Source organism: Alteromonas sp. NFXS44 (assembly GCF_040148705.1).
Classification (GTDB): Bacteria; Pseudomonadota; Gammaproteobacteria; order Enterobacterales; family Alteromonadaceae; genus Alteromonas.
Genome location: NZ_JAGDEA010000011.1, coordinates 230,686 through 692,058 on the forward strand (window position 1 = coordinate 230,686; position 461,373 = coordinate 692,058).

At 49.1% G+C, this 461,373-nt stretch carries 392 protein-coding genes, 1 tRNA gene, 1 other RNA gene, 4 pseudogenes and 1 riboswitch (2 of these 399 cut by a window edge); of the genes and pseudogenes, 180 read left to right on the forward strand and 218 right to left on the reverse strand.

Annotated features, from left to right (window positions below):
• The 3 genes from J3369_RS14790 to J3369_RS14800 form a co-directional block, all read left to right on the forward strand.
• Positions 1-858 carry the 3' portion of a M20/M25/M40 family metallo-hydrolase gene (locus J3369_RS14790; RefSeq protein WP_349588226.1) on the forward strand. It extends 447 nt beyond the left edge of the window, so the window shows 858 of its 1,305 coding nt (coding positions 448-1,305); its start codon lies beyond the left edge, outside the window; the stop codon is at positions 856-858.
• 73 nt (positions 859-931) lie between these two features.
• Complete coding sequence (locus J3369_RS14795; protein WP_349588229.1) at positions 932-2,479, forward strand: S10 family peptidase; 1,548 nt, start codon at positions 932-934, stop codon at positions 2,477-2,479.
• A gap of 54 nt (positions 2,480-2,533) precedes the next feature.
• Complete coding sequence (locus J3369_RS14800) at positions 2,534-3,136, forward strand: acyl carrier protein phosphodiesterase (RefSeq protein WP_303572968.1); 603 nt, start codon at positions 2,534-2,536, stop codon at positions 3,134-3,136.
• A 3-nt stretch (positions 3,137-3,139) separates the two neighbouring features.
• Here J3369_RS14800 and minE read toward each other — a convergent pair whose 3' ends face one another.
• The 6 genes from minE to J3369_RS14830 all read right to left on the reverse strand — a co-directional run bounded on the left by minE (position 3,140) and on the right by J3369_RS14830 (position 9,349).
• Complete coding sequence (gene minE, locus J3369_RS14805; RefSeq protein WP_119502090.1) at positions 3,140-3,394, reverse strand: cell division topological specificity factor MinE; 255 nt, start codon at positions 3,392-3,394, stop codon at positions 3,140-3,142.
• A complete protein-coding gene (gene minD / locus J3369_RS14810; RefSeq protein WP_119502091.1) occupies positions 3,394-4,203 on the reverse strand; it encodes a septum site-determining protein MinD in 810 nt (269 codons plus the stop codon). The genes minE and minD overlap by 1 nt, the downstream gene beginning before the upstream one ends.
• 3 nt (positions 4,204-4,206) lie before the next feature.
• Positions 4,207-4,974 (reverse strand): septum site-determining protein MinC, encoded by a 768-nt coding sequence (minC, locus tag J3369_RS14815; protein WP_349588233.1) that lies wholly within the window; start codon positions 4,972-4,974, stop codon positions 4,207-4,209.
• Between the two features lie 197 nt (positions 4,975-5,171).
• Positions 5,172-6,578 carry a zincin-like metallopeptidase domain-containing protein gene (locus tag J3369_RS14820; RefSeq protein WP_349588236.1) on the reverse strand — a complete coding sequence of 469 codons (1,407 nt, stop codon included), beginning with the start codon at positions 6,576-6,578 and terminating at the stop codon, positions 5,172-5,174.
• Positions 6,579-6,844: 266 nt separating this feature from the next.
• Positions 6,845-8,719 (reverse strand): DUF885 domain-containing protein, encoded by a 1,875-nt coding sequence (locus J3369_RS14825; RefSeq protein WP_349588239.1) that lies wholly within the window; start codon positions 8,717-8,719, stop codon positions 6,845-6,847.
• A 411-nt stretch (positions 8,720-9,130) separates the two neighbouring features.
• Positions 9,131-9,349 carry a hypothetical protein gene (locus tag J3369_RS14830; RefSeq protein ID WP_303572964.1) on the reverse strand — a complete coding sequence of 73 codons (219 nt, stop codon included), beginning with the start codon at positions 9,347-9,349 and terminating at the stop codon, positions 9,131-9,133.
• Between the two features lie 594 nt (positions 9,350-9,943).
• On the opposite strand from J3369_RS14830, the gene pqqA reads away from it, so the two are divergent.
• The 6 genes from pqqA to J3369_RS14860 all read left to right on the forward strand — a co-directional run bounded on the left by pqqA (position 9,944) and on the right by J3369_RS14860 (position 14,486).
• Entirely contained in the window at positions 9,944-10,015 is a 72-nt protein-coding gene (pqqA, locus tag J3369_RS14835) for a pyrroloquinoline quinone precursor peptide PqqA (protein WP_083273040.1), read from the forward strand.
• Positions 10,016-10,169: 154 nt separating this feature from the next.
• Entirely contained in the window at positions 10,170-11,093 is a 924-nt protein-coding gene (gene pqqB / locus J3369_RS14840; protein WP_303572963.1) for a pyrroloquinoline quinone biosynthesis protein PqqB, read from the forward strand.
• A gap of 15 nt (positions 11,094-11,108) precedes the next feature.
• The gene (gene pqqC / locus J3369_RS14845) at positions 11,109-11,864 is read left to right on the forward strand and encodes a pyrroloquinoline-quinone synthase PqqC (protein WP_349588242.1); all 756 of its coding nucleotides are present in this window, start codon (positions 11,109-11,111) and stop codon (positions 11,862-11,864) included.
• Complete coding sequence (gene pqqD, locus J3369_RS14850) at positions 11,861-12,127, forward strand: pyrroloquinoline quinone biosynthesis peptide chaperone PqqD (RefSeq protein WP_349588245.1); 267 nt, start codon at positions 11,861-11,863, stop codon at positions 12,125-12,127. Before pqqC ends, pqqD begins: the two co-directional genes overlap by 4 nt.
• Entirely contained in the window at positions 12,120-13,247 is a 1,128-nt protein-coding gene (gene pqqE, locus J3369_RS14855; protein ID WP_349588248.1) for a pyrroloquinoline quinone biosynthesis protein PqqE, read from the forward strand. The genes pqqD and pqqE overlap by 8 nt, the downstream gene beginning before the upstream one ends.
• Before the next feature lie 12 nt (positions 13,248-13,259).
• Positions 13,260-14,486 (forward strand): insulinase family protein, encoded by a 1,227-nt coding sequence (locus tag J3369_RS14860; protein ID WP_349588251.1) that lies wholly within the window; start codon positions 13,260-13,262, stop codon positions 14,484-14,486.
• A gap of 104 nt (positions 14,487-14,590) precedes the next feature.
• On the opposite strand, the gene J3369_RS14865 is transcribed toward J3369_RS14860, so the two are convergent.
• Complete coding sequence (locus tag J3369_RS14865) at positions 14,591-15,862, reverse strand: sugar MFS transporter (RefSeq protein WP_502877458.1); 1,272 nt, start codon at positions 15,860-15,862, stop codon at positions 14,591-14,593.
• Positions 15,863-16,307: 445 nt separating this feature from the next.
• Between J3369_RS14865 and J3369_RS14870 the strand changes: the two genes are divergently transcribed.
• The 5 genes from J3369_RS14870 to J3369_RS14890 all read left to right on the forward strand — a co-directional run bounded on the left by J3369_RS14870 (position 16,308) and on the right by J3369_RS14890 (position 22,941).
• Entirely contained in the window at positions 16,308-18,209 is a 1,902-nt protein-coding gene (locus tag J3369_RS14870; protein ID WP_349588254.1) for a monovalent cation:proton antiporter-2 (CPA2) family protein, read from the forward strand.
• A gap of 146 nt (positions 18,210-18,355) precedes the next feature.
• A complete protein-coding gene (locus tag J3369_RS14875) occupies positions 18,356-20,470 on the forward strand; it encodes a TonB-dependent siderophore receptor (RefSeq protein ID WP_502877459.1) in 2,115 nt (704 codons plus the stop codon).
• A gap of 104 nt (positions 20,471-20,574) precedes the next feature.
• Complete coding sequence (locus J3369_RS14880; RefSeq protein WP_349588257.1) at positions 20,575-21,153, forward strand: manganese efflux pump MntP; 579 nt, start codon at positions 20,575-20,577, stop codon at positions 21,151-21,153.
• A 14-nt stretch (positions 21,154-21,167) separates the two neighbouring features.
• The gene (locus J3369_RS14885) at positions 21,168-21,623 is read left to right on the forward strand and encodes a GNAT family N-acetyltransferase (protein WP_349588260.1); all 456 of its coding nucleotides are present in this window, start codon (positions 21,168-21,170) and stop codon (positions 21,621-21,623) included.
• Positions 21,624-21,750: 127 nt separating this feature from the next.
• Positions 21,751-22,941, forward strand: coding sequence for a cytochrome b/b6 domain-containing protein (locus J3369_RS14890; RefSeq protein ID WP_349588263.1), 1,191 nt, complete (start codon positions 21,751-21,753; stop codon positions 22,939-22,941).
• Positions 22,942-23,010: 69 nt separating this feature from the next.
• Here J3369_RS14890 and J3369_RS14895 read toward each other — a convergent pair whose 3' ends face one another.
• The 4 genes from J3369_RS14895 to J3369_RS14910 form a co-directional block, all read right to left on the reverse strand.
• The gene (locus J3369_RS14895) at positions 23,011-24,027 is read right to left on the reverse strand and encodes a M48 family metallopeptidase (RefSeq protein ID WP_349588266.1); all 1,017 of its coding nucleotides are present in this window, start codon (positions 24,025-24,027) and stop codon (positions 23,011-23,013) included.
• Positions 24,028-24,030: 3 nt separating this feature from the next.
• The gene (locus J3369_RS14900) at positions 24,031-25,272 is read right to left on the reverse strand and encodes a YjgN family protein (protein WP_349588269.1); all 1,242 of its coding nucleotides are present in this window, start codon (positions 25,270-25,272) and stop codon (positions 24,031-24,033) included.
• 94 nt (positions 25,273-25,366) lie between these two features.
• Positions 25,367-25,540: a hypothetical protein gene (locus J3369_RS14905; protein ID WP_349588272.1), complete on the reverse strand. Its 174-nt coding sequence runs from the start codon at positions 25,538-25,540 to the stop codon at positions 25,367-25,369.
• A 186-nt stretch (positions 25,541-25,726) separates the two neighbouring features.
• Entirely contained in the window at positions 25,727-27,643 is a 1,917-nt protein-coding gene (locus tag J3369_RS14910) for a CHRD domain-containing protein (protein ID WP_349588275.1), read from the reverse strand.
• A gap of 314 nt (positions 27,644-27,957) precedes the next feature.
• On the opposite strand from J3369_RS14910, the gene J3369_RS14915 reads away from it, so the two are divergent.
• The 3 genes from J3369_RS14915 to J3369_RS14925 all read left to right on the forward strand — a co-directional run bounded on the left by J3369_RS14915 (position 27,958) and on the right by J3369_RS14925 (position 31,884).
• Positions 27,958-28,437: a DUF411 domain-containing protein gene (locus J3369_RS14915; RefSeq protein WP_349588277.1), complete on the forward strand. Its 480-nt coding sequence runs from the start codon at positions 27,958-27,960 to the stop codon at positions 28,435-28,437.
• Between the two features lie 118 nt (positions 28,438-28,555).
• Positions 28,556-30,826, forward strand: coding sequence for a hypothetical protein (locus tag J3369_RS14920; protein ID WP_349588280.1), 2,271 nt, complete (start codon positions 28,556-28,558; stop codon positions 30,824-30,826).
• A gap of 152 nt (positions 30,827-30,978) precedes the next feature.
• On the forward strand, positions 30,979-31,884 hold the full coding sequence (locus J3369_RS14925; RefSeq protein ID WP_349588283.1) for an alpha/beta fold hydrolase: 906 nt from the start codon (positions 30,979-30,981) through the stop codon (positions 31,882-31,884).
• Between the two features lie 70 nt (positions 31,885-31,954).
• On the opposite strand, the gene acuI is transcribed toward J3369_RS14925, so the two are convergent.
• Both acuI and acuR read right to left on the reverse strand, forming a co-directional pair.
• Positions 31,955-32,935 carry an acrylyl-CoA reductase (NADPH) gene (gene acuI / locus J3369_RS14930; RefSeq protein ID WP_349588286.1) on the reverse strand — a complete coding sequence of 327 codons (981 nt, stop codon included), beginning with the start codon at positions 32,933-32,935 and terminating at the stop codon, positions 31,955-31,957.
• Between the two features lie 64 nt (positions 32,936-32,999).
• Positions 33,000-33,629, reverse strand: a complete 630-nt coding sequence (acuR, locus tag J3369_RS14935; protein WP_349588288.1) for an acrylate utilization transcriptional regulator AcuR — start codon at positions 33,627-33,629, stop codon at positions 33,000-33,002.
• A gap of 111 nt (positions 33,630-33,740) precedes the next feature.
• Here acuR and J3369_RS14940 point away from each other — a divergent pair, with 111 nt between their 5' ends.
• The 3 genes from J3369_RS14940 (at position 33,741) to J3369_RS14950 (ending at position 37,389) form a co-directional block, all read left to right on the forward strand.
• Positions 33,741-34,601: an EamA family transporter gene (locus tag J3369_RS14940; protein ID WP_349588290.1), complete on the forward strand. Its 861-nt coding sequence runs from the start codon at positions 33,741-33,743 to the stop codon at positions 34,599-34,601.
• Positions 34,602-34,701: 100 nt separating this feature from the next.
• The gene (locus J3369_RS14945) at positions 34,702-36,951 is read left to right on the forward strand and encodes a TonB-dependent receptor (protein WP_349588292.1); all 2,250 of its coding nucleotides are present in this window, start codon (positions 34,702-34,704) and stop codon (positions 36,949-36,951) included.
• A gap of 45 nt (positions 36,952-36,996) precedes the next feature.
• Positions 36,997-37,389, forward strand: coding sequence for a Fis family transcriptional regulator (locus J3369_RS14950; protein WP_349588294.1), 393 nt, complete (start codon positions 36,997-36,999; stop codon positions 37,387-37,389).
• A gap of 25 nt (positions 37,390-37,414) precedes the next feature.
• Here the strand turns inward: J3369_RS14950 and J3369_RS14955 are convergent, their stop codons facing one another.
• From J3369_RS14955 to J3369_RS14975, 5 genes are all read right to left on the reverse strand, one after another.
• Positions 37,415-37,582, reverse strand: coding sequence for an entericidin A/B family lipoprotein (locus J3369_RS14955; RefSeq protein WP_303572942.1), 168 nt, complete (start codon positions 37,580-37,582; stop codon positions 37,415-37,417).
• A gap of 13 nt (positions 37,583-37,595) precedes the next feature.
• Positions 37,596-38,591, reverse strand: coding sequence for a mechanosensitive ion channel family protein (locus J3369_RS14960; protein WP_349588297.1), 996 nt, complete (start codon positions 38,589-38,591; stop codon positions 37,596-37,598).
• A gap of 280 nt (positions 38,592-38,871) precedes the next feature.
• Positions 38,872-40,863, reverse strand: a complete 1,992-nt coding sequence (locus J3369_RS14965; RefSeq protein WP_349588300.1) for a pectate lyase family protein — start codon at positions 40,861-40,863, stop codon at positions 38,872-38,874.
• A gap of 343 nt (positions 40,864-41,206) precedes the next feature.
• Positions 41,207-42,022, reverse strand: a complete 816-nt coding sequence (locus tag J3369_RS14970; protein WP_349588302.1) for a mechanosensitive ion channel family protein — start codon at positions 42,020-42,022, stop codon at positions 41,207-41,209.
• 97 nt (positions 42,023-42,119) lie between these two features.
• A complete protein-coding gene (locus J3369_RS14975) occupies positions 42,120-43,742 on the reverse strand; it encodes a PAS domain-containing sensor histidine kinase (protein ID WP_349589175.1) in 1,623 nt (540 codons plus the stop codon).
• A gap of 267 nt (positions 43,743-44,009) precedes the next feature.
• Here J3369_RS14975 and J3369_RS14980 point away from each other — a divergent pair, with 267 nt between their 5' ends.
• A complete protein-coding gene (locus J3369_RS14980; RefSeq protein ID WP_349588304.1) occupies positions 44,010-45,158 on the forward strand; it encodes an AI-2E family transporter in 1,149 nt (382 codons plus the stop codon).
• Between the two features lie 9 nt (positions 45,159-45,167).
• On the opposite strand, the gene J3369_RS14985 is transcribed toward J3369_RS14980, so the two are convergent.
• The 3 genes from J3369_RS14985 to J3369_RS14995 all read right to left on the reverse strand — a co-directional run bounded on the left by J3369_RS14985 (position 45,168) and on the right by J3369_RS14995 (position 49,395).
• Positions 45,168-46,421 (reverse strand): DEAD/DEAH box helicase, encoded by a 1,254-nt coding sequence (locus J3369_RS14985; RefSeq protein WP_349588307.1) that lies wholly within the window; start codon positions 46,419-46,421, stop codon positions 45,168-45,170.
• A gap of 121 nt (positions 46,422-46,542) precedes the next feature.
• Entirely contained in the window at positions 46,543-47,160 is a 618-nt protein-coding gene (locus tag J3369_RS14990) for a PEP-CTERM sorting domain-containing protein (RefSeq protein ID WP_349588309.1), read from the reverse strand.
• A gap of 141 nt (positions 47,161-47,301) precedes the next feature.
• The gene (locus J3369_RS14995; RefSeq protein WP_349589178.1) at positions 47,302-49,395 is read right to left on the reverse strand and encodes a UvrD-helicase domain-containing protein; all 2,094 of its coding nucleotides are present in this window, start codon (positions 49,393-49,395) and stop codon (positions 47,302-47,304) included.
• Positions 49,396-49,523: 128 nt separating this feature from the next.
• Here J3369_RS14995 and J3369_RS15000 point away from each other — a divergent pair, with 128 nt between their 5' ends.
• The 4 genes from J3369_RS15000 to J3369_RS15015 all read left to right on the forward strand — a co-directional run bounded on the left by J3369_RS15000 (position 49,524) and on the right by J3369_RS15015 (position 52,807).
• Positions 49,524-50,168 carry an MBL fold metallo-hydrolase gene (locus J3369_RS15000; protein ID WP_349588311.1) on the forward strand — a complete coding sequence of 215 codons (645 nt, stop codon included), beginning with the start codon at positions 49,524-49,526 and terminating at the stop codon, positions 50,166-50,168.
• Positions 50,169-50,248: 80 nt separating this feature from the next.
• Positions 50,249-50,827, forward strand: a complete 579-nt coding sequence (locus tag J3369_RS15005) for a YceB family lipoprotein (RefSeq protein WP_349588313.1) — start codon at positions 50,249-50,251, stop codon at positions 50,825-50,827.
• A gap of 5 nt (positions 50,828-50,832) precedes the next feature.
• Entirely contained in the window at positions 50,833-51,699 is an 867-nt protein-coding gene (locus J3369_RS15010) for a CPBP family intramembrane glutamic endopeptidase (protein WP_349588315.1), read from the forward strand.
• 16 nt (positions 51,700-51,715) lie between these two features.
• A complete protein-coding gene (locus J3369_RS15015) occupies positions 51,716-52,807 on the forward strand; it encodes an MBL fold metallo-hydrolase (RefSeq protein ID WP_349588317.1) in 1,092 nt (363 codons plus the stop codon).
• A 382-nt stretch (positions 52,808-53,189) separates the two neighbouring features.
• Here the strand turns inward: J3369_RS15015 and J3369_RS15020 are convergent, their stop codons facing one another.
• The 6 genes and pseudogenes from J3369_RS15020 to gcvT form a co-directional block, all read right to left on the reverse strand.
• Positions 53,190-53,429, reverse strand: coding sequence for a hypothetical protein (locus J3369_RS15020; protein ID WP_349588320.1), 240 nt, complete (start codon positions 53,427-53,429; stop codon positions 53,190-53,192).
• 1 nt (position 53,430) lies between these two features.
• Positions 53,431-54,342 (reverse strand): hypothetical protein, encoded by a 912-nt coding sequence (locus tag J3369_RS15025; RefSeq protein ID WP_349588322.1) that lies wholly within the window; start codon positions 54,340-54,342, stop codon positions 53,431-53,433.
• Between the two features lie 1,004 nt (positions 54,343-55,346).
• Positions 55,347-55,649 (reverse strand): annotated as a pseudogene (locus J3369_RS15030) (transposase); the annotation flags it as partial.
• A 108-nt stretch (positions 55,650-55,757) separates the two neighbouring features.
• Positions 55,758-58,655: an aminomethyl-transferring glycine dehydrogenase gene (gene gcvP, locus J3369_RS15035; protein ID WP_349588325.1), complete on the reverse strand. Its 2,898-nt coding sequence runs from the start codon at positions 58,653-58,655 to the stop codon at positions 55,758-55,760.
• A 90-nt stretch (positions 58,656-58,745) separates the two neighbouring features.
• A complete protein-coding gene (gene gcvH / locus J3369_RS15040; protein ID WP_119502131.1) occupies positions 58,746-59,135 on the reverse strand; it encodes a glycine cleavage system protein GcvH in 390 nt (129 codons plus the stop codon).
• 32 nt (positions 59,136-59,167) lie between these two features.
• Entirely contained in the window at positions 59,168-60,247 is a 1,080-nt protein-coding gene (gene gcvT / locus J3369_RS15045) for a glycine cleavage system aminomethyltransferase GcvT (RefSeq protein ID WP_303572929.1), read from the reverse strand.
• 139 nt (positions 60,248-60,386) lie between these two features.
• On the opposite strand from gcvT, the gene J3369_RS15050 reads away from it, so the two are divergent.
• The 4 genes from J3369_RS15050 to J3369_RS15065 all read left to right on the forward strand — a co-directional run bounded on the left by J3369_RS15050 (position 60,387) and on the right by J3369_RS15065 (position 63,256).
• Positions 60,387-61,235, forward strand: coding sequence for a LysR family transcriptional regulator (locus J3369_RS15050; protein ID WP_349588329.1), 849 nt, complete (start codon positions 60,387-60,389; stop codon positions 61,233-61,235).
• Between the two features lie 109 nt (positions 61,236-61,344).
• Positions 61,345-61,473: a hypothetical protein gene (locus J3369_RS15055; protein WP_349588332.1), complete on the forward strand. Its 129-nt coding sequence runs from the start codon at positions 61,345-61,347 to the stop codon at positions 61,471-61,473.
• A gap of 86 nt (positions 61,474-61,559) precedes the next feature.
• Positions 61,560-62,753 carry a porin gene (locus tag J3369_RS15060; protein WP_349588335.1) on the forward strand — a complete coding sequence of 398 codons (1,194 nt, stop codon included), beginning with the start codon at positions 61,560-61,562 and terminating at the stop codon, positions 62,751-62,753.
• 206 nt (positions 62,754-62,959) lie between these two features.
• Entirely contained in the window at positions 62,960-63,256 is a 297-nt protein-coding gene (locus J3369_RS15065) for a hypothetical protein (protein WP_349588338.1), read from the forward strand.
• Here J3369_RS15065 and J3369_RS15070 read toward each other — a convergent pair.
• Genes J3369_RS15070 through J3369_RS15085 form a run of 4 tightly spaced genes read right to left on the reverse strand, consistent with a single transcriptional unit; the run spans position 63,219 to position 67,485 of the window.
• Positions 63,219-64,391 carry an FAD-dependent monooxygenase gene (locus J3369_RS15070; protein WP_349588340.1) on the reverse strand — a complete coding sequence of 391 codons (1,173 nt, stop codon included), beginning with the start codon at positions 64,389-64,391 and terminating at the stop codon, positions 63,219-63,221. The two genes, J3369_RS15065 and J3369_RS15070, sit on opposite strands and share 38 nt — an antisense overlap.
• Before the next feature lie 17 nt (positions 64,392-64,408).
• Entirely contained in the window at positions 64,409-65,605 is a 1,197-nt protein-coding gene (gene ubiH, locus J3369_RS15075; RefSeq protein WP_349588342.1) for a 2-octaprenyl-6-methoxyphenyl hydroxylase, read from the reverse strand.
• 3 nt (positions 65,606-65,608) lie between these two features.
• Positions 65,609-66,916 (reverse strand): Xaa-Pro aminopeptidase, encoded by a 1,308-nt coding sequence (gene pepP, locus J3369_RS15080; RefSeq protein ID WP_349588344.1) that lies wholly within the window; start codon positions 66,914-66,916, stop codon positions 65,609-65,611.
• A 2-nt stretch (positions 66,917-66,918) separates the two neighbouring features.
• The gene (locus tag J3369_RS15085) at positions 66,919-67,485 is read right to left on the reverse strand and encodes a UPF0149 family protein (RefSeq protein ID WP_349588346.1); all 567 of its coding nucleotides are present in this window, start codon (positions 67,483-67,485) and stop codon (positions 66,919-66,921) included.
• 329 nt (positions 67,486-67,814) lie between these two features.
• On the opposite strand from J3369_RS15085, the gene ssrS reads away from it, so the two are divergent.
• The 9 genes from ssrS (at position 67,815) to J3369_RS15130 (ending at position 76,384) form a co-directional block, all read left to right on the forward strand.
• A non-coding RNA gene (gene ssrS, locus J3369_RS15090) (6S RNA) lies at positions 67,815-67,997 on the forward strand.
• Between the two features lie 22 nt (positions 67,998-68,019).
• The gene (locus J3369_RS15095; protein ID WP_349588348.1) at positions 68,020-68,916 is read left to right on the forward strand and encodes a ribokinase; all 897 of its coding nucleotides are present in this window, start codon (positions 68,020-68,022) and stop codon (positions 68,914-68,916) included.
• A gap of 18 nt (positions 68,917-68,934) precedes the next feature.
• Positions 68,935-69,876: a nucleoside hydrolase gene (locus J3369_RS15100; RefSeq protein WP_349588350.1), complete on the forward strand. Its 942-nt coding sequence runs from the start codon at positions 68,935-68,937 to the stop codon at positions 69,874-69,876.
• 76 nt (positions 69,877-69,952) lie between these two features.
• Positions 69,953-71,563 carry a GAF domain-containing sensor histidine kinase gene (locus tag J3369_RS15105; RefSeq protein ID WP_349588353.1) on the forward strand — a complete coding sequence of 537 codons (1,611 nt, stop codon included), beginning with the start codon at positions 69,953-69,955 and terminating at the stop codon, positions 71,561-71,563.
• Positions 71,547-72,167, forward strand: a complete 621-nt coding sequence (locus J3369_RS15110; protein ID WP_349588355.1) for a 5-formyltetrahydrofolate cyclo-ligase — start codon at positions 71,547-71,549, stop codon at positions 72,165-72,167. Before J3369_RS15105 ends, J3369_RS15110 begins: the two co-directional genes overlap by 17 nt.
• Positions 72,168-72,226: 59 nt before the next feature.
• Complete coding sequence (rpiA, locus tag J3369_RS15115; RefSeq protein WP_349588358.1) at positions 72,227-72,886, forward strand: ribose-5-phosphate isomerase RpiA; 660 nt, start codon at positions 72,227-72,229, stop codon at positions 72,884-72,886.
• 138 nt (positions 72,887-73,024) lie between these two features.
• Positions 73,025-74,254, forward strand: a complete 1,230-nt coding sequence (gene serA, locus J3369_RS15120; protein WP_119502144.1) for a phosphoglycerate dehydrogenase — start codon at positions 73,025-73,027, stop codon at positions 74,252-74,254.
• Between the two features lie 209 nt (positions 74,255-74,463).
• Positions 74,464-75,579, forward strand: a complete 1,116-nt coding sequence (locus J3369_RS15125) for a putative porin (RefSeq protein ID WP_349588361.1) — start codon at positions 74,464-74,466, stop codon at positions 75,577-75,579.
• Between the two features lies 1 nt (position 75,580).
• Entirely contained in the window at positions 75,581-76,384 is an 804-nt protein-coding gene (locus tag J3369_RS15130) for a substrate-binding periplasmic protein (RefSeq protein WP_349588364.1), read from the forward strand.
• Positions 76,385-76,462: 78 nt separating this feature from the next.
• Here the strand turns inward: J3369_RS15130 and J3369_RS15135 are convergent, their stop codons facing one another.
• From J3369_RS15135 to J3369_RS15165, 7 genes are all read right to left on the reverse strand, one after another.
• Positions 76,463-77,212 carry a DUF481 domain-containing protein gene (locus J3369_RS15135; protein ID WP_349588366.1) on the reverse strand — a complete coding sequence of 250 codons (750 nt, stop codon included), beginning with the start codon at positions 77,210-77,212 and terminating at the stop codon, positions 76,463-76,465.
• A gap of 172 nt (positions 77,213-77,384) precedes the next feature.
• On the reverse strand, positions 77,385-78,206 hold the full coding sequence (locus J3369_RS15140; RefSeq protein ID WP_119502147.1) for a DUF481 domain-containing protein: 822 nt from the start codon (positions 78,204-78,206) through the stop codon (positions 77,385-77,387).
• Positions 78,207-78,265: 59 nt separating this feature from the next.
• Positions 78,266-79,090, reverse strand: coding sequence for an HDOD domain-containing protein (locus J3369_RS15145; RefSeq protein ID WP_303572911.1), 825 nt, complete (start codon positions 79,088-79,090; stop codon positions 78,266-78,268).
• Positions 79,091-79,188: 98 nt separating this feature from the next.
• Positions 79,189-79,479 carry a DUF1289 domain-containing protein gene (locus J3369_RS15150; protein ID WP_303572910.1) on the reverse strand — a complete coding sequence of 97 codons (291 nt, stop codon included), beginning with the start codon at positions 79,477-79,479 and terminating at the stop codon, positions 79,189-79,191.
• A gap of 106 nt (positions 79,480-79,585) precedes the next feature.
• Positions 79,586-80,296 (reverse strand): SIMPL domain-containing protein, encoded by a 711-nt coding sequence (locus J3369_RS15155; RefSeq protein WP_349588370.1) that lies wholly within the window; start codon positions 80,294-80,296, stop codon positions 79,586-79,588.
• Between the two features lie 150 nt (positions 80,297-80,446).
• Positions 80,447-83,614 carry an efflux RND transporter permease subunit gene (locus tag J3369_RS15160; RefSeq protein WP_349588372.1) on the reverse strand — a complete coding sequence of 1,056 codons (3,168 nt, stop codon included), beginning with the start codon at positions 83,612-83,614 and terminating at the stop codon, positions 80,447-80,449.
• Positions 83,614-84,858, reverse strand: a complete 1,245-nt coding sequence (locus J3369_RS15165; RefSeq protein ID WP_349588375.1) for an efflux RND transporter periplasmic adaptor subunit — start codon at positions 84,856-84,858, stop codon at positions 83,614-83,616. Before J3369_RS15165 ends, J3369_RS15160 begins: the two co-directional genes overlap by 1 nt.
• A gap of 130 nt (positions 84,859-84,988) precedes the next feature.
• Here J3369_RS15165 and J3369_RS15170 point away from each other — a divergent pair, with 130 nt between their 5' ends.
• Positions 84,989-86,056 carry a LysR family transcriptional regulator gene (locus tag J3369_RS15170; protein ID WP_303572906.1) on the forward strand — a complete coding sequence of 356 codons (1,068 nt, stop codon included), beginning with the start codon at positions 84,989-84,991 and terminating at the stop codon, positions 86,054-86,056.
• A gap of 79 nt (positions 86,057-86,135) precedes the next feature.
• On the opposite strand, the gene lpdA is transcribed toward J3369_RS15170, so the two are convergent.
• The 6 genes from lpdA to ampD all read right to left on the reverse strand — a co-directional run bounded on the left by lpdA (position 86,136) and on the right by ampD (position 95,192).
• A complete protein-coding gene (gene lpdA, locus J3369_RS15175) occupies positions 86,136-87,554 on the reverse strand; it encodes a dihydrolipoyl dehydrogenase (RefSeq protein WP_349588378.1) in 1,419 nt (472 codons plus the stop codon).
• Positions 87,555-87,697: 143 nt separating this feature from the next.
• Positions 87,698-89,698, reverse strand: coding sequence for a pyruvate dehydrogenase complex dihydrolipoyllysine-residue acetyltransferase (gene aceF / locus J3369_RS15180; protein WP_349588381.1), 2,001 nt, complete (start codon positions 89,696-89,698; stop codon positions 87,698-87,700).
• 20 nt (positions 89,699-89,718) lie between these two features.
• The gene (gene aceE, locus J3369_RS15185; RefSeq protein WP_349588384.1) at positions 89,719-92,385 is read right to left on the reverse strand and encodes a pyruvate dehydrogenase (acetyl-transferring), homodimeric type; all 2,667 of its coding nucleotides are present in this window, start codon (positions 92,383-92,385) and stop codon (positions 89,719-89,721) included.
• Positions 92,386-92,546: 161 nt separating this feature from the next.
• Positions 92,547-93,305, reverse strand: a complete 759-nt coding sequence (locus J3369_RS15190) for a GntR family transcriptional regulator (protein ID WP_349588387.1) — start codon at positions 93,303-93,305, stop codon at positions 92,547-92,549.
• Positions 93,306-93,711: 406 nt separating this feature from the next.
• A complete protein-coding gene (gene ampE / locus J3369_RS15195) occupies positions 93,712-94,578 on the reverse strand; it encodes a regulatory signaling modulator protein AmpE (RefSeq protein ID WP_349588390.1) in 867 nt (288 codons plus the stop codon).
• A gap of 62 nt (positions 94,579-94,640) precedes the next feature.
• Positions 94,641-95,192, reverse strand: coding sequence for a 1,6-anhydro-N-acetylmuramyl-L-alanine amidase AmpD (gene ampD / locus J3369_RS15200; RefSeq protein WP_119502158.1), 552 nt, complete (start codon positions 95,190-95,192; stop codon positions 94,641-94,643).
• Between the two features lie 145 nt (positions 95,193-95,337).
• Between ampD and J3369_RS15205 the strand changes: the two genes are divergently transcribed.
• The 9 genes from J3369_RS15205 (at position 95,338) to J3369_RS15245 (ending at position 102,309) form a co-directional block, all read left to right on the forward strand.
• Positions 95,338-95,814 carry a retropepsin-like aspartic protease family protein gene (locus J3369_RS15205; RefSeq protein ID WP_349589180.1) on the forward strand — a complete coding sequence of 159 codons (477 nt, stop codon included), beginning with the start codon at positions 95,338-95,340 and terminating at the stop codon, positions 95,812-95,814.
• A gap of 18 nt (positions 95,815-95,832) precedes the next feature.
• Positions 95,833-96,690 carry a carboxylating nicotinate-nucleotide diphosphorylase gene (nadC, locus tag J3369_RS15210; protein ID WP_303572901.1) on the forward strand — a complete coding sequence of 286 codons (858 nt, stop codon included), beginning with the start codon at positions 95,833-95,835 and terminating at the stop codon, positions 96,688-96,690.
• 242 nt (positions 96,691-96,932) lie between these two features.
• The gene (locus J3369_RS15215) at positions 96,933-97,379 is read left to right on the forward strand and encodes a pilin (RefSeq protein WP_349588393.1); all 447 of its coding nucleotides are present in this window, start codon (positions 96,933-96,935) and stop codon (positions 97,377-97,379) included.
• Between the two features lie 69 nt (positions 97,380-97,448).
• Complete coding sequence (locus tag J3369_RS15220; protein ID WP_349588395.1) at positions 97,449-98,657, forward strand: type II secretion system F family protein; 1,209 nt, start codon at positions 97,449-97,451, stop codon at positions 98,655-98,657.
• Positions 98,658-98,770: 113 nt separating this feature from the next.
• The gene (locus J3369_RS15225) at positions 98,771-99,649 is read left to right on the forward strand and encodes a prepilin peptidase (RefSeq protein ID WP_349588398.1); all 879 of its coding nucleotides are present in this window, start codon (positions 98,771-98,773) and stop codon (positions 99,647-99,649) included.
• Positions 99,646-100,263, forward strand: coding sequence for a dephospho-CoA kinase (gene coaE, locus J3369_RS15230; protein ID WP_349588401.1), 618 nt, complete (start codon positions 99,646-99,648; stop codon positions 100,261-100,263). The genes J3369_RS15225 and coaE overlap by 4 nt, the downstream gene beginning before the upstream one ends.
• Positions 100,264-100,340: 77 nt before the next feature.
• Complete coding sequence (gene zapD / locus J3369_RS15235; protein WP_303572896.1) at positions 100,341-101,093, forward strand: cell division protein ZapD; 753 nt, start codon at positions 100,341-100,343, stop codon at positions 101,091-101,093.
• A 39-nt stretch (positions 101,094-101,132) separates the two neighbouring features.
• Positions 101,133-101,363, forward strand: coding sequence for a DNA gyrase inhibitor YacG (yacG, locus tag J3369_RS15240; protein WP_349589183.1), 231 nt, complete (start codon positions 101,133-101,135; stop codon positions 101,361-101,363).
• A 73-nt stretch (positions 101,364-101,436) separates the two neighbouring features.
• Positions 101,437-102,309 carry an aspartoacylase gene (locus J3369_RS15245; RefSeq protein ID WP_349588403.1) on the forward strand — a complete coding sequence of 291 codons (873 nt, stop codon included), beginning with the start codon at positions 101,437-101,439 and terminating at the stop codon, positions 102,307-102,309.
• A 104-nt stretch (positions 102,310-102,413) separates the two neighbouring features.
• Here J3369_RS15245 and J3369_RS15250 read toward each other — a convergent pair whose 3' ends face one another.
• The 35 genes from J3369_RS15250 to modF all read right to left on the reverse strand — a co-directional run bounded on the left by J3369_RS15250 (position 102,414) and on the right by modF (position 146,836).
• Complete coding sequence (locus tag J3369_RS15250) at positions 102,414-103,697, reverse strand: methyl-accepting chemotaxis protein (protein WP_349588405.1); 1,284 nt, start codon at positions 103,695-103,697, stop codon at positions 102,414-102,416.
• 8 nt (positions 103,698-103,705) lie between these two features.
• Positions 103,706-104,068 (reverse strand): response regulator, encoded by a 363-nt coding sequence (locus tag J3369_RS15255; protein ID WP_119502168.1) that lies wholly within the window; start codon positions 104,066-104,068, stop codon positions 103,706-103,708.
• 14 nt (positions 104,069-104,082) lie between these two features.
• Positions 104,083-104,826 carry a ParA family protein gene (locus tag J3369_RS15260; protein WP_349588408.1) on the reverse strand — a complete coding sequence of 248 codons (744 nt, stop codon included), beginning with the start codon at positions 104,824-104,826 and terminating at the stop codon, positions 104,083-104,085.
• Positions 104,823-105,083: a hypothetical protein gene (locus tag J3369_RS15265; RefSeq protein WP_119502170.1), complete on the reverse strand. Its 261-nt coding sequence runs from the start codon at positions 105,081-105,083 to the stop codon at positions 104,823-104,825. Before J3369_RS15265 ends, J3369_RS15260 begins: the two co-directional genes overlap by 4 nt.
• On the reverse strand, positions 105,074-107,764 hold the full coding sequence (locus tag J3369_RS15270) for a chemotaxis protein CheA (protein ID WP_349588410.1): 2,691 nt from the start codon (positions 107,762-107,764) through the stop codon (positions 105,074-105,076). Before J3369_RS15270 ends, J3369_RS15265 begins: the two co-directional genes overlap by 10 nt.
• 5 nt (positions 107,765-107,769) lie before the next feature.
• A complete protein-coding gene (locus J3369_RS15275; RefSeq protein ID WP_303572890.1) occupies positions 107,770-108,135 on the reverse strand; it encodes a response regulator in 366 nt (121 codons plus the stop codon).
• On the reverse strand, positions 108,132-109,004 hold the full coding sequence (locus J3369_RS15280; protein WP_349588412.1) for a CheR family methyltransferase: 873 nt from the start codon (positions 109,002-109,004) through the stop codon (positions 108,132-108,134). The genes J3369_RS15275 and J3369_RS15280 overlap by 4 nt, the downstream gene beginning before the upstream one ends.
• Positions 109,001-109,630, reverse strand: coding sequence for a HEAT repeat domain-containing protein (locus J3369_RS15285; protein WP_349588414.1), 630 nt, complete (start codon positions 109,628-109,630; stop codon positions 109,001-109,003). Before J3369_RS15285 ends, J3369_RS15280 begins: the two co-directional genes overlap by 4 nt.
• Positions 109,631-109,639: 9 nt before the next feature.
• Entirely contained in the window at positions 109,640-110,695 is a 1,056-nt protein-coding gene (cheB, locus tag J3369_RS15290; RefSeq protein ID WP_349588416.1) for a chemotaxis-specific protein-glutamate methyltransferase CheB, read from the reverse strand.
• A gap of 7 nt (positions 110,696-110,702) precedes the next feature.
• Positions 110,703-112,232 (reverse strand): chemotaxis protein CheW, encoded by a 1,530-nt coding sequence (locus J3369_RS15295; protein ID WP_349588418.1) that lies wholly within the window; start codon positions 112,230-112,232, stop codon positions 110,703-110,705.
• Positions 112,233-112,268: 36 nt separating this feature from the next.
• A complete protein-coding gene (locus tag J3369_RS15300; protein ID WP_349588420.1) occupies positions 112,269-114,179 on the reverse strand; it encodes a methyl-accepting chemotaxis protein in 1,911 nt (636 codons plus the stop codon).
• Positions 114,180-114,588: 409 nt separating this feature from the next.
• On the reverse strand, positions 114,589-114,972 hold the full coding sequence (gene mutT, locus J3369_RS15305; protein WP_349588422.1) for an 8-oxo-dGTP diphosphatase MutT: 384 nt from the start codon (positions 114,970-114,972) through the stop codon (positions 114,589-114,591).
• Entirely contained in the window at positions 114,972-117,686 is a 2,715-nt protein-coding gene (secA, locus tag J3369_RS15310) for a preprotein translocase subunit SecA (RefSeq protein ID WP_349588424.1), read from the reverse strand. The genes mutT and secA overlap by 1 nt, the downstream gene beginning before the upstream one ends.
• 150 nt (positions 117,687-117,836) lie before the next feature.
• Positions 117,837-118,718: a M23 family metallopeptidase gene (locus J3369_RS15315; protein WP_303572882.1), complete on the reverse strand. Its 882-nt coding sequence runs from the start codon at positions 118,716-118,718 to the stop codon at positions 117,837-117,839.
• Positions 118,719-118,857: 139 nt separating this feature from the next.
• Complete coding sequence (locus J3369_RS15320) at positions 118,858-121,980, reverse strand: ligand-binding sensor domain-containing protein (RefSeq protein WP_349588426.1); 3,123 nt, start codon at positions 121,978-121,980, stop codon at positions 118,858-118,860.
• Positions 121,981-122,179: 199 nt separating this feature from the next.
• A complete protein-coding gene (lpxC, locus tag J3369_RS15325) occupies positions 122,180-123,091 on the reverse strand; it encodes a UDP-3-O-acyl-N-acetylglucosamine deacetylase (protein ID WP_349588428.1) in 912 nt (303 codons plus the stop codon).
• A 150-nt stretch (positions 123,092-123,241) separates the two neighbouring features.
• A complete protein-coding gene (gene ftsZ / locus J3369_RS15330; RefSeq protein WP_303572879.1) occupies positions 123,242-124,405 on the reverse strand; it encodes a cell division protein FtsZ in 1,164 nt (387 codons plus the stop codon).
• Positions 124,406-124,512: 107 nt separating this feature from the next.
• On the reverse strand, positions 124,513-125,742 hold the full coding sequence (ftsA, locus tag J3369_RS15335) for a cell division protein FtsA (RefSeq protein ID WP_303572878.1): 1,230 nt from the start codon (positions 125,740-125,742) through the stop codon (positions 124,513-124,515).
• A 20-nt stretch (positions 125,743-125,762) separates the two neighbouring features.
• The gene (locus J3369_RS15340) at positions 125,763-126,491 is read right to left on the reverse strand and encodes a cell division protein FtsQ/DivIB (RefSeq protein WP_303572877.1); all 729 of its coding nucleotides are present in this window, start codon (positions 126,489-126,491) and stop codon (positions 125,763-125,765) included.
• 11 nt (positions 126,492-126,502) lie between these two features.
• On the reverse strand, positions 126,503-127,447 hold the full coding sequence (locus J3369_RS15345; protein WP_303572876.1) for a D-alanine--D-alanine ligase: 945 nt from the start codon (positions 127,445-127,447) through the stop codon (positions 126,503-126,505).
• Positions 127,447-128,892, reverse strand: coding sequence for a UDP-N-acetylmuramate--L-alanine ligase (gene murC / locus J3369_RS15350; RefSeq protein ID WP_303572875.1), 1,446 nt, complete (start codon positions 128,890-128,892; stop codon positions 127,447-127,449). The genes J3369_RS15345 and murC overlap by 1 nt, the downstream gene beginning before the upstream one ends.
• Positions 128,892-129,965, reverse strand: coding sequence for an undecaprenyldiphospho-muramoylpentapeptide beta-N-acetylglucosaminyltransferase (murG, locus tag J3369_RS15355; RefSeq protein ID WP_349588432.1), 1,074 nt, complete (start codon positions 129,963-129,965; stop codon positions 128,892-128,894). Before murG ends, murC begins: the two co-directional genes overlap by 1 nt.
• Entirely contained in the window at positions 129,958-131,280 is a 1,323-nt protein-coding gene (gene ftsW / locus J3369_RS15360) for a cell division protein FtsW (RefSeq protein ID WP_349588434.1), read from the reverse strand. The genes murG and ftsW overlap by 8 nt, the downstream gene beginning before the upstream one ends.
• On the reverse strand, positions 131,277-132,587 hold the full coding sequence (gene murD, locus J3369_RS15365; RefSeq protein ID WP_349588437.1) for a UDP-N-acetylmuramoyl-L-alanine--D-glutamate ligase: 1,311 nt from the start codon (positions 132,585-132,587) through the stop codon (positions 131,277-131,279). Before murD ends, ftsW begins: the two co-directional genes overlap by 4 nt.
• A 3-nt stretch (positions 132,588-132,590) precedes the next feature.
• Positions 132,591-133,673 (reverse strand): phospho-N-acetylmuramoyl-pentapeptide-transferase, encoded by a 1,083-nt coding sequence (mraY, locus tag J3369_RS15370; protein WP_119502191.1) that lies wholly within the window; start codon positions 133,671-133,673, stop codon positions 132,591-132,593.
• Positions 133,667-135,070 (reverse strand): UDP-N-acetylmuramoyl-tripeptide--D-alanyl-D-alanine ligase, encoded by a 1,404-nt coding sequence (locus J3369_RS15375; RefSeq protein WP_303572871.1) that lies wholly within the window; start codon positions 135,068-135,070, stop codon positions 133,667-133,669. The genes mraY and J3369_RS15375 overlap by 7 nt, the downstream gene beginning before the upstream one ends.
• A complete protein-coding gene (locus J3369_RS15380; RefSeq protein ID WP_349588440.1) occupies positions 135,070-136,596 on the reverse strand; it encodes a UDP-N-acetylmuramoyl-L-alanyl-D-glutamate--2,6-diaminopimelate ligase in 1,527 nt (508 codons plus the stop codon). Before J3369_RS15380 ends, J3369_RS15375 begins: the two co-directional genes overlap by 1 nt.
• A complete protein-coding gene (locus J3369_RS15385; RefSeq protein ID WP_349588443.1) occupies positions 136,586-138,361 on the reverse strand; it encodes a peptidoglycan D,D-transpeptidase FtsI family protein in 1,776 nt (591 codons plus the stop codon). The genes J3369_RS15380 and J3369_RS15385 overlap by 11 nt, the downstream gene beginning before the upstream one ends.
• Positions 138,358-138,699 (reverse strand): cell division protein FtsL, encoded by a 342-nt coding sequence (gene ftsL / locus J3369_RS15390; RefSeq protein ID WP_119502195.1) that lies wholly within the window; start codon positions 138,697-138,699, stop codon positions 138,358-138,360. Before ftsL ends, J3369_RS15385 begins: the two co-directional genes overlap by 4 nt.
• The gene (gene rsmH / locus J3369_RS15395; protein WP_349588445.1) at positions 138,696-139,634 is read right to left on the reverse strand and encodes a 16S rRNA (cytosine(1402)-N(4))-methyltransferase RsmH; all 939 of its coding nucleotides are present in this window, start codon (positions 139,632-139,634) and stop codon (positions 138,696-138,698) included. The genes ftsL and rsmH overlap by 4 nt, the downstream gene beginning before the upstream one ends.
• Positions 139,631-140,089, reverse strand: a complete 459-nt coding sequence (gene mraZ / locus J3369_RS15400; RefSeq protein WP_303572868.1) for a division/cell wall cluster transcriptional repressor MraZ — start codon at positions 140,087-140,089, stop codon at positions 139,631-139,633. The genes rsmH and mraZ overlap by 4 nt, the downstream gene beginning before the upstream one ends.
• 330 nt (positions 140,090-140,419) lie before the next feature.
• Entirely contained in the window at positions 140,420-141,373 is a 954-nt protein-coding gene (locus tag J3369_RS15405) for a pectinesterase family protein (RefSeq protein ID WP_349588448.1), read from the reverse strand.
• A 69-nt stretch (positions 141,374-141,442) separates the two neighbouring features.
• Positions 141,443-144,172 (reverse strand): TonB-dependent receptor, encoded by a 2,730-nt coding sequence (locus J3369_RS15410; protein ID WP_349588450.1) that lies wholly within the window; start codon positions 144,170-144,172, stop codon positions 141,443-141,445.
• Positions 144,173-144,505: 333 nt separating this feature from the next.
• Complete coding sequence (locus tag J3369_RS15415) at positions 144,506-145,309, reverse strand: putative porin (protein ID WP_349588452.1); 804 nt, start codon at positions 145,307-145,309, stop codon at positions 144,506-144,508.
• A gap of 78 nt (positions 145,310-145,387) precedes the next feature.
• A complete protein-coding gene (gene modF / locus J3369_RS15420) occupies positions 145,388-146,836 on the reverse strand; it encodes a molybdate ABC transporter ATP-binding protein ModF (RefSeq protein ID WP_349588454.1) in 1,449 nt (482 codons plus the stop codon).
• Positions 146,837-147,073: 237 nt separating this feature from the next.
• On the opposite strand from modF, the gene J3369_RS15425 reads away from it, so the two are divergent.
• Positions 147,074-147,400: a YkgJ family cysteine cluster protein gene (locus J3369_RS15425; protein WP_303572863.1), complete on the forward strand. Its 327-nt coding sequence runs from the start codon at positions 147,074-147,076 to the stop codon at positions 147,398-147,400.
• A gap of 70 nt (positions 147,401-147,470) precedes the next feature.
• Here J3369_RS15425 and J3369_RS15430 read toward each other — a convergent pair whose 3' ends face one another.
• The gene (locus J3369_RS15430; protein WP_349588456.1) at positions 147,471-148,241 is read right to left on the reverse strand and encodes a SapC family protein; all 771 of its coding nucleotides are present in this window, start codon (positions 148,239-148,241) and stop codon (positions 147,471-147,473) included.
• A 488-nt stretch (positions 148,242-148,729) separates the two neighbouring features.
• Between J3369_RS15430 and J3369_RS15435 the strand changes: the two genes are divergently transcribed.
• Positions 148,730-149,944, forward strand: coding sequence for a dipeptidase (locus J3369_RS15435; RefSeq protein WP_349588458.1), 1,215 nt, complete (start codon positions 148,730-148,732; stop codon positions 149,942-149,944).
• 108 nt (positions 149,945-150,052) lie between these two features.
• Here the strand turns inward: J3369_RS15435 and J3369_RS15440 are convergent, their stop codons facing one another.
• From J3369_RS15440 to J3369_RS15450, 3 genes are all read right to left on the reverse strand, one after another.
• Entirely contained in the window at positions 150,053-151,774 is a 1,722-nt protein-coding gene (locus tag J3369_RS15440; RefSeq protein WP_349588461.1) for a potassium/proton antiporter, read from the reverse strand.
• A gap of 82 nt (positions 151,775-151,856) precedes the next feature.
• Complete coding sequence (secD, locus tag J3369_RS15445) at positions 151,857-154,391, reverse strand: protein translocase subunit SecD (RefSeq protein ID WP_349588464.1); 2,535 nt, start codon at positions 154,389-154,391, stop codon at positions 151,857-151,859.
• A gap of 59 nt (positions 154,392-154,450) precedes the next feature.
• Entirely contained in the window at positions 154,451-154,816 is a 366-nt protein-coding gene (locus J3369_RS15450) for a hypothetical protein (protein WP_349588467.1), read from the reverse strand.
• A 206-nt stretch (positions 154,817-155,022) separates the two neighbouring features.
• On the opposite strand from J3369_RS15450, the gene J3369_RS15455 reads away from it, so the two are divergent.
• Positions 155,023-155,328 (forward strand): hypothetical protein, encoded by a 306-nt coding sequence (locus tag J3369_RS15455; protein WP_349588470.1) that lies wholly within the window; start codon positions 155,023-155,025, stop codon positions 155,326-155,328.
• Between the two features lie 70 nt (positions 155,329-155,398).
• Positions 155,399-156,811 (forward strand): O-antigen ligase family protein, encoded by a 1,413-nt coding sequence (locus tag J3369_RS15460; protein ID WP_349588473.1) that lies wholly within the window; start codon positions 155,399-155,401, stop codon positions 156,809-156,811.
• On the opposite strand, the gene J3369_RS15465 is transcribed toward J3369_RS15460, so the two are convergent.
• The 4 genes from J3369_RS15465 to J3369_RS15480 all read right to left on the reverse strand — a co-directional run bounded on the left by J3369_RS15465 (position 156,808) and on the right by J3369_RS15480 (position 159,822).
• Positions 156,808-157,476: a hypothetical protein gene (locus J3369_RS15465; protein WP_349588476.1), complete on the reverse strand. Its 669-nt coding sequence runs from the start codon at positions 157,474-157,476 to the stop codon at positions 156,808-156,810. The genes J3369_RS15460 and J3369_RS15465 overlap by 4 nt on opposite strands.
• Positions 157,473-158,036 (reverse strand): hypothetical protein, encoded by a 564-nt coding sequence (locus J3369_RS15470; RefSeq protein WP_349588479.1) that lies wholly within the window; start codon positions 158,034-158,036, stop codon positions 157,473-157,475. The genes J3369_RS15465 and J3369_RS15470 overlap by 4 nt, the downstream gene beginning before the upstream one ends.
• A gap of 105 nt (positions 158,037-158,141) precedes the next feature.
• A complete protein-coding gene (locus J3369_RS15475) occupies positions 158,142-158,522 on the reverse strand; it encodes a YybH family protein (RefSeq protein ID WP_119502208.1) in 381 nt (126 codons plus the stop codon).
• 253 nt (positions 158,523-158,775) lie between these two features.
• A complete protein-coding gene (locus tag J3369_RS15480; RefSeq protein WP_349588482.1) occupies positions 158,776-159,822 on the reverse strand; it encodes an alpha/beta hydrolase in 1,047 nt (348 codons plus the stop codon).
• Positions 159,823-160,088: 266 nt separating this feature from the next.
• Positions 160,089-160,178: riboswitch (cyclic di-GMP riboswitch) on the forward strand.
• Between the two features lie 95 nt (positions 160,179-160,273).
• Here J3369_RS15480 and J3369_RS15485 point away from each other — a divergent pair.
• From J3369_RS15485 to J3369_RS15495, 3 genes are all read left to right on the forward strand, one after another.
• Positions 160,274-160,969 carry an AAA family ATPase gene (locus J3369_RS15485; protein ID WP_303572852.1) on the forward strand — a complete coding sequence of 232 codons (696 nt, stop codon included), beginning with the start codon at positions 160,274-160,276 and terminating at the stop codon, positions 160,967-160,969.
• Positions 160,929-161,261, forward strand: a complete 333-nt coding sequence (locus J3369_RS15490; RefSeq protein ID WP_349588486.1) for a ribbon-helix-helix domain-containing protein — start codon at positions 160,929-160,931, stop codon at positions 161,259-161,261. The genes J3369_RS15485 and J3369_RS15490 overlap by 41 nt, the downstream gene beginning before the upstream one ends.
• Positions 161,262-161,387: 126 nt before the next feature.
• The gene (locus J3369_RS15495) at positions 161,388-162,605 is read left to right on the forward strand and encodes a GGDEF domain-containing protein (RefSeq protein ID WP_349588489.1); all 1,218 of its coding nucleotides are present in this window, start codon (positions 161,388-161,390) and stop codon (positions 162,603-162,605) included.
• Positions 162,606-162,615: 10 nt separating this feature from the next.
• Here the strand turns inward: J3369_RS15495 and prsR are convergent, their stop codons facing one another.
• From prsR to J3369_RS15515, 4 genes are all read right to left on the reverse strand, one after another.
• Positions 162,616-163,977, reverse strand: a complete 1,362-nt coding sequence (prsR, locus tag J3369_RS15500) for a PEP-CTERM-box response regulator transcription factor (RefSeq protein WP_303572849.1) — start codon at positions 163,975-163,977, stop codon at positions 162,616-162,618.
• A 46-nt stretch (positions 163,978-164,023) separates the two neighbouring features.
• Entirely contained in the window at positions 164,024-166,054 is a 2,031-nt protein-coding gene (prsK, locus tag J3369_RS15505) for an XrtA/PEP-CTERM system histidine kinase PrsK (protein ID WP_349588492.1), read from the reverse strand.
• Between the two features lie 21 nt (positions 166,055-166,075).
• Complete coding sequence (locus tag J3369_RS15510) at positions 166,076-167,200, reverse strand: beta-ketoacyl-ACP synthase III (protein WP_349588495.1); 1,125 nt, start codon at positions 167,198-167,200, stop codon at positions 166,076-166,078.
• A 128-nt stretch (positions 167,201-167,328) separates the two neighbouring features.
• Complete coding sequence (locus J3369_RS15515; RefSeq protein ID WP_349588498.1) at positions 167,329-169,107, reverse strand: choice-of-anchor I family protein; 1,779 nt, start codon at positions 169,105-169,107, stop codon at positions 167,329-167,331.
• A 297-nt stretch (positions 169,108-169,404) separates the two neighbouring features.
• Between J3369_RS15515 and J3369_RS15520 the strand changes: the two genes are divergently transcribed.
• Positions 169,405-170,202: a M48 family metallopeptidase gene (locus J3369_RS15520; protein ID WP_349588501.1), complete on the forward strand. Its 798-nt coding sequence runs from the start codon at positions 169,405-169,407 to the stop codon at positions 170,200-170,202.
• A gap of 115 nt (positions 170,203-170,317) precedes the next feature.
• Here the strand turns inward: J3369_RS15520 and J3369_RS15525 are convergent, their stop codons facing one another.
• The gene (locus J3369_RS15525; protein ID WP_349588504.1) at positions 170,318-171,184 is read right to left on the reverse strand and encodes a mechanosensitive ion channel family protein; all 867 of its coding nucleotides are present in this window, start codon (positions 171,182-171,184) and stop codon (positions 170,318-170,320) included.
• Between the two features lie 499 nt (positions 171,185-171,683).
• Between J3369_RS15525 and J3369_RS15530 the strand changes: the two genes are divergently transcribed.
• The 6 genes from J3369_RS15530 to ruvX all read left to right on the forward strand — a co-directional run bounded on the left by J3369_RS15530 (position 171,684) and on the right by ruvX (position 176,220).
• Positions 171,684-171,848 (forward strand): hypothetical protein, encoded by a 165-nt coding sequence (locus tag J3369_RS15530; RefSeq protein ID WP_161599167.1) that lies wholly within the window; start codon positions 171,684-171,686, stop codon positions 171,846-171,848.
• A 94-nt stretch (positions 171,849-171,942) separates the two neighbouring features.
• Positions 171,943-172,671 (forward strand): 16S rRNA (uracil(1498)-N(3))-methyltransferase, encoded by a 729-nt coding sequence (locus J3369_RS15535; protein ID WP_349588506.1) that lies wholly within the window; start codon positions 171,943-171,945, stop codon positions 172,669-172,671.
• A 69-nt stretch (positions 172,672-172,740) separates the two neighbouring features.
• Positions 172,741-174,171 carry a sensor histidine kinase gene (locus J3369_RS15540; RefSeq protein WP_349588509.1) on the forward strand — a complete coding sequence of 477 codons (1,431 nt, stop codon included), beginning with the start codon at positions 172,741-172,743 and terminating at the stop codon, positions 174,169-174,171.
• A 101-nt stretch (positions 174,172-174,272) separates the two neighbouring features.
• Entirely contained in the window at positions 174,273-175,229 is a 957-nt protein-coding gene (gene gshB, locus J3369_RS15545) for a glutathione synthase (protein ID WP_349588512.1), read from the forward strand.
• Positions 175,230-175,235: 6 nt separating this feature from the next.
• Positions 175,236-175,802 (forward strand): YqgE/AlgH family protein, encoded by a 567-nt coding sequence (locus J3369_RS15550; RefSeq protein WP_349588515.1) that lies wholly within the window; start codon positions 175,236-175,238, stop codon positions 175,800-175,802.
• A gap of 1 nt (position 175,803) precedes the next feature.
• On the forward strand, positions 175,804-176,220 hold the full coding sequence (gene ruvX, locus J3369_RS15555; protein WP_119502224.1) for a Holliday junction resolvase RuvX: 417 nt from the start codon (positions 175,804-175,806) through the stop codon (positions 176,218-176,220).
• Positions 176,221-176,229: 9 nt separating this feature from the next.
• On the opposite strand, the gene J3369_RS15560 is transcribed toward ruvX, so the two are convergent.
• Genes J3369_RS15560 through J3369_RS15570 form a run of 3 tightly spaced genes read right to left on the reverse strand, consistent with a single transcriptional unit; the run spans position 176,230 to position 178,722 of the window.
• Positions 176,230-176,550 carry a putative signal transducing protein gene (locus tag J3369_RS15560; protein ID WP_303572837.1) on the reverse strand — a complete coding sequence of 107 codons (321 nt, stop codon included), beginning with the start codon at positions 176,548-176,550 and terminating at the stop codon, positions 176,230-176,232.
• An 8-nt stretch (positions 176,551-176,558) separates the two neighbouring features.
• Entirely contained in the window at positions 176,559-177,674 is a 1,116-nt protein-coding gene (locus tag J3369_RS15565) for a PilT/PilU family type 4a pilus ATPase (protein WP_119502226.1), read from the reverse strand.
• A gap of 10 nt (positions 177,675-177,684) precedes the next feature.
• Positions 177,685-178,722: a type IV pilus twitching motility protein PilT gene (locus J3369_RS15570; RefSeq protein ID WP_119503450.1), complete on the reverse strand. Its 1,038-nt coding sequence runs from the start codon at positions 178,720-178,722 to the stop codon at positions 177,685-177,687.
• A 28-nt stretch (positions 178,723-178,750) separates the two neighbouring features.
• Between J3369_RS15570 and J3369_RS15575 the strand changes: the two genes are divergently transcribed.
• The 4 genes from J3369_RS15575 to J3369_RS15590 all read left to right on the forward strand — a co-directional run bounded on the left by J3369_RS15575 (position 178,751) and on the right by J3369_RS15590 (position 181,402).
• Positions 178,751-179,437, forward strand: a complete 687-nt coding sequence (locus J3369_RS15575) for a YggS family pyridoxal phosphate-dependent enzyme (RefSeq protein ID WP_349588519.1) — start codon at positions 178,751-178,753, stop codon at positions 179,435-179,437.
• Positions 179,438-179,487: 50 nt separating this feature from the next.
• Positions 179,488-180,309, forward strand: coding sequence for a pyrroline-5-carboxylate reductase (gene proC, locus J3369_RS15580; RefSeq protein ID WP_349588521.1), 822 nt, complete (start codon positions 179,488-179,490; stop codon positions 180,307-180,309).
• 27 nt (positions 180,310-180,336) lie between these two features.
• Entirely contained in the window at positions 180,337-180,882 is a 546-nt protein-coding gene (locus J3369_RS15585) for a YggT family protein (RefSeq protein WP_119502229.1), read from the forward strand.
• Positions 180,883-180,997: 115 nt separating this feature from the next.
• Complete coding sequence (locus tag J3369_RS15590; protein WP_502877473.1) at positions 180,998-181,402, forward strand: DUF4426 domain-containing protein; 405 nt, start codon at positions 180,998-181,000, stop codon at positions 181,400-181,402.
• A gap of 28 nt (positions 181,403-181,430) precedes the next feature.
• Here the strand turns inward: J3369_RS15590 and J3369_RS15595 are convergent, their stop codons facing one another.
• Positions 181,431-182,066: a glutathione S-transferase family protein gene (locus J3369_RS15595; protein ID WP_349588526.1), complete on the reverse strand. Its 636-nt coding sequence runs from the start codon at positions 182,064-182,066 to the stop codon at positions 181,431-181,433.
• Positions 182,067-182,212: 146 nt separating this feature from the next.
• Between J3369_RS15595 and J3369_RS15600 the strand changes: the two genes are divergently transcribed.
• From J3369_RS15600 to J3369_RS15615, 4 genes are all read left to right on the forward strand, one after another.
• Positions 182,213-183,211, forward strand: coding sequence for an NADP-dependent oxidoreductase (locus J3369_RS15600; protein WP_349588529.1), 999 nt, complete (start codon positions 182,213-182,215; stop codon positions 183,209-183,211).
• 769 nt (positions 183,212-183,980) lie between these two features.
• Positions 183,981-184,487: an RNA polymerase sigma factor gene (locus tag J3369_RS15605; RefSeq protein WP_349588532.1), complete on the forward strand. Its 507-nt coding sequence runs from the start codon at positions 183,981-183,983 to the stop codon at positions 184,485-184,487.
• Positions 184,488-184,489: 2 nt separating this feature from the next.
• Positions 184,490-185,023 (forward strand): hypothetical protein, encoded by a 534-nt coding sequence (locus J3369_RS15610; RefSeq protein WP_349588538.1) that lies wholly within the window; start codon positions 184,490-184,492, stop codon positions 185,021-185,023.
• A gap of 366 nt (positions 185,024-185,389) precedes the next feature.
• Entirely contained in the window at positions 185,390-186,577 is a 1,188-nt protein-coding gene (locus J3369_RS15615) for a pyridoxal phosphate-dependent aminotransferase (protein ID WP_349588541.1), read from the forward strand.
• 21 nt (positions 186,578-186,598) lie between these two features.
• On the opposite strand, the gene yaaA is transcribed toward J3369_RS15615, so the two are convergent.
• The gene (gene yaaA, locus J3369_RS15620; RefSeq protein WP_349588543.1) at positions 186,599-187,375 is read right to left on the reverse strand and encodes a peroxide stress protein YaaA; all 777 of its coding nucleotides are present in this window, start codon (positions 187,373-187,375) and stop codon (positions 186,599-186,601) included.
• A gap of 350 nt (positions 187,376-187,725) precedes the next feature.
• Here yaaA and tal point away from each other — a divergent pair, with 350 nt between their 5' ends.
• From tal to J3369_RS15635, 3 genes are all read left to right on the forward strand, one after another.
• Complete coding sequence (gene tal / locus J3369_RS15625) at positions 187,726-188,685, forward strand: transaldolase (protein ID WP_119502237.1); 960 nt, start codon at positions 187,726-187,728, stop codon at positions 188,683-188,685.
• 30 nt (positions 188,686-188,715) lie between these two features.
• Positions 188,716-190,365, forward strand: coding sequence for a glucose-6-phosphate isomerase (gene pgi / locus J3369_RS15630; protein WP_349588545.1), 1,650 nt, complete (start codon positions 188,716-188,718; stop codon positions 190,363-190,365).
• A 230-nt stretch (positions 190,366-190,595) separates the two neighbouring features.
• A complete protein-coding gene (locus J3369_RS15635) occupies positions 190,596-190,772 on the forward strand; it encodes a DUF3545 family protein (protein ID WP_303572827.1) in 177 nt (58 codons plus the stop codon).
• A gap of 59 nt (positions 190,773-190,831) precedes the next feature.
• Here J3369_RS15635 and ung read toward each other — a convergent pair whose 3' ends face one another.
• The 4 genes from ung to thrA are packed head-to-tail and all read right to left on the reverse strand — an operon-like array spanning position 190,832 to position 196,219.
• Complete coding sequence (gene ung / locus J3369_RS15640) at positions 190,832-191,488, reverse strand: uracil-DNA glycosylase (protein WP_349588547.1); 657 nt, start codon at positions 191,486-191,488, stop codon at positions 190,832-190,834.
• A complete protein-coding gene (thrC, locus tag J3369_RS15645; protein WP_349588550.1) occupies positions 191,485-192,768 on the reverse strand; it encodes a threonine synthase in 1,284 nt (427 codons plus the stop codon). The genes ung and thrC overlap by 4 nt, the downstream gene beginning before the upstream one ends.
• Positions 192,769-192,786: 18 nt before the next feature.
• Positions 192,787-193,737: a homoserine kinase gene (gene thrB, locus J3369_RS15650; protein WP_349588552.1), complete on the reverse strand. Its 951-nt coding sequence runs from the start codon at positions 193,735-193,737 to the stop codon at positions 192,787-192,789.
• A 16-nt stretch (positions 193,738-193,753) separates the two neighbouring features.
• The gene (gene thrA, locus J3369_RS15655) at positions 193,754-196,219 is read right to left on the reverse strand and encodes a bifunctional aspartate kinase/homoserine dehydrogenase I (protein ID WP_349588555.1); all 2,466 of its coding nucleotides are present in this window, start codon (positions 196,217-196,219) and stop codon (positions 193,754-193,756) included.
• 567 nt (positions 196,220-196,786) lie between these two features.
• On the opposite strand from thrA, the gene J3369_RS15660 reads away from it, so the two are divergent.
• On the forward strand, positions 196,787-198,520 hold the full coding sequence (locus J3369_RS15660; RefSeq protein WP_349588557.1) for an alpha-amylase family glycosyl hydrolase: 1,734 nt from the start codon (positions 196,787-196,789) through the stop codon (positions 198,518-198,520).
• Positions 198,521-198,588: 68 nt separating this feature from the next.
• On the opposite strand, the gene J3369_RS15665 is transcribed toward J3369_RS15660, so the two are convergent.
• A complete protein-coding gene (locus J3369_RS15665) occupies positions 198,589-201,153 on the reverse strand; it encodes a TonB-dependent receptor plug domain-containing protein (RefSeq protein WP_349588560.1) in 2,565 nt (854 codons plus the stop codon).
• Between the two features lie 358 nt (positions 201,154-201,511).
• Here J3369_RS15665 and J3369_RS15670 point away from each other — a divergent pair, with 358 nt between their 5' ends.
• Entirely contained in the window at positions 201,512-202,054 is a 543-nt protein-coding gene (locus tag J3369_RS15670) for an NUDIX domain-containing protein (RefSeq protein ID WP_349588563.1), read from the forward strand.
• Positions 202,055-202,141: 87 nt separating this feature from the next.
• Here the strand turns inward: J3369_RS15670 and J3369_RS15675 are convergent, their stop codons facing one another.
• Both J3369_RS15675 and J3369_RS15680 read right to left on the reverse strand, forming a co-directional pair.
• On the reverse strand, positions 202,142-202,480 hold the full coding sequence (locus J3369_RS15675; RefSeq protein WP_349588565.1) for an FKBP-type peptidyl-prolyl cis-trans isomerase: 339 nt from the start codon (positions 202,478-202,480) through the stop codon (positions 202,142-202,144).
• 104 nt (positions 202,481-202,584) lie between these two features.
• On the reverse strand, positions 202,585-203,691 hold the full coding sequence (locus J3369_RS15680) for a Fic family protein (RefSeq protein WP_349588567.1): 1,107 nt from the start codon (positions 203,689-203,691) through the stop codon (positions 202,585-202,587).
• Positions 203,692-203,881: 190 nt separating this feature from the next.
• Between J3369_RS15680 and J3369_RS15685 the strand changes: the two genes are divergently transcribed.
• Entirely contained in the window at positions 203,882-204,175 is a 294-nt protein-coding gene (locus tag J3369_RS15685; protein ID WP_349588570.1) for a DUF2845 domain-containing protein, read from the forward strand.
• Positions 204,176-204,304: 129 nt separating this feature from the next.
• Here the strand turns inward: J3369_RS15685 and J3369_RS15690 are convergent, their stop codons facing one another.
• Positions 204,305-206,449: an acylase gene (locus tag J3369_RS15690; protein WP_349588573.1), complete on the reverse strand. Its 2,145-nt coding sequence runs from the start codon at positions 206,447-206,449 to the stop codon at positions 204,305-204,307.
• A gap of 385 nt (positions 206,450-206,834) precedes the next feature.
• On the opposite strand from J3369_RS15690, the gene J3369_RS15695 reads away from it, so the two are divergent.
• From J3369_RS15695 to J3369_RS15710, 4 genes are all read left to right on the forward strand, one after another.
• Positions 206,835-207,509, forward strand: coding sequence for an SDR family oxidoreductase (locus tag J3369_RS15695; RefSeq protein ID WP_502877462.1), 675 nt, complete (start codon positions 206,835-206,837; stop codon positions 207,507-207,509).
• A 128-nt stretch (positions 207,510-207,637) separates the two neighbouring features.
• On the forward strand, positions 207,638-209,356 hold the full coding sequence (aceK, locus tag J3369_RS15700) for a bifunctional isocitrate dehydrogenase kinase/phosphatase (protein ID WP_349588579.1): 1,719 nt from the start codon (positions 207,638-207,640) through the stop codon (positions 209,354-209,356).
• 141 nt (positions 209,357-209,497) lie between these two features.
• Positions 209,498-210,178 (forward strand): response regulator transcription factor, encoded by a 681-nt coding sequence (locus J3369_RS15705; RefSeq protein ID WP_303572813.1) that lies wholly within the window; start codon positions 209,498-209,500, stop codon positions 210,176-210,178.
• Positions 210,175-211,584, forward strand: coding sequence for a HAMP domain-containing sensor histidine kinase (locus J3369_RS15710; RefSeq protein ID WP_349588582.1), 1,410 nt, complete (start codon positions 210,175-210,177; stop codon positions 211,582-211,584). Before J3369_RS15705 ends, J3369_RS15710 begins: the two co-directional genes overlap by 4 nt.
• Here the strand turns inward: J3369_RS15710 and J3369_RS15715 are convergent, their stop codons facing one another.
• Positions 211,585-213,084, reverse strand: a complete 1,500-nt coding sequence (locus J3369_RS15715) for a DUF3360 family protein (RefSeq protein WP_349588584.1) — start codon at positions 213,082-213,084, stop codon at positions 211,585-211,587.
• Positions 213,085-213,527: 443 nt separating this feature from the next.
• Between J3369_RS15715 and J3369_RS15720 the strand changes: the two genes are divergently transcribed.
• A complete protein-coding gene (locus tag J3369_RS15720; RefSeq protein ID WP_349588586.1) occupies positions 213,528-215,999 on the forward strand; it encodes a membrane-bound PQQ-dependent dehydrogenase, glucose/quinate/shikimate family in 2,472 nt (823 codons plus the stop codon).
• Positions 216,000-216,154: 155 nt separating this feature from the next.
• On the opposite strand, the gene J3369_RS15725 is transcribed toward J3369_RS15720, so the two are convergent.
• The 3 genes from J3369_RS15725 to J3369_RS15735 all read right to left on the reverse strand — a co-directional run bounded on the left by J3369_RS15725 (position 216,155) and on the right by J3369_RS15735 (position 218,092).
• Complete coding sequence (locus J3369_RS15725; RefSeq protein WP_349588588.1) at positions 216,155-216,859, reverse strand: GNAT family N-acetyltransferase; 705 nt, start codon at positions 216,857-216,859, stop codon at positions 216,155-216,157.
• Positions 216,860-217,025: 166 nt separating this feature from the next.
• Positions 217,026-217,565, reverse strand: coding sequence for a DUF3833 domain-containing protein (locus J3369_RS15730; protein ID WP_349588590.1), 540 nt, complete (start codon positions 217,563-217,565; stop codon positions 217,026-217,028).
• On the reverse strand, positions 217,562-218,092 hold the full coding sequence (locus J3369_RS15735; protein WP_349588593.1) for a chalcone isomerase family protein: 531 nt from the start codon (positions 218,090-218,092) through the stop codon (positions 217,562-217,564). Before J3369_RS15735 ends, J3369_RS15730 begins: the two co-directional genes overlap by 4 nt.
• A 111-nt stretch (positions 218,093-218,203) precedes the next feature.
• Between J3369_RS15735 and J3369_RS15740 the strand changes: the two genes are divergently transcribed.
• From J3369_RS15740 to mscL, 5 genes are all read left to right on the forward strand, one after another.
• Positions 218,204-219,106, forward strand: coding sequence for a 1-aminocyclopropane-1-carboxylate deaminase/D-cysteine desulfhydrase (locus J3369_RS15740; RefSeq protein ID WP_349588596.1), 903 nt, complete (start codon positions 218,204-218,206; stop codon positions 219,104-219,106).
• Positions 219,107-219,235: 129 nt separating this feature from the next.
• A complete protein-coding gene (locus J3369_RS15745; protein ID WP_119502260.1) occupies positions 219,236-219,637 on the forward strand; it encodes a hypothetical protein in 402 nt (133 codons plus the stop codon).
• A 94-nt stretch (positions 219,638-219,731) separates the two neighbouring features.
• Positions 219,732-220,934: a saccharopine dehydrogenase family protein gene (locus J3369_RS15750; RefSeq protein WP_349588598.1), complete on the forward strand. Its 1,203-nt coding sequence runs from the start codon at positions 219,732-219,734 to the stop codon at positions 220,932-220,934.
• 14 nt (positions 220,935-220,948) lie between these two features.
• Positions 220,949-222,079 carry a carboxynorspermidine decarboxylase gene (nspC, locus tag J3369_RS15755; RefSeq protein ID WP_349588601.1) on the forward strand — a complete coding sequence of 377 codons (1,131 nt, stop codon included), beginning with the start codon at positions 220,949-220,951 and terminating at the stop codon, positions 222,077-222,079.
• A gap of 124 nt (positions 222,080-222,203) precedes the next feature.
• Positions 222,204-222,629 carry a large conductance mechanosensitive channel protein MscL gene (gene mscL, locus J3369_RS15760; protein WP_349588603.1) on the forward strand — a complete coding sequence of 142 codons (426 nt, stop codon included), beginning with the start codon at positions 222,204-222,206 and terminating at the stop codon, positions 222,627-222,629.
• Here the strand turns inward: mscL and J3369_RS15765 are convergent.
• A complete protein-coding gene (locus J3369_RS15765; protein WP_303572802.1) occupies positions 222,626-222,892 on the reverse strand; it encodes a hypothetical protein in 267 nt (88 codons plus the stop codon). The two genes, mscL and J3369_RS15765, sit on opposite strands and share 4 nt — an antisense overlap.
• A 102-nt stretch (positions 222,893-222,994) precedes the next feature.
• On the reverse strand, positions 222,995-223,837 hold the full coding sequence (gene rsmI, locus J3369_RS15770; RefSeq protein WP_349588607.1) for a 16S rRNA (cytidine(1402)-2'-O)-methyltransferase: 843 nt from the start codon (positions 223,835-223,837) through the stop codon (positions 222,995-222,997).
• Between the two features lie 212 nt (positions 223,838-224,049).
• On the opposite strand from rsmI, the gene J3369_RS15775 reads away from it, so the two are divergent.
• Genes J3369_RS15775 through J3369_RS15790 form a run of 4 tightly spaced genes read left to right on the forward strand, consistent with a single transcriptional unit; the run spans position 224,050 to position 227,649 of the window.
• Positions 224,050-226,059: a penicillin-binding protein activator gene (locus J3369_RS15775; protein WP_349588609.1), complete on the forward strand. Its 2,010-nt coding sequence runs from the start codon at positions 224,050-224,052 to the stop codon at positions 226,057-226,059.
• Between the two features lie 4 nt (positions 226,060-226,063).
• Positions 226,064-226,408, forward strand: coding sequence for a YraN family protein (locus J3369_RS15780; RefSeq protein ID WP_349588611.1), 345 nt, complete (start codon positions 226,064-226,066; stop codon positions 226,406-226,408).
• Between the two features lie 54 nt (positions 226,409-226,462).
• Positions 226,463-227,062: a phosphoheptose isomerase gene (locus tag J3369_RS15785; RefSeq protein WP_349588613.1), complete on the forward strand. Its 600-nt coding sequence runs from the start codon at positions 226,463-226,465 to the stop codon at positions 227,060-227,062.
• Complete coding sequence (locus J3369_RS15790; RefSeq protein ID WP_349588615.1) at positions 227,062-227,649, forward strand: BON domain-containing protein; 588 nt, start codon at positions 227,062-227,064, stop codon at positions 227,647-227,649. The genes J3369_RS15785 and J3369_RS15790 overlap by 1 nt, the downstream gene beginning before the upstream one ends.
• 162 nt (positions 227,650-227,811) lie before the next feature.
• Here the strand turns inward: J3369_RS15790 and J3369_RS15795 are convergent, their stop codons facing one another.
• A complete protein-coding gene (locus tag J3369_RS15795) occupies positions 227,812-228,450 on the reverse strand; it encodes an RpiB/LacA/LacB family sugar-phosphate isomerase (protein ID WP_119502269.1) in 639 nt (212 codons plus the stop codon).
• A 260-nt stretch (positions 228,451-228,710) separates the two neighbouring features.
• Here J3369_RS15795 and J3369_RS15800 point away from each other — a divergent pair, with 260 nt between their 5' ends.
• The 10 genes from J3369_RS15800 (at position 228,711) to J3369_RS15845 (ending at position 241,371) form a co-directional block, all read left to right on the forward strand.
• On the forward strand, positions 228,711-229,484 hold the full coding sequence (locus J3369_RS15800; RefSeq protein WP_349588617.1) for an IclR family transcriptional regulator: 774 nt from the start codon (positions 228,711-228,713) through the stop codon (positions 229,482-229,484).
• Between the two features lie 21 nt (positions 229,485-229,505).
• Positions 229,506-230,915 (forward strand): MFS transporter, encoded by a 1,410-nt coding sequence (locus J3369_RS15805; RefSeq protein ID WP_349588620.1) that lies wholly within the window; start codon positions 229,506-229,508, stop codon positions 230,913-230,915.
• Positions 230,916-231,455: 540 nt separating this feature from the next.
• On the forward strand, positions 231,456-232,019 hold the full coding sequence (locus tag J3369_RS15810; RefSeq protein WP_349588623.1) for a hydrolase: 564 nt from the start codon (positions 231,456-231,458) through the stop codon (positions 232,017-232,019).
• A gap of 155 nt (positions 232,020-232,174) precedes the next feature.
• Complete coding sequence (locus tag J3369_RS15815) at positions 232,175-232,846, forward strand: GntR family transcriptional regulator (protein ID WP_349588626.1); 672 nt, start codon at positions 232,175-232,177, stop codon at positions 232,844-232,846.
• A 14-nt stretch (positions 232,847-232,860) separates the two neighbouring features.
• Complete coding sequence (prpB, locus tag J3369_RS15820; protein WP_119502273.1) at positions 232,861-233,739, forward strand: methylisocitrate lyase; 879 nt, start codon at positions 232,861-232,863, stop codon at positions 233,737-233,739.
• 64 nt (positions 233,740-233,803) lie between these two features.
• Complete coding sequence (gene prpC, locus J3369_RS15825; RefSeq protein WP_349588630.1) at positions 233,804-234,925, forward strand: bifunctional 2-methylcitrate synthase/citrate synthase; 1,122 nt, start codon at positions 233,804-233,806, stop codon at positions 234,923-234,925.
• A gap of 54 nt (positions 234,926-234,979) precedes the next feature.
• Positions 234,980-237,571: a Fe/S-dependent 2-methylisocitrate dehydratase AcnD gene (acnD, locus tag J3369_RS15830; protein ID WP_349588633.1), complete on the forward strand. Its 2,592-nt coding sequence runs from the start codon at positions 234,980-234,982 to the stop codon at positions 237,569-237,571.
• 75 nt (positions 237,572-237,646) lie between these two features.
• Positions 237,647-238,831, forward strand: a complete 1,185-nt coding sequence (gene prpF, locus J3369_RS15835) for a 2-methylaconitate cis-trans isomerase PrpF (protein ID WP_349588636.1) — start codon at positions 237,647-237,649, stop codon at positions 238,829-238,831.
• Positions 238,832-238,958: 127 nt separating this feature from the next.
• Entirely contained in the window at positions 238,959-239,519 is a 561-nt protein-coding gene (locus J3369_RS15840; protein ID WP_349588639.1) for an HD domain-containing protein, read from the forward strand.
• Between the two features lie 280 nt (positions 239,520-239,799).
• A complete protein-coding gene (locus tag J3369_RS15845; protein WP_349588642.1) occupies positions 239,800-241,371 on the forward strand; it encodes a M1 family metallopeptidase in 1,572 nt (523 codons plus the stop codon).
• 8 nt (positions 241,372-241,379) lie between these two features.
• On the opposite strand, the gene J3369_RS15850 is transcribed toward J3369_RS15845, so the two are convergent.
• The 3 genes from J3369_RS15850 to arcB are packed head-to-tail and all read right to left on the reverse strand — an operon-like array spanning position 241,380 to position 245,859.
• Complete coding sequence (locus J3369_RS15850; RefSeq protein WP_349588645.1) at positions 241,380-242,945, reverse strand: PH domain-containing protein; 1,566 nt, start codon at positions 242,943-242,945, stop codon at positions 241,380-241,382.
• Positions 242,945-243,490 (reverse strand): PH domain-containing protein, encoded by a 546-nt coding sequence (locus J3369_RS15855; protein WP_349588648.1) that lies wholly within the window; start codon positions 243,488-243,490, stop codon positions 242,945-242,947. Before J3369_RS15855 ends, J3369_RS15850 begins: the two co-directional genes overlap by 1 nt.
• A gap of 8 nt (positions 243,491-243,498) precedes the next feature.
• Complete coding sequence (gene arcB, locus J3369_RS15860; protein ID WP_349588650.1) at positions 243,499-245,859, reverse strand: aerobic respiration two-component sensor histidine kinase ArcB; 2,361 nt, start codon at positions 245,857-245,859, stop codon at positions 243,499-243,501.
• 738 nt (positions 245,860-246,597) lie between these two features.
• Here arcB and gltB point away from each other — a divergent pair.
• The 9 genes from gltB (at position 246,598) to J3369_RS15905 (ending at position 257,195) form a co-directional block, all read left to right on the forward strand.
• Entirely contained in the window at positions 246,598-251,064 is a 4,467-nt protein-coding gene (gltB, locus tag J3369_RS15865; RefSeq protein WP_349588652.1) for a glutamate synthase large subunit, read from the forward strand.
• 17 nt (positions 251,065-251,081) lie between these two features.
• Positions 251,082-252,497: a glutamate synthase small subunit GltD family protein gene (locus tag J3369_RS15870; protein ID WP_119502283.1), complete on the forward strand. Its 1,416-nt coding sequence runs from the start codon at positions 251,082-251,084 to the stop codon at positions 252,495-252,497.
• 190 nt (positions 252,498-252,687) lie between these two features.
• On the forward strand, positions 252,688-253,047 hold the full coding sequence (locus tag J3369_RS15875; RefSeq protein WP_349588655.1) for a hypothetical protein: 360 nt from the start codon (positions 252,688-252,690) through the stop codon (positions 253,045-253,047).
• Between the two features lie 163 nt (positions 253,048-253,210).
• Positions 253,211-253,798, forward strand: coding sequence for a DUF2726 domain-containing protein (locus tag J3369_RS15880; protein ID WP_119502286.1), 588 nt, complete (start codon positions 253,211-253,213; stop codon positions 253,796-253,798).
• 160 nt (positions 253,799-253,958) lie between these two features.
• On the forward strand, positions 253,959-254,654 hold the full coding sequence (locus tag J3369_RS15885) for a 5'-methylthioadenosine/adenosylhomocysteine nucleosidase (RefSeq protein ID WP_119502287.1): 696 nt from the start codon (positions 253,959-253,961) through the stop codon (positions 254,652-254,654).
• 14 nt (positions 254,655-254,668) lie between these two features.
• Positions 254,669-255,622, forward strand: coding sequence for a cobalamin biosynthesis protein CobD/CbiB (locus tag J3369_RS15890; protein WP_349589186.1), 954 nt, complete (start codon positions 254,669-254,671; stop codon positions 255,620-255,622).
• Positions 255,623-255,738: 116 nt separating this feature from the next.
• Positions 255,739-256,149, forward strand: a complete 411-nt coding sequence (locus J3369_RS15895) for a rhodanese-like domain-containing protein (protein WP_349588659.1) — start codon at positions 255,739-255,741, stop codon at positions 256,147-256,149.
• A 72-nt stretch (positions 256,150-256,221) separates the two neighbouring features.
• The gene (locus J3369_RS15900) at positions 256,222-256,611 is read left to right on the forward strand and encodes a DUF2721 domain-containing protein (protein ID WP_119502290.1); all 390 of its coding nucleotides are present in this window, start codon (positions 256,222-256,224) and stop codon (positions 256,609-256,611) included.
• Positions 256,608-257,195 (forward strand): GNAT family N-acetyltransferase, encoded by a 588-nt coding sequence (locus J3369_RS15905; protein WP_349588661.1) that lies wholly within the window; start codon positions 256,608-256,610, stop codon positions 257,193-257,195. The genes J3369_RS15900 and J3369_RS15905 overlap by 4 nt, the downstream gene beginning before the upstream one ends.
• A 95-nt stretch (positions 257,196-257,290) precedes the next feature.
• Here the strand turns inward: J3369_RS15905 and tyrS are convergent, their stop codons facing one another.
• Complete coding sequence (gene tyrS / locus J3369_RS15910) at positions 257,291-258,493, reverse strand: tyrosine--tRNA ligase (RefSeq protein WP_349588664.1); 1,203 nt, start codon at positions 258,491-258,493, stop codon at positions 257,291-257,293.
• Positions 258,494-258,674: 181 nt separating this feature from the next.
• Between tyrS and J3369_RS15915 the strand changes: the two genes are divergently transcribed.
• Positions 258,675-259,988, forward strand: a complete 1,314-nt coding sequence (locus J3369_RS15915) for an OapA family protein (RefSeq protein ID WP_349588666.1) — start codon at positions 258,675-258,677, stop codon at positions 259,986-259,988.
• A gap of 95 nt (positions 259,989-260,083) precedes the next feature.
• Positions 260,084-261,022 carry a D-2-hydroxyacid dehydrogenase gene (locus tag J3369_RS15920; RefSeq protein ID WP_349588669.1) on the forward strand — a complete coding sequence of 313 codons (939 nt, stop codon included), beginning with the start codon at positions 260,084-260,086 and terminating at the stop codon, positions 261,020-261,022.
• 3 nt (positions 261,023-261,025) lie between these two features.
• Here J3369_RS15920 and J3369_RS15925 read toward each other — a convergent pair whose 3' ends face one another.
• Positions 261,026-261,598, reverse strand: coding sequence for a glutathione S-transferase family protein (locus J3369_RS15925; protein WP_349589189.1), 573 nt, complete (start codon positions 261,596-261,598; stop codon positions 261,026-261,028).
• A 130-nt stretch (positions 261,599-261,728) separates the two neighbouring features.
• Positions 261,729-262,073: an iron-sulfur cluster insertion protein ErpA gene (gene erpA / locus J3369_RS15930; protein WP_119502295.1), complete on the reverse strand. Its 345-nt coding sequence runs from the start codon at positions 262,071-262,073 to the stop codon at positions 261,729-261,731.
• 480 nt (positions 262,074-262,553) lie between these two features.
• Between erpA and J3369_RS15935 the strand changes: the two genes are divergently transcribed.
• The 3 genes from J3369_RS15935 to J3369_RS15945 all read left to right on the forward strand — a co-directional run bounded on the left by J3369_RS15935 (position 262,554) and on the right by J3369_RS15945 (position 266,376).
• Positions 262,554-264,026, forward strand: coding sequence for a NarK family nitrate/nitrite MFS transporter (locus J3369_RS15935; RefSeq protein WP_349588671.1), 1,473 nt, complete (start codon positions 262,554-262,556; stop codon positions 264,024-264,026).
• Positions 264,027-264,037: 11 nt separating this feature from the next.
• Positions 264,038-265,756 (forward strand): bifunctional protein-serine/threonine kinase/phosphatase, encoded by a 1,719-nt coding sequence (locus J3369_RS15940; protein ID WP_349588674.1) that lies wholly within the window; start codon positions 264,038-264,040, stop codon positions 265,754-265,756.
• A gap of 89 nt (positions 265,757-265,845) precedes the next feature.
• Positions 265,846-266,376 (forward strand): CC0125/CC1285 family lipoprotein, encoded by a 531-nt coding sequence (locus J3369_RS15945; protein ID WP_349588676.1) that lies wholly within the window; start codon positions 265,846-265,848, stop codon positions 266,374-266,376.
• Positions 266,377-266,385: 9 nt separating this feature from the next.
• Here J3369_RS15945 and J3369_RS15950 read toward each other — a convergent pair whose 3' ends face one another.
• Positions 266,386-267,129 (reverse strand): DUF6776 family protein, encoded by a 744-nt coding sequence (locus J3369_RS15950; protein ID WP_349588679.1) that lies wholly within the window; start codon positions 267,127-267,129, stop codon positions 266,386-266,388.
• A gap of 106 nt (positions 267,130-267,235) precedes the next feature.
• Here J3369_RS15950 and J3369_RS15955 point away from each other — a divergent pair, with 106 nt between their 5' ends.
• The 3 genes from J3369_RS15955 (at position 267,236) to J3369_RS15965 (ending at position 269,643) form a co-directional block, all read left to right on the forward strand.
• Complete coding sequence (locus J3369_RS15955) at positions 267,236-268,912, forward strand: chloride channel protein (protein WP_303572775.1); 1,677 nt, start codon at positions 267,236-267,238, stop codon at positions 268,910-268,912.
• A 12-nt stretch (positions 268,913-268,924) separates the two neighbouring features.
• The gene (gene hemJ / locus J3369_RS15960; RefSeq protein ID WP_119502300.1) at positions 268,925-269,350 is read left to right on the forward strand and encodes a protoporphyrinogen oxidase HemJ; all 426 of its coding nucleotides are present in this window, start codon (positions 268,925-268,927) and stop codon (positions 269,348-269,350) included.
• A 74-nt stretch (positions 269,351-269,424) separates the two neighbouring features.
• Positions 269,425-269,643: a hypothetical protein gene (locus J3369_RS15965; protein WP_119502301.1), complete on the forward strand. Its 219-nt coding sequence runs from the start codon at positions 269,425-269,427 to the stop codon at positions 269,641-269,643.
• Positions 269,644-269,666: 23 nt separating this feature from the next.
• On the opposite strand, the gene J3369_RS15970 is transcribed toward J3369_RS15965, so the two are convergent.
• Positions 269,667-270,323, reverse strand: a complete 657-nt coding sequence (locus J3369_RS15970) for a UPF0149 family protein (RefSeq protein WP_303572774.1) — start codon at positions 270,321-270,323, stop codon at positions 269,667-269,669.
• 82 nt (positions 270,324-270,405) lie between these two features.
• Here J3369_RS15970 and J3369_RS15975 point away from each other — a divergent pair, with 82 nt between their 5' ends.
• Entirely contained in the window at positions 270,406-271,602 is a 1,197-nt protein-coding gene (locus J3369_RS15975) for an Nramp family divalent metal transporter (protein WP_349588683.1), read from the forward strand.
• Between the two features lie 29 nt (positions 271,603-271,631).
• On the opposite strand, the gene J3369_RS15980 is transcribed toward J3369_RS15975, so the two are convergent.
• The 3 genes from J3369_RS15980 to typA all read right to left on the reverse strand — a co-directional run bounded on the left by J3369_RS15980 (position 271,632) and on the right by typA (position 275,267).
• Complete coding sequence (locus tag J3369_RS15980; protein ID WP_303572772.1) at positions 271,632-272,771, reverse strand: MalY/PatB family protein; 1,140 nt, start codon at positions 272,769-272,771, stop codon at positions 271,632-271,634.
• A gap of 99 nt (positions 272,772-272,870) precedes the next feature.
• On the reverse strand, positions 272,871-273,245 hold the full coding sequence (locus tag J3369_RS15985; RefSeq protein ID WP_119502305.1) for a response regulator: 375 nt from the start codon (positions 273,243-273,245) through the stop codon (positions 272,871-272,873).
• 195 nt (positions 273,246-273,440) lie between these two features.
• Positions 273,441-275,267 (reverse strand): translational GTPase TypA, encoded by a 1,827-nt coding sequence (gene typA, locus J3369_RS15990; RefSeq protein ID WP_303572770.1) that lies wholly within the window; start codon positions 275,265-275,267, stop codon positions 273,441-273,443.
• A gap of 568 nt (positions 275,268-275,835) precedes the next feature.
• Here typA and glnA point away from each other — a divergent pair.
• The 4 genes from glnA (at position 275,836) to glnG (ending at position 280,477) form a co-directional block, all read left to right on the forward strand.
• Positions 275,836-277,245, forward strand: coding sequence for a glutamate--ammonia ligase (gene glnA, locus J3369_RS15995; RefSeq protein ID WP_303572769.1), 1,410 nt, complete (start codon positions 275,836-275,838; stop codon positions 277,243-277,245).
• 101 nt (positions 277,246-277,346) lie between these two features.
• Complete coding sequence (locus J3369_RS16000; RefSeq protein ID WP_303572768.1) at positions 277,347-277,856, forward strand: DUF4124 domain-containing protein; 510 nt, start codon at positions 277,347-277,349, stop codon at positions 277,854-277,856.
• Between the two features lie 127 nt (positions 277,857-277,983).
• Complete coding sequence (gene glnL, locus J3369_RS16005; protein WP_119502309.1) at positions 277,984-279,069, forward strand: nitrogen regulation protein NR(II); 1,086 nt, start codon at positions 277,984-277,986, stop codon at positions 279,067-279,069.
• The gene (glnG, locus tag J3369_RS16010) at positions 279,062-280,477 is read left to right on the forward strand and encodes a nitrogen regulation protein NR(I) (RefSeq protein ID WP_303572767.1); all 1,416 of its coding nucleotides are present in this window, start codon (positions 279,062-279,064) and stop codon (positions 280,475-280,477) included. Before glnL ends, glnG begins: the two co-directional genes overlap by 8 nt.
• A gap of 119 nt (positions 280,478-280,596) precedes the next feature.
• Here the strand turns inward: glnG and J3369_RS16015 are convergent, their stop codons facing one another.
• On the reverse strand, positions 280,597-281,766 hold the full coding sequence (locus J3369_RS16015; protein WP_349588688.1) for an HD-GYP domain-containing protein: 1,170 nt from the start codon (positions 281,764-281,766) through the stop codon (positions 280,597-280,599).
• A 164-nt stretch (positions 281,767-281,930) separates the two neighbouring features.
• Here J3369_RS16015 and J3369_RS16020 point away from each other — a divergent pair, with 164 nt between their 5' ends.
• On the forward strand, positions 281,931-282,659 hold the full coding sequence (locus tag J3369_RS16020; RefSeq protein ID WP_303572765.1) for a 1-acylglycerol-3-phosphate O-acyltransferase: 729 nt from the start codon (positions 281,931-281,933) through the stop codon (positions 282,657-282,659).
• A 55-nt stretch (positions 282,660-282,714) separates the two neighbouring features.
• Positions 282,715-283,110, forward strand: coding sequence for a ribonuclease E inhibitor RraB (gene rraB / locus J3369_RS16025; protein WP_349588691.1), 396 nt, complete (start codon positions 282,715-282,717; stop codon positions 283,108-283,110).
• An 84-nt stretch (positions 283,111-283,194) separates the two neighbouring features.
• Here rraB and bla read toward each other — a convergent pair whose 3' ends face one another.
• Positions 283,195-283,926: a subclass B1 metallo-beta-lactamase gene (gene bla / locus J3369_RS16030; protein WP_349588694.1), complete on the reverse strand. Its 732-nt coding sequence runs from the start codon at positions 283,924-283,926 to the stop codon at positions 283,195-283,197.
• 187 nt (positions 283,927-284,113) lie between these two features.
• Here bla and J3369_RS16035 point away from each other — a divergent pair, with 187 nt between their 5' ends.
• The 3 genes from J3369_RS16035 to J3369_RS16045 all read left to right on the forward strand — a co-directional run bounded on the left by J3369_RS16035 (position 284,114) and on the right by J3369_RS16045 (position 288,943).
• On the forward strand, positions 284,114-284,842 hold the full coding sequence (locus J3369_RS16035; protein WP_349588696.1) for a choice-of-anchor H family protein: 729 nt from the start codon (positions 284,114-284,116) through the stop codon (positions 284,840-284,842).
• A 114-nt stretch (positions 284,843-284,956) separates the two neighbouring features.
• Positions 284,957-286,225, forward strand: a complete 1,269-nt coding sequence (locus tag J3369_RS16040) for an ABC transporter substrate-binding protein (RefSeq protein WP_349588698.1) — start codon at positions 284,957-284,959, stop codon at positions 286,223-286,225.
• 15 nt (positions 286,226-286,240) lie between these two features.
• Positions 286,241-288,943, forward strand: a complete 2,703-nt coding sequence (locus tag J3369_RS16045) for an ATP-binding protein (RefSeq protein WP_349588700.1) — start codon at positions 286,241-286,243, stop codon at positions 288,941-288,943.
• A 68-nt stretch (positions 288,944-289,011) separates the two neighbouring features.
• Here J3369_RS16045 and J3369_RS16050 read toward each other — a convergent pair whose 3' ends face one another.
• Genes J3369_RS16050 through pepA form a run of 3 tightly spaced genes read right to left on the reverse strand, consistent with a single transcriptional unit; the run spans position 289,012 to position 293,738 of the window.
• The gene (locus tag J3369_RS16050) at positions 289,012-291,789 is read right to left on the reverse strand and encodes a valine--tRNA ligase (protein ID WP_349588702.1); all 2,778 of its coding nucleotides are present in this window, start codon (positions 291,787-291,789) and stop codon (positions 289,012-289,014) included.
• Between the two features lie 9 nt (positions 291,790-291,798).
• The gene (locus J3369_RS16055) at positions 291,799-292,227 is read right to left on the reverse strand and encodes a DNA polymerase III subunit chi (protein WP_119502319.1); all 429 of its coding nucleotides are present in this window, start codon (positions 292,225-292,227) and stop codon (positions 291,799-291,801) included.
• A 5-nt stretch (positions 292,228-292,232) separates the two neighbouring features.
• Positions 292,233-293,738: a leucyl aminopeptidase gene (gene pepA / locus J3369_RS16060; protein WP_349588706.1), complete on the reverse strand. Its 1,506-nt coding sequence runs from the start codon at positions 293,736-293,738 to the stop codon at positions 292,233-292,235.
• A gap of 297 nt (positions 293,739-294,035) precedes the next feature.
• Here pepA and lptF point away from each other — a divergent pair, with 297 nt between their 5' ends.
• Together lptF and lptG are read left to right on the forward strand one after the other, a co-directional pair.
• Entirely contained in the window at positions 294,036-295,139 is a 1,104-nt protein-coding gene (lptF, locus tag J3369_RS16065) for an LPS export ABC transporter permease LptF (RefSeq protein ID WP_303572758.1), read from the forward strand.
• Complete coding sequence (lptG, locus tag J3369_RS16070; RefSeq protein WP_349588708.1) at positions 295,140-296,201, forward strand: LPS export ABC transporter permease LptG; 1,062 nt, start codon at positions 295,140-295,142, stop codon at positions 296,199-296,201.
• A 36-nt stretch (positions 296,202-296,237) separates the two neighbouring features.
• Here the strand turns inward: lptG and J3369_RS16075 are convergent, their stop codons facing one another.
• A complete protein-coding gene (locus J3369_RS16075; RefSeq protein ID WP_502877474.1) occupies positions 296,238-296,681 on the reverse strand; it encodes an RDD family protein in 444 nt (147 codons plus the stop codon).
• Positions 296,682-297,235: 554 nt separating this feature from the next.
• Between J3369_RS16075 and J3369_RS16080 the strand changes: the two genes are divergently transcribed.
• A tRNA-Leu gene (locus tag J3369_RS16080) sits at positions 297,236-297,320 on the forward strand.
• A 76-nt stretch (positions 297,321-297,396) separates the two neighbouring features.
• Here the strand turns inward: J3369_RS16080 and J3369_RS16085 are convergent.
• From J3369_RS16085 to J3369_RS16095, 3 genes are all read right to left on the reverse strand, one after another.
• The gene (locus J3369_RS16085) at positions 297,397-298,650 is read right to left on the reverse strand and encodes a hypothetical protein (protein ID WP_349588710.1); all 1,254 of its coding nucleotides are present in this window, start codon (positions 298,648-298,650) and stop codon (positions 297,397-297,399) included.
• A complete protein-coding gene (locus tag J3369_RS16090; RefSeq protein WP_349588713.1) occupies positions 298,650-299,744 on the reverse strand; it encodes a nucleoid-associated protein in 1,095 nt (364 codons plus the stop codon). The genes J3369_RS16085 and J3369_RS16090 overlap by 1 nt, the downstream gene beginning before the upstream one ends.
• 451 nt (positions 299,745-300,195) lie before the next feature.
• Positions 300,196-301,062 carry a WYL domain-containing protein gene (locus J3369_RS16095; RefSeq protein ID WP_349588715.1) on the reverse strand — a complete coding sequence of 289 codons (867 nt, stop codon included), beginning with the start codon at positions 301,060-301,062 and terminating at the stop codon, positions 300,196-300,198.
• A 214-nt stretch (positions 301,063-301,276) separates the two neighbouring features.
• Between J3369_RS16095 and J3369_RS16100 the strand changes: the two genes are divergently transcribed.
• Together J3369_RS16100 and J3369_RS16105 are read left to right on the forward strand one after the other, a co-directional pair.
• Positions 301,277-302,059 (forward strand): restriction endonuclease, encoded by a 783-nt coding sequence (locus J3369_RS16100; RefSeq protein ID WP_349588718.1) that lies wholly within the window; start codon positions 301,277-301,279, stop codon positions 302,057-302,059.
• The gene (locus J3369_RS16105; protein WP_349588721.1) at positions 302,056-302,814 is read left to right on the forward strand and encodes an NYN domain-containing protein; all 759 of its coding nucleotides are present in this window, start codon (positions 302,056-302,058) and stop codon (positions 302,812-302,814) included. The genes J3369_RS16100 and J3369_RS16105 overlap by 4 nt, the downstream gene beginning before the upstream one ends.
• Before the next feature lie 22 nt (positions 302,815-302,836).
• Here the strand turns inward: J3369_RS16105 and J3369_RS16110 are convergent, their stop codons facing one another.
• Complete coding sequence (locus J3369_RS16110; RefSeq protein WP_349588724.1) at positions 302,837-303,433, reverse strand: hypothetical protein; 597 nt, start codon at positions 303,431-303,433, stop codon at positions 302,837-302,839.
• Positions 303,434-303,733: 300 nt separating this feature from the next.
• Between J3369_RS16110 and J3369_RS16115 the strand changes: the two genes are divergently transcribed.
• On the forward strand, positions 303,734-304,132 hold the full coding sequence (locus tag J3369_RS16115; protein ID WP_349588727.1) for a hypothetical protein: 399 nt from the start codon (positions 303,734-303,736) through the stop codon (positions 304,130-304,132).
• Positions 304,133-304,245: 113 nt separating this feature from the next.
• On the opposite strand, the gene J3369_RS16120 is transcribed toward J3369_RS16115, so the two are convergent.
• The 5 genes from J3369_RS16120 to J3369_RS16140 all read right to left on the reverse strand — a co-directional run bounded on the left by J3369_RS16120 (position 304,246) and on the right by J3369_RS16140 (position 309,169).
• Positions 304,246-304,656 carry a DUF2787 family protein gene (locus J3369_RS16120; protein ID WP_349588730.1) on the reverse strand — a complete coding sequence of 137 codons (411 nt, stop codon included), beginning with the start codon at positions 304,654-304,656 and terminating at the stop codon, positions 304,246-304,248.
• A gap of 94 nt (positions 304,657-304,750) precedes the next feature.
• Complete coding sequence (locus tag J3369_RS16125; RefSeq protein WP_349588733.1) at positions 304,751-305,212, reverse strand: DUF6641 family protein; 462 nt, start codon at positions 305,210-305,212, stop codon at positions 304,751-304,753.
• Between the two features lie 18 nt (positions 305,213-305,230).
• A complete protein-coding gene (locus J3369_RS16130) occupies positions 305,231-307,261 on the reverse strand; it encodes an AAA family ATPase (RefSeq protein ID WP_349588735.1) in 2,031 nt (676 codons plus the stop codon).
• A gap of 10 nt (positions 307,262-307,271) precedes the next feature.
• Positions 307,272-308,165: a tyrosine-type recombinase/integrase gene (locus J3369_RS16135; protein WP_349588738.1), complete on the reverse strand. Its 894-nt coding sequence runs from the start codon at positions 308,163-308,165 to the stop codon at positions 307,272-307,274.
• 254 nt (positions 308,166-308,419) lie between these two features.
• Positions 308,420-309,169, reverse strand: coding sequence for a hypothetical protein (locus J3369_RS16140; RefSeq protein ID WP_349588740.1), 750 nt, complete (start codon positions 309,167-309,169; stop codon positions 308,420-308,422).
• A gap of 434 nt (positions 309,170-309,603) precedes the next feature.
• Between J3369_RS16140 and J3369_RS16145 the strand changes: the two genes are divergently transcribed.
• A complete protein-coding gene (locus J3369_RS16145; protein ID WP_349588742.1) occupies positions 309,604-310,794 on the forward strand; it encodes a hypothetical protein in 1,191 nt (396 codons plus the stop codon).
• A gap of 34 nt (positions 310,795-310,828) precedes the next feature.
• Here J3369_RS16145 and J3369_RS16150 read toward each other — a convergent pair whose 3' ends face one another.
• Positions 310,829-311,587 carry a GmrSD restriction endonuclease domain-containing protein gene (locus J3369_RS16150; RefSeq protein WP_349588743.1) on the reverse strand — a complete coding sequence of 253 codons (759 nt, stop codon included), beginning with the start codon at positions 311,585-311,587 and terminating at the stop codon, positions 310,829-310,831.
• Positions 311,588-311,750: 163 nt separating this feature from the next.
• Here J3369_RS16150 and J3369_RS16155 point away from each other — a divergent pair, with 163 nt between their 5' ends.
• The 6 genes from J3369_RS16155 (at position 311,751) to J3369_RS16180 (ending at position 316,385) form a co-directional block, all read left to right on the forward strand.
• The gene (locus J3369_RS16155; RefSeq protein WP_349588744.1) at positions 311,751-311,939 is read left to right on the forward strand and encodes a hypothetical protein; all 189 of its coding nucleotides are present in this window, start codon (positions 311,751-311,753) and stop codon (positions 311,937-311,939) included.
• Positions 311,940-313,022: 1,083 nt separating this feature from the next.
• The gene (locus tag J3369_RS16160) at positions 313,023-313,943 is read left to right on the forward strand and encodes a LysR family transcriptional regulator (RefSeq protein WP_349588747.1); all 921 of its coding nucleotides are present in this window, start codon (positions 313,023-313,025) and stop codon (positions 313,941-313,943) included.
• Between the two features lie 122 nt (positions 313,944-314,065).
• Positions 314,066-314,263 (forward strand): tautomerase family protein, encoded by a 198-nt coding sequence (locus J3369_RS16165; RefSeq protein ID WP_349588749.1) that lies wholly within the window; start codon positions 314,066-314,068, stop codon positions 314,261-314,263.
• Between the two features lie 121 nt (positions 314,264-314,384).
• Complete coding sequence (locus J3369_RS16170; protein WP_349588752.1) at positions 314,385-314,741, forward strand: putative quinol monooxygenase; 357 nt, start codon at positions 314,385-314,387, stop codon at positions 314,739-314,741.
• 32 nt (positions 314,742-314,773) lie between these two features.
• The gene (grxB, locus tag J3369_RS16175; RefSeq protein ID WP_349588754.1) at positions 314,774-315,421 is read left to right on the forward strand and encodes a glutaredoxin 2; all 648 of its coding nucleotides are present in this window, start codon (positions 314,774-314,776) and stop codon (positions 315,419-315,421) included.
• A 67-nt stretch (positions 315,422-315,488) separates the two neighbouring features.
• On the forward strand, positions 315,489-316,385 hold the full coding sequence (locus tag J3369_RS16180) for an alpha/beta fold hydrolase (protein ID WP_349588757.1): 897 nt from the start codon (positions 315,489-315,491) through the stop codon (positions 316,383-316,385).
• A gap of 255 nt (positions 316,386-316,640) precedes the next feature.
• Here J3369_RS16180 and J3369_RS22045 read toward each other — a convergent pair whose 3' ends face one another.
• Positions 316,641-316,829 (reverse strand): Tn3 family transposase, encoded by a 189-nt coding sequence (locus J3369_RS22045; protein ID WP_502877464.1) that lies wholly within the window; start codon positions 316,827-316,829, stop codon positions 316,641-316,643.
• A 229-nt stretch (positions 316,830-317,058) separates the two neighbouring features.
• The gene (locus J3369_RS16185; RefSeq protein WP_349588760.1) at positions 317,059-318,081 is read right to left on the reverse strand and encodes a LysR family transcriptional regulator; all 1,023 of its coding nucleotides are present in this window, start codon (positions 318,079-318,081) and stop codon (positions 317,059-317,061) included.
• Here J3369_RS16185 and J3369_RS16190 point away from each other — a divergent pair.
• Together J3369_RS16190 and J3369_RS16195 are read left to right on the forward strand one after the other, a co-directional pair.
• Positions 318,071-318,547 (forward strand): YybH family protein, encoded by a 477-nt coding sequence (locus J3369_RS16190; RefSeq protein ID WP_349588763.1) that lies wholly within the window; start codon positions 318,071-318,073, stop codon positions 318,545-318,547. The genes J3369_RS16185 and J3369_RS16190 overlap by 11 nt on opposite strands.
• Before the next feature lie 83 nt (positions 318,548-318,630).
• A complete protein-coding gene (locus J3369_RS16195; RefSeq protein WP_349588765.1) occupies positions 318,631-319,353 on the forward strand; it encodes a 3-keto-alpha-glucoside-1,2-lyase-like domain-containing protein in 723 nt (240 codons plus the stop codon).
• 545 nt (positions 319,354-319,898) lie between these two features.
• Here J3369_RS16195 and J3369_RS16200 read toward each other — a convergent pair.
• The 6 genes from J3369_RS16200 to J3369_RS16225 all read right to left on the reverse strand — a co-directional run bounded on the left by J3369_RS16200 (position 319,899) and on the right by J3369_RS16225 (position 327,931).
• Positions 319,899-321,503: a Tn7-like element transposition protein TnsE gene (locus J3369_RS16200; protein WP_349588767.1), complete on the reverse strand. Its 1,605-nt coding sequence runs from the start codon at positions 321,501-321,503 to the stop codon at positions 319,899-319,901.
• 221 nt (positions 321,504-321,724) lie between these two features.
• Positions 321,725-323,026 carry a TnsD family Tn7-like transposition protein gene (locus tag J3369_RS16205; protein WP_349589195.1) on the reverse strand — a complete coding sequence of 434 codons (1,302 nt, stop codon included), beginning with the start codon at positions 323,024-323,026 and terminating at the stop codon, positions 321,725-321,727.
• Positions 323,026-324,681 carry an AAA family ATPase gene (locus J3369_RS16210; RefSeq protein ID WP_349588769.1) on the reverse strand — a complete coding sequence of 552 codons (1,656 nt, stop codon included), beginning with the start codon at positions 324,679-324,681 and terminating at the stop codon, positions 323,026-323,028. The genes J3369_RS16205 and J3369_RS16210 overlap by 1 nt, the downstream gene beginning before the upstream one ends.
• On the reverse strand, positions 324,678-326,753 hold the full coding sequence (locus J3369_RS16215) for a TnsB C-terminal domain-containing protein (RefSeq protein WP_349588772.1): 2,076 nt from the start codon (positions 326,751-326,753) through the stop codon (positions 324,678-324,680). The genes J3369_RS16210 and J3369_RS16215 overlap by 4 nt, the downstream gene beginning before the upstream one ends.
• Positions 326,737-327,555 (reverse strand): TnsA endonuclease N-terminal domain-containing protein, encoded by an 819-nt coding sequence (locus J3369_RS16220; protein WP_349588775.1) that lies wholly within the window; start codon positions 327,553-327,555, stop codon positions 326,737-326,739. Before J3369_RS16220 ends, J3369_RS16215 begins: the two co-directional genes overlap by 17 nt.
• A 76-nt stretch (positions 327,556-327,631) precedes the next feature.
• On the reverse strand, positions 327,632-327,931 hold the full coding sequence (locus tag J3369_RS16225) for a hypothetical protein (protein WP_349588777.1): 300 nt from the start codon (positions 327,929-327,931) through the stop codon (positions 327,632-327,634).
• A 599-nt stretch (positions 327,932-328,530) separates the two neighbouring features.
• Here J3369_RS16225 and J3369_RS16230 point away from each other — a divergent pair.
• Positions 328,531-329,142: a LysE family translocator gene (locus J3369_RS16230; protein WP_349589197.1), complete on the forward strand. Its 612-nt coding sequence runs from the start codon at positions 328,531-328,533 to the stop codon at positions 329,140-329,142.
• 84 nt (positions 329,143-329,226) lie between these two features.
• Here the strand turns inward: J3369_RS16230 and J3369_RS16235 are convergent.
• Positions 329,227-330,387 (reverse strand): annotated as a pseudogene (locus tag J3369_RS16235) (IS4 family transposase).
• Positions 330,388-330,520: 133 nt separating this feature from the next.
• On the opposite strand from J3369_RS16235, the gene J3369_RS16240 reads away from it, so the two are divergent.
• Positions 330,521-331,003 carry a GNAT family N-acetyltransferase gene (locus tag J3369_RS16240; protein ID WP_349588779.1) on the forward strand — a complete coding sequence of 161 codons (483 nt, stop codon included), beginning with the start codon at positions 330,521-330,523 and terminating at the stop codon, positions 331,001-331,003.
• Positions 331,004-331,436: 433 nt separating this feature from the next.
• On the opposite strand, the pseudogene tnpC reads toward J3369_RS16240, so the two are convergent.
• A pseudogene (tnpC, locus tag J3369_RS16245) lies at positions 331,437-332,845 on the reverse strand (IS66 family transposase).
• Between the two features lie 75 nt (positions 332,846-332,920).
• Positions 332,921-333,316, reverse strand: coding sequence for an FAD-dependent monooxygenase (locus J3369_RS16250; RefSeq protein WP_349589200.1), 396 nt, complete (start codon positions 333,314-333,316; stop codon positions 332,921-332,923).
• A 774-nt stretch (positions 333,317-334,090) separates the two neighbouring features.
• Between J3369_RS16250 and J3369_RS16255 the strand changes: the two genes are divergently transcribed.
• A complete protein-coding gene (locus J3369_RS16255; RefSeq protein ID WP_349588782.1) occupies positions 334,091-334,618 on the forward strand; it encodes a hypothetical protein in 528 nt (175 codons plus the stop codon).
• 244 nt (positions 334,619-334,862) lie between these two features.
• On the opposite strand, the gene J3369_RS22050 is transcribed toward J3369_RS16255, so the two are convergent.
• From J3369_RS22050 to J3369_RS16265, 3 genes are all read right to left on the reverse strand, one after another.
• On the reverse strand, positions 334,863-335,270 hold the full coding sequence (locus tag J3369_RS22050; RefSeq protein ID WP_502877465.1) for a YHYH domain-containing protein: 408 nt from the start codon (positions 335,268-335,270) through the stop codon (positions 334,863-334,865).
• 337 nt (positions 335,271-335,607) lie between these two features.
• Positions 335,608-335,730 carry a hypothetical protein gene (locus tag J3369_RS16260; RefSeq protein ID WP_349588784.1) on the reverse strand — a complete coding sequence of 41 codons (123 nt, stop codon included), beginning with the start codon at positions 335,728-335,730 and terminating at the stop codon, positions 335,608-335,610.
• A 947-nt stretch (positions 335,731-336,677) separates the two neighbouring features.
• Positions 336,678-337,961, reverse strand: coding sequence for a tyrosine-type recombinase/integrase (locus tag J3369_RS16265; protein ID WP_349588787.1), 1,284 nt, complete (start codon positions 337,959-337,961; stop codon positions 336,678-336,680).
• A 313-nt stretch (positions 337,962-338,274) separates the two neighbouring features.
• On the opposite strand from J3369_RS16265, the gene J3369_RS16270 reads away from it, so the two are divergent.
• The 4 genes and pseudogenes from J3369_RS16270 to J3369_RS16285 all read left to right on the forward strand — a co-directional run bounded on the left by J3369_RS16270 (position 338,275) and on the right by J3369_RS16285 (position 341,377).
• Entirely contained in the window at positions 338,275-339,267 is a 993-nt protein-coding gene (locus J3369_RS16270; protein ID WP_349588790.1) for a flagellin N-terminal helical domain-containing protein, read from the forward strand.
• A pseudogene (locus tag J3369_RS16275) lies at positions 339,264-339,488 on the forward strand (flagellin); the annotation flags it as partial. The gene J3369_RS16270 and the pseudogene J3369_RS16275, both read left to right, overlap by 4 nt.
• A gap of 219 nt (positions 339,489-339,707) precedes the next feature.
• Positions 339,708-340,865, forward strand: coding sequence for a helix-turn-helix domain-containing protein (locus tag J3369_RS16280; protein WP_349588794.1), 1,158 nt, complete (start codon positions 339,708-339,710; stop codon positions 340,863-340,865).
• A gap of 14 nt (positions 340,866-340,879) precedes the next feature.
• Positions 340,880-341,377, forward strand: a complete 498-nt coding sequence (locus J3369_RS16285; RefSeq protein ID WP_349588796.1) for a PIN domain-containing protein — start codon at positions 340,880-340,882, stop codon at positions 341,375-341,377.
• 379 nt (positions 341,378-341,756) lie between these two features.
• On the opposite strand, the gene J3369_RS16290 is transcribed toward J3369_RS16285, so the two are convergent.
• The gene (locus J3369_RS16290; RefSeq protein WP_303572756.1) at positions 341,757-342,116 is read right to left on the reverse strand and encodes a DUF2750 domain-containing protein; all 360 of its coding nucleotides are present in this window, start codon (positions 342,114-342,116) and stop codon (positions 341,757-341,759) included.
• Positions 342,117-342,348: 232 nt separating this feature from the next.
• Here J3369_RS16290 and J3369_RS16295 point away from each other — a divergent pair, with 232 nt between their 5' ends.
• Positions 342,349-342,771 (forward strand): MAPEG family protein, encoded by a 423-nt coding sequence (locus J3369_RS16295; protein WP_349588799.1) that lies wholly within the window; start codon positions 342,349-342,351, stop codon positions 342,769-342,771.
• A gap of 114 nt (positions 342,772-342,885) precedes the next feature.
• Here J3369_RS16295 and J3369_RS16300 read toward each other — a convergent pair whose 3' ends face one another.
• The 3 genes from J3369_RS16300 to sdhC all read right to left on the reverse strand — a co-directional run bounded on the left by J3369_RS16300 (position 342,886) and on the right by sdhC (position 346,168).
• A complete protein-coding gene (locus J3369_RS16300; protein WP_349588801.1) occupies positions 342,886-344,766 on the reverse strand; it encodes a CocE/NonD family hydrolase in 1,881 nt (626 codons plus the stop codon).
• 677 nt (positions 344,767-345,443) lie between these two features.
• Positions 345,444-345,797, reverse strand: a complete 354-nt coding sequence (gene sdhD / locus J3369_RS16305) for a succinate dehydrogenase, hydrophobic membrane anchor protein (protein WP_349588803.1) — start codon at positions 345,795-345,797, stop codon at positions 345,444-345,446.
• Positions 345,788-346,168 (reverse strand): succinate dehydrogenase, cytochrome b556 subunit, encoded by a 381-nt coding sequence (gene sdhC, locus J3369_RS16310; RefSeq protein WP_349588805.1) that lies wholly within the window; start codon positions 346,166-346,168, stop codon positions 345,788-345,790. The genes sdhD and sdhC overlap by 10 nt, the downstream gene beginning before the upstream one ends.
• Positions 346,169-346,421: 253 nt before the next feature.
• On the opposite strand from sdhC, the gene J3369_RS16315 reads away from it, so the two are divergent.
• On the forward strand, positions 346,422-347,600 hold the full coding sequence (locus tag J3369_RS16315; protein ID WP_349588807.1) for a DUF6607 family protein: 1,179 nt from the start codon (positions 346,422-346,424) through the stop codon (positions 347,598-347,600).
• 21 nt (positions 347,601-347,621) lie between these two features.
• Here the strand turns inward: J3369_RS16315 and J3369_RS16320 are convergent, their stop codons facing one another.
• Positions 347,622-349,172: an amidohydrolase family protein gene (locus J3369_RS16320; RefSeq protein ID WP_349588809.1), complete on the reverse strand. Its 1,551-nt coding sequence runs from the start codon at positions 349,170-349,172 to the stop codon at positions 347,622-347,624.
• Positions 349,173-349,222: 50 nt separating this feature from the next.
• Positions 349,223-350,839 carry an NAD(P)/FAD-dependent oxidoreductase gene (locus J3369_RS16325; RefSeq protein WP_303572749.1) on the reverse strand — a complete coding sequence of 539 codons (1,617 nt, stop codon included), beginning with the start codon at positions 350,837-350,839 and terminating at the stop codon, positions 349,223-349,225.
• A gap of 156 nt (positions 350,840-350,995) precedes the next feature.
• Between J3369_RS16325 and fdxA the strand changes: the two genes are divergently transcribed.
• Positions 350,996-351,319, forward strand: coding sequence for a ferredoxin FdxA (fdxA, locus tag J3369_RS16330; protein WP_119502361.1), 324 nt, complete (start codon positions 350,996-350,998; stop codon positions 351,317-351,319).
• A 55-nt stretch (positions 351,320-351,374) separates the two neighbouring features.
• Here fdxA and rlmE read toward each other — a convergent pair whose 3' ends face one another.
• Positions 351,375-351,995 (reverse strand): 23S rRNA (uridine(2552)-2'-O)-methyltransferase RlmE, encoded by a 621-nt coding sequence (gene rlmE, locus J3369_RS16335; RefSeq protein WP_349588812.1) that lies wholly within the window; start codon positions 351,993-351,995, stop codon positions 351,375-351,377.
• A gap of 176 nt (positions 351,996-352,171) precedes the next feature.
• On the opposite strand from rlmE, the gene J3369_RS16340 reads away from it, so the two are divergent.
• Positions 352,172-352,915, forward strand: coding sequence for a TrmH family RNA methyltransferase (locus J3369_RS16340; RefSeq protein WP_349588814.1), 744 nt, complete (start codon positions 352,172-352,174; stop codon positions 352,913-352,915).
• 30 nt (positions 352,916-352,945) lie between these two features.
• On the opposite strand, the gene J3369_RS16345 is transcribed toward J3369_RS16340, so the two are convergent.
• The 3 genes from J3369_RS16345 to J3369_RS16355 form a co-directional block, all read right to left on the reverse strand.
• Complete coding sequence (locus J3369_RS16345) at positions 352,946-353,770, reverse strand: phytanoyl-CoA dioxygenase family protein (RefSeq protein ID WP_349588816.1); 825 nt, start codon at positions 353,768-353,770, stop codon at positions 352,946-352,948.
• A 119-nt stretch (positions 353,771-353,889) separates the two neighbouring features.
• Complete coding sequence (locus J3369_RS16350) at positions 353,890-354,783, reverse strand: AraC family transcriptional regulator (protein WP_349588818.1); 894 nt, start codon at positions 354,781-354,783, stop codon at positions 353,890-353,892.
• A 10-nt stretch (positions 354,784-354,793) separates the two neighbouring features.
• Positions 354,794-355,822, reverse strand: coding sequence for a hypothetical protein (locus J3369_RS16355; protein ID WP_349588820.1), 1,029 nt, complete (start codon positions 355,820-355,822; stop codon positions 354,794-354,796).
• 235 nt (positions 355,823-356,057) lie between these two features.
• On the opposite strand from J3369_RS16355, the gene J3369_RS16360 reads away from it, so the two are divergent.
• The 6 genes from J3369_RS16360 to J3369_RS16385 all read left to right on the forward strand — a co-directional run bounded on the left by J3369_RS16360 (position 356,058) and on the right by J3369_RS16385 (position 364,502).
• A complete protein-coding gene (locus J3369_RS16360; protein WP_119502365.1) occupies positions 356,058-356,936 on the forward strand; it encodes a LysR family transcriptional regulator in 879 nt (292 codons plus the stop codon).
• Between the two features lie 180 nt (positions 356,937-357,116).
• Positions 357,117-358,013: a cation diffusion facilitator family transporter gene (locus J3369_RS16365; RefSeq protein WP_349588822.1), complete on the forward strand. Its 897-nt coding sequence runs from the start codon at positions 357,117-357,119 to the stop codon at positions 358,011-358,013.
• Between the two features lie 235 nt (positions 358,014-358,248).
• Positions 358,249-358,578: a hypothetical protein gene (locus tag J3369_RS16370; RefSeq protein WP_303572742.1), complete on the forward strand. Its 330-nt coding sequence runs from the start codon at positions 358,249-358,251 to the stop codon at positions 358,576-358,578.
• A 203-nt stretch (positions 358,579-358,781) separates the two neighbouring features.
• On the forward strand, positions 358,782-359,867 hold the full coding sequence (locus J3369_RS16375; RefSeq protein ID WP_119502368.1) for an efflux RND transporter periplasmic adaptor subunit: 1,086 nt from the start codon (positions 358,782-358,784) through the stop codon (positions 359,865-359,867).
• A gap of 11 nt (positions 359,868-359,878) precedes the next feature.
• Entirely contained in the window at positions 359,879-363,061 is a 3,183-nt protein-coding gene (locus tag J3369_RS16380; protein WP_349588825.1) for an efflux RND transporter permease subunit, read from the forward strand.
• Positions 363,054-364,502, forward strand: coding sequence for a TolC family protein (locus J3369_RS16385; RefSeq protein WP_349588827.1), 1,449 nt, complete (start codon positions 363,054-363,056; stop codon positions 364,500-364,502). Before J3369_RS16380 ends, J3369_RS16385 begins: the two co-directional genes overlap by 8 nt.
• A 70-nt stretch (positions 364,503-364,572) precedes the next feature.
• Here J3369_RS16385 and J3369_RS16390 read toward each other — a convergent pair whose 3' ends face one another.
• From J3369_RS16390 to J3369_RS16425, 8 genes are read right to left on the reverse strand one after another with little or no spacing between them, the layout of a single operon-like run.
• Positions 364,573-365,403, reverse strand: coding sequence for a hypothetical protein (locus J3369_RS16390; RefSeq protein ID WP_349588829.1), 831 nt, complete (start codon positions 365,401-365,403; stop codon positions 364,573-364,575).
• A gap of 34 nt (positions 365,404-365,437) precedes the next feature.
• On the reverse strand, positions 365,438-366,169 hold the full coding sequence (gene fabG / locus J3369_RS16395; RefSeq protein WP_349588831.1) for a 3-oxoacyl-ACP reductase FabG: 732 nt from the start codon (positions 366,167-366,169) through the stop codon (positions 365,438-365,440).
• Positions 366,162-368,507 (reverse strand): MMPL family transporter, encoded by a 2,346-nt coding sequence (locus tag J3369_RS16400; RefSeq protein WP_349588833.1) that lies wholly within the window; start codon positions 368,505-368,507, stop codon positions 366,162-366,164. The genes fabG and J3369_RS16400 overlap by 8 nt, the downstream gene beginning before the upstream one ends.
• A gap of 6 nt (positions 368,508-368,513) precedes the next feature.
• On the reverse strand, positions 368,514-369,248 hold the full coding sequence (locus J3369_RS16405) for an outer membrane lipoprotein carrier protein LolA (protein WP_349588835.1): 735 nt from the start codon (positions 369,246-369,248) through the stop codon (positions 368,514-368,516).
• On the reverse strand, positions 369,245-369,661 hold the full coding sequence (locus J3369_RS16410; RefSeq protein WP_303572736.1) for an acyl-CoA thioesterase: 417 nt from the start codon (positions 369,659-369,661) through the stop codon (positions 369,245-369,247). Before J3369_RS16410 ends, J3369_RS16405 begins: the two co-directional genes overlap by 4 nt.
• Before the next feature lie 4 nt (positions 369,662-369,665).
• Positions 369,666-369,920 (reverse strand): acyl carrier protein, encoded by a 255-nt coding sequence (locus J3369_RS16415; protein WP_349588837.1) that lies wholly within the window; start codon positions 369,918-369,920, stop codon positions 369,666-369,668.
• Positions 369,917-370,738 (reverse strand): lysophospholipid acyltransferase family protein, encoded by an 822-nt coding sequence (locus tag J3369_RS16420; RefSeq protein WP_349588839.1) that lies wholly within the window; start codon positions 370,736-370,738, stop codon positions 369,917-369,919. Before J3369_RS16420 ends, J3369_RS16415 begins: the two co-directional genes overlap by 4 nt.
• A gap of 52 nt (positions 370,739-370,790) precedes the next feature.
• Complete coding sequence (locus J3369_RS16425) at positions 370,791-371,729, reverse strand: chorismate transformation FkbO/Hyg5 family protein (protein ID WP_349588842.1); 939 nt, start codon at positions 371,727-371,729, stop codon at positions 370,791-370,793.
• 265 nt (positions 371,730-371,994) lie between these two features.
• On the opposite strand from J3369_RS16425, the gene J3369_RS16430 reads away from it, so the two are divergent.
• Complete coding sequence (locus tag J3369_RS16430; protein ID WP_349588844.1) at positions 371,995-373,362, forward strand: AMP-binding protein; 1,368 nt, start codon at positions 371,995-371,997, stop codon at positions 373,360-373,362.
• Between the two features lie 98 nt (positions 373,363-373,460).
• On the opposite strand, the gene J3369_RS16435 is transcribed toward J3369_RS16430, so the two are convergent.
• From J3369_RS16435 to J3369_RS16480, 10 genes are all read right to left on the reverse strand, one after another.
• Positions 373,461-374,696 (reverse strand): beta-ketoacyl-ACP synthase, encoded by a 1,236-nt coding sequence (locus tag J3369_RS16435; RefSeq protein ID WP_349588846.1) that lies wholly within the window; start codon positions 374,694-374,696, stop codon positions 373,461-373,463.
• 14 nt (positions 374,697-374,710) lie between these two features.
• Complete coding sequence (locus J3369_RS16440) at positions 374,711-375,166, reverse strand: hotdog family protein (protein WP_349588849.1); 456 nt, start codon at positions 375,164-375,166, stop codon at positions 374,711-374,713.
• Positions 375,166-376,173: a lysophospholipid acyltransferase family protein gene (locus J3369_RS16445; protein ID WP_349588851.1), complete on the reverse strand. Its 1,008-nt coding sequence runs from the start codon at positions 376,171-376,173 to the stop codon at positions 375,166-375,168. The genes J3369_RS16440 and J3369_RS16445 overlap by 1 nt, the downstream gene beginning before the upstream one ends.
• Before the next feature lie 11 nt (positions 376,174-376,184).
• Positions 376,185-376,931 carry a glycosyltransferase family 2 protein gene (locus J3369_RS16450; RefSeq protein ID WP_349588854.1) on the reverse strand — a complete coding sequence of 249 codons (747 nt, stop codon included), beginning with the start codon at positions 376,929-376,931 and terminating at the stop codon, positions 376,185-376,187.
• A complete protein-coding gene (locus tag J3369_RS16455; RefSeq protein ID WP_349588856.1) occupies positions 376,928-377,311 on the reverse strand; it encodes an ApeI family dehydratase in 384 nt (127 codons plus the stop codon). The genes J3369_RS16450 and J3369_RS16455 overlap by 4 nt, the downstream gene beginning before the upstream one ends.
• Positions 377,304-377,897, reverse strand: a complete 594-nt coding sequence (locus J3369_RS16460; protein WP_349588858.1) for a COG4648 family protein — start codon at positions 377,895-377,897, stop codon at positions 377,304-377,306. The genes J3369_RS16455 and J3369_RS16460 overlap by 8 nt, the downstream gene beginning before the upstream one ends.
• A complete protein-coding gene (locus tag J3369_RS16465; protein ID WP_349588860.1) occupies positions 377,894-379,465 on the reverse strand; it encodes an NAD(P)/FAD-dependent oxidoreductase in 1,572 nt (523 codons plus the stop codon). Before J3369_RS16465 ends, J3369_RS16460 begins: the two co-directional genes overlap by 4 nt.
• A gap of 3 nt (positions 379,466-379,468) precedes the next feature.
• Positions 379,469-380,278 (reverse strand): beta-ketoacyl synthase chain length factor, encoded by an 810-nt coding sequence (locus tag J3369_RS16470; RefSeq protein ID WP_349588863.1) that lies wholly within the window; start codon positions 380,276-380,278, stop codon positions 379,469-379,471.
• Position 380,279: 1 nt separating this feature from the next.
• The gene (locus J3369_RS16475) at positions 380,280-381,458 is read right to left on the reverse strand and encodes a beta-ketoacyl-ACP synthase (protein ID WP_349588866.1); all 1,179 of its coding nucleotides are present in this window, start codon (positions 381,456-381,458) and stop codon (positions 380,280-380,282) included.
• 62 nt (positions 381,459-381,520) lie between these two features.
• A complete protein-coding gene (locus J3369_RS16480) occupies positions 381,521-381,784 on the reverse strand; it encodes a phosphopantetheine-binding protein (RefSeq protein ID WP_119502389.1) in 264 nt (87 codons plus the stop codon).
• Positions 381,785-381,874: 90 nt separating this feature from the next.
• Here J3369_RS16480 and J3369_RS16485 point away from each other — a divergent pair, with 90 nt between their 5' ends.
• Both J3369_RS16485 and J3369_RS16490 read left to right on the forward strand, forming a co-directional pair.
• Positions 381,875-382,630: a 4'-phosphopantetheinyl transferase family protein gene (locus J3369_RS16485; RefSeq protein ID WP_349588870.1), complete on the forward strand. Its 756-nt coding sequence runs from the start codon at positions 381,875-381,877 to the stop codon at positions 382,628-382,630.
• 94 nt (positions 382,631-382,724) lie between these two features.
• Positions 382,725-383,654, forward strand: coding sequence for a MaoC family dehydratase (locus J3369_RS16490; protein ID WP_349588873.1), 930 nt, complete (start codon positions 382,725-382,727; stop codon positions 383,652-383,654).
• A gap of 2 nt (positions 383,655-383,656) precedes the next feature.
• Here J3369_RS16490 and J3369_RS16495 read toward each other — a convergent pair whose 3' ends face one another.
• Both J3369_RS16495 and J3369_RS16500 read right to left on the reverse strand, forming a co-directional pair.
• On the reverse strand, positions 383,657-385,729 hold the full coding sequence (locus J3369_RS16495) for a putative bifunctional diguanylate cyclase/phosphodiesterase (protein WP_349588875.1): 2,073 nt from the start codon (positions 385,727-385,729) through the stop codon (positions 383,657-383,659).
• Positions 385,730-385,902: 173 nt separating this feature from the next.
• Positions 385,903-386,478 carry a uracil-DNA glycosylase family protein gene (locus tag J3369_RS16500; protein WP_303572720.1) on the reverse strand — a complete coding sequence of 192 codons (576 nt, stop codon included), beginning with the start codon at positions 386,476-386,478 and terminating at the stop codon, positions 385,903-385,905.
• 81 nt (positions 386,479-386,559) lie between these two features.
• Between J3369_RS16500 and J3369_RS16505 the strand changes: the two genes are divergently transcribed.
• Positions 386,560-387,120 (forward strand): DUF3237 domain-containing protein, encoded by a 561-nt coding sequence (locus tag J3369_RS16505; protein WP_349588877.1) that lies wholly within the window; start codon positions 386,560-386,562, stop codon positions 387,118-387,120.
• A gap of 55 nt (positions 387,121-387,175) precedes the next feature.
• Here J3369_RS16505 and J3369_RS16510 read toward each other — a convergent pair whose 3' ends face one another.
• The 5 genes from J3369_RS16510 to J3369_RS16530 form a co-directional block, all read right to left on the reverse strand.
• Positions 387,176-388,267 (reverse strand): acyltransferase family protein, encoded by a 1,092-nt coding sequence (locus J3369_RS16510; RefSeq protein ID WP_349588880.1) that lies wholly within the window; start codon positions 388,265-388,267, stop codon positions 387,176-387,178.
• A gap of 71 nt (positions 388,268-388,338) precedes the next feature.
• The gene (locus tag J3369_RS16515; RefSeq protein WP_349588882.1) at positions 388,339-390,150 is read right to left on the reverse strand and encodes a sodium:solute symporter family protein; all 1,812 of its coding nucleotides are present in this window, start codon (positions 390,148-390,150) and stop codon (positions 388,339-388,341) included.
• Positions 390,151-390,260: 110 nt separating this feature from the next.
• On the reverse strand, positions 390,261-392,183 hold the full coding sequence (locus J3369_RS16520) for a sialate O-acetylesterase (RefSeq protein WP_349588884.1): 1,923 nt from the start codon (positions 392,181-392,183) through the stop codon (positions 390,261-390,263).
• Between the two features lie 45 nt (positions 392,184-392,228).
• Positions 392,229-393,218 carry a LacI family DNA-binding transcriptional regulator gene (locus tag J3369_RS16525; RefSeq protein ID WP_303572715.1) on the reverse strand — a complete coding sequence of 330 codons (990 nt, stop codon included), beginning with the start codon at positions 393,216-393,218 and terminating at the stop codon, positions 392,229-392,231.
• Between the two features lie 130 nt (positions 393,219-393,348).
• Positions 393,349-396,360, reverse strand: a complete 3,012-nt coding sequence (locus tag J3369_RS16530; protein WP_303572714.1) for a TonB-dependent receptor — start codon at positions 396,358-396,360, stop codon at positions 393,349-393,351.
• A gap of 543 nt (positions 396,361-396,903) precedes the next feature.
• Here J3369_RS16530 and J3369_RS16535 point away from each other — a divergent pair.
• The 3 genes from J3369_RS16535 to J3369_RS16545 are packed head-to-tail and all read left to right on the forward strand — an operon-like array spanning position 396,904 to position 400,153.
• Positions 396,904-397,488 (forward strand): gluconate 2-dehydrogenase subunit 3 family protein, encoded by a 585-nt coding sequence (locus tag J3369_RS16535; RefSeq protein WP_349588888.1) that lies wholly within the window; start codon positions 396,904-396,906, stop codon positions 397,486-397,488.
• 14 nt (positions 397,489-397,502) lie between these two features.
• Complete coding sequence (locus tag J3369_RS16540; protein WP_349588890.1) at positions 397,503-399,230, forward strand: GMC oxidoreductase; 1,728 nt, start codon at positions 397,503-397,505, stop codon at positions 399,228-399,230.
• Complete coding sequence (locus J3369_RS16545) at positions 399,227-400,153, forward strand: sugar phosphate isomerase/epimerase family protein (protein WP_349588893.1); 927 nt, start codon at positions 399,227-399,229, stop codon at positions 400,151-400,153. The genes J3369_RS16540 and J3369_RS16545 overlap by 4 nt, the downstream gene beginning before the upstream one ends.
• A gap of 86 nt (positions 400,154-400,239) precedes the next feature.
• Here the strand turns inward: J3369_RS16545 and J3369_RS16550 are convergent, their stop codons facing one another.
• The gene (locus J3369_RS16550) at positions 400,240-400,893 is read right to left on the reverse strand and encodes an SDR family oxidoreductase (protein ID WP_349588896.1); all 654 of its coding nucleotides are present in this window, start codon (positions 400,891-400,893) and stop codon (positions 400,240-400,242) included.
• 233 nt (positions 400,894-401,126) lie between these two features.
• On the opposite strand from J3369_RS16550, the gene J3369_RS16555 reads away from it, so the two are divergent.
• The 3 genes from J3369_RS16555 (at position 401,127) to J3369_RS16565 (ending at position 404,489) form a co-directional block, all read left to right on the forward strand.
• Positions 401,127-402,128 carry an alpha/beta fold hydrolase gene (locus tag J3369_RS16555; RefSeq protein ID WP_502877466.1) on the forward strand — a complete coding sequence of 334 codons (1,002 nt, stop codon included), beginning with the start codon at positions 401,127-401,129 and terminating at the stop codon, positions 402,126-402,128.
• A gap of 242 nt (positions 402,129-402,370) precedes the next feature.
• A complete protein-coding gene (scpC, locus tag J3369_RS16560) occupies positions 402,371-403,882 on the forward strand; it encodes a succinyl-CoA:acetate CoA-transferase ScpC (RefSeq protein WP_349588902.1) in 1,512 nt (503 codons plus the stop codon).
• A 142-nt stretch (positions 403,883-404,024) separates the two neighbouring features.
• Positions 404,025-404,489, forward strand: coding sequence for a type II secretion system protein (locus J3369_RS16565; RefSeq protein ID WP_349588905.1), 465 nt, complete (start codon positions 404,025-404,027; stop codon positions 404,487-404,489).
• Positions 404,490-404,494: 5 nt separating this feature from the next.
• Here J3369_RS16565 and J3369_RS16570 read toward each other — a convergent pair whose 3' ends face one another.
• The 4 genes from J3369_RS16570 to J3369_RS16585 all read right to left on the reverse strand — a co-directional run bounded on the left by J3369_RS16570 (position 404,495) and on the right by J3369_RS16585 (position 410,972).
• A complete protein-coding gene (locus J3369_RS16570; protein ID WP_349588907.1) occupies positions 404,495-405,328 on the reverse strand; it encodes an alpha/beta fold hydrolase in 834 nt (277 codons plus the stop codon).
• A 129-nt stretch (positions 405,329-405,457) separates the two neighbouring features.
• Positions 405,458-406,336, reverse strand: coding sequence for a carboxylesterase family protein (locus J3369_RS16575; protein WP_349588910.1), 879 nt, complete (start codon positions 406,334-406,336; stop codon positions 405,458-405,460).
• An 11-nt stretch (positions 406,337-406,347) separates the two neighbouring features.
• Positions 406,348-407,961: a glucoamylase family protein gene (locus tag J3369_RS16580; protein WP_349588913.1), complete on the reverse strand. Its 1,614-nt coding sequence runs from the start codon at positions 407,959-407,961 to the stop codon at positions 406,348-406,350.
• A 101-nt stretch (positions 407,962-408,062) separates the two neighbouring features.
• Entirely contained in the window at positions 408,063-410,972 is a 2,910-nt protein-coding gene (locus J3369_RS16585; protein WP_349588915.1) for a TonB-dependent receptor domain-containing protein, read from the reverse strand.
• A gap of 702 nt (positions 410,973-411,674) precedes the next feature.
• Here J3369_RS16585 and J3369_RS16590 point away from each other — a divergent pair.
• Positions 411,675-412,730, forward strand: a complete 1,056-nt coding sequence (locus tag J3369_RS16590) for a LacI family DNA-binding transcriptional regulator (RefSeq protein WP_349588917.1) — start codon at positions 411,675-411,677, stop codon at positions 412,728-412,730.
• Positions 412,731-412,770: 40 nt separating this feature from the next.
• Here the strand turns inward: J3369_RS16590 and J3369_RS16595 are convergent, their stop codons facing one another.
• The 19 genes from J3369_RS16595 to J3369_RS16685 form a co-directional block, all read right to left on the reverse strand.
• Positions 412,771-413,967, reverse strand: coding sequence for an MFS transporter (locus tag J3369_RS16595; RefSeq protein WP_349588919.1), 1,197 nt, complete (start codon positions 413,965-413,967; stop codon positions 412,771-412,773).
• An 18-nt stretch (positions 413,968-413,985) separates the two neighbouring features.
• On the reverse strand, positions 413,986-415,305 hold the full coding sequence (locus J3369_RS16600) for a mechanosensitive ion channel family protein (protein ID WP_349588921.1): 1,320 nt from the start codon (positions 415,303-415,305) through the stop codon (positions 413,986-413,988).
• 80 nt (positions 415,306-415,385) lie between these two features.
• Positions 415,386-416,870 (reverse strand): AMP-binding protein, encoded by a 1,485-nt coding sequence (locus J3369_RS16605; RefSeq protein ID WP_349588923.1) that lies wholly within the window; start codon positions 416,868-416,870, stop codon positions 415,386-415,388.
• Between the two features lie 14 nt (positions 416,871-416,884).
• Positions 416,885-417,721 (reverse strand): p-hydroxycinnamoyl CoA hydratase/lyase, encoded by an 837-nt coding sequence (locus J3369_RS16610; RefSeq protein WP_303572699.1) that lies wholly within the window; start codon positions 417,719-417,721, stop codon positions 416,885-416,887.
• A gap of 44 nt (positions 417,722-417,765) precedes the next feature.
• Positions 417,766-419,166, reverse strand: a complete 1,401-nt coding sequence (locus tag J3369_RS16615) for an aldehyde dehydrogenase (protein ID WP_349589203.1) — start codon at positions 419,164-419,166, stop codon at positions 417,766-417,768.
• 23 nt (positions 419,167-419,189) lie between these two features.
• A complete protein-coding gene (locus tag J3369_RS16620) occupies positions 419,190-420,527 on the reverse strand; it encodes an MFS transporter (RefSeq protein ID WP_349588925.1) in 1,338 nt (445 codons plus the stop codon).
• A gap of 167 nt (positions 420,528-420,694) precedes the next feature.
• Positions 420,695-421,726, reverse strand: a complete 1,032-nt coding sequence (locus J3369_RS16625; RefSeq protein WP_349588928.1) for an AraC family transcriptional regulator — start codon at positions 421,724-421,726, stop codon at positions 420,695-420,697.
• A 14-nt stretch (positions 421,727-421,740) separates the two neighbouring features.
• Positions 421,741-423,318, reverse strand: a complete 1,578-nt coding sequence (locus J3369_RS16630; protein WP_349588930.1) for a tannase/feruloyl esterase family alpha/beta hydrolase — start codon at positions 423,316-423,318, stop codon at positions 421,741-421,743.
• Between the two features lie 51 nt (positions 423,319-423,369).
• The gene (locus J3369_RS16635) at positions 423,370-425,580 is read right to left on the reverse strand and encodes a TonB-dependent receptor (RefSeq protein ID WP_349588933.1); all 2,211 of its coding nucleotides are present in this window, start codon (positions 425,578-425,580) and stop codon (positions 423,370-423,372) included.
• 261 nt (positions 425,581-425,841) lie between these two features.
• Positions 425,842-426,888, reverse strand: a complete 1,047-nt coding sequence (locus J3369_RS16640) for an AraC family transcriptional regulator (protein ID WP_349588935.1) — start codon at positions 426,886-426,888, stop codon at positions 425,842-425,844.
• Positions 426,889-426,965: 77 nt separating this feature from the next.
• Entirely contained in the window at positions 426,966-427,751 is a 786-nt protein-coding gene (locus tag J3369_RS16645) for an OmpA family protein (RefSeq protein ID WP_349588938.1), read from the reverse strand.
• Positions 427,748-429,244: a hypothetical protein gene (locus J3369_RS16650; protein WP_349588941.1), complete on the reverse strand. Its 1,497-nt coding sequence runs from the start codon at positions 429,242-429,244 to the stop codon at positions 427,748-427,750. The genes J3369_RS16645 and J3369_RS16650 overlap by 4 nt, the downstream gene beginning before the upstream one ends.
• Positions 429,241-430,581, reverse strand: coding sequence for an alpha/beta fold hydrolase (locus J3369_RS16655; protein WP_349588943.1), 1,341 nt, complete (start codon positions 430,579-430,581; stop codon positions 429,241-429,243). Before J3369_RS16655 ends, J3369_RS16650 begins: the two co-directional genes overlap by 4 nt.
• A complete protein-coding gene (locus J3369_RS16660) occupies positions 430,578-431,510 on the reverse strand; it encodes a dienelactone hydrolase family protein (protein WP_349588946.1) in 933 nt (310 codons plus the stop codon). Before J3369_RS16660 ends, J3369_RS16655 begins: the two co-directional genes overlap by 4 nt.
• 9 nt (positions 431,511-431,519) lie before the next feature.
• Positions 431,520-433,781, reverse strand: a complete 2,262-nt coding sequence (locus tag J3369_RS16665; protein ID WP_349588948.1) for a TonB-dependent receptor — start codon at positions 433,779-433,781, stop codon at positions 431,520-431,522.
• A gap of 144 nt (positions 433,782-433,925) precedes the next feature.
• Positions 433,926-435,659, reverse strand: coding sequence for a CocE/NonD family hydrolase (locus tag J3369_RS16670; protein WP_349588950.1), 1,734 nt, complete (start codon positions 435,657-435,659; stop codon positions 433,926-433,928).
• A 2-nt stretch (positions 435,660-435,661) separates the two neighbouring features.
• The gene (locus tag J3369_RS16675) at positions 435,662-437,182 is read right to left on the reverse strand and encodes an alpha/beta hydrolase domain-containing protein (protein WP_349588952.1); all 1,521 of its coding nucleotides are present in this window, start codon (positions 437,180-437,182) and stop codon (positions 435,662-435,664) included.
• 94 nt (positions 437,183-437,276) lie between these two features.
• Positions 437,277-440,018: a TonB-dependent receptor plug domain-containing protein gene (locus J3369_RS16680; RefSeq protein ID WP_349588954.1), complete on the reverse strand. Its 2,742-nt coding sequence runs from the start codon at positions 440,016-440,018 to the stop codon at positions 437,277-437,279.
• Between the two features lie 215 nt (positions 440,019-440,233).
• The gene (locus J3369_RS16685; RefSeq protein ID WP_119502423.1) at positions 440,234-440,677 is read right to left on the reverse strand and encodes a MarR family winged helix-turn-helix transcriptional regulator; all 444 of its coding nucleotides are present in this window, start codon (positions 440,675-440,677) and stop codon (positions 440,234-440,236) included.
• Between the two features lie 144 nt (positions 440,678-440,821).
• Here J3369_RS16685 and J3369_RS16690 point away from each other — a divergent pair, with 144 nt between their 5' ends.
• The 8 genes from J3369_RS16690 to J3369_RS16725 are packed head-to-tail and all read left to right on the forward strand — an operon-like array spanning position 440,822 to position 450,760.
• Positions 440,822-441,331, forward strand: a complete 510-nt coding sequence (locus J3369_RS16690; protein ID WP_349588956.1) for a TRAP transporter small permease — start codon at positions 440,822-440,824, stop codon at positions 441,329-441,331.
• Positions 441,321-442,625: a TRAP transporter large permease gene (locus tag J3369_RS16695; protein ID WP_349588959.1), complete on the forward strand. Its 1,305-nt coding sequence runs from the start codon at positions 441,321-441,323 to the stop codon at positions 442,623-442,625. The genes J3369_RS16690 and J3369_RS16695 overlap by 11 nt, the downstream gene beginning before the upstream one ends.
• Positions 442,626-442,627: 2 nt before the next feature.
• Complete coding sequence (gene dctP, locus J3369_RS16700) at positions 442,628-443,662, forward strand: TRAP transporter substrate-binding protein DctP (protein WP_349588961.1); 1,035 nt, start codon at positions 442,628-442,630, stop codon at positions 443,660-443,662.
• A complete protein-coding gene (locus J3369_RS16705; protein ID WP_349588964.1) occupies positions 443,659-444,825 on the forward strand; it encodes a CaiB/BaiF CoA transferase family protein in 1,167 nt (388 codons plus the stop codon). The genes dctP and J3369_RS16705 overlap by 4 nt, the downstream gene beginning before the upstream one ends.
• Before the next feature lie 10 nt (positions 444,826-444,835).
• A complete protein-coding gene (locus J3369_RS16710) occupies positions 444,836-445,909 on the forward strand; it encodes a CoA transferase (RefSeq protein ID WP_349588966.1) in 1,074 nt (357 codons plus the stop codon).
• Positions 445,906-447,078, forward strand: coding sequence for a CaiB/BaiF CoA transferase family protein (locus J3369_RS16715; RefSeq protein ID WP_349588967.1), 1,173 nt, complete (start codon positions 445,906-445,908; stop codon positions 447,076-447,078). The genes J3369_RS16710 and J3369_RS16715 overlap by 4 nt, the downstream gene beginning before the upstream one ends.
• Positions 447,075-448,328, forward strand: coding sequence for a CaiB/BaiF CoA transferase family protein (locus J3369_RS16720; protein WP_119502430.1), 1,254 nt, complete (start codon positions 447,075-447,077; stop codon positions 448,326-448,328). The genes J3369_RS16715 and J3369_RS16720 overlap by 4 nt, the downstream gene beginning before the upstream one ends.
• Positions 448,328-450,760 (forward strand): 2-hydroxyacyl-CoA dehydratase, encoded by a 2,433-nt coding sequence (locus J3369_RS16725; protein WP_349588970.1) that lies wholly within the window; start codon positions 448,328-448,330, stop codon positions 450,758-450,760. Before J3369_RS16720 ends, J3369_RS16725 begins: the two co-directional genes overlap by 1 nt.
• Before the next feature lie 60 nt (positions 450,761-450,820).
• Here J3369_RS16725 and J3369_RS16730 read toward each other — a convergent pair whose 3' ends face one another.
• From J3369_RS16730 to J3369_RS16740, 3 genes are all read right to left on the reverse strand, one after another.
• Complete coding sequence (locus J3369_RS16730; protein ID WP_349588972.1) at positions 450,821-452,521, reverse strand: carboxylesterase/lipase family protein; 1,701 nt, start codon at positions 452,519-452,521, stop codon at positions 450,821-450,823.
• 3 nt (positions 452,522-452,524) lie between these two features.
• Positions 452,525-453,625 (reverse strand): alpha/beta hydrolase fold domain-containing protein, encoded by a 1,101-nt coding sequence (locus J3369_RS16735; protein ID WP_349588974.1) that lies wholly within the window; start codon positions 453,623-453,625, stop codon positions 452,525-452,527.
• A gap of 153 nt (positions 453,626-453,778) precedes the next feature.
• Positions 453,779-456,646, reverse strand: coding sequence for a TonB-dependent receptor plug domain-containing protein (locus J3369_RS16740; protein WP_349588976.1), 2,868 nt, complete (start codon positions 456,644-456,646; stop codon positions 453,779-453,781).
• A 450-nt stretch (positions 456,647-457,096) separates the two neighbouring features.
• Between J3369_RS16740 and J3369_RS16745 the strand changes: the two genes are divergently transcribed.
• Both J3369_RS16745 and J3369_RS16750 read left to right on the forward strand, forming a co-directional pair.
• Positions 457,097-457,939, forward strand: coding sequence for a shikimate dehydrogenase family protein (locus tag J3369_RS16745; protein WP_349588978.1), 843 nt, complete (start codon positions 457,097-457,099; stop codon positions 457,937-457,939).
• 202 nt (positions 457,940-458,141) lie between these two features.
• Complete coding sequence (locus J3369_RS16750) at positions 458,142-458,558, forward strand: Dabb family protein (protein ID WP_119503470.1); 417 nt, start codon at positions 458,142-458,144, stop codon at positions 458,556-458,558.
• A 27-nt stretch (positions 458,559-458,585) separates the two neighbouring features.
• On the opposite strand, the gene aroQ is transcribed toward J3369_RS16750, so the two are convergent.
• The 3 genes from aroQ to J3369_RS16765 all read right to left on the reverse strand — a co-directional run.
• Complete coding sequence (gene aroQ / locus J3369_RS16755) at positions 458,586-459,014, reverse strand: type II 3-dehydroquinate dehydratase (protein WP_349588980.1); 429 nt, start codon at positions 459,012-459,014, stop codon at positions 458,586-458,588.
• 61 nt (positions 459,015-459,075) lie between these two features.
• Positions 459,076-460,410 carry an MFS transporter gene (locus J3369_RS16760; protein ID WP_349588982.1) on the reverse strand — a complete coding sequence of 445 codons (1,335 nt, stop codon included), beginning with the start codon at positions 460,408-460,410 and terminating at the stop codon, positions 459,076-459,078.
• A 111-nt stretch (positions 460,411-460,521) separates the two neighbouring features.
• Positions 460,522-461,373: the 3' portion of a LysR family transcriptional regulator gene (locus J3369_RS16765; RefSeq protein WP_349588984.1), read on the reverse strand. It continues 54 nt past the right edge of the window; 852 of the gene's 906 nt are visible here — the last part of the coding sequence; the start codon falls outside the window, past its right edge; its stop codon occupies positions 460,522-460,524.

Genomic DNA, 461,373 nt, shown 5'->3' on the forward strand with positions numbered 1-461,373 from the left:
TTGCAAGCCCTGCGGGCCTTACATGATGCCGGTGAGCTGAAAAACATGAACATTCTGGTGGTCATGACCGGTGATGAAGAACTGAGTGGCCGCCCGCTGGAATTGTCGAAAAAGGCTCTGACCGACGGTGCAAAATGGGCTGATATTGCGATAGGATTTGAAAATGGCGACGGCAACCCTGCCACCGCAAACATTTCCCGCCGTGGTTCTATCGACTGGACACTCACTGTTACAGGCGTTCCCTCTCATTCATCTCAAATCTTTAAAGATAACGTGGGTGCCGGTTCTATTTATGAAGCTTCGCGTATTTTAAACACCTTCTATACGGACCTGCGCAGCGAAGAACTGCTGACGTATAATCCCGGCCGTATCATGGGCGGAACAGCCGTCACCCACGACCGCAAAGCAAACAGCGGTACCACCTTTGGCAAGAACAACGTAGTGGCTGAATCCACCATTGTCACTGGGGATATCCGTGCTATTTCGGAAGACCAGGTTAACCGCGTGAAAGATAAAATGCGGGAAATCGTCGCTGCATCCCTGCCAAAAACCCAAAGTACCATTGAATTCGGTGAGGGATACCCCGCTCTGGCACCAACAGACGGTAACAAAGCCCTGCTGGAAATTTACAGCAATGTCAGTGAAGATTTAGGTCAGGGTAAAGTGGCACCGGTCAACCCGCTGAATGCAGGCGCCGCCGATGTATCTTTTACCTCAGCATACGTTGAAATGGCCATTGACGGACTGGGCATGAGCGGTTCTGCGGGTCATACTGTGAATGAAACAGGCAACCTTGAAGCACTGCCTTCTCAGTCCAAGCGGGCAGCCATTTTACTGTACCGCCTGAAACAGCAATAAAAACAGAAGTCACAATAATACAAAGGGCGCGGTTACAGCGCCCGTTTAACAACAAAAAGACAGAGGAAATACTATGAAACTTCGTCGTTCCGTCTCCGCACTGGCACTGGTGCTCGGCGTGTCAGCAACACTGACCATTCCCCCTGCACTGGCCGCAGAACAAACGGTTGAAACCAAACGCAGCATTCCGGTTGAATCCGCCACCGTAACCAAACATAAAACCACCATCCGCGGCGAGAAAGTCAGCTATACGGCCACGGCCGGTATGCAACCGGTGTGGGATGAAGAGGGAAACCCCACCGCCACTTTGCAATATACTTATTATCAAAGGGATGATGTAAAAGATGCTGCCACCCGTCCGCTGGTGATCAGTTTTAACGGTGGTCCGGGCTCCGCTTCCGTGTGGATGCACATCGCCTATACCGGCCCGAAAGTGCTGAATATCGACGAAGAAGGCTATCCCTTACAACCTTACGGCGTGAAGACCAATCCCTACTCCATTCTGGATGTGGCGGACATCGTTTATGTGAATCCGGTGAATACGGGATACAGCCGCGTATTGCCAGATGCTGAGGGCAAAATGCCTTCAAAAGAACAGCAGAAATCTCAGTTCTTTGGCGTCAATGCCGATGTGAAATATCTGGCAGAGTGGATCAACACATTTGTTTCCCGTCAGAGCCGCTGGCGCTCACCTAAATACCTGATTGGTGAAAGCTATGGCACAACCCGGGTGTCCGGACTGGCGCTGGCGCTGCAGGAACAGCAGTGGATGTACCTGAACGGCGTGATTCTCGTTTCCCCTACAGAATTAGGCATTAACCGCGACGGACCGGTAGAAGCCGCTAACCGCCTGCCCTATTTTGCTGCCGCTGCGTGGTTTCACAAAAAACTGGCTGCTGAATACCAGAACAAAAATCTTGAAGTGTTTCTACCGGAAGTCGAAACCTGGACGCTGAACACTCTTTTACCGGCATTGGCAAAAGGCGCCTGGATCGACGAGTCCGAAACGCAGCAGGTCATTAAGCAATTTGCAGCATATTCCGGTTTAAGCGAACAGGAAATTGCACAAAGTAATCTGGACGTCAGCACCTGGTATTTCTGGAAAGCACTGCTGCGCGATGAGGGCAAAACCATTGGCCGGCTGGATAGCCGTTACCTGGGCATTGATGAAAAAGAACTGGGTGACAGACCGGACTACAATGCAGAGCTTACGTCATGGCTGCATTCTTTCACACCGGCGATTAACGACTATCTGCGTAACGATCTGAAATTTGTAACTGACACCAAATACAATATGTTTGGTCCGGTACATCCGTGGGACAGTGAAAACAATCATACCGGTAAAGACTTACGTCAGGCTATGGCAACTAACCCTTACCTGAACGTAATGATTCAGTCGGGCTACTACGATGGCGCCACCAATTACTTTGATGCCAAATACACCATGACCCAGTTAGACCCGGGCGGCAAAATGAAAGACCGTCTGCGCTTTAAAGGTTATCGCAGTGGCCATATGATGTATTTACGTTATGAAGATTTGAAAACCGCCAACGATGACATCCGGACATTTATCAGCGACAGCCTGCCGGCTAAAGATCAGGCAGCAAAATACGATCGCTGAACCAACCTTGCAGCCATTCCTTAACCGGAATGGCTGTCATTCACTACGCCTCAGATGAACTATCTCGCTCACCTTTTTCTTGCCCGTCCCACACCCGACTCCTGTTTTGGCAACCTGCTGGGAGATTTTCAGAAGGGACTGGATACCACCTCACTGCCAGCTCCGGTTTATATTGCCCTGCGAAATCACATGGCCGTAGATAAATTTACTGACAGTCATCCCTGGGTACGGGACATTAAGAAGACATTCAGCCCTGCAAGGCGGCGGTTTGCCGGCATAACCCTGGACGTGTTATTCGATCACTTTTTGATTTGCCACTGGAAGCAATTTTCACGGCAGCCGTTTGACGACTTCTGTGGAGACAGATACCGCCTGCTGGGTCAGCGGACCGGACAAATGCCACCACGCATGCAGCAGGTTACCGGCAGTATGATTAACAATCGCTGGCTGGATGTGTATGCCTCACTGGACGGGGTGAGCATGGCACTGAACCGCACTGCATCCCGCATACGGTTTAAACACCGGTTTGAAAACAGTCTTGAGGAAATATTGCCGGTTTACGACACATTGCTTGCAGATTTTCCGGCATTTTTTGAAGCACTCAGAAAACACATAAAAGAAAAGGGCCCGGAGGCCCTTCACTTCGATAACGTCTGAGGTTTAATTCTCAGGCAGAGTGATATTCAGTTCCAGTACACTGCAGTCGTCACTGTTTTCCAGTTGCACCGATACATCATCATCAGCAATTTGCACATATTTGCGGATAACTTGCAGAATTTCCTGCTGCATCATTGGCAGGTAATCCGGTTGAGAACGTTTACGGCGCTCATGGGCGACGATGATCTGCAAGCGTTCCTTGGCTACTGCGGCAGTGTTAGGCTTACCTTTTTTCAGCAGATAATCGAAAATACCCATTATTTACCTCCCAGCAGTCGCTTAAAGAAACCTTTCTTTTGAACGTCCAGGAAGCGGTGTTCTACCGTTTCGCCCAGCAGTCTGCGAACCGCGTCAGAGTACGCCTGACCGGCATTCGATTCATCATCAAGGATGACCGGTGTACCCTGGTTAGACGCTTTCAGAACCGCCTCAGACTCCGGAATAACACCCAGCAGCGGAACGGCCAGAATTTCTTCCACGTCAGCAACACTCAGCATTTCTGCGGTGGCAACACGTTGCGGGTTATAACGGGTCAGCAACAAGTGCTCTTTCACTGATTTACCCTGTTCTGCACGCATAGATTTGCTCTGCAGAATACCCAGGATACGGTCAGAATCCCGCACTGAAGAGACTTCCGGGTTAGTTACCACGATAGCTTCATCAGCAAAATACAGTGCCATTTGCGCGCCCTGCTCAATACCAGCCGGCGAATCACAAATGATAAAGTCATAATCTTCGGATAAATCGTTAAGTACCTTCTGGACACCTTCCATTGTCAGTGCATCTTTGTCTCTGGTCTGTGACGCAGGCAGGATGTACAGGTTGTCGGTACGTTTGTCTTTAATCAGTGCCTGATTCAGCGTGGCTTCTTTATTAATTACATTAACAAAGTCATACACCACACGTCGCTCGCAGCCCATGATCAGATCAAGATTCCGTAAACCCACATCGAAATCTATCACCACGGTTTTGTGTCCGGCCAGTGCCAGACCTGTAGCAATGGCGGCGCTGGACGTTGTTTTGCCAACCCCACCCTTTCCTGAAGTTACTACAATAATTTTAGCCATTTACTATTCCCCAATAGCGTCTGCACTGCGTTTGGTTAATGCTTCTATAAGAAGTGCATCTGCATCTAAATATGCCTGCGCTGGTTGTTTCCAGCACTTATTTTGTATGTTTTCCTGCATCACGAATCTGCCGGCGATAGATACCAGCTCAGCTTCCATGTTCTGGCAAAAAATTCGTGCTTCAGTATTACCTTTTACGCCCGCCAGCGCGCGACCGCGCAGGGTACCGTAGACGTGAATATTTCCGTCCGCCAGGATTTCAGCCCCTTCACTTACGGCGCCCAGTATCACCAGATCACTGCCATCCGCATACACCTGCTGTCCGGAGCGTACAGGGCGGGCAACAATTTTTGCCGGCTTAAGTACTTCTGTGGTTTTGGTGATTGTTACGGTTTCAGTGACCGGCTCAGGCGTCTGCTCCGGTTCCGGTTCGGCGGGCTTTGCTTCTGTCAGTGAACGCTCACTTAACTTACTCTGACTGATATCAGCCAGACCAAGATCGTTTATCGTCGCTTTTAACCCGTCGGTTTCACCCTTTATCGCCATCGGCTGTAGCTGATGACGGCGGCATAAAGCCACCAGCAACTCGAACTCTGTTGCCGACATTGTAGCGTTGAGATGGAGAATAAGCGAAGAACGGGTGAAAAAATGTGGCGCACTGGCAATTTTCGCCGCCAGTTGCGTGTCAAATTCATCCGGTTCGAAATGAAGGACTTCCAGTACAATACTGGTAAGCGTGGTGCCTTTCATACGAAAGCACTGTTGTGACATGAAGCGCATCCTGAATTATCGTTATTATCCCGCTGCAAGCCAGAAATGACAAGGCGGTGACAGATTGCACAACTCTATCAAATTCCCGTTCTACGGCAATACAAACTCCGGGAAAAATACGATAAACGGACAAAAAAACGCCAAAAATAGCAAATAAGTCCGTGCAACCACTATGAAGAGAGGCTGCACAGGCTATTTTAGTCTTCCTGACGGTTGTCCGGGAAGAGATAGTGACAAAGCCGGTTTGCACACTCAGATGCACTGGCTACAACCGCGAAACGCTCTTTGGAAGGCAATTCGTCCAGCCAGTTACCAATACGCTGAACACTGGTCTGGCATGGCTTTCTGTCGAGACCAAAGCGTGCTGACAAATTCGACGTGGCGACTTCTGTGACCAGTGTGGAATAGGCGTCGTACTGCACCGGGTTCAGCAAATGTCGTCCCACATCCAGCCGTTTCTGATGACCGGCCCAGCGGATCAGTAACGGTAAGATGGCCTGATACCAGGCTTCTGTGACATGCTTGGCATACAGTCCGGTTTCAGGCGGCATTTCGATATAATCTTCCTGCGGGTGGAAACGGGGCTCATCACCTTCCCTGACATCCACATTCAATCTGTCTATCCGGTTCTTCAATGTGGATAAGGGTTCAACGAATCCTTCTTCGTAGGGCATGCCTTTGTAATCAACCAGTTCACTGGCATTGTAAACCAATGAAATACGGCGACCTTTCTGCGCAGCCCCTTCATCGCCTTCTCCCCACGACAATTCTGCCGACGGCATGGAATAGTAATGAAATACCGGTGACGGCCTCGCATCTTTGCGTAATTTAAAGCCCTGTTTCTTCCACTGAATTTTAGTGCCCCACAAATTACTGGTATAACCGTAGGTCCGTGACGTCAGCGACAACATGACCCAGGTCAGCATGGAGTTATAAGGCACTTTTGAGCGGATATTAAAATGAGCTACCGGTTCAGGTTGTTCTATCCAGCGCAAAATACAGTCGTCATCTCTGACGATTAATTCAGCCAGAATATCCTGATAGCGGGTTTCATCCAGATCCCAGCTGTCATTGTTTAACAGCACAACATCTGCCAGCGTCTGACAACTTCCAACCGGATGGCGCCGCAAGAAATAATGTAAGCTCTTTGCGGAACTCACGTCTTTACGGACAATGTCCAGATCGTTGATATACACCACCCAGAAATGCAGCTCTTTCAGTAGTGTCTGCATTTCACTGCGGGTTACGCCTTCCCACTTTCCCGGTGCCTGTAAATCAAAAATTTTACTCACCGGTGTATCACTGTATGCACCCGAAATCTTTTTCAGAATGTCCTGATAAGATAAACCCAGCCATTCTTCAATGTCTGCAATCTGCTTACTTATCTCACTCAAGTTCGCCACACTGGCATCCAGACTCCGGTCATTGCCTAAAAAATGGATTGGCCGGTTACTGGTCGCCGTTTGTTCGACGAAGCGTCTGAAAGGATCACGGCCATTGTATTTCGCAGACAGCCGCAACAATGTTTTCGGACTGCTTCCCGTTGCAAGGGAACATTCCAGTTGCAACGGGTAACTGTTTCGAAACTGCGATAATGTCAACATGGGCTACATCCTTCTTTATCTTCTCTTCAGGCATTGATGCACGATGCTCCACCGGGAACGGTCGTTTTCCTGATATGGCCGGAGTGTAGCCAGACCCTTATGGGTGTTCGATATACAAAATGATAATCAGATGTAGATACTAATAAGTACGCATACCCGTTTTTTTGCGGGGAAACCGGTGATTTCCGGTGACGTTCTGAAGCGCAGAAATGAGAAAGGCCGGAACAAGTCCGGCCTCAATTAAATGCAAAGCAATGTTTTAAGTACTATTTTTTCGACTCGACCCACTTTTCAACATCGCTTTTCACCATAGCCATGGGTCGCGCGCCGGGCAATAGCACAACATCATGAAACTCTCTAATGTCATATTTGTCACCTAATGCATTCCTTGCTTCTTTTTCCAGTTTGACAAAGGTGAGCATGCCCAACTTATACCCAAGTGCCTGACCCGGCCACGCCATGTAACGCTCGATTTCAGGCACAACATCAGATAAAGATGTACCGGTAGTTTTATGGAAATAATCAATCGCCTGTTCTCTGGTCCAGTGCTTGTGATGCAGGCCAGTATCAACAACAAGGCGCACCGCACGGTACAATTCAGCCTGCAGACGTCCTAAATCCCCCAGCGGATCATCGTCATACATGCCCATATACTCAGCAGCAACGTATTCAGAGTAGAGTGCCCAGCCTTCAACATACGCGTTAAAAGGCGCGTTTTGACGCATCAGACCAATGTCTTCCTGCGCCATGTTCAGCGCGATCTGGAAATGGTGCCCCGGCACGGCTTCATGATAAGTCAGCGTCTTCAGGCCGAATTTCGGCACCGCTTCCATATCACGTAAGTTTATCCAGTAGATCCCGGGACGTGCGCCATCCAGGGAAGGCGGCGAGTAAAAACCGCCCGCTTCACCCGCTTCCGAAACCGGTGGAATACGGCGCACTTCGACAGCCTGCTCCGGAATAGTGCCGTAGAATGAAGGCGCTTTTGCCATCACTGCATCAATTTCATCATTCAGATAATCCAGCAGCGCACCACGCCCTTCGTCCGTGGCATCAAATACCTGTCCAGGCAAGCCGGCAAGGGCAATCATCCGCTCCCCCACCGTCCCTTCACTGTAGCCATTTTCTTTCAGAATGGTGTCCATCTGCGCTGAAATCCGGTCAACTTCATCAAGACCGGTCTGATGAATTTCATCTGCCGTCCACACAGAATCGCCAAGGAAGCGGATTTCATGAGCATAAAACTCATCGCCCCCCGGTTGCGCCCAGATACCATCACTTTTACTTGCATGTGCTTCGCTCTCAAGTACCGCATCGCGGGCCCGGTTCCACGCCGGATAAACAACCGTTGTCATCAGTTCAGTTGCCTTTGCCACCAGCGCTTCACGTTGCTTATCATCAATGCCTTCTGCTTGGGTGAGCTTTTCTGCAAAGGTTTTCACCAGTTCATGATCTGCAGGTTCACTGGCGAGAAAATTGTTGAAAAAGGCGATGGTCTTCGGATGCAGTTTTTTAGGTAAAACGATGCCCTTCGCTTGGTCAGCTTTAAACTTAGCCACAACGCCGTCAGCGAACTCACCCATTTTCTCCAGGCGGCTGATATAAGCGTCAGCTTCCTGTTCATTGCTTACAGATTGCTGTACCTGCATAAGCTTTGGCATATCGATTAACGGGCCGGAAATCTGGTTGATGATATAAGGCAGATGACCGCCCCAGGTATCAATGTAGCCTGCGGGGAAACGGGTATCACCGGTGTAGTAGTCAAAGATATTAATTAGAATATTACGGTGTGTCTGCGCCTCTGGCGTCAGTCCTGCCGGGTCAATGTCTTTAAGGGCCGCAGAACCTTCTGCCATGCTTTTTTGCAGCGCAGCCATCCCTTTTGCAGTGTAGTCTGGAAACTTATCGTTGTACGGACCACCAGCCTGCTCCGGCGTCAACGCCAGCATCGTTGACAAAGCCGGTTGTAGTGTCAGAAACGCAGTCGTGTAAGTGTTCGCCGTTTCAGTCAGTGCCATTTCTGCCGCTTGTTTTTGAGCAGCGGTGACGCCGGTAGTTTCGGTTGCCGGAGTCTGAGATTCGTTGCAACCGGCAAGCAGGCCCGCTGCCAGTAATGCTGTGTACACAGGTGTGAGTTTCATGGTTTCTCCCGTTTATAGTTATTCTGTCTATTGTGACCGATCATCCTGCCACTTACCGTGCAGTTGATCTCAAAGGATTATTAAGTCAGCGTAATCACGCCCTATTGTGTGTCAGATCAGGCAGAGTGACAGAGTCCCCGGATAAAACTGGAAAAGAGAACAGAATTTGAAACCCGCCCTGTAAACTTTCAAAATCTCTCTAAGGTAATTTCAGAAATAATAAACAGTAATGAAGGCATCAGTCCGGATGAAATCCGCCCGGGCTTTTCAGATGGCATGTGTTACAGAAGACTGGCAGCAGGAATTATTTTGGCTACACCATTGGACAATGAGGTACGGTAAACACAATGTTCACCACTACGACAACCTCAAAGTCAGTCCGGTTAAGATAACCGGTTGGAGGAAAGAAGATCAGGCAATGCGTAATGCTGCCTTACTTTTTACAGGCTGAGGAAAGGGATGGCTTGAATCAAGGATCAAACGGCTACCATCATTAAAATCATAGGCGGTAAGCGTATCAGACAGAGATTCACACCTGGCACATGTGCGAAAACAATGTAGCCATATATGTGATTGTTCAATACGTAACGCCTGATCGGCAAGGGTCGGACGGACAACAGGAATACTCATTTTTACTCTCCGGGTAGAATCCTATTCTTTCGTCTCACTGCCTGCGAAAGATCACATCATAGAAAAGATTTATTTACCTAATTTATTGCCACTGGACAATCCCTGTTCCGGAACTTGGGCTCCTTGTAAATTAACAAAAACCGACAGGTCAATTTTTGATCTATCTCAAGAAAGATTTCAAGAGTAATGATAGATTTTTTCAGTGATAGTTCGAGATTAAATTCTTCCCTGGTTCTAACCGGAAGTTATATCAAATGCAGGAATTCATGAACTAGCGTAAAGCCGGTGCGGGATTGCGGTCAGTGCGGGCTGGTACTGTAGCAACAAAAAATTTTTGCCTCTGACGATTGATGTGGAAAGCCAGTTCCGTGCTGCTATATTAGATACATACAGTGAGGTTGTCCGTGAAAAAACTGCTTAGCCAATACAGCCAACGGCACGGTTAAAGCATGAGAGCAAGGTGTAAACGCCTTCCTCCCAAAGTAGCAGTCAGCATCAGGGAACTAGTGCCAAAGTAGGATTTTTTTCCCAAAAGTCGTTTTCTATAATGATTGCGAATGTTAAATCATCGTTAATAAATACAGGAGCCGCCCCATGTGGACTAAGCCTCAATATACTGAAATGCGTTTAGGTTTTGAAGTTACTCTGTACATCAAAAACCGTTAACAGCCCTGCAAAGGCTGGCTGTTGATTTCAGTAGCAGGTCTTTGGTTGTGGTGCCGGTGACACTCAGCGTTGCTGACTGACACCCTGATGAAAGGTTGCCACTGGCAGCCTTTTTTATTCCTCTTATATAACGCTAAGACGGTAAAGGTGAAGTATGCAAGTTCTCGTTTTAGGTTCCGGTGCAGGTGGTGGGTTTCCCCAGTGGAATTGTCACTGCAAAAACTGCAAAGGGTTACGGCAGAATTCAATTAATGCGTCTGCCCGCACGCAGTCAAGCATAGCGGTTTCTTCCAACGGCACAGACTGGGTGCTGATCAATGCGTCGCCAGACCTGCGCCAGCAAATCAATCAAACACCTCAACTGTGGCCAGCAGACCCTGAACAACAGCGTGGCACATCTATCCGTTCCATTGTGCTTACCGACAGTCAGATTGATCACACAACCGGATTACTGACGCTGCGGGAAGGTTTGCCACTGCCAGTGTATTGCACTGACGTGGTCTATGAAGATTTAACCGGTGCATTTCCTCTTTTCACCATGCTTAAACATTGGCACGGCGGGCTTCAGCGCCACGGAATTGATACAGAGTACGACAGTGCTTTTACACCTGAAGGTGCTGATGGTCTTCTTTTTCATCCTGTCGTGCTGGCTTCAAATGCACCGCCGTATTCCTCATACCGGGATAACATTGTGCCGGGCAACAATATCGGCCTGCATATTGAAGATACCCGCTCCGGCAAATCGGTTTTCTATGCTCCCGGCTGTGTTCAGGCAAATCCGCTGGTAGAGAGTATGCTGGATAAAGCGGATTGTGTGTTGTTTGACGGCACCTTATGGCTTGATGATGAAATGATTAATAACGGATTCAGTAACCGTCTGGGAACGCAGATGGGCCATATGCCGGTAAATGGTGAAGACGGTGCAGTTGCCCTGCTGAACCGGTTCAACATAGAGCGCAAGGTACTCATCCATATTAATAATACAAATCCGGTACTGGATGAAGACTCATCTGCTCACCAATACCTCGAAGACAATCATATTGAGCTTGCTTACGATGGCATGCACATTACGCTTTAACGTTGAGGACTGACAATGACAGCACAGCCGTGGTCAAAACAAGAATTCGAACAAGAACTTCGCGCTAAAGGCGAGTACTATCATATTTATCACCCCTTCCACATTGCTATGAATAAGGGGGAATGTACGAAAGAGCAGATTCAGGGCTGGGTAGCTAACCGGTTTTATTATCAGGTGTGTATTCCGGTTAAAGATGCAGCCATTCTGGCCAACTGCCCGGACATGGCCACACGCAGAAAGTGGATCCAGCGGATCCTTGACCACGACGGTGAAGACGGTGACCCGCGCTTAGGTGGCATCGAAGCCTGGCTGAGGCTGGGTGAAGCTGTGGGCCTGGACCGTGACGATATGTTGTCTGAAAACCACCTGTTGCCCGGGGTTAAATTTGCTGTGGGTGCTTACGTAAATTTTGCCCGCCGTGCGACCTGGGAAGAAGCTGCCTGCTCTTCGCTCACTGAAATGTTCGCTCCGGAAATACACCAGAGTCGTCTGGACAGCTGGCCCGGTCACTATCCGTGGATTGATAAGGAAGGCTTTACCTATTTTCAGATGAGATTGAGTCAGGCCAGACGGGACGTCGAACACGGTTTACAAATCACGCTGGACCATTTTGTCACCCGCGAACAACAGGAAAAAGCACTGAATATCCTGCAGTTCAAACTGGACGTTCTGTGGTCCATGGCAGATGCTATCAGCCTGGCTTACGAGTACGGCCGTAAACCTTACACGGGGATCGGCGACCAGTCACTTTGTCACAAGGGGTTACTATGACACGCATCCCGAAGCGCAACCGGTTGTATAAACTACAATTTGAAAAAGCGCAGAATTGCTACGTCCTGCTGTTCCCGGAAGGTATGGTGAAACTGAACCCCAGTGCTTCAGAGATCCTGTTGCAAGTTGACGGTAAACAGTCTGTTGACGATATCATTACTGCATTAAAAGCAAAGTTTCCGGAAGCCCCGGAAGATATCGGTGACGATATCACCGCGTTTTTAAGCGATGCCGAAAGCAAAGACTGGATCCATTATGTCTGATGAAATGAATACGCCGGCCGCTGGTCCGCCGCTGTGGTTACTGGCAGAGATCACCTATGCCTGTCCCCTGCACTGTGCTTACTGTTCAAACCCCTTAAACCTGACAGCAAAAGAAGAGGAAATTGATCTTTCCCACTGGCTGCGGGTGCTGACAGAAGCCCGTGAAATGGGGGCCGTGCAACTGGGTTTCTCAGGCGGTGAACCGTTACTACGTAAAGACCTGGAGCAAATGGTCAGTCATGCGTCCGAACTGGGTTTCTATACAAATTTAATTACCTCCGGCATCGGCATGACAGAAAAGCGTATTGCCGCTTTAAAAGAGGCCGGACTCGATCATATTCAACTGAGTTTCCAGGCTGCGAATGCAGAAGATAACGACCTTATCGGTAACCGCAGGCATTCGTTTGCGCAGAAATTGGAAGTAGCCAGACTCATCAAGCAATACGACTATCCCATGGTCCTCAATTTCTGTCTGACGGCGCAGAATATCCATCAGATTGATGACGTACTGACCCTGGCCTGTGAACTGAATGCGGATTTTGTCGAACTGGCAACCGTACAGTATTACGGCTGGGCTTACGTAAACCGCGATCAGTTATTGCCCTCAAAAGCGACGTTGGAAGAAGCGGAAGCAAAGGTTAATGCTTTTCGTGAAAAGCAGAGCGGTAAAGGGCCAAAGTTTATTTTTGTATCACCGGACTACTACGAGGACCGCCCGAAAGCCTGCATGAACGGTTGGGGTTCAACCTTCCTCACCGTCACCCCGGATGGCTCTGCACTGCCCTGTCACAGCGCGAAAATTCTGCCGATGACGTTCCCGAATGTGACAGAGAAATCCCTCAGCGAGATCTGGTATTCGGACTTTTCCTTCAACAAATTCCGCGGCACAGACTGGCTGCCCTCCCCTTGCCGCGACTGTGATGAAAAAGAAAAAGATTTCGGAGGCTGTCGCTGTCAGGCTTACATGCTCACCGGCGATATGCATCAGGCCGACCCGGTCTGCAGTAAGTCGCCCCATCATCACACCATCGAAGCCGCGATTGAGAAAGCGGCACGTAACGAAGACAAAGCTTTGATTTTGCGGGACCCGAAAACCAAAATTGATATTGTGACTGTATGAGCAGGTGACAGTATGTCTCCCTCACCTGCCACCGTCATCCAAAAATGTTCCGGCCCCGCGGCTCCGTTTACCGGCGTATTTGCACTGCCAACGCCGGTGAATGATGCTTCCGGCGTGGCTCACGTGTGTGAGCATCTGGTATTCAGGCGCTCTCTGCATTTCCCCGAAGCCCATAACTTATTCGCCGCGCTGGCGTTACTCCCCCTTCGTATCAATGCCTCTACGCAAGATGAGATGACATTTTACTTTGTCGAAACGGACCATGAGGCATTGTTTTATCACGCCCTGTCGTTTCTGTACTCAGGCTTACTCAATCAGCAATATTCAGATGACGATATACTGCGGGAAAAAAACGGCGTTATCTTTCAGGAGCTGGATTTCTACGAGCAACAAGCTCCCTACCGGCAACATGTGGCATCTCTGCTGGAGGAAGGTAAATACGGTGAGGCTTTTACCGGCGGCTTCACCGGCACATTGCCGCAGTTAACGACTGAAGTTATCAGGCGGTTCAAAAGCAGGTATTACCGGCCGGACAATATCACACTGCTCATCAATAATGGCGACACCGGCAACATCGCTGGCAAACTTAACTCCGTCGCTGAGGATTATGGCTGCAGTGTCCCTTGTCAGATCAAGCCGGAATCCTTAAGTGTACCGGCAGAATTTACACCTGATAACAGTGATACTGACAAGCACTCAGAAGAAGTTAAACAACTTACGGGTTATTACAAAGCCACGCTGAAGGCGCAGGCCAATGTCTCTGATAATCCTGCAAAGTCATCAGCCATAACGTTCGCTGACCTGACGAAAAAACCGGATTTGGAGACACTGTTCCGTGGCGGAAAGCCCGCCCTTTTACCACAGCTGATTTCAGATGAGACAGCTTCCCTGGTCACCACGGTATTATCACCTCATCAGACATTTCATCAGAGCACGGCGAACGACTACCCGCCCCTGCCCCGTTACGTGCTGGCGCAGTGGCCATCGTTAGTGAGTTTTGAGCAAATAAAAGCAGCGAACAATGACTGGTACATCGCTTTTACGTTCAGCGACAGCCGTAAAGCAGCACTGGATAAAGTTTTAATGCAGTCACGGTTCTGGTCTCCCAGGATAAGCGGGCATTGCTACGCCATGGGAACCGGCCGGACCGGCGACATGCTGGTTTGCTATTTTATCAACGACAGACTGGCAGATAACAGAATGGAATATTGCCTCTGGCTGACTACAGCCCTGAAGTAAACAGGGCCGGAAGCTTTTTCTGACAACAGGCAGAGACAAAAAAGGCAGGAAATTAACCTGCCTTATTTCGTTATGTGCCAATGCGCTGTTATGCGTCAATGCGCTCAGGAAGCAGCAAGCTCTGCGTCCGGCGCATTCTTTTGCTGTTTCGAGCCAACCGACGCGAACCAGGCAATATACAGGTAACAGAACACAGGTACGATGAACGCCAACTGCACACCCATACCATCAGCCATTACACCCTGTAAAAGGGGAACCAGTGCGCCGCCCACAATAGCCAGACACAGCAGGCCGGATGCCTGAGAGGTATGTTGCCCCATGCCTTTCAGTGACAAGCTGAAAATGGTCGGGAACATGACAGAGTTGAACAGGCCCACCAGCAGAATTGCCCATACCGCAACCTGACCGGATGTCATCATAGCTGTAATGATAAGTACCATGGCGATAACCGCATTACCCGTCAGTACTTTGTGTGCACTGACCCGCAGCATTACATAACTACCGACAAACCGGCCAACCATGGCACCGCCCCAGTAATAAGCGACATACGCAGAGGCTGTTTCTTCGCTCATGCCACCAATATGGCTCTCACCGAGGAAATTCACCAAGAAGCTGCCGATTGCCACTTCACCGCCGACATACAGGAAAATACCCAGTACACCGAACAGTAAGTGAGGATATTGTTTCAGTTGCGCAAAGGAGAGCGGCTTCACCGGCTTTTCCTGTGATGCAATCACCGGCAACGAGGTTTTCGACACGATCACCGCCAGCAAAATCAGAAACGCCGCAATGCCGATATAAGGGATTTGTACTGCTTCAGCGTGGGCTTCTGCAGTGGCGTTCGCTGCCAGACCGAAAATAAGCAAGCCGCCAAACAAAGGCGCCACAGTGGTGCCCAGAGAATTAAATGCCTGTGTCAGGTTTAACCGGGTTTCAGCTGTCGACGACGGACCCAGCGCCACCACGTAAGGGTTTGCTGCAACCTGCAACAACGTGATGCCGGAAGCCAGCACAAACAGTGCCGCGAGGAAGAATACGTACTGGGCAGTGGCTGCTGCAGGATAGAAAAGACCAGCGCCTACAGCGGTGATCAACAAGCCGGTTACCATGCCCTTCTTGTAGCCAATGCGTCCCACAATGCGCCCTGCAGGAATTGAGCAAATAAAATAAGCGCCGAAAAAGCAAAACTGAATCAACATGGCCTGGGTGTAGCTCAGATCGAACTGCATCCGCAAATGCGGGATCAAAATGTCATTCAGACACGTAATGAATCCCCAGATGAAGAAGATGCTTGTCATTACTGATAAAGCAAACTTCGGTGTTGATGTGCTATTCGACTGAACGTTGTCTGATTGAGGTAAAGGCGAACCAGCCATAATGTACTCTCTTTTTGATATTGTTCGTTGTTATTGCGTGAAGCGATAAGCGGTCAGCGCACGCCGCTGAGCGTTATCAGTCAGGTACTTTTCCCTGCCCGAACAATATGCGTTTGCCTGGTTGAGCAAATCTTTTGTAGGGTGTTGTTCTGGTTCATAGCGGGGCGCAAAGTGCCTAAATACTCAGTGAAATGACATCGAATGTCAAACAATGAATTCACAATTTGTTAACTGCCCTAACAAAAAACATAATTGCATATCACTGAATATCAGATATAGCCAAAATTTATAGGATTTCCTCTGCCGGTACATTGCCCGCTGTGCCCGATAGCGACATAATCAGCCTGTGGTTGCTCCCTGCCGTTTTAATCAGATTACCGGCACAGCCAGCCGGTCTCAGCACACTATTTTTCCCCATTTTCTGTTTAAGGACGACACTTACGCCATGACAGGGTATTTTCTGCAAGCTTTCATCTATCTGGTTGCTGCGGTCATCGCAGTGCCGCTTGCCAAACGTTCAGGGCTGGGTTCTGTGCTCGGATATCTGGTGGCCGGGGTTGCCATCGGGCCGTTGCTCGGACTGGTAGGAGATGAAACCACAACGATTCAGCATTTTGCCGAGTTCGGCGTGGTCATGATGCTGTTCCTTGTAGGGCTGGAACTGGAACCCAAATCATTATGGGCAATGAAAACCCGGCTGATAGGACTGGGCGGATTACAATTGCTGCTCACAACAGTTCTCATTACCCTGCTGGCGCAGGCTCTGGGACAAACCCTGTCGGTGTCGCTCACCATCGGCCTGATATTTTCACTGTCTTCCACCGCCATTGTATTGCAAACCTTTCAGGAAAAAGGATTACAACAAACTGAGGGCGGTAAAAGCGCTTTTTCGGTTTTGCTGTTTCAGGATATCGCCGTTATTCCCATGCTGGCACTGATACCGCTCCTCGCGCTGCCCGAATTAGCTTCTCAGCATACTGACAGTGGCAGCCACGGGAATAATTTCAGTCTGGTGGAGGGCTTACCAGCCTGGCTGTACGCCATTGTAATTATTGCATCTGTGGCTGTTGTAACCGTTGGCGGTCACTATCTCAGCAGGCCATTATTCAAATTCGTGGCCTCGTCAGGCTTACGGGAAATTTTCACCGCGACCGCTCTCATGCTGATGGTAGGTATTGCCGCGCTGATGAGCCTGGTGGGATTATCCCCCGCATTAGGCGCCTTCCTTGCCGGTGTTGTGCTGGCCAACAGTGAGTTCCGCCATGAGCTGGAAGCGAATGTTGAACCGTTTAAAGGGCTGCTCCTCGGGTTATTTTTTATCACTGTCGGCGCCGGTATTAACGTAGACATTCTCACTGACAATGCACTTATCATACTTGGCCTTACCCTCACCGTCATGCTGGTGAAATCGCTGGTGCTGTTTGTCGTCACCCTGTTTTTTAAACTCAAAGCTGCAAACCGCTGGTTATTTGCCCTCAGTCTCGCTCAGGCCGGTGAATTTGGCTTTGTGCTGCTGAGCTTCTCTGGTCAGAACGCTGTATTACCGGCTGGGCTGATTGAAATATTGTCACTGGTCGTTGCCTTCTCCATGTTCTTAACCCCGGGGCTGTTTATTCTTTTCGATAAAGTCATTATGCCCCTGTACACCGGGCGAAGTAACCGCAGAAAACCAGACGAGATAAAAGAAAAAGGCACAGTGATCATTGCCGGGATCGGTCGCTTCGGACAAATCGTTAACCGCCTGCTGTTAGCCAATAACATTAAAACCGTCGTACTGGATATCCGCTCTGAACAGATTGATAACATGCGCCGTATCGGCACTCAGGCCTATTTCGGAGACGCATCCAAACCCGATATGCTGCACACAGCGGGTATCGAACACGCTTCGATGCTGGTTATTGCCATCAATGATAAAGAAAGCAGCATCGACATGGTGAAATACATCAAGCATGCCTATCCCCGCGTTAAAGTATTATCCCGCGCCTTTGACCGCGGACACGGCTACAGACTCCGGCAGGCAGGTGTCGATTTTGTGGTGTCAGAAACCTACCATTCAGCGCTTGAAATGGGTGCTGAAGCGCTACGGTCATTAGGCATTCACCCTATTCAGGCGAAGAAACAAGTCGCGGCTTACAAGGCTATTGAAGCGAAGCAAAGTGATACGCTTTATACGGCCTGGTTGGACGATGCCAGTGGCGAGCGTATCGACAACAATTTTATTAAGCTGTTTATCCAGCTTGAGACATTAATTCAGGAAGCCCTGAAAGAAGCAGAAAAAGAGGCCACACCTCACATTCATCATCAGGAAACGGTGGTAAACAGTGCGGAAGGATCGAAGAATGAATAAGCTGCCGATCTGTGTGAGTGACGTTAAATTTCTGCATATTATGAAGTGCCGTTAAATCAACTTTTCAGAGAAAAGCTTGCAATTACATTGAGAATGAGAATAATTATCAGTTCTTAACATATCTCAACTTTCAGGCTTTTCTTTTCATGCAATATCACCCCCTCTTTCTGGCTGTCGCAGCTGCGCTGACGACAATGTCTGTCTGTGCTCAGGACCAGCAAGATGTAGAACAAATCGAAGTAAAAGGTCGTGCTCAGCAATTCTATCTGGACAGCCATACCCGCCTTGGAACAAAGACCGACGCAGATATTATGGAAATCCCGTTGTCGGTACAGGTGTTAACCCGCCAGCTCATTCAGGATCAGGCAGCCCGCGACATCACGGATATGTACCGCTCTATTGCCGGGGTCAGTGAATTCAGTTACTCCGGCGTGACATTCCGTGGCTTCAGAGATGACGGTAATGTGTTTTATGATGGCGTCCGCGGCGATCCTTTCTCCGGCTTCAGTGTGCCTCAGCTTTTTAACGTGGAACGTGTGGAAGTGCTGAAAGGGCCGGCGGCTTCCCTTTATGGCGGCGGCGAGCCGGGCGGTATGATTAACTACGTCAGCCGGAAACCGTCTTTTGAAGAAAAGAAAAATATCACCCTGACAGGCGGTAATTTCTCACTGGCCGGCGCATCAGCTGACTTTACCGGTGCGTTATCTGACACCGCAGCATACCGTTTAGGCGGGTTCTACGAAAGCCAGGACAGCTTCAGAAATAACGCTGATTCAGAAAATATTGAACTGGCCGGCGGCATGACTTTCCTGTCAGGACAGGATACCACCCTGAACACAACCTTCGATTACATTGTGCAGAACCTGGGCGGCAACCGTCTTCGCGGAGTACCCGTAGATGACAACGGGAATTTCATTGTTGATCGCAGCTACAACGCAAACGAGAAAGGCGATTATCAGGAGCTCGAAGCGCTGGTTTTACAGGCAAACCTGACCCACAACTTCACAGACAGTCTGTCGTTTAACGGCACCCTGCGTTATCTGGATAACGAGCGTGAGCAGGCCTATCATGAATCCAGAAGCTGGGTAGATGCCAATGGCGACGGTGAAGCCAATATTGATGATCAAATTATCCGTCGCGAATACCGTAAACAGTACAGAGCAAATGATGAAATCAGTCTGACACTGGACTTCGTGTATGATTTTGACACAGGAGGAATCGCACACCAGTTCCTGTTTGGCGGTGACTTCCACAATATGGAAACGGAATACGACTACTTCCGTGCCCGTTATGAAGCGGACGGCGTTGCCAACCTGAATATCTTTACCCTGAATTACGGCATTACCGACCCTTCAACATACGATCTCACAGACATGAACCGTGACGGCAATAAACGTCAGCGAATGAGTGCCTACATTCAGGACAAGATCCAGTTCTCCCCTTCATGGGCCCTGCTTGCAGGTGCCAGACTTGATCATTTCGATGAAGAAAACAAAGAAACGCTGGCGGAATATTCTGACAGTGATATATCGCCCCGCGCCGGCCTTATCTACACGCCGTCAGACAACACTACCGTTTACCTGAACTATTCGCAGAGTTTCAACCCTGTGGATCCCAACGACTTCGCGGAAGCCGGCCCTGTTCAACTTTCTCCGGAAACCGGCGAACAGGTGGAACTGGGCCTCAAGCAAAGCTGGCTGGATAACCGCATCATGACAACCGTTGCCGTTTATCAAATCGACAAAGAAAACCTTGTGATTGCCAATCCGGACTACATCGAAGGTGAAAACGATGCCACAGAGCCGGCACTGATAAATTTCGGACTGGTGGAAAGCGAAGGCGCAGAGTTCACTCTGGTGGGTGATCTTACTAATGCCATCAGCGTGACTGCCAACTATGCCTATAACGATACGCGGATTGCATCAGGCGAAACCGCCAACACTTATGACGGTACCCGCCTGGCCAATACACCCCGCCATCAGGCAGGACTCTGGACACGCTATGCTATCGACAGTATTGATTCTTCCGTGGCATTCGGGGTTGATTACGTCAGTGAACAACGAAGCCTGGACGGTCAAAAAGTGAACCCCTACACCGTGTTTGATGCCAGCTGGACAACGTCATGGGATGACCTGCTGCTAAGCATAAACGTACGGAACCTGTTTGATAAAGTCTACGCAGTCAGCGGATTCAGTGAACGTAATGGCCACTTCCCCGGTGAGCCAAGGGAGATAGTTGTACAGCTCAGCTACGACTTCTGATGACCAACTAATCCTGTAAAGCCCGTTGCCGGTCGCTTTACAGGATTACTTCACCGCTCCCGTACGGTAATATGCCCGCCAATTCACACCACCGCAGTTAAACCGTGCCGTTTTTTAATCTTTTACTCATCGCTTTTGCGATGTCTACCGATGCTTTTGCTGCCTCTCTCAGTAAAGGCAGTCAATTGCAGTCACCGCGCTTCATCAATGCGTTAAAGCTGGGCCTGCTGTTTGGCGTTATCGAAGGGATCACACCTGTCATCGGCTGGTTAATTGGTTCCGCCGGCGCAGAATACATTGAGCAGTACGATCACTGGATAGCATTCGGCTTGCTGGTGCTGTTAGGCGCACACATGATTTACGCGTCGTTTAATGGTGATGAAGAAGATAGCCCCGGCGAAGCAGTACCGGCTCAGAAACAATCCTTTATGGCTTATACGCTTACCGCATTCGGCACCAGTATCGATGCCATGACTGTCGGTGTAAGTTTCGCCTTTCTGGATGTCAATATTGCACTCGCTGCGTTGATGATAGGCCTGGCCACCTGCCTGATGGTAACCATCGGGGCACTGCTGGGACATAAACTGAGCCACATCGTGGGCGAAAAAGCTGAAGCCGTGGGCGGGATTGTGCTGATTGGCATCGGCAGCTGGATTTTGTATTCTCATTTATCTGCAATGTAAACAGAGACAATAGCATGCACATTCAGTACGACAACCTGCAAGGCAACGACATTATTGCACTGCTGGAAGATCACCTTGCAGATATGTTCGCAACGTCACCGGCAGAAAGTGTGCATGCGTTAGATTTGAGCGCTTTGAAAGCGCCGGATATTCACTTTTTCTCGGCCAGAAGAGACGGCGGATTACTGGGCTGTGTGGCAGTAAAGCAGCACAGCGATACTGAAGCAGAACTCAAATCCATGCGCACTACCAGAGCGGCACGGGGAACCGGCGCCGGATATGCCTTGCTCCTTCACGCCATCTCCTTTTGTCGCGAAAAGGGATTTACCACCCTCAGTCTGGAAACGGGCACCCAGCCTTACTTCGAAGCCGCAAGAAAACTCTACTACCGCAATGGTTTTAAAGACTGCGGACCTTTTGCATCTTATCAGCCCGATCCGAACAGTCATTTTATGACACTGGCGCTTTGAAACTACCGGACTGCCATTGAATTCGATAAATCAGGTTAAATTGTTCTCAAAATAGAGATGCCTTGCAGTCGCAGGTTTGCCGGAACGTCTGTAATCTAATTGCAATTTCAAACCGGATTTATCAACCATGAATACCATTTCAAAACCTTATAATCTGGTTGCCCGCATGATGCACTGGGCAATTGCACTATTAATATTCTGGGCAATCGCTCTTGGCCTGGTTGCTGAGGGAATGCCAAACTCTCCGGATAAAATTGAACTGTTTGTGCTGCATAAGTCTGCGGGATTTACAGTCCTTATACTGGCTATCGTGCGCTTGTTCTGGCGCTTAGCGCATCCTCCGGCCCCGCCCGGGCTTCCTCCCCTGAAGGAAAAGCTGGCGTCAGCCGGTCACTGGGGGCTGTACCTGCTCATGCTGGCGGTTCCGTTGAGTGGCTGGCTGTTAAATTCCACTGCGGGCTATCCTTTTGCCTGGTTTAATTTAATTTCAGTTCCTCATATTCCGGGACTGGATAACGGAAGCCGTGACTTCTTCTCGTCTTTGCATGAGTATTTGTTTTATATTATCGCACTGATGGTAGCAGGTCATATTGCCATGCTGGTTCTGCATAAGCTGCTGGATGGGATCAGCCTGTTACCGCGAATGTTGCCAGGTAAGTCGCTTGTCAGTGCAAGTGCGCTGTCTTTAGCACTTGTTTTATTGATCGGCTTTACCTTCTATCAAGCTGAGAAAGCATCCCCGGATTCTGGAGATGTACCGGTCACAACGCAGCTTCCAACAGCCGCTGCAGCACAACAGGAAGTGAATAAGTCTGACAGCCCGCGATGGGAAATGGTCGCAACGCCTGATAATTTTAACTTTAACAACAGCTACGCAGGCCAACCTTTTACCGGCGCAATCCGTCAGTTTACGCCGGCAATCTATTTCGACCCTGCAGATCCTGAAAACGGAATCATTGATGTCACAATCAATACCCAAAGCATTACGACTAACAACAAAGACTGGGATGGCACCATTAAAGGAAGTCAATGGTTCGCAACTGAAGCCCACCCTGAGGCGCACTATCTGAGTCGCGATATCAGAAAAGAAAATGGTAAATTTATTGCTGACGGCGAACTCACCTTAAAGGGAATGACAAAACCAATTTCTGTGACGTTCAGCTGGCAGGAAAGTAACGGTGAGGCGAGGTTCATTGGCTCTGCGACCATCGACAGACGGGATTTTGAGATCGGCAGCGGCAGTTGGGCTACAAATGCCAGCGTTGCTTATGAGGTTGAACTGGTCATCGATTTGAAATTGATGAAACAGACGAACTGAGACACTTCAAATAGCGAAGGTCAGAATGAGTACTCTCTCATTCTGACCTCCGGCTAAAAGTCTGCGCGGTTATTGATTAAACGCCCTCGCCTTTTCAATCCGCGCCTTCATAACCGGATGTGTAGACAACCAGTTCTCTACGGTTTCACTGGCCTCAGGCAATGATTCACTCAGTTTTTCCATCGCTCTGGCGAAATCTTCCGGATTGCGGCCGGTGACGGAAAGCTGATGTAACGCAAAATCATCGGCTGCACGTTCGTGAGCCTGCGAGAACTTATTATGCAGCACGGTGGAACCGACACCGAAGAAAGCTTCAATGGCACCGGTGAGATCACCGAAAAAGTAAGATACCGCCAATGTAGTAAATAAAGATTCGGCAATCATCTGCATTGAGTGATTCTGCTCAACGTGACCCACTTCATGGAGCAAAATGGCATCGAGTATTGCTAAATCCTCCCCGGCAAGGGTAATCATGTCATCAGTATAAACAATGGTGCCATCGGGTAAGGCAAATGCGTTTGGCCCGGTAAAAGACGATTTACGGAACTGAATATCAAAGTATTCATGATTAACACGGATATCGTTGATCACTTTATGAAAATGAGCCTGTAACGATGATTGTTGCGTAACCGGCAAGCCGCTTGGCTCCAGGATGGTGGCATCCATGGCACTCAGCGTGTGTTGTGAGGCAACAAACTTCGCTTCCTGCGGGATCGCATCAGCAAATCGCACCGCTATCCAGGGCATGATAAAAGCAAAGACCAGATACAATAAAACTGGCACCATCACGACACTGGCAACTACCCAATGTCGTTTTGATTCCAGTTTATTGATGGCGTCTCCGCCTTTTCCATCCAGCCAGGTATCCAGAGGCGCTGAACTGTCGCACACCAGTAATACATTACCGGGCAAGGTGATTTCACGGGGAAGGCGACCCAATTTAGGTTTGCAGGTCACCTCACTGCGCAGATACGTTTGCTCACCATTGCCTCCAAAGCTGCCGACAATCAGCGCTTCACCGTTCACATCACAATCAACCTGGTATGCCGCAGCGCCGGCACGGGGATACAACTGTCCTTTTGCCACAACTTACCCCAGAGCAATATCCACATCGAATAATCCGGCAGCTTCTTCACCTGCCGCACCAACATCACTCGTGTAGCCTTCCATGACCTGATCGACGTCAGACAGTACCGCTACTTGCGTCCGCTCTGCATAGAAGTTAGCCGTGCGGACTTTGGTCCACGGGAAGGCAAAGCCCAGTGTGAAAATGATGGCCAGAATATTCGTGCCGCGCAGGCTGATAAGTTCACCCACCCCCACGTCTGATGAGAATCTCGCAATGCCGTCAAGCTCTGTAACCGCAAAAAGATGATTCCGGATGCGTGCTGAATAAAAGCCTGACGCAATCACATAGGCCAGAAAATACATAGCAAATGTGCCGAAAGTAAATAGCAGAGAACCCGATGAAGAAAACTCCTCACTTGAGGAAGAGGAAAATATACCCACTGCCATAAAGATCCCGCCAATCAAGAAAATACCAAACGCGATGGCGCCGGCGGCGATCCCTGTACCGAAATATTCGCCGGTATTTAAACGGGTTTTAAATGACTTATCACCGTAACCGGATGACTCCAGCAAGAACTGGTCTATCTTTTTCAGGGCCAGTGGCAATATGAGATAAAGGGTAAATAAACTGGCTACCGGCCAAAGTACAAAGACGACAAACGCCCGGCCGAAACGACCTTTAAAATTAAAGCGGACATTGCGGTAAGACGTCATACGCATTTTGAAACGGTAACTGAGAATCACCAGTACAGGTGTTAGCAAACCCAGACAAATGGCCACGATAACCCCGGCAAGCGGATTAAAGTAACTGGCAAGGAAATAGCCGCCGAAAAGTACCACGGCGATGGCGCGCCCCTTAAGGATTTGCAGGGGTTCAGCCAGGTAAGCAAACCGGTGACCGTCTATGTCGGTATTGCCGTAAAAATAACGGTTAGTTCTTACCTTTGCCCAGGCAGAATAAATACCCAATGTAGCGATGGTAAGGGCCAGATTGACGATCCAGATTGAGAAAAACTCGCCTGTTGTACCATGAAATTTTACAGGCACTGTGCGTAGCGGTTGAGCTGCCTGCCCTGCATCATCCTGACCTGGCAGGTTGATACCGGCAGCCGGTTCCGGAGAGGACATGCTGGCAGATTCCCTGGCGGCAATCAGTTGATCGAGCATCCGGGCTCTGTCAGGCCAGGCTTGTTCGTCAATGGTTGAACGTGCTTCTTTAAGCTCAGACAAGGTATAGCCTGAGTAATCGATTTCATTTTCCATATGCACTCTTTTTTATATTTTTGTCCATTTTGTGACGACGTATCACGTTTAAGAACATACTGAAAACACCGTCATTCAGCAAGTATGAAACCTCTTACTTTGCCTTTGAGACGAGCTTGCTGAGACTCGCCAGAATCAAAAATAGCAACCCCGTCTGAAAATGTTCTGTAAACAAGTCGCGACTGTCATAAACAAACCGTTCCCAAACCGCCTGAGCGAAGAAAAGGCCTGCGCCGGTGTAGTACGTCACATCTAAAAGTCTGTTCATTACTGAAATTCCGGAAAAAGAAAGGCTACCGGAGTAGCCTTCAAATGGAGTCATTACAATAGATACATCAGGGATCCTCGCAAATTTCAGTCAGTGCAGAAACTGTACTTAGTACCTGAAGTTTCCCCATAAAAAAGGCCAGGTTTAAAGGCTGGCCTGTTTTAATATTTGTATACTTCAGAACGGTTATTCAATTTGTCCGCGCAATTCACCGTCGGGGTTGGCCGGTGTGTGGATATTCACGTAATGACCGCCTGAAATCAGAACATCATAGATATCCATATCGATCATCGTATCTGCAGGGGTCATCCACATGCCCATGTCATCCACAGACTGCTCCAGACCTACCAGTACATCACCATTTTCACCGGCTGCGCCTGTATGAATATGTGCTGCCGTGGCGTCATCAACACCTTCCGTATTAACCACTAACTCCAGTGCATGAGTCATTGAATTTACCAGCGCATAACCATTACCCGTTGCCGTTGTGGTAACGGCAGGTACCTGCTGATCGCCGCTCAGAGGGAAGGTAACTACCATGTAATCAGACGTTATGATCTGACCACGGATTTCACCGCCCATGTTTGCCGGCGTATGTACATTAACGTAGTGACCGCCCAATGCCAGTACCTCAAGAATGTCAGCATCGATCATGGTATTTTCCGGTGTCATCCACATACCCATATCGTCAGCCGATTGCTCAAGGGCCACCAGTACATCTCCGTTCATGCCGATACGGCCGGTATGAATATGAGCACCGGTTGCATCATCCACGCCTTCAGTGTCTATAACCAGCTCAAGAGCATAAGTAGACGTGTTTACCAGCGCATAACCGTGACCCGTAGCCATGGTATCAACAGCAGGCACTTCCTGTTCACCGTCTAACATAAAGGTAGCAATTGCATACTCATTTGTGAGGATCTGACCACGCAGTTCACCTCCGCCGTTAGCAGGTGTATGCACATTTACATAGTGACCACCCGATGCCAGTACGCCAAAGATATCAGCATCAATCATCGTTCCTTCCGGCGCCATCCAGGTGCCTGCGTCATCGGCTGATTGCTCCAGTGCAACAAGCACGTCGCCATTCGTGCCGACTCTGCCGGTGTGGATATGTGCCATGGTTGCGTCATCTACGCCCTCTGTGACTACCGTCAGTTCCAGTGCATAGTCATCAGTGTTCACCAGCGCATAACCGCTACCATAAGCTTCGGTAGTTACCGCCGGTACTTCCTGCGCACCGGAGAGCATAAATGTAGCGAGGGCGAAATTATCTGTCAGGATTTGTCCGCGAATTTCACCGCCGGGGAAATCCGGAGAATGAACATTGACATAGTGGCCGCCGGAGACAAGCACCGCCAGAGTGTCTTCATCAATCATTGTACCGTCGGGCGTCATCCACATCGTCATGTCGTCCATGGACTGTTCCAGCGCAACAAGAACATCACCATTCATACCTGCACGGCCTGTATGAATATGAGCAGCACTGGCATTGTCCAAATCTTCTGTGTAAATCACTAAATCAAGGTCGTAGGTCGCTGTCGATACCAGCGCGTAGCCGTAACCGTCAGCCATGGTCGATACAGCAGGCACTTCCTGAGTACCGTCCAGCATAAACGTCACTATGGCCATGTCATCTGAAACAATCTGACCACGAACTTCGCCATCCCCGAAACTTTCAGTGTGCACATTGATGTACCAGTCACCGTCTTCCAGATCAGCAATCAAATCGCTTGTGATACTGGTTTCGGCCAGCATGTATGTACCGTCTGATGTCATCTCCAGCCCGAATGCCACATCACCATTACGACCTATATCGCCGTCATGAATGTGAACAGCTGACACACCTTCAACACCGCTTACGTCCACCGTCGCCCGCAGAAGCATAAGCTCTTCATCAACTTCGACGGTGGCCATCGCCATTTGCGTCGACATGTTCATAGGGACTTGCTGCATACCATTGAGTTCAACATCGTAGGTGGCAGATGCTGAGAAGGTGGGCTCTTCCGGTTCGACAACAACAACCTCATCATCATCGTCATCACTGGAGCATGCGCTTAATGCTACTGCTGCTCCGATTACTGCTAACTTATAAAATTTCATGTTTCTCTCCGCCGGTGAAAAAATAATTAACACTGTTTTAACGGAGTGTGCACAACCTGGTTCATTTATGCCGCTAAATAAAGTCAATTAATGGATTAATATTTATTAATAGTTTCACAACTCACTGAAATTGCTCCGGTAGTCAGCCGCGCGGCAAAATATTCGTGAAATCCGGGGGGATCACCTCATAGCAAAACTCAATATTTAAGCTATGAGAAATGTTAGCGTGTGATCAGCTGAACCCTGCGTGTGTATTGACGTACAGGGAATAAATAGGTTTAGATAGCCAAAACTAAACAACCGGAAGCCTCCTAATGAACATAAAAATAGCACTGACAGCACTCTTGCTGATTTTGCCGGCAACTTTACCCGCGACGGCAGAAACTGTTGATCCGGAAGCGGCAAAAATGGATGTGTATAAAAGCCCGACTTGCGGCTGTTGTAAAAAGTGGATTTCTCACATAGAAAAAGCGGGTTTTGCTGTCAATCCTGTGGACCATTCAGATTTATATACACTGAAAATGAATGCAGGCATCCAGCCTGAATACCAGTCGTGTCACACCGGCATTATTGACGGATACGTGTTTGAAGGTCATGTACCTGCAAAATTTATAGAACAGTTTCTGGAGCAGCCGGTAGAAAATGCCATCGGGCTCTCGGTTCCTGCCATGCCCGTTGGTACGCCGGGTATGGAAATGGGCGACCGCTTTATGCCTTACGATGTTTTAGTGTTGATGAAAGACGGCTCAGACCGGGTGTATGCCAGCATCAAAGGTTACAACGAACAGTTCTGATCAAAATCTAAAATTTTGTCGTCTGGATTAAAAAATATGTTGTAACTGTGTCTGAACTTAAAAAACGTCGCCGGCGTAATCACATCAACCAAACCGGCCCGTTTTTTAAGGATGATGCATGACAAGGTCACTCTCTTTAGTTGCGTTAAGTTTATCTTTGGCTGCCTGTGGCGGCGGAGGCTCAGACAGTTCAGATAATACCCCTTCCACACCCGCTCCCGCTTCTTATACTGTTGAGGTTACAACCTCTGCAGGTGGCAGTGCGTCGGTAACCAGCCGCGCGGTGACTGAAGGAAACACTCTGGCGATTACATTCACAGCTGACAGTGGTTACACGTTATCCGGCGTTGAAGGTTGCGATGGAACACTGGAAGGTAATACATATACGACAGGCGCGATTACTGCCGGCTGCACCGTAAATGGTGAGTTTGCCGCTGTTGATACCACCGTCAGTATTACCAGTGCAACCATGACCGGCGGCATGATATATCCTGCCAGCTTAACTGCAGAGCAAGGCGATACAGTACAATTTACACTCGTTCCGGATGTCACCAATATGGTTGAAACGGTGTCAGGGTGTGACGGTGAACTGAAAGGTAATATTTACGCTTTCACCGCCTCAGAAAGTTGTGAGATTTCAGCCAGTTTTACTGCGCAGTCAGATACGACGACCCGCAATAACACCGGCGCTCAGAAAACACTGGTACTGCCGGTAGCCTTTGCCGGCAGAGATGCGATAGATAATCTCTCTGTTGACGACCTGACCACGATGTTTATAAGTGGTGATGCTTCTGTAAACCAGTATGTAGTGGACGCTTCTGAAGGTAATGCCTGGCTTGAGCCTCATATCCTGCCCTACTACACATTAACCAGTACCAACACGGCATCAAACGGCAGCACTTCCGGCTTCACTTATACAGACGCAGAGGTATTAATTGGTGACACACAGCGTCAGGAAATTTACAGTTACATTGCTGCCAATGTGGATGACTACACCAGCTATGACCGTCTTATCACAGTCATCAATGACAATCCGAACCAGCCCTACGTATGCTATGCGTCTTTAAATCACAGTGCAGAAATTGAAAGCTGGGATCACTATGTGGCTCACACGGCCAGTGCATGTGCTTCAAAGGCGACCTTTGTTCATCAACTCGGTCACACCTTCGGCATGCGCCATACAACAGCCAGCCAGTGCGAAAATCTGCCGGCTGAGACTTTTGCTTACCGCAGTACTGAAGATTGTGAAACTGACGGCGAAGCCAGTCCCTTCCCAATGGGAGAATTGTCTGATCATGATGCAACATATACTGCGACCATGCGTAATCTGGCAGGATGGATTGATGACAGCCGTCAGGCTATTGTCACAGCGCCGGCCAATGTGACATTGTCTCAGTCATCTTCCCCTGATGGTGGTGTTCAGTTAGTCCGCATCCCCTATGCACTTGTTGCAAGTGGTGATGCCGTATACGTAAATTTCGAGCTTAAAACCAGCACCGGACTGGACGCCAGCCTTTTCACAGCTAAAGGTGTTGAAGATAACTGGCAATTATTAGTATCTATTCCGCAAACACGCACAACCTCGGCAGTGAGTAGTCCGTTAGATGCCTTATATTTGATGCATGACGATGACGACGAAATAGGTATTACTGAAGATTATACAGATCCATTCCGTGGCATGTCTGTGCGCATAGCCGGCACACAGGGCAGTGGTAAAACGTTAACTGTCGATCTGGACATTACACCACCTGTGATGTTGCCCCAGCCGGCACTGTCTGTCCTTGCAGGCGACAGCACAGCAGAAACAACCACAGTGACGCTTACAAATACTTCGGCATCTGCAATCTCCGGCCTTACTGAAAGTCTGGCAGGGTTAAACCCGTCTCACTTTACAGTGCAGTCTTCTACCTGCGCAGGCTCGTCACTGGCTGCGAATGCAAGCTGTCAGGTAGTCGTGGCGCGCACCTCTACCAGTCCGGCATTTGCCACTTTGAGGTTTGCCGGTAACGCTGATCAGGTACAGCAAGCTGAAATTGAAGCCATTGCCATTAATGAGCCTTATGACAGCGCTGCTGCACTTGAGTGGATGACACTGAGCGACTATCCCCGCATGTCATTATTTGAAGCGGTGGCATTCTGCGAAGCACGTGAAGACAACGGCAACACAGACTGGCGCATACCTTCCGCGGAAGAATTGAATGCAGCCTTCACCGGTTCTGCAACACCACCACTTGATTTGACTTCTGCAACTTACGACCGCTATTTCTGGTCAAAATCAGTAGAAGCCGACTTATCTATGTCGACGCTGGCGGTCATCAGCGACAGTTACAGTATGGCGAATTCTCCCCGCAGCGCCGTACGGCACGTGGTGTGTACCCGCACACAGTAATGGAACTTTCATCTTTAGCTGAGGCCGGCGAATATGCCGGCCTTTTTTTGTGCTCTCAAAAATTGAAGCTGACTGCAACAACTGGTTTGTCCAGTTGACCTTATCCAAAAGTAGTGGCATGCTTAAGTAACAAATCATTAACGTTACGAGCTATGACAGCAAGCCAACCCCCCCTTTCTCAGGCATCCCTTTTTATTCCCGACGGTCATCATCAATTGCATCTGCGTCACATCCATGCCACGCAGGACGGTGAGCCGGTACTGATGATCCACGGAGCCATTGAAAATGGGAAAATCTTTTATACCGAATCGGGAAAAGGACTGGGTTGTTTTCTGGCTGAACAGGGGTTTGATGTGTACGTTGCCGACATGCGTGGCCGCGGAAAAAGTACGCCTCCCATTGCTGAAGATCCAAACCATGATCAAAACGACCAGATAACCCGCGACATCCCTATGATGATTAACTTCATCGCACAACGTACCGGTAAAAAAGTACATGTGATTTGTCATTCCTGGGGCGGCGTGCTTACTGCATCTGTTCTGGCCCGCTATCCTGAAATCACAGAAAAGGTACGCAGCCAGGTGTGCTTTGGCACAAAACGTACAGTGAGCGCTAAGAACTTTGAGCGGTTGTTTAAGGTTGAGCTGGTATGGAAGCGGTTTTCTCCCTTTATCGCAAAGCGCAAAGGCTATTTGCCTGGCAGGCAGTATAAAATAGGCTCGGATGACGAAACTTCCGGCTCATTGACGCAAAGCGTTCACTGGGTAAAACACACGCCCTGGACTGACTTAACAGACGGTTTTGATTACGCGGCTGCCGCCACAAAAACGAACTGGCCACCTACCTGGCACATTGCTGCCATCAATGATTATGCACTCGGCCATCCGGTTGATATTCAGCGTTTCATTGCCGAAACCGGTGACACCAATGTGCTGTTTACCGTACTGGCGAAACAAAACGGTAACGCCATGGATTACGACCATATCAACATGTTGACCCATCCCGCTGCCAGAGAAGATCATTTTCCTGATGTGGTGGCGTGGCTGAAAAATCACTGAACCGGTGCCGGCATTTTAAAGAGGCGGGTATGCTACCCGCCAGTCTTTGCAAAATAAATCCGATGGCAAGTTACTGGTTTACATCCACGACCACTCTGCCCCGCACGTTTCCTTTCAATAATTCTCCGGCAGTGCTGGCCACGTCAGAGAGTCCAATTTCTTCTGAAATTTCTGACAACATGTCATGGTTGACTAGTGTAGCCAGCCGGTCCCACGCTTCAATCCTGTCTTCAAGAGGACGCATCACACTGTCGATGCCGGCAAGCGTAATACCACGCAGAATGAATGGTGCAACGGTCGCGGGAAAATCCATGCCCTGAGCCAGACCACAGGCTGCTACCACACCGCCATACTTCATTCCCGCACACACATTGGCAAGGGTATGACTGCCCACTGAATCAACCGCCCCGGCCCAGCGCTCTTTTCCTAACGGCTTGCCGGGTTCAGACAACGACTGACGGTCGATAATGTCACTGGCACCGAGTTTTTTAAGATAACCAGCCTCACTGATCCGCCCCGTAGAAGCCACTACGGTGTAGCCCAGTTTTGCCAGTAATGCGATGGCAAAACTGCCGACTCCGCCATTGGCACCGGTCACCAGTATGTCTCCTTTATCCGGTGTGACACCGTGTTTTTCCAGCGCCAGTACACACAGCATCGCCGTGTATCCCGCGGTGCCAATTGCCATCGCCTGAGCGGGGGAAAAGGCTTCCGGCAGGGAAATTAACCAGTCACTTTTCAAAACAGCTTTTTGTGCCAGACCACCACAGTGGGTCTCTCCCACGCCGAAACCATTCAGCAACACCTTGTCACCCGGTTTAAACCTTCCGGCGCTGCTGCTTTCCACCACGCCGGCCAGATCAATGCCAGGGATCATGGGGAAATGCCGGACTACCGGTGCTTTGCCGGTAATCGCCAGCGCATCTTTATAATTCAGTGTGCTGTGTGAAACCGCCACCGACACATCACCTTCCGGTAATGTGCTCTCGTCGATGGTTTGTAATGACGCTTTGTACTGGTCGTCTTTTTCGATCAGAATACCTTTAAACATAGCTCCTCCGGTTGACTCGAATTAATATAGACCAATCGTCTATTAACACGTAAAAAATTTTTCCTTACCGCAAACCATTCATAAAACACGTCAGATAGTTATCTAAGGGGCGTGCAGATCGCTCCAGTTTCGCCCGGCTAACCGCCCCTTCCCATCCAGTCCAGAAATATTCGGCGGTGGCGGCACAGTTAGTTGTTGCAGGAATGTCACCTGATGCTTTAGCTTCTTCAAGACATACCGCCAGTTGCTCCTGCCAGCTCTGAAAAATGTCAATCAGCCGGCTGCGGAAGCTTTCCGGTAGTCCGTCGACTTCCTGCCCCAGATTGCCCACCAGACAACCCCGTCTGAAATCATGTTTTGCCATCCCCTCTTTGGCAGAATCAACAAACGCAGCGATACGTGCCAGAGCAGGTAAATTTGTATTAGTGAGGGCATTATTCAGCTTACCGGCAAAATACTCTGCGTAGCTGTTTAATACAGCATGACCGAAGGCCTCTTTACTGGCGAAATAGAAGTAGAACGAGCCTTTAGGCACGCCTGCCTTTTTTAAGATCGTATCGATGCCGGAAGCAGCAAAGCCGTTTTCCGTTAAGTGCGCGAGACCGCTGCGGATAAGTTCCGCTCTGGTGTCTCTTGAACAGCCTGCCGCTTTCGGTGGTCGTCCGCGACGGGGTTTGGTAGTTGTATTTGTCATCACAAACATGATAGACCGATCGTCTATTAAATTACAACCTTTGCTTCACCGGTTGTTCAGTTACACTAACCTCCGTTTTTACTTGTCGTATTTCAGTCAGGAATTTGTATCGTGTTTTACCTTAGTGCTGTAACAGCCCTCTGGGCGTTATCATTCAGTCTTATCGGGGTGTATCTTTCAGGTCATGTAGACAGCTACTTCGCCGTACTCACCCGCATCGTGCTGGCGGGGGCATTGTTTTTGCCATTTTTGCGCTTAGCCGGTTTACCACGTAAATTCATCGCCGGTCTTATCGTGACAGGCGCATTCCAGTTTGGTATTACCTACGTATGCCTTTACCGTTCCTTCGAATACCTGACCGTACCTGAAGTGCTGCTGTTCACAATCTTCACGCCACTGTATGTATCTTTATTTAACGATATTATCGAACGGAGATTTTCCTTGCCCGGCCTGGTGTGCACAGGTATTGCGGTAGCCGGAGCGGCGGTCATCCGGTATGACGAAATCAGCAATGACTACATTACCGGCTTTTTAATTCTGCAACTGGCGAACCTGACCTTTGCCACAGGCCAGGTGGGATACGCTCAGTTAATACGTCATTTTAAACCGGCTTCCCCGCCCTGGCGCAGCTTCGCCTTATTCTTCGCCGGTGCCCTGATGGTGGTATTGCCTGCGTATTTACTGTTCGGGGATGCAGGCAAACTGCCTTCAACACCGGTTCAGTGGGGTGTCCTTGGCTGGCTGGGACTGGTGGCATCGGGACTTGGCTTTTATTTCTGGAATCTGGGAGCAGTAAAAGTAGACGGCGGTACGTTAGGCATCATGAACAATGCTCTGATCCCGGCTGGCTTAATCATTAATGTGCTTATCTGGAACCGGGATGCCGATCTTATCCGCCTGACTGCCGGAGGGGGAATCATTGTCGCTTCTCTGTATATTAATCATCGCTGGAACCGTGCACTCAGGAAATAAATAACCGGATTTTTATGCAAAACCCATGAATTGCTTCTATACCTAAATCAAAACTATCCGCCACTCTTCCGGCAATACAGGTTATTTGAGAAACAGTTTCATGACTTTGACTAAACCGAATGGCATCGCGTTGTCCTGCATCGCGGCTGCCTTAGCAACACATTATGCACATGCTCAGGAAGAGTCAGGTTCCGCACAGAATGAACTGGAAGTCATCAAAGTTACCGCACAGAAAAAGGTGACATCTATTCAGGATACGCCGGTGGCCATTACCGCCTTCACCGGTAATATGTTTGAGCAACGGGGCATCGACGATTTAACCAACCTGCAGTCCTACGTACCGGCTTTACACATCGGACAGGAGCAGGACGGATTCAAAATTTCATTGCGCGGCATTGGTCTGCAGGGCACCAGCTCTATTTCCGACTCCGGAGTTGCCTTTTATATCGACAATAACTACATTGCCAGACCAGCCGGCGGCTCCTCGGTATTCTACGACATCGAACGCATCGAAGTGTTGCGCGGACCGCAGGGTACCTTGTACGGGCGCAATGCCACAGGGGGCGTGGTTAATGTGATTTCCAACACGCCAAAAGAATACTTTGAAGCAGAGGCGGGTTTTACTTACGGTTCCCGGAATCACACCGAATTTCGCGGCGTAGTCAATTTGCCGGTGAATGACGATGTGCGCACCCGCTTTTCAGCGGTATATACAAAAGAAGATGGCTATATCGTTAATCAGTCTGTCCAACCGGGCACTCAGGATTTCTTCGGCACCAACGGCGACACCACTGTTCGGGGTCAGGTACTGTACGGCACGCCTGAAACGGTGGAGATATTGCTGTCCGGCACATACAGCGACATTGACGGCAGCGGTATGAATATGACTTATCTGGAAAGGAATCCGGGCGGTCCACCACCGGTACGTGCTCTGGTGAACACCATTCCTGAGGATCCGGACGATCCGCTTATCGCCAGCAATGATGCACCTGCGTTCAACAGAACAGAAACCACCAGCGGCTTTATCCGCATGATTAAGCAATCAGGTGAACTGGAAGGGTTTGTTCAGGCCAGTTATTCCGATCAGATCACACGGTCACAGCAGGATTTTGACGGCTCTGACGTGGACATCAGCATATTCAATAAAGATCAGGACAACATTTCAAAAAGTGTGGAAGTAAGACTGTCTTCCGATGACCACACAGCGCTTTCGTGGATAGTGGGTGGTTACTACTTTTATGAAGATACCTTTATCTTCCGGCGAGTACGCTTAAATGGCGTTACCCCGGGCGGCATTCTTAACTTACCGGATTTTCTGCTGGATGAAGACGGACAGGGAAAAACACTGGCCGCCTTCGGTAATGCCACTTATGCACTGCAGGATGACTTACGTTTTTCACTCGGTGTGCGGCATACGCAGGATGAGAAAACCGGAACGAAAGTCACGCGGGGAAACTTTGGCGCTCCCTTCCCGCCGGATATTCCTAACGCCCAATACCCCGGTGTCGCGGAGTTTTCCAAAAATACCTGGATGGCCGGAATCGAATACGACTATTCCGACGATGTGTTCGTGTACGCCAGACGCTCGACAGGTTACAAAGCAGGCGGCTTTAATCTGACCTCTAACGGCCTGCCCTATGAGCCTGAGAACATTGCTGCATGGGAATTCGGAATCAAGTCAGATTTACTTCAGCGAAAGGCGCGGATTAACCTCGATACGTTTTATTACGACTATCAGGATTTACAGCTGACGACACTGACCACTGTCAACAATGCACCAGGCCAGTTCACCACTAACGCAGCGCAAAGCACGATTTACGGCGCGGAAATAGAAAGCCAGTTTATTCTGTCGTCCAATTTCAAGCTGCTTGCTTCTTACTCATACATCAGCGCTGAGTTTGACGAGCTTTACAGTACCGACAACCGTGATCCCTCGCCGGTAGTGAATCCTGACGATCCGGCAGGTTTAGGACGGGCGAATCTGGCCGGGAATAAAGTACCCTACGTGCCGCAAAGTACAATTCAGGCAGGCGTGGAATATAATACAAGCTTATCTGACGGCGCTTACATCACAGCAGCCGTGAATATGCTGTGGCAGGATGATATGTACCTGCGTGAGCACAATCATCCCACGATTGATAAGGTAGAGGCGTACACCAAAACCGATGCCACAGTGACTTACCATTTTCCCGACGATCAGCTTTCGATAACGGCCTTTGTTACCAATCTGGAAGATGATGTGCAAAAAACCAATGTGTACGTGAGCCCGGGGTTTATCGGACAAAGTGCAACCGCAGCCTATTCAAAACCGCGGACGCTGGGGTTGAGAGTCGATTACCGGTTTGAATAGAACCCGCACCTTTCACTGGCAAAGTGATTGAGTAAAAGGAGGCAAATGCTATCATTCGCCTCTTTTTTACGCCGGACACTCAGAATGAAGAAAACCATCAAGAAGCTCGACAATAATGTGGTGATAGCGCTGACAATGGCGTGTGAAACTATAAAAGAATGGGACACCGGATTTGAATGGCTGACGCACACCGCAAAATATGACAATTTTCCGGGCAGCCTGATGGTGACCTGCGTGTTCAGTTTAGATGCAGAAATAGAGCTTGCTGCTGAACAAGGCTGTGATAAGAAGATCAGACAGCTTATTCAGTCCCGACTTTTAAAAGCCGGCATTAAGGTGAAGGATATTCGCAGGCACGTTCGCCTCGACAGTGAAGAAAGCTGCCTGCGGGAAGACGGTGGCGACTGGCCAGCACGTCTTGCCCGCTGGAGCTGTTAAAACTAATTACCCTCAAGCAGGTGAATTAGTTTTGTGCATCTTCAGAGGCTTCTTCCAGTTCTTCTCCCGCTGACTGAATATCCTGCCCCAATCCTTCTACGGTGGCACAGCCTGTCAGTAAGCTTCCCAGAAAGCCCGCCAGAATGGCAAAATATCTGGCCCGAATTGCTTTCGATAAATGTAGTGATTTCATGTTTCTCTCCGGTTTAATCTTCTGCGGCCGCGTCGCTGGTATCAGCCCTGGCAGCACTCTCATTGGTTGGCTGGCTTTCGCCCCTCTCCTCCTGCCCCTGACTTTTCTCAGAAAAGCCTGAGGAGCGCATCATCGTATCGAGCTTCTCACCACCTTTGGCACCGAAGTCCAGTGTACGAATAGGGAACGGGATCAGAATGTCAGCCTCATTCAGGGCACGCTGCACGGTGACAATCGCATCGTGTCTGACCTCCATATAATTAGGTTCACCCGGATAGCGGATCCAGAACCACACCAGTAAGTTCACGCTGCTGTCACCGAATGACTCTGCGTAAACGTTGGTTTCATCTTTATTGATGACGTAGTCTTTTTCGTTGATAGCATCCACAATCACTTCGCGGGCCTTTTGCGGATCATCCGCATAGGAAATGCCTACCGGCACTTCAATCCGGCGGTGGCCCATCACGGAGTAATTAGTGAGAATATTTCTGAAAAGAATTTTATTGGGGATGATTACCCGCTGCCCGTAGAACGTGGTGACCAGCGTATTTCTGAGATTAATTTCTTCCACATTACCGAACACGCCGTCTGCCTGAATGACATCGCCAATCTGAAACGGCTTGCGGATCCCCATGGCGATACCGGCGATAAAGTTCTCAGTAATATCCTGAAAAGCAAAACCAATAGCCAGCCCAACAATACCAGCACCGGCGAGCAAGGAAGTAACGGTGCCCTGCAGACCGACAAAGTCCAGCGCGATAAATATTCCGGCACAGGCAATAAATGCCTTGGCGATGGATGTAAGTAAATCGGCAATCTGCCGGGACTCAAACGCCCTTCGCAATACATTATTAAGCACCTTACCGGCAACCTTAGCCAGCAAACCGAATGCAAAGGCAATAAAAAAAGCGACTACGATATTGGGGAGCAGCTTGATCCCCCCTTCCAGCCACACCTGCAGCTTTTCATTAATTAACTCGTAGGCTTTATCGATTTGCGGAAATTCCATGTTTCTCCCGGGTATTGTTGATGCCGTTTCACTTCAGTGCTTTTACGGGCATAAACTTACAAGTATCGTTCCGGGTAGAGACGTAAAGGAAAAATAACGAAAAACATAAAGCTAATCAAAAAGATAGAAACCTTCCCCACGGGATTTGTAAAAGATACTTTGATGATGAGCAGAGAACGGGAAAGAAATAGATACCCGGGGTGTGAAAATGTCACACAGTAATTTCAGGCAGATAAAGAAGGAAAAAGACCTCACTGGAAAGTGAGGTCTGCATGATGTACTACTGACTGATGAGTTCAAACATTTGATTTTCGGCTCCGGCTGTACAGGTCCACTGCACAATATCTGCACCATCTGCCGCTGAATTACCGCTGACGTCCAGGCACAACTCACTCCACTTAGGAATGATTCGCCATCTGCCGGTTCCGGCCGACTGGAAGCGGAATAGCTGGTTGTCACCACCCCAGTAGTCGTAGAGGATGACAGTGGCACCGTTACCGGCAACGGAGGTATTAACATCCAATGACTTAGCCGGTGCATTTAGCGGCGAAATACGATGCCAGATCCCGTCTACCTGCGATATGGCGAATTTCTGACAATCATTATTAAGCCATGCATACTGCTGCACATTCGTGAGATTTGCAGTTCCGCAACCGGTGATATCTATCGCTTTACCACTATGAACCGGGCTAATCTGATAAGTGCCGTTAACCATACCATTGTTACCGTTTCCGCCGCTGCCTCCTCCGGAGCTGTAACCGTTATAAACCTCAAATTCAGCTACACGGGGTTGTGAAGATGAAGACTGGATCACGAAACTGATTTTATTCAGATTGGTATCGCTAAAAGAAATTACGTCAGGCACTGCACCGCCACTGGCCAGAGTGACTCCTGTGTCGTAATTCACCACAGCCCAGCCGGTAACCGCGTTTTCATAGCCGGCGGCTGATACAATCCGTACAGCATTTACCGTAGTATTCAGGTTTTTCACATTAATGGTGCCGGTTGAGCCATTGGGTGACCAGTAGGTACTGGTATCACCATCGATAACGTTTCCGTAGCTTGTACCACTGGCTTTACTACTGCCATCTGCCGCTGCAGACAACGCCAGATTTGTACCGGTGCCGGAACCGCCTCCGCCGTTATCACCACCGCCGTTATCGCCGCCACCATCGCCGCCACCATTATCCGGAGGTGTGGTTGTAGAGCAGTCACCATCAGATACAGCCAGCCCTTTATTAGCGCCTGCGGTAGCAGCAATAATTGAAGGCACACAACTGGCGTCATCTAAGCTATAGCTATAGGGAATACTGATGGATGTCGTGGATGACGGGTTGGGGCCGGCAGGATAATTCTTATCACCGGATGATGTCCAGGTGATGTTATCAAAGATATTTCCGCTGACCTGCCAATAACCCATATCGTTGGTATAGAACGTACCCAGTACATCTTTAGAGTCTTCGAAATAGTTGTTCTCGGCCCGGATCTCCCCGCCAATCCGCGGATTCATACCAGACTCATTGATACTCACATAGTGGTTGTTGTAGGCATGAGCAGTGGCATGACGCAGTAAAGGCGTGCGCGAATCAATATTCTGATAGAGGTTGTGGTGATAGGTAACCGGCCCGTTCTGATCGTCTGAATCACTTGAGCCTACCAGACCTCCCCGACCTGAATTTTTCAAAATACTGTAAGACAGAGTTACATATCTGGTATCGGCTTTTATGTCGAATAATGCATCGTACCCCTCACTCTCACCGCCGCTGGCTTCAAGAGTAACGTGGTCCACCCAGACATTTCTGACTGTAGATTCCATGCCGATAGCATCACCGCCGTTAGAAACCGGAGAGCCTGATTTCTTAACATTGCGCACGTGCACGTTCTGAATAATGATGTTGGAAGCATTACGAATATGTATTCCCAGTTGATCAAACAACGCCCCGCTGCCCACACCGATCAGGGTAATGTTACTTACATCTTTGATTTCAATTTTATCTTCCGCAGTATTACAACTGTCTCCGGATACTTTACTGGTATTTCCATGATTCACGGTGCCCTGAACCTGAATAATAATCGGCTCATCGCTACTGCTGCGATTACAAAGCGCCTCATGAATGCCGGTACCGCTGGAGACAATAACCACATTTCCCCCCTGACCTCCGGTAGTGCCGCCATTCTGAGTGGCGAAACCTGTTGCAGCCAGTCCGGGTAAAGATACCGGTATGGTCGCAAGTCCGATACAAAACGCTATTTTCGATGCTTTATATTTCATAAAACCTCCGCGTGATTGTGTAATACGTACTGCGCCGGCTTTCTTTATGTGCTGCCGGCTCCGGATTACGGTTTAAAGTGCAGAAGCATGTTGTCCGTCCGGATTTATTCACAATTGAATAAAATCACGTTGTCCACCGGCGCAGCTTCTGATTTCATACTACATTACGTGTTCTACTTCATACCTTTCACAAGAGCAAATAGAAATGATTAGTCTTTTCATTTAAATTAAAATGAGAATAAATTGTTAAATTGTGTTGGGTATGATGCCGGAGAATAAAAAATTGGTATGAAAAAAAACGAACCTCGCGGTTCGTTTTGATAAAGAGAAAAACAGACGCTTTTTACAGCATTCTGACTTCCCGTTGCGGGAACGGGATCTCAACTTCAGCACGCTTCAGCGCATCATAGATGGCTTTATTCAGTGCATATTTGATTTCAAAGTGACGGGTAGTAAGTGCCCAGACACGGACACCAAAATTTATGCTGCTGTCACCGAAGTTGTCGACGCCGATTGCCGGCGCTTTCTCATCGCTGATCCCTTCCACAGCTTTCACTGCCTGCTGCAGCACATCAATAACAGCATCCACATCACTGGAGTAAGCAACACCGACTTCCAGTTCAATAAGCATCTGTTCGGCAGAGTTATGCAGAATTTCACCCACAATCAGTTTGTTAGGGATCTGAATGTGTACGTTATCTTCGTCAATCAGAATGGTGTAAGGCAGCATCACTTTATCGACCACACCGGACACGCCTCTGACCTGAATAGTATCGCCGAGAACAAAAGGCCGGGTGATGATGATGGTAAAGCCCGCAGCATAGTTTGCCAGCATGCCCTGAATCGCCAGGCCTGCACCAAGGCCAACGGCACCGACAGCAGCAATTAACGGCGTTACGCTGATACCGATATTACCCAGGGCAATGATAATCACCAGCGCCAGCACGATAATCTTACAGGCCCCGCCGGTGAACCGGCTGAGCGTAATATCGATATTGCGGCCGGTCATCAGGTTCTCGACTATATCGCCTATCTTCGCCGCCATCCACCAGCCGGTGAACAAAATAATCAGAGCGCCGAGGATCTGAAAACTGTATGTCACCGCGAACTCAATGAGGGTATCGTATATGGCCTGCGCCTGTTGTAATTCTTCTTCCATAACCGCTTATTATCTAAGTTTTTTTATTGTCTTAAAGAATAAACAACAACGAAAAGTTTAACAACTTACAGCCCGTGCTTTTTAAACCGCCTGTGTACTAATTGAGGCGGGCCTTCACTTTGAATCTGATGACAAATTCAACGCCTTCATTCTCTGTGCTGTTACACGCAATTGAACCGCCCAGGGCATTAGTCACGATATTGTACGTAATATTCAGCCCCAGACCCGTGCCGCCGTGACCCCGGTTAGTGGTAAAAAACGGGTCGAAAATCCGGCTCAGATTTTCCTTACTGATCCCCTTGCCGTTATCCCGGTATTGCAGCAGGTACATATCATCTTCCTGTTCACTGATTGCCATGGAGATATTCCCTGACTCTCGGTCCTTAAAGCCGTGATTGACAGAGTTCACAATCAGATTGGTGATGACCTGTGAAAGCAGGCCGGGGTTAGTAATCACGTTCATGTCGTCGCGGCATTCGGTCGCCACAACCACATTCGCCTTACGTAACACAGACCCCAGGCTGAACAGGATCTCATCAAGATACTGACTGAGATTGACTTCGCGATCTTCTTCACTGGTTTGATCAACAGCCACCTGCTTAAAGCTGCGCACCAGCTGGGCCGTTCTGTCGATATTCTTCTTTATCATGCCAGCCAGTTCACTGGCGCTGTTGAGATAATCTTCAAAATCGTTTTCTGTCAGGTTTCCCTTTTCGTAACGGGCATGGATATCGCGGCACTCTTCCATCAGTTGGGTAATGCCGGTAAGACCTATACCCACCGGCGTATTAATCTCATGAGCCACACCGGCAACCAGCGACCCGAGGCTGGCCATTTTTTCTGATTCCACCAGCTTGCTTTGCGCCTGCTTCAGGCTTTCAATGGTTTCCGACAAACTGCGGTTCGTTGCATTCAGCGCTTCATTTCTGCTGATGATTTTTTCCTGCAGAGTTTTCTTTTCAGAAATATCACGGGTGATGGCATAAATGGCCGGCCCGCCATTCAATTTAATTTCAATGACGATAATTTCAGTCCAGAAAAGTGAACCGTCCACGCGCTGATGCTGCCATTCCAGTGTTTTATTACCATAGCCGGCGACCTGCCTGGCATTGTCAGCCACCACATCTACAGAACGGCGGCCGTCGCCTTGATACTCCGGTGAGAGATCCATTGGCGTGAGGCCTAGTATTTCTTCTTTTGAGGTATAACCGAACATATCCAGCAGAGCTTTATTGCAATCAATAAACTTGTTATCAACAAGCAGACTCAGGCCATCTTTGGAATCATTAAACAACGTTTCAAAGGTATTTTTCTGCTCTGCCAGTTCCAGCTCCAGGGCTTTCTTTTCAGAAATATCCCGCCAGTTGGCATAAATCACATCCTCGCCGTTCATGACCATTTTGGTCAGGATGATTTCCACCCACAGGGTATCGCCGACGGCACGCTTTACAATCCATTCAAAGCGCACACTCCCCTCTTGCTGGCATTTGGCCACCAGTGTCAGCCCCTTCTTCACCGAAGACATGCCGCCGTATTGCGTTTCAGGGGAAAAATCGAAAGGTGTTTTACCGATAAAGTCTTCCCTTTCCTCAACACCTACCAGTGCCAGCATGGAATCATTGCAATCTACAAAGACTTCATTCTTAAAAATTGCCAGACCATCTTTTGAATTTCTGAAAACTGTTTCGAATCCGTTCTCACGATCGTTTACGTCATTCATCACGGCAATACCTGCAAAATAAAGCTCCGGCGCAGCAAAAATAAGGCTCTGGGCTGCAACAGAATTGATATTACATATCGGTTAAAAATATTGTTTAAAATTAGCAAAGAAACGGCAGTTTGCCACTGCCCGCCCCGGGTAATTCGTCTAATGCCGCAGGTTTTACCATGTCGAATCATTTCATTGTCAGGTGAACCGAACGATTCAGTTAGCGTAATCATTGCATGACAATCTAGTATCAAAGCGGGCACAGGCAGGGACCGGGTAATGGAAAGCAAGACATTAAAAAAAAGGACAATCAGCGACAGTCGCTCTGTTCCCTATTTACGTGAAGCAAGACAAACACGGTTGCTAAAAACCTTGCTGATGCTGGCGGTGATTTACACCCTGTATCTTGCCAAATCGCTGCTCATCCCTTTGTTCTTTTCCGCATTTATTGCGCTGCTGCTTAGCCCGCTGGTCCGCATTGGCAGAAAATTCTATGTTCCGCCGTCCCTGTCCGCCTCGGTACTCATGATATTGCTGGTAGCGCCTTTCACTTTTTTGGGGTTAGAACTGGCAGAACCTGCCGGACGGTGGATGCACTCGCTGCCTAAGATTGCCGGTGAAGTGGTTACAGAAGTGGAAGAATTAAGTGACAGCCTCACCATGCAGGAGCCCGCTCCGCCTGCCGAAAAAGAAGATAAATCCTTTTTTGACTGGTTCAGTGATGATGAAGAAGTCAAGCCGGAACAACCGCAGGAAAACATCGTTACCGGCAAACTGAAGCAAAGCGGGATGGAAATCGCTATCACCATAATGAGTACAGCTCCCCTGCTGCTGGCACAAATTTTTGGCTGTATGATCCTTATCTTTTTCCTGCTGGTGTACGGCCCCGCACTGTTTAATGTGTTCATCCGCGACTTTCCGGTAGTCACCAACAAGCGCCGTGCGCTGGTTCTGGTAAACCATATACAGCGGGAGCTGTCTGCTTACATTGTAACGGTGAGTATGATCAACGGTCTGCTCGGCGTCGCCACGGCTGTTGCCCTCACCTACATCGGCGTTGAAGATGCGATTTTATGGGGTTCACTGGTGGCGCTGCTGAATTTCGTCCCCTACCTTGGTGGCCTGGTAAGTTGCAGCGTATTGCTGGTTGCCGGAGTGGTGCAGTTCGGACTGGTTGCGTCAGCACTGTTACCGGCGTTTGCTTTTATGTGTATAAATGCTGTTGAGTCTCAGCTTGTCACGCCTACCGTATTGGGAAGAAGTATGCGGTTGAATCCGCTTATCATCATTCTCTGGCTGTCGGTAGCAGGCTGGCTGTGGGGCGTTGTGGGTGTACTGCTTGCTGTGCCCATTCTGATGAGTTTTAAAATTATCCTCGAAAATCTTGGCAGTCTGCCCCACTGGGTCAAGCTGATCGAGTCGAAATAGACCGCCGGTTCAGCGCCGGCGGCGGGGCTTGCCAGATTTACGCTTGCCTTTATTATCCTGACCCAATGCTTTCGCTCTGAGGGCTTTTTTCGATAACGGTCGCTGGCTGCCGGAAGCGTCTTCCTGACCCGACGGATCAGGCTCAAACCCCGGCTCCCACTGTAATACTGCGCTGTCGCCGGTGAGCTTTTCAATTTCTTCAAGCAGATACTTTTCTTTGCTACAAAGCAACGATACCGCGATACCAGCCTGACCGGCACGTCCCGTGCGGCCAATACGGTGGATATAGTCTTCAGCGTTATAAGGTAACTCATAGTTAATGACGTATTGCAAAGACTGAATATCCAGCCCCCGTGCCGCAACGTCAGTGGCTACCAGCGCCCGCACCTGTCCGGCTTTAAATGCATCAAGCCCCCGCTCTCTCGCGCCCTGAGACTTATCACCATGTACACCGGCGGCACTGATCCCGTCTTTTTCCAGCTCAGCAACCAGTTCATCCACCGCCTGCTTTGTACGGGTAAAAATAAGCACCTGCTGCCAGTTTTTAGCACCAATCATGTAGGCTACCAGGCCGGCTTTACACTTTTTATCTACTTCGTAAAAGCGTTGCTCCACTTTATCTGCCGTGGCATTGCGCGGCGCAACTTCAATCAGTTCCGGCGCGGTGAGCAGCGAGTCTTTCAGTGCATACACTTCATCATTAAATGTGGCAGAAAAGAACAGGGTCTGACGCCGTTCAGGCAAGCGCTTTAATATCCGCTTAATATCAGTAATAAACCCCATATCCAGCATGCGGTCGGCCTCATCAAGCACAAAAGTCTGCAGCGTGCTCAAATCAATCAGTTCTTTGATAGCCAGTTCCAGTAAGCGTCCCGGCGTTGCCACCAGCACATCGCACCCCGCACTTAAAGCTTCAATTTGCGGATTAATACTGACACCGCCATAAGCGACTACGGTATTGACCCCCAGGCCATCACTGTATTTCACAAAGCTCTGATAAACTTGGTGGGCCAGTTCACGGGTAGGCGTGAGCACCAGCACACGAAGTGCTTTTTCACCGGCATCCTGCTCCAGTAAACGCTGGATAAGCGGCAGCGCAAAAGCAGCCGTTTTTCCCGTACCGGTTTGTGCACCGGCCATCACGTCCCGTCCCGCCAGCACATGAGGGATAGCCGCCTGTTGCACAGGTGTGGAAGTGTGGTAGCCCAATTTATCGAGCACAGCCAGCAACTGACTGTTTAAACCTAAATCTGAAAATCCCATAACCCGCACCTTGCAATCACTAAACGGGCGCATTGTACCTGATCAATGAATTTATCGGGTAATAAAACAAAAAAGTCTGCCGGAAGCAGACTTTTCGTTTTTAAAAAATGTGAACGTTAGATTAACGCTGGCGTCTTCTCAGGCCTACCAAACCGCTTAAGCCCAACGCAAGTACACCTAGTGTTGCAGGCTCAGTCACTGACGTTGACGGGGTTGACGCGGCAACAGTACCGAAGTAGAAGTTATCCAGACCTTCAGCCTGTGCAGAAAGAGAATTAACAGTTACCTGAGTAATATAATTCCCGCCATTAAGAATGGTGGCGAAGTAGCCATCTGCAGAATCAACTGTCACAACTTCTGTGGTTGTATCAGACAGCAGTAATTCAAATGATAAGGTGCTGCCGCTATAGAGGGAAAAGATGTCCGAACCGAAAGCATTAATACCAGTGCCTGCAAAAGTGAAAATCAGATTATTTGCATAATAGTTTGAATAAATCTGAGATGAACCTGTAACAGCATAATCACCAATGATTATATCATCCGACTCCGAACCGTTAGTATCAAACGTGACACCTGAATCACTGTAAGATGTCATCACACCACCGGTGCTGTCAAAATCGATTAAAGTAAGACCTGTACCGGCGTCTGCCAAAAAAGAGGCTTCGTCGGTATAGTTGATTAAACCTGCATTTGCAGACGCGGCTAAGATACTACAAACAAAAACTAACAAACTTCTCATGTTTACTCTTCCTTCGGGTTAGATTACTACACTACATGATGGATTTAGCACAATAAGTGCCAACTTTTAAACAATTGATAAATAACAACTAAATCTCAAAAACCAGCATTAAGAACAAACCCTTGTAAAAAAAACAGACAATTAAAATTCTGCTGATTTCATAAACGAAATTGCCGCAGATGCAACACTGACGTTGTATTTCGGACAAAGCAGTTCGGTGACAAACTCTGACGGCGAAACGATATCAGCAATGATGTAACACTTGTGCTTCGCGCGGGTGAGTCCCACATACATCAGCCGCCTTTCTTCGGCGTGGGGATAAGTATCAGACGATGGCAGCAGTGCTTCGATAAGCCCGTCTTCCCTGCCAGAGCCCGGAAATCCGTTCTTGCCTCCGGAAAACCCAATCAGAATGCAGTGATCTGCTTCCAGCCCTTTAGATTTGTGAAAACTCCAGAAACGCACATTGTTATTCAGGTTTTGTTTGCTCAATGCGTGTTTTGCTTCATCCAGCAGAAAGTTATAGCGGGCAATCACCGCCACTGTACTTTCAGGTTCATTGCTGCGGATTTTGCTGACGACTTCCGCTATGCGCTCGTATACCCCGTTTTCTTTGCCAGGTTTATCATCCAGTAGAAAGATCTGCGGCGTATCCGTTTTGGTATGCGTGTCGATGGACTTCCTGAACTGCTCCGGATTTTCCATGATAAATTGACCGGCGGTATCAGCGATGCTGTTGTTGTAGCGAAACGTTTTTTGCAGTTTGGTTTCGGTATAGCTGCCGGCTACTTTCCCGAAGCGGGTGGTCAGCGAAAGCTTGCCGCCGGAGAACCGGTAAACAGACTGCCAGTCATCTCCCACCACCGTAAGCGATGTTGCCACACCGTTTGCCTTTGCTCTATCCACCAACGCTGTGATCAGCGCCATCCTTGACGCAGAAATATCCTGAAATTCATCTACCAGAATGTATTTCCAGCGCGGGATAAACGTCCCTTTTTCAACTAACTCTGTGGCCCGGGTGATCAAATCATCAAAATCGATGCAATCCTGCCGCTTAAGTTCGTTAACGTAGTCTTTATGAAGCGCACTGAGTAAACCTGCAATTTTCCCTGCCGGTTTAATGCCCGCCTCCGTCAGCCGTTTACTGACACCTGTTCTGTTTAATCCCTCTACCCGCATTGCCTGCAAAGCTTTAGTAAGCAGTTCTGTCGCGGCAGTTATCAGCGCCTGCCCGCTTAGTTGCGTCTCCCGACCTTCCTGTACAGAAAGCATGGTAATCAACAGCTGTTTGCGGGCAGCGTCTTCTGCGGTGTACTCATGCATCCATTGCGCTATCCACATCTTTAATTCCGCGCTGTTTTCAGCAAATACACTGATTTGTGTGGAACGCCCTGCCTCCTGCAAAATCTGCCGGCCAAGCGCATGAAACGTCCCAATCTGCGGCTCAGTATCCAGTTTAATAGCGTGTGTCTGCGCTTTATCCAGCAAACGCGCTTTCAGCTCCAGGGACGCAGAACGGTTATAGGCGAGCACCAGAATGTCCTGCGGCTTTGCCAGAGCGCGGTCAATCAAGTCCAGCGTTTTTGCCACCATGACCGAGGTCTTCCCTGTACCGGCAGCCGCCAGTACCATGTTTCTGTCGTTGGAACGCAGCACCGCCAGACGCTGTTTAGTGGTTAAGGGGTTCGACTCAACCGTATCAAAAAATCCACAGCGGGCTTTCAATTGCATTTGCTCGTGATACGACCGCAACTTTGCCATATCGAAGGGGTACAGACTCAGAATATCTTTCACCGCTGCAATAGCATCTGCCGAAAGCATGGATTGCCAGTCAGCCTGATAATTACTGTAATCTCTGTACAGGGAATCAATAAGCGAACGCAGTGCTTCTTCCTGCGAGTCTTTAGGGTATTGCAGCTTTACGCTGTCATTAAACTCAGTAAAGACAGCCTGCAAATAGGCCTTTAAATGCCTGCGGATGATTTTATTCGCTGCTGCCTGTAACGCCTCCACATTTTCAGACTTAAGGAACCGGTAGCGGACTGTCGTTTTTACACCTTCCAGTCGCAGTTCATCACCCAAAAACCGTTTCTTTACCTTAAATAACGTGCGGACTGAGGCCAACGGAAGATATCTGTCTTTTCTGCCGCGATGAGTAAAAACCAGGTTTTCTTTAGTGAGGGTGAGTGTAGGTTTACCAAATAATTTGCCGGCAAAATTAGGCCGGACAGCCATGTCTGACAACAACAACGTCCTTTCTTTTGTGCATCACTGTGCAGGAATGAAAACCGGTATTCTACACTATCTTCAGTTCTTGCTGTGCTGTTGCTAGAATGCGGGAAACACTTTTGCCGGGCCACCCTGTGAACATACGCGTTATTCCTGTTACTCCCTTTGCACAAAATTGCTCCCTCATCTGGGATCCTGACACCATGAAAGGGGCACTTGTCGATCCCGGTGGCGACAGCAGTAAACTGTACGATGCGGTAACGCAAAATGGTGTAACCATAGAAAAAGTCATCCTCACCCACGGACACCTTGACCACGTAGGCGCGACGACCGAAGTGGCATCACATTACAATGTGCCGGTTATCGGCCCGCATACCGGCGATAAATTCTGGCTCGACGGCCTGCCAATGCAGAGCCAGATGTTTGGCTTTCCGCCTGCAACACCGTTTGCGCCGGATCAGTGGCTGAACGACAACGACACAATAACAGTGGGCAACCTTACACTTGAGGTGCTGCACTGTCCCGGCCATACACCCGGTCATGTGGCACTGGTGGAAAGAACCACAAACACGGTCATTGTGGGCGATATCCTGTTTGCAGGTTCCATTGGTCGTACGGATTTTCCACAGGGAAATCACCAGCAACTCATCGACAGTATCCGCAGCAAGCTGCTTACCCTGCCTGATGAAATGAAAGTGTATCCCGGCCACGGCCCGACCAGCACCATCGGGCATGAGCGCAAAACCAACCCCTTTGTGGCAGACAGTAAGTTTGGTTGATGTGACCGTCCCGCCGGCAAAACACATTTAGCGCAAACCGCGCTCGTTAGCCGGCTTTTTGTATCTAATCCGGAGTCTTTATGAATAAAATATCAGCCAGCCGGCTGTTAGTGGTTTTAGTGTGTATCATCATCGCCGGTTGCAGCACGCTGGCTTCTCTTGCGTCTTACAGCGTAACCAGCGCGGACCTGCAACGGGAACTGGATAAGCAGGTTACCAGCCTGCAGGAACAGGCTTCTGTCGTCGGTCTTCCCATTCTGCTGGAGGTCAACGACATGCAGGTAAATGTGGGGCCGGACAACCGTCAGACCATTCAGCTAATTGCTGACGCCACTGCCACGTTGTCGGTTCCGGGACTGACCTACCCCGCCAAAGTGAAACTGGATGTCGAAGGCATGCCTTACTATGACTCAAGCAAAAAAGCCGTATTCATCCGCTCACTGGTGCTCAATGACACCACCGTGGATGCCATGGGCTATCGCGGCAATCTCGCGCCTGTAAGCAGTAAAGTAATGGGGCTGCTGAATCAGTTTTTAATGGATCAGCCGGTGTATGAAGTGAAGAACGTCCCCTCCGGCTATGCGTGGCTGACAAACATGCCACTGTCGATGACCGTTGAGTCCGGGAAGATTGTGTTCCGTCCGCAAAGCGCGGAATAATACGGGTGGCAGAATACTATCTGGTTGTATCCGCTTTACTCATTGCCAGCGCATTTAGTGCTTCCCGATGGGTAAAGTTTGGCCTGCCTCTTCTGCTGCTGTCAGCGCTCTGCTTCGTTACCCTGTCTCCCGTATTTCTGATTTTTGTTGCTTTATATATTTATGTCACCCGGAGCCTGAGTGCGCATCAGAGTAAACCGGCTAACCCGTGGATAACCAGACTCTTTCAATTAATGTGGTTCGTGCTGAGTGCAGGACTCATCATCCATAAACTGCCCGGCTACCAGGGGCTTTTGATTGCAGAGAACATTGCCCTGAAAGCCAGCAGTTTACCCGCCAGCTTTTATTTGAATGTGGACAAAGCCTTGTTCAGCTGGTCAGCACTATGCTTTGTCCCCCTTATTAAACGTAGCTTCCCCTCAAACCCCCGGGTTAGATGGTGGATGCCGGCTTTGGTAGTGCCATGTGGTATCAGCGCCGTTGTAATGATTGCGGTCAGTACAGGCATCGTCACCTGGCAAGTGGCAGTACCGGCATGGTTTCCGCTGCTCGCACTTTCCAACCTCATCAACACCTGTGTAGCAGAAGAGCTGTTATTCCGTGGCCTGCTGTTTAAGTTTGTAACCAATAAACTGCCCGCCACGCTTTCATCATCCACCCGCACTTTGCTGATACTGACTATAACCAGCGCAGTATTTGGTCTCGCTCATTTTGCAGGCGGCACCAGCTACATGATTGTCGCTACAGTGGCGGGGTTACTTTACGGTGCCGTATATATGCTAACCGGCCGCATTATTTTTGCCGTACTGACACACTGGCTACTGAATATCACCCATATGCTGGTGCTGACTTATCCTATGACGGATGTATGAAGTGAAGAACAGAAAAATGAGAACAGCAGTCCACCTTGTCACGTGCCTTGTCGTCGCTATTTCACTAAGCGGATGCAGTGTATTTTCAAAACCAAACTCGATAGAAAAAATACTTTCTGATTCCGGCCCGGTTGCCAAAGCAAGTGACGGTAGATATCAAAATAGCTATCCGGGAGAAAAGGAATATCCGGTAACCTGTGAAGAAAACTGTTACCCCGATACGCCACAATTGAAGTGTGACGAAGACAATAGCCGTTGCATCTTCATTGGCGAGAATCCGGAAATTGAAGAGGAATATGGTTTCAATATAACCTGGCTTGGTCATGCCAGCTTTCTGGTTACACTGCCAGACTCCACAACGCTGCTCTTCGACCCGGTAAGTGAGCAATTTGACTGGCCCATAGACTGGCTGCATGCATTAAGCGGCGGCATGATCCGACAGCCACCCGATTGGCCAGATTCAGCTACATCAGGCATCGATGCAGTGCTGTACTCACATTTGCACTACGATCACTTTAACAAAGCGGACATTAAAAAACTTGGAAGTGAACCCACATATTTTGTGCATCAGGATACTGCCAGTTACCTGCCAGAAAACGGATTTTCCATCAAAGAAATGAGCTGGTTCAGTGATTACCAGAAAGGTGCAGCAACCATAAGTGCAGTTCTTGCACATCATTTCAACAGCCGCTTCTCGGTGCCTCTCATTTACGAAGATAACGAAAAAGCGCTGTGGGGAGGCTGGCTAGTTGAGCACCAGGGCAAAAAGCTACTTTTCGCAGGCGACACCGGATACTCGCCCCACTTTAAAGATATAAAGCAACGATATGGCAGTATAGATGTTTGCTTATTGCCCATTGCATCCTACTATCATCCGGAATATGGAAAGTGGTACCGGTATGTTCATACCACACCTGAAGACGCCCTTGTTGCCGCTGAGGACCTTGGCTGCAAGGTGATGATTCCTTGGGGCTACGGAAATGCCAGCTGGCAAATGGGCGATCATTCCTCTCACTCTCCGCTCAAACGTTTATTGAAAATGCATAAGGAGGTTAATGCAAAGCTACCATTAGTAATCCTGAATGAAGGGGAGAGCGTGGCGCTGTAATATCGGCTTGGAATTAGTTTGCATTCGGGCCATGAGCTCGGATCAAGAGAAAATAACTGTGATATTTTGGCAAAGGTAGAATATTTCCCAGTTTCTCTATCGATGACTGACCGCTGAAATCACTTACAGGGTAGTCCGCTTCAGACAATTAGCTGTCGTTCAACAATGTCAATTCCTACTTCTAATTTTGGTCAGAAGCGGACATCAGAAATACCATATAGGACTGGTAAGCATAGGTAAATTTCAAAGTTCTGAGTTTTGTTCGAAATTATATTGGGAATAAAGTTATGAATCGTAATTGGAAGGTAACAGCGCATGAAACCAGCACTTAGCACCAAGAGCCCAGTACCCGCACTTATCAAATTCAGCATTATTTTCTGATTTATACCTGGCCCCCTTTGCGCTCACGGAACTTTTTAATTACCGGAAGCAAAACAGCCTTAAAAAAGTATTTTACCAGCAACACCACCGCAATGATGAAAACAAAAGTGCCAGAGAAAAGATGCACACTGGCACCAGCTGGCGTTGTGGAGAAATACCAAGTAATAATGCCAGAAGCAAATAAACTGAAAATAACCAGTCTGCCGCTGATAATTTTAAGAAAGGCTTCAAGTAATTCCATATTAATCTCCGGTTCTCCAACTGCTGATGGCATTGAATATTTGCCTGGCAATTAATGAAATTTCGCTTTCCCGCATTGCCCTCAATCGCTCAGCGGGAGTCGGCGTTTGCTTGCTTTCAGTGTCGCCATCTGAGCGTTGTTGTGCAGACTCCGATGCCCGAGCTGACGAAAATAAAGTCATTGGTGCACGAGACTGGGAGATCGTCATTTTATGGCGAACGTTGTTAATCACATTTGCAATTTCAGAAGGCGTATATGGCTCTAGACTGATAACAAAAATTTCTTCGGGAGCAACATTCTCTGTAGAGAATAATTCCTGCCCGGAACCGTAAATTGCAATCGTAGCGTAGGCATCGCGTACCGTACCCCGATAGCGCTTTTGTAGTTGACGCGCCATAGAAACAGAATAATTTTCGATAGAAAGGGGGTTCTCATCACTTTCTACCGGTGCAATAAAGGGGATTGTCGATTCTGCATCATCAGTCAGTCGCGACAGATATTCATAAGATTCAAAATTCTCTTTAAATGAAGCGATGGCAGAGTCAATCTGTCTGCGGTTAGATGTTACTTCAGTGATAACCAAATAAAGAAAGTAGGGGCTGGCTTTAAAGGATGTTGAAAAGCTCTCGTCGTCATTAGTTAACAGAACCGTACCTATCTGATAATCTGAATGCCCTGACATATCAGGCTTAGAGCTGCCAAAGAGCCCTTGACCTATTGCTTTTCCGCCATAAGAAAAACTTCCTGCGTCCTTGCTCTTCGCTACTTCCAATACAATTCCTTTCTGCTTAACATCTGAATTGATGGTCGCTCCGGTAGATTTTACAATCTCATTTAAAGTCGACTCACAACCGGCAATGAGTGCCGCAATCATTGTAACCATTACGAGTGACAATAAACGCTGGTAATCCATTACTCCGCTCCAGATTCATATTCGTGATTAATTTTCAAGTCAGCTGTTGAGAAACCAGAACGGGACGACAGAATTTCCCTTCTTCCTGATGGTATAACAACTAAACTCATTGCTTTAAATTCAGTTATATAGACAAGCGTACACAGCAGATTAACTACAATTTTATGTTTGTTCTCTGAAAAAATATGCCGCTTACAAAGATATCTGACTAGTAATACTGCCTACTGCCAGAGCAGATAAAGGCCCCGAACCAGCAACCCTAATCAAATATCATACAAGCTGGTACCAAAATCAACAATTTGAAACCAAAACACGGCTACCCGCACAAATGATGTGCGTCACTATAGTCACACATACTCAACAGTCGCCACTACAGTAAGCGCTAAGTGGAAGAGTGGTTTTTAATAAAGTTACACGTTTGCGTAGTTGTCACAGCACATAAGAAATACCCTGTGCAGGTGGCATCAACAGGGATAAGTACTTTTACTGAAACGAAACTAATGAAGTTGGTGAGTTTTCAGTCAAGGAACGCAGACTACGGGACTGCCCCAGTTCCATTCAGGTTGCAGGGAAGCAGAACAATTTATGGGAGGGTGTTGGGCGGTTTTTCCGGCGAACGGGGCTCGCATTTTATTCTTTCTTTACTCTTCAGTATAGCCAATCAGGTCTGTGCCGATGAACGTTGGCAGATTGTTGTTCTGTCAGCCCCCGCGTATCAGTCATCAGAAAAACTACGCGCCGTTCACCGGTCTCCAAGCACTCGTTTGAATAATGCACTGTCTAGTGCAGATTTTGATGTTATGAATCGTAACGATCTGGCTTACCTGATTTTGTCACATATAAGAACAATTCATCTAAGGAAACTGCGAATAAGTCCCGCAATTTAGCGCTCAATTAAACCGCTGCACGACCTGCGTGATTTTTGAACTTCTATTTTGCAATTTAGACCAATATATCGCTGTTTCAGGCCGAATTTCGGCCCAATTCCGGGTTATTCCCGGATTTCAGACATATCTTGTCTGTCGTCGCAACATCTGGTCTACTTTAAACAGGTTCGCCAAGGTGAATAGCATGGCTAACTGTGAATCATTTTTCATCATCCCTTTATAGCGTGCTTTGATAAAGCCAAACTGACATTTGATGATACGGAACGGGTGTTCTACCTTCGCCCTAATGCTGGCTTTTAAATATTCGATGTTGATGACGGTTTTATTCTTGCGGGGATGCTTCTTCATCGCCCGAACTTTGCCGGGACGCTCTGCTATCAGCCATTCCACGTCGGTGTCTTTCAGCTCTTCGCGTTTTTCCTAAGTAAAAAAGCGAACCAATAGGCTCGCCTTCTTAAATGAGATTTGAATGACTAGTTAACCCACTTAATTAAAATAACCAACTTCATTCCATGCCCTTAAGAAACCTCACTCCTCAATATAGCTCTCAATACCCGGACAAGAGCAAATCAGGTTGCGGTCGCCGTATACGTCGTCGATACGGTTTACGCTTGGCCAGAACTTGTTGCGGGCAACAGACTCAACCGGGTAAGCGGCGACCTGACGGTCGTAGCTGCGGGTCCAGTCGCTGTCGCAAATGTCGGCCAGCGTGTGTGGTGCGTTGTGCAGCGGGTTGTCTGTGGAATCCCACTCACCGCTTTCCACTTTGGCGATTTCGTTGCGAATGCTGACCATGGCTTCAATGAAGCGGTCCAGCTCGTACTTGGCTTCAGATTCCGTAGGCTCGATCATCAGCGTGCCGGCTACCGGGAAGCTCATGGTCGGTGCGTGGAAACCGTAGTCGTTCAGACGCTTGGCGATGTCCATTTCGGTCACACCGGACGCTTCTTTAAGCTGACGCAAGTCGATAATACACTCGTGAGCAACACGACCGTTACGGCCTTTGTACAGTACCGGATAATGGCCTTCCAGCGCTTTCGCCACGTAGTTAGCATTTAAGATGGCAACTTCCGTCGCTTTACGTAAACCTTCCGAGCCCATCATTTTGATGTACATGTAGCTGATTGGCAGAATAGATGCACTGCCCCATGGCGCTGCTGATACTGCACCACAATCTTTACCTGTACCTTCAATGTTTACCACTGCGTGGTTTGGCAGGAAAGGCGCAAGGTGTGATTTCACACCAATTGGTCCCATACCCGGGCCGCCGCCACCGTGAGGGATACAGAAGGTTTTGTGCAGGTTCAGGTGCGATACATCAGAGCCGATGAAGCCCGGTGACGTAACGCCTACCTGTGCGTTCATGTTGGCACCGTCCATGTAAACCTGACCGCCGTACTGGTGCACGATGTCGCAGATTTCACGGATAGTTTCTTCATAAACACCGTGAGTGGACGGATAGGTGATCATGGCACAAGACAGGTTATCACCCACTTCTTCTGCTTTCTTACGCAAGTCAGCTAAATCAACGTTACCGTTCTTATCACACGCCACAACAACCACGTTCAGGCTGACCATTTGTGCTGAAGCAGGGTTTGTACCGTGCGCTGAACTTGGGATCAGACAAACATTACGGTGACCTTCGCCACGGCTTTCGTGGTAACGCTGAATTGCCAGCAGACCGGCATATTCACCCTGTGCACCGGAGTTAGGCTGCATAGATAATGCGTCGTAACCGGTGATGTTAATCAGCCACTCACTCAGCTCACCAATCATTTCCTGATAACCGGAAGCCTGGTCCACTGGCGCAAACGGGTGAAGCTGACCGAACTCAGGCCAGGTGACCGGAATCATTTCGGCTGTCGCGTTCAGTTTCATGGTGCATGAACCCAATGAAATCATTGAGTGGTTCAGTGCTAAATCTTTGTTTTCCAGTGACTTGATGTAACGCAGCATCTCAGTTTCTGAGTGATACGAGTTAAATACATCATGAGTCAGGAAATCAGACGTACGTACCAGATCCGCAGGAATAGACTGGCTGCCCTGTGTGGTAACTTCAGCGTCCAGATCATCCACGGTTAAACCGTGATCGCCACCCAGCAGTACATCGAACAGGCCGGCAATATCTGCACGGGTGGTGGTTTCATCTAACGACACACCCACAGCGCCTTCAAGATCGGCACGCAGGTTTAGGCCGCGGGCATAAGCCGCTTCAAGCACTTCTGCTTTGTTATCCACCATCACGGTTAACGTATCGAAGAAAGTGCTGTGCTTCAGCGCAACGCCTTTTTGCGTTAAGCCGGTTGCCAGAATATCAGCGAAACGGTGAATGCGGTTAGCGATGGTTTTCAGGCCTTCAGGACCATGATAAACGGCGTAGAAAGACGCCATGTTGGCCAGCAGCACCTGTGCAGTACAGATGTTAGAGTTGGCCTTTTCACGACGGATATGCTGTTCGCGGGTCTGCAGCGCCATGCGCAGTGCAGGACGGCCACGGGTGTCTTTACTTACACCGATGATACGGCCGGGTAATGAACGCTTGTACGCATCACGGGTAGCGAAGAAGGCAGCGTGAGGACCACCGTAACCCATCGGTACACCGAAACGCTGTGCACTGCCCAGTGCCACGTCAGCACCCAGCTCGCCCGGCGATTTAAGCATAACAAGGCTCATCAGATCTGCCGCTACAGCAACAATACCTTTTTTGGCTTGTACCGCTGCAATGATGTCACTGATATCTTTTACTTCACCGCTGGTAGTCGGATATTGCAGCAGCGCACCGAACACATCGTGCTCTGCGGCTTCTTCTGCAGGACCGGTAACGATACCGAAACCAAACATTTCAGCGCGGGTTTCTACCACGTCTTTGGTTTGCGGGTGCACATCATCAGCGATAAAGAACAGGTTCGCTTTTTTGTTTTTCGAAACACGCCTGGCCAGAGCCATGGCTTCTGCGGCTGCTGTGCCTTCGTCCAGCAATGAGGCTGAGGCCAGTTCCAGACCGGTCAAATCAATAGTGACCTGCTGGAAGTTCAGAATGGCTTCAAGACGGCCCTGGGCAATTTCAGGTTGATACGGCGTGTATGCCGTGTACCAGCCCGGATTTTCCAGCACGTTACGCAGAATAACGTTCGGTACGTGGGTGTCGTAATAACCCATACCGATAAAAGAGCGGTTGATTTTGTTTTTAGAAGCCACGGCTTTCAGTGCAGCCAGTGCATCAACTTCTGTCTCGCCACTACCTACTTCAATGGGTTTATCCAGTTGAATAGCTGCCGGTACAGTTTGTGCCATCAGATCATCCAGTGAGTCAGCGCCCACAGATGCCAGCATGGCTTGAATTTCTTCTTCACCCGGGCCGACGTGGCGGCGGATAAAGGCATTTTTTTGCTCTAACTGAGCCAAAGTAAGGGATGAATTCGACATAGTTTTGTTAAGCACTTGCAATGGGTTATAAAAACAAAAGGGGCTTAAATTGCCCCTTTAAGCCTTTTTGGATGTTGGCTCTGTAACGAATTAGTCTTCGTCGATGCTGTTTTCGTAGCCTTCTGCATCCAGCAGACCTTCTGCTTCAGCAGGATCATCCGCTTTAATCTTGAATAACCAGCCGTCTCCGTACGGGTCGCTGTTTACCAGCTCAGGAGAGTCTTCCAGCGCATCGTTAATCGCAACGATTTCGCCGCTGATTGGCGCGTATACATCAGATGCAGCTTTAACAGACTCAGCGACACATACGTCGTCACCGGTACTTACCGCGTCGCCCACATCAGGCAAATCAACAAATACCATGTCACCCAGTAAGTCCTGAGCGTGCTCAGAAATACCTACAGTGAAAACACCATCGCCTTCAGGTCGAACCCACTCGTGAGTTGATGCATAACGTAAATCGGTTGGGATATTGCTCATAATAAGTTCCTGATTATTCCTTGATGTTGGGATTACAATACACTTTTACCATTGCGTACAAAGCTGGGCTTAACCACATTTACTGTAACCCACTTTTTACGCATTTCCACCTCTACAGTTTCACCTGTATTGGCAGGTACCCGGGCCAGTGCAACGGAATGCCCTAATGTTGGTGAGAAGGTGCCTGAAGTGATCACACCTTCTCCTGATTCCGAACGCACTTTTAAACCGTGACGTAACACGCCTTTCTCGGTCATTACCAGGCCGACAAGTTTGTCAGTACCGGTTTCTTTTTGTGCTTCTAATGCTTTACGGCCGACGAAATCACGGTCTGCCGGTTCCCATGTGATGGTCCAGCCCATGTTGGCAGCCAGCGGAGAAACGGTTTCATCCATATCCTGACCGTACAGGTTCATACCGGCTTCTAAACGCAGCGTGTCACGTGCACCTAAGCCACACGGTTTAACGCCTGCATCCAGTAAGTCCTGCCAGAACTGACCTGCCTGCGTGGCAGGAACCATAATTTCGTAGCCTGCTTCACCGGTGTAACCCGTGGTAGCAATAAATAAATCTTCAGCCTGTACGCCGAAGAACGGCTTCATGCCGGCCACCGCTTCTTTCTGAGCTGCGCTGAACAGCGTAGCGGCTTTTTCTTTCGCATTCGGGCCCTGAACGGCAATCATCGCGAAGTCCGGCTTTTCAGTAATGGTGACATCAAAACCGCTGGCTTTGTCTTTCAGCCAGTTCATATCTTTTTCACGGGTGGCAGAGTTCACTACAAGGCGATAGTTTGTTTCATCGAAGAAATACACGATGAGATCATCAACCACACCGCCTTCTTCATTCAGCATGCCGCTGTAAAGCGCCTTACCTTTAACCTGTAACTTGGCTACGTCGTTAGCCAGCAGGTAGCGCAGATAATCTTTTGCCTGCGCGCCTGTTACATCAACAATGGTCATGTGAGACACATCGAACATACCGGCGTCTTTACGCACCGCGTGATGCTCTTCGATTTGTGAACCGTAATTAATTGGCATATCCCAGCCGAAGAAATCGACCATTTTTGCGCCAGCTTCAAGGTGCTTAGCGTGTAATGCGGTGGTATTCGTCATGCGACTTTGTCCGTTTCGATGTGATAAAAACAACACAAAGTATAGGTTTACGACAAAAGACCAATCAAATTGGAATTTCTTATCCTTACATTTGCAAATATAATATAAGAAACTCATATCATCAGCATTTCAAATCATTATGAAGCAGTTGTCGTTAGATAACTTACGTACTTTCGTGAGTGTTATTGAGCAAGGTGGATACGCTAAAGCAGGCGAATGGCTGAGCCGTTCCCAGCCCGCTATCAGCTTACAAATCAAAAAACTGGAAGAGCAGTTAGACCGGAAATTGTTTACCAAAGTGGGTCAGCGGCACCTGCCCAGTAATGATGGCAACTGGCTTTATCCTAAAGCAAAAGAATTGCTTGAGATGAACGATGCCATTTTCCGGTCGTTAACCCCCGCTCCGTTAAGTGGCCGACTGCGTCTTGGCATTCCGAACGAATTCGCCTCAACACTGTTACCGGGTTTAATTGGTGAATTTTCCAAGCGTTACCCGGATGTTTCACTGGAAGTGACCTCATCGCTAAGCCGCGATTTGCTCCATGCTTCAAGGCGCAGCCAGTTCGATTTGATTCTGGCTCTGGTGAATCCTGATACGGAAGCCGGCGGCGAACTGGTGCTGGAAGACGATATGGTGTGGGTGGGCGATGCCGCCAGACCGTTGGTAAGCGACCATATTTCCTTAGTGCTTGCGCCGGACGGTTGTATGTACCGCAGCCGGGTTATTGATGAATTAAAGCAGCAAACACGGGTGTGGAAAATTACCTACACCAACGCTGATTTGGGCGGTCTGGTTGCCGCTATTCAGCAGGGTTTAGGGATCACCGCCCTCGCCCGCTCCAGTATGCCGGAGAATTTAACTATCTTAAAAGACAGCCGCCTGCCCCGCCTGGGGAAAGTCAATATTTGCCTGTTCAATCAGGATACCCAGCATCCGGTGGTCAGCCGCACGCTGGCGGAGTTTATAAAAAGCAGGTTGCAGCGTTAATCTGTTTTAGATCCGTTCCTGAGTTCAGTGGTGCCGGCCTGGCAGTATGCTTAGTATGAAGTGGTTAAAACTTAACGTTATTAATCAACCATAAGATAAGGATGCCACTGTGGACCACGAACATACGCCGCCACTATCAACAACGAGGTTTCCGGCAGAAAATCTGCTCGCCGGTGTACTGCTTTTTACTCTGGGCATGGGAGCAGGTGCGGCTATTGGTATGTCATGGGTCGTTTAATATGTCAGTTTTGTGACAATCACCTTTGAATATACGACTAAAGACTATACACTCCGCTGCCATTCTTACCGGCTGCAAGGTGAAATGTGTCTTTTACTTGTTCTTCTCTTCGTTTTCTTTTCATTACATTCAGCGTTCTTTCTGCATTTAACAGCAATGCCACGTCTTTATTCTCAGACTACGAGGGTAACGGCCTGACTTATTCTACAGCGGATAATCAGTATTCCGTGCAAATCCGTGGCAGAGCACAGTTTCGCTTTGCCAGCCCGGGCGCCGGGCAACCCAACGATATCGGCGATTTCATTGCTGAAAGTGGCAATCAGTTCGATATTAACCGTGCCCGGCTAAAGGTTGGCGGCCACGCTGTTCGTGAATGGGTAAAGTACTACTGGGAGTACGACGCGGCAGATTCCCGCACATTAAACGCTACCATTGCGCTGGAAAAGTATGACGGGCTAAAGGTGAAGTTTGGTCAGTGGAAAGTGGAATACTCACGTGAGCGTAGTGTGAGCAGCGGCGGACAGCAAATGATGGACCGCTCAATCATCAACCGTGTTTTTACTCTGGATCGCCAGCAGGGTATGTCGGTTTATGGGCATATTGATGAAGGCGGCGCGGCAAACTTTAATTACTGGACAGCCCTGTTAACCGGCTCCGGTCGCGGTGAATATCACAATCACGATGGCAACCCCATGTATGCCGGACGTTTCCAGTGGAACTTTCTGGGTAAGGAAACCGGTTTTAAAAACAGTGATATCAAACGCTCGTCGGAACCTGCAGCCGCTGTTGCTGTAGCCGGCGCAAAATACCGCAGTATTTACACCCGCTTTTCCTCGTCGGGCCCGGGCGCACTGGATAATATCGACATTGGTGAAGCCCCTGACCAATACGACGTAAAACAATATCTCGTCGACGGCGCATTCTTCTATCAGGGTTTTAATGCTCAGGGCGAATATCATAAAAAAGAGGTCACCGACAGAATTAACGGGAGCCGGCAAACAACCCTGCGTGGCTATTATGTGCAGGCCGGATACTTCCTAAATGAACAGTTAGCCTGGTGGCCTGCGCCGCTTGAAGTGGCAGCAAGATATGCCACGTACGATCCGAAAACCGGTGATGACGGCGACAGGTTTTACGAACGCACACTGGCATTTAACTGGTTTATCAACGGTCATAACAACAAAATGACCGCTGAAGTCAGTAATATCAGCATGGAACAACAGAGTGAAGAGGTGGGAGACCGGATAACCTGGCGCTTACAATGGGATGTCAGTTTTTAACCGCTGCCGGATTCAATATTATTGCTTACTCATCTTACCAACAAAAATTACTACTTTTGTCTAAATTACCTGACTACACTGAAGAGTATACTAGTAAAAACTATGATTCTAAAAATAGTTGCCGGATGGTCGTCATCCGGTATGTGTAAAAGTTTTCATGTGGCAACCTGTCTTCCTGCCCCTTTACACAGTAACCGGGAAATATCATGAGAAACGACATTGAGATTAATTTACGTAAAGTAAACTCTCTTTTGCTGACAGCGTTGTCAAGCTATTGTCAACGCTGTCACTACAGAGTCAGAAGTATTGAAAATGCTAATGATTTGAAAATCGTTGCAGAGCTTTATAACGAAGATGTGCTGACGATGAAGTTGCTGGCTGAAGGCGAAGTGGTGATAGAAACTCAAAACTACTACAGCGGTGAATCCCGCTTCACGCGGGAATCGTTGAATGCACTACTGCGTGCTACCAACCCATCGCCTGAGCCAGCCACTGACGCTTGATAGCGGGAATGGCGTCTGTCATTACCAGCCCGGCCCCGCGCACAAATTTCTTCAGGGGATGATTTCCGGCAAACAACGTTTTAAACCCGTCCATTGCCGCGACCACCGCCATAGCATCAGCCTTTCTCGCCCGCTCGAACGCCCGTAAATTTTCAAGAGATGCAAAATCTTTATCATCCTGAGCACAGGTTTTAAGTGTTTCTGCCAGCGCAAAAGCGTCACGCATCCCTAAGTTCGCTCCCTGCCCCGCCAGTGGATGAATGGTATGTGCCGCATCACCGATTATAACCATGCCGTTCTTTGCCCACTGTCTGGCATAACGCATGGTAAGCGGGAAGCTGTGCCTTTCACTTTCTACCGTTAACACGCCCAGAACACTGTCACTGGTTGCACTGAGGGCATGATTAAAAGCTTCATCACTCAACCCGGTTAAAGACGATGCCACTTCATTGGTTTGAGACCAAACTATAGAAACCAGATCCGGCTCAGATAAAGGTAGCAGCGCTAACGGTCCGTCCGGGGTAAACACTTGTCTCGCGCACTGTTCGTGAGGTACGGAGGTTCTCACTGTAGCGACGATTGCCGAATGACCGTAATCTTTGAAGGTAAGAGGAAATTGGGCTTGCCGGCGCACAAAGGAATTCGCACCGTCGGCACCGACCAGTAGCCGGCAGGCCAGTACCTGGTCGTTCTTCAGCATCAGCATGGTTTCCCGTTGACCACTAAGTACCTTCTGAATACGGGTTTCAATTAATTTTACGTAAGACTGCTGCGCTACCGTGTCAGCCAGCGCATTGATCAGCAACTGGTTTTCAATAATATGACCCAGTTGCGGCGCGGGTAAATCTTCCTTCGAAAAATGAATTTTTCCGAAGCTGTCTTTATCCCAGACGGACATCGTGTGATAGGCACTTACCCGCTCTTGCGGCATGCGCTGCCATACGCCAAGGTCTGACAACGTTGAATAATTAGCCCCGTTAATTGCACTGACCCGTAACGCAGGTTCTGCCGGCATCTCACGGGAAAATGGCTGGTCGCTGATCACGGCCACAGATAACCCGCTGTCATGCAAGGCTGCTGCAAGGCTTAATCCCACCATGCCGCCACCCGCAATTGCAATATCCACTGTATCCATGCTCTTTCTCCTGAATATTATGCGCCCGGGGCAAATCCGGTGGTTTGTCTGACAAAAAACGATTTCAGCGACGGACAGTTATCCATCGCCATCAAGCCGGCATTTCTGGCTGCCAGCAAACCCCGGTTATCATTGGAAAACAATCTGACCAGGCCATCGGTCAGCGTGATAGTTGCCTTTTTGTCCTGCTCACGGTTCAGCGCATATTGGCGCAACACATGAAAAGCACCGGGATCATCAGCATCAGCCAGTTGTGCCACCAGCGCACAGGCGTCCCGTAAGCCAAGATTAAAACCCTGCCCGGCAATGGGGTGAAGTGTTTGCGAGGCGTTGCCACACACGACTGCGCGATGCGTGGTGGTATTCACCGTACGCTGCAGTGTCAGGGGATACGCAGTGCGTTCACCGGCCTGCAGAATTGCGCCCTGCCGCCAGCCGAAATTTTTTTGCAGCGCCTGAATAAAAGTTTTATCACCGGACTGCATCAGGGTTTCCGCCCGTTCAGGCGACACCGTCCATACAACGGAGAAACCGCAGGCATTTCGGTGTCCGGATGCAAAGCCCGGATCGTAAGGTAAAAAAGCCACCGGCCCTTCCGCGGTAAAACGCTCATAAGCACGATGTTCGTGAGGCTTTTGCGTGATGACGTTCACCACAATGGCGGTTTGACGGTAATCCTTTGCGGTACGCTCAAACCCGAGTTCTTCATGCAGTGGCGAACGGCCACCATCTGCCAGAATAACCAGCCGGGCACGCAGAGTTTCGCCATTGCTTAAGGTAAGTTCCGTGGCATCCTGAGTCCGGCTGACTGAACTCACATGCAACGGACAAAACAAACTGAATCCCGGGGTCTCCGGCGGAATTTGCAGGGCTTCACCCAGGTGCTTCAATGAAATTACCTGCCCGAAATGGCTGACGTGAAAGTCATCAGCATTGAGCTGGCAGAGCCCGGCAGCTCCTTTGTCTGAAACCTGAATATGCTTGATGGGCACGGCACCGGCAGAACCTGCGTCGATATCCAGCGCGGCCAGCTCATCCACGGTGCGTTTTGCCAGTGCAATCACTCTGGCATCAAACCCGGGATGGGAACCGTCTGAGGTATAAGCGTTGGCTTCGACCAGCGCAACAGAAAAGCCGGTGTGTTTCAGCAATCCGCGGGCAATAACGTTACCTGTAGCTCCGCCTCCGATAATCACGACATCAAATTCAGACACCGGTTATGACTTCCTCATTAACGCTTCAATTTCACTGATTTCTTTCGGTACATCTGCAGTTATTACGTCAGCACCGGTTGCCGTGATCACCAGATTATCTTCAATCCGCACGCCAATACCGCGATATGCTTCGGGCACATCTGCGTCCGGCGCAATATAAAGTCCGGGTTCGATAGTGATCACCATTCCCGGTTGCAGCGGGCGATCTTCACCGTCCTGACGGTAGTCACCCACATCATGTACGTCCAGTCCTAAATAATGCCCTATGCCGTGCATAACGAACTGCCGGTAATGCAATTCTTCAAGGTTTTCTGCCACAGTGCCTTTCAGCAGGCCCAGTTCAACCAGACCGGCGGTGAGTACTTCAGCAGCAATTAAACCGGCTTCGTTCAGCGTCATACCGGGCCCGATCCTGTCGAGTACGGCAAGCTGGGCGTCCAGCACCAATTGATAAATCCTGCGCTGTGGCGCACTGAATTTACCATTTACCGGAAAGGTCCGTGTGATGTCACCAGCATAACCGGCATATTCTGCGCCGGCATCGATCAGGATCAAATCACCGTCACAAACCTGTGCGTTGTTTTCGGTGTAATGCAAAATACAGGCGTTATCACCGCTGCCAACAATGGTGCCGTAGGCAGGATGTCTGGCACCGGACATAGCAAATTCGTGATGCAGCTCTGCTTCCAACTGATATTCGTAACAGCCGGGATGAGCAAACTTCATGGCTCGGATATGTCCCTGTGCGGAGATTTTTCCGGCAGCCTGCATCAGCGCAATTTCACAGGAAGATTTGAATAACCGCATTTCATGAATTAGCGGTGTAACATCACAGAGTGCCGCCGGAGAAATATTCTCCTTCGGCGCTGCCGCCAGCTTATTGTGCACAGCAAACAGAGTTTCCCGCAGCGGACTTTGAAACGGAAAATATGCATGGTCGTGTCCGCCAAGCCATTCTGACAGCACATCATCCAGTTCGCTCAGCTCAAACGCTTCATCCAGAGCAAACTCTGACAAACCTGCATCAGCGCCTAATCGCCTGCCCTGCCAGATTTCGGCTGTTTTGTCCTTCGGCCGAAACGCCATAGCACGGTAAGGATCGGAAAACTGGCTGTGGTTCGACAGCAACAATACGGTATCCGGCTCGTCAAAACCGGTGAGATACCAGAAGTCGCTGTTCTGGCGGAAAGGATATTCTGTATCACGGCTGCGTGTTATCAGCGAAGCAGCAGGGATCACTACCACGCTTTCCGGTTCACACAGAGCCAGCAAGCGGTGCTGGCGCGCAATAAATTCCTGTTTGCTTATCATGATCAGTGTACAGAAGGTTTATCTTTTTGATCGTCGAGCAGCGACTCGCCCAGTTCGTTGAAGCAAAGCAGTGCAGAAATTTTGACGTACTCCACCACTTCAAACAGCGCCCGCTCAGATTCTTCATCTTCGGTCATAGGCTCTTCCATGCGGGAGATATCGGCGAAATCCTGTAACGCTTCTTTGACGTCTTCAGAACATTGCATCAGGTTTTGCTGATACAATCCGAAGCCAAGCATAAAACCCTGTACCCAGTTAATCAGACCCAGACCACGGTCATTGATCGGTGCTTTTTCATCCGGCAACATCAGATTGAGGGAAAATTCCGCTTCAATCAGTTGCTGACATAGTTCATTGAATACATCGGTAAGCACCACGGTCAGTTCCGGAGCAAACGCTGCGCCCTCATTCATGGTGTCTTTCAGTACATCCATCCACTTCCGTTCTGATACCGCCATACCGCCACACAACATACCGCACAATGTGCCCTGAATTTCAGCACCGTCTGCGATGACATCGTATTGTGACAACACATTAGTGACACGGTCGTAATCGAGTTGTTTATCCACGTATTCTTTCCATCAGTTAATTGCAGTCATGCTACCAAAAAGGCTACTTAAAACCCAGTTTAAACCAATTTCATGGACAGTGTTTGAGCAGTCAGTCTTTCTCCCCTTTTCACGTACCCCATAATGCTTTAGGATCAACACTGTTATCGATAAAACCTGCTTAATAAAGCAACAAGCTTAACCAAATGGTCAGGCATGCAATATGTTGCTACAGCAGGCTTAGAGCCAATAAAACAGCCTTTTTTGAAAAGTTCTCGTAACTTTAAGGGTGATCTGCTTCACGAACCGTGTCGTTTGATATACTCTGTTGCGCTGTTTTTTAATTACACTGTCTTCTGGAATGTTTGCCAGTTCATTCATGTCCCTGGCCGATGCTTTAAACCAAGGAAGATGACCGCGTAGCTATTGTGCAAGCCCGGCGCGTACCGGGAAGCCTACGGCTATGAAGATTCTTCCGCCCTGAACATTTCGGTTCACGGGCGAACGATGAACAGCGGCATTTCGGAAGGCGCCCTCTTTCGACGGAAAGTAGAAATGGCAGTCATTAATTTTGGTTCGATAAATATCGATCACGTCTACCACGTAGATCATTTCGTAAAGCCGGGTGAAACACTGGCATCAACAAAATACACTCAGTTGCTTGGCGGCAAAGGCGCAAACCAATCTATTGCACTGGCACAGGCCGGTGCTGACGTTAAGCACGTGGGCGCAATTCATCAGTCTGATGCGGCATTCAAACAAACATTAATTCGCCATGGCGTTGATTGTCAGTATGTTGCCTGTACCGAAACGGCCTCAGGGCATGCCATTATTCAGGTAACCCCTGACGGAGAAAACGCCATTGTGCTGTTCGGCGGTGCTAATCAGACAATCAATGAAGCGACAGTCAGAAAAGCCCTCAGTGATACCCGTTCAGCTGACTGGGTACTTACCCAGAATGAAACCAGCAGCATTGCTGATATGCTGAAGCAGGCAAAAGAGAAGCAACTGAAAGTTGCTTTTAACCCTGCGCCTATGAGTGAATCAGTTAAGTCTTTACCGCTGGAATGCGTTGATCTGCTCATCGTAAATGAAACCGAAGCTGCCGCGATTACCGGTCAGGACAATGTTGAAGATATCGTCACCTGGTTTAAAGCTAACTGGCAACATGGCGAAGTGATTCTTACACTGGGTAAAGACGGCGTTATGATGCTGCGTAAAAGTGGCGATGTGATCAAAGTAGATGCATTTACGGTGGATGCCGTTGATACCACCGCCGCCGGTGACTGTTTTATCGGTTATTTTTTATCGGCCTACAGCAATCACACTGACGCCAGACAAGCACTTATCCGCGGCTGTGCCGCCTCTGCCATCGCCGTTACCCGTGAAGGTGCAGCACAATCTATACCGCAGCAGAAGGAAGTAGACCGCTTCCTCGCGAAACATGTCTGATAGTTCAAAAGGACAACTATGACACACAAAATTATTCTTGATACCGATCCGGGCATCGATGATGCAATGGCGATCTTCTTTGCTTTTCAACATCCTGAAATTGAAGTGCTGGGCCTGACTACCGTTTTCGGTAATGTGCCGGTAACCATGTCTGCCAGAAATGCGCTGACCCTGTGTGAATACGCCGGTCAGGACATTCCTGTCACACAAGGTGTGGGCATGCCCTGGGTTGGCCCGGAGTCAGGTTATGCCCATTTCGTACATGGTGATGACGGCTTCGGCAATACGTTTCCGGAAGCCTCTGAGCGTGAGCTTGATCACCGCAGTTCAGCACAGTACATCGTAGATATGGCCCGCAAATATCCCGGTCAAATCACGCTGGTTGCTATTGGCCCGTTAGGTAACCTGGCGCTGGCATTACGTCTTGAGCCGGAATTACCTAAGCTGATTAAAGGTGTCGCTATTATGGGCGGCGCGGCATTTGTACCCGGTAACGTAACGCCGGTGGCTGAAGCCAATATCTGGAACGACGCTCACGCCGCAGCCATTGTATTCGCTGCAGACTGGCCTGTTACAATGTTTGGTCTCGATGTCACGCTGAAAGCGCCTTTCGCACCTTCTTTCCTGGATACACTGGAAACGGGGAATGAAAAACTGGGTGGCTTTGTTAAGCGTGCATCACAGTTTTATATCGACTTTTACTCGCAAAACCGTGAAGAGCGTGTGTGTTTCTTCCACGACGCGTATCCGCTGGCCTGGCTGGTCAACCCTGAACTGTTTACCATTACCCGTGGCCACGCCCGTGTAGGTACCGGTGAACTGGACAGAGGACAAACGGTCGTCGCTCAGGCAGGCTCAACACCAAGCCCGCTATGGACTGAAGCGCAAATGATAGATGTCGCAACCGATGTTAATCACGAAAAACTGGAACAATTGTTCATCGACACCTACGCTTTATAAAGTCCGGAGGAGTATTTCCCTGCCAAAAGCGCCTCCGGGCGCTTTTTTTATGACTTAAGGACAGCCCGGGGAAATCATGATTCAACCACCATTACCGGAAAATGAAGAAGCACGCCTGGCCGAACTGCTTAGTTACGGCATTCTGGATACAGAAAGCGAAACCTTGTTTGATGACATCACATCTCTGGCTTCGGAGATTTGTGACACCCCTATAGCTCTTATCAGTCTGGTGGATCCTGACCGTCAGTGGTTCAAATCTAAAGTAGGACTGGATGCCTCAGAAACGCACCGGAATATCTCTTTTTGCGGCCACGCGATTCTGGATGATGCATTAATGGAGATTAACGACACACACCGTGACGAACGTTTTCACGATAACCCGCTGGTCACCGGTCCGCCAAATATCCGTTTTTATGCCGGTACACCGCTTATCACTCCGGAAGGTTATGCCCTGGGCACCCTTTGCGCCATAGACAGCGAGCCTAAACGCCTGAGCAAAATGCAAAAATCTGCATTAACCACACTGGGGAAAAGTGTGATGGCACATCTGGAATTGCGAAAGCAAAACCTGGTATTGCGGCAAATGAATACGCTGAAATCCAAATATCTAACAGATATCAGCCGCCGCTTTCAAACCCCGCTTCAATCCATCTGTACCTTCAGCCGTCTGCTGGAAGAAGAAACGAAAACGACACCGGTATCTGCCGTATTTAAGGATTCACTGGGGCTTATTCACGAAAGCAGTCAGAATCTGATGCGGGCAGTAGAAAGTGTGCTTGCCACAGGTAAAACTGATATCAAGGCAGACTCTCAGGGCCGCACCACCATCGAAACGAAACCGTTCTTCAATCACATCTTTCATACGATGGCCGGTAAAGCGCGCAGGGGGCGAATTATTCTGACAGGTCAGCTGGATGCTTCGGTGCCGGAACACCTGATACTTGACGAAGCAGGGCTGGGTTTGCTGCTGTTAAAAATCACCGGAAACGCAATCCGTTATTCATCAAAAGACACAGCAGTTCATCTGCAAATCTACTACCGTCCTTCCGGGCTTATTATTTCAGTGCAGGACCATGGCCGTGGTATGAACCGTGACCAGTTAATGGAACTCTATGCAGCCCCTGACGGCGAGCATGGCGAGGTGGTTGCCATATCCGGCTTGCGCCGTCTGGCTGATAATGTAAAAGGCCGGATTAAAGTACGTAGCTGGCAGGGCCGTGGCACCTGTGTGACGTTTGCAGTGCCGGCAGTCACGGCCGGAGAGAAGACTGCCGGGAAGCTGGAAGACGCTCCGGCCAAGAGACCTGACACTCCGTTTATTAAAGACAACCCGGCAATACTGATTTTGTCAGCACAGGATGATGTATCAGCAATAACCGGCATGCTTACCCGCCTGAAGATTGATGCCGGAACGGAAAGCGATGTGAAGGAAGCCGCCCGAAAATTACAGGCGCGGCAATATGACCTGTTGTTGCTGTCAGCAAAAGCGGTGACCAATGAAGAAATCACTCAGTTCAGACAACAGGACCCCTGTTTAGCCATAGTGGCTTTAACAGAAGATTTATTCACTGAAGACAAACAATTGCGGAAAACCGGCATTGATGCCGCCCTCACACTCCCTGTGAATAATGATACACTTTGCGACACCTTAAGTTTCTTCTTATTACCCGATGGAAAAAATCAGTAGCGCAGGATTAACACGTCAGGAATTACGCAAAGTACTGCGGTTACGCCGCAACAACCTGTCTGAAGAGACGCAGGCTCAGGCTGCTGTACGCCTGAGCCGTAAGCTGACGGCACTGCCGGAATGGCAACAAGCCACACATGTTGCGGCATACCTGGCAAACGACGGAGAAGTCAGCCTAACGGATACCATTGCCGCCGCGGCAGCGCAGAATAAAACTGTCAGCCTGCCGGTACTGCACCCGTTTAACCGTCAGCATCTGCTATTTTTGCACTATCATAACAACACCATACTGGTGAATAACCGCTTCAATATTGCTGAGCCTCAGTTACGATGCCCTGATGTCGTTCCTTTCTCCCACCATGATTTGATCTTGATGCCGCTAACCGGCTTCGACGCCAAAGGAAACCGCCTGGGCATGGGCGGGGGATTTTATGACCGTACGCTGGCACCTTATCGCAGGGCCGTTTCCCGCCCTCTTCTTGCCGGTATCGCACATGATTGCCAGCAGGTTGATGCGTTGCCGGTTGAACCCTGGGATTTCCCCCTGGATCTCATCATCACGCCTTCCGGGGTAATACGGCCGGATAAGACTAATTGCCCTTAATTTCGTCTCCCATTCCTGCAGTTTTCAGTTAAACTTCTGCAAAACTTTGGAGAACCCCTATGGATCAGAACGCGAAGAAGAAAGCTGTAGCTGAAGCAGCCATAAAATATGTAGAGCCGGACACCATTGTTGGTGTGGGCACAGGCTCAACGGTCAATTTTTTTATTGATGCGCTGGCAGAAATTAAACACAAGATTGTTGGCGCAGTATCCAGCTCTGACGCATCAACAGAAAAACTCAAAGCCCTCGGCATTGAAGTGTTTTCGCTGAATGAAGTAGACAGCCTTTCAGTGTATGTTGACGGCGCTGATGAAGTGACAGAACACAAGCACATGATCAAAGGTGGCGGCGCAGCCCTGACGCGTGAAAAAATCGTCGCAGCGGTAGCGAAAACCTTCGTGTGTATTGTAGACGACACCAAACAGGTACCGGTACTGGGCAAATTTCCGCTCCCTGTTGAAGTCATTCCCATGGCGCGCTCTTACGTAGCCAGAGAGCTGGTAAAACTGGGGGGCGATCCGGTTTACCGTGAAGGCGTGGTGACTGACAACGGCAACGTGATACTGGATGTTCACAACCTGAACATCATTAATCCCCGGGAAATGGAAGATGCTATTAACAGTCTGGCAGGCGTAGTCACTAACGGAATCTTTGCTAACCGTGGCGCAGATATTGTACTGGTAGCAACCGGTTCGGGCGTAATTACGGTCAGCGACTAAACTTAACCACCATAACAGCAAGCCGGATATAAGGCTTGCTGAATGAAATAGCGCTTTCAACAAACAACGATATCTGTTATTTTGCCCATATAGACGTCCAGATGTCTTTTTGCAACCAACTATTCGAGATGTGAGGCAATGAGTAAAGTATCCCTACCCAAGGACAAGATCCGTATATTGCTACTGGAAGGCGTTCACCAAAGTGCCGTTGAAACCTTAAACAGTAACGGTTACACCAATGTTGAGTATCTGAAGACCTCCCTGTCAGAAGAAGATCTCATCGAAAAAGTGAAGGATGTTCACTTTATCGGAATCCGTTCACGTACTCAGATCACTGAGGCCGTGGTTCAGGCCGCTGAAAAGCTGGTTGCTGTAGGTTGCTTCTGTATCGGTACCAATCAGGTAGATTTGAAAGCCACTCAGTTTAAAGGCATTCCTGTATTCAATGCACCGTTTTCTAACACCCGTTCTGTAGCAGAACTGGTGCTGGGCCAGTTAATTCTTCTCCTTCGCGGCGTACCGTCAAAGAATGCCAAAGCCCATCGCGGTGAGTGGGAAAAGAGTGCTGTAGGCTCGTACGAAGCCCGTGGTAAAACGCTGGGTATCATTGGTTACGGCCACATTGGTACACAGCTGAGCATTCTTGCTGAGCACCTGGGTATGCGTGTTCAGTTCTACGATATTGAAGACAAGCTGGTACTGGGTAACTCTGTGCAGGTGAAATCACTGGATACCCTTCTGGCGACATCTGACGTTGTTTCTCTGCATGTTCCTGAAACGCTGTCTACTAAAGACATGATTGGCAAAGCAGAACTGTCGAAAATGAAAAAAGGCGCCATCCTTATCAATGCGTCCCGTGGTACCGTTGTTGATATTGATGCACTGGTTGAAGCCATGGAAAGCGAACACCTTGCCGGTGCCGCTATCGATGTATTCCCGGTTGAGCCAAAATCGAATACTGAAGAATTCGAATCGCCGCTGCGTCAGTTTGATAATGTGATCCTTACCCCTCACGTGGGAGGCAGCACACAGGAAGCGCAGGAAAATATCGGTATTGAAGTAGCCGGTAAACTGGCGAAATACTCAGACAACGGTTCAACCCTGTCTGCAGTGAACTTCCCTGAAGTATCCTTACCGGATCATCCCGGCCGTTCGCGCTTACTGCACATCCATGAAAACCGTCCGGGTGTTCTGAACCAGATTAACCAGACATTTGCAGAAAAAGGCATCAACATTGAAGCTCAGTACCTGCAAACCGTTGCGGATATCGGTTATGTAGTTGTTGATGTGGAAGCTAACAAAGCCGATGAAGGTCTTGCTCAGCTTCAAAACATTAAAGGCACAATTAAAACCCGTCTGCTGCACTAATTCCTTAAAAAGGATTATGTTCAAAATCAAATCCGGTGTCTTTGTACACCGGATTTTTTTATCTCTTCTGATCACGCCTTCCTCAGTTAAATACTGCTGTGTTTGATCTCAGCTTTGTGCTGCCGTGTATCTTTTCTGTGACGCATAAATTTAACACCTGCTGCGTTGGGCCATGACGGCGCACGTATTTAACCTCAGGGCTTTTAAGCATGATGAGAAGAAACGCACTGTGCATGACGTTAGGGATAACCGCTTTGTGTGGTCCCGTCACTGCAGAAGAAGATAACTTTAACCTTGGCGGCCATGTGAGAGTCAATTACGGTCACCGTGACTGGCAGGCGCCGGCGATACGGGACGGACTGGAATTTGAATCAATCAAACTCACCGTCGACGGAAAATTCGATGATTTTTCCTACAAAGCTGACTACCGGTGGTATGAAAATACTGATTTCGATACGGTCCGCTATGCAGATCTGACCTGGCATTACGACGAATACCTGGATGTTACCGGCGGTATCACTAAAGTACCCTTCGGATTGTTACCATTCGCTTCAAACAGCTTCTGGTTCTCCGCCAATTACTATATTGGTTTTGAAGATGATTATGATGCCGGGGTTGTTGCCCGTTATGAACGAGGCCCGTTTACGGTTCACGCCGGCTATTTTCTGAATGACGAATACAATAATGCCGCCCGCTTTGGCCGCTATTCCTTTGACGTCGCTGATGACGGCGAATACCGTAATCAGGAAGACGGCCAGTACAACTTGCGGGTAAATTACGAAGCCAGACTGCTTCCCCGCTCCACCACTGACATCGGCGTATCGTTTCAGCAGGGTGACATATTTAATTTTGATACACAGGATAGCGGAGACATGACCGCTTATACTGTACACCTGCGCCATAACCAGAAACCCTGGAAAGTAGAGCTGCAGTATCTGGATTACCGCTATGACCTGGCAGCCCCGGAAGGACAACTGCAGGACCGGCTGGCCCTGTCTTCGTTTGAAGCGCCATTCCTGATGGCCAGCGAAGGTCAGTCGTATATGGCTAACCTGGCTTACAGCTTACCTTTCACTGTCGCTTCTTTAGAGGATATTACCTGCTACAGTGAATATTCCCGCGTGGAAGGAGACTCAGAAGCCGGCAGCGACAGTACACAGTGGGTAAACGGATGCAGCTTCGGCTGGTCCAAATTATTCGTATATGTCGACAGTATTCAGGGCAAAAACATGTGGTTTTCCGGCGGGTCCGGCATGGGGTTAAACTTCAACGATGATCCGCAATCCACACACCGCCTGAACATCAGCCTGGGAGTATATTTCTGATATGTTATCACTACGACTTATAAAAACAGCGCTGCTGACCGCCGCGTTGTTACCCGCCGCAGCCATGGCTCACACCTGGATGACAGTGAAAATTGCCACCACGGAATACGCACCGTATACCTCTGAAGAGATGGAACACAACGGCTACATGAATCACATCATCCGCGAAGTGTTTCTGGAAACAGGTGTACGGGCTGAGTTTATTTACGTTCCCTGGGAAGACGCACTGGAAGGTGCAGAGAATGGCGAATATGACGCCATTTCTTACGGCAACTATGTGCGGGATCGGGAAAAAACCTTCTGGCACAGCGAGCCGGTCACCTCAGAAAACCTGGTTTTCTACGTCAACAATGAATCCGGGCCCGACATGTGGTCAGGTCTGAATGATTTGACTGGCTACACCATGGGAGTTACGAAAGACTATCTTTATAACAATGAGCTGTCCCGATACATCAAAGAAGGCAAAAACATCAGCACGGCAGACACTGACGATGATAATTTTAACCAGTTGATCGACGGCGACACAGATATTTTCCCTATCGATGAATTAACCGGCTGGTATCTTCTGCAACGTGATTTCAGCGAGGCAGAACGGGATGAAATTCACCAGATAAGTCCGCTGGTTTCTACTGTCACCACTCACCTGCTGGTACCTAAAAACAAAGAAAAGCGACTGGTGCTGGAGCTGTTTAACAGAGGTCTGAATAACCTGAAAGAAAAAGGTGAACTGGACCGTTTCAAACGCCTGCTGAGAGAAGGGTATTATCAGACACCGGAGAAGCCGGTGAACTTTGACAGAAGATAACCTGAAGGTAGTGAATGACTCCCATAAAAAAAACCCTGTAAATCAGGGCTTTTTATGTTCATTCACAACGGATACGGATTAGAAGAAGCTGTATACCAGTGTTACCGCTGTGGCAGTATCAAGCTTTTCAACGCCTTCATCAACACGGGAGTTGTGGTCCAGTTTGACTGAAAGCTTCATCGACAGGTTACCGCTGATAGTGGCAGTCAGTGCAGACTCTGCACGTGACTTGGTGTTTTCATCACCCACTTCCGTACTCACTGTCTGAGAAAATTTCGCTGTATCAGAAATCAGCCATTCGAATGCACCGGAAGCACGAACGATGAAACTGTTTTGCTCAACATCTTCCTGTGTTTCTGCCCAGGAATAACCAGGACCGATTGAATACTCTAAAGACGTTGTATCGTTCTGCCAAACCTTCTGGTTCCAACCGGCAGCGACAGTAGACTGGTAGTTATAGCTGCTGAATCGGTCATCTTCGTACGAGGCGAAGCCGAATAAACGGTAATCAGGATTTTCCAGCTTGTAGTTACCCTGACCTGAAGCAAAGAATTTCTGTGCAGAAGTACGTTCTACGTCTTCGCCAGTGTCGTCGTCAGTTACCGTTTCTTTCTTGTACAGACCTTCAACTGTGTAGTCGTTACTCCACTTTTCCAGTTCCTGATGGCCTTCTAAAGACGCGTTAATAGACGTGGTTTCCGTGTTACCGGAGGTAAAGATGAAACCTAATCCACCTTCCAGAGTAAACGGTTTAGCATCATCTTGTGCCAGTACAGAAGTGGTACCCATTGCGCTGAGCACAGCGACAGCTAAAAGTTGCTTTTTCATTTGCATTCCTAAAATATGTGTTTCCATGATACCGGTATTGAACAGACTCCGTTCAGGCCGGCAAAGCGTATATCATCCATGATAGTGATTGTTCCCCATCCAAAAGCCCGGTAGCGATCCTGATGGCCCGGCCAGATGCGCGCTGTCTTCAGCGTCGTCGCTTTATTATTCTTCAGAAAAAACGGTAAACCACAGAGACTGTGGTTTCCGTATTTACACTTTTCACATCTTCAAGAGGTTCGGTTTCATAAGCCAGGTTGAAAGCAAGTTTCATGGCCAGTGAGTCGAACAGATTTGCTGATAAGGCTGTGACCGACCGGGTTTTGATGTTATCAGCCCCGATCTCAGCACTCATAAACTGACGAAGTTGCGCGCCGGTATTCCACTGATACTGATATTCACCTGATGCTCTGGCAATCAGGCCATTATTCACATTTGATTCAGTACCCTCTTCCACAGCCACGAAGGCATAACCGGGACCGACGCTGTAGCGGAATGAACTTTCATCTTCATTCCATAACCGCTGAGACCAACCTGCAGCCAGCGAAGCACGGTATTCATAACCGTTAAACCGGTCGTTCTCGTAATCAGCGTACATGAAAGTACGTTGCCCGGGCGTCATAAGTTTATAATCAAATTGCGCATAACCAAAAAAACGCTGAGCGGTAACTTCACTGGTCGTTTCACCGTCATCGTTTTCTGTTTTGCTTTGCTTGTACAGCATTTCTGCGAAGTAGTTATTATTCCATTTCGCAGTTTCATGTTCAGAATGTAAGGCCGCTTTCAGGGAATTAGCGTTGGTATTCCCTGACGCAGACAACAGACCAACTTCTCCGTCCAGGGTAAAGCGGGGCTGCCCGCCATCACCCACTTCGTCGAAGTCGGAATGATATAAAGTTTGTATAAGATTCCGGTCGGCGGCCATGGCGCCGGTGATGCTGCCGGAAAATAAGACAACAACGACCAGTAATCTCGCAGTAAACGGATTTAACATGGGTTTTAATATTTTTATTTAGCGCACTGTTATGAACCGTCCGTGGCGACCTTGTTCTTCTAAAGGATTAGCGCAGATACCTTTTCAGCTTCAGCATTTGTCCAGGCTATCGCGTTATCCATCGTTTCTCCCTTAACCAACAACGTATTGGCCATTTCCGGCGTGAAAAGTTCAATATCGCCGTACTCCGGTTTCATGATTTCCCGAATTGTAACCCGCATTGAACACGCCAACAAACCTATATCCGCCTCTTCAGCGTGTTTCCTGGTATTGTGAACATATTTTACCGGGAAAAAGAGAGGAAGAGGCAAACGCCATTGCTCCATAATTTCCCCGGAACAGGCTGCAAAAGTAAAACCAAAGTGCCTCTCCTGCTTTTCCCATGGTAACTCACCGGACTTATCTTCAAGATACGCCAGATAAAGTTCAGGATCTTCTTTGGCCACCACCAGTTCACTGAAATGGCAGAGAATGCCCATCACGAAGAACCGTTCACTGCCGCGGATATTTGACTGTTTGGCCAGCGTTTTAGCCAGTAGCCCGTTGTAGACTGACTTATACCAGTGCTTGTCCAGCCGGATATGAGCACTGTTAAAGTGCTTGAACGCCGTATTCGCTGTTTCTGCTACCACAAGGTTGTACAGCGCCTCGCCCCCGATAACACTGACCGCTTTGCCGATGGAATCAATCTGGGAAGGAAAGCGGAATAAAGCGCTGTTAGCCAGACGGAGAATTTTTACCGTCAGCGATGGGTCAACGGCAATGAGCTTCGCCACATCATCCATGTCGCTGCGGTGATCATCCAGTACGTCCCGGATTTTCAGACAAATATTCGGGAACGTAAAGGACTGTGTGGCGTAACTGACGTACTTTTCCATCGACATGAGTAAACCTTGTATATTTCTTGATTTTGAGTATAGCAACTTATTGTAAATACGGGAGAAAATGCAATACTGGTAATAGCCTGATTACTGTGGCCATGTTACTGTTTCCCGTTGTCGGAAAATAAAGATTGTTGCTGAGGTTCTTCAACCGTTGCCTGCCCGCCATCGTCGGACTGTTGTTGCCGCAAGGCCATGGCTTTACGTTTCTGGCAGGCTTTAATCACGGTACGTCTGGCGGCATCGTTTATCTGCAGCCAGTGAAAACGCTCGTCACGGGTGCGGTAACACCCCATACAATAGCCTTTCGGACCAGCCTGACAAACACCAATACAGGGACTGGGTACAGCAAAAATTTCCATCTGATCAGGATGGTTTGCTTTTACTGCCATGAAGCCCCCGTTTGCCAGGTGTGCAACCCCATACGGCCGCACCGTTATTCCAGGCAGTTAGTGTAGACGCTATGCCGTGTGCACCGCAATCTGAACATCGTATCAGTTAGTCGGTTAAGGTATATTCTATGGTTGAAACAACTCTGACTTTTTTGATGTGCGGTTGATGCGCATCCCGTGGCGTTATGGTGAACTGCCCCTGATTAGCCCGCTTAATTTTACCTATCCGGCTTTGAGAGTCCCGGGCAAACTTCTCAGCCACTTCTCTGGCATTCACTGTTGCCTCTTCAATCATGTCAGGCTTCACCTCATTCAACCGGCTGAATACATATTGAGGCTGAGCATCCCACTGCTGATTAGAAAACACGATACCTTGTTTAACGAGATCAGAAATATCAGGCATGGCTTTTCTTACCACATCCACATCCGTTGAGTACACGGTTACGGTCTGACTGGCACTGTACCTGAATTCTACCCTGTTATCGCCGCCGTACTGTTGCGCAAGCTTATCGGTGATCACCGGCTGATTAAAGCTGATGTCGTCAGCGCTAATGCCGCTGGTTGTAAGGAATGCGGTAATTTTATCTGAATGGCTTTCCAGCATGTCATAGAGTGCTGAGAGATCATTGCCGGCTTCAGTAAACTGTATCGGCCAGATCACCTGGTCTGCAGGATATTCCCGTTCTGACAACCCCTTCACAGTAACCACTCTGTCCCAGGTTTTAAAATCCACCAGCGCCGTTGCCAGCTGGCCTCCCAGCACGGCAAATGCGATAACCAGTCCTGTGCCAATAATAGCGGCGGCTGCTTTACTCATAGTTTTCCTTTTCCTTGTCTGGCGTTGATTCATCAATGCTCTGAGGATACGTAATGAAAAAGGCATTACTACGATCAAATTGTGATGAATTGTGTCTTTGACATAAAAAAGCCGCCCGGGGAGGGCGGCAAAAGGAGTCCCGGGTCGGGTCTAAGCTGTCCGGGACTGCGCCTGAGACGTTAAAGCGGGTGCCGGTTTGCGGTTCCGGCGTAGCAGGTAATAAAACACGGGTGTCAGTACCAGGCCGAAGAAAGTCACGCCAATCATGCCTGAGAATACCGCGACGCCCATGGCCTGACGCATTTCTGCACCGGCTCCGGTTGAAATCACCATTGGCAGTACACCCATAATAAAGGCAACGGATGTCATCAGAATGGGGCGCAAACGCAGACGACACGCCTCTTTCACCGCCTCCAGGGCAGTGCGACCTTCCTCTTCAAGTTCCTTAGCAAATTCAACAATCAGAATGGCATTCTTCGTGGCCAGACCAAACAACACAATGAGCCCGATCTGGGTGAAGATGTTGTTGTCTCCGCCGTAAATACCCACACCGATTAACGCGCTGAGCAAAGTCATAGGCACGATAAGGATAATGGCCAGCGGTAATGACAAACTTTCATATTGTGCAGCCAGTACCAGAAACACCAGCAACACAACCAGCGGGAATACATACATAGATGCATCACCGGCCAGAATTTGCTGATAGGTTAATTCTGTCCACTCGTACGTCATGCCAATTGGCAGAGTTTCATCGAGTATTTTCTCGATAGCAACCTTCGCCTCATCACTGCTGAAACCGGGCATAGGAGCACCGTTGATTTCAGCAGTAACATAGCCGTTGTAGTGCATGACGCGGTCCGGTCCGGCGGTATGATTGATGTCTAAAAACGCGCCTAACGGAATCATTTCGCCCTGCGCATTGCGCACTTTGAACTGACGGATTTGTTCTGCATCCTGACGGAACTGAGAGTCGGCCTGCACATTCACCTGATAGGTACGTCCGAACAGGTTGAAATCATTCACATACACCGATCCTAAATAGGCTTGTAAGGTGTCAAACAACGTATCGATGTTCACGCCCATTCCTATTGCTTTGGTGCGGTCCACGTCCACATCCAGTTGCGGCACGCTCACGCGGTAACTGCTGAATGTGTCGGTGAGTACCGGGTCTGCCCAGGCTTTTTGCACCACCTGCTGCGTGACTTCATTTAAGGTTTCAAAACCCAGATTCCCGCGATCCTGCAATTGCAGACGGAAACCACCGATTGTGCCCAGGCCCAGTACAGGGGGAGGCGGAAACACGGCGACATACGCTTCTTTAATTGCTGCAAACTTCTGGTTCAACTGCCCGGCAATCGCACCGGCAGTCAGCCCCTTCCCTTCCCTGTCAGCGAAAGGCTTTAACGGGAAGAACACCACGCCGGAGCTGGGGCTGTTGGTAAACCCGTTAATATTCAACCCCGGGAATGCCACAACATCAGATACGCCGTCCTGCTGCAACGCAATCGCGGACATCTGACGTACCACGTCTTCCGTTCTGTCCAGTGAAGACGCATCCGGCAACTGGGCAAACGCAACCAGATACATTTTGTCCTGAGCCGGCACGTAACCGGTAGGCGTGCTGCTGAACTGCTGCCATGTGAGTGCCAGTAATCCTGCATACAGCACCATGATGATGCCGGATTTACGAATGAGAGAACCTACACCGGCGGTGTACGCTTTAGCGCCACGGTCAAAGAACCGGTTAAACGGATTAAACAACCATCCGCCCAGCGCCTTATCCATGCCTCTGGTCAGCCAGTCTTTGGGTGCATCATGAGACTTTAACAACAAGGCCGATAATGCAGGGCTCAGCGTCAGCGAGTTGATGGCTGAAATCACCGTTGATATGGTAATCGTCAGGGCGAACTGACGGTAAAACTGGCCGGTGAGTCCGGACATAAATGCCGTAGGAATAAATACCGCCGCCAGTACCATGGTGGTGGCAATAATAGGCCCTGTCACTTCTTTCATGGCGATGGTTGTGGCTTCAACCGGCGAATGCCCGGCAGCGATATTACGCTCCACGTTTTCAACCACAACGATGGCATCATCCACCACGATACCGATAGCTAACACCAGTCCGAACAGGGATAACGCATTTAACGAAAAACCCATGAGCTGCATGAATGCGAATGTACCTACCAGAGACACAGGCACAGCAACCAGCGGGATAATGGATGCGCGCCAGGTTTGCAGGAACAGCACAACAACTAATACAACCAGTAATACCGCTTCGAACAGAGTATTCACTACGGCTTTAATGGAACCGCGCACAAAGACTGTGGGGTCATACACAATGTCGTAGTCCAGTCCTTCCGGAAAGGCTTCAGACAAATCTGCCATGGTAGCGCGCACATCATCACTGATTTGAATCGCATTGGAACCGGGCGCCTGAAAAATTGGCAGCGCGGCGGCCGGACGATTATTCAGTAACGAACGCAAGGTGTAGTAATCCGCACCCAGTTCAATACGGGCCACATCTTTTAACCGTGATATCTCACCGGCGTCGCCGGTTTTAATGATGATGTCACCAAATTCGCGTTCATCCAGTAAACGACCGCGAACATTGATAAGTAACTGAAACTCGCTGCCACCGGCCGGCTGAGCACCAAGACTACCTGCGGCTGCCTGCTGGTTTTGCGCCTGAATAGCTGAAATCACATCACCGGCATTCATGCCAAGGGCGGCCACTTTATTGGGATCCAGCCAGACTCTCATAGAGTATTCGCCGGCACCGAATAAGCGCACTTCGCCCACACCATTAATACGGTTCAGTTCATCTTTGACATTTTGCTCGGCATAGTTCGACAGATACAGCATGTCATAACGGCTGTCCGGCGATGTTAAATGCACAACCATGGTCAGGTTCGGTGAAGACTTCTCGGTCACCACACCCAGTCTCTGCACTTCCTGTGGCAGACGTGGCAAAGCGCGGTTAACCCGGTTTTGCACCAGTGTTGTAGCAGCATCGGGATCGGTACCGATTGCAAAAGTAATGGTCAGCGTCATTCTGCCATCAGAGTTAGCCTGAGAAGACATATACAACATATCCTCTACCCCGTTGATTTCCTGTTCCAACGGACTGGCTACGGTTTCTGCAATGATTTTAGGGTTGGCACCCGGGTAATTAGCAGTGACCACCACGGTTGGTGGCACCACTTCCGGGTATTCCGTTATGGGCAATTGCCACACGGCGATGGCACCGCCGATAAAGATCAGCAGTGACAACACCCCGGCAAATATAGGCCTGTGTATAAAAAACGTAGACAGATTCATTAACGACTTCCTTCAGGCGCATTCGCAGGTGCTGCATTTGCGGCCAGGTCACTGTTCTGATTTATATTTTGCTGCCATACCTGCAACTGCTCGAAGGCTTCGCTGCTGTGCATGGATACTTCAGTAGGGGCAATGGTGGCACCCGGGCGCACGCGCTGCAGGCCATTCACCACAATTTTGTCTGAAGGGAATAATCCGTCATCAATGAAACGAAGTGCTCCCACTTTGTCGCCTAACGTAACAGCGCGGTAAGCCAGAACATTGTTTTCATCGACTACCAGAACAAACTTGTTGTTGAGATCAGTACCGATGGCGGTTTCATCAATTAAAATACGATCGCGGGATTCACCGCTGGCGAGACGCAGGTGAGCAAATAATCCCGGTACCAGACGGCCGTCGGCATTATCAAACACCGCCCGTACTTTAATTGTGCCGGTATTCGGGTTGACCTGGTTATCAACAAAATCCAGTTGACCCCAGTGCTCAAATTTCTCAGAGTTACTCAGTTGCATAGCCACGGTCAGTTGATCAAGTGGCTGAGACACTTCCCCGGGCGCAGAGGTGTATGCAAGGTAAGTACTTTCATCAACATCAAAGTAGGCATAAAGGCGGTCGACTGAAACAATGCTGGTCAGTACGCTTTGACCGGCAGTGACATAGTTACCGGCAGTAATATTTGCACGGGAAACACGACCTGAAACAGGCGCTTCAACACGGGCAAAGCCGCGGTTTAACTGCGCTAAATCTAACGCAGCACGGGTTGAAGACACGCTGGCTTCAGCCTGTTCAACTGCGGCCTGACGGGCATCAGCAATTTCTTTGGAAATCGCATTGGTGCGGCGCAATGATGCAGCCCGCTCTAAATCCTGCTTAGCTAAACGTAAGCGGCTTTGTGCATCTTCAAGCTGGGCAGACAAGCGGTCGACTTCAGCTTTGAACGCACGGTTATCAATAAGAAACAGGGTTTGTCCCTGTTCAACCCATTCACCTTCTTCAAAGGCAACAAAGTCAATGTAGCCTGACACCCGCGGGCGCAGAGAGACAGTTTGCGGCGATTCAAGGCGGCCGGTAAAAGTATCCCATTGAGCGATTTCCTGATGAATAACAGGCGCAATATCAACAGGAATGGCAGGCGCTGCTGTGCTGGCAGCAGCCTGATTAGCCGGGTTTGTTTCTTCTCCGCCGCAGGCGGTTAACAGAATGGTGACCCATAATGCTAATGAGAATTTTATTAATGCAGACATGATTGGCGATCTCGTTGAGTGTGGATGCTGCGCATTATGCACACCACCAATCAATAAAAAAAATTATCTTTTTATATACAACACATCATCTCATATAATATATTTATCGTAGGTTCACCGGAGTACTGCTATGCGAACACAAGACTTAAATTTACTGATGATTTTCGATGCTATCATGACTGAAGGTGCTATCACCCGCGCCGCTGACAGACTGGCAATGACACAGCCGGCTGTCTCCAATGCCCTGTCCCGTATGCGTTCGGCCTGGGGTGATGAGTTATTTGTTAAAGACGGCAGAGGCATTCAACCGACTTCTTTCGCCCGCAACTTATGGACGCAGATTCAGGGGCCGCTGAGTCAGCTTGAAACCGCCGTGAACCCTACCGTGTTTGATCCGGCCACATCGCAACGTACATTTCGTATTGCTGCCACTGATACATTGGTAAAAATGATATGGGGCCCGCTCCGCCAAATCATCGAGCGGGAAGCGCCGGGTATTAATATCTTCGCGATTCCGAACCCGAACAGTGACAGTGAGAAAATATTAACCGATGCAGAAGCCGAGCTCTCCGTGTGTAAATACACAGCGCCGAATTCAGTTATCCGTTCAGAGTTTCTGTTTGAGCCAAAGTATGTGGTTGTTATGCGCCCTGAACACCCGCTGGCGAAAGAACGGTTAACACTGGAAGAGTTTGTGAATGCACAGCATTTGTTAGTGTCTATTACCGGCGATACCACCGGTCCTACAGACCAGGTACTGAATAATTTAGGGTTGAGCCGCCGGATCGCTATGACGGTGAACGATTTTCACAATGTGCCGCCGTTACTTGAGCAGTCCGATCTTATCTGTGTGGCACCTTCGTTAGTGGTAGAGCATGATATTTTTGCCGGCCGCCTGGCCGTATTTGAAACACCGGTGGAAATTATGCCAACGCCTGTTTCCTTGTTATGGCATAAGCGTCAGGACGTGGACCAGGGCCTGCAATGGTTACGTCGTCATGTTGTCCGCATCATCCACGAACGCTGTGCCCAACATGAAGCCAGATTGAGCCAGTGTTGCCGGAAAGGATATTGCCCGGAGACAGTAAAATCGATGAAAGCCCGTCAGTCAGACAAGCAGTGTGAAGGCGGATTAACAGTGACACCTAAACCGGTAAAGTCCGTGGGCTCACCTTCCAAAGCCACCATGAGCAAATAGTTCGGGACTTAAAACGTCAGTCGTAAAAACAAAAAAAACGAGGCAGTTGCCTCGTTTTTTTATTCAGCTGTTAAACAACTTACTTTTTCTTCGCCTTAGGGTTAGGCAGGTCAGTGATGCTGCCTTCGAAGATTTCACACGCCAGACCGATTGACTCGTTCAGCGTCGGGTGAGCGTGGATAGTCAGACCTACGTCTTCTGCATCAGCACCCATTTCGATAGCAAGACCGATTTCGCCCAGCATTTCACCGGCGTTGGTACCAACCATTGCACCACCGATAACACGTGCAGTGTCTTTATCGAAGATCATCTTGGTCATACCGTTAGTTGCGTCAGACGCGATTGCACGACCAGAAGCTGCCCACGGGAATGTTGCAGTTTCGTAGTTGATGCCCTGTTCTTTCGCTTCTTTCTCAGTCAGACCAACCCAGGCAACTTCCGGCTCAGTGTAAGCAACTGAAGGAATGCAACGTGGGTCGAAGTAGTGCTTCTTACCGGCAATAACTTCAGCAGCAACGTGACCTTCATGAACCGCTTTGTGCGCCAGCATAGGCTGACCAACCAGGTCACCGATTGCGAAGATATGGTCAACGTTAGTTTTCATTTGCTTGTCTACGTTGATGAAACCACGCTCATCAACAGTAACGCCAGCCGCGTCAGCACCGATCAGTTTACCGTTAGGACGACGGCCAACCGCTACCAGCACTTTGTCGTAGCGAACTGCTTCTGAAGGTGCATTTTTACCTTCAAACGTTACATACAAGCCGTCATCTTTTGCTTCAACCGCGGTCACTTTGGTTTCCAGCATGATGTTGAACTTGTCTTTATAGTCTTTCATGAAGACTTTCATGATGTCTTTGTCAGCAGCAGGGATTAACTGGTCAAGGAATTCAACCACGTCAATTTTCGCACCCAGTGCTTCATAAACTGTACCCATTTCCAGACCGATGATACCACCGCCCAGTACCAGCATTTTTTCCGGAACATCTTTCATTTCCAGTGCGCCGGTAGAGTCGATTACGCGATCGTCTTCAGGGATGAAAGGCAGAGATACCGGCTCTGAACCGGCAGCGATAATCGCTTTCTCAAAAGAGATGGTTGTTTTGCCGTCTTTGCCTTCTACTTCCAGGGTGTTCGCACCGGTAAACTTACCGTAACCCTGAACGTGTTTAACTTTACGCATTTTAGACATACCAGCCAGACCTTTTGTCAGCTGGCCAACAACACCGTCTTTGTACTCACGGATTTTGTCTAAATCGATTTTTGGCTCACCAAAGGTTACGCCGTGGGCAGACAAATGCTTGGCTTCTTTGATCACTTTAGCGACGTGCAGCAGGGCTTTTGAAGGGATACAGCCTACGTTCAAACATACCCCACCCAGTGTTTCACGGGCGTCTACGATGACGGTTTCGATACCTAAATCGGCTGCACGGAAAGCGGCTGAGTAACCGCCGGGGCCTGCACCCAATACGACTAATTGCGTTTTAATTTCGCTCATTGTGACCTCAAATCTGTCCAAATATTTGATAAATATGCGTTACGGATTGTAACTAGGGCTTGCGAGCCCTGTAAAGCCAACTTGGCTTTATGATCATAAAAATCACAAAGGGGAGGTAATCAACCCTCCCCTTCACTCATTTTCTAAAGCAACATCTGGCGCATGTCTTCCAGAACTGCTTTTAAGTGTACAGCAAAGCGTGCTGCCACCGCGCCGTCAATAACACGATGGTCGTATGACAATGACAGCGGCACCATCAGACGAGGCTCAAACTCTTTACCATTCCACTTCGGTTTAATATCACTCTTCGATACGCCAAGGATGGCTACGTCAGGTGCATTAACGATTGGCGTGAATGCTGTACCACCAATGCCACCAAGGCTCGAAATGGTGAAGCAGCTACCCTGCATGTCAGCAGCTTTCAGCTTACCGTCACGGGCTTTCACACTGATTTCCATTAACTCTTTGGAAATCTCCATGATGCCTTTCTTGTCAACATCACGGACAACCGGCACAACCAGGCCTCCCGGCGTGTCTACTGCTATACCGATATGGTAGTATTTTTTCTGAATTAAAGACTCACCGTCCGCAGAAAGTGAAGTATTAAATACAGGATACGCTTTCAGTGCGTCGGCTACCGCTTTCATCATGAACACAAGCGGCGTAATTTTCACACCCAGCTTGCGCTTGTCAGCGATAACGTTCTGCTGCTTACGGAAATCTTCCAGATCAGTAATATCCGCTTCTTCGAACTGCGTAACGTGAGGGATGGTTACCCAGTTTCGGTGCAAGTTCGGACCGGAGATTTTCTGAATACGGGTTAACGGCTTCTCTTCAATTTCACCAAACTTGGAGAAATCGACTTTAGGCTGCGCGATAACCTGTAAGCCACCACCTGTGTTGCCAGACGCTACGGCACCGGCTGTCGCTTTCGGACGGGCCAGTTCATGCTTCACGAAAGACTGGATGTCTTCTTTCAGAATACGGCCTTTACGCCCTGTTGCGTCAACCTGAGTCAGATCAACACCAAATTCACGGGCCAGACGACGTACAGACGGAGACGCGTGCACTTTACCTGTCTTAGGCTTGTTGCCTGCAGACGGGTGGTGCGGAACCGGCGGCGCTTTCTGCTGAGGTGCTTGCGCGGCAGGAGCCGGCGCTGCTGCAGCAGGCTTGCTTTCTGCTTTAGCTGCAGCTGGTTTCGCCGCACCTTTCACTTTCAGCATGATAACCGGTGTACCCTGAGACGCTTTGTCACCTTGCTTGATAAGCAGTTTGGTAACGGTACCGGCTTTAGGTGCAGGCACATCCATGGTCGCTTTGTCAGTTTCCAGCGTGATCAGGCCATCTTCCGCTTCCACGGTATCGCCTTCAGCAACCAGAATTTCGATAACGTCTACGTCAGTATCGCCACCGATATCAGGCACCTGAACTTCAATTTCTTCTTCCGCAGCTTCTTCTGCAGGCGCTTCTTCAGCGGCCGGCGCAGATTCTGCTGCTGGTGCCGGCGCTTCCGCCGGTGCTGATTCCTGTGCAGGCGCAGCAGCTTCGCCACCACCTACTTCCAGAGTCAGGACCAGAGAACCTTCTGACACCTTGTCACCTTCTTTTACTTTAAGGCTAACCACTTTACCCGCCTGCGGCGAAGGTACGTCCATGGTTGCTTTGTCAGTTTCAAGGGTGATCAGGCCGTCTTCCGCTTCCACGGTATCGCCTTCAGCTACCAGAATTTCGATTACGTCTACGTCAGCAGCGTCACCGATATCCGGTACCGTTACTTCAATCACAGACGTGCTGCCAGAAGCAGCCGGCGCTGCTTCCTGCTCAGGCGCTTCTTCTTTTGGTGCTTCAGCTTTCGGCGCTTCAGCAGCCTTTTCTTCAGCTGCAGGCGCACTGTCAGCAGCACCCGCCACTTCCAGTTTCGCCAGCAAATCGCCTTCAGAAATTTTATCGCCAACTTTTACAGTCAGCTCAGATACCTTACCGGCAAACGGTACAGGGATATCCATGCTGGCTTTGTCGCTTTCTACCGTAACCAGTGCATCTTCCGCTTCTACGGAGTCACCCACTGCTACGCAAATTTCGATTACTTCTACCGAATCTTCACCCAGATCCGGTACCAGTACGTCTTTAATATCTGCCATGTTCGTTAGTCTCCCTTAGCTTATGCGTAAAGTGGGTTAACTTTCTCGGCATCAATACCCAGATCCGTCATTGCTTTTGACAGTGTCTTGGCATCAACAGAACCCGCCTTGTACAGTTCGTACAGCGCAGCGTAAGTCACGTATGCAGCGTCAACTTCGAAGTGACGACGCAGATTCGCGCGGCTGTCAGAACGACCGAAACCATCAGTACCCAGTACACGGTATGCGCCCGGTACGAAATCACGTACCTGCTCGCCGTAGTTCTTGATGTAGTCAGTTGCAGTGATAGTCGGACCATCGTTACCTTCGCTGAGTACTTCAGTGATGTAAGGTACTTTCGCTGTCGCTTCAGGGTGCAACATGTTGTGACGGTCACAATCCTGACCATCGCGTGCCAGTTCGTTAAACGACGTTACGCTGTAAACTTCTGCTTCTACGCCGTAGTCAGACGCCAGTTTCGCAGCTGCTTCACGTACCTGCTCAAGGATGGTGCCCGAGCTCAGCAGTTTCACTTTCTTATCGCTGCTGCCCACAGTATCCAGTTTGTAGATACCCTTAACGATACCTTCTTCAACGCCCTCAGGCATTTCAGGCTGCTTGTAGTTTTCGTTCATGACTGTCAGGTAGTAGAACACGTCTTCCTGATCTTCCAGCATGCGACGTAAACCGTCTTGTACGATAACAGCCACTTCGTAACCGTAAGTCGGGTCGTAGCTCACACAGTTCGGGATCAATGCCGCCTGGGTATGAGAGTGACCGTCCTGGTGCTGCAGACCTTCGCCGTTCAGCGTTGTACGACCAGCAGTACCACCAACCAGGAAACCACGGGTACGTGAATCACCGGCTGCCCATGCCAGGTCGCCAACACGTTGGAAACCAAACATTGAGTAGTAGATGTAGAACGGAACCATTGGCAGGTCGTTGGTGCTGTAAGACGTACCTGCTGCTAACCACGATGCCATTGCACCCAGTTCGTTGATACCTTCCTGCAGTACCTGACCTTTCTTGTCTTCACGGTAGTAAGCAACCTGATCAGAATCTTGTGGCTCGTATTTCTGACCTTGTGAAGAGTAGATTCCTACCTGACGGAACAAACCTTCCATACCAAAAGTACGGGCTTCATCAGGGATGATAGGTACGATGCGCTTACCGATTTGCTTGTCTTTAAGCAGTGCAGTCAGTACACGTACGAACGCCATAGTGGTAGAGATTTCACGGTCGCCGGAACCTTTAGTGATGGCCTCGAACGCTTTCAGAGCAGGCGCTGGCAGATCTTCAGTTGCTTTAGCGCGACGAACAGGCATGTAGCCATGCAGGGCTTCACGACGTGCGCGCAGATATTTCATCTCTTCGCTGTCTTCGTCGAACTTGTAGTAAGGCAGATCAGCTAATGCTTCGTCAGATACAGGGATGTTGAAACGATCGCGATACTGCTTAACCGCTTCTTTGTCCATTTTCTTAACCTGGTGGGCAATGTTCTTACCTTCACCGGATGCGCCCATGCCGTAACCTTTAACGGTTTTAGCAAGGATTACCTGTGGACGACCTTTAGTCTTCGTTGCGCGATCGTATGCCGCATAAACTTTAACCGGATCGTGACCACCACGGTTCAGACGCCAGATGTCTTCATCTGACATGTTAGAAACCATTTCTTTCAGTTCAGGGTACTTACCGAAGAACTTCTCACGGGTGTACGCGCCGCCTTTGGCTTTACAGTTCTGGTATTCACCGTCGATAGTTTCGTTCATCAGGTCAAGCAGCTTGCCTGAAGTATCGCGGGCTAACAGTGGATCCCAGTAGCGACCCCAGATAACTTTGATCACTTCCCAGCCTGCGCCGCGGAATGTACCTTCCAGTTCCTGAATAATTTTTGCGTTACCACGTACAGGGCCGTCAAGACGCTGCAGGTTACAGTTGATAACGAAAGTCAGGTTGTCCAGGCCTTCGCGGGCAGCCAGACCGATAGCACCCAAGCTTTCCGGCTCATCACACTCACCGTCACCCATGTAGCACCATACGCGCTGTTCTGAACAGTCTTTGATACCGCGATCAGTCAGATACTTAAGGAAACGGGCAAGATAAATCGCCTGCATCGGACCTAAGCCCATAGATACAGTGGGGAACTGCCAGAAGTCAGGCATTAATTTAGGGTGCGGGTAAGAAGACAGACCTTTGCCATCTACTTCCTGACGGAAACCGTCCAGTTGTTCTTCGGTCAGACGACCTTCAATGTATGCACGGCTGTAGATACCGGGTGCCACGTGGCCCTGATAGAATACGAAGTCGCCGCCATCTTTTTCATTTGGTGCACGGTAGAAGTGGTTGAAACCCACATCGTACAGCATTGCAGAAGATGCAAAGCTTGAAATGTGACCACCCAGCTCTAAGTCTTTCTTAGAACCGCGCAGAACCATCATCAGGGCATTCCAACGCAACGCGTTACGGATTTTGCCTTCAATAGTCTGGTCACCCGGCATGGTGGGTTCTTGTCCGGGAGGAATGGTGTTGATATATGCCGTCGTTGCATCGTACGGCAAGTGGGCACCATTTCTGCGTGCTTTCTCAATCAGTGATTCTAATAAAAAGTGGGCTCTTTCAACGCCATCTTCTTCTAAAACTGACTCTAACGACTCCAGCCATTCTTGTGTTTCTTGCGGATCCACATCTTGGTGCATCATTTCAGTCATGGTGCCATCCTATTGTTGCTGATATTGAAAACCATCCTTGCCGGCAGAACCGGAGGATGGAAAGACTAAAACCAGGTTGTACGTTACGTAGGCCTTACCGGCTTACTGTTTTTCTTTTCTTACCTGTTACAAAACCGGCAAGGTATTACTAAGGCAGTGCCTTAAATCTCCAGGCGTCTTAACGCGCGTTGCACTCGGCTGTCACGCTGGTTAATCGCCAGAAGCGTTTTCTCAATTAACGCAAGGTGGGCGTTACACGCCTGTCTTGCTGCTTCCGGATCGCGGGATGCGATAGCAGCCAGAATTTCCTTACGCTGACGTCTGACTTCGGCGTTAATGTCTATTTCATCATTCTGATATAAGGCAAACATTTCGAAGTTACGTTCAATATTCTCGACCAGCATGGTCTGCATGGTGCTCATTACATGCAACAACACCATGTTATGGGAGGCCCGCGCCATCACCATATAAAATTCACCGACCGCTTCTGCCAGAGCACGTTTACTTTCCCCGGGAGCGGGTACCGGCAAGTTGTCCAGCGCGGCCTGAAGTGCCTGATAATCTTCAGGCTGGCCCCGCAGCGCTGCGTAATAGGCAGCCATACCTTCCAGCGCATGACGAAATTCAAGTAAATCGAACTGCGTTTCCGGACGACGGCTGATAAGCGCCATTAACGGGTCTGTCATTGCCGCATTGAGGTTGCGGCTGACAAAGGTGCCGCCTCCCTGCTTGCGCTCAACCAGACCACGGGCCTGCAGGTTGCCAATTGCTTCACGGAGCGAAGGACGGGAAACATCAAACTGGGTTGCCAGTTCGCGTTCAGGAGGTAGCTGTTGTCCGGCCAGCAGTGTGCCATCAAGAATCATTGATTCGAGCTGTTCAGTGATGACATCTGATAATTTTTTCCGACCGTGGCGCATACCTGTGCGGTTCCTCGCTTATGAAAAGGGGCGGCCATAATGTAAACAAAGTTACTCGCCACCCACTCATTGGTCATACCATTTTACCTATCTAGTTTAGGTCAGATCGAAATGGAGGTAAATAGTCACCCATCGAAAGTAACTTACATTTAACCTTTTAGACGAGCTAGATATTGAAATTGTTGAAATTTTTTTACAACACCATCTGGTCTGATGAGCGAAATATGTTGATTTTCTGTTCAAATCCGGTTGATTTAACGTGCTTTAAGCTTCAGGGATGATGTGCAGAAATGGCGTGGTAAAGAATTGGCGGGGCACTCTTTGTATTAACAAATTGCCCCGGCATTGTTCTGTTGCTGCAGGTCTCGTCATCATTTTACTGTGTAGTAAGACCCCGCGGGCTGTTTCAGGCAACCCAACCGGTAATGGTGAGAACAGATGTGATCACCAGTATAAAAATGATATTCCTTTTTGCCAGCTTTACACCTGCCTGAACGTGTGCACACGCAGTCATTCTGCTGCAGGTAGCGCTGTCTCCGGCTTCAATAATTTCAGCCTGACGGGCTACAGACCAGAGTACAGCCGGCGTGCCTTCAGACACATTTGTCAGTTTCTCAAGCCAGACGGATGTGGCGCGGGAGAAATGCCCCACCACCAAAAATCCCAATGTCACCGCACGGGCTGGTAACCATTCCAGTGCGAACAGCAACTGCTCTGTGGTCAGCGCTGCCTCCATGTGATTACCGCGGTAATAATGGTGAGCTTCACGGACAAACATATAGAACAATGCGCCCGGTGCGCCGAAGAATATGAAGAACAACATTACCGCGCCGTAATAGCGGAAGTTTGCCAGCAAAAGTAACTGCTGCATGCGTGTGCCGTCGTCCGGCTCCGGTTCATTGTCTTCTTTACCCAGCAACCCGGGATGTAGTTCTTTTTCATACAAATCACAGGCTTCTTTGTCTTCCCGCTGGGCAGCCTGAAGCCATGACTTATAAATCCGGCGAAAATTCGTACACCCTAATGCGAGGAACAGCACCGCCGTCTGAACGATAAATGTCAGAAAGCCACCGAAAATGTAAGTTTCTGTCAGCCCTAAAAGCACCGCCGGTATAAGAAGGTACAGCCAGATTTTGCGGGATGCCTGTGTATCGGCGCCGCTTATTCCCATTTTTCGCAAACAGAAGTTAACAAAAACCGGTGACTGCCAGTAGCGGTTCCGCAAGAACATTCTGTCAAACGCCAGCGCCAGTAAAAGACTTATCAGAATCACGTCATTATTCCTTTATGCGTGGGTCCGGTGACCCGTTATCACTTAAACAATATTAACTAACGTTACTGCTGCTTTGTCGCTTCGAACGACAGGCCTGTGCGCAACCGGCACCAGTCAAAATACTCTCCCGGATCGGTTTTACGGCCGGGAGCAATATCACTGTGTCCGGTAATTCTGCCAATGGTGATGGCCGGATGGGTGTCGATAATAAACTGTGTTACCCGTTGTAATGCCTGATATTGCTCTGCAGTGAAAGGTTCATTATCACAACCTTCCATTTCAATACCGATGGCGTAGTCGTTACATTTATTACGCCCCTGAAAAACAGAAAGCCCGGCATGCCAGGCTCTTGCCGACAGCGGCACAAACTGTTCAACCTGCCCGTCACGGTAAATCACACAATGAGCAGATACCTTTACGTTTTTAAGATCGCTATATGAAGGATGTGCATTGATATCAATGGTACCGGTGAACAACCGGCGGATATCACCTGTACCGTACTGTCCGGCAGGTAATGAAATATTATGGATGACAAGCAATGAAATGCAGGCATCTTCCGGCCGCTCATCATAGAACGGTGACGGTGTATACTGACTGTCGGGGATAAAATCCATGGTCGCACAGAAAATCTCAGGTCATGCCTAAGTTTGACATCTGCTATTGCCATACTCAAGAATAACCCTACATATAACTTTCAAAGTTAGACACTTATATATAGCCGGGGGAACGGTGAGCAATGAACATAATGCCGGAAAGTGGATGTACATACTGGCCTGGATTTGCGGGCTGGGCTTGCTGACATTTGTTTTTGGCGACTTGCTTAACCGGCAGGAAAACCCGAATCGTGAACCGGAATCTGTGCGCATTGAAAATCAGACGGAAGTACGGTTGAAACAAAACCGCGCCGGTCATTACGTCACGGCGGGCACGATAAACGGCGTACCGGTTGAGTTTATGATCGATACCGGCGCAACAGATGTTGCCATTCCCGCACATCTGCAGGAAAGACTTGGCTTAATTCCTACGGGCAGTGCACTGGCACAAACCGCCAACGGTGTGGTCCGTGTTGCAAGAACAGAGTTAAACAGTGTGTCTATTGGCGATATTACTGTTTATAACGTACGTGCGAATCTCAACCCCGGCATGAATGGTGAACAAATTTTACTCGGAATGAGCGTTTTAAAGCAGCTTGAGTTTACTCAGCGCGGAGAATGGTTAATATTGCGTACACTTTAATATAAGCAGAGCGTAAGCATGACTATTCCTTCTCAAGCCGCGATCCGCCAGCAAGTCTCAGAAGCACTGGCTGAAGATCTGGGCGGCAGCGTCGACGCCGGTGCAGATATCACCGCTAACCTGATTGATGCATCCACGCAGGCCACAGCCACCATTATTACCCGTGAAGATTGTATTGTTTGTGGTATGGCCTGGGTTGAAGCGGCATTCAATTTGATCGATCCGCAAATAGATATCACGATCCATACACAAGACGGGAGTGCAGCCAAAGCTAATGACGTGCTAATTTCATTGTCCGGTCCTGCCAGAGGCATTCTCACTGCCGAGCGCACTGCGCTGAATTTTCTGCAAACCCTTTCCGGTACGGCAACCGTTGCACATCACTATGCATCGCTGCTTGACGGCTATCCGACGAAGATACTGGATACCCGTAAAACGCTGCCCGGACTACGCCTTGCCCAAAAATATGCCGTCGCCTGTGGCGGTGGTCAGAATCACCGGATCGGATTATTCGATGCCTTTCTGATCAAAGAGAATCATATTTTTGCCTGTGGATCGATTACGAAGGCTGTACAGATCGCAAAGCAAAATCATCCGGACAAACCGGTGGAAGTGGAAGTGGAAAGCCTTGATGAGCTTGAGCAGGCGCTTGATGCAGGTGCAGATATCATCATGCTGGATAACTTTACAAACGATCAGATCCAAAGCGCAGTCGACATCACAAAAGGCCGGAGTAAACTCGAAGTGTCTGGCAATATTACGGAAGAAAGATTGCAATCTTTAGGAAAATTAGGGGTTGACTTCATATCTTCAGGGGCATTAACGAAACACGTTCAGGCTATCGATCTGTCGCTTCGTGTCGCTATGAAAGGATAAAATTCACTTACAAATCAAAAGAGTGGATACATTCCTGTTATCCCCTAAAGGTATTCACTCTCATCCCCTCACTGCTGTAGAACCTATTCATATGTATATTTCTGAATACTTGTCAGTTGGCCTGCTCCGCCTATACTGAGCATCAAGTACCGGGGACGTTGAAAAGGACGACTCGGGTATAAATCGTAACTTTGAATGAAAGATTTAATTTAGCGCATTATACGCAAACCCGGAGATATACCATGAAAAATGTTAACGCTCAAAACCAAAAAGGTTTCACTCTTATCGAACTGATGATCGTTGTTGCTATCATCGGTATCCTGGCAGCAGTTGCTTTGCCAGCGTATCAGAACTACACGAAGAAAGCGAAGTTCTCTGAAGTAGTTGCTGCAACTCAGTCTTTAAAAACAGCCATTGAAATTTGTGCTCAAACAGAAGGTGGTTTCACTAGCTGTACCCAAGCCACAAACGGCGTCCCTGGTGATATCGCTTCAGGCGGCCCAGGTAACCTTGAATCAATTGTTTGGGCTAACGCATCTAACACTGCCGGTACTATTACAGCAGCAGCAGATACCGGTAATGGTTTAGCTGGTGAGACCTATATCCTGACAGGCGCATTTAACGGAACAGGCCAAGTAACATGGACTAAAGGCGGTACTTGTTCAACTGGTACACCAGCAATCTGTTAATACAAAGATTCAGCTAGCCCGGTCATTGACCGGGCATTTCTGTTTACACTACCGGTGACTGGATGAGATATGGCAAAGGCAGCAGTAGTTTTTACCTGGCAGGGCAAGGATAAGCGCGGCAGCAATCAGAAAGGTGAAATTTCCGCGATGAATATCACGGAAGCAAAGAACCTGCTGCGTCGTCAGGGTATCTCTGCCCACAAAGTCAAAAAACAGGCAAAGCCCCTGTTTGGCGGAGACAAAAAGATCACCGCTCAGGATATTTGTGTTATATCCCGACAAATAGCTACCATGCTGGCAGCCGGCGTCACCCTTATTCAATCATTGGATATGATCGCATCCGGCCACGATAAAGCCTCCATGCGCAAATTACTTGGCGAAATTTCAACAGAAGTTAAAGCCGGTAATCCTTTGTCATCCGCGTTACGGAAACATCCTCTTTATTTTGACGATTTGTACTGTGATCTGGTGAAAACCGGTGAACAATCCGGTGCCCTGGAAACCATTTATGATCGGATCGCTACTTATAAAGAGAAAGCTGAAGCACTTAAGGCTAAAATCAAAAAGGCGATGTTTTATCCCATCGCCGTTCTTGTTGTCGCGTTTATCGTAACAACAATCCTTTTGGTATTCGTGGTACCCCAGTTCGAAGAAATTTTCAGTAGTTTCGGGGCTGAGTTGCCGGCGTTCACCCAGTTTGTTCTGGCTATATCGCGGTTTGTTCAGGATTATGGCATTTTTATCGGGATGGGCATTGCCGGTGCTATCTTCTTATTTATCCGGGCCTTAAGAAAGTCTAAAGGGTTGCAGGATAAAATGGATGCACTGACACTTAAAATTCCGGTAGTGGGTGAAATCCTGAAAAAAGCAGCGGTTGCCCGCTTTACCCGCACTCTATCAACAACCTTTTCTGCCGGTGTTCCGTTAATCGGCGCACTGGATTCTGCTGCCGGTGCATCAGGAAATGCGGTGTACCGGGAAGCTATATTGTTCATTAAGAAAGAAGTGGCGGGTGGTCTGCAAATGAATACGGCTATGCGGGCTACGAACGTGTTTCCCGACATGGTGTCGCAAATGGTGGCAATTGGTGAAGAATCCGGTTCCGTAGATGAAATGCTGGCCAAAATTGCTACGATTTATGAAGCGGAAGTAGATAACATGGTAGACGGTTTAACCAGCTTGCTGGAGCCACTGATCATGGCAGTACTCGGGGTTATAATTGGTGGTCTGATTGTAGCCATGTATCTGCCTATATTCCAGATGGGTAACGTGGTGTAACAAATTTGAGTAACCGCCTCTGGTTACACACCCAAAACTAATTATTCATTGAGACAGGACTGCTTTTCGGGCAGTCTTGTTGTATCAGAACACGATAAAAATAAAGCGCTTATATGGATGCCATCATTTCATTAATGCAGCAGAGTCTGCCGGTGTTTCTCACCACTATCTTCATTTTCAGTTTACTGGTTGGCAGTTTTTTAAACGTTGTCATCTACCGTTTACCCATCATGATGGAGCGAAGCTGGAAAGCGGAATACCAAAGTTACTTTAACGAAAACGAGCAAGTCCAACAGCCGGAACCTTTTAATCTGGTAAAACCGGACAGCACCTGCCCCCGCTGTCATCACAAAATCCGTGCATGGGAAAATATCCCTGTGATCAGCTATTTAATGCTGGGCGGAAAATGTGCGGGATGTAAGGCAGGTATTTCAATCCGATATCCGCTGGTAGAGCTGTTCACCGCGCTGGTGTGTACTTTTACAGCCTGGCATTTCGGTGCCACAGCGCAGGGCATCTGGGCGGTATTGATAGTATTTATTCTTATTGCGCTGCTCTTTATCGACCTTGATAAAATGCTGCTGCCGGATCAATTAACACTGCCATTACTATGGCTGGGACTGATCTTAAGTACCCAGTCTGTCTTTACAGGTCCGGTGGATGCCATTATTGGTGCTGCTGCAGGTTATTTAAGTTTATGGTCTGTCTACTGGCTGTTTAAATTACTTACCGGAAAGGAAGGAATGGGATACGGCGATTTTAAATTGCTCGCCGCATTAGGCGCTTTTACCGGATGGCAGGGTCTGCCCATTATTATCCTGTTATCCTCTGTGGTGGGGGCCGTGGCGGGTATCACACTGATGATTGTGCAGCGCTCCGGTAAATCTCTTGCGATCCCCTTCGGTCCGTATCTGGCCGTCGCCGGTTATCTCACATTATTGTACAAGACAGAGATCATAGACGGTTATCTTGCCTGGGTGATGGGTGCATGAGCCATCCTTACGTTGCAGGACTAACCGGTGGGATCGGCAGCGGTAAATCTGCTGTCAGTGATTTATTTGCGCAGCTCAGCATTAACATTGTCGATGCTGACATTGTTGCCCGTCAGGTGGTCGAACCCGGTACGCCGGCGCTTGCGAAAATCGCTGGTCATTTTGGCCGTGACATTTTACAAAAAGACGGCACGCTGGACCGCGCCGCTTTGCGTAAACAGGTCTTCGCTGATGCAGCGGCAAAACAGTGGCTTAATGCCCTGCTCCATCCGGCAATCAGGGAAGAAATGCGAAAGCAGCTGGTAGCAGCCACCAGCCCGTACGTGATTTTTTCGGTGCCTCTGCTCATAGAAAACGGACTAGATGCAATGACAGATACCGTGATTGTGGTTGACTGTGAGGAAGACACTCAACTTACGCGGGCACTTAAGCGGGATGGCAGTGACGTGACAACTATCCGCGGGATCATGGCATCTCAGGCCAGCCGCCATGACCGGCTGGCAAAAGCCAGTTATGTCATAGATAACAACGGTGCGCTTGAACTTTTACCCGCTCAGGTTGAACAATTACATCAAATATTACTGAAAGCAGCAGAGAAATCCCCCGGTAGCTGAACGGCTGTTTTTTCCTTAGGGCTTGATATTTTGGCACTTTTGCGCTGTAGTGCTAACAGTTTATCAGAGAGGCCCACATGACCAGCACCACATACGAATTTCCGCTTAAAGAAAAAGTGAGGAATTACCTGCGCATCGAGCACCTGCTTGCGCAGTTGAAGACCGGTGCCTCAGTGCAGAATAAAGCCCTGCATGTGTACTTCTTCGAGCAATTATTCACCCTTATGGATCTGCTGGACCGGATTGATCTGCGTACTGATTTGATTAAAGATCTTGATGTGCATGAACGCAACCTGGTGCACTGGTCCCAATATCCGAATATTGATACAGACGCGCTTGAACAGTCCTTAAAAGTGATTGTACGCCTGAAAGGCAAACTAAAAGCGGAACGCAAATTCGGCACAGCGCTGAAAGAAGATAAATTTCTTAACGGTATCCGGCAGCGTTTTTCCATACCCGGCGGCACCTGCAGTTTTGACTTGCCCAATTTGCACTACTGGCTTAACCGTTCCAAAGAAGACATTCAGGAATCGATGAAAGAATGGCTTGTATCTCTGGCATTACTGGAAGAAACAGTATCGGTACTGTTGTCGTTCCTGCGGGAAAGAGGTCCGTTTAAACCTATGGAAGCCACAAACGGCTTTTATCAGGGCGTGGCTGATGACAAGTGCGGATTAATCCGTGTTCGCTGTGATGCCAATCAGGGGTATTACCCTACTCTCAGCGGCAATAAATACCGCTTCGCCATTCGCTTTATGCTGTTTGAAAATGAAGCCGGACAGTCCCCCTCTGTGGAGAATACAGTGTCTTTTGCTATGGCGGCCTGCTAGACTGCCGCCATACTTTTTACCTGAAAGAGAGTGAATTCAGTGAAGGTTAACTGTCCTGAATGCAGCATATCCGTCGAGTGGTCTGCAGAAAATAAACATCGTCCTTTTTGTTCCAAGAAATGCCAGCTTATCGATTTGGGAGAATGGGCTGGTGAAGAGCGCGCGATTCCCGGGCCAAAGCAACATTCTGATACACCGCCCGGAATGCCTGATATTGAAGACATTGAAGCAATGCTCAGTCAGCAGCAGGACGATTTTTTTAAACACTAAACCCTTCCCCGTTGAGCGTTTTGTGTGAATGTATCCGGGCATTCAGCCCGAATTCAGATAAGGCTTTTCTCTTATGTTAAATTCAATTGCACTTATTGGCGGTACTCACGGCAACGAGACCAGTGGTATTCAACTTATCCGCAACTGGCAGAAGTCCGGTTTGCCTGAGCGCTTCTCGTCTCTGAATGTCACCTGTGATTTTGCCAACCCGGCGGCTATGGACGCCAATGTCCGTTTTCTGGATGAAGATTTAAACCGGCAGTTTACTGCTGAACGTCTTGCAGCAGACAACCCGGCCAGAGAGGCTGTTCTGGCAAAATCGCTGAATGAACGCTTTGGCCCGAAGGGTAATGCTGCAACAGATTTTTTCATCGACATTCACAATACCACCAGCCACATGGGCGCTACCCTGATTGTGCTGGAAGCCGACGAATTTAATACCAAACTCGCCCGGTTTGTTAAAGACGTCATGCCGGAAGCCAATATTCTGGTAGAAGATGAAAAAGACTACGCATCTCATGGCTATTTATGCACCGTGGGTAAAAAAGGTGTGATGATTGAAGTCGGCGCTCAGCCTCAGGGCGTATTACGGGAAGATGTGTACCAGTTAACGCAAACGATGGCGGAAGCGATTCTGGATTTTTGTGTCGCCTGGAATACAGATAGCAGCTCAATGGATTCGCTGCCTGCCTGCGAGGCTTTCAGATTGGGTTATGAGGCAAAATTCCCGCTGGATGAGAACGGCGTACGTAAAGCCATGATCCATCACAGCATTCAGGATCAGGATTTTACGCCACTGCTTCCCGGTGCGCCGGTATTCCGGGGGTTTGACGGTTCAGATTATGTCTGGGAAGGTGACAAAGAAACCTATCCGCATTTTATAAATGAAGCAGCATATTTCAAATTAGACGTGGCCTTCGCCACCGCCGACCGGATTGAGTTCTGATCCTGAAGGTTTGTGCTGCCACCAAGTACCGGTTAGTGTGAGACGATAAAAAACAGGCCACCCTTAATACAGAGCGGCCTGTTTCATTTCTGAAACACTGCAGATCAGAACAACTCGATTTTCGGTTCCCGGGTTTCTTCCGGCGCTACCCGTTTTTCACCGGTAGAGGTGGTCAGGTCGAAGTGAATACGGCGCTGATCTTCCATGACATACTTCTCAAACATTTCCGCCGTACTTAAATTGAATGAGTCGTCGAAAGCCTTGCGTCCGTCAATGTAGTCAGAGAACTGGCCGAACAGGCTTACCAGGGCTTCATGTTCCAGTTTTACGTTCTCGGCGCGCTGGCGGATAATATCCTGAAACTGGATCTTACCGATTGCCCCGCTGACTTTGCCGGCGATGTCTTTTGCTACGCCGCTGAAGCAATTGAGCATCCGCGGGCTGAATTCCTCGAGCCGGCGGTAATGGGCCGTCATGCTGGCCAGAGAGCCGGAGAACGATGTCAGCAACTCACAGGTTTCGTCACTCTGATTCGTGGAAAGCAGTTTTTCACCGTGGATTTTTGCTGTTTCCATGGCAGAGCGGATCCCGGATTCAATTTTCTCTGCGGCCTCTGACGACTGGGAAGATAATGTTCTTACCTGCTCTGCCACCACGGCGAATCCGCGCCCGTATTCTCCGGCCCGCGCTGCTTCAATAGCTGCATTCAGTGCCAGCAAGTTAGTTTGAAAGGCGATATTTTTTACCAGCTCTGTGAGCTCTTTGAGCTTATCAATTTCCTGCAGGACTTCCTGAATCGCCGCAGTGTGCGCTTTATCGTGTTCCTGCTGGGTATTTATTAACTGGGTAATTTCCTCAAGGCGGTGATTTGCCTGGTCAATTTCCGCTGCACTTTCTTCCTTAAATTCAGCAGTATTACGCTGGGAAAGCTCAATACTGTCGATACCGTTTTGAATGACTTCTTCAATCTGATATAAGGCACTCATCAAGTCGACGGAAGCTTCTTCAGTAATGTTAGAAATACCGTCAATCTGTCCGTTCAGAATACTTGCATACTCGTCCACCTGCTGGTGAGTGATATGCAACTGTTCTGAAGTTTTGTCCAGATAAGCATTTGCTTCCGCCAGTGCTGTTTCAAGTTCATCAATGTACCGGGTTTCAGCCACGGTCTGACGTACAACCCAGAGAGCGCTGGTTACGAGACTACAAATAATTGCTCCCCACCATGACAACTGCGTTCCGGCAAACTGGTTTATAAGCAGCACGCTTACCAGCGCGATACCTGTTCCGGTTATACACAGTGCCGCCTGTACAAACGGACTGGCGTACCACTGAGCCTGCTTCAGGCGTGCAACAGCAGTCAGAAATATTTCTCGTAAATTCACCATAAAGCCTCCTACGGCACCAATTGTTTTACTACTGCGATCAATTGATCAGGTTCGACAGGTTTTACCAGCCATCCTGTGGCACCAGCACGCTTTGCTTCTTCCCGCTTGGTTTGTTGTGATTCAGTGGTCAGCATCAAAATAGGTGTGAATCTGAATTTCGTATTTTTCTTTATTTCTTTAATCAGCTCTATGCCGTTCATTCCCGGCATGTTCAAATCGGTGATGATGAGTTTTGGTGACGCGCTTTGCAGTGTTGTCAGCGCAGCTTCAGCATTTTCCGATTTAATGATGTCGTAGCCTGCACGTTTTAACAGCATTTCCATACTCATCAGCATGGTCGCCGAATCGTCAACTAAATGGATGGTCTTCATTGATCACCTCGTTTCTATGAGAAAAGACTGTCGCATAAAGAGCGATAGTCTTTCGCTCCTGCGGAAAGTGGCGCATATTCGCTGACTGGCTGATGTACTGCGAATGCTTCCGCCAGTTTCACGTTGCGACGAATAGCAGGCAAAATTCTGCCCGCTCCGAATTTCTCCTGCCAGAGACCCAGTGTCTGACGATGTATGCGTAATTTGCCATCCACCATCACAGGCAGAATATCAATGCCACTGGCACGGAAGTGCTTATTTCTGATCGCTTTCATACACGCATTCAGCAGCTTGTTTACGCCATCAGAAGCCAGTGGCGTCGGCTCGGCCGGAATAACAATGCGGTGCGCGCCGGCAAGTGCTGATAACAACCGGGGCCCCAATGTAGGCGGCGTATCAACCAGAATTATGTCGTAGTGCCCGGCGTCGCCTGCGTTATCAAACAACTGACTGAACCGGTTCAGGGTATATGCGGATTCATCAAAGGCGCTGTCGGTATGTGCCAGCGCCAGATGGATCCTGTCGCTGTATGCCAGCACGCCTTTGAACTCTTCGAATTCGCTCATCCACGCCGGTTGAGAAAGTGCAGAGAGTAAGTCCGGTTGTGCAGTGAAACCCAGTTCGATGTGACCCTGATTATCAAGGTCAATCACCAGCACTTTCGCCCCTTTCTCGCTCAGTGCGTAAGCCAGATTCACTACTGTCGTTGTTTTGGCTGTACCACCTTTACGGTTTGCAACCACAAGCACTTTTGTCATGCCTGAGACTCCGCGTTATATAAACCGGCATCAATGGCACGTTTAAGCCAGCCCCACTCTCCCGCTTCAGGCCATACAGAAATACCGGTCTGATGTTTAATTAATACCTGATACAGGGCGGTATGGGCGTGGGTGAGCTTTTTCAGATTAACCTGCCTTTTCGGATTCTCTGCCAGCCAGAGATCCAGTTCTTCCGCTAAATCGATTTCACAGTTGCCGTCGAGTGCTGCAACTTTTTGCTTGAAAATTATCGGCATGACAGTAACTCCGGAATGTTGATAATGAGCAGAACCCTTCCGTCACCCAGTAAGGCTGTGCCGCTGAAGTGGGCGTAGCCCGCCATCACACCTTCAAGAGGCTTCTGGATAACATCAATACCCTCATGGAATTTATCGATAACCAAACCGATATCCCCATTGCCTGTGTTTACTACAAGAATAGACTGTTCTTCTGTATTTTGCGTTTCCGGTGCAAAACCCAGATAGTCACGCAGGCAATGCAGCGGTACCAGCTTGTCGCGGATAACCAGCACCTGATGATTCTTGATTTGCTGGATTTCCTCAGGGCGCACTTTTACGGTTTCCACCACGCTGTCCATACTGACGCCGAACATCTGGTCGCTGACTTCAAACATCATCACACGGTTAACCGACATAGTTTGCGGCAACACAAGACGGAAACGTGTGCCGGTACCCACTTCAGACTGCATTTCAATATGACCGCCAGCCTGAGTAACCATGGTTTTCACAGCATCCATTCCCACACCGCGACCGGATAAATCAGACACCTGCTCGGAAGTGGAAAAGCCGGGTGCAAATATCAGTTGCAGTGCTTCGTCATCGTTTATCGATTCCAGCTGCGCTTCAGTGATTACACCTTTCTGGTAAGCCAGCATTTTGATCTTCGCCGGATCAATGCCCTTACCGTCATCGCGGATTTCTATCACCACGTTGTCATCTTGGGGAGTGGCAATGAGCTCAATTTTTCCGGATTCACTTTTACCCGCACTGAGGCGGTCAGCCGGAGACTCGATACCGTGATCGATGCTGTTTCTCAGTAAGTGGATTAAAGGCTCAGACAAAGACTCAATCAGATTTTTATCAAATTCCGTATCTTCCCCCTGCATTTCAAGCTCAATCTTCTTATCAAGCTTACGGGCCAGATCGCGTACCAGACGGGGATAACGCTGAAACACGTGAGATACCGGAACCATACGAATTTGCAGAACAGCACTTTGCAGCTCTTCGGTAAGACGGTTCACAATCGTGAAGTGTGACTTAATCTGTTTGCTGAGTTTTCTGCTGCCGCCCTCTTCTTCTGCCTGCCGGGCAAGATAAGGCAGAGAATTTTTCGCTACTGTCAGCTCGCCCACCAGGTCCATCAGGTAATCAATTTTCTCCTGATTAACTTTTAACGTACGTGGTACCTGACGCTCTGCCGTTTTAGCCGGAGCTGTACTCTGCGCCGCCTCTTGCGCTGCCGGCTCCGGAGCGACAGGAACGTTTTGAGCAGCAGTTGTCTCAGGCACTACTACGTCAGCTTCATCTTCGCCTGTGTCAGCCTGAGGTATTTCAACCTGTTCACCGGCAATGAGAGCCAGCAAGTCTTCAACAGACCGTTCAACCACATCGACACCCAGTACACGGCTGACAACCAGATTCACTGACGCCAGCGACGCAGGATTGCCTTCCCCTGCCGAAAGGCGTTCCAGTAATGCCTGTTGCTGCTCAAGCATGGCAAGGGCACTTGGAGATAATCCGTCGCCATTCGAGCAACCGGAGTCATCTGTCGTTGAGTCTGGTGTCTCAGCGTTATTTTCAACAGTGACAGACTCATTACCTGAAGTGTCACAGGCTTCAGCCTGCGCCTGCTCTTCAAAAGGAGCAGCATCTCCGGCTGAAGTGGCAATATCACAGAAGCGTGACAGGGCCTCACCTGCAGCGAGTTTTTCAAGTCCTTCACTGATTTGCCAGTGTACGGAGTCCGGATTCAGCGAAGCACACAGGAAGCTGCATATGCGGGCCAGCTGCTCGTTGTCTGCCAGCGCAGCTGCTTCGGCAATACCATCAGCATCATCACTTTGTAAAAAGCCGGTCAGCAGCGGCTCACATAACGAATAAAAACTGGCCGCGGAAATAACATCATGTTCATACTGGCCCTCGTAATACGCAAAGTGTTCTGCCAGTGAGGCTGAACTGGCCACGCAGAGGATCGTAATGTCCAGGTGGCAGAGGAAAACGTCTTCAGGACCTTCTACATGATTTTTACGGGACAGATTGTGAAAGATAAGCCCGGGGGTCGCCAGACTGACGTTAAACGGATCTTCACCACGAAAGAAACAGTCTGCATCCGGTGTATAGCGGATAACATGAACCATTTCATCACTTTCCAGTGCACTGAAAAATGCGCTGATATGGCACTTTTCGTCGAGCTCATTCAGCCAGGCAGCCGCTTTGTCAGGTACAGGAGCAACAGTAGCCGGTGAATCAGATGCGCCGTTATCAACGGTATGACTCTCCCCTTGCTCAGTGTCTGTACTGGCCCCGCCGGATGCCGGTTGCATAAAACTACGCAATTTGGCAGCTAGCCCGGTGGACGCTTCTTCCCACTGAGATAATTGATGGGTTCCGGACTCAAGCTCATCAAAAAATGTACTGATTTGATCAAATGCTTCGAGCAGTACATCACCAAGTTCATCGGTAAAAGACACTTCGCCGGCACGCATGCAATCCAGTAAATCTTCAGACGCATGAGCAAGGCGGGTAAGCGGCTTGATATCGAACAGATCCGATGAACCTTTAATAGTGTGAATATCACGGAAAATCGTGTCGACCGCTTTAGCATCATAACCACTGTTTTGCAGGGTCAGCAGCTCCCGGCTGGCAGATTCCAGATTTTCCCTGGATTCACCGATGAATGTATCTAACAGCTCACTCATAATGATTATTCTCCCAGCATCAGCGACACCATGTCATTTAACGTGGTGCCGTCCACGGGTTTAGTCATGTAGAAGTTTGCACCACAGTCAAATGCTCTGGTCGCGTCTGCGGCCTGAGATTCCGTGCTTATCATAATAATAGGCACCTGATTCAATCCTGCATCCCGGCGAATTTCCTGACACAAACGGTAGCCATCCATTTTCGGCATATTCACATCAACCATAAACAGGTCGATTTGTTTACCCATTGCCTTTTCGAGAGCTTCTACGCCATTTTCTGCTTCTTCCACATGACGTTGCTCGCTGGCAACAATCATCCGGTGGTAGGTACGGACAGTATTGGCATCATCCACGATCATGATAGTTTTCATCTGCTGGCTCCCTCGAACCCCGGCTTCTGGTAAACAATAACGTCACCGAACTTTTTAATTTTGAATAATGAACAAATGCGGCTCATGGACTCACTGTGGCCTAAGAATATGTATCCCCCGGGCTTAAGTGCGTCATATAACACCTGCGCAGCCTTACGACGGGAATCGTCATCGAAATAAATCAGCAGGTTGCGACAGTAAATCAGGTCGAATGAACGGAAACGGCCGGGCACTTCAGCACCAAGAATATTTGCCAGACATAAAGTCACAGACTCTTTAATGTCATGACTCAAATGGAACTCATTGCCCTTCTGAGTGAAATAACGCTGCCGGACAGTCAGCGGAATGTTTTGTACAGACCGCTTGGAATAAATGCCTCGTTTAGCATGTTCAAGGACACTGGTATCGATATCAGACGACACAATCTCCACGTCGCGGTGATCCAGTCCTTTCCAGTACTCAAGCAGGTAAATTGCTATGGAATACGGCTCTTCACCTGTGCTTGAGGGTACTGACCAGATCCTTAAATCCTCACCCGACGGGCGCATGCTGTCTAAATCATCCATCAAATGACGGCACATGGTCTCAAACTGATATTCCTCGCGGAAGAAGTAGGTCTCGTTCACCGTCATGGCATTAACAAGACTTTGAAGCTCTTCTCCGGATGCCTGAAAACGCATGAAGGTAAAGTAACTCTTAAACAGATTATGGCCGGTTTGCTTCATGCGCTCCTTCAACCGCTTATCAACGAAGTATCGTTTGGAATCTTCGAAATAAATGCCGGTTTTCCGGTAAAACATTGAGCGGAACCGGTCGAAGTCAGCGTCAGAGATTTCCCCTGCCGGCGACGTTGTCCGGATGCTGGTCATACACCCTCTCCTGCAACAGAATCCCGTACGCACTGAATAGCGAACTGGATATAAGCTTCACCGGGAAAACGGGCAGATACTTTTTCGAGCACCTCCAGTGTTCCGCTATCACCAATTTCTGACAACTTATCTACAGCGGTGCCTACCACATTGATGTTGTTATCGTTTAACACTACGTTGTGCAACCACGTTGCAGCATCCGGATGACGGATAGCGCCGATAACGTCCACGGCGAAAATCCGTACATCACTGTCTTCATCGCATAAAAGTGCGTTCACATGCGCTGCGAACAGCACCGGCTGGCTTTGCAATAACTCGATTGCACCATTACGTACCTGCGCATCTTCCGACTTCAGCTTTTCAAGCAGCGCACCGGCCATATCTTCGTCACACATGCCTTCTACAGCGCTGAACAGCGCCTCCAGTACAGAGGGCTCGTGCTCAATGTCGATTTGCCCGAGCAAAGCAGTCCGGGCTGCCAGATTGTTGGTCAGATCTCTTGCCGCCCAGCGTCTGACATCGGCACAACTCGCCTGTAAATCAGCAATAAGGGACGCCAGATCTCTGCTATTTTTTCTGCGATCAGCCTGACTGGCAGACTCTCCGCGGCTTTTTCTCAGTCCCATGGCGTACTCCTATTGCTTACACAAATGATTAATACGTTGAGCGATGGCGTGACTGTCAAGCACATGACTGGCGCACCCCGCCTGAATAAGTTCTTTCGGCATACCAAATACGGTTGCAGTTGCCTCACTCTCTGCAATGGTCACAGCACCTCTGCTGTAGGCCTTAGACATGGCAGCCACGCCATCGCACCCCATGCCGGTGAGCTGTACGCACAGCATGTTTTTGGCGTCGAAACAGCCCAGGGCCGACTCCACCATGCGATCCACGCTGGGATGCCAGAGAAAATTCGGACTGGCCGGGATGGGTCTGACAAACACCGTGTTCTGGTTTTTAACAAAAGACAGGTCTGCATCCCCTTTAGCGATATACACTTTGCCGGTTTCTAATGGCATACGGCTGCTGACTTCCACCACTTCAAGAGGGCATAAATCATTCAGCCTTTTCGCCAGTGCAGCAGTAAACGCTTTTGGCATATGCTGCGCCACAACTACCGGGCAGGGAAAGCTGGCCGGCAACTGAGACAAAATCTGCTCAAGTTTGCGCGGGCCACCGGTGGATACACCAATCATCACAACCTGAACCTTGCCGCTTTTTACCGGCGCTGCCGTTGCTTTTACCGCTGCCGTTTGCTGTAGCGTGTGCACGGACTTTGACGGTGCTGCCGTTCGCCTGACGTTTGCAGTAAGTGCTTCAATTTTGGAAATCAGTTCATCTTCAATGTCGCTGATATCCGCACTTACTGTTCCGCCGGGCTTCAATACAAAATCATCCGCACCCAGTGCCAGCGCTTCCAGTGTCACCAATGCACCTTTCTGCGTTAGTGATGACAGCATCAGCACCGGACACTGGTGAAACTTTCTTAGCAGGCTGAGACAGGTCAGACCGTCCATTACCGGCATGTTGATATCTAAAGTAATCACATCAGGTTTAAAAGCCGCTGATTTCGTCAGTGCCTCCTCACCATCGCGGGCTGAATCAACCTGATAACCCCGTGCAGTGAAAACCTGTGTGAACAGTTTCCGCATCAAGGCAGAGTCATCTACCACTAATACTTTGACTGCCATCTTCCCGTTACCCCCCGCTTACTTTTGCAATATCGTTGTCGTTCAGCAGTACCGACGGCTCGATGAGCTGGATGATGCGTTGCTCTTTATTGAGCTTGATGAGCTTGTTTAACAGCTCGGTTTGCTCATCAGACAGAGAAGGCGCATCTTCGATAGAATCGGTAATGACGGTTTTAACTTCTGCCACGCCATCCACAATGAAACCGGTTTTTTGCTTATTGCGGGTAAGCACCACAATACGCTGCCGGTCAGTGGCTTCCGCTTTGGGCAATCCCAGCCGGGTACGCAAATCAATCACAGGCAGTACTGTGCCACGCAGATTGACAATGCCTTGCAGGTAGTCCGGTGTATTAGGCACGCTTTCCAATTTGGCGGGAATGCGAGTTATTTCCTGGGTGTCTTCAATGCTGACCCCGTACTCTTGTCCTGCAATGGAGAAGATCACGTATTGGGCATAGTCTTCTTCGGTCAGCACCCCATCGTCCTGATTAGCCATATCAGAATCCTCATCTTGTAAATCAACCTGGCTCAGCGCCCGGCTTAGCGAGCGTTGGAAAACGCTTTGCAAGTTAACGATAGAAATGAGTCGCTTAGTGCCTTCTACGCGATACACTGCTTCAAGCGCGCCATCGGTGTATCCGTCGTTACACATAGACGGAACAGGCTCCAGCGCCGACGGCGATATACTCACCACATTGCTGACTTTCGCGACCACAAAGCCCACAGCGGACTGACTGCTGTCGCTGCAGTTAACAATGATGATGCGGGTAGCATCGTTCATTTCGCAGGGCTGCATGCCAAGATTCATGGCCAGATCCACGATGGGAATAATCCGTCCCCGCAGATTTACCAGCCCCAGTACCGAAGGATTGCTGTCGGGTAAGGCGGATATATCGTCGGGAACGCGCACAATTTCGCCCACATCATGGAGATAAAAAGCAAATTCTTGTCCGGCTATGGAGAAGCACACCAGTTGCTGCAAATCATCTTCGGCTTCACTGTTGTTGTCTTGCGAACCGGTGCGGTTTTGCTGCAGTTGCAGGCCGGAACCGTCTTTTTTATGGCTGACGGTTAACTGTGACTGCACCAGATTTTCAACATTGAGGATCTGTTCCAGCGGTTCGTTTTTTTGCTTAATTAATCCCTGCAGATAGTCATAAGTAATTGACGAATCGCCCTGCTTGTCATTTACCACGGTGTCTTTCGGTACGCTGTAAACGCGGTTTACTTTGTCGACCAGAAAACCCGTCATACCGAGTGTTGATTCCACAACGACAACACGGGACGTTTCTGTTTGCTCTGCTGTACACGACAGCAAAATAGCCCGCAAATCGTAAACCGGCAGTACATTACCCCGCAGGTTTGCCAGTCCCATCATCTGGTGGGGCCCCAGCGGAACCCCTACCATCACAGGTACACGTATAATTTCGCCAACAGACTGCATCGGGAATGCAAATTTCTCTTTTCCAATCTGGAAAGAAACAAACTGCAGCTCGGTGTCTGTCGCGGTAGTTTCCTGAGTTTCCATTTCTTGCATGGTCTCACCTCACCTTTAACTCTGAATCAACCGGCCTTAGCTGTTTTGCATTTCATCAGCGACAGAAGAAATTTCCTCAATAGAGCGGGCCAGGATTTCCACACCTTTGGTCTGCTGCTCTGCGGCAGACAATGCCTGCTGACAGTTACTGCTGGCCTGCTCATTCGCTGCGGCAATTTGCTCCAGGCCTTTTTGAGCCTGCGCTACAGCGGCTGCGATTTCTTCACCGGCTTGCTGCATTTCTTTGTTATAAGAAAGCACTTCTGCCATGTCTTTGGCGATACCGGCTATGTCATCAGTAGTTTGCTTGGCTTTAAGTACTTCACGGTAAGCGCTTTCTGCCACATTGGTAAGGTCAGTTTTCACGTTTTGCGTCTGATCCTGAATGGCTTTGATGAGATCTTTGATTTGTTCAACATTCTCAGCAGCCTCATCGGCCAGGCTTTGAATATCGGCAGATACCACGGCAAAACCTTTACCATATTCTCCTGCCCGGGCTGCTTCCACTGCACCGTTTACAGCAAGCATGCTGGTTTTCACCGACACGGTGGTGATGGTATCGATCACTTTATCAATAGTACGGGTCATTGATTCCATATCAGTAATAGCGGATACATTTAGTTTACTGGTTTCCAGTGCGGTATTAATGCCTTCCACCATTTCTTCAATGAGTGCACGGTTCACTTTCAGCAGTTCTGTTATTGCCCCGCCACGGGTAAGCGCATCTTCAGTCTGAGCAGAGGCTTCAGCCACACCTTCACGGAGGGTATCAATATTGCCCACCGCCTGTTCAACCGCTGAGGCTGCCTGTTGTGCACCGTTGTTAATTTGATTCAGTGCCGTGGATATTTCTGTGATTGACCTGCTGATTTCCTCCATACTTGCAGACAGCTCTTCTGCCGAGGACGCCACTTCTTCCGCGCTCTTATTAATGTCAGTGCTGTTTTTCAGCTCTTCAGTGATAATTTCCAGGGACTGGGCAGCCTGCTCAGCTTGGGACAATGCGCTACTTTGCTCTGAAATGTTACCGGACACTTCCTGGGCAGCAGAAGACTGTTCGTCTGCAGCACAGGAAATGGCTTCTGACCCTGCCTGGATTTCTTTAGCAGCATTGTCCATTTCACGGATCTTGGTCTGCAGTCTTTCAGAGCCTGAAGCAATGAACTGCATATCTTCCTTGATTTTGGCCAGTTGACTGGTTACCGCTTCGCCTTTTGTCACTTCTTCCAGCGCGGCTTCCGATGATTGTTTAACTGCATCAGAAACCTGATTCGACTGTTGCTGAATTTGCTCTATTTGCATGGCAATGTCGGCGGCGCTTTTATCCGAAACTTCTGCCAGAGCGCGAACGGTGTCAGCCACCACCGCGAATCCCTTACCATGTTTACCGGCACGTCCGGCTTCGATTGCTGCGTTTAATGCAAGTAAGTTGGTCTGGTCGGCAATGCGGGTGACTTGCTTAACAGCCTCACCAATATTAGACGCTTGCTGTTCCAGTTCGCTCATCATGACTACAGAGCGCGACTGGTGCTCGGACGCTGTCTTTACACTGTCCATCATATTGCCGAGGTTACCCATTACACGGTCTACGAAGGTCTGTAACAGATTGGTTTTGTCCAGGGTCATGCCGGATAGCGTAAGTTGAGATTTAAGTGATGAAGAAATCTGGGTAATCGCCGCCAGACTTTCCTGACTCGCACTGCTGGACTCCTCAGCACCGGCAGCAATTTCATTGATGGCAGTACCCAACTGATCGGTCGCGCTGGCAGACTGACTGATTCCACTGGCCAGCTCAGCCGTTGCTATTGCTACCCGCTCGGCAGCTTGTTGTTGTCTGGCGAGCGTGCGGGCTTTTTTTCGCTGCTCTTCTGCTTCTCTGCGTAGTTTCGCGTCTACTCTTACGGCCGGTGTGGCCGGGCTGGCCTCATTGCTTTTTTTCAGTGCCATGGAAAACCTCGGAATTTACTATGAATGAACGTTTGCTTAACAGCGCGTTTAGTAAAGGTTTAGAGCAGGCAGAAAAAATTTAGGTATAAAACAGGATACCTCGGTATAGGAGGGAATCTGGTTGTGGGGTGATCTCCCCATAAGCGCATCTTTGTCGCCTTATACACAAATGTCACAATAAATGCATTTAGGTATAAGATCTCAATGACTTAGGATGCATCCAATAAGACCGGATGCTGCAGAATATCTGTCAATCTAGCCTTTTGGCGTATTCAGATAATAATACCGGACTTTTTTTGTATTTATTTCAAATATTAAATGGCTGTAATGAAATAACAGATTATGAATGCGAGAAACCCCGGCTTTTCATGGCCGGGGTTTCTGATTTGAAAGCAGACGCTGACTGAGTTCAGCCCTGAAGCTTTTCTATGATCGCCACGTTCGCCGCGGGAAAATCTTCGGGCACCAGTGCGCACACCTCAAGCCACTTGCCCTGTTGCCCTTCCAGACCGGCAGGTTCACCGGCGAAGTCTGTGACTGTATGAACATCAAGCAGTACCCGTTTATCTCCATAATCGTGACCAATAACAGTCAGTGGCCGACTGGTTTGTATATCAATACCAATCTCTTCCTTAAGCTCACGGGCCAGTGCCTGAGTCACCGTTTCGCCGGCATCCACTTTACCACCGGGAAATTCCCATTTACCGCCCTGATGTTTGTCGTCGGGCCGCTTGCAGATATAAACGAGCCCGTCACGAAGTACAACACCTACGGCTACATGTACTTCTTTCATTAAGACAGTTTGCCGTGGCACTGTTTGTATTTTTTACCTGAACCGCAAGGACACGGGTCGTTACGGCCTACTTTAGGCCCCTGGCGCATTTCAGAGCGAATACCTGACTGGCCATCGGCCTCCGGCGCCTGTTCAGGTGCCTCTTCATGATTAAAGTTCTTAGGCACATCGTCAGCCTGACGACGCTGCTCTTCCACCTTTTCCACATCAGATTCTGCTTTTACCTGCACACGGCTCAAAATAGTGATGACTTCCACTTTCAATGCTTCGAGCATACCCGAGAACAGTTCAAAAGATTCACGCTTATATTCCTGCTTAGGATTTTTCTGGGCGTAACCACGCAGGTGAATACCCTGACGAAGGTGATCCATAGCAGCCAGATGCTCTTTCCAGTGACTGTCGAGGTTCTGCAGCATGATCGCTTTTTCAAACTGACGCAGTACATCAGGGCCTACAGCATTTTCTTTTTCCTGATAAGCGCCTTCGATTTCTTTAAGAACACGCTCACGGAGTTTCTCTTCGTACAGCTTGTCATCGCTATCAAGCCATTTCTGCACTGGCAAATCGACTTTAAAATCTGCTTTCAGGCGCTCTTCCAGGCCCGGTACATCCCACATTTCTTCCAGTGACTGGGGAGGAATGTACTCATCAACTACGCCATTCACCACGTCCACCCGGATGGCTTTAATCGTTTCGCTGATATCACCTTCGTCCAGCAGTTCATTACGCTGTTCGTAAATAACCTTACGCTGATCGTTAGCCACGTCATCGTATTCCAGCAATTGCTTACGGATATCGAAGTTACGGCCTTCCACTTTACGCTGGGCGTTTTCAATTGCGCGGGTTACCCACGGGTGCTCGATGGCTTCACCATGCTCCATGCCCAGGCGCTTCATCATGCCTGCCATTTTCTCAGACGCGAAGATACGCATCAGCGCATCATCCAGCGACAGGTAGAAACGGCTGGAACCGGGGTCACCCTGACGGCCGGCACGACCACGTAACTGGTTATCAATACGGCGTGATTCGTGACGCTCGGTACCAATGATGTGCAAACCACCGGCATCGAGTACTTGCTGATGCAGCGCTTCCCACTCATCTTTCAGTTTCTTAAGTTGCGCTTCAGTGGGGTTTTCCAGTTTCTCAGCTTCGGCTTTCCAGTTACCGCCAAGCACAATATCGGTACCACGACCGGCCATATTAGTCGCGATGGTAACAGCGCCGGGACGGCCAGCCTGAGCGATAATATCCGCTTCCTGTTCGTGGAACTTGGCGTTCAGCACTTTGTGCGGCACTTTTTCTTTCTTCAGAAAGCGGGACAGAAGTTCAGAGTTTTCGATAGAGACCGTACCGACCAGTACCGGCTGACCTTTTTTCACTGCAACGCGGATGTCTGCCACGATGGCGTCGTATTTTTCCTGTGCAGTCAGGTAAATCAGGTCGGCCATATCTTTACGGGCCATCGGACGGTTTGTCGGAATAACCACGGTTTCCAGTCCGTAGATAGACTGGAATTCAAATGCTTCGGTATCGGCAGTACCTGTCATACCGGCAAGTTTGTCGTATAAACGGAAATAGTTCTGGAAGGTAATCGATGCCAGAGTCTGGTTCTCGTTCTGGATCTTCACACCTTCTTTGGCTTCTACCGCCTGGTGCAGGCCCTCGGACCAGCGACGGCCTTCCATTGTGCGGCCCGTGTGCTCATCTACAATGACGATTTGATCGTCTTTAATGATGTAATCCACATCTTTCTGGAATAATTTATGGGCACGCAATGCCGCATTGATATGGTGAAGCAGGGAAATATTACCGGCAGCAAACAGAGATTCACTTTCCGGCAGAATACCGTTACGTTGCAGTATTTCTTCAACGTGGATTTGTCCCCGTTCGGTCAGGTGAATTTGGCGGGCCTTCTCATCAACAGTGTAATCGCCGTCGCCTTCCTGCCCTTCTTCGTCTTCTTTTTCCTGCTGAACGAGTTCAGGGATCACTGTATTGATCGCTCTGTACAGGTGAGAGCTGTCCTCGGCTGCACCGGAAATAATAAGCGGCGTTCTTGCCTCATCAATAAGAATAGAGTCAACCTCATCCACTACCGCGTAGTGCAGCGGGCGCTGAACGCGATCCTGGGGGCTGAAGGCCATATTGTCACGGAGGTAATCGAAACCGAATTCGTTGTTCGTTCCGTAAGTAACGTCGGCGTTGTAGGCCTCACGCTTCATATCCGGTGACATGCCGGGCACATTACACCCTACTGTCATGCCCAGGAATTCAAACAACTCGCGGGACCAGTCGGCGTCACGGCGGGCCAGGTAATCGTTCACGGTAATAACATGTACACCTTTAGCGGTCAGTGCATTCAGGTAAGTAGGTAAGGTCGCGGTAAGGGTTTTACCTTCACCGGTACGCATTTCTGCAATTTTACCTGTGTGCAGTACCATACCACCAATCATCTGTACGTCGAAGTGACGCATGCCATAAACGCGCTTACTGGCTTCACGTACGGTGGCAAAGGCATCGTTAAGGATATCTTCCGGGGTTTCACCTTTTTCCAAACGTGCTCTGAGTTCGGCAGTTTTCGCCTTCAGTTGCTCATCACTTAACGCTTCGTATTCTTTTTCCAATGCGTTGATGGCATCGACGTTCTTTTTTAGTTTTTTTATGAGACGGTCGTTACGGCTACCGAATACTTTCCTCAGGATGCTTGCAAACATTTGGTTGATGATTCCACTACTTTTTTACGAGTTCCGGCATCCCGGTGGGCTCGTAGATTTAAAATAAATGACGCCGCGCACATCATGTGCATGGTTGTCACCCTATCTGTTTGTGCTGGTTTACCGGAGTAAACCTTTTCTGGCTGCTGCTTAACGTCTTTTGGTAACGTACGGCAGAGGATCGATTTGTTGCCCGTTTCTTATTACTTCGTAGTGAACATGAGCACCTGTGGAGCGGCCGGTACTACCCATCACTGCGATAGACTGACCTTTTGTTACAACGTCACCAATAGCCACCGACAGTGCCTGGTTGTGCCCGTACCGGGTCACCATTCCATCACCATGATCGATTTCTATCAGTAAGCCATAACCGTGACGTTCTCCTGCCCAGGTCACGATGCCTGCAGCAGTGGAAACAACGTCATCACCAGATTTACCCGCAAAATCCAGCCCTTTGTGCATTGCTGGATTGCCGGTAAAAGGATCTGCGCGCATGCCGTAATAAGAAGACAACCATCCCGACGCTATTGGCCGGCCAGATAATTGACTCTGTTCATGGATATGATGCCCCCGGACAAGACTTTCAAGCATCGCCAACTGCTGTTTTTTCGCAGACACAGTCTGCTGTAAAGCGGCGATTTGTTCCATCAGGGGTTCATTATCCACGTTTTTTGGCGAAGAGCCGGGGTCAAAGACGTCTAAATCTTCTGCCTTCATCCCAAATTCAGCGGCAATTAATTTGCCTTTTTCATCAAGTTGCGACACCGTCGCATCCATTTCAGCGAGACGCTCTGCCAGGATTTGTAATTGCTGACGTGTGCTGGCAGCCAGTGCATCAACTTCTGCACCTCCGGCTTCATTAGCGGCCTGAGCAAGCTTAATTCTGGCAATATCTTCGGAAACGGAATCAGTGGAACGGCTGGAAACTAACATGAATAACGACGAGAGCACGGTAAAACTCACCAGTGTTCTCACACTGATGCTTTTCCTGTATCGCTTCTGCTTACCAATAAAGGTTATCGTTAGTTTCATCGGGCACTCTTAATAAAATCCGGACTAGTTTACCGCTGTTAATGCAAATGAACAAACCACAATCAGATACTCAGTGCGTTTTTTTCATACCCCGTAAGACAAGGTAAGCAGAATTGACGACAAAATACACTGAGGATGGCTACTTTCTTTCCCGTAGCGGAAATATATTATTCTTCAGGTTACTCACCGCCGCGAGAATATGCGGTGAACCTTCCATGTGGAAACGGTTACTGTTAACCAGCATCTCCGGCTTCTGTTTTATGACTTTTTCCGGTAGATCTTCTGCCACAGGTTGCTGCGGCTGTAACTGAAGCCAGCCTTCTTTTCCGCTACGCTTAACCATGTACATTGCTTTATCAGCCAGGATGAGGGTATGTGACCACGTCCAGCCGGCTTCCCCGCCGGGCGGGTGATAACATACCCCAACAGAACAGGTAGGCGGCGCGCTGAGCCGTTGTTGATGAGGCCAGCGCGTCAGTTCCATGGAACACATCAGGCGTCCGATAAATTCACTTACGGAAATGCCTGCATCCAGCACAATCAGAAACTCTTCGCCGCCCCAGCGAATAACGTGATCAGCACTGCGTACTTCCCTGCGCAAAATATCCGCAAATTTAACCAGAATATCGTCTCCGACAGCATGGCCTAATTCGTCGTTCAGGACTTTGAAATTATCGATATCGAGAATGATACAAAATACCCCCCGTTGCTGGCGGGCAGCCTTCGCAAGGATTTTATCTATAAAGGTATCGAGATAACGGCGGTTGTTAAGCCTGGTCAAAGAGTCGGTCAGGCTTGCCTGCTGCAATTGTTCGTTGGCTTCAGCCAGCTGCTTGTTTGCTTTATCAAGCTCCGCAGTGCGCGCAGTTACCATGGCCTCCAGTTGCAGTCTGGCGCGCTCCAGCCGGCGGGTTCTGATGTGGTATACCGCCCAGAATGCGAGGACAGCGAGCAACACAAATACCAGCCGCATCCATTGTTGTTCGTACCAGAAGGGCGGCATGGAAAAACGGAAAAAGGCAGGCTCTCCCCAGGCATTCCACTCTTTCAGGCGGGCTTCCACTTCAAATGTGTAATCGCCCGGGGGTAAATTCGTGTAAAACGCTTCCCGCCTGTTTCCGGCGTTAATCCAGTCACGGTCGTACCCGTTCAGGCGGTAACGAAATTCCAGTGCACTGTTACGGTAAAAACGGGGACTGGTGTAATTGATCTGAAGATTCCGCTCCCCCTTAGGGAGTAAAGCCCCCGACTTTGTCACGGATTCACCCTGCACAATGATTTCATCGACTACCGGTACCAGTCCTCTGCGGTGAAGGGCACTCAGAGTTAAATCAATGGTTGCCACTCCGTTGAGTGTGGGCAGATAAAGTATATTACTGTCAACAAGACCTTTCGCATTTCCCGCCCCGTTGCAGCAGCGGATCCCGTCGGTGTCGGACTCCGGGCCGTAGTCGTCCACAAGCATAGACACCTCCACCGGCGCTCCGGCTTCAAGTGAATGCTTACTTATCTGATACACACCTTTCAGGCTGGAAATGACCAGATTGTCGTCTTGTTCAGCCATAAACATCACGCCGGATGCCGGTAGCTGACGTTCATCCGGCCAGTACCAACCAGACTGCTGCTGAACCGCAAAGCCAGACTGAAAAGTCCCGATCAGCATACGGCCGTCTTTCAGTTGTCCGATATAGGCAATTGACACTGTGTTGAGAATGTCATCATTGACAGGTATCCGCTCACCCTTCCCGTTCAGGTGGATAAGGCCGCCGGTGGTGCCCGCCCAGATATCGCCAGTGTTGTCTGCAAACACAAAACGGGTATTACCAATCTCTTCACCGTCACTGAGCGAAACTTTTTGCATAGTGTCCTGACCCCGGCGAAACAATCCGCCCGTAGAGGCCACCAGTACATCACCGCCCGGAAGCTGTTCAATGCCGTTAATTTGCATGCCGTCGAGTTGCGGGAATTTCTGTAAAACCTGGTAGTTTTCATCAAGGTGCACAAGGCCACCGCGGGTTCCCAGCCATAGCGTGTTGTCTGTGGCCGTTAATATTGAATACACCACGTGATTAGGCAACCTGGCATCCTGTATCAGGGGCGTGAATTGATGATCTTTGAGCAAATAGAGCCCGGCATTCGTGCCGGTAAGGATCCCGTCCCCCTGCTTGCCAAAAGTCCAGACATAGGGTTCATCAAGCCGGGCCTTTTTACCCAGACTGTCTGTTCCGTCATAGCGCAAACGCTGCAGACCGTGAGTGCGGCTTCCAAACCAAAGGTTGCCCGCTCTGTCTTCGAAGGCAGACACAAACCAGGGAGACGTTCTGCCTTTAATTTCGGTAACTTCTTCTACCAGAGTATGGCCGGTAAGTTGAAGAAGACGTTGCTTACCGCCTATCCAGAGGTTGCCCTTACTGTCAGCAAATAACATCTCAATAGGATCATTAATTACGCCGGACATGGTTTCATACGCCCTGAGTTTGTTGCTGTCGCTGGCAATGAAAAGGCCTTCAGACGTCCCCACCAGAAGCTGTCCACGATACTGCGCAAGGTGAATAATGTGTGCGCCGGATGGCAGCACGCTTGCGGGCACTGACTGGCTGATGTGTTGCCCGTCCAGATAACTCAGTCCGGTACTTGAGCCAATCCAGAGGCGATGTTGATCTGTGGCGAGAGTTCGGATATGCCCGGCTTCCCCTGCTATGCGGTTTACATGGTCACCCTTTGCTGAGACCCGGAAAAGACCATCTCCGGCAGCGTAAAGATATCCGTTAAACCAGATAATATCGTTAATTGCTCCCAGAGACTTCCCGTCGAGCAGCACTTCTTCTATTTGCCCGTCTTCCATTTTTAGCAAATGATTTGATGTACCGACAAACAACCTGTCATCCGGTGTAACAAAGACTTTTCGCAGGATAGGATCGGAAAACAGCGGAGATGTTCTGCCATCAAAGATACGGAACTGGTTGCCATCAAACCTCGCCAGTCCTCCCTCTGTGGCTACCCATATAAAGCCGGTATTGTCTTCAGCAATACTGATGGCAGAGACCTGAGGCATATTGTTACGGGTATCCCAGATACGCTGATGATACTGACTGTAAGGAATAGTCGCCGGCGCTTCTTTAGCGACCGGAGCTGCAATTACGTCCGCAGGAAAGAGAAACAGGAATACCAACGCATAAAAAAACAGTAGCGCTGGCAGGCATACTGGATCAATCCGATCTTGATGCGTTGAAAGAATAGCGGGACAACCCTGAGTGCTCATAGGCAGTGTTCATTCCCCGAAAGTAAAAACATGAATTGCGCGTACAACAGATCGTTGCCTGTTTATATGGAGAGTTTACCACTAAGGATAGTTCACTTCCCTTTGAAGTGATTAATCTTTTGGACAGTTTTGGTATTAAAAATTTACATCAGGTACAAAAAAACCGCCTGTAAAAGGCGGTTTTCAAACAAGATTTTATTTAAGCTATGACGGGCTCTGCATACCGGATGGGCATCTCATCCTGGTTTTCATAAGTGATATACTCCCAGCAATCTCTCTGCTCCAGCACAGCATTCAACAATTTGTTGTTAAGACCATGACCGGTTTTATAGGCTGCCAGTTCACCAATGATGCTGTGGCCACCCATATAAAGGTCGCCCACTGCGTCCAGAACCTTATGCTTCAGGAATTCGTCATCATAACGCAAACCTTCAGGGTTCAGAATACGGAACTCGTCCAGAGCAACAGCATTTTCCATGCTGCCACCCAGTGCCAGATTGTTCGCGTTCATGTACTCAAGGTCGCGCATGAAACCGAATGTCCGGGCACGGCTGACTTCTTTTACATACGAACAACTGTCAAAATCCATCACCATATGCTGATTAGTCTGACTAATCACAGGATGATCGAAATCAATACGGAAATCCACGCGGAAACCATCGTAAGGACGTAACTCGGCCCACTTGTCTCCGTCTTCAACCCGCACTGTCTTCGTGATACGGATAAAACGCTTAGGCGCATTCAGCTCTTCAATACCTGCAGATTGCAGTAAGAAAACGAACGGGCTGGCGCTGCCATCCATAATCGGCAATTCGTTGCTGTCTACTTCAACAATGATGTTGTCAATGCCCAGACCAGCTAACGCTGAAGCAAGGTGTTCCACAGTGTGGATACTGACACCATCTTCATTGTTTACACACGTACACAGCATGGTATTACCCACCGCGTTTGCACGCGCATGGATATCCACATAGGGTTCCAGGTCAATGCGTCGGAACACAATTCCTGTGTTCGCAGGCGCAGGCCGGAGAGTCATGGTGACCTTTTCCCCTTTGTGTAAACCAATACCGGTCTCTTGTACCGATTGTTTGATTGTACGTTGTCTAATCATTTCGTTGCTTTTACCTGTTCAAAAAGCGGTCGCGTATTATATAGACAAAAGTTTATTTTGTCAAATTTCTGTCACACTTGACCTTGATTAAACACCAACTTCTTATACAATGACAACAATTCCGGAGAAAAATTCCCCGAAATGAACAGCTTAGTCTGCCTGTTTACGCAAGAATGCCGGGATATCCAGGTATTCTAAATCGTTATTCGGCTGTGCTTCACTTTCTACTTTCAGTGCCTGGTTACCATCGGTAGAGCCTACAGCGCGGGCTTCACTGGTACTTGAAGTACCGAACTCGCGGGCTGCTCCGGATAAACGGGAACCTTCAGAGCTTACCAGCGAAATGTCAGGCTTACGCTCTGCGCCGATACCTGTTGCAACTACCGTTACGCGCAGCTCGTCACCCAGCTCCATGTCGATAACGGTACCCACAACCACGGTGGCGTTCTCTGAAGCAAACGCTTTAACCGCGTTACCCACAGTTTCGAATTCATCGATGGAGAAATCAGGGCCAGCAGTGATATTCACCAGAATACCGCGAGCACCAGACAAGTCGATATCTTCCAGCAGCGGGCTTGCAATTGCCGCTTCAGCAGCTTCTTCAGCGCGGTCAGAACCTGATGCCACGCCAGTACCCATCATTGCGCTGCCCATTTCTGACATCACCGTTTTAACGTCAGCGAAGTCAACGTTAATCAGACCAGGACGGGTGATCAGTTCAGCAATACCTTGCACTGCACCGCTAAGCACGTTGTTGGCTTCACTGAATGCTTGCAGAAGTGGCGTGCCCGGGCCCATCACTTTCAGCAGTTTTTCGTTAGGAATGGTGATCAGTGAGTCAACGTTTTTCGCCAGCTCAACAATACCCTGGTCAGCAAAAGCAGTACGCTTTTTACCTTCAAAAGGAAACGGTTTGGTCACAACCGCAACGGTCAGAATACCCATTTCACGTGCGATACGCGCAACTTCAGGGGCTGCACCTGTTCCGGTACCACCGCCCATACCCGCTGCGATAAACACCATATCTGCGCCATCAAGAGACTGGCGGATGGTTTCGCGATCTTCATGGGCCGCTTCACGACCAATGTTTGGATCGGCACCTGCACCTAAACCTTTGGTGACAGAGGAACCAATTTGCAGTGTCACGTCTGCGCTTGAACTGCGCAGTACCTGGGCATCAGTGTTCACCGCAATGAACTCAACACCCTCGATATTTTGTGTCACCATGTGTTCTACAGCATTACCGCCGCCGCCACCGACGCCGATAACTTTAATTACGGCTTCTTCGCCGTGGCTATCCATTAACTCAAACATACTTACTCTCCGGATTGGTACGTCTAACAACACTAAGCCAGGTCATATACGACGGTCGGATGCCTCCATGCGACCGTATGCCGAGTCTTAGCGCCCCCAAAATAAAATTAAAATTCACCTTTAAACCAGCTTTGCACGCGCTGAAAGAAACTTTCGCCGGACTTCTGCTTACTGGTCTTTTTATTATCTGCTTGCATTTTGCCGTAGTGGAGCAAGCCCACAACGGTTGCAAAGCTTGAATCATCGGTATACTCCGATAATCCGCGCATATTTATTGGTTTGCCCACTCTCACGGGCATTTGGAAGATTTCTTCCGCAAATTCAACAGCGCCTTCCATCTTGGCGGTACCGCCCGTCAGAACCAGCCCTGCTGCAATTTGTTCTTCAAATCCACTGGCACGGATCTCTTTCTGCACCAGCTCAAATAATTCCTGATAACGAGGTTCTATTACCTCTGCCAACGTGTGTCTGGACATGGCTCTGGCAGGTCGACCGCCCACACTGGGCACCTCGATATTCTCTTCCATACTGACCATGTCCTTCAGCGCACAGGCATAATTCACCTTGATCTCTTCCGCATTACTGATAGGAGTGCGGAAAATCTTGGCAATATCACTGGTTATCTGGTTCCCCGCCACAGGGATCACAGCAGTGTGACGAATTGCGCCGTCGGTGTAAATAACGATATCCATGGTGCCGCCACCGATATCCACCACACAAACGCCTAATTCACGTTCGTCATCAGTTAATACAGCGTAACTGGATGCCAGAGCAGAGAAAATAAGCTGATCTGAACTCAAATCACAACGCTCAATACACTTCACCAGATTTTTTGCCATATCATCGGCACAGGTGATGATATGGGCTTCAGCTTCCATACGGACGCCAGACATGCCTACCGGATTCTTAATCCCTTCCTGCACATCAATCGTAAATTCCTGCGGCAGCACATGAAGCAGGCGGCGTTCTGACGCAATGGGCACCGAGCGCGCTGCGTGAATCACGTTATCCACGTCTTCCTGTGTCACTTCCTGGTTGTTGATCGGTACCATGCCACTTTCGTTCTGGCACTTCACATGACGGCCGGAAATCGACATGAATACGGATGAAACCTGACAATCGGCCATCAACTCCATTTCACTGACTGCACGTTGTACAGATTTCACTACCAGGTTGAGATCGTTTACGCCACCTTTATCCATACCCTGCGCAGCATGCGTGCCTACACCAACAATGCTGATCTGGTCATCGGCCAGTAATTCGCCGACAACGGCTTTCACCTGGCTGGTACCGATATCCAGTCCGACAATCAGGTTGCGTTCAGCAGGTTTTGACATGGTATTCCTAAACTCTCTCATTAACTTTTTTCGTCTTGTGTATCCTGCCAGCCGACTGCCAGCCCGGTGTCGTAGCGTAAATCCACATACTTCACCGCTTTAGGTTGCTTCGCCAGCAACGGATACACATCGATGAACCGTTGCAACCGATCTATAAATTCCTGTCTGCCCAGATTCAGCTCAATGCCGTTGGCCAGCTGAATCTGCCAGGCAAACCGCTCGCTTAACGTCAGCTCTGCGATAGGCATGGCAGTGGTAGCCAACAATGACTGCATGGCGTTGTAGCCCTCCAGCGCGGTTTTCTCACTGCCGCCTGGTCCGAAAAGCCTGGGCAGCGTCATGTCGTCCACACTGGCGCTGAATGTGTCCCCGTAGGGATTCAGCAAAAAGTCATCGTTCCACTGCGCCACCGGCTTTTGCTCGACCAGATAAATCTTTAACGTATTTGGCCATTGCTTACGTACCGATGCGCGATAAATCCATGGCTGGGCTTCCACCAGCTTGTAAACTTCATTGACGTCCAGCGAGAAAAAACTTCCCGGTTGTGACTTGCGGATCAGCCGCTCCAGCCTGGTTACATCCACATGGCTGAACTCACCGGAAAAATCCACCACCTGTACCGGTGCCCTCTGGGCATCCTGCAGGTAATCCTGAATTTTAATGCCGCCCACAATCAGACCACCAATGACCGCGAGCAGAAATGCCACGCCGGACCAGAATTGAATCTTCTTGTGCTTCGCCTTTGTCATGCAAGCTCCGTTTAGTCTGATGAGAGACTGGTCGCCAGAATTTCCAGCGTCAGTTCATCAAAACTCAAACCAGCCACTTTCGCCGCTTTCGGCACCAGACTTTTTTCAGTCATGCCGGGTACGGTATTCGCTTCAAGCAAGTAGAACGTGCCATCAGCAGCCTGCATTACGTCAATGCGGCCCCAGCCGCTGCAAGACAATGCATTGAACGCACGAAGCGACAATGCTGCCAGTTCAGCTTCTTTGTCTTCCGACAAACCACCGGGGCATTGATACACGGTTGTATCGTCCTGATACTTGGCCGCGTAATCGTAAAATGTATGGGGGGTAGACATGCGGATCGACGGCAATGCCCTGCCCTGCAAAACAGAGACAGTGAACTCGGGGCCATCGATGTACTGCTCTAACAGGACCTGATTATCATATTGAAAGGCGTCCTGAACGGCAGTTTCTAGTTGTTTAGCGCTTGTCACTCTCGCCATCCCGATACTGGAACCTTCGCGGGCTGGTTTGACCATGACTTCATTCCCCAATTCCATCATTATAGCCCCGCATGATCCAGCTTCAAAGTCACTTTTGTCAGCAATTTGATATTTTGCGGTAGATAAACCAAGACATTGCCAGATTTGTTTGGTATGGATCTTATCCATCGCCAGTGCAGAACCCAGCACGCCACTGCCGGTATAGGGGATTTTCAGGTGCTGTAATGCGCCCTGCATCGCACCGTCTTCGCCACCACGCCCGTGCAACATGATCAACACACGGTCAGCTTTTTCATCAACTAATTCAGTAAGTTGACGTTCAGCAGGGTCAAAAGCAAAAGCATCAATGCCCTGCCTTAACAGGGCATTCAGTACCGCTTTACCCGAGTTCAGCGATACTGCACGCTCAGCAGAATCACCACCAAACATTACTGCTACACGACCAAATTGTTGTGGATTTACCTGTTCAGCCATCACTGCCACTCACGTTGAAATTTTTTTGGTTCTAATTCAGATTTTGCCAGTTTTTTAGCAATCTGGCCGATATTACCGGCTCCCTGAGTCATGATCACGTCGTTTTCCTGCATCACACTGGCAAGAATCTCTGCCAGAGAATCCGGTTCACCCACGTAAACAGGTTCCACCTGGCCTCTTAAACGGATGGACCGGCAGAGTGCTTTACTGTCAGCACCTTCAATGGGCTGTTCACTGGCTGCATACACATCCAGCAATAACAGCACATCCACTTGTGAGAGCACTTCAACAAAATCTTCATATAAGTCACGGGTACGTGTGTACCGGTGTGGCTGATACACCATGACCAGCCGCTTATCCGGCCAGTTAGTGCGGGCCGCAGCGATGGTTGCCCTGACTTCAGTCGGATGATGGCCGTAATCATCAACCAGACACACATCACCTTTGCTGGTCGTAAACTCGCCCAGTACTTCAAACCGGCGTCCGATACCGCCAAAGGATTTCAGCGCCGTCACGATAGCGTCGTCACCGACCCCTTCGTCTGTGGCGACAGCAATGGCAGCAAGGGCATTGAGAACATTATGCATGCCGGTGAGATTCAGCGTGACATTCAGTACTGGCTTATCAGGACGGATCACGTCAAATTGCGCCTGACCAAACCTGAGTTCAATATTTTCTGCGCGCACATCGTTACCTGGCTCAATACCGTAAGTAAGGATGTTGCGGCCAATTTTCGGCCGCAGAGAACGGATCACTTCATCATCACCACACAAAATGGCCTGTCCGTAGAATGGCAGGTTATGCAGAAACTCCAGATAGGTGTCTTTCATTTTGTTGAAATCACCTTCATAGGTACCCATGTGGTCCGGCTCAATATTGGTCACCACGGACACCATAGGCTGAAGATGCAGAAACGACGCATCGCTTTCGTCTGCTTCAGCAATCAGGTAGCGGCTCTTACCCAAACGTGCGTTTGTGCCCGCACTGTTAAGCAGACCACCGATAACAAATGTGGGATCCCAGCCGGCTTCGGCAAAAATAGTGGAAATCAGGCTGGTCGTGGTAGTTTTTCCATGGGTACCCGCAATGGCAATACCATGACGGAAGCGCATAAGTTCAGCCAGCATTTCAGCCCGGCGGATAATAGGAATGCGGTGTTCACGGGCATAGCGGATTTCCGGATTTGACTCGTTGATCGCGCTGGAGACGACCACCACATCAGACGCTGTAACGTTGTCTTCATGATGGCCAATAAAGATTTCAGCACCCAGCTCTTCTAGCCGTGCCGTCATCGCACCGGCCTGTATATCTGAGCCGGCGATATCATAGCCTTCGTTCAGTAGTACTTCTGCAATGCCGCCCATGCCCGCGCCACCGATACCGATGAAGAAAATGCGCTTCACTTTACGCATCTGCGGGTTTTGGAATGGTTTTTCACCTACCATTACGCTTTGTCTCCTGTCAGCAGGACACACTGTTCTGCGACCCGCTGTGTTGCATTGGTTATTGCTGCCTGACGGGCTTTTCTGCCAGCCGCCAGGCAGGATTGGGGATGGCGCAGCCAGTTTTCCAGCACTTTGCCCAACCCGCTTTGTAATTCTGTTTGCGGTAATAACACCGCAGCACCGGTCTCTACCAGAGACAGGGCATTCTTTGTCTGATGATCATCAACAGCATGAGGCAGTGGCACAAACACCGCCGGTAAACCCGCCGCTGCCACTTCAGCTACAGTCAGTGCGCCGGCGCGGCAAACGATAAAGTCAGCCCAGTCATAGGCTGCCGCCATATCTTTAATAAATTCACTGACCTGCACATCCACACTGCCACTGGAATAAGCACTTCGAACTGCTTCTGCATTACCTTTACCGGCCTGGTGACGGATAGTTAACCCATAGAGATTCTTGCATACAGCAGGCACAGCCTCATTGAGCGCTCTAGCGCCCAGGCTGCCACCAATCACCAGCATACGCAACGGCGAATGGGTTTCTTTTTTCGGCGCGATGGCCACAATATCCCGGCGCACCGGATTACCCACCGTCATGCATTTGCTTGCTGCACTGCCAAACCCGCCTCTGGCATTATCGAAGCCCAGTAAAATGCGCTTTGCCAGTTTACCCAGCATACGGTTCGTCATACCTGCGGCTGCATTCTGCTCATGCACAATTAAGGGAATTCCCCGTAACCACGCAGCAACACCACCCGGTCCGCTGGCATAACCACCAAAGCCGATGACCACATCAGGCTTGAGTGAGGAAATGAGCTTCCCGGCTTCTGCCATGCCTTTCATCAGCGCCATAAATCCGCTGGCTCTGGCTGATAATCCTTTACCCCGTAACCCTTTCACGTGGATAAAATGGATGGGGAATCCGTTTTCAGGCACAACCTGCGCTTCCATCCGTTCTGCGGTGCCCAGCCAGTGTACATCCCAGCCATCTGCTTTCAGCGCATGTGCAACGGCAAGTCCGGGAAACACGTGTCCGCCGGTACCGCCAGCCATGATAAGACAGCGCTTAGTCATTCAACGCCCCCTTTTCTACTTCTTCTAACATGGCTCTGATATCTTCTTTACTCTTTTGTTCCGGTTGTTCACCGTCTTCAGCAGCAGAGGAAACCGGAGCCGGCTTCTTCTTACGTTTATCTTTCCGGCCGATAGCCTGAACACCGTCGACCCGCAATTCAAAATCTATCCGCAGCAACATGGCCACCGACACCATCATCACAATCAGGCTGGTACCGCCATAACTGATAAGCGGCAGTGTTAACCCTTTCGTGGGCAAAATGCCGGCACTGGCACCTACGTTTACGGCGGTCTGGAAGCTCAGCCAGATCCCGATGCTGTAAGCCAGATATCCTTCGAAAGGCCGTTGCTTAGCCAGCGCGTGATTGCCAATTTTCAGGGCACGGACAACGAGGAAAAGAATGAGTCCCAGCACAATCAGCACACCGGTGAAGCCCAGCTCTTCGGCCAGTATTGCCATGATAAAATCGGAGTGAGCCTGAGTCAGAAACTCCAGCTTCTGATAGCTGTTGCCCAGCCCCTGTCCGAACCAGCTGCCCCGGCCATAGGCCATTAACGACTGAGTAAGCTGATAACCGCTGCCAAAGGGATCGGCCCAGGGATCAAGGAAAGACGTGACCCGCCGCATGCGGTATTCTTCAAACACGATCAGGAACACGATGGCCAGTAAGCCAACAAACACGATGGCAAAGAACTGCCAGAGCCTTGCGCCCACCAGAAATAGCAGTCCCATTGTGGTGGTGAACATTACCACCGCAGTACCGAAATCCGGCTGCAGCAGCAGTAAGCAGGCGAGTACAAAGAACACCACCAGCGGCTTAATAAAGCCTTTAATGTTTTCTGTCACCTCTTCATAACGGCGCACCAGATAACCGGCCAGATAAGTAAAGAAGAACAGTTTGGCAGGTTCCGCCGGTTGTAAGGTCAGCGGCCCTATTACAATCCAGCGGGTACTACCGTTAATAGAACGCCCCATCACCAGTACCGCCAGCAACATCACAATGGCTGCCAGCAATAACCAGGGATTGATCACACGCCAGAAACTCATGGGCACCTGCAGCACTACACCGGCAGACAAAATGGCGACAAGAAGATAGATGCCGTGACGGATAGAAAAATAAAAGGGATTACCGTACAAACGGTCAGCCACGGGCATGGAAGCGGAGGTCACTATCACCAGCCCCAGTGTTGCCAGCGCCAGTGCCACCAGAATCAGACCGGCATCATAGGGTGACGCAGACTTTGCCGCACCGTGACGCTGAGAAAAAATCTCAGATAATTTTGTGCCTGTTTGCTCAGACGCTGCTGTACTCATTTACCGGATACTCCGTGAACCGCTTCAGCAAAAACCCGTGCCCGGTGAGCATAATTATCAAACATATCGATACTGGCACAGGCCGGAGACAACAGCACCATATCGCCGGGCTCAGCTTGTTGGGCTGCCAGTTGAACCGCAGAAGGTAAATCGGGTAAATAATGTCCCCCAGGGATCAGGTCGCTGATTTGTCTGCCATCTTTTCCGATGGTAAGCACCAAATCCACATACTGCAGCAGGGGCTCCCTGAGTACGGACAAATCAGCCCCTTTGCCATCTCCGCCGGCAATTAAAATCAGTTTTCCGGTTTTATCCCGGCCCAGTCCTTCCAGAGCCGCCAGCGTGGCGCCGGCATTTGTCGCTTTAGAGTCATCAATCCAGCGCACGCCTTGCGTATTGGCGATTTCCACACAGCGGTGAGGGGCTGGTTCAAAGGTCTTTACTCCGTTGCAGGCGGTTTCAATACTCACGCCGGCAACAAGCGCCATTGCCAGTGCGGCCTGAATATTCAGCACGTTGTGTGTACCTACCAGCTTTACTTCACTCATAGGCAAAACAGCTTTGCCCTGCCAGGTAATCACCTGATTGACAAAGCCGAAGCCGGTTTTACTCTCGCTGGCCTGATAGAGTGTCGTTTCAGCAACGTGAGACTGAGGAATGGTTTCCGGATGTCCCTGCCAGATAACAGCATGCTGACAATGCGCAAAAATACGCTGCTTAGCGTTTGCATATGCTGCCATGGTGCCATGCCGGTCAAGGTGGTCATCACTCACGTTCAGAATCGTGGCGGCGAGTAAATTTAAAGATGATGTGGTTTCAAGCTGGAAGCTGGACAACTCCAGCACCATATAATCAAATCCTTCACCAATGGTGTCCAGTACCGGACGGCCAACATTGCCGGCAGCACAGGCCTTCAGTCCGGCCTGATTAAGAATATGTGTAAGCAGAAGCGTTACAGTGGTTTTTCCGTTTGAACCGGTGATGCCGAAAGCCGGCGTGCGCGACAATCGTGCAAACAGCTCGATATCACCAATGACTTCCACACCGGACAGCGCAGCACTTTTCACCGACGGATGGGACGGCGAAATCCCCGGACTGAGCACGAGGGTATCGACATTCTCCCAGTATCCCGGCGGCACTTCACCGGCGGTGACAGGAACAGTGATATTGTCAGGTACTCTGGCGTCCGGTCTGGTATCCCAGACTTTCACCGACGCACCGGTTTCTGTTAAAAAGCGCACAACAGACTGACCGGTCATTCCCAGACCAGCCACGACAACATGTTGTGATGCCAGCAATTCGTTCATAAATCAGCGCAGCTTCAGTGTAGCCAGTCCCACCAGCACCAGAATCAGAGAAATGATCCAGAACCGCACAATCACGCGGGGTTCCGGCCAGCCTTTGAGTTCGAAATGATGGTGGATGGGTGCCATGCGGAAGATACGTTTTCCACGTAACTTAAATGAGCCGACCTGCAGGATCACCGATACGGTCTCCATCACAAAGACACCGCCCATGATGATGAGCACGATTTCCTGGCGTACCAATACAGCCAGAATACCCAGCGTGCCGCCGAGAGCCAGTGAACCCACATCGCCCATAAATACCTGAGCCGGATAAGTGTTAAACCATAAAAAGCCCAGTCCGGCGCCCACTATGGCGGTACACACAATAACCAGTTCGCTGGTCAGCGGAATGTGAGGGATATTCAGATAAGTCGCAAAGTTCACATTACCGGTGACGTAGGCAAAAATGGAGAGCGCCCCGGCAACCAGTATGGTGGGGACAATAGCCAGTCCGTCCAGCCCGTCCGTCAGGTTGACAGCATTCGATGTACCTACAAGTGCAAAATACACGACCACCAGATAAAACAGACCCAGTTGCGGCATGACTTCTTTGAAAAAAGGCACCAGCAAAGACGTTTCAGCGGCGAGGTTTGCACTGCTGTACAGATAGAACGCCACACCCAGTGCAATGACTGACTGCCAGAAGTATTTCCAGCGGGCAATTAACCCTCTGGAGTCTTTACGCACCACTTTGCGGTAATCATCAACAAAGCCGATGATGCCGTAGCCGATCACCACGGCCAGAGTTACCAGCACATAACGGTTGGTTAAATCTGCCCATAACAATACGCTGACCACAATCGCCGATAAGATAAGCAGTCCGCCCATCGTCGGCGTGCCCGCTTTTGAAAGGTGACTTTGCGGGCCGTCGTCACGTACGGTCTGACCGATTTGCAGACGCTGCAACCAGCGAATCATTTTCGGTCCGATAACAATCGCAATCACCAGTGCCGTCAGGGTACTTAAAATTGCCCTGAGCGTCAGATAGGAAAATACGAAGAATCCCGGTTCAAATTGTTTAAGCCAGTCGGCCAGCCATATCAACATGCGATGCGCTCCCGACGGCGTTCAAACTTTCCCAGGCGGGATACCTCAATGGCCTCCACTACCCGTTCCATCCGCGAGCTGCGCGAACCTTTAACCAGCACGGAGATATCCCGCTGATCGGCCATCAGCACACTGCTCAATGTTTCCATCAGCGCTTCTACACTGGTGAAATGAAATCCCTGCTTACCATAGACAGCACTGGCGCTCTGGCTCAGTACACCCAGTGTAAAGAGGTAATCAATGCCCTTTTCCTGAGCATACTCACCTACCTGCTCATGATAAAAGCGGGCTTTTTCACCCAGCTCCGCCATGTCACCCAGGATCAGAACCCGTAAACCGGAGAACGTGGACAGCGTATCAATAGCGGCATTCACCGACGCCACATTGGCGTTATAAGTATCATCCAGCAACCGGAAATGGTCAGACAACGCTTTTACATTAAGACGCCCTTTCACCTGCGCCATGTTCAGCAGTCCGGTACGTACGTCTTCCAGGGTCGCTCCCACCTGCATGGCCAGCGCGGCCGCTACGAGTGCGTTACCCACGTTATGAATACCGGGGATGCGTAATTGGATACCGGTTTGCCCCTGTGGGGTGACCATGTTGAATTCAGCGCAGCCGTCGAGTCCGACGGTGATGTCTTCTGCTGTAAAATCCGACTGATTTTGTTGTTGGGGTGAGAAAGTAAGTACGTTGTTATACTTCAGTTTGCCCAACCAGAACTCTGCAAACTGACTGTCAGCATTGACGATAGCCACACCCTGTTCGTTCAGCCCTTTAAAAATTTCGCTTTTTGCACGGGCAACACCTAACAGACTGCCAAATCCTTCCAGATGAGAAGCGGCTGCATTAACGATAGTCGCCACATCCGGCTTCACCAGTTCGGTGGTGTACGCAATTTCCCCCAGGTGATTAGCACCCAGTTCCATTACCGCGTAATCATGGCCTTCTTCCAGACGTAATAATGTCAGCGGCACACCGATGTCGTTATTGAAGTTACCTGCTGTTGCCAGCACATTGCCGCGGCGCGCCAGAATTGCCGCAGTCATCTCTTTTACGGTGGTTTTGCCGCTGCTGCCTGTCACGGCGATAGTTTTTGGCGCTACCTGCGCTTTTACCGCAGCACCCAGTAAGCCCAGAGCAAGCTTCGTGTCTTCAACCTGAATGACAGGCAAAACAGTATTCACCGCTTCGCTGGCTATTATTGCACTGGCACCGGCCTGCTCTGCCGAAGCAATAAAACGGTGACCATTAAAATTCTCGCCGCTTAAGGCAATGTACACATCACCTTCTTTCAGCGTACGAGTATCTGTACTTACCCCGTTTACGTCCCGGTCTTCCCCTGTAAGGGTGCCTTTCACTTTGCCGGCAATCCAGGACAGCGTGGTCAGAATCATTAGCTGTACTCCCTTTGCAGCCGCGCTACCACGGCCCGCTCGTTATAATTTTTCTTTTGCTCACCGATGATCTGATAATCTTCATGGCCTTTACCCGCTACGAGGATCAAATCCTCCGGTGCTGCCTTTTCCAGGCAGTGGCGAATGGCCTTTTCTCTGTCCGGCTCATCCACCGCACGTTGTGGCTGTGTTAGTCCTTCACGGATATCACGGGCGATATCTTCCGGCGCTTCTGAACGGCTGTTATCGGTAGTGATGACAAGATGATCGGCTACAGCCTCAGCGGCCTGTCCCATAAGAGGACGCTTGCCTTTATCACGGTCGCCGCCACATCCGAAAACACACCACACATCCCCCGGAGTATGCGCTCTTGTGCTTTGTAACGCCTTTTCCAGCGCATCCGGAGTATGGGCATAGTCCACAATGACATTCGCATGCGCGGTAAAAGGAAATACTTCCATTCTTCCGGCTACCGGAGAAACCTTTGGTAACAACGCCACCACTTCTTCAAAACGAAGCCCCTGCACCAGCATCACTGAAATCACAGCCAGCAGGTTGTGCACGTTGAACGCTCCCAGAAGCGGCACCTGAATATCCCGGCTTCCCCAGCTTGATACCAGTCTGAACTGACACCCGTCCGGATGATATTTCACATTTGTGGCCAAACAATGGCGATCTTCTGACTTTTGCGCTGCCAATTCCGACATGCCGTACCACACAGTGGTAACACCGGAGGGCTTGTTGGTATGCCAGCGGTCGCTTTCAGGATCATCGGCATTCAATACTACCGTGCTGACGCCCGGCAATTGCATGGCCAGACGCTTGGCCGCACCGTAATCTTCCATGGTGCCGTGATAGTCAAGATGGTCTCTCGACAGGTTGGTAAACACCACAATATCCGTTTTGATCTGACTGAGCCTTCCCTGCACCAGGGCATGAGAAGACGCTTCAAATGCCACTTGCCGCGCGTTTTGTTGCACAAACTCTGCCAATAAATACTGCATGCGGATAGCGTCAGGGGTGGTATTACCGGCAGGTGTGGGTTCCCACTCTGTATCTGCACCCTGAAACAGGCCTGCACCCAGCGTCCCTACTGCTGCACAGCGTGTTCCGCCGGCGGTAGTGAGTTGGGATAACATTTGCACGACTGAGGTTTTTCCGTTGGTACCGGTGACAGCAACAGATTGCATTTTAGTGGCGGGATAGTCGTAAAACGCCCCGGCCAGTGATGACAGGATGTCTGTTAATTCATACAGATGAACAATAATCGTAGTGCCACGCATTTCCATGCGGCCGTGCTCCCGCACTTTTTCGGTTTGCGCAAGAATGGCTTTGGCACCGAGACTGATAGCCTGCGGAATAAATTCCCGGCCATCCATGCTATGTCCTTTTACTGCCACGAAGGCCAGTTTCGGGGTAACCCGACGGCTATCCAGCGTCAGCCCCTGAATGCGGACATCCGGCGCTGTAATACCAAACTTTGCCAGCAACACGCTTAAACTTTGTTCAAATGCATTAACTACCATTGCGCCCTCCGTTCAGCCACTTCGTAGACGTGACCTGTTTGTCGTCCGGGGCAATATTCAGCAGTTGCAAGGCACCGCCCATAATTTCAGAAAACACCGGCGCCGCCGTATCACCGGCATGGTAGAGATCGCCACCGGGTTCATTGATCAGTACAACCGTGACGATTTGCGGGTCAGATAAAGGGGCTACACCGGCGAAAATATTCACATACTCATCGCCATAACCACCGGCGACGGCTTTACGGCTGGTACCGGTTTTCCCGCCCACACGATAACCGGGCACTGCGGCTTTCGTGGCTGTACCGCCACGCTGCACAACGCTCTCCATCATTTCGAGCACGGCACGGGCATTCTTTTCGGACACCACACGCTGAGGTTCCGGTTTGTATCCGGTAGACTGAGGCTGCTTAACAATATTCAGTGGCATGCTGACACCGCCGTTAGCCAGAGTGGCATACATCCGCGCAAGCTGTGCGGTAGTTACAGATATACCGTAACCGAAGGATAAGGTCGCCAGTTCAAAATCAGACCAACGGCTGCGCTCATGGAAAAGACCGTTACTTTCACCCGGCATGTTGGTACCGGTATCACTCATCAATCCCATGTTGTAATAGGTATCGAGCAAAAATGGTTTCGGTACACCCAGTGCCAGACGGGAGGTCCCCATATTTGACGAATGCTGAATAATTTCTTCTAAGGTGAGTTTGCCGTAGTTACGGGCATCTTTTACCAGACTGCCGCCCAGACGCATCCAGCCCGGGTTGGTATTTACAATATCACCCACTTTTACACTGCCGAATTCCAGCGCTGACAGCACTGCCAGCGGCTTCAGCGATGAACCGGGTTCAAAGGCATCGGTCAGCACACGGTTACGCATCCGGTGCGGAGACACATCGCTGCGATCGTTGGGGTTAAAAGAAGGGGCATTGACCATGGCCAGCACATCACCGGTGTGGGCATCGAGCACAATAGCGGAAGCAGAAGCAGCCTGGTAATAAAGCATCGCTTCTTTGATTTCGCGGTAGGCCAGTGCCTGAATCCGCTGATCGATTGTCAGCTTCAGATTCCCCGCTTCCTCTCCGTCAGTGGATTTCAGAATTTCCACCTGGCGGCCCTTGGCATCACGGCGGATAACCTTTGAGCCCGGTGTACCGGTTAACCAGTCATCATAAAGCCGTTCCAGACCTTCCAAACCGGAGTCGTCCACATCGGTGATACCAATCAGCTGCGCTGTCACTTCGCCATTAGGATAATAACGACGGCTTTCACGGCGCAGATAAATACCGGGGATATCCAGTTTGGCAACATAATCCGCCATGGCCGGAGACACCTGACGTTGCAGATAAACAAACCGGCGTTTGGGATTTTGTACTTTGCTGCGTAAGTCCTCTACATCGCGGCCCAGCACATCGGCCAGCGCTTCCCAGCGTTCAAACTGCTCCAGTCCGCCCTGTTCGTGGATAATTTTCGGGTCGGCATAAATAGCACGCACCGGCACACTGACAGCCAGTTCTACGCCATTGCGATCGGTAATGATACCGCGGTATGCCGGCATATCTTTGGTACGCATGGTACGGTTATCGCCCTGCGCAATCAGGTTATCCGGAGCAATGACCTGAATGTAGGCGGCGCGGACGCCCAGCCCGGCGAACACCAGCATAACGATGGCAATGACCAGTACAAAGCGCCATTGCACCGGGGACGGGGTCACATTCTGTCTGGCACCACGTTTCACTTTTTTGGCGGGGAGTGCAAATATGTTCATTTCAGTCTTACCACCACTTCCTGATCAGCGGTTGGCCGGTACATATCTAATTGCTTTTCCACTTCGTTTTCAATGCGGTTGTGTTCTGTCAGTGCCCGTTGTTCCAGCACTAAATTTCGCCACTCCACATCGAGATCATCTTTCTGCTGCATGAGTGTTTCCATGGCGATATTTTGCTGACGGTTCAGGTGACTGCCGAGCACCACAGCCATGGCACTGGTTACAACCATTAAATACAACAAAACCCGCAACTTGTTGCGGGTCAAATCTGAGACCAGAATCAGTATTAAACTGAAGTTTGTCGGAGACGTCGTCCGTGAATTCTGCCGGTCCGTCATAGTTTTTCGGCCACCCGTAATACAGAACTCCGGGAGCGCACATTCTGTGCTATCTCCTCTTTGGTCGGCTTAATCGCCTTGCTCAACGCCCTGAGAACTTTGTCGGCATCAATCTCAGCTTGTGTTACCGGTAAGTTAGCCGGTACAACTTTGCCGCGACTCTGATCTTTAATGAAACGTTTAACCAGACGATCTTCCAGAGAATGGAAAGAAATCACAGCCAGACGGCCATCTTTCGCCAGTACATCCACAGCCGCTTTTAACCCCACCCGCAGTTGTTCCAGCTCCGCATTAATGTAAATACGGATCCCTTGGAAAGCGCGTGTAGCAGGATGCTTGAATTTGTCTTTTACCGGCACCGCTTTATCAATAAGCTCAGCCAGTTGAGCGGTACGTGTGAGAGGCGTTGTTTGACGGGTTTCCACGATGGCATGGGCGATACGTTTACCAAACTTCTCTTCGCCGAATTCTTTTATTACCTGGGTGATATCCTGCTCATCAGCTTCTGCCAGCCACTGGGCAGCACTCTGGCCACGGCTGGTGTCCATGCGCATATCCAGCGGACCATCTTTCATAAAGCTGAAACCACGCTCAGCATCATCGAGCTGCGGAGAAGAGACACCGAGATCCATCAGCACACCGTCGATCTTGCCCGTCAGAGACATTTCGCTGATAACACGGGCCATCTCGCCAAAGGGTTCATGAACAATGGTAAAGCGTTTGTCATCTGCAAAACGCTGTGCAGCTTCAATCGCTTGAGGATCACGGTCAAACGCGATCAGGCGGCCTTCAGCACCAAGGTTTTCGAGGATTTTGCCGGAATGTCCGCCGCGACCGAATGTGGCATCAATATAAATGCCGTCCGGTTTAATCGCCAGTGCGTCAATACATTCATTAAGCAACACCGAAACATGACTGAATGGGGTGTTGCTCATAGTGAAAATTCCTGCAGGCGGTCAGTAAGCTCAAATGCACCATCACGCTCGGTTTCCATGTCTGCATCAATTTGTTTAGCCCAAATATCAGCATCCCATATTTCAAATTTGTTAAGCTGTCCGACGAGCATGACTTCTTTGGAGAGATTGGCGTGTTGGCGCAAAGGCGCGGATAAGAGAAAACGGCCGCTCTTGTCCATGTCACCTTCGGTGGCATAACCAAGTAGCAGCCGCTGCATCCGGCGTTCAGCCGGAACCATACTGGAGAACTTACTCAGTTTGAGTTCGATCTCCTCCCATTCGGGAAGTGGGTAAAGTAGCAAACAGCTTTGCTGTGTATCGATTGTGCAGACCAGTTGTCCGTTACAATCATCCAGAAGTGACTGGCGGTATTTTGTTGGTATAGCCAGTCTACCTTTGGGATCCAGATTGATTGCATTAGCGCCGCGGAACATTCCCCTAGCCTTTTATATTTTTGTGCTCTTGTTGTTCTTGTTTTCTGAGTACCAATCTGCAATTCGTTGATGACTCGATCCACAATTCGCCACATTTACCCACTTGCTAGACAGTTTGGTCTCTACTTTCCCCACTGTCAAGGAAAAACACGGCTAAAACCCACGTAAACACTGGGCTACAGCCTGTTTTTATATACAGTTGTTTATGTAAAGCCCATGAAAAGATTAAAAAAGAATCAGAATGGATACGTGAAAAGTTTTTTAAAAAAATTACCTGCAACGAAAAAAGCCCCGCAGGACGGGGGCTTGAAAGCGATCAAAAGGCAGGATTTAGATCGGTTTTTCCGGCGACCAGCCCCGTAATACGGTGGCTTTATTGTAGGATTGACGTTGCTGTTCACTGAGTGAGTGTTGCCAGTCCACTCTGTCTGAGCCGGCAGCGCCCTCTCCCGTATTCCCGCCGGTTTCATAACGGCTGGTTTGTTCCTTCGTCGGATCCCCCCAGTTGTGCCAGCCGGCCGGATGAATATGCCCGTCCAGTTGACTGTTCAGCACAGTCGTTGCCGCAAACTGCCGCCAGGGCCGTCCCAGATACACATTTTCAACACCGTCAGGTGCAGTAAAGTGGCTGTTATCAAACACCAGTCCGAAAGGCTGTTCCTGTGGTGTGGACGCAGCGGTCACGTACGTATTGCTTATCAGCGAGCGTATCTCACAACCGCTGAATAATGCCGTTCCTTCACCAAAGATAAAATCCACTGAGCCGCTTATCATACTGTTTTCAAAGTAGCTCCTGTGGCCCTCACCGGCGACATAAAGGGTATCCTGGTAGCCTTCAATACTGACATTATAAAACGCCGCCCTGTCAGCCTCTACATGCAAAGCAACGGCCTGCCCCACCGGCCCGGCAGTGTTACGGATAGTCAGGTTGGCAGCGGTAAAATCGTTGCCGGCCACGCGTACTGTGTAGGTATGAAAGGTGCTGTTTCTGCCTTTCGCCAGTTTATCAAAATGGTCATCCATAGTGATAATCGTGCCTTCCCTGCTTTCTCCTACCATTTTAATGCGGGTGTTCCAGGCAAATACGTTGACCTTCTCTTTATAAACCCCGTTCTTAATGAACACGGTGACGTCTGTCCAGGGAAAGGCTTTGGCAGCGTAGATGGCATCCTGAACGGAGGTATAATCACCGGAACCGTCAGCGGCAACGGTCAGTCTCGTTTCATAAGACTGTGCAGACGCTGAAATGCTGATAACAAATAAGATAAGACTGATAAATCGCATGATAGCTCCTTTAACAACAAAAGCAGGCAACCTCAGATTGCCTGCTTTTCAACACTGTCCCGGTGGCGGTTAAAAGGTATAACGTGCACCTAAGAAATACTGTGAACCTGTGTGGCTGTATTCACGGGTCAGATCCATATCACCGTCACCGGTACCGTAAATCCGTTCAACCTCATCGGTAAGGTTAATAATTTCCAGCGTGACAGTGAGTTGCTCATTAATGTTGTAAAAGGCCGAAGCATCAACATGAGTCGGGCCATACTTCATTTCCTGCGCATGCCCGTTTCCGCCCGGCTCATTAAGCAGATAATCATCCCGCTTGTTCATTGAGAAGCGTGCGCCATACTGATCGGTTTCGTAGTACAGAGTAAAGTTGTAGGAATTAGGCGACAGACCTGTGGAATCTTCTGCCAGCACCCGCGTGTAGTTTGCCACCACACCGAAGTTCGACATCCAGCCGTCCAGGAATGTGAAAGGCTGCTGATACATTACCTCATAGCCTTTCACGGTAAAGCCGTCATTATTATTAACCGGAATGCTATGGGTATAAATTTGCGTTGCCGGATCACCAATTGGCGCCGTTGCCTGATATTGGGGATTGTTATAAATAACCGGCCAGAATTCTTCATCGACCAGTTTTTCCACCTGTTCGGTTTCCAGTGATGTAACGATGTCCTTATTGAATAACGTTACCGCAAATACTGCTTCCTCGTCGAAATACCATTCAAAAGCCAGATCAACATCGTTAGACTCGTATGGATTCAACCCCGGATTCCCCAGATTACTCACCGTAAAGGTTGTAAAACCAAAGTTCGGTGCAGCGATGTTCAGTGAGCCCAGGCTCGGGCGTGTCATGCTTCTGGCGTAAGAAAGACGGGTGACAATATCGTCTGTGACTTCTAATGCCAGGTTCATGGATGGCAGGAAATTATTGTAATCCCGTTCAACACTCACCGGACTGCCACTGACCAGCGCCTCTGATGTCACCTTTGTATTCACATAACGAACACCCGCATTGGCTCTGAGCAGCATATTGCCCAGATCGAAGTCGGTGTTCAGCTCTGCATAGACGGCTTTGGTTTCTTCTGTTACTACCCAGCTGGCGTCCAGATCCTGTGTGTAGTTATGGGTGAGAATGCCATCAGCTTCCAGGGCGTCAAAATCAGCGACAAGAAACGGAACCAGAGTCGCACCGTCCAGGCCGGCACCGAAATCATCATAGGGAAATGCTGTGGCATAATCAGACGGGTCGAAAGCGGTAAATTCTCCGTTACCCTGACGGTAATCTACTTCCCGGCTGTTAAGCGCCACACCGGTTTTGATATCAAACTCATCTGCCAGCCAGGTTAAATCAATTTTCGTGGTGTAGTTTGTTTTCTTAACTCTATGATTTCTGTTAGCGGCATTTACCGCATCAACAAAATTATCCGGATCGGTGGTATCGTAGTCGCCATAATCCACTGTGGCTGCATCGCCGCTGCTGTAATCATACGCATAGTAGTGAGGGACTGAACGGTAGTAGTAACGGATCTCTTCCCTGTCTGCGTCGTTTTTAGCGTAACCCGTCATCATATCAAGAGACAGAAAATCATTGATTTGAATATCCCCTGACAAGACAACCTGATCAAATGTCGAGTCCGAAACCTGATAACGGCTCTCATACCAGGAGGTCACGTTATCGAAGCTGGCAGCTTCCAGAATACGGCCGGTGTCGTCGACGGTAAAAGACAGCGGCGTCTGACCCTGAAAGTTGCCCGGCGCGCCGCGATCAATAAACCACTCCATAGAGTTATAATTACGGCGGTTGTTTTCCAGCTCTGAATGCAGAATATCCAGGGTAAACAACATGTCGTCTGAAGGTTTGAACTGGAATGAGCCGGTTACGCCAAGACGCTTCTGATCGTTGCCGAAAAAATCAGCGCGGGGCAACCGGGGTACCCACAAACAGGAAATCGCCTCTTCGGCACCGCAATAATTCTCAGGTGTGCCGTTGATTTCTGTCAGTTGAGACGTATCGCCCCAGGTGCCGTCACCAATCTGATAAGTTGGCTGCCAGCGGACACTGCCGAAACCTTCCTGACGAATGGTACGATCTGACAGGGCAACAGAAAAAAGTGCCCCCACTGTATCGTCTAAAAACGTGTTACTGATAAGGAATGCCATTCTGGGATCCACTTCTTCAGTCAGGTCGTTATAGCCCCCTTTAACTGAAACTGTCGAAGCAAAACCCTGGTAATCGAAGGGCCGTGCAGAGTACATATCCACCGTACCGGCAATCCCACCTTCCTCTATGGATGCAGTCTGTGTTTTTTGTATATCTATCCGGTTAAATAACTCTGAGGCAAATACGTGAAAATCGAAAGCACGACTATTGTTCACAGTCACACCGCCGGAGTCGAGTCCGTCACTGCCTGCCGGCACTTCCATGCCATTCAGCGTAGTGCGGGTGAAGCCGGGACTGAAGCCCCTCAGTGTAATGTTGCGCCCTTCTCCGCCTTCACGGGAAATAGCGACACCGGGTACGCGCTGGATGGCTTCGGCAACGTTCAAATCAGGGAACTTACCGATATCCTCGGCCATAATGGATTCGCGCACGTTTGATGCGTCACGTTTGGCATCCAGCGCCTTAATCAATGCGCCGCGGAAGCCTTTCACTGCTATCACTTCGACTTCTTTATCTGCCTGATCAGCGTCTGTCTGCTCCTGTGCAGCAAGAGGTAAAGATATGGGTGTCAGGCTCAGGGCCATCAGAATGCTTCGGGAGATGCTGTTTTGTCGGAATGTGTGGTGTATTTTCATGTGTTGTCCTTTCCGGTTGACCAAGGTTCAGGGTCCGGCATTCCACTACTCATCCATGCTCTCCCTGATTTTTCACATTTATATAACAAAGAAACACATAATGCTACCGGTGGCATTAATTATTTTGCATTTATTTCACAAAAATTCTGAAAAATTACTCTTTAACAATCTGAAAAACGGGAGTTATTATAAATTTACTTAAAGGTGTATTTATTATCAATTGAACAATAGATACTTAATTGCCACCGATAGCACTTAAATTTACATCTGATTAAACAAAAAAACCGGGACGCTACACGCCCCGGTTTAAGCAGGTAAAAAATTATTAATAGATCAGAAGCGCCAGCTGGCCGATGCCGTTATAGTATCGGTGATGGAATCTCCGGTAGACAGATCTGTCCCGGCTCCCAGGCTGACAGCTAATGCATCGCTAAACCAGTAGTTAACTGAAAGACCGGCGAAATCATAGCTCCTGTACCCTAAATCCCGGTGGGTATAATCCAGTTCCAGGCTCAGTTGCGGACTGAAGAAGTACTGGGCACCCGCTTCAATCAAATCATTGCTGTCGATATACCATGCCAGATCGAAATCCCACCCTGCCCCGTCAGTAATATCTGTATAACGGGTGTAGAGCCCTCCGGTAAAGTCAGTTTCGGTGTTCGTCACACCCTGAAGCTGGATCACGCCGTTCACGTCGACAGGCACAAAGACCCGGCCTTCAGCATGATCATATGTCAGCGACACACCCGCCTGCCATTTATCATTAATAAAGTAACCGGCTTGCGTTACCAGCTGGCTGACTTCGGAAGAATAACCACGTGACTTATCATAATTTAAGTCAGCCGCGAATACCCAGTCACCGGTGTAATAATCACCGCCAATACTGTACAAATGGAACGCATCTGTATTTGCATATCCGGCTCTGACAGTATTAATACGTTGCAAATAAGGCGCTATCTGCAAGGGGTCACTACGGGTGTCAATATTATCCAGATAACGGGAATACTGCACACCGAAGATATCGCCACCATACAGGTTAGTATCAGCATAACCGGCTGAGATTTCATTTTGCGCAGCCATCGCGGAAAACGGAAGTGCCAGGGTGGCGATGAATAAAGAAGAATATTTGAATTGCATGACGAATCCTTATCGTTGTTTACCTCATTTCCGACGCCCAGTATAGATATTAAAACTGAACGCCGGATGAACCATTCCTTAAGCCTGCGCTTCCTGATTGTGGCGTCCCATGGCCAGCACAAGTTCAACTCCGTTAATTTTGTCCTCGCTGTGGTGGTTCACATATAACAATGTGCTTTCTTTGCCTGCGGCGATAATGCCAAGCAGTGCCAGTACTTTCAGACGGTTAATTTCATCGAGACCGTTACATGGCTCATCAAGAATTAACAGCGTGGGATGCTTCACCATCGCCCGCAGAATAAGTAAAAGCCGTTGATCACCGAAAGACAAAGACTGGAAAGGTTCATTAGCTCTGTGTGCAATACCAGCCAGTGCGAGCCATTCACGGGCCAGTTGTTTTTGTCTGATATCGGGTTGTTCGTATAACCCGATACTGTCGTAAAAGCCGGACAATACAACATGTAATACACTGCAATTGACACGGTACTGAAGATGAAAACTGTTAGACACTAACCCGATATGCTGCTTGATATCCCAGATGCTTTCACCACTGCCCCGCTTGTAACCGAATACTGTCAGTTCATTGGTGTAACAGTGAGGATCGTCACCGGTAATCATATTTAGCAGACAGGTTTTACCTGAACCGTTAGGGCCTGTAACCTGCCAGTGCTCACCGCGGTTAATCCGCCAGTTCAGACCCGAGAAAATAGTACGGTTGTCATAGCTCACTTTGCCGTTAACCAGCTTCACCAGCACATTGTCACCTTCTGCCATTTGCGGCGAATACCGTGTCTCGTCTTTCTCCGGTAAGGTAAGAGACGTATTCTCCATGTGCAGCAATTGTTTAAGGTGAGCTAAATCGCTTTGCTCAACTCCGCCGCCGTCTGACTGCCAGGACAACTGCCCTTGCTGCATAAGCCAGAGTTGTCTGACGAAAGGCGGTATCTCACTGAGCCTGTTCAGCGCCATCACGATAGTGCAGCGGTGTTGAATACTTTGCAGGTGCTCCTGCAAAAACTCACAGGATGCGGTATCGAGTCCATCCATAGGCTCATCAAGCACCAGCAGATCAGGTGAAGCTAACAGGGTGCGAACCAGCAGCACTTTCCGGGTTTCACCGGTAGATAACCCCAAAAAGGCGTTATCAAGAAAATGGGTCATCCGCAGGCCGTTCGTCAGCAGAGTAAATGCTTCCCCGCAATCAGCCATATTAATCTGGCGCAGAATAACTTCCCTGGCTGTGCTGGGCACAGGAATGACATCAAGAATGTCCGCGTCATCCTTTTTCTTTTCCTGAGCAATCAATGCCTGCTGCTGTGCAGTACTGACCCAACCCGTCTTACAGGTCAGGCGTCTTTCACCACTGACCACCTCGCCCTCTCCGGCCAGAATGGCCGCCAGTGCCGATTTACCGCTGCCGTTTTTCCCGGTTATGGCAAGATGCCGGCCTTCAGTCAGTGCCGCACTTACCGGGCCAAAGGTAAAATCCGGTGCCAGTGACACCCCACAGTGTTGTAATTCAATCATGATCCCTCCTCAGGCGACTGATGGTAATCAAACACCCCGGATAAGAAAAGAATAGTGCGACAGTGCATTGTTTTATTGCGTTTTTCCGGCACTCTGGAATAATGCGCCGTCCCGGCAGCATGGTCGTTCTGACACTCTCTGTTTGTTGCCTGAAAGACATCAAAATCATTGTAACAATGTGATGGCCAACCCGGAATTTGCTGGTTGTTGTGCACGTAGTGTGGAGCAAGAATAGTAATGAATCCCTGTATACATTGTGGTGCCTGCTGCGCCACGTTTCGTGTATCGTTTTACTGGGCAGAATCTGACCCGTTTACCGGTGGTAGCGTACCGCCGGAACTGACTGAAAAGATCTCCCCTTCCCTGGTCGCAATGAAGGGCACAAACCAGCCTTCACCGCGGTGTGTAGCCCTGGAAGGTGACATTGGCGGCAATATCGGCTGCTCAATTTATGAAAAACGCTCATCCACCTGCAGAGAGTTTGATTACGGCACCGCAGACTGTATGAAAGCCAGGATGAAGCACGGTATCACCGGCGATATTATCCCCTTTGTGGCGGCCTGAAAGTTACCGCCGCAAAACAAATACAAAAAAAGCGGGCAATGCCCGCTTTTTAGTTCTATGAATCAGTTACTTACGCGTTTTCAGCTGATTGTGCGGCTGCCTGAGCTGCTTCACCGGTAATTTGCATGCTGGCAATCGGATTCGCCGTGTCGTTAGACAGTTCAACCAGACGGTTCAGCTGACCCAGAGACATCATCACTGCATACAGTGCTCCCAGGAACCCTTGCTTGTGCAATTCCAGCGCTTTCTCTTCCGGCAGTTCCATCAGACGTTTTTCGTTGATGCTGTACATACCGGTCACATTGCGCTGCTGACCATCTTTGTAAGTCAGGCGAATTTGAATGGCGTCCAGTAATTCCAGCTCAACCACTTTCTGAATGAAGCGTTGAGTCAGCATTTCGCTGTTTGCCAGGTCACCTAAGAACTTCTGTCGGTTATCAAGAAACTCAGACGGAGAACCGTCTTCTTTAAATAAAGGCTGACCTTCTTCTTTACCTACCAGCTCACTTTCTTCATCAATGTAAACGCCCAGCTTTTCACCTTCAGGACGAACATCGAAAGGATAGCGCAGAATGTTCATTGGTACGTGAGGGCCTTTCCACTTGTCTGTCGCCAGGAAAAGGTTCTGATTTTGTTCCATACCCAGCATGGCAACAGTGTGATAACGGTCGCTGTTAGGATCCTGGATAAATACGATTGGCATAGTAGACGCCAGTTGCGCATATTCACGGATAGACGCTGCAGATAAGTGTGTATTTTTCGCGAAAGCAAACGCGTTGTTCACCGCTATTTTTACATCTTTGTGTTTTTCTTTATTCAGCGGGGTGTAGTTAATCGCCATAATTCTGTTCTCATTACGTTTATTGGTGGTAATCAACAAATGGAATTCGCCAGGGGAATTGCCCTATTGGTGAAAGCCTGCAGTCCCTGCGTACGCGACCACTAACAACTCTGGTCAATGGACTCACCAAACACAGATTAGGAGAGGATTACCACGAAGATTATTCTTGTAGCCTGCCACCGCATTCAATTGCCGGTAACAGGTCGAAAGCAGTATCCCGTATTTAAAGCGGGAAGTCACGCCCTGAAAACCATATCAAAATTTAAACTTTTATTACAAGCTTCTTTCGTTGACGTAACAACCCGTGATAAGCATTTCATTTTACCTGTTATTTCAGTGCATTTAGCTGGCGCAACGGGTGTGATGATTGTAGGCAATTTAAATATTTCGTAGGCTACATGAGCACGATTGCTTAAGTTACCCGTTGCCGGAACGCTTGCAATTCACGAACACACACAACACAGATAATAATGAACGAAGGAAAATCCATGGGACGTTTAACTAAAAAGCCATTGTCGCTTCTCATACCGGCACTGTTACTGACCGGCAGCTATGCTGCAAACGCAGAAACCATTCCCCCGGTTTCTGCAGAAGCTGAGGCTATCGCACAGGAAACCATCATTGTGGATGGTCACATTGATGTCCCCTATCGCGTACACGCAAAATGGGAAGACGTGAGCATTGCGACAGAAGGCGGCGACTTTGATTACCCCCGCGCGAAGAAAGGTGGCTTGACAGCACCGTTTATGTCTATTTATGTGCCGGCCAGCCTCGATAATTCTGACGAGTCTACGGCAGTTGCCCACCAGCTTATCGACCTGGTTGAGGCCATGGTTTACCGTTCACCGGAGAAGTTTGCCATCGCAAAATCCGTGGCGGATGTAAAAGCCCAGTTTAAGAAAGGACTCATTTCTTTGCCCATGGGCATGGAAAACGGTTCACCGGTGCAGGGAAGCCTGGAAAATCTGAAAACGTTTTATGAGCGCGGTATCCGCTACATTACGCTGGCCCATTCACTGTCTAACCATATTTCTGACTCGTCCTATGACCTGCGCCGTCAATGGCATGGCCTGAGCCCGTTCGGTAAAGAACTGGTAGCTGAAATGAACAACTTAGGGATCATGGTGGATATTTCTCATGTCTCCGATGACGCCTTCTATCAGGCAATTGAAATCAGCAAGGTACCGGTTATCGCTTCACACTCTTCCCTGCGTAAATACACGCCGGGATTTGAGCGTAATATGAACGACGACATGGTGAAAAAACTGGGTGAAAACGGCGGCGTGATCATGATTAACTTTGGTTCCAGCTTTGTTTCAAAAGAAACCCAGGACTGGCGAAATAATCTGACTAAGCAGAAAAACAAACTTATCAAAGAAATGGGTGAAGACAGTGCCGAAGTCGCTGCCTTTGATGAAAAGTACCGCAAGGAAAACCCGTATCCGTATTCTACGCTGAGTCAGGTGCTGGACCACATTGACCATGTCGTAGAATTAATTGGTATTGACCATGTGGGTATCGGATCAGATTTTGACGGTGTGGGTGATTCTCTGCCAACCGGTCTGAAAGATGTTTCCACCTACCCGAATCTGGTTCAGGGTATGCTGGATCGTGGCTACAGCCGCAAAGATATCGAAAAAGTACTCAGCGGCAACCTGCTGCGGGTATGGTCTGACGTCGAAAAATACGCTGCAGCACACTAAGTTCTGATTGCAACTCATCACAGTGCCACGTTCTGTGGCACTGGTTTGTTCTCCCCCATTTCAGGCCTGATATGTCAACACCTCACTGGCTATTTATTAAAGCAAAAATCACGACTCTGACAGGCGGCTGTCTGCGGTAAACTGCACTGCTACAGCCAGACCATTTCTTACCGCTTTAACTTCAAATCGCCCGGCAGCATGATGCAAAGTGAGTCCCTCTGCTACGTCGTCGCTCAGGTGCTTTCTGATAAAGGCATCCAGTGTGATGTTTTTTGTTTCTCCCAGGTCCAGACCATATGCATGGCTTATTTCATGCACTCTTGCCGCGCCTTTCAGCACTAATTCTCCGGATTTAAAAGCTGACGGTTCCAACTGCGATATGTGGGAGAAAATACAATCGATAAAGGGTCGTAGTCCCGGGCGGATAAGTATAAAAATATGATCCCCCGGCAGTAACAACGTTGATCCCCTTGGCGGAAAAACCGCATCACCACGGGTTATCATTGCCACCACCGCACCTTCAGGCAGTGCCAGTTCAGCCAGCGTCCGGTTAACAGCTTTAGCGGAGTCTCCCAGCGTGTACTGAACAATATCGGCGTTAACCTCACCCAGGGCACTGATTTCCAGGGTGGCAGCCGGTGTTACCGGCGCCTTTTCAATCAGCTTCAGTTTCTTTGCCATCCACGGCAATGTTGAACCCTGCAAGGTAGCCGAAATCAAGACAACGAAAAACACCACATTGAAAATGAGATAGGCCTGGGGAATCTCAAACAATAGCGGGAAAATAGCCAGAATAATCGGCACCGAGCCGCGAAGCCCCACCCATGATACCAACCCGATTTCCCGCTTATTGAAGCCGGCAAAGGACAGAAACGGAGCAACAGCCAGCGGACGGGCGACAAAGATAAGGACAGCGGCAATGAGCAACCCTTCCAGCCAGACCTTAAGCAGCGATGCCGGATTCACAAGCAGTCCCAGCATTACAAACATGCCGATTTGGCTTAGCCAGGCCAGACCGTCGTGAAACATAAAGGTAGCCCGTTTCAGTACAAACCGGCTGTTACCGATAAAGACCCCGGCGATGAACGTTGCCAGAAAACCACTCCCGCCCAGACTGGCAGATATGCCAAACGTCATAAAGCCGCATATTGCGACAAGGACAGGATACAGCCCTGCCGCACTCAGTGTGATACGGTTGATGAGTTTTACTGCAGCCCAGCCGACGCCAAGCCCGACGACGGTTCCAATGCCCATTTGCTGAATAAACAACTGGGCCAGATCCCATCCCGGTTTCATCTGACTGGTGAGCAGCTCCAGTATGCCCACAGTCAGGAAAATCGCCATGGGATCGTTCGAAGCACTTTCAATTTCCAGTGTGGCTTTCAGGCGCGGACTGATATGCACACCGGCGTTCCGCAAAATAGAGAATACTGCGGCAGCATCGGTAGAACCGACGATAGCCCCGATGAGTAATCCCACCATAGGTGGTACACCCAGAATAAAGGCTGCTGCATAACCTGTTATTCCGGCCGTAATGGCTACTCCGATTGTCGCCAGAAATGAAGCCGGCTTCCATACCAGCTTGATAGAAGAAAAAGAAGTTTGCAGCCCGCCATCGAAGAGGATCATAGCCAGCGCCAGTGTGCCCAGCGCATGTGCCGTGCTGGCATCATCGAATGCCAGTCCCAGTCCGTCTTCTCCTGCCAGCATGCCTACCAGTAAGAACAGTACCAGCAGAGGTAAACCCAGCCTTGGGGACAGTTTGCTGGAGAGAATACCGACAAACAGCAAGACAGCGGCTATCAGGATCTGGTAATCAATGGCGAACATAGGTTTCCTTTTTACAGGTTATTTCCATTTCAGTAAGAGTCTGCAAGTTACCTGAAGTTGCAGACTCTGTTCGTGGCGACGCTCAGGGTATGTGCGCCAGTGATTCTCTCACCTCCTCTGCGGTGGGGCGCAGTTGTTTTAACCCTTTCTTTTCACGCCGCTTTCCAAGGTAATACAAAATAGGCGATGCTATAAAAATAGAGGAACTGGTACCAATTACGATGCCAAAAAGCATGGGTAGCGCAAAACTCGCGACAGACGCCCCGCCAGCCAGCCCCATAGGCAATAAAGCCAGAAATGTGGTCATTGAAGTAAACAATGTTCTGGACAAGGTCGCAGAAATACTCCGGTTGAGTACTTCAATAATGGGTTTATCCGGTGTAGCCCTGAATCCTTCCCGGATGCGGTCGAACACCACGACCTTATCATTGATAGAATAGCCGATGAGGGCCAGTAATGCTGCCACTGCTGTCAGGTTAAATTCCAGTCCAGTGAGCGCAAAGAATCCGATGGTTTTCGTCAGATCAAGCGCAATCGTCGCCGTTGCTGCCAGTGCAAAATGCGATTCAAACCGCAACCACAAATACAGCAGAATCCCGCCTCCGGCAATCAGCACAGCCAGCACGGAAGCATCAGCAAAACCGCCGCTGACCTTCGCACCAACCATGTCCACACGGGGGAAGGTTGCCTGGTCATCCAGTGTGGTTACTGCAGATTTCACCTGTTCAACCTGCTGACTTTGCAATGCAGCCTGTTCAACCGGAGTGTCCGCAGTTACCTGAGGAACGCGGATAAGATAATCACCTTCTTTGCCAAACTCCTGAATGCTGGCGCCTTCAATGTTGCCGTCTGTCAGAGCATTTCGCAGCTGTTCCACCTGCACGTGATGGCTTTTCACTTCCACCAGTGTGCCACCGGTGAAATCAACGCCGTAATGTAATCCGGGGCTGAAAAACAGCACCACGGAAGCCACCGACAAGACAGCCGATGTGATTAAGCCTGCCATCCGGCCTTTCAGAAAGTTCAGCGGCTTCTTATCTGTCCGCGACAGCCAGCGGAATCCCGGAAAATGGAGTACTTCTCTTTCACGGCGTCTGATAGTAAACAACATTAACAGGCGGGTTACCGCAATGGCCGTGAACATGGACGTAAACAGGCCAATTCCGATAGTAATCGCAAAACCTTTTACCGGCCCGCTGCCAAACATAAATAGCAGACTCACGGCAATCAGGGTTGTCAGGCTGGAATCAAGAATGGTTGACCAGGCTTTGTCAAAACCGGCGCGGATTGCCGCCCCGGCGACACGCCCTTTCAACGACTCTTCTTTGATACGTTCGTTTATCAGAATATTGGCATCTACCGCCATACCCAGAGTAAGAATAATGCCGGCAATTCCGGGTAACGTAAGTGTGGCCCTGAATAAACTCAGCACGCCAAAAAGCAGCCCCATGTTAATCATCAGGCTTACACAGGCAATCGCCCCCCAGCGCCGGTAGAGTGCCGTCATGAACACCAGTACCAGTGCAGCACCGGCAAGTCCTGTACTCAGACCCATCTTAATAGCATCACTACCGAGATCAGGACCCACAGTCCGCTCTTCAATCACAGTCAGGGGTACAGGCAGCGCACCGGCACGTAACATCAGTGCCAGATCTTTAGCTTCATCCGGTGTAAAATTACCACTGATCTGGCCGCCCGATGCGCCAATTACTGCCCGTATTACCGGTGCGGTGATCACTTTGCCGTCCAGAACGACTGCCAGCGGCTCACCGATATGCGTGCGGGTCATAGCTGCAAAAATATTGCCGCCGGTACTGTCGAGCTTGAAAGTCACCACTGGGTTTCCTGTGTCAGGATCGAAAGCAAGCCTTGCATCAGTTATGTGCTCACCTTCCATCGCAACCCGCTTTTCCAGACGGTATTGTTGGTGACCGTCCATACCCTGCATTATCACGGTACTGCCACGACTGCTATCTGTAACAACCCAGTGAAATTCCATTTGTGCGGTTGTTCCAAGTAACTCCCTGATACGTGACGGGTCTGTAACGCCCGGCATCTGTACCAGCACGCCATCGTTACCCTGCCGTGAAATGCCCGGGTCGACCAGTCCGGTCTCATCCAGCCGGCGGCGCACCACTTCCACGCTGCGCTCCAGCGCATCACTGACCAGGCTCTCCTTAAACGACTCTGACAAACTGACAGTGAGCAAGTTATCGTTTTGCTCAATAGTAAACTGCGGCTCGCCCTGCCCCGTTGTACGGTAAGCAAAGGCGAGCTCACGGGCCTGCTGAAATTGCCCGCCGGCTCCTGATATCGATAAGCGCAGGGTATTGTCAGAAGCAGACAGTACCTGATAGCGGATCCCCGCTTCCCGCAAATCCTTAGTGAGACTCTCTTTCATGCCGGTAAAGGCTTTATCAAACAGTGGCTGTGTATCAGCGGCCAGCAATAAATGGGAACCGCCCTGTAAATCAAGGCCTAAAGACAACTGGTTTTGGGTATACCAGCCGGGTAAATGTTTTTGCCATGACGGCGGTAAAATATTGGGCATTGTGCTCAAAAGGCCGAGCACAATCACGAGTGCGGTCATCACGCCCCGTGCAGAAAATGGTTTCATAATTGTCCTTCAAAAATTGTAAACAGGGCCAGAGGCCCGTAAATATCAAAAATGAAGGATTAAGGAGACGCCCTGGCAGGAGGGCGCGAAAAAACAGGCTGTGCAGGCCGGGCAGCCAGCTCAGAAAAACCGGAAGCGACACTATGAAGCATCCGGTAAACGCCGGCGAGTTTCAGTTCAGCGCCGGTAAACAGCAGCGGTTCCGGACGATCACCGGAATGGGACTGGGGCTGCAGATATCGTGTTATCAGACCTTCTGAACGGCCTGATGCTATAACGGCGTGTTCAGAGCTTTGCAGGCTGTCTGACTGGGCAGAAATATGTTCCGGGTTCGCACCCGCGAAAGACAGCAAAAAGCCCAACACCAGAAATAAAAGGGTTGATTTCAGGGAAGCTTGTTTTTCGTCTGGGTTATTCAGGAACAATCAGGAGATACTTTTTCAAATTTTGCCTTAACATGGGGGCAAGGAGATTAATAATCAATCCGGAAAAATATATATTTGATTTATTGCGATAAGAATACTTGTTCCCGACAGTGATACTGTTTAATTTATACCCTATCAGTTCTGGAGTGAATGACTGATATCGATGTGAAATCATCCTTCCTTTCTATATAACGGAATATCCCCCCATGTTGAAATTTAATTTACTGAGAAAATCGGTACTGTTGATGCTATGTCTTGGTTGTTTATCTATCTCGTACGCCTATGCCGACGAAGTGCAGAGTAATGGTAATAGTACAAACAACACCGGTAATAACGGCAACGGCAGCAATAGCGGTAACAATGGTAACAGTGGCGATAACGACAATAATGATAATAATAATGACGATCAACCTTGTCATTCTTATAATCAAAATGCCAATTCAGAGTGCATTCCTGATTGCACCTCTGGCGGAGCTGGTCATTATACCTGTACTGAGGCCTCGGGTAATTAGCTATAATTTGGTGCACTTAACGTAATTAAGTTAAGTGCTTTTTCCTATGTACAAAAGGATGTTGTACCAGGTGATATCCGCAAATTCAGCAATAACACAACAAAGCACCGCAGTTAAAACAGGATTATTTAGTCTTTTCTGTCTGATCCTGTTTATCCTTCCTCTTCCACTAGGCAGTAACCGGCCCTGGGCATGGTCGCTCTCTCAAAGTTATATTTTCATACTCACATTACTCTGCATCAGTTTCTGCTGGCGGGAATTCTCTTCAGCCTTCAGGGCTCATAAACCCGTTGTAATTTGCCTGGTGAGTGTAACAGCTTATCTTTTCTTGCAGCAGATCCCCCTTCCGGTTGAATTACTCGATGTCTTGTCTCCTAATACAGTAAAGTACCTGCCATCCGACGCAGGATTCGGTCACTTATCCTTTGACCGGCATGCAACAACCAGTGCGATGCTTAAACTAGCCAGTTATTTGTGTATTTTCTGTATGGCCCTGTTTTTTTTAAACACACCGGAAAAAATCCAACAAGCACTGCTATTTATGGTAATAACTGGTGCAGTTCAAGGATTTTACGGCGCTTTTGAAGTGCTCTCCGGGCAGGACAAAACAGCGTTTTTTGACTTTATGGTCAACCCGCGTGCCAACGGCAGCTTCGTTTACCACAACCATTTTGCCAATTTTTTAATGCTTTGCCTTTGTGCTGGTATGGGCTACTTCATCACATCTCTGTCCCGCAGGCATTACAGATACAAGAGCGACCGGCTAAAAGCCACTTTGTTCGCTCTCACTGATACCAAAACCATGGTCCGTATTATGCTGATGATCATGGTCATTGCTTTGGTTATGTCACGTTCGAGGATGGGTAACACCGCTTTCTTCAGTAGTTTTCTTATAGTCTCACTTATTTATTTTTTCCGCGGTAAAAGCGTTCCGGGCGGCTTTAAAATATTGGTAGTCAGTATGCTCATCATTGATACTTTCATTGTTAGCGCCTGGTTTGGTCTGGATAAGGTTAAAGAACGAATTGAAGGTACTAGCATAGAAGCCGAAAGCAGAGATGAAGTCTATCGCGATGCAATGAAAATAGTAGAAGATTTTCCTTTAACTGGTACTGGAGGAGGGAGCTTCGAAACCATTTTCTCCAGCTATCAGTCGGAAGATATTAAGTTATTTTACGATCATGCTCACAATGATTATATCCAGTTTATGGTTGAATACGGGATCCCTGTTACCGGCTTGCTCGGAGCAATGATGGCCTATGTAATTTATCTGGCTGCGAAAGTGCTTATAACCCGCCAGCGAAGGCAATTAACCGGTCCCGCGGCTGCGGCATTAATGGCATTTATAGGAATGTTGATTCATATGAGTGTGGACTTTCCGTTATTACCTCCGGCTAATGCCAGTTTACTGATGGTCTTTATCGCGATTGCCTGCAACATCAGTAAAATGGAAATCGCCCCCCGCCGGAAACGCAGACATTAACATTTGAGTAAGGTTTTCATAGTATCCTCGGTAGCCCAGGAGCACATAACCTCTTTCACACCATCTTTTTTCAAAACAGCAAAAGTTAACGTTGGTTTGCTTTTCGGGTGCTTCAACCCGCTTTGCATTTGCCGGAGAAAAATCGCCTTTATTTCTTCAGGCAATGCAACACCTGATTGAATCAGATCCCTGGCTACAAGGCCTAATTTAATATGTGTTTGGAATTCATACTGGCCATCGCGATGTGCCAACCTGATATAGTCGAAGAGTCTTTTATCTTCTTTATTTATTCGCTCTGTCACATATGCCATAGATGACCAATTGAGTCCGCTCACCGGTCTACTTTTACTCGCTAAATCATAGTAATACAAAGCCTGACGATTGTATGATGCTGCACTGTCGTGACTTTTTTCATTGTTCGCCAACATTGAAAACAAATTGCCGCTTACGACAGGGTTTATACTCTCGTTATATAGCCAGTAGCTCCTACTTTGCAATGAGTCGATCGCCATTTTAAGTGTCGGAGCATAATTTTCAGGCTCTCCGGTAAGTGCTGCTACTGTTAATTTTTTTACCTGCTCATTTTTCAGGGAGACACCAAATTCCTGACATGACAGAAGAACAGCAATAAAAAGTAAAACCGACAACAATATTCGAAGGGTCATGATGCTCTCCTTTTCAGCCACAAAAGCAGAACGCCAATTAGCAATGTGATCGCGAATGCGGTCAACAAAACTTTAACCAGCAAGGCGTAGTCTGTGCTCCATATAAACTTTTCTTTAAGTTCTCTGGTTTCAGGTCTTACATCAAAAACAAAGAATCCGGATGACACGGCCACAAGGAAATCTGACCACTTTGCATGTTTTATGGACCTTAACTCTAAAACTAGATTATTGCCTTCAAATTGAAGCAACAAGTGGGAAGGCAGTTCCGAGAGAAACAACGCCTTTTTTTCTTTTTGACTCAATTGATCAATTTGTCTGGCTTTTTCATTTTCCAACAAGGTTGATAAAAAGAGATCCAGTTCGTGGGCTTTTAGTTTTTCAAGACTGTCTTCAAAAGCCGGACTGTTGAGTAGCGTATCAACCCCTCTTTCTTTATTATCAGGCCAACTGACAGCAGGAAGGGAAAGTGAGAGATAATATGATTTATGAAAGGTCATAAATATTAACAGGGACATCATAGCGACAGCTATTGCTATCCCCGTTATTCGCACCGCTGGCATAAACAAAATCCTTTTATGTTTACAGTCTGTTTCGGGAGCTTTATTTTTGTACTACTTTACTCCCGCCAGAGTAATCAGTCACGTTTAATTATTGTTACTTGCCACCTACACATAATCAATCAAATCAACGCCGAAGAAGTTATCGATGGCGCATTGCCACTCACCTTCTGCATTTTTTCTGAATACGTAAATGGCTTTTTTCACATTGCAGTCCACCGCGCCGGTTGCATTCAGGTACAGCTTGCTTATGACCAGCGCAGTGTCACCGGCTTCAATGACAACCTCGTCGCCCTGCGAGACGATATGCTCAGGCATATACCGTTGTTTAAAAGCACTGAGGGCACGCTGCAGATCTGAGCGCGAGGATACCCGTGGTTTATCTACCAGAAAGGCGTCTTCACAATACAAGGTTTGTAATGCAGTTAAGTCGTTATTATTAACTGCATCGTGCATGGCATGTAATTGCCGGGTTACCGGGTGAGTCATGGCTGTCGTCTCCGTATTTTGTTAAAACCGCGAAGACGAAAACAAAAAACCCGCCTTCGCGGCGGGTTTTCTTCAGTTCATTTACGTACTAACGAACCCGCCAATTGCTGAGAATAGCGAGTAGAATAATGAGTGCAGATTGTGGCTTGCCTGATTTTGACAAATTTTGAAAAATCATGTTGACCAGTTTGCAATGTTAGTTCGTAGCGATAATGGAGTTAAATTAATCAATCCCGGGCACTGTGTCAATCAATTAACCGGCTTTCTGTGCCGCTTCATCCATAAAGCTGCCCAGCATCATAATCATCTGGCGGAACAGCGGATTTGCGCCGGGAGCTGCACAGGGATCACGTAAATCCACACCGGATTTATCGAAATGCATATCACTGAGCATTTTCTTATTCACCACCACATCAGCATGGCATAATTTGTAACTCTCATCGACGATGAAAAAGGTATTGGTTTTCGTGGTTGCCCGTGACATTAAATCTTCAATACCTGTAATGGGCGTAGTGATGTCTGCCTGAGAATGTGCGGCAAATACCGGTACGTCTATAGTTTTCCCCTGTTCAAACTGGTCTCTCACATCATCAATCACTTCCATCAGTTCAAGTCCGGAAAAACTGGCAATGGTGGGATATTTATACGGATTCGGCCCCTGTGTTTCATAGTGACCGTCAAGAAACCTGGCGACCCACTGAATTCCCCATATCCCGGATAACCGCTCTACGCCGCTGTCGAGTGCCAGAGCACCGGAAAATAACATCAGGCCGTCAATGTTGTCAGGGTGATGCAAATAATGCTGAACAGAGAGCGCGCCGCCGGTGGAAAAGCCGCCCAGATAAACGTGCTTACCAAGTTGCGGTGCCAGCGCCATGACATCACTCAGGTGTGCACCCCAGCGTTCTGCCAGATTGCTGTCGCTCATTTCATCGCTGGCATCCAGTTGGCCGTGTCCTACGTTTAAAGGCACAATAACGTTGTAACCTTTGTCATGCAGTGCCCGTGCAATGCCAGACATATAAAACGGCGAATCGCTTAATCCGTGAAGCAGAACAACCACCGTATCGACAGGTTTTCCGTGATGCAGAATATACGGCGCGTTGCCATCGTTACGAAGAGCAGGAGAACACACACTGAAACGCTGAAATGTGGGGTTCATGCATGCCCTGATCTGGCCGAAACGTTCTTCATAGAGATGACTGAATGAATCAAACGCTTCATCCATTGCATTATTCTGCCCGAAACTGCCTGTGCTGAATGCCAGCAGAAATAAAATCAACAGGGATGTTTTTGCCACTCCCTTCTCCTTATTTGCGGGTATAGTTTTCAATAACACCATGTGTTGGCATATTAACAGATATAACTTTAATTAGAATGATTTACACGGGCGAACCACGGATTTTCAGGTACTGCAGCCCGTTTTTCGCCACCGGCCACCTGGTCTGACAGGTATATTTTTTTATTCTTAAATATCGTGAGGCATGCGGCGCACACCGTTTGTTTTAACTAGTATCCTGATTGCCGGTAAGCCATGGCATCCCCGCCGCTTACCCGAAAATGTACTGTTGAAAAAGGCAAAGCGGTGCGAAAGCCCGTGACGCAAAGCCTCCGGTCTGCCATCTGATTACAGATAATGATAGCGGGGTTACCGAACAAGCATAGTCCTTAATCCGGCTCATGTTCACTTTTTCAGTCACATTCGTTAACCGTTTATCCGTAATGACGGATCAAAAGTTGAGGAACGAACGATGATCGTTTTGGTTGGTGGCGAGAAAGGCGGCAGTGGCAAAAGCTGCCTTGCACAAAATATCGCTGTTTATCTGAGAACTGAAAAAAATGCCAGTGTACTGATGGTCGACTGCGATCCGCAGCGCACTACCTCAGACTGGATTCAGGAACGCAAAGCTAATGATAAATTGCCGTCGATTAACTGCGTGCAGTTGTACGGCAAGATCCGCAACGAATTACTGAGCCTGCGCGAGCACTACGATTACGTAGTCATTGACTGTGGCGGACAGGATAACCTTGCGCTGCGCTCCTCGATGGCAGTGGCTGACCACATTCTCATTCCGTTACGTCCCAAACGGCGGGATTTGAAAACAGTTCCGCATATGGAAGACATCCTTTCAACCTGCAAAATGGTGAATCCCGACATGAATGCTGCTTTTGTGATTACCCAGTGCCCTTCTCTGCCTTCGCTGGGCAGCAGGATCATGGAAGCAAAAGATGTATGTCGTTCATTTGAAGTGCCGGTACTGGACTCAGTGACATACAGCCGCAATATGTATGATGATTCAGAAGAGTCTGGCCAGTCAGTCATGGAAAGTGAGCCGGACGGAAAAGCATCAGCAGAAATTCGCAATATCATTGAAGAACTTCTGTCGCGGAGAGAGGGGAAATCTTATGAGTCTGTGCAGCCTCAAAAAATCCACGCCGTCAGCTAAACCCGCTGAGCCGGTGAGCGTTGAAGAATTTATTGACGATGCACTGGCTTACGCAGCAGGTAAACATGTTATCAGGCAGGTCTATCCGGCAACGGATTCTGCAAACAAAGACAACATTACGCCTTGCGGTCCCATGCGACGTGCTACATTTACATTATCTGAAGACGCAATTGAGAAGCTTGGAAAGTTGTCGGCAGAAACAGGGATCTGCCGTTCCAGACTCATCAGAATATGGATAGAAAATCAAAGCAGTGAAGACATCAGGCCTTTACTGACAAATAAAACACCCTGACAGACATACCACAAGGTGGCGGCCGGGTGCAGGCGTTTGCATGGAATGCAAAGCGCGCCAATACGCAACAACGGGAGCACGGTGTCACTGTGCTCCCCGGTTTTACTTTTTCTGAACAGGATGAAGATGAAAAGTTATCTGTCAGGCAGTTTGATTACACTGCTTGGAATATTTCCCTCGCTGCTTAGTGCCCAGGGGACGGTCAGACAGGAAGATTTGCAGGCTGACACCGCCAGCCGGGAGACCACCGTCGCCCGGTTTATTGCTCACCAGACTGCCGATAATGACATCGCTCCCCGTCTGGACGTGCTGCCTCCTGCCTTTTTCACTTCTGTTGACGAAACCATCGCCAGACTGGAACACCAGATGGACACGGAACAGGCAATCTACTTTGAAAAACTGAAAGCCAAAGTGGAGATGGAACGTCAGGCAAGGGATTTCGAGATTCAGGAGAAAAACCGCACTGTTGAACTGGCTCAGGTGCGTCAGCATAACCTGGAAAGTATGTTATCGCTGGGTAGCCTGGTGTCCCTCTTGCTGTTTCTTTTTTTGCTGTGGAGCCGTTATAACCAGTACCGGCAAAATCAGCGGCTGGCGCTGGAAGTCCGCAACCGGACCACTGAGCTGGAGCAGAAAAATCAACAGCTGGAAGAAGCTTATCACGCACTGGAGCAGGTCAGCATGCGTGATGCACTCACAGGCTTGTATAACCGCAACTTCCTCTCAGCACAGTTGCCGGGTGAGATCAGCCGGGTGCAGCACCACTATGCCAGTCTTAAAGGTGAAATCTTTCCGCCGAATCATGACTTACTGTGCTTTTTAATTGATATAGACCACTTTAAACAGATCAATGATGAATACGGTCACCTTGCCGGTGACCGCTTCCTGGTACAATTTACCGGTATTTTAAAAGAAGTGTTCCGGCAGACAGATTTGCTAATCCGCTGGGGTGGCGAAGAATTTCTGGCGGTGTGCCGCAACGCCAACCGTAATGATATGGTGGAACTGGCTGACAGGCTTATTGAGGCGGTGCGTCAGAAGCGTTTTCACTTACCTGATGATGTGGTGATCAATGCCACCTGCAGCGTGGGGTTTTGTGCAATGCCTCTGTGCCGCAGAAATCCTTATGAAATGGACTGGGTAAAAACCTTCGCGGTGATGGATTATTGCCTGTACGCAGCGAAAATATCCCAAAGAGACTGTTGGGTGGGCGCCATTGAAGCCTGCAAAGAAACCGACAATGTTCTGCCGCCCTCTCCGCTGGAAGGGAAGTTCTCACTCACCGATGTGCAGATAAAAACATCCCTGAACAATCTGGCCAGTATTGAGTGGCCAATGGAATGACCGGCGGGGGTTACACGCCGGTTTTAATGTCTTCCATATGGTATTTGTCGATAAGAGAATACAAGGTCGGCCGGGTCACACCCAGTAACTCTGCAGTCTTTGACATATTTTTATCGGCTGTCTGATAGGCCCGTCTGATAGCACGACTTTCCGCCATCTCACGGACTTCCCGCAAATTCAGCGTTTCCGGTTCGTTGTCTCCCCGGGGCGCCATAAGGCCCAGATCTTCGGCCTGCACCACAGAACCTTCAGCCATAATGACGGCGGATTTCAGCTTATTCTGCATTTCACGGATATTGCCGGGCCATTTATGATTCAACATGGCCTGGATGGCGGTATCAGAGAAGCTCTTGGCTTTAGCACCGAACTCTTCCCGGTATGTATTCAGGAATGTACGGGCAAGCAGAATGATGTCCTGGTCCCGGTCACGCAGTGGCGGAATAAAGATAGGAATTTCGCCCACACGGTAATATAAATCCTCACGGAAGGTTTCATCCGCCACCATCTGTTGCAAATCTCTGTGGGTTGCACAGATCACGCGGATATCCACCGGAATTTCTGTCCGGCCGCCTACCCGTTCAATCACCCGCTCCTGCAGGAAACGAAGCATTTTAGCTTGCAGGCCAATAGGCATATCACCGATTTCATCAAGAAACAGTGTGCCGCCCTGGGCCGTTTCGATTTTACCCAGAGTCGTTTTATTGGCCCCGGTAAATGCACCTTTTTCGTAACCGAATAATTCACTTTCCAGCAAGTTTTCAGGAATCGACGCACAGTTAATCGCGACAAAAGGCTTGTCTTTACGGGGGCTGTGTTCGTGAATACTTCTGGCAAACACTTCTTTACCGGTACCACTTTCGCCCTGTAATAACGTACTGATATCAGTGCCGGCAATTTTTTCGGCCTTGCGCATAACAGCCTGAATTGCCTCTGAATTACCAATAATACGTCCCATGGCAGGACGGGCTTTCGCCAGAATGCGGTTCTGATGTTCCAGATTAGCAAGGTTCAGGGCGCGGTTGACCAGCAGCTTGATAGTATCGGAATCAATAGGCTTCTGATAAAAATCGTAAGCACCGAGATCAATCGCCTTCAGCGCATTCTCTTTATCGTTATTGCCGGTGACAACAATCACTTTGGTCCGTGGTGCCAGAGCCATGATTTCTTCAAGGGTTTTCAACCCCTCAGAGGCATTAGCAGGATCAGGTGGCAGACCCAGGTCCAGAGTCACTACTTTGGGTTCATGACGACGTAACTGGGCAATCGCAGAGGTTCTGTCATCTGCAAATACCACGTTGTAGTCAGTAAAGCTCCATTTTAACTGTTTCTGGATGCCGAGATCATCATCGACAACAAGAATCGTATCCGTCATTCGCACGTTTCCATTAGTAAATATGAATTATGGGAAATGAAATCTGTTAATCCAGCGGGAACACCAGGGTAAAACAACTTCCCTTTCCTGTTTCGCTTTCTACCGACAGTTTGCCGCCAATAGACTGCATATAATTTTTTGCGTCATAGGCACCGATACCCATGCCTGCGTTACCTTTTGTGGTATCAAACGGCTTAAACAACCGTTGTTCAATAAATGCTTCATCCATGCCACAGCCATTGTCTTCAATCCGCACAATCTGGCGCTGACCGGCCAGGTCACTTTCCAGCGTAATACGGACATAACCGTCGTCGCCGGTGGCTTGCTGCGCATTACTGATAAGATGGTACATCACATTACTGAATTTCTCAGGATCGACCACTACCTTTTCTTCACTTTCCACCACCAGTTCAGGTACCGGTTTGAGTGACTGACAACGGGTTTCTATCAGCTTACCGGTTAAGTCAGAGAGTGTGTGCGCTGAGAACACGCCGGGCTCATCGACCTTTTTCTCGGTGAGCTGACGCAGCATTTTATCCATGCGCGCCTTAGTATAATGCAGGGTTTCAAAGGTATCTTCAATAAACTCAGGGTTATGTTTGTGCTGTTCGGCATTACACAAAATGAGGTCGATTTGCGCCATCACATTTTTTAAATCGTGAAGTACAAATGCCGACATCCGGTTGAAAGCAGCAAATTGCGCGTTCTCCGCCACAGCATTAGCGGCCTCATGGTGTAGTAAGTATGTACCAACCTGTTCAGTCACAGCGTTAAGATAATCGCGGACTTCCCAGTTCAGTGTCAGTGCCTCACTGTCTTTTGTTTTTAGCAGGGCAAAGCCCCAAATTTGTTCTGAATTTAACAGTGGCAGTGCCAGTTGAAAGCGACAACCTTTCAGCGCCTCTCTGTCCAGCAGCAAGCCATTGTACTCAAAGGGCTTTGATGCATATTCATCCACATCAACCAGCCAGTTGGTTTGCTGACAGAATGGCATAAGTTGCTTGAGGATCTTAATTTCGTCTGCCGATATTCCTTCGCTGTTTACACTGGCCACAACGTCAAAATCTATACCGGTGGCTTTCACCAGTGTGCCGTTTTCATAGTTGATGGCACCCAGCACCCCCCGCAATGCATTGCCATAAACATCCGGCGCTGCATCGCCTTCAGATGAAGACAGAGCCTGAGTCAGCTTCACCCATTCAACCCGGTAATCAAACTGGTTGGCAAAGAAGTGCTTGGTGATGAATACTTTTATCCGCGTACGGAAACTGTTAGACAGGACCATTGTGATGAGCAGTGCCAGAGACAGTACCACCAGCACGGTCTGAATCGTGGAACTCCAGTTCCCGCCGATGTAATTCACCACATAACCGGCCAGTGCCATTACCAGCAAATAGATACCGGCCACCAGCAGCAGCGAGCTGTGCAGCACCACTTCACGGGAGATAAAGATATCGACGCCCCAATGCTTGATACGGCGGATAGCTACCACCAGCAGCGGCATCATCAGTAAATAGATATACCCTCTTGATACCACGTAGACCAACTCGATTTTTGTGACCATAGTGGCATTGGCGTACATCACAAATTCGAACAGGTGCATGGCGCCAAGGTAGAGCACCAGCGGTTTATACGCCCACTGATTTTCTCCCGCCTGTCTGAATAAAACTTCAAGCAGAATAAGCACTTCCAGTGATAGCACGGTAAGAAAGAGAAACTGCCAGGAGTGAGGAATTGTAGAAATGAACGGAAGAAACAACGCCAGCACCGGCGGCGTGAGGATCACCATCGTCGCCGGCCTGCGCAGCACCTGCCAGAGATTATTGAAGTTATCCTGCAGACAGCCGGCAATGAATAACAACCACACCATTTGCTTGAGGGTGTCTGCTATGAGTAAATGCGGGCCGGAAACCGGACCGGTAAGCCTGGTTACGAAACTGAGTGACCACACCAAAGTTGCCATCGTGGCAAGCACCAGCAAGTGCTTCGCCAGACCAGATTTACGGACTGTGAATAACAACAGCAGCAGAACCAGATAGCCTGCTGCATTCAGGCCGTAACCAATATCTGAAATCATAACTTCCCTATTTCCGGCAACTTATTGCTTTTGGATAACCAGACTTCCGATGGAGTATCCGGCACCGAAAGAACACAGTACGCCCACATCACCGGACTGAAGATCCTGATGATGCAGTGCAAATGCGATGACTGAGCCCGCTGATGCCGTATTCGCGTAACGATCGAGTACGATCGGTGCTTCATCTGCCGTAGCATCCCGCCCTAACAGACGCTTAGCAATTAACAGGTTCATATTGATATTGGCCTGGTGCAACCACCAGCGGCGCACATCTGCCGGCGTAAAACTGTGACTGGCAAGGTGTGCCTCAATATGGTCAGCAGCCATCGGGCATACTTCTTTAAATACTTTACGGCCGGCCTGGTGAAATAATTTGTCTTCACCGTACGGATCAACATCGTGAGCGCGGCTGATGTAGCCAAAGTTCGAACGGATGTTATTTGAAAACGACGTCACCGCTTTTGTGCTCAGCACCGAAAATACATGGTCGCTGTTCGCGGTGTCTTCGCTTTCTACCACCGTGGCCGTTGCCACATCACCAAAAATAAAGTGACTGTCACGGTCGGTGTAATTTACCTGAGGTGACACCAGTTCAGGATTGATAACCAGCACGGCACGGGCGTTGCCGGATGCCACCATTTCCCATGCGCGGTGCATGCCAAATGTGGCCGCCGAGCAGGCAACCAGCATATCAAAACCGAAACCTTTAATACCCAGTTGGTTTTGCACTTCGATAGCAATGGCAGGATAAGCCCGTTGTGTATAGGCACATGATACGATCACCGCATCGATGTCTTCCGGTGATTTATTCGCCGCTGCCAGCGCCTTCTTCGCAGCCTCCAGGGCAATTTCCCCCTGATGGGACAACTCTTCGTCCTGCCGCTCAGGAATGACCGGGCGCATGCGTTCAACATCCAGCGCGCCTTCTTTACGGTAGATGTAGCGTTGTTTTATACCGGACGCTTTTTCAATGAACTCCGCACTGGAATGGGGCTTAGCAGCAACAGTACCGGCATTAATTTGTGCCGCGTTTTCTGCATTAAACTTGTCTGCGTAGGCGTTGTAGCTGGCGACGAGTTCTTCGTTAGTGATTACGTGTTCAGGTGTCCACAGGCCGACACCACTGATAACAACTTTTTTAGTCATGAATAACTCTCTCGTTTTTTCGTAGCTTAGCCGTTTGAGACCCAAAAGTCACCGGACTTCTGACAAACAAAAAAGCCTGAATGCTAATGCATTCAGGCTTTCTGAAGAGGTATAAAGAGGCAGAAGTTTTATTTAGCAGTTACCTGCCACAAAGAGACTGAGCCACTGACTTCGTTACCCACTACAAGTAAAGCTTCACCGGTAGGGCTGTCTTCCGGGCTGATAAATACCAGACTTTCCGGCGCCAGATCACCAATACTGTCATCAGCCGTCAGCCCTTCCGTCAAATCACGGTTTATCACGTATTCAGAGAAACTGACATCGTAAGGATTCGTGATGTCGTAAACAAAAATGCCTCCCATACGCTCAGTACCGATAAAGGCATAAGTGCGATCGCCCAGTGTACCTGTGGTAATGGCTTCCGGCTCAGGCCCTTTATTTTCGGAGCGGCTGTCGCCTTCATTTTCATCATCACCGTTATTAAACGCTGCACCGTGTACCGAAGCGGTAATGCGTTCAAAATCATCGCCTGAATCAAATACAACCTGGCCGTTCTGATCCCAGATAGTGAAAGAACGTGCGCCATACGTATACGCTGCATCATATTCACCGTCACCGTCGGCATCGCCCATACCCAGCGTCACCCGCAGGTCATCTGCTTCACCGTTTGCCTGCAACATGGCCAGCTCTGAATTTGTTGCGGCAGTGAGATCTTCGACTTTAACTTCATCGGTGTAAGCCAGACAGTCACCGTCGTCAAACTCCAGACCTCCGGCAGCCAGACAGGATGCTTCATCATCTGCACTGAAAATGTACTCACGGGCATCACCTTCGTTTGCAGTCAGCAGGAAAGTTGCCCCCTTCCACGTGGTTCTGGTGATTGTGTCCGGCATATAAACGCCATACAGACCTTCGTACTGACCAAAGCTGACTTCACCATTTTCCTGCACGTCAATTTGGTACTGACTCCAGTCTTTTACGCCCAGTCCGATAATGCTGATAGTCATGGCTTCCAGATCAACCACGGCGACACCGTTATTTTCCTGCAAGGTAACGTAAGCAACAGAATCGGTGGCTGTGATGTACTCAGGCTCTAAATCCATAGCGACTGTGGTGTTAATGGCAACACCATTTATAGTACGGCCGGACGGATTAGGGAACTGCATGCCCATGGCTTCAAGCTCTGCCTGCTGGCCGTTGAAGCTTTCAAATGTAAGGGTTGTTGCAGTGTCTGCCGGGACACCGTCTGTGACAGTGATAACACTTACAGAACCTTCAGGGTCAATGGTGTAATCATCTGACGGTTCGCCCTCGTTCGCAGTGAGTACCTTTGTACCATCCGGAGTGAAAACAACATTATCAGGCAGGTTGCCAACTTCAACAGCGGAAAGGAAAGCCGGCTCGCCGGCATCAAGGCCGTTGTAGAAAAGTACAAATCCGTTTTCAGCTTTTTCATCCGCGGGAATAGCGACAGCCAGCAAATCGCCGGAAACGGCAATACTGGTAAGGCCGGCCAGCGCTGTGCCGTCTGCTTCAACAGGTAATTCGATTGATGTGTTTGTGAGGTTGGTAGAAGTAACCGGCGCTTCCAGGGCATCTCCGTTGAGTTCTGCAATGCTGATCACAGAGATGGTATCTGACTCACCGTTAGTTGCATAAACGGTTTGTGTACCCGCATGATACTGCACAATTTCAGCAGCACCGGCCCCGCCGACAACTGCACGGCCCACAACTTCCAGTGCGACGCCTGTAGTGGCGTCCTGACCATCACTCCCGGTTTCGCCCTGTTCACCCTGAGGGCCCTGTGCACCGTCGGCACCGTCATCGCCATCTAAACTACACCCTGTCAGAGTGGCAGATACCACAAACGCCAGTAATCCCAGTTTGAATTTATTTTGCATCAACATGCTGTTTCCTTTAGAAGTTATTATAGAAATACGTCGCATGCGGCTGAGTGTGCATACAACAAAATTTCAATAACCTAAGGAAACGGTGTGACAGCAATAAGTCAGGGAGATGACGAATTTGTGTCAATTTATCCTCCCCTCTTTTATTGTCTTAGCACTTTCCCACAACAAAGCTGAACAGTTGCTTAACAATAAAAACTCTTTTGCTTAGCGCTTCGTAGTTAACCTTTGCCAGTGGCTTTTTAACAGGCACTTAATTAGTATTAGCCAACGAAAAAACGCAGAAGAGGGACACAAATGAAACAACGGATGAAGGTGCTCGCAGTGGCGGGACTGGCAAGTGTGCTGAGCGCATGTGCTACATCCCCGACCGGGCGCAACCAGGTGTTGTTGTACTCTGAAACGCAAATGGCCGAAATGGGCGGTCAGGCGTTTTCAAGTATGAAAGAGGAACTGAAGGTTTCCAGTAAACAGGTAGAGAATACCTACGTTCAGTGTGTTGCAAAATCGCTGACGCCGCTGGTACCGGACTCGGTGTTTAACGGTGAATGGGAAGTGGTGGTTTTTCAGGATGACCAGGTCAACGCCTTTGCATTGCCCGGTGGTAAAATCGGTGTTTATACCGGCTTGCTCAATGTGGCGAAAACCCAGTCCCAGTTAGCAGCCGTTATCGGACACGAAATCGGCCATGTTATTGCTCATCATGGTAACGAGCGTATGTCGACTTCCACACTGACAAACCTGGGTACGCAAGCTGTAGCAACGGCAATTGAAGCAAACCAGGTGGCATACAGCGGTGCGATTATGGCGGCTATTGGCATGGGTTCACAGGTTGCGATTACGCTGCCCTTCTCCCGTGCCCACGAGTCTGAAGCCGATCTTATCGGCCTGGCAGTGATGGCGCAGGCAGGCTTCGATCCCAGGGAGTCAGTAGAGTTATGGAAGAACATGGATGCCGCCAGTAACGGTCAGCGTCCGGTAGAAATTCTGTCCACTCACCCTGCCCCGCAAAGCCGTATTGAAAACTTGCAGGCCAATATGCAGGCTGCCATGACGGATTATCAGGGAACAGCTAAACGCCCTTCTTGTAAGTAGCTGCCAACCATTGTGAAGGTGTCAGGAGTCGACCCGACTGGCACCAATAAAAAACCCCCTTTCGAAAAAGGGGGTTTTTAGTATCAGTGTTAAGTACTCAGAATACTAAACAGAATTATGCTGATTCTTTCGCAGATACTGTTTTGTCAGCTTCTTTGAAAAAGTGCACATCCATTTGCGGATAAGGAATAGAAATACCTTCCGCGTCAAAACGCAGTTTCACCGCTTCAGTAAAGGCCAGGCGCACGGCCAGGTTATCCGAAGCAGCCACCCACGGGCGAACAGTAAAGTTAACAGAGCTGTCACCTAATTCAGCCACGCCGATTAAGCAGGCAGGTTCTTTCATAATACGGGTTTCTTCATCTACCAGCTCCTGCAAAATGCGCTTGGCTTTCAGCAGATCATCATCGTAGCCGATACCGAACGTCATATCACAACGACGGGTGTCTTTTGCTGAGTAGTTAGTGATGTTGTCGCTGTAAATCTTACCGTTCGGAATGGTGATTTCTTTGTTATCCAGAGACGTCATAACAGTGTGGAAAATACCAATCTTCTGAACGATACCGGCAGTACCCGCTGCTTCAACATAGTTGCCTTGTTTGAAAGGCTTGAATACCAGCAACATAACACCGGCTGCGAAATTCTTCAGAGAATCCTGCAGAGATAAACCGATAGCTAAACCGGCTGCACCCACGATAGCAACAAGAGAGGTGGTATCCACGCCCAGTTGGTCAAGTGATGCCACAATAACGAACAACATCAGTATTGCAGAGACAATCGACTCTACAAAATTGATAAGCATTTCGTCATATTTAGATTTTGCCATCACACGACGGAATACAGACAGAAGTATACCGACAATGATTCGTCCAATAACGAAGATCGCAATTGCCATAGCGATGTTGATCGCCCAGGGAATAGCGTATGTATTAATATACCGTTCAATATCTGAAGCAGTAAACATTGATAAAGTTTCTTCCATTTCTGTTTCCTTTGTTAATGCGCGAATCGTTGCACAGTGCGGGGATACGATAGCAATATTGCGGTAGATCACGCAATGCCACTGGTCTGCTTTCTGCCTTATACAATGGTATAAATTCAGATGATGAAACACTTATAAGCTGACGATAATATTTCTGTCATCGCATCAACGTAAAGTTTGCAGTGCGTGAAAAACAGCGCGATGAATGCTCGACAACGTGTTTCTTTAACCAACTGATTTTAGTGCTAATAACAAAATTGAATAAATCCGGCATCGGGAAAGGCTGGAAATTCGCGGATTTTAGTCTATATTCAGTCATCATTTTTCGGCTTACAAGTCGTTCAGTGGCAGGAAATACGAACCAGAATACCGGAAGAAAGTGACTTCTTTCGTATGGATTTAACAACATCAGGATCCGATGTTGGATGTAAGACGTAATGACGTATCTGGTTATTTAGCTATCGCCAAGTACCGGTTTGCTAAACTAAGGGATTTTAAAATGTTATTTCTATCTGTTCTTTTTGTGATTGTTCTCTTCATTCTGGGTTTTGCCCTCACCTCTGACAAAGGTAAAAATACTGTTCACGCCCGAAAGAGCGGTGCTGCGACGGATTTAAGTAACATTTCCAAAGAAACCCGTCCGAACAGCGTTCAGGTTAACTAAATTCCCCCGCTTACTGCGGTGCAGACATTGCGTCTGCACCCGCAAACTCGCTATCATATAACGCTTATAAAATTGAAGTTATAGTGATATCACCATGCGAATCCCGCGCCTGTACCACCCCGGTAATATTCCTCTGGACGAAGAGTTCCTGCTTAATGATGACGCTGCACACCACGTAGCCACTGTGTTGCGACTCAAAGCGAATTATCCCGTTGTGCTGTTTAACGGCGATGGTAATGAATACAGTGCCCAGATTATCGCGGTGAACCGCAAACAGGTTGTCATTGAAGCTGACGCCTGCCTGACCATCGGTAAAGAGTCACCTCTTCCAATTCATCTGGGACAGGGTGTGTCGAAAGGCGACCGCATGGATACTGTTTTACAGAAAAGTGTCGAGCTGGGTGTCACTGAAATCACACCGGTACTGACACAACGATGTGCAGTGAAGCTGGATGAAAAGCGCTGGGAAAAGAAAATTCAGCAATGGCAAAAAATTATCACCGGTGCTTGTGAGCAATGCGGACGTAATGTGGTTCCGGTACTCAATGCGCCGGTAACACTGAATCAATGGCTGGCGAGTCCGACTCAGGCTGTTCGTTTAACATTAGCCCCGGGCGCAGATTCACCGCTGGTAAAAACGCCCTATTCATCAAAAGGCTATCGTTTGCTTATCGGACCGGAAGGTGGTTTGTCTGAGCAGGAAATTCATCAGGCAAATGAAAGCGGCTATACTTCCGTCAGTCTGGGTCCCCGCATATTAAGAACAGAAACAGCAGCCCTTGCTGCCATTACTATTTTACAGTCCCAGCATGGAGACTTATAAACGTCATACTTGTTTTGTATGCTAAAACAGGTTAAAAAATAACTAAGCCAGAAAAACAATAAAAAGCTTATGTATCTCGTACATTCCGCCGGTAATCCGGCCACCGCCTCCGGCAGGTTGAATTTAGATCAGGTCTACAGTGCCTGCCTTGAACGTATTCTCGACGGTCAGCCTCTGGCGAAGGTGGTGACCTTCTACTTGCAATTCCTGGAACAGCACACCAACAGTTTCCGTTTTGCAGTCATGCAGGTTGTACCGCAAACCGGCAGCTTATCCCTGTTAGCCGCCCCTTCTCTGCCTGAGCATTTTATTCGCGCCATTCACGAAATGAAACTGTGTGAAAAGGAAGGCGCTTGCGGGCCGGCGGCCGTAACAGGCCAGCCCTTTTTCATCGATAACATTGCAGCCCATCCTAACTGGAAGGACTTTTCACCTGAAATGGCAGAAGTCGGGATCACCAGTTGCTGGTCATTCCCCCTGATCCGTGAAAATAACTGTATCGGGACTCTGGCGGTCACCGGTGGTCAGAAGCAAACTCCGGATCCCCATACCATTGCCCACTATCAGGCCGTAGCGGTAAACCTGAGTAAAATTTTTGCTTACTGTGATTATCAGCAAGGAAAAAACAGCGCCAACTGGATCTTACAAAAGCAGGTTTCCCGGCAGCAGGAAGAAAATAAGCATTTAAAAGAAACCGCTGAAAAACTGGCCATGAAGATGGCAGAGGCCGAGCATATTCTTGCCAGTTGTCCGCTACCTAAAACCTTCCGCCCCATGGCATCGGGTTTAATCAAAGAAACAGAAGCGTTACTGGCTGTGGTAAAGACCACTTTTTCCTTCCAAAAAGTGATTACCGCACAGAACAAAAGAAATGTGAGTTTAAAACAACTCTCCCGTAAAGAACTGAATCAATTTTATAATGCATTAAACCGCTCAACCGGAGCCGGTTCAGACATGCTCGGCGAAGCGGTTCGCAGACTGGATGAATTATCCGGTTACATCAGCCTTATCACTCACAATCCGGTGAAGCAGATTTCCCTGGCGAAAGCCACCGGCACCATGCTTTCTGTCATTGCCAGCACAGCGAAGCATATTGATATTAAAGCCTGTATCGACATCGACCCGGATTGTACTTCCACTATTGCTGCCGGCACGTTTACGCAAATACTCAACGAACTGATTTTAAACGTGTGCCATCACAGCTACCCCAACCGTAACGAAGGAAAAATCTGGCTTTCCGCATCAAAAACAAGCAATGGCACTTACCCGATGATCAGGTACATTGTTGAAGATGAAGGACAGGCCATTCCGCGCACTACGATTCACAATGCCATGCGGCCGGCAGCAGCCACTCTGCTCAGACGGCATTCGGCACCGGGAGGTCTGGCATTGTGCTATCAGCAAATTACCGCGGGTCTTGGCGGAACCATGCAAATCGTGCAGCGCCAGTCAGGCGGCAATAAAATAATCTTCACTTTTCCGGAACAAACCGCCGGCTAACGCGATGTAGCACGATGATTACCTGCGAAAAGGTGTTGATTTTAGCAATATCAACGCCATAGTAGAGGTATTACCCCGTTTACATAAAAGAGAATCACCCGATGAGCTATTCAGTCGGCTTTGTGATGGACCCTATCTCGTCTGTCAAACCCCATAAAGACACCAGCTTTGCCATGATGCTGGAAGCGCAGAAACGCGGCGCGACCCTGTTGTATATGGAAATGAGCGATCTTTATCTGGATAACGGCAAGCCAATGGCTTCCGTGCGCAAAGTTACTGTGCGGGACCAGGCACAGGATTTCTATTCATTGTCGCCACGGGAGACCATAGCACTGGCAGATATCAATGTTCTGCTGATGAGAAAAGACCCGCCCTTTGACAGTGAATTTCTGTATGCCACACAAATGCTCTCTTTAGCGGAAGCCGGAGGCGCGCTGATAGTCAACAATCCTCAGGCGCTGCGGGATTACAATGAAAAGTTATTTACCTCCTGGTTCCCGGATTTAATTCCGGCAACACGGGTAACCCGTAATCCCCGGCTGGTCAGGGATTTCCACGCAGAACATCAGGATATTATTTGTAAACCGCTGGACGGCATGGGCGGCGCATCGATTTTCAGGGTAAAACCCGATGGTAATAACCTGGGCGTCATCATTGAGACCCTGACCAAAAACGGGACCCAACAGATGATGGTGCAGGAATATCTGCCGGCCATTAAAGAGGGTGACAAACGGGTTCTGATTGTAGACGGTGAAGTGATGCCCTATTGTCTGGCGCGCTTACCCACAAAGGGAGAAACCCGGGGTAATCTGGCAGCCGGCGGTACCGGCCGTCCCCAGGCAGTCAGTGAGTCTGATAAAGCACTGGCGAACGCGATTGCGCCGGTACTGAAAGAGCACCGCATTTTGTTTGTTGGTCTGGATGTGATTGGCGATCGTATTACAGAGATAAATATCACCAGCCCCACCTGTGTCCGTGAAATTGAAGCCCATTTCGATTTCAGCATTATGGGTAAATTGTTTGATGCTATAGAAACTAAACTGGCAGCTTTGAGGTAACGTTGAATGACAGAACTGAAGTCCTTGCAAAATCACTTTCTGATCGCAATGCCGTCACTGGAAGACCCTTACTTTTCGCGGTCTATCACATACATTTGCGAACATAACAGTGAAGGCGCAATGGGTATTGTGATCAACCAGCCATCGAACATGAATCTGAAAGAACTGCTTGAGCAAACTGATAAAGACACGGAATTTGCTGACAGTACGTCAGAGCATATTGTGCTGGCCGGTGGACCGGTCAGTCAGGAGCGCGGTTTCGTGCTCCACTCTGATGACGGCGGCTGGAGTTCCAGTTTGAAAATGGCACCGGGTGTTGTTGTGACCACTTCAAAAGATATTCTCTCTGCCATCGGTCACAGCGAGGGCCCTGAGCATGCGATCATCGCGCTGGGCTATGCGGGATGGGAAGCCGGCCAGCTTGAGAAGGAAATGCAGGAAAATGCCTGGCTGACGGTGGAAGCCGACACAGACATTCTGTTCAATACGCCCGTACACAAGAAGTGGCAGTCTGCTGTGAAGAAACTGGGCGTGGATGTATGGCAGCTTACGCCGCAGGTTGGCCACGCCTGATATGAGCCGGACTGTTTTAAGCTTCGATTTTGGCACAAAAAGTATTGGCGTGGCTGTTGGTCAGGAGATAACCGGTACAGCTTCTCCTCTTGCCGCCCTGAAAGCACAGGATGGTGTGCCGGACTGGGAAAAGGTTAAAAGGATCTATGATGAGTGGCAACCGGATCTCGTCATTGTCGGGCTGCCGTTGAATATGGACGGTACTGAACAACCGGTGACGCAACTGGCCAAACGCTTTGCAAACCGCCTTCACGGCCGCTTTAACGTAAAAGTGGAGACCTGGGATGAACGGTTGTCCACGGCGGATGCCAAAGCTATGTTGTTCGAATTAGGTGGCTATAAGAAACTGACTAAAGATAAAGTCGACAGCGTTTCTGCCTGCGTGATTTTCACCAGTTGGGCAGAAAATCAGTACTGAGAAAGCCGGTCAGTAAGCCGGCTCTGCTTTCACGGCCTGACATTGCCAGCACAGTGAAAAGTGCCCTTCGTTCTCTTCCCCGCAATGGGTACACTGCCAGTTCTCCCCTTTATTACTATTTGGGGTAAGCGCATCAACGATTCCCTTCGCTTTGCCGAACCACTGCTCATCAAGCAGCCACAATTCCATTTGTGTTTCCTGCCAGGGAAGTTCGCCCACCGCACCACCGGCATACTCATTTTTTACCAGGTAAGGAATACGGGCGACATCCAGCTCAGAGCGAACCTGCTGAACCAGAAAACGGTCGTCATGACCAAATAACTTCAGCATCGGAAGAGTCAGTCATCCATATCGATGGACACGCCGGACAAAGATCCCAGCTCATTGCCTTCACTGCTGTCCAGTTTGATCATCAGACGCAAATCATTCGGTGAATCGGCATGATGAATGGCCTGGTCATAGGTGATCCGATCTTCTTTAAACAATTCATACAGCGCCATATCAAATGTCTGCATGCCCATTTCTTTGCCTTTCTTCATGGCATCTTTTAACTCACCGGTACGGTTTGTCTGAATAAGATCGGCCACAAACGGGGAATTAAGCAGAATCTCAATGGCAGCTACCCGGCCTTTGCCGTCTTTTTTCGGCACCAGTTGCTGGGCAACGATGGCCCTGAGGTTCAAACTCAGATCGAACAGCAGCTTGTTATGCATTTCTTTAGGTGCAAGGTGCATGATGCGCTCTATCGCCTGGTTAGCATTATTAGCGTGGAGAGTCGCGACACACAGGTGGCCGGTATCAGCAAATGACATGGCATATTCCATGGTTTCCATAGAGCGGATTTCGCCCAGCAGGATCACATCGGGTGCCTGACGCAGAGAGCTTTTCAATGCGTCGTCAAAACTCATGGTATCAATGCCCACTTCACGTTGTGTCACCACACAGGAACCATGCCGGTGAATAAACTCGATGGGATCTTCAATAGTAAGGATATGCCCTTTGGAATTGTGATTGCGGTGGTCAATCAGTGCCGCCAGCGAGGTAGACTTACCGGTACCGGTAGCCCCCACCATCAGCACCAGGCCACGTTTACTCATGATAATGTCTTTAAGCACCGCAGGTAGCCCCAGTTCATCCACTTTAGGAATTTCTGTGACAATCCGGCGGGCGACCATACCAATGGAGTCCCGTTGCCAGAATGCGCTGCAACGAAAACGTCCAACATTAGTAATACCAACTGCAAAGTTACTTTCTTTCAGTTCATTCAGTTCGCGGATGTAACGTTCTTCCATCACACTCTGAACCAGTTCCTTGGCCTGAAACTGAGATAACGGCTCATCACCTAACGGGGTCAGCTGCCCGTCTATTTTGGCACTGACAGGGAAACCTACGGTAATAAAAATATCCGAAGCCCCAAGTTCTGTCGCTTTCTCAAAATACCCCTGCAGTTTCACCCTTTATCTCCTACATCATTTTATTTTTATCGGTGGATTTCGCCGCTGCATCCTGATGGCTCACAACGCCTAATGCAACCAGTTTTTGCAGTGCCTGATCCATGGTTTGCATACCGTGCGCCTGACCGGTCTGGATAACCGAATACATCTGAGGCACTTTGTCTTCACGGATAAGGTTACGGATTGCCGGTATGCCCACCATAATCTCATGTGCCGCTACCCGGCCACCGCCGACTTTTTTCATCAGGGTTTGTGAAATAACTGCCCGTAATGATTCTGACAACATGGAGCGGATCATTGCTTTTTCTTCCGCCGGGAAAACGTCAATAATACGGTCGATAGTTTTCGGCGCTGAGTTGGTGTGCAACGTACCAAATACCAGGTGACCGGTTTCCGCTGCGGTCATCGCAAGACGGATGGTTTCCAGGTCCCGTAACTCGCCCACCAGCACCACGTCGGGATCTTCACGAAGCGCCGAACGTAACGCGTTAGAAAAGCTGTGTGTATCGCGGTGCACTTCACGCTGGTTCAGAACACTCATCTTATTTTCATGAACAAATTCAATGGGATCTTCAATGGTAAGAATGTGGTCCCGTTTAGTGTTATTGATGTGATCAATCATGGCTGCCAGCGTGGTACTTTTACCCGAACCCGTCGCACCGGTCACCAGTACAAGGCCGGTAGGCTGATCAATCAAATCACGGAAAATGGGCGGGGCTGCAATATCATCCAGTGATAATACTTTACTGGGGATGGTACGAAGTACCGCAGCAGCACCACGATTCTGTACAAAGGCGTTAACACGGAAACGGGATAAATCCTTTACTTCAAAGGAAAAGTCAACTTCCAGATTCTCTTCATATTCCTTGCGCTGCTTGTCATTCATGATTTCATAAATGAGCGAATGTACCTGCTTGTGATCAAGCTCAGGGATATTCAGTCTGCGCATTTCCCCGTCGACACGAATAATCGGCGGCAGCCCTGCCGACAAGTGCAAATCGGAAGCTTTATTTTTAACACTGAAAGCCAAAAGTTCGGTAATATCCACAACCACGTCTCCAAACACCAGATGATTAATGCAAACAATAGCAGAACGACTGAAATCCGCCCAATCGCGAATCGAACAAGCTACTGCCAATGCGCATCGTCCTCCAAAATCCGTGCAATTACTAGCGGTCAGCAAGACTAAACCGGTATCTGATATCAACCTGGCGTATGAAGCGGGACAACGTTTGTTTGGTGAGAATTACGTACAGGAAGGCGTTGAAAAGATTCAGCATCTGTCTGCGCTCACTGATATTGAATGGCATATGATTGGCCCGCTGCAATCGAATAAAACAAAAGTCGTTGCAGAGCATTTTGACTGGGTGCAGTCAGTGGACAGAGAAAAGATTGCCCGCCGGTTGAACGACCAGCGACCCTCTCACATGCCGCCACTGAATGTGTGCATTCAGCTTAATATCGATGATGAAGACAGTAAATCAGGCATTCAGATCAATGCACTGCCAGCCCTGATTGATACTATCATCGGGTTGTCCAACCTGAAATTGCGGGGGCTGATGGCGATACCGAAAGCCTCTCCGGACGAGGAAGAACAGGCGCAAACCCTGACCACGCTGGCTGAATTATTCGCGGAATATCAACAAAAGCTGAGCGATTTTGATACCCTGTCCGTAGGAATGAGCAGCGATCTTGAAGCCGCCATTGAACACGGTTCTACCATGGTCAGAGTAGGCAGCGCTATTTTTGGTGCGCGTAGCTGATTGACCGGGTCGCTATTCACGAGTTTTAAACGCAATACATAAGGGTTTTCATGCAACAGAAAAAATTGGCATTTATCGGCGCAGGTAACATGAGTCGCAGCATCATCAGCGGACTTATCCAGTCAGGCTACGACAAAGACAATATTCTTGCCAGTAATCCCTCAACACCCAAGCTGGAAAAACTACAGGAAGAGTTTGGCATCCGGATCACGCAGTCGAATGATGAAGCCTGTGAGTTTGCCGATGCTCTTGTGCTGGCGGTAAAGCCACAAATGATGGGCGACATGCTTGCCGCCTTGCAGGAAAAAAACGACCTGACCGGTAAACTGTTTTTATCCATTGCAGCCGGTTTGCCGGTATCACGCCTGCAGGAAATGCTGGGCGGCGATTATCCGGTGGTGCGCATTATGCCCAATACTCCAAGCCTTATCGGCAAAGGTATGACGGGCTTGTACGCTGACGACACAGTAAGCAGCGCAGACCGCCAGTACGCTGACGACGTCATGGGCGCAGTGGGTGAAACGGTTTGGGTAAAGGAAGAAGACGGTATTAACGGCGTCATCGCCGCCGCAGGCAGCAGCCCTGCGTACTTCTTCCTGTTTCTGCAGGCCATGCAGGAAGAATCCATGAAAATGGGTTTTGATGCGCAGACCGCCAGAAACATGGTTCAGCAAGCCATGCTGGGTGCGGCTGAAATGGTTTGTCACAATCCGGATATTGAATTAAGCGAGTTAAGAGCTCAGGTTACTTCTAAGGGCGGCACAACCGCTGCTGCTATCAATACATTTATCGATAAAGGCTTGCAGGACACGGTTAGCGCAGCCATGCGTGCCGCAGTCGACAGAGCCGAAGAAATGGCGAAACAACTTTAAGTTTAAGCTTCACAGGAAAAACAGTTAATGAGCAACGCGTCGGTCTTTCTTATCAGTACCTTGTTTGATTTGTATCTGATGGTGGTGATATTACGATTGTGGTTACAACTGGTCAGGGCAGATTTTTATAACCCGGCCAGCCAGTTTATCGTTAAAGCAACACACCCCATAGTGGGGCCTCTTCGCCGTATCATCCCGTCTGTCGGTAACTTTGATACGGCAACGTTCGTGCTTGCCCTGCTTGTCGCGGCACTGAAGTTTGTGACGCTGGTCATGCTGTTTGGCAGTGGAAACATCAATCCGGCATCTATTATCCTGCTGGCGTTTTTAACCGTAGTGAAAGAAACCCTCTCGCTGATGTTCTGGATCCTGATTATCCGCGCCATCCTCAGCTGGGTATCGCAGGGACAAAATCCTATTGAGTACGTGATGTATCAACTAACAGAGCCATTTCTGTCACCTATCCGCCGTATTATTCCGCCCATTGGTGGTCTGGATTTATCGGTATTGATAGCCATTATCGGATTACAGTTCCTGCAAATCCTTTTGCAAAATACGTTTGGTTTATACTAAGTTTTAAAAGGGTAGCGGTTTAGCTACCCTTTTTTGTTTCTGTACTGATTTTGTGTGATTAGTTGAATTTGGTGAAGACACTGTGAACTACCTTGCCCGTCTGCCGGCCCTCTGCCTGCTCTTAACTTTACTGTTAACCGCCCCTGTGGCATTAGCCGAACAAAAACAAACGCTGGGAAAATGGGATGTACATTACATCGTAGTGAACACCACGTTTTTCACCCCGGAAACCGCGCAAAATTACGGCATTGTGCGCAGTAAATATAATGCGCTGGTGAATATTTCAGTGCTCGACAGCGCAACAGGAGAAGCTCAGGTCGTGTCCGTTAAGGGTCAGGCGAGAAACCTTTTAGGTAACAGCAAAACACTGAATTTTAAACGGGTTAAAGAAGGCGAAGCGATTTACTATCTTGCCCCGCTTTCCTTTAATGACAGAGAAACCTTTCGCTTCAACGTCGTTATTCAGCGGGGCAATGAAGTTCAGACACTAAAGTTTCAGCAGGAGATGTTCGTCGAGTAATCTCCTGCTTCAAACTGTCAGTGCGATGTTACAGCGATGCGGGCATATGCGCTTTTTCGTTTCTCCAGGCCTTCTCATAGGCGGGCCTGGAAAGTACCCGCTCTGCGTACTGTTTCACATTATCAAACGTTAAATCCATACCAGACCCTTTCGCCCATGACAGCACATGTCCGGCGACAATATCTACTCCGCTGAACATGTGTCCGGTAAGGAAATCCTGGTCTCCGAGCAACGCAGAAAACCCTTTCAGCGCCAAACCGAATTCGTAAATACTGACATCTTTCATGTCTTCAAGACGCTGTGCCTCCGGTAATGCAAAGTCATGCTTTGCCATGTTCCATAACGGTTGCTCCAGCTCTGTTATCACAAATGCCATTGCCTGTTCGTACAGCATACGCGCCTTGCTACCCAATACCGGCATAAATTCTTCATAGCCATGCTTATCCATCAGCCAGGTCACGATGGCGGCAGATTCGCTCATTGGCCCGCAGTCTGTCATCAGTGCAGGAATTTTACCCGCCGGATTAAGCGCGAGAAAATCTGCTGATTTATGCTCCCCCTTACGTAAGTTAATAAACGTGTAGTCATAAGGCAGGCCTAACTCTTCCAGTGCCCATGCCACACGCACTGAACGCGTTTTTGCAAATCCGTATAATGTATACATACCCTCTCCTGTCCGGTGATTTTGATTGTTTGAAACTATACACAAATCACCGGCTTCAGCGCATCAATTTGTTCCGTTATCCCATGTGACTATTGCAAGCGCAAACTTCATCCCCACACTCTTTGTATTCGGTTAAAGGAGGCATTATGTCTGAATATAAAGAAATCAAACTCGTTAAACGTCCGGTGAAAGGTCAGATTGACGCATCTCTGTTCAGCACAGAGCAAAAGCAGGTTCCGGTGCCCGGTGAGGGTGAAATACTGATCAGACAAACGCATATGTCGCTGGATCCCGCCATGCTGGGCTGGATGAGTGAAGACAGAGAAAGTTACATCCCGCCCGTGGAACTCGGTGAGGTAATGCGCTCCAGCGGTGTGGGTGAAGTCATTAAATCTAACCATCCCGATTTTTCTGAAGGCGACAAAGTGATGGGTATGACAGGCTGGCGGGAATACCTTGTCAGTGATGGTAAGGGCTTCAACAAGTTACAACCCGGGATCAGCGAAGAGATGGCCCTGTGTGTGTTTGCCTTACCCGGTCTGACAGCCACCACGGGGTTATATAAGTTCGGCAAACCTGAGGCCGGTGAAACCCTGATTGTAACCGGCGCTGCAGGTTCTGTGGGATCCATCGTTGGTCAGCTAGGTAAAGCTGACGGATTACGGGTAATCGGCGTCGTGGGCAGCGATGAGAAAGCAGACTGGATTGTTAATGAATTAGGTTTCGACGGCGCAGTGAATTACAAGACGGATAACCTTAAAGCGCAGCTGGATGCCCTCACCCCCAACCGTATTGACGTGTTTTTTGAAAACACCGGCGGCCCTGTACAACAGCTTATCGTTAACCGGATGAACGAACACGGGCGCATTGTCGTTTGCGGAATGATTGCAGATTACCAGTCCGACAACCCTTCCCCCGGCCCCAACTGGATCCCGCTTATCAAAAAACGAATCTCCATTCAGGGGTTTGCTATGCCTGATCACTGGGGCGAGATCCCGCAATTGCTCGAAAAGCTCACACCTTATGTGCAGCAGGGCAAGATTAAATACCGGGCACATATCATTGACGGGCTGGAAAATGCACAGAGCGGCCTGAACATGTTGTTCGACGGCAAGAACACAGGGAAAATGATTGTAAAACTTTAATTATTACTCTTTGAGAGAAGGTCGCAGGGCTGCATTTTCCTGCGACTTTCTCCATACATTTCACGGTTTAATGTAAAAAATTAAAAAAGTTTTGTCAGGATCTCCGGATTCTCCTCGTCTATGGAATTAACTGAATCACTTCAGTCATCTGACAAAAAGAGGAAAATACCGTGACAATGAATACCAGCTCTATACCCCGCAACAGAATACCGGCATATTTAAAAACTAAATACTCTTTCTCTGAAGCTTACATCTGGCTGGCTGAAGGATGGGCCCTGTTCAAAACGGCACCTGTTAAGCTTTTTTTATTCTGCCTTCTGCCAATGATTATCTCGGGTTGTATTCAACTCATTCCGGGCCCCGCCGGAATGATCTTGTCGAAATGGGCCGGAGCATTTGTTGTCGCCTCAGTCTGGCCGGTTCTCAGCTATCTTCACCATCACAGTGCCTTTTCACTTAAATCAGTATTTACTGCAAAAAACTGGTTGTCTGTGGCAGTGTACAGTGCGACCGGAGTAATTGTAGCCGCACAACAATTTGCTGTGGCATACGCACTTGCAGGTGATGACGCAGTGGCCATGTTTTTTCATATGAGCGGGACTGGCATTGAGGTTTGGCATCTTAGCCTGATTTTCGCGTCAGCCGTTCCCCTGATGACCCTGCTTATTTTTGCTCCTGCCAGAATTTTCTTTGCATGCCGGAACCCGTTGCGTGCGGTACGTGATAGCATCAGCGCTATCTTTCGGAACAATAAGCAGGGATTGCCAGTTTGGATGCATCGCAAATCACTCAGCTATTGCAGCAGTTCACGCCCTTACTGGCGCGGATTGCTGCCACCCATGAAGCAGACAAAGGCTTACAGGAAGACTTGATTCAGGATATGTCTGTTGCAATCTGGCGTGTGCTCGACAGCAGTGAAAGCGGAACATCTGCATTTCGCGGCGAAGCCAGTGTTAAAACGTACATTACACGTATCGCCCACAATCGCGCGGTAGACCATGTTCTCAAAGAGCTGCGACGGCATGAAAGTCCTTCATCAGACGAAATGTTGTTTGACCATAAATTACAGGAGAAAAATGCGCATCAGGAAAATGCCATCGATCTCATGACAGCACTTCACCAGCTTCCTTTGCCCTACCGCCAGGTAATTGCATTGCAACTGGAAGGATTCAGTTTCGCAGAAATTGGCAATGTACCGGGACTTAAAGAGGATGCCACTGCACAGCGCTCGCACCGTGCAAGAAAGCAACTAGAACAAATAATAAACAGGAATTAATCATGGATCCGCAGTTTGAACAATGGCAAAAGGCCTTTAAAGCGGCGACACCCAACGTTGATGCAGAAAAGCTGATAAAGCAGGTGACACGGGCGCAGCGCAATATGAAAGTAAAAGCGTATATCGATCTGTGCATGGCTGTCGCTGTATCCATTTATGCTGCTTACACTGCATTTTTCCTGACCACATCTAATTGGGAAATGTGGGGCATTGGCTCGCTGTCGCCCGTTGCACTGCTTTTCGGCATCTGGAGCTTTTCTTTCAGACAGAAACAATGGCAGATGGAAACCACAGATGTGAGCAGTATGCTTACGTTTAAACGCCATCAATATCAGCGACAGGTCACTTACTGGTGGTACAGTGCACTGGCATGTGCAGGTCTTTTTTGGCGCCTTACTTATCATCTCCGTTATCAACATTATTCTGTATGCCACCTGGACGATGTGGTTAACCCAGCTTGCTGTAAACGGCGCGATTGTGGCAGCGGTTTGGGTGCGGTATGCCATTTTGAAAAAGAAATTACCCGCCAGGCTTAAGCTAATCGATGAGATGTCCTGAGCTGATACTGCCACTTATGTGGCTTTGCTGCCCGCACTTTTCATCTTCATATAAAGACAGCCGGCGTTATTACCTTTACTGATAAGCCTTTCACCATTTTGGTTCAAGTGCCGCATCAGATTAGAACATTTCCTGCATTGCCGGCCCACATCTGCCACTGATTTTGTGCTTAAACCGGCACTTCACCGCTATTAAACGGCGCTTTATCCTCCATTAACAGCCGAACGGCATGCCTCACAGGTTTCTGGAATATCTGTTGCATTACATGAGTACGTACACCCAGGTGATAACAATAAGAAAACACTGGTCATTCAACTACCACTACCCAAAATAAGAGGGAACTCATGTCTGAAGAATTAACCGGGAACATTTCTGCTGAAGGTGCTTCGCGCCGTAAATGGTTAAAAACATTTAGTTTAGGTGCGGGTGCAGTTGCCCTTACGGGTTGTTTCGATACCGGTGTAAAAGATCTGCAGGCAGCGGGAATGAAAACTGAACATTTCCCGTCTGCAACGCCAAATGTCAATGACGGTCTGGTTCGTCTGTCTTCGAATGAAAATGCCTTCGGCCCCTCACAGAAGGCCGTTGAAGCGATGCAGGGTGAACTTTTTAATCTTGCCCGTTACACCGATGCTACTGTCGATGTGCTGAAAAAGAAAATTGCCGCGCAGGAAGGTGTCTCTGAAGACCAAATCGTTGTTACGAATGGTTCATCACCTATTTTATTCGGTTATGCAGAGTGGATAACTGAAAACGGTAATAACCTCGTTACCTCGATGGCCACTTATGAAGGTATTCCCCGAGGCGCCGAGTTCATGGGTGCCAATGTCACCTACGTGCCTCTGGATTCAGAAATGGGTTTCGATTTAGATGCCATTGAAGCTGCAGTTACTGACGAAACCACGGCTGTGTACGTATGTAACCCCAACAACCCCACCGGCTGCATGGTCGACCCTGCCAAACTGACAGCGTTTGCCAAACGGGTATCGAAAAAAGCGCAGGTGTTCATCGACGAAGCCTACATTGAAATGTCTGATGCCTATCCGGCAAACGTGCAATCTAAGCTGGTTGCCGAAGGGCATAACGTGGTTATCTGTCGTACGTTTTCAAAAATTCATGCTATGGCAGGACAACGTTTAGGTTATGCCATTATGCCGGCAGATCAGGCTAAATCTCTGGGTGGAAAACTGCGTATGGGTGGTGTTAACTATCTGGCACTGGTGGCCGGAATGGCGAGTATGGACGACCATGCAAACCTGAACACCATGCGCGACCGCATCAAAACCGAGCGTACTAAACTGACGAAGGTTGCTGAAGAACTGGGTCGTCCTTACGCAAAAAATCCGCAGGGCAACTTCATCTACGTGGATACTGGCATGCCCCACGAACAGTTTGCTGCGAAGATGAAAGATGAAGGTATCAAAGTAGTTGGCCGTACGTGGCCAGGCTATGATTCCTGGTCACGCATCAGCGTGGGTACACCGGAAGAAACCGATGCCTGTGTAGCCGCATTAAATAAAGTACTGGCTTAAGTGTCTGTGGCGGGGTGAGGCTTATTCAGCCTCATCCCGTAAAAATATCAAATCCGTCTCAGTGCTCTGTTCTGGCGAAAAGACATAACCCGCTTCGCTGAACGCCTTTAAGCCCGCTACGTCTTCAATACGTTTCTGAATCACATATCTGGCCATTAATCCCCGCGCCTTTTTAGCAAAGAAACTAATCACCTTATACTGACCGTTTTTCTTATCTTTAAAGTGTGGCGTAATGATCATGCCGTCCAGCGACTTCGCCTTAACTGACTTGAAGTACTCATTTGAAGCCAGATTAATCAGTACATTGTCGCCCTGCTCTTCCAGCGCCTTATTCAGCGCAAGGGTGATATCTGTTCCCCAGAATTCATACAGATTTTTACCCTTAGAATTTTCAAGGCGGGTCCCCATTTCCAGGCGGTAAGGCTGCATTAAGTCCAGCGGACGCAACAGACCGTAAAGGCCGGAAAGCATTCTTAAATGTTGCTGTGCATATTCAACGTCCTGCTCAGACAATGAATAAGCATCTAAGCCCGTATACACGTCGCCGTTAAAGGCGTACAGCGCCTGACGTGCATTGTCTTTGGTAAACGGGGTAGTGAAAGAGTCAAAGCGGTTGGCGTTCAGTGTCGCCAGTTTATCGCTGATCTTCATCAAAGAAGACAGGTCTGCCGGCGTCAGTTTCCGGCAGGTTTCTACCAGTGCTTCAGCAGATGTCAACATGGCAGGCCGCGTGAACGACGCTACCGGCACCGGCGTTTCAAAATCCAGATTCTTAGCCGGTGAAACAACAACTAACATAATTCAATTTCCTCTTTACTATCAGACACCGCAGTAACATATTCATCGGGCTTATCAAACTCCGGCGCAAAGAATATCACGGTCTGCCCCGCGTTTTTGCCCTTTTACCCGCCGGATTGGGGCCAAACCGTTATGTTTATATGCTATAGCGGGATAATTTAGCGCTTTGCTGTGTTATTTAACCCGCCAGTCTGTTATAAATTTACTAAATTCGATCTGGTTTAACCGTCCGGACATACAAACCCTACATAGTGGTTGATTCAGCTGTTTACAACCAACATATTCAATCAGTCTGCCCCTTCCGTTGGCGGGCTGTTCATTTATTTAGGTCACACATTCAGAGAGAAACGATGAGCAATCAATTAGACGCGTTGCGCGAAATCACTACCGTCGTTGCCGATACCGGCGATATCGAAGCGATCAAAAAATACGAGCCTGTAGACGCTACGACGAATCCGTCTCTTTTACTTAAAGCCGCAGGTATTCCTGAATATGCGGGTTACATTGACGATGCAGTGGCATGGGCTAAATTACAGTCACAGGATCCGGCTCAGCAGTTAACAGATGCCTCTGACAAGCTTGCCGTTACTATCGGTAAAGAAATTTCCGGCGTAATCCCGGGTCGTATTTCTACAGAAGTAGATGCCCGTTTATCATTCGACACCGACGCGACTATTGCTAAAGCAAAACGTCTGGTTGAACTGTACAACGATGAAGGTATCGATAAGTCACGTATTCTGATCAAAATCGCTTCCACCTGGGAAGGTATCAAGGCTGCTGAAATCCTCGAGCAGGAAGGGATCCAGTGTAACCTGACACTGTTATTCAGCTTTGCTCAGGCACGTGCCTGCGCGGAAGCCGGTGTCTATCTTATTTCTCCTTTCGTGGGCCGTATTCTTGACTGGTATAAAGCCAACACTGACAAGAAAGAGTACACCGCAGAAGAAGATCCGGGTGTGGTTTCAGTAACCCGCATCTATAACTACTACAAAGAGCATGGCTACAGCACGGTAGTCATGGGCGCAAGCTTCCGTAACATCGGTGAAATTCAGGCGCTGGCCGGTTGCGACCGTCTGACCATCAGCCCGAATCTGCTGGAAGAACTCAAAAACAGTACTGAAGCGCTGCCTGTGAAACTGAAAGACGAAGGTGCCACAGCAACGCCGGGCGCCAAACTGGACGAAAAAGGTTTTCGCTGGGACATGAACGAAGATGCCATGGCGACGCAAAAGCTGGCAGAAGGGATCCGCAACTTTGCAGCTGACCAGGAAAAACTGGAAACCATGCTGAAAGAAAAACTGGGTCAATAATCTTCGCTGGTATCAGGAAACATTCAGACAATGACAAATTTTACCCAACAGCCAGCTTTCGCTAATTTGTCGAAATTGGCAGAAGACATCAAAAAGACTCACATGCGTGATTGGTTTGACGCGCAGCCTGAGCGTGCAGACACCATGCAGGCGCAGGCCTGTGGTTTGTTTATTGACTATTCAAAAAACCGTGTTAACGAAGAAGCCCTTGCACAATTGTTTGCAATGGCGAAAGCTCAGGGCGTGGACACTCACCGTAAAGCCATGTTTGACGGTGACACCATCAACAACACTGAAAAACGTGCTGTACTGCATACAGCGCTGCGTAACTTCAGTGGCAAGCCCGTTATGGTTGACGGTGAAGATGTGATGCCGGAAGTGCTGGCTACGCTGGACAAGATTGAAGCCTTTACGGCTTCAGTGCATTCCGGTGAACACAAAGGTTATACCGGCAAACCTGTGAAACACGTGGTCAGCATTGGTATCGGCGGTTCATTCCTGGGCCCTAAAATCATGACTGAAGCGCTGAAGCCGTACACCCATGATGCCGTTAAAGTGCACTTTGTGGCAAACGTAGACGGCTGTCACATTCATGATGTGCTGACGTCTCTGGATCACGAAGAAACGTTAATCGTCATGTCTTCCAAGTCGTTTTCCACTCAGGAAACGTTGCAGAATACCTTAAGTGCGAAAGCCTGGTTCCTGGAACAGGGCGGCACTCAGGAAGATATTGCAAAACACTTTGTTGCCGTATCTTCAAACGTTAAAGCAGCCACTGAGTTCGGGATTGCGGAAGAAAACATTTTCCCCATGTGGGACTGGGTTGGCGGACGCTACTCGTTGTGGTCTGCGATTGGCTTACCCATCGCACTGGCACTGGGTTTTGAAAACTACAAAGGCTTGCTCGAAGGCGCCCATGAAATGGACAAACATTTCTGTGATGCACCATTTGAAAGCAACCTGCCCGTTATTCTTGCAGTTCTCGGCGTCTGGTATCGTAATTTCTTCGATGCGCAGTCTCACGTCATGTTGCCTTACTATCATTATCTTCGTGGACTGCCAGCTTATGTGCAGCAACTTGATATGGAAAGTAACGGTAAGCAGGTCACGCAGAACGGCGATGTGGTTGAGTGGGAAACCGGCCCGGTTATCTGGGGAAGTGAAGGCACAAATGGTCAGCACAGCTTCCATCAGTTAATCCACCAGGGTACCTCTATCATCCCCGCAGACTTTATGCTGCCGCTGAATGTGCCTAATCAGAACGACACGCATCATGCCATGCTGGCATCGAATTGCTTTGGTCAGACTCAGGCACTTATGCAGGGAAAAACCTTCGAAGAATGCTACGCTGATCTTGAAGGTAAGGTGTCTGATGAAAATGAGCGCAAAGCACTGGCACAGCATAAAACGATGCCCGGAAATAAACCCAGCAATACAATTTTGTTCGAAAAACTGGATCCGCAAACACTTGGCGCGCTGGTTGCAATGTATGAACATAAGGTATTTGTCCAGGGCGTTATCTGGCAGGTAAACTCCTTTGATCAATGGGGTGTCGAGTTAGGAAAAGTGCTTGGTAATCAGGTTCTTGACGGCATTCAGGGTAAAGCAGAAAGCGACGCGTTTGACGCTTCTACCCGGCAACTCATTAATCGCTTCAGAAACGCCAATGCACCAACTTAAGGAAAGTTAATTTGGTTTACGCCAAATAGGTGCATCTGACAAACGGCCGGTTTTTACTGGCCGTTTTCACTGGGCAAACCACACGCTGTCATGCAATCGTCACATTTTGTTAATAAAAGGTAAATTTAATCGTTTTATTATCGTGGCGACTGTGATACAAAAGTAGTCAGAAGGATGAAAAAACATTCAACTCTGACACTGATGTTAGTGGTAAACAAAAGGAGATCCTAGTGGATAAGTCAGATCTGTTTGCGATGTTAAATATTGAAGAAACTCCGGCTAAAACTAAAAGCAAGAAAAGAAAATGGAGAGAGATCGAAGCCTTACAGGACAGGTTCAAACTGGAAAAAGAACTGGCAGAAATCGACTACGGTTTTGAGTACGAACTGGAATCGATGGAAAGATAAAATGAAAACGGCCACCTGATATCAGGTGGCCGTTTTTCGTTATATCACCCTGCAGGTTTTTATATCTGCCAGTTTATGGCAGGTTTACCGTGTTTGCGCAGCCAGGCATTTGTCTGACTGAAATGCTGACACCCGAAAAAACCTTTGTAGGCCGACAACGGAGACGGATGTGGTGCTTCCAGTACCAGATGTCGCTGTTTGTCGATATTTGCGCCTTTCTTATGCGCGTGACTGCCCCATAACAGGAACACCACGTTGCTGGTGTGTTCGTTAATGGCGGCTATGACGTGATCGGTAAACGTTTCCCAGCCAAACTTTGCGTGGCTGTGTGCCTTCCCCAGCTCTACCGTCAGCACGGTATTTAATAACAATACACCCTGCTCAGCCCACGACGTGAGATCGCCGTAAGAAGGCATAGAAAACCCTTCAATATCCGTTTCCAGTTCTTTGCAGATATTCTTCAGCGATGGTGGCAGCTTTACGCCTTTCTTTACGGAAAAAGATAATCCGTGCGCCTGTCCCGGCCCGTGATAGGGATCCTGTCCCAGGATCACAACCCGCACTTTATTCAGGGGGGTGAGAGCGAATGCATTGAATACATCCGGTTCAGGAGGAAACACCACTGATGCAGCCCTGGCCTCATCAACCCTGGCCATCAATGATTTAAAATAAGGCCGGGACTTTTCAAGTCCCAGCACATCTTGCCAGGTTGTCATTTCAATATAGAGAACATGTGCGCTTTAAGCGCTTCGTAGTCAGCTGGCAGTGGCACAGCCTGGCTTTCCTTACTCGAACACTCTACCAGTGCCTGAGGCAGGCTCAGAGGTTGTCCGAGAACATTCTCAACGGTTTCGCGGAATTTAGCCGGATGTGCAGTACCAAGGAACAGGCCATACTCATTGTCCGCCAGATCGTGACTTACCGCACGGTAAGCAATCGCAGCATGAGGTTCGCTGGTGTACCCCTGCTGCGCAAGCTGACGCATGGCGATTTGTGTATATTCTTCATCGACACATTCACCGCGCAGGCACGACTTATCCAGGTAACCACGCTCAATCAGCGCTTCGATGCGGGGCCAGTTGTTTGGCTGGCTGACATCCATTGCATTAGACATGGTTGCAACCGTCGGATTGGGTGCCCATTCGCCGGTTTTCAGGTAACGGGGAACCGTATCGTTCAAGTTCGTTGCCGCAACAAAACGCTTAATGGGCAAGCCCATAGACTTGGCAATCATACCTGCTGTCAGGTTACCGAAGTTACCGCTCGGCACCGAGATAACCAACTCTTCACGCTGTTCCGGCGTAAGCTGGCTAACCGCTTCAAAGTAGTAACAAACCTGTGCCAGCAAACGGCTGATGTTGATAGAATTTGCTGAATTCAGATGCAAACCTTCACGTATATCCGGATCGTCAAACGCATGTTTAACCATCGCCTGACAGGCGTCGAAATCACTCTCGATAGCAACGGTATGAATGTTATCACCCAAAGTGGTAAACAGTTTTTCCTGCAGCTGACTGATTTTTCCTTTCGGGAATAAAATCACCACATTGATATTCGGGATACCGTGGAACGCGTGGGCAACAGCGGCACCGGTGTCACCGGACGTGGCGGTCAGAATAGTAATGGGTTCGCCATTGCTGATGCGGGAAAGCACCTGCGCCATAAAACGGCCGCCGAAATCTTTGAACGCCAGTGTAGGACCGTGGAACAATTCCAGTGTGGCGACTTTGTCATTTACACTGACCACAGGAGCCGGAAAGGTAAACGCCTCTTCAACAATACTGCCAATGGTGCCTTCGCCCAGCTCATCACCGATTAAGGCGGTAAGCACTTCTGTGCTGCGCTCAACGAAAGGCTTTTTGAGCAAGCCGTCGATGTCGTCTAATTTCGGAATGTCAGTAGGGAAATATAAGCCCTGCTCCTGACCTAAACCGCGCTTTACTGCTTCTGAAAAGGAAGCGGTGTCTGATGCTACTTTTAAATTTACTAATTCCACCTGGGATACCTTTAATCTTTACACTTGCTGCTCTACCGCACCCTTATCAGGGATCCGGCAAACGTGGCTAAAGCCATCTTCATTTTGTACGTAATTGGCCTGCAGCCATTCACGAATCGCTTCGGCTTTTTCAGCATCGTCACAGACAGCAAATACTGTCGGACCAGAACCGGAGATCCCGAATGCTAATCCACCATTTTCCATACTGAACGCTCTGGCCTCGTCGAAGCCGGGCAATAATGACTTGCGGTAAGGTTCAGCTATTACATCCTGCATCACACTGGCTGCCAGGCCCGCGTTCTGCGCGTGCAGCGCATGCACGAACACGCCCAGTTGACGACCAAAAGTCAGCGTATTTGCCATCGCCACTTCTTTCGGCAAAATATTCCGGGCCGCCGATGTGGAAACACTTATTCCAGAGTAGCACACAACCCAGTACCAGCTGCCGATAACCGGTAATTTCACCGTCACTTCGGCATCATTGCCGGTCATCAGGGTTAATCCGCCAAGATAACAGGGAGCAACATTATCATAATGAATGCTGCCGCTAATCTGTCCTTCCAGTTCGCCCATCATTAACAGAAGCGCATTCTCATCAAAGGGATAATCAAAGTGTGCATTCAGTGCATGAAAGGCTGCAACGATAGAACTGGCACTGGAGCCAAGGCCGCTGCCAATGGGCAGGTTCTTATGCAAAATCAGTTCAACATGACGGGTGGGCTTGCCGGCTTTTACCATTTCTTCAAAGAAATGGGCATAGCACAAGGTAACAATGTTGTTATCGGCACCAGCCGGTAACTTGTGGGCAAACGGGCCGGTGGCGGTCAGAGAAAATGCATCTGCATCTTTAACTTCTACAACATCGCCTAACTCAGTGCCGTCAACGGGTGCCAGTGCGGCACCCAACACATCAAAACCTAAACTTACATTGCCGATGGAGGCTGGCGCATAAGCGCGGGTGTTTTTCATACTACTCATCCTTCAATTACAGCGCCATTTGTTTCCACGGCATGGTACGCAGAATATCAGCAAACACACCGGCAGCGGTTACCGTACCACCTGCTCCGTAGCCGCGGATAACGTAAGGAATTGGCTGGTAATAGTCGCTGCTGATTGCCAGCGCGTTCTCACCGTCTTTCACCGCCGCAAGAGGATGTGTGAGTGGCACCGCCTGAATGGTTACCTTACACTTGTCACCATCGATACTGCCGATATAACGCAATACACTGTCGTTGGCTTTGGCTTCTTCCACCCGCTGACCAAATGCTGCATCCAGCTCAGGTAACTGCTGCATAAACTCATCAATTGATGCACCTTCTGCAAAACCTTCCGGTAACACAGATTCAATCTGAATATCGGACAATTCAAGCACCAGGCCGGCCTCACGTGCCATGATCAGGAGTTTACGGGCCACGTCCATGCCGCTTAAGTCGTCACGTGGATCCGGCTCGGTATAGCCATTTTCTTTTGCTGCACCGGTGGCCTGTGACAAGCTCATACCTTCTTCAAGCTTACCGAATACATAGGATAAGCTACCGGATAAAATGCCTTCGAACTGATGCAGCACGTCACCGGCAGCGAACAGTTTCTGCAGGTTATCGATAACCGGCAAGCCCGCACCTACGGTAGTTTCATATAAATACTGGCGATTTGTATTCTGCGCGGTTCTGCGCAGCTGGCGGTAATACGCCATGGTGTCGGTGTTGGCTTTTTTGTTAGGTGTCACTACGTGGAAGCCCTGCTCCATCATATCCACGTACTGTGAAGCTACCGCTTCGTGACTGGTACAATCAACAATCACCGGATTTACCAGACTGTTGCTGTTAACAAACTGGTGCAAACGCTCAACACTTAACGACTCCTCAGAAGCTGCCAGTGCAGACTGCCAGTCGCCTGACACATCAATGCCCTGCGCGTTAAGCAGCAGTTTGCGGCTGTTGGCAATACCGTATACACGTAACTGAATATTGCGCTTCAACAGTGCAGGTTGCTGACGGGCAATCTGACCCAGCAATTCTGTACCTACGTTACCGCAGCCAACCAGGAATACGTCAATGGTGTGGCGTTCGGAGAAGAAGTTCTGGTGAATAACCCGTACCGCCTTCTTCGCCTTTTTCGCTTCGATAACCGTAGAGATGGAACGCTCTGAAGATCCCTGAGCAATGGCTACGTTGTTCACACGGGCTTGCGCCAGTGCAGCAAAGAACCGGGCTGCCAGGCCTTTTGTGTGACGCATTCCATCACCGACCAGGGTAACAATGGCTAAGTCGTGACGCACTTCAATCTGATCAAGCAACTGGTTTTGCAATTCCAGAGCAAAGGCATCTTCCAGCAGTTGCTGTGCACGGGCCGCATCTTTTTCCTGTATACAGAAGCTGATGCTGTATTCCGAGCTGGACTGGGTGATCAGGCTGATGGAGATATTGGCATTACTCATCACCTCAAACACACGGCTTGCCATGCCTACCATGCCTTTGAGGCCAGGTCCGGCAACATTAAACATCGTGATGTTATCGAGCTGCGAAATACCTTTCACTGACGTCCATTTCTCGCTGGCTTCGTTACTGATTAGCGTGCCGGGCGCAGAAGGATTCAGAGTGTTTTTGATCAGACAGGGAATGTGGTGCTGAGCGATAGGACCAATGGTTTTCGGGTGCAGTACTTTAGCACCGAAGTAAGACAGCTCCATGGCTTCCTGATAAGTCAGCTTATCAAGTAATACTGCCCCTTCAACCTGATTCGGGTCAGCGTTATAAACCCCGTCGACATCCGTCCAGATTTCACAACAGTCTGCATCGATACAGGCCGCAAGGATGGCAGCAGAGTAATCAGAACCGTTACGGCCAAGCGTGACTTTCTCACCCTCTTCATTAACAGCAACGAAGCCGGGCATAACCAGCAATACTGAGCCATCGCTCTTTACGTCACTGAAACGGGCTTTACTCATTGCCACATCAGCAATGCTGTCGAGATACTCGCCGTGTGCCAGCACGTATTCGACCGGGTCGATGATACTGTTAACCACACCTTTACTCTGCAAAATCGCACTGAACAGCGTCACACTGATGTATTCGCCGATACTTAAGATGCCGGCAGCCACAGAATCCGGAGCACAACCAAGCAACTTAATGCCTTCCAGTTGTTGCTTAAGCGCAGATAAGCGATCTGAGATGAATGAAGAAACGTGGTCGTGGGCGAAATTATCTAAAGTGGTGTTTAACTCGTCTGCAATACCCTGAACAGTTTGCTCTAACTTTTCAAACAGAGGCTGGAAGTCATCCCCTGCGGCAGCCTGTTCACAAAGAGAAGAAAGCGCGTTGGTCACGCCCTTTGGCGCAGAAAGCACTACTGCTGCGCCATCGGTTTGGTGGGTGGTCATACAAATCTCGGTCACACGCAGGTATCGGGGTGCGTCGGCCAGAGAAGATCCACCAAACTTTAAGACTTTCATGTAATGCTCCTTTCGGTTTTATTTTGCTACATCTACGCTCAATTGCGTAAAAAAAAACCCGCTCCTGGTGAGGGCGGGCTTTCGATGTCTGGTTGCAATGTTGCGCACTAGCCAGCGACCGCCCTCAAAGAGGTGGTAATAATCATCGTGCCGGTGGTGCTAATCATTGTTTTCATACGGACAATTTGCCGTATAGACGTCTATCTGTCAACCGCGATTTTGCTTTTTCTGTGTAAAACACCGTCATAACAGACAATTTACTCCTAAAGAGAGCCTTTTTCTGCCTTTTCATATTGCGATTCATCATATTTTGACAGGAAAAACGGGAATTTCATTGCGTACATTTTGCCGGAGCATTCCGTAATTTTTTCTTCCGGAGCTCAATGCCCCCCACGCTCAGGCCAGGGCAATGAAATTCTGCCCGGGAATAACTTTATATTTTTCATATCATTAGTGTATAAAAAGGGCCGTATTCTCCGGTGCAACGTCCGGCGCGTTGCGGCACTGTCTTTGCTATCTCAGCTTACACATCCCTATCAGATTTTATTTTTCCCGGAGAAAGTCCTTATGTCAGCGTTTAACGGAGTTTTAGGCGTCAGCCAGACAGAGTCAGGTTATCAGTTTGCAGTGTGGGCGCCGAACGCCAAATCTGTATGTGTAACCGGAACATTTAATGAATGGGATGAGACTGCAAATCCTCTTGAATCCCGTGAAGGAGGAATCTGGGTTGGTTTTGCTGACAACGCGAAAAACGGTGATGAATACAAGTTTGCTATCACCACCTTGCAGGATGAGCTTTTGCTGAAGAACGATCCCCGTGCCCGCAAAGTCACAAACAGTGTGGGAAACAGTGTTATTTACGATGATGAATATCAGTGGCAACACACAAAATTTGACTCCGCCCCCCTTCATGAGCGGGTCATTTATGAAATGCACATTGGTACGTTTAATCAACCCGAAGATGGCCACGGCACATTTGCATCAGCTATAGAAAAGCTGCCTGAACTGAAAGCGCTGGGCGTCACGATGGTTGAACTCATGCCTGTGAATGAATTCGCCGGCGATATCAGCTGGGGCTACAACCCTGCCTATCCCTTTGCAGTAGAAGAGGCCTACGGCGGTCCTGACGGACTGAAAGCCTTTATCGATGCTGCTCACGGCATGGGGATCGGTGTAATTCTTGATGTGGTTTACAACCATTTAGGCCCGAGCGACCTGGATATCTGGCAGTTTGACGGCTGGCACGAGAACGATAAAGGCGGCATTTATTTCTACAATGATTACCGCAGCGCCACACCATGGGGAGATACGCGACCTGACTATGGCCGTCAGGAGGTCCGGGACTACCTCACCGACAATGCGCTGATGTGGCTGAACGAATTTAAAGCTGACGGATTGCGGATGGATATGGTGCCTTATATGCGCAGTGTGTCCGGTGCCGATACCGGCGATGACGATATCCCTGAAGCCTACGATCTGATTAAAACCATCAATCACCGTATTCAGACGTCCTGCCCGGGTAAAATGACCATTGCAGAAGATCTTCACAGTCATGAGTACATTACCGATCCTTTAGACAAGGGCGGTTGTGGCTATACGGCACAGTGGGCCGCAGGTTTCGTTCATCCTGTCCGCGATGCACTGACAAAAACCGAAGACAGTTATGTCGATTTGAGCACGGTGGTTAACGCGATTACCAGAGTGGTCAGCGGAAACCCGTTTGCCAGAGTGGTATATACCGAATCACATGATGAAGTCGCTAACGGTCAGGCCAGACTGGTTGAGGAAGTAGCGCCGGGCGGTGTGGATGACAACTACTTTGCCCGTCAGAAAGGCATTTTAGCCGGCGTCCTTACCCTCACAACCGCGGGCATACCCATGCTGTTCCAGGGGCAGGATTTCAAAGAGTCCGGTTGGTTCGATGATACCAGTGATATCGACTGGGAACGCAAAACCCGCTTTGCTGAGTATGCAGAAGCATTTACGCAACTGGTCGGTTTACGTACTAATAAAAACGGGAACAGTGCTGCATTGACCGGCGGTGCCACAGAAATTGTGCATAAGGACGATGACAACAAAGTGCTGATCTACAAACGAAGTAATGGCCTTGATGACAAACACGTCTATGTCATGATTAATTTTTCAGGCGCAGATGTGGAAGGGTACCGGTTAAATGGCATGCCGCCTGATGCAGCCTGCCTGTTTGCCTGGCAGGACGGCATTACAACAAACGATGTGCAACTGAATGACAATCTTATCCATCTTACGGCTTACAGTGCGATGATTTTTTCCGGCAGCTGAGGCCGGAACGAAAAACGCGGTGCATTGTGCACCGCGTATATCACGTTGTTATTACCCGGTTCACATCATCAGAAACGGTAAGTGATTTTTCCGTAAACATAGCGGCCGGTAAAGCCGTAAGGCGAAAAGCCTGAATAAGGCATGATGTAAGTAAAGGTGGTCGGCGCTTCTACTGTGTAGCGGCTTGCCTCAGGATACACATCAAATACGTTGTTTGCGCCCACAGACACAGACAACCCTTCCGTTAACGCCACATTAATGTCCAGATCGGTTACCCACTCCGCCGGAATGATTTCATTCAGCTCAGCGGTGGAGGACGGGTCTTCCACTTCACCGTAACGGGTTGTTCTTAACGTTGTGGTGTAACGGTCAAACGACCAGGTGACGCCTAAATTAACTTTACTTTCAGGCGAAGCCGTTTCGAACCGGCGCAACTCAACATCAGAGAACAAGTTACTCTGGTCAAAACCGGCGCCCTGCAGCACATCCGGCGCATCGATAACGCGGGTGACTTCATTGTCGTTAAAGTTTATGCCGGCATTGAAGTTAAATGCGCCCCACTCTGCTGTGTCCAGCGTATACGTTGACACAATATCGACACCCTGCGTACGGGAGTCAATCGCATTTAAGAAGAAACGCGCGCTGGTCGCGCCGGTGCCTTCAAGTAACGCAGCGATTGCATCTCCGGACAGGTTGTTAGACAACACAATGCGGTCGTCAATATCGATGCGGTAGAAATCGACTGTCAGGTTAAAGTCTGCAGACGGTGAATAGGTAAAGCCTGCGCTGTAGTTAACTGACTCTTCTGCATCCAGACCGGGACTGCCCAGCGCCTGCGCAACATCACTGGACGGTGCAAAGGTACCTGTTTCTACCGGAACACTGTCTACAAAAACGGTAGAAATGGCAGTGAAGTGTTGTTGCTGCAACGACGGTGCGCGGAAACCGGTAGATACCGATGCGCGCAAAGCAAACTCATCGGTGACAGTTACCCGGTTAGACAACTTCCAGTTAAAGGTGCTGCCAAAATCGGAATAATCTTCAAAACGGCCCGCAACGGCAACGTTCCACTGCTTAAGTACATCTGCTTCCAAATCGACATACAAGCTGTAGTTGTGGCGGCTGTTCTTGCCCGCTGATTCCAGTGTGAAACCCGGAAATACCTGGGAACCGGCCGCACCTAAGGAACCATTTGCAGAAACCGCACCGCCGGGACCGAACGTACCCTGAATGTAAGAGCTTTCCTCACCTGCGGTAATTTCATAGCTTTCATGACGATACTCAGCACCCATTGCGAAGTTCATTTCGCTGTAGAATACACCGGTATCAACCAGGCGTGACGCATCTGCATTCACTAGAGTGGTTTGATACTCTAAAGAGCCGGCGTCAAAACTTGTCTGGCTGTCAGGGCCCAAAGACGTATTCAGGGAATTGGCTACACCGTATTCCAGCTCGTTTTCACCATGAGTGACAGATAAATCGTAATTCCAGACTTCGTCATAACCTTTGATACCGGCCAGTACAGACGAATCTTTGATATCAGTGGTAATTTGTGGCAAGAAACCGTCAGGATAAATGGATGTAATGTTCCGTGAATCCTGTGCTCTGCGGTAGAAGCCGCCGCTGACAGAATTACGCTTACTGGCGCCGGCTGTACCGTAAAACTCAACCTTATCGTTAATCGCTTTTCCGGCATTCACAAACAGCGCATAGTCTTCCACGTCACCATTACCGAATACATGATTGTAACGGTCCACCGTTAGCTCACGGGGATCAAGGTTCCCTTCTTCGTCGCGGGCATAGTTTTCACGGGGATCGTAATCGGCACGGTTGGCCTGGCCCCGGTCGCGGTATTCAGCAGAAACATTTACAAAGCCGTCATTGCCCCATTCGAAGCCGATGTTGCCGCGCAGTGTGGCTGTCTGACCATCCGTTAAAGAGCGGTCGGAGCCGGTCTGGAAAGCAAGAGCACCATTGTCAGCGACACTGACTCCGGTTAACTCCGGCACACCATCCATTGTCGTCACGTTGGCACCGTAGGTGGCAGACACTTCGCCGCCTTCACTGGCATCTTTCAGTACAATATTAATCACACCTGCGATAGCATCAGAACCATACTGGGCTGCCGCACCGTCACGTAAAACTTCGATACGTTTAATGGCGTTAGCCGGAATCGCATTTAAATCCACCGCAGATGAGCCACGACCAACAGAACCATTCAGGTTTAACAGTGCACTGGTATGCCTGCGCTTACCATTCACAAGCACCAGAGTGTGATCAGGTGCCAAACCACGCAGCTGTGCAGGACGTACGTGGTCAGTACCATCGGTCATAGAAGGTTGCGGAAAGTTAAAGCTGGGCAGCAGGTTATTCAGAATCATGTTGGTTTCAGTTAAACCTGTCGCAGCAATAGCGGACGCATCAATGATATCGATAGGCACCGGTGAATCATTCACTGTGCGTCCCACGCGGCGTGAACCCACTACCTGAATTTTTTCCAGACTGGCATCTGCAGCCGGATCAGTTTGCTCCTGTGCGACGGCCTGAGAAGAAACGGCTAACGGTAATCCGATGATTGCGGCAGAAAGAAGAGATAGTCGAAATGCAGACGACCGGGATTTGTCCTGTAACATAAAAAGTGTTCCCTAAGAATTTATTATTGAATCGAAAATACGCCTTATCGAAGTTGATAAGCGGGATGTCATGGCATCCGTTTCTGAAGTCAGGGTACTGCCCGAAAGCCCTTTGATGAGCCTTGATGAGACTCTTAGAATTATATGCATGGCAGCATGAAGAACGATCAGGTCAAAACCTGAACAACTGGTCAGTAGTGCTGCGGGCGGAGTAAATCATAAATAATGAGTTAACTGAAGCGGGAGTTTGAAATATTAATTTATTCCTCGGCAGATAAACAAAAATAACCGATGAATCTCTGTGGAACCCGGGAACTAAGATGTTCAAATACAAGAAACAATTCAGGAGCCAAAACCGATGTCAGCAGAAATCAAAACCCTGTCGAGCAAAGTGGTGTATGAAAACAAGTGGATGCGGGTCAGAGAAGATGCCATCGAGCGCCCGAGTGGCCAGCAAGGCATTTACAGCGTGATGGAAAAACCGGACTTCACCGTTGTTATCCCCGTGCAGGACGGATACGTGTACATGGTAGAACAATACCGTTACCCGGTTGAAAAGCGTCAGCTGGAATTTCCCCAGGGCACCTGGGAAGAGAATGGCCAGGCCGATCCGGCAGAACTAGCTGCCGGCGAACTACAGGAAGAAACAGGCCTGCTGGCAAAAAACTGGACTCACGTGGGTTATCAGTATTTAGCTTACGGTTTTTGTAATCAGGGTTATCACATCTGGATTGCTACAGATTTCACCATGACCGAACAGAATCTCGACCCTGAGGAAGAAGGCCTGACCTGTCACCGCATTGCTTTGTCCGATCTGGATGAGATGATTAAAAAGGGTGAAATCCTTGATGCCACTACCTGCAATGCGCTGGGGTTGGCGCGTCTGAAAGGACTTATTTAACTTTCAGCCAGTGTACCGCACTTCCGCTGATGAATTCAGCGGAAGCATGCTACTTTAGCAAACTGAAGCGCCTGCGAATCAATACTATTAATCATCGCGGTTAAGCGCTTCAATCAATTCAATCTCAAAATACAAGTCGCTGCCAGCGGGGATTTTGCCGACTTGCCGGTCGCCGTAGCCCAGTTCCGCTGGTACCCAGAGTTTGCGCTTTCCGCCTTCACGCATACCCTGAATGCCGAGAAACCAGCCCTGGATAATTTTATTTTTAGATAGTACGGTTTGAAACGGACGCCCCTTTTCATAAGAGGAGTCAAACTCAGTGCCGTCTGCCAGCTGACCGCGATAGTGGGCGGTAATTAATGCGCCTTTCTTCGCTTCACGCCCTTCCCCTGTCACCACGTCTTCAAACTTAATTTCTGCACTCATACTTCTGATGTCCTGTAATCAATTATTCTGCAATGGTAACCGATTGTGCGATCCGGAGGAATGGCAGGCATTGCTGTAGCCGGTGCGCTATAGTGAATGTTCTATTAGCTAAACTTATCACTCAATTTGTATCGGGTACTTCTGCCGCCACCAGCCTTAACCAGGCAGCCTTGTTCTACGAGGAAAGCCAGATGACGGGTAGCGGTTGGTTTACTTACTTTCGCGACACGATGATATTGAGTAGTGTTAATCCCGTCTGCAAAGTCACCATCCAGCATCTTGTTCAACACCTTTACTTGTGCAGGATTCAACACAGACTGATCAACAGATCGCCAGTACCTGCTTTTGAATATGAGTTGTTCAATATCACACATTACCTGACTAAACGTGTCATCAAGTGTTTCGAGAAACCATTTCACCCAGTCAGTTATGTCCATGGTTTCCTTCTGGCTTCTTTCAAGTGTGTCGTAATAACTGGCACGCCGTTTCAGTATGCTTACAGACATGGCGTAAAATCGTACAGACTGGTTTTCAGCCTGCGCTAATGCAAGATCTGTCAGTAAGCGGGTTATGCGACCGTTACCATCTTCAAAAGGGTGGATTGTTACAAACCAGAAATGGGTAATTGCCGCACGAATTATGGGGTCAGGAAACGACGCATCACGGGACTCATTGAACCAGGAAATGAATCCGGAAAGTTCCGGCTCTAAATGTATTCGCGCGGGGGCTTCAAAATGTACAACAGGTTTTTCCAGGCTGCCTGAAACGACTTGCATGGGACTACTTCCTCTGAGCATTCCCCCTTCAATACGATGAAGAAAATTATCCTCTCCCGAAAACAACAGGCTGTGCCACCGTAAAATCCTCTCAAGGGTTAACGGCTTATCATACTCCTCAATCGCATCAACTATGATTTCCGCCAACCCGTCTGTCTGCGCTGTAGTAGGATAAGGCGTTTTTTCATTAAGTCCCAGTTTTGCGGCCAGTGACGATCTTACAGAAAATGCATTAATATTCTCTCCCTCGATAGCACTCGAATGGACAATATTTGCCAGAAAAGTGTCCAGCATTCGCTGTTTTTCATCGACAGGCTGGCTCAACATTTTTCCAATGAGAATTCCCTGATTTAATCTGACTTTCCGGAGGAGCGGCTCAATGACATCTGCATTCCACGTAAAATCAGGCCATTCTGGTTGTTGCCATATCCACATAATCGCTCTCTGATTCGATTAACGAGTCTATTCTAATCATAATTTAATCAGAATAAGCACTTTAATCAAATCAGAAACCCGTGCAATGCGAGAGAGAGCACTTTGAAAATGGCGAGAGGTCTTCGGAAACAGTTGCCGGTGCGCTATAGTGGATAGGTGTTTTTCAAAAAACTGTCAGCAAGGATCTACCATGCGCATAAGAAAGAGCCATTTTCTGGCCCTTACCTTCCTGCTTTCAACCGCGACCAGCGCAAATGGTCTGCGGTGCGGAACAAAGCTGGTACTGGAAGGAGAAAGTACCTATGACGTCATTCAGAAGTGTGGCCAGCCGGACTCGCAGGAAGATCTCGGTTTTATTCGCAAACGGGACGATTACGTCAAAGTGACCCGCTACATTTATGACATGGGTAACGGTAAATTTCTGCGCCTGCTCGATTTTCACAATGGTAAATTAATCAAAATCGCTGACGGACCGCGTCAGTAGTCATAGGAAATGGCTTACGGGAAGTGGCATGCTTGAGATAGCCACTCTATAAGCGGGAACTATAAAAACGGGAGCTTTCGCTCCCGTTTCTGTAAATAATCAGAATGTCATAACGTGAAACTCTGGTTTCTAATTTTTATCGAAATTACCGTCGATATGCTCTGTGTTAACAGTATTCTTTTCAATTTCATCCCGTAGCAACAGGAACGGCCGGTACTGCTCATTTTTCAGCAGTTCTAGCTGGTCAGAATAATGCTCAGAGCCTTTCTGGCGAGAGTTACCGTAGGCCATAAGGCCTTTAGCTTTAACCGGCGTAGAGAACTCAATCATCGAAATCCAGGTTTCACCGTGATAGGGCTCACGGATACCATCCTCATCAGGATCGACCCAGGTGATTACGTTAAACGCCCCCAGGTTTCCGTAGCCACCGTGACCGGCAACGTCTTTATCGAGAATGCGGAAGCGTGAAATTTCCCCGAATACCGGATCTATCCTGCCATATTTAGCTTTGGTTTTCTCAATAGCCGTTTTCAGCATCACGACAGCCTGAGCCGGATCCTTAATGCCGTAAGGCGTAGACAGCGGCTTGTCCATACTCCAGCCCTCAACATAATTCGCTTCACTGCTGAATCGCGGTCGCGGACCGGCAAACTCTGCTGCCCACTCCTCGAAGAGATAACCGGCGCGGCTGTCTTCGCTGAAGGTTTTGTCCCAGTTCTCAAACAGGGTAACCGCCTGCTGAATTTCCGGATCGTCACTCTTTCTGGCTTCAGTAAGAAGCTCATCCAGCAAACGCTCTGCCATCAATGAGTAGGTGGAGGTTTTCATTTCCTCAAACTCAGCAAAAGAAAGCTTACCGGATTCCGCCATACGCTTAACTGCGCCCTGTGCCCGGTATGACATCGGCCCATTGGGGGCCACATAAGCAGGGAAATCTTCAGGCGTGTACACCACAGGATAGGTCGCCAGCCAGGGTGGATCGTTAGCGTTCTGCACGAAGCCACTATCAGGGTTAATCACTTTTGGCAGTTCTTCATAGGGGTGCACTTCGGTCCAGAGATACTCAGAACTGTCGCCGGGTACCAGCCCCTGCCAGAAATCTAAATCTCCCTGTTTGCGTTTCGGCAGAATACCGTTATCCAGATACTCGATGTTGCCCGCTTTATCCGCGTAGGTGATGTTGAAGGTAGGAATCTGCAGGCGCTTCATGATGGTCTGAAACTCATCAAAGTTCTTTGCCTGAAGCATGTCGTAGTACTGCTGCAGCATGAAAGGACGGTCCAGACCGGCAACGCGCAGAGCGATGGTTACACCGTCATCCCGAACAAACACAGGACCATGCACAGACTGTCTCAGCCCAAGGGTTTTATCCTCAAAGGAGCCATCTTCCTGCAACACTTTATAGTGCTTAGTTTCCGTTTTAAACGGCAGCGTTTCTCCGTCATATACATAGCCATCGTCTTTCAGTGTCAGCAAATAGGAGGTCGCTCCCAGCATGCCGTTCACTGTATTGGAAATGCCCATATTCTGGTTGAAGGCAAAGCGGACAACCGGCAGACCTACCTGAGTAGCACCGTACATTTCAAAGTCTGGTCCGGTCAGGTGGGACTCGTAATATGTAAAGAAACCGGATGCCCATGGCAGATGCGGGTTCTGCAGCAACAGGGTATTACCGCTCTCTGACTTCGACGGCATCACCGCATAAGTATTGGAGCCGTTTTTCACCGGCGGCGCACGGTCGCCAATGATTTTGCTCTCGTTGGCAACGTAGATGAAATTCATTAGCCTGTGGGCGTGAGTCACCACATCGGCACCGGTTACAGGAAGTACTTTCAGCACGTCCTGATCCAGATTTTCCGGATGTGCCTCAGCGTAATCGTTGATACCTTGTGCAAACGCATCCAGATTGGCTTTGAAATCCGGCTCCTGAGCCTGATACCACTTTTCGCCCCGTTCAGGCACACCGTTGGCAATCAGCCACTTGTCGGTGGTCTCATAGTCCGCGCCCCAATATTCCGCACCTTTCGCACGGGCCTGGCCGTAAAGCCGGAGAATGATATCTCCCTGACTTTCTGCCTGCGCCCAGCCAAAGCCGTAGAATACCGATTCCGCGCTGTCACCATAAACGTGAGGAACGCCGTATCCATCCCAGCGGATCTCGGTGCCGGTTGATTCAGCAGGTTGCTCAACAGAGGCGGTCTCCTCTGGTGCAGGAGAGCACCCGGGAAGATAACAGCAGGCTACAACCAGCCAGAATTTAATTAAAAGTTTCATGGCAGATATCTGTCCCTGAGTTCTGTGTGTCTGGAGGAAAGCGGCTGTGCTTCTCCTGCGATACATAGCTGATACTTTCGAAATGAATTTTGATAAGAGAGAGGCAGATTTTAAACCGCGCGCTTGCGTGTTTTTACTTACTGCCAAACGGAAGAATACAGAACTTTCTTTATTATTTTCAGACACAAAAATCCCCGCCAGTGAATGACATTCATGATTAAGGCAAGGTATTTCTTATTTGAAACCAAACTATCATTACTAAGAGCAGGTTCGCAATAAAAAATGGGCATGCTGCTGCCCTGTCAGTTGAATCATGATCAAACCTTCTCTCTCATAAGTACCAACATTAACTTGAAAAAATTCACCCGAAAGGAAGGAGTTGACGATGAGTAAAGTGGTACTGATAACTGGCGCATCCAGTGGCATCGGTGAAGCAACAGCCAGAAAATTAGTTGCCGGTGGACATAGATTGATTATCACTGCACGAAGTAGCGATAAACTCGAAAAGTTGACGGATGAACTTGGCTCTCAAAACGTCCTTGCTGTGGCTGCTGATGCCACCGGTTTTGAGGCACTTTCACAGGTAGTAAAAACTGGCGTTGACCATTACGGACGCCTGGATGCCGTTTTCGCTAATGCCGGCAAGGGTGTGAATGCCGCCGGTACTCAAAATGGCGATCCTGAGGAATGGGATACCATGGTTGATATCAATATTAAGGCTCTGCTCTGGACGGCTAAGCTAACGCTTCCACACCTGAAAGAAACAAAAGGCCATTTCCTGCTCACCAGTTCTGCGGCCGGTAAAGTGTCAATTAAAGGGTCAGTCTACGGAGCGACTAAGTGGTTTGCCTATGGCTTCGGGATGAACCTTGCCGAAGAAATGAAAGAATGGCAGGGCCGGTGTACCACAATATGCCCCGGCATGGTCAATACGCCGTTCTTTGACGAACCCAAAGAAGACAAACTTCAACCTGAAGATGTAGCAGATGCTGTTGCTTTTGCCATCAATGCAGACCCGCGCAATAGTGTACGGGAAATCTATCTGATGCCTGCTAACTGAGTGTCACGGGTACTTTATATAAGTCTGTCTGATTGCTGACAGACTTATAATTACTATTCACCAGAGTGTTACTGCCCTGACACGCCATGTGCTAGGGTTATGGTGTAAAAGTTTAATGAGCACCGGCCATGACAGATACCCGCCTGGCGAAAAAAATCGCATTTCAAATTCTTACCCACTTTGATAAAAGTTACCGGTGGTTCACCCGTATAACCCGTGGCGCAAAAGAGCGCTTTGAAAATGGCGAGTGGTCTGCCACCCAAACCGCGTCCAGAGAAAGACTGAACATTTATGAGAAAAGTGTTTCCGACGCGGTAGCTGATATCTATCACCTGGTGGAAGTCCACCAGCGGGATCGCAGCTTCTGGCAGGAAATAAAGGAGTCATTCACCCGCCACCTTGAAACCCATCCCCAGTTTGAGCTTGCTGAAACATTCTATAATTCCATCATCGGCCGTCTGTTCCGTCACCAGAGCTTCGACAATGACGTGATGTTTGTGCTGCCCAGCCGGTGCTTTCTTCCCGGCCGTGACCGGACGCAGGTGATTAACAGCCTCGACACCACGACCACCGTGGCACAAATGTATGAATCTATTTACAAACTTTACCGCTTCAACCTTGCCTTCGAAGATTATCCCCGTGATATGGCTCACCTTGAAACAGCGCTGCGCAAGCGTCTGAATAAGGAACAACTGGCCAGCGTGGAACTGGTGGAAATCCTTAAACCGGTATTTTATCGTGGCAAATCGGCTTACCTTATCGGTCGTATCTGCATGCCCGGCGAAACCCTGCCCTTTGTCATCTCTATGCATACCAATGACAATCAGGAAATTTATGTGGACGCCCTGCTCACCGACCGTCAGGATCTGAGTGTTATCTTCGGGTTTGCCCGCAGCTACTTTATGGTGGATACCCAGTATCCCGCCGAAATCGCTGCCTTTTTGCAGGAGCTGCTGCCGCACAAGAAGCATTTTGAATTGTATATGTCGCTGGGCCATCATAAACACGGCAAAACCGTGTTTTACCGCAATTACCTGCAGCATCTGGATAACAGCGACGACATTTTTGAGCGGGCACCGGGAACCCGCGGTCTGGTGATGATGGTGTTCCATCTGCCGTCATACGGCGTGGTGTTCAAAATCATCAAAGATGAATTTGCAGAAAGCAAAAAGATTACCCGTCAGCACGTGAAAGACTGCTACAAGATGGTAAAAATGTCAGACCGTGTGGGCAGAATGGCTGATACCCATGAGTATGTTAACTTTCGCTTCCCCCTGTCACGCATGCATCCGGACCTGATTCAGGAACTGAAAGACACCTGTGCATCCAGCCTGGAATTTACCGGTGACGAACTTATCATCCGCCACCTGTACATTGAACGGAAGATGACCCCGCTTAATCTGTATCTGCTTCAGGAAACCGATGAAGACAAACTGCGCCACGCCATTTACGAACTGGGCTTGTGCATAAAACAAATTGCGCTGGCAAATATTTTCCCGGGCGATATGCTGCACAAGAATTTCGGCATCACCAAAGGCGGCCGGGTAATATTCTATGATTACGACGAAATTTGCCTGATGAAAGATCGTAATTTCAGAACACTGCCCAAGTCCGACGATCCTTATGCTCTGGATACCCTTTCCGTGGCGCCCGATGATGTATTCCCCGAACAGTTCGAACACTTCATTGTGGGGAAAAAGCAGTTCAAGGATATCCTTAAAGAATATCACGGCGATCTGATGACGCCCGAATACTGGCAAAGTGTGCAGGCAATTACGGCCCGCGGCGAAGTTCAGAATTTTACCCCGTACAATCCGGCCATGCGCTTCAGTAACCGGCGCACCTGAATCATCAGTTTCTCACAGTCTGCTATCATTAAAAGATTGTCATAAAGGCTAAATTTAACTGGAAATCGATTATTCTGGTGATCAGGCAAGTACGTTTATGGCGTATTAGTTACTGACATTTCTGATGGTAGAACCACACGTATGAGAGCATTAATAATTGAAGATGATCACACCGTTGCAGATCACATCCGCAATGGTCTTGAGTCGGCCGGACATGAATGCTTTCATCAAAGTGACGGTAAAAGCGGACTGAACCGTGCCCTTGATGAGCAATTCGATCTGGTCATTTTAGATATCATGTTACCTGAGATGGACGGCTTTACGGTGTTGGACAATATCCGTTCTTCGTCTTCCGGTTTACCGGTACTGCTTTTAAGTGCCAAGAGTCAGGTTGATGATAAGGTGCGGGGCTTGCGCTCAGGCGCAAATGATTACCTCACCAAACCCTTTGCCATTGAAGAGCTGCTGGCGCGGGCTGAAGGCTTAACCGGCCGCACTGCCACCAGCGCGAAAGAAACGGAATTATCGGTGGGCGACCTGACCCTGGATTTGCTGCGCCGGAAAGTAACCCGTGGCGAAACGGAAATCGATTTGCAGGCCAAAGAATTTCAGTTGCTGGAATGTTTGCTGCGAAACCGCGGAAAAGTGGTGACCCGCAGCATGCTGCTGGAGCGGGTATGGAATTATCACTTCGATCCGCAAACTAATTTAATTGACGTTCATATCAGCCGGTTACGACAAAAAGTAGATAAAACGTTTAATATACCCCTCATCGAAACTGTTCGCGGTACCGGTTACCGCATTTCAGAGGGTATCGCTTGATAGCAATTGGTGCGTTTACCCGCAGTTCCAGCTTCAGGGTAGGCGCATTATTTACCGCCCTGTCTTCTGCGGGCATTTTATTTATTCTTTATTTCTGGTCGTTGTCTGACGACGATAAACTGCTTACAGAAGCCCGCGCGGCTCTGGCCGCTGAGCGTTTTGCATTCGGTGAAATATACGCACAGGGCGGACTTAGCGCCCTCTCCACGAGTCTTGAAGGCCGTGCAGCCAGTTCTGACAACGACTCACTCCTTGCATTGCTCGGGCCGGACAATGCCATTCTGGCCGGAAACCTGTCGAAACTTCCCCCGCTGACCACTGACACAACGCCGGCCATAGTACCGGTGTCGCTACCTGATTATCTCCGTGAAGACATGTCTCTGCGCACAGAAAATCCGGACGCCAGTAACCTGTTGTACGATGTAGTGACCCTGGGCAATCATAAGATCTTTATAGCCCGCAACGTTGAAGCGCTGTACAGCAAACAGAAAATTGGACGTGCTCTTGGCTGGATCTTCGCCGTCATGCTGGTGATGATTGCAGCACTCAGCTTCGGTGTTGCCCTGTATGTGGTGAACAGAATCAACCGCATGTCTCACACGGCCAGCGACATCATGGATACCGGCGATCTCAGTGCCCGCATGGAAATCGACAGCAACTGGGATGATTTAAGTAAACTGGCAATCGTGTTCAATAAAACTCTGGATAAGATTGAAAACTCCGTCAAAAATATCAAACAGGTTTCAGACAATATCGCCCACGATTTGCGTACCCCGCTTTCCCGCTTACGCAGCAAACTGGAACGCATGGATGAAGGGGAGTTGCGGGACGAAGCGCTGGCTGAAGCCGACAACCTTTTGGCTATTTTTAACGGCCTGCTGCGTATTGCCGACGTGGAAAGTGAGCGGCAGCGTGCCGGATTCGACAACGTGGCCCTGCATACTGTTGTTGCCGATGTGGTGGATTTATACGAACCTCTGGTGGAAGATCAGCAGGTATCTCTGACCTGCAATATCGAGCCCGTTGAAATTGAAGGTGATATGCACCTGCTGTTTCAGGCATTGAGCAATTTACTGGATAACAGCCTGAAACACGCCAAAAATAACTGCCGTATTGAAGTTAACCTGATGAAAACCTCACACCGGATCATCATCGCTGTTTTTGATTCCGGGAAAGGCCTTCCTCCCCGCGAATTTGAAAACCTCGACCGGCGCTTTTACCGTGCAGAACAAAGCCGTACAACGCCCGGCAATGGTCTGGGCTTATCCATGGTCAGTGCAGTCACATCCCTTCACTATGGCAAGCTCTGGTTTGTCGATAACCCGCTGTGTACTCACTGCGGGTTCGGTGTAGTGATGAGTTTGCCCCTGCGGCAGACAAAGGCAAAACGACCGTCAGCAGATTAATCAGCCGTGATTCAAAATAGCCGGAATGCCGGGTAGCAAACCAACGAGCGCCATAACACCGGTCAGAACAACGAACATGATGCCGGGAATGATCCAGCGGTTCATTTTTGACAGTTCCGCGCTGCGTTCTTTACATCCGATTAAGCCCAGATTGTCCAGTAGCATGGTAAGTGACCAGCCAAATGCAGGGTTTACCAGTGATGAGGCAAATACCACGATGGCTGCCGACTGGGTGGTTTTGCCTTCTCTGGTCATTTCCATGCCCGCTTCAAGTAACGGCACAAATACGCCTACAATCAGTGCTACACAAAGCACAGGCTCCCAGATTGCAAGATCCATGGGATAGCCCAGCAGCCCTGCAGCAACACAGAACAGCGCCGTTAAGATAGCACCGGCGGGAATCGGACGTTTAGCAATAGCAGCAGGAACAATGTACGTCCCCCAGGAAGAGGTGAAGTTAGCGCCTCCCATGAGTGAACCGGCCACCTGACGGGTGGCTGCACTCACCATGGTGTCATCAATGTTCATCTGTACTTTTTCAGTTTTTGCCGGATAGCTGATTTTCTGAAACACCTGATGTCCCAGAAAGTCCGGTGACCACATTGCCACAGCCAGTACTGCGAAAGGCAGCACCACAATGAACTGCTCAATACCCGGCAAGCCCAGCATCCAGCCGGTGTTTTCTCCCCACCAGTACGCCGGATTCATATTTGGTAACCCCGGAGAGGTATGAAACTCAAACGGTGCGCCCAGCAAAAAGGCCAGCCCGCCGCCAAGCAGACAACTGAGCGGCACTGCCAGCCAGCGCTTCTTCCAGTGCTCAAGTAAGGCATAGAGTACAATTGTGCTGAGTATCACCACAAAGGCAATGTGCGCCATATCTATGCCCTGCGCCCATGCAAACAGCTTTTTCACCTGCGAGGTAGTGCCGATAAACCCCAGATACAGCAGGAGTCCCCCGCACACCCCTTTACTGGTCAGGTTAGCCAGCAAACTTCCACCTTTACTGATGGCCAGCAGCATGCCGAAGATCCCGATGAGCAGTCCGAATGCCATAGGATGTCCGCCGGCAGCAACCACAATAGGGATAAGCGGAATAAGCGGGCCGTGAGTACCGGCAAGGTTTGCGGTGGGCAGTAAAAAGCCGGAAAACAGTAAAATGAAGAACGCCACAATCACCAGCTCGTAACGCACGTTCTCCAGGATAAATGCATCGCCGAGCCCCAACTGACCGGCAAACGTGGCAGCAATGGCACCTACCATCACCACCTTACCAATGGTACCGGCGAGTGCCGGAATCGTGTCTTCCCATTCAAAGCGATAATCCCTGAACGGCAGATTCGGCCGCCACCTTTTAGGAGACATGATTTGTAACTCATGCTCAAGGTATTCATCCCGGCTTGAAAACTCTGAAGAAGGCTTGTGTTGTTCTGCGTAATCTGAAGTTGAAGGCTGTTGATGATTTAAAGATGGGTTTGTAAACCCGCTACCTGATCCCATACTTTCTCCGCATGTCTGGCTTAAGAAAAAAGCCATCCTAGAGCAAACACCACCCACCAATTGTTAATATAACTTGAAAAAATAAACATAAAACTAACACTAAAGGACATAAATGGTCGTCGCCGGACAATGAGCAACGGGGAAACCTGCGTTAACAAAGCACAGAAAAGAAGTAACAACGAGAACCTTTGTTTAACATTTATATAACACCAAGATATAAGCTATTAGTCGTATAGATGCTGTTAAGCGTAATAACCGGACTGATCATCTATCTCTGACCTGCCCGCTGAACCAAAACACCGCCATGCCGTAACGAAAATTGTAACGGGCAACCGCAACATTTGTATGCGCTGCCCGCTTCCCGTCGCGTTGTTCTGTACGCGCACTGTTTCAGACCTCTGCATCAGAGGCCTTTTCTTACAATTTTTAAGAAGGATTTTACTGTGACGACTTCCAGTCAGACTTCTGCCAGCAAGTACACATTATTTGTGTCTGCCCTGCTGGTTTTATGCGGTCTGCCATTGCTTGTTGGCGGTGGCTGGCTCGCTGCCGCAGGTGGCAGCTGGTACTATCTTCTTGCGGGTATTGGCATGCTGATCTCTGCTTTTCTTCTGGCCAGACAATCACGTGCCGGTGTGTGGATGTATGGCCTGGTTGTGCTGGGCACTGTTGTATGGTCCGCATGGGAATCCGGCCCGGACTACTGGCGCTGGGTACCCAGGCTTGATGTGGTAATGGTGCTGGCGCTCCTGGTCGCCTTAACCATGCCCCGGTTAAAACAACCATTCAGTAAGACGTTGTCTTACACGTATGCCGGCGCATCTGTGGCAATTTTTGTTGTAGCCTTTGCCCTCGCTTTTGTTCCCTACGGCTTTAATCAATACGATGCCGTTCCCGCTACAGCCAAAACCTCATTTTCAACCTACACCGGTCAGCTGGATAGAGCGGACCAGCCCCCCAGCGGAGACTGGCCGGCCTACGGTCGCGATAATGCTGCTACCCGGTACTCTCCCCTCACACAAATTAATACAGATAACGTATCCGGACTCACCCGTGCCTGGGAATTCAGAACCGGCGAGATGGACGTAAAAAGCTGGGGAGCGGAAACCACGCCTATCAAAGTGAACGACCGGCTTTATCTGTGCTCAGGCCTGAACAATATGTTTGCACTGGATAGTAAAACCGGTAAGCAAATCTGGAAGTACGATGCCGGACTGGATCAAAAAGATATTCCTTACACTGCCGCCTGCCGCGGAGTGGCGTACTACGAAACACCGGCCAGTGCGATGGCAGAAGGACAGACAACCTGTAAAGCCCGCATTGTCGAAGGCACCCTGGACGGCCGTATTATCGAAGTGGATGCGGATACCGGCAAACCTTGCGAAGATTTTGGCGACCACGGCCAGGTAAGCATCAAGGAACATATGGGAGAAACTCCCGACGGTTATGTAGCCATTACCGGCGTACCTAACATTGTTCAGGGAGTGATTATCACCGGCCATCAGGTTATCGACGGACAAGCCCGCTACGAACCATCCGGCGTCATTAAGGCCTACGATGCAGTGACCGGCGAACTGAAATGGGCATGGGATATGGTTCGCCCGGACATAGACACCATTCCTCCTGAGGGTGAAACCTACACCCGCGGTACGCCGAACATGTGGACTACAGGTACGGGCGACAACGAACTTGGTCTGGTTTATTTGCCTATGGGTAACTCAACTGCAGATTACTACAGCTCCATGCGCCGCGAAGAAGAGCATGAATATTCCAGCTCACTGGTTGCTATTGATGTAAACACCGGCAAGCCCGTCTGGCATTTTCAGACCGTGCATGCCGATGTGTGGGATTATGATTTAGGTTCTCAGGTTACTCTGCTCGACTTCCCTGTCGAAAACGGTACAGTGCCTGCGTTGATGCTGCCATCCAAACAGGGCGATTTGTATGTGCTTGACCGCAGAACAGGCAAGCCTCTCACCGGGGTGACTGAAAAACCTGTGGCTCAGGGTGGTGTTGAGCCGGAAGAGCGCTCAGCCACGCAGCCGGTAAGTGAATATCACGCTCTGCGCAAACCACCGCTGACAGCGCAGGATATGTGGGGGATCACACCATTTGATCAACTGGCGTGCCGCATACAATTTCAGGAAGCCGCTTATGACGGTATGTATACCCCGCCAACTGTCAATCAACGCTGGATCCAGTATCCCAGCTACAATGGCGGCTCTGACTGGGGAAGTGTAGCTATCGACCCTGAGCGTGGCGTTATGATTGCCAATTACAATGATATGCCCATGTATAACAAACTGGTTCCCCGCGACATAGTTGATAAAGAAGGCTGGCTGACCCGTGCAGAAGAGAATGAAAAGTTCGGTGGTCCGGCAGGCGGCGCTGAAGGTGCAGGCGATCCTCAGGTAGGCACGCCCTACGGTATTGATGTGAATGCTGGCTGGCGTCTGCCATTTACCGGCCTGCTGTGTAAAGAACCGCCTTACGGTGGGATACGTGCCATTGATATCGCTACCGGCAAAACCCTGTGGGACAGACCTCTTGGTACCGCCCGTAACAATGGTCCGTTCGGTATTGCCTCTCACCTGCCAATCAATATCGGCACACCAAACAACGGTGGCGCAGTAGTGACAGCCGGTGATTTGATTTTCATTGCAGCAGCCACTGACGGGCTTATCCGTGCTATCGATATAAATACCGGTGACACGGTATGGCAGGATGAACTTCCCACCAGCGCTCAGGCCAACCCTATGGTGTATGAACAGGACGGCAAAGAGTATCTGGTGATCATGGCCGGCGGCCACCATTTTATGGAAACGCCGGTGGGTGACTATGTCATAGCTTATGCCTTGCCCGATAACATCGCCCCCAGTGCTTCCGGTGCAGGTAGTACATCAGGACAGCTGTGATAGCTTTTTAGTAAGGGGGTATTCCCCTAATCTCAAACGCTTCCCTTCTCCGCCTGCCGGTGAGGGGAAGCGTTTGCCAGTTTATGTTCCGGTCTCCGTTTTCGGGATAAATCCCGGCACACGGAGGAACTCAAACAGCCGCCAAACACATGCCTTTAGTTTTGAAGAAATTCAGCTAACTTTTGCTTTTGTCGCCCTGCTGCATCGAAGTTATCAGACGCAAGCCAGGCTGCATATCCGGCCCGCATTTTTGCATACTCGTAATCCAGGATTGCATACCATGCGGTATCGCGGTTTCGCCCCTGTGTGACCAGCATCTGCCGGAAAACACCTTCAAAAGTAAAGCCAAAGCGCTCCGCTGCTGCTCTGGACGGGGCATTCAATGCATCACATTTCCATTCCAGCCGGCGGTATCCGAGTGTGATAAACACATATTCAAGCAGTAACAACATCACTTCTGTAGAAATCGCCGTGCGCTGCATCAAAAGTGAGTAAACCAGATGGCCGGTTTCGATAACGCCATTTGTCACATCGATTCTCATCAGAGAAACGGTACCGGCTGCACGACCTGAGACTTTATCGATTATGGCAAACTGATAAGGGTCTTTTTTAGCCTCTATGCCGAGCAGGAAGTCGCGGTATTCCTGCAATGACTCAAACGGCCCGTAAGGTAAATAGGTCCAGCTCCGCCCGTCTTCATTTTGCTGAAAGGCATGATACAGGCTTTCACCATGACGTTGTGCGTCGAGGCGTTCCAGACAGCAAAACTTGCCATCAATGCGCAATGCTGCCGGCGGCTCCACAGGTTGCCAGTCTGGCAAAGCATCGCCAACAGGCTGTCCGTATTCATTCAGTTTCATTTTGTACTTTTGCGGGGGTTAATTTGAACTGAAAGTACGCTACCACCGGAACTGTAGTAAGTGCCACTATTCTTTCACATTAAAGCGCCGTCAGCTGGCGACGACTGAAATTTCAGTCGCCGCTTACCGGTATAGAACAGCATGCAGGACTTTGCAGTTATAAAACTCATTGCTTCTGCATAAAAATAGTCACTTCCGCCATGGTGATGCCAAATTTCTTTATATAAGAACGATTCATCATGGTGTCTTCAGACATGCCAAAAAACCAGTCATCAAAGGCAACTTCGTAGGTGGTGTCGTCAACAGGCAAATCCATGCTGTAGGTAAAGTTGAAGGCATTGCCGTAACTGGTGCCCTTTGCGGTTCCCAGAATATCGCCCGCTTCACCGGCGTACCGGCCATTTCCCTGCGGAGTAATGCGCCAGGTGCGCTTTTTCACGCCGTCACCGAGCTGATAAGTGAAGGCCTCTTCAAGAATGAGTGCATCGCCTTCCTGACGGGCATTTATATCGACGATGAAGCGCTGCACCACTTCACCTGAACGGTCCTGCACAATGCCCCAGGCCTTAACGTCACCGCTGAAAAACTGATACAAATCGAATGCAGGCGTTTGCTGACGGTATGTATCGCCCTCAGGCGCGCCGGCGCAACCTGCCAGTCCTGTAACAAAGGTAACAGCAAGCAAAATACGTAAAACTGATTTCATTTTCTCTCTCCGGTCAGGGCTTTGCGAACAGCAGGCTCTGAGGTGTTTTCCGCCAGCCAGATAGCAAAAAATGCGTCAGTAAACGCTTCTTCCTCAACTTTGCCCAGCGGTTCGTCGTTATAATAAAACTGTGTATTTCCCTGACTGTCAGCCACCCCAGTCAGGCGGTCGCCCTCTTCAACATCAGGAAACAGCGCTTTCAGTTCCTTTTCCCAGCGGTCAAGAACGGCTTTGTCAGAGATCCCCTGCTCCTTCATCTCTTTCACCGACCGGTCTGCAATGTCTTTGCCGTTAAAATCGCGCAGGTAGGTGAGTTCAAGGGCGAACGGACGTTTATCCTGCCAGCTGCCATCAGCGGTAAACAACCTGATGTCGTATACATCCCAAAACAGATAGCTGAGCCGTGATTCTCCGGCCAGTTTTGCCTTGTCTGGCCAAAATCCGGCCTCCGGATCAGAGACTGAATCTGCTGCGGCAGAATACATAAATACAGATAAAGCCAGCGCACCGGCCGTTTTCATAAACATGGGAAACCTCCGTTATCCGGAACAGGTAACTAATAGTGATTACAAGCTTTGCACCCGGCCTGATCATTCATTAACATCTGTTAATGTAGCTGTTCAGAACAATTTATATTAATGACCTCACCAATTTCTCTGCACGATACCGGAGAGCTATTGCTGCCTTCACCGTTGCAACCATTCCACCCTGACTGGCCGGGTGCGGATAAACTGAATCTGTTTATAAAACGGGATGACCTCATCCACCCGGTCATATCCGGTAATAAATGGCGGAAGCTGAAATATACCTTCAATGCTCTGCCCGCCGGTTGTGAACGCATCATCAGTTTTGGTGGCGGCTTTTCTAATCATCTTCATGCCTGCGGCTTTTTATGTGCATTGTCTGGTTTGCCATTCACGGCAATTGTGCGGGGAGATTACTCAACGAACCTTACTCCCATGCTGGAAGATTTGTATCGCTGGCAGGCGGACATCCACTTCGTTGATAAAAAAACCTACAAACTGCGGAATGATCCTGACTGGCTCTCGTCTTTATCTCAACGTTATCCCCGTTCAGTAACCATTCCGGAAGGTGGCAGTCAGCATCTCGCGCTGAAAGGCGTGGCAGAAATAGTTGAAGAATGTGATGTGAAATTTGATCATGTCGTCGTCCCCGTGGGCAGCGGCGCGACTCTGGCAGGGTTAATTACCGCACTAAAAAAACCACAGAGCGCAACAGGCATTGCAGTGCTTAAGGGTGAAGCGTACCTTGAATCACTGGTAGAGAGCCTGCTTCCGCCGGACACCGCGATGCCTGCATGGCAGATTCATCATCAGTATCATTGCGGTGGTTACGGCAAAGCACCCGAAGAACTGAAAGCGTTTTGTAATGATATGCAGCGCAGCTACAACATACCTGTTGAGCCTGTCTATTCAGGGAAAATGTTTGCTGCCGTTAAAGATATGATTGCCAACTGTCAATTTTCCTCTGGTTCTGCTGTGTTATTAGTGCATACTGGAGGTCTTCAGGGCGCACGGTGATGTGATCTGAACGGGCACTTTCCCCGTTTCAATGCACATATTCTGTCTGCTTAAAGATTATGTGCAGGGTTATCTTTTTCGTTGAATTTTTACACTTAAAAATCAACACGTTTTATCAGGAGAACCAGATTGATTAATAATCCGCAACAATTGCCCGAACCACTGCAATTGCTGGTTAACCGCTCACTTCATCTCTGTGAACTTATGCTTCCTCACTGCAGCGCGTTGTATCCTTTTGCTGCAATTTATGAAGATGGCCGCGTCGGCTGCCTGTTTGCTGACGACCGTTGCCACGGCGAAAATGAAAGTTACCTTATCGAACAGCTTCAATGGCGAATCATCGATACCACCACTGATACTGACAGCTACAGTGTGCTGGTATACGCCGCAACCGTTACCACAGACAGACACAAACAACTCAACGCCATTGCCATCAATGCCGGTCATCCAAACGGCGATGAAACTATGCTACTGTATCCCTACTTCCGGGTCGGGAAAAAGATTGTGGTATCCCCGCCAATTCCGGGCTGAAAAATTGCTGGTTACCGGCTAACTTTGCTTGCCAAAAAGTTGATGTCTGCTAGCATTCAGCGCAAATTTACCTAACGTCACGGGAAATAAAAATATGTCTCGCGTTTTAATTATTGGTGCTGGCGGTGTTGCCGCTGTAACAGTGAAAAAATGTGCCCGCCTGCCAGAATATTTTGATGAAATTTATCTGGCCAGCCGAACTGTATCCAAGTGCGAAGCCCTGCAAAAAGAAGTTGGTGCTGATCGCGTAAAAGCGGTTTATACCGTTGATGCTGACAATGCTGCTGAAGTTGAAAAACTGATTAACGAAGTAAAGCCTGACTTGCTGATCAATCTGGCGCTGCCGTACCAGGATCTGCCAATCATGGACGCGTGTCTGGCAACCAAAACAGATTACCTGGATACTGCGAACTACGAACCCAAAGACGAAGCTAAATTCGAATACAGCTGGCAATGGGCTTATCAGGATAAGTTCAAAGATGCCGGCATTATGGCGTTGTTAGGCTCAGGGTTTGATCCGGGCGTAACGAACGTATACACCGCTTACGCTGCAAAGCACTACTTTGACGAAATCCATTATCTGGATATCGTTGACTGTAATGGCGGCGACCACGGTCAGGCATTCGCGACTAATTTTAACCCTGAAATTAATATCCGTGAAATCACTCAGCGCGGCCGTTTCTGGGAAAATGGCGAATGGAAAGAAACTGATCCGTTGAGCGTGCGTGAAAATCTGGATTACCAGAACATTGGTGTCCGTGCGTCTTACCTCATGTTCCACGAAGAACTGGAATCGATTGTTAAGCACTTCCCTACTCTGAAACGTGCCCGTTTCTGGATGACTTTCGGTGATGCTTACCTGAATCACCTGCGCGTGCTTGAAGGTATCGGCATGACCAGCATTGAGCCTGTGGATTTCCAAGGTCAGAAAATTGTCCCTCTGGAGTTCCTGAAAGCGGTATTACCTAACCCGGGTTCACTGGCTGAAGGCTACACAGGTCAAACGTGTATCGGTACCTATATTACCGGTGTGAAAGACGGCAAAGAGAAAACTATCTTCATCTACAACAACTGTGACCATGCAGTCTGTAATGAAGAAGTGGGCGCACAGGCCGTATCGTACACCACCGGTGTTCCGGCCATGCTTGGCGCAATGATGATGCTGCAGAACAAGTGGAAAGCGCCAGGCGTATGGAATATGGAGCAATTTGATCCGGATCCGTTCATGGAGCAGCTGAACATTCACGGTTTACCGTGGCATGTTATTGAGTGTGACGAAAGTCCGTTCAAACGTTAATTGGAGACAACAGGTTGACTGATTTAACACAGCGAAATGATATTCCTTCTCCCTGCTATGTGCTGGAAGAGGAAAAGTTAATTCGTAATGTGACGTTGATGAAGCGTGTTCAGGACGAATCCGGCGTGCGTATTATTCTTGCGCTCAAAGGGTTCTCTATGTGGTCCAGCTTTGACATCATCAAACCTTACCTGCACGGTGCAACAGCAAGCTCAGTATGGGAAGCTAAACTGGCCGCGGAGATGGACAAAGAAGTCCATGCATACTCTCCGGCTTACAAGCAGGCTGATATTGCTGAGCTGAAAAATCTGGTCAACCATATCTCGTTTAACAGCATCAATCAGTGGCATACCCACCGTGAAGCGCTGGGCGGCATATCCATGGGATTACGTATCAATCCTGAACATCAGGAAGCTGATACCCCGTTATATGACCCGGCTGCCCCCGGCTCCCGCCTGGGGATCCGTGCTTCTGAGCTTGAAGGTGTGGATTTAACAGGTATTGAAGGTTTTCATTGTCACAACCTGTGTGAGTGTGATTCCTTCGCCACTGAACGCACATTGAAGGCCATTGAGGCACGGTTCGCTAAATGGCTGCCGTCACTGAAATGGCTCAATCTGGGCGGTGGTCACCTGATGACCCGTGCCGGTTATGATGTTGAGCATTTAATTGCAACGCTGAAAGACTTCAAAGCCCGTTATCCTCACCTCGATGTGATTATGGAACCGGGTTCTGCCGTTGCCTGGCAGACCGGACCATTAATCGCCGAAGTAGTCGATATTGTTGAGAATGAAGGCAAAATTGCCATTCTTGATATTTCCGCCACTGCACACATGCCGGACGTTCTGGAAATGCCTTACCGTCCTGCTATTTTGGGTGCCGGTGAACCGGGCGAAAAAGCTCACGATTACCGTTTAGGCGGTAATTCCTGTCTGGCGGGTGATGTGATTGACACCTATTCCTTTGATAAACCGCTGGAAATTGGTGACCGTTTGCAGTTTGAAGACATGATCCATTATACAATGGTGAAAACCACGTTCTTCAACGGTGTTGAGCATCCGGGGATTGGCATTCTGCGGTCAGACGGAACCTTTGATCTGATCCGTCAGTTCAGCTACGAAGATTTTAAAGGCCGTTTGTCTTAAAACGCGCCGGCAATAAACGAAAAGACTGCCTTGAAAAATCAGCAGTCTTTTTTTATGCCTGCAAGCTGAACTCCGCCCTGCTTAAACTTGTATCAATACTACTTTAAAACAGGAAACAGCATATATGTGGCAGGACTTTAAGAACTTCATTGCAAGAGGCAACGTACTCGACCTCGCCGTTGGTATAATTATCGGTGCAGCGTTCACTACTGTGGTGAAGTCACTGGTGGACGACGTGCTCATGCCGGTCATTGGCATGTTCACGAACAACGTGGATTTTTCTGATCTGTACGTCAATTTATCAGGCGGTGAATTCGCTTCTGTTCAGGCTGCACGTGAAGCCGGAGCCGTGGTTGTAAGCTACGGTCTGTTCATCAATGCGCTAATTAACTTTCTTATTGTTGCTGGTGTTGTATTTATGATGGTGCGCACTTTCAACAAGCTGAAAGAGAAAGCGGAAGATCCGAAGGATAAAACCGTAAAGACGCCACGTGATATCGCATTGCTGCAGGAAATCCGTGACGCCCTGGTGAAAAAGAACGAGGGTTAGATAACGCAGCTACCGCGGCAGATACCGGTGTGACTGACGCGGTCATCCAGCAGCAATTCTCCGTCCAGAAGAATCTTAAACTCCGTCCCTTCCGGTGCACTGATACTGTACTCGAGCCCGTACATGTGCTCTTCGTGCACATGGATCTTCGCTTCTTTATGCGGGTAAATCAGATCATAGACACCATCATCATTACGCTCGGCCACTACGTCGAGCATCCATGTTCCCTTGTTGATTTCGATAGACAACGTCTTTTCAATCATGGTCGCTCCTGTTTTCCTTTTTTACTGTGCAGATTTGTATCCACATGCATGAACTGCGGATCAATCATCTTTATCCGTGATGGGTGTTTCTCCGTTTTCCGGTTATTCCCCATCCATCTCCAGACCAGCCTGATACAGCGCATTCTTTTTAAGGTTATAGTGTTCCGCAACAATGGCTGCCGCTTTTTTCAAAGGCAACAACGGCTTAAGTGACGCCAGTAGTGATAATGCTTCCGGCGGCAACGCTTTTTGTTGAGCAGCAGCCGGGCTGATCATCAGTACAAATTCCCCTTTCTGACGCACCGGGTCTTCCTGCAGCCACTCAGCCACGTCCTTTGCTGCACCATCAACGTAAGTCTCAAAGGTTTTGGTCAACTCCTTTGCCAGCACAATATGACGGTGTTCGCCAAGGGTCTCACAAACATCCTGTACAGTATCCAGTACCCGTCTTGGCGCCTCGTAATACACCGTTGTGAATGTCCGTTCGCTCAACCCTTCCAGTACTTGTTTACGCGGTCCGGTTTTGGGTGGCAAAAAGCCTTCGAACATAAATTTATCTGTGGGCAAACCGGATGCACTCAGCGCGGTGATCGCGGCACACGGGCCGGGTAATGCCACAACAGGGATCCCCTCTTCACGGCAACGGCGAACCAGTATAAACCCCGGGTCGCTGATAAGAGGCGTACCGGCATCACTGACCAGAGCAACAGCTTCCCCGTCTTTTAAACGCTGGCATAACATGGCAGTGCGTTTATCTTCATTATGCTCATGCAATGACAGTGTGCGTGTATTGACGGAAAAGTGCTGTAACAGTTTATGAGTATGCCGGGTATCTTCTGCTGCAATCCAGTCCACTTCCGACAAAATGGTTAATGCCCGGGGTGAAATATCATCCAGGTTGCCAATCGGAGTGGGAACAATATAGAGCGTTGCAGATTCAGACATAGTGTTATCTCATACAAAATAAAAAGCGCAGGTAACTGACATTAGCGGCGGCGCTGAAACCGGCGCAGCGGATGCGTAGCCCGCCGGACACCCTGGCAGGAGCTGTTGTATCCGGATTGTAGCATGACGAAGGGACAGTTTATCGCTGCAAACATAGATTTTCTGTGTGTTTTCGTTACACTGACGTGGTTTCTCATCAGAAGGAATTTTCGGTGAATTTGTCTGCAGGTTGCCTCCGCTTCTCACAACTTACTCTCATTGCCAGCGCGTTAGTACTCGCCGGTTGTGGCAGTACACCTAAAACCGTGCAATCCCGCGCGCCGGTTGAATCAAACACTCAGGTACCTGTAGTGAACATAGACGACTCTCCGGAGTCGCTGATTAAGAAAGCCCGGTCTGCATGGGAGGACAACCATGATGCCGTTCAGCGTAACCGCTATCTGCTTGATGCCGCAGACCTGTACCTGCAAAAAAATGAAAGCACTAAAGCACAGGCAATACTGCTGTCATTAAAAGAAGATGGCGTAGAAGAAGAAAACCGTCTTCGTTTGAATTTCCTGATTGCAACTTTGTATAACGGCGATGACGCTGCCAGCGACGACGAATTACTGTCACTGCTGTCTCCTCTTGCTACGGCCGGTGATCTGAAGCGCCGCAAGCAGGCGCTGCGTGCAACGATACTTGAGCGCAAGCATGACTGGACAGGAGCAGCAGAAGCGTATGCAGAATCACTGGAACCTTCTGTACAAAGTGTGGAGAAAATCTGGGCACTGGTTAACCATGCCACACCGTCTCAGCGACAACAGGCTCAGGCATCCTCCGCCACACTCCGGCCTTACCTTGCTCTGTATGACCTGGCAGCAACGGAAGGTTTGTCTCCGGCAGGCTTAAGCCGCGCACTGGTTCAGTTCAATCAGGTTTATCGCGGACATCCGGTCAGTGAATATATGCCCGCCAGTGTCGTTGCCGGTGCGGAATTACGCACAGAGCAACCCCGTGAAGTAGCCGTATTATTGCCTTTAAGCGGCAAACTTGGCGCAACGGGCACAACAATTAAAGAAGGCTTACTCTCCGCTTATTACGACCAGGCCAGCGCTCTGCGCGCAGGTGAACAACCGGTATCACTGAACTTTATTGATACCCGGAACAAAACAGCGGATGAATTGCTTAACGCAATACATGGCTACAAATGGGTGATTGGGCCGCTATTGAAGGAAAATGTCGAAGGTATTATGCACCGTATCCCTGCCGGCACCCACCTTCTTGCCCTTAACCGCGCCGACGCAGTAGCAGCCGGAGATAACCTGCAAGGTTTAACAGGCAATACGTTGACGTCAGATGTTCCTTCGCTGGCAGACATCACTGAACAGGCCGGGAATGCCCTTAATCTTCAGCCCGCAGCCACCTCTCAGCAAGCTTTCTTCGCCCTTGCGCCGGAAGATGAAGCAACCCAGCTTGCTGATTATATTTACCAGAACGGATTTAAAGCGCCTATCGTCGTTTCTGCTCAGAACAGCATCAATCAACGTATGGAAACTGCGTTCACTACCCGCTGGCAGGAATTAAATGGCAATAAAGCACAGGGAAAACAGGTTAAATTAACCACCGTGCAATTTACCGACAGCAATAGCCTGCGTGAAGGCATTACTCAGTCGCTGGACGTGGCTCAAAGTCACGACAGAATTAAGCAGATTGAGTACATGGTTAACGAAAAACTGTATAACGTGCCCCGCAACCGCCGGGACGTAGATGCCATCATTGTTTTCGCATCGCCTGAGCAGACTGAATTGCTGAACCCCATGGTAGAAGCCAGCCTGAGCCCTTTCAACGGGCAGACAGTGCCGGTTTTCGCCACCTCCCGTTCTATTGAGTATGACGACACCAAAAACCAGTGGCGTGATTTGCAGAATGTGCGCTTTCTGGACATGCCCTGGATGTTGCCACAGCATCAGTGGCAAACCTTGCAAAGCCGCTCAGAAAACCTCTGGCCACAGCGTTCAACGCAAATGTCCAGGCTGTTCGCCTTCGGTGTAGACGCTTACAATCTGCTTCCTCACATGCCATCCATGATGGCTTTACCGCAAACACAACTGTCCGGATTAACCGGTACACTCAGCATTAACACTCAGGGCGATGTAGTTCGTACCCTGCCCCAGGCAGTGATCAGCAACGAAGCGGTTCAAATGCTCTCCTCAGGAAAGGCTGCCGTACCGGGACACTGACATTATGGCCACTGCCAGAGATACCGGTTTACGGGCTGAGCAAACAGCCCGCCACTACCTCGAAGGACAGGGCCTGCTTTTTTTGTGTTCAAATTACACCGCGAAAACCGGCGAACTGGACCTGGTGATGCGGGAAAATGACACCCTGGTCTGTATTGAAGTAAAGTATCGTGATGACGATGGCTACGGCAGCGCTGCAGAGTTTGTTACGCCTTCAAAGCTCAGAAAAGTCAAACGCACCTTTGAACATTATATACTGTCATGTGGTCTTAACCCGATACACACACTCGCGAGAGTGGATGTGGTAGCATTAGATGGTGATAAGTTACAATGGCTTAAGAATGTGTGAAAACCGTGAGTGGTTCGCTGAACGTGGACGCCCGCGGATGATCAGTGAAATACTATGATAGAAAAAATAAAAGAAAATTTTACCGAGAGTATTCAAACCAAGATTTCTGCTATCGAGGTATTACCGGAAGCTATTGGTAAAGCCGCGTATATGATGGTTGATGCGCTGATCAGAGGAAATAAAATTCTGAGTTGTGGCAACGGCGGCTCGGCCAGCGAAGCGCAACGCTTTTCATCGGAAATGCTTAACCGGTTTGAAAGGGATCGTCCCAGCCTGCCGGCCATCGCCATGAATACCGATACCTCAACCATGACCTCCATTGCCAATGACGCCAGTTATGATGAAGTGTTTGCCCGTCAGGTACGGGCACTCGGTCAACCGGGTGATATCCTGCTGGCCATCAGCAGCAGTGGCAATTCAAGAAACATCATTGCAGCCGTGGAAGCCGCACTTTCCCGGGATATGACTATCGTCGCACTGACCGGAAAAGATGGTGGTGAAATGGCCGGATTCCTCAGTGAACATGATGTTGAAATCAGGGTGCCTTCTAACAGAACGGCGCGAATTCAGGAAGTTCATCTACTTGTGATTCACAATTTATGTGAATGTATAGATGATATATTATTCCCTGCAGATCACGGAGACGAACATTAATGTGGTGTAGTACAAGGAAGGCAGCATCCGCTCTGGTTATATTTTCTCTGCTCAGCAGCGTTCAGGGCTGCGCAGTGGTGGCCGTCGGCGCAGCCGGTGCGTTGACAGCTAAAGTCGCCAATGATCGGCGAACAGTAGGTACCCAGCTGGACGACCAGACCGCAGAAGGTCAGGTGTCCTATCAGTGGTCTAAAAGTGAAGCGCTGAAGAAAGGGGCTAATCTTCAGGTTGATATTTACAACGGTGTCGCCCTCATCACAGGACAGGCACCCAGTCAGATCCTCATCGATGAAGCTATAGCCGGTGTGGAGAAAGTAGAGTACGTTAAAAAAATACACAACCAAATCCGCCAGGCAATGCCCATTGACGCCTCGACACAGGCCAACGATATCTGGCTGGCATCAAAAGTAAAAACTAAGCTGGTGGCCGACGAGCGGGTTCCTTCTTTGCAGGTCAGAGTGATTGTTCAGAACAGCGAAGTGTTTTTAATGGGCAGAGTCACTAATCAGGAAGGCACCTATGCGGTCGACATTGCCCGTAACGTAAATGGTGTTACACGGGTCATCCGCGCCTTCGAGATCATGTAAGCGTCAGCTTATCCCGGTCGGATACAGACAAATAAAAAATGCTGGCAGTGCCAGCATTTTTTATGAGTAGTCGTTTTTTAAGTACTTATTATCCGGTTTATTCATTTCCGGCTTTAGCTTCCGGGCCAGATAATTTTTAACTTATTTTGTCCGCTGCGCGGATTAACTGTTTACCACTTCCTTCACAAAGGCACTCAGCGCTTCGTCCTGACTGTTACTGAAGAAACATTCCTGGAACTGCGCACCACCGGTTGCCGTTTTCAGTAAGTCTTCAGGTAAGGCTGCCAGAGCTTCAAGGATTGGCTTGTTTGTCGCCGCCTTCACATCATTCAGAATGATGGCATTGGCATTCTGTGATTCACGACGCTCCGGCGGATAACCCAGCCCGGTCTCACCGGTAAACGCTTTTTCAAACATATAGCGCACATTCAGTTCTGCACCCCAGCCAAAACCCTTAGCAAAAGGCAATGCCAGCGCGTTACCGTTATTAATCTGGGCAAACAGATAGGCATCAGCAGGATCGATACAATAGCCACAAACAACACCCGGCCAGGCGTTCAGTGACATCAGCGCGCCCTGCCCTGTACCGCAGCCTGAAATAACAAAATCAACCGCTTTGCTGTTCAGCAATAAAGCGGAAATAATACCCAGATGGATATAAGTCAGACGGTGGTCGTTGTCATCTTTCATTCCCACATTGAACACTTCGTGACCCTGCTCAGCAGCCACAGACTCAAGTTGTTCAAGTACAACGGCGTTTTTGGACGCCTGACTAAATTCATTCATTAATGCAATACGCATGGAAAATCTCCAAACAAAGTTATGGCGGAAATGTTGGCGATAATTCCCGCCAAAGTAAACGCCCGGCGGTGTGTTTCGCCGTTTCGTTTCATATATGGAAAAATCCTCTCAAAGGTAATCCTGTCAGCAATGTCGGCGTCTTATGAAATAACATGTACAATAGTGTTTCTGCGAATTCAGAGCGCCTTCCGGGCGGTTCTTTTGAATGTCATTGCACCGGAGCGAAATTGACATGGCCGCAGACGCACAAAAGGTGAATAATGGATAAATACCTGATCCCCAGCGTAACTCACGCCTGCCAGATCTTTCGCATACTTGCAGCTTCCTCACAGGGCATGACCATGCACGACATTGAGCAGCAGCTCGATTTACCGCGCACGACACTGTTCCGGTTGCTGCGTACCCTTTGCCATGAGCAGATGCTGGAGAAAAAAGGAAAAATTTACCGCTGCGGAAATGAACTGACACGCCTTGGTTTACATATGATCAATGCAGACCATATGCATCAGCTTGCAATCCCGCACATTCAGCGGCTTGCACTGAAAAGTGGTCATACTGCACACCTTGCAGTACCCAATAACGGGAAAGTGCTGATCGTGGAAGTCGTCGACAGCCCGAACCCGATGATGGTATCGAAACGTCCCGGCGGACAGGCTCAGATGCACTGTTCCTCCACCGGTAAGGTTTTTCTGGCCTTTTTGTACAGAGAGAATCTGGATTTATATATTGCAGAGCATCCGCTGGAACGACATACCGCTTACACGATAACAGACAAAGCCAGCCTTGAAGCGGAACTTCAGCGCATTACGGCTCTCGGCTACGCCGTCGACGAACGGGAACTGAATGAAGATGTGCGTTGTCTGGCGGTGCCGGTGCGGGACAACCGCGGTATTGTCGTGGCAGCAGTGGGGATCACGGCTCCGGCAGTAACTTTCAGTCAGGCATCAGTACCTGAAGTCGCAGAGTTAGCGAAAGAAGCTGCCCGTGGTATCTACAGAGATGCTTATCAATTGCGTCGTCAGAACGACGCCTGACCACACATTTAAACGGAAATAATGAGTAAATTTGACCGCAAAACAGCAACCGCATTACTGGTTGCCGCCACACTGTTTATGGAAATACTTGACGCAACGGTGATCAGTACAGCACTGCCCATCATTGCTGCCGACTTTGATGTTGCTGCCGCCCATTTATCCGTGGGCATATCAGCCTATCTGGTAGCCGTGACGGTTTTCATTCCCATCAGCGGCTGGGCGGCTGACCGGCTGGGTCCTAAAACGGTTTTTTGTGCGGCAATCTGTGTATTCGTGATTGCGTCAGTGCTCTGTGCCATCAGTACAAACCTGTATACTTTCACCGGAGCCCGAATTTTACAGGGACTCGGCGGAGCCATGATGGTGCCCGTAGGCCGGCTTGTTGTATTACGGGCGTTACCGAAAAATCAGATTGTAAGAGGCATGGCAATCCTTACCTGGCCTGCCCTCGCTGCACCGCTCATCGGCCCTGTGCTGGGCGGATGGATAGCGCAGACATTCAGCTGGCACTGGATATTTTTAATGAATGTCCCCCTTGGCATCATCGCTCTGGCCATAGGCATGGTATTGATTGAAAATCATAAAAGTGAGCCGCAGCGCTTCGATGTCACGGGATTTCTTTTAAGCGGGATTGGTTTCGGCCTGTTCATGGCGGGACTGGAATCATTCAGCGGCCGGCCTGACTCTCTGCTGGTGCCCGGCATTCTCACCTCATGCGGACTCGTTCTGTTAATTCTCACTTTCAGACACATGGCTGTTTCACCCGGCCCGCTTTTTTCACTGAAGGCGATGTCCGTAGCCACCTTCAGAATAACTGTAATCGGCGGCTCAGCAATCCGGATAGGCTTATCCAGCGCACCGTTCCTTATTCCCCTGATGCTCCAACTGGCGCTGGGATTCACACCGGTGGAAGCCGGTACGCTGTTGCTCTGGTTGTTTGCAGGTAACCTGGCCATTAAGCCGGCAACAACATGGATCATGAATACATTCGGATTCCGCACTGTACTATTGGCCAACACTGTATTTATTGCTGCCGGATTCGCCGCTATCGCACAGTTTGATGCTTCCACTCCGTCATGGTTAATGGCGCTGGTACTGTTTATCAGCGGCATGAACCGCTCAATGCACCTCACCGTCCTCAATACCATCAGCTTCGCGGATATTCCGCAGCATGAAATGCGGGATGCCAATACCTTAGGTGCTGTACTCATGCAGATGACACGTGGTCTGGGTATCACCACCGGCGCCCTCGCCCTTGCGCTGGCCACAGTGATAACCGGCTCCTCAACGGAAAATCCGTCGGTATTTGATTTCAGCCTGACCTTCTACATGATGGCCGCCGTCTCTTTACTTGCGCTCATAGACAGTGCAAAACTGCCTGCTAACGCAGGTGATGCTATTTTAAATAAGCGGGCCGCCATCAAAAGCTAGTTCGTTTAAAGTAACAATGCCGGTTCCTGTTTGAGTTACCAGTTAATAGCGATGAGCCGGGTTACGTGATAGTGTCAATGTTTGAAAATAGTATGCTCCGGTTGCGTGTGGATTATGAAGATTTATTGCTTAGTTATCGGGGCGGTGTTTTTGCTTGGCTCTGTGCTCCTGATGCTACACCGTCTTTATTTCATTTTTCGGGCCATTAAAGTACCTGCTGTAGTGGCCGCAAAAGTGTACAGGAACGCCAGTACAGAAACCCGTTCCAGCAGAGCGAAAGTTCTTAAACTGACATTCGAACATCCTGCGTCAGGTCAGGAAGAACATATTTGCGATACCAGCTTACTCACGCCTATTTTTAAGATAAATGATAAATTGTACCTGTCAGTGCGGAATAACAAGGTTCTGATAAACCATTGGTTTTACCTGATTCTGGCTCCCGCTGCGCTGCTAATTTTTGGTGTAGTGTGTATTTATACCTCCTCTCAAATGTAATACTGTGGAATGCCTGAAAATGTCATTGAAAGTTATGGTGAATACATGCAACTCAATACAAAAAGCGATGAACTGACAGAAGATAATTGTGGTCTGTTAATTGTAGACATTCAGGGTAACCTTGCCCGACAGGTCCACGACAGTGAGCTGTGCATAACGACGACTGAAAAGTTGATCCGCTGCTGTACAGCTTTATCGCTGCCCGTCATCGTGCTAGAACAGAACCCGCAGGGTCTCGGCGATACAATCCCTCAGTTAAAGCAGCATCTTCATGCCTTTCCATTGATTGAGAAATACCACTTCAGCGGCTTTGCAGAAACGGCTCTGAAGTCTGAACTGTCAAAAAGCAAAGTGAAAAACTGGCTGGTTGCCGGTATCGAAGCTCATGTTTGTGTGTATCAAACGGTAATGGATATGACCGCTGCAGGCTATCAGGTTCACCTTGTTACCGATTGTGTGTCATCACGCAAGCAGGCAGATCGTAATTTGGCCATCAATAATATGCTCAACGCCGGCGTCCGGCTCACCAGCTTTGAAATGCTCGTATTCCGGTTAATGAAAACCTGTCATCACCCCGCCTTCAAAACTGTGCTGAACATACTGAAATAGCCCGTCTCTTTCTAAAATGCCGGTGATTGCAGGCTCTGCAGGTTTACGCATGCTTAACAAAATTGTCGACAATCTAACTCAGATTGATTGACTACCAGCCTAAAACCGCCTACATTGTCGACACTTTAATCATATTTATTGTGACTGGCAGGTTTATGGAACTCGCTTTTGAAAGCCCCGTTACACAGGCGGATCGCACGTTTATCAAGCTTCGCAACGACATTGTTGAAGGGGTCATTCCGTCAGGTTCCAAGTTAAGTGAAACGGAGTTGTCGACAAAATACGATGTCAGCCGGGCCATTATCCGTGAAGCAATAAACCGTCTTACCGCCAGCCATCTGGTAGAACGCAAGGCCAATGTCGGCGCCCGGGTCGTGACTCTCACCCCGCAAGGTTTAATTGAGCTGTATCAGGTACGGGAAGCACTTGAAGGCATGGCGGCGCGGCTGGCAGCACAAAATATGTCAGATCATGACATTAGCGCGCTGCAAGGCCTGCTGAAGGATCATTTTGACGAGGTAAAAGGCGGCGAATCTTATTATCAGGAAGCCGGCGATGTGGACTTTCATTACCGCATTGTTTTGGGCAGCAAAAACACCCATCTTATTACCGTTTTAATTGACGGTATTTATCATCTGGTGCGCATGTACCGCGTGCAGTTTGGTATGGCCGGTCCCCGCGTCACCACCGCTTACGACGAACATCGTCACGTTGTTCAGGCCATTGCCAACCGTGACGGTGAGCTGGCAGAAATGCTCATGCGCAGACACATTTTGTATTCGAAAAACAACATCGAACGCAAGTTACTTATCACATCACAGAGTTAACCGGAGAACAGTCCATGCACAGTGCAGGCAAGAAATTCCGTCAGGCGTTAGCTGACAACAAGCCGTTGCAAATTGTCGGTACCATCAACGCGTACACCGCCATGATGGCAAAACAAATTGGTCATCAGGCAATTTATCTGTCCGGTGGCGGCGTAGCCAATGCCTCATACGGCTTGCCGGATCTCGGTATGACGTCATTAAACGACGTGCTCGTTGATGTGCAGCGCATTACCTCAGCCTGTGATTTACCCCTGATGGTAGATATCGACACCGGTTGGGGCGGCGCTTTTAATATTGCTAAAACCATTCGTGATATGGAAAAGGCCGGTGCAGCGGCGGTACACATGGAAGATCAGGTGGCGCAGAAACGTTGTGGTCACCGCCCTAACAAAGAAATCGTGTCCACAGAGGAAATGGTCGACCGGATCAAATCGGCGGTTGACGCACGCACCGATCCTGACTTTTTCATTATGGCCCGTACAGATGCCTTCGCACAGGAAGGACTGGAAAAAGCCATTGAACGGGCAAAAGCGTATGTTGCTGCAGGGGCTGACGGTATTTTCGCAGAAGCCATTCAAACCGAAGCCCACTACCGCGCGTTTGCTGAGGCGCTGGATGTGCCCATTCTTGCCAATATCACCGAATTTGGCAAAACCGAATTATGGAATAAAGCGCAGCTCGGAGAATGGGGTGCTGACATGGTGCTGTATCCTTTAAGTGCTTTCCGGGCAATGAATAAAGCCGCTGAACGGGTTTATCAAAGCATTCTCACCGATGGCGACCAGAAGGCAGTTGTCGATACTATGCAAACCCGCATGGAGCTGTACGACTATCTGGGATATCACGATTACGAGCAAAAACTCGACGCGTTGTTTTCAAAGTCAAAGGCGTAATACGGCGAAATTAATAACACACCACATTTGACCCTACACACGATGAAAATCGGGAGACAAGATCATGGCTAAAGAATTAAGCGGCGCCGGACTTCGCGGACAAGTTGCAGGCAAAACAGCACTTTCCACCGTTGGTCAGTCAGGCTCAGGACTGACGTATCGCGGATATGATGTGAAAGACCTGGCAAATCATTGTCAGTTTGAAGAAGTCGCCCATCTTATTCTGAAAGGAAAATTACCGGACTCCGGCGAACTGGCGGCTTACAAAGCAAAACTGAAAAGCCGGCGCGGGTTGCCACAAGCGCTTAAAGAAGTACTCGAACGCATCCCTAAAGATGCCCATCCGATGGATGTGTTGCGCACCGGTTGTTCGGTACTGGGTAACCTTGAAATGGAACAGGATTTTTCTGAGCAGGATGCAGTCACCGACCGCATGCTGGCTTGTTTCCCAAGTATCATCTGTTACTGGTACCGCTTCAGTCACGATGGCGTACGCATTGATACCGAACTTGATGATGACTCCATCGGCGCTCACTTCTTACACATGCTGCATGGTGAAAAGCCCCGTGAACTTCACGAACAGGTTATGCATGTTTCCCTGATCCTTTACGCCGAACATGAATTCAACGCTTCCACCTTTACCGCCAGAGTGTGTGCATCCACGTTATCAGACATGCATTCCTGCATTACCGGCGCAATCGGTTCATTGCGCGGCCCGTTGCACGGCGGCGCAAATGAAGCAGCCATGGAGATGATCGAAGGTTTCACCTCGGCGGACGATGCTGAAGAACAGATGATGGGTAAGCTTGCCCGCAAAGAGAAGATCATGGGCTTCGGTCATGCCATTTACCGTGAATCCGATCCGCGCAACGAAATCATCAAAGGCTGGTCAGAAAAACTGGCTGCAGACGTTGGTGATAAAGTGCTTTATCCGGTGTCTGTGCGCTGTGAAGAAGTGATGTGGCGTGAAAAGAAACTGTTCTGTAATGCCGATTTCTTCCATGCCTCCGCCTATAACTTTATGGGGATCCCGACGAAGTTATTCACACCAATCTTTGTTATGTCAAGACTCACCGGCTGGGCTGCCCACGTGATGGAGCAACGGGCGGATAACCGCATCATCCGTCCGTCTGCCGAATATACCGGCGAAGAATTACGTCCCGTTACCCCCATCGAACAACGCTGATGCGCTGCGGGCGGGCCGCCACAGCCCGCCTTTGCCTGCCGGAGAAGACCGACTATGAATATGGACTATCGCAAACCCTTTTTAAACACCGGGTTAGATTTCTACGATACCCGTGAAGCTGTAAACAGCATAAAAGCGGGGGCTTATGAAAAGCTGCCGTACACGTCCAGAGTGCTGGCGGAAAACCTGGTAAGAAAATGCCAGCCCGAACACCTCACTGCTTCACTGGAGCAGTTAATTTATCGCAAGCGCGACCTCGATTTTCCCTGGTTCCCCTCCCGCGTAGTTTGCCACGATATTCTGGGCCAGACCGCACTGGTCGATTTAGCCGGGTTGCGGGATGCTATTGCAGAGAAAGGCGGCGACCCGTCCAAGGTAAACCCCGTTGTACCGACTCAACTGATTGTCGACCATTCACTGGCTGTAGAACACGCAGGCTTTGAAGCGGATGCCTTTGAGAAAAACCGTGAAGTGGAAGATCGCCGTAACGGCGATCGCTTTCACTTTATTAACTGGACCAAAACTGCATTTAAAAACGTGGATGTGATTGGCCCGGGTAACGGCATCATGCACCAGATCAATCTGGAAAAAATGTCTCCTGTGATCCACGCCAGAGACGGCGTTGCCTTTCCTGATACCCTGGTCGGTACAGACAGTCACACCCCTCATGTTGACGCACTTGGGGTGATAGCCGTGGGTGTAGGTGGCCTGGAAGCAGAAAGTGTCATGCTGGGCCGCGCCTCCTATATGCGCCTGCCTGACCTTGTCGGCGTAGAATTAACCGGCAAACCACAGCCCGGTATTACCGCCACCGATATCGTACTGGCGCTTACTGAATTCCTGCGTAAAGAGCGTGTTGTATCTGCTTACCTTGAGTTTTATGGCGAAGGCGCGTCCGCACTGACAGTGGGCGACCGCGCAACGATTTCAAACATGACGCCGGAATACGGCGCGACGGCAGCCATGTTTTATATTGATGAGCAAACCATCGATTATCTGAAACTCACCGGTCGTGAAGATAAACAGGTTGCACTGGTTGAGTCTTACGCGAAAGCCACCGGCCTGTGGGCTGATGACCTGGTGACAGCGGAATATGAACGGGTACTGACCTTTGATTTGTCCGGAGTCGGCAGAAATATGGCCGGCCCGTCCAATCCTCATGCAAGGCTGGCGACGGCAGACCTGGCAAGCAAAGGCATTGCCGCTCATGTTGAACAGGAAAATGGCAAAATGCCGGATGGCGCAGTCATTATCGCCGCTATCACTTCGTGTACTAATACCAGCAACCCCCGCAATGTTATTGCCGCCGGATTGCTGGCCCGCAATGCCAATGCCAGAGGACTGATCAGAAAGCCCTGGGTAAAAAGCTCACTGGCGCCGGGCTCTAAGACAGTAAAACTTTATCTGGAAGAAGCCGGCCTTTTATCTGAACTGGAACAGTTGGGCTTTGGTGTTGTCGCGTTCGCCTGCACCACCTGTAACGGCATGAGCGGTGCCCTCGATCCGAAGATACAGGAAGAAATCATTAAGCGTGATTTATATTCCACTGCCGTTTTGTCAGGGAACCGTAACTTTGACGGCCGTATTCACCCCTATGCCAAACAGGCCTTTTTAGCCTCTCCGCCGCTGGTTGTGGCCTATGCCATCGCCGGTACAGTGCGGTTCGATATCGAAAAAGATGTGCTGGGTACAGACAGTGACGGGAACCCGGTCACGCTGAAAGATATCTGGCCTTCAGATAAAGAAATTGATGCCATTGTCGCCAGCGCGGTTAAACCAGAGCAGTTCAGACAAGTGTACGAGCCCATGTTCGATCTGAAAGTCGACTATGGCAAGGATTTGGATCCGCTTTATAAATGGCGTCCGAAGAGCACTTATATTCGCCGTCCCCCCTACTGGGAAGGTGCGCTGGCAGCAGAGCGTACAATGAAAGGCATGCGTCCCCTTGCCGTGCTGGGCGACAACATTACCACTGACCATTTATCACCTTCAAACGCCATACTGGCGTCCAGTGCCGCCGGTGAATATTTGTCGAAAATGGGCGTACCGGAAGAGGATTACAACTCCTACGCCACCCACCGGGGTGACCATTTAACCGCCCAGCGGGCTACGTTAGCGAACCCGAAGCTGTTTAATGAAATGGTAACGGAAAACGGTGAAGTGGTTCAGGGCTCACTGGCGCGCATCGAACCGGAAGGCAAAGTGGTACGCATGTGGGAAGCCATTGAGACCTACATGAACCGCAAGCAGCCTCTGATCATTGTGGCGGGTGCTGATTACGGTCAGGGGTCATCCCGTGACTGGGCAGCAAAAGGCGTAAGGCTTGCTGGTGTGGAAGTGATTGTGGCAGAAGGCTTTGAGCGCATTCACCGCACCAATCTGATTGGTATGGGTGTATTGCCGCTGGAATTCCAGCCGGGCACAACACGCAAAACGCTGCATATCGACGGTACTGAAACCTTCGATGTAGAGGGGGATATCTCACCCGGGGCCACTTTGACGCTAATCATCCATCGCGCCGGCGGCGAAACGGACAAAGCAGAAGTGAAATGCCGTTTAGATACCGCTGAGGAAGTGTCCATTTATTCCGCTGGCGGTGTGTTGCAGCGCTTTGCTCAGGATTTCCTGGAATCTGAAAACACCTGACCAGAGTGGTTCAGACTGGCCTGCGTGCCGACCAGTCTGACAAACATCCGCATCATCTAACAAGAGAAAAGACCCATGACATTCGCCCCACAAATTAAAATTCCGGCTACCTACATTCGCGGCGGTACCAGCAAAGGCGTGTTTTTCAAACTCACCGATTTGCCCGAAGCCGCACAACAACCCGGCCCGGTAAGAGACGCGTTATTGCTGCGGGTAATTGGCAGCCCTGATCCGTACGGTAAACAAACGGACGGCATGGGCGGTGCAACGTCAAGTACCAGCAAGACCGTTATTCTGTCGAAAAGTGAACGGGAAGGATTTGATGTGGACTACCTGTTCGGACAAGTGGCTATTGATAAGCCTTTTGTGGACTGGTCAGGAAATTGCGGCAACCTCACCGCCGCGGTGGGCGCATTTGCCATCAGCAACGGGTTGGTTGATAAGGACTCAATACCACACAATGGCATCGTCACCGTGAAAATCTGGCAGGTGAATATCGGCAAAAGCATCATTGCAAAAGTGCCCGTGACCAACGGTGAGGTACAGGAAACCGGTGACTTTGAACTGGATGGCGTTACCTTTCCGGCGGCAGAAGTAGAAATCGCTTTTGTGGACCCGGCGGATGATGATGGCGCGATGTTTCCCACCGGTAATGTGGTTGATGATCTCCACGTCCCTGGTGTTGGCACACTCAGAGCAACGATGATCAATGCCGGTATTCCCACCATTTTCATTGATGCAGAAAGTTGCGGCTACAGCGGCATAGAGCTACAGGATGCCATTAACAGTGATGAGAAAGCACTGGCAAAGTTTGAAACTATCCGGGCTCACGGCGCGGTAAAAATGGGCCTCATCGGTCATATTGATGAAGCGGCCACGCGCCAGCACACGCCGAAAGTCGCGTTTGTCAGCCCGCCTGCAGATTACACTGCATCCAGCGGGAAGCACATAGCGAAGCAGGATATTGACCTGAATGTCCGGGCCTTATCCATGGGTAAGCTACATCATGCCATGATGGGTACTGCTGCAGTGTCCATTGCTACTGCCGCCTGTATTCCCGGCACACTGGTGAATGAAGCAGCCGGTGGCGGGGAACGCAGTCAGGTGGTATTCGGCCACCCCTCCGGCACACTAAAAGTCGGCGCTCAGGCTGAAAATCATCGCGGCCAATGGCAAGTGAAGAAAGTGATAATGAGCCGCAGCGCAAGGGTGCTGATGGAAGGATGGGTGCGGGTTCCCGCTGATGTTCTGACGCCCTGAAAACCGGGTGAAAAAAACGGTGCCAAAAAACCGGCGAAAAAACAGGCACACTATTTGTAATGAGGACTTCAAAGGCCGCCGTTCAGAGCGTCCGCTGTCAATAACACATTGAAGGTAAGAGGTCCTTATGCAGGCATTACTCGTTGAAGATGATTACGTATCATCAGCTGCACTGTTTACCGCACGCAAGTATGCATTAGCCGGTCATTTACGCCGCCACAATGGCGCAACTTTTATCCACCACCCGCGGGAACTGGCGGTACTGTTAAGTAAGCTTCCCCACAACCGGGAAATGCTGGCTGCGGCCTGGCTGACACGCTCCATGCAGGACGACTACGCAGACAGTGATGAAGTTGAGATGTGTTTTGGTCAGAAGGTTGCAGACATGGTATCTGCCATGCGCAGTTTCAATTTGCCGGACAGCGGCGTCCCCGAAACCCTTGCACAAACGAATTTCCCGGCGATTCAGGCCTCTCCGGCCCTTTTACAAACTATGGCACTCGCTGACGTGTTTGTACTGGCACAAACGGTTACCGAGTTTGAATCCGGCATGCTGCCCGGGTTTAGCCAGTGGCTTGCCCGGCATTTACCACTATTCCCGCAAGCCAGTAGCGCATTAATACAAATGGTAGAACGATGGCTGGTTATCCAGCCTGCCTCTCCGCTTGCATTGCATCAGGTGAGTTAGCCAGTCTGAACAGCACATCACCTGGCAACCTATTGATTTCCTGAATATAACTTGTATTACACGACATTTGTCCTGTTCTGTTTGTACCTTTCGGGATATCTGTGAAGAATGGAAACCACACAGATACCCGGACAAGAACAATGAAAAAACATGCCCTTGCTATTGCAATGACAGCCGCTCTGCTGAGTGGTTGTGCTGCAACGTCCTCTTCTCACAACAATACTGAATCAACACCGTACACGTTAAAAAGCGGCGGTGAGATCGCCCCGTATCAAATGGATTGTCGGTTAGCCACGCCAGACTCAATTTTTCCTTCGACTTTACGAACGAAGTGTTATTTGGTGATACCACACTCACGCTTAACTCAGACAACCCGCAAACACACCTTTCAGTGGATTTAGATACCCGCTTCACCATCACTTCGGTGTGGTTAAACGGAAAACCACTTACCGCAGGCGAATACCGTAACGAACAAGGTGAGCTTATCGTTGAAAATAGTACGGCTATCACCTATCCCGCGACGCTGCGGATTGTGTATCAGGGACATCCCCGTACACCGGTACGGGCCCCCTGGGACGGCGGCGTTATGTGGGAACAAACACCTGATGGCGAACCATGGTTAGCGACAGCGGTACAGGGTGAAGGCTGTGATCTGTTCTGGCCTTGTATTGATCAGCCATTTGGTGAACCGGCTACAGCAGATATTTTCATTACCGTACCCGACAATCTCGTTGCTGCCAGCAATGGCGTGCTGACAGACACAACAGAGAACGGTGACAGTAAAACCTGGCACTGGCATACCAGGTCGATGCATAACACCTACGGTATCGCACTGAATATCGCTCCCTACGAAATACTCGAAGACAATTTCACCAGTGTCTATGGCAATACTATTCCGCTGGTGTATTACCACTTAAAAGGCAACGACGATAAAGCGCGGGCATTATTTAATGAGCTTCCCGGCATGATCACGTTCTTCGAACGGATAATTGGTCCCTATCCGTTTGCTGATGAAAAAGCCGGCATTGTGCAAACCCCTCATCTGGGCATGGAGCACCAGACCATTAACGCTTATGGTAATGACTACAAAAAAGATGAAACCGGCTACGACTGGTTAATGCAGCACGAGTTTTCTCACGAATGGTTCGGCAACCAGCTCACCAATGACAACTGGGATCACATGTGGCTGCACGAAGGGTTAGGTTCATACATGCAACCTCTGTATGCCCAATACCTCAATGGTGATATGTCTTATTTTGCGCTGCTGAACAACCAGCGTAAAGGCCTTATCAATGAGCACCCCATCGTAAACAACAAACTGATGTCAGAAGAAGACGTTTATGAAAGCGGGCCCGCCGGCGACATTTACGCGAAAGGCTCCCTGATTATGCATACACTGCGTTATCTGATTGGTGACGAGGCTTTTTTCAGGGCAGTTACCACCACCGTGTATGGCCGTCCTGATCCTGCTCCGGGGAACTTCAAGCCGGTATTTGCAGATACACAGACCTTCATCGATAACGTCAATGCGGCAACTGAAACCAATATGGACTGGTTCTTTGATGTTTATTTATATCACGCCCCGCTGCCTGAGCTGATCACTACCCGCGAAGACAACGGCGTCACCTTTACGTGGAAGACTGAAAATGACTTACCGTTTCCTATGCCTCTCGACGTCAGCATCGACGGAAAAGTGACAACTATCGATATGGTAAAGACCCGTCGTGTACCGGCGCATCCGAAAGATACCGTGATTGCCGATCCACACAGTAAAGTGCTGCGTTACGAACAACGTTATGAAGATTTTAAAGCGTGGAAAGCAGAGCAGGCAGAAAGAGAGGAAACGAAATAGGGCTGTTGCTACATCCAGGAGCGGCGGCCTGATTCGGCGTGCCACAGCGCTTTGTCAGCCAGCTCTGTGGCGACCGCATAAGGAATGTATGGTATGGTGATACTGCCGCTGGCCAGAATAAAGTGCACGTTGGCCAGCCCTCTGCGCTGCATCAGCACACTCTGAGTCAGTGCCACCTGCTGAACCTTAAAGAGTGCAAAACTGTAGCGGTCTATCCCTGCCATACCTTTTCTGATATAACAGTAAGTATCATCGCAGGCGAATCCCCATCGTCGCCAGCGCAAATAAATACCTGCACAGGCGAGCATAAAAGCCGGAATGGTGACAAGGAAAATGTGCCAGCCTTCACGGGCATAGCCCATGGCCGACACCAGCGCACAGGCAGGCAGAGCCAGCGTCAGGATCCAGCGACTGATAAAGCGGGTGCTGATCCTGCTATAGCCTGTTTGATACACCTTGTTATCCGGCATTGCATCTGTAGCCAGAGCCTGTGCCTCAGCAAGGGTGACGGACGGCACCAGCATCTTATGAGTCGCATGTAATTCCTGCTCCTGTTTGTCACCGGTCTTATTCTGCTCAAAAAAGAAATTGGCACGCTTGAGCATATAATCCAGCCAGTCCTGCCTGACGGAAATCATTTGTATACGGGACTCACGCATACTGACTTCCTGCAAACTGAATAGTCCTGAACGACGGATATACCGGTCCGATGTGCGGGTGAGCGTGTAGTTATAATACGTGATCACCGACCCCGCTACCGACACCATGGCCATCACACTGAGGATCAGCAGCATGGTGGAAATGACATACAAACCGACCTGCCACCAGAGCACTTGCTGGTCAGCGAAAAGTGCATCCATGGATAATCCGAGATCATCCACAAAGTCGTAAATAAAACCGGATATCTCGTCATAAAAAGGCGTCAGTGCACCAAGCAGGATCCACACCCTGTTATTGGTCAGTCCGTGAATGATGAGATCGGAAAGGCTGCGGCGGTTAATCACCTTCTCATCATCCGCTAGTGATGACGTCGCGGTGTCAACTGTCTCAGGCGCCTTATCTTCTGTGGTCCCGGCCTGATGCTGTCTGCCGGAGATCAACACCGCCTGACGGAGCTGCTGCGCATAATCCCGTTCTACGGCAACAATTTTAGCTTCCTCTCCGGATGAACCTGCTGTATCCAGCACCACCACGGTGTAATGGGTAAGCCTGTAGTAAAACGGCTGTTCAATTTTTACATTCTGAATGCGCCAGAACGGCAAATTAATATTGCGACGCCTGAACAGTCCGCTACGTATTTCAATGTGTTCGTTGCGGATGCGGTACTGATAAAACCAGTAACTCACAACGCCACTGACAATCGTTGCCAGAAAGATAGCCACCATGACGGGTATAAACCAGAACGACTGCTGATAGTCGAAGCTGCTGGCAGACCAGGCAAGTACAGAGAGCACCACAATAAACTGGCGGATAAAACTGAGGACATTGGAAACAATGAAATAGATCACCGCTACCGGTGCCAGTCTGCGCCAGTTGACGCCGGTGGAGACAGCGGCTTCCTGTTGTGACCGCATCAGCGCGCTCCCACATCCTTGTGATCAAGAATGAACTGGCGGATTTTCTGTGCCTGAGACACGGGCAGGCCCGGTATTTCAAAGGTATGCCCTGCTCCACCGGCAGAAAAAACCTGTAAAGTTGACAGGCCGGCCAGCCTTTCCAGCGGACCGCGCTTGAGCTCTATGTGCTGTATACGAAGTACCGGCTGGCAGGTGATGCTGCGGAATATCAGTCCCTTGTGAACAGATAAATCCTGCTCTCTGAGTGAGAACTGCAACATCGGATCAGCAAGCCAGTGATAAACACTCAGCAGCCCCCATAAGGCTAAAAGACCCGCCGTTACGAAAGGCCAGGCAAACAGCAGACCTTCCGGCAATGTGGCAAAAGGCTGAAAGCGGATGAAGTTTACGACCACCAGAAGGGTGATGAAGATAGCCGCCGCGATAGCAAGATTCAGTGTTCTGTAGCGCGGCGACAAAGACTCATAAACCAGCGTGTCCAGAGACGGCAGCTGGTCTGCAGAGACAACCGTATTTGAAAAGGCTTCACCTTCCGTGGTCATGCTTTGTATCAGTCCTCAATCATTTGTGAGTTAAGCCACTCCTGCAGTGCTTTCATGTCGTGAGCAACAGCCATCTGAAGCTCCTCAACCCAGTCATGCACGTTTTGCCACCATGCAGGGTGATCTCCCTGCTGGATCTGATTAGCAATGCGCTGCACACGAGCAAGGCCTACAGAGCCGGCGGCACCTTTTATTTTATGGGCCTGAGAACACACTTCAGACTTTTCGTCAGCACTCAGGCTTAACTGCAGAATTTCCATGTATTCCGGCATTTTATCCTGGAACACTTTTACACTGGCACGGACCATATCTTCACCGATGGTATCCACCAGCATTTGCAGCAATTCAATATCCAGAATATTGGACAGCGCTTTGCTGTTGTCAGTTTTCTTAGGTTTGTTTTCCACTTCAGTATGCAGCGGTGCGGCCGGTTCGGCAAATAAGCTGTTAAACACTTCAACAACACGGCTCTTCTTAATGGGTTTGGCAATAACGTCATCCATACCGTTTTGCAGGTATTCTTCACGCTTTTTAATCACGTTAGCCGTTAATGCCACCATCGGCGTGCCCATAACCAAATCTTCATCGCGCAGGGTGTTAGCCACGTCAAACCCTGTCATATCCGGCAACTGAATATCCAGCAGGATAAGGTCGTAGTGATTTTCCCGGGCTTTATCGATAGCTTCCTGACCGGTCATGGCCACATCGACTGTCTGCCCTAATTTCTCAAGCAGCGCTTTTGCCACCATTACATTCAGCTCAATGTCTTCCACCAGCAGAATGTTAAGATCGGTCACCAACAGTTTGGAAACCTGCATAGGGCGGTTAGAAATCTGTAACGGCAGCTCAATTTCAAAGCGTGTGCCCTTACCGACGTCAGACGTAACACGAATATCGCCGTTCATCAGATCGACCATTTGCTTACAGATTGCCAGACCAATACCGGTACCTGTTGCAGACTGATGATCCGGATGGTCTACCTGATAATACATGGCGAAAATTTTCTCAATTTCGCTGTCAGGGATCCCCACACCGGTATCTTCTACCACGTAGGTCACCACCGTCATATCATCTTTTGCCGGCGTTGCCGACACACTCAGTTTCACATTCCCTTTCTGCGTAAACTTCACGGCATTGAACAGAATATTCCACAGGATTTGACGCAGACGGGTGCCATCAACCTCCACCAGTTGCGGTAAGGGCTCCTGAATATCGGTTACCAGTTCCAGCGATTTGTCTGCCGCTAACAGACGGATAATGCTGGACAATTCCTGGGTGAAATCACGCAGCGATACCGTTTTCAGGCTGAGCTCAAGCTTATCGCGGTCCAGCTTATCCAGATCGATGATGTCGTTGAATATATTGCCGAGTGTAATCGCGCTTGCATAAATCGTACTAACCCAGTTGAACTGCTCTTCACTCAAATCAGTGTCGCGCAGCATACGGCTTAAACCCACAATGCCGTTCAGTGGCGTTCGCAATTCGTGAGAAATCGTGGCAATGAACCGGGTTTTATCGGTACTGGCTTTCGCAGCGGCATTCTCGGCCTGTTTGCGTTCTGTCATATCCCGACCAAAAGCCAGCAAACCTAAACGGGTGCCTTCGTTATCAAAAAACGGTACCCGCTTCATTTCGAAGTAACGGCGTTTTCCGTCAGCAAAGCGCAGCCACAACTCTTCAGTCATGCTGGCATTGGTTTCCAGCACTTCATGATCAGACGCGACAATCTGCTGTGCGAGCTCTTCTTCAAACACATCATGTAAGGTCAGGCCAACCAGCTCTGCTTCGGACTTACCGGTCAGCATTTCCGCAATACGGTTACAGCCGGCAAAACGCCCTTCTTCATTACGGTAGTAAATTAAATCCGGTGAGGCATCAATGATAGAACGCAGCAAGGTAGATAAGTGTCGTGCCTGCTGTTCCGAAAAAGATTTTTCTTCAATCTCTTTTTCAAGATCTTTAAACACCGCTTCACGGTCGTCCTGCGCTTTACGGCGCTGTTCCATCTCATAGTTAAGCTGGCGGATATTGCTTTGCAGTTCGCGGTTAAGGAATACATCTTCCTCACGCAAACGTTCCAGCTGGCTGACCACTTCTTTTAAATTAGTCCGGGAAGTTTCCAGTTGTTTAACCAGTTCACTTAAGAAGTAAAGCACCCAGGGGGCTGACATCATGGTAAGCACAACAGCGATAATAAAATCGTCAGGTTGAACCTCATTGCCCATGGTCACCCGGATGACGTATGAACCGCCAAGGGTGAAAACCAGCGTAACAACAACAAACAGCAAACTTAGTTTCAGTGTGCCAAAGCGCTTTATAAACTGCGCAAATTTTATCGCCCACGAATCATTTGGAGAATCTTGATGCATAACGAACGTACTGCAATTTCTAAATAACTAAACTTACAGCACTTATAACACGGTCGCGTTGGAAAACCCACAAATCTGCCTGCACGTTATACTAATTTGTGACACTCCGGTGACTATCCTCACTTATTCACAGACGGGCAAAATTCGTCATAGCGATAATTCCCTTCATTTATATGGATACGCCCGGTGACTTTGCTAATGCTCCGGCACAGAGGTATATTAGATTTTATCTGGTCGGGCTTGGCGGGTTCTGACAGGTTGCCGTAAAAGTGATATTCATTCAGCCACACCCTGCATTTCCATATAAATAAACATTTTTTATGAATGATTATTCACAATTAACCTCTTATTCTTTTTTGAACTTTAGTATAAACATACTAATTTGATAAAAAAATGAGCGTTCAGCTCAAAATCCAATCAGCGGCAATTTAAAAATAAGATATTGATTTAAAATGATTTTATGCAACTTATTCAAAATACATAAGGTCTTCACATTTTTATCATTTGATTTTATATGCCAATGTATGTATTTTGTACGGCCCGCTAAGCAATAGTGCATAAAAATGCGGTTAACGACTGGCGTCCTACTAATAATAATTAACGACATAAAAAGGCGCTTAGAGTATGGTGAAAACTGGCTCGTAAATAGACGTCTACACTAATGTTGCGATGCGTGTCCTGCGCGGAACACGATCCAACACATGCCTTGTCCAGTCGAAGGTTGAAGGAGTTTTTAAGATGAGTTTATATAATCCCAATGATTCCCGGGATAACTGTGGCTTTGGTCTTATTGCCCACACTCACGGGGAAGCCAGCCATAAACTGGTAACGACTGCAATCCAGGGCCTGGACAGAATGCAGCACCGTGGCGGTATTGCTGCCGACGGTAAAACCGGTGACGGCTGCGGATTGCTACTGCAAAAACCGGATGCCTTTTTTCAGGCTATCGCCGACGAGAACGGCTGGAAGCTGAGTAAGAAATATGCCGTAGGCATGATCTTTTTGAGTCAGGACGACACACTGGCACAAGCTGCCAGAGACATTCTTAACGAAGAGCTGGAAAAAGAAACACTGAATGTTGTGGGCTGGCGCAAAGTGCCGGTAAACCACGATGTATTAGGTGAACTGGCTCTGACCGGTGTACCGCAGATTGAGCAGGTTTTTGTTAATGCTCCTGCGGGCTGGCGTAAACGTGACGTAGAACGTCGTTTGTTTATGGTTCGCCGCCGTGCCGAGAAACGTCTGGAAAAAGACAAAGACTTCTATGTAGCCTGTTTATCCGGCTTAGTCACCATCTATAAAGGTCTGGTGATGCCGAAAGATCTGCCTGCCTTCTATGCAGATTTGGCTGACGAACGTCTGAAAAGTGCTATTTGTGTATTCCACCAGCGCTTCTCTACCAACACATTACCTAAATGGCCTCTTGCGCAGCCTTTCCGTTTTCTTGCGCACAATGGTGAAATTAACACGATCAAAGGTAACCGTGACTGGGCAATGGCCCGTACCGGTAAGTTCTCGACACCTTTGATTCCGGATCTGAAAGATGCTGCACCTTATGTAAATACAACAGGTTCTGACTCATCTTCTCTGGATAACATGCTGGAATTATTCCTGGCGGGCGGCATGGACTTATTCCGCGCAATGCGTCTGCTTGTGCCACCAGCGTATCAAAATAACAAAACCATGGACGAAAGCCTTCGTGCATTCTACGAGTTTAACTCAATGCACATGGAACCATGGGACGGTCCTGCCGGTATCGTACTGACAAACGGTCGCCACGTCGCCTGTAACCTTGACCGTAATGGTCTGCGCCCTGCCCGCTACGTGATCACCAAAAATGGTTTCATCACGCTAGCTTCAGAAGTAGGTATCTGGGATTACAGCGAAGCTGACGTGGTAGAAAAAGGCCGCGTTGGTCCGGGCGAAATGCTCGCCGTTGATACCTACAACGGTAAGATCTGGCGTTCAAATGAAATCGACGCAGAGCTTAAAGACCGTCACCCTTACAAAGAGTGGCTGGAAAAACACATCCGTCACCTGACGCCAATTGAGCAGATGGATTCTTCTGAATTAGGTAAGCGTGTCTTCGATGACGACACCATTGAGGTTTACCACAAGCTGTTCAACTACAGCTACGAAGAAATTCAGCAAGTCGTGAAGGTTCTGGCCAAAGATGGTCAGGAAGCTGTAGGTTCAATGGGTGATGATACACCTATGGCCGTATTGTCTTCCAAAACCCGCACTGTTTACGATTACTTCCGTCAGCAGTTTGCCCAGGTTACAAACCCGCCAATCGACCCGTTACGTGAAAATCACGTTATGTCACTGGCTACCTGTATCGGCCGCGAGCAGAACGTATTCAGCGAAACATCAGGTTATGCTGACCGCGTACTATTTTCATCTCCGGTACTGGTTTACACCGACTTAAAACAGCTGCGTGAATTTAACCCTGATAACTACTATTCAGAAAAAGTTGACCTGCAATATAAGCAGGAAGAAGGCTTACGTAAGGCCATCGAACGCATCTGTAACGAAGTGGAATATCTGGTTAAACAGAAACGTGCCGCATTCGTTATTCTGTCAGACCGCAACATCAAGAAAGACAGACTGACCATTCCTGCTGCTATGGCGACCGGTGCGGTACATCGCCGTCTGGTTGAAAAAGCACTGCGTTGCGACGCAAACGTTGTGGTTGAAACAGCTTCTGCCCGTGACCCGCATCACTTTGCTGTACTCATTGGCCTGGGTGCAACGGCTGTTTATCCGTTTCTGGCCTATGAAACCATTGAGCAATTGTGTGAAAAAGGCGAGCTGACCTGCTCGGTAACAGACGCCGTTTTGAATTACCGTAAAGGTATCAATAAAGGCCTTTACAAAATCATGTCTAAGATGGGTATAAGCACCGTGGCCAGCTACCGCTGCTCCAAGCTGTTTGAAGCCATCGGTATCAATAAAGATGTGGTTAACCTTTGCTTTAACGGCGTACCTTCCCGTATTCAGGGTGCCGGCTTTGAAGATTTCGAACAGGATGCGATTAACCTTAACCGCATTGCCTGGCTGAAGCGTAAGCCTCTGTCTCACGGTGGTCTGCTGAAATATGTTCACGGCGGCGAGTATCACGCCTACAACCCTGATGTAGTGAAATCACTGCAAACCGCAGTGGTTTCCGGTGAATACAGCGATTATCAGGTTTATGCAAAACACGTTAATGAGCGTGCACCAGCGCATTTCCGTGATTTGCTGAAAGTGAATTCGCCCAACGAAGCCATCGATATCAGCGAAGTCGAAGGGGCGGAGAAACTGTTTCCCCGTTTCGATACCGCGGCGATGTCTATCGGTGCATTGAGCCCTGAAGCCCACGAAGCACTTGCCATTGCAATGAACCGCTTAGGTGGCCAGTCGAACTCAGGTGAAGGTGGCGAACACCCTTCCCGCTTCGGCACAGAAAAGAACTCTAAAATTAAGCAGGTGGCTTCCGGCCGCTTCGGTGTAACCCCGCACTATCTGGTTAACGCAAATGTTATCCAGATCAAAGTGGCACAGGGTGCAAAACCGGGCGAAGGTGGTCAGTTGCCGGGTGACAAGGTTAACAAGTACATTGCGCAACTGCGTTTCTCTGTACCTGGTGTAACCCTGATTTCACCACCACCTCATCACGATATTTACTCTATCGAAGATTTGGCTCAGCTTATTTTTGACCTTAAGCAGGTTAACCCTACCGCCCTGATTTCAGTGAAACTGGTATCAGAGCCGGGCGTAGGCACTATCGCTACCGGTGTAGCGAAAGCGTATGCTGACCTCATTACCATTTCCGGTTATGACGGTGGTACAGGTGCAAGCCCGCTGACGTCTGTTAAGTACGCCGGCAGCCCCTTCGAGCTGGGTCTGGCGGAAACACAACAGGCACTGATTGAAAACGGTCTGCGTCACAAAGTACGTGTACAAACCGACGGTGGTCTGAAAACCGGTCTGGACGTTATCAAAGCAGCCTGTATGGGTGCTGAAAGCTTCGGTTTCGGTACTGGCCCGATGGTCGCGTTAGGCTGTAAATACTTGCGAATTTGTCACCTGAACAACTGTGCGACAGGTGTTGCAACTCAGGATCAAAAGCTGCGTGAAGAACACTTCATCGGCTTGCCTGAGATGGTAATGAACTACTTTAAGTTCATTGCTCAGGAAGTGCGGGAAATTATGGCCGCAATGGGCGTACGTAAGTTCGATGAACTGGTAGGCCGCACTGATCTGTTGAAAGTCATCGACGGCATTTCAGCGAAACAAAACAAACTGGATCTGTCACCACTGCTGGCAACTCCGGTTGAAGGCGAGCATACCCGTCTGTTCTGTTCAGAAACCACCAACCAGCCGTTGGATAAAGGTGAGCTGAATGCGAAGATTCTGGACGATGCCCGAAACGCAGTGCGTGAAGGCAAAGGTATCCGTCTAAGCTACCCAATCCGCAACACTGACCGTTCAGTGGGTGCCATGTTGTCTGGTGAAATCGCCAAACATCACGGAAACCATGATATGGAAGATGTGCCGGTTGAAATACAGTTTACCGGTACAGCGGGCCAGAGCTTCGGCGTATGGAACGCAGGTGGTCTGCACATGCGTATTGAAGGTGATGCCAACGATTACGTGGGTAAAGGTATGACTGGCGGTAAGCTGGTTATCTATCCGCCTAAGAACATCAGTTTCGATGCACATAACAGTGCCATCATGGGTAACACCTGTCTGTACGGTGCTACCGGCGGTAAACTGTTTGCTGCCGGCCGTGCCGGTGAACGTTTCGGTGTGCGTAACTCAGGCGTAACCGCCGTGGTTGAAGGTATCGGTGACAACGGTTGTGAATACATGACCGGTGGTATTGTTGCTGTACTGGGCCCGGTTGGCGTTAACTTTGGTGCCGGTATGACAGGTGGCTTCGCTTACCTGTACGACGAAAACGGTGACCTTAATAACCGCGTTAACCCTGAACTGGTTGAAATCATGGATATTGGCGACAAGGCCATTCTGTCAGAGCACTTACGTGGTCTGATTAACCAGCACTATGAAGAAACAGGCAGTGAACACTCATTGTCATTGCTGACGAACTTTGCTGAGTCGGTAAAACGCTTTAAGTTAATTAAGCCGAAAACCAGTGACGTTAAAAACCTGTTGGGCCACATCAGCCGTTCGAGTGACGAGCTGCGGATCCAGGCGCAATAAGAGAGGTAGGTGAAGTAATGGCTAAAAATGTATACCAATTTGTTGACGTTGAACGGATTGACCCGCCGAAAAAACCTATCATGGTGCGTAAGGGTGAGTTCGCTGAAATTTATCAACCGTTAACGCAATCACAAACCGAAGGCCAGGCAGACCGCTGCCTGGACTGCGGTAACCCTTATTGCGAGTGGAAGTGTCCGGTTCACAACTACATTCCGCAGTGGCTGAGCCTTGCAAATGAAGGTCGTATTATTGAAGCGGCAGAACTTTCTCATAAAACGAACAGCTTGCCGGAAGTTTGCGGCCGTGTTTGTCCGCAGGACCGTTTATGTGAAGGTGCCTGTACACTGAATGATGAGTTCGGCGCTGTGACTATCGGTAGTATTGAAAAATACATCACCGACACCGCCTTCGAAATGGGCTGGCGTCCGGATATGTCTGACGTAGTCTGGACAGACAAGAAAGTCGCTATCGTTGGTGCCGGTCCTGCAGGTCTTGCCTGTGCAGATATTCTGGTACGCAACGGCGTGAAGCCGGTTGTTTTCGACAAGTACGAAGAAATCGGCGGACTGCTAACCTTCGGTATTCCTTCGTTCAAACTGGAAAAAGACGTGATTAAACGTCGTCGTGAAATTTTCACCGAAATGGGGGTGGAGTTCAGACTCAATACTGAAATCGGTAAAGATATCGACTTCCAGGCGCTGCTTGATGAATACGATTCAGTGTTCCTCGGTATGGGTACGTACAAGTCCATGCAAGGCGGATTCGACAATGAGCACGTTGAAGGCGTTTTTGATGCCCTCCCGTTCCTGATTGCGAATACTAACCGTGTAATGGGGCTGGAAAAAGATCCTGCTGACTTTGTCGACATGAAAGACAAAACTGTTGTTGTACTGGGTGGTGGTGATACCACTATGGACTGCGTACGTACGTCTATCCGTCAGGGCGCAAAACGCGTAATTTGTGCTTATCGTCGTGATGAAGAAAGCATGCCCGGTTCACGTAAGGAAGTACAGAACGCGAAAGAAGAAGGTGTGGAATTCGTCTTCAATGTACAACCGCTGGATATCGCGCTGACCGGTGAAGGCACTGCAGCCGGCGTTAAACTGGTTAAAACTGAAATGGGTCCGCCGGACATCAACGGTCGTCGTCGTCCTGTTGAGGTGGAAGGTTCAGAGCACGTGCTTGAAGCGGATGCGGTTATCATCGCCTTCGGTTTCCAGCCAAGCCCTGCCAGCTGGTTCGCTGACTACGGTATTATCCTGGATGAAAAAGGTCGTGTTATCGCCCCTGCCGGTGGTAAGTACGCTTATCAGACTGCTAACCCGAAAATCTTCGCCGGTGGCGATATGGTTCGGGGCAGTGATCTGGTGGTAACCGCCATTGACGAAGGCCGTAAAGCGGCTGACGGCATCATGGATTACCTCGGCGTTTAATACGGCTCAAAGCAAAAAAAACAAAAGCCACGGGATGAGAATTCCGTGGCTTTTTTCGTTTCTGAAGATCAACCGCCGATACTTGAGTGCGTGCCGGTATACCTATGCTTTATTGCCGGTTCAGGGGTTCTTGCCTATAGTTTTACTCATGTGTTAAGCATCCATTCCGCTTAATAAAGGGAGCGTAAAAATGAACAAAAAGACGTGCAGTATGATTGCAGCGACTCTGCTGTGTGCGGCTTCGTTATCTGTGGCTGCAGCGCCTGACACATCAGCCTGTCCGGCAGACTTTCACACGCTGACCATGCCGGATGACGCAAAGCAATGTCAGGTTTTCGACAGCGGACTGCCTGCCACACTGGTGTTTTATTCCGCGACACCGCAGCAAACACTCATCGACTACTACACGGCGCAGTATCCCGGTATGCAGGTCGCAGCAACAGTACAGGGCAGAACGTTACTCACTGCCGCGAACGACAGTGTGCGGGTTATCATTTCCCCTGATCACGAAGGTTCTCAGGTAGATATGATGATTGTTAAGTCCAACTGAGACCTGTCAGCCTCCTCCCTGCTATCCGGTGCCGGACGATCTCCCGACTTTGCGAATTTCTAGCGGTCTGGCACTCCCTTTGCAAAATCCAGCTTGTTGACTAATTCACGACACAAAACGTCACTTTTTTGACGTATGTGATTTTGCTTTCGCGGGGATCAATATGGAACTGGCTATAATTTTAATGATGTTACTGATTGTGGTGGCTCTGGGCGCCATGAAATTGTCGGACAGCGGTGTAAGCTTTCCTTTTCGCAGTAAACCTCAGCTGTTCACACCGGTAGAACATAATTTTCTGAAACTGATTGAGCAGGCGGTGGGCCGTGAATTCCGCATCGTCTGCAGGGTACGCCTGAGCGATGTACTGGCAGTAAGAGCTAAAGCCAGTAAAAAACAGGGCTCCAGCGCCATGTCACGGGCATCGTCAAAGCAACTGGATTACGTATTGTGTGACCGCGACGACATGACGCCTGTTATGGCTATCGACCTTGTTTATAACGATGGCAAGAACAAATACAAATCCCAGCGCGACTTTTTTGTCAGTGGCGCACTGGATGCAGCAGGATTGCCTCATGTGCGCATTAAGGTGAAAACCGGTTACACCACTGAAGAGATCCGCGAATGTATCGAAAGCAAGCTGGTGCCTTACCGCCGCAAACAGCAACGCATTGCACAGGCGCCGACGCTTAACCCTGCGCCGAATAAACGCCCGACACGTCCGGTGCGTTCAAGCCGGGCAGCAGCTGCTTAATTTACCATTTACTCTCCGGGTCGGTATTCTCCCCAAGGTACCGACCCATTTTCCCCTAATTTCTGTCAGTTTCTTCACTTTCATATTACCATTAACAATCATGACTTAACGGGCCCGCGCACACCCAGTTCGCCGGGCGATACATCGACGGAACATATTTATGAAAATCGGTATTCTTGGCGCAATGGATCAGGAAATTGCACTGTTACAGGCATCTCTGACAGATTGTGAAACCCGTCAGTGGAAACATCTGACCTTTTACACCGGTACGCTGCATGGCGCGGAAGTCGTACTGGTAAAATGCGGTATTGGTAAAGTTGCTTCAGCTCTTGCCACAACAGCACTTATCGAGCAGTACACGCCTGATTATGTTGTTAATACCGGTTCAGCCGGCGGGTTCGATCCGGCGCTGAATATCGGTGATGTGGTCGTCGGCAGTGCAGTGAAATATCACGATGTGGACATTACCCATTTTGGTTATGAACTCGGGCAATGTGCCGGTATGCCGCCACAATACGACTGCGATCCCCGCCTTGTTGAAGCTGCTACCGCCGCGGCACAAGACATCACTCATATCCAGAACACCACTGGCATGATTTGTACCGGCGATTCCTTTGTCGGTTCAGATGAAGCGGCACAGAAAATTAAAGACACCTTTCCGGCCATGAAGGCCTGTGAAATGGAAGGCGCGGCCATCGGACAAACCTGTTTTATGCTGGAAACACCGTTTCTGGTGATCCGTTCTTTGTCTGATATTGCCGGCAAAACATCATCAGTGTCCTTCGAGGCGTATCTGGAAACCGCAGCGAAGCACTCTGCTGAACTGGTTATGGGAATGATTGCCCGTCTGGCCTGAGCATAGTGTTAAGCATGGACGCCCTGCTCTACAGCCCTTTATTACAAAATCTTGCCCTGCTGTTGGTGGTTATCACCATCGACAGCCTTTGGCGCTGGCCTCCCAAATACCATCCGTTAACCGTATTCCGCCTGCTGGCAGCCGGGATGGCGACAAAAGTAAAACCCAAATCCACTGACAGCCCTTCTCAACACCGGATATCAGGCGCACTGGGTGCCATCGTACTGATTGTGCCTTTCACTGTGCTTACCGGTTTGCTGGTTACCATGGCTGAATATCCGCTGTTTTTCGAAGCAGTCATTTTGCTCTGCGTCATGGACTTCGCTCAGGTGAGATGGCACTACAATGCTGTCGTCACCGCCCTTGGCAGAGAAAAAAAAGTCCTTGCCAGAGAAATGGTGTCCCACTTCGTCGCCCGCGACTGTGATCGTCTGTCAGATATCGGTATTGCTAAAGCTGCCATGGAAAGTTTACTGCTCAGGTTCTGCTACCAGTTTTGCGGTGTGGTTTTGTGGTTTCTGATTGCCGGTCCGGTGGCAGCACTGCTGTATCGTCTGCTGCTCTTATTCAGCTGGCAGTGGCACTGGCGAAAACCCGGCTTCTACTGGTTTGCCCTGCCCGTCCGCAGAGTCACCCGGCTGCTCTCGCTGGTCCCTGCATTTACCGGTGCAATATTACTGGCACTGTCAACACATCCGGTTGCCGGATTTAAAGCGCTCTCACAGGCAAAATCCAGAGACAGCACTTCACTGCTGCTGGCGTTATGTGGCGGGAGCTTAGGGATCCGGCTGGGTGGCCCGGCCATTTACTCAGGGAATATGATCCGGTACAGCAGGGTCGGCGGCCACCGCGAGGTACGCTTTTCAGACATGACACATTGTCGTCAGGCTGTTACCAGAGCGGTTTTACTGCTACTGGGGATCACTGTTGTGATCTTTTCTGCCCTGCACGCACTATATGCTTTTTAATACTGTGCAAACTGCCCGGGATGTAAAAGGGTTCTGCACGCCTTGTTCAGATAGTGTACACTGCACCGGAAACACAGGTTAAAACAGATATACGGAACATAGTGACGGATAACCTCATGCGCAAAATCATTGTTGTTTCTGCTCTTATTATCGTTGCCGTTGTTGCAACAACCTTTTACTGGCCAAAAGAAGCCGAAGCCGACGGATTCCGCTCAGTTCAGGCAACGCCTTTCATGCTGGAAAAAGTGAAAGCCGACGAGTGGTTACTCATCGACGTGCGTACTCCGCAGGAATACGCTGACGGCCATATTCCCGGCGCCATCAACATGCCTCATGAAGCCATCGGCGACTATGTGGAACAGCTGAATGATGCCAAAGACAAACCTATCATTATTTACTGCCGCTCCGGGCGTCGGGCGCAAATAGCAATGCAGATGCTGGAACAGAAGCAGTTCACCGGTATCAGTCGCCTTGAAGGCGATATGCTGGGCTGGACAGAAGCCGGTTTGCCCGTAGAGAGAATGTGATTGCTTGCCTGTATGGCAGAAACCGGATTAAGCTGGTAGTATTCCGCGCTTTCATTTTAAGCAGATACGTTAATGCAGATAGATATTGCTACGCCGGCCATGTTGTTTCCGGCGATTTCACTGTTGCTCCTGGCTTACACGAACCGCTTCCTGACACTGGCAACGATAATCCGTAACTTTGCCCGTGAAAACCGCGACGAAAACACACAGGCGCAAATCCGTAACCTGCGCCAGCGCATTTTATTCATAAAACGCATGCAGATAGCCGGTGTTGTCAGCTTTTTCCTGTGTGTCTTATCCATGCTTGCCATTTACCTGACATATCAGCTGGCCGGAAACTGGATTTTCGCCTCCAGTCTGGTGTGTCTGATGTATTCATTGTGGATGTCTGTGCGGGAAATCCTGATCTCTGTTGAAGCACTGGATTTCCATCTGGATGGCATAAAAGATAATAAAAAATGAAAAACAATAAGCCATCAGCAAGCGATATTACTTACGTTCCCCTTGCGCCGGAGCACTTTGAAGGCTTGTTGTTGTTAGGCAACCGTATTCAGGGTGACGGTTATCTGTCTCATTTCTCTCTGGAAGAAATGTATCATAAGGGCTGGCACGACAATATTAATGCCAGCTACGTTGCTCTGTATAACGGTGAGATCGCCGGATTCAGACTGACCTTTGCCCACTCCCAATGGCAGCCTGACGAATGGTGTTCTGTGGCAGAGTGGCCGGTGGATCCTTCACGTGTGTGTTATTTCAAATGTAATACGGTAGACGATCGCCTGCAGGGATGTGGCATTGGCAGCCGCTTGCTGGAAATCGCCACACAAAAAGCGAAGGAACAGGGTGCCCTGGCGGGCCTGGCCCATATCTGGCTGGGTAGTCCGGGTAACAGTGCCTTTCGTTACTTCAGTAAAAACGGCGGTAAACTGATCGCCAGACACTCCGGTAAATGGCGTTATGCTTCCATTCATGAAGGCTATGATTGCCCTGTTTGTCCGGGTTATTGTGAATGCGAAGGTGCAGAAATGATGATTGTATTTCCGTAAAGAGCCATTGCCCGCTACGGTAAATACGCATCAACAGCCAATAAAAAACCCGCAATCATGCGGGTTTTCTTATTTCTGCGGCGGATACCGGAAAATTATGCTGTCAGTGTAACTCTGGCAAACTTACGTTTACCCACCTGATACACGGCCTCACCGGCTTCTGTGATCACCAGACGGGTATCTTCAACTTTTTCACCGTCAATCTTCACAGCGCCCTGCTTAATCATACGCATGGCATCAGAGGTAGAACCCACCAGTCCGGCTTCTTTCAGCAGGTTACCGATGGCAATGCCGTCAGCGTCCATGGCAACGGACACTTCCGGCATGTCATCAGGGATAGCGTTTTTCTGGAAACGCTGAATAAAGTCCTGATGCGCGCCTTCTGCTGCAGCTTCGTCGTGGAAACGGGCGATGATCTCTTTTGCCAGTTCGATTTTGATATCCCGGGGATTCGCACCGGCTTCAACCTTCGCTTTCAGCCCTGCCACTTCTTCAAGAGGACGGAAGCTCAGCAGGTCGTAGTAACGCCACATCAGATCATCAGAAATCGACATCACTTTACCAAACATATCGTTCGGTGCATCAGTTATACCGATGTAGTTATTCAGCGATTTAGACATTTTCTGCACGCCGTCTAAACCTTCCAGCAGTGGTACCATCACGACCGCCTGCTGGCTCAGACCGTTCTCTTTTTGCAGCTCACGGCCCATTAACAGATTAAAGCGCTGATCAGTACCGCCCAGCTCAACATCTGATTTCAGTGCAACAGAGTCATAACCCTGAACCAGCGGGTACAGGAATTCGTGAATAGCGATCGGCTGACCACCGTTGTAACGCTTTTTGAAGTCATCACGCTCAAGCATACGGGCTACCGTCTGGCTGGCCGCCAGTTTGATCATACCAGCCGCACCCAGCGCATCCATCCACTCAGAGTTAAAACGAATCTGCGTTTTCTCTTTATCGAGGATTTTGAACACCTGTTCCTGATACGTTTTAGCGTTTTCCAATACCTGTTCTTTGCTTAAAGGCTTGCGTGTCACATTTTTACCGGTAGGATCACCGATAAGACCGGTGAAATCACCGATCAGGAACACAACGTTATGGCCTAACTGCTGAAAGGTGCGAAGTTTATTAATCAGGACGGTGTGACCCAAATGTAAGTCTGGTGCCGTAGGATCGAAACCAGCCTTGATGGTCAGCGTCTTGCCTGACTTGAGTTTTTCAATTAACTCTTCTTCAGGCAGGATCTCATCCGTACCCCGTTTAATTTCAGCTAAAGCGGTTTGCCAATCGGTCATGCTCGTTCCACACTTATTACATTTACTGGGAAAATTTAATCGGGGCATTTTACGCATCCCAGTGAACCTTTGAAAGACTTGACCGTCAAAAATCGGCTTCCTGTGCGATCTAATCATGAAATTACAGGTGCTTTGGTGGAAAGTCGTGCTGTAACACGATATTCTCAGGCTGGGCAGTAATATGAGATTGAAATTTACCGTGGTTCTGAAAACATTCAAAAATCTTCCCAAACCACACCGGACCGGATTGGTGATCGCCAGTTTTTTACTGGGTGGTCTTATTCTTCTTCCTTCTGAACCGGTCGAAGCAAGTCGTCATCAGGAATCCCTGATTTTAGACGCAGGTGTGCGTTACCCTGTTGCGCTTTCAGTCCTTGAAACGCCGGAAATCTATGTCGAAGAAGACGAGGGTAGCTGGGAAACATTCAAAGTGGGCCGTGGCGACACACTGGCTAAAATATTTAAGCGTGCAGGTTTTTCTGCCCGCGATACTTATGACGTGACTCAGGCAGGCGAACTGGCAAAAACCCTGGTCACCCTGATTCCGGGTGACGAGTTGCAGTTGCGCGCCGGTGAAGATGGCAGTTTTGACGGACTGCGTTACGCCATTTCTTATAAAGAAGCGTTGCTTATCAAGCGCAATGCTGAAGACGATGGCCTCACCGCCCAGCTGGAAGCGAAAGAAATCGAAACCCGCTACAGCTTTGCACAGGGTGAAATCGACTCCAGCTTCTGGAATGCCGGTGTTGATGCCGGTCTGACCGACAATCAGATCATGCACCTTGCGGGCATTTTCGGCTGGGATATTGACTTCGCTATGGGTATCCGTCAGGGCGATTTGTTCAATATCGTGTATGAAGAAAACTATATCGACGGTGAATTCGTGGGTTACGGCGATATTGTTGCCGCTGAATTTGTGAATCAGGGTGAGCGCTTTGTTGCTATCCAGCACGATGACGGCAATTACTACACGCCGGAAGGCCGCAGCATGCGTAAGAGCTTTTTACGTGCGCCGATAAACTTCAAATACGTGAGTTCCAACTTTACTAAAGCCCGTTTCCACCCGGTGCAGAAACGCTGGAAATCTCACAACGGTACAGACTACGTGGCAGCCGTCGGTACGCCAATCATGGCCGCCGGTGACGGCAAGGTTATTGAAGCGTCGTATAACCGCTTTAACGGTAACTACGTGTTCATTCAGCATGGTGAGAAATACGTTACTAAGTACCTGCACCTTAAAAAGCGTGGTGTAAAGCGTGGTGACACGGTGAAACAGGGCCAGACAGTAGGCTATCTTGGTTCGACGGGTATGGTAACCGGCGCTCACCTTCACTATGAATTCCTGGTAGACGGTGTACACCGCAACCCCAGAACCGTAGAGTTGCCGAAAGCGCGTCCTATAGACTCATCAGAAAAAGACGCCTTTATGAAAATTGCTGAGGTACGCTTAGGTCAGCTGGATAACACCAAACGTCTGATGCTGGCGATGAAATAAGCCTGTCGCGCAGACAATGAACATACTGAAAATGCCCGCTATGCGGGCATTTTTGTTCCCGCACAATGAAATATAAACAACAACCGGTATGCACTATGAACACCCATAAGCTGGCAGTGCTCAGCAATGAAGCGAAGGAATATGCGCCGTTGATCCCCGCATTACTTTCTGACAACGTGGTACTTGATTGCATTACAACGGAGCCCGGGGATGTGGACAAAGACAGTGTCACCATTCTGCTGGCGGATCCGGACCTCGCTGCCGTAGTGATCCCCAAAATGCCGGCACTGAAATGGTGTCAGTCGGTTTGGGCCGGCAACAGGCCCTTACTGGCGCTGGACAGACAAGACTATCTGCTGACAGCAGCAAAGGGGATTTTCGGGGTACAGATGAGGGAATATGTGTTTACCTGGCTGTTGCACTATTCCCGCTCTGTTGATGATTATGCACAAGCACAACGCAATGCTGTCTGGTCACCTCCCCGCTATGCCCGTTTGCAGGGTAAAACGCTCGGGATCACCGGCGCGGGTTCCATTGCGGATGCATTATTGCCGGTGGCAGAAGTATTCGGGTTGAATGTCATCGGGCTAAGCCGCAGTGGTAAACCGAAAGCAGGTTACACAGCGATGTACACGCAGGCGTCGGTGTATGAGTTTGCCGGCCGGTGCGATTTTGTACTGAACCTGATGCCGGATACGCCGGACACAAGGGGTTTACTGAATGCAGACTTCTTTTCCGGGTTGTCCGGTGACTGTGTACTGATTAATGCCGGGCGTGGCTCTGCCATCGTTGAAGCGGATTTGCTCTCCGCACTGCATAACGGGCAGTTGAGAGCCGCGGTACTGGATGTCTTTAATGAAGAACCATTGCCAGCCTCACACCCATTCTGGCAACACCCTAAAATCAAAATAACGCAGCACACTGCGGCGGAATCCCGTCCTGCCGATGTGGCTGCGCTATTTGCAGATAACTTACAGCGTTATTTATCCTGTAAGCCCCTGATGCATCAGTTCGATTTTACACGGGGCTATTAGTGTTTATCCGCGGGGGTCAGTAGCGGTGACCTCTATCCGGTCAATGTGCTGTTCGCGGAAGGCTTTCAGCGCATCAAGACCGGTAAGGGGATGCAGTTCACGGAACTCAACCCAGTCAATAAGTGTAAACAGCGCCACCGACGGATAACCCCAGCCATCAAACTCGCCGGCACTGACCATTTCATTCAGCAAGCCAAGCGTAGAAGCAATACGTTCTTTCTGCAGGCGGACAAACAACTGATCGTTAGTGGCCTCAATGTCTGAACGCTTCAGCATGAAAAGCTGAACAAATGAGTCGTTGGCACCATCAATCATCGTCAACTGGTTTTCCTGGTCCCAGCTCAGAGGTGGCAGATCCAGCTTTGCCAGCAAATAACTGTGGATCACACGGGAGTCGAAGATTAACTGACCATCATCTTCAAGACACGGCACTTTCAGAGTAGGATTTTTAGATGCCAGTATGTCCCGGCCCTCACCCTCAAAGATGTTCAGATTAATAAACTCGTGCTCTGTAGCAGACAGCACGATGCGGATGCGGCGAACATAAGGCGATGTAACGGAGCCGTACAGTTTCATCATAAAATTCCTCAGCAACATTGAGAACAAAGTGATGACTACACAGTAACGGGTATAACCGGAAAATGGTACAGGGTGCACAGGTTAAATCAGACCGGTGCACCTGAGAGAATGATGAGTTACAGGATGCTCAGATACTGAAGCTTGAACCACACCCGCAGGTGGTTGTGGCGTTGGGGTTATCCACCAGAAACCGGGAACCTTCCAGACCGTCTACATAATCAACGGTACCGCCCACCAGATATTGCAGGCTCATAGGGTCGACCACCAGCGTAACGCTGTCTTTTTCGATGGTCATGTCACCTTCATTTACCTTCTCGTCGAAAGTGAAGCCATACTGAAAGCCCGAGCAGCCACCGCCAGTGACATACACACGCAATTTCAGATTCGGATTTTCTTCCTCTGTGACCAGCTCTTTCACTTTCTTCGCAGCAGAATCAGAAAAATCGATTGGCAGCGCCATTTCTACAGACATAGTTACCTCGCTAAATACCCCGGGCTTTCGCCCTGAAAACATCCCTGAACGTCTCACAAACCTGAACAGGCCGGGACCACACATCAGCTCAGTAGCAGAGCCGGTGAACGGGATATGGCTAATTATCTAATACCTGACCAAATCAATCAACTAATCCGCACAATTCTGTGCTCCGCGACTCTGACCGGAAACTGCTGAAAACAACATTCGTTTGCACCACACGAAGACGAGCGCACCAAAACAATGCAACCAGCACGGGTAACGTGTCCGGCTGAATCTCTAACTCATTGAAATTATGTATTAAAAAAACAGGCATAGTTTTCGCTAACTCTATGTCGGGTTAACATCCCATGCTTTCCAGCATAATGAGTTTTTACCACAGAGCCGGCCGAAGACCGGATGTGACACAATCTGTTATCAGGCAATGATGCCCGGCGTTGAACTATCAGCGCCGGGCTTTTTTATTTAAGGGCACAATCAATGAGTGTTGAAAAATTTAATCTTTTCTCCTTCACCGGAAAAATGAAAATTCTCCACCTGTCATGGATGGTCTTCTTCGTGACCTTCGTGGTGTGGTTCAACATGGCACCGCTTAAACAGGTGATCATGAATGATATGGGGCTGAGCATTGAAGAATGGAAGACCTTACTGATCCTCAATGTGGCGCTGACCATTCCGGCCCGAGTGATCATTGGTGCACTCACTGATAAATACGGCCCCCGCATCGTCTACTCCGCATTGCTTGCCGTCTGCTCTGTGCCCTGTTTTGTATTTGCCTTCGCCGACAATTTCACTCAGTTAGCCATTGCCCGTTTTGCTCTGGGCTTTATCGGCGCAGGTTTTGTAATTGGTATTCGTATGGTCAGTGAGTGGTTCCCTCCTAAAGAACTGGGCACTGCCGAGGGTGTGTATGGTGGCTGGGGCAACTTTGGTTCTGCGGCTGCAGCATTTACGTTGCCGTCGCTGGCACTGCTGTTTGGCGGTGATGATGGCTGGCGCTACGCCGTTGCCCTTACCGGAGTACTTTGCCTGATCTTCAGTGTGATTTACTTCACCAACGTCACAGATACGCCCAAAGGCTCGACTTACTTCCGTCCGAAAAACCTGGGTGGGATGGAAGTCACCAGTAAAGGCGATTTCTTCTTTCTGCTGGTGATGAAAACACCTATGTATGCCGCGCTGGCACTACTGAACTGGAAATTATCCCCGCAAGGCGTAGCCATGCTCAGCGAAAGTGTAGCGGTAACCCTCTATGTGCTACTGGCTGCGCTGTATCTTTTTGATGCCTGGTCTACCTTCAAAGTGAACCGCGAAATATTTAAAACGCCGGTTGCTCCTGAACACCGTTATGAGTTTAAACAGGTTGCGGTTCTGAACATCCTGTATTTTGCGACCTTTGGTTCAGAACTGGCAGTAGTTTCAATGTTACCGGCTTTTTTTGCTGAAACCTTTGAACTGTCAATGGCAACAGCCGGCCTGCTGGCGGGTATGTATGCATTTATGAACCTGATGTCCCGCCCCGGCGGTGGCTTAATTTCTGACAAATTCGGCCGTAAAAAAACGCTGCTTATCCTCACCGCCGGTCTGGCACTGGGCTACTTCACGTTAAGCCATATTACCGGTCAATGGCCCGTCTGGCTGGCAGTCCTTGCCGTTATGGCCTGTTCTTTCTTCGTGCAATCCGGTGAAGGTGCTGTATTTGCCGTAGTCCCCCTCATCAAGCGTCGCCTGACTGGCCAGATAGCAGGTATGACAGGTGCTTACGGTAATGTGGGTGCAGTGACTTATTTAACGGTTTACTCTTTTGTTGATGCCTCCGTCTTCTTCCTGGTGATCAGTGCCACTGCTGCACTGGGCTTTGTAGCACTGCTATTCATGCGTGAACCGGGAGGTACTATTACCGAAGTCAATGAAGATGGTACAGTTGAACTTATTCAGGTAGGTTCACACTAGGACCCTTCCGTTTGTCACAATTAGATCTCAGTTTTGGCGGTTACAGCACGCAGGGCATCAAAGATGAAAATCAGGATGCCTTTGCGGCCTGGCAGGCCAGAGACCACACAGTAAAAGACAAAGGTATCGCCGTCGCCATTGCCGACGGCGTGTCTGCCTGTACACGGGCAAAGGAAGCGGCTAACACAGCCGTCACCAACTTTATTCACGACTACATGCAAACCCCGGCAAGCTGGACCGTTCAGCGCGCCGCAGGCCAGGTACTTAACAGCCTTAACCGCTGGTGTCACGGGCAGTATGACTATTCTCACGGTGGCTACAGCCAGATGCTGACTACGCTCAGCAGCGTGATATTCAAATCCCGCTGCGGATTTATGCTTCACGTGGGAGACAGCCGGATCTACCGCTATTCGCAGGGCAACCTGGAACAACTCACCCGTGATCATTCAGCCAGACAGGGCAGCAATATTGTTCTTACACGGGCCATCGGGCTGGAGGCAAAACTGGATGTGGATTTTTCCCGTTTTGCGCTGAATAAAGATGAAATTTACGTACTGACAACCGACGGCGTTACTAACTTTTTGTCTTCAAGGCAAATCCGTCATCATCTCGACAGTCACACCAATGATCTCGAACAAACGGCATTTAATATCGTCAGTGCAGCCCTGAAAGCAGGCAGCGACGACAACACAACCTGCCTGCTGGTAAAGGTGAATGATTTGCCCGCCGGTGATGCCGCGGATGCAGATGCAATGCTGGATTCCTTGCGCCTGTTGCCGCCGCTGGAACCCGGTCACAAAGTTGACGGTTACCGGGTGATTGAACAGTTTTTTAATGGTACCCGCTCCAGTTTGTACAAAGTCGCCGATGAAAAAACCGGTAAAGTGTACGGCTTAAAAACGCCTACGGAGTATTTTGAAGACGATCCCACCCATCTGAAGGGTTTTCTGCGGGAAGAGTGGATAGGCAAACACCTGGATAACCCCGCCGTGATGAAGGTCTTTCCCCGGCCTGAGAATGCCAGATTTATTTATCACATCTGCGAATACGTTGAAGGGATCACCTTGCGACAGTGGATGATTGATAATCCGAAACCCGCCCCGGAAAAGGTACGCCGCATCGTTAAACAGATTATTGCCGGACTCAGAGTATTTCAGCGTAATGATATGGTGTACCGCGACATCAAACCGGAAAACATCATGCTTACCGATACCGGTGAAGTCAAAATCATTGATTTCGGTACTGTACAGGTAAAGGCTCTGCTGGAAACCGGTGAACAGGAACAGGAAGACTACCCGGTGGGATCGGTAAACTATATTGCGCCGGAATTTTTGATCGACAACCAGAGCGATTTCCAATCCGACCTGTTTTCTCTCGGGGTTGTGGTGTACGAAATGTTCACCGGCGAACTCCCGTATCAGCCCTTTAAATTCAAAGATTACATTCCGGCCAACGTCTTTGAATACAAGTACCGCAGCCTGAAATCGTTTCGTCCCGATCTGCCGGCGTGGCTGGATATCTGCCTGAAAAAAGCCACGCAACCGGAACGGGAGAAGCGGTTTAATGCCTATTCTGAGTTCGAAACCGCGTTAAGTAATCCGAAAGATCTCATTGTCAGTGAACAAACATTCTCTCCTTTGCTGGAGCGCAATCCCGTCCTGTTCTGGCAAATGATTTGCGGCGTACTTTGCGGGGTCATTGTGTGGCTGACCTGGCTGCTCAACCGCTGATGCGTTAACCGTGACTGAACTTATTCTTTAGTTTTCTGTAAAAAACAGTGATGTTATGACAGCCTGACAATCAGGCGCAGGAGACACTAATGAATAAAGTTACATCATTACTAATTGTTGCCCTTACCCTTACGCTGGCCGCCTGTGCCAGCCAGCCTGCATACCGCGAAGCTTCGAATGGCGGCTTCGGTTATACGGAAACCAAACTTACTGATGCTCAATACCGTGTGTACTTCAAAGCCAGAGGCTCAGATAAAACCAGAGCCATGGATTACGCCATGCTTCGAGCTGCTGAAATTACGCTGGAAAATCAATATGACTGGTTTACGGTAACGGAGCGCGAAACACTCGTGGATAAAGAGACCGTGCCGACGGGTCCTGAGACGATGTTTTCACAGCGCTACGCCAGGGTGACTGAATGCGGTGCACTTACCTGCCGGACAAGCTGGCAGCCTCAGACCATGGTTTCCACCGGTGTTTTTATCGGCGGCCGTGAGCAGAGTGAAATTGAGAGTACGCTGAATATAAAGATGGGTAAAGGCACCGCGCCGGAAGACAACGAAACCTTTAATGCTGAGCAGGTAAAAACCAACCTGCTGATGCAATTGGAAACAGAATAAAACTAACGTTTAACTGTCCAGACTCCCCTCCTCTGGCGGGGAGTCGTATACATCAATCCAGTTTACGCTGTTGATATACTCTCCCCGTTTACTTTTCCATTGAAATACCTCTGTGGAAAACACAATCTGTTCAGGAATAAATCCCGCCGGTAGTGTGAACTCCTCATCAACGGTCTGGAAAAACTTAAATCCCCATTTGATGTTTCCATTGGGTAGAAATCCCCCCTCACCGGCTTTAATTTCGTGAGGTTTTCCACCCAGACTCCCTTTAATGAGTACCGCAAGCTCACCTTTCAGCATGGCTTTATTTTCATTTTGCTGAAGTAACACCGCCTTGATCCGGTAACGGTTATCGCTGGCCAGGGGAGATACCTGGATCCCGTCGATGAAAAAGCCGTCCTGAGTCACTTCAGGAGCAACCACCCGCTGATAAAAGCTGAGCTGTTCTTCCAAAGAACGCCCCTGCAGCTCTCTGGCTTCGAGCATCTTCTTGTACGATGACACCGAGCTGGCTGCCATCACGCTTTCCACCTGCAATGCAGCAACCTGTTTTCGTAACGCTGCGTTTTCATCTTCCAGATATTGCCGGGTCTGCTTTTCACTCAGCGCGACTTTTTCTTCGTTTTGCTGCTGAAACTGCGCCAGCTGATAACCCGTGACCAGCATAAACAACAATCCGGCCACACAGGCCAGGGTAAACCTGTACAGCCCCCATTTTTGGATTAATTCAGCGCGTTGTAACGGTAACTTCATTGTTCTTCTTTATTCAATTTTAAACCAACAAACAGGCACACTACTTGATAGGAAAAGCAGTGACTTATGATAGAATAACGCCACAGCAAAAGGATAAGCCACTTTAATGCGACTTTCAGCACTTCGCCAGGAACTAGCCCATCCCAGAACCTCCGTTCAGGTGTGTATGCTGGGCATTGTGGGAGGCCTCATTGCTGCCGGCCTGATAATCCTGTTCCGGTTATGTGTGGAATGGGTGCAAGGTAGTGCGCTTACGTTGTTAAAGCAAGTGGTTTCCGATGAATGGATGGTGTGGTTCCTGATGCCGCTGTGCGCAGTCGCCTGCATCCTGATCATTGCCTGGATCACGGGGTTCAAACATTACCGCCTCGGCATTCCTTTCGTTATCCACCGTGTTAAACATCACTACGGACTGATCCCGTTCCGAACCACAATTAATCAATTCTTTGGCGGTATGCTGGCGCTGGCCGGCGGTTTTGTTGTTGGCCGTGAAGGGCCGTCTGTACACCTTGGTGCATTTGGCAGCAGCTTCCTTGGCCAGTGGTTGCGTCTTCCCTATAACAGTATTCGTATACTGGCGGGTTGCGGCATTGCAGCCGGTATATCGGCTTCATTCAACACTCCTTTTGCCGCGGTCATCTTTGTAATGGAAGTGGTGCTCAGAGAATATAAAATTCACATCTTCGTACCGGTGATGCTGGCGGCAGCCATAGGTTCGGTGCTCACCCGTATGGTGTTCGGGGAAGTGAACGAGTTATCCTTTCTTGCTATCGCCGCCTTTGATGAATGGATGTATTTCTATTTCATTTTCCTTGGCATTGCTCTTGGTGCGCTGGCAACCTTATTTAATTCTCAACTGATGCGGGTAATGCAATTTTTCCGGCCGATTAATATGATCTGGCGACTCATTCTTGCTGCGCTTATCACCGGTACCATCGGCATCTTTCTGCCGGAAAGTTTAGGCGCCAGCTTTGATGACGTGGACCATCTTTTCCACACCCATCCTGGCACCTTACTACTCCTGTCGATTCTTTCGGCCAAACTGATCCTGGCGATTTTTGCCATCGGACTGGGCGTCCCGGGGGGTATTATCGGACCGGTCATGGTGATTGGTATGCTGGCGGGCTCTGTACTGTTAATGCCCCTGCAATCGCTGGTAGACGTTGATGATTACACCAGCAGCTTTGCCCTGCTCGGCGTTGCCGGCATGCTTACAGCAGTACTGCATGCTCCCCTTGCAGCACTGTCGGCAGTGATGGAGTTGTCGTACAGTCCGGAAATTATTCTGCCGGCCATGCTGGTGATTGTACCGGCATACGTTACGGCCACCCAGTTTTTAGGCAACCGGTCAATCTTCATCCGCCAGCTCGATTATCAGAATCTGCCGTATGCCGTGACCTCTATCCGCGAAGCACTGGAAAAAACCGGTGTGCTGGCAGCCATGACCACCGAATACAAACTGTTCCTGGATGCGCCGGAACAGGCTATCGAAAATTATCTGTCTGAGAATCCCACTTACGTGGTGGTACAGAAATCCCGTACAGAGCTGGATGTGCATTACAAACTGGTTCAATACGATGTCAGTCTGGACCATAATGCACACCCATTAAGTTATTTCAGTATGGAAGGTGTCAGCAGTCAGGCCACGTTGCACGAAGTGTACGAAAAGCTGAAAAACGGCCGGAGCGGAGCAGTGTATGTATACGACCAGTCTGTGCAGGAAGTCAAAGGGGTAATTACCTGGAACATTCTGCAAACCTTCCTGCAAAGAGCACAGTATTAACGGAAACCGGTTATGATTTTGTGGTTAAAAGCGTTACACATCTTTTTTATGGTCGCCTGGCTGGCGGGAATTTTTTATCTTCCGCGGCTGTTTGTTTATCATGCAGAAGCAAAAGAACAAAATATTCGCGATCAATTTAAAATAATGGAAAGAAGGCTATGGTTTTTTGTCACGCCTTTTGCCATATTAACACTTATATTCGGTGTGTCCCTGATTTACGTTTACGGCATGGCCTGGTTCCGGGCTTCAGCGTGGCTACATGTTAAACTAACGCTTTTACTTGCCATTTATGCATATCACTTCTATTTATTTAAACTGGTTAATCAATTTGCCCGCGACGAAAATACCCGGTCGCCGAAGTTTTACCGTTTTTTAAATGAAGCACCCGTACTACTTTTACTGGCAATTGTGATCTTAGCTGTCGTTAAACCGTTCTAAAACCATTAGCAGGCCAGTTTAACCCGCTTTATCCTAAGCGATATCGTTGTCATAAAATTAAAGGAAGCAATTTTGTGGCGAATTTTCTCCGGAAACGTGACAAGGCAAACCAAGACATGGATGTGAGTAACGAACATTTGAAGTCCTTACTGGAAAAGACCGATGAGGCTTTTCAGGCGCTTCTGAAAGAACCGGATTCAGACGAACTCAACGACGCCTATGAAGCGGCGCGGGTGGAACTGAACAGTTACATCAGCTCAATGCGTCACAATCTCGCCCAGCGACTTAAGTAAAGCTTTTCAAGCCGGCGGAAGCCCTACTCTTTCATCTGCACAAAAGTTTCAAACTGATCAGGCAAAACGCCGGCCAGTTCACCGGCCAGGAAAACATACTCTTTCAGCATCGCCGGTAACTGTGCAGCCAGTTGCGGAAGATGCTGCTGCAAAGCCGCTGCCTGTTCATCTGTACGCCTTTCCATTGCGAGACCGGGATTCGCCAGAGTTGAAAATAACTTGAGACAGCGGGACAGCCGCTTTGCAGGATCTTCGCTTCCCTTCACGCCTTTATCTTTCTCAGGGTTTGCCACAGCCAGTTGCCATGCTTTTTGCCATACCGGTTCAAGCCTGCCATGGGCGCTGAGCAAACCGTTAAGCCATGCCGTTAACTCCTTGCGCTCTTCGGCATTGTCATGCCACTGACAAACTCCGGGCAGCAACGACGTATTATTTCTCATCGCTTGTAAGTTCTGCCTTAAACCGTCCATCAGGCCCTCTGCCATGTGTTCAAACGAGACATCAGAAGCCGCCACTGGCGCATTCGCCACCAGCCAGGGCATCCATTGTTCGGGCATAGGAATTTCAGGACTGGTTGCCACAGCGAAAATGAATCCGCGACAATGGCATTGCGACGGGAGCAAAGCCGCCAGAGCCGGTTCTGCAAATAATGATAAAAACGGCGTGCTGTTATTTTCCATTTATTCTGAACACTTTGATTAACCACGAAGAATCGTTATGCTGCATACACTATAACAATAACACTTAAATGGAGTACGCAGTATGGCAAGTGACAAATCAGGCTATATTGTTGCGGCGGCTTTTATTGGTCCGGGAACAGTAACAACGGCCAGCATGGCCGGCGCAGGTTTTGGTTTTCACCTTGTTTGGGCACTCCTGTTTTCTGTAATAGCCACTATGGTATTGCAGGATATGGCTGCGCGGCTGGGCACAGGAACCGGAAAGGGATTGTCGGATGCCTTAATGACACTGACAGAAAATAAAGCCTTACGCATTACCATTGCGGCTTTGATTGTGTCCGCCATCGGTATTGGCAATGCGGCCTATGAATCCGGCAACCTTACCGGAGCAGCCATAGGCCTGGATGCCATTACTCCGTTAGGTACGTCTCAATGGGCTGTCATCCTGGGCGCACTTGCAGCGCTGTTGTTGTACACCGGAAAGTATAAATTAATTGAGTCAGTGCTGGTGTCACTGGTTGCCATCATGGCGCTGGTGTTTGTCATCACCCTGTTTTTTGCCGGGCCGGACTGGTCTGCCATGCTCAGTCAACTTCTTCATCCGCAACTTGATGCCGGCACGATTACCATGGTACTGGCTCTTGTGGGTACCACTATCGTCCCTTACAACCTGTTCTTACATGCCAGCCTTGTGGCACAGCAGTACGGGAAAACAAACGACGATGCCGTTCTGAAGGCCTGCAGGAAGCAATCTGTGACTGCTATCGGGTTCGGGGGCATTATTACGATGATTATCGTTGCCACCGCGATGACCGCGTTTTACGGACAAAGTGAATCTCTTGATGCAGGTAATATGAGTCGTCAGCTTGCGCCGGTACTCGGGGATTACGCACAGTGGTTTTTTGCCGCCGGTTTGTTCGCTGCCGGTCTCACCAGCGCCATAACCGCCCCTCTGGCAGCATCCTACGCGGTGTGCGGTGCTTTGGGTAAACCAACGGATATGACAGGCCGGTTATTTAAAGGAGTGTGGCTGGTAGTAATTCTGAGTGGTGTGATTATCGCCAGCATCGGCATTAAACCATTACTCGCCATTTTGTTCGCTCAGGCCACTAACGGGCTGCTTCTGCCCTTTATTGCGGTATTTTTATTAGCCGTCATGAACCGGAAATCACTGCCTGCCACATACAGAAACAGCATGTTCAGCAACCTCACCGGTGCTGCAATCGTGCTGTTTGTCGTATGTCTCGGGCTGTATAAAGTCGCCTCACTGTTTTTGTGAGGCGCAATATCAGCCGGCCGGCTGACTGATCAGGCTTTACCTGCCAGTCTGCCAAGCACATTGTTCAGCATGTTACGGCTGCAACCAAAGTTAATGCGGAAATGATCCGGCGCAAGGAAGTCAGCGCCGGGTGATGGTCCCACGCCCCGGCTTTCTGCCCATTTCTGCACATTCGCCACATCCAGCCCGCTGGCGTCTATCCATGCCAGAAATGTTGCCTGCGACTGATGCACTTTCAGACCGTCAATCGCATTCACCTGTTCAATCAGTGTTGCCTGGTTACCTCTCAGGTAGGTCAGCAATTCAGAATGCCACTGATCACATTGGGTAAAGGCCGCTTCAGTGGCCACCAGCCCCAACAGGTTTACCCACGGCATGTGACCGGCTGCGGACTGCACGAACTGCTGACGCAGCTGACGGTCAGGGATAATCGCAAATGAAGCACCCAGACCGGCCACGTTGAAGGTTTTACTGGCAGCCATCAGGGTAACGCTGACATCTTTCAGCGCTTCCACTCTGCCTGCCGGAATGTGTTTTACTGTTTCATCGAGGATCAAATCGCAGTGAATTTCATCACTGCACAATTTCACGTCATTTTGCAGGCAAATCTCAGCGACACGATCAATCTCCTGCTGGCTCAGCACACTTCCCACAGGATTCATCGGGTTGCACAGAATAAGTAACTTACACTTTGGATCCGCGGCCTGGGCTTCCAGCTCAGAAAAATCCAGTGTAGGCCGGCCGTCTACGTCAACGGTACCGATATCGACACGCTCCATGCTGTTAATTTTTGGCGCAGCCAGCAACGGCGGATAATTGGGCGTTTGCACCATCACTTTATCACCGGGCTTACAATACGCTTTAATGGCAATGTTAAATGCCGGCACGACGCCCGGCGTCCATACCAGCCAGTCAGGATCAATAACCCAGTCGTGTTTGTCTTCAAGCCAGCGCTGAACAGCCTCAATAGCCGGCTTGTACTGTGCCGGCAATACATAACCCATGATGCCGTGATCAACACTGGAAGAGAGTGCATCCAGAATGGCGGGGGCGCAACGGAATTCCATATCGGCAACCCATGCCGGAATGATGTCCTGACCGGCGTATTTCTGCCATTTAAAAGAATAGGTATCCTGACGGGAAGGCGTATCGTCGAAATTGAAAGGCACGTGAGATTTTCCTGTGTTGCAGTGCTAAAAGAGAGTGCGAGAAGGCCCCTGCGGGCCATATCTTTGTGCCTGTAACACTACAACGATTAACGGTCAGCTTCAATCCACCAGTTGCTTAACTTTCTGCACCAGGTTTTCTGTTGTGAACGGTTTGGCGAGAAACTGGGTGGCTCCGCCTTTTTTCGCTGCGATTACCGTGTCACGTGTGGCATCAGCCGTCAGTAAGATGAAGGGGGTTTTCAATCCTGCTTCACGGCACGCTTTCAGCAACGTCAAACCGTCGTATTGGGGCATGTTCTGATCACTGATGATCAAAGACAAATTATCCTGCGGCTGGTTGACTAAAAAGTCGTGCGCCATCTCACTCCGGCTGAAAGCAAACACATTAGCACCCAGCTCTTCTTCCAGTGCATAGGTCACAATGTCTAACGTTATCGTATCATCATCTATCACCGCGATGGTGTATTCAGCCACACTTTACTCCTTAACAGCATTGCTACAGCAGCTCTGAACTATTTCTCTTTCCGGACTTTCCGGCGCTCAATGTAGACACATACATTGCCGGATCCGGCGCAACATGAAGAATAAGTCTTATTCACCGGGATTGAAACAATACTTCAGGCGAAAAAAAAGCGTCCATCAGGACGCTTTTTCAAAAATACTCAGTACTTATTTCGCACGGCCGGCACGTTTACGGTCGTTTTCAGTCAGCAGCTTCTTACGAATACGGATGCTTACCGGCGTAACTTCTACCAGTTCATCGTCATCGATAAATTCCAGCGCCTGTTCAAGAGACATCTTCACAGGTGGAACAAGAGTTTGCGCTTCATCAGTACCTGATGCACGCACGTTTGTCAGCTGCTTACCTTTCAGGGCGTTTACTGTCAGGTCGTTGTCACGGCTGTGAATACCGATGATCATACCTTCGTAAACTTCAACACCGTGTCCGATGAACAGACGACCGCGTTCCTGCAGGTTAAACAGAGCGTTAGTCAGTGCTTTACCCATTGCGTTTGCAATCAGTACACCGTTCTTACGCTTACCGATAGTACCGCCTTTGTGCGGACCGTAGTGGTCGAACGTGTGGTACAACAGACCAGAGCCTGAAGTCATAGTCATAAACTCAGTCTGGAAACCAATCAGACCACGGCTTGGAATGATGAAGTCCATACGGATACGGCCTTTACCATCCGGGTTCATGTCACGCATTTCTGCTTTACGCAGACCAAGCTGTTCCATGATTGAACCCTGGTGCTCGTCTTCACAGTCGATAGTCAGTGTTTCAAACGGTTCCTGCAGCTCGCCGTCAACTTCTTTCAGGATTACTTCCGGGCGTGATACCGCCAGCTCGTAACCTTCGCGACGCATGTTTTCAATCAGGATACCTAAGTGCAGTTCACCACGGCCTGATACGCGAAATTTATCCGGGTCAGTCGTTTCTTCAACGCGCAGTGCCACGTTGTGTACCAGCTCGTCCTGCAGACGCTCAAGGATGTTACGTGAAGTCACGTACTTACCTTCTTTACCCGCAAACGGAGATGTGTTCACCTGGAACGTCATGGTTACTGTTGGCTCATCAACACTCAGAGGCGGTAACGCTTCCACTGTATTTACGTCACACACAGTGTCAGAGATTTTCAGTTCGCCCAGACCGGTAATCGCGATGATGTCACCTGCATGAGCAGATTCAACTTCATGACGCTCAAGACCTAAGTAACCCAGTACCTGACCCACTTTACCGTTACGCTTCTTACCATCAGCACCAACAACAGTAACCTGCTGGTTCATCTTCACGCTACCGCGCTTAACACGACCAACTCCGATTACGCCAACATATGAGTTGTAGTCCAGCTGAGAGATCTGCATCTGGAATGCACCGGCAGGGTCTGCATTTGGCGCTTCAACCTGATCCACGATTAACTGGAACAGTGGCGTCATGTCTTCGCCTTTGGTGTCTGCATCCATTGATGCCCAGCCGTTAAGGGCTGATGCATAGATAACCTGGAAGTCCAGCTGCTCGTCAGTCGCACCTAAGTTATCGAACAGGTCAAAAACCTGATCCATTACCCAGTCAGGACGTGCGCCCGGCTTGTCAATTTTATTGATTACTACGATTGGCTTCAGACCCTGAGCAAACGCTTTTTGCGTTACGAAACGGGTTTGCGGCATAGGACCTTCCTGCGCATCAACCAGCAGCAGTACTGAGTCAGCCATCGACATTACACGTTCAACCTCACCACCGAAGTCGGCGTGTCCCGGGGTGTCTACGATGTTGATGCGGTAGTCATTCCAGTTAATGGCGGTGTTTTTCGCCAGAATGGTAATACCACGCTCTTTCTCGATGTCGTTAGAGTCCATTACCCGTTCCTGGGCTTCGCCACGGCTTTCCAGCGTACCGGATTGCTGTAACAGTTTGTCAACCAGAGTCGTTTTACCATGGTCAACGTGCGCGATAATCGCGATATTGCGTAACTTATTAATATCAGTGGTGTTCATTGGGTCAAAGCCTTGGAAATCAGCGTTGCAGATGTAAGAAAAACATCAGGCAGATTTGATTACAAAAACGGAATAGTGAAATGTGCGCGGATTGTACAGAAATTCCTTTCGCTTTGCGCATATTTTTTTATTTTTCTTTGTGACACTTTTCTGAATTGTGAGCGGATCTAATTTATTCCAATGTTTTATCAATGATCCTACTAGTATCCGGGTTTGCTTTGTTCTAGTCTAAGCATCAGTTCTTATCTTCATATACTGCAATTTCTGCATTGTCACAGCCTTTATTCTTCTGCTCCGGTTCGAATCATGCCGGTACGGATAAATCACGGCTTTATAATGTTCAGCAGTCCGATAGAACCCGATGAATCAAAAACACCCTTACGCACCAAAACAGAGCTTCACTGCACCGTTATAGTGCATTTGCGTTTGTGGATTTTTGTGCTACTGCCTGCTAAGCCGCGTTTTACCGTCTTCATGTAAGTGGCATGAAAATAGCTTTAATGATTCTCAATTATTTTGGAGTGAAATTGTTCATTCCACGTTTATTCTAATAAATCCGGAGGACACGATGTCAATAGAAAAGGCATTAGAGCTGATCAAAGAAAGCGAAGCTAAATTTGTAGACTTACGCTTTACCGACACAAAAGGCAAAGAGCAACACGTATCGATCCCTGCGGGTCTGGTCGATGATGAGTTCTTTACAGAAGGTAAAATGTTCGATGGTTCTTCAATTTCTGGTTGGAAACACATCAACGAATCAGACATGATCCTGATGCCAGACTCAACAACTTGCGTTGTTGACCCGTTCGCAGAAGAAACTCAGGTAAACATCCGTTGTGACATCGTCGAGCCGACTACTCTTGAAGGCTACGACCGTGACCCTCGTTCTGTTGCACGTCGTGCAGAAGAGTTCCTGAAGTCTACTGGTATCGGTGACACTGCTTTCTTCGGTCCAGAGCCAGAATTCTTCCTGTTTGACGATGTGAAATTCCACACTGACATGGCGGGTTCTTTCTTCAAGATCGATTCTTCTGAAGCAAAATGGAACTCCGGTGCAGAATTCGAAGGCGGTAACCTTGCTCACCGTCCAGGCGTAAAAGGCGGTTACTTCCCGGTTCCACCAGTAGACTCAGCACACGACATCCGTGGCGCAATGTGTCTGGTTATGGAAGAAATGGGTCTGGTAGTTGAAGCTCACCACCACGAAGTAGCAACTGCTGGTCAGAACGAAATCGCTTGTGCTTTCAACACGCTGGTTAAGAAAGCTGACGAAGTGCAAATCTATAAGTATGTTGTTCACAACGTTGCAAATGCATACGGTCAGTCTGCGACATTCATGCCTAAGCCTTTGGTTGGCGACAACGGTTCTGGTATGCACGTTCACCAGTCTATCGCTAAAGATGGCAAAAACATCTTCGCAGGCGACAAGTACGCTGGTATGTCTGAAGAAGCGCTGTACTACATCGGTGGTATCATCAAGCATGCCCGTGCAATCAACGCATTCACTAACGCTTCTACTAACTCGTACAAGCGTCTGGTACCAGGCTTTGAAGCACCGGTTATGCTGGCTTACTCTGCACGTAACCGTTCTGCGTCAATCCGTATTCCTTACGTAACAAGCGATAAAGCGCGTCGTATCGAAGTACGTTTCCCTGACCCGACTGGTAACCCTTACCTGGGCTTCACTGCTATGTTAATGGCAGGTATCGACGGTATCATCAACAAGATTCACCCTGGTGACTCTATGGATAAAGACCTGTACGACTTACCACCAGAAGAAGCAGCAGAAATCCCAACTGTTTGTAGTTCACTGGAAATGGCTCTGGAAGCACTGGATAACGACCGCGACTTCCTGAAAGCCGGTGGCGTTATGACTGACGACATGATCGATGCATACATCGGTCTGAAGTCTGAAGAAGTGACTAAACTGAACATGTCTACTCACCCTGTTGAGTTCGACATGTACTACAGCGTATAAGACACTCGCTGATTTGATTTGAAAAAGCCCGCATCTGCGGGCTTTTTTTCGTCCCGGCTTTTGCTAGACTGAGAATTCTTTCGTTGTGAAAATGGTGTCCGATGATACTTCGCATTTTGCTTGTCACCGCTATGTTCGTGCCCTCAGTACAGTCTCAAACAATTTATAAAGTCGTGAAAGAAGACGGTACCGTTCTGTATACAGACGTGCCACAGGACGGCGCAGAGACCCTTGAGTTCGAAGCCAATACCAGTAACGTTGCAGACAGCCCCGACATCAAAGCGACGCAACAAACACAATCCCGCGATAAACAGCCCGACTATGAAGTATCCATTACCTCTCCGGAACCGGAAGCCACAATTCGTAATAACAACGGTCAGTTTTCTATAACTGCCGCTACCACCCCGGCCTTCCGTGGCCGCTACCGTCTTACTTTCGACGGCCAGCCAACCCGCATCAACAGTAGCGGTAAGTTCAACCTCACCGGCATTGACCGTGGCGCCCATACTTATCATGTAGACATAATTGATAATAAGGGCAAGACTCTTGCATCATCTCCTCAGCAAACACTTTATTTGCATCAGGCATCAGTGTTTATCAATAACAATTAGCGTTCTATGGTGGCGCAGCCAGCGCACCATGCGGGTTCATCAGAAAATTTTATTTTGGTGCAATTAACACCGTTTGAACGCATTAAACTATAATGCACCATAAAAGTGCAAACGAGGAATACTCGGCATGCAAGCCACCGAGTTTGAAACAAACCATTTATTGAACAACCTGAACACAGCGTTGGTAATGGTCAACGAACGGTTGCAAATCGTTTATGCCAATCACGCAGGGGAAGCGTTGTTCGAGACTGGGGTGAAGCAGCTCTCCGGACACAAGCTATCGGATTTTTTTGCGCCGAACGCCATCAATGATGCCCGTTTGCGGGCGGCAATTCGTCGTGGCGAAGACTTTACCGAAAACGATTTACGTCTGTGCTTCAAAGACGGGCGTTGTGTATTGTCTGATCTCACTGTCACTAACCTGAATACTGATGACGGCCCTAAACTGATGTTTGAGGTGCGCCGTATCGATCAGCAACGCCGCATCTCCAGAGAAAATCAGCAAAATGCCCAGCACGATGCCGCCAGAGAACTGATCCGCGGCCTCGCCCATGAAATTAAGAATCCCTTAGGGGGAATTCGCGGTGCCGCCCAGTTGCTGGAAAAAGAGCTGACAAATCCCGACCATAATGAATTCACGCAGATGATCATCGAGCAATCAGACCGGCTGCGAAACCTGGTTGACCGTTTGCTCGGGCCCAACGCGCTGCCAAGGCTTGAGTGGAGTAATCTCCATCAGGCGCTTGAGAAAGTGCGCAGCCTGATGAGGGTCGACTCAGATAACCCAATCACTATCATCCGCGATTATGACCCGAGTATTCCGGATCTGAAAGTAGACCAGGACATGATTCAGCAATCGGTGCTGAACATCTTAAGAAACAGTGTTCAAGCGCTCACAGAAGCGAAAACACCGTCACCGCAAATACGGCTTGTTACCCGTATAGACAGACAAATGACCATTTTGGGTAAGCGGCACTCTCTGGTGGCCAAAATCCAGATCATTGATAACGGACCGGGTATTCCCGCCGCAATCAGAGATACCCTTTTTTATCCCATGGTCAGCAGCAAGCAAAACGGAAGCGGGCTGGGCCTGTCTATTGCACAAACATTAATAAATCACCACGGCGGAAAAATTGAGGTAGACAGCCATCCGGGCCACACCGAATTTACGCTATATCTCCCTGTCCCCAGAAAGGAGTCGGATAATGAATAATGAATCCGTATGGATTGTAGATGACGACAGCTCAATCCGCTGGGTTCTGCAAAAGGCATTACAGGCAGCCAATATCGGGTGTTTGAGTTTTGAGAATCCTGAAGATCTTTTACTGCAATTACAAAGTGGCCAGCGCCCTGAGGTTATCGTGTCAGATATCCGTATGCCTCAGATGGACGGCATGACACTGCTGGGGGAAGTACATAATACTGACCCGCTCATTCCGGTCATCATCATGACCGCGCATTCTGATTTAGACAGTGCTGTAAATGCCTACCAGAGTGGTGCGTTTGAATATCTGCCCAAACCTTTTGATATCGACGAAGCCGTTACGCTGGTGCAGCGGGCGCTGGCCCATGCACGGGAACAGAGCCGGCAAAATCAGGTACCTCAGGATGAAGCGGTTACTGAAATTATCGGTGAAGCGCCGGCCATGCAGGAAGTTTTCCGTGCCATCGGCCGGTTGTCCCGCTCCTCCATCAGCGTGCTGATTAATGGCCAGTCCGGTACAGGTAAAGAGCTTGTTGCTCATGCCCTGCACCGTCACAGCCCCCGGGCGGCCAATCCGTTTATTGCACTGAATATGGCAGCCATTCCGGCAGACCTGGTGGAATCGGAACTCTTCGGTCACGAAAAAGGCGCCTTTACCGGCGCACAAACTGCCCGTCAGGGCCGTTTTGAACAGGCAAACGGCGGTACCCTTTTCCTTGATGAAATTGGTGATATGCCGCTGGACGTTCAGACCCGTTTGTTACGGGTACTGGCTGACGGACAATTTTATCGCGTCGGCGGACATCAATCGGTGACTGTTGATGTACGGATCATCGCTGCAACCCACCAGAATCTGGAAAAACGGGTGGCGGAAGGTAAGTTCCGTGAGGATTTATTTCACCGCCTGAACGTTATCCGTATCCACATTCCGTCGCTGGCAGAGCGCCGTGAAGATATTCCTCTGCTGGCAAGACACTTCCTGCGCCGTGCTGCGAAGGAACTGGATGTAGAAACCAAGTCACTGAGTAAAGATGCAGAGAAGCTGATGACCCGCCTGCCCTGGCCGGGTAACGTACGTCAGCTGGAAAACGTGTGCCGCTGGCTAACCGTTATGGCAAGCGGACAGGAAGTTTTACCCGGCGATCTGCCGCCGGAAATCCACTCAGAGGGCACTATCGAGAAAAGTGGCGGTACCGCTACCGGCGACTGGCCCGAGTTACTGGCGAGATGGACCGACACTCAGCTTCGTGAAGGACATTACAATATCCTGAATGACGCCATGCTCACGTTTGAGAAAATCATGCTGGAACGTGCACTCAGTTACACTCATGGCCACAAACAGGATGCCGCCAAGCGTCTTGGCTGGGGTCGGAACACGCTGACCCGAAAACTTAAAGAGCTGGATGTGAACGGCTGAACAACGCCTGACGCAAGTCTCCGCGGTCACCGCAAATAGAAAAGCCCGGTGCAGAAGTTCTGCACCGGGCTTTTTACATGAATAAATTCACTGTTCAGGCGACTACGCCGTGAAGGAAATTACGGATTCTTCGTCAGCAGGCTCGTCATGGCCTGATTAAAATGCCGAACCCATTTCATGCTGAACTGCCCTTTGGCAGCCCGGTTCAGTTCAATGACCGCCTGCTTTTTAGACATCCGCGAGTCCTGATTATGTGCCCGTGAGTGGGTCATGGCATCGTAGGTATCGAGAATGGCCAGCAGTTTGGCACCGTCACAAATATCATCTTCTTTCAGGCCCAGCGGATAGCCACTGCCATCTACCCTTTCATGGTGCTGCATCACAATTTTTCGGGCGTGATCCCACTGGTCGAGATGCTCCAGTAAGCGGGAGCTTTTGTACACGTGAGATCGCATGAGATTAAACTCGGCGTCAGTGTACGGGTCTGTTTTGTTAAGCAGGTGCAACGGCATGAACGCCATACCAAAATCGTGCACGTAACAGGCAACAGACAACTGATCGTCATCGATGGGACTGCCTGCTTCATTATTGATGTATAACGCCAGCTTTGCAATCCGGTCGCCACGCCCGGCCCAGTAATTAGACCGGTGTTCGATGGTTTGCATCAGGTCACGGAAAAACAGCATGTCGGCCCGTTTTTCGGCACTCAGACCTTTCAGTATCCCAGTGTTTGCCACCGTCTGCGGGGGTTTTGCAGAAGGCTTTTCACCTTCCGCCTCAGCCGTTTCCTCTGTACCGGCAGATTCACCGGTATCAATGTCCAGATCCGGATTTAGCAGCAATACCGCATCAGCCAGCAGTTTGTCGTGATCAGCATGGTTGTCCGGCGTGATCCGCGTGATCGCCAGCACCAGTTGTTCATGAAGATTACCGTCATATTCAGCACAACCGGCATTCATCACATCCTGAACAAAGCTTTTCACCCTGTCCATGGTCAGCAACACCAGGTCACTCATGGTACTGGTGTAGTTAATCTGCCCTTTACGCAAAAAATCCAGCAAATCTTCAACGTGCTGAAGTAAGGGGATCATCGGACTGAAATTAACCAGCCCCAGGTCACCTTTGATGGTGTGGATAGAACGGAACAGGCTGCGTTGCAGTTCATTATCTTCCGGACGCAATTCCAGCTCTATGAGGGTTTGTTCGCTGGATTCATAAAGTTCGTTGATTTCCTCCATCAGGTCACTGAGGATATCTTCTTCAAGTTCTTCCGGTGTAAACGTCTGCATTTTATCTGGTTACCGCATTAAGCATGTATTTAAGTTATATCATCTGATCGGCAGTTTCGCTAATCGGCAATAGTGTTCTTTTGGCTAAATTTTCAGACTGATCGGATAACTGAACTGCTCTCAATCCCGTATACTTCGCGGCAAAACATAAAACAGGAACAGTAGTGTTAGCAATTCTTCGCGTAATCGCGCTCTTTTTCGCATTCATTCTGATAAACATCGTTGTTTTAGTGGTTTGCGTGCTTCGCCCTTTTCACAAGAATAATGTTCATTTCGCCGGCAACGCTTATGCGCAGATGTCCCGTATTATGGGGCTTAAAATCATTATCCGGAAAAGTGATGCGGTGAAAGAAGACACCCCGTACGTGTTAATCGCCAATCACCAGAGCAGTTACGACATTATCACCATTTGTAAGGCGGCTTTGCCCGGCGTGGTGACTATCGGTAAGAAGAGCCTGAAGTGGATCCCCGTATTCGGGCAGATTTACTGGTTATCGGGCAACATCATGATTGACCGGAAGAACAGCGGCAAAGCCCGTGATACGTTAAAAATCGCCGGTAAGAAAATCCGCGAAAAGGGGACATCCGTGTGGGTATTTCCGGAAGGCACACGCAGCTACGGCAGAGGTTTACTGCCCTTTAAATCCGGCGCATTCTGGCTAGCTCAGGCTGTTAAAGTACCGGTTGTCATGGTTACTGCCAGCGATTTACACGAAAAAGTAAAGTGGAACCGCTGGAACAACGGTGTGGTGCTTATCGATATTGATGCGCCGGTAGAGCTTACCCGCGAGCATTCCCCGAAAGGCTGGACGGAACATTTCCATAAAGCCATGGAAGAGAAATTCGCCCGTCTTAACGAAGAAGTGGCACAAATTGAATCTGCAAAGAGATAGCATCCTGCCGTTCAGTTAATTACACTAGGGCAAGTTGACGTTTTTGAGAGATAACATGAATCAGTTTGATGAACGGGAAGAATGGTACGCGTTTAACCAGGAAACCATAGAGGCACTGCTGGAAGACGGCAGTCAGGCGGATGCGGTGTACACCATTGAGCATCACCTTGCTTCCAATGATTTCGATAAACTGGAAAAAGCCGCCGTAGATGCGTTCAAAGCCGGTTTCGAAGTGTCTGATGCTGAGGAGCTGGTATTAGACGACGGCGGTACTATTTTCTGTTTTGACGCGATTGTTGAGCGTGAGCTGAAACAGGATGCGCTGGACAAAGACACAGATGCGCTGCTGAAGATTGCTGATAAGTGCGATGTGCATTACGACGGCTGGGGCACTTATTTTATGCCCCGCGACGAAGAAGCAGAAGAAGACGATGAGGATTACGACGACTGATGGTTGTCTGACTCATCAACGAAAGCCGGTGTTTACTGCAAGAAGTATCACCGGCTTTTTTGTTCAGCAACGATGTCGCGCTGATCAACTACCACCTTCTGTCAGTGAGATAGTATGGTGCAGCAACGCCCGGGTTCCCGGCAATCCGTGGCCCGGCAAGACGATTTTCGCCTCAGGGTATCTGGCTAATACCTTGTGTACTGACGGCCCCCACTCTTCCGGACTGGCATCACCGGTATAACCTAAACTATCCGTTTCTGCGCTGCGGATAAGACATCCGCCCACCAGAATCTTTGCTCCTGCCAGCCAGACCACACTGTTATCCGGCGCATGTCCCGGGCCCGGGTAGAACACCTCAACACCTTCTGCCAGAGCATAGGTTGTACCGGTAATTTCCTGTTTTGCCAGCGGCTTGCCCTGCTTCTCCAGAATAGCATTGGTCATTTTCGACGCATGTGTATCTATGCCTTTGCTGTTCAGCAAACCAATGCCCGCAGTACGGTCTTCATGGGAGTGACTGGAAAACGACGTTGTTACCGGCATGCCACGTGCTGCGGCCCAGTTCAGTAGCTCCGCGGTATCCTGCTCCGTCCACGGCGTATCGATAATAATGCTGCCCTGTTCAGACAGAATAATCACGCCGTTGGACTCCACCAGCCCGAATCCGTCTACCTCCTTGTATGACAGATGCAGCCACACATCATCCGACAAAGGTAACAATTGCATTGACTTTTGCTCCGGTATTTCTTCCCCGTGCAGAGCGAAAGCAGAAAATCCCCACACCAGCAACGCCGTCAGTTTAACGAACCGCACCATGAATAATTCCGTAATCAATAAGTCTGCTCATGTTTATATCCCGGCCGGTACATCCCGTCTACGGATAACCCGTTGCGATGCACAGATAAAGGGGCAAACTGTCAGCGGTTAAGACTGCTTTCAGCAACCGTTCAGTTTACGCAGGCGACACTAAGCCCCTAGTCAGCCAAAGACAAGAGGAATGATGATGCTGAAACAAACAATGAAACCGTTAATTGTTCTGATGGGCATTACCGCTCTGCAAGCGCCGGCACAGGCAGAAACAACGGAACGGACCACTGAAGCCAGAGAGTTTCAGTTCGGTGAAGCGTACACCCCGAAAGACGGCGACTTTATCAGAAACGATACACTGGCCAGCGTTACCAAAGCCACAAAAAGCAGCAAAAAGCGGGCAGCAGTGAATGCCGTTGTGAACACCGATTTCTGGATTTACGATGCATGGACTGAGCGTTTCAACGACGCTGATTATGACGGTTATGCCACGACGGTGTCTGTAAGCTTTGATGCTGATACTGTCTATGCCGAAGTACCCGTTTATGCCGTCCTTTACCTGGGCGATGCTGACAGTTTCTACCCGGTGCACGAGTCATCTGTGTTTTACATTTACGGGGAAAGTACCAGCGATGAATTTGTGATAGAAACTGACCTTATCACCGGCTACCGTCCATTCGACTATGACATCATGATTGAGCTTTACGACGCGCAGACAAACGAATTGCTGGCTGTTGCCGACCATACAAGCGATGCAGACTTGTCTTATGTGCCCCTTGAAAGCCAGGACTACGACCGCGTCATTGTTGAACAGGAAACCGTGGTGGAAGTAAGAGAACACGGCGGAGCCCTGTACTGGCCCTTCCTCGCCGGCCTTCTGGGCATGGGGATATGGAGAAAGTTATCACGCCGCACGCACCGGTAGCATTTTACTTGCGGGGCTGTTCAAAGAGAACAGCCTCTGTTTTAACGCTTTTTTTGGCATACCTGTCCATTCAGTGCCACAATAAAGTATGACTCAGGACTAAGCGCCACCGGAATGGACAAACAAAAAAACCTGCTGACAAGAAGACGAGTGCTGAAAGGCTCTCTGGCAGGCTGGCTGACCGCCGGCATGGTGCCTTTTGCCATTGGCAAAGAGAAGCCTGTGGTAAGAGTGCTTGGCACCCATGTGACCTTGCAGGAACCACTGAGACAGCAGGCTATGGAAGATCTGGGGATACGTCTGCAGTTCGCTCCCGGCGGCAGTGCAACGGTACTTCAGAAAGCCACCATGAATCCGCAGGGCTTTGATTTGTATGAGCAATGGTCAAACAGCATCAACGTGCTCTGGCGGGCCAATGCTATTCAACCTATCGATAAACGCCGTATTGGTAACTGGGACGAAATTAACGATCTGACAAAGACCGGCAAGGTCTCTCCCGAAGCGAAAATCGGTGCCGGTGATGCCCCCCACAAAATTATAAACGTTCAGGCCGACGGCTCGCTGGGAGAAAAGCACACGGATGAAATCAGCTTCGTCCCATACGTGCACAATGTTGATTCCTTTGGCTATCTGGAAAACGCATTACCGGCCGATATGAACAGTGCAGATGAGAGCTGGGGCTGGTTGCTGGACTCCAGATTCAGCGGAAAAGTGGGTATTGTAAATGATCCGACTATCGGGTTATTTGATTTAGCTCTGGCGGCAAAGGCGAAAGGCTTCATGGAATTTGAAGACATCGGCGCCATGACGCGGGCAGAATTAGACAGCCTGTTCCTGTTACTGATTGAGCTTAAACAACTGCAGCATTTCAATGGCTTCTGGACCTCCGTACCGGAATCGGTGCAATACATGCGTACGAAGCGGGTCACCATTGAAAGCATGTTCTCTCCTGCTGTATCTGATTTGAATGGTCAGGATATTCCTGTTCGCTTTGCGGCTCCCCGTGAAGGTTACCGTGGCTGGCACGGCGTGATGTGCCTCTCTGCTGCTACGCAGGGCCGGGTAAAAGATGCTGCCTATGAATACATGAACTGGTGGTTGTCCGGCTGGCCCGGTGCTTTCATTGCCCGTCAGGGGTATTACATTTCAAACCCGCAACGTTCAAAGTCTTATTTAAGTGAAGCTGAATGGAACTACTGGTACAGAGGTTTACCAGCTTCAGAACCGCTCAGAGGGCCGGATGGAAAAGTGTCTGTAAATCGCGGACAGCAACGTTCCGGCGGCAGTTACGAAGATCGTTTCGGCCATGTCGCCGTTTGGAATACTGTTATGCCGACTTATGAATATAGTCTGCAGAAATGGTATGAATTCATTACTTCTTAGTGGTACGCATTCTTTATGTTTCATTCTATCCGTATTCAATTGCTCACTGTTCTGATCGTCATGATCGGACTGATCCTGGTGCAGGGTTTTCTCGGTCGTGCCAATGAGCAGGTATTGACCGAAGGCATGAACAATACCCGCCAGGCGGTAACTGATGTGGGCATCGTGGGTGAACTGGAAAGAGATGTTGTGGATCTTCAGCGCAATGTGCTGATTTTCCGTGAAACCGCCAGCCCGTCTGCGGTAACCCGTTTTGAGCGCCTGATGATTTCCATCACTGACAAGCTGGAAGCCCTTGAGACCTCTTCCATCTCTTCAACCTATGAATACACAGAAGATGACATTCTGGAGCGCATGCGTACTCATCTGGTGTCTTATAAAGAGAACTTTCATGCGGTAGTGGATGACCGGCACCGCCGGGATCAACTCATCGACTCGGGCTCACTGGTCGTCGTCAGACAAATCGAGAGCTTGTTGCAGGAAGTGGCAGAAAAACGTGAGATGCCGGCGGCAAAAATTGACCAGCTAAAAATGCAGGTAACAGAAGCTGAGAATGCCGCATTGCGTTATCTGGTATCACCGGCGCAGCAAAATATCTCCGAGTTTAATGCGTCACTGGCACCGGTTTATTCCCTGCTGGAAAGTGAGTCATCCGCAAACGAAGTAGCGATACGTGTACATATTCAACGACTGGAAGAACGCTTTTTACGGCTGACCCAGATAACCCAAAGCAATATGTTTCTGGTTAATGTGGTCATGGCCGGCTCGGCCAACGAGTTTCTGTATCTCAGTCGCGAGCTTGCCGACCGGGTAAATGCCCGCACCAATCTGATTAACCGCAATGCGCAGAATGCCGCTATCGGGGCACGGCTTAACGGTGAAATATATTCTGTTATCGCCATCATTCTCGCCTTCGCCTTCGCTATTTTTACTGTGCGCCGGGTCCTCAGCCCTATCCGCTCAATCACCTCAGTGTTTAATCAGCTGGCAGACGGAAAGCAGGTAGATGTATTGCCCGATCTCGACCGTAAAGACGAAATCGGCAAACTGGCCAAAGCAGCCAGCGTATTTAAAGACAAAAATGAGCAGACCCGCTCTCTGCTGAAAAATGCCCAGCAACTGAACGTCCAGCAGGAAGCATTAAACAAAGAACTCGCCGAATCTAAGAAGAAAGCGGAACAGGCCACTGCCTCGAAGAGTATTTTCCTGGCTAACATGAGCCATGAGATCCGCACGCCGCTTAACGGCATCATCGGCCTGCTGGAACTGGCTCATCAGCAACCCATGTCAGCCATGCTGAAGGACTATCTGGACAAAGCATCTTACTCCAGCCAAATCCTAGTCAGTGTGATAAACGACATTCTTGATTTCTCTAAAATTGAAGCCGGTAAGCTGGAACTGGAAAACGTCAGCTTCTCTCTGCACTCCATTCTGGATAATCTGCTGGCGGTGGTGAGTTTGCGGGCACAGGAGAAGAATCTCAGCGTTCATCTGGAGGTCGATCCCAAACTACCACCACGCATAGTGGGCGACCCTTTGCGGTTATCTCAAATTCTCATGAACATCTGTACCAACGCCGTGAAGTTCACCCAGCAGGGGGCGATTAATGTCACCATTAAAGGCATGGTGAACCAGCAGGGTGACAAAGTGGTTCTGCGCATAGAAGTCGAAGATACCGGTATTGGCATGACCCAGTCGCAGGTTGACCGCATCTTCCAGCCGTTTACGCAGGCTGACGGTTCGACAAATCGAAAATTCGGCGGCTCCGGACTGGGGCTGACTATTGTAAAACAGCTTACCGAACTGATGGCCGGTAAACTGAAAGTGACATCAATGCCCAATCACGGTTCGACTTTCGTGATTACTTTACCCATGAAAATCCAGTCCGGTCAGAAAGGTATTCTTGCTGATTTGCCCCAGTTGCCACTGGGCAGCTGTTATTATTCCGACAAGCCGTTACTGCCGGCAGCCTATATTGAATTGTTAAACCTGCGCTCTGCCCGTCAGCCCCTTGCCATGGTGAAAAATGACGTGGGCGTGCCGCCGGCCGTACTGGTTGAAATTGCTACCTATGCAGAATTCAAATCCCTGCTACCGCAGTTGTCGCTGATAGAGCGGCAAAGTATCCCTGTGGGCATTGTTATGGAAACCCAGACCGGGCAATTGCAGGAGAAAATCCTTAGTCAATGGAAAGGTCCGGTTCTGCTTCATCCGTTTACACCGGCACAGTACCGCCGGTTTGTGTTCCGCCTTGCCGGCATAGAAGATTTTGAACAGTCAACTGAGGTGCCGGATGAATCCACCATGCTGGAAGGTCACATTCTGCTGGTAGAAGACAACAATATAAACCAGGTGGTCACCGGAGAGATGTTGTCTTCACTTGGCCTCACCTTCGATATTGCCGAAGACGGTTTGCAGGCGGTAACTAAAATCAATAATGCGCCGGTATACGATCTGGTGCTTATGGATGTTCAGATGCCGGTAATGGACGGTTACGAAGCCACCCGCAAAATTCGCCAGAAAGGCTTAAGTGAACTGCCCATCATTGGCTTGTCGGCCAACGCCATGAAAGAAGATGCCCAGCAGGCGATGCGTCACGGAATGACGGATTATCTCACTAAGCCGCTAAAACGCGCAGCGCTGGCCTCCATGCTGAAACGTTTTTTACAGGCCGAGTCCGGCGGACAATCTGCGCGAAATAACAGTCAGCAAAAGTAGCAACCAATATTTTGGCAGGATCAAAAAAGGAGCGTTTCCGCTCCTTTTTTATTACTTAGCAAATGCGCTTATAACGCGCTGATTGTGGCGTGCTGTTCTTTCAGTTTTGCCAGCGCCGTTTCAGCTTCTTCCAGCTTACTACGTTCTTTGGCAATTACCGCTTCCGGAGCACTGTTTACAAACTTCTCGTTTGCCAGCTTACCCTGAGCACGGGCCACATCCTGCTCAGCCTTACCCATTGCCTTGGCAATACGGGCAAGCTCAGCGTCCTTATCAATCAGACCAGCCATCGGGATAAGAATTTCCATCTCACCCACCAGCGCGGTGGCACTGGCCGGCGCCTGTTCACCCGCTTTTAACGTGGTCACAGATTCCAGCTTCGCCAGCTTATCGATGAACGGAGCGGCCAAATCAAGACGGGCCTGATCCTGCTCACTCACATTGCGCAGAATTGCGTTCAGCGGCTTGTTAGGAGAAATATCCATTTCACCACGGATATTACGGATACCGATGATGAAACGCTTCAGCCACTCGATATCAGCCAGCACCTTGTCGTTCTCACGTTCCGCTTTCACTTCAGGGAAAGACTGGATCATGATGCTGGTTTCACCTTCTTTCACGCCTGCATCGCTTAACGGCGCAACACGTTGCCAGATGGTGTCAGTGATAAACGGCATTAACGGATGTAACAGACGCAGTAACTGCTCAAGTACGTTAATCAACGTATGACGTGTACCGCGCTTTTCCGCATCAGTAGACGCATCGCTGTTCAGTACCGGCTTAGTCAGTTCCAGATACCAGTCACAGAACTGGTTCCAGGTGAACTCATACACGGTTTGCGCGGCAATATCGAAACGGTAATCAGCCAGGGCAGATTCAAACTCTTTCAGGGTTTTCTGGAACTGCGCCCAAATCCACTGATCCGCCAGACTCAGCACCAGTTCACCACCGTCACGGCCGGTATCTTCGGTTTCGGTATTCATCAGCACAAAGCGTGATGCGTTCCAGATCTTATTGCAGAAGTTACGGTAACCTTCAACGCGGCTCATATCGAAATTGATATCGCGGCTGGTTGACGCCATGGCTGCAAACGTGAAGCGCAGCGCATCGGTACCGTAAGCATTAATACCGTCAGCAAATTGCTTGCGGGTATTCTTCTCAATCTTCTTCGCCAGTTGCGGCTGCATCATGCCTGATGTGCGCTTGGTCACCAGTGATTCCAGATCGATACCGTCAATCAAATCGATAGGGTCAAGAACGTTCCCCTTCGACTTAGACATCTTGTCGCCGTTCTCATCACGGATAAGACCGGTAATGTAGATATCTTTGAACGGGATCTTGCCGGTGAATTTCTTCGTCATCATGATCATTCTGGCAACCCAGAAGAAAATGATATCGAAACCGGTGACCAGCACTGACGATGGTACAAACGTATCCAGTTCCGGCGTTTCTTCCGGCCAGCCCATGGTCGCGAACGGCCACAGTGCAGAGGAGAACCAGGTATCCAGTACATCATTGTCCTGTTTCAGTTCAACGGCGTCTTCCAGCTTGTAGCGACTGCGCACTTCCGCTTCGTCACGGCCAACGAAAACATTACCTTCGTTGTCGTACCATGCAGGAATGCGGTGTCCCCACCACAGCTGTCGGGAAATACACCAGTCCTGAATGTTGTTCATCCACTGGTAGTAAGTTTTGTTCCAGTTCTCAGGGATAAAGCGGATTTCACCGCTTTCCATCGCTTCAACCGCAGGCTTGGCCAGCGATTCAACGGCAACGTACCACTGATCAGTCAGATACGGTTCGATAACCGCACCGGTACGGTCGCCACGGGGTACTTTCAGTTTATGGTCTACAACTTTAACCAGCAGACCTTCGGCGTCCAGGTCAGCAACGATTTGCTTACGGGCGTCAAAACGGTCAAGACCGCGATAAGCTTCAGGGGCCTCATCGTTAATCTTTGCGTCGTCGGTGAACAGGTTGATCATCGGCAGGCTGTGACGCTTACCCATGTCGTAATCGTTGAAATCGTGTGCCGGGGTGATTTTCACACAGCCAGTGCCGAATTCAGGGTCCACATAATCATCGGCGATTATGGGAATAAGGCGGCCGGTAATTGGCAGACGAATTTCCTTGCCAATCATCGATTGATAACGCTCGTCATCAGGATGAACCGCAACAGCCGTATCGCCCAGCATGGTTTCAGGACGGGTAGTCGCCACGACCAGTTCACCGGAACCGTCAGCCAGCGGATAGCGCATGTGCCACATGTGGCCGGCTTCTTCTTCGTTCAGCACTTCCAGATCAGAGACCGCTGTGTGCAGTACCGGATCCCAGTTAACCAGACGCTTACCACGATAAATCAAACCTTCTTCATGCAAGCGAACAAAGACTTCTGTTACCGCTTTGGACAGATTGTCGTCCATGGTGAACACTTCACGGTCCCAGTCGGTAGACGTGCCCAGACGGCGCATCTGCTTGGTGATAGTGCCACCGGACTCTTCTTTCCATTCCCAGATCTTGTCGATGAAGGCCTCACGGCCTAAATCATGACGGGTCTTGCCTTCAGCATTCAGACGGCGCTCAACAACCATCTGGGTAGCGATACCCGCGTGGTCCGTACCCACCTGCCATAAGGTGTTGTCGCCCTTCATGCGGTGATAACGGGTTAACGCGTCCATGATAGTTTGCTGGAAGCCGTGGCCCATGTGCAGACTGCCTGTTACGTTTGGTGGCGGCAGTAAAATACAATACGGGTCACCGTGTCCGGATGGCTTGAAATAGCCTGCTGCTTCCCATTTTTCATAGCATTGCTGCTCAATGGATTGCGGTTCGAAGGTTTTATCCATTACTTACTCTCAACTGTCAGCAGATTTAAACTGCAACTGGCAGCCAGCCTGCTGATATTGTTTATAGCGAACCCGTGCCGCCTGTTTGGCGTCATCCGCCACCGGCACGAAGTCATAAATCGTTTGATAAGAATGCGGGGAGCTTAACATTTCTCCGCTTAAATTGACGATGAGATTGCGACGGGAAAGTTGATTTTCCTGCCAGCAGATTTCCACCGGCGTACCGGCACCCGGCCCTTCCCCGCACAAATTATGCGGCACAAAGCGGCCAGCCGGCAATTGCCAGAGCAGCTCATCCACTGCTTCAGCGGAAGATTTGTCTGCACACAATACAACGCACTTTTGTCGCTGAGAGTATGCAGTGGCAATCAGATCGCAGGCGCGGGATTCACCCGCATCCTTACCATCACTGAGTTGCCAGAAGGTTACCTGAGGCATTGCGCTCAGTCCTCTTGTTTAATGCCTGAGCGGTTCATCAGGAACTGCGACAACATCGGTACCGGACGACCGGTGGCACCTTTGTTCTTGCCGCTTCGCCACGCTGTACCGGCGATGTCCATGTGCGCCCAGTTGTATTTCTTGGTGAAGCGGGACAGGAAACACGCCGCAGTAATTGAACCGGCTGCACGGCCACCTAAATTGGTGAAGTCGGCAAACGGGCTTTCCAGCTGATCCTGATACTCATCCCACACAGGTAAACGCCATGCACGGTCAGAACTCTGATCGCCGGCGTTCATCAGTTCATGGGCCAGCGGGTTATGTGTACTCATTAATCCGGTTGCATGGTTACCCAGTGCAACAATTACCGCGCCGGTCAATGTTGCCACGTCGATGACCAGTTCAGGCTCAAAACGCTCAACGTAAGTTAATGCATCACATAATACCAGGCGGCCTTCTGCATCGGTGTTTAACACTTCAACAGTCTGGCCGGACATGGTGGTGAGGATATCACCCGGGCGATAAGATTTGCCGTCCGGCATGTTTTCACAGCCAGCCAGCACGCCGATAACATTAACTGGCAGATTCAGTTCGGCCACGGTTTGCATGGTCCCCAGCACACCGGCTGCACCGCCCATGTCGTACTTCATCTCATCCATGCCTTCACCGGGCTTGATGGAAATACCGCCTGAGTCGAAGGTAAGGCCTTTACCCACCAGCACGATAGGCGCCTGATCATCCGGACCGCCTTTGTGAGTAATGATACTCATCATGGATTCATTTTCAGAACCGCGACCTACAGCCAGGTAAGAATTCATGCCCAGCTCAGCCATCATGGCTTCATTCACCACTTCTGCACTGATGCTGTCGTAGTTTTCAGCCAGCGACTGTGCCTGTTCCCACAGGTAGGCAGGATTGCAGATGTTCGGCGGCATATTAGCCACGTCTTTGGTCAGTGCTGCACCTTTGGAAATTGCCAGGCCATGCTCAATGGCCCGCTCACCCACGGTGAGTTCACGGCGGGTTGGTACGTTCAGCACAATTTTACGCAGCGGGCGACGAGGTTCGCCCTTTTTGGTTTTCAGCTGCAGGAAGGTATACAGGGAATCCTGCGTGGCTTCTACGGCCTGGCGCACTTTCCAGTAGGTATCGCGACCCTTAACATGCAGCTCAGTCAGAAAACATACCGCTTCCATAGAACCCGTTTCGTTCAGGGTTTTAATGGTTTTAGCAATGATCTGCTTGTACTGGCGCTCGTCCAGTTCACGCTCTTTACCGCAACCGACCAGTAACACCCGCTCGCTCAATACATTGGGTACATGATGCAGAAGTAACATCTGACCGGCTTTCCCTTCCAGGTCGCCGCGACGTAGCAGATTACTGATGTAACCTTCACTGATTTCATCCAGCTGTTCAGCCACCGCAGTTAAGCGACGAGGTTCGAAGACGCCGACCACAATACATGCGCTGCGCTGTTTCTCCGGACTGCCACTCTTTACACTAAATTCCACGATAACACCTCGCTCTTTTTATCTTGTGATTTGCATGACGATAATTTCGCATAACGTTTTGCGCTGCTTTATGTTTTAATACGCAGCCATATAAGCGATAAGACTGTGTTTGACGCTTTCTGTCGTGTTTGCCGTACTGCTACAATAGTCTGTAACTTATGTAACGAAAACGGAAAAATTTGCGTCGTTTTCATGCAATCGGGTTATTGATATACAGGCAAAACTTGTAAAAACAGTTAGTTTACTCAACATCGTGCGCTTTTTCACTATAAATCCAAATTTTCCAGAGGTGCCGGAATGCTGATATTCCGTTATCTGATAAAGGAAACGCTTAAGTCACAGATGGCCATCTTTTTTATCCTGATGGCCATTTTTGTCACTTTGCGTTTCGTGCGTGTACTCGGCGACGCATCAGACGGCGATATTCCCGCCGGGCTTGTGCTGGGCTTCCTTGGCCTGTACGCGCCCATACTCTCTTCTCTCGTTCTGCCCATCAGTGCTTATCTTGGCATTATGCTCGCTCATGGCCGGCTTTACGTCGACTCTGAAATGACCGTTATGCGGGCCTGCGGGATAAGCGAGTGGTACATCACCAGAGTGATGCTGTTGCTGTCTGTGTTCATCATGATTATTTGTGGTGTGATTACTCTTTATCTTGCCCCCAGTGCGGCAGAAAGTGAGTACCAGCTTCGCGAGAAAGCCAGAAGCGAAGCGGGCTTTTCTGCCATTATGCCAGGCCGGTTCCAGCAAACCGGTAACGAGAAAGCGGTTATTTTCGTGCACGACATCGACAGTCAGGACGATACCTTAAAGCGGGTTTTCCTGTCTCAAACCCAGCAGGACGGTAATACCGACCGCGTGCGGGTGGTACAGGCGAAAACCGGACAAATTCAGAATAACCCGGACGGCACCCGTAACCTGGTATTGCGTGAAGGCGTGCAATACGAAGGTACGCAAACGGAGAAGAAATACCGCAAGGTTGCCTTCGATGAATATCAAATTCAGATTGCCGATGAAAAGCAGGACGAGCCCCGCCGTAAAGTGAGTGTATTACCGACCATGGAACTGCTGAGCGACGACTCGATTGAAGCGCGGGCAGAGTTGCAATGGCGTATCGCAATTCCCCTTTCCATTCCGTTTCTGGTGTTAATCGCCGTGCCGTTAAGTTCTGTGGATCCCCGTCAGGGCCGGTTTGGCAAAATGTTTCCGGCGATCCTGTTGTATCTCGGTTATTTCCTGTTGCTGCTGGCCAGCCGTCGGGTGCTGGAAGATGGCAAAATCCCTATCCAGTTAGGTTTGTGGTGGGTGCACGGCATCATGCTGATAATCGGTATCACACTGATCGTCAGGGACCGGCGGACCGGCACTGAACTGCGCGCACGTTTACTGGGGAGAAAATAGATGTTTCGTATTCTCGACCTGTATATTGCCCGCACCCTGCTTGGCACCATTACCGTAACCTTATCCGTGCTGATTGGTTTGTCTGCCCTCATTAAGTTTGTTGAGCAATTAAGAAAACTGGGTGAAGGCAATTACGATATCGTGGTTGCCGGGCTGTATGTATTGCTCAGCCTTCCCCGCGACCTCGAACAGTTCTTTCCTATGGCGACCCTCCTTGGCGGACTCATCGGCATGGGATTACTGGCCAGTAACAGCGAACTGGTAGTCATGCAGGCCTCCGGCCTGAGCCGCTGGAACATCATTAATTCAGCCATGAAATCGGCTCTGGTCATGATATTGTTTGTCATGGCGGTCGGTGAATGGGTAACGCCGTACAGCGAATCCAAAGCTAAGGAAATCCGCACCGAGGCCATTTCCGGGGGCAGCCTGTTCTCGTCAGATGCCCTGACATGGGCTAAAGACGGTGAGCATTTTGTCAGTATCGGCCAGGTGGTTACCCGCGAGTCGTTGCGGGATATCAGCATTTTCGATTTCAACAGCGACCTGACGCTGAACACCCTGACATGGGCCAAAGAAGGGAATTACGACGGTGAAGTGTGGTGGCTCGACGATGTGTCGGTTACCCGCTTTACCGACAAGCACATTGATATTACCGACCACACACGCCAGCAATGGAACTCTACACTTACGCCGGATAAGTTAGGCATCGTGGCAATTAAGCCTGAAGCACTGTCTATTCAGGGGCTGTATGATTATGTGCAGTACAGAAAAGGCAACGGACAGGACAGCACCCGCTACGAGCTGGCATTCTGGCGTAAAGTCTTCCAGCCTGTGTCCATTGCAGTCATGCTGTTAATGGCCCTGTCGTTTATTTTTGGCCCCCTGCGCAGCGTCACCATGGGTGCCAGAGTGATCATGGGTGTGCTTACCGGTTTTGGTTTCTTCATCACCAATGAAGTGTTCGGCCCGTTAAGTTTGGTGTACTCATTGCCACCCGTTGTCGCCGCCCTGCTGCCCAGCCTGCTGTTTGCCGGCGTGGCCACCTTATTGCTGCGACGCTGATAAAAAAGCTTTCAGACTGCCGCCACGACCACATTACTACCAGCTTTTGTGGTCGTTGGCCTCTTTAGACAAGTGAACCACTTCAGTTTTGGCGACCCGGTCCTGCAGTGACTGTTTGTGTTTAAAATCCAACAGCACCAGCAAGGTACCCAGTCCGCCCAGTGACGTGATCAGGCGTAATATCAACCTGCCCCAGGTAACCGGCTCGTCAACCGTACTGAAAATGCGTAAGCGCCATGCCCGCATACCAATAGTCTGACCGCCCTTCTTCCAGAACCATAAAAAGAACCCCGTGATCCAAAGCCCGACCCATACCTGGATGAGTGTTTTATAAAGCAGGGATTGCTGAATCAAATCCGCAGGCTCTGCAAAGCCCTGCAAACTCAGCACATCGTTTTTCAGTAGCACAACCAGCGTGACTATCATCACCATGGCTGCACACATGCCTACCGCAACAGCTACCAGTGTGTCGTACACCATCGCCAGCAAACGGCGGAAGAATCCGGCACGGTTGGGTACCGTGCTTTCTGGCAATGTTCCAGCCGGCTCAGCAACCGGCGCTTTCTTTTTTTGTTTTCCCACAAGCTCTTCACTTTGTTACGCAACGCACAGCTTTAATAGTAAAGCTCCGGCACAGCACTACAGGTTAAATTTGGTTAAAACAGCCAGGCCAGAATAACCCGGAGTCACCGGGAGACAAACACTTCGGGAAAGGAAATCGACAGATGCACGACCTGAATCAAGTAGCTCGACAACGGTTGCACATTCTTTAGCCAGACTGCCACTCAAACCCTGATTTTCAGGAAAAAGTGCTTGTCTCTGCAACGCGTATCGCTATAATGCATCCCTCATCGACACCATGTCGAATGCCAGTGTGATGGAATTGGTAGACATAGGGGATTCAAAACTGAAGACGTTTACACCGCCCCTTAACACAAGTCACTGAAAGGTAAGCACCTTTTGACTCAAACAAGCTAAAAAATGCTTGCAAAGATTTGCAAAGTTTTTTGACTCTGCAAACATCAAAATTTGATGCCAGTGTGATGGAATTGGTAGACATGACGGATTCAAAATCCGTTGCAGCAATGCGTGGCGGTTCGAGTCCGCCCACTGGTACCATTCTTTGCAAGAAGTTTTAGCAAACTAAACCGACTTCAAGGTCGGTTTTTTTGTTTTTAAAAAGTGCTTTTTCGGATCACGAAAACCTCATCCAAAATATAAACAAAGCACAAATGCTTACAAACCAACCTATAACTCGTGCTCCATGTAACGTAAGACCTAATAAGTTAGATTGCTTTCTGATTGTGCTTTTTGCCTGATCTAAACAATCTTTCAAATCCTGAGGGTAGTCTTCCCGTTTTTGATCGAATTGATTAAATATCATTCTACGGCTTGCATCGATATTACTTTTAAGCAGCAACTGACTTCTGACAAGACCACTAATTATGAGAGAAACTAGAAGGGTTCCCATAACAAACAGGACACTCTCACCAATTGAATCCAACTTATTCATCGTCAGCAAAGCTGCGAAAGAAATAGGTATACTGAAGAGCTTGCCAGTCACATCGCTTAAAACTTTTGATAATGAATTTGCTATTTCCACCTCTGCTTTAGCCAACTCGCTTCGCAACTTACTAAATGAAAACCCGCTGATATATATGTCAAAACTTTGCTTATATTTTTTAAGTAAATCATCCCAATTTTTCAGAATGTATTGAAATGCATTACCTTCGTTTGGCATACCTTCAATTGTCTCCGCCAAACATAACCTGAACATACTCGCCTTTTCTTGCGCATGAGACTCTGAATTTTTTTCAGCAGATACAATATCCATAAGAGTGCGCAAGTTTAGCTCAGTGCCTTCCAAGTCACTCTTATCAAATCTTGTTTCAAGGACAACAGGATGATATCCACTTTTGGAAGAATCATTTATTACGAACACCAATTGATAAGTGTCAGCCTGACTTTTTTCATCGTGATAATGAGCTATTTCAGACAACAATTTAATTAATTTACATATGCTCCTTAACTTATCAGTCTTAGGTTCCGAAAAATGTGGTTCGACTAACAAATCCTCTTCGGAAATGTAGTAGGTCTCAGGTATATCTCCTTTGAAGAGAGTTTTACGATTGCCAAGAAGTTGGCTGAAGCTCTTAAAGAAGTGTAAAAACCCTCCGGTGGATAATGCCCAACAGAACTGAACTCGCTGCCCTACAGAAATCTTTTCGTCGTCATCGATTTCATTGTCATCAACTAATAGCTCTTCAAATCTACCATATGAACTATTTAGCGACCGGCATTCCTGAATAGCCTTAACAAGGCCTTCAGTTGCGTTCAGATCAGCTTCTATCCTGTTGTTATTTGTGATAGCTGGCTTACCAGAACTTCTGTAAAGCGACACTATTGACCGTAAAACAGCTTCAGCCCCTGATGGTTGAGTACTCATCATTAATCATCCGTGATTGCAGACTTCATTTCAGTAGTTAAGTTATTTATTACTAATCGACTATTGGCCTTGTCGTACCAAATTTCAGCATTTTCGTTTACTCCAAGAGCATGTTTTTCGAATTGAATTTGCCAATTTGCAGCTTTAATTTTTACTTTTGCATGTTTGTTGATAGTCGCCAAATGCACTCTAAATTCATTCGGGACCTGCGCATCCTCGCGGTTTAGGTATTCTGCAAGTTCTTTTTCAAATTCTGTTCTTTTCTCATCGTCGTAATCAGCGGGTAAATGCTTACGGGCAACTGCTGTAAGATCATTGATGCTTGCCGCTCTTTGCTCCTCATGACATTCACGCAAATATGAATAAACGTCATTTTTGAGATCTGATACTTTGGCTTTCAAATCAGGCTTCTTGCGGAAGAACTTAGCCATTTCTTTGCATGCAGCGTCTGTTGCTCGGCTAGCAATAACACCACCACTGCACCCTAACGCTTTTATGAAATAGCCAGAAGCACTTTGATTTGTGCGAGGGCTGACAAAACTTAAATAGCTGAACTGCTCCTTATCTTCATTTTCCGCTGCCTCATGCTCTAAGTATCTCTCAATATTTATTCTTGCCGCCTGATGCAATTTGCTAAGATCTAATTCCTGTATTCCTACAGGTTCAAGATTTTCATTCAATTGAATACCTTCACGCTGCTTTATCATTGCCATGAGCAAGAAAGGTTTGTTGTCGCTAAGGTAAGATGCAAACAAAATATAGCCACCAGATGCAAAGTTAACGTCTCTGGCTTTAGCTTGCAGTGAACTCATGGCCGTTTTAGTTAACGAGATAAAGTCAGCAGCATTCTGGGGGCCCTGCCTAAATGTCTCAAAGGCTCCGGGGAAAAACCCACGTTCCTCTTTAGTATTGGCAAAAGTACCAAAAATGGCATTGTTGTCCTTAGTCCCATATAGGTTAATGACGCCTTCAACCAACTTTCTTACCGACTCAGCGTTGCTATCCAGTGTCTCTTCTTTAATCACTGAAGGTTGAATAGGCTGTTTAGATTCCTTTCTTAAATGGTGTATCACCACATGATTATGTTCGACTGCCATTTTTTATATTCCTTTTTATTAATCGTGAGCCGCCTAGAGGGCATTTCTATTAATCGTATCTAATCTTTTCATGATATTTATCGAAGCCGCAGATTGCTCTGAGGCTTTCATCTTCTCAAGAAGCTCGGCATAAAGCTTCTTTGTCTAATAGATAAACACGTTTACTCCCCCCGAAACATTGGCCATCTGTTGTAGCCGATTTCAGGATTATTAGATTCGTATTTTCTAATAAACTCCACTTCTTTAGCATTTACCACTGCGTTACTGCAATCTTCGGATTCCTAGAGTATTTGCTTACGAAGGCTATAATCCAATTGCAGCTCTCGAGGGAGTAATTTGAAGTTCTCATTGATGATATCCATGTTTGGACTCCCGAAATACCGAAAACTGCCCACCAAGTCCTTGCCGATATAAATTTTGCCAGTTGGGTAAGTGATCATGTAAACCTGTTTCACGCGTCATATCCTGGCGCAATTGCCAAGTTCTGCACACTGTTAAGCGTAAACCGATTCTGTAACCACAACTGATATTCCGCACCTTTTAGCGTTCCGCGCTCAGTGCAGTCTACGTTCCAACGCCTCAACAGGTAGCCTGCCATTGCTGCTCTAACCTCAATTAACAGCTGTTGGTTGTCCATGCCGTAATCCATTTCTATCGCGATAGGGTGTTTGACATTCTTTGGGTGTGGTACAAGTTGCAATGGAATAAGACGTTGCCACTCTGCATCAGCTTCTGCGCTCTCTTCTGCTAATGAGGTTTCTTTAATCTTTACCTTACTAATTCGCGTTAATACAAAGTCTCGGAAGCCTTCGCTTTTGCGATCGTAAGCTCGTACGTGCCAGCGAAGACCATTATCAACAATTGAATGAGGAACCAGTTCTCTGGCACCTGAACCACTGGAAAGAGAGGTGTAGATAACGCTTACAGCTTTATTATTTAGAATAGCTTGCACGAGCCTGGCGACTATGAATATGTCTGGTACATTCAACGTAGACTGTGATTCTACAGGGAAATGCATGTCCCCTATTGCATCGAACCCATCAGAAATATTGTTAGCCAGTTTCGTTAGCGTACGCTTCGCGTCATGTTCAAATACTGGCTTGAAGCTTTCAGTCTGAAAGTAACGCTTATCTCTCGAATCGTAGTTCAGGTTGTCCGGCGCTAGTTCCTTATACAGACTAAAATCCCGCGACCCGGCTGATAAGCCTACTTCAAAGCGGTTTATCAGGTCTTGACGACAAATCGCGCCTTTAAACAGTAAACAAAAGTCGATATAGGCAAGTCTCTGCCTTTGTGGATAGCTAATATCGTCGAGCATTGCTGTTATGAGTTCTGGTCTTTTGAACAGTGTGGTTCATTTTGATTCGGATGTAAACTTTAACTAATCTAAACAATCTTTTAAAAGGGTTGTGTATCGCAAATTTTGGATGCGAAACATCATTATTTTTATACGCACCCAAAATTTGCGATACACAACCCCACTAAGATGATGACTAGAATGAGACGATATCTGGTACAGGATGGACTTGTTTATGCCACGGAAAAATCAGGCATTTGTTAATACACTACTTAACGCCCCATGGTGGGTTTCGGCTTGTATAGCCGCTCTCGTATTTGCCGCGTCAGAATATGTACTTCCCAATATTTCGTTGGAAAATCATCTCATTGAGATGTTTGTAAAAGCTATGGCGGTGCCAGCGCCTTTCTTTGCTATTGGCCTGCTAATCATCTCGTTTTTTGCATTTTTAAATGCCAGACGTAAGTCTGCATTGTTAGACACTCAGAAAAATATTGAATCTGTAAGAGATCTTCACTGGCGAGATTTTGAAGAAATGGTCGCTGAAGCCTATCGGCGCAAAGGCTATCAAGTTACCGAAGGCACCTATGGTGCTGATGGCGGTATCGATTTAGTACTTCGAAAGAGCGGCAAATATATACTCGTTCAGTGTAAACAGTGGAAAAGTCAGAAAGTCGGTGTGAGTGTTATTCGTGAGATGTTTGGTGTTCTTACTGACAGTAACGCAGACGAATTCATTATTATTTGTTCCGGTCATTTCACTGAAGATGCGAAGGCTTTCGCTAGCGGGAAGCCTATATCACTCATTGATGGTAAACAGCTATGTACGCTAATTAAAGACGTACAGTCTTCCAGTCAATTTGTTACTGAGCCATCTGTTAAGCTTTGTCCTAAGTGTGGTTCAGATCTGGTAATTAGAACCGCTAAACGTGGTAAACATACTGGAGAGCAGTTTCTTGGCTGTTCTTCTTTTCCAGGCTGCAGACATACCGAAACTAATAATAAGGATATCAAATGAAAGATCTTGATGGACACAAGAAAATAGCAGTGCTTATCGATGCTGATAAAGCACAGTTAGCCAGGCTTTCAGCAATTTCGGATGAAATCTCTGCTCATGGTCACGTACTCATCAAACGTGCGTATGGTGACTGGTCAGCTGAAGCGCTTAAAAACTGGAAGAAACCACTTAACGAACTGGCAATACAGCCTATTCAACAATTCGCCTATACCACCGGGAAAAACGCTACCGATGCATCGATGATAATTGATGCATCGGATTTACTTTATTCTGACCGGATAGACGCTTTTGCTCTGGTCAGTAGCGACAGCGATTTTACTAAACTGGCATCCAGACTAAGGGAGTCAGAGAAGTTTGTATTTGGTGTTGGAGAGAAGAAAACGCCAGTATCTTTTCGCAATGCCTGTGATGACTTCGTCTTTACTGAGAACCTGGATTCAGCTCAGGATGCTAAACCAGAAAAAGTAGTGGCAGGCCCGTCACCTGTAAGTTCTACTAACGGTGCTGAAGAGCTTATTCCGGCATTTCTTAAAGCATGGGAACTCTATCAAAATGAAGATGGCTGGGTTAACGCTGGTCCTGCTGGTAGTTTCCTGAAACGGGCAAAGCCAGACTTCGATCCTCGGACTTATGGTGGTAAGAAAGTAACGGACGTCGTAGCAAGCTTATCCAGTATATTTGAGATGTCCCGACAGCGGGGAAAAGGGACGACAAGCATTGTGCGCTATCGTCCCAGAGTGATAGCGATAAAATAGGTCATGTTAAGCAGACTTAACGTTATGAAATCGACTTTAACTCGACTTCTGATGGACTGGTAAGCCTGTCAATATGTGAACCCAGTTCGTCATATATTTCCATTAGTTCGTTACGCTCTAGTTGCGAAATTATTTGCTTGAATTTTTCTATGACAGTTTTATTGTCTGTAGCCCGAGGCTCTCTCTTTAAAGAGATCTCTCCGTTTTCTAATAATTCATTGCAGCGGTTTTCGAATTCATCCATCGATGGCACGCCTTGGTTCTTGAACTCGTCGGCAATGCTTTGCCATCCTTCCGGCTTATAACGATAAAACTTAAGTAAAATGGTTAGAGGCCATGCGTTCTTCTTCAGCTTCACACTATCCTCAACATAGAATGCTTGAATCCAACGACAGACTGATGAGTAAAGACGTTTATCGTCAAGTTCATTTTTTAGACATTTCCTCATACCCTTTTTACTGTCTTCATATTTGCCAGCTCCTATATGAAGATACAGCTTTTTATCATGAAATGTTCGCACTAAATCTCGAAGTACGCCGGGTTGATGCTTTATATCATCCAAACACCTATTCGCTTCGTTTACTAAAGAATTATTAATCGCGTTTAATGCATTTGACATAATGGCCTCTATCTCTTTACATTCTTTATTCAACCGGATTGTTTATGCACGAGCATTGCTAGTCATGACCGGGTAGCTACCATTATCCTTTAAAGAATAGCCTTGGTGGGCCTATTTCTTTATTCCGGAATACTTATGAACCATGAGATTCGATTTTCGAAAAAAGCGGAATCAGACTTTCCGGATATCCGGAAAACTTAACCGACCGCCACTTTGAAATTTCACGGGAATTGGCGGAAAATCGCGACAAAAAACCATCAAAAATCCACAGTAAAGATAATTTTTTCTTAAAGGGAATGAATGAATAAGTTACAAAAAAAAATGTTTGCTGAGCTACTTTTTTGGAGTGGCGAAAAAAAGGAAGGTGAAAATAGTTCCATTTTAAACAAGTTTGCTATCTCTCTAGCGACATTCTTTCTTTGCAACATTACCCGAGACCAATACTCTGGGAAGAGAAACGTTACTTATTGCTACGAGACCTTAGCCGATATAGGCATGGCGTTTGCGGACTTTGCGAATTGGGAAAGCGATGCACCGCCCCAGCGAATTCACGAAGCTTTAGAGAGTTTGGAATCAATAGGTTTTTTAGACGTGGACAAGGATGACTCTAACAGAGAGATGAAAGATAAATATCACTTCAGAGATAAGGTAATTTTCTTAGTGACTATTAACCTTGAAACTTTCGCCCCGGAGGCATAGACGTTCCGTTATTTCGCATATGCGAAACAGCGCAGAAATATTTCTAGAAAATACGACCAAGATGTTCGGGGTCAGCCTCGACTAACCCCGCTTTAGCAACAACTTTCAATAATTCACTGGTGTAGAACTGTTACACTGTAAGGTGATAAGACCTGCCAGTAGTGTAAGAAGTTTTCTTCCCATATCTGATAGATATCCCACGCTGTTTCGATGGGAAAAACACCGTGAAGGTTTTGAAACAAGCCAGCCTGAAAATCAAAGTCGAGCTCTTTGGCCAACTCAGCAAAATAACCCAAACCAACATACGCGAAATCGGTTATATAACAGATAGTCCAAGTGTCACGAATTCGTTGTAATCGGATCTCAACTGGGTGAAAGCCACCCTCCTCTGCTGAATAAGCAGGGTCTCTGAAATTGATGGTAATCGCTTCACTTGCTTCTGCCCCTCCAGCCAGTAGCTTCTCAATGTTCTCCGCAAACCTTTGAGATACCGGCAATGCCAGCCCTTTGTTCTGAATATTCATCGTAAAACCTCTTCATTTAATAATGAAAAGCCCCGACGAAAAGATACTAATTTATCTTTAGCGACAGGGCTTTCAGATATTGCTAGCCATATGCCTAGGCTTTGCTGGTAGCTTTCTTTTCAGGAGCTTTTTTGGTTTCTGATTTAGCCGGTAGCAAAAAGGTATCCAGCTCTCCTTTCTCAACAGCTTGAATGATGGTTTCAATGGTAGAAGGAAGTAGTTTGAGCTCTCCAACATCGATGGCGGTTTTCCCCTGAAGTAGTTCGACTGGCTTGTTGTTAACCTTTACCTCAAGGTAATAGTGTCCGTCACTGTCGTAATACCACGGGCGTACTTGAATCTGTCGGCGTTGCTTTTGCTTTTCACCGGTCTCAGGGTTTTTAACCGTTTTTTCGCGATAAGCCTCATATGGTCGCTTTTCCAATAAGCAGGTTGCCATTTCCTGTTGCTGTTCCAGTTTTTCAATCAGCTTCATGCGCTTGCCGATTACAGGAGGTTTTGGCTCAATTTTAGGGCGAGCGATTACCTTGAGCGAACTCAATACAGATGTAGTCATGTTGGTTACCTTTAGTGCTTAGGGGCGAATAAAGCCCATTGGGGTTTGTTTCTGCTTGCGCAGGTTTTCATCTGCCAACAAAGCGATGGCAAATTGTTTCGTGAACGAATCAGGTTTAAATTGCTTGCGACGCGCCAGAATAGCGAAATCACCGGGTGTTAACCGGCTGTATTGCGAAAGTTGCTGCTGTTCTTCAGCACTAAGCCTCTTTGCTTTTGTCACTTGTTTATACAGTTGCAGTACCTGAGGGGTAGTGAGGTACTGGCACTCGAGTTTAAAATCAAAGCGGCGTAATACTGCTTTATCGAGTCGTTCAACAAAATTAGTTGCAGCAAACAATGGCTGGGTGAAACACTCTATTTGAGTAAGAAATTCGTTGACCAGTTGTAGCTCGTGGTGAGCTGTTAAGCCTTCACGGGAAGTTAGCAAACTGTCTACCTCGTCCAGCAGAATAACTTTTTCTTCATCGTGCGCCTGTTGAAAGAGCGCCGCGACTTTCTGCTCACTTTCTCCGACCCACTTACTGAGTACGTCTGAGCATTTTACCCGCATTAACCCCCTGCCATTGGCTTCAGCAAGATAATGAGCGAACGCGGTTTTGCCTGTGCCTGGCGGTCCGGATATCAATGTTCTGGCAGGCTGGTTATGTTGCAGCGCAAAAGTGATGTCATCGAGATAACGTTGCGGCTGTTTAATATTCAGGTATTCAGCATTAAATATAAGCTCGCCTTCGTATTGCATTGTGCTCTGCCATTGACCGGCAGCACGTAACGACAACTCTACAACTTCTGAGATGACAGATTCCGCGTCACTGCGTTTTACACTCATGGTGTGTGCAATATGCGTCGCCTTTGCGACCAGTGCCGGAGTGATGTTGTCAGTCTGGCTTATCTTCTTCTTGAGTGTCGCAGACACACCCAATCCTTTGTAATAAGGCCTGGTAATTTGCTCTATTTCCTGCGCTCTGAGCGGCGGTAGCTCGACAGCAAGCTTGAATCGTCTGACAAAGCTGGGCTCAATATAATGCACGTGATTAGTTATCCAGATGCATGGAATATCATTCGTTTCGATAAATCGCTGCAGGTGTTCTTTGCTGTACTGACTATCTGCACTTTCAAATATGTTTTCACATTCGTCAATCAGCAGCATAACGTCAGATTTGTGAGTCAGCAGTGAATGCAGCATCGACAGATAACGGAGCCTGTCTTTATTCGGAAACCGGCTGTTGAATTCATCATCATCATATTTATGTGACATCGCTGTTGAGCGCACTTCGTACAACCTCCTGCCACAGTGCTTTGCCAGCGTTCGGGAAAACTCTGTTTTTCCGGTCCCTGACTCACCGTACAGAAGAATACTTACGCCACTGCTTCTGGATTGACTCACAGCACGTAAATAACGCGACACTAAATCTGTGTTCACGTGTGGAAAGTCTGATAACGCAAAATGCGCATGAGCAGACGGGAACAGTATTGGCTCGACCAACATCTCCCTCGACGTGATCCTTTCTGTCACTAGCTGGCGGCAAAACATTTTAGGCATATCCCCAGAGTCTAATGTGAGGATATCTGTGTCTGAAATGAAACCGTACTGACTCATCTTAGTGGTTGCCATTGTGAACATATCTTCATCAATGCCGCAGAAATCTTTTAGGATTTCAGTGAGGCTATAATGAAAAATCTCCATGTGAATGGCCAATGCTAATGTCCTTAGTTCCTGATTTACCTGCACGAGTAATGCAAACTGCACCAGTAACTCTGTCTGTTTAGGCAGATCCAGAATTTTGCGAATAAACACACAGTTTTCGACGAAGGTTTTTGTTTTCAGAGGCGTCCTGTCAGTGATGGTCAGACATGGAATATAATTGACCGTTTCCTTCCGGCTTTTAATAAACTGATGCTCTGGAATCACCTCCCCTCGTAACTTGCTCGCCATGTGTCTGTTTAGCAGCTCGGTAGTCACCTCCGGGAAATATTTAAGCAGCCTCTTAGCCCATTCACAGCCCAGATAATGAAGCTGACCGTTTTTACGTATGACTATCTGTGACATAGTGAGTACCTCAAGACTTGTAAGATAAAACAGATGCCGCTTGCTGCATGACTTTCTCATTGCGCTTGTCGTACATAATGGTGGTGCTGATATCAGCATGCCCGGCCATTTGACGCACCGTATTAATATCAACATGCTGTTCCAGCAAGCGGGTGATGAAGGTACGACGTAAATCATGGGGCGACACACCCTCTATCCCTATCGTAGATAATGTCTTGCGAATGAGTGAATACACAGAGCAGGAAGACAAGGCTGTACCGGAATGAATGGTGCCACCACGTGCAATACGTAAGAAGATATGCCCGTCATCGTCACCACGAAGTGACAGCCACGCTTCTAATGACTCCTTTGCCCATTCAGGCAAATGTACAGTGCGTTGCTTATTGCCCTTGCCCTTTCTTACGATTAGCGTACTGCCGGTAAAATCTGTCATCATTAGCGCAACCAACTCGCTGCGCCGTACTCCAGTGCCTAGCAACGTGGTGAAAATGGCATAGTTACGAATACCGATAGCCGACTCGTCTTTTGCCAAGTAGGTAAACAACGACTGAACCTGCCTGGCATCCAGCGCCTTTCCATCATGCGCACCATGATTTACTTTACTGATAGCCCGCAGCTGCACTGACTGCATTTCAGGAACTAGGCCTGACATCACGGCAACTTTCACGATACTGCGTATGGCTATCATGGCGCGATTAATAGAACGAGCTGACCACCCGTTAGCAATCAGCAATGCTTTGATATGGCTGGCTTGCTGATAATCAATTTGATGGTACATCGCGTCACGCTCGTCTTTAGGCCAGCCCATCAGATCAGCGATACTATTTAGCTGTGACGCAATAGAACGCTGACTATTGGGCGCAAGTCGACCTAAATACAGCACGTAGGGGCAAGCTGCATTCATAAATGCTCCGACAATTAGTTTAAAAGTGGTGAAATAGTGGGGATTGGCTTTGAAAAGCTAGGAATATAATATCGAACGATGGCGTGAGGTTATATGGCTGTTTTGTACCACCCTAACAAAGTAATTAAGTTGAAAGAAAGAGAAAAGAGAAAGATAAATAATTAAGTTGAGGTCAGCTATATGGCTGCTTTGTGCCAACTATCTGAAGATAGCTCATTATCAATACACGGCACTGGTGATGACTAGCACCTATTTTAGAATAAGTGCTTCCATTGTCGTAGCGTTGCAAAATACTTTAATATAGCTATCGGAAGGGGCGAAACCAGAAATCTGATCTTATTATTTTCTGAAAGGGGAACCTTTTTTATCTTTCCAAAACGAATAGTATTATCTTCACTTGGTTTTACACGATTTATAGTTCCAAATACATAATAACCACCTTTACTAACATCGTTACCTCTAGCCTCTTCTACGATTTCAGCCAGACATATTTTCCTTCCGGATTTCAGCTTTCTAATTATCATCGTTATTATAGATCTGCATAACTCCTTATCCGCGGTGCTTAAGGAATCTAATCGACTAAGAGCCCTTCTTTGCGAATTGTTCATCAAATAAAAATTATCACCAATCCCATCAAATATACATTTAGGGCTCACTTCATTATTTCTCGCAAATTTTTCTACATATTCATAGTTACCATTTGGAATTCTTACAGTTTTAGTTCTCTGATTCCTTCTAACACCTCTTATTGAGTTTTTCCATTTGTTCCATACTGGATCAACTATTTCGTCAATAACTTCATTTAAGTTCTTTGTAAAAAATTTTCCTTTGACCTCATCACCACGCTTTATTGACGACTTCAACTTCTTGATATTTGATTCAATAACGTCCATTGCATGAAAATGCTTTACACTTCCTTCATCAATCACTCGCCCTAATTTTAAAAGATACTCACCAAAGTTATCCCAGACCTCAGTGGAAATCTTATCTCTACCTCTTGACATATTACCCCCCTAAACTATTACTAAAAATAAAATCCTATAGCCACATCATTAAATAGTCAATAACAATCGCTTAATTTCATATCAATTAAAATAGAGTAAAAATTAAATATGTAAGATAGTCGTAGTAACAGGGAATATTGTCTACTTATTTTCGTGGCCACACGGAATTAAAATCCCCTTATTTCCGTGGCCGATCGATATTAAAATTGCATTTCATCCGTGATTACACAGCATAGACAAGAACATGTTAGTGAACGCTAACTAAATTTATTACCGTGTTACCACTATGAGGGGGTAGTTATGAAGCCCGTGTTAGAGATATAAAAATGACGGCTAGACGCCTATATTTCGCAGATATTGATACTTTTTAAATAAAATCAATATTTTTTATAAAATTCTAATTTCATCATATGTACACGCACACGACTATCAGTATGAATAATACAAACACTAATACAGACAGTAATATCCAATGTAATAAGTTTATCAATAACCATTGTAGTAAACGTACGTTCAACAATAAGCGTTCGCAATGTAAGCTCACTTCAGAAATTAACGAAAACCTTAAGCTACCTACAAAGCACATTAAACTAATTAACGACTTCTATTGTGCGATAACAATCAAAGATAGAGATACAGCTTTAAGAAAGATAATTGATGATGATAGTTTCTTTCAGAGAAATGCTGAACTTCTATATCGATATGTAGATGGTTACCACTGGATGAATCCAGATTTTGATAGAGTAGTGATAGGCTATTACACATCATTTAAGAATGCCAAGAAAATTAGTGATAGACTGAAGAATGGGTCTTTGCCTGAGGGATGGGAGGTAAAGAGTCTTAAGAAGAAAGAAAACTATTCTAACAAATGGATATTGAGGATGCCTAGTGGAAACAATATCAGACTCTTTTTTTGTAACATTAAGAATGAGAGTTATTTAAGGCAAACTAAAATAGATTTCTCGCCCTCTTATTTTTCAGATAAGGAATTAAGAATATTTTTTAGCTGGTTCAATACTCAGCTGGGAAATGAGCGAGTCGTTGCAATCGAAGAATCATTAGTAGCCTTGATGGAAAATGGACTTCAGTTACATCAGATTTTTACACCACTCGTCATCCATAGAAGTTTATTAGGTAGAGAAAAGAGATTTAACTGGGAGGTACGAGGTGAAGAGCAGGATTTTATTCAGGCTTCCTATGATAGATTTTTATCTGAATGCGGTAGTAATATAACTAATAAAATTTACTGTCCAGTCTCCAAATTATTTAACCTGATATTTAAAGATCGCAGCTTTACTCAAACTGATGCACGAACTCTCATAGAAAGCATATCTCATGCAGCCAGACTCGAAAGTGTTTATAAATACTCGCTTAAAAACAAAGCAAGAGAGTATTCACTTTGCGAATTAGAAAAAGTGCCAAATTTCTTGGAAAAGTTCGACCTGATAGCTCCAGACTCATTTGTTGATTTGGGGCCAGCCCTCAGAGAGCGCCTTATGAAAAAACGTTTCATCCTCAAAACTAATTGTAATCTGATACGCAGTGTTAACCTTTCTTCAAGTGTATTGGAAACAAAACGTATTACGATGCTTGAACGCTATAAGGAGATATTCTTTACTCATTAAGCGATGCCTTATCAGCCTTGAGGCAATTAAAGCATTATGGTTTAGAACACGCAGACTGCATCTTGTTAATAATCCGAGTTTCACTGGGAACAAGATGTAGCTTATATTTTTCTATAACGGTCATGAAAGAATCGATATATGTACAGCGATAGCGATGATTCGGTGGCAACCATTCATCAGGCCCTTTAGCACCTTTCTGCCTGTTAAGTGAAGCATCTACAAATACGAGGTTGTCATAATCATTAGCAAAAGCCTGTCGCTTTTCTCTGGTCCAAACATTGCCACCGTGTCCATGTGCAAACCTTAGCGGAACAATATGGTCAAGATCCAAGGCACTAGCGTCAACTATAACCCTACCAGAATATGGGTCATACCAACTCCCGCTGATTACCAGACAGCCCTTGTCAGTTTTAAATGTTACTCTTGTTTTCGATGTAGCTATCAAGAGTTCGTGTCGAGTATTCTGACAGTCTTTATCTTCGTCTATCCAATGTGGCCAATCGTTTCGATCATATAGTGAAACAAAGTTCCTGTTTTCTTCTATCGCCTCTGTTTCTGCTTTATCGTATTGCGAAGACTGAGATTTAGGAAGTCTGCCGCCTGCTTTCAAACAGTTTTTAAGCGAACTGAAGGGAGTGAAGCTTTTTGTTCTCTCGTACGACGAGCTACTAGCGTCATGACAGATGCCCGACGATGACAGCTTAACAATTGAAGAGTCCTTAACTGTTGCTTCCGTGTCATCGCAAGCTGTCACTATAAAGAAGATGGAAAAACAGAAGACCTTTCTAATCATAATATTATACTCACGCTAAATTCGCATATGCGAAAAGTATTCGTATTGCACTGCAAGCCCTAGGTAGTTTTAACCATTGACAATACTAGTCTCATGACCAGCATAATAGTGAAAGAAAAGCTTTTAGACTCAGAGTATTCCTATTCTCGATAACGGACTAACCATGGACAAACGGCTTGAAGCAAATATTCTCATTGATAGAGCGGAAGTCATTCTAACAAATATTGTGGCACTGACCGATCAGGACAGAGATTATTTCAAAGTACCGGTGATTGATGTGGTGGTGTCACTGGAAACAGCAATTCAGCAACTGCAACAAGCTCAGGATTTCGTATCTAATATTACCTTATGAAGTCAGGTAATATTAAAAACGAAATATTGCTAAGTTGCGTTAGTTCAGACTTTCGCTGCAGCGAAATAACTCATGTTAATCCATATTACCATTACCTTAATCAGTAACAACTTCGCTTCACTAAGCCATACCATTGGCCAGATATTTGATTTAGCGCGACAGATCATAAACACCCAGAAGGTATGAAGATAAGGAAAATTTCCGCTAAGAGCGAAAGTAAGCAGTGCTTTCTTTGAACGAGAGTGATTTACTCTCAGCGGACGCTGAGATCGTATCGCCCACAATTATCTTCTGGGGCCATCTATGACCTCATACAAAACACCGTTTCTTAATTCTAATATTCGAAGAAACTTTCCTGAGCCGAGATCATCAACAAGCCTCGTAACTTTCACATAATCTTCGTTTATCTTTTTGTAACCGAGATCTTCCTCGCTGTCAGGGGTTCCAGAATTCAGATAAGTTGGGATCCCTAATTGACGTTTTCCGCCATCAGGTTTGTCAATCTCAACGCGTTTCTGTGGAATCAAAACAAAATTGGTAACTTATTAAGCATCATTACCCTAATAATTAAGCTGTTGCGCAATGCAAAAAATATAAAGTCAGTTACTAACTATTGTATCCCACTTCAACTAAGTAGATCTCTTTTTAATAAAGTTGGTTACTTTCATTTGGCTAGCCACTTTTGCTCCCAGCGGTGAAACGCCATGCCTGCATTAACACAACCAAATCGAGGCTCACGGTCCTGAAGCTCGAGTTGACCAGATTTAACACCGGAGGAACAAATAGATCGCGAAGTGACAGAACATTAAAGAGGACTAAGCGTGAATGGCGACCTTATTCATCTCAAAGCCCAGTAACGTTCAATTAAAAACATGCGGTTGTACTTTGCCCGGTTATAGATTGGAAGTCTGACTTTACTCATCAGTGGAACGTCTTCGAGACGTCGGGGATAGGAGCATACATATAAAAACGCTTCAGTTTGTTGAGGAAACAACGCCCATTTACTCTACTACCACCTGATGGCTTTTAGTGTGCGTTGTTTTGCGTTAATGTCATCTTCTGGTTTTCAACAAGGCACCAACGATGACAGCAGTATTTTCAACGGAATCTTTCAGTAGTATTGTCCATTTCGTGACGGCCGCAAACTCAAGTAGCTTTACTCAAGCAGCTGAACAGCTAGGTATTTCGAAATCAGCAATAGGAAAGAGTATTCAGCGACTTGAACATAATCTCGGAATTGCCTTGTTTAATCGCACAACGCGAAAAATATGCCTGACCACTGAAGGAGAAGCATATCTGGCCAGTTGCCAGAGTGCGCTTGAAACCCTGCAGATGGCCGAAATGGCGCTGCGATCAAAGCTGACAGAACCCTCTGGAACAGTCAGAATAGACTTACCTGCTGCATTTGGTCGCTCGGTGATGATGCCGATACTGATGAATATGACAAAACGCTATCCGTACCTGAAGCTAACTATAACTTTCAATGATCGTATTATTGATCCGTTGGATGTTGGTTTCGACCTCGCCATCCGTTTTGGCCCATTGAAAGACACCACCGAACTCATCGCCCGTAAACTGAACGATCAGCATCTTATTATCTGCGCGTCTCCCGATTATATTTCTACTTATGGCACACCTGAAACGCTCGTTGATCTGGCGCATCACCGCTGTATCCTGGCCTGGCGCGGTGGAGCTCCACTAAGCTGGCTTGTCCGTGACGAGCATGGGAAGGACATCAGACATAAACCTGCTCCTTTTCATCAAATAAGCGATGGTGATGCAATGATTGATGCCTGTATTGCCGGAGCTGGCTTGATTCAGTTTCCTGAAGCGCTTTTACGACCATATATACAATCTGGAAAGTTGGTACCTCTGCTTGCCGCCTTGAATCCTGCTCCCACCGAGCTCAATGTCATTTGGCCTCGAGCGCGGAATCTGTTACCCGGTGTACGGTTTATCATTGATGAATTGATTACGTTAGCTGCACAAAATGCATTCGAATGATTGTAGAATTTAGATCTACACTCTGTCCTCTTTTAGCCTGTTTATCCACTTCTTTTATCAGCGTAGGATCTCTTCAGAGTCAGGTTATCTGACAATTCATCCACCTATGAAGAGGTTCTACCATGCCAGTAGTTAATATCCAGATGTTCGACGGCCGTGATGATGCTAAGCCTGCTATCGCTAAAGCAGTCACAGAAGCCATCGCCACACATGCCAAAGTTGATCCACAGTATGTCTATGTCATTTTCAACGAAGTAACTACCGACAACTGGGCAATTTCAGGTGAAATTTTTTCTGAGACGCTGAAAAAATCGGGCTGATATTGAGCGTTTCTTAGTCACAGTCGCCGTTATGCTCCCGCGCATAACGGCATATTCCTCTTGCTGTGAATATCTTCCTTTCTTCTTTGCACGTTTGGCTGCTCCTACAGTTTTGGAGATTATGATGAAAAATGAAATCACCTGTGTTTTTAACTTGGCCGTTAATGACGGACAATTTCCTGCATTTAAAGAATTAGTCTCACGCGTGGTAGAAGCCACCAGACAAGAACCTGGCACGCTTAGTTACGTTTATAGCGTCAGTGAAGATCAGCAATCTGCACACATCGTCGAGCGTTACCGCCAGGAAGATGTGGTGAGCCATGTTGACCATACGTTCGCACCTTTTGCCGAAACCTTTCTCTCTTTGGTCACCATTACCGGTCTGACAGTTTATGGCGAACCCGATGCTGAAATCCGCAAGCGATTAGATCCGTTTGGTGCCGTGTATATGAAACCTTTCGATGGGTTTACACGTTAATTTTTACATTACAGACAATGAAAGATTACAATATGCAACTTTATATATACGATCATTGCCCGTTTTGCGTACGTTCACGTATGATTTTTGGCCTGAAAGATATTGCTTGTGAAATCATTACTTTGCCAAACGATGATGAAGCAACGCCAACGCGTCTCATCGGCAAAAAAATGCTTCCCATCCTCATCACTGAACGCAATGAAGCGATTGGTGAAAGCCTGGAAATTGCCAAATACATTGATGAAACTTATGGTTCTTCTGTGCTGCGAGTGCCTGACGATTCAGCAATTGAAGCCTGGATGGAAGAAGCAATAGAACTGATTTATCCGCTGGCGATTCCGCGATGGGCAAACTCAGAATTCGAAGAATTCCGACTGGATGCAGCAAGACAATATTTCGTCAAGAAGAAGGAAGCCGTTTTTGGTCCCTTCCAGCGTTTGCTGGAACAAACCGAAACAATGGTTACTGAAATAAACGCCAAACTTGAGATTCTTGATAATATGGTAGCGCGGCAAGATAGAGATACCAAGCATTTCTCCCTCACCGATATTCGTCTTTTTCCGCTGCTGCGCTCGCTATCTATTGTTAAAGGAGTCCACTGGCCGCCACGAATTCATGAATGGCTAAAAGAGATGACCGAGATGTCGCGAGTTAATCTCAATGACAATATCGCTATTTGAATCCGCTCCTGTCAGTCTTTCAGGACAGACGTCGAAGCATCTAATCTAAGCAATCAGGATTATATTAATGAACAAAATTGTAACAAGCCTTATCGCACTTTGCATGTTTACAGTTACAGTGCAAGCCGCCCCGGTTCAGCCCAATCAACCTTTACATTGGTTCGGAGAGCAGTCGAATAGCTACCGGAGCTTAACGCCTTACGGTAACAACACGAAAGCCGGACATTATGTGCAGTCTGGCGACGCAAAAATCTATTATGAAGTTTATGGTTCAGGTAAACCCGTGGTGCTTTTGCACGGTGGGGTTGTTGGTTCTATGGCAGAAATGGGCCAGTTTGCTGACAAACTTAAAGAGAGCCATCTTGTGATTATGGTGAATACACGTGGGCACGGAAAATCTGATATTGGTACAGTCCTGCCTAGCTATAAGCAAAAAGCAAAAGATCTGCATGAGGTATTTTCGGCATTAAACATTTCTGAAGCTGATGTAATTGGTTTTAGCGATGGCGCCTATACGGGCTACCAGTTTGCCGCAGATTACCCACAAAAAATCAATAAACTCGTTGCAATTGGTGCGGGCGAATGGGCAAAAGGCTTTGTTCAGGGGGGGCGTAAAGATCGTAATACCCCTTTACAGGCCGTTATCGACCTCGATCCCCGGTTCTGGGCAGAGCAAGCTGAAATACGTCCGCAGCAGGATAGAATGGCAGAATGGTACAAACAAGCTAATCAACAATACGACCAAACTACAGTCAGTGAGTCACTGTTTAAAAAGATCCATACTCCGGTGCTTGTGCTAGCCGGTGAAAAGGATATGAATGCGCCACTCGATACCGTGATCACAGCATATAAAATGCTTCCGAATGCACAGCTCGCAATCATTCCTGGTGCTCCACACCCTGTTTTCGTTGTCAATTTCGATGCTGTGTGGGCGAGTATCGCACCTTTTCTCGGGAGTAAATGAGATCCGGCCGGTAATATCGACAGATTCATTCAATCACTCCATGACGACCTGATTTTATAAATAAAATCAGGTTATTCGATTTCAAGATAAAACATGTCCTCCCTAACCTTTTACACAAGTTTATTTCAGGCTGCCAAGCCTGCAATAGCGAGACCACGTCAACCTATGCAGTATGATAAAAAACTCTATTATGCTCTTTCTTGATATCATGCTACTTCTACTTTAGCCAAATGAATATCTCCGTCATCGTACGAACTAGTTATACTCCCCACTCTTACATATTGCTGTCAGGATGGTCTTTCGCAAATCGAGAGCGGTGACGTATTCCAGTAATAACATTGTACTAACCACCAGACCCAACTCACGGAATGCAAAGCACAGCTTGGTTTTACGAATTCTGGTACCGAACCTGGAAATTAGGTATTTTCCGGCCTTTACCGACATTGACGTGCATATCAGTCTTCTTCATCGTTTAATAGTCTATTAAAATATCGATGACCAGCTAAACGCCGCACGGAAATAATCCGCTAAAAAATGCGATATAAGTATCGGGAACATCAAATTAAACGATACTTTCATAGCATAAATGGTACTCCGATAGCAGATTATCCTCAAACTGCTCACATAGCTCCCCGCCCGCAGAAACACTGTTTCTGGCCTCCCAAAAAGTCGATCAAACGATACTCTTTATAGGCATTATCGAGCCGCCAAACGCCTCTAGCGCAAAATCTACAAAGGTCCGCAGCTTGGGAGTCATGCGTCGTTCTGGAGCATAGATAAGGTGAAATGGCCTAGTGGATGGCGCGTAATCAGGAAGGAGCTGAACAAGCCGACCGGTATCTAGTTCAGGTTGAACCAGCTCTTTGGGTTGAAGCAATAACCCTAGGCCGGCCCGAGCGGCTCCGAGGAGAGCTTCACCGCTATCAACCATCAGACGACCGGATATTGGCACCGTAATTGGGCCTTCGGCCCCGTTAAATGTCCACTTTTTGCGCAAGGCACTTAAGGAGAAACCTAGGCACTCGTGCTCAGACAGATCATGAGGGGTAAGAATGGGATTGTGCTCCTGGAGGTAATCTGGAGAGGCACACAATACCAATCGATATGGGGCCAACGGGCGAGCCACCAACCCACTGTCCTCTAGCTCACCCACCCGGAAAACGGCATCAAATCCCTCGTCGATGACATCCACGAAGCGATTCGACAAAGTCAAATCGATGGATACCTCGGGATAGGCTCGCAAATAATCAGGGAGTTTAAGAGATAGGGCGTGTATCCCAAAAGTGACCGGAGCATTGATGCGCAGCTTCCCTTTCGGTGTTACATGAGTTTCGGCGGCCAACCCCTCAGCCTGTGCCACTTCCTCCAGAATCACCTTGGCCCGCTCATAGAACTGGGCGCCTATTTCGGTGAGATGCTGGCGGCGAGTGGTTCGGCTAAGCAGCTTAACCCCTAGGTGTCCTTCTAGCGCCTGAATGTGCTTCCCCACCAATTGGGGGGACATGTCCATTGTATCGGCCGTGGCGGAAAATGAACCCATTTCAACAGCCTTTACGAACACTGCCATGCCCTGAAGCTTATCCATTAGAAACAAACTGTTTGGAGTAAATAAAGAAAGTATGTATTTATCACGAATCGCTTCAAATAGTAAAATTTTTAGGATGATCAAGACCAATGGAGGTTTTATGACGAGCATACGCAATGTCTGCGTTTCAATACCCCTAATTTTACTACTGGCTCCTTTTATGACGCATGCAGATGCTCGTGACGAGCACCGTGCCATCAAGGAGACCTTAGGTCAATATGAGTCCGCACTCAATTCGGCGAATACCGCTGAGATCGCTCAGCTATTCACATTAGATGGCGTTATGATGGCCCCCGACGCTCCCGCCGCCATGGGTCGTAATGCCATCAAAGCCTCGTATGGCGGACTTGCAGAGACGCTGTCGTTCAATTTGGCTTTTACGGTCGATAAAATAGAATTCATTGGAGATAAAACAGCACTATTACTTAGTCACTCCAAGGGAACTGTAAAGGTCAACGACAGCGGACAGGCTACCAACGCAGTTGCCTTTAAGGAGTTGTTTGTTCTCGAAAAGCAAAGTGACGAAAGTTGGAAGTTTACTCATTACAGCTTCTCTTCCTCGCCTTCGGATGAGTGACTGATGCTTAAAATCAGTCTAACGGATCGTGCGTTGATAAAGTTTCGCGAGTCCGCATTTTTTACTACAGAGTGAGTCAACTTATGAAATACAGTTTAATTGGATTGTTGTTTGGCGTCATAACTTCCTCAGGAGCATTGTCAGACACGATTGAGTGGGAAGGCCGTGAGTTTGAGGCCAGAAATGTCAAAGCAAGCGTTGTGGAACTCAGTGGTCAGAAGGTTATGCGGGTAGAACGTGACCTGGAGTCGCTTCCTTTTGATGTACAGCGTCTAGAAGAAACGGTTGATGAACCTCATTACTTGAGATTGAAAGGTGTTGAGTTTTCTGATGTGATCTTCGAGGTAAAAATGCTGAGTCGTATTTTACAGCCCTCACCGTTTGTAAACTCGCAAGGGTTTATCGGCGTTTATTTCCGCTCAACGGAAGACGATTCGGCGTTTGATTCCATTTACCTTCGTCCCAATGCGGGTCGTGCTGATAACCAGCGAGTGCGAAATCACACCGTTCAGTACTTTGCCTACCCCGGCTACAAGTTTGATAAGCTTCGTGAAATAGCGCCCGGTCTTTATGAAACTTGGGCGGATATCGGCATGGATGAATGGATCACAATGCGGGTTCATGTCAAAGGTGATACTGCAAGGGCGTTCATCAATGATGCCAAATATCCGTCTTTTATCATTAACGAACTGCTGAGTACCTCTACGTCCGGTGGCATTGGGCTTTATGTTGATATCGGCACGGAAGGCTACTTTAAAGACTTTAAAATTATTTCATCGTCCAGCGCCAAAGCCGGTGGCATTTAATTGTCTTTGTTCAGTGCTTAATAGCTCGCTAATAATCTTATGATTAACTATGCCAAGTGTTCATTTTATTGTCTTGCCGCGAAGACTATACGGTTAAAGGTTAATTAACAAGGAAGTGGACACTCTTATGCCGTTCGGGGGCGAAAACGCTGTCCGACTATGCAGGTTAGGGAAAGCTGGCTAGTGTTGAAGATTCAGGGGTAGAAAAGCAAGCTTGACCATCCCCATCCCAAAAGCTTTACTTTACAGGTCTGATGGCGTTTGTAACTCAACTCTCAACGAAGATTGGCTATTGAACTATCCAGCTATCCTCAATGTGCTTGAGCAGAAAATTGCATCTTGCGGAGGACTTTTTTTATATGTGACTTGACATGCTGAAAGTCAATGCCCTGAGCTGTAGTCTGATAACTGTGGCTTCAATGCTTTTCATAGGGCGATCAAATTGTTTCCGCATGTAGGCGCAAATTAAATAGGTGTGAGTATAATTCAATTGATGTCAACAGGCGCAGGAGCTTTAATCATTCTCACTCTCGTCGGTTAAAGCCTTAACGGGAGCTATCCATCTCAACCTGAATCCTCTCTGCCCAGCGAAGAATAGATGATGAATCTAAACAAGCCCCACCATCTTCAGAAGAGAACCTTGGATGAGAAATGCGTTTAAATCCATTGCAAAATTTCTTCTTAATAAATTTAGTTGGCCAAGCCAAGGAGCCTTTTATTAGCCGCATTTCCAGCTCTCGAATGGTTTGTTCCCAGTCAAACGACACATCCTGCTCTTTCAACAGCAGTGTCGATAATTTATTTTTGTTATCGGAAGTATCCACTTCTATCAATGCGTACTCTTGACCATCCTTTTTAATTCGATGGAAGGCCACACAACGTGGATTACCATCTACAAGCAAATGCTTGGAGTAACCATCAATAGTGGGAAGCTTTCGGATCTCCCTGTGGATATGGCGGCAACCAGACATGGTAACGAGTTGCTTCGCCATAGCATCAAAGGCTTCAAATTTATCTAAGTAGAGATGTGCATCATCACTCTTGTCTTCCAAACCATCGTAGTCTGCTGAAGGTAATGTTCCGTGAGTACTGGCTTCATCAGTACTTACCTCCAAACCAGTGTTTTCTGGAGAGTCTGACGAGCCCTCTTCCTGACCTAGACGACCGGTCTGACCTTTTCCCTTGCCTATGCGGGTTGTTTGAATAGGATTTGCAAACTCAAATGTGACGGCAGGCGTTTCAATTCGAATTTCCGTGTGTTCAACGTCTGGCTCTTGCTCATCATCGATTTCCAACTCTGGACCGGATTGTGGGCCGGGTCGAACAGCTCGCCCCTGGCCAGTTCGCCTCTCAGCGAATCGGGGATCGACAAAATCGACGTAGGTGGGACAATGACAGGTTAGATTGGAAACACCATAAATCTCATACACCAAAAACGCTTTTCGCCCCTGATCGTAATGACCTCGAAGTGTCAGCTCAACGCCTGAGAGCGACGGTGGTTCAAACCGAAAACGCCACAGACGGTATTTGTCTGTGTCATAACCGTTCTGAAGTTGGTAACAGGCAATACTTTCAAAAGACAGCCGAGCTTCATCATCCAATAAGATCCAGGCTAACAACCGTCTTAATGCATAATCACCTCTGACATACAGTGGCAGTGTACAGGTCGGAAGAATATTGATGAGTGCTTTACTCAATTTATCGATACGCTGGACATCAAACTCTTGTGAAAGTCCGCTGGGAAGTAATGCTAAACGAGTTATATAAGCATGGTGAAAAAACAGTACTCGCGCCAATTCGAGTTGAGGAAGATAATACTGCGTTCCACCAAATTCAAAGTTAAAGCACCATTGCTGTCCATCATCCTGCCGGTTTACCGCCGGAATTGGACAGGCTTCAATCGGTTCAGTACGCCAATGCCGAGCATTTTCTATCACAACACGGGATTGAAATCCGGCAGGGCGCTGCTGTTCCGTTGCATTCACAACCCTGCGTCTTGCTAAGACCGGAATTTGAGAAATACAAAAATGTTGTTTCTTTTGGCCGGGCGCTAGTTTGACATTAATGTGCCAATCGGAACCATCATGGCGGCGGAATAAAGAGCCAATCTCCCGGATAGCGCTGTTATTTTCTACACCTTTGAACTTCATGTTCCGTATCCACTAAATTTTCCAAATATTGCATGGCAGGTTCCATCATTCGTTCTTCGCTCAATCCGGCGTTTCGCAATAATCGCCACCTTGGCGGCGAGTCAAAGAGAACCCGTAAATCGTCATAGGCATTTTGCAATCGTCGGATCTGGTACTGGGAGACACTTTCCGAATTGACCGCCAAAAATGCCGAAGTCCGTGGCAGTTGATGGAGATTCTTCTCAAGGGGGGAGAGATTGCCCAGCAGCTTGAGGTAGTAAGTTCTTGAGCGCCTGGGTCCTTGTTGATTTGCCTTCAGAAAACATAGCCTGCTGTCGAAGTGCTTGCAAATATTCCCGATCCCGTTTGTCCCAATCAATGCGTGGTACGTTAGGATTTGTCTTGTCTTGCGCATGACGATGGTTAACGTCCAACAGCCAGTCGCGATGATTTCGATAGAGCCTGGCATACAAGGCCGGTGAAGTTTTTCTGGCTTGTTTGGGGGGACAGGAAGACAGCAATGCAAACCAAGCTTCTTGATCTGGCGTTTGACTGTTCGACTTTTGCATCACAACCTTAACTTGTTGTGGCGTTTTACGTGTTGGTTTCCGGCTAACTTCATAAAGTACATCGTCTATCTGCCAGTGGCTATCCAGCAATGCCTGATGAACAACAATATGCTGAAGATAATTGAAACTTTTTCGATGCTTTCGGAAGATTACTTTCAGCCAGTCTGTGTCATCAATATCGGAACTGGGAGGCATCAGACGGTTTCGGATTAACCAAGCGGCAGGCCACACCTTTAATACCTTATTTTTTATCACCGAGTGGTCAACTTGGGCTTTTCCCCGGTAAAAACCTTGCCGATAAGCAAGGCTGCGATAATGCTCTGTCCATTGCTCAAAGCTGGGTGACGCTTGCGCCGGCCGAACTAACAACCGTCGCACCTGAGTGGATATCCAGTCAGATACTCCCATTCCCTTTTGCTGTTTAGTCACAAGACAGTGTTCAGGTGCAGCAGCGATAAAGCGATGACGTTCAATCAGGGGGCGAGCAATCCGCGTATCCATCAACACACCGTGTTCGGAGCACGATGCCATCCCAGCAACCTGCCATTCTCGTAGCCAAAAATACTCACCATATTGTTCTCGTTGAGCGGATATGCAACCGGGACAGTACCGGATAAAGCGTGGAGACTTAATGCGAGAGGCAGCAATCCCTAATGCCAGATGAGCGGCCCCCTGAGTACCCTGATACAACCAATTCATGCACTGAAGCCGTCGAGCCTCTGGTACAAAGGGTGCGTAAAGCGGAAATAAGGTATGGCTATAGATCAGCTTGTCAGGCGTGTACTCTTCAGGAAGCCAGCGAGAGAGCGTTGCAAGATGGTTAGGTAAGTCTATCGTTGCGATAATGCTGCGAGATTCGAAGACTTCATCCAACAGTTGCTTTGGGCTGGTCAGCCCTTGCCGGACACCCGCTCTTGCCACGGTGCTATACATCAACTCCTCTGTGTAAGGTATAGGAAAATTCAACACGGCCATCACCCAAAGGAATTAACCCAGTCCTGGGCATCAAAAAACAGGTCATTGCGGCAAAGTGATTCCTGGAAGGTCTCATCATTGACGGACTGAGAGAATAGGAAGCGCAAGTCTTCTGAATCCAGGGTATGCCAGTCAGCTTTCTTGACCGCCTTAAGTTTAGGTGTGGATGACGCAGGCTTTTCTATCTCAGCACTCTGATACCAAGAGAGAATCAGCGGCATAAGGTCCTTCATCACAAGGCCCGGATGATCCTCAAACGCTTTGTTGATCAGAGGTTCAAGCAGCTCAGAGGCATACCCCATATCAACCAGCATATTGTGCAAACGAACAGCTTGTTCATTTCCTCCATACTTGACTACGGTATCAATGCTTTCCTGATTGGAGCGCAGCAGGTGGCTCAGTTCCAATATTTTTCTATCTACGTCGGGGATAGTCAGATCCGAATAACGCGCTATTTTTGTTACATCACCCGACCGCAATGCATCAATCATGGGATGGATAGGCTTTAACTCATCCAGATAAACCTTTCTCATCAAGGCCGGGGTAATGCGTTCAATACCGGTGACAACCGCCCGGATTTGTGACAGAACAAATAGCTTGATAACGACATCCATAATGCCTTGAGAAAGATCGTACCAGGTATCTCGAATTTCATCAGTCACTTCAGGAGATGCTTTAGTCAGCCACTGATACTTCCACAAACGACTGGTGAAGGCCCCCCACTCGGTACGAGATATCTCCTGCTCGCCTGAAGGCTTGCTTAATGGCTCCCAAAGGATTGAGCCAAAACCAGCGCCCCGGCGAGCGGAACGTAAATCCAATTCAAATATAGGTCTGGCTTTTGGCGTTCCCACCATAACAACCGGAACCGAAATTTCATTCACCAGAGTGACAAAGAAATTGAGCATACGCTCTGCACCACCGGAATGTTTAACGCTCAGATGCTGGATTTCATCAATCACTAACAGTCCAATGGCGTGAGTGTTCGCAATGTGTGCCATTATCGCAATCAAGGTTTCTACGCTATGTCGTTTTTCCACGTAGCGGCGTACATAATTAGTGGCGAGTACCGCGTCAATTTCCCGAAAGAAGTTATGGCACAGGCTTTTCAACGAACCGTCATGCGGGCAGTCAATTTTAAGGAAAACGATCTGAGTGAAGTTGTAGGCTTCGTGATATATCAACTGGGGATAGGTTGCCAGAATACGGTTCAATGAGCTTGTCTTGCCTGAACCAGAACAACCAATGAAAGCCAGACTCTTAGCGGTGGATTCCACATGCTCGAACCGGAAAACAGCCAAATCCCCCTGCATAACACGCTCATACCCATTCTGGATGTGGGTATTCAGTTCGCCTGTCGCCAGATTTCTACCAACATACCCTTGTCGAAGCATGACCGATAATTTTGACTCCAGCTCGATGTGACGGGAGAGCGGCTGAAAAAAATTATCGAGTAATTGAGATATGACATGAATACGGGTCTGGCCATCAAGATAAACGTCAGTTGGGCGAAACATAATTTGACCCGACAACCCGTCCTTTAGCTGACGCCGGTCCAGGATAGGCGGCAAAGCCTCAATGAGAGGGTTTCCTTGGTACTGGCTGATCCCGGTATCATTATAAATCGCCTGCACCATGCCTTTGGGTAGTGTCATTCATCATCTCCAAACAGGTCATCCAGAAAATCTGGGAAAGCCCCGTCTTCGGGCTGATCAGTCAAATACCTGACATCTGCTTTGGGTTTCCGCTCAGTAGGCTTGTTTTCTGTTCGACGTTTCCGGCGTTCCTGCTCACGGGCTTCCCGCCGGTTTTGATTGATGCCAGCCAAGGTTTCTGTTTTCGATTCACCAAAGTAGGAAGGACGTAGCTTTTCCGCGTTTTGGATGGTTTCCTGAATCACATTTTCCAGCGATCTTTTGCTTTCCCTCTCTTTCAATTTAGCTGCCGCTGTTGATTTTCGTTGTTGCTGCTGGCTGTCCCATAACTCCCACATCGACCGGCCCCTAAATTCCCTTGAGCGATCGGTTAGCGAGCACTCCCAATAATCTGATTTTGTTGCATCTGGGAAGACATAAATGATGTCGGCTACCGAGGGGTCATACGCAGCCATAAAGGGGCCAGGTCGCTGTTGCCCAGTTCTATGGAGCCAGCCAGACGCCAGTAGCTCCCTACAGGTATAAAAGGCACCGAAGCATTGAATACCGTATTCGGAAAGCGTTACTTTTTGACGAGGCAACAATGCCAGCTTCAACGCCGACTCCGATGTGTTACGTAGCCGTCCGCTACGATTTTGAATACCCCATTGCCAGATATTTATCGGTACAGGTGCGAGTGTATCCGGCATATCCGGATCGCGGTCATACTTGACCAATACCGAACTCTGGTTGCGATGCAGGATAGAGCCGATAATTATTTTAGTGAATTCTTCCAATGTAAGTGTTGCATCCAACCGATAATCTTTCCCGCCGCGCTTTTTGATGGTAGTTCCAGCAACTACTCCTGGTGCAAACGGCTTGAAGTCTGCTTGAATAGTACGAAAATGCCGCTCAACTATACCCTTCGCATCCCCACGATAAGGTGGTGTATTTTCAATCCGAACACCAAAGGCCTGCTCCAGATATTCAATTTGATGGCCCAGCAACTCACCGCGATCAGCTAAAATTGCGTCCGACAATCCAATCGACGGCCAATCCTCTGGCTCGATGTCATAACCGAAAGACTGGCATATCTGAGTTTTATCGATCATGGCGTTCACCAGTGCCAACATAGCAGTCACATAGGAGGGGTTTTCAAGTCCCACATAGAACCCAGCAATCAATCTGCTATAGACATCGACAACCACGTACAAGGTTGGTCGGCCAATAATCTTTTGTCTGTCAGCGGAAAGCAGATAGATATCGGCAATAGTCGCGTCGATCTCGTACCGTGCACCAGGACCGTGAACCCCAGTTGTGGCTGTTCCTTGTAACGGTCTGATGTCCTTTTGATATTCAATTTTATTGGCTCTCAGCCGGATACGTTCAGGCCGGACATATTCCCGCTCGTAGAAATAGCGTAGTTGAGCAACTGTCGGGAAGTTTTCTTTTGGTACATCGGGATGAGCTGTTTCAAACATGTCCTCGAAACGTCGATGAGCATAGGGTAGAGAATGATTCTTCTCCGTCAGATAGTGTCGATCAAGCACAATGCGAAACATGCGTTCAACACCAGTATCTACAATTGCGCCGGTGCCCGGCGCTATAATTCTCGGGCGGCCTAATTTTTTTTCTGAAGCTGTGCGTTTCTTTCCTCGCCCGCCTGATTTATCGTAGTCCGGCAAAAGCGCGTTCGGTGTGCAACCCCGCTGCCAATATTGGCGAAGATAGGAATATATTGTTTTTTTTGCCGTTCCAGATTCAGTAACAACCTGCTGAACCAGTGCGCCCCTGCCGCTGCGATAATAGATATCCGGTTGGTGTATTAAAGGCTCAATAACGGCCATACGCTTGTCCCGGATTTGCTGTGCTACTGAGCCATGTTCCGGGAGCTGAGCAGCAAGATGCGAATAGGGATCATCAATTTTTTTTAACGTCTCAGAAAGAATGAAGTCTTCCACCTCTGCCAGAGAAACCCGTTCAGGAAATGCTTTGTCGGAATCGATATTAATCCATGTGTATCGAATATCTGAGACATCAAGAATACGATACCGAGGCTCTCCGAATACCACGACATCATTGATTCGCAACATAATAATTCCTCAATGATTCAATGTCTGAAGAGGCCTGTAACTCCCCTACAGCCAGCGTTGACCAAGGCTTTCTGATATCGAATAAGAAAACCCTCAAGGCTAACAGCGAGCGTATCTTTTGCAGGGATTCGCCTGGAGAGAGTGAATAGGCTTGATCGAGCATCATTGCAACCTGAGAAATCAGCAAAGTCGGATGATTTATAAAGAAGCCCAGGTAAAGGGAAGCCATATTCAGAGTATCTTCGATCCCATCCAGAACCAATTGCGCTGGATACAGCCAGGCAATATTTTTGGTGACGGTCTTGGGAATTTGTTTTTCAGTCAGCAAATACCATGGCACTTCCTTTAACGCCCAGTAGCGCCGTTCAAGTTCCAGTTTTTCGATGGTTCTAGGGTTTGAAAGATCTGAAGAGGTTTTTACCTGAATAGCCATTCTTGGACGCTCAGGCTTATTAGTGTCCACTAGAAAATCCGTGGACATGACTTGAATTTGTCCTCGCACTTCGGGATGACGGATACGCACTTGCGCTGCAAGCTCAATGGTATCCTCTAGTCGGAGAGGATATTGCTCCCGGATATCAGTGACAAATGGATTCCAGTCAAACAGAAAGAACGCCGCCAGCTCTAGGTCTGACAACAGATGGTGGGTTCGTTGAGTCTGGAATCCCCAGATGCGGTGTGATCGTCCAGCAGAAGGTAGGTCTCTGACGGTCAACCAGGGTTGGTAGTCTTTTCCTGACCCCTTTCCACGACCTTGTTTAACCCATTTCAGTGAACGAGAGTCAAGGGATAAGCTGGTCAAGCTCCGTACCTCCGACATTGCACATAAAATATACGGAACTAAGTTACCAGCTTTATTTGTAAGTTACCAACTTTATTTACCAGTTACCGACTTTATTTGCATCCCACAGTTTCACCGGTGAAGGTTGGTATTGGCCTGAGCGAAGCTCAGTCATAACACGTTTCCAGTTTCCGGCGTTTGCCCAAGCGGGGAAGTCATCAATGGTCATGCCATCAATGCCAGCGGCCCCTTTGTTGGCTCGAACCTGCTTCCATGCCGACACAAGATTGGAAGGCTGGAGAAAAAGTTCGAGTAGATCTGCGCTAAAGGCTGGCTGCTCATCAGTACGCTGAGTCACGTCACTACCGGACGGCATTCGTGTGTTCAAGTCTGACAAGGCTCCTCCTTTATTCTAAATGTTCCGGCCTTGGCCGTGTCCCAGCCATTACGCTGGGCATTTGGCTACTATGCCGTCTGCTGACTTCTGCTCTATCACCGCCACAGTTACCTGTAACAGCGCTATCGGTTTGCATCGAATTCGCTCGCAGTGGATGATGCGCTTCCTCTGCGCCAAGGCACTTGTATACCAGAGCCTTACTGGTATTCACCGATCGCTCTTAGAGCAGATCTCCCCAGATAAGAGCATGGACTGTCTCTGCACTGCTGCATCATTTACGGTGGCCGTTAGATCACAGGGTTTCGTTGTCTTGTGCCAACTCACCTTCAGCCTACGCCTCATATGATGTTCTTGTTCATCAGCTCGCAGATTTGCTAGCGGCTTCCTCCAGACTATCTCTCACGATTTAGCCCTTGCCATTCGCTAGTAGTTAGCGTTGAATAACAGTGTGTTAAACAACGGTGATCTTCCTACAGAGGACTTTCACCTCATTAGTTCATGCCCATGCTGGGCGTACACAACCCGTTACATCGGATATGCGCTATGCGCCTACCGATGAACCAGAATTAGCTCAATAAAGAGGGGCAACCGTGTCACTAATGACTATTTTGCTATTTATACCAGCATGCTTTGCTTTGAACATGGCGCCTGGTCCCAATAACCTTCTTTCGATGGCGAATGCAAAGCGTTATGGCGTCAGGACTGCCTGCTATGCTGGTATTGGTCGGCTGGTTGCATTTGTAGCTATGATCACGCTGGCTGCTACAGGGCTGGCAACAGTGCTGTATACGTCGGAAAAATTGTTTCTCGCCATAAAAGTCGTCGGAGGACTCTATTTACTTTGGCTGGCCTATCAGCTATGGACCGCTGATCCAACTGAGGGCGATAGCGAGGCACCGGGAGGAAAAAGCTTCTTTCAACTGGCGAGACAGGAGTTTTTGCTGGCGGCTGGAAACCCCAAAGCCATTTTGATTTTTACGGCTTTCCTGCCCCAGTTTGTTGATCCAGCGGGTTCTGTTGGATATCAGTTTTTGATTCTTGGCGTGCTATTTTTAATGCTTGAGTGTGTAGCAATAGCTGGGTATGCATTCTTTGGTAAAGCATTGCGCCATTGGTTCTCTCGACCTTCTATGCGCCGGTTGTTTAATAGAGTTTGTGCCGGACTGCTTGGTAGTGCAGGGGTTGGGTTGTTACTCGCTCGTCGTGAATGAACTAACAAAGCCATTAAATTCGCTCCCTACGGTCGCCGGAGGCTCGTTCATCGCGCCGTTTATGGCGGGCGCTGGGAGATCCCCTCATAATTCAGGCACTCCGGTAACGTGGACTTTCCGGATGTATTGAGTGATAGTCCACCGAATTTCAGAGGTTGAAACGGGGTAATCCCGTCGGCGTTTTCGAACTTCCCGCCCTAGTCTGATTAGTGATAGTACCGGACGATTCCAGATAGTATTGGCCTGAAAAGCACGCTGCCAATTGTGCTTGTACGCGATGATTCCAATCAGCCTGAGCAGCCATTCGGCGAGCATCGCAATGAGCAACAGCACATCGAACCGTTTAGGACAGCGTGTTCTGCTGTGGCGAAGACCCAGTCCGTACTGAGGGCTTTTAATATCCCGGAAGCTTTCTTCTATCTGCATTCGCTTGGCATAGAGGTTCACGAGTTTCTTTGAGGTCAGTGATTCTGCGGGGATATTCGTAGCGAGTAGCCAGGGCTCTTTGCTGCTATCCCGATAGTTTTGTTGTGCATTGTGATGACGTCCAGCTTTCGATGAACGCTGGTCTTTACGGCCCTTGGATTTGGCTTTAAACAAATGCAAACAGGCATTAATCGGGCTTTTTCGACCTAACTGGCCAAACCCCAGATAACGCGCTCTGGCGTTGGCTGCAGGATAAAAAGATTTGTTGCTACGCCATTGTGATTGGCTCTGCACACGAAAGCCAACTTCGCCACGGACACGGCCAAGCCAGAACCATCCCAGCCTTTCAACTTCACGGAACCAGGTGTTTCGGTAACCGGCATCGGTGACGATAAGCGGACAACAATGTTGAGGCAGAATGACTGCTAATTCTCGCAAGAAAGGATTGTGACTGACCGGAGAATTGTATTGAGAAAATGGAAATACCCGTTCGTAGAGAATGACTGACCGACCTTCAAAGCTTACAGATGCACGCAAGGTTTAATGGCGCATTTGTTCTCTTACATCAGACCAATCAATCAGTATTATCGGCATTGGGTTCGCCCCACAGAGGAGCCTTGCATGCCAGTGATAAATATCAAATCTCTCGTTGTGCTTAGCGGCAACGGCCCCGGTAATATTACGACCCAATTCGGTAAGCGACAGTTGCTGTCCGTCAAGCAATGATTGCACAGCAACCATTAGAGAAGAGAGACGTTATTGATGTAAATCAGGGCATTGATTTTTAAGTAAATCATGTAAGATAGAGATATCACGCATGGTGTGTTTTTCTGGTATGTTTTTGGCGAAATTAATTAGATCAAATTGCGCCTTGTATGTATATATCATTGAATTTGCTTTAATTTATGAGTGGATTCGTTAGATTTGGGTGTTACGTTCTTGGGAGACATTGATGATTATCAGGAAGATGGAGGAGAAGGACCTTGAAGCTGCAAGTGCAATTTGCATGGATTCTTTTTTGCAGTCTGTTGCAAGCACATTGTCTGATGAGGGGATTACAACCTTTTCGAATATCGCTGCGCGCGATGCATTCCTCGAGAGGATGAGAGGCGATAACTTGATGCTGGTTGCTGAGAACAACGAAAATGTCGAAGGCATCATTGAGCTGAAGGAAGGTCGCCATGTTGCGATGCTTTTTATTCGGCCGGGATCACAGAAAAGTGGTATTGGAAGAAAGCTGCTTAAATCCGCCTTGAATCATGCGAAGGTTGAAACTGTTACCGTCAGCGCGTCGCTATCTTCAGTGACGGCTTATGAAAATTATGGGTTTGAGCGTAGTGGCGAAGTGGCCGAATCGGCAGGTTTGGTTTATCAGCCTATGGAGCTCAATCTTAACAAAGCAATGCACGCGACAAGCGCGTGCATTGTGCCGTGATGTCCGCTTTAGCAAAATTATTAGTTCTAGAGTGAGCTAGGTGGTCTTTTCGGAATGACCGTTACTGACCAATAGTCGATGTAGCAAAACACATCGGTGCACGTCCGTTCTTTGTCTATTTGAGTGATCAATAGCTTCAGGCGAAGCTGTTGCTGGTCAGATGCGTAATAAGCCGCCGCAACATGACCTCTGTCATGCGCCTCTATGGCTTCATTGTTTTCTCACAGGATTTTATCTAACCCATGCATATATAGTTCGCTAAGTTGTGTAGCGGACATCTCGGGTAAAGGGTTTCTCATCAATCCTTTACCATGAAAAATTTGCTGAGCCACCTGTCTGCCTATATTTTGCGCACTCGTTGTTTTATGTATCCGCTTAGCATAGAAATCTCCTAACACTTTGTCTAATGTCAGAGTAACCGTTCACCAGGGCCCTATTGACAGGCAGCTTTGAAGTCGTTGAGCAGTGGATAGCTAGTTTTGTTAAGCGTTGCAGCCAGGATTTCCCGAATCCAGGTCAGCGGATTCAGCTTTTGCTTCCGGCAGGTTTCTACGATAGTGAGGATGCGTTGTCTGAATAATTCGCCTCTGTGAGACCACACACCATAGCTGCCTTTTCGCCACAACACATAGCTTCTCAGTGAACGCTCTGCTTCATTATTTGTCAGCGGTACGCCATTATGTTTGAGAAACACCCAGCACATGTCATCGTGTTTAAGCAGTAACTTACACCGGTTCTGATAGCGAGGTGTGACACATCGTCTTGATGCCAGTTCCAGTTGTTCTCGCCAGGCAATGCGTAGTTTTTCCATTCGCCCCCGGTATGCCTTTTCGCTCAGGGTATTTTTTTCAAACCGGTGTTGCAGGCGGAACAGTATGCGGATGAGCCTGACCAATATCGTCCCGTAAGCTTTATTCGTGCCCCAGCTTTCCGCCAGTGCATTCATATTTCTTAAGATATGCGCCCAACATAATTGACGGTGGTCAGTGTCAATGTAGTGGTAACCGGCATACTGGTCAGTCACTACAATGTTTTCTGGATTATCGCCCAGTAATTTCTTCGCCGCCCAGGCACCGCGGGAGAAGTGGGTCATAAAGCAAGACAATTCAGCCGTGCATACCTGCCACATCCAGCGGTTTTCGTTGCCGCGCTGATGACGGGTTTCATCACAGTGTACGACCGCCTCATTTTGCATCGTCTCTCGGATATCCTGACAGGCCGGTGTCAGTACAGCGCTGACGCGGCCTTGTGCTTCAGAGATAGCCCCACGACTAAATGACAAGCCGAAGTTTTGTTCAAGTTGTTGTTGGATTTTACTGATACTCTGATGAAACTGGCCTGACTGCATTGCGACATACGCCAGCAGGTTATTCCCCATTTGGCCCTGATTCACATTATCAGGTAAATTGGCTTTGACCGTTTTACTGCACTGACAACACTGCCCCTGATAAAGTTGATGCTCTACAACGGTAAAGGCTTGGCTGGGAATATCAAATACCTGATGACGACGGTAGGGGAATCACTGACATCAATTACACCGCCACAAGTACAGGTCTCATCGGGATAGTAAGTTCGACTCTCATCAACCTTATCGGCTAACATCCGTTTGGTGCCCTTATGACCTGATTGCGCACCGCGCTTACGACCTGTTGGCTTTTTAGCCGGCGCAGAAGAACCCGCCCCCGGACCATTAGAGGAAGGCGGGCGCGACGAATTACGACTGTTCTGATTCAGTCGGTCTTCGAGGTCATTTAGCCTGTCCCAGAGTGCACCGATGAGTTCATTGGCATCATCAAGATTCGTCGCAACGGGTGGCTTTGTTGATTGCTTTTTACGTGGCATGAGGACCACTCTGACAGACTGGCGGGATCAATCAATAGGATCCGAAAGATCGTCAAAAATAAATATTCTTAGCTGTCAATAGGGCTCTGGTGAACGGTTACATGTCAGATGGCTACTTAGCAACTTGGATAAATGCCACGCATCTTCAAGCGCTTGGCAAGCGCCCTGGCCAGAGGTTGGCAGTGAAGCATGCGCCGCGTCTCCAATCATGAGAAGGTTTTTGTTGTGCCAGTAAGGTAGCGGGTCGATATCGTGCACGAATATGCGTTTAACCGTGCTTTCTTCCGAGCAACCTAAGACCTTTTTGATATCGTTAGGCCAGTGGGCGAAATGTTGATGCATTTCAAGATGCCAACTTTTTTGTGTTCTTTGGGTATCGATAGCACATGGCCATGCGGCTGCCCAATAGCAGAATTGATTGTTTACAGGAACGATACCAAACCTTTCTCTATTCTCACGATACTCCTTAATCGTTTGGTCTAAATCGGTGCTTCATCAACGACAGTTTGTGGCTTTGTTTCAGACTGCTTATATGCCTGTATAGGAGTTGTTGCGTAACTGGATAATATGAGCATAAGTTTGCCGAACTATTAATTGATGATAATGAAGAGCAATTCTTAGACCAAAACTGAACAGTATTCATTTCCAGAAAGTGAATTTTTGTTCAATAACAGATAACTTGCGCTGTTATGATTTAGAGGCTTTCATCCGACTTACCACCATTGAACTGCTGAAAACTGAATACGGCTTGACGGGAACTGTAATCAGGCTATTTAGTGCAAAACTAGCTTTAGCCGAATGTCATCGTGTTTTAATCAAAGAGACGCATTTAGATTCCTGAAGTTATCCAACTGATTAGCCTTCAGGCAATAATTTTCCGTTAAACGGCAGTCACAGTCCTTCTAAGATGCAGATAAATCCATCTTCTCTGTCGTTTTATATCCTGCTTCTAATTTTGGTCATGAACGAACATTCCTTTTTTTGTGGTTGTTCCTCGGTATCTGACGACATGAAACTATTTTGTTAGCAGGCAAGACACTTCCTTTCATGTGGCATTCGGATTCCCTCTATATATCTATTCGCTTTGTCTAATTTCATCGTTCACCAATCTTAATCTCTGCTTAAACCACTGACATCAAGGTGGTGTTCACATATTTAGAGGGTCGAATGCTTAAGAAAATACCATCTGGCAGACATATTGCTCACTCTAAATCCAACAGTTAAAAAGTGCTGAAGGATATCTCTATGATTAATGGTGTAAGCAACTCGCAAAATTATATTTACGGACTTCAAAGAAATGATGCGGTGTCTGTTAAATCCAATGACTCTCTGGAATCCTCAACAAGTTCAAATGTAAGGGAGCATGACAGTCGGGCAAATGCTCTGGCTTTCATCGAATCTGCTTCACCGGAAGAGTTAGCGAAAAAAGTAGATTCGTTAAAAGGAAGAATGCCTTCTGCAGCGATGTTCAATTTAAATGAAATTTTAAATAGTAGTAACGGTGAAGAAGTAATGGCAAGGATTTTTCGTTTACAGGGTAAGCTTGAAAATGAGTTTAGAGCTGTCTTAGCTCAGGAACAGGAAATAATCAACGAAGGCAGAGCTTCAGGTAAGACGGATAAAGATATTTTGCTCGACATCGTTAAAATGCAGGATGAGCAATCTGACCTATATAAAATGGGGGCCAGATGGGGCGACAAAGGCTTAAGCGCCCCAGAAAATTACCAGAAACTAGTAAGCCTGACTCCCGATTATGTGAATACGTACGCATAGCACTTTTAAATTTCAGCTATTAAGAGTCGTTCTATTTAGCACTGCCACTTCAGCTTTTCGTTACCACGTAAAAATCGCAATAAGCTAGTGGCCGCTCCACGTGCGATGTGATCCTTTGCCAAGTATCTCGGTGATGTCCGCTTCTGACTAAGAGCGATTCTGGAAGCAAATGTACGCATGGAGCAAGCTAAGGTGGTACTTAGCAACTTATTAGCTCTCAGGCATCCTGAAGAAGATAAATAAATCAATTTATCCGACTACGGTATTTCATTTTCATATCTGATGTTACATCACTAGCATAACAAATTGGCTCATAACCTCCCGGCTTACTATAAGCACTCCTAGCACCACATCTACTGCCATTTGATGCTCTACTATATGGGCATGGACAGTTTCCACTGTATCCCTTAATTGAGTCGGCGATAATTAATTTTACGATATCATCAGGTTGATTTATCGCAGGTGCTACTGGCGAAATTGATGGCTTAGTTGACGAGTAACTGTGCTTTGGTTTCTGACCATGACAGTGGTAGCTGTTATTCTTTTTATCGTTGTGGCACCCGTTTGCATTCGTTCTACCACCATGCGCTATAGTAGAAAAAGAAAAAGCAAATGCTACTAATATTACGAATATAGACAGTATTTTATTCATAAATACATCCTTGTACTAAAATTTTACTTCTTTTGCTTAAGGGGAGCTATGCTCCCCTATACTTAGTTTTAAGCTATAAATTAGCCCATTGAACGCCAATGAGTGCATACATCTTCCCACTTGCCATAACGGAAGCGTATATAGCCGGATACATGAATAGACTTATTTGTTGTCATCATCATAAATCCTCTAAAAGTTAGAGAACGAATTTACAAACCCGGAGCACTACTGCTAGTATCATATTCCCCAATATAAAGTCACAGTGTGATGGGTGCCGAGGGAAAGTTCTCAGTAACCTCAACTTGATTTTATCGAAAGCCGCTTTCTGAGCGGCTTTTTACTTTTTCTTTCCTTTTGGTTTAGTTGGTTTAATTGTTTCGACTACTGTAGTAGTTGGTCTTCTTTTAGCTTCTTTAACAGTAATAAATTGCCCTGTCTTGGCATCTCTACCAATTTTCATCAGTTTACCTCCTAAAAAATTAACAAATTTCATCAATCAGCCTAACACTGATATTTATACAGTGTTAGGCTGATAACCACAAGATAATGCGGTTCCAAACCTAATGCAACCCAATATCTAGCCTTAATCTTCTTAGCTAAATCAATGAGAAGGAAAGGTTAGTATCGACTAACCGCTTACATTTGTATGAATCGTGAACTGTATTTTTGCAACAAATTTTATTTTTTTACCCAGTATTATATTTTTTTTCCAGGGCGGAGTTATACAAATTTGCAAGTTGAATAACGGTGAGTACGAATTACCGGGTGATTTATGGCATTAGTGTATGAACTCGGCGTAGAAAGGAAAGTTGAATGTAGAATATCGAAAACAGATGAGCTAAAGGCCAAACTTGGTAGACCATACTTATCAGGTTAGCTACCAGTCTACTTAAAAACTATGACCTAATGCTGTGAAAATAGACGCGCAGTGCTACGCGTTCGGTTCGCCAGTTTAGTACGAAGACAAGAGCCTAAATTGTACATCATGATCGAAAAAATCAACCACTGTTGGTTGCTCTCATACAAGATGAGTATTGGGTAATTGACGGGAATCACAGGTTGAAGAGAAAAGTGGTAGACGGCGATGCTTAGTTTGAGGTTATTATTGTTCCGAATGCACTGTTATATGATTTCTGTCAACCCTTAGTGAAAGGTGGCTCCTCCCGAACGAAAAAAAAGTTGATGGAGAATATTGCTGATGTATTAGAAGTTTCCTCCTAATATAGACATTAACTGCGAGCTATTTTTCCAACGCTTAGATTAACGCTAAAAATACCATAATCTAATCAACTACAAAGCAACCGAGTAATGTGTGAGTGATGTCCGTTATGATCAAAAGGTGCTATATCCGTGTTATCTGTGGGCTCTTCAGTACAGGTTAGATTAACCACGGTGTAACGAGTTTAGTCATATACAGCCGCGTCGCTTTGCCTCTGCTTCCCACTCATTAAATCGTCCAGATAATTTTAACTGAATCTGTTTTTTTCGTTCACGTGATTTAGCTGAAGACTTTTTCTCGGTTTTGTCGAAAGTGACTCCAGACAACTCCTCTTCGAACATGCTTGGAACCACATGACTATAATGTTGTTCGATCATAGCGATGCTGGTACCACACTGCCGAGCTAATACGTCGATTCTGAGTGTTCTGGTAAGAAGCTGCCAGGTTATATAGGTATGCCGCAACGAGTAGAGCGTCCGAGGACCATCCGGACTAGTTTTCAAATCTGCCTCTTCTAGTGCTGACACGAAGGTCTTCCCTAGCTCATTTGTAGAAGTGCCATCGGCTAGTACAAATATTTTGTCTGAAGGTTTTCTATTAGGAAATCGTTCCATTAGATTCATTAACGGATATACAAACTCATCCTTACAGACGACGGTCCGAGTACCGGTATGTTTTGTAGTTTTCCCCTTTCTGACCTTAATTTTGAATATTACTTGATGCCCTTGTCGCGACATCAGAATATCGCTCCAGGTTAACTCCTCCATTTCGGTACCAGGCCTAATTCCTGTGTGTACGACAACATCTGCATAATCGAGTAGCAACTCTCGTATCTGCCGTGTTTTCTCTTTTCGACTATTGTCCCTCATTATTTCGATTGTCTCGACGACCTTCTCATATTCCTCTTCACTGAAAGCCGCTCGTCTAGCCCCCTGCTCCCCCTTGTTACTTAATACTGGAACTTGAACTGGCAACATCCATTGGCGTGCAACAGCTTCTTTAAAAACCATTTGCAACGCAGCATTGTGTGTAAGTAGAGTAGATTTATTGAGAACTTTGCCTGCTTTCTGAATTCGCCAGATGTCAAATTCCTTAAGCTTGTCTTGATCAAGAGAAGTGATATATGTCCGGTCAAAAAAGGGAATGTGGTAGCGACGTAGCGCCCCTATGTAGTCTTTGTAACTTATTTTGCCACCACCATGTGCAAGTTCATGCTCCATAGCAAGAATGCATCTTTCTGCAACATCGCGAAATCGCTTACTCTTGGTAAGAGTTCCAGTTTCTGCTTTTATCTTCCATTCCATGCGTAGCAATCTTGCAGCAGCTAAAGCTTCATCTTTATCAGTCTGTTTTGTAGATTTGCAGTGCCATTTGCCGAACAACTGAAATCGTGCGTACCACTTTTTGCTGTTGTCTTGCAGAAATATATAAAGCGAATCGTCGATGTCGTGTCTTGCTAGCTGCTTAGCCATAAATACTCTTTTGCAAAGAAAAATATTGCGCTTACTTCGAGTATATATGGCTGACTAATAATATCTACCTGTTTTATATAGAAATTTTTAGATCATGTTAATATAGATTAACGTGATCTATGTATCCAGAATCGCTACTCAGATTTCTTCCAAATAACTATCGTTTACGTTCAATAACGTGACCCATCAACAATTCAGCGGATATAAGAAATTTTCCTATGTCGGATCCTTATTAGATGCCGATATAAAAATGCCTGTCATGCACTTTTTATATTGAGCATGTCTTTAGGCCTCCTATAGTCGAAGGAATGAAATGTCTTTATATATAAACACAAATGTTTCCAGTCTTAATGCAATACATAATCTTTTCCAGTCTCAAAATGGACTAGGTAAATCACTGGAAAGACTATCCTCTGGATTTCGCATTAACAATGCGTCTGATGATGCTGCTGGCTTACAAATATCAGATCGTATGACTAGTCAGATTCAGGGGTTAAACCAAGCTGTTCGCAATGCCAATGATGGTATTTCAGTAGTACAAACTGCTGACGGAGCGTGTTCTGAAACTGTTGCGAATCTGCATAGAGTTAGGCAACTCGCTATTCAAGCGCAGAATGGCATCAATAGCAATGCAGATAAAAAAAGCCTTCAATTAGAAGTCAGTCAGTTGCTCGACGAAATAGACCGAGTCGCAAATACAACACAGTTTGCAGATACAAACTTATTAGATGGCAGTTATATTCGTGATTTTCTAGTTGGAGCGAATGCTGGTCAGACTATTACAGTTGATTTAACGCAATTTTCTTCAAATGGTTGGGGAGTTGATTCATTAGGGTTAACAGGCCTAAATGTAGTAACGGGCCAAGCCGGAAGTGAGTTAGGGCGTGATGATATTACTGGTGCTAATGCTTTCGGTCCTTTCGAAGAAATTTATAGATTTGGCACAAACCCGATACCGGTTTATGGGGATTATCGCTTTGCTATTTCAATTGATGGAGGCAGCACATTTGAAGAAATAAACGTCCCTCTTTTAGATTCTTCAGATAACGCAGATCTTCGAAATGCTATAAATAGTGCTTTTAATGATCCTTCATTGGTTGCAGCGAACTCGGCAACTGGCGTATATAATTTTTTTACTGGGTCTACTGCCTCTAATTTTATCATAGCTGAAGACATAAGAAACCCAAGTAGGCTGAGTTCTACATCTACAACTGGGTCTGTTGGCTCTTATGACTCTCAAAGTATTGGAACATCTTCTTCGGTTATAGCGGCAATTGATAGTGCCTTATCCCGAGTTAATGTGTAGTGGCAGAATTAGGAGCAATTGAAAACCGTTTTCAGTCTACGCTAAGAAACTTAAGTAATATTAGTGAGAATGTCGTTGCGGCAAGGAGTCAGATAAAAGATACTGATTTCGCAAGCGAAACAGCGACCTTAACCAAACATCAAATCATTCAACAGGCTTCGACTAGTATCCTTGCACAAGCAAATAACAAGCCTCAAGCTGCATTAGCATTGCTGTCATAATTTGTAGCCAATTGACGTAGTGTAAGCCTCCTCTTAAATAGCATCATACCATTTTAGAGTTCTTATGAGTAAACGCAGCCATGAATGAATAGCTCCTGATGACAAACTTACGTTAATACACATTAATTAACATTACCTGTTTAGCTCAAGTGTGCTTAAATGCATAAAAGTAGCTATTTTAAAATAATTTGTTATTATAGTTACTTAAAGGAGACCACTATGAACAATAAAGCTATTGCTCACAATCTTAAGAGATTGCGCTCTAATGCGCGATACAATCAGTCAGATCTAGCTGAAAAAGCTGGGATGTCTCTCAGTGGTTACCAAAAGCTAGAGCGAGGAAAGGCGTCTCCTAGAGCTGACTCCATACGAGCCCTAGCCATCGCACTTCGAGTGCCAATTCAAGAAATCTTGGCAGAAGTTAAGCCTCTAAAGCATATTCGATTTAGATCACTCAAGAGACTGAAAACTAGAGAGCAGATCATCTCCGATGTTGTTACTTGGTTATATGACTTTAGTTCTCTTGAAGAGCTAACTGAGGATAAACAGGTAGCAGACTTGCACGAATTTTATGCTTATAAAGAAGGTAGTTCGTATAGTATTCCTGACCTTGCAAGCTATTGTAGGGACAAGTTTGGACTAGGTCCCAAAGAGCCGGTTTTAGACATCTGCGGGCTACTTGAGGCAAGAGGGATCAAAGTCCGCTCAATTGAAGTGGAAACCGACTCATTTTTAGGTTTATCAGTTAGCGAGCAAGAAGAAGGTGGGCCAGCTGTAATAGTTAATACTTGGAAAAGGCTGCCGGTGGAAACTTGGATATTTAGTGCCGCCCATGAACTCGGTCACCTTCTAATGCACCTCAATGCATATGACATCGACCAAACTACCGAAATTGATGAGCAAGAATCTGAAGCCGATCAATTTGCTTCACACTTTCTTATGCCACAAGAAGCTTTCGAAAGAGAATGGAAAGAAGCTGCAGGTTTAAGCTTTGTCGATCGAGTATTGAAAGTTAAAAAGGTTTTTAAAGTCAGTTGGAGAACTGTTCTATATCGGTACGCTGAAAATATGCCGTCCGAAAAGAGAAATAAGCTTTGGATGAACTTCAATGTCGAGTTTAAGACTCGCTATGGGAAATCTCTTCAGAAACATACTGAACCAGTAGGCATTGAAAGCGATAGTTATAGAATTAACCATAGGTATACCACTGCAAGCGAGCCCTTCAACCTTGATGTATTTGATTTTAGAGAAGATCGCTTACCATTCCTTGTTAGAAAAGCAGTCGAGAATGGCAATATTTCACTATCTCGCGGAGCAGAAATATTAAGGTTGCAAAACAAAGAAATGCGTCAGTTGGCGTCTTCATGGGTTGGTTGATTCGGGATTAAGAAATGCCAGTAATAACAGATGCAAACGTCCTTATTGACTATGCCGACGCTGATATAACTATGCTGGCATTGTATTCAGAAAAAATTGAAAGGGTTGTTATACCTTCAGTCATACTGGATGAGGTTGATCAGCTTACGCATGATGATTGTTTACAATATGGTTTTGAAGTAGTTGATGAGGAAATTGAGCTTCTATCAGAAGCTTCAAATGCTCAACATGGCCCATTATCCTTTCAAGATAAAGTTTGCTTGTATCTCGCCAAAAGTATTGGCGGCATTACATGTATAACTAACGAAAAAGCATTACTGAAATTTTGCGATGAAGACAATATACCAACAAAGCGAGGATTGAAGTTATTACTTGAACTGGCTGAGCTTAACCATATTTCCAAAGACGAAGCTATCGGTGTGGTTTATTCTATACACGAGTGCAATCCTCTCCATATACACCAAGGGGTTATAGATGAGTTTATTCGCCTGCTTGATGAATACAATACGTGATCGTTGTTAGCATTGCTAACCACCGCAGATTTGAACTTCATCCCCCGAGAGTTGTTTGCTGAGGTAAAATTGCTAACTGCTTATATCCCCCACATGCAAAGAATTTGCAAAGCGCCAAAATTCAACTGTAACTAACTGAATTAATATAACTATTATAGACACTAACTTTTCAAAATCCCCCGCCTTCGGGTGTGGCGGTTCGAGTCCGCCCACTGGTACCATTCTCTTCCTTAAGGGAAGAAACAATAAACCGACTTATTAGTCGGTTTTTTTGTGTCTGATATTAAGCAGTTTTCCCCACACTCTTTTGATAAAAGTTCTTTTATTAAAAATAACACTATCCGAATGTGGAGTAACTAAATGCTAAGTTTGATGCGAATCAGAGTTTTTCTATCTCTGCAAGCATCTGGCTGAACTCTGCCAGTTCAACTTCAAGATACTCACCACCATCACGCCATTCAACGCCGACCAGGACATTGTCCTCGGCCAGGTCTTCCAGCCAGAACTCCAGCCAGTCAGAAACGGAAATGGATTTAGGAATGTAATCTTCCCACTCATCGGTGCAATGTTCACGAGCCATTTCTGCGTCAGACCAGACAGGCATCACATCAGTGTTTTCGAAGTTAACCGAGTCAACAATCACCCACCCCTCTGTCGTTTTATCCTGTAGCGCCCATAACTCTTGGGTACTTTTAACTTTTGTCATGAAGTCGGCTGAATTTGAATTAGTATTTGTCATAGAAAACGTTGGTTAGAGGATTAGACTCAATATGATAATTGGTGATCACGTGACTAGCCAGTGAATATCTCATGTTGTTCCGGCAATAAGGGCCCCTTTATGTTCTTTTAGGTTGTGTGTTGGCGGTTTAGATTTCTGTCTGAATGATGGGGTAAGTACTTGTAATTTCTGCGCCGATCTTCCGCTCCTTAAGCTGCGTAGAAATGTCAGAGAAATTCAGGAGAACAGGGGAATGTTTACGATCTACGCTTATTCCTTAGCAGGGTTGCTGGTAATTGCAGCAACTGTTTTCGTGCAAAACATCGTTGCAGCCGTCGCCCACAGGAAGCAATCAAGTTATATTCCGGGCAAAGTGAGCGATGAGTTAAGTCACGATAGCTTTGTATTCCGAAGCCATCGCACGTTTCATAACTCATTAGAGAACATCCATCAGTTTACTTTGCCGGCACTGATTTGTATTTTTCTTGGCGCGCCCACCACAGTACTCGCTGTACTGATTTGGTTATATGCTGCGGTGCGCATTATTCACATGTCGCTTTACTATGCGATTGCCACTGAGAAAAATCCCAGCCCCAGAAGCTACTTTTATATGACAGGTGTGCTACTCACTGTTGGCGTGTATGGTCTTGGCCTTTATGCGCTGTTTACGCCCTGAGTTTGGCTTACCGGCTTTTCCGAATGATGCAGTCAGGCCAGCTTCCCCCACTGGCCCGTGAATTGATGCACTTCAGGCCGTGAAGTGCATCATTTTTCTCACCTGCTCAGGGTGCTACTGAGAAGGCAGAACATTGAAAGTCACTGAACTCGGGTGCACCGCATCGTGGTAGATGGTGTGCTGAGCACGGACGAAATCTTCTTCTGTCGCATGAAAGATATTATCCACGTAAGTTTGCGGATTCATATCAAGGAACGGGAAGATAGAGCTCTGGATCTGGATTTGTAATCTGTGGCCCCGTTTAAAGTCGTGCAGCAAATCGTACAGCTCAAAAGAGACCTGAGTCGGTTTGCCCGGTTCAAAGGGTTTGGGCTCAGAGAAGCTGTCACGAAAACGTCCGCGGATAATGCCCCAGCGCACCAGTTCATGGCGGTCACCGGTTTCTTTGTCCACTTCATTGGTGTTTTCATCCACGCCCGGGAACACATCAATAATTTTCACCACAAAATCCGCTGCGGTTTTATCAGTGGATACCCACAGATTCACGTTTACTTCGCCGGCAACGGTCATATCACTTGTCATGGGTTCGGTTTCAAATTTAAGCACATCCGGACGGCGGGCGGTGAAACGCTGATCTTCCGCCATATACGGGCGATCCCATCCACGGCTGATTGCTGCAGAATGAGGAACAGGATTACGGGGATCGGATACATAGTCTGAAGCACCGCCATCTTTATCCGGTTTGTTCTCAAACAAACTGTCGCCCTTTGTCAGATACAGTGTTTTTTCACTGGTATCAGCAGGTGGCCACTGACCAAAGAAACGCCAGCGGTTCGCACCTGTTTCAAACATGGTCGCAGTCTGCTCGTACTTATCTTCCGACTCTTCCTTAAGATGCTGGTTAAAGAACGGCAACAGAACATTGTCACGGAACCACACACTGGTTTCGAAGCCGAACCGGGCCTCGCCCATATTGGAGCCTTTATCACCAATCCACTGACCGTGATACCAGGGGCCCATGACAATTTGCACATTGTCACGCTTGTTTTTGCGCGACATAGTCTGATAAGTCGCCAGCGGACCATACAAGTCTTCGGTATCGTACCAGCCACCTACAACCAGCACGGCCGGCTTTACCTTATCGAGATGCTGCAGAACATTACGGGCCTGCCAGTAATCGTCATAATTCGGGTGCTCAGTCAGTTCATTCCAGAACGGTCGCTCGCCGTGGAAGTAGTTTTTGTTTACGTTAGCCAGCGGCCCGAGGTCGCGGAAGAACTCGTAACCGTCAGGCGTAGTGACTTTGCGTCCTTCCAGGCGGTAAGGATACGGTTCTGTGCGGGGAGCATCGAAGGTATCAAAAAACAGAAATGCCATAGGTGTAGAAAACGCACCGTTGCGGTGAAAGTCATCAAAGAACCAGTCGGCAATAGGCGCCTGCGGAGAAATGGCTTTAAGGGCTTTATGGCTGTTGATACCGGAAACCGATGTGTAGTATCCGGGATAGGAAATGCCCCACTGCCCTACACGGCCATTGTTGTTGGGCACATTTTTTACCAGCCATTCGATAGTGTCGTAAGCATCTGTGGCATCATCAACAGCGTCTTTTCCGCGTTTATATGCGTCCTGCGGGCGCATATTTACAAACTCACCCTCAGACATTTGTTTGCCGCGAACATCCTGGAAAACAAAAATGTAGCCTTCCTGTTCGAACTTCTCACTGGGGCCTAAACGGGTTTTAAAATCTGACGAGCCATAGGGCGCAACGCGATAGGGTGTACGCTGCATCAGCATAGGCCAGCTTTTACTCTGATCGTAAGGTATATAGACCGAAGTAAACAGTTTTGTGCCATCCCGCATGGGGATGTTGTATTCATATTTAGCGTAGTGTGAACGGATATATTCCGCACGGGTATCTTTGTCAGGTGCTGCAGAAACAGCGGGAGTCATCACGCAACTGGCAATAACCAGCATGGCGTAGCGAAGGTATCGCATAAGCATCCTCTTTTTATATGTGCCGGTGACCGGCTATGGGGGACAGACAACGGCATCTGTCGTGATGTCACCTTATCACAGCGGGCTTGAGAAATTATTCCGCAGCGCTCTCGTTTAGCCCGGAGGTTAGGCACTTATCGATTTGATGGAAGATGGGAGTCTTAGCGTACATCAGGCGCACATTTTATCAGCACCGTTTCTGTATCCCCCGGCGAGATCCGGGAAATTAAGTAGAGTAAATTTCAAACAGAAAGGTTGACGAAGCACACCTCAAACGATAATAATTCTCAATAACATTTAACTAAGAAAGTCTGAGTGATGCTCAAACAACTTGTTGCCAGACGATGCCCGTGCTGTTCACATGAAGTGCCGTTCTCTCACCGGCTGCTCTTTCTGATCAGGGAGCCTGTAACCTGCCGTTATTGCACGAAAACACTCAGACCGGATATCCGGACCATGAGTTTTAATATGTTCTGGCTGAGCATGACAGTAGCGTGGATGGTCCTGAGGTACACTTCACTCACGGACATTTTCGCTTTCATGGTCGCGGTATGCAGTGCGAATCTTTTATTACCCGCACTCGATTTATTATTTCCCCTGGAAGAGAGTTACAACAGCCCGGAGTAGCGATCAGCTCATCCGGACGGTATTGATTCACAAAGCGTTAGCCCGCTCCCTCAGGACATTCCCCACAGAATGTATAAGCCGAATAGCAGAAAGCCTGCTGTGACTACAGTATAAAATGTGTGAAAGGCCGCAGAAAAACCGGCCACTGGTACTTTTTGGGTGTAATCAGTGCCGATCTGCCAACCTGCCAGCAGAGAGTTCAGCATCACAACAACAAGAGTGATTGTTGAGTAGAGTTTGAATCCGGTTGACTGATGAAATGCAGTCCAGCTTTCGTAGTCAATATTCTCCATAGTGAAAACGCTCACCAGATAAAATATTGCATAAGCAAAAATCATCACGTTACTGATCCGCTGGAAAATCCACTCTTTTACGCCATTTCGCTTCATGTCAGTTAACCCCAAACCCAAAATCCGGATAACACACTCAGCAATACGCCTGATGCAATAGCCACCTGCGATATCAGCTTGCCACCTTCAAGTGTTTCAAAATAACCAAACTCCTGAATGAGATGTTTTATCCCACCCAACATGTAGTAGCCCAGCGCGGTGAGAAAACCCCAGGTAAAAAATTGCGCGATGAAGTTGCCACTGATAAGTGACTGCACATTTTCAAAGCTTTCAGCACCTTGCAAAGAAAGAAACAATAACGGCAGAAACCAGGCCAGAGAGAACCAGATAATCACAGCACATATCCGGTGTAAAATGGAGGCCAGCCCCATTACCGGCAGCTTGATGGTAGTTAAGTCCATATTACGTGGACGGGTGTCTTTCATTCAAAAACTCCTGTAATCATACTTCTGGTAAACACGACAATACCTGAACCTTTGTTCAGTAAACACACTCATTCTGCATTTTCAAAACCGGGAATCAAATAGCGTGCGGAAATTACTTAGCGCTTTGGAAATAAAAAGTTTCCATGATTTAAGCGCTGGTAATTTACTGCCTCGCACGTGATAATAATAATTCTTATTTGCAATAAGATACTTCATTTTATAAACGCCGACAATGAACACCGGAGCTTTTCTTATGCCAGACGCCGTACTCAGATCTTCTTTCTGCCGCACACTATTCGGGGCATTTATCACGTTAATCAGCCTGAACAGCTATGGAAACGGTGAACCGGCTGAAGCTGCAAAAGCAAGCAAGTGTGCAGCAACACCTCAATACGTGTTTGGTTGGCAATTCGTAGACGAACCTTGCAACTTCAAGCCACGTGGCGGCACATCAACAGGTAACAGCACGACGAAAGATCTTACCCCTTCCCCGCACTGGCTGAAACTGCAAACGGAAGACATGGATAAATTTGAGCGGGACCGGCAAGCCATACTGGCGATGTCGGGGTATTTTCGTGTGGGCTTCGACTTTATCGAAACCATGGGGTTTACTGAAAATTATACGCCTGCGGCCCCCTATCGTTCCTGGGGCACGGAAATGGTGATTGTTGTCGACAATGAACCTGAATTTATCAGCCTTCAGCACATTATGGTGATGTATTTTGTTGGTGAAGACGGCAAGATCAGTGAGCCAATGGTGATGAAACACTGGCGACAGGACTGGGAATACGAGAAGCCTTCAGAGTTTGTATATACCGGCAATAATGTATGGCGAAAGCATGAGCTCAACGGCCAGGATATTGAAGGCACCTGGTCTCAGTCGGTTTACCAGGTAGACGACTCGCCACGATATGAGTCTCACGGTAAATGGCAGCACAAAGGAAACCGCTCAGAGTGGATAAGCGAGTTAACATGGCGGCCACTTCCCCGGCGGGAAAGCAGTGTGAGACAGGATTACCAGATCCTTGAAGGGATAAATAAACACGTTATTTTACCTGACGGCTGGGTACAGGAAGAAGAAAACTACAAGCTGGTAATAAATGACGCCGGCAAACCGGCCTCATCAGCTCCGTACCTTGCAAAAGAACTGGGGATTGCCCGTTACGAGCGCATCAAAGACCACGACTTTACGCCCGGCGAAGCATACTGGGAAGCAACATCATCATTCTGGAGGAACGTACGTGAGGTGTGGTCCTCACTGATTGCTGACAATACGTCTATTGAAATCAACAAGCAGGCAGACGGAAAGTTCATGTTCATGCCATTCTTCGACTACGCCCAAAACGTAGGCGACAGCGCCCCTGTTGACCCTTCAACAGAACAGCAAAAAATAAGAAACATGCTGGCGCCATTTACAGAGCCAGCACGCTAGCGAGGCTATCAGCAAAGGCGACTACAGTTCTACCTTCGCTTCCTTCACCAGTCCGCGAACATCTTCCAGTAACTGCTGAGCATCGTACACAATGCCGTCCTTGATGGTGTAACGCACCGCCTTTTTTCGTACCGGCTCATTATTTTCATCCAGTTGGAAGTGGCCGGTGCCGTAAAGTAACTTAAAGTTTTCCAGCGGATTACCATCCACAATGACCATGTCGGCATTTTTACCTACGGCAAGGCTGCCAATTTTATCGTCAAGGCCTAAGGCTTCTGCGCCATTTAATGTGGCTGCCTGAATGACTTCCAGCGGATGGAAACCGGCTTCCTGTAGTAATTCCAGTTCACGGATGTAAGCAAAACCGTAGATTTTATAGATGTAACCGGCGTCGGAACCGGTAGTCACCCTGCCGCCATGGTTTTTGTAGTCGTTAAGAAATGTCATCCAGCGGCGGTAGTTGTTGCGCCAGTTGATTTCATCCTGCGTGGTCCAGTTGAACCAGTAGCTGCCGTGGGCATACCGGCTGGGTTCAAAGAATTCCCACAGCACGGGTAAGGTGTATTCTTCATGCCATACGGCCTGACGCTCACGCATAAGATCCCGGCTGGCTTCATAAATTGTCAGTGTAGGGTCGATGGTGAAGTCCAGGTCGATAAGCTCGTCTCTTACCTGCTGCCACTTCTCACTTTCCGGAGCTGCTGCCTGAAGCCAGAGTTTTCCGGCTTCCGAAAACCGGTGCTGCTCGTCGTTGTAATTATAGTGTGAGGGGTAGTCCTGAATAACCTTATCTTCAAACAGCGCTTCCGGCAGTCCGTACCAATGTTCCATAGAGGTTAAACCTAACCGGGCTGAATCCAGTGCATTGGTGCCCATCACGTTCAGCTGGGCATGGTGCATCATGGTGCCTAACCCCTGCTTCTTAGCTTCGTCTAAGGCTGCCGCCATAATTTTGGGACTGGCACCGAAAAACTTGATTCCCCTGGCACCTTTGCGGGCGATGTCTTTCACCCAGGCCCTTGCCTGCTTCTCTGTGGAAACCGGCTGATCGCCGCCCATACCAAAACCCACATAAGGCACAATTCGCGGAGCAACAATTTCATTTTTATCACTGCGCGCCTGATGTTCCAGCACCCAGTCCGCACCGTTAAAGCTGCCGGGTTCGCGGATGGTGGTAATACCGTGAGCCAGCCACAGCTTAAACACATACTCAGCGGGAATATTGTCGGCAGAACCGCCAATGTGGCCATGCATATCAATGAAGCCGGGCAATACATACTGGCCCTGAATGTCGATTTCCTTATCGCCGCTTTTCAGCTCAGGACGGCTGTATTTAATGGGTACGCCCGGGTGGCCCACCGATACAATTTTCGCAATTTTGCCATTCTCAATCACAATATCCACAGGACCCTGAGGGGGTGCACCTTCGCCGGAAATAATATTGCCGCCCCTAAGAATAAGTCGGGATGCTTCCATTCCTTCACCGGCCTTTCTGTCAGGGGCCTTACTCCCCGGTGTGGCGGCAGCCTGAAATGACAGTGTGATACAAAGCGCCAGAATAAATTTTTTCATTGCTTAGTCCCTTGTGTGTTTTTGATATCCCTTAACGGATACCGTTTTTATTATTCGTTATCAAAAGCTTCGGCCAGCGCCTCTGCCACGCGGATGCCATCAATGCCCGCAGACCAGATCCCGCCGGCATAACCTGCGCCCTCACCGGCCGGGTACAAACCTTTTACGTTCACGCTCTGGTAATCTTTACCACGCTTAATACAAACCGGAGACGAGGTACGGGTTTCCACACCGGTCAGCGTGCCATCAGCTTTGGCAAAGCCTTTTATCTGGCGGTCGAACGCAGGAATGGCTTCACGGATAGCTTCAGTGACATAGCCCGGCACCACTTTGCTTAAATCTGTCAGTGTAACGCCCGGCGTATAAGACGGCGTGACGTCTCCCAATTCTGCGCTTGGTTTACCGGCAAGAAAATCGCCGATAAGCTGGCCCGGCGCATGGTAGTTTTCGCCACCGGCTTTAAAGGCCATTTCCTCCAGTCTGCGCTGTAATTCAATCCCTGCCAGCGGGTGACCGGGATAATCTTCTTCCGGCGTAATGCCTACCACAATGGCACTGTTCGCATTGCGTTCATGGCGGGAATACTGACTCATGCCGTTGGTGACCACACGACCCGGCTCAGAGGCCGCCGCGACCACGGTACCGCCGGGGCACATACAGAAACTGTACACCGTGCGGCCATTTTTACAATGATGCACCAGTTTGTAATCGGCAGCACCCAGGATGGGGTTTCCGGCGTTATCACCGAAGCGGCATTTATCAATCATGCTCTGTTCGTGTTCAATGCGAAAACCGATAGAGAAAGGTTTTGCTTCAATATATACGCCCTGGTCGTACAGGTTCTGAAAGGTGTCGCGGGCACTGTGACCTAATGCCAGAATCACCTGCTTACAGGCCAGATAGCCGCCGTCAGACAAATGCAGGCCTTTCACCGCATATTCACCGTCTTTTTCATCCATATCGAGTTTTTCTACCCGTGTGGAGAAACGGATTTCGCCGCCAAGATCGATGATTTGCTGACGCATTTTCTCAACCATGCTCACCAGCTTGAATGTACCGATGTGGGGCTTACTCACATACAGAATTTCTTCCGGCGCACCGGCTTCCACAAACTCATGAAGCACTTTGCGTCCGTAGTGTTTGCGGTCTTTTACCTGACTGTACAGCTTGCCGTCTGAAAATGTGCCGGCACCGCCTTCCCCGAACTGCACATTGGATTCGGGATTTAACGGCTGCTTGCGCCAGAAACCGAAGGTATCTTTGGTACGTTCACGCACCGCTTTGCCCCGTTCAAGCACAATGGGTTTAAAACCCATCTGGGCGAGGATTAACGCGGCGAAAATACCGCAGGGGCCGAGTCCCACCACCACCGGGCGGTTATTCAGATTTTCCGGCGCCTGCGCGACAAACTTATACGACATATCCGGCGTGACTCTGACCTGCTGATCAGCGCTGAATTTTTCCAGCAGTTTTTCCTCGTTGTTTACCGATACATCCACCGTGTAAATCAGCTGAATGTCTTTATTGTTGCGGGCGTCATAACCGCGCTTGAACACACTGGTTTCAAGCAAATCACCGGCAGTAATGCCAAGCTTACTTATGATGGCCTGCGGCAAAGCATCGTCGTTATGATCGAGGGGAAGTTTTATATCGGTTAAACGCAACATGAGGGATTTCCTGGTTCGCCGGACAGCCTGTCTGTCAGAGCCAGCATAGTGTAATGCAGATACTGACGATCCGGTAGACATTCACCGGCATTTGTCTTTTGATCCCTCTGCTTTACACTTATAATCCGCCCACATTTTCAGACATGCGGATAAACCATGACATTTGTAGTAACCGACAACTGCGTGAAGTGCAAATACACCGACTGCGTCGCCGTGTGTCCGGTGGATGCGTTTTTTGAAGGTCCGAACTTTCTGGCTATCGATCCGGCCATTTGTATTGATTGTGCTTTGTGTGTGCCGGAATGCCCTGCCGAAGCGATTATTCAGGATACCCATTTAACCGAAGAGCAAAAGCCCTGGCAGGAAATCAACGCGGAACTGAGTCAGCAATGGCCGAATATTACAGAGGTAATTGCGCCGCCGGAGGATGCCGACAGCTGGAACGGTGTACCGGACAAACTGCCGCTGCTGGAACGCTGAGCAGCGACAAACAGGCTTAGCATGCAGTATGCGCCACTGGCGCATACAAGCCTGTTCAGCCCTTAAACCCGGTAGCCACCAGATACACTTCCCGGGAACGCGGGCGGGACGCAGCAGGTTTTCTTACCACCACTTTTGAAAATGACGTTCGTACATCTTTCACGTACTCATCGTAGCCTACGCCCTGAAACACTTTTGCACAGAAGCTGCCACCCGGTTGCAAAACGTTTCTGGCCATGTCCAGTGCCAGCTCAACCAGATACATAGACGCATACTGATCGGTGGTATTTACGCCACTCATGTTTGGCGCCATATCAGACACCACCACATCCACCCGGTCGTCCCCGAGGGTATTTACGATCTGATTGTATACAGCTTCATCAGTGAAATCGCCCTGAATAAAATCAACACCGATAATGCTGTCCATGGGCAGTATATCTGACGCAATCACCCGCCCGTTATCACCAACGATGGGCGCCACAATTTGCGACCAGCCACCGGGTGCAGAACCCAGATCCATGACCACGCTGCCGGGACGGAACAACTTGTCTTTTTCATTGATTTCGAGAAGCTTGTAACTTGCCCGTGAACGGTAACCGTCAGCCTGCGCTTTTTTAACGTAGGGATCGTTAACGTGTTCTTCCATCCATTTTTTGCTGGTTTTTGAGCGGGCCATAATCAGTTCTGCAGTAGCTAAAGGGAAAACGGCGTTCATTGTAATCACGCACAGCAGTTTTGCAAATGCAGCGCACCAACAAACTTCACAGCCTGCCTGACTTCCCTGCGGTTACAGGCTACAATGCGCAGCTTATTACCGCTTTTTGCAACACTGTTTCCGGAACTTACCTGCACATGAAATTAGACGACGTAAAAAAACTGCACCAGAAGAAATACCGTTCGCAGTTTGGCTTTTATCTTGTTGAAGGTGAGCATTTAATTCAGGAACTGCAACGCTCGCCATTGATGGCGCAAACTGTCACGTTGTACGCAACAGAAAGCTGGCTTTCCCGTGGCATTGAGCTGGACACACGTTTTGATGTGGTTACCCTCACCGACCGGCAAATGGCTTCAATCAGCGATACCAAAACTCCGCAGGGCGTGATTGCCAGAGTGCCGCTGGCAGCCCATGCTGTAGCACCTGAGAATAAAACCGCCGGTGAGCGAAGTATTTATTTACATGAAATTCAGGATCCCGGAAACCTGGGTACCATTTTACGTTCTCTGGCCTGGTTCGGAGGCTTCCGGTTGCTGCTGAGCCCCAACAGCGTTGACCCGTTTAATTCTAAAGCGGTGCGGGCAAGTATGGGGGCGATTTTTCATCTGCCGGTAGAAACCGACGTTACGCTGGATGAATGTCAGCAACGCTTTACCCGCTTTGCCTGCCTTGATCTTAACGGTAAAGCCATCAGCGACCCGCAGTTCAACGATTTTCCCTGCTATCTGTTTGGCAACGAAGCCCGTGGTATACCGGAAGACGCGCTTGCCCGGGCCGGCGCTGAGGCCTTTACCATTCCCGGTAACGGCCAGATTGAATCACTGAATCTCGCCAGCGCGGTAGGCATGTGCGTGTATCAGCTGTCGCTGAGCAACAGCTGATAACCACAGTGCTTGCCTGAGTACTGATTTTTATTTCAGCGCGCCCAGATGTGTGGCCCAGTTCACCTTGTCATTATGTGAATGGGTAAAGCCGATTTTGCGTTCGAATTCCACACAGGCTTTGCTTCTGAAAGCCGTAATGTAAGTGCGCCGCCAGCTGGTTTCAGAGCGGTTACCACCAGAGCCGTGCAGTATGAGTTCATTGTGCACGGTAATGTCGCCCTTGTTCAGCGGCAATTCCACCAGCGTTTCCCCGTCAAGCAGTGCCACACCCAGAATGTGCGAACTTTCCCTGTCTTTACCGTGCACCGGTTTATGCACTCTTAACCCCTGCTGATGTGAGCCCGGGATCACATACAGGCAGCCGTTTTCAGAATTTGCATCATCAACGGCCAGTGAGCAGGTCGCTGTAATGGTGCCCGGTGTACCGGTGGGCCAGTAACCGAGATCCTGATGCAGAGTAAATTTGGCATCGGGACGGGCGGGTCGTTTTGCCAGAAACTGATCGTAATCCAGCGTGGCATCGTCGCCAATTAACTGCTTTGCGATGGACGCGCTGAGCTTCTCGTAAATATTCCCCTGCAATGCAGGTTTATATTTTGTTGGCAGCATGGCATTCACCAGCGCGAAATCTTCAAATTTACGGTCATAAGGACCGCTCATATCGCAGAAGTCACGTCCCATATCCGGCACGCTTCCACTAATAAAGTGGTCAAATTCCTGTTCGATGTCATTCAGTTCTTCGCCGGTAAGTACATTGCGCAGAGTGATGTAACCGTGCTCCTGATAAAGCGCCTTTTGTTCCGGTGACACAATATAGTCGTCGCCCTGACGGCCATAATCCGTTTGATTCATGGTGATTGTCCTGATGATTAACAGAAACACCAATTTACAAATATGCTACAAAATTAAATACAAGGATTTTACCTTTTGCATAGCAGTTTCTTGCAGTCAGTTAGTCTTGCACTAAGTTATTATTGCAAATGGGCCCGGTAGGCGGCGGGCGTCATGCCCTTGATGTCTTTAAACTGACTGATGAAATGAGATGTGTGCTGATAACCGCAATTCAGGGCGATGGTGGTGACGGGCAGCGACGATCCCGCCAGCATTTTGCAGGCTTCGTTAATTCTGATGAGTTTCAACATGGCAGAGAACGTGCGGCCGGTGGCGGACTTATAAAACCGGCTAAACGCGGTGGGTGTCATACCCGATAAGGCAGCCACTTCGCTTTGTGACAGCGCCGAAGCAAAATGGGTTTTGATATACTGATGCACTTTATTCAGAGTATTTACCGACGCCTGACTCACCGTGTTGAACTGGAAAAAATCAGCTGTCACCAGGGTGCGTGCTTTCAGGCCACTCAGTGACGCCAGTAACGTTAGCAACCGGGTGTATCTGGTCAATCCGGATTCAGCGTCCAATCCGTTTAATTGCGAAAATATCTCAGCCGGCACGCCGGAGAACTGCAAGCCGTATGCAGACTGACGCAGCATGCCGGCGATATCCTGAAACTCTGCCATATCTTCCATGCCTGCAGGCAGCAAACTGGTATCAAACTGAATGGTGAACCACTCGGCGGCGTCTGTTTGCGCGTTTTCCTGACTCTCACCGTGTTGTGCATGGCTGACTGTATTATTCTGCCAGCAATGAGGTAAATCAGGCCCGCACAACACTAAATCGTTCGGCTGATAATATTCTACGCTGTCACCCACGTAACGCAGACCGGCACTGTTGATGATCCAGGTTAATTCGTACTGGGGATGAAAATGCAGCTGATGATCGTCACGGAAATTGGTTGCACGCCGCTTCATCAGCTGAAATGAGCTGCCGGTGTTATAACTGACCAGTTCGAGTTGCGGCTGTTGCATAGCGTTGCAGTTACTCCGGATAAATCTCAATAACGCCGTTTTTACCAACGCCGATACAGCCTTTTCCGCGCTGGCAGGCAAGGCTCCAGATGTTGCTGCGACTGATGATCTCCCAGTTACCTGCCCCGGGCTTTAGCATAGCCACGCCTTCAGGGTTGCTGATCCAGTAACTGTGATCTTCACCATCGGGTAATAATGCCGAACCGTACACAGCGCTATGTAAGGGTAATTCTGGCAATGCTGACCATTGTTCAGTGTCGAGGTCGTAAATCATGGCTGTGGCAGATGACGCGGCGTCCATAAGGCTGCCACCGGCGGCGTACACGTGTTGCCCGGTCAGTTGCAAAGAAAATATGCCGGATGCTTCCCCGCCTTTGAACGGACTCCCGATACTCTGCCAGTTGCCTTCTTTTAACAGCAAAATGCGGGGCGCTGCACTGTTTCCGGTGCCAGCAACGATAGTACTACCTAGCCCGTTTATACATGTGCCGCTTGAGGCAAAGCCGCCCTCCCCTTTCTGTGCAGTAAACGGCACTGGTGTTCGCTGCCACGTCGTCCCACCGTCTGTGGTGTTTAGTATAAACAACCCTTTTTCATCAGAATCGCCGTACAACCAGCCGTGTTGACTGCCGGCCATATAAAAACAGTCAAAAAATGCTTTCGGGGTATCGCCCTCAGCGACCTGCTGCCAGCCAGGTTCAGAAGAACCATCCGTAGAAATGGCGGTGTCAGAGAGAAAAACGCCGGAGTCTGCACCTTCACCGGCACTCATCACCAGTAACCGGCCATCCGGTAATAACTGGTTGTCACGGAATTGCCGGTTATCCGTTCCGGCCGGCGGGGTAATCTTCTGCCAGCGAGCGCCGTTATCCTCTGACACGTAAATACCGCCCTGTGTACCCGTTGCCACGACGCGGCTGCCCTTCCAGCTTACGGCCTGAAAAGACACATCTTCATCCAATTGATGCCTGACGACCCCGGCATCCACCCGCAATGAGCTTAAGCAAAGGAGTAAAGCGGTCAGCAGGGAGGGTTTCATCGTAAGACATTCCTTTTTTAATACGTATTCTGAGAATGTCATCTTCACACAAAACCTGTGAAACCAACAACTGCCTGATAATTTATGCCAGTGACTCCGGACGATGAATTAAATACATTGACCTGCGACTACCGGCGGGACGGTTTCACACGTACAATCAATCACTACCAGACAGATTAACCACACCGGTCAGATCAAACACATCAGATAGTCACCGGCATTCAACAGGAGTCCTATGAACCTGTCGCAGATTGAAGCTTTCTGTGCCATCGCCGAAACAGGCTCGGTATCGGAAGCTGCCCGTCAGCTGGAATGTAACCGCAGCAAACTGAGCATGGCCATTAAAGTGCTGGAAAGTGAACTGGGTGTGGATTTATTTGTACGTACAGGCAATAAAATTGAGCTGTCGGAAGTGGGTAAAGCCATTTATAAAGACTGTGAAAGCATGCTCATCACCGCCACCCGTATTCGCGGCACCTGCGCGCAGGTAACCGGTGAGTTTGCCGCTGAAGTATGGATTGCGCCGGACGATTCATTGCCAGACCCTGTCTGGCAGGGCTTTATCCACTCGCTGAATAAACTGTTTCCGAATACATCCTTCAACCTCGTGCTGGCGTCAAGCGGTGACCTTGCCAATCTGGTTGCCACCCAGCAGGTGGATTATGCTTTTGGCGTAGATTACGAGCGTTTCGATGATGCCAGGATCAGCTACAAACCACTGGGCAAAATTCGCATGATGTCGGTGTGCAGTGCTTCCCACCCGCTGACCCGCCTGAAACGGGTAACCGATGAAGATCTCCGCAATGCTATGCAGGCGGCGATGGTGTATCTGAACGAGCAGAATAACTCCAGTCTTGAACCCTTCTCCCGCCACTACATCGGGTTCTCCAGTTTTGAATTTATGCTGAATACCATTTTGACTGAAAGTGCCTGGGGTGTGCTGCCTGAACCACTCATCCGCCATCATTTGCGTGAGCAGCGCCTGTCGGTTATCCGCCATACTTATGGCCTTACGCAGGAAGATTATTGCATGGTCAGCCTCAACGGCAGTGCTGAAAACCCGGCCATGGCCTGGCTTGCCGATAAGCTGAGCGACTACCTTTTTGACTTCTGATGTAAAAGCACGCGGCTGCTATCAAAATTATTGACAGCAAGTTTTATCTTTATCTCATTGTTTTAAATAGACATTGTCAAAAATTACTCTGTTAGCCCTCCATCACACGACCAAATCGTCATTGTAAATTACCGCCACCGGGCGAAAATCAGCGCGGATTTTTCAGAGGTTATCTTTCCCATGTGTGCCCGTACCCGTAATAACGAAAAGCAAACACTGACACTTTCAGCCCTTTTTGCCGGCCTTTTTGCCGTTGCTGGCCTGATGGTCGGACTGTTTGTTGACTCAATGGTTATTGTTTTCGATGGTGTGTATTCACTGGTAAGCCTGCTGTTAACTTTATTGTCGCTGGCAGCTTCCCGCTTCATTGTGCGCCCGTCCTGTGACCGCTTCACCTTTGGCCGTGCCATTTTTGAACCGGCCGTTATAGCTGTAAAAGGTGCGGTGATCCTGCTGGTTGTCGGTTATTCCCTTTACTCCGCCATTGTTTCACTGCTGACAGGAGGCCATGAAGTCGATGCGTCAGTCGCTACCGTATTCGGTGTAGTTAACGTAATTGGTTGTGCCTTTGTGTGGTGGTACGTGGCTGCGAAGAATAAACGTGTGTCATCAGGCCTGATTGAAGCTGAAGCCAGTCAGTGGCAGATGGACACATTATTGAGTGTAGCCGTGACAGCAGGATTTGTGATTGCCTGGTTATTGTCACTCAGTCCCCTTGCCTCTTTCGCGGTGTATGCGGACCCGGTGATGATGTTAGCGATATCAGCGTTCTTCATCAAAGTGCCTTTTACGATGCTGATGTCAGCAATGCGCGAGCTGTTCTTAATGGCGCCCGCAGAAGAGCTTCGTCAAACCATTGATGAAAGCGTGGCTGCTGCGGTTGAAGAGTCAGACCAGGAAATTGAATTATCCGGTGTGGCAAAAGTCGGTCGCGAGTTGTGGGTAGATGTCGACTTCTATCCTGATAACAGTGATGTTATCCGTGTAAAAGATATCGAGCAAACCCGTGAAACCATCCGCGAAAAGCTATCTGACTTGCCCCTCAAACTGCAAATTACCGTGAATATCGCCGGCTAAGCTGCCGGCGGTTACCTGACTGACTGAGCCGTGCCGGATACGGTACAATCCCGCCAGCTTGTTTACCTGCCAGCATTTTAACAAGCTGGCAGCGTTACATTTACAACTCCCGTTGTTCTTTTCCTACTGCGATAAAGTAACCCTCAAAATCCTCAGGTTATCTCACATCTGCTTGTCAGCCAGTACAGCAATGCGTAGGATTTGCGGCGCTTTTTTTAGTGGTAACCTACTCAACATGTTAAATTTTCAGCAATTTCGCGAACAATTTATCCGGCAAAAGCTTCCCGCTTTACTGCTGCTGGTGTTCTGCGCATTTCTGATTGAAAACAAACAGGTTTACCTCACCACCGTCACGACATCCCATGTGGATGCCTCTATGTGTACGCTGGGTTTTGAAGTCGATAATACAGATGAAGAGCAACCGGACCCGTCTGTGCCGGTCACAGAAGTTCTCACTGTTTCTGCCTGCGCTCCGGCGCTTGTCTCCGTCAGGCCCTCTCACTTCACCACCCCGTCCACCTGCCGCTACAAGTTACCTCCGCCCCGGGCGCCGCCCTACGCGTAATCATTCCGGAATAGTGCCTGCGCACTGCTCCGGGGACACTTTAACAATATTTTTCTCACAGGCAAGTCCGGACAGATCCCATTTCTGACCGGATGGATTTCTGCGGCCTTTTCTTCGACACACACTCTGAGTGTGTGTGACGGGGCCGCGTCGTGCCTGCGCATGTCCCTGCGCAGGCGCAATAACCATAAAAATAGTGATCTATGAAAACGAGAACAATCCTGACTTTAAGTGTAGTGACGGCGCTGCTTGGCGGCTGCGGTCACGATGAAACCGCTGGCCATGAACAAACTGTAGAGTTTGATGTCACCCATCCTCTGCGTCAGAACAACACAACCGTGAAGGAGTATGTCAGTCAAATCCGTGCCATTCAGCACATCGAAGTGCGTGCCATGGAGAAAGGCTATCTGCAAAACACCTTTGTGGATGAAGGGCAAACGGTAAAAGCCGGTCAGCCTATGTTCAAAATTATGCCGGCTGTTTATGAAGCCGAACTTCATAAAGCACAGGCAGAGGCGGAAGCCGCCAGAGTGGAATACGAAAATACCCGTTCGCTGCAATCGCAGGATATTGTGTCTGATACTGAACTGGCCGTCGTCAAAGCCGGGTATGACAAAGCCCTGGCAGAGGTAGCGCTGGCACAAACCCACCTGGATTTTACCGACATCCGCGCGCCGTTCACCGGCAAAATGGACCACCTTGAAGCCCGTACCGGCAGTCTGCTGGATGAAGGTGAATTGCTCACCACCTTATCTGATCTCAGCACCATGTGGGTGTATTTCAACATGCCGGAATCTCAGTATCTGGATTATGTGCAGCGCGGTCAGGATATCACTGAAACCACTGTGCGGCTGAAGCTGGCTAACGGCTCGGTGTACGAACAACCCGGCCATATCGATACCATTGAAGCAGACTTTGATAACACTACAGGTACCATTGAAATGCGGGCTTCGTTCCCGAATCCCGATGGCCTGCTGCGTCACGGACAAACAGGTAACGTGCTGATGGACGTTGACTATCCTGACAGCGTGCTGATCCCGCAAAAAGCCACTTTCGACATACTCGATCAGACCTATGTGTACGTCGTTGACGACAATAATACTCTGCACACCAGACACATTCAGATTGCCGCAGAACTTCCCCATGTTTTCATTGTGGCAAGCGGACTGGAAGAGAGTGACACCGTGCTTATCGACGGATTACGCCGGGTAAGGGACGGTCAGCAAATCGAAGCAGACATGGTGTCTCCTGAAGAAGTCTTCGACAGCCTTGAGCTGGCAGCAGAGTAAAGGTCGAGATTATGTTTGGAGTTTTTATAAAGCGGCCTGTCATGGCCATTATGCTGTCGCTCATGATTGTGTTTCTGGGCGTATTGTCGATTTTTTCTTTACCTACATCCCAGTATCCGGATATTGCCCCGCCACGGGTGCTGATCTCTCTGGCATACCCGGGTTCCAATGCTGATGTGCTGGTAAAATCCTCTCTGGTTACTATTGAGCGCTCCATTAACGGTGTGCCGGGCATGAAGTACATTGTGTCTGACGCCACCAGCGCCGGTGAAGCCACGATTCAGGTGATTTTCGAGCTGGGTGTGGATCCTAATCAGGCACTGATGAACGTGAAGAACCGGCTTGATCAGATCAAAAACCGTCTGCCGCAACTCGTTCAGCTTGAAGGGGTGGTGGTAAACCGCGTGCAACCCAGCATGCTGATGTATATCAACGTGTTCAGCACGGATAAAGATGCGGATGAAAAGTTTCTCTATAACTATTCAAACATCAATATCATTCCTGAAATTCAGCGTGTAAACGGTATCGCCAGCGCTAAAATTCTGGGTAGCCGTCAGTACGCCATGCGTGTGTGGCTGAAACCTGACCGCATGCGGGCCTACAATATTTCCACTGAGGAAATTATGGAGGCCATGGACGAGCAGAGCCTGATAGGACGGCCGGGCCGTCTGGGACGGAGCTCAGGGTTAAGTGCCCAGTCCAAGGAATATGTACTGGTGTATGAAGGCCGGTACAACAAACCGGAAGAATACAAGAACATTATTATCCGCGCCGACTCCGACGGTAAATTGCTGAAACTGGGCGATGTGGCTGACGTGGAACTGGGCAGTGAATTCTTTGATATTTACTCCAACAAAGACGGCTATCCCTCAGCAGCCATTGTGCTTAAACAAAGTTACGGCAGCAGCGCCAGTGACGTGATTGAGCAGGTGAAAGGCAAAATGGAAGAACTGCAGGATACCTTCCCGCCGGGCATGGAATACGAAATCAACTACGATGTATCCAAATTCCTTGATGCGTCTGTTGAGCAGGTACTGCATACACTGGCCGAAGCATTCGTGCTGGTGTCTCTGGTGGTGTTTATTTTCCTCGGTGACTGGCGCTCTACCCTCATTCCCATCATCGCCGTACCGGTATCGCTGATTGGTACCTTTTTCTGTATGCAGGCCTTCGACGTCAACATCAACCTTATCACCCTGTTTGCGATGGTTCTGGCTATCGGGATTGTGGTGGATAACGCCATTGTGGTGGTGGAAGCCGTGCATGCCAAGATGGAAGATGATGCCGCCATCACGCCCTACAACGCCACCCGGCAGGTTCTGGGCGAAATGGGCGGTGCGATTATTGCCATTACCCTGGTGATGGTGGCGGTGTTTATTCCGCTTATCTTCATGACCGGTCCGGTGGGCGTTTTCTACCGTCAGTTCTCCATTACCATGGCATCTGCCATTATCATTTCCTGTATTGTGGCGCTGTCACTGACGCCGGTATTGTGCGCCATGTTGCTGAAGAATCATCACGGTCAGCCACAGAAACGCACGCCGGTAAGTATGTTCATCAACAGCTTCAACCGCGTGTTTGATAAAGTTACCGGTCGCTACACGGGCCTGGTAAGGGCTGTGGTTACCCGTCGCACGGTAACCGCCGTTTTACTGGTAGCCTTTGTTGCCGGTACGGTGGGAGTAAACGCTAACTTACCGGCAGGTTTTATACCCGGTGAAGATCAGGGACAAATCTACGCCATTATCCAGACGCCCCCCGGCAGTACACTGGAAGCAACCAATAAAGTTGCCAGAGAATTGCAGGAAATGGCGCTGGAAATTGAAGGCGTGTCATCGGTATCTTCGCTGGCAGGGTATGAAATCCTGACAGAAGGACGGGGTTCCAACGCCGGTACCTGTCTGATTAACCTTAAGGACTGGGCAGACCGTGAGCAGACTATTCCGGAAATCATTGAGGAACTGGAAGAGAAGGCCCACCACCTCGGTGCGGTCATTGAGTATTTCGAACCCCCTGTTGTGCCGGGTTACGGTGCCTCATCCGGCCTGTCGTTCCGTCTGCTGGATAAGACCAACACCACGGATTACCATGAATTCGATGACATCAACAAAGACTTCATGGCTGAACTGGGTAAGCGCAAAGAGCTCAAAGGACTGTTTACCTTCTATGCCGCTGATTATCCCCAGTACAAAATAGAAATCGACAACCAGGCCGCCATGCAAAAAGGTGTTTCAATTAAGGCGGCAATGGAAAACCTCGATATCCTGATCGGCAGTACTTATGAGCAGGGTTTCACCCGCTTTAATAACTTCTTCAAAGTGTACACTCAGGCAGCCCCTGAATACCGCCGTTATCCCAGCGATCTGCTGGATTACTATGTGCGGAATGAAGAAGGGGAAATGGTGCCCTACTCTGCGTTCATGAAATTAATCAAAACCGAAGGTCCTAACGAGATCACCCGCTACAACCTGTATACCTCATCGGCCATCCGTGCTGAACCGGCTGCCGGTTATACCTCTGCAGATGCCATTAAAGCTGTGGAAGAAGTGGCCGCGGAAACACTCCCACGGGGCTACGATATTGGTTGGGAAGGTTTGTCATTTGATGAAGCCAGACGGGGCAATGAAGCGGTGGTGATTTTCGTGGTGGTACTGCTGTTCGTGTACATTGTACTGGCAGCGCAATACGAGAGTCTGCTGTTGCCCTTTGCCGTTATTCTTGCCTTGCCAACCGGTATCTTCGGCTCGCTGGCCATGCTGAAAATGATGGGTCTGGCAAACGATGTTTATGCCCAGCTCGGTCTTGTCATGCTGGTAGGTCTGCTGGGTAAAAACGCCGTACTGATAGTGGAATACGCCGTGCAGAAAAAAGAACAGGGCTTGTCTATTAAAGAAGCGGCAGTGGAAGCGGCAACCGCACGGTTCCGGCCAATTCTGATGACCTCCTTCGCCTTTGTTGCCGGCCTGATCCCGCTGGTTATCGCTACCGGTGCCGGTGCAGTGGGCAACCGTACAATCGGTTCATCTGCGCTGGGCGGTATGGTAACAGGCACAGTCTTCGGCGTGCTGGTGATCCCGGGCCTTTACTATTTATTCGCCAAACTGGGCGACGGTAAATCTCTCATCAAAAATGAAGACCAGCTGCCCTTCACCGAAACTTACCACTACAACGATAAGGAGAGTGACAATGACTAAATCACGCTGTTTTACCCTTAGTCTGAAACCGCTTGTTGTTGCGGTAAGTGCGGCTCTACTGCTGCAGGGTTGTGCCATACCTGATATCGAAACCCGTGACGCCAGTGTGGCGATGCCGGAACAATTCACACCTGAAACGACAGAGACGCCGGTGAATATAAACTGGGAAGACTGGTTTAAGGACCCGGATCTTATTGCACTGGTAGACACTGCGCTGGCAAATAATCAGGAAGTCGCCATGATGCTGCAGCGCATTAATATGGCGGCCAATGAGGTGTATGCCAGCGAAGGGGAATACCTGCCTCAGGTGTCTGCAGGTGCTGAAGCCGGCGTGGAGAAAGCCGGTGAATATACCCGTGACGGCGCAGTGGAAAAACAACTGGCCATCCGCGAAGAGAGGGAATTTCCTGATCCGCTGGCGAATCTGCGCCTTGGCCTGAATGCTTCCTGGGAGCTGGATGTCTGGCATAAACTCCGTGACGCCTCTAAGGTGGCGTCACTGGAATATCTGGCCAGTATTGAAAACCGCAAGTTCTTCGTCACTGAAATGGTGGCGGAAGTGGCCCGCACTTACTACGAGTTGCTGGCGCTGGATAACCATCTTGCGAATCTGGATGCTAATATCGACATTCAGCAACATGTGCTCAACACCCTTGAGCAACTTAAGCACTATGGCCGCTCTTCGTCTTTACCACTCACCCGCTTTGCGGCTGAAGTAAATAAGAATAAGAGCGAACGGTATCAGGTCAGACAGGAAATTGCTGCCACTGAGAACAAGCTTAATTTGCTGCTGGGACGGCCTCCCCAGCCCATTGCGCGTAACGCTGAACGTCTGATGACAGCATCACTGACAAAGCCCTCTGCCGGCGTGCCGTCAGAACTGCTTGCCAACCGCAGCGATATTCGTGAGGCTGAGCTGACACTGCAGGCGGCGAAGCTGAATATCGACGTTGCCCGCGCCAACTTCTATCCGTCTTTCGCGCTGAAAGCCGGTGTGGGGCTGGAATCCTTTGATACGCGGTATCTTCTGGACACACCGGAGTCTGTTGCCTGGTCACTGTCCGGCGATATTTTTGCGCCGCTGATCAACCGCCGTGCAATTGAAGCTGAGTATAAGAATGCCAGTGCTGAGCAAATTCAGGCTGCCTACGAATACGAGTACACCGTAGTCAGGGCAGTTTCTGAGGTTTCCACCCGCTTATCTGCACTGGATAACCTGAGCAACAGCTATGCGGCAAAACAAGCCCAGATTGAGCAGCTGGAAGCGTCGGTGAATATTGCCAACAAGCTGTTCGCCTCTGCCCGTGGTGAATACCTGGAAGTGTTGCTGGCACGCCGGGAGTCACTGGAAGCGAAAAGTGAACTGATTGATACCCGCAAAGAGCAGTTCACTGCACTGGTGGAATTGTATCAGTCGCTGGGCGGCGGCTGGCGCAGCTAAGGCTTAGCCAAACCTTGCCGGAAACAAAAAGCGGACAATTCGTTGTCCGCTTTCTTTCAGGCTTTTTTGCTCAGAATGCATAGTCCGGCAGAGGAATATCAATCATGCCTTTGCGATACTGCTCTGTTGTTTCATCGCTGAGTTCATCACGGTTCGACTCTGCATAGCGGCGCAGCTTTCTGATTTCGCTGTGCTCTTCCACTTCCCGCAATGCATCGCGGTAGCGCGCCATTCCGCTGCGGCCGATAGCATTGGTCAGCCAGGCAAAAGTATCCGCCTGATTTTTCTGTGCCGTGGCATAGTTTCTCAGTAATATTTCCGCAGCTAAATCACACAGGGCCTCGCTGCGAAGCTCTTTTGATGACATCTCCTGTGCCGCCCGTTTCAGACTGGCAAGGTCGCCGGCCAGCATCATCTCTTTAAGACGATTCACAATGTCTGCGTCGGCCTCTTTGCTGTAAAGATCTTCCGGCAACGTGAACATGCCAGCCACAAACTGCTCTCCCTCTGCACCCGGCAACTCGTCCAGTGCGGTATCAGCATGGCGTTCCAGCTTGTCTATCTGTGTGTTTTCCACCACTTCAGACAACACGCCGTAGTAGCGGCCATTTTCAGATGCACCAATGGCACGTGCCAGCCATGCAAGGGAGTCCACATCACTGCGCACCGCCCGGGGATATTTCTTCAGCAGAATAGCAGCAGCAATATCCAGTAACTCGGGATCGGCTATTTTTGTACTGAAAATACGTTTTGACGCTGTTTTTAACAGAACCATATCACCGGAAAGCATCATGTCCGCCAGCTTCTGTTCCTCAGGGCCTAATTCCGCCATTGCACTGAAAGACAAGGCGCTCACCGATAATCCGATTGCCATTACGGCTGTTGTTATATATCTCATCATTACTCCATTTCGTTGAGATGACTTCACTTCAAAATCAGTACATACCGCCATTGACGCTGATCACCTGACGGGAAATATAGCGGGCTTCATCTGACACCAGAAAGCCGATGGTATTGGCTACATCATCCACATGACCGAAGGTGCCCAGGGGAATCATTTTCTTCGCTTCGTCTGCCACCGCCCCTTCAATCATGCCGGTTTCTATGACGCCCGGTGCAACACAGTTTACTGTGATCTTTCTTTTACCCAGCTCAATGGCAAGCGCTTTAGTGGCACCGATAATGCCGGCTTTAGACGCGCTGTAATTCGTTTGCCCGCGGTTGCCCATCAGGCCGGAAACCGAGGACAGGGTAACAATACGTCCGCCCTGACGCAGCCTGATCATGGGCATGATCACCGGATGCAGCACATTGTAGAAACCATCCAGATTGGTGTGTACCACGCCATCCCACTCTTCGCCGGTCATGGCCGGAAAGGCAGTATCGCGGGTAACACCGGCATTACAGACCACACCGTAATAAGCACCATTTTGTTCAATATCGGCTTCAATGGCGGTGCGTGTTCCGTCTCTGTCGGCAATATCAAATTGCAGGGCCACGGCACTGCCGCCGCCGGCAATAATATCCTCAACCACTTTGGCAGCAGCGTCTTTACCGCTGCGGTAATGTACCGCTACGGCAAACCCCTGCGCAGCCATTTTGTAGGCAGTGGCTTTTCCGATACCGCTGCTTGCTCCTGTGACGAGGATTCTTTTTTGTTCAGACATGAGATCCTTTTTCCTTCTTGTCAGGCTCACCGTTAAACAGGCTTATTGCCGCAATAAAATTAATCGTATTTCCAATCAGAATGATGCTGCCGAAGGCCTGAACCACCGGCATATCGCTGAATGCCAGCAAGCCGAAAGACAGCAGGCTGGTTACTGCAGACAGCAAAATAGCTTGTTGGGTAGTGTCCGGTTTGTCCGCCATTTCGCGGGCAAAGATGATGTAATCCATGCCGAGTCCCAGCACCAGAAACAGTGCCATGATATGAAACACATTGAGGGCCTGACCGCACAGAAGCACCAGCGCCACGGCAATCAGGCTTGCAGATGCAGGAATGAGCAGCAGACGGATGACCCCGGCGCTGCGGTACCAGAGCGCCAGCAGCAATCCGACCAGACCGTAGGCAATGACCAGCAGCATGGCACCGGTTTCCCGCTGGGATTTCAGTGCCAGTGTGGCATTGCCCAGGGTATTCACATAGTCAATTTCAGGAATGGCAGCCGCCGCTTTTTCTATGGCAGCTAAATCACTGTTTTTGCGGATAAGAGCAAAACTGATTATTTCTTTGTTTTCACCGGCCCCGCTTCCTGCCGACCAGAGCGGCGGTAGACCATCAACTCGTTCAGACAAACCGGCGAAATCCAGTACCTTGCCGGCACCGTCAACGTAAGCCGCTTTTACCGGTGCAACAGACTCTGGCGGTAGACCCAGCGCGCGGGCAAATACATCAAGCACACCGCCATCACTGTAGAGTTTTGCCTGCAATACATAATCCGCCTTTTGCGCTTCAGGTGAAGGCAACCAGTCAGCGATGCTGCTCACTGAATCGCCGGGCACACCTTCTGAGCTCAGCAAACGATCCAGTGCATCAAAAATCTGTTGTGGCTGTTGCCCGCGGATAAGCAGATAGCGACCGGGCTCGTATACCTGAGTCAGCGCCGATACAGCCTGCTCCTGCTCCAGTAAGGCAGGAGAAACATGGAAAAAGCGTCTGGGATCATCATTCACCTGTAATCCGCCGGCGTACAGGTACAAGGCACTCATCACCGCCATAGCCAGTCCGGCAATAGCCAGAGCGCGGGGACGTCGGGCGGTGACACGTTGACAGGAACGAATTACAGTTTTCAGCAACGGCTGTCTGGCTTCTATGGGACGGCGCACCACTAACGGCCCCAGCAGCATGACGCTCAGCCATGCCATGGCCAGCCCGGCACAGGAAAACAGAGCAATTTTCTTAAGAATGGTAAGTTCAGCCAGGCTCAGGGCACCATAACCCACCAGGGATGTAATCACACTCAGCACCATGGCGCGGTACAACACGGTATCATGACCGCTGGCACGGGCTTTCTCATTGGCTGGCTGCGCCGGTGACTGTGCTGCTGATAAGAAGTGATAAAAATAGTGCAGTGAATAATCCACCACAATACCAATCAGACTGGCACCGAAAACAATGGTCAGCACATGCACAGAACCGTATACCCATACGCTGGCGAGAATACCGGCCCCCACACCGGCGGCAATAGAGCCAAGGGCCAGGGTTAACGGTAATAACGAACGGAAAACCAGCAACATCAGCACCAGTACGCCGGCAATTGAGCCTGCAGCAATAAGCTGAATATCCGCTTTGGCTGACTGCGCTGAATCCACAGCAAAAAAGAACATCCCGGAATGCAGCACCGACACATCAAACTCTTCACTGACGGCCTGCTCTGCGGCGTTGATTTGTTCGTAAAAAGCATACTGCTGCGCCATACCGGCGGGAAAATCAGTGAAACTCACGCTGAATGACGAAACGGCTGCGGTGTGCTTGTCAGCCACCATGGACGGATCAAGACGTGCCGACATCCCGATAAGGTAATCTGAAAACCAGCCGAGGGGATCCTGTTCAAAGGGAACCAGTCTGACGCCCTCACCCAACTGATAAAGCTTTCGCTGCGCCGCTGCGGCGAGTTGTTCAGGGGTTTTGTCGTTGAGGGCTTCCCGTTGAGAAGCGCTGAGGAAATTAAACCTGAAGGGCGTAATAGCAGGCAAATATGCGGCCTGCATTTCATCATTGCTGGCAACGTTCAGGCCAGGCACGACATTCAGGGCTGTTTGCAATGAACGGGCAGCTTGTTCAGTGCGCTTATCGTTATCGCTCTGCACAACCATCATAAAACGCTGGCTAATGTCATCAGTTAACGCGTCCAGCGCATATCGCAGGGCCGGGTCGCGTACTTTATCCGGATTTAAGTCGTTGAGATTCGTATCAATCTGCACTGCCTGCGGATTGATAACAACAAACAGCACGCCGGCCAGTAGGGTAGCGATGAAGCAAAGCCGGAGAAAAAACGACATCATCGTTGATCAGAATGCGTCGAAGCGGGCGGGTGAAAGCAGAACGCGACACCAGTTTGTTTTACCGGAATACAGTGTTTCGCATTGTTCCCAGGCTTTCCGCTTGCTCTCGAAACTGTATTCCTCAATCTGATCAATAAGCACCTGCGTATTCTGCCCGGTTGCGTCTGTGACTTTAATCGTTACGGCAGGTTGCGTGGCATCTCCGTCTCCGGTCGCGGATTTGGCGATACGGATTGCTTCCAGTCCTTTTCTCATCATCTCGCTCTCGGGGATGAGTAGCAATGTGCCGTCCGGTTCCTGAGTGACCGCGAATTCATCAGTAAAGTAGCCGGTGTCGCCTTTCAGCAAACGAACGAAAATGTTCGACATAATATAACGGGCAACGCCGCTGAGAGGCGTTAATGTGCCATCATCTTCAGCGCGGAAATTGTTGGTGCTGTTCACGTACAATATGGCTTCACTGAAGGGCTCGCTGGTATGCCATACCAGTCCTAAATCGCAGGAATAATAAAAATCACCGGCAGATTTGAGCGGTACAGGCAGGCCCTGCATAGATTTTTGCTGGCTGAACTGGCCGGAAAAGTGACAGCCGGAAGGAAACATGGAAGAGAGTAACTGCTCTTCGGTGGCCTTGTCTTCAACTTCCCGGGAAGGATCTGCATCCGCCATAGCCGGCAACACTGTCACCAGTCCTGTCAGCCAGACAGTGAACAAACTGATGAGCGCGGGGCGGCGGCTCATGGTTTATTTATCCATGCAGTGACGGCGTCAGTAAGAAACGCCGGAGACTCGTACTGGGTGATCTGCTCAGGCATGGCCACCGCAAACTGGGTGGTCTTGCCTTTAGTGAACACCTCACCGGTATCACGATCTTTAATGGCATAGCTGATTTTCAGGCGGTTTTCCCATTCAGTCAGCCAGGATTCCACCACGACTTTTTGCTCAAACAGCAAAGGCTTGATGTACTTCACCTGAATATCAACGATGGGAAAAAAGAACCCCTGCTCTTCCATCACACTGTACGGACAGCCTATTTCAGACAACAACGCACAGCGGGCCATTTCCATGTATTTAGGATAGTTACCGTGCCAAACCACGCGGTACGCATCCACATCGAAAAAAGGGATGTCGATATTCAGGCGATTTTTTTTCATCGGTTTACGCTTTCGCCGGCAACTCAGCAAGCACGTCAACGACGTCCTGTATGGTTCTCACCTGTTTGAACTGAGACGGGGAGATTTCTACGTTAATGGTTTTTTTCAGGTCAACCAGTAAATCTACGGCATCAATGCTGTCGATATCCAGGTCTTCGTAAAGACGGGCTTCAGGCACGATTTCCGCCGGTTCCAGCTCGAAAAGGTCTACTAAAGTGTCTCTGACCTGTGCCAGGATATTTTCATTTTCCGCATTCATAACGCATTCCCTCTTTGATTTTCCAGCTGTTCCGGCGTGGCCGTTGTCTCTGTAGACAGCTGTTTGTTGTAATAGTTTTCCAGAAACTGAGTCAGATGTCTGTACTGCTTAGGTCGCGGTAACGTAGTGTCTATGCAGTCATCCAGTGCCAGTAATTCACCTGAACGCAGTGTAAATGCCGGGCCGCCTTCCGGGATATCATACCATTTATCGCCCTTTTTCAGCGCACGGGGGTAGCACTCTATCATCACAGGCATGATGGAGGCATTAACGGCCACCGCCATATTGGCAGCTCCCCTTTTAAAGCGCAAAACGTTATCTTCTTTGGTCCGCGTGCCTTCAGGAAAAATCAGAATATTCTCACCGGCTTCCAGTTTGGCCGCCGCCATAGGTAATACCTGCTCAGCATTGTTTGGTATAAATCCGGCCTGGCGCACCACCGCACCGGTAAAAAAGTTATCCCAAATGGCGCTTTTCACAAAACAACACATCTGCTTATTCACCGCAAGCAGCAGCACCACATCAATCAGTGACGGATGGTTCGCAATAACAATGTGCCCGGGGCGGGCTGAGTGCATCGAGTCCACATCGAACGAATACCGGATAAGGCCGAAAAATCGCATAATACGAATAAATGTCAGGCACCCTTTATGAATACACCAACGGATCATGCGTTGCTTTTTAGCCGGCGAAATAATGGTGACAGGACTCATCAGCCGGAAGAAAATACCTACCAGTAAGGCCCCCACGCCAAATAGCGAATAACTTACGCCGGCGCTGAGGATTTGCCAGCTTTTGCGCAGTTTAGCTAACAGCATACCGGCGCTCCGGTGCGGCAATCGCCTGGCTGTTTTAGAGCCAGATACCGGCTCAGGCACAGAAACATTCGATTTCAACCAGCAGGTCTTTACGACAGATATCTGCCAGGGTGTACACTGCATCAACATCAGGGTAATGCCTGCTCAGCCAGTCACGGATAAAGGCGACATCCTTTTCGTGACGGACATAGACTTTAAAGGCTGACAACGGGCACTGCTCCGGATTCGCTGTATCAAGCAAATGGCTGATATTTCCCATGGTCACAGTGAGCTGCTTCTCAATATCTCCCTCTCCCAGTGTCTGATGGCCTGTAATGCTGGCCGTTCCTGAGATAAATAAAAAGTGAGAGTCATTCAGTGTCAGTGCTGTAGCACGGGCAAATGAGGGACTGGAAATGCCATACTGGCGGGGATATTCGTAGGCGTTCACCTGATGGTGATTATTGTAATGCCGTGGCTTAACGCGGCTGGCGAACACATAAAATACAGCACCATCGTTATGATGCCCCAACGCTGATGCAGCGGGGAAAGCCTGAGGGGAAATACCTGCTTCTTCAAATGCTTTCAGACGACCGGTGCAAAACTTTTTATACACCTCATGGTCGCCGTCACCGGCATTAATCGCCGGCAGATAATTCCAGAAGCGGAACGGATGCGCGAACCCCTTCTCATCCAGCACACCCAGAATTGCCCCGTAGGCGGTTTGGGTGTGTTGCTCAATATCACAGCATTCATCCTTTGTCAGCCAATGTGCAACGCAAATCACATCGTCCGTTTCAGACCAGTAACAACGTCCTGTCTGGCCACGGGTCACTTTGCCCTTTACCGTCCACACTTCACTGACTGTATCAGAGCCCGCTTCTTCAAGCCCTGTTGCAATCAGGCCGTTCCCGAAAGGTTCACACTGGTTGATAAGAGGCATTACCGCAAGAACATCCTCACGGGATTGCAGTGCTTTGGCGGGGGTGGAACAAAAATGCTGTTTTAACATGAGACAACTGGATGTGGTGTAATTTCAAACAGGAATGAGGCAGCCATTCACATGGCAAAAATATCAGCAAACCGGCGGTAATACACAAGGCCCTGCCTGTCAGCGCGCCCTGCCGCGAATCGCCGCTTCAGGTAATCATTCCGTGACACAAAATTAGTTTTTAATCTGGCGGTAGTTTAAACTAGCGAAAATTGAAAATAAAGCGAATGGACTCACCCTTTACCATGGCTGTTAACATTCGTGAACACCAGTAAATAACTCTTTCATGCCTGATACTTTTCCCCTTTTTACCCGTGAAGCAGAAGACGCAATTGCGTATCTGACCCGGCCTGTCGATACTGCAGCTCTCAATACCGGGCCGGTTACTGCCTCCCGCTTTCTTTCCCATGTGAAGCAGGTCGCAGAAGCTCTGACCTGTCAGGGTCATGCGATTAACCTGTGTGAGAACCGTTACCTGTTTCTGGTGGGACTGTGTGCCGCTGTTTTACGGGGCGCGACGACCTTGTTACCGCCGGATAAAAACATCGCCACCCAGGAGCAGATGAACGGGGACTACGGGGATTGTTTTATTATTCACGACGGGAGTGAAATCAGTGCCGCTATCCCTGCATTTAATATCCTGTCAGTGAAATGCCCGCAGACTGACAGCAGCGATTTTTCTGTACCCGTCATTGCGGATGATTTTCTGGCCTGCATCAGTTTCACTTCCGGCTCTACAGGAAAATCAAAGCCTAATCTCAAATACTGGCGCACCTTGCACCGCAGCAGCCTGATCAACTACACCTTCATGATCCCTGATTGTGAAGAGACCTTATATCAATTGGCCACCATGCCGGCACAACACATGTGGGGTTTTGAAACCTCAGCCTTGCTGCCGTTATTCAGCAAAGTGTGCATGAGTGATGCAAAACCCCTGTTCCCGCGGGACATTCTGGATACCTTCGCAGCTCTGCCGGAACCCAAACAACTGGTTTCCACCCCTGTACATTTACGGGCGCTGTGTGCCGGTATGACGTCTGATGTTCACGCCCACTCCGTACTGTGCGCCACGTCCCCGCTGACCACTGAACTGGCCACCGAAGTGGAGCAGAAATTCAACGCGCCGTTAAGAGAAGTGTACGGTTGCAGTGAAGTGGGATCGATGGCGGTGCGACGTTCTGCCAGGGAACAAGCCTGGTTCAAATTTGAAGGCATTGATTTTGCGCAGAACGACGGTACCACCACGGTGCGCGCTGAACATTTGCCCTCAGATACCGTGCTGCAGGATTTCATTGAATTTAAAGATGACAATCACTTTGTGTTATCCGGGCGGGCAAGCGACTTAATAAAGATTGCCGGTAAACGGGGTTCACTGTTTACCATTAATCAAACGCTGCTGACATTTAAGGGCCTGGAAGATGGCATTGTGATTCATCCTGAATCAGCCGGTCCGGTTACCCGCCTTGTCGCCATTGTGTCGCTAAAGCCGGGGGTAGAAAAAGCGGAATTGGTGCGCTTTTTACAAGCCCGTTTAGACAGTGCTTTTGTGCCGCGACCTGTGTACGTGGTGGATGCGCTGCCCCGTGAATCCAACGGTAAGCTGCTGCGCAAAAACATTGATGCGCTTCATGCTTCACTGAAAAAGAAAAGGTAATAAGAGTACCGGCAGCTAAGTAAAAAAAGGGCGCCCCGAAAAATTCGTGACGCCCTTTTTGTTTGTTTTTTCACTGCCCTGCTGACAATGTTTTGCGTTTAAACCCGTTTTATGATCAACGAGGTATTGATACCACCGAAAGCGAGGTTGTTACTCATGAAGCAATCGGTTTTGATTTCGCGGCATTCCTGGCGAATGTAATCCAGCGGTGCACATTCCGGATCAACATTATCCAGATTCAGTGTGGGTGCAAACCAGTTTTCTTTCATCATATTAACGGTCGCCCACACCTCAAATGAGCCGCACGCGCCCAGCGTGTGGCCGGTATAGCTTTTCAGCGAACTAATGGGCTTGGCGCCCACAACCTGATAAGTCGCATTACTTTCGACAATATCACCATGCTGCGTTGCCGTACCATGCGCCGAGACATAACCAATGTCATCAGCGGTTACACCGGCATCTTTCATGGCTGAGGCCATGACACGTTGTACCGTTTCTGGATTAGGTTTAACCAGATAAGCGCCGTCGGTATTGGTGGCGTATCCGGTGACTTCTGCCAGGATGTTCGCACCACGGGCTTTTGCATGTTCGTAGGATTCAAGAATAAGCGTACACGCCCCCTCACCCAGTACCAGGCCATCACGATCGCGATCGTAAGGCCGGGGCGTGGCTTCCGGGGTATCATTTTTGGTGCTGGCCGCGAACAAGGTATCAAATACCGCCGCCTGGGAAGGGCACAATTCCTCTGCGCCACCTGCAATCATCACATCCTGCTGACCAAACTTAATGGCTTCATACGCATAGCCAATCGCCTGGCTGCCCGCCGTGCAGGCACTCGATGTAGTGTACATGCGGCCCTGGGTACCGAAATACACACTGATATTCACAGCCGCGGTGTGGTTCATCATGCGCAGATAGGTGCTGCTGTTAATGCGGGAAGTCGAAAAGTTCTCCAGCATAGGTGCAAATTCCAGTGCTGCCTCACTGCTGCCTGTGGCAGAACCGTAAGCCACACCCGTCACAGAAGAGCGGATCACCGGATCATCAGTCAGGCCGGCATCAGCCAGCGCCCGCTCAGTCGCCAGCACACCCATTTGGGCAACACGGCCCATGCTGCGTTTTTTCTTTTTGGTATAGTGATCAGGCAAAGCAAAGTCGTGAATGGGGGCAGCCAGATAGGTGCCAAGACCGTCATACTTTTTCCAGTCTTCCATATAGCATACTGCTGATTTCATCGACTGAAGCGCAGATTTTACCTGCGACCAGTCATCACCCAGCGCAGACACTACACCGGCTCCGGTAATCACAACCCGTCTGTCATTATTGTTATTCAAACTACATCCTTTTCTTAAACAGGCCGGCGGAATACCGACAAACTTGCCGTTGCCAAACACTGCACTTCGCTGCCGTCTTGCGGCTCATTTTCAATGAAGCAATCGAACGTTGCAAGCCCGTCGCCCACCAATGCTTTTTCTTCACAGCGCACCGTGTACTTACCCGGTGCAAAGTAATCGCAATGGGTTTTAAATGAGCGCGTTCCGAGCAGAAACCCCAGGTGCGGCGTAACTTTCCCGAGGGCAAGCTGATGCCCGGCGATAAGTGCGGCGGTCTGACCCATGTATTCCAGACCAATCCAGGCAGGGACGCCTTTACCGGCTTCAAAAAACGGGCTTTCTTCATCGACGTAGGTACGCGATGCCGATGAGGTTTCAGTGACATCCAGTACTTCGTTAATCAGTAACATGGGCGGACGGTGAGGAATTAACTCAAACAACCGGCTGTCGAAACGGGTTTCCTGCGACATTACTTCCCTTCCCCTTTGGTGCCCGCGGATAAAGACATGGTGTCGCCGGGCTGCCAGAAATCATAAAAATTAAACCATTGATACGGTGCGTTCAGGCAATGTGCTTCCAGTTTCGACGCAAACTGTTGCGCATAATGCTGTAAATCCTGCTGGCGAGTTTTGCGGTTGATCTGCAATTTGTCACACAACGGCGCCACATCAAACAACACCTTGTTGTCTGACGCTTCACAGCGATAAGCAAACATCAGCTTAACCGGACACGCCAGCGCTTTTGCCAGCATGTAGGGGCCGATGGGCAGTGGCGCATGTTCACCCAGAAACTGAACATCAACGGTGCGTTCCAGACCACTCAGAGGCACACGGTCACCGGCAATGAACACCCACTCGCCGGCATCAATTTTTTCCTTCAGCATCATGATGGTGGTGACATCAAACTCATCAACCTGAAAGACATTAAGACGGGATTCGTTATTTTCGTCCTGCATCATTTTAACGAAGTTGCCGGCGTGCTTGTCGTAAACCAATATGTTGATGACCTTGCTGCGGTAACGGTGCATAAAGCCCCGGCAAAACTCCAGGTTACCGAAATGAGAGCCGATAATAAGCTGCCCTCTGTCATCGTTGTGCAGGGCTTCAATATTCTCCGGCGAGCTGAGTACAAAGTCTTTTTCTGAGATTTCATCCAGCCAGCCCAGCATCTTATCCAGAATCACTTCAGCAAAGGTTTTGAAATGCAGCAGCACATGACGGTAACCCGGCTTACTTTGCCAGATCTCAGGCTTAAACCGGTAATGAGCGGTCAGGTATTGCAGCGATGCCTCACGCTGCTCCCTGCGGCACAGCACAAAATACAGCGCCACCGGATACATGATGATTGAAAACACTTTGCGGCCGCACAGCCGGTAAATAAAAAACACCAGTCGCATGGCTGCCATGGTGCCGGCTTCTCGGGATTGCGACCAGTGCGCCTGCGGTTCTGTGGTTGCGGTTTTATCTGACGCCGTCATCGTGCCCTCTCTTACTTACCCAACAAGGCACGAATGCGTGTGATTAACAGTTTTGGCAAGCGAATAAGCATGCCAAACATCAACCGTACATGCAGGCGGATCAGCATGAGGTTATCTTTCAGATAATGAAAATGGGATACGGTGTTTTCGTGATAAATCACCTTGGTAGGAATGAAGTGCAAATCGATGCCTGCCCATACCGCTTTCACCAGCAGTTCCGGGTCGAAATCCATTCGCGGGCCAAGGTAGTAATTATCGAAAACCCGCTCAATTTGTTTGATGGGATACACCCTGAAGCCGCACAGGCCGTCTTTAATTTGCAAAGACAATGTTTCCAGCGCTACCCAGAAATCGGTAACTTTGCGGCCGTATTTTCTCGCGAACGGCGCGGTTTCATCAAAATAAGGCTGACCGGAAATAAAGGAGTCAGGGTGTGAGCGACTGTAATCCAGCAGTTTTTGCGCATCATCGATGTTGTGCTGGCCGTCTGCATCCAGTTGCAACACGTGGCTAAAGCCCATGGCACTGGCGTGATAGCAGCCGGTGATCACCGAGGCACCTTTACCACGGTTCGTCTGGTGTCTGACAAGGTGAAAATCCGGGTAAGGTTTAAGTAGTGCTTCCACCTTCGCCACGCTTTCTTCACCACTGCCATCATCCACCACAATGCAAGGTAGATTCAGTGATGCCAACGCCGGCAGAAATTTTTCAAACAGCACTTCGTGTTTGTAATGAGGAACAATAATGCAATATTTCATGATGCGGAAAACTTAAAACTGCCCGTGGAAAATGAGTCTGTTTCGTTGGAGAAGTGAAACGAAACACTGCCTTTGGCTGCATTGTGATTGAGCGTGAGTTGCATCTGTGCACCCGGCATGACCATGGTTTTGAATTTGATATTGGTGAGTTGATGAAAACGGCTATCGCGAATAAACAACGCTTTTGCCAGTTTTCCCGCCCAGTCTATCTGCACCACACCGGGCAGCACTTTATGATCAGGAAAGTGACCGTCGAACCAGGCGAGATCCTCGCTTACCTTAAGCGTAATCTCAGCAGACGCTTCATCCATTTTTACGGCCGTAATATCCGGCCCTTCCTGCGCGTTAAACAGTGCTTTCAACGCATGTATATCAGTCATCAACAATCTTATGCTTCTTTTTGTAGTGGCGACGGAAGAGTAATTCAGCAACCACAAATACGGCAAAAATCAGGTAGGACAGTAAACCGTTGTAGAGTGTCCATACAGCGAAACTGCTGAACCAGACCGTCCAGGCGGCCACCGCTGCATTGAGTAACAGCAACAGCCCCCACGCCAGGCTCAGCGCCCTGAGATATCCTTTCGCCTGTGCCGGCGGATTATGCCCACCAGCCCGGGCGAAGCGTTCTATCAGGGTGTGCTCATCAAGCAACGAAATCAGGAACAGCAGTCCCATTCCGGCGCTCATGATCACAGGGTAACATTTCAGCAGTATTTCACTGTTTAGAAATATAACCCCGGCGCAATATAAGGCAATCACGGCAGTCATCAACCAGTCACTGGTTTTACGACTCCTTCCTGCAACCACCAGCCTGAATATGGCTACTAACAGTAACACCGCACCGAACCAGCGGGGATCTATCGTGTCGATGTTAAGCCACACCACAACCGGGTAAGCCACAGACACAAGAACAAAGAGCAGCGGAATTAAATCCTTCGGGCCCCGCTTCCGCGGTGATGCACTCACGCCAGCACGCTTTGCCTGTAACTTCCCAACACCGCCCGTTCTTCATCATCAATCTGCGTGGTGGCTTCGTCGCTCAGCATATCTTCAAAGTACGGAACGATTTTTTGCATAATGGCAATGTTCTTCTCCAGTGCCATTTCCACATCAATATCCGGGTTTTTCAGTACGTCATTAAGCTCGCCCAGACAAGGCACCAGAAACTGGTCCATAAAGCTGCCTTTGGCGGGTAAAACCAAACGCTTCTGTGCTCTTTCAGCCAGCAACATCTGCATTTTCTTATTCAGCTTCTGGGTTTTCAGCAGGTTCGGGGTAATTTTACGCATGGTGTCTAAATCGCCGATGGCGTCGGTGAAAAACAGCAAGGCAAACACACCCCAGTAGTAGGTGTAATCCCAGACCAGCTTAATCGACATCATCTTACGATCGCCGAAACCGCCGTACTGATCTTTGTAAATTGACAGGGTGTTCTCAAAGAACGAGTCGTAAAACTTGTGGAACAAGGCCGCTTCAAAACGAATGTCCTGCCCTTTTCTGTCACGCTCGATAAGATGGGTAACAAAGGTATTATTCAGTGCGATGAAATCGCTGCCCGGTGAATAGAAAGGGTCAGCAAAGGCGCCGGCTTCACCTGTCATGGCCCAGCCAGAGTCTGAGAACATCTGCTTGCAGCCGTAGGAATAGCCTTGCATGACTTTAAAGTCGAGCAGTTCCGCCCCTTCAATGGCCTCTGCGCACAGCGGATGTTCCTGTTGTAACCATGCCATGGTGTCTTCAAAGGTGCTGATTTTGCTGTCGGCCAGCGCTTTATCGTCCATGACGATACCAAAGCTGGTGGCGCCGGACGCAAGAGGAATGATCCACACCCAGTAACCCGGGCCCATCAGATGATTGGTGCTTAACCAGCGTTTACCCGGTTCGAGGACACGATTTTGCCAGGCTTCATTATCAGACCATTCATCGATAATGACCCGCTTATTGATCCGGAAGAAAACCGCATTGCCCTGATGGCCGGTTTCAGTCTGCAAGTTCAGCTTATTTCGGAGCAACGCCTGACGGCCTGCAGCGTCGACTAACCAACGCCCCTGAACGGTGATCGTGTCGTCGCCGCGACGGCAAACCACAGTGTGATTTTTATCGCCCAGTTCAATGTCTTCGGGCACTGCGCCATCAAGAAATACCACGCCTTTTTCTTTCAGCATGGTGTAGAGATAGTTTTCCAGCGTACCACGTTCAATTTGATAGGCCGGAATGCCGAATAGCTCGCTGACGCCCAGTTCATCATAATCGCTGTAATCGTTTTGCACTTTACCGAAGAACAGCCTGAGGCCGTACTTACGCAGATGCTTTTCCTTGAAATGGTCTTTCAGGCCAAGTACATCAGTAAAGTAGTGCGCACCAATTTCAACCGTAGACTCCCCCACTTTTGCCGTGGTGTCGTGTACCGGAAAGGTGTTCTTCTCAATTATGGTTATGCCATAAGTGTCGTCGCGGTTAAGCAGTTGCAGCGCCAGGCTCATGCCTGCCAGCCCGCCACCGGCGATGATAATGTCCGTATTCATCTGATCCATCGTTTACCCTTCACAAGCTAAAGTGAGACTGGTTCCACTACTTAGCGGAATCGTGATCTGCCCAACAGGTTGATTCAACAGTTCAGCAACACACAATACCTTTGCCGCAGGGTTTTGGGCGTAGATTTCTGTGAGATACGTACTGTCAGCGTTGAGCTCCGGCCAGCTTGCATCTTCCTGCTGATTTACCGTTGCCGTAAGCACCTGGCCTTCCACACCGGCGTCGTGCGGATAAATCACCAATGAAAACGCAAAGGTTTCCTGATTTGGCAACACGGGCGTCAGAATCTCTGCCACCGGCGCGTCATAGAAAGTGAGCAGCATGGGCACGTTTTCAGTTTCGCACTGAATCATGGCCTCAAGAATGGTTAACGACACCGACTCTTCATACCCAGCAACAGAATTGGCCGCGCTCATGGTGCCCGTACTAATAGTCCAGTAGCCGGCCGGCGCATTGTGTACCGAGTTATGGAACTTGGTCGGCGACAGCTCTTTATGTTCAGACGCCAATGTTTTGCACATGTAGTCGGTCAGGTCGGTATCGCCCAGACCAGACACAAACACGCAAGTAAGGGTATCGGGCTCAACACCGGCATCTTGCGTCGCCTGCCATGAACTCTCAACCGCCAGCTTAACCGGCAACGGGGCCCGACGTCTTTCATTGGCGGGAATAATACCGGGTTTCGGGCTTTTCAGCTTTGCTTCCGGTAAGTCTGCGCCACCGAGCAGCGCTTGAAGTGCAGACCAGTTTTCAAAGTAGCTGCCCCAGGCACCGGTGCCTGCAATTTTACATTTCAGTGCTTTTGTCTGCATATTACTCTGCCCTGCTAAACAAAAGTGTACAGTTATTACCACCGAAGCCGAATGAATTGGTCATCACGTGCTGACACACTTTCTCTTCGTCTGTGGCTTTAATGGAGAAATCCAGTGCTTCATCCAGCGTTTCCAGGTTCTTTGAACCCGGGATCACGTTGGTATGCAAGGTGTCCATGGCGATAATGGCTTCGGTAATTCCGGCTGCGCCCAGGGTATGCCCCATCCAGGCTTTGGTCGATGAACAACGTACAGACGCAGGGAACAATTCGGAAATCAGCTTTCCTTCAATTAAATCGTTAGCCCGGCTGGATGTGCCATGAAGGTTAATGTAATCCACCGACTCTGGAGATAATGCGGCCCGTTTCAGCGCTTGTGTCATCGACAATCTGGCGCCTAATCCATCAGGATGCGGGTGCGACATGTGGTGTGCATCTGAGCTTTCGCCGTAACCGGCCAGTGTAATGCCCCGGCCGTTGTCATTTTCACCCGCGCGTTGGAGCACGGCAAAACCGGATGCTTCCCCCAGGTTAATCCCGTCCCGGTGCTGATCGAAAGGCTTGCACGGGTTCGGCGACAGTAACTGCAGCGAATTAAAGCCGTGCAGCACACTCAGACACAGCGTATCCACGCCGCCTACCAGCACCGCATCAACGATACCGGTTTCCAGCCAGCGGGCGCCGGTGGCAAACACTTTGGCGGAAGAAGAGCACGCTGTATTGATAGTGAGTGACGGGCCTTTAATACCGGAAAGGTGTGCGGCAAATAAGGCAGGTGCATGAGGATTATGCACAAACGGCTGTTTGAAAGCTTCGGTTAACCCATTGTCGCTGTTGAGTTTGGTGTAGGCTTCTTCAGTACGGTCGATACTGGACGTGCTTGAGCCCATGACTAAACCAATGCGGGCAGCGCCGTATTTGCTGATTAATGCTGAAACCGTATGGCGAATCGTGCCCTGTTCATAACCTAATGCAGCAAGGGCATTGTTCCGGCTTTGCCATTGACCGAGGTCATCCACGCCATTGATTTGCTCGACAACGCCAATCCAGGTGTCTAAATCTGAACCTGGCAGGTTGTTCTTAATCAGGCCGCTTTTATGCTGTTTGAGTGAAGTCCGTAAGACGCTGAGATTAAGCCCGGCCGCCGAACAGGATTCGTAATCGATGATATCTATTTTCATGTCGTCAAAGATAACCCTCAAACCGCTTTATTTACCGCAAATCCGAGGGTAACCGCCCGATTTTATTTATTCTTTTCAACAAATGCGGTTAAGCTTCGTAAGGTCTCGAACGCTTCGCGTGTACCTTCGTCTTCAGCTTTAATTTGCACGCCGTATTCTTTTGATATCGCTAATGAAATTTCCAGCGCATCAATAGAATCGAGTCCCAGACCGTCACCGAATAATTGATCTTCCGGATCAATTTCTTCCGCTTCCATGTCTTCAAGGTTGAGTGCTTCAACCAAAAGCTGAGCCATTTTTAATTCGGATTCTGTTTGTGTAGCCATAGTTGATACTGTCCTTACTATGTACGCTTCTCTCTGAAAGGGCGCTAGTTTAAACTAATGTTACAATAAAAACTATTTCTGCAAACCGGCATGTTTTCCGATTTTACCCCTTCAAAACCGGCAAAATTCATCAGTGAACAGGAGGTACACCTCTGGCTCGTTGATGTTGCTGATACACATGAAAAAAATGTCATGTCTCAGTTGCAATCGTATTTGTCTGAAGATGAAAAGCTGCGCATGGCAGGTTTTCGGCAGGAAAACCAGCACCGCTTTCTGGCAGCACGCGGTGCGCTCAGGCTCATTCTGGCCGGATTACAGAAAGCCGGCGATCCGGCCGACATGCAATTCAGTGTCAACGACCACGGCAAACCGTTTCTCACAACAAACCCGGAAAATCTGCACTTTAACCTCTCCCATTCCGGTGACATGATTTTCATTGCTATGACCCGTGGACGTGAGTGCGGCGTCGACATTGAACGGATGTACAGCGCCCGCAATTTTAATGAGCTGGCGGATTTTTACTTTCATCCGTCTGAACGTGAAGTACTTTCAACGGCAAAAGGCGATGCAGACATCATGCATCGCTTCTATACACTCTGGTCCTTGAAGGAAGCTTTCATCAAAGCGGAGGGTAAAGGTATGGCCATTGCCGGAGACAGCTTTTACTTTTCCGGCATTGATTCTTTGCAGCCTGAGGTAGTGACAACTGCAGGTTCTCAAACCAGCGGCCGGCACTGGCTATTCAGTTGTGAGTTTTACAGGCAGGATTACAGCATGGCTCTTGCCGTTGAAAAAATAAATGAAAGGGATATCACGGTTAAACGGCAACGCCTGGTCTTTTATTAATCCGCCAGCCAGTGATTATCCCGTGCCACGGCGGTAAAATTGCGTTAACGTAGCGCCGGCGTAAAGAAAAACACTGTTGATAAAGGAGTTCGCAGTGCAGCATGTTAAACAGGCTCTGAAAGCGGCCTTCAAAAAAGCCGACAAGCCTCTGTTGGACCGGTGTATTACGGAGCAACGTTCACCCGGTTTGCCAGACATCCGTCGCACTCAGCATTTTTCTGCCCGGCGGGTCATCCGTACATCCCGGGCTTTTAACCGCCTTCATCACTGGCAACACGACACCCTGCATCCCTGCTTTCCTCTCTTTTTGGGGTTGTCACTGCACATCGATGTACTTACCGCTAAGGCCTCGCCTTTTCCGCTGATGGGGCTGGTGCATACAGAAAATACCATCAATCAACTGTTGCCGCTGAATGCAGAAGACATAGAGATAACGTGTCATTTCAGTGATGTACGTCTTCATCCGCGGGGCATTGCCGTTGACGTGATGCTGACAGTGAGCCAGCAGGATATTGTGCGTCAGCAAATTACCAGTACGTATTTATACCGGGGCGCTTCCGGCGTGCTGAAACAGACCGGGGAAAGTGACGGCGCAGATGTTTCCGGGTCTGAAAAAACCTTTGCAGTCACCTCTGTAATGAACTTTGACGCCGCAGCAGGACGCCGGTACGCCCGTATCAGCGGCGACTACAACCCTATTCATCTTTACCGCTGGTGTGCCAGGCTGTTTGGCTTTAAGCACGCCATTGCCCATGGCACTCATGTGCTTGCACGATGCATCTCAACGCTGAGCGATGCGACAGTCACAGGGCAGCATGCTTTTTCTGTTACCAATGCGTTCAGGTATCCCGTGCCGTTGCCCTCTGAAATGCGGCTTAACAGCAACGGGGAAGAAAGTGTTGAAGGCAGTAAAGTGTCTGAAGTGTCTTTCGAACTGCGTGACAAGCAGGCAGTCCGCAGGAAGCAGGTAGTGCTGTGCGGACGCATCGGCGCACCGTTACAACATATACCGGCTAACCCGTGAAACTAACTGGCCTGCGCCAGCTTTTTAAGTAGTAAGGTTTTGAGTTCGTCTGCCGGCAGGGCTTTACTGTAATAATAGCCCTGATATTCCTGCCCGTTCAGTGAACGGATAAATTCCAGCTGTTCTTCGGTTTCAATACCTTCGGTGGTCACTTTAAGGTTCAGTATTTTTGCCAGCGCAATGACCGATTTCACGATAGCTGCATCCTGATCATTAAATACCGCTTCCGACATAAAGCTCTTATCAATCTTCAGGCGGTCGATAGGGAACCGGCGTAGCTGGGCCAGATTGGAATAACCTGTTCCGAAATCGTCAATGGATAACGACACCCCGGCATCCCGTAAGGCCGACATAACGCCCTGCGCATATTTGGGATCCTTCACCAGCGTGCTCTCCGTCAGCTCAAGTTCAAGACGGTTCGCAGCCAGACCGGTTTCCTCTAAAATTAATTTTACTGATTCCACAAATCCTCTGTGACTCAGTTGCAGCGCTGAAATATTCACTGCAATAGGCAGCGCCACACCAAACTCCTTTTCCCAGTTTGCTGAAAACTGACACGCTTTTCTGAGCACCCACTCACCCAACGGCAAAATGAGATTCGAATCTTCAGCAAACGGAATCAGTTCATCCGGCGTAACCGTTCCCAGTACGTCATCCTGCCAGCGGACCAGAGCTTCCACACCGGTGACTTTGCCTGAGCTCACCTCCACTTTAGGCTGGTACGCCAGACTCAGGCCGTCGTTTAATAGAGCCAGTCTGAGACGTTCATCCATTTTGCTCCGGCGCTCTGTGCCGCTGGTCATATTTTCCTGATAAAACACATAATTGTTTCTGCCGGACTTTTTCGCCGCATACATGGCAGCATCGGCGTAAATCATCAGTTCATGTTTCTGCGCAGCGTGATCAGGATACATGCTCACGCCCACACTGCTGGATACGTGAACCAGCATGTCTTCAATCTGAAATGGTTGCTGCAGAGACTCAACAATGCGAAACGCCAGACTTTCCGCCACTTTACGGGACGGATTGCCCTGGATGAGCACCATAAATTCATCGCCGCCGACCCTGGCAACCAGATCCGTTTCCCTGACCGCTGCCCGTAATCTGTCTGCCGATTGCCTGATCAATAAGTCACCAACATGATGGCCCAGCGAGTCATTCACATTCTTGAAATGGTCCAGGTCGACGAAAAACACACTGAAGGAGTCACTGCCCTGTTGCAGTAATTCCTCGATTTTTTCTTCGAAGTGCAACCGGTTAGGGAGCGTAGTCAGCGAATCACGGTAGACCATGCTTTTCAGTTCACGGTTTGCATCACTCAGCGACGCCGCCAGTTGAGCGTTTTTCGATGTCAGGTGAGTATCGTAGATAGACAGCACCAGAGCACTCAGCATAATGCTCACCGATACCGAGGCCACTGACACAGCCAGCCTGCCGGGAGACAAGCCATCCACCGGCATTATATGCATGCCTTCAGGATAAATGGTTGCCGCCATGCCGGTGTAGTGCATACCGGCAATCCCCACGGCCATCACCATACCGGCAGCTACCCGAAACCAGAAGGAAGGACGTTGATTAGCGACCGGGTTCAGGCTGAACACTAACCAGAGTGCAGCAGCAGACGCGCCTACAGCTATCAGCACCGAGCAGGCAAAAATAAGCGGGTCATAACTCAGTTCACCGTGCATTTGCATGGCTTCCATTCCCACATAATGCATGATGCACACGCCGGCTCCCATCAGCAGAGCACCAACCGCCAGCCGTCCGGCTGTCGGGCTACCGTTACGAACCACCGCCAGAGCCAGGCCGGAAGTGAGAATGGCTGCCAGAAAAGATACCAGGGTCAGAGGAATGTCGTACATCACATGCGTGGACATATCCATTGCCAGCATGCCGATAAAATGCATTGACCAGATCCCGACGCCCATGGAAAACGCACCACCGGTCAGCCATAAATGTGAGGCGATGCCTTTAGTCGCACGGAGGCGTCCCGCCATATCCAGCGCCGTCAGGGAAGCAATGAATGCGACACCAAGTGAGAGCGCAACAAGTCCGGGGTGATATTGTGCATCCATGTTCTTTCCTTTTTTATAAACCGGCGGGTCAGTTGTCCGGTGGACACAACACCGGAAATTAGACTTAAGTCTAATAAGCTATGCGGGAAGGAAAAATGCCCGGTGATCAACATGGATATGTGGTTTCATACGTTTTCATCATACAAGCCAGCCTGGCCGGCCTGTGACGAGCGTCAGGCAAGGATCGCTGCAACCTTCTCTCTGAGTAAAGGCAGCACCCTGTTTTCAAACCAGGGATGCCTCGCCAGCCACCGGTTATTACGGCCTGACGGATGGGGCAGCACCACAGCATCCGAACCTGATGAAGCTGTTTGTTCAACAGCATCAGTTAAGGTTTTGTACTCAGGAAAATAATATTGCTGTGAGTAGCGCCCGATATGGATCATGAGTTCAGGTGACAACTGATCGAGAACCGGTTTGTGCCAGGTGGCAGAACAGATTTTAGGCGGTGGTGCATCTGCACCATTCTTGTAGCCCGGAAAGCAAAATGCCATGGGCAGGTGAGTAAATAAAGACGAATAAAATGCTGACCGGTTCACCCCGAGCCAGAGGCGAAGTTTATCGCCACTGGCGTCATTCCAGGGTTGGTGGCTTTCGTGAGCTTTGATGCCGGGTGCCTGTCCGACAATCACAATTTTCGCTTCAGCATGCAGTTGCACTACCGGTCGGGGAGCATGGGGTAATAACCCTGAACACAGCGTGCAACGGTGTATGTCACTGAATAATTTGGCCGGATCCGTTTCAGTCATAGACCCACACTGATTGCATAAACTTCAAACTCTGGCACTATGAACCTGCCTGAAAAACCATCAAATAATAAGGACATATCCATGACTTCGCTACTCAAGAAATACTTGTCTGCCGCCATCATAACATTCTCGTTGTTTTCTCTGGCTGCCAATGCAAAAGATTCACCTCAGTATGCCGACATTCCTGCTCCGGAGTTTGAGTTTCTTTTTGAAGCCGTTGTGACACTTGATCCGCCCCTTGAAGTCGGTGAGACACGATACGGTAAACGCCGGATTATCGGCATTAATGGCGGTGAATTTCACGGCCCCGAACTCAACGGAAAGGTGTTGGGAGGCGGCGCCGACTGGCAGACAGTGAGAAAGGACGGAACCGCTGATCTGGTAGCGGATTACAGCCTGCAAACCGACTCCGGCGAAATCATCTATGTGCATAATGAAGGGATCCGCACCGCTTCACCGGAAGTGCTGGCCAGACTGGCTAAAGGAGAAGACATGCCTGCAGCGTCTTACTACATGCGTACTGCCGCAAAACTGGAAGTCGCTTCGGACAGTCCCTACGCCTGGCTGAATAAGTCAGTTATCGTGTCCACCGGTATGCGAAAAGCCAACAGCGTCGTCCTGCATTTCTACCGCGTTAAGTAACCGCCTTACTCATGCTGCGCGCAGGGAAAGCCTCTGCGCCTGCTGATCCACCTTATTATTTTGCTGTGACTTTCCGTGTTTTGATTTTAAGCAGATAATCTGCGGTCCGGTCTATAGCCGCCTTCAACGGCTTTTTCTTCAGCTCCGTGAACGATGCCAGCACCCGGCAGGCGACCAGCGCGAAGACGACAGCAAGAATGTAGCTGGTCCAGCTGGCTGCATCATGGAAAAACGGCACCAGAGATAACAGTAGAAATAGCGGATTGTGGTACAGATAAATACTAAACGAGAAACAAGCCAACGCTTTCACAGCTTTGGTTGCCAGCTCACCAATCCTGATACGCAGATGGTATGCACTGTAAAAATTCACGACAGCCAGCAGAGCCAGAAAATAATCCCCCAGAAACTGCTTGGCAGGAATAAATTTAGGCGGCGTGCCGAGTACATAATGATTAAATTCATCCAGCACAGAATCAAAAGCAGTTACCTTTGTTGCAATAAATCCGAGTAAGGTTGCAGCAAACAGGAATAACGCCGTGCCCCGGCCCGGCGTGTATTTATCTTTGCACACATACAGCAATGCGCCCATTCCCCACAACGGCAGAAACAGCGCAATATACGGTCCCATGATCAAAACTACTGCGAAAATGAGTAACCAGCGGTAGCGGTTTGCATAAAGCACCACGGCGATAAACACGTAATACCAGACTTCATAACTTAGCGACCAGTACGGGAAGTTTCCGGCGGGGAACAGGAATCCCAGCCACGACTGGGAATAAAAAGACAGAAAAATAGGATAGTACAACCAGGCTTTGTTAATGGTGTAGTCTACCGGTTCGCCCTGAACAGATGTATGAATAAGGCTGGCAATGATTCCCAGCAGCAGACCGGGCACAGCCACAGAGTAAATCCGCGCCATCCGGTTGGTGGCGAAGGAATACAGGTTTTTATCTTTCTCTTTCCCGCACCAGGTTATGACAAACCCGCTGAGCACGAAAAACAATACCACGCCATCTCTGCCCAGGCGGGCTTCTCCAAGAATATCCTGAAGCCATAATGGCCCGAAGTGACCGGCGTGTGACAGCAGTACCAGAAAGGTGGCAACTACCCTGACCATCTCAAGGTATACAGACAATCCTTTGTTCATTAGTTATTCCTGAACATTGTTACTATTCTGAACGCAGAGTAAACCGTGACTTTACCATATACAACCTCTTGTCACTCCGCCGTGCGCTTCAGCGGATCCCACCAGAATATTTTTAGCCACGCAGTGCACAGAGCTATTACAGACAGGCTGACAACAAAGGGTTCCCAGGCTTTAATGACCATAAAGATTGGTGCTGCGGTTAGTGATGTATGCCAGATAACACCCACCACCACATTAGCGGCATCTTTTTTGAACTGGTTGTTCGCAGTTATTGCAACGCCATCTTCCTGTAGCGCCCGCACGACCGGCTGCCACCAGCCCCAGGGACGGGTTTTCTGATAGAACGCCTTCAGCACTCCTATATCATCCGGTCGGGTGAGCAGGCTGACGCCAATGCACACCAGCAAGCAGAAACCGAATAAAAACGGGAACGCATACAACGGCTGGATATCGGTGAACATAAGAAAGACCGACAGAATGATTCCCGCCGTCATGCCGCAAAAGAATGCCATGCCGTTGAAACGCCACCAGTACCACTTCAGTACGTTCGCTGCCGTGTAACCACCGTATAACGCAGACACCAGCCACATCACCATACTGTTCAGTGACGGTACAAACACCCCGAGTAACGAACCGCAGACGATGAAAAGAACAGACACCAGATAGCTGAGTTTCAGCGCCTTTTTTTCCGGTATATCAGGATTGATGTAGCGTTTATAAATATCGTTGACCACATAGGCCGGCGCGGCGTTTGATGTGGCAGCAAAGGTAGACATGAAAGTTGCCAGCAGCCCTGCAATAATGAGCCCCAGCAGACCTGACGGAATAAAATTGGCCAGGGTCAGCGGTAATATTTGCTCGAAATCTGCAGCGCTGTTCATTTGATTTAAAGCCGGCGTGAGATAAACCAGCGCCAGTACGGTGAGCCCGGTGACCATCATGTAGCGGGGAAATAACAGTACAATACTGACAAAACCGCTCATCTTAGCCGCCTCTGACGGTGTGCGCGCAGCAAGAATACGCTGCATATCAAAGTTAGGCGCCGGCCCCGCCAGACTTTGCAAAATGCCTTTGAAAAGCCCCAGCATGATAAAAAGCGAAAACAGTGAATAGCCGTCACCGGCAATCCGTTCATTAGCCTCAGGCAACAACGTTTGCCAGTCCAAATCCAGTTGCCAGCCAAACGACAGTGATGTCCATCCCTCAGGCACCACCGCAGCCAGCATATCCGGAGAAACCTGCATCATTGCAATCACACCGATGGCAATGCAGGCCGCGGTCATGACTAAAAACTGTAACACCTCTGTGTAGACCACACTCACCATGCCACCGCGTACAACATAAAGCGCAGTAAACCCGGTGATCAAAGCGCCGTAAAGCACTTCGTTAAGCCTGACATCTGCACTTAACTGCCAGGGCAGGAAGGCCGCAGCGAATTTGCCGATGCCGGTGAATCCGTAAGCAAGAAGCCCCAGCACACTGATCAAAGCAAATACAACAACAATGATATGGCTCAGCGTGGCACCCCGCCTTTCGCCAAACCGGAACCGTATCCATTCTGCCCCCGTCATCACACCCGACCTGCGCAGCCAGATGGAAAGGAAAATCATAAGAAAAATTTGGTTAAAGCTGGGCCAGAGCCATGGAATGAATACGCTTTTCAAACCATAGATAAAAAGCAGGTACACCATCCACATGGTGCCACTGATATCGAACATGCCTGAGGCATTGGACAGCCCGAGGAACGGCCAGGGGATTTTATTCTGGCCGAGAAAATAATCTGTTGTGTTTTTTTTGTTAAATCTGGCTATTCCCATTCCAAGCAGAATGACAACACAGAGATAGCCAGCAATGACGAAAACGTCAAAAGACGACAACTTCATAGCATGTTCCATTAAGGCCGGTGAGGCTCATTCACCATTTTACCTTTTTGAAACCGGTTGTCGTCAATAAACAATGTATTAACGAATGTAACCCGTCAAACGGTATAACGCTACTGCCCTGCGGTTACCGATGAAGCGGTCCAGTTGTCCGTTCTGAAGGGTACTGCGGGTAAGCCTTCCCCGTTCACCAGATTCACGACCGGATAATCAGCCCAGGCATAACGCACGGCAACAGGTTTCTTCACATTCGCATTAGTTAATATAATCGTCTCACCGTCCAGTTCCGCGTCAGCAAGAAAGAACCGCTTATCTTCACCGGCGATAATAAAGCCTGCAGGTGCGTTACCTTCTGTTGTTGTCAGGCCCTCAGCATTGCTGAAACGTAACGTCACTTTATCGCCTTTAATATCCATACCTGAAAAGTCCGGCCCTGACGTTACGATATCCTGATGGCCGTACGCCTGCCGGGCCGCCTGACGCCATAACCTCTCGCCCACAGGCCGCTTGTTTTTAGGATGAATGTCGTCCGGATTACCCACATCAATAGACACCGCCATGCCGGTATCCGGCAGAGATAACGTCTCCTTCTGTGCATCCCGCAGGTAAGCCCATGCACTGTCAGGCTGTAAAGCCTGTGGTTTCAAAAATGCTGAAAGCTGCACAAACAGGAATGGCAATGTGTCGTCATCCGCCTTTTTGCGCCATGTTCTGATCAGTGTTTTGAATAAGTCTGCGTAGTATTCCTGACGATCGACGTTGCTTTCGCCCTGATACCAGATAAAGCCTTTTACCCGGTAAGGTAGCAAGGGATTTATCATCGCGTTATATAAAAAACCGGGAGTGAAGGTGTAGTTTTCAACCTCTGGAACAGGTGGCTCAATGGTATTGGTGCCCCGCCATAGTCCGGATATATCAACTTTCTCAGTGCCAACTTCCCGCCAGATTTGTGCCGGCCGGCCCACATAGGCTTTGTTATCCCAGTCGTTCGTCACCCGGATAACGAATACGTTTTTCCCCTGCCGCAGCCACTTTTCAGGCAGGTGATGTAATGAATCACCATTGCGCCAGTCTTCTTTCGCAATCACGTGACCGTTTATGAACACAAAAGCGTTCTGAACAATGTCACCCACATTAATCATGACAGGCTTCAACAGTTCATCGTCTGTCAGCGTGAAGGTATGCCGCAACCAGGTAAATTCAGTAAACGGTGTACTGTTCGGCAGGGTGACTTCAGGCCATTGACTGTCATCGAAATCAACCTCAGCCGCACCGGTAGCCAGTGCTACGGCTTCGCTGTCAATACGACGCCACTTTTCGGTATTTCGTGTGTCGTTGTCACGCAGCGTTTTTGCCCAGTCAGGGTTACCTTTTACTGCTTCAGCCTGTTGCCGGTAGCCGGGCACAGTTTCAACCGTCGCCAAATCAATCCAGGCTTCTGCCGGCGTGCCGCCCCAGTTACTTTCAATAATGCCCACCATTACATCTTCTTCTGATGAGACTTTTTCAGCAAAAAACCAGGCCACGGCAGAGGATGCACCGGCGGTGCCGGCATTAGCGACCTGCCACTTGCTCTCAGGCAATGTGGTCTGCACTTCCGGCGACAGGGTATTTGGCACGTCATAAAGGCGAATGCGTGCATTACCGGCTTCAGCCAGTGCTTTTTCATTACCCGTGACGTGGTCTTTTAAGTCCCATTCCATGTTGGATTGCCCGGCGGCAATCCACACATCGCCATACCACACATCATCAAATGACAAGGTATTATCGCCCTGCACAGAAAGGGTATAGGGGCCGCCTTTTGATTGTGCCGGTAACGCAACGGTCCAGTTCCCTGAAGCTGTTACCGTTGTGGTTTGTTCCACGTTATTTATCACAACACGGACAGTTTCGCCGGGCACGCCTGTGCCCCACACATTGACCGGTTTGTCACGCTGTAACACCATGTGATCAGTAAATAACGTCGCTATTTCTGCTGCTGACGCGTGCACTGACATGACAAGGGATAGTGTCATGCACAAAAGGCTTTTTTTCATTTTAATTTCCTGAGGTTAACCGGCGTGCACGCAGCAAGAAGAGTGCTATTTAACAGCCCGCGTGCTTTCCCGGATAATGATTTCAAACGGTAAAATGTATTCGGTGAGTTTCGGCTGTTCACCTTCAATTATGCGGAACAGCAATTCGGCAGCTTCTTCCCCCATTCTCACAGCAGGCTGCCTGATGGTGGTCAACGGAGGATCGCAGTAATTGGCCATATCCAGATCGTCAAATCCGGTGACAGAAATATCATCCGGCACTTTCAGACCTTTCTCTTTTAAGCCCTTAAGTGCACCGATTGCCATTTCATCATTGGCACAGAAAAGCGCCGTAGGCCGCTCGTCCATATTGACGAAATGCTTCACTGCATTAAATCCGGACCAGAACGAAAAGTCGCCTTCAACCACCAGCTCTTCATCAAAGGCAATGCCGGCATTTACCAGCGCCTGTTTGTAACCATCCTGCCTGGCCATGGAGTGAAGGTTGTCTTTAAGGCCGGAAATCATACCGATGCGGCGGTGGCCCTGACTGACCAGATACGTCACCATTTTGGCAGCGGCTTCTTCATTGTCGATGCGAACAGAATAGTAAGGGGTACCGGCACAGCCGGCCGCATTCACGGCTTTTACATCTTTAATAGGCAGAACAGCTTTGTCATTGTGAGGAGTCAGCTGAATTAATCCGTCCGCCTGACGGGTTTCCACCAGTTGAATAAATTCCTGCTCCCGGCTGGCACTGTCACGGGTATCACCGAGCAACACATTAAAACCATGTTTTGCAGCCGTATCTTCAACGCCACTGATTAGCTGCGCGAAAAACAGGTTAGCAATGTTAGGTACCAGCACCACAATGGTGTTAGTGCGCTGTAAGCGAAATTTTTGAGAGGTGAGATTTGGCCGGTACTGCAATTTCTCTATCGCCTGATTCACACGGCGGAGACTTTGCTTTGAGACCATTTCAGGGTTACTGATAGCTCTTGAAACGGTGGCTATTGATAAGCCTGACTCTCTGGAAACATCACGGATAGTGGCCATAGTCGATACTTTCTACGCTGGAATGGTAAGGGAATTCAACAAACTCCCTTCACGCTTTTTTAATAATTCATGCAGTGTAAAACATCGGGGGTACTAATCGTACCCCCGCTTCACGACTTTCTGCTTATGCTCAGAACTTCGCTCTTACGCCCACGATGTAGCGGGTTTCATAGTAGTTCTGGAAGGCGTACTGATCTTCCCATTGCAAGTAATAGTCTTCGTACTCGCCAGTGATGTTCGAGCCCTGCGCATACACAGAGAAGTTCTCATCAATGTCGTAGCTGGCAGAAATGTCCACATAAGATGTCGGCGCCTGATAAAGGTTCAGAGCTCCCCAACCACCCTGACCGGCTAAGCGTTCGCTGCGGTAGTTGTAAGCAATACGTGCTTCAAAACGGTCGCCCTGATACCAGCCGATAACGTTAAACTGACGCTCAGAATTGTCGTTAAACATATTCTCTTCGCCGTAAATGTCAGTACCGGAACCTTCACTGGGTGAATAAGTGAAGTTAGTATCCATACCGAAGCTGGCTAACAGAGACTCACCTTCGATGAAGTCACTGAACGCGATTTTCGCACCGATTTCGAAACCTTCCAGCGTACCACCGTCACCCTGAACCAGCGTAGTGATTGGTACGCTGCGACGCACGATACCGTCCGCATCAGGCATTTCCATGTCTACCGTCTGGTTCACAGTGAAGCTGTCAATTTCAACACGGAATAGTGCAGCAGATATCATACTGGCCTGACCGGGATACCATTCTAACGACACGTCGTAGTTAGTCGAGCGCCATGGATCAAGCTGCGGGTTACCCGCCAGGCTACCACCGGTCACAATGAACTGACCTTGTGTCGGGCTGCCTTCTACTGAATCTAACGCATTACTTAACGTTAAACCTTCACCGTACTGATTCAGGTTAAGCGGCGTCATGTTTTCTGAATAGGCAAAACGTGCAATTACGTTGTCCGTGATGCTGTAAGACAGGTTCAGAGTTGGTAAAACATCGGTATAGTCACGGCTTGAAACCACATCGCCGGTATCAATAGCGGTACCACTGTAAGGCAGGTTGTCACCGGCAATGTTCTGCTTCACGGTAAGGTCAGTTTCGATGACACGAATACCCACGTTACCAGTCAGTAAACCGTCCATACCTTCGAAGTTCGCCTGCAGGAAGTAGCTTAACTCTGCCACATCAGCGCTGAAGCTGGAACCGGGAACGATTTGTTTTACCGACTCACCGAAAACGCGGTTATGGAAGGCTTCAGGATCATCGTAATCTGCAGGATCAACCGCCCAAATTGCAGGAATACCGGAGACAGGACCGAAGTCTGTGACCTGTACCACGTTGTTGTACTGATCAAGAGGAATGCTTTCCAGAGCGGCATAAGGCATAAATTCGCCGTTTACCATTTCGCCGTCTGAACACGCTGGCGCATCAGCATTCAGCAGTACGTCTGTCGCTTTCCACTGTGCCATACAGCCGGCCGTCTGTACCGGTGAAAACAGGTGATAGCGCTCGTAGTCTGCGCTGCGTTTACCATAGCGGATACCGCCTTCGATACTGGTCACGTAACCGCTGTCGAACAGATATTTGCCTTTCATGCTAAAGGCGTTGATGTCGCCTTCTGAGTTTTCATTGTTCTCAGAGCTGAACGCGCCGATGTTGTAGCTGGACAAGTTGCCCATGTAATCAGCAATAGTCGCGCCGTCGCCAAGGCCGCCGGCCAGTGAACGGTCAAAGCCGCTCCACACAGGGTGCTCACCGGTAGTGTCATAAGTCAGATGCGGATTTTCGCTGTAGCCCATTGCATTGATAGCTTGCAGACAGCCGCCATCATCGCCCACAACCACATCATCAGGTCCGCACTTGTCAGACGGAACGAGGTTGGTAGTACGACCCAGCGTGGTTGACCCGTTGGTCATATCGCCTTCATTATAACCGTGACGGTGTTCCTGAGAGGCACGTCCGATTATTGCACGGAACTGACCACTGAATGCGCCGCCGTTATCGTAATCTAATTGCAGGTTAATGTTGGTAGAACTGTTGTTGTACACATCATTCTGAGTGAATGACTTCAGACGTGACGGATACAGCTCAGCCGTTTGCCAGGAATACATTTCGCCGCCGTCAATCATTGCACCGGTGGCACGCTCCTGCGTTGGCGTAAACCAGCCGCGGGGGCCCCACTTGTTGGTTGCACTTAAACCGACTTTACGGTTGTATTCTTCCTGCTCGGTGTAGAACACATCAGCGGTGAAAACAAAACCTTCACCCAAATCAACCTGCATGGATGTATTCAGGCCCAGACGCTCACGTTCAGTGCCCTGATTCCAGGCAGAAAAACCTTGTGAACCTAAGATAACACGGCCATCACGGCCGTCCACGCCAACTTCCGCAGCACTGGTGCGGTCGGTCCAGCCGGCATCGCCCGGGCTGCCGGTATTGATACCATTGTACGAGTTTGCCAGATTCACATTGGCGTAGGTACCGGAGATCATGAAACCCACATCGCCGTTCTGCCAGTTATACAATGCTGATAAGTTAGGATCGTTCTTTTTAGTTTCATCGCCACGTTGCATTTCTGCTGCACCGCTGAAGGTAGAACCTTCTTCAAAATCAAACGGACGATAAGTTTTTAAGTTAACAGTACCGGTGATACCGGCATTGCCCAGATTGGCTGTGGCATTTTTAAATACATCAGCACCACGGAACAGAGGTGACGGGATATCGCTGAAGTTAGGTTGAGTGGATACAACAGAGTTTGCACCAAGATACTGTTCACCGTTCAGCTGAGTGACTACCTGAGGTAATCCACGGATATTGAGTGAACCACCCTCACCCGCAGTACGGCGAATTTGCACACCGGAAATACGCTGCAAAGAGTCGGAAATTGTTACATCCGGCAGTTTACCGATATCTGTTGCAGCAATAGAGTCTACAACAGTGGCTGCCGTTCGTTTGTTGAAAATGGAAGCTTCCTGAGAGCCACGGATACCGCTGACGTTAATCACTTCGATATCACTGTCATCAGGTACTTCTGTCTCTTGTGCGAAGGCTGTTACAGGTTGGATGGCCGCTAGTACGCACAATGCCAACACCGAACGTTTCACGCCATGTTTTCCGGCAAATGTCTCTTTCATCTCTGGTCCCTAATTGCGAAAAAATTTTCTTAAAAAGGGTGCAATTTCGTGTCCTCCCGATACCACACCCGTAATGTAACCGTTTTCAGGCAGAGGCAATCTATTACATTAAAACTTACTTTTCAATAACAGCAATTTTACAGCACAACCTAAATTGCAGACAGTATACTCACGCAATTTACATAATTTAAAAAACCATATAATTCTTAAACTTAACCAAAATAACCCTTACTAAAAAGGCGGGTTACCATGCCCTCAAAAGCCAGATTAAGCCTGAAAAACCTCGCGATGAATGGTTTCATTTTTCAGACGAAACCACGGAACACCATTCAATTTAAGAAACCGTTATCAGCAACAAAAACCGCACCAAAAACTAATAAAAATCTATTATTCAATAAGTTAAAATGAAATCTAACAACAAAACACAGAAATTATTGAAACCGGTTACATAAATACGCTAAGGTACACCGCAAATTGTTAAATCAATTTACACAGCATCACAAAAATAAAACGTTCCGGACACCAATTGGATTTTCAAGACCCATGATGAATCGAAGACAACTTCTTAAAACACTTACCGCTGTAGGGGGCATTGGCGCAACAGCCCTGTTAAGCGGCAATGCCATCGCTGCCGCTCAACACTTCAGAGGCGATGCCACTGCGGCTTCACCGGCATTATTGAGCGTCAATGCATTAGAAACCCTGCGCCGGATTTGCGCGCTGACTATTCCTCAAACCAGCACCCCCGGTGCTGCTGAGGTCATGTGTCACCACTTTATCGATCATCAGTTAAGCGTGGTGTACGGCGAAGAGGAACAGCAGTCAGCTATCGCACTGCTTGCCAGCATTGATAAGAACGCCAGATCCTTTGGCGCTAAACAGTTTTCCCTCTTGAACGAAGCGTCCCAATTGCGCTTGTTAACTGCCCTGGAGAAAGCAGAAGCCCCCTTTTCTGCCGCTCAAAAGGGCACGTTCAAGTTCCTTAAAAGCCTGATCGTGTTTGGTTATTACACCTCTCAGCCGGGCGCGACAAAAGAACTGACCTACCTGCCTGTACCCGGCGGATTTAAAGGCTCAGTGCCTCTCGCCTCTGTGGGCAGCGCTTACAGCTCTAAAGCTTATTACTAGCCGGAAGTACCGAAATGAACAAAGAAATGTATATAGATGAATCTTCAGAAGTTTATGATGCCATCGTAATTGGTTCAGGCGTTACCGGAGGCTGGGCGGCGAAAGAGCTGACCGAAAAAGGCATGAAAACGCTTATGATAGAGCGTGGCCGTGTTGTTGAGCACCGTAAGGACTATATCTCAGAAGCCGTACCGCCCTGGGACTATGCCAACCGTACCAAGGTGGCAAAAGAACTTACTGATGAGCAATACAAAATTCAAAAGCAGTGTTACGCCTTCCATGACGGGACAAAACACTTCTTTGGTAACGATAAAGATTATCCTTACAGTACTGAGGAAGGGACGGATTTCAGCTGGATCAGAGCGAATCAGCTGGGGGGTAAATCGTTACTCTGGCACCGTCAGTCATACCGTATGAGTGCCTTCGACTTTGAAGCTAATAAGAAAGATGGCCACGGTAATGACTGGCCCATCCGCTACAAGGATTTAGCGCCCTGGTATGAGTATGTAGAAAAGTTCGTGGGGATCAGCGGGGCTGCGGCCAACCTGCCGCAATTGCCGGACAGCGTATTTTTACCGCCGTTTGAAATGACAAAACCCGAGCTGGATTTCACCGCAAAAATGGCGGAAGCGGAGCCGGATAAACCAGTCATCATCAGCCGTTGCGCCCATTTAACAAAGCCGCAGAAAATCCATCTGGAGATGGGCCGTGCACAGTGCATGGCCAGAAACGAATGTCAGAAAGGCTGCTCGCTGGGTGCTTACTTCTCAACACAAAGCGCTACCCTGCCCGCTGCAGCCAGAACAGGTAATCTGTACATTGCGCCAAACAGCGTGGTGGAAAGCCTCATTTATGATGAGAAAACCAATCGCGTGAAGGGTGTACGTGTTATCGACAACGATACTCTGAAACAGCGGGAATATTACGCCAAAGTGGTGTTCTTATGTGCTTCCACTCTGGGGACCACTCAGATCATGCTGAACAGCACATCGAAACAATTCCCCAACGGTATTGCTAACAGCTCCGGCGTACTTGGCCATTATCTGATGGACCACAATTACAATGCACTGGTGACCGCCAGCATTGACGGCTATGAGGAAGAATATTATTCCGGCCGAAGACCGGCATCGCTGTATATTCCTAACTTCCATTATGAACCCGGCCGCTACCACAAAGACTTCAAGCGGGGTTATGCATTAGCCGGCAGTGCATCACGGGCTGACTGGCAATCGTTGGGCAGTATGGATGGCTTTGGGAAGTCCTTTAAATCACTGTTACACAATCCCGGCGGCTGGGGAATTGGCCTGCAGGCTCAGGGAGAAATGCTTCCCCGTCACGATAATCAGGTGGCGCTGCACAGTACCAAAAAAGACAAATGGGGCATTCCTCAGTTAAATATCAACTGCAAGTGGTCAGATAACGAAAACGCCATGATGCAAAGTGCGCTGGAAGTGGCCTCTTCGATGATGGAAAAAGCCGGCTTCAATAATATTGAACAGCGTATTCTGGGTCAGGCGCCGGGTCTGGCTATTCACGAAGTGGGAACAGCCAGAATGGGCCGGGATCCGAAAGATTCCATTTTAAACGGCTATAACCAGGCTCATGACGTACCGAATTTATTTGTGACAGACGGTGCCAGTTTCTGTTCTACTGGCGTGGGAAATCCCTCGTTAACCTTTATGGCAGTTACTGCCAGAGCAGTTGATTACGCAGTAAAAGAATTCAAATCAGGACGACTATGATGATTAAAACAATGAAGCGACTCTCTCCTGTCGCTCTGGCTATTGGCCTTGGCGCAACAGCATTGCTGGGTGGTTGCAGTGAACAACCCGCTCAGAACACGCAAACTGCATCTGAACCGGCTGCACAGGTTGCAGCCCCGGAGACAGAACAAGCTTTTGTTGCTCCGCAAATCAGCGTGCAACTGTGGTCGGTAAAAGACGCATTGAAAGACGACTTTAAAGGAACGTTGGAAAAGCTTGCGGCACTTGGCTTTGACGGTGTTGAATTCGCCGGCGATTTCGGCCCCTACGCAGAAGACCCTGCCGGTTTGAAAGCGTATCTGTCTTCCATTGGTTTAACGGCCAGTGGCGCACACGTACAAACTCCGCAGTTAACGGATAATCTGGAAGACACCGTTGAGTTTTATCAGGCGCTGGGTATTGATGCTCTGATCATTCCCTGGGATGACCGCGCATTTAACGGTGATGACGTTAAAGCATTCGCTACGGAACTTACTGCTTTATCTGAAGCGCTGGCACCTTATGGCATGCAGGTTGGTTTTCATAACCATGCTCAGGAATGGGCAAATTACGGCGATACCAGCTATTTTGACTATATTGCCAGTCATACGCCTGAGTCAGTCATTTTGCAGCAGGATGTGGGCTGGACCGTACACGCTGACAAAGACCCAATTGCTTTCGTTCGTCGCTATCCCGGCAGAACATTAACCACTCACTTTAAATCTGATGTGCCGGAAGACAGTGACTTGCTACCCATTATCGGCAAAGACGATATAAGCTGGTCTGCGATTTACCGTGCGACAGTTTTAGATGGTGGTGCTGAATGGATTGTCATTGAGCAGGAAGTCTATCCTGACGGACTTTCTCCCATGGACGCTGTAGCCGCCTCTAAAGCCGGCTTCGACGCTATCATTGCAGAATAATTAAGCGCTGATGCTGTATTCTCTGCACCTGTGCATTGCTGCGCAGGTGCAGAGAGACATCATGATTTACTTCTTAGTTTCCATAATCAGGCCGGAACCGACGCGATGGCTTCCCTGACGGGGGTTTCGCCTTCAGTCAGCTCAATAATTTTACGGCTGATCCCCTCATTTTCGATAATAGCCAGCAGCGTTTCAGCCACATCATCCCTTGAAATATCACCATATTTAATGGCGAGCCCGGCATTTACCTTTCCGGTTCCCTCTTCCAGCGTAAGCGTGCCCGGCCGGAGGATGACCCAGTCCAGTTTACTTTGCGCCAGATACACATCTGCCAGGCGTTTTACCCGCATGTAGTTTTCAAAGGTTTCTGATATATGTTTGCCCCGGCCGGCATCCGGGAATGCCGACACAAGAATGAAACGCTTCACACCGGCAGCCTGCGCGGCATCTACCGATTTTTCCAGTCCCTCACCGTCAACGGCATTCGTTAACTCCACACTGGCACCACCGGCACCGGCGGAGAACACCACGGTATCAGCGCCTTTCATTGCTGTGGCTAAGCTGTCGACGCTGGCATCTGTGATACTGAGAAGGCAGGGTCTCCCTCCCAGCCCGGTCAGACTGTCGCTTTGTTCCGGCTTCCGGTGCATGGCCGTGACCTGATGGTCATTGTCACTTAACCGCTTCACTAAACGTGAACCCACTTTACCTGCTGCACCGACAATAAATACGTTTGCCATGATTTACTCCTCTTTCAGATTGTCGCCCGGCGTATGTCGCTCAGGCTTGCCCGTTTGGAAGAAGGGCAAAAAAAATCATAAGTACAAGATTGGTACTCAGCGGAGTGAGGCAAGATCAACCGGTGCGGTGCAACGTAGATTTTCCGCGGCCCGTCGATATTCTGAATCAGGTTGGCGGGGATCAAGTACAAACTGGTACATACGTTATTTTGATCCCTTACACGGAGCGGTTTATGCGTCGCACGCTGTTGATATGCTTGTTTTTGTGCATCCATTCATTGTCATATGCGGCTGAATTGCCGTCTTATGACAAACGTCTTTCAGCACTCTCCTACCCTTTTCCCGTGAACATTTTTTCTTTTGAGTCACAGGGGCAGAAATTAGAAATGGCTTACATGTATTTGCCACCTGATAAAGAAATGTCAGTGATTACATTGCTTCACGGGAAGAATTTCAACGGCGCATACTGGCAGCGAACCGCTGAATTCCTCCATCAGCAAGGCTACGGTGTGTTGATCCCCGACCAGGTCGGGTTTGGCAAATCGTCCAAACCCGTTAACTATCAATACAGCTTTGCGGCACTGGCTGCCAATACCCGTGCGCTGATGAGCGCTTTAGAAATAGACCACAGTATCATCACCGGCCATTCCATGGGCGGTATGCTTGCCTCCCGTTTTGCGTTGCTCTATCCGGATGAGACCAGTCAACTGGTGCTGATAAACCCTATCGGACTGGAAAACTATCTGCTGTATGAGCGTTACACAGATCCCGGCAAGGTGATGGAAAACGAACTGAATAAAACACCGGATATGATTGTCAGCTATCAGAAGAAACATTATTACGACGGAAAATGGAATGATGAATTCGCCAGTCACGCTGCATTCCTGCAAGGCTGGATCAACGGCCCGGACTGGCCGCAACTGGCGCAGGTAAGTGCACTCACTTACGATATGATTTTCACACAGCCGGTGATTGAAGAGTTTGACCATTTCAGTATGCCGGTTTCCATGATACTGGGTACACGGGACAGAACCGCGCCCGGCGCAGCCAATATTCGCCCCGGCGTTGAGCGGCAACTTGGCCGGTATGACAAACTTGGTGACGAGGTAAAAGCCCGCAATGGCAACATTAATGTGATCGGGTTGTCCGGGCTGGGTCATCTTCCGCACATTGAAGATTTTGACCGCTTCACCACCGCTTTTTCGGCCGCTCTGCATCAGAAGACGTCACCTTAAACAGGGGCTGAAATCGCCTTACAGTTTAGCTTCACAAACCCTTACCAGCAAAGGCCTGAAACCGGTTTTTGTTGGTAAAATTGCCCCGTATACAACTGACGTCTTATTCCGTTCCCGTTAATTCGATGTAAAGTCATTGCTGTATTTTTTAGCAGCGGACTTTCTTGTTCAATTGCTGCTTCCCCTCTTCTTTTTACTATCGCATTGGAATCTTTTTTGAAAAGCGATTTATCGGAGTGATCATGTTTTCTGAATCCAGAATTTTGTGTCCGCAATTAAAAAATAAAGTGATGAGTGCTGAACAGGCTGCTGCATTCATCAATGACGGTGACACAGTAGGTATGAGCGGTTTTACCGGCGCCGGTTACCCAAAAGCCCTGCCGGGTGCCCTGGCTACACGTGCAGAAACACAACGTCAGGCAGGCAATCATTTCCAAATCAATTTGTGGACCGGTGCCTCAACAGCGCCTGAGCTTGATGGTGCGCTGGCAGCCGTGGATGGTATTAACATGCGCTTGCCCTTCCAGTCCGACCCTGTTTGCCGCAAGCAAATCAATAATGGCCAGATGCATTACATCGATATTCACTTGTCTGAAGTTTCACAGTACGCCTGGTCAGGCTTTCTGGGCAAACTGGACATTGCCGTTATTGAAGTGACGGCTATTCATGAGGATGGCCGGTTAGTGCCTTCATCTTCAATTGGCAACAACAAAACCTGGATTGAACAGGCTGATAAAATCATACTGGAAGTGAACAGCGGACAAAGCCTTAAACTGGAAGGCATGCATGATATTTATTACGGCACAGCCTTACCGCCAAACCGCAAGCCCATCATGTTAACCAAAGCCGATGACCGTATCGGCGATGCGTATTTTACTGTTCCCCCGGAGAAGATTCTTGCCATCGTAGAAACCTCTGCCCCTGACAGGAACAGTCCTTTCACGCCGCCGGACGCCTGCTCAAGACAGATTGCTGACCATATTCTCGATTTTTTCCGCTTTGAAATTCAGAAAGGCCGCTTACCCAAAGAACTGCTGCCATTGCAATCAGGCGTGGGCAACATTCCCAATGCCGTACTGGAAGGCCTGGATACCGGCGGCTATAAAAACCTGACAGCGTATACAGAAGTGATTCAGGACGGCATGTTAAAAATGCTCAAGTCCGGTACGTTATCAACGGCGTCGGCAACAGCATTTTCACTCAGCCCCACAGCGCTGGACGAGCTGAATAAAAACATGGATTTTTACCGCGAGAAAATCATTCTCCGCCAGCAGGATATCAGTAATCACCCTGAGATCGCCCGCCGTCTGGGCGTCATTGCCATGAACGGCTTACTGGAAGCAGATATCTACGGGAATGTGAATTCCACTCATGTGATGGGCACCAGAATGATGAATGGTATTGGTGGCTCAGGCGACTTCGCCCGTAACGGTTACCTGTCTATTTTTGTCACCCCGTCCACCGCTAAAAACGGCGCAATATCCTCTATTGTGCCTATGGTGTCTCATGTGGATCACACCGAACACGATGTAAAAGTCATCGTTACCGAGCAGGGTCTGGCTGATTTACGTGGCCTGTCGCCTCGCCAGCGGGCAAAAGTCATCATCGATAAATGTGCCCATCCGGACTATCGCGACAGACTGCACGATTATTTCGAAAGAGCCTGTGCCAGCGCCCGCGGTATGCATACCCCTCATATTCTCGGCGAAGCCCTGAGCTGGCACGAGAACTACGAACAGTTTGGTAAAATGTAGGTATACCTGAGTATAAAATGATCTACCCGTACGGCGCGTTTTTTAAACTTTAGTCTATTTCCCGATCAGTCCTTACCTGCCATTATTTCTGTAACAAATGTGTTCAGAGTTTAAATAATTTAAAGGAATAAAGGGACAGGACATGCGCGCCGGAGGGTTTACACTAATAGAACTGGTTATCGTATTAACACTTATCGGGGTGTTAAGCGCTGTTGCTGCTCCGAGGTTTATCGATTACCAGAGCGATGTAGTGCTGGCGAGTACACGATCACTGGCCGGAACATTACGTTCTGCCAGTGATATGGTTTACGCAAAAGCGCTTATAGAACATAAAGAACACCTCTCCCGCTCCACAGTAACGGTTCAGGGCCAGACGATTGATATTCACTACGGCTATCCCACCGGAACCGAAGCCGGCATTCACCGGGCAGTCTCCATGGATGCGGAAGACTGGAATACCCGTGCCAGCGTGTCTACCAATGCCATTATTTACTGGCATGGCACGTTCACCGGCGACGCCTGGGGAACCCAGTGCTTTATCCGGTTCAAAGAATCAGCATCTAAGGGCGCAGCACCTGTGATTGACCTGATCACCGGCGGATGTTGATGACCTCATCCCTGAACCGCAATGGATCCGAATGTATCAGCAACTAGCTGTGGATGGGTCATCATGCCGTTCCTTGGCACAGGCAGTTCAATGAAGTTCCAGCCAGGTTCTCTTGCCGGAGCCACCATACGCTCGCTGCTCATTTTGTAGCTTTGCCCTGTGCAGTGAATATAACTTCTGGGTAAATCTGACCAACCGCCGTTTTCCAAACGCAATTCATCTGTCCACTGGCGAACAGGATGGGTGGTAATCAACCGTTTCAGCCTTTTAATAATGCGGGTTTCAGACTCAGGCACTAACATTTTTGCCGGATAGCTGTCCCAGAAATTCATTTTATATCCGTCTTCAAATTTCTTTGCATACTCCAGCCACACAGCTGGTAATTCACCGGTAACAGGATCTCTGGGCACACCGGACATCACACCTTCGCGGGGGATGAGGGCATCGAAAAAGAGAATGTGTCTGATCTTATCTTTTAACCGGTCGGCAACACCGGTAATAGTCAGTCCGGCATAAGCATTACCTACTAACACGATGTTATCCAGTTCTTCAAAGCGGATGACGTTCACAATATCCTGAATATGCGTTTCGAGTCCGACATCCGGACTGCTCAGATGTTCCCGTTCACCACATCCTGTGCATGTGGGCGTATAAACTTCGTAACCCCGTTTATTGAGAATTTGCTTAACATCCCGCCACATCCACCCGCCGTGCCATGTACCGTGTACAAGCAAAAAAACCGGTTTACCGGTGTGCACAGTGGCTGCTGTAGAAATTGCAGATGCAGAAAGCAAAGCCGTGCCTGCTGCACCGGTGCGGAGAAATTGCCTGCGATCCATAAAAGTGTCTCCAGGGTTATTCAGGGAATGAAAACGTTCATGGATAACAGCAGAGGTAGCTATGTTCTATGACATAAGTCAGAAATCATGGAAACAGATGGCCGGATGAACGGGCATCCGGCGGGCATTTTATTTCTTCTGTGAAAACAACCATGGCAGTAATCCGGGTTCTGCCAGAGCCGGATCCCAGCTGTTATGATTCACGCCCGGGTAGGTGGTGAATTTAACCGGATTACCCTGTGCCTTCAGCCCTTCCACCATGCGAATGTTATACTCGGGGATCACCACCTGATCCACATCGCCATGGAATGCCCAGACGGGAAGATCAGAACGGATATTACCGGCAAGTTCAGCATTTGCACCGCCACAAATAATCACTGCGGCAGCGAAGGTGTCAGGCTTTCTGGCTAACAGCTCATAGCTGCCCATGCCCCCCATAGACAATCCCATTAAATACATGCGGGATGTATCCACGAAAGGCTGCTCTGACAACCAGTCAGTTATTGCCATGACGCCTTTAAGCGCGTCGGTGGCCGGCACGTCATTTTCGCCGGTATACGGATAGTCAAAACTAAAGGGTAACTGACTGCGGTCAGCGATGGCGGCGGCCCAGTAATCTTCTGCAGGTGCCTGAGGGAAAATAACGATGGCGGGAAAGTCGCTGCGGTGCTCTGCAAACAATTTACCGCCGTTGTTCAACTGCGCCTGATTGTCGTTGCCACGCTCTCCGGCACCATGCAGAAAAAGCACTACCGGATAGTTTTTTTGCGGATCAAATTGTTCCGGCAACATCATCTGATAAGGTGTTTTTGTGCTTCCGCTGTCAAAAACATTGGCTTCATAATACTGTCGCCAGACTTCCCCGGCGGCGGACTCCTGTGCACTCACATTCTCTGCCGCAGGGGTTTGTGGCGCCTGAACAACAGGCATATTGTGAGTGGTACACCCTACCAGCAGAACACTCAATGCCACAGCACTGATTGAAAACTTAGCCAATCTTCCCATCATCTTTTTCCCTGTTAGTGTCCAATGGACTGAATGTTCGACTGTACTTTATGGTCGATAGTAAAGCCCAGCTTTTTCAGTCCCCGCTGAACATCTTTATCCTTCATAAAAGTGTTCCACAACAGAGCTGTACGGTAGTTTTCTATCATACCTACAATAGGCCCCTGATCGATGGCCAGATAGGTATTTCTTACCTGGGTTTCCGGATTGTCAGACACACTTAAATTAATGCCGTCGAAAAAGCCCATACGGCCAAACATGTGGCGGCCATGGTTACGGTAAAGGTTTTTCAGTACTTTCATCGACTCAGCAGGTGTATACGGCATAGAGGATAAGGCGGCCGTTGGCGCAATAGTGCCGTGATCCCGTTCAGCGCCCGGTGCGTGTGCCGTATAACCCACCGGCACCATATCACCGGCTGTCAGCCCCCAGAGATCTTCACCATAGCCCTGCCAGCCAAAGGGATTATCAATACAGTACGCACGGTTTATCAGCGTATGGCGTTTGTTTTGCTCCCAGTAATTCGTGTAGCGATCCCGCAAGCCTCTCGGATCCAGCCCCATGAAGCTGTAATGAGCAAAGAACAGAGGGCCACCCATGTTCACTTTATTACCCAGCGGTAAGGTCATGCCATAATAGGTTGAGTAGTTTCTGAATTCTTTGACTTCCCAGCCACCCCAGCCTTCGTGGTAAGGTTCAGCGGAAATAGCATTAGTCGGGGATGACGCAGCAAGAATGTAGACAATCAGCGCCTCATTGTAACCTTTGATAGGGTGATTCATCTTCCAGCCGTAATTTTTCGACCAGTGCCAGTACAGAATATCTTTGCCCTGTGTATACCACTCCCAGTCCATGTCTTCCCACAATGCAGTAATGCGGTTGCGTAAACGCTGCTCTTCTTTATCTTCGCCGTTGAAATACTGACGGGCAGTCAGCAGACCCTGCATCATAAATGCGGATTCAACAATATCGCCGCCATCATCGTATTTACTGAAGTTAAAAGCATTCAAATCATCTGCGGTATACCAGTGTGCCCACATGCCCTTGAAGCGCTCGAACTGTTCCAGGTGGTCTGTCATTTTGTTCAGTCTCGCCACAGCCGCCTTGCGGGTTACCCAACCCCGTTCCGCAGCAGTGATGATGGCGGCAATACCAAACCCTGTACCGCCGGTTGTCACGATGTCCCCATCCTGGTCCATGAAGGGAATACGTTCCCGCGCCATGCCACTGGAGGGTTCAGCATGGTCCCAGAAATAGCGGAAGGTATAACGCTGCACCATATCCAGCAGCTCATCATCGGTAAAATCGCGGGTTTTGGCTTCTCCTGACACCAGTTCTGTTTCTGTATCGCCGTTTACTTCCATAAGCCGGTATTGCAAGGTCAGATTAGTGCCCAGGTCACGGACAAAATCCATGGCAAATGCACTGTTCGTTTCCAGTCGCGTGTGCCAGTTTTTGCCATCCTGCGTTACCTGAACACGATAGCGGGTACCTTCTTCATGCAATGATTCCCAGTTCAGTTCTACGTGACTGTCGTAACCGGTTATCTGCCATCCGGCAGCGAATACGGGCAGATTAAATAAAGTGATAATGGCGAAGATTGCGCCGGAAAAACGTTTACTGTTCATGCTGTCTGGCCTCTGATTAAGGTCATGTTTTTTATTGATAAAGCCGGGGCAGTCATGCTGCCCCGTTTTGAATTAAAATATCTGATGTTTGCGTTGTTACATCAGAAGCGCCAGCCTGCTGACAGCTTCAACTGACGTTTTCCGCCGTTAGTTGCCGCAGTCATATTTGGCTGCTGGAAGTTACTTTCATCAGGATTCAGATAGAACGTGTTGTAGTTATTTTCGTTAAACAGGTTCTGTACATCAAAACGAATCCAGGCGACGGAGTTTTCACTGATGTAATCCGTGGGGAAGTCTTTACTCAGTGCCAGATCAAAGCGTGAATAGTCACTGGCCGGTGGCTCTGCCCGGCGGAAAGCACACTGGTCATTTTCATCACACAGGGTGTATTGATAAATAGTTTCAGAAGACCAGGTGTATTTGGCAGTGAGCGCCACATTCCAGGGTAAGTCGTAAGAGCCGGTAAGCACAACACGGTGATCTGGTACGCCTACAGACTTGTTCCAGCCGTAATCGCTGACTGACTCATAGTCAAAAGCATAGACTTCACTGTAAAGACGGTTTTCTTCCGCATCAGTGAAGGTGTAAGCGATGTTCACGCCCCAGCCATCTTTGTGAGAACGGTTCAGTTTAAAGTAGAGGTTATTCGCGCGGGTTTCGCCGTCGTTAGTTCCGATGATCAAACTGCCCCAGCCCGGAATGCCGTATCCCCAGGGCGAGCCCCAGTTAGTGCCTGGTTGAAAAAATTCGCCGTCTGGCAAGCGGTTGCCCAGCAGCCAGTTAAAGCCATTTTTACTCACCGTTCTGGCAATACTGATTTCTGAATTCCAGTCACCGAACACACTGCGTACACCTAAACTCATTTGATCGGAGTATGGCATCTTTAAATCGTTGGGCAACAGATGACGGCTGCCCCTTACCTCTGTGCTGCTGATTAAAGAATCCAGCCCAGCCTGCGTAAGATAAACCGGGTCCCATGCCACACAATTTGACGATGAAGCATCACATTGATTAGCACTGTCACCCTGAAAGAAGTATTCCGCCGTAGCAAACGAACCGGAGCTTTGTTCGAGCTGCATAAAATCGAACTGATTACGATCATAGGAACGGCCATAGCCACCGAACAGCATATGGTTACGGTCTTCGTCCATCACATAACTGAAACCGAGACGGGGCTGCCATGCACCGGTGAAGTATTCTCTCTCGCTGCCGGTACTGATGTAGTTTTCAATATCAAAATTGGCGTTCTGAATGTTCTCCCAACCCCGTAAGGCATCGACTAATTCATCCGGCGTCTGATAGTCTTTGTAGTTTGGGGTTTCTTCGTAATCCCAGCGGATCCCGATGTTCAGCGTTAACCTGTCAGTAACTTCCCAGTCATCCTGAATATAAATACCGAACTGACGGTTTTTCGCTTCTACAGCACCGCCCACTGAATCGTCTGCCGGGATCCCCCACTGCACGCGATAGGGCTGCACGATGTCGAAGTTGCCCTGACCATTGAATTCAACGTTGTAGTAATACTGCGGATTAATTGGCTGTTGCTGTATGGTGCGTAATTCGATGTCTTTGTATTTAAAGCCGGCTTTAATCACGTGATAACCGTGCCAGTCCAGATCAAGCCAGGTGAAATCGTTTTGGATCCCCCACCCTTTCTGACCTTTTTCCTGATAGTCCTGCCCGCCGCCAACGTTGATGATCGACTGCTGCGCTGCGGTCACTAAACGCATGCCGGCTTCATCAGTGAAAGCACGGGGATTCCAGGCAGCATCTTCATAAGTCAGCCGGAATTCGTTCTGCCAGGCATCGGCTGTGTAGGTATATTTCATGTGATAACGGTGATCTTTTACCTCGCGGTCCACACCGTATTCATAGGCATTGGCGCCGCCAAATCCGGATACATCACTTTCATCCCGTAATTTCACGGACAATTCCAGCGCCTGGTCAGCATTGATCATCCAGTCAATTTTGCCGAAAAACAGATCTTCCTCAAAATCAGAAGCAAAACGGCCGATCTCAGATGCGTATTCATCAGGCAAAGTGACAAAGTTAATCCCTTCTCCACCGATCACATCCTGAGGCTGGGCAATGGTTTTCTTCTCGTAAGATGCTAAAAAGTGCAGCTGATCTCTGATAATGGGGCCGGCAAAGGTTGCACCGGCGTGACGGATGAGTGAGCGGGTTTTCCCCTGCGTTTCGTTTGGTTCAGCCTCACGGAGTCCTTCATCGGTGTAGTCGACAAAGAAGTCACCTGCAAATTCGTTGGTACCCGAACGGGTGACGGCAGTAATGGCTGTACTGCCTACCTGGTCATACTCGGCTTTGTAGTTTTGCGTAATCACCTTGTATTCGCCAATGGCACTTTGCGGGAACGGATTTCCACGGCTGGAGTCCTGACCGGTGACACCGCCTTTAAGGACATAATCTTTCTGGCTCACACCATCAAGAAACACGTTAACACTGCGCTGATGCTGAGCCCCGCCGCGCAGACTCACGCTGCCGTCGGAGGAGGTATTTACCTGCACGCCAGGGGCAAGATCGGCAAAGGCCAGAAAGTTACGGTTATTCTGTGGCAGGCGCATCATCATTTCAGGGGTGATATTGGTGCCGATTTCTCCTCCGGAGAATGCCTCAATGCGGGTACCGGACACCGTAATGACTTCCATATTGTCATCTCCGCTGGCTGCCACATCAAAATTCAGTCGCGCTGTTTGCCCTACGCGAAGAGTGATTTCTTCAACATCACCGTCCACGATAACCTGATAAGTACCGGGTTTCAGACCAACAAACACATAGGAACCGTCTTCACGGGTAGTGGTTTCACTGACATATCCCCGTTTGGTATCACGGGCCATGACCTTCTTGCCGGCCAATGATTCGGTGGTGCTCTCTACTTTACCCCGCAGAGTGGCTCCTTCAATCTGTGCCAGTGCCGAAAAACTGCTGATCCCCGCTGAAGCGATGGCAATAGTCAGGGCGCTGCGCTTCAGCCAGTGTGGTGTCTTATTCATTGTGTCTCTCCATAAAATAGTGGCCGGCTTCATATCCACGATCCATCTGTTGTGACCTGTTGCCGGTAACGCTCACTGAGCGGAGGATCTCTGTCCTTTTTTGCTCAGCCTGGTCATGTCACTGTCGATACGCTTTCCCTGATTGCACAACTACCACTCTATGGAAACCGATTTCATCAACAAACCAATAAAACGCCGGATAGATCCAATAAAATCCAGGTAAAAAGGATACGATCCGGCGTCTGGGATCCAAATCTACATTAGCCTTTAGTCTAAAGTCAAATACAAAAAATTAACAAATCCGGTTCACTAAAGTAACCTACAAACCCTACTTAAACATTAAAATACATGAACTTATAGAAATACGACTTTTACAAAAATGTTAATACGGATGAGGTAATAGAGAGGTTCAACAAACCGGCAGGTTGGAGGAGAAGACAAGCGGGCACTAAGCATTGCCGGAGAGTCAGGGAATCTTGTTATGGTGGGATAAATCTGAGAATTTAAAACAAACTATTGATTTTTATTAACTTTAAAAATAAAGAGACAAACAATGAAACCGATTTCCATCACTTTTATTGCCTTTGCTGTCCGGAACTGCCAAACTCACTCAAAATTATTACGTGCTGAAATACACAAAAGCTCAGTATCAACCGGTTTTTCCTTATCCCGACAACTCGCAGAACAAAGAGGTTCAGGCTCATGAATAAACGTTTGCCGGCCCTGTCGAAAAGTGGCCATAAAGAACTGGCAATGAGTGATATCGCCAGCAAAGCCGGCGTCTGCAAAGCGACTGTGTCACGGGCGTTAAATACCCCGGAGCGTGTAAGTGAAGCCACCCGTAATAAGGTGCTCGCTGTCGTCTCGGAAATGGGTTACACGCCGAACAAACTGGCTGCCGGATTGCGTCAGGGAAAGTCGCGCAATATCGCTATTATGCTGCCGGATATTACCAATCCCTATTTTTCTCCGGTTATCCGCAGTATCGAGAACGTTGCTCACCGGCGGGGTTATTCAGTGATCCTGAACGATACGCAGGACAACCCGGTACTGGAAAAAACCTTTGCAGGTATGGTGAAGACCCGTCAGGTGGACGGCATCATCACGAATTCCAGCCGTATCCCCTTCGACATAGACCCGTCATTGCCCGTTGAAGAACAGCTCCCGCCGCTGGTTAACGCATCTGAATTTACAGAAATTGACGGGATCCCAAAGGTAGGTGTGGACAATTACCGTATCGGTGTGGAAGCCACGGAACATCTACTCCGCCTTGGTCACCGTCAGATCGGGATCATAGCCGGCCCTGATTCAATAAACAGCTCCCGTTTGAGAGAAACCGGTTTTCGTGATGCGATGAAGCAGGCCGGGATTCCGGTTGACGGGCGCCTGCTGTACCACGGTGATTTTTCCAGTCAGTCGGGGGTCGAAGGCGTACACCGTCTGATGCAGCAGCGCAACCGGCCTACCGCCATTTTCTGCTTCGGAGATCTCGCTGCCATCGGCGCAATGCATGCTCTAAGGGAACTGGAATATTGCATACCCGACGATGTTTCGATTATCAGTGTAGACGGTATTGCTTTAGGCGAATACTGCGCGCCGCCGCTTACGACTATTGCCCAGCCAATGGAAGAAATTGGCGAAAAGATTGCACATATTCTGCTGGATTTAATTGACGGTAACAGGCCGGCAGAACTGTTGAATATTCTGCCCCACAAGCTGATAGTGAGGAAAAGTACCGGTCCTGTACCGCAACCCTGAATTCATTGCTGTAAGCGCCTGGCCGGTAGTGCAAAGCAAGTTATACCTGCTGTTCTTTACCTGCCAGCCCAAGGCGGTTTGCAGTGAGAAACAGCATTGCAATTACCGCGGCACCGGCCGCGACAGCGGCACTGAAATAGAAACTGGCTACCGGAGATATGGCCCAGATTTGTCCGCCGGCAGCAACGCCCGCAGCCTGTCCGCCACCGATACATACAGCACAGTATAATGCCTGCGCTTTGCCTTCATGGGCAGTGTGCACGCATTGTTTGAACAGCAGCACCGCCACCGTATGAACCGCACTGAAAGAGACGCCGTGGAGTAACTGCAACAAAGTCAGCTCTGCAACATTGCCTGCCTGCATCCCTGTTCCCAACCAGCGAAAGGCTGTCAGAAACAGGCTCCCCAGCAAAATGAACCGCAAACTGAAGCGGCGCATAACCCAGGGCATAGCGGCAAACATCAGTAATTCAGACGCAACAGCGACAGTCCACAGATTGCCGGTAACGGCCGCACTGATACCTTCCTGCTTGAGAAACAGACTGTAATAGCCGTAATAGCTGCCATGACTGAAGTTCACCAGAAAGAACACCACCAGCAACAACCACAGCACCGGATTTTGCCAAATCCCGCCGGGCTGTTCCAGATTGCCGTCCGGTTGTTCCTTTACCGGCTGGTCGCGGTTGACCAACGTCATCAACCATAATGTGAACAGCAAGCCGGCGACAATGTAAGGCAACAATGCCACAGAATAAAGATTGATGATCTGTCCGGTCAGCCAGACAGCGCTTAAGAAACCGAAAGACCCCCATAACCTGATTCTGCCGTAACGGTGAGGATCTTTTCCCAGGTGATTCAGCGTGATAATTTCGAACTGGGCATTCAGTCCCTGCCAGCAGAACGCACTGGCACATATTGCCAGAACCAGCGCCCAGTAATGTTCAAGAAAAGCAAATACACACAGAAAAATCAACGCTGCCGCTAAATTTCCGGCACGGATAACACGCAGGCGGGAAGATGCGCGGTCACACACCTCGCCCCACATGTAGGGAGCAATGAGGGTTGTCACCATCTGCAGTGCGGTGAGCTGTCCGGTCTGCCAGGCGCTGTAGCCCAGCGACTCCATAAACAGCATCCAGTAAGGCAGCATGGTGCCGAGTACCGCACAGACAAAAAAATAAACCCCGGACAGCCGCCAGTAAGGCACGGCCGGTTCGGGGTTTCTGCTGGTAAACATCCTTGTTCAGACTCAGTGCTACGGGGTAGTGTTACTGAGCTTAATAGCGTCTTCGTTGATAACCCGCACTTCACGCTGCGGGAACGGGATCTCAATATCGTGTTCGCGGAGGGTTTCAAATACCATCAGCAGCAAGTCGCCGCCCACGCGGTTTTGACCGTCATCCACACCTTCCATCCAGAACTCAACGAACATGTTTACGCCGGAGTCACCAAAGCTGTCGATTTCACAATCCGGCCGGTATTCAATCTCCACATCATCGCCGCTGATCACCTGAGGATGTTCACTCACGGCATCTTTAATGATTTCAACCATTGAGCGGATATCCGTTCTGTAAGCAACAGAGAAATCAATCCGGTAACGTTGTTTTGAATCTTTGTGCGTCCAGTTCACCAGCAACGAGTTGATGAACTTCTCGTTAGGCACCAGGATATCTTTACCGTCGTAAGTCTCCAGCACCGCATAACGCATTTTAAATTCACGGACAAACCCTTTGCTGCCGTCGTCCAGTTCAACGTAGTCACCGACAGTTAAAGAACGGTCGAGCAGGATAATAATACCGGAGATAAAGTTGGACGCGATGGACTGCAAACCAAGACCAAGACCCACACCCACAGCACCACCAAATACGGCAAGCGCAGTCAGGTTAATTCCCATGATATTAAGCAGCAACAGGAAGATAACGCAGAACAGCGCCACTTCGAACAGCTTGGCAAACACTTCTTTGGTGGTAACATCCAGCTTCTTATGGTTGCGGATAATATCCTTGCCCATGGAGTTTGAAGCACGGCCAAGCCAGAACAGTAAAATGCCGAAAATAAGCACACGGGCGATGCCGTAAGCAGAAACATCAACGTTACCCACACTGAAAGAAACCGTTTGCAGTGCACCGATAACTTTAGGCAGCACGTCAGCCAGATGAAGAAAAACAATGGGGATCCCCACCCAGCGCAAAAACGCCGCTATCCCTTTATTGGAAACGAACTCACGGATGCAGGAATGAATGAAGATCAGCACTGCGATAACCACTGCGATTTCCAGCAGCCATGCATCCAACTGATATTGTTTGCCCAGTACCGAAGTCAGTTTCAGTAAGGTGATAGTAATAATAGGGAATAATGTGCCGCCGAGGCGATACACAAACATTTGCAGTGAGTGTGCGCCTTCTTTCGGCTCCTGCCGTGTCAGCACAAACAAACTGCGGATCTTCCTTGATACCAGCCATCCCACCAAATAAATCGCCAGCAACGCAGCAACCTGATACAGGAAACCGGGGCTTACCACCGCTTCCTGTACGTGCTGAAACTGACTTTGTAACTCTGCAACAAAATTTTCCATCAAGTAACCTGTTTGAGGATTTTTAACGGGCTTGTTGTATCGTCATTTACCGGAGTGGTAAAGCTTTTCCTTATATTATTTCAATGTTCTTCGACCAGTGCACTGAGTTCTGATTTAAGGATGTTCTTCCTGACCTTTCCGGCACCGGTACGGGGTAATGCGTCCAGCAACCGGACATGTTTGGGTAGTTTATAACGGGCCAGCCCTTTTTCCATTTCCCTTAATAAGCCTTCCTTATCGAAGGATTCATGACTCACCGACGGCACCACAAACAGACAACCGGATTCTCCCCACTTTTCGTCGGGTACACCTATCAGCGCACATTCGAGTATTTGCGGGAAACGCAGTGCTACAGCCTCAACTTCAGCGGGATACACGTTCTCGCCGCCGGAGATGAACATATCTTTGATGCGATCCACAATCCGGATATAGCCGTCCTCGTCGCTCACGCCAATATCACCGGTCTGAAACCAGCCGTCAGGTGTGAAACTGCGTTCATAAGCGCGGTGGTTCTTCCATACATCCACAAACAGGTTCGCACCCTTGATCTGTATTTCACCGGCTTCACCAAATGCCACCGGCTGATTACCCGGTCCGGTCAGCCGCACATCGATACGGTGTGTAGGCAAACCTACATACCCGGCTTTCTGATCGATAATACGCATATCAAAACTCATCCCGAGCACGGTGCCGGCTTCACTCATGCCATACCCGTCCACAATGGGGATGCCGTCATTTAACCACGCTTTGATCTGTACTTCCGGATGCGGCGCACCGCCCGTCAGCAGCGCTTTCAGTCCTGTCATTTTAGACGCATCAAAATGTGGCAGTTGACGAAGGGCATTGGCCATCTGGGGTACACAGAAATAATGACTGACCGCCAAATCCGAATCACACAACCGGTCAAAGGTGCGGGCCGGCTCGAATCCGTCAGAAATGATTAACCGCCCACCGAAGTAAAGCGCAGGACGCACACAGGAAATCAGGCCGATGACATGGAACATAGGTGTTTCGCACAAAAAGGTACTGTGTTCATCCACATGCCCCAGCAGCGCCATATTCTGCGTGGTTTCCATAATGGTTTGTTCGGTATGTACAATACCTTTAGGTAACCCTGTTGTGCCTGATGTGTACAGGATAAGCGAAGGTGCGGCTGCGTTCTCGTTACTGATAGCAGAGGGTGTCAGTTCGCTGACCAGATCAGGCAATGTGGAAAGCGCTACATAGGGCAAACCGGCACGGTCAGCCTCTTTATCGCCACATACCAGCGAAGGCTCGCAATCATCCAGTAATTGCATCAGCTCTTCCTGAGACAAACGCCAGTTCAGAGGCACAAATAATACCCCTGCCCGTCCGCAAGCCAGATGCAGCGCCACGGTTTCAGCAGAATTTCTCGCCAGACAAACCAGCCTGTCACCCTTATGCACACCTTGTTGTGACAACCAGGTCACCAGGCGGGAAACGAAACCGTCCCACGCCTCATATGTCCAGCGACGCTGCGAGGTAATGTCGTACACCGCTTCGTCTCCGGGACGCAGACGGGCCTGAAAAGAGAGAAAATCCATGCTGCTCACTCCGCTTACTTCTGCTGACTCTTATCGTATGCACCCAGACCCGGCTTATAGGTCTTATCATCAATAAACTGCTTGATGCCTTCTTTGCGGCCATCGTTATCGAAGCTGTTTGCTGCTTCCTGAGCACGTACCAGATAATCTTCCGCATTGTCGTAAGTCATTTCTTTCACGCGGCGGATGGCATCTTTTGTGGCTTTCAGGGCAACCGGATTTTTGCCTTTCAGCACATCACAAACCGCCTGTACGCGGGCTTTCAGCTCACTCAGCGGTACCGCTTCGTTAACCAGTCCCCACTCTGCCGCAGTTTTACCGTCGATGTTCTCACCCATCATGGCGTGGTACATAGCTTTACGCAGTGGCAGCAAATCAGCCACGACCTTACTGGCACCGCCGCCCGGCAAAATACCCCAGTTAATTTCACTTAAACCGAATGTGGCTTCTTCGGCCGCAAATGCGAGATCACAGCCGAATAAAGGGCCGTACGCACCGCCAAAACACCAGCCATTGATCATGGCAACCGTTGGCTTGTGGTACCAGCGCAGACGACGCCACCAGCCGTAAGCTTCTGACTGGGCTCTGCGTGTTGCGCCCAGGCCTTTCGCTTCGTTTTCGCGGAAATATTCTTTTAAATCCATGCCCGCACTCCAGGAAGTGCCTTCCCCTGTCAGTACCAACACAGCTACATCGTCGCTGTACTCCAACTCATCCAGTACCCGCATCATCTGGCGGTTCAGCGCCGGATTCATGCAATTGCGTTTTTCCGGACGGTTCAGGGCAACCCACGCCACCCCGTTTTCGATTGTCACCGCTACGGTGTTTGCTTCCTGATTTTCTGTACTCACAATCATTCCTTACTCAAAACGATAAAATTCAATACTTTAAAAAATTAAATGGGATAGTGGCCGGGTTCAGTCTCCACCGTGATCCAGCGCAGTTCCGTAAACTGATCGATACCGGCTTTACCGCCAAAGCGACCGTAACCGGAGGCGCCCACACCGCCGAAAGGCATTTGCGCCTCGTCATGCACGGTAGGGCCATTCACGTGGCAAATACCTGACTGAATTTTTCCGGCGACCTTCATGCCCCGTGCCGCATCGCGGGTGAATACCGCCGCACTCAGTCCGTACTCAGAATCGTTGGCAATACGCACCGCATCCACTTCGTCTTTTGCACGGATCATCGCCACTACCGGACCGAAGCTTTCTTCACTGTAAATCGCCATGTCCGCGGTGACTTTATCCAGCACCGTAGCCGGCATCAGTACCGATGTAGCTTTACCGCCGGTAAGGATCACAGCACCTTTGCTGACCGCGTCGTCAATCAGCCCGTTGACCTTTTCAACGGTTTTCTGGTCAATTACCGCACCCAACGGGGTGTTGCCTTCACGGGGATCGCCGGTTTTCATGGTTGATACTTTCGCTGCCAGCTTGTCGGCAAAGGCATCAGCCACCGCATCCACCACAACCAGACGCTCGGTAGACATACAGATCTGGCCCTGATTCATAAACGCGCCGAAGGAGGCCGCTTTCACCGCTTCATCAAGATCAGCGTCGTCCAGTACCAGCATGGGGGCTTTACCACCCAGCTCCAGCAAGCAGGGCTTCAGATGCTCTGCTGCACGTTTTGCGATAATGCGGCCCACGGCGGTTGAGCCAGTGAAGTTAATGCGTTTTACCGGTTTGGCATCAATCAGCGCGCCCACAACATCAGCGGCATCTTCCGGCGCATTGGTGACGATATTCACTGTATTTTCAGGGAATCCGGCTTCTGCCAGCGCTTCGATGATCAGCGAATGAGTGCGCGGGCACACTTCCGATGCTTTTAAGATCACTGCGTTGCCGCAGGCAAGTGCAGTGGAAATGGCGCGAACGCCGAGAATAATTGGCGCATTCCAGGGAGCAATTCCCAGAATGACACCTACCGGAACACGCTGAGCCATGGCAACACAGCCCGGTTTGTCTGACGGGATAACTTCACCGCTGATTTGTGTAGTCAGTGAGGCGGCTTCTCGCAGCATGGAAGTTGCCAGCATCAGGTTAAACATGGCCCAGCCTGCAGTAGCGCCCGTTTCTTCCATCATGGCTTTGACGAAGTCGTCTTTCTTACCTTCAAGTGCAATGGCAGCCTGAGACAGGATGGCACGGCGCTGGTTAGGGCCAAAACCGGACCAGATTTCAAAGCCTTGCTGTGCTTTTTCGGCAACAGCCTGCATTTGTGCACCTTTCATTGCCGGTGCCTCACTGGCAACTTCGCCGGTGAGCGGGTTTAAGCGGGTAAAGTTCATCATCACTCCGTTTTCCGGTGGATTATTTATTTTGTGACGGCAGACAAAGAAGAATGCGTTGCTGTTCCCCGTCCGCCCTGTTTGTTGTTTAAGAAATAAATCGCCAGTGTGGCTACCAGCGCGCCGGTGCCCATGGCAATGGCAACCCCCTGCAGGCTGACACCATTTGTGAAAAGTAGTCCGGCAACCACCGGGCTCAATGCCGCACCACCGCGACCGATGCCAATAACCACGCCCGTGCCGCTTGCCCGCACGTTCGCCGGGAACGCCTGTGCCATCAGTCCGTAAAGCCCGACAACACCGGCATTAGTGAAAAACCCTGTGGCTGCGGAAACCAGCGCCAGCGTGCTTAAGTCGCTGTAACCAATGCCGAATACCGACACCATCACGAAAGCCAGAATAAGTACCGGTATCATGGTGAGTCGTAAATTCAGCTTGCTGGTAAGCAGTCCCAGTAAAATGGCACCCACCGCACCGCCCAGGTTTGCCCACACCAGCACCTGACCGGCCTGTGCAGCACCAAAGCCCATGTCCACCACAATTTTCGGGATCCATTTGAGAATGAAATAGAACGTCATAATTTGTGCAAAGTACGCCACCATTAACAGCAGCGTGAGCTTGCGCATTTCAGGTGAAAACAGTGTGCTGTAACTGGATTTTTTGGCTGATTCTGCCGGCGCAGGCAATGCATCCAGCAGAGGCTTTTTCATTCGCGCGAGCATGTGATTCACTTTGTCCAGGGTCTTTTCTTTCGGATGGTTAACCATGTACAGCAGAGATTCAGGCAGCCAGAACGCCACCACCAGCATAAACAGACCGGTAATGCTGCCGCCGAAAATAAATACGGCACGCCAGGTGTGGGTTTCCAGCAACATTGACGCAATACTGCCGCCGAGCACTGCGCCGATGGGATAGCCGGTGGCCATGATAATGACGCAAAGGTTACGGCTTTTCTTATTAGCAAATTCCGATACCATGGCGTTTGTAGAAGCCAGCATACCGCCAATTCCCAAACCGGTGATGAAGCGGATGATCAACAGTGTCATTACGCTATCGACAAACGCCGCACCGAACATGCCGGCGGTCATCAGTACCAGACAAAACTGTATCGTGGGTTTGCGGCCAAACTTATCGGCAATGCCGCCAAGAAAAATAGAACCGAAGGCCATCCCCACCAGCTCCATGGCCAGCACCACACCCAGTTCAGCACGGTTAATCCCCCACTCAGCGGCAATACCCGGCGAAGCAAAGCTGATAGCCAAAACATCAAAGCCATCCAGCGCATTAAGGGAGATACAAATGACAATTGCCACCCACTGCACAGGGCTTAGTTTGGAATCATCAAGAATTGCGGTTAAAGACATAGTGACCATCCTCTAAGTCACTTACGCAAAAAGAAAATAAGGCGTCAGGCGTAAATGACTTGTGTAATCGTTAAACATGATATTAACAATTAAACACATTCTGAGAATGGCATAAAGTGACTAATTACTTTGCAAAAAGTGACACTCTATATTTTATGCAAAGAATATTATGCTTCGCTGTCAGTCAGAAGCTGTTGTCTGAAGTCCCGGGGCGACTGCCCGGTCCAGTTCCGGAAGGCTCTGGTGAAAACGGCAGGGTCGGAATAACCGACTTTTTCTGCCACCTCATTGATACGTAAACCCTGCTGCCCAAGGAAAAATATGGCCTTATCCCGTCTCACCACATCTTTCAGTTGCTGAAATGAGGTGCCTTCATCTTTCAGCTTGCGCATCAGAGTACGGGTTGTCATGTGCAACTTGTCTGCACAATGTTCTATTGTGCCATTACCATTCGACATGGCTTTACTTAAAATCAGTTTGAGTTCCGTCGCCAGACTGTAATCAGCTTTGTATTGACGAAATAACTCTAAAGGACAGCGGGACATGAACGCCTTTAACGACGCTGCGTTTTGCTTTACCGGCCGCTCCAGATAGTGGACAGGGAAAACTAAAGCAAGTTCAGTATGGTTAAACCGGTGAACGCCGGGAAATAGATAATGATACTCACCAATATGGTTAGGCGGCGGATAGGGAAAGCGGGTTTCTGTGAGAGGAAGAATGTCTGAAATCAGCCAGGACGCATAGCGGTGCCAGGCCAGCAGACAAATTTCAGCAAAAAGATGGTCCGGATCAAGGTGCATTTTCGTTGGCCTTATAATAAGCCGGACAACCTCTTTATCTTTGTGCAGGGTAATAAAATCATCGTCTGTGAGCAGGTTATAAAAGCGTGCACCTAAGGCCAGCGCCTGTCCCAGCGACGATTTCTGAACAGTCAGCTGACCCATCATGTAGTAGGAGCCGGACTTCAGCCGGTAGCCGGACAACCCCATACTTTCATCACCGAGGTCGTCCCAGATAAGCTTTTGAAAAAGCGCCAGCTTTTCAGCCGGCACCCGCTGATCCGGTTTATTAACTACAGATTCCGTTAAGCCGGTTAATTCAAGCAGGCGTGCACTGTCTACGCCGCGCTCTGCCGCAGCATGATAGAGCGCTGTGACGTAGTGATTCGATGCACTGCCATACTCAAAATGTCTTCTCACCGGCAATACCTTCTCTATTGGCCGTCAGGTGTTTTACACACGTAACTGTCCGCATCATTCCCGTTGCCTTTCCCTTTATAGGTGGTCACCGACGGATACGGACAAAGGGGACGGGTTTCCTCTGGCATGCTCTCACCGTAGGCAATAACGGAGTCAGGCTTGTTACCCTTTTCAACCCAGTCTACCAGTGAAGAGAGCATATCGAACTGATCAAGCGCCTGTTCACCGCCACGACAATGACCCATTCCCGGCACAAAGTAAAACTGTGACCACCGGCTGACTTGTTCGTAGCCACCGTTTTGCGCCACCATGTCATTGAAATAGCCTAAGGTATCTTTGGCCGAAAACCAGGGATCGCTGACACCATGGAAGAACATCAGTTTGTTTTCTTCAACAACAAAGGTCGACAAGTTGGTCAGTGTGGCATTGCCGGGCTCAAGAGGAAATCCGTCAGCGATGGCCAGTTCCCTGTCGATATCAAAGGGTTCATCGATGCGGGCCCGCCCTAACGGACCAGGCTGAGCAGACAATAAGCCCGGGGCAGAGCGGGCCGGTTTATCGTCGATGCCGGTATCAAAGAAAAATCCCGGATACACGTTGTTACCGTTGCTGTCAGCAGGGCCGTTAAATGCAGTTACCAGCCCTTCTGCTTCTTCCGTTGTTAAACATGAATCACTGTGCTGTTGCCCGTCGCAAATCATTTTATCGGGGTCAAATTCGCACTGCTCCACCGCAAAAATCAATCCGTCTTCACGGCCGTCCAGACCATCACATTGCGCCAGAAGTGCTTGCTCAACGGCTTTTTGTTTCTTGTCACTGAAAGGAGGCTGATTATTTCCCCTCAGCGCCCGCAATGTTTTCGCCACATACAAATCTGCAATTTCTGAGTAATTCGTTTGTCTGGCCGGAGCACCTGCAATAATGCCATCAAATAAATCAGGGAAGCGTTGCGACATGGTCATGGCTTCACGCCCGCCTGTTGAACACCCGACAAAATAATTATTCTGCGCCGGCTGCGAATACACTCCGGTGATCAACTGTGAAACCAGCTTTGCGGTTTTCGACACAGCACCCGAATAAAAGTTGAGTAACGCCTGCTGATCTTCAAAAAATGAAGGATCGAACACCGTATCAGACTGGTGCCCGCTGTCTGTACTGGCGACGGCAAAGCCCCGGAACAGCGCGGGCGTATCACCGGCAGCCAGCGCACCTAACGGCTCGCGGATCAGGCCGTTTAAGCCGCCTCCGCCCTGAAACAGAAACCGGCCATTCCAGTCAAAGGGCAAGTTCAGGCCAAAACCAATAGCGTAGCCCTTCCCTTTTACGCCTTTACGTTTTTCAAACTCACCGGTGATCTGACAATAAGGCATAAAAGCCTTCGCCTGCGCCGGTTTTAATTGTGATTCAAGGGCCGATACCGACGTTACTGCTTTAACTGACGTTAATGATACGCCTTCAGGCAACATCAGCGACGCTTTCAAAGCAGCACATGTTCCGGCATTTAATTCTCCGGCAACACCATTGTCCGCCATCGCTGCCGGCACGGTGCAAAGTAAGGCGGCACCAACCGCCAGGTTACCCATAAATTTCATGCGATCCCTCCGCAAAAAGCAGCGGCAGCACGCTATGACTGCCGCACACAGTTAAAATGTATAATTGACGTCTATTCCAAAGGTACGGGGCGCGCCATAAAATTCAGTATTGTTGCTGAGCTGCTGCCCGGACACATACTCTTCGTCGGTTAAGTTACGTCCCCATGCATTCACACGCCAGTTTCCTGTTTCGTAGGTCACCATGGCCGAAAGCAGTCCCCGGTCGGCCAGTAAATCAGTTTCCGGGTCGTAAATCAGATTCGTCCATTGTTCATCTATCCACGCGTAATTTAATCTGGGGGTCAGTAATGCACCATCAGATAATTCAATGGCATATTCAATACCCACAGTAAAGCTTTTTTCCGGCGCATACAGGTTTGGACCTGAGCCGGCAGCCACCAGAAACGGCGTGTAATCAAAGCATGTTCCACTGCTGGTATCCTGTCCTGCGCTGCACTGAGGCAACGACGGTGAACCGGATTCACGGGTGTTAACAATTGGCTGAGTAGGCTCCATTTCTGAATCAATAAACGAGCCTGCGAAATCAATGGTGAGGTTATCAAGATAGATATCCAGCGCAAACTCCAGTCCTGCGATACTGGCATCAGCAATGTTGTACACATCTGAACGGCCGGTGGTCACATCAATGTTCGTGTTCTGGAAGTTTTTGTAATCATTATTAAAGACTGCCACCGAAGCACTCACCATATCGTCGAACAAGCGTCCTTTCCAGCCACCTTCAATGGATATCACTGTTTCTTTGTCGAACACCGAGGTTTCTGAATTAATACCGCCGGGCTTGTACCCTCTGGCAATATAGCCATAGAAACTGTGATTTCTTGAAGGCGTATAGTTCACCGATACTTTGCCCAGAATATCATCATCTTCGTAGTTTCCGGAGATGGTGGCAACCTTCACCCCATCCGGAGCGATGATACCTCTGCCCACCACCACGCCACTTAGCGGGTCGGCTGAACCTTCAAACCAGGCTTTACGTAATCCGAATTCGGTTTGCCAGCGGTCTGAGAAGCGATAACTCACCTGCCCGAATACACCTTTAATGACTTTCTGATTCTGAATGTCGATTTCTACCGGGAACGGGCCGTTATCAATATCCACCAGCACTTCATTCTTCTGATAGTAAGCACCGGCAACCCAGGTAAAATCCTTGCCGTCAGGTGAAATCAAGTTCAGTTCATGGCTTACCTGGTCTTCTTTGACAAACTGGCTGCGCGTACTGACATCCAGTTCAGTGGCATCGTAGTCATAAATATTATCAATCTCTTTTTCCTGCGTGCCGCTTAACCATTTCACAGACAGCCCGTTATCAAACCGGTGGGAAATATCCAATAAGAGGCTGTCGGCCGACTCCTCGTTTTGCGACGGGGTGTTGTAGGCTAAATCTCTGATTGAGCCGGTCCGGCCCTCAGAGTACGCCGTGCCTTCGATAGGACGGTATGCAAAACCGCCGGCAGATTTATCTGAGGTTTCGTATTTTACGTAAATGTCAGTACTATCAAGAGGTGACCAGGCCAGTCCGAGTCGCGCACTGGTTTCATCCAGACTGCCCGCATCTGTGTCTACGCTACCCGTACTGTTGTAAAAACTGTCGCGGTTTTTGTAGTTCACCGCAACCCGCGCGGCGAAGGTGTCAGAAACTGGCAGATTCACCGCTGCGCGGGCATTGCGTGATGCAAAATTGCCGATCCCCAGCATCACATTGCCGTCGAAGTCACCGCCGATTTCCGGTCTGCGGGAAGTCACCATAATCGCACCGCCCGTTGAATTTGAACCGGCAAACGTTCCCTGCGGACCACGCAGCACCTGAATATTCGCCACATCATAGAAATTCAGCGTGCTCACAATAGGCGGTTGGAACAACCCGTCAATGTAGGTGCCCACACCGTTAGTCACGTCGGGATCACCACTTGCCAGGCCAATACCGCGAATATTCACCGACTGGGTTAAGCCAGCATCAGTGATGGTTAACCCCGGTGATGCGAAAGGCAGATCGTCCAGCCGCGACACCGCTTTTTTCTCCAGTTGTTTTGCTGACAACACCGTCATCGAGGTAGGGATATCCTGAACCCGTTTAATTCTGCGTTCAGACTTTACTGTGATGACTTCCACGTCATCTGCATCTGATGCGGTATCTGTTTCCTGAGCAAATGAAATGCTGGTAAAGCCCGCCAGTCCCGCTACAACAGCAAGGTTGAGCAGATTGCGGGTTGATTTTATTTTTGTAGTATTCAGAAGGTACATGCTTTTAGTCCTTTTGCCTTATCTAAGATGGGATCTGTCAACAGGAAACAGAAAACCGTCAAAAACCAAATAACAAACAAATGTTATTTTTTTGTTTCACTCGCGTGAATGGCATATTACGACTAAAAACTTTGCCGATTACGACAAAGGGGAATATTTGGCATGTTTTTAGAGGGGATTATTAGTCTAAAAAGGTACAGTAAATTGAGCTCAACGAACTCATGCACAATATTGTGTTCATCAAGTGACGATAATTCAGGGTTAAGACTCGATATCCCCGCACAACAGTTGCTGACGAAAGTCTCTGGGTGAAAGGCCGGTCCATTGCCTGAATGCCCGTGTGAAAACGGCGGGATCGGAATACCCTACCCGTTCAGCCACTTCATTAATTTTTAAGCCTTGCTGTCCAAGAAAGAATATGGACTTATCGCGCCGGACAATATCTTTTAATTGCTGGAACGAGGTGCCTTCGTCTTTAAGTTTGCGGATCAACGTCCGTCTGGTCATATGCAGTTTACCGGCACAATGTTCTATGGTGCCGGTACCGTCCAGCATGGCTTTCCCCAGCATCAACTTAAGTTCAGTGGCCAGGCTGTAATCGGCTTTATACTGCCGGAACAGCTCTAAAGGGCAGCGGGACATAAAGGCTTTCAGTGATGATTCACTTTGCTTCACCGGCCTTTCGAGGTAATGAGCAGGAAACACCAAAGCCAGTTCCTTATGATTGAATTTGTGAACGCCGGGAAACAAATAATGATACTCACCGATATGGTGGGGAGGCGGGTAAGGAAACCGTGTCTCAGTAAGTGGCAGAATATCTGAAATCAGCCAGGACGCATACCGGTGCCATGCAAGCAGACACATCTCCGCGAACAGGTGCTGATAGTCTTTTTCCGGCGCCTCCTCGTTAACCTTTAATACGGCCTGATCTTTCACAATTTCCAGCGTAACGAAATCATGCAGGGTCACCAGATTATAAAACTTTGCCCCCGTATTCAGCGCTTTGTGCAGTACTGGCTGGTGCACAGATACCTTGCCCATCATGGCGTAGCTGCCCCTTCTGAGCGGCCTGTTGCTCAAACCCATGGTCTCGTCGTTAATTGCATCCCAGACAGCCGTTTGAAAGTCAGCGAGCTTTTCAGTGGGAACACGTTCTGTGGGGTTGTGAATCATATCTTCACGCAAACCGGCATCGGCAAGCATATCGGCTACGGGTAAACCGTGCCTGACTGCCACATCATACAATGATGAAATGTAATGATTTGCACCGGTGCCGTACTGAGCACCGGGTTTAACCTGATTTAACATACACCACCGCCTGACCCGTGAAACGTAGATGATGGCACTGGTGCCATAGCCAGAGCCTGCGTAAAGTTCATGTTAACCTAATCAAAGTAAGCATCAATAGTTACCCGCCAGCGCGATGTGGTTACCAGTCCGCTGACCCCGTCTGTATTGCCGGGTAACATCTTAGGAGTCATGTTAATCTGCGTTGCCACTGCGACTTCAGGCACACCCAGCCGTAACAGTGAAGTCACAATAATATCGGCTCTGTCCTGTGCTATATTTTCTTTCTCCCGAAGATCGTGACCGGAAACGGTGATCCCGCGTGTATCAGCAAAACCGGTAATAACCACCCGCGATGGCTTAGCCTGCAATATCCAGTAGGCAGCTTCGTCCAGCTGATAGTCACCAAACTGATAAGTCAGAAATGACTTATTGTAATCGAAGAAGACGTGAAACTGATTGTCTTCAAACGGGCCAGTGAGGGGCGCTCTGTCTACGCTGAGGGGCTTTATAATGTTTGCCGGACGCACAAACTGATTACCCGGGTAACCTTCCGCCGGTAAACGGTACTGAGGGCAAGGCTCAGAAAGAATAGACACCCGCACGGGGTTTAACACCTTCCCGCCACAGGCATCCGCATTATCCGTCGTTTGTCCCTGCACCAGCACGGCGTAATTCCAGTCTGGTTTTACAGGCGAAGCGCTGATATCAAACCGAGTCCCCGAATCGGGAGAGTCAGCCAGCCAACAGCCAGACTTCTTACCGGCCCTCGCGTCGCGATACACGGGACAACTGACAAACTCCACGATATCCGCCGCTGCCTGAACAGCAGAAACCGTCATCAGCGCCAACAAGCCGGATACGGCTACCTGAATCTTTCTCATAGCGAATTCATCAGGTTTATTAAGTCCTGACGCTCCTGTTCAGTAAAGTTTATCTGGTACCGGCGATCGTAGTAATCAACGAGGTCGCCCATGGTCTTTGCTGAACCGTTGGAAAAATAAGGCGCTCTGGCCGCCAGCCCACGCATAGACTGCAAAGTAATTTTACCCGTATCGGCACAACGCCCCGTCACGAGTCCGAAGCCCGGATCTTGGGTCAGAAATGATCTGCCGTAGTGGGGATGAGGTTCATCCTTGCAGGTAATGCGGAACAACGGCAATTCAGGCGCTGGTTCAGCAAAGGGTTTGGTGGTGGTGCCGATATCCACCTGACCCGGTGCCACGTCATTGCCCATCTGACTCATGTTGTGACAGAACACACAACTGTTCAGCACCGGATTACCAAACCCCATGGGTGAGTTAATACCGGCACTGTCACTGATTAAGAACATTTTTTCGCGAAACAGCAGTGCGCCTCTTGCGATGGATGCCCGCTTGTCAGCCTGTTCCGGCGTGACACCGGTGCTTTTCTGATCTTCCCAGGGCTCAAACTCACTCCATACTGCCCGACCGATACTGCCCAGTTGTCCCGGCTTTGAGTCACGAAGAAGTTCAGGACCACCAAATGCGCCGTCATCCAGCTTTCCGGCATCCTTGTCTTCTGCCTGTGCGGCATAAATGCTGAGTATGAACCCCTCAATTTTTTCCTCTTGATCATCCGTCAGTGCCGATAACATTTCCAGATGGGTACCCGATGCATCCTGCATCTGCGCTTTTAAATTCACACTGCGGTTATCTGACATGATGTTGCCGGATAAGAACTCACCACTGATTTCATCCCTCGGCAGCGCCACGCCCTGTTTAGGATCGTAGGCAAAACCAACGGCAGTGAGATACTTCAGATTCGCCACCGGACGGGGTCTGCGGTAAACAGAAATAGAGGGTTCGGTAGCGTCAGGACCATATTTCTGCGAGCTGTTACAGCCCCAGGGATCCCGCACAACCTCAATGTCAAAATCCGGTGTGACTGCTTTGCCATAGCGGGGCGCCGGCGGCCAGGGCATCTGGATCCGGAAAAGTCCTCTGTCCAGCAACAAAGAGTGAGAAGCTTTCTCTTTTTGCGGCATATCCGGGCAATTAGAGCCATCCCATGCAGCAAAAATAGGGTCGCGGCCCTGCGTACCGCTCCAGACATCCTGAATGGTTTTCACCGACAGGCTCATACCGTCTGACGGTTGATGACAACTGATGCAGGCACGTCCGTTTTCACTGAGTGCTTGAAAAAAAGGATGCCCGCTCATTTCAACAGGCTGGCCTTCTGACAGTACTTTCACCTTACCGCTGGCATTGCTGTGGGTTTGTGATTGTTCAAACGTGCCGGTTTCACCGGGTTTAATCCATCCGTCGGGGTAAGTCACTTCTGCCGCGACAGTCGGTACAGATAACATGGTCAGAAGCGACGCTTGCAACAAGGCATTTAAACAGAAAACTTTCATTTGGGATCTCCGTTTATAATCGTTGACTGACATGCCTGCTGATTCTCCGCGCACCATCGTGGCAGAGGCAGCACAACTGCATCAGTAAATGCGGTTCCCGGCGCACGGGCGGGCGATTGCCATTTTCCGTTTTCAAGCCGGTATTCGAGGGTTTCCACACTCATCAATAGTTCTTCCGGCGTAAACGTGCAGTGGCCCGCTCTTTCAACCCAAAGCGCGGAAGATAATCCGGGATCTGACTGACTTTTGAGAAGTTGCAGATAGTTTGTTTGCAGTGACGGCGATGTCATGCCATCGCCCGTAGTGTGCATGGCAAGCATTGGTTTGGTGATGGCGCCGTCAGGCGTGAAGTTATCAGCCATGTAAGAAACAGCACCCGGCACCGAAGCAATCCGTTGTGCCTTTTCAAGTGTGCGCAGATCATCACTCAGCGACAAACCAGCCTTTTGGTATACCGCTTCCACCAATGATTTTCTGCCACTGGCATCAAGTAAAGCGCGATAGTCAATGCCAGTATTAGAGGAAAACGCACCGCCGGCACGACGCTCCTGATCGCCACGGGGTAAAAACAGCCCCATTTTTACTGCTGCCATCATATGCTGTGCAATGGCATCCGGTGTTTCTGGTGCTTCAGAACCGGAAATGGTCCAGTCAGGTAGTCCGCCGAGCACACCGGCAAGCACTGCCCGGGCCTGCCACCGGGGATCCTGTTGATTACCTTCCATGGTGGTAATCAAACGCTCCACCGTCTCGCGGTCATCCCCTCTGCCCGTCAACGCAATATCTTCACTGGGAAACAGCAGGCGGGTAAACACAAATGCCCCGTCGAGTGCAGTATCCATCATAGGTAACGCACCGTAACTGGATGCACAGAGGCTGATGGTCCCGTCAACCTGATCAGCATACCGCTGGGCAATGGCTGAGGTGATCAAGCCCCCCATTGATGATCCCCAGGCAATAATGCGTTCAGGTGCACCAACGTCATTTCTGAACTGTTGAAGAGCAAGCAACTGGCTGGGGATAGCCTTTTCGACACTCCATCCCGCTTCGGGATATTGCGATGCTGCAAGCGCATAACCCTTTGCCAGTAACACTGCGTCAGACTGTTTTGGCGCCACATCAGGCAATCCTGCTTTGCGGCCATAGCCATGACCGTAGAGTAATAATGTTCCATTCCAGTTGTCAGGCACCTTAGCCTGCCACAAAGCGCCGTCTTCCAGCATTCCACTGAATGTTTGCTCTGTTTTTAAGGGCGCGGATACGCACCCGCCCGCTCCCACGCCTGCCAGCAAAGTAACCAGGCAGTAAAGGACTGGTGGCTTAGCAATATTTTTCATAAATGCTTCCGCTGAACCTGCCAGTCCATGTCAGTACACAACACGCAGTCTTCACCTGCAAACCACTGTTTTGCAGACTCATCGCCTTTAAGTAGCCAGTCGAGCCAGGCGATAGCGACTTTACTGTAGGAGCCACCGTCAGGCACACCAAAGGTACCGCCGTGTCCTACGCCGTTTTCGGCAAAAAAGACAGGTACATGCTTTAAACGGTTAAAATCATCCAGAGCATTAAAATAGGCCACGTCATCCGGTCCGCCGTTCACATAGGCGATGGGCGTGTGCACTTTTTCCAGCATGGATTTTTGTACTCTAAGCGCAGTACTCTGCACTTTGAGCGGCTCATTAATGACACCGCTGTTAAACAGGATCACGCCATCAAGTCGCTCATCCGTTGCCACTTCCAGCGCCTGGAGTCCGCCGCAACTATGCCCCATGACGACGACCTTCGACGGGTCGAAACGCTGATAAAATTCGTCATTCTTATCTGCTGCAAACACTTCCGCCAGATTCAGACTGTTGATGATTTGCTCTACCGTGGTTTTATCAGGTGAGCCCACAGGGGTTGAGCGTGCTTCAGGTTCATGCTTCGCTTCGGCTTTTGCCCTTGCCTCTTCCAGAAAAGTGGGCCGCTCTTCTCTCGCCGGACCTGCTGCGATAACAAAATAGCCATGGGAAGCCACTTCTTTTAAGAAGCGGGCATAACGCAGGCCATTGTCACGACAGCCACCATTAGCCCAGAGCATCACTGGCACAGGTTGCTGTGGCCAGGATTTCGGGTAATACAAGGTGGTGTCAGGCATGTCATCACGAACTGCAGCAACAGCCGGATGAGAGCCGGAGCCGCCGGCCGGCGAGACAACACCGGCGGTGGCAAAAGTGGAAATCCCTGACAGACAAAGTAACGTTAACGCATTCACTATTTTGCTCATGGTTGCCCCTTAAAAGTTGTAACGCACTTTTACACCCACCTGACGGGGTGCACCCAGGTTGTAAACGCCCACGCCGTCGGTATCACCGGTGGCACGGCTTATATATGTTTCGTCGGTTAAATTCTGCACGTACAGATCAGCCCGCCAGCCCGAATCGCTCTCGTAAGCCACGTTCGCTTCCCAAATTGTCCGGGACGGGGTCAACTGATGGTCGAGATGGAAAAATGAAGTATAGAAATCTGACTGATAGCTCATTCTCAGCGAAGGCAAAATAACACCGGACTCCGTCTCCCATCCCAGATACTCAAGGCCCCAGCTCAATGAACGTTCAGGCAGGAAATCGATGCTCTCTCCACTGAGGTTTAGCGACAAATCGGTAGCAGGATTCTCACCGTCGTAAGCACCGGCGGGTAGTACATACTCAAGATCTCCGTACTCGCCTTTGTTGAAAGCCATAGAAATATCCCAGCGAATATCTGCATGAATGCCGGACAACTGCGCTTCTATACCCGCAATCGTCGAACCGTCAACATTGCGTGTCACTGATTCCTGCGGGCTGTCGGGTGGCGCGAAGGTACGCTGAAAATTGTCGTAATCCATATGGAAAAGAGAAACCGACAATTGGGTCTGTTCATCGAAAATACCGCCTTTCCAGCCAATCTCTTTGTTCAGCACATACTCTGAATCGTAATCGGGGCCAAATGGTGAGGTACCGCCGGGCTTATAACCCCGACCAATGGTGCCGTAGAACATACTGTCGTCAGACAGATGCCAGTTAGCCACCACTCTTCCGGTAAGCGCACTGAAATCAAACAACTGATTTTGCGGGAACGGGCGACCCGATATTGCGTTGTAAGACCCGGCGCCTGGGGTAATATAAGAATCTCCGGCAAAACCCACTTCATCGCGGTTGTAACGAAGGCCGAATTTCACTTCCACATCAGGGGTAAACTGGTAAGCAACTTCACCAAAAACAGCTTTGTTTTTACGCACATTGTGCAGATACATAAACAATCTGGTGTGGGACTCAAGATCCAGTGACGTACCGGGGTAGCTTTCATTGTTGTAACGCAGCAGATTCAGATTATTCTTCTGATCATAATCAATAATGCTCAGGCCTGTAGTCCACTGGAAGGGTCCTTCCCCGGTCGAAACGAGGGTCATTTCACCGGTCCAGTATTCGTCAAAAATACGAAAGTCACGGCCGGTCTGCGGTTCGTCTGTTATTGTGAGATAAGAACCATAATCACCGTCAGTGCGGATATCCTGAGTACTGTCAAAATAAGAGAAGTTAGTCAGTAATTTTACGCCTTCAGAGAACTGCCAGTCTGTGGTAAACGTGGTCCGGTTGTAACGCACACTGCGGTGGCCATCCAGGTCGTAATTCAGATCCCATACGCCGGTATCAGGCAGGCGGGTATTACCTTTTTCAGGGAAGCGTTGGGTCGCCACGCCATCAGATTCATTACGGCTTTCCTCATATATCAATCGCATTTCAAGATTTTCATCCGGTGAATACAGAAACTGATACCGGCCCATAGACCGGTCGAGATTTCCGGGCTGGTCTTTTATCAATGATGCGTCAGCCTCAGGATCAGGACCATGATTAGTGAAGAAGCTGTCGCGGCTTTCAACATTGCCGGAGATCCGCATTGCCAGACTATCAGACAATGGGAAAGTCAAACCGCCACTGTATTTAGTCAGGTTGTAGCTGCCTTTCTCAGCCGCCGCAAAACCTTCTGTTTCACCCAGCACAGGCTTTTTAGAATTGATAAAAATTGCGCCGCCACTGGCGTTCTGGCCTGAATAAGTCCCCTGTGGACCGCGTAAAACTTCAATACTGCCTAAATCAAAGAAGGCATCGCCATAAACAAACTCGCGGGCCACATAGGCACCGTCAAGATGCACAGCTACACCGTTTGTCTGATTCGGTGCGCTTTCAGAAATACCCACGCCACGAATGTTGATGTATTTGGTATTGCCGTTGTCGGTAAAGACGAGGTTTGGTACCTGCGCCTGCAACCGCTCCATATCAGTAATGTTTTTATTTTCCAGCGCTTCACCGGAAAACCCGATGACGGACATAGGCATATCGGATTCACTGACGGAACGACGCTCAGCCGTGATGAGTACCTTCTCTATGTCTTCATCCCGATTTTTTCGTTTTTCATCATTATTTTCCTGTGCGTAAACAGAAAAGCTGGTAGTCAGTGCGGCTAACACTGCGAGTGTATGTTTCGTTCTGAAAAATTGCGCCGTTTTGCAGGTCATCTTAGTTTGTCCTTTCCACAATTTGTAAAATCAACGAAACAGATGTTAATGAAATGTTCCAGATTCATTAATGGCAGAAAGTGACTAAATTTTTGATAAATAGTGTCAGCATGGATTTATTGCATACTGACACAAGTTGCAGCGCTAATTCCCGGCGACCGGCAGCATCAACACAGCCGTGCCTGATGACGGGCTGGTTAATCTGATTGTTTGCGCATGACCAGCATCATCCCGCAATCTTTCACGATAATCAGATCCAGTAAACGTGACCCTGATCTTATGGCCTTCTGCAAAAACCCGGGAAGTCGGCATCATCGCAAACGTCAACTCCACTGGCTCATAGGCGGTCAGTAACTGCTGATCTTCCTTGTACCAGCGATGCCAGGGCGTGCCCTCCGGCATCAGCCACGGAGCACTGTCTGTCTTGCGCATAGAGGCTTTCAGCCGGCCTTCTGTGATAACAGTAACGGACCCGTCAGGTGCAACATCCTCAAGATAAGCAAACAAATTTGCGTCGTTCCGATTCGTCGAGAGATTAACTGTAACCTTGGGATGGCCAGTGACTTCTATGGCATGAACAAGTGGCTCGGAGGAAATATGAATCCCCTCCTCATGTGTACTGCAGGGCTGGGAACGGGAACTTATTTTTTCACCCGGGCAATTTTGTTCAAACTTCACATCAAACTGCTGATCCAAAGTGCCTTCAGCCTGACCATCGGTCTTCAAACCAGAATCTGTCATGGCAAACGCTTTAAAGTCGACGCCTTCCACCGGCCAGGTTGATGATGATGCCCAGTGACCCTTTGCACTCCCCTCCATCACAAAGTAATGCAGAGGCGGCTCCTGATTTAGTCCGGTTTCCAAACCTTTTAAGTGGGTATCGAAAAAACGGTGGATCTCATCCAGCAGGGGAAAATCATCGTTCCGGCAGTGTTGCCATGGACCAACGATGGCTCTTGAACCCGGCACATTCAGCAGGGTAATCAGGCCCTGATCCCGCAGTTCATCAAACCAGCCGCCCATAATATAAAGTGGAATACCTGAACGGGCTACCTGATCTTTGTAGTCGGCCACACTGCCCTCAGACCAGAAACGGCTTCCCACGGTTTTTGACCAGCTGTCGCGAAATGGTAATTCAGACCACATTTGAAGTAATGGCGTAGCCAGTTGATGTTCATGTGCTGCTTGTCGTAGCAGTTTCTTGTCTTCATCAGCGTCAACCGGTGGAATAGCCATGTCGTCTTCAATTGTTCTGGCAGGCCCGGTACCCCACTGCGCGAAGATTGCGCCACGGCGAAAAGCATCAAACTTATGCCACGAGAAGCAACCGGCAAAAACAGCCTTCAAAGCAGGCGGTTGCAAAGACATCGCATGCATGGCTGCATCACCGGTGTTAGAACATCCGTACACGCCCACATTGCCGTCAGACCAGGGTTGCTCTGCCAGCCATTGGGTCATTTCATACGCATCAAACGCCTCATTGCGATCGTGGTAACCACGCATTACACCGAAGGATTGTCCGTTTCCGCGTCGTGCTACCTGAACCACTACGTAACCATGTTTTGCCAGTGTAGGAATGGCATGCAGCGCACTGATGAAGCCGCCGGTTCCGTCACGGGCTTCCCTCGATATGGACAGCGTGTGGTGCCAGATAACAGGGAACTTTCCGTCGACCGCTTTACCATTCTTCGCCGGTCTGACTACAGAAATCGCCAGTTTTACACCATCCCGCATGGTCACGTAAGATGATGCCTCTGTGGTTTCTTCATAGGCCGGTATCGGTTGATAATCCGCGAAGCCGCTGGCTTCGCTCAGTGTAGAGAATACGATAAGCGCCGGCGCTAAAGTTTTAAGCCAGTTTCTGCTCAGGTATTTCATGCTTATTCCCCTTTGCCAGCAAAAGCGTCAGTTGCCAGATCCGCCATCTTGTTTTTCAACATTTTTGCATCGCTTTCTAACACCCAGCGTTCCCGCACCATGGCATCAAGGTAGTCGCCATACGCCTTAAGATAGTTGTCTTTATTGCCATACATGGCGAGCAATTGCTGTGATGAAAAATTCTTTCTGAGCATGGCCGGACGGCCGTTTCGCTGACACTGGGGTTCTGCATCTGTGGTATAGCTCGCCAGAGGAACGGCGAACTCTGCTACCGGCATTCCGCCCAGCGGATTTTGATGATGATCCCGAAGCACCTGTCCGTTTTCATCTAACACCAGTTCCTGAGCGTGGGGAGGCAACTGGTTATTCATAACCCATTCGCGAAGATTTGATAGCGCAGCACGTACATAGGGGCCTTGTGGAATATCGCTGAGCGGGTACTGGCATTCAGCCAGTGCATCTGCTTCTTTTGGATACCCTTTCCGGTAAAGCTGAATGAGCTGACCACGGTTAAACCGGTCACCTCCCTGATCCATCAAAAGCTGATCGCCATGAATGACGGCCCCTATTTCATACAAGCGGTGAGCACCCGGATTTTTGTTACTGTCAGCAACCTGAGGACCATCACCTTCTCCTACCTCAAATTCAGTGAGAAACTCGATAACCGGAACGTTAATAGGACGCAGGTCCCGAACGGGCTTATCCATGCCATCCTTGTCAATATCTGAGTTAAGGGGAAGTACACCAAGTCCGTTCCAGCGTGACGAGATCCCTACCAGATAACCATCAAACAGTGGCTTATCAGTGCTAATAGAAAATTTTTCATGGAATCCGTAATTAACATACGTTCGCCAGAAGCTGCCGGTAAATGACCATCCGCCAGCTAAAGCGACGTCCGGCAGCGCATCGTTAAACGGGTTTGCGTCGTGGGCAGTACGGAAATAGCGAACAGCGTCAGAAATGACCTGATAGCGGATCCCGTCATCTTCTGGCCATTGTAATGCTTTATAACGCTCAGGGTCATACCATTTGGCGATGTCACTTTGCGCCGTAGGAAACTCACCTTGTGCAGTCAGTTCCCGTTGACGGGGATCGTTACCGCTGCCTACTGACACATAGGCATCGCCACTGTTGATGATAAAATGCTGCATAGCCACCCAGTGAGACGTATTACCTTTTGACGGATGCTCAGGCTCAACGTGCAGTACGCCTGAAAACGTCGCCATATCCTCAGGCCGGCGGACAACGACACGGGTCACATAGGGCAAGTCTTTATTGTGCTCAACGAGGCTGCCATCTTTATAATCAAAGGAACTGGCAGTGCCGCTGACAAAATACTCTTCTTCTACATAGCCATATTCAGCCAGGTTGACAGATACCGGCGAGCCTTTTACTTCCGCGGCATTATAAATTTCACGCGCCCCTGCCGGGATTTTCTTAACCTGCTCAATTTCCGCTACGGCCTCTTTCCCGCCAGCCAGCAGCAACATCGCGCCAAACCACGCAATACGTGAATAAGTCATGTTCATTCCTTGTTGATATAAGATAAAAGACAGGGTGAAAAGACAGAGAGTGCCGGCAGAAGCCGGCACAACTGACGCTTTTTCAGCGTATTCATCAGAAGCTCTTAGACAGCGAGAGTGAGATGAGTCGTCCGACAGGGCTGCCTACCTGCGGGTCAAAACCACCACCACCATTATTTGATGGTGCGATATCGGCATAAGGCGGATCTTCATCGGTGATATTGTTAATAAACAGTCCCACCTTGAGGTCTTCGCCGATGCCGCTCAGTCCGCCACTGAAGATGTAAGACGCAGCAAAATCCAGCGTGGTCAGTGAGCTGATTTCCTCACCGGTAAGGGTATTGTTGTAACTGTTCGTGTAGTTTGCGAACAGGGTTAAATCCCAGTAATCCCGCTGCCAGTTAATACTGCCCCGCATACGTAAACTGACCGGATAATCCAGATTGTTTACCTGATCAATAGATTCTGCCGTGGCAGTTTGCGCAACACGGTAATAATCGAACCAGGTACCGAGTAGACCAAATTTAAAATCACCGCTGTCAGTTTCCATAGGTACCGACATGGAGAAATCCAGCCCCCTGGCTTCAGTGCTTCCCAGGTTATTATTCCGGCCATCCACGAACACCATGGTATTCTCGGCTTCGGCAACACTGCCACTTCGCACGTTAATACCACCAGCAAGGAGCTCAGCGGTTCTTGCCTGTGCTGCAGCGCCCCGCAGAATGATGGAAGAAAACACATCTTCCTGACGCAGAATATTCAGATTCGATAACTGCCCGCCAATTTGCCCTTCATAGGTGACGTCGAACAGGTTTACAGAGAACCGGGCACCTTTGTAACCTGATGGCGTGTAATCAACACCCACTGACCAGGTCTGCGCCGTCTCAGGTACCAATTCGTCGTTACCTCCCGAGAGCGTAGCCCCCCGGATAGTCTGATTAATCGTCGGGTCAAAATAGTTCTGGATGTAGAGATTACTACCACCGGCACTGGTTAACTGGGTCAGTAACGGCGCGCGGAAAGATTCACCATAGCTGGCATGAATCGCTACATCTTCCACTGGCTGCCAGTCGATACCAATCTTGGGGTTTTCAGTCCGGCCAACATCGCTGTAGTCATCGATTCGACCAGCGATGTCCAGCACCAGACTGTAAATTCCCGGCATCGCATTACCGTCACCAACAATAGGAATGTACAGCTCTGCAAAACCTGAAGTGATGTCGCGGTTTCTGGGGTCAAAATTATATGGGCGCTCACCATCAGCGCCACGGACCTGACCAGTCCAGAGCTCCATTTCATAATAACCCAGGCCGGCAGCCAGCTTCACATCACCACCAGGCAGTGACATCAGCGGACCATCGACCTTCATACCAAAGTCTTTCACTTTGGTTTCGGCAACAGTATCGATTGCATAATTAAAAATGCTGTCGATGACGGACTGATTATTCTGTGAAGTCCCGAAGGGATTGTACGCTGTGGAAGGATTTGAGCTAGCCAGGGCCGCTTGCAAAGCACTTGAGTTTACATTACCCCCGCGATTAAAGGCCTGGTCATCATTCTGACCCATGGTGGCATGCACATTCAGCAACCAGTCTGCCGGTAGAGTAATATCCAGACCCGCAGTCAGCTGCCAGGTTTGCGTATCGAATGTCGTAACCGCCGGAGACCCATAGGCTTCGGCAAAACTGTAATCGATACTTTCACACCCCGTACCTGCAGGCAGGCCCAGGCTGCCTGAACAAGGCTCCAGCGTCACCCCCACAGGAGATACAAAGAATGCATTTGTTTCTGGTACCGAAATTCGTGCGTCGTAAGGTTCGGAGTAGCGTTGTCCATCACGTTGATAAACCAGTGCATCAACAAACATCGTAACGCGATCACTAAGATCCTGATTCAGCGTCATAACGGCACTATGGATGGTTTGCTCAGGCATCAAATCGGTGGTTGCCGACATGTTATCGCAAAGATTTTGCGTACCTTCCACCAGATTATCTGCCGTTGCACCACCTTGCGGAATGGCATAACTATTACCGTTGAGATAAATGTTGCCGGGATTACAACTACTAACCCGGTAATCGGCACCGCCCATGCCGGTCAGGTCAGCCCGGTAATAATCACGGTCGCCGCCAAAAATATTGCTGCGATAAGAGCGCTGTGCGGAGACGGTTACCTGCCCGGTATTCCAGGCCTTACCGGTGATCAGACTCAGTTGGTGTTCATCGTAGTCAGCCCCCACACCATATTGTCCTTCAACCTGCACACCTTCAAAGCCCCGGCGTAATATCAGGTTAGCCACACCGGCAACCGCATCTGAGCCGTAAACGGCCGAAGCACCATCTGCAATGACTTCTATACGCTTTAATCCAATGGTCGGAATGGACGAAGGATCAACGGTTGCACCGAGGGTGCCCTGGGGGACAGCTCGCCGACCATTGATTAAGGTGAGTGTGGCGTAAGGGCCAATACCACGAATGTTGATGGCATTCCCGTACACGATGTTACCCGCCCCGCCATTGCCGCTGCGGGATGTATCATTGACACCCAGACTGAATATTTGCGGCGTTTCACGCAGCAGGTTCATGGTATTGATGGTAGCAGAACGATCGATATCATCCCGCCCGACTTCGATAAGTGAAGAACCTACCGGTGCAGCACCGCGGATACTGGTTCCGGTAGACGTCACGACTATGACTTCGGGTTCTTCTTCGGCTGCATTGCTTTGAGCAGCTTGTTCTGATGTGGCCTGAACATTCTCCTGTGCGAATGCAGATGCACAACTTAGTGATCCCATTAACGCAATCATTGAAGAATATGTGGCTAAACGGTTAACAAACATTGATTTGCCTCCTGACAAATTGAGCATCGCCTAGTGCTAATTTGCGATTGGTCAACGGGTTCACCGCATGCGGAATCTTAAAATTAACATTATCTGATTCACGAATGGATACCGGCACGACCGCTGCGACCGCAATCTCTTTGTCTAGTAAACGGCAATTTAGTTTGGAAAGTCAACCATTATGTTAAATATTTTAAAACATTTTTGTAACCCATCTATAACACCTCGTACATTCTATCGAGTAATGCTTTCAGTAAACTAAGCTCACTGGGGCTCAGTTGCTTCAGTGCTGCCGATTCAGTTTTCGCCATAATTTCATACAGTTCATTTAGAAAAACCTGACCTTCATCCGTCACGAACAATGCATGTCTTCTACGGTCAGTTTTGGATTTTTCCCGTTTCGCTAAACCCCGCTTCTCAAGCTCATCAATCACCTGAACAAACGTAGATTTATCAAGACCTACAGCAGCTGAAAGCTCATTTTGAGATATGCCCGGATTAGATGAAATTAAAGACAATGAACTGAACAACCCGGAACGTAACTTATATTTCCGGGTAGCTGCAGCAAAGTCCTTTGACAGCAGGTTCTGAACACGCCGTAACCGGAAGCCAATGAACTCTCCCAACCGCCCCATTTCTATTTCTTTCTGATTGACCACGCTTTCTTTTCTCTCTAACTTGTTGAAGAACAATTTATTAACATAATAGTTGATAAACAAAACTATTTAATTTATAAATTATCCAACTGGCGTAACTTTGATACTGTCGATGTTAGCATTTTTTATTCTCCGGAGAACCAACCGATGAAGTCAGCGCAGGAAAGGCATGCAGGGCCAAGGGTACTCTCCCCCGTCAGCTCCGTTATTGAAAAGATATTTGTACTGACAGGCTCAGCCGGCCTCATTGTTATGATGTTTGCAGATACCATTGCTGTCGCAGGAAGGCATATTGGTTTGCCCTTTTTAGGTGCCATTGAAATTGTACAGGCTGCCATTGTATTAATGGCAACCGGTGCACTTGTTATGGCCACTATGAATAACGAACACGCTACCATCAAGATTCTGACCAGCAGACTGTCTCCGTCAGGTCAGCAACTTGCTGCACGTTTTTCCGCTCTGGTTTGTTTCTTATTTCTGGCGCTACTGGCCGTTGCCGGATTATGGATAGCCATTGAAACAGCCGGCGAGTCCGAACGTTCAGAACTGTTGCATATTCCTTACTTCTGGTTACGTCTTATTGGCTTTACCGGCATTTGTGTAGCTTCAGCCTGTTTTCTGAAACAAGTCTTTAAAGGTCGCCATCATGAGTCCTGAGTTAACAGGTCTCCTTGGCCTGATATGTCTGTTCCTCGCCCTGACGGTGGGGATCCCCATTGGTGTGAGTCTGGGTATTGTCGGCTTTGGCGGATTGATGCTGTTACTGTCACCTGAAGCGGCAGTCATTAAAACTGGTGTCATTTTCTTCGAAGTCATATCTAAATACGAACTCGGCGTTCTCCCTCTGTTTTTGCTGCTGGCACATTTGTGTTTCAGCGCCGGAGCAAGCAGGGATTTTTTCGATGTCGCCGCAAGATTTATGGGGCACAGACGGGGTGGACTGGCCGTCGCATCCATTGCTGGCTGCGCCGGTTTCGGAGCGGTCAGCGGCTCAAGCCTGGCAACGGTTGCCACCGTTGGTTCAGCAGCCATGCCCGAAATGCGAAAAGCCGGATACCAGAATCAGCTTGCCACCGGTTCACTGGCTGCCGGCGGAACACTGGGCGCGCTGATCCCGCCTTCAGGAGCCCTGATCGTGTTTGGCATTATTGCCGAGCAATCGATCGGCACGCTGTTCGCCGCTGCGATTATTCCGGGAATCACCCAGGCTATCTTTTACATCGCAACGGTCATGATCCTTTGCACTCTGAATCCGTCATTGGGTCCACGAAGCCCAAGAGTAAGCTGGCCACACAGAATTGCTGGTCTGAAAAAAATCGGTGATATCGCTGTGCTCATCCTGTTTGTTATAGGCGGCATGATGATAGGTTTATTCACGCCATCGGAAGCCGCCTCAGTGGGCGTGGCGCTCACACTGGTGATGTGTTACTTCCGCGGTGTGCTGTCTGTGAGCCTGTTTAAAAAAGCCCTGCGTAAAACACTGCTGACCTCAGGGATGATTTATCTCATTATCATCGGTGCGATTATTTTTGGCACGTTTATCAGTGTTACGGGCCTCGCAACCATGCTTGCCGAAGTCATCCGTTCGGTGGATGCCAGTCCGGTTGTCGCCATTATCGTCATGGCAATCATCCTGCTGGCTCTGGGGTCCTTTCTGGATGGTCTGGCGTTAATGCTTCTGACCACGCCTATATTTTTACCCATTATTCTGGAACTGGGTTACAGCCCCATCTGGTTTGGTATTTTCCTGGTCCGGGCGATGGAAACCGGTTTTATATTACCGCCACTGGGCCTGAACGCCTATGTGTTACAGGGGATAGTGAAAGATATCCCGATAACCACCATTTTCCGCGGTATCGTACCTTTTCTGGTTGCTGACGTCTGCCACCTCAGCCTGATCATCGCGTTGCCCGCACTGGCACTGTGGCTTCCATCGGTCACCGGGGTCTGAACATGAAGTACCTGCTTATTCTCCTTTGGCTACCACTTTGTTTTGCCTGCTCTGATGCACACAAGACTGATGTTCGCACACTGACTTACGCCAGCCCGTATCCTCCCGGTCACCCGTTCAGTCAGGCCGATATTGCATGGATGGAAAGCATTGAAGAAGCCTCGGAAGGCAGAATTGTTTTTGATGCTTTCTGGTCAGGTTCTTTGTTGTCGTCAGATATGAGCATGCTGGAGATCAGACATGGCGTAGCGGATATCGGCCTGATCACGCCGATTTATACCAGAGGAGGTACCCATGTGCTGCGTACGCAGGCCGGCTTCTACGGCGGGATCAACAGCATAGACGACCAGGTCGCACTGTTTAAATGCCTGGCAGAGTCATTTCCGTCTTTCAGACATGAACTTGAAGGGTTAAAAGTGCTGGCGATTCAGGGGGGCAACTTCCCTGCTGTGATAACCAGGTACACACCGCTGAAAAATCTTGAAGACTTTAAGGGATTACGTCTGCGGGTTCAAAGTGAGGCGGTAGCCTTACTAAAAGAGCTTGGCGCTGATCCGGTCAATATGCCGATGGGAGAAGTTTACCCGGCACTGGCCAAAGGCATAATCGACGGCGTTGTAGCACCTGCTGACACCATCCATAGCATGCATTTTTCTGAAGTGGCAGAGCACATCACACTGGTGAAATTCAGCCGGGGCGCTTATCCGGCCAGAGCCATGTCTGAAAAAGTCTGGCAAAGCCTGCCCGCAGACATACAGCGCATATTTGATGACGCGCAGGCTACGTGGGAGCAAAACCTGAAAGAGCGCCTGCAGGAAGCGGAAAAGCGGGGACTGGATTTCGGGCGTGAAAACCAGATGACCTTCCACTCGTTCAGTCAGCAACAGCAATTCGACCAGCTATACAACCAGATGGCCCGGAAGGAGGCCGCTGGACTGAATGAATTCAATATCGATGGTGAAGCCATTTTTCAAAAGGCTCAGGACCTTATTCAGGCCGGGTCGCCAATTCAATGTAATTCAGGAGCGCCGCAATGACCTTACCTTTAAGAGATATAAAAATTGCTGATTTTTCCTGGGTGGGCGCAGGCCCGAGAGCCACGAAAGATCTGGCTGACCTGGGCGCAGAAGTGATCAAAATTGAGTCCAGGAAAAGACTCGATTTAGGACGGATGAGCCCGCCGTTTGCCGGCGGCAAAAGAGATATCGACGGCTCAGCCTTCTTCGCCATCACGAATACCAGTAAACAGAGTGTTGCCATTAATCTTGCCGAACCGGCCGGGGTAGACTTGGCCAAAAAGCTGGTAGCCCGTGCCGACGTAGTTGTCGAAAACTTCAGCGCCGGATTCATGGAGCGGATTGGCCTGTCCTTTGAAGAACTTAAAGCCATTAAGCCGGATATTATTTTAATCAGCGTCAGTGTTGCCGGACGCACCGGCCCGCTGGGTAAAATCAGAGGATACGGTAATTCTGCAGCGGCACTGTCGGGGCTGGCAAGTATGTCGGGCTGGCCAGACCGCGATCCACACATGCCTCCTTTTGCCTACGGTGATGTAGTTGCCCCGATGTTCGCTACCGTAGCTACGCTGGCAGCACTGGAACACAAACGTAAAACCGGACGCGGTCAGCACATTGATATCAGTCAGGTTGAGCCGCTAATCCATACTCTGGCAGACAGCTACGCCGCCATTCAAAAAGGTAAACCGGTAAAGCAAGCCAATGCTTCATCGACAGCACTGCTTCAGGATGTTTTTGCCTGTCGCGGCAAGGATCAATACGTTGCGGTTACCCTTTCCACGCAACAGCAACTGCTTGCTGCTGCGGATCTGCTGGATATTGCGCAAACAAAAGACCTGTCTCCCGAAACGGTTAAAGACGCGCTGTCCTGCTACTGTCAAACCGCTGACAAACATGCCGTGGCCAAACGCTTCAAACAGGCAGGAATCGCCGCAGAGGCCGTTGCCGACGGTCGCGATGTATATACCGACGAGGCATTACAACACGGACATTACCGCTGGATAACACATAGCAAACTTGGATTATGTGACATGCCCGCGCCGCCTTTGCGCTTCTCTGAGTCCTCTGACCGCGTAACCGCTCCACCCTGTCTGGGTGAAAATCTGCAGGACGTGTTTGTTTCCATGCTGGGAGAGGACCCGGCGCATATCAGTAAGCTGGTTGACGCCGGCATACTGGCATAAGGAGTGTGTCATGCTATCTCATGTCAAAGTCATTGATCTAACTTCTCACCTTGGTGCTTTCAGTGGCCGCATGCTGGCGGAACTGGGTGCTACGGTGATTAAGGCGGAACCTGAGTCCGGCGATCCGCTCAGAGAAAATCCGGAGGCTTTCACCGCATGGAATCACGGTAAACACTCGGTTGTTGCCCCGCCTTACACATCTGCCTTTTCTGCACTGATGGCAGAGGCTGACATTGTTATCCGTACCACAGGCATTCCCCACCGGTATTTACAGGATCTCAAGCCGAATATCATTGATGTGGTTATCAGTGGCTTTATGCCCGGCAGCGAAACCCTCTCAGAGCCGGTTTCAGATTTCACGCTGATGGCCCGTAGCGGCCTGATGACCATTATCGGCGATCCGGACCGCCCGCCCCTGACATTGCCCGGCGAGCAAGCATATGCAATGGGCGCGATTCAGGCGGTAACCGGCGCACTGACAGCGTTGCATGAACGGGCTCTGACCGGCAAAGGTCAGTTAGTCGAAGTGTCAGCTTTCCAGTCAGCCGTGTTGGCCAACTACCGTGAACCACTCACCTGGGCGTGGACCGGAAAAACCGGTAACCGTACCGGCAACCTTCTGGTTCGGGGTAAATCCGGTGTCAGGCAGGTATGGGCGTGCAAGGACGGCTTCGTTACCTGGGCACTGGTAGATAATCCGGCAATGATGAAAAGCTTTGTCCGCGTCATGGGCGAGCAAGCCGGCGAGCTTGCTGAAATCCGCTGGGAAGACATTCTGGTTGCCGATATGCCACAATCGCAACTGGAAAGCTGGGAAAGCCACATCGCCGGTTTTTTCATGCTGCATGACAAAGCCACGCTGGCCGCCTGGTCTGCTGAAAATGGGCTGGGACTTTCGCAAATCGATACGCCCGATGACTGCTTAACCAGCAGTCAGCATGCCGCCCGCGAACTCTGGGTGGATATTGACGACGTGAAATACCCCGGGCCCCTATGGGCTTCGTCGGAAAGCACAACGCCACCATCAAGGCGGGCTCCCGAACTGGACGAAGACCGGCAGACTTTTCTAGGAGGCCGGATATGACCACACCATTGAACGACATTCGCGTGGTGGACTTCAGTAAGTTCCTGCCCGGCCCGTATTGCACCTGGATGCTGGCCGATCTTGGCGCAGAAGTCATCCGGATCGAGAATCCCCGCGAAGTGGCAAAGCAAAAGAAGGTATTTGGCTGGGATAAATTAACTGACGATGAAAATGCACAGTTAAGGGCTAAAGACATCCTCACCCGTGGCAAGCAGTCTGTTCTGCTGAATCCAGGAACCGCTTCAGCGAAAGAAGCCATCTTCAAATTGATTAAACAAGCGGACGTGCTGGTCGAGGACTACCGTCCGGGTGTCATGGAGTCCATGGGCTATGGCTACGATGCGCTAAAAGCCATTAACCCCAAACTCATTTACTGCTCTGTCACCTTATGCGGACAAACCGGGCCGTACGCAAATAAGCCCGGGCATGATCCCATCGCTCTTGCCACAGCCGGTGCGCTTTCAAGAATGGGCGGGAACGCTACAGCACCGGATTTTCCAGGCGTACCTGTGGCAGATCTGCTCAGCGGTTCAAACGCGGTCATTGGCGTACTGGCAGCATTGCTGGCAAGGCAGACTACCGGAAAAGGCCAGCAGGTAGACATTGCCATGAGTGACGCGTCTTTAGCGCTCATCATCAATGTGCTCTCCCGTGCGCCGGATCTGAGCACCCTGCCCGCCAAAGGTATGCACCGGACAGACAGCGGCATCTGGCGGACGGCAGATGATAAGTGGCTTGTCACGACCGACATGGAACCCCGCTACTGGAAACAGTTCTGCGACTCCATCGGCTTACCTGCTCTGGCAGATGAGCAGATGAATAAAGCACGGTGGCCAGACATGAAAGCCGAAATTGCCAGCGTGATGGCCACCAGGACTCAGGCGCAGTGGTGCCGCATTTTCGAACAGGCCGGCACCCAGTTTTCGCCGGTACTAACCATCCCTGAAGCACTTGAAAATGAACACAATCTCGCAAGGGAAATGATTATCAACCAGTCAGCACCCGACGGTACGCCGGTTATTCACGTAGGTGCGCCGGTAAAGCTGTCTGACACGCCGGCAAAGCCGGGCTTTCCCGGCCGCACTGCCGGTTCAGATACGCAACAGATTTTGATGTCGCTGGGCTACAGCAAAAGCGACACCGACCAGATTATAAAGGAACAACTATGACAACCAGCACAGCACTGAAAGCGCGTCCTCTGGAAGGCTTACGCGTAATTGATTTAACCCGCGCTCTGGCAGGTCCGTACGCTACGCTACTGCTTGCCGGACTTGGCGCAGAAGTGATCAAAATTGAAGATCCTAAACATGGCGACCTGGCCCGTGAGAATAGCCCCTATGTGGGGAAAAACGGCGTTGTCATTGAAAAGCATCACGATGACGATGTATCGGTATCTCACCTTACCCGTGCACGGGGTAAATACGGCATTTCGCTGGATTTAAAGAAACCCGGTGCACAGGATGTATTTCTGGATTTGGTGAAAACCGCCGATATCGTGGTCGAAAACTTCACCTCCGGCACGGCAGACCGGCTTGGCGTTGGCTACGAAGCCTCTAAAGCAGTAAATCCCGGAGTGATTTACTGCTCGCTGAGCGGGTTTGGCGCCACCACCAAAGAGGGTGGCAAGGCCATGGATATCATTATTCAGGCCTTAAGTGGTGCTATGTACGCCAGTGGCGCAGTGAACGAACCGCCGGTACGCATTGGTATTCCCATTGCCGACATGCTGGCCCCGGTGTTCTCGGTGATCGGTATTTTGTCAGCCCTTGAGCAACGGCATAAAACCGGTGAAGGTCAGCACATTGATGTTTCTATGCTGGGTGCCCTTACTTCATTTGTTGCCATCGAAAACTGGGCAGCCATGGAAGCGGCGGGCATGCAGGCCCGCACCGGCCTTACCGTTCAGCGACTGTCGCCATTTGGTGTATTTGAATGTGAGGATGGCTATATAGCGCTGGTGGCCGTGCATGAAAAGCTGGCCCGCGGACTGTTCCGTGCCATGGAAAATGAAAAGCTGGGTGAAGATCCCCGTTACTGTAACCGTGATGCCAGAGTGGCCAATGCCAATACCCTGGAAGCACTTATTACCGCATGGACATCACAATTGCCGGTAAGTGAAGTGGTCAGCAGGCTTGAGGCGCAGGGCGTGCCTGTTGCACCGGTACGCCATCCGGAAGAAGCCATGAATGATCCTCGTGTTGCTTCGCGTAACGAGACCAATCCGGTTGCCCACCCCAAATATGGCACAGTTGATAATTTCCACACCGCCGGTATTCCTATTCTGTTCTCCGGTGCCAGCACAGGTTTTGATGACGTGTTGCCGGTGCATATTGGTGAGCACAATGAAAAAGTACTGTCTGAAATGCTGGGCTATTCGCAGGAGCAAATGCAGTCTCTGATGGAAACAGGAGTGATTTAATGGCTAATTTGCAGGGCTTCCCGTTTGCCATCACTCCGGCATACGCCAGTGATGTTGCCAAGCGCTATGTCAGCGAAGGCAAGAAAGTTATACGTGTGCTGGGTAGTGATGCCCCCTATGAACTGATCCGCGCTGCGGGCTTATCTCCGGTACGATTAGTTGCAGATGATAATTTGCCAACCCCCGATGCCGATGCACTGGTGGGCACGGCGAACATGTCGCAAAGTGGCCGGTCGTTACTGCAGCAAATATTTGATGACAAAGATGCCCTGCCTCTGCTGCTCACCCACTGCGATTATGAGACACCGCAACTGTTTGCCACCTTGCGCCAGCTATTTAAAGATGAAGAACTACCGGCAAGACACATCCATTTTTATGATCATCTTCATCAGATGCGCGAAAGCTCTGCGAAATATAACCTCACGCGGGCTGCACAGCTACACACCTGGCTTGCAGATATGTCGGCAATTTCAGGTAACAAAGCTTCCGCAGAAAAGCTGACATTTGATATTGAGATTCAGGAGCAGCAGCGAACGATGCTCGCTGAGCTGTTAAAAAAGCGCAACGATTTTACCCCCCGGATCAGTGGACGCCAGTTCCACCACTGTGTGGCAGCCACCATGGTTTATACACCGCACGAGTGGTGTGAACGGGCAGCGTCATTACTGGCAGATATTGAATTAGACCGTGCAGCAGAACTGGTGGATAAAACTAAAGAGCGCATCATTATCGCCGGTTTACCCCAACTTAATGACCGGGGCTACCGCGAACTTGAAGCGGCCGGCATTCATATTGTCGGAGACTGGCAGGATTGGGGCGATAAACGCGTCGCCCGGCCAGTGGTGTCAGATGACTGGCAAAATGTGATTGCAGACCCCGCACGAGCCTGCCCGGACTACCTGATCCCAGCCCTCACCCGGGCGCAATTTATTGCCGGCCAGATTTCTGCGGTGAAAGCCAGTGGTGTGATTTATCTCACAGCGAAAGGTGATGAAGCATCTAAATGGGATGCCGGATTTATCAGCGGTTACTTATCACAACACGGTATTGATACCGGTATCTGGGAGACTGGCAGCCCCTTCCCCGGCACTCTTGTATTATTTGCCGGTAAACATCAAAGCCGGGCAGTGTCAGCCGGGGAGGCTGCGGCAAAAGCAATGTCTTCTCCCCGAAAGCCCCGCCCCAAACCGGAGCGCAGTAAGAAAGCACTGGCATCAGTGGCTGACTTTGGCACGTACCAGCGGGAATGGTTTCAGTCTGTCAGATCAAGCGCTGAAGAGGGCGCGCAGTTTGGCGTGGTGAATGCGAATTCTCCTCAGGAAATGCTCAGAGCCATGGGTCTGCCGTTTGTGGTGAATCAGTGGTGGGCGTCCATCGTCGCAGCCAAGCAGCAATCGAAACGGTACGCATCGTTACTGAAAGCGAATAAGTATCCCGGTAATGTGGAAGCGTACAGTGCGCAGGGTATTGCCGCGTACTTCGACAAAGATACGGAGCAGGCTCCCTGGGGAGGCTTGCCGGAGCCACAGTTCCTGCAAACCGTGCTTGGCAGCGACGCTACCCCCAGAATTTTCGACCACTGGGCACGGGAGACGGGCGCCAACCTGTTCATGTTTGAACGCACGGTAGAATGCCGGATTGATTTATACGAGGATTGGTGGAATAAGCTCCCCGGTGACTGGAAAACAGAACTGGAACCGGAAAGGGTCGCGTTGCTGACGTCTGAGCTGAAAGATGCCATCACGGCTTTGGAAGCGCATACCGGTGAGACCTTCGATATGCCGGCGTTTACCCGCATCATGTCGCTGGTCAATGAGCAGGAAGAATACTACCGCAAGACCCGTGATCTGCTTGCCAGTACCTGTCCTGTGCCGGTGAGTGTGGTTGATACAATGCCCGCAACCATGGTCCCTCAATGGCACCGGGGCACTGAATGGGCCCGTGATGCCGCTAAAGCGTTTTACGAAGAAGTGAAAGCAAAGGTGGAACAGGGAGAATCTGTTTGCGGCAATGAAAAATTACGCCTTATGTGGGTGGGCAGAGGCTTGTGGAGCAATATGCAGTTCTATCAGCGATGGCAGGAAAGTCATGGTGCCGTGTTCGTATGGAGCATGTATCTTGCGCTGGCCGCTGACGGATATATCCGCGAGTTCTCAGGTGAAGATGATGCGCTGGAAGCACTGGCCGCCCGGTTTGTTACCATGGGGGATGAACTGAGAATGCCCACCTGGGCTGGTGCATGGCACGTGAAAGAAGCCCGCACTCATCACATCAACGGCGCTGTGGCACTTTCTGATGCCGATCCTTTTGTACTGCGTGCACTTCGCAAAGCAGGGATCCCGGTGCTTTCATTGCCGCTGGATAACTTCGACAGCAATCACGGTCCGGACAGTTTTGACGATGAGATAAGCGCTTTTCTGGCCTCACTCTGAACTCATTTGCATCAATAACGAAAAGAAACAGCGGCACTTGCCGCTGTTTTTCAATTTCAATTAATCCCTCGCTCTCGGCCCTTCTTTTGACGGCGCCGGCGGCGTCATCAATACCGGGTTGTCTGCATAGAACGTCATGTCTTCAGCATTCGGCCAGGGCACGGGTTGGGAAATACTGTCTCCACTACCCCACATCACCACCTCCGGCGAATCCGGGCTGAAAGGTGCCCAGCTTTTGCCATCCGGCAAGGCGGGTTTACCAGTCTGCGCAAATGTCACAATAGCCTGCTGCATGGCGTCACTGAGCGCACGGTCGAAAGCCGTATAAGTGCGGGTTTCACGATAAATATTCAGGGCATCCAGCGTACCCAGCCAGTAAGGCACATCAGCAGTGTGATACACACCGGCCGTCTTCGGGTCGTGATCAGCAAAGGTGATGCCTGTGGTATACGGATGCACTCTGGCGAACACATAGGGGAACACCGGCGATGTCAGATGTTCTGTTTGTGCCTGTGACCAACGCCACATACTCAGCCCCAGCGTGCTGTCTCTGGCCATATCTTTACCGGCCCGGATTGCCTCTGCATCCGTGTTAATTGTAAAGCGGCTAAGCAATTCATTCGCCTTGCCCGGGTACAGTTGCTCCACCAGCGCGGCCAATTCAGCTTTCGATTTCACCCCGCCCAGCGGACTAAAACCTTCGTCGCGGGTAAACCCAATCATAACCGGTATATCGCTGCCTGCTTTATCTGCAAATAACTCAGCAGGTTGTGCAGGCAACACGTAACCGTCGACAACCGGACCGGCCTTAAAGCTACCGGAACATCTCAGCTGACAATCCCGCTGTGCTTTTAAAATCTGATCGGCAGCGATGTGCCGCAGCGCACTGATATTTTCTGCCTTGAAATGCGACTGAATAGCCACACCGGTTTGCTCAGCGTCCTGGCGGGACGTCATGGGAAACATAAACGCCGAACCGCTCATGCCCACCACTTTACTAATCAAACCTTTGCCAAGGGGGCTGACCTGTAAATACGACACAGACGCTGACCCGGCAGACTGACCGGCAATAGTCACGTTTTCCGGATCGCCGCCGAACTGACGAATGTTCTGTTTTATCCATGTAAGTGCGGCAAGCTGATCCATCAAACCGTAGTTTCCCGACGCCCCCTCAGGCGACTGTGCGGTTAATTCAGGATGCGCCATAAATCCTAAGATCCCCAAGCGATAGGCAATACTGATGGTGATCACGCCTTTTTCTGCCAGCGGTTCGCCGCCATAAATGGCCATGGAAGGCGAACCGATGGTGAAGCCTCCGCCGTGGATCCATACCACCACAGGCAAACCGTCACCGGCCTTCGCCGCTTCGGGTGCCCAGATGTTCATGTACAAGCAATCTTCACTGGTGGCTTCGTGGCTGAAGTAGTGATTAATGTTGCTGTTACGCAACGGCTGAGTGCACTGGGGGGCCATGCGGTCAGCATGAAACAATCCCTGCCAGTTGACCGGCTGCGGTGCTTTCCAGCGCAGTGCTCTGAGCGGAGCCTGCGCGTAAGGCACACCAAACCAGGCCTTTACGCCTGATGGCAGTACTTTCCCCTGTAATTTTCCGCTTTGGGTTGTAATGATGTCTGTGGCTTTGTGTACCACGGGCACTTCTGCCAATGCTGCACCGCTTACCATGACAGCGGCCAGCGCCAGCCGCCCCACCCGGGAGCGCGCGCGGCTGGTGATTTGTATTAAGGGTAAAATTGAAATCATACCCTACTGCCCCAGATGCTTATCAAAGAAGTCTGCAGCAATGCCATACCCTTCCTGAGATTCAGGAAAATCCGGATTAGTCATAAAGCCGTGATACAGGCCATCATAAATGAGTAAGTCGCTTTCCACACCGGCGGCCAGTAGCTTACGGTGACTGTACGCCGCGCCGCTCATCAGAAAGTCCCGGGTACCGGTAAAAAACAGAACCGGCGGAAATTGAGCCAGCTTAGTTGCGTCGTTCAGCGGGGCGGCAATGAATTGTGTGGTATCCACACCGTCAAAGTAAGACATTCCGCCCCGTGGTGCAGGTGCAGTAACTGGCTTCATATCTGCTTCGATATTGGTAATGCTCAGCTTACCGGTAAACACCGAATCGCCTGACGGCGTCATACCAAGTCCGGCACAGTAAACGCCCAGCGCACCGGGAACAGGCCGTCCGGCGTCAATTAACATGGCCGTAGTTTGTGATACCAGCATGCCACCGGCAGAACATCCCACCATACCAATATTTTCAGGCGGCACCTCTTTTGACACCACATCCCAGACTTTCAGTAAGTCTTCACTGGCAGCAGGAAAACGGTGCTCAGGGCCCTGACGGTAAAGAATGGATATCACCTTCACTTTCATTTGTGCCGCAACAGGAATGCTGATCAACAAACCGTTGGCTCGTACGCCGGTGCGAAAGCCGCCGCCCGGTCCGTTAAGAATTAGCCGGTTTGCATTCTTCTCAGGCACGCCACCTTTTGGTGTAATAATGGCGGCCGAAATCCCGTTAATGGTGGTTTCCTCAATATCCACAGGAAACACTGACTTCATATGATCCACATAAGGTTGCAGATTGTCGTTGTAGACTTTACGGATTTCTTTGATATCGGTGATGTCTTCGGGCAGCGGCATGGGCGCACCCGGCCCTTCGGTCGCGCCGCTGCGCTTCAGCACCGCCTGACCACCTTCACTTAAGGCATCGGGCAACGGAACAGAAGCGTTGTGGATGATAATAGTGCCTGATGTATCTAATTGTGTTGTCATCTCTGCGGCCTGTGCCGGAATCACTGAGCAAATTGCAAAAATCACCGCCAAATTTCGCATAACTGATACGTTCATTTCGTTCTCCTTGTTATAAAAACACTACCGGAGAAGACACAGCTTCTGCCGGTAGTGGCACATCTGCGGGAACAACAATCCCAACCTCCCGCATAAATCAACATTCTGGAAAAAGTAAAAAGGCAGCGCTTTTTAAACGCTGCCTTTTTCAGGTCAGAAGGACATGGTGGCACCGACGAAATAGGAACGGCCAACGATGTCGTAGCTTTCGTTATCAGTGATACCAGGCGTTCCGGCCACCACCAGCGGTTCCTTATCGAACAGGTTGCTGATACCGCCCCGCAGATTGATACTTTCAGTCAGACGATAGCGCCCTACCAGATCAAACTTGTTGTAGCTTGGTACACCCGGTACCGTGCTTGACGTATTCGTCAGCGTGCTGCGGTCGTCCATGCTGTCGGTGAAACGCCAGCGCAGGGTCAGGCTCATAGCATCTCTTTCGTATCCAAAACTGGTTTGTGCCCGCAGTTTCGGACGCGGCGTAGCTAAAAAGCCTATAGTGCCGGCTTCATCAACCCCTTCATCTCCGGGCAGTGTTACCACTTCGTAGGAATTCACGTAAGTGATGACCGAGTGCACAGAGAAGTCACCGGCTCCGGTTGACAGTTTGTAGTTCACCTGGAAATCCATACCGTCAGTAGACAACTGACCCAGGTTTAAGTACGGCGTGCGCACCAGTTCAAGATAACCGTCCTGGTCCCGCGACAACAACTGACAGAACGGGTTATCTGTCGAATACGTGGGGTTAGAGCCATCCAGGTTGTGACATTTATTGATAGCCGTTAACCCGGGGACTGCCGAAATCACATCTTCAATTTCAATAGAGTAATAATCAGCTGACAACACTAGGGTCTGATCCGAACCAAGCTCAGTATTCCATACCGCACCGAGCGTATAGGTATCTGCAGTTTCCGGTTGCAGTTCAATGTTGCCCGAGCTCAGTGTAGCCGTTGCTGTAGTAGGGAACAGATAGTTGTCTACGGTTTCCACCGGCACACCCATGGCTATACATAAACTTCTCAACGCCCCCGTCGAATCAGCAGCGCGGGCTGCGGTGCGCACATCACAGGGCTCACCACCGGAAGGCGGGTTACCAAATGTTACCTGACTCCCCGTTGCAGCACTGAACAGTTCACTGATATTTGGCGCACGGATAGCACGCTGATAACCGCCACGTACCATGATTTCATCCGTGGCATGCCACAAACCATCCAATTTATAAGCATTAACGGTACCGGAGTACTCATAATCCGACATACGGTATGCGGTACCAATTTCAAACGAATCGGTTACCGGAATAATGAATTCAGCGGCCAGTTCAGTCACATCTGAAGAACCGGCAGAAGCCTGTGCTGCAATCACTGCCTGCACATCCTGCTCGGCCAGCGCCTTGTCAGGACTGAAGTAATACTCATCATTACGGTAGTTCGCCGATGCCGAGAACATCACATCGCCTGCCGGCAGTTCAAATAAGCTGCCCTGCACCACCACATCAAAGGCGGTACGCTGCAATTCTTCCGTGCTGTGGGTATCGCCACTGATGTACGACTGACAGGCTTCTGACATGCTCATGACATTCGCCAGGCCAAACGGATTGTAGCCACCGGCGCAAATGCTGTCGCCACCGTCAGCCGCATTAAACAGGGTTTGCACGCGGGAAAGGAAAACCGCATTGTGCTGAACCTGGTTGTGTCTGGAATTGTCCCAGGACACCCAGGCATCAAAAGTCCAGTCGCGGAATCCGGTATCCCCTTCAAGGCCCACAATGTATTGCTGGGTCACGTAGTTTTCATCCCAGCTTTTTGCCGGTGTCATCACGTAACGGGCATTGTAAGAAAAGGGTGCTGTCGGATCGGCACGGGATGCCAGTAACGTGGATAAATCGTCAGGAATAAACGGGTTGGTGACCGGAATCGTTGGCGTACCGAACTGGGTCAGTGTGCCACCTGAGTTAGTGACTGCCGTATGGTCAGTAAACAACGCCTGTGCATAACCGGTAACGGCAGGAGAAAATTCGTAATCGAAGCGGGCGAACAGGTTTTTACGGTCGGTTTGCGGACGCAACATGCCCTGAATCTGTACCGGCATACGCACGTTGCCATTAACAATGCGGTAGTCGCTCTCATCGCTGCCCATATAATTCACTGCGCCGGTCTGACTGAACAGCGAACCGTCATCATTGAAACCCAGGTTATTGTTATTAGGCACAGAACCATAACCGTATCCGGCAAACATGGCATCCACCACGGCCTGGTCAGGCAGATTAGTGGCAGAAGGGACAAAGGTACCTGTGCCGATATATGAAGAAGGGATCCCCAACTGGAAGAAGTCAAAGCGGTCTTTGCCGTACAGTGCATCCTGACGGGCAGAGCTGACAGAGATAAACAGGCTGCTCTTCTCTGTGACTGCACCGGCAGTTACCGAGGCATTGTAACTGGCATAGTCATTTTCCATGGAGTTGCCGTACTGCACATCCACGTTCACGCCTTCAACACCCCGTTGCGTGACAAAATTCACAACACCTGAAACCGCATCAGAACCGTACACCGCAGAAGCACCACCGGTAATCACTTCCACATCGCGCACCACAGAGGTCGGTAATACATTGGTATCGACCACACCGGACGAGCTTGAAATAGGCAAACGGCGGCCATCCAGCAGAATAAGGTTGCGGGTTGCGCCCAGACCACGTAAGTCCAGCAGCGCTCGGCCACCGGTACCCTGGCCACCTGACGAATCGCGAGTGAACTGGGGCATTTCATTCATGGTGGCTTCAACATTCACCTGACCGGTATCTTCAATAAATTGCTCACCCACCGTCATAATCGGGCTTGGCGCACTTTCATCCCGGCGTGCAATACGGGAGCCGGTTACAACAATTTGTTCTACATCGGCAGATTGTTCTGCCTCATTGTCCTGTGCAGTAGCTACAGCGGGGCACATGGCCAGCAACACGGCTGATGCCAGAAATTTGCGGTTAAACCGGGTGACAGGCTGTTTTGTGTTATTTGTTTTTTTCACGGGTCTCTCTCCTGTTAAGAGATTGAGTGTTAACAGTAATGCGTGTGCAACGACCTGTTGACGACGACGAAGTAATTATTCAGGTGCTGTTACAAATTTAAAATTACCAATAGATAACCAAGGCATAACATTTTGTTAACTATGTAAAGAACTTTCAGTTAATTCAAAACGTTGAGATCAGTAAAATAGCTGTTCAAAGACTGTGACAAAGAAAAACAGGAAGGTCAGAATGAGGAAATAAATGCTTATAAATCAAAACTAAACAACACTACAACATTATCAAAATTAGACTTATGGCTAACAGGCCACGGATAAGCCGCTCCCGGGTAATTAACCCATTGTTATAGTCATCACAACTTTAGATAATTTACAGAAGCCCGCAAAACGTAATTTAATAACAAAATCATAACAAGTTCAATTTGTAACCAGCGTTACAGGATTGGTGAAACAATGACATCGAAGTTGGCATTAATGGGCGCGCACATCAGTCGCTCAAAAATGGGAAAATTGCAGGCGTATCTGGCGCTGCAACATGGTCTCAGTATTGATTACGGTTTAATTGACGGCGAAATACTGCCGGACTTTAATCCTGAGGACTGCGTAAAACGTCTGATCACTGAAGGCTACCACGGCATAAATGTGACCCACCCTTATAAGCAGTCAGTGTATCCGCTGGTGAAAAGCCCGCTGGCAGAGGGTCATGAAAAAATTGGTTCTTACAACACCCTGCGGTTCACAGAAGATGGCATCCTGGGGGCCAACACCGACTACAGCGGATTTAAGCAAGGCTATCTGTACCGCCGTGGCGAAAAATCTCCGGGCAAAGTACTGGTTTGCGGTGCAGGCGGGGTGGGTAGAGCCATTATGTTTGCGCTGGCAGAACTTGGAGCAGACCATCTTTATATCAGTGATATTAATACCGCAGCCGCGCAGGCCATGTCTGATTTGCTGGTTAAGCACGGACATTCCGCCAGTGCGGTAACGCCGGATGAAGTTAAGGTGTTACAAAACAAGGTAGATGGTCTGGTGAACTGCACGGCGCTGGGCATGTACGGTAGGCCCGGTACACCGTTTGATTTAACCGCCCTGTCCTGTCCTGAATGGGCCTTTGATGCCGTGTATGTGCCATTGAAGACAGACTTCATCAAAGCGTGTGAAAGCGCAGGCTTACAGTGTGTATCCGGTTTCGATTTATGGATTTTTCAGGGGATTGATGCGTACAACCTGTTCTTCGATGCCAGCGTAGCCGCCACGCCGGCCCTCATTGACGAAGCGTTAAGCTGGCTGGATTAGATTACCCCTGTCAGTCCCTTTCAAGCCGGCCTCTGCGCCGGCTTTTTTTATGAAGCGCTCATCTCCCTCTTCAAGCGAGCATCTTCCGTCTGTCCCGGTAAACCTGCCTTCTGACTGCTGTGTGTTCATAACATGATTGCATGGCATGATTGCCGCCTTTACACTCAATGACACTTTGCCTGAAAATTTACAAGGATTAACAATGACGGACTCTACCCGCAGACAATTTATGACCACCGCCGGCGCACTGGCTGCCGCCGCGGCCCTGCCCGCTTCTGCGCAGGCTGCATCATCAGACTGCTCGCTGGATGCGCCCGTATTGCACATGGTGTATTTCTGGCTGGCAAATCCTGACTCAGCGGAAGATAAAGCGAAACTGATTAAAGGTTTGAAATCTCTTCAGGCAATTCCTCAGGTTCAGGCGCTGCACGTAGGTGTACCGGCCTCTACCCTGAAGCGGGATGTTATCGACAATAGTTTTCACGTGTCTGAATTGATGATGTTCAACTCTGTGGAAGATCAGGACGCGTATCAAACCCATCCTGTGCATCTGAAGTTCGTAGAAGAATGTGAGCACCTGTGGGAACGTGTTGTGGTGCGTGACTCCCTGTCAGCCTGATTTAAGCCGGTACGCGACCGGCATCACTCATGCTGACGCTAACGCAGCATCCAGCGCAAGGCGGTAACCCGCAGCCCCGAAACCGGCAATCACTCCGGTAGCCACATCAGATAAATAAGTGTGGTGACGGAAAGGTTCTCTGGCGTGGATATTAGTGAGGTGCACTTCGGTGAAGGGCACTTCGCAGCTCAGCAACGCATCCCGCAGCGCAATACTGGTATGCCCTAACGCCCCGGGGTTTATAATAATACGCTGATATTGTTGTCTGGCAGCGTGAATAGTATCTATCAGCTTGCCTTCACAATTCGACTGAAAATGTGACAGTGCCACGCCTTTCTCTTCTGCGTAAACGGTCAGCTCCGATACAATATCCTGCAATGAAGCATTGCCATATTTTTCCGGCTCCCGCATGCCTAACATATTCAGGTTAGGACCGTTCAGTAGCAATATTTTCATGGTTTTCTCCTGCAATGCGAAATGCCGGAACGGATCGTTCCGGCGCAAAAAATAGACGAGATTAGTTTGCGAAATCGCTGTCTTTGATCAGCAGTGTCAGCAACCCGGCCAGCACAACAGGAATAGTGAACACAATAAAGGTGGTAGAAAGTCCGGCACCGGATTGCAATAAGTAACCACCGGCAAAGGGCCCGATTACCGCACCGGCACGCCCTGCTCCGACGGCCCAGCCCACACCGGTGGCGCGGATCTCAGTGGGATAGAGTCTGGCCGACGTTGGCCAGAAGCCGTTGAAGCCGCCATTCAGAGTCACCCCGAGGATATACGCGGTGAGCAGAATCATTGATACGCCCATAGAGACATTGCCGAATACCATCAGGGTGACAGCAGCCAGCACGAAGAATGTAAAAATCATTTTCTGTAAGCCGAATCGCACGGAAATCCAGCCAAGCAAAATACTACCGGTGAAGGATCCCAGATTATAAGCGGCACCGGCAAAAATACCCTGTTCCAGCGGCAAACCGGCATCCACGGCAATTTTAGGGATCCAGCTGATAATGAAATACAGTGTGAAGAAACCGAAGAATACGCCGCCCCAGAGCAATAACGTGGGTCTGGCCCGCCCGTCAGTAAACAGCTTTTTCACCGATGTGCGTGCACTGTCTGCCGGTGCAGCCGGCAAAGTGGCAAGGGGAGCCGCCTTGAGTTTCACCAGAATACGGTTGATGTTATCAAGCGCATTACCCGGCTGACGCTTGAGCAGGAACTCCGGCGACTCAGGCATGAAGAAATACACCACGGGCACCATCAGCAAAGTGACAACACCCGAAATTTCAAACATTACCCGCCAGCCAAATTCAGGGATCAACCAGGCTGAGGCGAATCCTGTTGCCACCGCACCAATGGGATAGCCCGCCTGCAGAAAGGATACACAAAGATTCCGCCGTTCACGGGTGGCAAATTCACTGGTCATAGTAGCCATACTTGCCAGTATCGCGCCTACTCCAAGCCCGGTCACTACTCTGGCTGCCACCAGCTGGGGCAAAGACTGTGACCAGCCGGAAAACAACATGCCGGCACCAATAGTGGTCACGGCAAACAGAATCATCTTGCGCCGGCCAATTACATCAGCATAAGGGGCAATGAATAAACATCCGAGGGTCATACCAATAAGGGCGGCACTGAACACGGCACCAAGTACAGCGGGCTCAATGCTCCACTCCTGTGCCAGCACCGGCGCGGTGTAAGACATTAACACCACATCCATGCCATCAATCATATTCAGGGTAAAACAAATCATGACAACAAGAATTTGAAGAGGCGCCATTTTGTTATTTTCGAGCACGCCGCGAAGATGCGTCACACTTTGCTCATAATCATTCGTAACTACAGACATAAGGACCGATTCCCAAATGTTTATTTTTGATTAATATTTCGTTAAACCGTGTTGTTATCCTAAGTATTCAGCTCAGAGTTACAATTACTCTGACGTCGGTACACTATAACTTTAAGTTAACAGGCCGGTGTGGATCTCCGCGAGCTTGCTCTGCGCCGTCTCAAAACAATTACGTAAGTGATTAGACATAGACACTTCGTTATGGCGAACAAAGTATATGGATTGCCTGACATCGCCGAGGGGCACAGATACCAGGCCGGGATAACGCCCGGGTATAGCGGTATATTCCAGCGCAACGGTTAATCCCAGACGCTGCTCAGCCATGGCACAGGCATCGTCCGCATAGCGCACCATTACCGCGGTCTGTGGCTCTTTGCCAATTTCGTCAAAACCATCGCGGATTGCCTGACCCAACAGGGTTTCAGGGAAATAATTGACGATGGGATGGCCGGCAATATCCTCAAAAGTAAGCTGTTCGCGGGATGCCAGCGGGTGGTCCTCCGGCAACACCACCTGCAGACGCAGATGGGTGGAAGGGTCGGCCTGAACCAGCGGATGACTGACTTCCCCGAGAGCGATAGCAAAGTCAATGCGCCGCTGACTTACATATTCAGCCATGGCCTCGTTGGGCAGGGTCTCCAGTTTAAGCATGACATCCGGCATGACTTTTTTAATTTCAGCAAACAGCCAGGGGGCGACCACATTAGACAGGCTGGGCGTGCAGCCTATGTGAAATTGCAGATTATCGCCGCGGATAATACGTCCTATGGTATCCTCCAGCCCTTCAATACGCTGGTAAATCGGTTCGACTTCACGAAACAGTTCCAGCCCTTCCGGTGTGGGGATCAAACGCCCTTTACTTCGCTCGAACAGGGCTATGCCCATCTTGTATTCCATGTACTTAAGCAACCGGCTGATACCGGGTTGAGACACATTCAGTATTTCCGCAGCGCCGCTGATTGT

Coding starts and splice junctions, on each gene's coding strand:
- J3369_RS16410 (WP_303572736.1), bottom strand. CDS start 369,661: ATGAAAAAAAATCGCCTGAATATCGACATCCCTTTTTTCGATGTGGAT.
- J3369_RS16565 (WP_349588905.1), top strand. CDS start 404,025: ATGCGCGCCGGAGGGTTTACACTAATAGAACTGGTTATCGTATTAACA.
- J3369_RS15540 (WP_349588509.1), top strand. CDS start 172,741: ATGTATCTCGTACATTCCGCCGGTAATCCGGCCACCGCCTCCGGCAGG.
- J3369_RS16370 (WP_303572742.1), top strand. CDS start 358,249: ATGTTAAATTTTCAGCAATTTCGCGAACAATTTATCCGGCAAAAGCTT.
- J3369_RS16315 (WP_349588807.1), top strand. CDS start 346,422: ATGCCAGACGCCGTACTCAGATCTTCTTTCTGCCGCACACTATTCGGG.
- J3369_RS15850 (WP_349588645.1), bottom strand. CDS start 242,945: ATGCGGTCACAACAGGAAGCCGCTGTCTCCACCGGCGTCAACTGGCGC.
- secA (WP_349588424.1), bottom strand. CDS start 117,686: ATGTTTGCAAGCATCCTGAGGAAAGTATTCGGTAGCCGTAACGACCGT.
- J3369_RS16015 (WP_349588688.1), bottom strand. CDS start 281,766: ATGCAGACGTTTACACCGGAAGAACTTGAAGAAGATATCCTCAGTGAC.
- ruvX (WP_119502224.1), top strand. CDS start 175,804: ATGAGCCGGACTGTTTTAAGCTTCGATTTTGGCACAAAAAGTATTGGC.
- J3369_RS15685 (WP_349588570.1), top strand. CDS start 203,882: ATGCGCATAAGAAAGAGCCATTTTCTGGCCCTTACCTTCCTGCTTTCA.
- J3369_RS15525 (WP_349588504.1), bottom strand. CDS start 171,184: ATGGAAGAAACTTTATCAATGTTTACTGCTTCAGATATTGAACGGTAT.
- J3369_RS16760 (WP_349588982.1), bottom strand. CDS start 460,410: ATGTCTGTAGTTACGAATGATTATGAGCAAAGTGTGACGCATCTTCGC.
- J3369_RS15725 (WP_349588588.1), bottom strand. CDS start 216,859: ATGAAACTGAATGAATACGGACAGCCTGTTGGCGATGCTTTGCCAGAC.
- aceE (WP_349588384.1), bottom strand. CDS start 92,385: ATGACTGAAATGATGCACCAAGATGTGGATCCGCAAGAAACACAAGAA.
- J3369_RS16665 (WP_349588948.1), bottom strand. CDS start 433,781: ATGACCTGCAAAACGGCGCAATTTTTCAGAACGAAACATACACTCGCA.
- J3369_RS15250 (WP_349588405.1), bottom strand. CDS start 103,697: ATGGTGAATTTACGAGAAATATTTCTGACTGCTGTTGCACGCCTGAAG.
- J3369_RS15695 (WP_502877462.1), top strand. CDS start 206,835: ATGAGTAAAGTGGTACTGATAACTGGCGCATCCAGTGGCATCGGTGAA.
- J3369_RS15935 (WP_349588671.1), top strand. CDS start 262,554: ATGAGTGTTGAAAAATTTAATCTTTTCTCCTTCACCGGAAAAATGAAA.
- J3369_RS16200 (WP_349588767.1), bottom strand. CDS start 321,503: ATGAAGTTCAAAGGTGTAGAAAATAACAGCGCTATCCGGGAGATTGGC.
- J3369_RS16595 (WP_349588919.1), bottom strand. CDS start 413,967: ATGTTTACCAGCAGAAACCCCGAACCGGCCGTGCCTTACTGGCGGCTG.
- J3369_RS16690 (WP_349588956.1), top strand. CDS start 440,822: ATGAAGTCAGCGCAGGAAAGGCATGCAGGGCCAAGGGTACTCTCCCCC.
- gcvP (WP_349588325.1), bottom strand. CDS start 58,655: ATGTCGAATTCATCCCTTACTTTGGCTCAGTTAGAGCAAAAAAATGCC.
- thrA (WP_349588555.1), bottom strand. CDS start 196,219: ATGAAAGTCTTAAAGTTTGGTGGATCTTCTCTGGCCGACGCACCCCGA.
- proC (WP_349588521.1), top strand. CDS start 179,488: ATGCAACAGAAAAAATTGGCATTTATCGGCGCAGGTAACATGAGTCGC.
- prpF (WP_349588636.1), top strand. CDS start 237,647: ATGACATTCGCCCCACAAATTAAAATTCCGGCTACCTACATTCGCGGC.
- J3369_RS15690 (WP_349588573.1), bottom strand. CDS start 206,449: ATGAAACTTTTAATTAAATTCTGGCTGGTTGTAGCCTGCTGTTATCTT.
- J3369_RS15265 (WP_119502170.1), bottom strand. CDS start 105,083: ATGCCGATAATTTTCAAGCAAAAAGTTGCAGCACTCGACGGCAACTGT.
- J3369_RS16455 (WP_349588856.1), bottom strand. CDS start 377,311: ATGACTGATATACATGCGTTGAAAGCACTGTTTAACGCGCAGGAAGGG.
- J3369_RS16300 (WP_349588801.1), bottom strand. CDS start 344,766: ATGCGATACCTTCGCTACGCCATGCTGGTTATTGCCAGTTGCGTGATG.
- J3369_RS15715 (WP_349588584.1), bottom strand. CDS start 213,084: ATGGGATCAGGTAGCGGGTTTACAAACCCATCTTTAAATCATCAACAG.
- gcvT (WP_303572929.1), bottom strand. CDS start 60,247: ATGACGAATACCACCGCATTACACGCTAAGCACCTTGAAGCTGGCGCA.
- J3369_RS15125 (WP_349588361.1), top strand. CDS start 74,464: ATGATGAGAAGAAACGCACTGTGCATGACGTTAGGGATAACCGCTTTG.
- ftsW (WP_349588434.1), bottom strand. CDS start 131,280: ATGAGTACAGCAGCGTCTGAGCAAACAGGCACAAAATTATCTGAGATT.
- J3369_RS15320 (WP_349588426.1), bottom strand. CDS start 121,980: ATGAGCACTCAGGGTTGTCCCGCTATTCTTTCAACGCATCAAGATCGG.
- J3369_RS15220 (WP_349588395.1), top strand. CDS start 97,449: ATGGCAAAGGCAGCAGTAGTTTTTACCTGGCAGGGCAAGGATAAGCGC.
- J3369_RS16355 (WP_349588820.1), bottom strand. CDS start 355,822: ATGAAACCCTCCCTGCTGACCGCTTTACTCCTTTGCTTAAGCTCATTG.
- J3369_RS15785 (WP_349588613.1), top strand. CDS start 226,463: ATGATAGAAAAAATAAAAGAAAATTTTACCGAGAGTATTCAAACCAAG.
- J3369_RS15005 (WP_349588313.1), top strand. CDS start 50,249: ATGAATAAAATATCAGCCAGCCGGCTGTTAGTGGTTTTAGTGTGTATC.
- J3369_RS15735 (WP_349588593.1), bottom strand. CDS start 218,092: ATGTTTATGAAAACGGCCGGTGCGCTGGCTTTATCTGTATTTATGTAT.
- pepP (WP_349588344.1), bottom strand. CDS start 66,916: ATGATAAGCAAACAGGAATTTATTGCGCGCCAGCACCGCTTGCTGGCT.
- gltB (WP_349588652.1), top strand. CDS start 246,598: ATGAGTTTATATAATCCCAATGATTCCCGGGATAACTGTGGCTTTGGT.
- J3369_RS15925 (WP_349589189.1), bottom strand. CDS start 261,598: ATGAAACTGTACGGCTCCGTTACATCGCCTTATGTTCGCCGCATCCGC.
- acuR (WP_349588288.1), bottom strand. CDS start 33,629: ATGACAAATACAACTACCAAACCCCGTCGCGGACGACCACCGAAAGCG.
- J3369_RS16725 (WP_349588970.1), top strand. CDS start 448,328: ATGGCTAATTTGCAGGGCTTCCCGTTTGCCATCACTCCGGCATACGCC.
- J3369_RS16495 (WP_349588875.1), bottom strand. CDS start 385,729: ATGGATGCACAATATCACCCCGGACTTGTTGCGCTCTCACTTGGTGTC.
- J3369_RS14920 (WP_349588280.1), top strand. CDS start 28,556: ATGACAAGGTCACTCTCTTTAGTTGCGTTAAGTTTATCTTTGGCTGCC.
- J3369_RS15130 (WP_349588364.1), top strand. CDS start 75,581: ATGTTATCACTACGACTTATAAAAACAGCGCTGCTGACCGCCGCGTTG.
- rraB (WP_349588691.1), top strand. CDS start 282,715: ATGAATCAGTTTGATGAACGGGAAGAATGGTACGCGTTTAACCAGGAA.
- J3369_RS16450 (WP_349588854.1), bottom strand. CDS start 376,931: ATGAAATATTGCATTATTGTTCCTCATTACAAACACGAAGTGCTGTTT.
- J3369_RS15160 (WP_349588372.1), bottom strand. CDS start 83,614: ATGAATCTGTCTACGTTTTTTATACACAGGCCTATATTTGCCGGGGTG.
- ung (WP_349588547.1), bottom strand. CDS start 191,488: ATGACAACCTGGCAAGATGTGCTGGGACTTGAAAAGTCCCGGCCTTAT.
- J3369_RS16290 (WP_303572756.1), bottom strand. CDS start 342,116: ATGACAAATACTAATTCAAATTCAGCCGACTTCATGACAAAAGTTAAA.
- J3369_RS15465 (WP_349588476.1), bottom strand. CDS start 157,476: ATGACCCTTCGAATATTGTTGTCGGTTTTACTTTTTATTGCTGTTCTT.
- J3369_RS16465 (WP_349588860.1), bottom strand. CDS start 379,465: ATGGATCAGATGAATACGGACATTATCATCGCCGGTGGCGGGCTGGCA.
- J3369_RS16130 (WP_349588735.1), bottom strand. CDS start 307,261: ATGTCACAGATAGTCATACGTAAAAACGGTCAGCTTCATTATCTGGGC.
- J3369_RS15950 (WP_349588679.1), bottom strand. CDS start 267,129: ATGAAGTTACCGTTACAACGCGCTGAATTAATCCAAAAATGGGGGCTG.
- pqqC (WP_349588242.1), top strand. CDS start 11,109: ATGACAGCACAGCCGTGGTCAAAACAAGAATTCGAACAAGAACTTCGC.
- fdxA (WP_119502361.1), top strand. CDS start 350,996: ATGACATTTGTAGTAACCGACAACTGCGTGAAGTGCAAATACACCGAC.
- prsK (WP_349588492.1), bottom strand. CDS start 166,054: ATGATTTCAGATATTGGTTACGGCCTGAATGCAGCAGGCTATCTGGTT.
- J3369_RS22050 (WP_502877465.1), bottom strand. CDS start 335,270: ATGAATAAAATACTGTCTATATTCGTAATATTAGTAGCATTTGCTTTT.
- J3369_RS15905 (WP_349588661.1), top strand. CDS start 256,608: ATGAAAAACAATAAGCCATCAGCAAGCGATATTACTTACGTTCCCCTT.
- serA (WP_119502144.1), top strand. CDS start 73,025: ATGAGTAAAGTATCCCTACCCAAGGACAAGATCCGTATATTGCTACTG.
- J3369_RS16170 (WP_349588752.1), top strand. CDS start 314,385: ATGATGAAAAATGAAATCACCTGTGTTTTTAACTTGGCCGTTAATGAC.
- J3369_RS15170 (WP_303572906.1), top strand. CDS start 84,989: ATGCGAACACAAGACTTAAATTTACTGATGATTTTCGATGCTATCATG.
- J3369_RS14865 (WP_502877458.1), bottom strand. CDS start 15,862: ATGGCTGGTTCGCCTTTACCTCAATCAGACAACGTTCAGTCGAATAGC.
- J3369_RS16295 (WP_349588799.1), top strand. CDS start 342,349: ATGTTTACGATCTACGCTTATTCCTTAGCAGGGTTGCTGGTAATTGCA.
- J3369_RS15155 (WP_349588370.1), bottom strand. CDS start 80,296: ATGAGTAAAGCAGCCGCCGCTATTATTGGCACAGGACTGGTTATCGCA.
- J3369_RS15705 (WP_303572813.1), top strand. CDS start 209,498: ATGAGAGCATTAATAATTGAAGATGATCACACCGTTGCAGATCACATC.
- J3369_RS15135 (WP_349588366.1), bottom strand. CDS start 77,212: ATGAAAAAGCAACTTTTAGCTGTCGCTGTGCTCAGCGCAATGGGTACC.
- J3369_RS16400 (WP_349588833.1), bottom strand. CDS start 368,507: ATGATGTCGTTTTTTCTCCGGCTTTGCTTCATCGCTACCCTACTGGCC.
- J3369_RS15675 (WP_349588565.1), bottom strand. CDS start 202,480: ATGAGTGCAGAAATTAAGTTTGAAGACGTGGTGACAGGGGAAGGGCGT.
- J3369_RS16570 (WP_349588907.1), bottom strand. CDS start 405,328: ATGGATCGCAGGCAATTTCTCCGCACCGGTGCAGCAGGCACGGCTTTG.
- J3369_RS14905 (WP_349588272.1), bottom strand. CDS start 25,540: ATGAACAGACTTTTAGATGTGACGTACTACACCGGCGCAGGCCTTTTC.
- J3369_RS16270 (WP_349588790.1), top strand. CDS start 338,275: ATGTCTTTATATATAAACACAAATGTTTCCAGTCTTAATGCAATACAT.
- glnA (WP_303572769.1), top strand. CDS start 275,836: ATGTCAATAGAAAAGGCATTAGAGCTGATCAAAGAAAGCGAAGCTAAA.
- J3369_RS16650 (WP_349588941.1), bottom strand. CDS start 429,244: ATGAAAGTTTTCTGTTTAAATGCCTTGTTGCAAGCGTCGCTTCTGACC.
- J3369_RS15680 (WP_349588567.1), bottom strand. CDS start 203,691: ATGTGGATATGGCAACAACCAGAATGGCCTGATTTTACGTGGAATGCA.
- J3369_RS16140 (WP_349588740.1), bottom strand. CDS start 309,169: ATGTCAAGAGGTAGAGATAAGATTTCCACTGAGGTCTGGGATAACTTT.
- J3369_RS16100 (WP_349588718.1), top strand. CDS start 301,277: ATGCCACGGAAAAATCAGGCATTTGTTAATACACTACTTAACGCCCCA.
- J3369_RS15495 (WP_349588489.1), top strand. CDS start 161,388: ATGAAAAGTTATCTGTCAGGCAGTTTGATTACACTGCTTGGAATATTT.
- murG (WP_349588432.1), bottom strand. CDS start 129,965: ATGACTAAGCGCTGTCTTATCATGGCTGGCGGTACCGGCGGACACGTG.
- J3369_RS15385 (WP_349588443.1), bottom strand. CDS start 138,361: ATGAACATATTTGCACTCCCCGCCAAAAAAGTGAAACGTGGTGCCAGA.
- J3369_RS15455 (WP_349588470.1), top strand. CDS start 155,023: ATGTTGAAATTTAATTTACTGAGAAAATCGGTACTGTTGATGCTATGT.
- typA (WP_303572770.1), bottom strand. CDS start 275,267: ATGAACACCACTGATATTAATAAGTTACGCAATATCGCGATTATCGCG.
- J3369_RS16705 (WP_349588964.1), top strand. CDS start 443,659: ATGACCTTACCTTTAAGAGATATAAAAATTGCTGATTTTTCCTGGGTG.
- gshB (WP_349588512.1), top strand. CDS start 174,273: ATGAGCTATTCAGTCGGCTTTGTGATGGACCCTATCTCGTCTGTCAAA.
- J3369_RS16040 (WP_349588698.1), top strand. CDS start 284,957: ATGGACAAACAAAAAAACCTGCTGACAAGAAGACGAGTGCTGAAAGGC.
- J3369_RS16505 (WP_349588877.1), top strand. CDS start 386,560: ATGACTTCGCTACTCAAGAAATACTTGTCTGCCGCCATCATAACATTC.
- aceK (WP_349588579.1), top strand. CDS start 207,638: ATGACAGATACCCGCCTGGCGAAAAAAATCGCATTTCAAATTCTTACC.
- coaE (WP_349588401.1), top strand. CDS start 99,646: ATGAGCCATCCTTACGTTGCAGGACTAACCGGTGGGATCGGCAGCGGT.
- bla (WP_349588694.1), bottom strand. CDS start 283,926: ATGGTGCGGTTCGTTAAACTGACGGCGTTGCTGGTGTGGGGATTTTCT.
- zapD (WP_303572896.1), top strand. CDS start 100,341: ATGACCAGCACCACATACGAATTTCCGCTTAAAGAAAAAGTGAGGAAT.
- J3369_RS16110 (WP_349588724.1), bottom strand. CDS start 303,433: ATGTCAAATGCATTAAACGCGATTAATAATTCTTTAGTAAACGAAGCG.
- J3369_RS14950 (WP_349588294.1), top strand. CDS start 36,997: ATGCTATCATTCGCCTCTTTTTTACGCCGGACACTCAGAATGAAGAAA.
- J3369_RS16215 (WP_349588772.1), bottom strand. CDS start 326,753: ATGTTGCGAATCAATGATGTCGTGGTATTCGGAGAGCCTCGGTATCGT.
- J3369_RS16615 (WP_349589203.1), bottom strand. CDS start 419,166: ATGATGAACTTTACCCGCTTAAACCCGCTCACCGGCGAAGTTGCCAGT.
- J3369_RS16480 (WP_119502389.1), bottom strand. CDS start 381,784: ATGGCTACACAAACAGAATCCGAATTAAAAATGGCTCAGCTTTTGGTT.
- J3369_RS14910 (WP_349588275.1), bottom strand. CDS start 27,643: ATGAAATTTTATAAGTTAGCAGTAATCGGAGCAGCAGTAGCATTAAGC.
- J3369_RS14795 (WP_349588229.1), top strand. CDS start 932: ATGAAACTTCGTCGTTCCGTCTCCGCACTGGCACTGGTGCTCGGCGTG.
- J3369_RS16230 (WP_349589197.1), top strand. CDS start 328,531: ATGACTATTTTGCTATTTATACCAGCATGCTTTGCTTTGAACATGGCG.
- scpC (WP_349588902.1), top strand. CDS start 402,371: ATGTTTTCTGAATCCAGAATTTTGTGTCCGCAATTAAAAAATAAAGTG.
- J3369_RS16035 (WP_349588696.1), top strand. CDS start 284,114: ATGCTGAAACAAACAATGAAACCGTTAATTGTTCTGATGGGCATTACC.
- erpA (WP_119502295.1), bottom strand. CDS start 262,073: ATGTCTGTAGAAATGGCGCTGCCAATCGATTTTTCTGATTCTGCTGCG.
- J3369_RS16645 (WP_349588938.1), bottom strand. CDS start 427,751: ATGAGAAAGATTCAGGTAGCCGTATCCGGCTTGTTGGCGCTGATGACG.
- J3369_RS16630 (WP_349588930.1), bottom strand. CDS start 423,318: ATGAAATTTATGGGTAACCTGGCGGTTGGTGCCGCCTTACTTTGCACC.
- minE (WP_119502090.1), bottom strand. CDS start 3,394: ATGGGTATTTTCGATTATCTGCTGAAAAAAGGTAAGCCTAACACTGCC.
- J3369_RS16210 (WP_349588769.1), bottom strand. CDS start 324,681: ATGACACTACCCAAAGGCATGGTGCAGGCGATTTATAATGATACCGGG.
- J3369_RS16475 (WP_349588866.1), bottom strand. CDS start 381,458: ATGAAAATAGATATCATCGATTACGAATCCTGTTCGGCGGCCGGGCTT.
- J3369_RS15095 (WP_349588348.1), top strand. CDS start 68,020: ATGGCAGTCATTAATTTTGGTTCGATAAATATCGATCACGTCTACCAC.
- J3369_RS15975 (WP_349588683.1), top strand. CDS start 270,406: ATGGCAAGTGACAAATCAGGCTATATTGTTGCGGCGGCTTTTATTGGT.
- J3369_RS15145 (WP_303572911.1), bottom strand. CDS start 79,090: ATGTCGATGGAAAAGTACGTCAGTTACGCCACACAGTCCTTTACGTTC.
- fabG (WP_349588831.1), bottom strand. CDS start 366,169: ATGTCTGAACAAAAAAGAATCCTCGTCACAGGAGCAAGCAGCGGTATC.
- J3369_RS16390 (WP_349588829.1), bottom strand. CDS start 365,403: ATGATGAGATATATAACAACAGCCGTAATGGCAATCGGATTATCGGTG.
- J3369_RS15150 (WP_303572910.1), bottom strand. CDS start 79,479: ATGGCAGTAAAAGCAAACCATCCTGATCAGATGGAAATTTTTGCTGTA.
- J3369_RS16590 (WP_349588917.1), top strand. CDS start 411,675: ATGAATAAACGTTTGCCGGCCCTGTCGAAAAGTGGCCATAAAGAACTG.
- aceF (WP_349588381.1), bottom strand. CDS start 89,698: ATGGCAGATATTAAAGACGTACTGGTACCGGATCTGGGTGAAGATTCG.
- J3369_RS14800 (WP_303572968.1), top strand. CDS start 2,534: ATGAACTATCTCGCTCACCTTTTTCTTGCCCGTCCCACACCCGACTCC.
- J3369_RS15660 (WP_349588557.1), top strand. CDS start 196,787: ATGTCAGCGTTTAACGGAGTTTTAGGCGTCAGCCAGACAGAGTCAGGT.
- J3369_RS16680 (WP_349588954.1), bottom strand. CDS start 440,018: ATGTTTGTTAACCGTTTAGCCACATATTCTTCAATGATTGCGTTAATG.
- J3369_RS16710 (WP_349588966.1), top strand. CDS start 444,836: ATGCTATCTCATGTCAAAGTCATTGATCTAACTTCTCACCTTGGTGCT.
- J3369_RS14990 (WP_349588309.1), bottom strand. CDS start 47,160: ATGAGAAGTTTGTTAGTTTTTGTTTGTAGTATCTTAGCCGCGTCTGCA.
- J3369_RS15100 (WP_349588350.1), top strand. CDS start 68,935: ATGACACACAAAATTATTCTTGATACCGATCCGGGCATCGATGATGCA.
- J3369_RS15205 (WP_349589180.1), top strand. CDS start 95,338: ATGTACATACTGGCCTGGATTTGCGGGCTGGGCTTGCTGACATTTGTT.
- J3369_RS15575 (WP_349588519.1), top strand. CDS start 178,751: ATGCAAACAATAGCAGAACGACTGAAATCCGCCCAATCGCGAATCGAA.
- J3369_RS15485 (WP_303572852.1), top strand. CDS start 160,274: ATGATCGTTTTGGTTGGTGGCGAGAAAGGCGGCAGTGGCAAAAGCTGC.
- acnD (WP_349588633.1), top strand. CDS start 234,980: ATGAATATGGACTATCGCAAACCCTTTTTAAACACCGGGTTAGATTTC.
- J3369_RS15900 (WP_119502290.1), top strand. CDS start 256,222: ATGCAGATAGATATTGCTACGCCGGCCATGTTGTTTCCGGCGATTTCA.
- J3369_RS16045 (WP_349588700.1), top strand. CDS start 286,241: ATGTTTCATTCTATCCGTATTCAATTGCTCACTGTTCTGATCGTCATG.
- J3369_RS16440 (WP_349588849.1), bottom strand. CDS start 375,166: ATGTCGCAGGAAACCCGTTTCGACAGCCGGTTGTTTGAGTTAATTCCT.
- J3369_RS14830 (WP_303572964.1), bottom strand. CDS start 9,349: ATGAGTATTCCTGTTGTCCGTCCGACCCTTGCCGATCAGGCGTTACGT.
- J3369_RS16640 (WP_349588935.1), bottom strand. CDS start 426,888: ATGTTAAATCAGGTTAAACCCGGTGCTCAGTACGGCACCGGTGCAAAT.
- J3369_RS16555 (WP_502877466.1), top strand. CDS start 401,127: ATGCGTCGCACGCTGTTGATATGCTTGTTTTTGTGCATCCATTCATTG.
- J3369_RS16545 (WP_349588893.1), top strand. CDS start 399,227: ATGATGATTAAAACAATGAAGCGACTCTCTCCTGTCGCTCTGGCTATT.
- sdhC (WP_349588805.1), bottom strand. CDS start 346,168: ATGAAAGACACCCGTCCACGTAATATGGACTTAACTACCATCAAGCTG.
- J3369_RS15410 (WP_349588450.1), bottom strand. CDS start 144,172: ATGAAAATACACCACACATTCCGACAAAACAGCATCTCCCGAAGCATT.
- J3369_RS16160 (WP_349588747.1), top strand. CDS start 313,023: ATGACAGCAGTATTTTCAACGGAATCTTTCAGTAGTATTGTCCATTTC.
- J3369_RS16500 (WP_303572720.1), bottom strand. CDS start 386,478: ATGACTGAAACGGATCCGGCCAAATTATTCAGTGACATACACCGTTGC.
- J3369_RS16115 (WP_349588727.1), top strand. CDS start 303,734: ATGAATAAGTTACAAAAAAAAATGTTTGCTGAGCTACTTTTTTGGAGT.
- J3369_RS16520 (WP_349588884.1), bottom strand. CDS start 392,183: ATGAAAAAAAGCCTTTTGTGCATGACACTATCCCTTGTCATGTCAGTG.
- nadC (WP_303572901.1), top strand. CDS start 95,833: ATGACTATTCCTTCTCAAGCCGCGATCCGCCAGCAAGTCTCAGAAGCA.
- J3369_RS15920 (WP_349588669.1), top strand. CDS start 260,084: ATGAACACCCATAAGCTGGCAGTGCTCAGCAATGAAGCGAAGGAATAT.
- J3369_RS16120 (WP_349588730.1), bottom strand. CDS start 304,656: ATGAATATTCAGAACAAAGGGCTGGCATTGCCGGTATCTCAAAGGTTT.
- J3369_RS14945 (WP_349588292.1), top strand. CDS start 34,702: ATGACTTTGACTAAACCGAATGGCATCGCGTTGTCCTGCATCGCGGCT.
- J3369_RS15280 (WP_349588412.1), bottom strand. CDS start 109,004: ATGACCAGCATCCGGACAACGTCGCCGGCAGGGGAAATCTCTGACGCT.
- J3369_RS15765 (WP_303572802.1), bottom strand. CDS start 222,892: ATGATTGAAAAGACGTTGTCTATCGAAATCAACAAGGGAACATGGATG.
- J3369_RS15225 (WP_349588398.1), top strand. CDS start 98,771: ATGGATGCCATCATTTCATTAATGCAGCAGAGTCTGCCGGTGTTTCTC.
- J3369_RS16620 (WP_349588925.1), bottom strand. CDS start 420,527: ATGTCTTTAACCGCAATTCTTGATGATTCCAAACTAAGCCCTGTGCAG.
- J3369_RS16580 (WP_349588913.1), bottom strand. CDS start 407,961: ATGAACAGTAAACGTTTTTCCGGCGCAATCTTCGCCATTATCACTTTA.
- J3369_RS16525 (WP_303572715.1), bottom strand. CDS start 393,218: ATGGCCACTATCCGTGATGTTTCCAGAGAGTCAGGCTTATCAATAGCC.
- J3369_RS15665 (WP_349588560.1), bottom strand. CDS start 201,153: ATGTTACAGGACAAATCCCGGTCGTCTGCATTTCGACTATCTCTTCTT.
- J3369_RS14915 (WP_349588277.1), top strand. CDS start 27,958: ATGAACATAAAAATAGCACTGACAGCACTCTTGCTGATTTTGCCGGCA.
- J3369_RS14970 (WP_349588302.1), bottom strand. CDS start 42,022: ATGGAAGAAGAATTACAACAGGCGCAGGCCATATACGATACCCTCATT.
- J3369_RS15260 (WP_349588408.1), bottom strand. CDS start 104,826: ATGACAAAAGTGCTTGTGGTTGCAAACCGTAAAGGTGGTACAGCCAAA.
- J3369_RS15295 (WP_349588418.1), bottom strand. CDS start 112,232: ATGCAAGAAATGGAAACTCAGGAAACTACCGCGACAGACACCGAGCTG.
- J3369_RS15740 (WP_349588596.1), top strand. CDS start 218,204: ATGACCTCACCAATTTCTCTGCACGATACCGGAGAGCTATTGCTGCCT.
- ftsA (WP_303572878.1), bottom strand. CDS start 125,742: ATGTCAAAACCTGCTGAACGCAACCTGATTGTCGGACTGGATATCGGT.
- J3369_RS16380 (WP_349588825.1), top strand. CDS start 359,879: ATGTTTGGAGTTTTTATAAAGCGGCCTGTCATGGCCATTATGCTGTCG.
- mutT (WP_349588422.1), bottom strand. CDS start 114,972: ATGAAAGAAGTACATGTAGCCGTAGGTGTTGTACTTCGTGACGGGCTC.
- murC (WP_303572875.1), bottom strand. CDS start 128,892: ATGGTAGGTGAAAAACCATTCCAAAACCCGCAGATGCGTAAAGTGAAG.
- pgi (WP_349588545.1), top strand. CDS start 188,716: ATGACAAATTTTACCCAACAGCCAGCTTTCGCTAATTTGTCGAAATTG.
- J3369_RS16155 (WP_349588744.1), top strand. CDS start 311,751: ATGGACAAACGGCTTGAAGCAAATATTCTCATTGATAGAGCGGAAGTC.
- J3369_RS15610 (WP_349588538.1), top strand. CDS start 184,490: ATGGATCCGCAGTTTGAACAATGGCAAAAGGCCTTTAAAGCGGCGACA.
- J3369_RS16000 (WP_303572768.1), top strand. CDS start 277,347: ATGATACTTCGCATTTTGCTTGTCACCGCTATGTTCGTGCCCTCAGTA.
- J3369_RS15870 (WP_119502283.1), top strand. CDS start 251,082: ATGGCTAAAAATGTATACCAATTTGTTGACGTTGAACGGATTGACCCG.
- J3369_RS15840 (WP_349588639.1), top strand. CDS start 238,959: ATGCAGGCATTACTCGTTGAAGATGATTACGTATCATCAGCTGCACTG.
- J3369_RS14900 (WP_349588269.1), bottom strand. CDS start 25,272: ATGGAAAATGAAATCGATTACTCAGGCTATACCTTGTCTGAGCTTAAA.
- J3369_RS16055 (WP_119502319.1), bottom strand. CDS start 292,227: ATGCCTCAGGTAACCTTCTGGCAACTCAGTGATGGTAAGGATGCGGGT.
- J3369_RS16180 (WP_349588757.1), top strand. CDS start 315,489: ATGAACAAAATTGTAACAAGCCTTATCGCACTTTGCATGTTTACAGTT.
- J3369_RS15885 (WP_119502287.1), top strand. CDS start 253,959: ATGAAAATCGGTATTCTTGGCGCAATGGATCAGGAAATTGCACTGTTA.
- arcB (WP_349588650.1), bottom strand. CDS start 245,859: ATGCATCAAGATTCTCCAAATGATTCGTGGGCGATAAAATTTGCGCAG.
- thrB (WP_349588552.1), bottom strand. CDS start 193,737: ATGAAAAACACCCGCGCTTATGCGCCAGCCTCCATCGGCAATGTAAGT.
- J3369_RS14985 (WP_349588307.1), bottom strand. CDS start 46,421: ATGGGATTTTCAGATTTAGGTTTAAACAGTCAGTTGCTGGCTGTGCTC.
- rlmE (WP_349588812.1), bottom strand. CDS start 351,995: ATGGCCCGCTCAAAAACCAGCAAAAAATGGATGGAAGAACACGTTAAC.
- J3369_RS14890 (WP_349588263.1), top strand. CDS start 21,751: ATGAATACCATTTCAAAACCTTATAATCTGGTTGCCCGCATGATGCAC.
- J3369_RS15270 (WP_349588410.1), bottom strand. CDS start 107,764: ATGAGTGAGCTGTTAGATACATTCATCGGTGAATCCAGGGAAAATCTG.
- J3369_RS16730 (WP_349588972.1), bottom strand. CDS start 452,521: ATGATTTCAATTTTACCCTTAATACAAATCACCAGCCGCGCGCGCTCC.
- J3369_RS14995 (WP_349589178.1), bottom strand. CDS start 49,395: ATGGCTGTCCGGCCTAATTTTGCCGGCAAATTATTTGGTAAACCTACA.
- J3369_RS15550 (WP_349588515.1), top strand. CDS start 175,236: ATGACAGAACTGAAGTCCTTGCAAAATCACTTTCTGATCGCAATGCCG.
- J3369_RS16605 (WP_349588923.1), bottom strand. CDS start 416,870: ATGGATTTTCTCTCTTTTCAGGCCCGTCTGCGTCCCGGAGACGAAGCG.
- minD (WP_119502091.1), bottom strand. CDS start 4,203: ATGGCTAAAATTATTGTAGTAACTTCAGGAAAGGGTGGGGTTGGCAAA.
- J3369_RS15890 (WP_349589186.1), top strand. CDS start 254,669: ATGGACGCCCTGCTCTACAGCCCTTTATTACAAAATCTTGCCCTGCTG.
- murD (WP_349588437.1), bottom strand. CDS start 132,587: ATGAACGAATTGCTGGCATCACAACATGTTGTCGTGGCTGGTCTGGGA.
- J3369_RS15405 (WP_349588448.1), bottom strand. CDS start 141,373: ATGCGATTTATCAGTCTTATCTTATTTGTTATCAGCATTTCAGCGTCT.
- J3369_RS16280 (WP_349588794.1), top strand. CDS start 339,708: ATGAACAATAAAGCTATTGCTCACAATCTTAAGAGATTGCGCTCTAAT.
- J3369_RS16575 (WP_349588910.1), bottom strand. CDS start 406,336: ATGATGGGAAGATTGGCTAAGTTTTCAATCAGTGCTGTGGCATTGAGT.
- J3369_RS14820 (WP_349588236.1), bottom strand. CDS start 6,578: ATGTTGACATTATCGCAGTTTCGAAACAGTTACCCGTTGCAACTGGAA.
- J3369_RS16670 (WP_349588950.1), bottom strand. CDS start 435,659: ATGAAATACCTGAGCAGAAACTGGCTTAAAACTTTAGCGCCGGCGCTT.
- lpdA (WP_349588378.1), bottom strand. CDS start 87,554: ATGAGCGAAATTAAAACGCAATTAGTCGTATTGGGTGCAGGCCCCGGC.
- acuI (WP_349588286.1), bottom strand. CDS start 32,935: ATGTTTAAAGGTATTCTGATCGAAAAAGACGACCAGTACAAAGCGTCA.
- J3369_RS15600 (WP_349588529.1), top strand. CDS start 182,213: ATGTCTGAATATAAAGAAATCAAACTCGTTAAACGTCCGGTGAAAGGT.
- J3369_RS16600 (WP_349588921.1), bottom strand. CDS start 415,305: ATGGAAAATTTTGTTGCAGAGTTACAAAGTCAGTTTCAGCACGTACAG.
- J3369_RS15595 (WP_349588526.1), bottom strand. CDS start 182,066: ATGTATACATTATACGGATTTGCAAAAACGCGTTCAGTGCGTGTGGCA.
- J3369_RS16445 (WP_349588851.1), bottom strand. CDS start 376,173: ATGACGGCGTCAGATAAAACCGCAACCACAGAACCGCAGGCGCACTGG.
- J3369_RS15780 (WP_349588611.1), top strand. CDS start 226,064: ATGGCCACTGCCAGAGATACCGGTTTACGGGCTGAGCAAACAGCCCGC.
- glnL (WP_119502309.1), top strand. CDS start 277,984: ATGCAAGCCACCGAGTTTGAAACAAACCATTTATTGAACAACCTGAAC.
- tyrS (WP_349588664.1), bottom strand. CDS start 258,493: ATGACCGATTGGCAAACCGCTTTAGCTGAAATTAAACGGGGTACGGAT.
- J3369_RS16090 (WP_349588713.1), bottom strand. CDS start 299,744: ATGGCAGTCGAACATAATCATGTGGTGATACACCATTTAAGAAAGGAA.
- J3369_RS15915 (WP_349588666.1), top strand. CDS start 258,675: ATGAGATTGAAATTTACCGTGGTTCTGAAAACATTCAAAAATCTTCCC.
- J3369_RS16255 (WP_349588782.1), top strand. CDS start 334,091: ATGATTAATGGTGTAAGCAACTCGCAAAATTATATTTACGGACTTCAA.
- J3369_RS15340 (WP_303572877.1), bottom strand. CDS start 126,491: ATGACAAAGGCGAAGCACAAGAAGATTCAATTCTGGTCCGGCGTGGCA.
- hemJ (WP_119502300.1), top strand. CDS start 268,925: ATGATTTTGTGGTTAAAAGCGTTACACATCTTTTTTATGGTCGCCTGG.
- mraZ (WP_303572868.1), bottom strand. CDS start 140,089: ATGTTCCGCGGCGCTAATGCAATCAATCTGGATCCCAAAGGTAGACTG.
- rpiA (WP_349588358.1), top strand. CDS start 72,227: ATGGATCAGAACGCGAAGAAGAAAGCTGTAGCTGAAGCAGCCATAAAA.
- rsmH (WP_349588445.1), bottom strand. CDS start 139,634: ATGAGCAACACCCCATTCAGTCATGTTTCGGTGTTGCTTAATGAATGT.
- J3369_RS16320 (WP_349588809.1), bottom strand. CDS start 349,172: ATGAAAAAATTTATTCTGGCGCTTTGTATCACACTGTCATTTCAGGCT.
- J3369_RS16240 (WP_349588779.1), top strand. CDS start 330,521: ATGATTATCAGGAAGATGGAGGAGAAGGACCTTGAAGCTGCAAGTGCA.
- J3369_RS16050 (WP_349588702.1), bottom strand. CDS start 291,789: ATGGATAAAACCTTCGAACCGCAATCCATTGAGCAGCAATGCTATGAA.
- J3369_RS16150 (WP_349588743.1), bottom strand. CDS start 311,587: ATGATTAGAAAGGTCTTCTGTTTTTCCATCTTCTTTATAGTGACAGCT.
- J3369_RS14975 (WP_349589175.1), bottom strand. CDS start 43,742: ATGAATGACGTAAACGATCGTGAGAACGGATTCGAAACAGTTTTCAGA.
- J3369_RS15285 (WP_349588414.1), bottom strand. CDS start 109,630: ATGGGACTGAGAAAAAGCCGCGGAGAGTCTGCCAGTCAGGCTGATCGC.
- J3369_RS16425 (WP_349588842.1), bottom strand. CDS start 371,729: ATGTTAAAACAGCATTTTTGTTCCACCCCCGCCAAAGCACTGCAATCC.
- J3369_RS15065 (WP_349588338.1), top strand. CDS start 62,960: ATGAGAAACGACATTGAGATTAATTTACGTAAAGTAAACTCTCTTTTG.
- cheB (WP_349588416.1), bottom strand. CDS start 110,695: ATGGCAGTCAAAGTATTAGTGGTAGATGACTCTGCCTTGATGCGGAAA.
- J3369_RS15895 (WP_349588659.1), top strand. CDS start 255,739: ATGCGCAAAATCATTGTTGTTTCTGCTCTTATTATCGTTGCCGTTGTT.
- J3369_RS15015 (WP_349588317.1), top strand. CDS start 51,716: ATGAGAACAGCAGTCCACCTTGTCACGTGCCTTGTCGTCGCTATTTCA.
- J3369_RS16190 (WP_349588763.1), top strand. CDS start 318,071: ATGACGAGCATACGCAATGTCTGCGTTTCAATACCCCTAATTTTACTA.
- J3369_RS16735 (WP_349588974.1), bottom strand. CDS start 453,625: ATGAACGTATCAGTTATGCGAAATTTGGCGGTGATTTTTGCAATTTGC.
- J3369_RS15300 (WP_349588420.1), bottom strand. CDS start 114,179: ATGGCACTGAAAAAAAGCAATGAGGCCAGCCCGGCCACACCGGCCGTA.
- J3369_RS16325 (WP_303572749.1), bottom strand. CDS start 350,839: ATGTTGCGTTTAACCGATATAAAACTTCCCCTCGATCATAACGACGAT.
- J3369_RS16105 (WP_349588721.1), top strand. CDS start 302,056: ATGAAAGATCTTGATGGACACAAGAAAATAGCAGTGCTTATCGATGCT.
- secD (WP_349588464.1), bottom strand. CDS start 154,391: ATGAAACCATTTTCTGCACGGGGCGTGATGACCGCACTCGTGATTGTG.
- pqqD (WP_349588245.1), top strand. CDS start 11,861: ATGACACGCATCCCGAAGCGCAACCGGTTGTATAAACTACAATTTGAA.
- J3369_RS15795 (WP_119502269.1), bottom strand. CDS start 228,450: ATGCGTATTGCATTAATGAATGAATTTAGTCAGGCGTCCAAAAACGCC.
- glnG (WP_303572767.1), top strand. CDS start 279,062: ATGAATAATGAATCCGTATGGATTGTAGATGACGACAGCTCAATCCGC.
- J3369_RS16585 (WP_349588915.1), bottom strand. CDS start 410,972: ATGAATAAGACACCACACTGGCTGAAGCGCAGCGCCCTGACTATTGCC.
- J3369_RS15855 (WP_349588648.1), bottom strand. CDS start 243,490: ATGACCACGGAAGGTGAAGCCTTTTCAAATACGGTTGTCTCTGCAGAC.
- ftsL (WP_119502195.1), bottom strand. CDS start 138,699: ATGACGGACCGGCAGAATTCACGGACGACGTCTCCGACAAACTTCAGT.
- J3369_RS15790 (WP_349588615.1), top strand. CDS start 227,062: ATGTGGTGTAGTACAAGGAAGGCAGCATCCGCTCTGGTTATATTTTCT.
- ampD (WP_119502158.1), bottom strand. CDS start 95,192: ATGGATTTTATCCCCGACAGTCAGTATACACCGTCACCGTTCTATGAT.
- J3369_RS16125 (WP_349588733.1), bottom strand. CDS start 305,212: ATGACTACATCTGTATTGAGTTCGCTCAAGGTAATCGCTCGCCCTAAA.
- J3369_RS16405 (WP_349588835.1), bottom strand. CDS start 369,248: ATGAGCCGCCGCCCCGCGCTCATCAGTTTGTTCACTGTCTGGCTGACA.
- J3369_RS14955 (WP_303572942.1), bottom strand. CDS start 37,582: ATGAAATCACTACATTTATCGAAAGCAATTCGGGCCAGATATTTTGCC.
- lptF (WP_303572758.1), top strand. CDS start 294,036: ATGCTGATATTCCGTTATCTGATAAAGGAAACGCTTAAGTCACAGATG.
- J3369_RS16715 (WP_349588967.1), top strand. CDS start 445,906: ATGACCACACCATTGAACGACATTCGCGTGGTGGACTTCAGTAAGTTC.
- J3369_RS15530 (WP_161599167.1), top strand. CDS start 171,684: ATGTTATTTCTATCTGTTCTTTTTGTGATTGTTCTCTTCATTCTGGGT.
- aroQ (WP_349588980.1), bottom strand. CDS start 459,014: ATGAAAATATTGCTACTGAACGGTCCTAACCTGAATATGTTAGGCATG.
- ftsZ (WP_303572879.1), bottom strand. CDS start 124,405: ATGTTTGAGTTAATGGATAGCCACGGCGAAGAAGCCGTAATTAAAGTT.
- J3369_RS15215 (WP_349588393.1), top strand. CDS start 96,933: ATGAAAAATGTTAACGCTCAAAACCAAAAAGGTTTCACTCTTATCGAA.
- J3369_RS16265 (WP_349588787.1), bottom strand. CDS start 337,961: ATGGCTAAGCAGCTAGCAAGACACGACATCGACGATTCGCTTTATATA.
- rsmI (WP_349588607.1), bottom strand. CDS start 223,837: ATGTCTGAATCTGCAACGCTCTATATTGTTCCCACTCCGATTGGCAAC.
- grxB (WP_349588754.1), top strand. CDS start 314,774: ATGCAACTTTATATATACGATCATTGCCCGTTTTGCGTACGTTCACGT.
- J3369_RS15070 (WP_349588340.1), bottom strand. CDS start 64,391: ATGGATACAGTGGATATTGCAATTGCGGGTGGCGGCATGGTGGGATTA.
- J3369_RS16720 (WP_119502430.1), top strand. CDS start 447,075: ATGACAACCAGCACAGCACTGAAAGCGCGTCCTCTGGAAGGCTTACGC.
- pqqB (WP_303572963.1), top strand. CDS start 10,170: ATGCAAGTTCTCGTTTTAGGTTCCGGTGCAGGTGGTGGGTTTCCCCAG.
- J3369_RS15475 (WP_119502208.1), bottom strand. CDS start 158,522: ATGACTCACCCGGTAACCCGGCAATTACATGCCATGCACGATGCAGTT.
- J3369_RS15730 (WP_349588590.1), bottom strand. CDS start 217,565: ATGAAATCAGTTTTACGTATTTTGCTTGCTGTTACCTTTGTTACAGGA.
- J3369_RS22045 (WP_502877464.1), bottom strand. CDS start 316,829: ATGTCGGTAAAGGCCGGAAAATACCTAATTTCCAGGTTCGGTACCAGA.
- J3369_RS16340 (WP_349588814.1), top strand. CDS start 352,172: ATGAAATTAGACGACGTAAAAAAACTGCACCAGAAGAAATACCGTTCG.
- tal (WP_119502237.1), top strand. CDS start 187,726: ATGAGCAATCAATTAGACGCGTTGCGCGAAATCACTACCGTCGTTGCC.
- J3369_RS16385 (WP_349588827.1), top strand. CDS start 363,054: ATGACTAAATCACGCTGTTTTACCCTTAGTCTGAAACCGCTTGTTGTT.
- J3369_RS16655 (WP_349588943.1), bottom strand. CDS start 430,581: ATGAAAAATATTGCTAAGCCACCAGTCCTTTACTGCCTGGTTACTTTG.
- yaaA (WP_349588543.1), bottom strand. CDS start 187,375: ATGTTAGTTGTTGTTTCACCGGCTAAGAATCTGGATTTTGAAACGCCG.
- J3369_RS15380 (WP_349588440.1), bottom strand. CDS start 136,596: ATGGTAGTTAATGCATTTGAACAAAGTTTAAGCGTGTTGCTGGCAAAG.
- J3369_RS15105 (WP_349588353.1), top strand. CDS start 69,953: ATGATTCAACCACCATTACCGGAAAATGAAGAAGCACGCCTGGCCGAA.
- J3369_RS15255 (WP_119502168.1), bottom strand. CDS start 104,068: ATGAAGACCATCCATTTAGTTGACGATTCGGCGACCATGCTGATGAGT.
- J3369_RS15535 (WP_349588506.1), top strand. CDS start 171,943: ATGCGAATCCCGCGCCTGTACCACCCCGGTAATATTCCTCTGGACGAA.
- J3369_RS15810 (WP_349588623.1), top strand. CDS start 231,456: ATGCAACTCAATACAAAAAGCGATGAACTGACAGAAGATAATTGTGGT.
- J3369_RS16365 (WP_349588822.1), top strand. CDS start 357,117: ATGTGTGCCCGTACCCGTAATAACGAAAAGCAAACACTGACACTTTCA.
- pqqE (WP_349588248.1), top strand. CDS start 12,120: ATGTCTGATGAAATGAATACGCCGGCCGCTGGTCCGCCGCTGTGGTTA.
- J3369_RS16535 (WP_349588888.1), top strand. CDS start 396,904: ATGATGAATCGAAGACAACTTCTTAAAACACTTACCGCTGTAGGGGGC.
- J3369_RS14925 (WP_349588283.1), top strand. CDS start 30,979: ATGACAGCAAGCCAACCCCCCCTTTCTCAGGCATCCCTTTTTATTCCC.
- J3369_RS16515 (WP_349588882.1), bottom strand. CDS start 390,150: ATGAAGTTGTCGTCTTTTGACGTTTTCGTCATTGCTGGCTATCTCTGT.
- J3369_RS16540 (WP_349588890.1), top strand. CDS start 397,503: ATGAACAAAGAAATGTATATAGATGAATCTTCAGAAGTTTATGATGCC.
- J3369_RS16530 (WP_303572714.1), bottom strand. CDS start 396,360: ATGAAAGAGACATTTGCCGGAAAACATGGCGTGAAACGTTCGGTGTTG.
- J3369_RS16695 (WP_349588959.1), top strand. CDS start 441,321: ATGAGTCCTGAGTTAACAGGTCTCCTTGGCCTGATATGTCTGTTCCTC.
- J3369_RS15615 (WP_349588541.1), top strand. CDS start 185,390: ATGTCTGAAGAATTAACCGGGAACATTTCTGCTGAAGGTGCTTCGCGC.
- J3369_RS15880 (WP_119502286.1), top strand. CDS start 253,211: ATGGAACTGGCTATAATTTTAATGATGTTACTGATTGTGGTGGCTCTG.
- J3369_RS15750 (WP_349588598.1), top strand. CDS start 219,732: ATGTCTCGCGTTTTAATTATTGGTGCTGGCGGTGTTGCCGCTGTAACA.
- J3369_RS15970 (WP_303572774.1), bottom strand. CDS start 270,323: ATGGAAAATAACAGCACGCCGTTTTTATCATTATTTGCAGAACCGGCT.
- J3369_RS15945 (WP_349588676.1), top strand. CDS start 265,846: ATGAATAAAGTTACATCATTACTAATTGTTGCCCTTACCCTTACGCTG.
- J3369_RS16135 (WP_349588738.1), bottom strand. CDS start 308,165: ATGAATGCAGCTTGCCCCTACGTGCTGTATTTAGGTCGACTTGCGCCC.
- J3369_RS14885 (WP_349588260.1), top strand. CDS start 21,168: ATGCACATTCAGTACGACAACCTGCAAGGCAACGACATTATTGCACTG.
- J3369_RS15515 (WP_349588498.1), bottom strand. CDS start 169,107: ATGTTGATGCAAAATAAATTCAAACTGGGATTACTGGCGTTTGTGGTA.
- J3369_RS16260 (WP_349588784.1), bottom strand. CDS start 335,730: ATGAAAATTGGTAGAGATGCCAAGACAGGGCAATTTATTACTGTTAAA.
- J3369_RS16420 (WP_349588839.1), bottom strand. CDS start 370,738: ATGCTGTTAGCTAAACTGCGCAAAAGCTGGCAAATCCTCAGCGCCGGC.
- J3369_RS15425 (WP_303572863.1), top strand. CDS start 147,074: ATGAATCCCTGTATACATTGTGGTGCCTGCTGCGCCACGTTTCGTGTA.
- J3369_RS16750 (WP_119503470.1), top strand. CDS start 458,142: ATGACGGACTCTACCCGCAGACAATTTATGACCACCGCCGGCGCACTG.
- J3369_RS14870 (WP_349588254.1), top strand. CDS start 16,308: ATGACAGGGTATTTTCTGCAAGCTTTCATCTATCTGGTTGCTGCGGTC.
- J3369_RS16485 (WP_349588870.1), top strand. CDS start 381,875: ATGTTTTCCGATTTTACCCCTTCAAAACCGGCAAAATTCATCAGTGAA.
- J3369_RS16375 (WP_119502368.1), top strand. CDS start 358,782: ATGAAAACGAGAACAATCCTGACTTTAAGTGTAGTGACGGCGCTGCTT.
- J3369_RS16430 (WP_349588844.1), top strand. CDS start 371,995: ATGCCTGATACTTTTCCCCTTTTTACCCGTGAAGCAGAAGACGCAATT.
- J3369_RS15955 (WP_303572775.1), top strand. CDS start 267,236: ATGCGACTTTCAGCACTTCGCCAGGAACTAGCCCATCCCAGAACCTCC.
- J3369_RS15470 (WP_349588479.1), bottom strand. CDS start 158,036: ATGCCAGCGGTGCGAATAACGGGGATAGCAATAGCTGTCGCTATGATG.
- J3369_RS15585 (WP_119502229.1), top strand. CDS start 180,337: ATGAGCAACGCGTCGGTCTTTCTTATCAGTACCTTGTTTGATTTGTAT.
- J3369_RS15815 (WP_349588626.1), top strand. CDS start 232,175: ATGGAACTCGCTTTTGAAAGCCCCGTTACACAGGCGGATCGCACGTTT.
- J3369_RS15435 (WP_349588458.1), top strand. CDS start 148,730: ATGGGACGTTTAACTAAAAAGCCATTGTCGCTTCTCATACCGGCACTG.
- J3369_RS16095 (WP_349588715.1), bottom strand. CDS start 301,062: ATGCTCGACGATATTAGCTATCCACAAAGGCAGAGACTTGCCTATATC.
- dctP (WP_349588961.1), top strand. CDS start 442,628: ATGAAGTACCTGCTTATTCTCCTTTGGCTACCACTTTGTTTTGCCTGC.
- J3369_RS15140 (WP_119502147.1), bottom strand. CDS start 78,206: ATGTTAAATCCGTTTACTGCGAGATTACTGGTCGTTGTTGTCTTATTT.
- J3369_RS15375 (WP_303572871.1), bottom strand. CDS start 135,070: ATGATTCTGACCACGCTGTCCTGGATTGCCGGCAAAGTGAAAGGCACC.
- J3369_RS16470 (WP_349588863.1), bottom strand. CDS start 380,278: ATGCAGACAAAAGCACTGAAATGTAAAATTGCAGGCACCGGTGCCTGG.
- J3369_RS15440 (WP_349588461.1), bottom strand. CDS start 151,774: ATGTTCGCCATTGATTACCAGATCCTGATAGCCGCTGTCTTGCTGTTT.
- J3369_RS14960 (WP_349588297.1), bottom strand. CDS start 38,591: ATGGAATTTCCGCAAATCGATAAAGCCTACGAGTTAATTAATGAAAAG.
- J3369_RS15430 (WP_349588456.1), bottom strand. CDS start 148,241: ATGGCGATTAACTACACCCCGCTGAATAAAGAAAAACACAAAGATGTA.
- prpB (WP_119502273.1), top strand. CDS start 232,861: ATGCACAGTGCAGGCAAGAAATTCCGTCAGGCGTTAGCTGACAACAAG.
- J3369_RS16185 (WP_349588760.1), bottom strand. CDS start 318,081: ATGCTCGTCATAAAACCTCCATTGGTCTTGATCATCCTAAAAATTTTA.
- modF (WP_349588454.1), bottom strand. CDS start 146,836: ATGATTGAATTACAACACTGTGGGGTGTCACTGGCACCGGATTTTACC.
- J3369_RS16510 (WP_349588880.1), bottom strand. CDS start 388,267: ATGAACAAAGGATTGTCTGTATACCTTGAGATGGTCAGGGTAGTTGCC.
- J3369_RS14875 (WP_502877459.1), top strand. CDS start 18,356: ATGCAATATCACCCCCTCTTTCTGGCTGTCGCAGCTGCGCTGACGACA.
- J3369_RS15560 (WP_303572837.1), bottom strand. CDS start 176,550: ATGCTGAAGTTATTTGGTCATGACGACCGTTTTCTGGTTCAGCAGGTT.
- J3369_RS15050 (WP_349588329.1), top strand. CDS start 60,387: ATGAAGCAGTTGTCGTTAGATAACTTACGTACTTTCGTGAGTGTTATT.
- J3369_RS15275 (WP_303572890.1), bottom strand. CDS start 108,135: ATGAAAACTATCATGATCGTGGATGATGCCAATACTGTCCGTACCTAC.
- J3369_RS15490 (WP_349588486.1), top strand. CDS start 160,929: ATGAGTCTGTGCAGCCTCAAAAAATCCACGCCGTCAGCTAAACCCGCT.
- J3369_RS15025 (WP_349588322.1), bottom strand. CDS start 54,342: ATGGATTACCAGCGTTTATTGTCACTCGTAATGGTTACAATGATTGCG.
- J3369_RS15345 (WP_303572876.1), bottom strand. CDS start 127,447: ATGGCTGAACAGGTAAATCCACAACAATTTGGTCGTGTAGCAGTAATG.
- J3369_RS16195 (WP_349588765.1), top strand. CDS start 318,631: ATGAAATACAGTTTAATTGGATTGTTGTTTGGCGTCATAACTTCCTCA.
- J3369_RS16745 (WP_349588978.1), top strand. CDS start 457,097: ATGACATCGAAGTTGGCATTAATGGGCGCGCACATCAGTCGCTCAAAA.
- J3369_RS16635 (WP_349588933.1), bottom strand. CDS start 425,580: ATGTACCTTCTGAATACTACAAAAATAAAATCAACCCGCAATCTGCTC.
- J3369_RS15020 (WP_349588320.1), bottom strand. CDS start 53,429: ATGGAATTACTTGAAGCCTTTCTTAAAATTATCAGCGGCAGACTGGTT.
- J3369_RS15415 (WP_349588452.1), bottom strand. CDS start 145,309: ATGCAATTCAAATATTCTTCTTTATTCATCGCCACCCTGGCACTTCCG.
- J3369_RS16075 (WP_502877474.1), bottom strand. CDS start 296,681: ATGGTGTACGACACACTGGTAGCTGTTGCGGTAGGCATGTGTGCAGCC.
- J3369_RS15875 (WP_349588655.1), top strand. CDS start 252,688: ATGAACAAAAAGACGTGCAGTATGATTGCAGCGACTCTGCTGTGTGCG.
- J3369_RS14825 (WP_349588239.1), bottom strand. CDS start 8,719: ATGAAACTCACACCTGTGTACACAGCATTACTGGCAGCGGGCCTGCTT.
- J3369_RS15245 (WP_349588403.1), top strand. CDS start 101,437: ATGTTAAATTCAATTGCACTTATTGGCGGTACTCACGGCAACGAGACC.
- mraY (WP_119502191.1), bottom strand. CDS start 133,673: ATGTTGATATGGCTGGCCGACTGGCTTAAACAATTTGAACCGGGATTC.
- prpC (WP_349588630.1), top strand. CDS start 233,804: ATGGCTAAAGAATTAAGCGGCGCCGGACTTCGCGGACAAGTTGCAGGC.
- J3369_RS16085 (WP_349588710.1), bottom strand. CDS start 298,650: ATGATGAGTACTCAACCATCAGGGGCTGAAGCTGTTTTACGGTCAATA.
- J3369_RS16350 (WP_349588818.1), bottom strand. CDS start 354,783: ATGCAACAGCCGCAACTCGAACTGGTCAGTTATAACACCGGCAGCTCA.
- lptG (WP_349588708.1), top strand. CDS start 295,140: ATGTTTCGTATTCTCGACCTGTATATTGCCCGCACCCTGCTTGGCACC.
- J3369_RS14965 (WP_349588300.1), bottom strand. CDS start 40,863: ATGAAATATAAAGCATCGAAAATAGCGTTTTGTATCGGACTTGCGACC.
- J3369_RS16145 (WP_349588742.1), top strand. CDS start 309,604: ATGAATAATACAAACACTAATACAGACAGTAATATCCAATGTAATAAG.
- J3369_RS16415 (WP_349588837.1), bottom strand. CDS start 369,920: ATGAATGCGGAAAATGAAAATATCCTGGCACAGGTCAGAGACACTTTA.
- J3369_RS16550 (WP_349588896.1), bottom strand. CDS start 400,893: ATGGCAAACGTATTTATTGTCGGTGCAGCAGGTAAAGTGGGTTCACGT.
- J3369_RS14860 (WP_349588251.1), top strand. CDS start 13,260: ATGTCTCCCTCACCTGCCACCGTCATCCAAAAATGTTCCGGCCCCGCG.
- J3369_RS16165 (WP_349588749.1), top strand. CDS start 314,066: ATGCCAGTAGTTAATATCCAGATGTTCGACGGCCGTGATGATGCTAAG.
- J3369_RS14980 (WP_349588304.1), top strand. CDS start 44,010: ATGGAAAGCAAGACATTAAAAAAAAGGACAATCAGCGACAGTCGCTCT.
- J3369_RS16205 (WP_349589195.1), bottom strand. CDS start 323,026: ATGGCCGTGTTGAATTTTCCTATACCTTACACAGAGGAGTTGATGTAT.
- J3369_RS15110 (WP_349588355.1), top strand. CDS start 71,547: ATGGAAAAAATCAGTAGCGCAGGATTAACACGTCAGGAATTACGCAAA.
- J3369_RS16675 (WP_349588952.1), bottom strand. CDS start 437,182: ATGACTTATTCACGTATTGCGTGGTTTGGCGCGATGTTGCTGCTGGCT.
- lpxC (WP_349588428.1), bottom strand. CDS start 123,091: ATGATTAGACAACGTACAATCAAACAATCGGTACAAGAGACCGGTATT.
- J3369_RS16345 (WP_349588816.1), bottom strand. CDS start 353,770: ATGAATCAAACGGATTATGGCCGTCAGGGCGACGACTATATTGTGTCA.
- J3369_RS16285 (WP_349588796.1), top strand. CDS start 340,880: ATGCCAGTAATAACAGATGCAAACGTCCTTATTGACTATGCCGACGCT.
- J3369_RS16660 (WP_349588946.1), bottom strand. CDS start 431,510: ATGAGCAAAATAGTGAATGCGTTAACGTTACTTTGTCTGTCAGGGATT.
- J3369_RS16360 (WP_119502365.1), top strand. CDS start 356,058: ATGAACCTGTCGCAGATTGAAGCTTTCTGTGCCATCGCCGAAACAGGC.
- J3369_RS15800 (WP_349588617.1), top strand. CDS start 228,711: ATGGATAAATACCTGATCCCCAGCGTAACTCACGCCTGCCAGATCTTT.
- minC (WP_349588233.1), bottom strand. CDS start 4,974: ATGTCACAACAGTGCTTTCGTATGAAAGGCACCACGCTTACCAGTATT.
- J3369_RS15805 (WP_349588620.1), top strand. CDS start 229,506: ATGAGTAAATTTGACCGCAAAACAGCAACCGCATTACTGGTTGCCGCC.
- gcvH (WP_119502131.1), bottom strand. CDS start 59,135: ATGAGCAATATCCCAACCGATTTACGTTATGCATCAACTCACGAGTGG.
- J3369_RS15165 (WP_349588375.1), bottom strand. CDS start 84,858: ATGTCTGCATTAATAAAATTCTCATTAGCATTATGGGTCACCATTCTG.
- mscL (WP_349588603.1), top strand. CDS start 222,204: ATGTGGCAGGACTTTAAGAACTTCATTGCAAGAGGCAACGTACTCGAC.
- J3369_RS15315 (WP_303572882.1), bottom strand. CDS start 118,718: ATGAAACTAACGATAACCTTTATTGGTAAGCAGAAGCGATACAGGAAA.
- J3369_RS15190 (WP_349588387.1), bottom strand. CDS start 93,305: ATGCGCCACGGTCGGAAAAAATTATCAGATGTCATCACTGAACAGCTC.
- prsR (WP_303572849.1), bottom strand. CDS start 163,977: ATGACGGATACGATTCTTGTTGTCGATGATGATCTCGGCATCCAGAAA.
- J3369_RS15670 (WP_349588563.1), top strand. CDS start 201,512: ATGTCAGCAGAAATCAAAACCCTGTCGAGCAAAGTGGTGTATGAAAAC.
- J3369_RS15520 (WP_349588501.1), top strand. CDS start 169,405: ATGAAACAACGGATGAAGGTGCTCGCAGTGGCGGGACTGGCAAGTGTG.
- J3369_RS15510 (WP_349588495.1), bottom strand. CDS start 167,200: ATGACTAAAAAAGTTGTTATCAGTGGTGTCGGCCTGTGGACACCTGAA.